Genomic DNA, 461,373 nt, shown 5'->3' with positions numbered 1-461,373 from the left:
TCGAAGAGGTCATGACGCAAGTTGACATCGTTATTGAAGTGTTGGATGCCCGTATTCCTGATTCCAGCCAAAACCCCATGTTGAATACATTACGTGGTGATGTGCCTGTTTTGCGTTTGTTGAATAAAAAAGACTTAGCGGACAAAGCTCGTCTAGACTTATGGTTAGAGCATTGGCGCGGTAGTGAAACGGTTTTAGCGCACCCATTCTCGACATTGGATAAGGCAGACGTCGCGAGAATTAGTCAGTGGGTTGGACAGATGGTTCCTCATAGGGGCAGTGCTGAAAAACCGATTAGAGCGATGATTGCTGGTATTCCTAATGTCGGCAAGTCTAGTCTAATGAATGCTCTTTTAGGGCGACGTGTTGCCAAAGTCGGTGATGAGCCAGCTGTGACAAAGTCTCAACAAAAACTGAAAGTGACAAACGGTTTCCAGATATTAGATACACCTGGCATTCTATGGCCAAAAATTGAAAACCCAGATGCAAGCTACCGTTTAGCTGTGACTGGTGCTGTGCGAGATACGGCTATTGATTACGAAGATGTCGCATTAGTCGGAGTGAAGTTTTTTATTACCGACTATTTAGATGCCTTGATGACACGCTATAAATTAAAAGATGTGTCGTCGGACCCATATGAAGTCTTGAGAGTGATTGGCTCTAAGCGAGGCGCTTTGCGATCTGGTGGCAAGGTCGATATGCATAAGGCGGCAGAAGTTTTTTTAAATGATGTAAGGGCTGGCGCGATTGGGCCTTACGTGATGGAAACACCAGAAATGATTGCGCATGAAGAGCGTTTGGTGGAAGAGGCTAAAGCGAAGAAAGAAGCAGAAAGGCAAGCAAGGTTAGCTGCGGCCGTTCCGCAGCGACAGCAGGCGAGTAATCGAGCTTATCGCGATAATCAAACAAACCAAACGGATCAAGCCCAGTCTACTAAGCATGATGAGAATACAAATGACAAGCAGTGAGGTTCACGGTCATGGATTATGAAATTGCCTTTGATCAGGACGAAAATGTGTATCGCATTTATACTGGATATGAGTTCGCCGCAATTGGGGAATGGGTGTCTGAGTATGTGCGTGATGTTGAAAGCATTCAGCGCGTATTAATTGCTGCTCGTTTAGCGGAAACAGAAAAGGAAACAACAGAATTCAAGCATGGCCCTTTTGACGTTATTGTCAGTGAAGAGGGTGTGTCTGTGTCTAGACAAATTGATCTTGATTCAGCTGAAGAAGAGATAAAAGCCATGTTTGATTCACAAGACAGCTTTTATCAAACATCGACAGATGGTATTCAGGCCGAATGTGGTTTAGAAGACCTCATTAATATGATTGAGAATTGGCACGAAGTGCTGAATTAATTCTTAAGTGTCAGAGTAGTTGTTCCTAGTGCGAGCTAGGTTTACACTAGCGTTGTTTATTTTTTTACGTTTTTTTAGGGAGCCGATATGCTCATCGAATTGGAAAAAGCCCGCACTCGAAATAATGTTGTTCGCATTTTTCGTGAAGAATTGGACGGACCAGATAGTTGGACGGACGGTTTTGTCGTGGATGCCAACGAAGAAATGGTTTTGCTCCAATTAGTGGATGACAGTGTTCGTCTAAATGGTTATCAAGTTCTCTTTTTAGAGGATATTAGCGATTTTGCGCATCCTGCTCCCTTTAATGACTTCCAGAAAAAAGTATTGTCGCTTCGTGGCGAAGAAGTTGTTGATCCAGAAGTTGATCTAGATGATTTAGCGGTCATGTTGATTGATATTAGTGAAGAGTTTGGACTGGTGACACTTCATCGTGAAGAAGTAGAACCAGATAGCTGCGAAATTGGTCGTGTGGTTCGTGCCGATTCTGTGACGTATGAGCTTGAGGAAATTGGTTCTGATGCTCGTTGGTTCGATGAAACATTTGAATATGACTTATATGATATAACTCGTATTGAATTTGGCGGCGCTTATGAAGAAGCTCTGCTGATGGCTAATGATGATATGGGTGATGATTCTTATGAGTTGTCAGACGAATACCCAGATGATGGTATTGTTGATGACGAATAAACAAACAAGTGCCTAGTTTGTTTTGTAAAATCACACATAAAGAAACGCCTTAAGGCGTTTTTTTATTTAGAAAAGAACATTTTTTTAATGAAGCCTAAATGATGACATTGACGTGTTATATTTAGTAAATGAAGCGTTTTTAACTTTGAATAACACGATTAAAAAAAGATGAAATATACAAGAGGATCTTTTTAATGTCTCGATGGCTGACTTTTCTTTGTTTGATTGTATTGGTGTCGGGCTGTGCTGCCTATGCAACACACCAGTTTGACACGGTATTCGGCGAACAAAATTCACAGCATCGTGTTGTTGAGGTTAGCGAAGAAGACAGTGCTTTTTATAATGAACACGTTAAACCCATTCTTGATAGTCGTTGTGTTTCTTGTCATGCCTGTTATGACGCACCTTGTCAGTTGAAATTAACCGCGCCCGCTGGTCTTGAGCGAGGCGGTTCAAAAGAGTTGGTTTACGATGGCACTCGCCTGTTGGCTTCTTCACCTACGCGTTTATTTATTGATGCCAATACCACTGATGAGTGGCGATCAAAAGGTTTTCATCCTGTCTTAAATGAGAGAGATCAATCACCGGCAGCGAATTTACAAGGTAGCTTGTTGTATAGGGCGATCGCATTACGTGCTAAACAGGGCTCATTTACACAGCCTGTATTGTCTGATGAATATGATTTCTCATTGGCTCGTGATCAGCAGTGTGTCAGTGTGGAAGAGTATAACCAGTTTGAACAAGACTACCCAAACTGGGGGATGCCTTATGGCTTACCGGCACTCAGCCCCAGTGAGTATGATGTGCTATCTCGTTGGTTAGCCACTGGTGGGAAAATGCCAGCGGCGGCGCAGGCTCCGGCCGATCTTAAAAAGAAAGTTGCGCTATGGGAGTCACGCTTAAATGGTGATGATTTAAAGACTCAATTAGTCTCGCGTTATATTTACGAACATCTCTACTTGTATAGCTTGTATCTTGATGGCGGCGAAGCATTTCGTTTCCAACTTGTTCGTTCTAAAACGCCGCCAGGGGAAGCAATTGAGAGAATCGCCACTCGACGACCTTATGATGATCCAGGTGTGGAGCGTGTTTACTATCGACTTTGGTTAGATCAAGAAGTAAAAGTACAAAAGAACCATATTCCTATGCAGCTGGATGAGGCGCGTTATGCTCGTTGGCAATCGTATTTTTATTCCAGTGATTACGACGTGACCAAAGATCCTGGTTATGAGCCTGAAATAGCATCGAATCCGTTTAAAACCTTTCAAGAAATACCTACGCATGCTCGTTACCGCTTTTTATTAGACCATTCGCAAAAAACGATTATGTCGTTTATAAAAGGCCCTGTTTGTCGTGGTCAAGTGGCGGTAAATGTGATCAATGATCAATTTTGGGTGTATTTTATTGATCCAGAAGTCGTTTACGGTAAAGGTTCGACAGATTATTTAGAAGACCAAGTGCAGGGCTTAGATTTACCTGCCTCAAGCAATAGCCTGCCTATCGCGTCATGGGTCAGATTTTCAGAGCAGCAGAAGTCATATTTGTCTGCCAAAGCGGCTTTGATTGAAAGTGCTGGGTTCAACAATACGCCTTTGGATTTAGATTTGATTTGGGATGGTGAAGGCGTTAATACAAATGCGGCTTTGACTATTTTCCGTCATTTTGACAACGCGTCCGTTGTAAAAGGCATGGTCGGACAGCAACCCAAAACCGCTTGGGTGATTGATTACCCATTATTGGAGCGAATCCATTACCTTCTGGTGGCGGGTTTTGATGTTTATGGCAACGTGGGTCATCAGCTTGTAACGCGCTTATATATGGATTTTTTGAGAATGGAAGGCGAAATGAACTTTTTGCTTTTCCTTCCTAAAGAAGATCGAGAATCTGTTCGCAAGTATTGGTATCGAGACGTAAGCCAAATTATCAAGGATTACATATTCAGTGATTATATTAAGGTTGGTCGTCAGTCGGAAGTGCAGTACGTAACGGATGATCACCAATCAGAACTCTATGAAAAGCTTCGTGAAAAATTATCGAACGTGCTGGATCATAGTCATGACTTAGAACAAAGTAAATTAACGCGAGATCAGCGTGAGGCGCTATACAAGCTGCAAGCTGTGCGCGGTGGTGGTTTGGTTCATTTGCCTAATGTCTCCACGGTATTGGTTACACAGCAAGGTGTTCCGCTTGAAGTGATCAGTTTGATACACAATAAAGCGCATGCGAATATCTCAAGCTTACTGGATGAAGAAGAGACGCGATTACCCGATGAAGACGGTGTGACCCTTGTGAAAGGGGTGTTAGGCGATTACCCAAATGTCTTAATGCAGGTAGAAGAGAGCGAGCTGATTGATTGGGCCAAACAAGTGGGCAGCCTGCAAACGGCAGAAGATTATTCGGTTTTATTGGATACGTTTGGTATTCGCAGAACGCATCCTAATTTTTGGTTTGTCAGTGATGCCATTGCTAACTTGAATAAACAAGATCGTCCAAGAGAAAGTGGTATTTTGGATTATAACCGTCTAGAAAACCGCTAGCTTGTTTTGTTTAAGAGCTGCCAAGGCAAAGCGCTTCTGCATTATATGCATGATTGTCTCCTTGCACTGATAAAGAAGCGCCTTACATAGTAGGTATATTCTTTATTAGGTAAATATTATGGTTCCGTTTTCTATATTGGACTTAGCACCAGTGGCTGACGGCCACTCAGTTGCAGAATCCTTGGCGATGAGTCGTAGAATGGCAGTTGCCGCTGAAAATCATGATTATGCTCGCTTCTGGCTTGCAGAGCATCATGGTATGGCGGGTGTTGCCAGTTCCGCTACATCTGTTGTCTTGTCCTATTTGGGGGCTGCAACATCGAAAATTCGAATCGGTTCGGGGGGCGTGATGCTGCCGAACCACTCACCATTAGTTATTGCTGAACAATTTGGTACTTTGGCTGAGTTATATCCTGATCGCGTTGACTTAGGGTTAGGTCGAGCACCTGGTACAGACATGCAAACCGCCAGAGCCTTGCGTCGCAATATGGATGCCTCTGTTGATAGCTATCCTGACGATGTGCTGGAGTTGCAGCGTTTACTTGGCAGTGGTGATCAGGGTGTTTTGGCTGTTCCTGGGCGTAACACGCATGTTCCTTTATGGATGCTTGGCTCCAGTCTATACAGTGCGCAAGTTGCCGCTGAGTTTGGTTTGCCTTATTCCTTTGCCTCTCACTTTGCTCCAGATCAGTTAATTCAAGCACTTACTGTATATCGCCGTAACTTTAAACCGTCTGAGCAACTGGCTAAACCTCATACAATGGCGGGGGTGATGGCTGTCGTCGCTGATACCGATGAAGAGGCAAAATATTTGTTTACCTCAGCACAGCAGCAGTTTGTGAACTTGCGTCGTAGCCGCAACCTGCCTTTCTCTAAGCCTGTTGAAACAATGGATGGTATTTGGTCACCTAGTGAGAAGTACATGGTTGAGCATATGTTGCAATACGCTATGGTGGGCTCGAAAGCATCGGTTGCCTTTCAGCTGTCTAGTTTCTTAGAAAAAACAAATGTTGATGAATTGATTGTCTCTATGCCAATCCATGACTCCGAAGCCAGATTGAAATCTTTGCGTCTAATGGCCGAAGTTCGGGATAGCTTGTAGGGTAAGAGCAATATTATAGGTGAGGTAAATAGCCACTAAAGACGTTTCTTTAGTGGCTATTTTTTTATTTTTTGTAAGGTGAAGGATCACCTGGTACAGGCTGTGTTTTAAAGCGTCGGTGAGACCAAAAATATTGTTCTTTTTTGGGAGCGATAATGGCTTCCATCAATTCGTTTATTCTAGTGGCGTTTACGACGTCATCTTGAGTTGGGTAGTTTTCTACTTCGGTTAGACTTAAGTGAAAGCCTTTCTCTGTTCTACCATAGTCGTAAAGAACAACAGGGGCGTTGGTCATATTAGCTATACGGCCAATATGGGCGATCGTTGCACATTGACGACCATAAAAAGGGGCGAAGACTGAATTTTTACGTCCGTAATCTTGGTCCACGGCGTACCAAACCGCTTTGTTCTGTTTTAGTGATTTCAACACTTCGCGCATATTAGTACGTTCGATAGTTTTAGAGAAAATGGCTTGGCGTTGACGTTCCATTACCCAGTTCATAACTGGGTTGCTCTGTAGTTTGTAGATCGGATGAACATCGATAAAGCGTGGCATTTGGCCTCCACAAATATCGAGAGAAGAAAAGTGTCCACTAATAAGGATGCAGCCGCGACCTTTGGCTAGAACGCGATCGATCACATCCTGGCCTTCAAATGTGACTCGTGATTGAAACTTTTTCTGATTTTGAAACCAAGAGGCAAACGTTTCAAAAACACCTATCCCCATGCTTTTGAAATGAGCTTTGGCTAATCGAGTTCGCTCAGCATCCGTCATGTCAGGAAAGCAAATTTTTAAATTTACATGGCAAATATTTTTACGGTTTGAACTTAAAGCGTAATGTATCGTACCAAGAATTTTACCCAGAAATTTTTGGCCACACCAAGGTAAATAGCTGAGTAAATAAGCGACGCCCATCGCGCCCCAACTTAACCAGTGTTTTGGTCCCAAAAAGTTTGTGATGCTTTTGTCTAATGTTGTCGTTTTTTTAGCCATGGTATCCCTCCAAAAAAGCCTGCCATTGCTTTTCTGATACACGAAAATTTGTATGTTTGCTGGATTCTTTGTCGAGTGAGCGTTTTAGCCGTTCAACATTGGATTCCATCCAGCTGGAGTGAGGTGTTTTTTGCTCACACTTATCGAAGTCAATAATCCAAACTTTCTGTTGCTCATCTATCATAATATTGTGGCAGTTAAGGTCAGAATGATAGATGCCATTTTGATGAAAACGTTTTACTACTCGCCCAATGTCGTTCCAATTAATTTGAGCCTGTTGATCACTTTTTATTATGTCGAATAAATCTTTAGCGCCTTGTATTGTTTCAGTTAGTAGTAAGGCTTGATAAAAACCAGCCGATACCGAATAGATACCTGCAATTGGGCGTGGTACAGGGAGGTCTAAGTTGCGCATGGTTTCTAAAAGGGTGAGTTCTAGCCATGGTCTGGTGCGGTCTCTGCCTGTAAATAAAAAACGATCTTTGTTAATTTTGGCGATCAAGCCGCCACGCCGATAGCGGCGCAGAACAAATTTGCCAAATTGACTATTGATAAACCAAACGGCGCCACGTCCATTGCCTGTGCCTGCGAGTTCACCTTCTAACTGCCAAAATGAAGAATCAAACCATGTCTTGGATAATGGGAGCTCTGGATCGCTTTTTAGTAACACTGTATTGGGCGATATTTTGATAGCTTGTGGCATGTTACTCGCTTTGTCATGATCTCTGTGGGTTATGTCTACAAAGTTAGACACATTCAAGGGCGACTATTCTATAATACTTGCTGAATTTAAGCAGCCCTAGAGGACGAGATGCAGCAAGAGAATATTCAACATTTGGCGATAGTGCGCTTATCCGCTTTGGGGGATGTATGTCACGCTATGGCAGTGGTTCAGTCTATTATGAAACGCTATCCCTCCATGCGAGTGACTTGGGTGACTTCTCCTTTAGAAGCTAAGCTTGTGCGCTTGCTGGAAGGTGTGGACGTTGTTGAATACGACAAAAAAAGCGGTTTTTCTGGTTTGTTGGCATTACGCTCTCAGTTAAAAGGTCAGGTCTTTGATGTGCTGCTGCACTTACAGTGGTCAATTCGAGCGAGTTTGGTATCAAGAATGATTCGAGCGAAGCGACGTATAGGTTTTGCTTTGTCACATTCTCGTGAGCGACAGCATTGGTTTGTGAATGAGTATGCTCCAGAGCCGAAAGGCGAGCATGTACTGGATTCGTTTTTATCTATTGCAAGTGTGCTTGGTGTTGATCAGCCTTCTTTGCCTTGCGAGCTTTCTTTGCCTGCTGAAACATTTGGATTGCCAGCCAAGTATGTGGTGATTAATCCATCTGCGTCCCAAGCAGAGCGTAATTGGACGATAGAAGGCTATCAAGCAATATTGGACTATTTATTAGCGAAAGGAATATGTCCCGTCATGACGGGTGGTCCATCCCAAGACGAGATAGATTTTGCCAACAGTATCATGGCTGATCGCGCAGAAAACGTTGTCAATCTGGTTGGGAAAACACCCTTGGATATGATGTTGTCGGTGTTAAGAAATGCAGCTTTGGTTATCTCTCCAGACACTGGGCCTGCACACATGGCGACACTGGTGGGAACGCCTGTTTTGGGGTTATATGCGCACTCCGATCCTCGGCGTACTGGGCCTTACCGCGATTTGGATAAGTTGATCAGTGTTTACGATGAACTGGTAGAGAAAGAATATCAGAAGCCAGCAGCAGAATTGCCTTGGTCAACACGCGTGCATGACCCTAAGGCCATGCAGCATATTAAAGTAGAGTCTGTTTTAGCGAAGTTAAAAACGCTTATTTAATCAGAGATTGCTCTGCTAATTTAAGGTCTAATGTCGCCTTTAATAGCTTGTATAGCTGAATAGAGGCGTCAATTTCTTCTTTGCGGTTGGTCAAACTTTCTATGTTTAGGCCTAAAGGAACGCCTAGTGGTAAAGCGATTTCGATAATCTGCTCTAAAGCGTTTCGACATATCTTAATAGATTCGTCCAGTGGTGCTTCGGCATCTAAAATACGGTGTTTTGTTGCTTCTGGTACCGAAATGCCTAGCCATTCCATGAACTCTAATGTTTTTGCGCTGCCGCAAGGTGTGAAGGTTAGAATGATGCGTTTTGGTGCTTCACCCTTTTCTTTGCAGGTTCTTGCGTAACGGCTGATGAGGTCTGCTGTCGCTTGGTGATTATATACGGCTTGCGAAATGAAAAATTCACAACCAGCTTCTGTTTTTTTGCTTAAACGTAAATGTTCATCGCCTTTTTTAGCGTGGCGTTCAGCGATTGTGACACCGCCCAAATTAAAAGAGTGTTCAGATGCTTTTAGGGTTTCATAAGCCTGTGGCAGTGGCAATTTAATATCGCCACTGGAAGAAGGTGAGCCTACCAAGACTAGGTCTCGAATGCCATATTGTTCCCATGCTTCAGAAAGCCAACCTGAAAACTCTTCTGAGCTACGAGATGAGACAGATTTGTAAGTGATAACAGGTTTTCCAGACTGTTGGTGAAGGCGTTTAGACCAAGCTCGCGGGTCGTGAGTTTCCATAAAAGGAAAAGGGCGAGGTTTATCAATACGGCTGGTTTCATCTTGAATGTCGTAAACAACCAAACCATCGATGTCGATATTATCAAGACGTTCAAGCAATTTTTGACTAACTTGTGCGAGTTGCTCTTCTTCAAGCGAAGATTTTGGTGGCGTTGTGCCGATAAAGTAGATACCACGTGTAGGGTCTTGAAACTTTGTTGCCAATTCCGATTTCATAATGTCACACTCTAAATAGACGCGGCAGGATAATGGTGTTCTGCTCTGCGGTATGTTTGTTTGTTGGATCTATTCTAACAGTGAAATGAATTCAAGGCTTTCTTCTAAAGTTGAATTATATTGTAGTTGAAGTGAAGGTGGTTAATCTTCTGGTGATCTGATGAGCTTGCTGAGTCGATGATGAATCTAAGGAGGCGTCATGTTAAATAAAGAGTTAAAGGGGTTGTCTGAGACAAAAACGTCAGGGTTGCCTCCAGTACACACATGGTCTCCACCTTTTTGTGGAGACATGAATATGGTGATCAAGGCGAATGGTGAGTGGTTTCACGAAGGTGGGAAGATCAATCGTCCAGCTATGGTCACTATGTTCAGCCGTATATTGTGGTTTGAGGAAGGTGAATACTTCCTGGTGACACCGGTGGAAAAGGTGCGAATTCAAGTGGAAGATGCTCCTTTTTTAGTGACGGGTTGGCAGTGGGTAGAGACAAGCGCGGGTCGTGCTATTGAATTTATTACGCAAACAGAGGATGTCCTTATTCTAGGAGTTGATTGTGATATTTGGCTTGAGAAGTTTCAAAACGAAGAGCGGCCTTATGTTTCTATGCGCTACGGGATGAGGGCTTTGGTCAACCGCAATGTGTTTTATGGCATCGCTGACTGCTTGGAACAAGTTGTTACAGCTGAAGGCTCCGGAATGGGGGTGATAAGTGCGGGTAAAAGCTATCTTTTAATGAAAGATGAATGACGAATTTCTTTGCGTCTAGGTTATAATACAAGTATTAAACGTAACACTTGGTTTGCGTCGTATTTTAGTATTAAAGGGGTATTTTTTTGTTATTTGAAGAATTTGGTTTTGATAATCGTATTTTAACGTCCATCGGTCATTTGGGATTTGATAAGGCAACTGAAATTCAAGCTCGTGCCATCCCAGAGGCAATGGCTGGTCGCGATTTATTAGCGTCCTCAAAAACCGGTTCAGGAAAAACACTTGCTTACCTTTTGCCTGCGCTGCATCGAGTTTATAAAAAGAAAGCCTTGTCCAAACGTGATCCACGAGTGGTTATTTTGGTGCCGACTCGTGAGTTGGCAAAACAGGTATATGGACAACTACGACTTTTGTTAGCGTCCAGCCGTTTTACTTCAATTCTGATTCAAGGCGGTGAAAACTTTAACGATCAGCACAAGTTGCTACAAAAAGATCCGCACTTTATCGTGGCTACTCCCGGGCGTTTGGTCGATCACTTAAAGCAGCGTCATGTGTTTTTAGAAGGTCTGGAATTGCTTGTTTTGGACGAAGCTGATCGTATGTTGGATTTGGGCTTTGCTGATGCCATGAGAGCCATTAATGCGGCTGCAAATCACCGTCAACGTCAGACGTTATTCTTTTCAGCGACCCTTGATAATACAGAAGTCAGCACGATTGCCAGTGAACTGTTGCGAGAACCTTCGCGTGTGGCTGTAGGGCAGGGCTTTGATGAGCACACAGACATATCGCAACACGTTTTACTGTGTGATCACCTAGATCACAAAGAAGCATTATTAAAGCACCTTTTGACGGGGCAAACGATTAAGCAAGCCATTGTTTTTACGGCAACGAAGAATGATACAGTTCGTTTATCCAACATGATTGCTGATTGGGGATTGACGACTCAGGCATTAAACGGAAATTTATCGCAAAGCGCTCGTAATAAAACGATGGAAAGTTTTGCTAAGGGCCAATTTGACGTCTTAGTCAGTACCGATGTCGCATCTCGTGGTTTGGATATTGCCAGTGTATCGCATGTATTTAACTTCGACTTACCAAAACAAGCTGAAGAATTTGTTCATAGAACCGGACGTACTGGACGGGCAGGATTTAAAGGAGATGCTTATTCGCTCGTTGGCCCTAAAGATTGGGTGAACTTTAAAGCGATAGAAGCTTTCTTGCAGAAAACCTTTTCGACAGAAGTGATTGAAGGGCTAGAAGGCAAGTTTAAAGGATTGTTACCTCCTAAGCCGGCTCGCTCAGTGAGTAAAAAGCCTAAAGCCCAAGCGTCCAAAAAATCGTCTAAAAAGGTGACTAAGAAAGCGCCTGCGAAAGCACGTTTTCATGATAACCAACAGGATGGTTTTGAGGCGTTTAAATTGCCTGCTAAACGTGCTGATTCAAAACCTAATTTTGGTGATGAAGACGAGTAATTCGTTGCTTTTAGATGACTTTTGGAACAGAAAAGATTTTTTAATTGACAGGTGAACCATATTCACGCTATTGGTTAATCTTTCTTATCTATTGGAGATGAGCTTATTAATCGTTTGCCCCCATTGAACTCGTTGAAGTGTTTTGAATCTGCGGCTCGACATGGCAGTTTCAATAAAGCAGCCAAGGAATTGTCTGTAACACCTTCTGCAATTAGTCATCAAATTAAAGGTCTAGAAAGCTTTCTAGGTCTTGAATTGTTTCGACGCACTAAAAGAAAAGTAGTGTTAACTGAGGCTGGGGAGTCTTATTTAAAGCCGATTAAAAGTATTTTTGAGCAATTGGAAAATGCGACTTCTGAGCTGAAAAGTAAGCAGAAATCAGGATCGCTTCGATTGGCTGTTGCGCCAGCGTTTCTTACGCGTTGGTTAATGCCAAGGATGGAGCGGTTTCAGCAGCGATACCCAGATATCGAAATTGAGATTAGCTCTTCAACAGGCTTGATTGATTTTTCTGCAAATGACATCGATATGGCTGTGTATTTTGGTGCAGGGGACTGGGAGGACGTTGAAGCGCATTACCTGCGTCCTGCTCGTCTTGCGCCTGTCTGTAATCCGCGATTAATAAAGCCAGAACAGCCAATAAATAAGCCTGAAGATATGCGTTTTTATCCACTTCTTCATGTTACAAAACGAAAGGATGAATGGCACGATTGGCTGCAGCAACATGACCTTGATCCTAAATTATTTCGTCGTGGATTAATGTTTTCCAGTGGCTCTTTAACGGCTGGTGCTGCGGCACAAGGTTTGGGTATTTCTTTAACAGACCCTGAGCTAATCATGCCCGAGATAGAAGCTGGGACGCTAAAGGTTCTGTTTAATCAGCATTTAATTACAAACCGCTCGTTTTATTTGGTTTATGAAAAGCGTCGTTCAGTAACATCGGCAATGTCGGCTTTTAAAGAGTGGATTATTGAAGAGATGGCTGGCAATCAGCATTCTTGAGCCTTGGGTTACCCATAATAAAGTTTTTTCACATAAATATGAGAGTTTATATATGAGCACAGCGTTAACGGTGAACAGCTATTTTAATGATCAGGTTAAGTCCATTGCGTTGGAAAATGCAGAAGGAACTTCAACAGTAGGCGTAATGGCTGTTGGTGAATATGAGTTTGGGACAAGCCAGCGTGAGTACATGACTGTTGTATCAGGTGCTTTGACCGTTAAGCTACCAGCACAAACTGATTGGAAGTCATTCGCCAAAGGCGACACTTTTATTGTGGAAGCAAATCAAAGCTTCCAAGTGAAAGTAGAAGAAACAACAGCATACCTTTGCCGTTACGAATAATTTCTATTTTTGTTTATGAGTAAAAAAAGGGGCTGATTTTTAAATCAGCCCCTTTTTTATGGTTCTTTTGGTGTGGTTATTAACTTAACCACCAACTACGTTAACAAGTAAGGTGACTTTATCGCCTGGTTGAACGTACTTTTGGCTGCCAACTTTGGGGTTCCAGTCTCTAATATCGTTAATGGAAACCTTGAATTTATTGGCTACGACAGCCAATGACTCACCAGACCGAATGGTATAAACCACTTTCTTCATCACACTGCGAGTGCTCTTTTCAGAGGCTTTTGGCTCTAGCCAAACGACAAGCTTTTTGCCTGGCATTAGCGGATCGCCAAGGCCCATGTTGTTCCATCGAGCCAGTGTTTTGCTGTCTATTGAGTATTTGTTAGAAATTAGCCACAAACTATCACCTGGTTTAACTGTGTAGTTTATTTTTATTCTATTACGGTTTGGTGCTCGGGACTGTTTTGCAAGCAATCTTTGATGAGAGCTTAGGGTGTAGCTTTCTATATCGTTACCAGCAACAGGGATCATTAGCTCTTGGCCAACACGAATCATCGTGGAAGAGATCTTGTTTACGTTTTGAAGCACGTTCACAGTGGTGTTGTGTTGTTTCGCAACGAGTAATAAGTTGTCGCCAGCTTTTACTGTGTAGCGAACCCAAGTTACACGTTCCTTACTTGGTATTTCTGCCAGCTTGGTTCTAAACAGTTTGGCTTTTGATATAGGCATTAATAAACGATGAGGGCCATCTGGAGACGTTGCCCATTGATTAAAGCCTGGGTTTAGCAGGTACACTTCATCGATACTTATTTCGGCCATATCTGCTGCTTGCGCCAAATCAAGTTGGCCGCCGATATTGACTACATCAAAGTAGGGTTTGTTCGGGATAAAATACGTTGAGTAGTTGTATTTTTCCGGATTCTTGATGATTTTAGCCAGTGCGATGAGTTTTGGAACATAGGCACGAGTTTCTTTTGGCAAATCGAGAGACCAGAAGTCAGTCGGTTTACCTGCTTTCTTATTCTTTCTAATCGCTCTTAATACCGTGCCTTCACCTGAGTTGTAAGACGCCAGCGCATGTAGCCAGTTTCCGTCAAACATTTTATGTAGGCGTGTTAGGTAAGCGATAGCGGCTTGGGTCGAGCCAATAATGTCTCTGCGACCGTCGTACCACCAAGTTTGATCAAGTCCATACATTTGACCTGTCGAAGGAATAAACTGCCAAGGGCCAGAAGCACGACCATGGCTGTATCCAAAAGGGTCAAAGCCACTTTCGACGATCGGTAATAGGGCGATTTCAGTCGGAATGCCCGCTTTTTCTAGCTCTTCAACAATGTAGTACAAATAGCGCTCACCACGCTTTGACACTCTGTCAAGGTAGGAAGGATGAGAGCTAAACCAGCGAAGTTGTGATGATAGGCGAGGACGATCTATATCAAGGTCTAGACCGTATCCAGCGCGTATTCTTTCCCAAATATCTGCCGGTGCTTTTGGTTTTTCTATAACGGCAATGGGCTCATCTGGTTGAGTTGTTTGCTCTTCTTCTGCGCTGTCTACAGGAGGAACAGTATCAATAAAGCCTAATTGCTCTGTGTCGGCCTCTGGAACATCTGCGTCTTCTGTTGCTTCTACGGAATCATTAGACGGATTGCTTTGATCAAGTTTTGAGGTGGTTTGGCATGCACTGAGAACGAGGCAGGCAAGACAAATCCAGAAAATTTTATAGGTCATTTAGGTCACAATTTTGGATAAAGTTTGCTCATTTTAAAGACGTTGCGATAGAGGTCAACTAAAACTATCTTTGGCGCGTCTTACTTGGCTGAATGCGGCGACGGAATCTGTGGCTGGTTTTTCTTTAAGTTGTTGTGCTGCCTGATTTTTTAGTGACGTTATATGGGTTCTTAAAAAAGGATTAGTTTTTTTCTCTAAGCTTAATGTCGTAGGCAATGTTACTTCATTATTAGAGCGTTGCTTTTGACCATTATTATTGCTCTGTATTAGGTCTGGATTGTCTGGCTCAAGAGAAAGGGCGAATCGGTAGTTCGCTAATGTGTATTCATGAGTTGCGTAGATTATTGTGTTGTCTGGCAAGCTTGAGATCTTTTCCATGGCTTTGAGCATTTGCTCTGGAGTGCCTTCCATTATGCGTCCACAGCCGCCTTTAAATAGGGTGTCGCCGCTGAATAAAAGAGGGTCTTGGTTGTCTGAAAAATAGCAGAGGTGATCCAGAGTGTGTCCAGGGGTTGCTAGAATGCGAAAGCTTGCTGAAAACACGTCGATTGTGTCGCCTTCGGCTATTGGATGCGTCACTAGTTCGGTTAGGTGATTTGGTCCATAAACAGGGCAATTGAATTGTTTTTTTAGCTCAGCCACACCTCCAGTATGATCTTTATGGTGGTGCGTAATCAAAATGCCCACTAGGCTCATGTTATGCTTGTTGCAATAAGTTAGAACCACTTCAGCGTCTCCTGGGTCTACTGCCCAGATGCGCGAGCTATCTTTATCTTGGATGATCCAGATATAATTGTCCTGAAAAGCAGGGAGCGGAAAGATGGTCATAGGTTGTCAACTTTATCAAGGTTGTTATATTTCATATGGCGTGCTTAAAAAATAAATACATCGTCATGCCGTTATAAATAGAGAATTCATTGTATGTTGGATGATCAATCAAGACAATTTTTTCAGAAATGGTACAAAAGTAATTTAGGTGAAAGCTTATTAGAGCTGGAGAAGAGTCAGCTTGACTCCGAGCTAGATTCCGCTGTGGGTTACTATCTAGTGACTCAGTCGCCTCTTAAAAATTTGCCATTGAAAAACCACCGGCTGCGCGAAAGTATTATGATTGCCCCTGCGCTAGAATTCGGAGCGCCTAATAATACAGTGGTGGCAAGGGCAAGCGAATTGCCCCTTGAGTCTGATGGTGTTGATGTGCATATATTTCATCACTTGTTGGATATTTCTGCCACACCCCATGACGACTTGCGAGAAGCTGCAAGAACCTTGTTGCCCAGCGGAAAGCTCATCATTATTGGTTTTAATCCTTGGGGGTTATGGGGGATTCGTCGGCTCTTTAGTAAGAAAGTTAAGGCGCCTTGGTGTGGGCAATTTATTCGTCATAGACGTTTAGAGGACTGGTTGAAAGTAGCAGGTTTAACCTTAGAATCGACCCGTTTTATTTATTATGAACCGCCCCTACAAAGTAGCAAGTGGCGGGGCCGTTTTGCTTGGATTGATAAGCTATTAAGGCCGTTAAAATTACCTTTTAGTGGAGTCTATGTAATGACTGCAACCAAGCAAGTTAGGCGTTTTATTCCATTAAAACCTCGTTGGTCTGGCGCTCGAGTTCGGGTGCCTCCTTTAACAAAACCAACAGCAAAAGAGATGAAGTAGTGAAAAAAGTTGTGATGTATACAGACGGTGCCTGTAAAGGAAACCCAGGTATTGGTGGTTGGGGTGCATGGTTAACCTTTGGAGAGCATGAAAAGCGCTTATGTGGTGGTGAACATGACACAACCAATAATCGTATGGAGCTGATGGGCGCTATAGAAGGTCTTCGCGCCTTAAAGGAAGTGTGTTCAGTAACACTTTATACGGATTCTTCTTATGTGCAAAAAGGCATTACAGAATGGTTAGCTGGCTGGAAGCGTAAAGGCTGGATGACGGCCTCCAAGCAACCGGTTAAAAATAAAGATTTGTGGCAAGCTCTTGATGAACAGTGCCAGTACCATGAGGTTACATGGAAATGGGTAAAAGGGCATGCGGGTATTGAAGGCAATGAAATTGCCGATCAGTTGGCAAATCAGGGGATTGAAGAGTTAAGGGCGGCATCATGAGACAGGTTGTTCTTGATACAGAAACAACAGGCATAGATCCACGACAAGGCCATCGTATTATCGAGATTGGTTGCGTTGAAATGATTGGTCGAAAGCTAACGAATCGTCACTTTCATGTTTATATCAATCCGGATCGAGAAGTAGAAGAAGAGGCGTTTAGAGTTCATGGTATTAGTAATGAATTTCTAGCAGACAAGCCACGTTTTCATGAAGTTGCCCAAGAGTTCTTTGATTTCATTAAAGGTGCGGAGCTAATAATCCATAATGCCCCGTTTGATATTGGCTTCATGGATGCTGAATTTGCTCGCATCGGTGGCTTTCCTAAAACTGAAGAAGTATGCAGTGTTTTTGACAGCTTAGTTTATGCCCGTAAAAAACACCCAGGCCAAAAGAACAATCTTGATATTCTCTGTAAACGTTATGGCATAGACAACTCTCATCGTGAATTACACGGAGCCCTTCTTGACTCCGAAATTCTTGCTGATGTCTATTTGTTGATGACGGGCGGCCAGACCAGTTTAGGTTTGGCGAATCATTCCGACTCTGATTCGAAAGAAGAAGGAGAAGTCGAATCGATTCGTCGTTTCTCTGCGGATCGTCCCGCACTGAAAGTCATTAGAGCAAACGCGGATGAGCTAAAGGCTCATGAAGAACGTTTGGATCTAATTGATAAAAAGTCAGGTCAGTCTTTATGGCGGATTAAGCACTAGCAGATAAGTGAGTGTGGTTAAGCTTACTTGATTATGTTTTGGTGTAACCCAAAAAAAAGCCCTCTTCGAAAGAGGGCTTTTTTATACGTTAAAAGTACTTAGCTTACATTGGTGTGCTAAGTGCTTGAGTGTTGGGAGAGAGTCTCACAATAAGTAGGTCACACAGAGTCCGCCGACAACACTCAAAACGATTGTGTAAGGCAGCGCCATCCACACCATCTTTCCATAAGATAAGCGAAGCAATGGTGCGATAGCGGACGTTAATAGGAATAGGAACGCAGCTTGACCGTTTGGTGTCGCTACACTTGGAAGGTTGGTGCCGGTGTTGACGGCTACAGCTAACGTATCAAAGTGCTCACGAGTAATGTTACCAGCATCCAATGCTGCTTTAATTTCGTTAATATAAACAGTGGCGACAAAGACGTTATCACTGATGGCTGATAATAATCCGTTGGCAATAAAAAGCATTAGTGGCTGCTGGTTTGTTGGCATATTCAACACGACATCAATCACAGGTTGGAATAAATGTTGTGCATGAATCACCGATACCACAGTGAAAAAAACCACTAGCAGCGCAGTGAAAGGCAGAGACTCTTCAAACGCGTGGCCAATACGATGCTCTTCAATGATGCCATTAAATGACGTCAATAAAACAATAACCATCAAGCCAACCAAGCCAACTTCAGCGACATGGAATGCCAATGATAACATTAAGAGAATGGCAACAATGCCTTGGACTATAAGTTGTGCTTTGATCTTGTTCGTGTGTTTTTGGCTTTCTTCTTTTTCAAAGTTATTCAGAATGTCTCGAACTGTGTCTGGCAGCTGAGCGCCGTAGTCAAACCAAGCTGTTTTTTCTAATACGATTACGGTCAATAAACCACAGAGTAGAACTGGCATTGAGACAGGTGCTACATTCAGGAAAAATTCACCGAAGTTCCAGCCAGCTACTTTAGCAATAAGTAAGTTTTGTGGTTCGCCTACCAAAGTAGCCACACCGCCAAGTGCTGTACCAACGGCTCCATGCATTAATAAATCACGTAAAAAAGAGCGGAATTCATTTAGATCTTCGGCGTTAACAGGCAGGATTGAATCGTCTTTTCCGTGGTCGTGATTTTTATTAGAACTTTGGCCAGAAGCGGCCTTGTGATAGACCGAATAAAAACCGACGCCAACACTAATAAGAACAGCTGTCACGGTTAATGCATCTAAAAAGGCGGAGAGTAGGGCTGCAGAAAAGCTAAATATCAACGAAATAACGATCTTAGATTTTACTTTTACGAGCAGTTTATTGAAGATAAACAACAGCATATCTTTCATGAAATAAATGCCTGCCACCATGAACATCAAAAGTAGGATCACTTCAATGTTATGGGAAACCTCTGAGTACACGCCTTCTGGTGTGGTAAGGCCAAGCACGACAGCTTCGATGGCAAGTAGTCCGCCAGGCTGTAATGGGTAGCATTTTAGCGCCATGGCGAGTGTGAAAATGAACTCAATAATGAGAAGCCAACCAGCAACGAATGGCCCTAATACGACCAAAACGATTGGGTTGATAATCAAAAATGCTAAGATTATTTGCTTATACCAAAGCGGCGAGGCACCGAGGAAGTTTCTTCCAAACGATTGGGATAACGAAGGTGTCATTTGTTGCTCCTTTATAGAAAGGCACTTAAATGTGCAAAAAAACTAACAGGATTTTTTTACTTTTCTGGGGCAATCAAAAGAATCTTGTTAGCTTTCTTATTCTTGGTATAACTAGGAAGATTGTTCAAAGTGTGCAGATAATAAGGTAAATACAACACAGTATCTATAGCGTTATATCATTGAAAGAGATTGTTATTTATAAAAATACCCCCAATATGCCAAGAACTTATGAATATTTAGAGGAAGTGAATGTTGGAATTTTTTGCGGATTACGCTGGTTTTTTGTTGAAACTGCTTAGTGTGGCTTTGGTTATTGGTTTTTTGTTGGCCATGATGGCAGGTGGGAAACGCAAGTCTCAACCAGGGAGTTTGTCTGTTACTAAGCTAAATGAGCACTATGACGAAATGAAGGTTGAGCTCGATCGTCAGTTGTTAGATAAAAAGGCGCTTAAAAACTTAGAGAAAGAAAAAAAGAAAAAAGACAAACTAGAGAAAAAAGCACAGAAGAAAGAGCCTGCTGAGACTGAGAAGGCAGATAAAAAGCGCTTATATGTGTTGGACTTTGATGGTGATATAAAAGCGTCCGCAGTGGAGTCTTTGCGAGAAGAAATTACAGCGGTACTCAGTGTTGCTAAGCCGAAAGATGAAGTGGTTGTTCGTCTTGAGAGTGGTGGTGGGGTCGTTCATGGTTATGGTTTGGCGGCGTCTCAATTGCAGCGTATTCGTGAAGCTGGAATTCCATTGACTGTTTGTGTTGATAAAGTAGCAGCAAGTGGCGGCTATATGATGGCGTGTGTGGCCGATAAAATCATCGCCGCTCCTTTTGCTATTTTGGGCTCTATTGGTGTAGTGGCACAAATTCCGAATGTTCATCGATTGTTGGATAAAAGTTTGATTGATGTTGAGCTTCATACGGCAGGTCGTTACAAGCGCACTTTGACCATGTTGGGTGAAAACACCGAGGAAGGTCGTGAAAAATTCAAGCAAGACCTAGAAGACACTCATGGCTTATTTAAGCGTTTTGTTTCTGGTCAGCGTCCACAGTTGGATATTGAAGACATTGCGACGGGCGATACTTGGTATGGCTCAGAGGCGTTGGAAAATAAATTGGTTGATGTGGTGATGACGAGTGATGCGTACTTGGTGTCTCATTATCACGATACAGAGGTAGTGCGCGTTGTCTATAAACAACCAAAGGGAATGGCGGAACGTTTAGGTTTGTCTTTCTTTTCTGTGGTTGAGCAAAAAGCGGTGTCTTGGTTTAGCCGTTTAACGCAATCGCGAGGTTATTAACTTCGACGTACTTGTCTTGGTTAATGCATTTAAAAAGGCCGCATTCTATGAATGCGGCCTTTTTTATGGGGCTATTCTTGAGTTGAAATTGTGCGTTTAGCCAACTCGTTAGTGCTTTTAAGGTCGTTGTAGTTAAGACTCGCCCCAGTTTCTGGGCTGATGGTTTGAAGCGCTATCTTTTCAATGGCATCTTCTAGTTCGATGGGCTCAAAATAAAGAAGAGTGCCAATGATTGGATGGTCCAAATAATTAACTTTTTTACTGGCTGTTTTATTGCTTTCATTTAACTTTAGGACTAGCGCTGGCTCGAACTCTTTGAACTCTGGCTTGGCTGCACTGTTTTCACGGCTTGTTTCAGTGAAGAAACTCGCGTTCTCTGATTCGTTATTGAGGCCGAATTGGTCAGAGTCCGGAAGTGTGAAACTATCAAAAAGGTAATGCTGATAGTGGATATCGGACTCTAGGTATCGCCCTAATTTAATAGAGATACTGCCCGTTAGTTCAGGGTAGTTGTCTTTTGCTTGCTGGCTATGAAAGCTTTTATAAATAGTGTCGCCTGGGTGCTTGAAGATCAACGTCCATGTTTTATTAACTAAAATTTTTGTATGGCTTCCAATTTTGTCTTCGATGTTGCCGAAAGGGGCTTTTCCTAGCTCTTGGCTAACACTAATTGGCGCAGCGGCTTCTTCATCTGTTAACCTAACTAGTTGGTCGGTAGATAGCACATTTTTATAGTCGACCTGCTCAGTTGATTGGCCCTCTGGCCACAAGAAAGTCACCAAGTAGCCTTGATAGGCTCTAGCCGTGTCTGGATCTATATCCCCATCATCGGCAAACACTTGAGTATTCATTAGCGTAAGTGATAACGCTATCGCAATTAAAGATTTCAATGTAATAATTCCAATGTCATGGTGGTTTGTTGAAAGCGCTCTTCTGCACTATTCATTGGGGCCAGAAACTTTAATGTATCTGATCCTACTAATTTGTAAATATCAGGCTTGGTCTGAATGAGCTTAATCAGCTTCATAGGGTCGACTGGTGTTTTGCTGCTGAAGAAGATTTTACCTTCTTTCGCGTTGGCTTCAATTTTATTAATGCCCAACGTTTCTGCTTTGAGTTTCAAGTCGGTCTGCCTGAATAGGTTTTTCGTTGCGTCCGGTAGCAAGCCAAAGCGGTCTATCATTTCCACTTGAAGGTCTTTGAGTTCTTCAGCGCTTTTTGCACTGGCGATGCGTTTATACAATATCAGTCGTGAGTGCACATCGCCTAAGTAATCTTCAGGAATAAGTGCAGGGACTCTTAAGTTGACATCTGTTTGAGCTGGAGAGGAGATATCAACATCTGGCGATTCTCCATTCTTTAAAGACTTCACAGCACGGTCGAGCATGTCCATAAACAATGAGAAACCAACATGTTCGATATGTCCGCTTTGTCCGTCTCCTAGTAATTCGCCTGTGCCGCGTATTTCCAAATCGTGTGTAGCGAGGGTAAAGCCTGCCCCCAATGTATCGGCTAGAGTGATGGCCTCCAAGCGCTTTTCCGCATCGCCTGTGACTTTGCGGTCATTTGGTGTTAGCAAATAGGCGTAAGCTTGGTGGTGAGATCGTCCCACTCGACCACGTAGCTGATGTAGCTGGGCAAGACCAAATTTATCGGCGCGCTCTATAATTATGGTGTTGGCGTTTGGAATGTCGATGCCCGTTTCTATAATGGTTGAGCAAACAAGAATGTTAGCGCGTTTGTGGTAGAAGTCTGACATGACTTGCTCTAGCTCTCGTTCGCGCATCTGACCATGACCAACAATGACGCGGGCTTCCGGAATAAGTTCTGCTAGCTCTTCAGCTGCTTTTTGAATGGTTTGTACTTCATTGTGTAGATAATACACTTGTCCGCCACGGTGCAGTTCTCGCAATATGGCCTCTTTAATTTGGTGCTCATCTTTTTGCTTCACGAAAGTTTTAACGGACAGACGCTTAGCTGGTGGCGTGGCAATAATGGATAAATCACGGATGCCAGACAAGGACATATTAAGCGTCCGAGGAATTGGTGTGGCCGTCAGGGTTAATATGTCGACCTCTGCTCGTAACGCCTTAAATTGTTCTTTTTGTTTGACGCCAAAGCGGTGTTCTTCGTCAATGATCACAAGCCCTAGATTAGCAAACTTGATATCACTTTGAATAAGCTTGTGAGTGCCCACCACAATGTCAGCTTTACCTGATTCTAAACGATCGATGGCTGAGTTGGACTGTTTGCCTGAACGGAAGCGAGACAATAACTCAACTTCCACAGGCCAATCGGCGAAGCGGTCACAGAAATTTTCGTAGTGTTGTTGTGCCAATAGGGTGGTTGGTACAAGCACGGCGACTTGCTTGCCATCCTGAACGGCTAAGAAGGCCGCTCGCATAGCCACTTCTGTTTTACCAAAGCCTACATCACCACAAACTAGTCGATCCATTGGTTTTTTGGATAACATGTCTTTCATTACGGCGTCGATGGCCATCTGCTGGTCTGGTGTTTCTTCAAATGGAAAGCCTGCAGCGAACAGCTCATATTGGTCGTCGGGTTTAGCGAAAGCGTAGCCCACACGAGCCTCGCGTTGAGCGTATATTTCCAATAGTTCAGCAGCGGTATCGCGAGCTTTTTCAGCGGCTTTTTGTTTGGCGACGCTCCATTTGTCTGTGCCTAGCTTATGCAGTGGGGCTGTGTCTTCGTCTGCTCCTGTGTAACGAGAAATAAGCTGCAAAGATGACACGGGCACATACAGTTTTGCGTCATTGGCGTAGCCAAGCGTTAATAGTTCCGTTTCTTGCCCGTCAATTTGTAGGTTGGTTAGCCCTAAATAACGGCCAACACCATGGTCTATATGTACGACAGGCGCGTTCAGCCTTAATTCGGTGAGGTTACGAATAATCGCGTCTTCACTGATGTTGTTCTGTTTGTTTCTGCGACGATGCTGGGATACGCGCTCACCTAAAATCTCGCTTTCTGGAATCAGAATTAACTCATCACTGATACTGAAGCCGCGACCAATGTTGCCTTCTGTGATCGCTAAGGATTTTGTCGATTTCGTGAAAGCATTCCAGTTTTCGACATATTTCGGTTTGATGCTGTGCTTTTTTAGTAGATCAAGCAGGGCTTCACGACGACCTGCTGATTCGGCAACAATAAGCACCCGAGCCGATGTGTTGGCAAGGAATTGTTGTAGTAAGCCTAGTGGCTGTGGTGCTTTTGAGTCGATTTTTACATTTTCGACGGCTTTATAGGTTGGGTGTTCGCCTGCAGCAGAAAAGATTACGTTGGTGTATTGATTAAGTTGAGAAAAAAACTCTTCTTCTTTTAAGCAGATTTCTTCAGGCTTTAAAATAGGGCGTTCGATGTTGAAATTTAGCGATTCATGACGGCTGCGGAAATCGAGCTGGATGCTGGCTAGCTGCTCATTGAAAGTGTCCGATCTCACTAAAAAGGTATTATCTGGCAAATAGTCAAAGACGCTGGCTGTTTGCTCAAAAAATAGCGGTAAATAGTATTCTATTCCCGCAGGAATAATGCCGCTGGAGATGTCTTGGTAGATAGGGCTAGAAAGCGGATTTGTCTCAAAGCGCTCTCTAAATGCTTGGCGAAATTGTTGAATCCCCTGAGGTGTGGTTGGGAACTCTTTTGCTGGAAGCATTTTGATTTCTGCAATTTTGCTGATGCTGCGCTGAGTTTCCGGGTCAAACCATCGAATGGAGTCGATTTCGTTATCAAACCAATCTATTCGAATGGGGTTTTCCGCCCCCATTGGATACACATCCATCAGCGCACCACGAATAGCGTATTCCCCGTGTTCGTGGACATTTTCTACATTTAGATAACCAGCGTTGGTGAGCTTTCGAGAAAGCTGCTCGAGCGGAAGTTCTTGGCCCTCTGCTAAATGAAAGCGCTGTGCGTCAATGTGTTGTTTAGGGCAAAGACGAGTTAAGCAAGAAGCAATCGTGGTGAGAATGATTGGGTTCTTGCTTTCTGTCAGTCTGGCTAATGTTTCAAGTCGCTGGGAAATGATGTCTTGATGGGGGGAGAAGGCATCATACGGTAAGGTTTCCCAGTCACTGAATCTTAATATGTCTTTATTCTGGTTATTAAGAAACTGTATTTCATCTTCGAGCTCATTTAATTCGGCAACGGTATTGGCCATAAAGAGAATGGGCTGCTTATATTGAGAAGCGATTGCTAGCAGCTGTAGCGCTTTGCGGCTGCCGTCTAATCCATGTATGGTGTTTCTAAAGCCTGGTTTCGAGGTGATTGATACGGTTTCTGGCATGTTGGGCTTATTGTTCTTTCGTTGCGGACAGTGTTAAGGAGACGGAATCGGCAAAACGCAAAGCGTGTGGTTTTGCGACTTCAACTTTTGCGAAGGTGACATGGCTTGATTCCATGCACAGTGCTAATAGATCCGCGGTGAGTTTTTCAAGCAAAAGAAAGCGGTTGTTCTCTGTATGAGCTATCATTTGCTTACAAATGGTTCGGTAATTTACTGCATTTTCAACGTTATCTGTATCGTAGGCTTGAGACGCTGGGTATTGAATCCAAGCGTTGATTACGACGTCTTGCTTGTTCTGTTTTTCAGATTCATTGAATCCAATGTAAGTTCGTAAGCGTAAGTTCTTAATATGAATTTGAGCTTCTGGTTTTATCATAGCTTTTCTTCCATGTTCGGGCCTACTAAATAGTTAGGCGGTATTGTGTCGTTTTCGATCTTGTATGGCAACTCGCTTAAAGTACGGTGAGAAGCATTTTTTAGATCGGTTTATCTGATTTTTTACAGAGAGGGATGTTGAAGTGACGGTGGCATCCTTTCATCTAGTAATAAAACAACAAAAAAAAGGATTTTTTAAGGTCGCAACTCAGTGAATAAGGATAAAGTTGTGCTTTTAAATAAAAGTTGATGCTTAAAGACGACGTCATGAGCTGGTCAATGGCGGGAATGATCATTATAATACGTCGGTTTTTTGGTGAAGTGAGTTTGCGTTTTACAATTATCTTAAAGTAATTGTTTGCTTGTGCATGCTTTCCCGGAGGGGAGCATAAGCTATTCGCATTGCGCTTTTGGTGTTCAATTTATTGTTGGGCAGAACATATGTATAAAATTACAAAAGGCCTAGATCTTCCGATCTCTGGTGCTCCCAATCAAGTGATTGAGACGGCTGCTGCTGCTAAAACAGTTGCTGTGATCGGTCCTGACTACCATGGCATGAAACCTACCATGTTAGTTAAGGAAGGGGATAAGGTTAAGAAAGGTCAGGTTATCTTTACGGATAAGAAAACAGAAGGCGTAAAATATACGGCTCCTGCTTCTGGAACGATAACTGAGATCAATCGTGGTCAGAAACGTGTTTTACAATCTGTCGTAATTAGTGTCGAAGGTAATGAGTCTGAAGTCTTCGCATCTTATTCCGGTTCAGAATTAAAGTCTCTTGAACGCAGTAAGGTTGTTGATAATCTAGTGGAATCTGGATTATGGACAGCATTCCGTACGCGTCCATTCTCGAAAGTACCTGAAATCGATTCAGCACCGCATTCTATTTTTGTTACTGCGATGGATACGAATCCATTGGCAGCCTCTCCAGAGGTTGTGCTGGCAGATCGAGCAGAAGAATTCGCAGACGGTCTTACTGTATTAGCGCGTTTGACTGAAGGTAAGGTGTTCGTTTGTAAGGCGCCAGGAACTAAAATTCCAACAACGTCTGAAGTGACCGTTGAAGAATTTGCCGGTGTTCACCCAGCGGGTCTTGCTGGTACGCATATTCATTTTCTTGACCCAGTAAGCGATAAGAAAACAGTTTGGTCTATTAACTACCAAGATGTTGTTGCTATCGGCAAGCTGTTTGTCTCAGGTGAACTAAGTGTTGAGCGTGTTGTTTCTATCGCTGGCCCTCAAGTTAAAAAGCCTCGTTTGCTTCGCACTCAAGTTGGTGCAAGCTTAGATGGTTTGTTGGCGGGTGAATTAGCAGATGGTGAAAACCGAGTGATCTCTGGCTCTGTTTTTTCTGGTCGTAATGCGGCTGGCCCTTTTGCTTTCTTGGGTCGCTACCACAATCAAGTGTCTGTTTTGCTTGAAGGTCGCGAGCGTCAAATGATGCACTATCTTCGTGCCGGTGTAGAAAAACACTCGATTATGAATGTGTTTTTGTCAAAGCTGACTGGTAAGAAATCATTCAATATGACAACAACTACCAATGGTAGTGATCGTACTATGTTGCCGCTAGGTAATTTTGAGCGTGTTATGCCGCTTGATATTTTGGCAACTCAACTATTACGTTCGTTGGTTGTGAATGATACGGAGCAAGCTCAAAAGCTTGGTGCGCTTGAGTTAGATGAAGAAGATTTGGCTTTGTGTACTTACAGTTGCTCAGGTAAGTTCGAATATGGCCCGATTCTTCGTGATTGCCTAACTCTAATAGAGAAAGAGGGTTAATTCATGGGGCTTAGAAAAGTACTCGATAAAATGGAACCTGAGTTTCATTCAGGTGGTAAATATGAAAAATGGTATGCGCTGTTCGAAGCAGTAGATACTATTTTCTATCGTCCAAGTTCTGTTACTAAGAATGGCTCCCATGTTCGTGATGCGGTTGATATGAAGCGTATTATGATCTTGGTGTGGATGTGTACATTCCCTGCAATGTTTTTTGGTATGTACAATATTGGTTTTCAAGCAAATACGGCGATGGACGCAATGGGCGTTACAGCGGCGGATTCTTGGCGCCATTCCATTATTGGTGGTCTTACTAATTATGATGCCTCAAGCATTTGGGACAATATGATTTACGGGGCAATGTACTTTTTGCCTGTTTATCTTGTTACATTTGTTGTTGGTGGCTTCTGGGAAGTTTTGTTTGCTTCTGTGCGTAAGCATGAAGTGAATGAAGGTTTCTTTGTAACCTCTATCCTTTTCTCCCTTTCTTTGCCTGCGACTGTGCCTTTATGGCAAGTGGCTCTAGGTATCACTTTTGGTGTTGTGCTTGCAAAAGAAGTGTTTGGTGGAACAGGTAAAAACTTCCTTAACCCAGCGTTAGCGGGTCGTGCTTTCCTATTCTTCGCTTACCCAGCGTCTATGTCTGGTGATGCGGTTTGGACTGCAGTTGATGGCTTCTCTGGTGCAACAGCACTAAGTCAGCTTGCTGCTAGTGGCGTGCCTGGTTTGACGGTTGCTTGGTCTGATGCTTTCTTTGGCTTTATTCAAGGCTCAATGGGTGAAACTTCTACTCTTGCTATCTTAATCGGTGGTGGTGCGTTGTTGGTGATGAGAATCGCTGCGTGGCGTATTGTTGCTGGTGTTATGCTGGGTATGATTTTAACCTCTGCGTTGTTTAATGTGATTGGTTCTGACTCAAATCCAATGTTCTCTACTCCGTGGTACTGGCATCTAGTTTTAGGTGGCTTTGCTTTCGGTATGATGTACATGGCGACAGATCCAGTGTCAGCATCTATGACAAATCGTGGTAAGTGGTTCTACGGTGCCTTGATTGGCCTAATGGTTGTTCTAATTCGTGTTGTTAACCCTGCATACCCAGAAGGTATGATGTTGGCGATTCTGTTTGCGAATTTGTTTGCACCATTTATTGACCACTTTGTTGTTCAAGCAAACATTAAACGGAGGATTGCACGCAATGGCTAGCAGTAACGATAGTATTAAAAAGACCATTATAGTTGCTTTATCTTTGTGTTTGGTTTGTTCTATTTTTGTTGCAGCCGCAGCGGTAGGTTTAAAGCCTATCCAGAACACCAACAAAGACTTAGACCGTAAGCGTAATATTTTATCTGCAGCTGGCATGCTTGAACCTGGCAAATCAGTTGATGAGATTTTTGAATCGGTTGAAACTCGTATTGTTAATTTGCAAACGGGCGACTTTGCTACTCAGGCTGAACTTGATAGTGCAGGTATCAAACCGTCTACTTTTGATCAAAAAGCAGCCGCGAAAGATCCTAGTCTATCGATTTCGCTACGAGGCAATGATCCGGCAGGTATTAAACGCCGTTCAAATTTCTCTGCGGTGTATCTTGTAAAATCGGGCGATAATATTGACCGTATCATTCTGCCTGTACATGGTTACGGCTTATGGTCAACTATGTATGGCTTTATGGCTTTGAAGAGTGACTTCAATACAGTGATTGGTTTTGGTTTTTATGACCAAGCTGAAACACCTGGATTGGGTGGTGAGGTTGATAACCCGAACTGGAAAGCGTTGTGGAAAGGTAAAGAGATCTACAACGGTGAAGGTGAGCCTGTCATTCATCTTGTAAAAGGTGGGGTAGATAGTTCTGATCCTGATGCTGAGCATAAAGTGGATGGTTTGTCTGGTGCTACACTAACAAGTCGTGGTGTTACTCATCTTGTTCAATACTGGTTGGGTCAGGAAGGGTTTGGGCCGTTCTTATCGCAACTACGTAGCGAAGGAGTTCAATAATGTCTGATGTGAAAAAAGTCCTCTTTGGGCCAATTCTTGCTAATAACCCGATTGCTTTGCAGATCTTGGGTATTTGTTCTGCATTGGCTGTAACAAGTAGCATGAAAGTTAGTTTGGTTATGGCAATCGCCTTAACCTTGGTAACGGCTTTCTCAAGCTTTTTTATTGCGATTATTCGTAGCCATATCCCAAACAGCATTCGTATCATTGTGCAGATGATCATTATTGCCTCTTTGGTAATTGTGGTGGATCAGGTTTTGAAGGCATTTGCTTACGAAATCAGTAAACAGCTTTCTGTATTCGTAGGTCTTATCATTACGAACTGTATCGTAATGGGACGCGCAGAAGCGTTTGCGATGAAAAATGGCCCAATAATGAGCTTTGTAGATGGTATTGGTAACGGTTTGGGTTACAGCGCAATGTTGATTGTTGTTGCCTTTTTCCGTGAATTGCTTGGTGCTGGTAAGCTATTTGGTGTCGAGATCTTTGCTACTGTTCAGAATGGCGGCTGGTACCAACCTAATGGTTTGATGCTGCTTCCACCTAGTGCATTCTTTGTTATTGGCTTGGTTATTTGGGCTCTGCGTTCTTACAAGAAAGAACAGATTGAAGAACCTGAATTCAAGATTGCAGCGAATTCTCGTTCTCAGGAGGCGCTATAAATGGAACATTTAATAAGTCTGTTTGTTAAGGCTGTTTTTGTTGAAAACATGGCTTTGGCCTTCTTCCTTGGTATGTGTACTTTCTTAGCGTTGTCTAAAAAAGTAGAAACAGCGATAGGTTTAGGTATTGCGGTTGTGGTTGTTTTGGCAATTACAGTTCCGCTTAACAATCTGCTATATCAAAACCTGTTGGTTGACGGCGCTCTAGAGTGGGCTGGTTTACCAGGTGTTGATCTTAGTTTCCTAGGTTTGTTGAGCTACATTGGTGTTATCGCCGCTGTCGTTCAGATATTGGAAATGACATTGGATAAGTATATGCCTGCGTTGTACAACGCCTTGGGTGTATTCTTGCCTCTTATTACTGTGAACTGTGCCATCATGGGTGCCTCTTTATTTATGGTTGAACGTGACTATAACTTTAGTGAAAGTCTTGTTTACGGTGTAGGTGCTGGTGTTGGTTGGGCGTTGGCGATTGCTGCGCTTGCTGGTATTCGGGAGAAACTTAAATATTCAGATGTTCCTGCAGGTCTTCGTGGTCTTGGTATCACGTTTATTACTGTCGGTTTGATGAGTTTAGGTTTTATGTCATTTTCTGGTGTTCAGCTTTAATTGGCTGCTCATTTAGACAACCAAGAATAAGGTTTAACTAACATGTTCAACTTAGAAATTATTCTAGGTGTGGTGATGTTCACAGCTATCGTGCTTGCGCTAGTGGCAATTATTCTTGCTGCTCGTGCGCGCTTGGTAAGTTCTGGTGACGTAACAATCCGCATCAATGGCGAAAAGGAAGTGACTGCACCAGCTGGTGGTAAGTTACTTCAAACTTTAGCAAACAGTGGTATTTTTCTATCATCAGCTTGTGGTGGTGGCGGTACTTGTGCCCAGTGTAAATGTAAAGTGACTAGTGGTGGTGGCTCTATGCTATCTACTGAGCAGTCTCACTTTACTCGACGCGATGAAAAAGAAGGTTACCGTTTGTCTTGTCAGGTTTCTGTGAAACAGGATATGGACGTTGAAGTACCTGAAGAGGTATTTGGTGTTAAGGCTTGGGAATGTACTGTAGAGTCAAACCCTAACCTAGCAACCTTTATCAAAGAGTTGACGTTGAAATTGCCTGAAGGTGAGAACGTTGATTTCCGTGCCGGTGGTTATGTTCAGCTAGAAGCGCCACCACACACGGTTCACTATAAAGATTTTGATATTGAAGAAGAATACCGTGGTGACTGGGATAAATTTAACCTTTGGAAGTTTGTTTCTAAGGTTGATGAAACCGTTATCCGTGCTTACTCAATGGCTAACTACCCAGAAGAAAAGGGTATTGTGAAGTTTAATATTCGTATTGCTTCTCCGCCTCCAGGTAAGGATGATTTGCCACCAGGTCAGATGTCTTCTTATGTGTTCAGTCTTAAGCCTGGCGATAAGATTAAAGTATACGGCCCATTTGGTGAGTTCTTTGCGAAAGATACGGATGCTGAAATGGTGTTTGTTGGTGGTGGTGCAGGTATGGCACCAATGCGTTCACACATTTTTGACCAGCTTAAGCGTCTAAACTCTAAGCGTAAGATTAGTTTCTGGTACGGTGCTCGTAGTCTACGTGAGGCTTTCTATTCTGAAGAATACGATAAGCTTCAAGAAGAAAACGAGAACTTCCAGTGGCATTTGGCGCTTTCTGATCCTCAACCAGAGGACAACTGGGAAGGTAAAACTGGCTTCATTCATAATGTTCTTTATGAGAACTACTTGAAAGATCACCCAGCCCCAGAAGATTGTGAGTTCTACATGTGTGGGCCTCCAATGATGAACGCATCTGTTATTAAGATGCTAGAAGATCTAGGTGTAGAAAAAGAAAACATCTTACTTGATGATTTCGGCGGCTAACACCCGAATAAAGACCCACCAAATGGTGGGTCTTTATTTTATTGGTAACTAAAAAAAGATTTATATGCGTAAAAAAATAGTATTTTTTGCTTTTCTACTTGTTGTCACTGCGGCTGTGTTCCGCTTCTCTGTATTTAGTCCTGAATTAGTAAGTTTTTCCGGTCCTACTATGGGGACAACTTATACAGTTAAGTTTTTTACAACTAAAGATGTTCCGAATGCTATCGATCTAAAGGATGAGGTGGATTCTGCTTTAGTTAGAGTTAATAAGTTGATGTCCACCTACGACCCTAACTCAGAGCTTTCACTCTTTAATAAGTCACCAGCCAATCAATCTACTATTATTAGTGAAGAGATGGCTTATGTGATCGATAAAGCGTTATTGATTAGTGAAATGAGTAGTGGTGAGTATGATGTTACAATAGGGCCACTAGTGAATTTATGGGGATTTGGCCCAGGTAAACGAGAAGATGTCGTGCCTAGCCAAGCCGCAATTGATGAGGCGAAGTCTCGCGTGGGGTATCAATTTTTGACGTTGGATGGTCTTCGATTAACCAAACAAAAAGATATCTACGTTGATCTGTCCTCTATCGCAAAAGGTTACGGTGTTGATGCTGTTGCTTTAGTGTTACAAAAGCATGGTATTGAGAGTTATTTAGTTGAGGTGGGTGGTGAGATTGCCTCAAAAGGGATGAAATCAGACGGATCCCCTTGGCGTATCGCAATTGAAAGTCCTGCAGGTGGTCACGATATTGCTGAGAGAGTTATTTCATTGACAGATGTTGCTGTTGCCACCTCAGGTGACTATAGGAATTACTTTGAGAAAAATGGTGTGAGGTATTCTCATACTATTAACCCTGTTACAGGAAGGCCAATCACACATAAGTTGGTTTCTGTGACAGTAGTAGATAAAACGACAACAATGGCGGATGGTCTTGCGACGGCTATTACTGTGCTAGGTCCTGAAAAAGGCCTTGAATTCGCACAGCAAAATGGAATTGCAGCGTACTTGTTAGTGAAGACCGATTTTGGTTTTGAAGAATATTCTTCTAAAGCCTTCGAGCCATATTTGAATTAAAAGCAATGAATTTTTTGGGAGAGATCATATGTTAACTATTGTTCTGGCATTTGTTCTGATGCTTTTGTTGGTAGCAGCCATGGCTGTTGGAGTCTTGATGGGTAGAAAGCCTATATCTGGCTCTTGTGGTGGCATGAGTGCGTTAGGTATGGAGGTCGCCTGCGATATTTGTGGCGGCGACAAAGGTAAATGTGAGAAAGAAACGAAAAAAGGTATGGCCGCAACAGTTTCTGATGACACGTTTTACGACGCATCTAAATAATTGAACAGTAAAGAGGGTATTATGACGACGAGACATTATGATGTTGTGGTGTTAGGCACAGGTCCTGCCGGAGAAGGCGCAGCGATGAGTGCGGCGAAGGCAGGCAAAAAAGTGGCTGTTATTGAGGCGAGTTCGCAAGTAGGCGGAAGTTGTACGCATTTAGGAACCATTCCATCAAAAGCGTTGCGTCATGCTGTTAAGGAAATTATTGCCTTTAATACTAACCCAATGTTCCGTGATATTGGTGAGCCTCGTTGGTTTTCATTTCCAAAGGTTTTAGACCGAGCAAATAAAGTTATTGATAAGCAGGTTATGGGCCGCACAGAGTATTATGCGCGTAACCGAATTGATATTTACTTTGGTCGAGGCAAATTCAAAGATGCGAACACGATAGAAGTAAATACCTATGAGAAAGGTCCTGAGCTTCTAGTCGCGAAGAAAGTTGTGATCGCAACGGGCTCTCGCCCATACCGTCCGGCCAATATTGATTTCTCACATCCTCGTATTTATTGTTCTGATACCATTCTAAGCTTGAGCCACACACCTCGTTCTCTGATTATCTACGGCGCAGGTGTTATCGGTTGTGAGTATGCGTCCATTTTCTGTGGTTTGGGTGTTCGGGTTGAGTTGATTAACCCAGCTAAAAAACTATTGAGCTTCTTGGATGATGAAATCACCGATGCTTTAAGCTATCACTTGCGTGATGGTGGCGTGCTTATTCGACACAATGAGACATACGATTCCGTTGAAACGACAGAGCGTGGTGTTGTTATGCATATGGCGTCAGGCAAAAAACTACGTGCCGATGCTTTATTGTTCTGTAACGGCCGATCAGGTAATACTGATAACTTGGGATTAGAGTCAATTAATCTTGATGTGAATAGCCGTGGTCAATTGGCAGTAAATGATACCTACCAAACGCAAGTTGAAAACGTTTATGCTGCGGGTGATGTTATCGGTTGGCCAAGTTTAGCGAGCGCGGCCTATGACCAAGGTCGTGCTGCGGCGGCTAATATGTTTGGTGCTCCAGGTGGTGAATTCATCAGTGAAGTGCCGACAGGTATTTATACAATCCCAGAAATCAGTTCAGTTGGTAAAACAGAAGCTGAGCTTACGGCTGAAAAAGTGCCTTACGAAGTGGGACGCGCTTTCTTCAAAAATACGGCTCGCGCTCAAATTACGGGTGAAGCGGTTGGGATGTTGAAGATTCTGTTTCACCGTGAGTCTTTGGAGTTATTGGGGATTCATTGTTTCGGTGACCAAGCGTCTGAGATTGTTCACATCGGGCAAGCTATTATGAAGCAGCCAGGCAAGCAAAATACACTGAAGTACTTTTTGAATACGACCTTTAACTATCCGACTATGGCAGAAGCCTATCGAGTGGCGGCGCTTAACGGTTTTAACCGCGTTTTCTAAGTGTTTTTAGGTTAAAAAAATACCCACTTTAAGTGGGTATTTTTTTGTCTATCGTTTTGGCGTAATTTGTTTGGTTATTAGCTGTCTTTTACAGCGTAAATGCCTTTTAGGTTTCTGAAAAAGCCTTTGTAATCCATGCCATAGCCGAATAAGAAACGGTCAACAACATCTTCTCCAACATAGTCCGGTGTCATGTCTGTTTTTCGATCGTGCAGTTTGTTGATGACGGTTGCTGTATAGACGCTATCGGTTCCTTGGGATTCTAGCCATTCTACGATAGCTTGAAGCGTGTGTCCTTGATCAAAAATATCATCCACTACCAGAACGTGTCTGTTTTTTAGCTCCGTTTGTGGGTAGCTTAACCAATTAAGTGATGCGCCTTCTGTTTCCATGCCATAGCGTGTCGCGTGAATGTAGTCCACTTCAAGAGGGAAATTGAGGCGTTCGATTAGCGCAGCAGTTGGAATTAAGCCTCCATTCATAACACACAGTACAAGAGGAAGCTTGTCAGAAAGGTCTGCAGTAATTTGACCGGCCATCTTATCTAGCGCTTTGTTTAGCGTAGCTTCATCGACTAAGCAATCTGCTTCTTCTAAAATTTTGTTTAGTTCGTTGATTGTGTTCGTCATGGTGGGCCCTATTGTGAAAAAATTGGCGGGATTTTACATTAATCTTGACCAGATGATAAGTTTTTATCTTGGTTGGCGCCTTTTATGCTGTGCAAGGTGGCGCAAAGACAAATAGAGGCCAAAACAATGAGCCATGAGCTTTGTAGCCAAATAAGGAAAATTGGAATGGCGGCAAATGCACCATAAACAACCTGATAACTTGTGAAAAATTGTGCGAACGAACTAAAAATTGTATTTAGAAGGAACAGCCCAATGCTCCCAGCTAAGGCTGAAATAGAAGCCCATTTAACCGATACGTCTGCGTTTGGGGTTAAATAATTAAGTGTTAGCAGCATTAAAAAATACAGTACGACGGAGGCAAATCCGAGCAAGTTATTTAGCCAAGAGTTTGTCTGGTTGTCTTGTATTTCCATTGAGATCAGCGTTCCGTACAGGCTTAGTGACGCTGCAAACAAGATAGGGCCTAAGGTTAAGATGGCCCAATAAGTTAAAAGGCGTTCCCTTAATTTGCGGGGTTTTTCTATCCGCCAAATAGACTGAACACTGTTTTCAAAACTATTGAGTAATAAAAGGGCGGTTAAAAATAGAGCGATAAGACCGGCGATTGGGAGATTTTTAGTTTGAGCGGAAAACTCGATTAAATAGGGGAGCATAATGTCACTTGACCCCGGCGCCATATGTTGCTCTATAAGGCTGAAGAGCTGTGATTGCATGTCTTTCAGTGCAGGGGTGAAGCTCAATATTCCAACAATGATAGTGATGATAGGGACGGCTGCCAGCAAACTAGACAGCGTTAATTGGGCGGCCTTTTGAGAAAGGTTGCTGTTTTGAAAGCGACTTTTTGTCAGATGCCCATAACGTTTTACAAGAAGGTATATTTGATTAAATATTTGCAGCATCTTTGGTTTGACCCAATTTCGTTATTTGAATGCTTTAACGATATCACAGCTCAAAAAAAATTATAAAATTTCTTGTTTGTGTAAATTGCACAAATACAGTGCAAGGTGTTTTGTTTTGGCGCATTGCGCTTGTTTTTGTGAAAAGCGGGTTGTATTATTTACCTCGTTCCTTTTGTGATATTTGTACTTCGGAGTAGTAGATCTAAGCTATTCTAGGTTCCTTGGTTGCAAATAATCATTTTGGCCCAGTTTTACTGGGCTTTTTTATGTCTATTGGTTGACGATTGCTATTCCATCCCTATAATAGCCCACCACATGAAATGTAATGATCTAGGTTCCGTTAGCTCAGCTGGATAGAGCAACCGCCTTCTAAGCGGTAGGTCACTGGTTCGAATCCAGTACGGAGCACCATTTCAGTCCATTACTTTAATTGAATTTTTTTATTTAGGTTTTGCTGGCTGTAATTGAATAGATGCCTTGTTAATGACAAGGAAGCCAACAAATTAAAAGCAAGTTCCCGAGAGGAAGTTTTATGCAAGTTTCTGTAGAGACAACGTCTCCAATCGAGCGCGTTTTAACAATTAGTGTTCCTGCTGCTCGTGTTGACGAGAAAGTAAATTCTGAAGTGGCTAAAACAGCGAAGACAATTCGTATCGATGGATTCCGTAAGGGTAAAGTCCCTGTTAGCGTTGTGAAAAAACGTTACGGTCAAGGTATTCGTATTGATGCTGTAGAGCAAATCATGCGCGATGCTTATGTTGAAGCTATTCAAAAAGAGTCTATTCAGCCTGCAGGTATGCCTTCTATTGAGCCAAAGAACTTCGCTGAAGGTGCAGATCTTGAGTTCGTTGTAAAAGTTGAAGTTTACCCAGAAGTTGCATTGGCAGATAACTCTGCAATCAAAGTTGAGCGCGTTGTATCTGAAGTAACAGACGCAGACGTTGACACTATGCTAGAGACATTGCGCAAGCAAAATGCTGATTGGTCTGCAGTTGAGCGTGAATCTGCTGATGGCGATCAAGTGACAATCGACTTTGTTGGTTACCTTGGTGATGAAGCTTTTGAAGGCGGTGCTGCTGAAGGTCACAAGCTAGTATTGGGTTCCAATACAATGATCCCTGGTTTTGAATCTGGTATCATTGGTGCTAAAGCAGGCGAAGAGCGCACAATTACTGTGACTTTCCCTGAAGATTACCAAGCAGAAAACCTGAAAGGTAAAGAAGCAACATTCAAAATCACAGTTTCTGAAGTTGCAGAGCAAATTATTCCAGAACTAGATGACGCTTTTGTTGAAAAATTTGGTTTGGAAAATGCGACCGTTGATGCTCTACGTGCAGAAGTACGTAAGAACATGGAGCGTGAGCTTAATCAAGCCGTTAAAGCTAAATTGAAAAATGCGTTGTTCGAAGGTTTGGCTTCTATCAATGAAGTTGAAGTACCTTCTGCGCTTATCGATCAAGAAGTTGATGCACTTCGCAAGCAAGCTGCTCAGCAGTTTGGTGGTCAAGGTTTCGACGCATCTCAGCTGCCTGCTGAGTTGTTCCAAGATGAAGCGAAAAAACGCGCTAAGCTTGGTTTGTTGATTTCTGAAGTGATCAAAAAAGATGACTTGAAAGTGGATGATGATCGTGTACGTTCATTCTTAGAAGATATGGCGCAAGCTTATCAAGAGCCACAGCAAGTAATCGATTTTTACTTGAAGAACAAAGAACAATTGGCGCAAGTGCAATCTGCTGTACTTGAAGAGCAAGTTGTTGATAAACTGTTAGAATCTGCTCAAGTTACTGAAGTAACTTTGGGTTATGAAGACGCTATCAAGCCAAATGCCCAAGCTGAAGAGGCTGGGGAAGAAGCATAAGACGAGTCTTATCTTTTTTAATAAGGTCGACATAGCATTCGCTATGTCGACTTTTTTGTTTTAAGGAATGCGATATGAATTTGACGAATCCAACTACTGGTCCTGTTGCAATCACAAGTAATGGTCTTGTTCCAATGGTAATTGAACAGACTGCTCGTGGAGAAAGGTCGTTCGATATTTACTCGCGCTTGCTCAAGGAGCGAGTAATCTTTCTAGTTGGTCAGGTTGAAGACCACATGGCTAACTTGGTAGTGGCTCAGCTATTGTTCCTAGAGTCTGAAAACCCAGATAAAGACATCCACCTTTATATCAATTCTCCTGGTGGTTCGGTTACAGCCGGTATGTCTATTTATGATACGATGCAGTTTATAAAGCCAGATGTTAGTACTATGTGTATTGGTCAGGCAGCTAGCATGGGCGCATTGTTATTGACAGCCGGTGCAGAAGGTAAGCGTTACTGCTTGCCAAATTCACGCGTAATGATTCATCAGCCATTGGGCGGATATCAGGGGCAAGCTTCTGATATTGAAATTCATACTCGCGAAATTTTAAGCATTAAACATAAACTTAATGAGATTATATCTTTTCATACAGGCAAGCCGATTGAGCAAGTCGCTCTTGATACGGATCGTGATAACTTCATGAATCCTGAAACAGCAAAAGAATACGGCTTGATTGATGAAATATTGCAGAAACGAAAAGTTTAAGAAAAGGGTGGAATAAATGTCGGATGATAATTTTAGCCGTGGCGACCACTCCGATCGGTTATTGTATTGCTCTTTTTGCGGAAAGAGCCAAGACGAAGTTAAGAAGCTAATTGCAGGCCCTTCTGTTTATATCTGCAATGAGTGTGTAGATCTGTGTAATAACATTATTACGCAAGAGCTGTCTCAAGCAGCAGAAGATGGTGAGTCATCAGATGAGCTGCCAACACCTGCTAAATTGAGCGCTGCGTTGGATGATTATGTTATTGGTCAGGATAAGGCTAAGCGTGTTTTGGCTGTGGCTGTATATAACCATTACAAGCGCTTACGTCACCAAGGTAAAACCGATACAAGCATTGAGCTTGGTAAGAGTAACATCTTATTAATTGGTCCGACGGGTAGCGGTAAGACATTGCTTGCTCAAACTCTTGCTCGTGTATTGGATGTTCCTTTTACCATTGCAGATGCAACAACGTTAACAGAAGCTGGTTATGTTGGTGAGGATGTCGAGAACATCATTCAGAAACTATTGCAGAACTGTGACTATGATGTAGAAAAAGCGCAGCGCGGAATTGTCTACATTGATGAAATAGACAAAATTTCTAGAAAATCTGATAACCCTTCTATCACTCGAGATGTGTCTGGTGAAGGTGTTCAGCAGGCTTTGCTTAAGCTGATTGAAGGTACGGTTGCGTCTGTTCCTCCTCAGGGTGGACGTAAACACCCTCAGCAAGAGTTTCTGCAAGTAGATACCTCTAACATTTTGTTTATTTGTGGTGGTGCGTTCGCTGGTTTGGAACGTGTTATCAGTGAAAGAACAGAAAAAAGTAGTATTGGCTTTTCTGCTATGGTGAAGAGTAAAGAAGAGGGTCGAACCTTTTCTGAAGCGGTACACCGAGTAGAGACAGAAGATTTGGTTAAATTTGGTTTGATTCCAGAGTTTGTGGGTCGCTTGCCTGTAGTGGCAACGCTTTCAGAGTTGGATGAAGAAGCTCTAATGACTATCTTAAGTAAGCCGAAAAATGCTTTGGTTAAACAGTATCAGCATTTATTTGAGTTAGAGGGCGTTGAACTAGAGTTCACACCTGAGTCTTTACGAGAAGCGGCTAAATTGGCGCTTGAGCGTAAAACGGGTGCCCGTGGTTTGCGCAGTATTTTAGAATCCTCTTTGTTGGATTGTATGTATGAGCTGCCAACTCGCAATGATGTTGAAAAAGTTGTATTGGACGCTGCGTCTATTCGCGGTGAGTCAGCACCTTTAATGGTATTAGAGAAAGAAGACGTCGCAAAAAAAGCGTAATTTTTTGATACTTGTTTAATTTAAAGCCGAATTTAGGTGTCATTACTTAAATTCGGCTTTTTTTATGGTGTTTCGCTTTAAAACACTGTGTAGACTAAATTCAAATGGTTGCTATGCTTGTAATTTCGGGCATCGCCCTTATCTCTTTCCTAATCGTTGTTTAAATTTGAAAAGTGCGCTTTGTTTCTATGCGCCCCGAATTGGAAGAAAATATGACAGATTCTTTACTACTGCCAATGTTGCCACTTCGCGATGTGGTTGTGTATCCCCATATGGTCCTGCCGCTCTTTGTTGGTCGCGCTAAGTCTATAGCGGCATTAGAGTCTGCTATGGAAAATGATAAGCATGTCTTTCTTGTTGCTCAGCAAGACGCCTCTAAAGATGATCCTGTACTAGGAGATTTATATTCAATTGGTACTACTGCAAAAGTGATGCAGTTGCTACGTCTACCTGATGGCACGGTGAAAGTGCTTGTTGAAGGTGGAAAGCGTGCTCGCCTTGAATCAATGGAAGAGGGTGAAGGATTTGTTCTTGGTCGTATTGCCGAATTGGATGTCCAAGAAGAAGATGACACGGAGCACAATGTAATCCGCAATGCCCTTATTAAGCAATTGGATGAGTATGTTGCTGGCAGTAAGCGTATCCCTGCAGAAGTGGTCTCTTCATTAAAGTCTATTGATGATCTATCAAAATTGATTGATAACATCACAGGCCACATGAGCTTGAAGCTTGAAGATAAGCAGAAAGTGTTGGAAATAGATTCACTCACTGGCCGTGGCGAGTATTTAATTGGCTTGATGGATGGCGAGTTGGATATTGCTCACCTCGAAAAAAGCATCCGCAGCCGTGTTAAAAAACAGATGGAAAAAAGCCAGCGTGAGTACTACTTGAATGAGCAAATGAAAGCCATTCAAAAAGAGCTGGGAGACATGGAAGACAGCGGCAATGAATTAGACGCGCTTCAGGAAAAAATTAATGAAGTGGGTATGTCTGATGAAGCCAAAGACAAAGCAGAAGCTGAATTGAAGAAGCTGCGTATGATGTCGCCAATGTCTGCAGAGGCAACAGTGGTTCGTGGTTATATCGATTGGTTAACTTCATTGCCATGGAAAAAGCGCAGCAAAGTGCGTAATGACTTGGCCTACGCTGAAAAAATTCTTAACCAAGACCATTATGGTCTACAAGATGTTAAAGAACGCATTTTAGAGTTTTTGGCTGTTCAACAGCGCGTGAAGAAAGTTAAAGGGCCTGTGCTTTGCTTGGTTGGGCCTCCTGGTGTTGGTAAAACGTCTCTGGGGCAATCTATTGCAAAAGCCGTGAACCGTCAGTACGTTCGTATGGCACTTGGTGGTGTACGTGATGAAGCTGAAATACGTGGTCATCGCCGTACATACATCGGTTCCATGCCAGGTAAATTGTTGCAAAAATTGGCCAAAGTAAAAGTTAAGAATCCACTCTTTTTATTGGATGAAATCGATAAAATGGGCATGGATCAACGTGGTGACCCAGCTTCGGCTCTATTAGAAGTATTGGATCCAGAGCAAAACCATACGTTTAATGATCATTATCTTGAAGTGGATTTTGATCTATCTGATGTAATGTTTATTTGTACGTCGAACAGTATGAATATTCCTGGTCCATTGCTTGACCGTATGGAAGTAATTCGTATTCCAGGCTACACCGAAGACGAGAAGCTTAACATCGCAAAACGTTATTTATTGCCTAAGCAAATCAAGCAAGCTGGATTAAAAGAGAAAGAAATTCAGGTGACGGATGATGCACTTATGGATGTCATTCGTTACTACACCAAAGAAGCGGGTGTGCGTGGTTTGGAGCGTGAGTTAAGTAAAATTTGTCGTCGCGTGGTGAAAAAGCAGGCTTTAACTAAGGCAAAAGATACAAAAGCTGTCGAAGTAACGAGTGAAAATTTAGAAGATTTTTCTGGAATTCATAAATTTAGTTACGGAAAAGCAGAAGAAAAAAATCAAATTGGTCAAGTTACAGGCTTGGCTTGGACCTCTGTTGGTGGTGAATTATTGACCATCGAGGCGGCTGGTGTACCAGGAAAAGGACGTCATGTTAAGACAGGTTCGCTTGGCGATGTGATGCAAGAATCTATTCAGGCAGCATTAACCGTTGTCAGAAGTCGAGCGATTGGTCTGGGAATTGATGAAGATTTTCATGAAAAAACCGACCTTCATTTGCACGTTCCAGAAGGCGCGACGCCTAAGGATGGCCCGAGTGCTGGTGTCGCTATGTGTACAGCTATTGTTTCTGTGCTCACAAAGATCCCCGTTAAGGCCTCTGTGGCAATGACTGGCGAGATTACGCTGCGTGGGGAGGTGCTACCTATAGGTGGGCTTAAAGAGAAGCTTCTGGCGGCTCATAGAGGTGGTATAAAAACCGTCATTATACCGCAAGAAAATGCTCGTGATTTGAAGGAAATTCCTGATAATATCAAAGCCGACATCGAAGTCATCCCTGTTAAGTGGATTGATGAGGTGCTGGATATCGCTTTGGAGTACATTCCTTCACCAAAAAAGGTAGAAACCTTACCTTCTAGTGAAAAAACTGTTGATGAACAAGAAACTGTAAGTCATCATTAAGGGCATATCCTGTGTTGACAGGTAGTAGGTCGGGCTTGTATAACTTCTCGCTCGGCCTTGTTGGTAGGTGTGTTTATACTGAGCCGAAAAAAATTAAGGAACCACGAAAATACTGAAGGGGTACAACGTGAACAAATCTGAATTGATTGATGCTATTGCAGCTTCTGCTGATTTATCTAAAGCTTCTGCTAGCAATGCTCTTGACGCAACACTAAAAGCAATTGAAGCGGCTTTAGCAAAAGGTGACCAGGTTACACTAGTTGGTTTTGGTACTTTTGCAGTTAAAGAACGTGCGGCACGTACAGGCCGTAATCCTCAAACTGGTGAGGAAATCCAAATTAAAGCAGCGAAGGTTCCTGGCTTTAAGGCAGGTAAAGGTCTTAAAGACGCTGTAAACTAATGTTTTTGGAGCAGTAGTTCAGTTGGTTAGAATACCTGCCTGTCACGCAGGGGGTCGCGGGTTCGAGTCCCGTCTGTTCCGCCATTAGACACAAAAGGTGTATTCCAAGCGGAATGCACCTTTTTTATTGGACATTTAATTCACTCATTTGGAGGCAGTAATGCTCCAGGATATCAGAGATAAGTCACAAGGAATTGTGGTAAAGATCATTGTTGGTTTTATCGTTGTGACTTTTGCTCTATTTGGCGTAGATGCCTTGGTTCAAAGTTTTGGTTCATCCGATAAAGTTGCAGAAGTTGATGGTGTTGATATCAGCCGAACGCAAATGCTGCAAGGTGCAGAAACACAACGCAGACAATTAATTTCGATGATGGGTGGGCAAATTAATCCAGCGTTGTTAGAAGACAACTTGCTGCAACGTCGAGCATTGGATGAGCTTATTCAGCGTGCTGTATTATCCAATCAAGCAAAAGAATTAGGCTTGGGTGTTTCTGATGCTCAAGTGAATGCGTATTTATTACAGGCTGAACAGTTTCAAACCAATGGCCAATTTGATGAAAATAAATACCTTAATTTCATTCGCTCACTTGGATTTACACCTCTAGCTTTTAAAGAGCGTATTAAACAAGATGTGCTTATTCAGCAGCCACGCAATGCGATTGCTGGGTCGGAGTTTGTTTTACCGTATCAAGTAGAAGGCGTTTCTAAGCTTCAATCTCAAACAAGATCGTATGATTACGTATCTTTTTCATTGGCTGATGAATCAGAAATCACTAGCGTGACGGATGAAGAACTAAAAGCCTATTACGATGAAAACAAAGACAGCTTTAAGACGCCAGAGCAGGTTAAGCTGAACTATGTTGTGATTTCTAGCTCAGATTTTTACAACAAAGTGAATGTTACTGATACAGAACTTCAAGACGCTTACCAAGCTTTTATCTCAAGCCTGTCTAAAGAAGAAAGGTCTGCGTCACATATCTTGATCGATACATCAGAAAGATCAGACGAAGAAGCGCAAGCACTTATCGATGAAATTCAGGCTAAGTTAAAATCAGGCGCAAGCTTTGCGGATATGGCCGCAGAGTATTCTGATGATATCGGTTCGAAAAATGATGCTGGTAACTTAGGTTATGTTGAGCAAGGCACCATGGGTGATGAATTTGATAAAGTCTTATTTTCTATGAAAAAAGGCGATGTTGAACAGGCTAAAACCCAGTATGGTTATCACCTAATAAAGTTGGATGATATTACCAAGCCAGATGTTCCAAGCTTTGCTTCTAAAAAAGCAGAGTTAGAAGAAAGCCTACGTCAAGATAAAGCCAGAGATGCATTGCTAACAGCGCATGAAGACATCACTGACTTGGCGTATGCCAGCGATAAATTGGATGCAATCTCCAAAGAGTATGGTGTTGATATTCTTCAGAGTGCGTACTTTGGTCGAGAAGGCGGTACTGATGAGATCACCAGTAACCCAGCAGTGATTGCTGCGGCGTACGATGTGACAGTCTTGGAAGATGGTCAAAATAGTAGTCTGATTGAGCTTAACGATGACCAAGTGGTTGTTGTGCACTTGAATGATCACAAGCCAGAATCCTTCCAAACGTACGATGAGACGAAAGAGCAGGTTGCTTCTATCGTTGTGCAGAAGAAGGCATTGGAATCGTTGAAGGCTAAAGCTGAAAAAGTGAAAGAATCTAATTCAGCGTCATGGACTTCTGTTGAAGCGGCTAAGCGCGGGCAAGACGAAATTACTTCGTTGGCTTTTGCATTGCCACACCCAGAAGCAAATGCCCCTGTTGAGAGTATCGAAAACCTATCTAACGGTGATTTGGTTTTGATTCGCTTAAATGAGGTTTCAGTTGGTGATTTGACACTTTCTGATGATCAGAAATTGGCTTACGAGCGCTACCTAAACCAAACTCAAGCGAGTTTGAATACGCAAGCTCAGCAAAATCTATTAAAGAATAATGCGGAAATCGAGCGTTAATCGCTCGATGTATTTCTTGCAATAGATTGATAACAAACTAAAAAGCCACTTCAATTTGAAGTGGCTTTTTTATTGGGCGTTAGTTTTTGCTTAGTATCGATTAGCTGTACGCTATTTGTTGGCGCAAGATCTCAGCCAATCATTGGATGGGACGAAGAATGCTTGTCCTGTTGTTGCTTGGGTGTACTTCATTAAGTGGTCTGTGTTGCCGTTCTCGTCACCTTTCACCATGCTTTCTAACATCATGTTAAAAATAACAGGGGTTTTGCTGTAGCTGGCAAACATTAGGCCTTTTTCTGTTAAAGACGCAAAGGGCATGCTATGACGTAAAATTTCCAAAGAATTGCCGTTCTCATCTTTCAATGACGTACGTTTGGTATGAGCGTGAACAGACTTTTCGGCTGAAGGGTATTCTTGGTTCGTATGTTTGGTGCGTCCATAGATATCTTCTTGGGTTTTTAAGTCTTCTTGTTCCCATTTTTCCAGATCATGAACAAAGCGCATCAGATTAAAATACGAACCTTGTTTAAAGCTAGGGTCTTCATCGCCAACGAGGGCAACGGCTTTACGCTGTTCACCCGCTGGGTTTTCTGTGCCATCTACAAAACCTGTTAAGTCTCGGTTATCCAGATATTTAAAGCAGCTGACTTCATCGACTAGAATAACGCTTTTTCCAAGCGCTTTAAAAAGAATGCTAGCCAATTGGTAAGTGACATCATGACGAGAAGAGCGAATATGCAGAACCAAGTCAACGTCCGTTGGTAGCAGTTCGATGTCTTTGCCTGTGATATGAGGAAAAGGCGCAAGAAACTTTGGTCGCTCAGTGTCTAATTCGTCCCATATTAAGCTGCTAAGGCCTACAGCGGCGTGAAGTTCAGCATCTGGGAATTGTGCTTGAAGTCCTTCAATAAGTTCAGGAGCGGCCGCTAGGGCGCTTTTAAGGCTGCTAATTTCGGATCTATTTGCATTCAGTGTAATAAAAAGAGCATCACTTGAAGCTTCGGCAACAATGCCGGATTGATATGGTGTCATCATGGTGGTCCTTTTAGGCAATAGCATTCATTAAAAATTGGGATAGAGTGTTTTTAGTTGACTGGCTTTAGAGGGCTTTTCTTGCCCGCTTGTAAATTCTTCTAAAGCATCTGCCAGTGGTTCACCTTGCCACTCGTGCGCCGGATTATTCGAATAAAGCATGATTTCAGCTTCCATCAGCAGTTGTGTAACTTGTACTGATGTTAGGCGTTTGATGTCATCTACGCTGCGTATTTCATCATCTCCCCAGCGGTGGCGAGCCCACTCTAATAGGCTTGGTCTTAACGATTGTAAGTTGTCTTGCTGGCAACAAGCGATTAATGCTTTATAAGCGCTTTCTTCGTTCACTGTGCTCAGAGGAGCAAACTCTTGCAGTGTCGGCACATCATGGTCTGTATTCACGTCTTGCTTTTTACGTTTTAGCCAAATGAACAGCCATGCGCCTAGCAAAAGAACAGTCAAAATCAGCAAGCCACTAATAAGGTAGTCACGCAGTGATTTACCCTCGCTTGATGGGGTTGGTAGCAAGTCGGGTTGCGGTTCTGTTTTGGTAGGCTCAACCGCCTTTTTAGCTAAAGAGATGGGCGCGACAGACCGACTTTGCGCTGGTAAAGGGTCACTGATTGTTGGCTTGTTGCTTGTTGTTGCGCCATCGGACTGAGCAGAACTGTTGGGAAGAGGGGCAATATCAATAGTGTCGGTTGAGGCACTCGCGACACTAATGGCTCTTTCGTCAGTGTTCCAGTAGGTAATGTTTATATCAGGCAGCGATAATTTCCCTTCCTCGGTTGGCACAACTTCAACTACGATTGTTTGATTCCCCGTCACGCCCGCTGCATTTTTTTGGTTGCTAAACTGAGGTGGTTTTGGATACAGCTTGTAGTTACGAGTGCTATTAAAATCCAGTGTTGGAATCTGCTCTGGTAGCGCCCCTTCGGCTTTGATATCAATTGTCCAAATTAATGTGTCACCCACGCGTGGCGCATCGTTTGTTTTATCCAAACTGGTCGATACCGTTACTTTTTTACTTGGTAGCCAAGCGTCGCCTGTAAAGCTTGCTGGAATAGGAGTGACTTGAAGGTTAAGAGGCTCACTTTGCACCTTAATCATTCGTCGTCCTGTCGATGTATTTATCATCGCCTGAATAGTTTGTGGTGGAATAGTGAGTTGCCCGCTGCGTTGCGGAAAAGCTAAATATTCACGAGTAATAACCTGATATTGTGTGCCATTAACGGTTTGATAATCCACTTGATCATCAATCAGTCTTTCTAACACAAGGTCTGGATGTGATGGCACTGAGCGATTTGCATTTTGTAAGGCCACAGAAGTATAAAGTTTGACGCTTAAAATGACTTCTTGCTGTAGGTAAGGCTCTACTTCAGACACTTCCGTTTTGATCATCACGGGCGGATTGCCATTGCCATCCAAAAGCTGAGGCGAACTTTTTACGGTCAAGCGAATGGGTTGAGATTCAAGGTCGCCTATTTTGATAGGAGGGATTTCAACCGTACCAACGGATTTTGGCATCAAGGTAATAACCCAAAAATTAAGGGCCGTACTCGTGCCTAAATTAAAGCTAAATTGACTGTTTTGGCTTTTACCTAAAATTTCGAAGTCGCGCTCTAGTGGCGTCAGGTCAGGGCCGTTGCCTGTATCTGAGAAGTCAGCACGAAGAGTCAGTTGAACAACTTCGTTTTCATTGGCAACATTTTTATTAAGAGAAGCGGTAACGCTGGCGGCATGAAGTGAGCTTGATACTATAATAAAAAGCAAAGTTGTCATTAGTGAGACAAACAAGCGATGTGGCTTGTTTTGCGATATTAATGAAAGAAGGTATTGCTTCATTACCATGGGTTTTGCCCATCCTCTTGCGAAAATCTATTTTCATTGCGTTTTTCTTGGTGTAAATACCAGAGCTTACGCTGCAGTAGCAATCCTGGGTCGTCTTGGATTTGTCTTAGCCACTGGTTAAGTGCCTGCGTTTTTTCTTTATCTAGCTGAGCTTTTTCTGACTCGCTTGGCTCTGGCTCGTCTGAGTTTTCATTTTGCTTATTATCCTCAGGAGTTTTGGTGTTGTCTTGTTTTTCGTTATTTTTATCGTCTTTTTTTGCTTCTTGCTCATCTTTTGAGTCATTTTGGTCACTAGAATCGGATTGCTTGTCCTGATTCTTGTCTTGGTTCTGTTGTTTAGACTTTTGTTGCTCTTTTTGTTGTTGGTCTTTCTTCTGCTGTTCTTGCTGCTGTTTCTTTAAATACTCAAGATTCTCTTTGGCGGCTTTTAACGATGGGTCTTGCTCTAGGGCTTTTTCATAAGCCTGTATGGCTTGGTCGGTTTCGCCGGATAATGCTAAAGCATTGCCTAGATTGTAATTATCTGCGGCATTTCTATTTAAGTTGTTCAGTTGTTTAACGGCTTCTGGGTAGTTTTCTAATGCGTACGACGAAGCGGCTTTCCATTCTGGCTGTTGAAAGTATTGATCAGCCGCTTGCCAATTACCTTGATCGACCGCTTGTTGGCCTTTTTGATCGGGGGTTAGAAACCAATCCAGTGGGTCTGCGTATGATTTGTCAGAAGGAAAGTACAGCACACTTAGCAGCAGCATAAAGAGCATGCCTTTTCTAAACTGGAAGGCCAGCCAAAGCAAAAAGGGCAGGGCAAACCAGTGGCCTTGCTCTATCCAATGAATGCTTTTGTTTTGCGCTTTCTGAGTCTGCTCATTGCTCAATGCGGTATCTGTTATGTCGGCTAACGACTGAGGTGTCAAACGTCCTTGATAAAAGCGGCCGCCAAGTGAGGTGGTTAACGCTTTTAAATTGTCGACCGGGGTTGTAGGCATGACATTTCGGCCATTTTTTCTCAGGATCTGCCCATCTGGTAATTTAATGATGGAGGCGTTTTGGGTTCCGACGGCAATCAGGTCTAGTTGTATGTTTTTGCCCTTAAGTAACGCGGGAATAGTGTTCTGGTCTTGTTCGCTTAAGTCATCGGTTAACACAATAAGATGCACAGGTTCGGCACTATTTGGACTAAGCGATAAGGCAGATTCGATGCCACTGGTTAAGTTGCTGCCGTATACCGGCATAATAAGCGGATCTAATGCGAGTAAAAAATGGGTAATGGTCTCTCTGTCTTGGCTAAAAGGGCTAATGACAAAGCCTTCGCCCGCAAATGCGACTAAAGCTATTTCGCCTTCCTTGCTATTGTCTAATATGTCTCGAATGGTTTGCTTTAGTTGGGTTTGACGATTGGGTTTAAGGTCTGTGGCGTACATTGACATAGACTGGTCGACAACCAAGATTGTTTTTTGGGTGTTTTCAAACATGGTGCTTGGGGCTTTGGTCCAACTAATGCCTGCTAGCCCGATCCAGCATAATGAAACGGCGGCGAATCCGAGCCATTTATTTATGTTGCTGGCCGTATTTTTGTAGACCAAATGTTGCATTAGGCGTTGGTCAACCACCTTATTAAGAGTGCGGCTGTTGGCGCTTTTGGTCGTAACTAAGAACGCTATTAATAAGGTGATTGGTAATAAAATAAGCCATAAAGGGCGTTCAAAATGAATAATGTCAAAAAGTATCATGCTTGATCTCCTCGATGAGGTGCGCTGCTACGGCGAGAAGATTTTTTAAATTGAAGTTGTTGGCTAGCAAGTAGCGACAACACTAAAAAGACGAGAGAGCCAAGACCTAACCAATGGAACAAACTGGTTAAGGGTCGTTGCCAAATATCTTCGGTAGGTGTGGGTTCTAGTGCGTCCAGCGTTTGATAAATGGCTTGTAAATCTTGCGTACTCTTGGCGCGGAAATATTCGCCTCCGGTTTGAGCGGCAATATTCTTTAGTAGTGTTTCGTCTAGATCGGTAGATGGGTTAATGGCTTTTGGGCCAAAGAAACTTTGTACGATCATGCTGTCTGCGCCAATCCCTATGGTGTGAACACGGACATTTTGCGACGCTGCAAATGCAGCGGCTTGTAGAGGTTGCACCCGTCCTGCCGTGTTTGCGCCATCGGTCATTAAAATCAGCACTTTTTTATCGGATGGTTTGTCTTCGAGCCTTTTAATGCTCAATCCAATCGCGTCGCCAATGGCCGTTTGTTCGCCGGCAAAGCCGATCTGAGCTTCTTGAACCAATTGGTTGATCGTCTTGGTATCAAAACTTAATGGCGCTTGAAGGTAGGCTTTTGAGCCAAATACAATGACCCCAATACGGTCGCCACGGCGCGCTTGGATAAAGTCGGATAAGACCGATTTGGCGGCCTCTAATCGGTTTGCAGGTTGGTCATTCAAAGTCATATCACTGACTTGCATGCTGCCAGATAGATCCAGAGCAATCAGCAAATCACGACCCGACGGGGTTACTTTTGTCGGCTCACCCAGCCACACAGGTTGAGTGATTGCCAAGACCAATAAAACCCAAGACATGATCAAGCACAGGTAGCCAAGGCTAGGGCGCTTGCTGATGGCTTTGTTATCTTGATGATTAATAACGTGTTCGCTGTTTCCCCACCAAATACCATCTCCTTTTGGTTTGGCTTTGGGGAGAAAATACATAATAACAGGCAAGGGTAAAAGCAGGAGAAACCAAGGCCAAGACAATTCAAGCATGGTGCTTCCTTATCCAGTAACAAGTGTATTTAATCATGGTGCTGCGTTGTTCTTGGGTTAACTCAATTTGGTTTCTATAAGGGCCGTCAATAAACTCGCCGGCAAGTGAGGCAAACTGACGTTTTTTCGGCATAGAAGCATCCAATGAAGAAAACAGCGTGTGGCTTGGGAGGGCAGCGGTTTCGATTTTGCCTTCACTTATTAAACAGCGTCTAACCATTTCATGGCAAAGCTCAATGCACTCTTTATCCGTTAGGTCGTTCGCGTTTTTGCGAATGTTCGATAAGGCTTCTCGCCGATAAGCTTGCTTTTGGTGGCGTCGATACCACAAAACGAGCAAGCCAATAACGACGAGAGCAATGGCCGCGACAACCAGCCAAGTCCACCAAGCTGGTGGCCACATAGGAATAGATTGAGGCAACATATACGCTTTGTTTGGTAAGTCGATTGCCTGTGTTTGCGCTTGTGATTGTAAAGGAGTCAGTGCCGCAGACATCAGTGAAGCGCTCCTTGTGATAGTAAATAGCGGGCGATTTTCTCTGGTGATTCGGTGATATCAAATATTTGATGGCGAATACCAAAAGAGGCCAGCTTTTTACGCATTAGCGTATTTTGGCTGAAAAAGTCCGCTTTGGCTTGCTGCATGCTTTTCTTGCTAATCGAAACAGTTCTTATGCCTTTAGTGTCTGCCATTTGATATTGCCCAGAGGGTAAATTAAAGGCGTTGCTGTCGATGATTTGGATCCAGTGCACGGTATTATGTTCCGCCAGCTTCATTAGCGCACTTTCTTCATCTTGATTCCAGCTTTGCTTATCCGTCAATATGATCACGTCTTTGTTGTGAGCTTTACTGGTCAGCAGGAAATTAGACCAAATGCTGGAAGCGCTGCTGCCCTTGACTCTATTGTCAACTATCGAGGCCTCTTTAAGGGCGTTCAGCAATATTGGCAGAGTCCCTGATTTATTGCTGGCAAAGTCTTGGTTTCCATAAGCGATCCGATAAGACAAAGTGTCGCCTTGTTGTTTGGAACGCCATGCAATAATGCCAGCTAATTGGATAAAGCGAGTAGAGATAAAAGTATGACGCGTACCAAAATACGCGCTGCTGGATAGGTCCAATAACAAAAGTCGCTGGTGGTCATTTTCCTGTGCATACAAACGCGTATGCGCTTGGCCTGTTCGCGCGGTTACCCGCCAATCTATATGGCGTAAATCATCACTGGCTTGGTAGGCGCGAAGCTCAAGCATTTCCATGCCATGACCTTTTTGTCGTGAGCGACGCTCGCCATTATTCGTCGCAAAACGAATGGCTTTGGGGGCGCGTCCTAAATGTTTGGCATAATTCGCCAACAGAGCAAAATGGGCGTCATCTAGCTCTGGAGATTCAGGTGATAATAATGGGCTCATCGTACTGGCTGCCTTGTATTGCGATTCTTTAAACTACAGCGCTGGAACGTGGCTAATCAATCGCTTCAATAAATCATCAACGGATAAACCGGCGGCTTGTGCTTCGAACGTAGTAATAATGCGATGGCGCAACACGGGCAAAGCAATCTGACGAACATCATCAGGTGTAACAAAGTCTCTGCCATTTAATAAGGCATTGGCGCGAGCGCAACGATCTAGAGCCAAAGTACCACGTGGACTAGCACCAAATTCAATTAAGTTTGTGCCCTTGCCGGCGTCGCCTAAATACAGTTCTGGTTGTCTGGTCGCCATAACCAGCTGGACTATGTATTGTTCAACACTTTCTGACATATACAAAGACAAAGCTTTATGTTGAAGTTCCAGAATGTCGCTGGGCTGGCAAAGAGGCTGTGACTTGCTTGCCGAGGTTTTATGTAGGTCTTGTTGACGAACCAACCGCAGTACTTCCAATTCGCTAGCGGCACTTGGGTAACCTAGATTGATCTTCATCATAAAGCGGTCAAGTTGAGCCTCTGGCAAAGGATAAGTGCCTTCTTGCTCAATGGGGTTTTGGGTCGCAATAACAAAAAATAAAGACGAAAGCGGGTAGCTGTGATTCCCGACTGTGACTTGTCCTTCGCCCATGGCTTCGAGCAATGCCGATTGCACTTTGGCTGGCGCGCGGTTTATTTCGTCCGCAAGCACAATGTCGTTCATGATAGGGCCGGGGATAAAACTAAACTGACCTGTTTCTTGCTGATAAACATCAGACCCAGTGACATCGCCTGGTAAAAGGTCTGGTGTGAATTGAATGCGTTGAAAACGGCTGTTTATAGAGCTGGCCAATGCTTTGGCTGCTGTAGTTTTGGCTATGCCTGGAGGCCCTTCTAACAGCACATGGCCATTGGCGATTAAAGCGACAAGTAGTTCATGAGTTAAATCTGGTTGGCCGACAACGGCGTGATTTAGGTGATCTTTTAATTGCTCAATTACAGTTACCATTGAACCAAGGTTCCTTATACTTCTGTCAATAAAAGTGTCAACGCAATATAATAGTCTTCATCTTATCGGATTCAAATCTTTACGCACAGAGCGTTCTCTGTAAGGGTAACGTAAGTACAGGACGAAAAAATGGCAAAACTTGTATTAAATGTGGCTTTGCCCGCGTTTAAATATGAAGCTATGTACGCAGGTTCAGCAAAAAACTTAGTAGCAAACTGTCTAGATGGACGTAAAGTTCAGTTGCCATTGTCGGCTTTTCAGCGGTTCGTCACCCATGAAGGGATTTATGGTTTTTTTGAAGTAGAATTTGACGATAGAAATAAACTGATTGCCGTCACTAAAATTAGATAGTCTAAGATTAGACAGCGTAAAGTTATATAGATCGAATTAGATAACATTATTAAATAGCAAAGCTCAGATAAAGTATGTACCTGACCTTAACTGCCAAGGAGCCCTAACAATGTACCAACTTGCTCGCTCGTTACTTTTTAAATTGGACCCAGAAGTGTCCCATGAATTGTCATTGGATCTTCTTGCAGCAAGCAGTCGATTGGGGTTGAACAGATTTCTAGGCGGTTTACCTGCGACTAAGCCTGTCGACGTTATGGGATTGCGCTTTCCTAACGCGGTTGGCTTGGCAGCAGGTTTAGACAAAAATGCTGACGCTTTCGAAGCCTTGGGCGCATTAGGTTTTGGTTTTGTGGAAGTCGGAACCGTGACGCCAAAAGGGCAAGCAGGTAATCCGAAACCGCGTTTGTTTCGTTTGCCAGAGCATGACGCCATTATTAACCGCATGGGGTTTAACAACAAAGGTGTTGATCACCTAGTTTCGCGTATTAAATCCCATCGTTACCCAGGGATATTGGGCGTCAATATTGGCAAGAATCTAACGACCTCAGTAGACGACGCCGCCGCCGATTATTTGACCTGTTTAGAAAACGTAATTCCATTCGCAGATTACATTACGGCGAACATCAGCTCACCCAATACTCCTGGCCTTCGTAGCCTGCAATTTGGTGAAAGTTTGGCTCAGCTTATTGCGCCTCTAATTGTTGCTCGCGACCGTTATGAAGCCGAACATGGTAAGCGTGTTCCATTAGCAGTGAAAATTGCCCCTGATATGACGGACGATGAAATTAAAATGGTGGCAGACACACTGGTTGAGCAGGGCGTTGATGGTATCATTGCCACCAATACCACCTTGTCTCGTGAAGCGGTGCAAGGTCATAGGTTCGAAAAAGAAGCGGGTGGTTTGAGCGGCGCGCCAGTACGTGATGCATCGACTCATGTAGTAAGAACCTTAACGGAACACCTGAAAGACACCTTGCCAGTGATTGGTGTAGGCGGTATTTCAAGTGGCGCAGACGCTGTTGAAAAGCTGCAAGCTGGGGCACGATTAGTACAAATTTACTCAGGCTTTATTTACCAAGGCCCAGAGTTAATCAAGGAAGCGATAGCAAGCACTGATGCTTATTACCGAGAGCTTGATCTGGGTATTTAATAATATCGAACTAAAAGCAAGGCGCGTATTACTGCGTTTCGTTGGATGGGCGGAATCTGATTCCGCCTTCTTTATGTGTCTTGCAACATTCATTGAAATTTAAAAAAGTATTTTATAAATGAGCACTATATTACAGACAACTGATTCAACAAGTCAGGTTTACGCATTAGAAATAACCTGCCCACTTGGGTTAGAAAATGTCTTGGAAAAAGAGTTGCATGGTGAAGGCCTAACGCAAACGCGATTGGGTGAAGCACAGGTTAAACTGACCACAGATTTAGAAGGCATGTACAAAGCGTGCTTGTGGTCTCGCGTAGCGACACGCGTCATGTTGCCGATTGCGAGTTTCAAAATGGAATCGGCTGATGACTTATACGATGGCGTGAAAGCGATTCAGTGGTCCGACCACATGAAAGCAACGAATACCATGGCAATCGACTGTCATGGCACCAATCACCATATTCGTAACACTCAATTTGGTGCTGTTCGTGCGAAAGACGCGATTGCCGATTATTTCGTCGCCTTAACCGGCGAACGTCCTAACGTCGAAAAAGAACAGCCAGAAGTGCGTATTGCTTTGCGTATTAAACGCGAAGTTGTAACGGTGAGTATCGACTTGTCTGGCGAAAGTATGCACCGCCGTGGATACCGCCAACATGGCGGCATGGCACCGCTGAAAGAAAACTTAGCCGCTGGTCTCTTGCTGCGTGCTGGCTGGGGAACAGATTGTGGTTTAACGCAATTGATCGACCCAATGTGTGGTTCAGGGACGTTTCTTGTAGAAGCGGCCTTGATGTCTTTAGGCATCGCACCGGGGTTACGTCGCCAATACTGGGGATTCAAAGGCTGGAAGCAGCATGATCACCGTATGTGGCAACAGCTGATGGATTTCGCGAAGAATCGTAAAAAAGACCCAGCAACATTAGGTATTCGTTTCCAAGGTACAGATCGAGAGCAAAAAGCCATCGCGGCGGCCCGTGAAAACATTAAACGCGCAGGACTAACCGGTGTGATTGATGTCAGCATGACCCCGTTCCAAGAGCATGAGTTCGACATCCTGCCAGATGTACCGGGTCTTGTGATTACCAACCCACCTTACGGTGAGCGTATTGGTGATGAAATGGCGTTGATCGCCTTGTATCGCCAATTAGGGGAATGGGTTGTCACGAATGTGCGTGGTTGGCAATTTATGATGCTGACCAGTAATGATCATTTAGCACGTCAAATACCTGTTCGACCAGAGAAAAGCACGCGCGTTATCAACGGTGGCATTGAATGTCGTGCTTATCGTTTTCCTTTGCTGGCTGGCAACATCAAAGAAGACGTGGTTGCGCAATCTGTGATGACCCCAGGCGCGCAAATGTTCGCTAACCGCCTGCAAAAGAACGCCAAGAAATTGAAGAAATGGGTCGAAAAAAACAAGATCCAGTGTTACCGCGTTTACGATGCAGACATGCCAGAATACGCGGTTGCAATTGATATTTATGGCGATTGGGCGCATGTGCAAGAATACCAAGCGCCAAAGAGTGTTGACCCTGAAAAAGCCAAACAGCGTTTGTTTGAAGTCATGTCCGCCATTCCAACCGCGCTCAATATTTCAGAAGCCAATGTGATTCTGAAACAGCGCCAAAGACAGACAGGCAAAGAGCAATACGAAAAATTCGATCAAACGAAACACGAAATGATTGTAGAAGAATACGGTTGTGAATTCATCGTTAATCTAAAAGATTATTTGGATACCGGCTTGTTCTTAGATCACCGCCCAGTGCGTAAACTGATTCAAGACAAAGCCAATGGCGTTCGTTTCTTAAACCTGTTCTGCTACACCGCGACGGCGTCGGTTCATGCTGGGCAAGGTGGTGCGCGCAGTTCATTGAGTGTCGACATGTCGAACACTTACACAGAATGGGCGCGTCGTAATATCGAATTGAATGAATTTTCAGATCGTGATCATCAGGTAGAGCGTGCAGACTGCATTGAATGGCTAAAACAAAGTCGCGATAAGTTTGACTTGATCTTCATGGATCCACCGACGTTTTCGAACTCGAAAAAAATGGCGGACGTGTTAGACATTCAGCGCGACCATGGCGAACTGGTTCGCTTAGCAATGGCAAGACTGGCAAGAGGTGGCGAGCTTATCTTCTCTAATAACTATCGTCGTTTTGTGTTGGACGAATCCTTAGAGCAAGAATACGATGTGAAAAACATCACTCGTGAAACACTGGACCCAGATTTTGATCGTAACGACAAGATCCACCAGTGTTACATTATTAAGAACAAGTAACTAAGAATAAGTAAGCGAATTAGGTATAATCCGCTGACGTTTTTTTAAGGCTAAACATCGTGTTTAGCCTTTTTTGACTTTTAAAGAGTTTTTAAGGTTTATAAGTTTTACTATGAGAAAGAAAACATTTCGACTTGTGATTAGTTGTCCCGACAGAGTGGGGATTGTAGCGGCGGTGAGTGAGTTTTTGAACGAACGCCAAGGCTCAATTATCGAAGCGAGTCACCATACAGATTTAGAGCAAAAATGGTTCTTCATGCGTCATGACATTGATGCAGAAAGCTTAAATATTGATGTTGACACCTTCCGCACAGAATTTGCGCCGATTGCCGAAAAATTCGACATGAGCTGGTATGTCAAAGACAGTGAAGATCGCCCTAAAGTAATCTTGTTGGCGACGAAAGAGTCTCACTGCCTGAACGACATCATGCATCGCTGGCACACAGGCGAATTGAATTGTGAAATCGTTGGTGTGATTGCCAACCATGAAGATCTTCGTTCTATGGTCGAATGGTACAAAATCCCTTACTACTGCATTCCTGTGCCGAAAGAAGACAAAATGCCAGCCTTCCAAGAAATTGAAGCTTGTATTGATCAGTCTGGTGCCGACACCATTGTATTGGCGCGCTACATGCAGATCTTCCCTGAATACCTGTGTGAGAAATACCGTTACAAGGTAATCAACATTCACCACAGCTTCTTGCCATCTTTCATTGGTGCTAAACCTTACCACCAAGCGGCTGTTCGTGGTGTGAAACTGATTGGTGCGACTTGTCATTATGTGACAGCTGACTTGGACGCTGGACCGATTATCGAGCAAGACGTGATTCGAGTTCGTCACAGCCACGCAGCAGAAGACATGGTTCGCCTTGGTAAAGACATCGAAAAACTCGTACTGTCACGTGGACTGCGTTACCACTTGGAAGACCGTGTTTTAGTGCATGGAAACAAAACCGTGGTGTTTGCTGAATAAAGTAACCACTGCAAGGTTTGTGAAAAGGGAAGGCTTTATGCCTTCCCTTTTTTTTGGCTTTCTGCGAACGTTTAACCGCGAAGTAGGCTAAAGGTAAAGATAACTAGAAAGGTTTCTTTTTTTATCATTTTGTAATCTTGGAGGTAGAAAATTATCCTTCCTGAAAAAAGTGTCTATAGTCTATAGTTAATATGAACGATAAATGATCAACTGATTTACATTTAAGAGACGGCAGGCAATGTGAGGTGAGCAATGAAACTCAAGTTAACGCCAACTCAAAACTTATGTGTTGGGTACCTAGAATCTGGTTTTAAATTGATCCAATTAGGTGAACAATATTATTTTATCAAAGGTGAGCGACGCCAGAAGGTATTGCCAAAAACGTTAGACGCACTCGTCAACCGCGGCGCACTGGCTCACACCGAGCAGGGCGATTACATGCTGAGTGACGAATTTGTCGAACATCGCAAACGAATGCGCGAAGCCAACGACCCAGATCAAACCCGTCATTGATCGTAGGTCTACGACTACCTTGGCCCCATTTTGTCTACTCAGGTAAATGGGGCCTTTTTTATACGACAACCTTTCTTCTTTGGGGGGCATTCAAACGCTTTGTATTCCCAACCTTTATTCCGCTCTTTAATTCAGGAAAAAGCTGAGCGGGTAACTTTTGCCAATCGATGCAAAAGTAACCAAAAAATCTTTTATCGGGCTATAGCCCAAACGTCTCATTCACTTTGTTTAAGGTAGCGTTTAGCAACACGATTTTTACCGTAAGGCATAGATTGTTTTTGCTGGTGGAGGGAAGGGTATTTTTAACTGACCCTGAAACTCCATAAAGTCGCGCAACTTCGTCGCGTCGAACTGATAGCATTGCTAATGCAGGTTTTCGTAGGGCGGATGAGGGAGGTACGACCGTGATCCGCCGTTGAAAGCGAAGCTTTCATTTTCTATGGTAGGTCACACCTTTAGGCCGACAACTTAATAATTCCCCTTATGTCCTCCAAGGTGAGGGCGACTGTGTAGTTATTTCTTTCGCTTATCCCTAACTATATCTGCTTAATTGCCTGTACGTTAGAAACACACAATATTTTTATGGTTTTCGTTTTTAGCTTCTTATATTGTGTAAAGAAAGGTCAGGGAAGACAGGCTGATAACTCAAATCTAATGAACACGTCTTTCTCCTTCACCTGATCTAGATTAAATTTTAAATACTCGTTTTTGTTTAGTTAAAAACACGAATGACAAGATAACCAAAAGCATGACTTGGACATTCTGGGACTAACATCGTTTCGCTGAGAGGCGAAAATGATTGGCGTTAAGTCAGCGCTGTTTATTTGCAGTAATAGCATCAGGGATAAAAGCATTAATTGCTTTACTAAAAATCCGAATAGATGGCTGCAAAACTGTTCTTGTTAGATCTTGATTTTGCTTGCAAAAAACGGGGTGTCTATAGATGTTAATTCCCCATGGAAGGTTATATGCAGGATTCGATAAAAGAAGTAAAAGACTCGATCAAATACCATCAAAAAAGGGTTGGCCAAATCAATTGGGCTATGTGGCTATTGATTATGCTTGCTGCAATTTTATTTCTATTTATCTACTCAATGCTTGATACGCAAGTCAAACACCTTGCTGACATAATGAAGTACGCTGCAAGTGCTGGAATTAAAACGATGGACTCCGCCCCAACCTCAATGTCGTCTCCTGCCAATAGCAGCAACTTAGGGTTTATGGTCATTGCTATGTGCGTCGCGCGGCTTCTCGTTTATTTTGGACAGTTAAGATTTCACTTGAAAGAAATTTCTTTGCATCAGCAAATTCTAATATCACTGACTAAAATTCGTGCTGCCCAAAATTCAGATTTGCCGGAGACTGTTAGAGGCACTCTATTGAGAAGTGCAACTGTAACAGAATCCAGTGAAAACCCCGCTCTTCATATACCGTCTGAGGCTATAGCTAAAATTAGCGAGGCCGTTACGGACAGGCTAAGCCGACTAATTGCGGGTAAGGGTAATTAACAAACGCATAAACTCGCTCGCAGGCTCGCTGGGACAATAGCACGTAGGCTCAGTCGCTTAGCTCCAATTTTAGCCCACGTGTCACTGTCCCTTATGAGGCTGTCGTTAGCCCTACGAGCATAAACATTACTTTTTATAAGCCTGTCTTATCAAGGCGTTCACTTTTAAATATCACATTGCAAATGCTTAACGAGGCTGGTCCCGTCAGATCACGCCTCGTTCCTCGTCTCATCTGACCTACATGATCGGTTGGGTGAATGTTTGCTACTTATTGAGACTAGAGGGAATATTCAGCTGGTGATGGCAGGTATCCGTTCTTTTTAAATTGGAGTGATACTGTAAAAATACATTTTCATCTGAGGTGTCGCTATGAGAACCGAAGTCGTTACTACGTTAAAGAGGCAGGCAACGAAGCTGCTTGCTGATTTGCGTGAGTCAAAAGAGCCTATTCTCATAACTGAGCATGGTCAGCCATCAGCCTATTTGCTTGATGTTGTTGATTACGAGTTGATGGTGCAACGGATGAAGATTTTGGAAGGTATTGCGAAGGGCGAGCAGGCCATCCGTGAAGGTCGAACAATGGATATGTCACAAGCCAAAGAGAAAATGAGTAAATGGCTCAAATAATTTGGACTGAGCCAGCACTGGATAATCTGAATGATATTGCGAGTATATTGCAGTTAGTAATCCGTACGCTGCGAAGCAATTAGTAGAAAATGTTTTCAGTAAGGTACAGAGACTCGAACAATTCCCTGACTCTGGCAGAATCCCTGAAGAAATTTCGACTCTAAATTATCGAGAAATTATCGAGAAATTGCTGTGAATCCTTGTCGTGTTTTCTACAAAGTTGATAACGATTCAGTCTATATCCTTCATCTGTTGAGGCACGAAAGAGATTTACGCAAGTATTTACTGTCTACTACGGATGAAAACTAGAGGATTATCGCTATGCGTGATCATTATGATTTTTCAAATTCAGTCAAAAAACCTTACGCAAAAAAGCTTAAGAAGCAGGTCACGATAAGGCTTGATGAAGATGGAGTGGCATAAGCCATTTTTATACATCCTAAAAAAAGAGTCTGCAGCATGTTTAAATTCAGACACTCAGACTCTAATTTATCTCTCAAACACGACATTCACTTGATGTCGGTCTAGAAAGAGGCAAAGTATTGTTTGCCTCTGATGACGAATATTATACGTCAGCGCCACCTAGAACTTTGTCTAGTTGCATTTCTGTCAAAACACGGTCTTGGACAGGTTGTTTAGCTGCGTTAATTTCATCAACCCCCCAAACTAAGCCAACAGGTGTGCGTGTTGGGCGCTTACCAGCAGGCATGTCTGCTAGGGCTAAATAAGTATCTACTACCATTTGTGGATTAGGTGCTTGATCACTCTGCATAAATTTACCGAATTCTTCGAACATGGCGGTCGGGATGTGTGCCAATTCACCGTAGCTATCCAGTATTTCTGTACGTGATGGTTGTTGTCCTGATGCTGTTAGACCTGTTGGGAATGGGCCAGGTTGTACGATGGCGACATCGATACCAAATGGCGCTACTTCGTAGCGTAAACCTTGAAGGTAGCCTTCTAAAGCATGTTTGGTCGCGGCGTAGGTAGAAAAGTACGGTGCTGAAATTTGGCCAACCATGGATGAGGTGTTGATGATAAGGCCAGACTTGGCTTCACGCATCGCAGGTAAAACGGCCAGAATAGTACGCATAGCGCCATAGTAGTTGGTTTCCATTTGCTCGCGAGCTTGGTCAATACTAAATGCTTCTGTAATGCCAAGATACATCACGCCTGCATTGTTAAGTAAAATATCAATTTTGCCTGCTTTATCTAGTACGCTTGCAATGGCTGTTTTGACAGATTCGTCGTTAGTAACATCCATGTCAACAACATGGACAGAGTCACTATAGGCTTCTAATTCGGATTTAACCCCAGCGTTTTTGCCTTCTGGGCCTCGCATGGTGGCGAACACTTGGTAGCCTTTATCGGCAAAATCTTTTACTGATTTTTGGCCAAATCCACTGCTGCTTCCAGTGATCACTATGCTTTTATTTATATCGCTCATTTTTCTTTCCTATTCGGTTTGCTAATTAAATACCAGTCGGTACAATAAGGCCAAAAGAACAGTATGTCAAATTAAAATACTAGGTGGTATTAAAATGAGTTTAGATCCAATTAAGCCTTCAAGGGGACGACCAAAGACCTTGGATCGTGATCATGTTTTGGATGTGGCAATGGATTCCTATTGGAAAGAGGACATAGGCAGTTTGTCTCTTAATGAAATTTGCAGGAGATCGGGTGTATCGAAGCCAGGCCTTTATCGTGAGTTTTCAAATGAAGATGGATTGATGAAGGCTGTTCTTATCAGATATCAGGAACAAGTTTTAAGCCCGGTGCAGCAGATGCTGAATAGTGACGTTCCATTTAGAGAGGCTCTTGATAACCTTATATCGTTTGCCGCTTCAGTTAGTTGTCATGATGAATCTCCAAATGGCTGTCTTTTTATAAAAATGCGTGAATCACGAACGCATTTGGGTGAAGCGACTCGAGCGCAGGTAGACTTTCTTGAAGAGCAGGGTCTTGTTACTTTTCAAAAATGGGTAGAGCGTTCAAGGGCTAAAGGTGAGTTTTCTGCAGAGATGTCGTCAGAATTTGCCGCTACTTATATCGATGCACAGCTAAGTAACGCTTCGTCTCAGATAGCGCGCGGTGAAGATCCGCAGATGGTTCAGAAAATACTCGTGGCTGCTCTTTCAATATTGAAGTAGAGCTATGTTAAAAGCCAGAGTCTGGGTTGTTCATTTCAAACACTCCAGACTCTGGTTATCGCAATGTTAACTCTTCCCAATCACTGCACTGATTTTGGTGTTTGCGTGAATATGTAACTCACGGCTTGGGCCAGTTTCGGGCTGACATGTCCGCTGCGCAGTAATGTCCAAAGTGGTTGTTTGGTTTCTGGGTGTTGGCTTAGTTCTGCCGTGATTTGTTTAAAGGCGATATAGCCGTCTTCTCGGTGTGCCAGTTTTTCCATGATGATGCGCAGTAGCTGTGGGTTTTGACCAAGCCAGTGTGGGCATTTTGCTGCAAGGGCGGCGATAGGGTGAAGGTCGTCGTCTTTGCATTCGGTTAGACTGCCAAGTAGGCCAAACAACGGCAATAATAGCGTGTCGTTTAAATCGGCTCTTGATAAGGCGCGTAGGTAGCTTGCCTGCATGAGAGCGTCTTGTTCGGTTTGCAGTTGCGCAATAAGCGTTTCTTGCAATTGGCTAGATAGAGTCTCGTGTTCTAGTGCGTGACATAGGGCGCTAACAACGGGCTTGGCGGCTTGTTGAATCGCTTTTTGTATTAGGGTTTGGTATTTGTCTTCGTCTACTCTAGCGGCGAGTTCGGCAATGCCTTGCAGTCCTAGCGTTTGCCAGTTTTCGTCGTTTTCTGTTAGGTCTGACGATAAATATGTTACGACGTCATCGAAGTAGTGCGATGGCGCTGTGTGAAGGTCTTTGCCAAGAATGGCGTGAAAGCTCGCCATGCGTTCTTGGTCTGGTTTGAAGGCGTAAGGGCTGTCTTCAAGGGCTTCTGACAAGCCTGCTTCTTCACCTTTGTGCAGTATTTTGTCGACAATGCTTTTGATAAAATGATCACGTGTTCCCAAGTTTAGGCAGCCAGCTTCGTCGAGTGGTAATTTTATAAACCAAATTACACCTTGTTCAACGAGGTCTTCTTTTTTGGATTTTTTGCCTTGTTGGTTTTTCATGTTTAATAAGCAGGCTAACCAAGCATGTTGGCGAAATGGGAAAGGGTAGGCTTGCTGTTTACGGTCGAATTGCACCGCTTGTTGCGGTGTGATTTTGGTGATGTTGCGACCTAGGTCGTAGTAGCTTACATCGCAACCAACCATGTCGAAGAGGTCTGAAAGAGATTCGATTTTATTCATACTAAAGTTTGGGCTCATATGGCCGATAATAGTACTTCATGTACTGTTATCGCTTAAACAAAGATTCGCTATCTTACCGTTTTTCAAAGGAGAAATCAGGTTGAAAAAAGCCTTTTCTGCCCATCATGTGTTGGCTGATTTATTGATGGACTTGCAAGTGGCAATGCAAGATTGTGGTGTTTGGGAGTGTGAGGCGCCTTCGGCAGAGGCTATTGCCAGTACAGAACCTTTCTGTGTTGATTCTATGACATTCGAGCAGTGGTTGCGTTTTGTAATGATAGAGCGCTTTAAAAAGATGTTGGCGTTGGGGGAGACGTTACCTAGTCGTTGTCATATTTCGCCTATGGCGGAGGAAGCGTTTCAACATAAGCCTAAGGCGAAAGTTCGCTCTCTGGTGACGTGTTTAAACCGTATTGATCAGCATTTAAGCGGTGCTCTGTGATTTCGGATCGCGTTCAACATCCCTTTGTAAAAGACATTGCTTGGCTGGTTGAAGGGCATTATATTGAGCGTGATTTTGAGCTTGAGCCATATTGGTTGCCAGATGTTGAGGCGCAATTATTAGCGTTGGATGATCAACCGCAACCTTTGGTCGATGCTGTTACAGCGTGCAAGTCGCATTTTCTTGGTAGTTATTTCGAAACCTTGTTTTCGTTTGCGATTCGACACCTGTCTGTTTTGACGGTGCATTATGAGCATGTTCAGATTGTTTCTGAGGTTAGGACCTTGGGTGAAGTAGACATGCTGGTGGAAACGCCCGAAGGACAGCTTCATCAATTTGAGATTGCTATTAAGTTTTATTTAGAGCGCCAAGATTTATACCCAGATCATTGGATAGGGCCAAATAAAAACGACAGTTTATTAAAGAAGGTGTCCAGAGCTAGGGATCATCAATTACAAATTTTGCAGACTGAAGAAGGCAAGAGTACCATTGCGGAGGTTGCTCAAGGCCGCACGCCTCAGGCTAATTTGTTGATTTTTGGTCGGTTGTATTCTGCGTTGGATCAAGGTTACGATATATCGAGTTGGCTGACCCAGACAAATTATGGTGGTTGGGTTAGAGCGTCTGACTTTATGTCATTAAAGTCGTATTTTTCAAATTTTTTCGTCTTACAAAAGCCTCATTGGTTGTCTTCTCCCGCTGTAAATGAGAATATTTCTTTCAATTTTCCGCAATTTGCCTACAATCTCGTAGGTGAGATCCTACAGGATTCACGTCCAAGACACGTGTTTTTGTGGCAAGCTGCTGATGCAGCATCGGGGGACGTAGGCAAGCATCTGTTTGTTGTGCCAGATTCATGGTGATAGTTTGTGAGGCCTCTAGTATCAAAACGTATAGTAGTATTTAAAGTTGATGACTGATTTATCAATGCTTGTGCATGCCAAAATGCCATTAGCTGCTTGGATTATAGATATCGAGAAATCGGATGTTCCTTGGTGCAATGACGCTGCAGAGGTGCTGTTAGCTGACTCTTTGGATGGCATTAAATCCGGCCAACGCCTGATTGGTGAAGCGCTACAAAAACGTTTTTCTTTGTACATCGAGGCATTGGAATTAGGCGCTGTATTGCCTTTCAAATGGCCCTATGTATCCAAAGATGGCTCGCGTTACAGTGTTACTGGAACGGTGATTTCATTAGGCAATGGGCGCAGAGGCTTATTGGCCGAGGCGCATCCAAGTGTTTCGACTGTTAGTTTGCCTGCTTCTGCAATTGCTACCACTGTGCCTTCTACTCTTATGCAGGTTCCAGACTCCCCTGGATTGCTGACTCAATTCAAAACCTTATCTTTTGCTACTTTTTACCCTCACGGGGAATTGATTGAGGCCAGCGAATGCTTTGTTGATGTGTTTGGTGATATTCAACACATAAGAGATTTATTTGCTGTTACAGGCGCCGCTAATAGTTTTATGCGGCGTATAAAGCGACAAGATTGTCTATCGCAGGAAATACGACTAACCAGTAAACAAGGAGTTCGTTGGTATAAAGTGGAGGTGTCTTACCATCACTCAACGAATAATGTTTATTTATTAACCCACGATATTCAGGAAGAAAGAGACCACGAGGTCGCGTTATATCGCCTTCATAACTACGACAATTTAACCTTACTACCAAACCGAAATCTGCTTTATCAACAGCTGGAAAGTGCGCTGCTTAATGCACGCAAACGTGAGCGTCAGTTTGGTCTTTTGTATATAGACTTAGACAGCTTTAAAGTAATCAACGATAACTTTGGTCATCGCATTGGTGATGAGCTTATCCAGCGTGTTGCTGAACGAATTAAGACCTGTATTCCTCCCCGTGCTTGTTTGTATCGCTTGGGTGGCGATGAGTTTGTTGTGGTGCTGGAAAATACCAACGCCATCGACGAGCTGGAAGAGATTGCTGAGAGCATTATGCAAAACGCCAGCAATACGTATCTTGTTGCCAACATGGAAATGATGATCACCGCTAGTATTGGTATCGCCAGTTATCCTCAACATGCGAATGATATCGACAATTTGCTTAAAAATGCCGATGCCGCTATGTATCGCGCGAAGTCCACCGGTCACAATTTGTATTTTGTTTACGAAAGTCACATGGCTGACAACATAGATGCTCATCTGACTTTGGGTGGCGGTTTACGAAAAGCGATTGATGAAGAGCAGTTTGTTTTGCATTACCAACCTAAAGTTCGTTTGTGTGACGAAGAGGTGGTTGGGGCTGAAGCGCTAATTCGTTGGGTGCACCCAGAACTTGGGATGATCAGTCCCGATCAGTTTATTCCTTTAGCGGAAGAAAGCGGTTTGATTCTGCCTTTGGGTGAGTGGGTTATTCGACGGGCGTGTAGGCAGTTAAAAGAATGGCGTGAGTCCGGTGTTGCTCCTCTTAAGTTGTCGGTGAATTTATCGAGTCGACAGTTTATGCAGGCCGATCTGGTCGATATGGTCGAAAGAGTGATGCAAGAAACTGGGGTTGATCCTGAGTATTTCGAGCTTGAGTTAACCGAAAGTATGTTGATGACCGATGCTCAGCAATCGATTGATAAATTGCATGGTTTTAGAAAGTTGGGCTTAACCTTGTCCATTGATGACTTTGGTACTGGCTACTCTTCCTTGGCGTATTTAAAAAAATTCCCAATTCAAACCCTAAAAATAGACAGATCTTTCATTAATGATTTGGGGCTAGATTCTGATAACGATGCAATCGTAAAAGCCACCATAGCGATGGCGAAGAGTTTGAATTTAAAAGTCATTGCCGAAGGGGTCGAAACTCGAACGCAGTTTGATTTATTAAGTGGTTATGGCTGCCAAGAGGTGCAAGGGTATTTATTTTCCAAACCTTTATGTGGGGAAGAATTTTTGCGCTATGTGAACAGTCAGAATGTGGTTGCTTTTGCATAAACAGTAGCCTTTTTGCGAATGACATAAAAAATCATGGCGGCTTTAGGTTTTTTGATGTTCAGGCTGTTGGTAAATAGGGTATCCTTCCGAACGCGAAATTATTAACCGATGAGTAAACTGTGTCGACGCTTGAAAACCTTTCTTGTCCGATAGATTCCACACCATTAAGCCGCGATCAGCGCAGTTTAAAGTGTGAACAAGGACACTCTTTTGACCTAGCCAAATCTGGCTACGTAAACCTTCTTCCTGTGCAAAATAAGCGATCAAAAGACCCTGGTGACAGCAAGGAAATGGTCGCGTCCAGGCAATCTTTTCTGAATCAAAAGCACTATTTTCCTATTGTTCAGGCCATTCTTGATTCTTGGCCAAAAAGCCATTTGTTAACGGGGATGCGTGTTCTGGATGCAGGTTGTGGCGAAGGCTACTATCTGGATGAAATCGGGCAGGCGTTATCGAAGCAAAATATCCAAATGGAACGTTGTGGCTTGGATATATCTAAGTGGGCGATTACCGCGGCGAGTAAACGCGATAAGGCAGCAAGTTGGATCGTCGGTAGTAACGCCAGCTTGCCTATGCCGGATGAACGTTTTGATTTGGTATTATGCTTATTTGGCTTTCCAGTATTTACAGAATTTTCACGTGTACTGACTGACAATGGCTTGATGTTGCTGGTGGAGTCGGGCCCAGAGCATCTTATTGAATTGCGAAAAATACTTTATCCTTCTATTCATGAATACAAACAGACTTTTTCTGCTGGTGTGCCTGGTTTTGACCTTGTGCTAGAGCAAGCAGAAACCTTTGCTTTCAGTCTAGATTCGCAAGAAAAAATACAGAATTTGTTAAGTATGACGCCGCATATTCATAAGGCGTCATATGAAGGCCGAGAGGCTGTTCAACAACTTGAATCCATTATGCTAACGGCAGATATCAAACTCCGCTGGTATCAAAAACACGCTAAGGAAATGAGCCATGTCTAATGATTTAGAGGATCTTTTTGCTAAAAATAGAGAGTGGGCTGCCAAGGTAACCAAAGAAGATCCAGAGTTCTTTTCCACATTGTCCAAACAGCAAAAGCCTGAATATCTTTGGATTGGGTGTGCAGATAGTCGTGTGCCAGCAAACCAAATTGTAGACCTTTTACCGGGTGAAGTTTTTGTACACCGTAATATTGCTAACGTGGTTGTGCATACCGATTTGAATTGTTTGTCGGTTATCCAGTTTGCGGTGGATGTGCTAAAAGTAAAACACATCATGGTCGTTGGTCACTATGGCTGTGGTGGCATTAAGGCGGCTATGGGCACTGAAGAGCATGGCATGATAGACAACTGGTTGCGCCATATTAAAGACGTGTATCGCCTACATAGGGATGAGCTGGACGCTATTAGCGACATGCATACACGCTTTGATCGCATGTGTGAATTGAACGTGGTTGAGCAGGTTGCGAACGTTTGCCAGAGCAGTATTGTTCAAAACGCTTGGAGAACGGGCCAAGAGCTTCACGTTCATGGCTGGTGTTATAGTATTGATAACGGGCACATTACCGATCTAAAAAGAACCGTGTCTAGCGCGGAAGAGTGCGCTCAGCAGATGTTAAACATGTAATATTTTGCACTGCACTTAGGTGGAATATAAGCATAAAAAAACGAGCCAATGGCTCGTTTTTTTATATTTGGTTTTGGCTTGTGAAGAGCATCAATCAATTAGAGGTTGTTGTTTTCTGCGATGGTTTTAGCACAACCTGCGATGCTTGAGCGTATCCAGATATGGCCTGGATCATGTTGAAGTAATGGACTCCACAACATTTTCAGTTCGACAGGCGGGATCTCAAATGGCGGTGGAAGAACCACAACCTTATCATTATCTTTCATTAGGCGAGTCGCTAAGGATGGCAGTGTGGCGATTAGCCCTAGCTGTTCCGTAGCGCGCATGGCAACGTTGTAGTTGCGGGTAAATAAACGAATATTGCGTTTAAAACCTAGATCCGCCAAGGAGCCGTCGACCCAACCCAACTTTTGAACTTCTTCTGGTTGAATTCCGACACCAACGCCAAATCCGGTTTTACTCACCCAAACATGGGGGGATTGGAGGTAAGTCTCTAATGAAAAGTTTTTGGCAATTTCAGAATTAGCAGGCACCAAACAAGAGAAGTGATCGACCCACACGGACTTCTGGTGGAAAGATTGCGGTAGCGTGTCAAAGCGATTGATCACTAAGTCTACTTTGCCTTTCTCAACATCGTGAAAGCTCACGTCACTTGGGTTCATAACGTCAAGGATAACATTAGGCGCTTCTTCTTGAAGCTTCTTCATTAGCGGTGGAATGAGCGTTGCCTCTGCGTAATCGCTCGCCATGATACGAAAAACACGTGAACTGGATTCGGCTTCGAAGCTTTGCCCAAGGTGAAGCACTTCATCAACGGATTGAAGGATGCTTTGAACACGAGGTTGCAGCTGTATTGCGAGTGCGGTTGGCATCATGCCATCGCTGGTTCTGACCAGTAATGGATCGTGAAATAAATCTCTTAGACGTCGTAAGCCGTTACTCATGGCGGGTTGGGTGATGCCAAGCTGATTGGCTGCATGGGTGACGTTTTGCTCCCGTAACAAGGAGTCTAAATAACGAAGTAAATTGAGGTCTATTTTGTCTAACTGCATAAAGAAAGGGGCTCGCGTCCACTAACGTAGGGGCTGCATCATACTCCATTTTGGCTATAAATAGAATGATCGCCCTTTAGTTAGTGGGGGCATTACCGAGCGTTAATCTTGTTGGCTGAGCTGCTCTATCACTTCATAACAAGCGCCCATGGTGTGGTAGTCTGTTTTGCCTGCAGGGCTTTTACAGTCATCATAGGCTTTATTGTCTTGGGTTAGGATGCGAAACCAAGCGCCATATTTGTGATCGATCATGTGTGACCAGCTGTATTGCCAGAGTTGTTGGTATTTGTCCCAGTAATGGGCTTCTTTTGTGTAGATAGCGAGCATAGCCGCAGCAGCAAAAGATTCCGCCTGAACCCAAAAATACTTGTCGCCATCGCAGACATTTCCTTTAGGATCGTAGCCATAGCATAAGCCGCCATTGGTGTTGTCCCATGACTTTTCCCATGCCGAATTGAATAGCTTCTGTGCGGTTGGGATTAGCCAGTTTTGAGGCGAGCGTTGGTGTATTAATAGCAGTAATTTAGACCATTCTGTTTGGTGGCCTGGTTGAAATCCCCAAGGGCGGAATAAATGTTTTGGGTCGTCTTTGTTGTAGTCCCAATCGACTTGCCAGTCTGTTGTGTAATGCTCCCAAATTTCACCGCCAGCAAGAGCGGCTTGGCGAACACAAATGTTTTGGGCCAGCAAAATCGCGCGTTCGAGATAGTGGGTTTCTTGTGTGGCATCATAAGCTGCTAATAGCGCCTCGCAGCTGTGCATATTGGCATTTTGACCACGATAAGGCGAAACCGTTTGCCAATCGCTGGATATTTCGTCTTTGTACAAGCCAAATTCAGCGTCCCAAAAATGTGTTTCCATGGTATCAAAGGTTTCTTTTATCCATGCTTTTGCTTCTTTTACGCCTGCTTTATAGGCGGTTGAATAAGCAAGCATGACAAAGGCAAAACCATAGCAATGATTGGTTTCGTCGAGATTTTCTTCTTTGCTCAGTAACCAAACATAGCCGCCGTTTTCACGGCGATGACGGTTTCTTAAATAGTCGAGACCGTGCTGAACGGCTTCCAAATACGCGGTATTGTTCGTGGCTTGATAAGCTTTTGCGTAGTTGAAGACGAAGCGAGTGCTGCTAACAAGGTGGCGAGTATCGGCGTCATAAATGTCGCCGTTGTCTTTGAAGAATTGAAAGAAACCACCTGTTTTATCGATGCAGTTTGGGTGATAAAACGCCATGGTAGATTGAATATGGTCGTTTAAAAAATCAATAGATTGAAAGTCTGGAAAAGAGTTCATGACGAGGTCCTTGTATTGGGCTTTGCTCACCGTAGTGGCCCTTTATTGTTTTGCAAAAGAAGTATCGATCAAAAATACAGCGTTTAAAGACGTTTCTCTCATCTTAATGAGTTATATTATTAAATCAATTAGATTTATTAAATGGTAGCGATTAGTTTACAGGCCAAAGCATAAGAGTAGGGTTATATGAAATCTTCTGGTAGCACCTCAGAGCAAAGTCGGATTTATAATGAGCGAATAATCCTTCGTTTGGTTCGACAGCATCCTGATATTTCAAGAGTGAGCATTGCAGAGCAAACTGGGCTAAGTGCGCAAACGATTTCGGTCATTACGTCTTCTTTATTAGAGCGTCAGTTGCTTCATGTCGCGGGTAAGGTGAAAGGGCGAAGAGGCCAGCCTTCGATCAAATTAAGCATTAATAAAAAGGGAGCATATGGTCTGGGTATTAATGTTGACCGGGATCATATTAGTGCGGCCTTGTTGGACTTTAGTGGCGCGTGTGTTCTATTGATTGAGCGCGCGGTGTCTTTTCCAACGGAAGACATGGCCAAGCAGATTGCGAGCGATTTGATTGAAGAAGTGAAAGTGACCTTGGGAGACGATTGGAGCCGAGTGCAGGGCATTGGTTTGACGCGTCCAGATTATATGGATTCTTGGTTGGAAACCTTGGTTACCGATCAGGATCAGTTGTCTAATTTAGACTCCCTAAAAAACGCTTTATCCTATTGGCGCTCGGACGCATTTGAGACCTGGCTGGCTGACTCAACAGGGCTGGTTTGCTTTTGTGAAAATGATGCGGTTGCTGCTGCAACCAGTGAATTGTTGTTAGCGCCGGGCGTATTGCCGTTTGATTTCTTTTATTTGTTTGTCAGTACGGCGTGTGGCGGAAGCGTGGTCACCAATGGCGAATGTTATTTTGGTTCCCATGGCAAAGCAGGCAGTTTTGGGCTTATTCCAACCGCGACAGGTAAACACGGAAAATGGATTTTAGAGGCTTTGTCATTATCATCGCTACGACGCTTTTTATGGTCAAATCAGCTCACTTGGCCACAGTCTGATGAAACATGGCTGGACGATGTTTATATCAAGGCGGTGGCGCGCTGGTCGAATGAAGTGGCTGGCGAAGTAGCTTCTGCTTTAGCTGCGGTGGTGGCTTTATACGACCCTGAAGCGATTTTAATTGGCGGACGTTTACCCGCGACAGTACTAACATCGTTGATTGGTGAGCTTGAAAAAGAGGTTGCTGAGCAAAGTACTTTGCCTATACCTCCAATTCGTTGTGCGCAAACTGGGCAAACGGCTGGCGTATTAGGTGCGGCGGTATTGCCGCTTTATGAAATCTTTGCGCCACAAAAAAACTTACTGTTACTGAGTTCTAAAGACAAACAGCGAAATACTAGAGAGAGACCATGAGAGTAGAAATACAGTGCGAAGATCGAATTGGGATGGTGCGAGAAGCACTTGACCTGTTTATTCCTCATGGCATTGATATGCGCTTAGTTGAGGTAGATACAAAGCGCCGTTGTATTTATTGTGGATTTCCAGATATTCCTTTTCCAAAACTGCAACAACTCTTGGCGGATATTCGTCGTTTAGAAAGTGTTGAAGATGTGAAAACCGTTATGTTTACGCCTTCTGAGCGGGAGCATAATGCGATTTATACGCTATTAGAAGCCTTGCCAGACGGTGTCATATCGGTGGATTTAAAAGGCTACATTACGATGGCAACGGAGCTGGCGGCTGAGGATTTGAATGTCTCTGTCGCGGATTTACTGCATCAACCCCTACAGCGTTTTATAAAAGGCGTGAACCTCGCAAAGGACATTTGGGCGAATCCACGAGAAGGGATGACTAAGCGCATCCGCATTCGTAACAAAACGCTGTTGCTAGAAATGAAACCTATTTTTGTCAGCGATGACGATGGGGTGACTAACCCTGCTGGAACCGTTATTTATCTAAAATCGAAAACGCGATTGGATCGTCAAACGGCCAGCTTGAAACGAGCGCCAGACGCTGAGGCCCATTTCGAAGCGTATTTTAAACCTTCTGTTATTAAAAGTGAGCCAATGAGAAAAGCGTTGGCGCAGGCAAAAGCCTTTGCTGATGTGTCTATGCCGCTCTTGGTACAAGGCGAAATGGGAACAGGGAAGCGTGATCTGATTGACGCATTGTTTCAATATTGGAATAAACAACAAGGTGAATTAGAAGCACAATTAATTGTCCGTAACGCTCGCGATATTACTGGCTCCGATATCGCGACACTGGATCAAATGTCCGGTTGGCTTGTGATTGAGGACATAGAGCATTTAGACGAGGGTATCCAGGTTGAGCTAGCACATTGGTTGGCTCGACAGCCAGGAACGGGAACCAGTCTCGATTCGAATTTACGCATCATCAGCACATCAGTACTTAGTCAAGCTCAGTTAGCGGATGGTAAAACGCTGCATTCAGGTTTGTATTTCTCTTTGGCGACGCTTGTTTTGGCGGTTCCTGCCCTGCGAGATCGTCGTGAGGATCTTGAAGGCTTGGTTCAACAAATTATCTCGACTCAAGCCGAGCGCTATCGGTTGCCGGTGGCGAGTTTGTCTAAACCTGCTTTGATCAAATTGGCTTTGTATCACTGGCCTGGCAATTTAAAAGAACTGCAAAATACCTGTTTGCAGACATTGCTGACGGCGAAAAATAGGGAATGGACAGCAGACGATATTCATTTGCCTGAAGACAATAATGCTAAGGCGGTGTCTATGGTGTTACAGCAGGGCTCGTTAGAAAAAACCGTAAAGCAATGGGAGGCTGATTTACTAAAACAACTGTACCCAAGTTACCCAAGTACAAGGCGGTTAGCGAAAGCCGTAGGGATGAGTCACAGCGCGATTGCAAATAAGCTAAAGGAATATGACATTAAAATATGATTAGTTAGCTGGGCTCACCAAGCGGTGTGTCCAGCTAAAATCGTATTTGGAAAAGACGTGATTAATAAGGACGCTTACGTTGAGGATGAGGGCGCTTTACCTTCTCTTGCTCAATCTTAATCGGTTGTAGTTTTGCTTTTGGCTGAAAAAAAGATTTCTGAACGTTGGCTACCAAGAAAGCAATTGCTGCACAGGCAGCTATGAATAACAAAAATTCAAACATGGTGCTTCTCCAAACTAATTATTCTGTAACAATCATGGTTCATAATGATCGTTGGGTAAAGTCAAATATGTTGTTTTTTGGTTAAAGAATGTAGAAATATACACTCTTTACGCAACGTATCGCTCTAAAAATCTTTGTAGCATGGTAAGTATGAACACTTACTAACCAATAATGGCGTTAGATTTTGCAAAATCAACCATTATGCTGCGAAAGAATTCTTTACTAGCTCAAAAACTACAAGTCGTATCTTTTTCTTAGATACTTAGCGACGCCGTCTTCGTCATGGTGACCAATAACATCACTCGCTGCTTCTTTCACGTGAGACAATGCATTTTCAGTTGCAAACGCTTCATCTGAGTGAGAGAACATAGTCAAATCATTATCGCCATCACCAAAGACGATAAGCTTTTCGGCACCAATTTCAGCTTTAAGTTCCATTAGCGCAGAACCTTTACAAACATTACTGTGATGGATGTCTAACCAAAAAGCCTCTGGGTTATAAATGCCACCACCAGAATAAGCGGTTAAATGACTGTGCTTTTGGGAATCTTCGATAATTTTGTCTATACGCGTAGGGTGTCCCATAGCACTGATATTCGTGATCTTTGAACGATTAGACAGTTCACTAATGGGATGGAGGCTCATGTTTGTATGATTGCCCAGTTCATTCGCAATGTGGTCGCTTAGGTGCCCAGTTAATGGTGAATGATAGACTTTATGGGAGCCATCTTCTTCTAAGCAAAAAACAAAAGGCGTGATTTGGTTTTCTTCAAAAGAGCTTAGTAGTTCAGAGATATGGCTTTGTGATAACAGGCTACGATGACGGTACGTGTTCTTTTTAGGGTCCCACCATTCAACGCCATTTTTAAAAATCTGCCAGTTTGGAAAGTCATGACCTTCGATGCAAGGCATGGCAGCAAAGTGCGTGCGGCCTGTTGCGACAGTGTAAAATATGCCCGCAGACTTTAAACGCTCTAGCGTTTCGAGTGTGTAATCAGACAATCTTTGATGTCTATTTAGTAGGGTTCCATCTAGGTCAAATGCCACTAATTCCATAATCACCTCATCTTTTCATTGCCTAGCACTATCGCATTTTATGAGAGAGGAGTTCAACCTATTTAGGCTGGGTTTAAAAGAGGATTTTTAGAGCATGAGGAAAAAAAGGGCAACCACAGAAACTATGGTTGCCCTGCAGGCTAGGCTTTGTGTGCTAGCGCTTGTGCTGTAAAGCGAATGCCATCCCAGCCATTTTCCATGAATTGACGAATGTTCTGGTGGTCGCTGGCTTCTGGATTTTCTAAAACATCGACACGATAAAAATCACCAAATAAATTTAGGGTTTCGACTTCTGTTAGTTGGTGAATGGATCCGAAAGAAAAAATCTTACAAGAACCATTGTTTTCATTAATGCCATTGGTCTGCTTGCCATTAGAAAACGCAGCTGGCGTGAAGTCGTATTCGCGCTCGATAACATCAATCACTTCTTTAAATTGTACTTGTTCAGGAGTGCTTTTGATTTTTTCGATGAGCGTTGCTGTGCTTAGCATGAGAGCCTCGTATAGTCAGTTATAAGAATGATAAATTGAAAGATAAATGGCGATATTAAGCCTGTTCTTTGTCCAATGATTTTACGTAACGCACTGTGGCTTTAAATGTCACAAAGGCAATAATACCGCATGCAGCCATAGTGCCAAGCATTGGAACAAATGTGCCATTGTGAAGGAGACTCACGACAACGCCGCCTAATGCTCCCATGGCAAAGCGAGATGTTCCTGCTAACGCCGTAACACTGCCATTATGGTTACCAGAATATTTAAGGGCACCAGCCATAAAGCCGCTGCCTAAAATCCCCATTGGGCCAACAAAAAGCATGCTTGAAAGGACGATAAGCCAAATAGGAGGATGGTTGAAAAAACTCAAAACAATCATCAAGCAAGAGGCTGTAAGCGGGATGAAAATCGCGTATTTTGACAGAACTTCTGTGCCAAGTTTTTCCACGTAACGGCCATTGATTGTGGAGGCGATCATCATAGAAATAACATTAATACCAAGTAAAAAGCCAAAGTTTGCAGGGTCCACACCATAAACTTCGATATAGACAAATGAAGAGCCCGTAATAAAACTCATCATGCCGGTAAAATAAAAAGCAGAAGCGACGACATAGCCCATCACCGCGCGATTTTTTAAGAGAGTTATGTAGTTTTTAATGGCCTTTATAAAAGAGAACGGCGTTCTTTTTTCTATTGGCAGAGTTTCTGGTATGGTGCGCAAAAATAGGAATATAGCCAATGCCGCTAATATGCCTAAAAACACAAAAATATAATGCCAGCTCAGTATGGTTAAAATAAAGCCACCAAGAATTGGCGCAGCCAAAGGGGCCAAAGCCATGACGAGCATGATCATCGACATGGCTTTAGCAAATTGGTTGATGGACATACCGTCTTTTACCAGAGCAGGAACACAAACGGCAACGGCCGCACCGCCGAGAGCTTGAATCGCGCGTCCAATCATTAGTATTTCGTAACTTTGGGCCAAGGCGCAGATAAAGCTACCAAGGGCAAAAACACCTAATCCGCCGACTATTACTTTACGGCGGCCAATGGCATCAGAAATAGGGCCAAACAGGATTTGCAAAAAGGCAAACACCACTAAATACATGCTGAGCGTCATTTGGATAAGGCTAATGTCTGTATTTAGCGTTTTGGAAATCGTTGGGATACTAGGAAGGTATGCGTCAATCGCTAATGGGGTTAAGCCTGACAAAAGGCCAAGCACCAAAACAATAGGAAAAGTTAGCTTCATATAATGACTTATCTAAATAGGTTAGCCTGAGTTCATCTGGCAGAATTAATACCACCTAAATAGGTGGAAACCAATTATAATAGTTTTACGATGAGTAAGAGAATGTAATTGTGCAAACACTAAGTAAAGCTCAAAGATAGCAAATTGTAACCTTTGATCTTTTCTGGCCTTCAATTATATATCATGGTTCAATTTCGTCCCCCCTTATCATAAAAATGCTTCTTGCCTAGTTTGGCTCTACTTTTGTGGCGTTTTATTTTTTTAATAGTGTCAGATTTAACGGTTTTATAAGGAATAACATGTTACGTTTTTTTGAAAAATGGGTGTCAGCATATCCTGATATTGAAGCCGGACAGGCACCGAAAACACTTTATGCATTTTGTCGCCATTTCTCTAAAGGGGTCGAGCTGCCTCTGATTTTGATGTCATTGCTTACGGCCGCTATTGCCATACTCGAAGTGACGCTATTTAGTTTTATGGGGCAATTGGTTGATTGGTTGATCAACAAAGACCCAGCGACCTTCTTTGAGGAAGAAGGCACACACCTATTGTTAATGTCATTGATGATTCTAGTCGCAATGCCTTTGGTGACTTTTTTGCACTCGGCGATTATTCACCAGACGTTATTGGGTAATTATCCGATGCGAATTCGTTGGTTGTCACATCACTATATTTTGCGTCAAAGCATGTCGTTTTTTCAGGACGAGTTTGCTGGGCGGGTTTCCACTAAGGTAATGCAAACCTCATTAGCGGTTCGTGAAACGGTTATGAAACTGCTGGATGTGTTGGTTTACATCGCAGTGTATTTCATTTCTATGGTGGTTTTGATTGCTAAGGCTGATTACCGTTTGATGATCCCAATGTTGTGTTGGTTGGTTTGTTATGTGTTGTTGCAACTGTATTTTGTGCCTAAGTTAAAGAAAATCTCTTCAGAACAGGCCGATGCACGTTCAACCATGACAGGCCGTGTTGTAGACAGCTATAGCAATATTTCTACGGTGAAACTGTTTTCTCATCACCTGCGTGAAGCGGACTATGCTAAGGAAGGAATGGATGGTTTTTTGCAGACTGTTTATAAGCAAATGCGCCTTGTTACTATGTTGAATGTGGGCGTTCAAACTTGTAACTACGTTCTCGCTTTTTCGGTGGCGGCTTTGTCTATTTGGCTTTGGACGGGCAGCATCATCAGTGTTGGCGCGATTGCGATCGCCGTGAGTTTGGCGCTGAGATTAAACGGCATGTCCCAGTGGATTATGTGGGAAATTAGTGCGTTATTCGAAAACATCGGCATGGTTAACGATGGAATGAAAACCCTTTCTCGTCCTGTGGAAGTGACGGATAAACCAAATGCGCCAGTGCTTTCTGTTCCACACGGCGCTATTGATTACGATGCCATCAATTTTCACTATGGCAAGCAAGATAGCAAAGTGATTGAAAATCTCGTGCTATCGATTAATGCGGGTGAAAAAGTGGGGTTAGTAGGGCGTTCCGGTGCAGGTAAATCCACTATAGTGAATTTGTTGATGCGCTTTCATGATGTTGAGTCAGGTCAAATTCGTATTGATGGGCAAAATATCAGTGATGTGACGCAAGACTCGTTACGTGCTCAGATCGGCATGGTGACGCAAGATACGTCTTTGTTACATCGAACTGTACGTGAGAACTTACTGTACGGTCGTCCTGATGCCACGGAAGAAGAAATGATCGCGGCTGCGAAACAAGCAGAAGCTCATGACTTCATCCAAAATTTAACCGACCCATATGGCAACGTTGGTTACGACGCCATGGTGGGAGAGCGTGGTATTAAGCTTTCTGGTGGTCAGCGTCAGCGTATAGCGATTGCTCGAGTCTTGTTGAAAGATGCGCCTTTGCTGATTTTAGACGAAGCAACTTCTGCACTGGATTCTGAAGTAGAAGCAGCCATTCAAGAAAGCTTATACAAACTGATGCAAGGCAAAACAGTGATCGCGATTGCTCACCGTTTATCTACCATTGCCGCGATGGATCGATTGATCGTGTTGGATAAAGGCCACATTGTAGAACAGGGTAGCCATGATGAGTTGATCCAACATAAAGGCATTTATGCTTCGCTTTGGGCGCATCAGACAGGTGGTTTTTTGGCGGAAGACATTGATCTTGAAGAGATCGAAGTTGAAGACATTAACCTAGAAGAATCCACTAACTAATAGGCACTGTTGAGTGTCTAGTGAAGGCAAAAACTCATGACGTATTTTATTCTGTTCTTGGCCATACTTGCTGAAGTGATTGCAACGACAGCGTTAAAATCGTCAGAGTCTTTCACCAAGTTGGTTCCTAGTGTTGTATTGGTAATTGGTTATGGTGTGTCTTTTTACTTGCTCACCATTGTTATGCGATCTATGCCGACCGGAGTGACTTACGCCATTTGGTCGGGATTAGGAATCGTATTGATTTCGGTATTTGGTTATCTGTTTGCTAACGAAAAACTGGATCTAGCGGCCTGCATTGGCATGTCTCTGATTATCGCCGGTGTGGTGGTAATTAATGTTTTTTCTAAAACAATAAGCCACTGAGAAAAAGCGCACTACTAAAATACAAAAAATCCCTCGTTGATGATATCAGCGAGGGATTTTTAGCATTAGGAGTGGCTTATTTGCTTTGCTCTTAAAGACCTTCAGCGATTTCTTTTATTTGCATACGCACACTTTGCAAACCGTTACCGGATAAGTACCAAAGCTTTGGCGATAAATACGTCACCTTAATCGAGCCTGCGCCTTGCTCAGCCAGGTCTGCTTTTAATGTATTTACGTCGAGTGCTTCGTCTGTGTTGCCAATTGCCATGCTGCGGTCAACGACAAACAAAACGGTTGGGTTTGTTTCAGCTATGTCGCTAATCGTTAGCGGTGTAAAAGTGCGAGTACCGCGTTTATGGGATTTGACATGGCTAGGAATGCTGGCAGCCTTCAGACCAAGCAGTTGGCTGCTAATGACATCTTCTCGTAGCCCTAAAGAACCGCTGTTATGAGTAACAACCAGAACTGTTGCGTCTTTATTTAGGGTTTTCTTGGTGGATTCTATGTAGCCTTTCAAATCCGCAAGGGCTTTATCTGCTCTGTCTTGAACATGAAATAATGTGGCAATCGAATTGACGTTGTCACTAAGAGCATGCCAATAGTTATCTCCTGACATGTTGACTTGTTTTACCGCGCTAATTTTAGTCAGCTCGTCTTTCTTGCCAGCTTGGCGTCCAGTAATAATGATAAGGTCTGGGTTTAATGTGCTTAGTGCAGTTAAGTCTGGCGATTTTAAGCCACCAATGTCGCTATAGCTTGCGCTGTTAAACTGTTGTAAATACTCAGGAATCATTTGTTGAGGAACGCCTGTAACTTGGCTTTCAAGACCTAGCTCTGCCATGGTGTCTAAGCTACCAAGATCAAAAACAGCGGCGGTTGGTAATCTCGTTTCAGCGGTTGATAGCTGACTAAATGCAACCAATGTCCCTATGGCTAATATTTGTTTTAACTTTGTCATCTTCACAATTACCTATTTATGAGTCTTGAAATAAAAATAACCATTATCGTCATTTGATAATGGTTATCATTGTCTCACTTTTATAGGTAAGTGTTGTTACTAAAACGAGATACGATACGTTGCTGAATATGAAACAGGTAATCAGCTGGTTTTTACTTTCCCTTTTTTGTTCGCGAGCCAAACAAACTGATACGGCATTAGAGTGACTTTGCCTAAATGATCCTCATACACTTGCTCAGACATAAGATCTGTCCAAGTGTCTGTGGCAATCAAGTTCAGTTCAGACAAATTGAAATGCTGCGGTTGATCCGTCATGTTATAGACAGCAAACAAGCTTTGTCTTCTGTCTAAGCTTTGACGCCAAAAAGCAAACAGGTTTTCGCCCATGTGCAAAATATACTGAGTAGCATTAGGGTGAAATGCTGGCTGAGCGCGACGAATTTGAGTCAACTTGGTGATGCTCTGAAAGACTTTTTGGTGATGGGTTGGGGTGTTAAGAACATGGTTCAAATCCTCCATATCCCAAATGTGGCGATTGATAGAGCGGAAATGCCCTGTATTGTTCACGCGCTCCAAATCGTTCTCTGTGCCAAACAGGCTGTGAATATAAAAAGCAGGCACGCCTTCCAAAGCCATCATGACGCCAGCCGCGCAAAGGAAACGAGCGAACTGCCATTTATCTGGCCCATGCAGCGCCGATCCTGAAAAGGCGTTCCAAAGGCTGATGTTGATTTCATACGGCTTCGCCTCGCCTTGTGGTGTGGTGCGTGAGCTAATTTTTCCACCAAAGCGCTTCATGGTGTTGATCAAGGTTTCCAGTTCCCATTCCGATAGAAGTCCTTCGGTCGGACGTAGGCCGATTCCATCGTGGGAGGCAAGGAAGTTGAGATACGTTGTACCTTGCTGAGCCGGTGGCATGCTCATTAGCCATTGTTTTAAGTGGCTGCAATTTCCTGTCACCAAACTGTTAATGAGCAAGGGTGGTAAAGAGAAGTTGTAAATCAAATGGGCTTCGTTGGCGTTACCAAAGTAGGTTAAATTTTCCTGATTAGGAATGTTGGTTTCGGTAATGATGACGGAATCTGGCGCATAATGCTCAATCATTAGTCGCAGTAAACGGATAATTTCGTGAGTCTGCGGTAGGTTGATACAGCTTGTGCCTGGCACTTTCCAAAGAAACGCGACGGCGTCTAAGCGAAACCAGCGAATGCCTTTTTTAAGATACAAATGAATGATGCGTAAGAATTCCAGTAAGACTTCAGGCCTTTCGAAATTCAGGTCGATTTGATCGTGGCTAAAAGTACACCATACATGCTTTTCACCATTTTGAGTTTGCACTTCTCGTAGCAACGGTGACGTTCTAGGGCGAACAACCGCGCTTAAGTCGGCATTTGGGTCGGCTTCGTAGAAGAAATTAGCCCCTGGATGAACACCTGCTTTAAAGTTTTCAAACCACAGACTTCGGCTTGAGCAATGGTTAATGACCAGATCGCCCATGACTTTGAAGTCTTTCGATAGATTGACGATATGCTCCCAGCGACCACAGGATGGATTCACTGTGGTGTAATCCATGACACTGAACCCATCATCAGAGCTGTAAGGAAAAAATGGCAGCAAATGCACCGCAGAAATGCAGTCAGCAAGTTTGTTTTTGACAAACTTATGCAAGGTTTCTAATGGCGCTTCATCCTTTTGTCGCAAGGTATCAGCGTAGGTAATTAGCATAATATCCGACTGATCCCACAAGTTCCTGTGTGGGCGAGGGGATTCAGTCATTGGGTCTAGATGAAACATCGCTAAGCATTTGTCAGCGAGGTCTTTGGTATCTAAGTTTGGATAAATTACCTGTAAATGCGCTATGAGTCGCTGCTCTAGCTGCGACAAAGGTGCGTTTTCCATATTTACCTACCAATCTTTTTTGTAAGTGGTTGAAAAGCAACATAGTGTGACGTCCTTTGCACAAGCAGCGCCACCTTGATGATCTTATTATTGGCTGAACATTCTATGTTCAGAGGCTCTATTTTTTTGGACCATATTCCGCCATATCTAACTCAACAGCTTGAGCAAGCTGTGACATCACCCCAGGAAAAGCACTTAAAACGCGGTTCCAGCTAGGGATGAAAGGCGTCTCCATTGGGTTGTCTAAATAGTGGTTACCCGCTTTCATAATGTTACTAGCGAACAGTTCGACGGCTTGTTCTTCTGAATGCACGTCTAATTTTAGGCCATTAATTTCGGCGTCGTTTTTATAGGTTTCAATGAAGTCCAATGCCACGCGGTAGTAAGTTGCTTTAATCGTTCGAAATGTTTCTTGATTAAAGATAGTACCGTTTGTCGCTAACTTGCGAAAAATTGCCTTGGTAATGTCGATCGACATTTTAGATAAACCGCCATCGTCGTTATCGGCAGACAAATCTTGGTGTTTGTGATCGTAAATGTCGGCAATGTCTACCTGACACAAACGGTTGGTCGAGTAATTACGATACATTTCACTTAGCACACCGATTTCTAAGCCCCAATCACTTGGAATGCGCAAATCCGTCATAACGTCGCGGCGGAACGAAAATTCACCAGCCAGCGGGTAACGGTAGCTGTCTAGATAATCTAAATAGTCTAAATGACCGAATACTTTTTTGAGTGAGCAAAGCAATGGAGTGACCAACAAGCGACTGACACGTCCGTTCATCTTGCCATTGGCTGCACGGGCATAAAAGCCCTTACAGAATTCGTAGTTAAAATTCGGGTTCGCCACAGGGTAAATAAGGCGCGCCAATAATTCACGGTCATAAGTGACGATATCACAGTCGTGCATGGCAATCGATTCGGCTTTGCCTGCCGCCAAGTTATAGCCCATACAGAACCAAACATTACGGCCTTTACCTGGGTCCGATGGAGAAAGGTGTTCGCCTTTTAAGACGCTATCAATTTCTCTAAGGCGAGGGCCGTCATTCCACAGCACTTTTACATTTTGCGGTAACACGCTGAAGAATTCTAAGGCGTGACGATATTGCTCTTCTGTGGCTCTGTCCAAGCCAATGATAATTTCAGACAAGTAGGGAACTTGCTGCAAGTGTTTCAAGATATTCGGCATGGCGTCTGTTTCCAGCTCGGAATACAGACAAGGAAGGATAAGAGACATTGGGCGTGTTTTCGCAAACTCACACAGTTCTTTTTCCATTTCTTCTAACGGGCGGTGTGCCAGATTGTGAAGCGTGGTGATGATACCGTTCTGATGAAAGTCGCCCATAATAATTCTCCTAAAGTCGTAATAATGGTTTGTTTTATTGTTCTTTTCGTCGCTTACAAAATACCTTGCTTAGTGAGTTGCAAATTAATCGCCTGAGCCCAGCCTTCCGGTCCATAAGCATCGGTTAGCCAAGCGTCGCAACGGTTAGGGATTTCTGGTGGCGCGTGCACAGGTGAGCGAATGACCACGGGAATATCGGCTTGGCTTAGCATGCCTATGTCATTTTCACCGTCGCCTAACGCCATCGTAATCACGTCATCGTCGCTCTGTACTTCATATAATTCTTTCAGCCATAGCATGGCGTTGGCTTTGTCACAGTGCTCGCCCATCAAATGCGCGAAGCGTCCGCCTTTTTGGATCTGCACGTCATATGGAGCAAGGTCATCACGAAGTGCGTTAAGAGCAAGGTTCGAATCTGTCCAAACCATGGGTTCCGTGAATTCTCGTTGCATCGCCAATTGTGCGTTCGTGCTATTTAACCCGGTAATGGACATAAGCTCTTGATAGGTCATATCGCTAAAACGCTTGAATGTGTATTGGTCTTGTTTATCGTTAGTCAGCTTGATAAGTTCGTCGCGCTTAGGGCCAAATGACTTGCGCCAATAGTCGCCGCAATCTTCTAGTTGTTCATCAATGGAAAGCGGTGTTTTCTTTGGAATGTAAACCGCAGAGCCGTTTTCTACGATAAAAGCGTCCTGGTGATTGAGCTCTTTTCTAAGGGAGGCAAGCTCTGCGAATGTCTTGCTAGTATTGATGATGCAAGGAATTGAGAAAGTCTTTAACGACTGAAGAGCCGCCAGTGCAGGCTTGAAACTGTAGGTGTGATGATCAAGTAAAGTGCCATCCAAATCGGTAAAAATCAAAAGTGTTGTCATGTCGATTCCTTTTCGGGTCCATCAAAATGCAGCTGGTGGACGTTAGTATGAGACTTGCAAATCTGGTGCCAGTGCGTAAAAGTGGGGCTTTCCTTATTAGGCACACGCCTAAGATTAACTAGGCTGTTGAACAAATTGATGACAAGTTTGCTACGTTTATGTGTCTTTGTGTTGTTGGCTTTGCTGGCGTTCGCGGCAAACTCGGTTTTGTGTCGTCTGGCGCTGAACGATGGCCTTATCAATCCCGCTCAATTCACCACATGGCGCTTACTTAGCGGCGCAGCGAGCTTGGTGTTGCTCTGTTTGTTTCAGTCTTTAAAGCATCAACAGAATGATTTAAAAGCCACCTGGTTAGAAGGTAGCTGGTTGTCTGCATTTGCGCTCTTTATCTATGCCTTGGGCTTCTCTTATGCGTATGTGACGTTATCGACCGGAATGGGAGCCTTGATACTGTTTGGCGCCGTACAGCTGACCTTGATCTTATTCGCTGTGTGGGCTGGGCAAAAACTGGTTTGGCTGGAATGGTTAGGTCTGGCGATAGCCTTTGCAGGCTTTGTTTATTTAGTGCTTCCCACTTTGTCGTCTCCCTCTTTATTGGGCTTCGTGTTAATGACCTTAGCAGGCGTGGCGTGGGGCTTGTACACATGGCGAGGCAAAATTTCGGCTAAACCTTTATTTGCCACCACTTCTAATTTCGTTCGTACTATTCCCATGATACTGGTCGCGTTGCTTGTTATTCATTTTTATAACGATGAACCAGAAAGCGCACAACTTGAAGGCATTATTCTCGCTGTTACCTCAGGCGCTATTATGTCTGGCTTAGGTTACGCTATCTGGTATTCCGTTTTGCCTTATCTTAGTGCTTCCATCGCTGCCGTGTTACAGCTACTTGTTCCCATCATCGCCACAATAGGAGGCGTGTTTTTTGCCAATGAATCCATCACTTTACACCTTGTAATTGCCACGTTAAGTGTTCTGGGTGGCGTATTGCTCGTTATTATCGCAAGAAAACGAACCCCTAAAAACGCCTAGTTTTGGTGCGTTTTTATCTCAATGCGCCATCGTTGATAGGTTTGTTGAGTAAAATTTGGTCGTTTTTCCCGACAACGTAAACATCCCTTCCCCTAATGTCTTCCAAGGGTTAGGTAGGGGTTACTACTTCGGGTTTTGACCCCGATTTACATCAGTCAACAAAATACCTTGCATTCCAAGCCACCCTGTAGGGCTGATGAGCGCAGCGTGATCTGCCGTGAAAGCGAAGCTTTCTTTTAGATGTAGATCACTATTTTATCTGAGAGTAAGGTGACAAAGCGGCTGCACATTATGCTGCCATGGGACAATGGCAGTCAGCGTTAGCACATTTTTATAAGCCAGATGAAAATACATAACAAGCACTGGAAAATAGCCTTAATTTTTATCTGACACTAAATTACACTTAGTAACTAAATAGCCAAGTGTTAGGTAGATAAAATGACATTCCGATTTATATCTTTAGTGCTGATTTTTTTAACTGTTTCTGTGAATGCCCAGAGCATAAGTACTCATGCTCTGGGTAGGAATGATGGTTCAAATGTAACTTATTACCTTCTTCAGCAATTAGATACGTCACCAAGCGATACGTTATTACTCATTCTTCAAGGCTCTGATTGCAATAGTGTTTTACAAGTCGAGTCAATATTTACGAGCTATAAAAATGTTTGGCCAGAAGCTGACGTCCTTTTAATAGAAAAATATGGTATCGATAAAAACGTGAGCTTTAGTTCCGATGCTGAACGTGAGGATTGTCCGGACCAATATATTCATAATGATAGTCCAGAACAGCGAGTAGCCGATATTCAAATGGTTCTTGATGTTGTTCGTAAAGGTGGCAAATATAACAACCTTATTATACTTGGGGGCAGTGAGGGGGCGGTTATTGCTAATTTAGTGACGACAAAAGTTGACGATATAGACGCAACGATTTCCTTCAATGGCGGTGGCCGAAAGTTTATCGATGATGTTTTACACAGTATTAAATCTGGCTCTGAAAATAGCGATGAAGCAGAAAGTAATATGTCGGGGTTCCGAGGTTTTTCTGATCACATTATCAATAGCAAACCATTTGAGCTAGAAGTAAGTGGGCATGGCTACAACTGGTGGTATCAAATGTTATCTATTGATCAACTTGACGTTCTCAAAAAAGTGAACACGCCTTTGCTTGTCATTCAAGGAGGAAAAGATGTGTCTGTTTCTCCTCAAGAAGTCGATGAAATGATGCAGGCTCTTGTAGAAGCAGGAAAAGACAATATTGAATACCGAATATACAAAGAGCTTGATCATGAATTCATTAATGTGAACGGGGAAAGCAATCGCAAATCGGTTGTGAAAGATATAAATGCTTGGCTAAAGTCAACACTCAGAACCTCTAATCTTTAGCCGTGTTCTATTTATTGTATTTTTTAACACTCCACATGGATCAGTATGAATGTAGACTTTGAGGAAAGCAAAGGAGGGGATTCAGAGGAAAGGGCTAAGTTAGCAGAGTTTACGCTGGAGTTACAAAGCTGTAAGGCACAAAAAAACGGACACCTTTCACTGGCGTCCGTTTTTTTATTGCGAAATCGACTACTTACGCTTCAGGAATGTGTTCTGAAAGTGCAGTATAAGCCACAGTGAAAGCACCTTCTTGGAATGCACGCAAGCCTGTTGCTTTGAATGGAATCGGCATTGGGTTGTGTTGCAAGATGTCTTTTACTTTTGCGCCGCTGAACAAATCGACTTCTACGGTGTTGATCAATTGGATCGCCGCTTCAATTTTAAAGCCTACCGCGCCGCCAGCGAATTTGCCTTTTGTTGGGCGTTCACGAATAACGGCTCTTTTTACTTTGTAATCTTCAAACAATTTTTTCAGCATGAACTGAAATTTGCGCACGCTTTCGCTGTCGTTTGGGTTGTTCAGTGTGTGTCGAGTTTGGCGACAATCGGCGATTTGAAACAATCCGTCTTGTTTAGACAGAAGGCAAAGAATCACTTCGCTGCCTTTAATTTCGATACCACAAGTAATCATAACAGGGTCCTGAATAGGGAGTTTCGCGCATTATCGCACAGTTAATCGCTATTTCGCAGAGTAAAAAATACTGCTTGTTGAAATGGAAACCAGTCAGATCTAAGGCGAAAATCAAAGCAGCCAGTTTATTACACTCTTTTCATTTTGCTGCCTCTTATTATTCAAATGGATATTGTACTATTACCAGATAATATTTTGTAAAAATGCAAAACACGATATTTTCTACTGAAAAAGCGTAAATATATGCTTTTTACTCTAGGAATGTTTTTTCCAATACTGACTTAATTAGGCTGCATAAAATGACTGCTTCATCGCCAATGGGTATTCCTCGCCCCCAGGTGAAATCTCTAGACGAAATCCTTCCACATGAACCTTTGTTGATGATGGGTGCCGGACCGGTTCCAATTCCTGAGCGTGTTGCCAAGGCCAATTCTGTGGTGATTAACCACCTTGGCGGAGTAATGGCACAGGTGATTGGGCAGGTAAAATCCATGGCGCGCTATGTGTTTCAAACTGAGTCTAAATGGGTGCTTGGCGTAGCAGGGCCAGCGTCAGCCGCGATGGAAATGGCGGTCGCCAATTTATTGCAACCAGGCGAACGTATTTTATGTATTAATAATGGCTTTTTTAGTCATCGTATGGCGGAAATGGCGACTCGTATTGGTGCCGATGTTCATGAATTACACGTTGGTGTGCATGAAGCGGCAGACCCTGAGCGTGTTCGCAAAGCGATTGAAGAAACGCGTCCAAAAGTATTAACGCTAGTACAAGGCGAAACCTCGAATACGGTGTTTAACCATTCATTAGAAGAAATCACTAAGATTGCTAAATCTTATGGTTGTTTGGTGGTTGTGGATGCGGTTTGTACGCTTAGCACCATGCCACTGAAAATGGATGCATGGCAAGTCGACGTGGTGATCACTGGCGGGCAAAAAGGTTTGTCGTCTATTCCGGGTGTATCGCTATTGGTGTTTTCGAATGAAGCATGGGCCGCAGTAAAAAATCGCACCAAGCCAACGGCGCAATGGTGTTTTGATGCTCAGCTTGCTGAAAATTTTTGGCACAACGATGGTTATCATTATACCGCGCCTGTGTCTGGCATTATGGCCTTGCATGAAGCCTTGAAGTTGGTGTGTGATGAGACATTAGAAAACCGTTTCGCTCGTCATTTACGTTGTTCTAAAGCGTTGCAATCTGGAATTGAGGGAATGGGGTTGTCGTTGTTTATTCCTTCTGAATCTCGTTTGAACTCTGTAGTGGGAATTAATATCCCAGAAGGGTTAACGGCTGGGCAGATTTGTCGCCATATTTCAGAGATGTACCGAGTGGAAATCGCTGGGTCGTTTGGTCAGCCAATCGTGCGTATTGGTCAAATGGGCGAGCAGTGCCGTGAGCATAATTTGTTCCGCACTTTGCATGCACTTGGCAGCACCATGCGCGATTTGGGCGTCAAAGTAGACCAACCAAACGGCATGGCGGAAATGGAAGCGTACTTGCAGAAGATTCCGCGTACGCTTTACCAAGTCGCTTAGTTTTCTAATAATTTATGATCTATCCAATACCCTTGGTTTCAACCGCCAAGGGTATTTTTTTGTTTGGCATTAAGCTGGCAAACAGTGCACCAGCGGTAATTAATAGGCAGGCGATGATTTGACCTATGGTTAGTTGTGCATCGGTGAATAGTCCAAGCCAGGCTGTCGATAGGGCGGGAGCGGTGTAGGACAACACGCCAAGTAATGACAGGTTGCCTTTTTTAACGCCAAAGTCCCAACAAAAGAAAGCAACCCCAACTGGGCCGAGTCCTAATCCTAAAATGGCAATCCAAGTGCTTGCTGGGAAGTCTATAGAAGGCTGCCAGTTTTGAGCTTCGATCATAAGATGCGACGCGCCAGCTAATAAGGTGGTGACGAGGCAATACCAAAGAACGGCGCTGGAAGGCACGCTTTGAAAGCGTCGATTCGCCACGGAATAGCTCGACCAAATGAACGCGCAGGCGAAAGCCGCTGCGTAGCCTGTCCAGTGGTAGGCTGCGTTACTCTCCACTTCTATCGATTGCCCTTTGGATTGCAGCATGATGCCTGTGCCAATAAAAGCAATAACCGCCCCCACTAAATGCGTCCATGACAAAGAATGACCTGTTGTCATGCCTGCCATCAGTACAATCAGCAAAGGCCAAAGATAGGCGATGAGCCCAGCTTCGACGGGTGGCGCATGCTGAAACGCATAAAAATAGCAGAAGTGATAAAAATAAAACCCCAGCCCTCCCATGATTATGGCGCTTTTGGGTGTGTTTGCCCAAGACGATTTTAGTTCGCCTTTTGCTAAATAAACGATAAAAAACAATAAGCTGGCTACGCCAAAAGTGAGAGTGAGCAAAAGCAATGGCGGTACTAAATTTGCTTGCGTAGTAAAAAGCGCAAGGGTGCTCCAAAGTAAAATGGCGATGCTACCAATGAGCGTGGCGTGCGGTGAATTCGCTGTCATCTTTTGGTTTCCTATATCCTAAGCGAGTCTGATTGAGCCATAGAGTACCTTGCTTGTGTGTTAAAGGCATTGTCAAAAAAGCGTGTTTTTAATTGTAAAAAAACGTTGTTTTTCTCATAAATAAGCAAGAAATGTTGATTGGTGACAGGGTAGTGACAGGTTTGGCAGGTAAGGTTTAATAAATCGAGCTTATTGAAATGTAAATGTTCTCAGCTTGATCGGCTAACAACAAAAAAAATAACAAGCAGGAGATAACCATGCTTAAAAATATTTCTTTAAAGTCTGTTCTAATTTCTGGTGCAGTCGCACTGACTATTGCTGGACAGGCTTCTGCCTACGAACCAGCTCGTAGCGGAGAGTGTATCGCTCCTGCTAACCCAGGTGGTGGTTGGGACTTTACTTGCCGTAGTGTTGGTAAAGTATTAGTCGACCAAGGTTACTTCAAGGGTAACGTACAGACCGTTAACATGACGGGCGCTGGTGGCGGTGTTGCTTTTGCTCATACGATCAGTAAACGTGACAAAGATGACAACCTTATTGTTGCCGCAAGTACAGCAACGACAACTCGCCTTGCTCAAGGCCAATTCCCAGGCATGAATGCTGACCAAGTGAAATGGGTTGGTACATTGGGTGCAGATTACGGCATCATCGCTGTTGGTAAAGATTCAAAATACACTTCTCTAACTCAAGTTATTGATGCGCTTAAGAAAGACCCAAGTTCGGTTAAATTCGCAGGCGGCAGTGCTTCTGGTGGTTGGGATCATTTAAAAGTTTTGATGACGGCGCAAAAAGCCAACGTTGAAAACTTGCCAAAAGTTCGTTACCTAGCCTTTAGTGGTGGTTCTGAAGCCTTGGTTCAAGTGGTTGGCGGTCACGTAGATGCCTTCACTGGCGATATCTCTGAAGTTAAAGGCTTCATGGATTCTGGCGACCTACGCGTTCTAGCTGTGCTTTCTGAAGAGCGTTTGCCAGCACCGTTTGATTCTATCCCAACAGCTATGGAGCAGGGGATTGACTCTGTTGCACCTAACTGGCGTGGATTTTACGTACCGGGTAATGCAAGTTCAGAATCTTACGACTGGTGGGTGAAAACCATTGATGAGTTGTACACAACTCAGGAATGGAAAGACATCATGACAAAAAATGGTTTGATGCCATTCCACAAGTCTGGTGCTGAGTTTACTCAATTCGTAAAAAACCAAACTCTAGATATCAAAGTCTTATCGCAAGACATCGGTCTAATTAAATAACCTCAGACCGTTTTTTTGGGAGGGGCATTTGTTATTACAGATAGCCCCCTCCTTTTTTTATTTATTCACCTCTTGATTAACATACATGGAGCAGAGACATGCGTATAAATGATCGTGTGTTTGGCATGCTGATGCTGATTCTTGCCGTTGCCTACGGTTGGGAAGCAACACAATTTCCAATTCCTTTTGGTGGGCATGAAAGTGTCGGACCAGAAACTTTCCCTATCATGTTATCCATCATTTTAGGTATTAGTTCTATTTACATGATTGTTCGTCCTGATCCTGATGAGGCATGGGCGCCTGTTCCAATGTTACTTGAGCTGAGTGTTGTCGTTCTTTCTATGCTTGCGTTTGCATGGGCGATTGAGCCAATTGGGTTTATGCCAGCGGCAGCGTTGGTAGTGAGCTTCTTGAGCTGGCGTATGGGAGCAAGTGTCGTTAAGAGTCTTATCACGGGTGTGACAAGCTCTGTCGTTATCTTCTTCCTTTTCAATAATGTGCTTGAATTAGCACTGCCTCTAGGTCTATTGGAGTTTTAATATGGATACTATGAGCTTATTAATGCAAGGCTTTGCGGTGGCGTTAACGCCGGAAAGTATTATGTTTGCGGTTATCGGTGCTATTTTAGGTACTTTGATTGGCGCGTTGCCGGGTCTTGGCCCTGCAAATGGTGTAGCAATCTTGATCCCATTGGCGTTTAGCTTAGGCTTATCTCCAACGTCGTCTCTTATCTTATTAACGTCGGTTTATGCGGGTGCCATGTACGGCGGTCGTATTTCGTCTATCCTTTTAAACATTCCAGGTGACGAGCCTGCCATGATGACCTGTTTAGATGGTTATCCAATGGCTGTAAAAGGTAAAGCGGCTGAAGCCTTGGCTATCTCTGCTATTGCTTCTTTTATCGGTAGCTTTATTGCAACCATAGGTTTGGTTATTTTGGCACCAATCTTAGCGAAATTCGCTCTAAGATTTGGTCCTTCTGAATACTTCGCTTTGTTTGCATTAGCCTTTGCGACCTTGGGTGGTATCACGGGTAAAAACCAATTCAAGACCTTGATGGCGGCGGCAATCGGCCTAATGATAGCGACAGTGGGTATTGATATTTCCACAGGTGTACAGCGTTTTACTTTCAATACTCTTGAGTTGTTTGAAGGTGTTGATTTCATTATTGCCATCGTTGGTTTGTTTGCGATCAGTGAATTGTTGTTCTTCTTGGAGCGTCACGCTGGTGATGGTCTAAAGCAAGTGGCTATTAATAAGCTTAAGTTGTCAGCGAAAGACATCATCAAAGTACTTCCTGCTTCATTCCGTGGCGCGGTGCTTGGTTTTGTTGCTGGTGTTTTGCCAGGCGCGGGTGCTTCTTTGGGTAGCTTTATTAGCTACACTTTGGAAAAACGCGTATCCGACAAAGGCGAATTTGGTAAAGGCGATCCTCGTGGTGTGGCGGCTCCTGAAGCAGGTAACAATGGCGCGGCGTCTGGTGCACTTGTTCCTATGTTAACGCTGGGTGTTCCTGGAAGCGGCACGACTGCGGTTCTTTTGGCGATGTTGATTTCTCTAAACATCTCTCCTGGCCCTATGTTGTTCCAACAGAATGCGGATCTTGTGTGGGGTGTTATTGCGGCAATGTTTGTGGGTAACCTTGTGTTGCTATTACTAAACATTCCAATGGTTGGCATCTTCGTTAAATTGCTGAGCATTCCGCCTAAATACCTGATGCCGATTGTGACTTTGATCGCGTCTGTTGGTATTTATTCTGTCAGCCACAGTGCCTTGGATTTGTACTTCATGGTTGGCTTCGGTGTTGCTGGCTATATCTTCCGTAAGGTGGATATTCCTCTAGTGCCTATTATTTTAGGTATGTTGCTTGGGCCAGAAATGGAGAAAAGTTTGCGTCACGCGTTAGTGCTTTCTGACGGTGATTGGAGCGTGCTTTTCAATAGTGGTTTGAGTATTGGCTTATGGACAGTCGCAATACTTGGTTTGGTTTTACCTATCATTGTCGGCCCGATTGTTCGTGCTAAAATGAAGAAATCAAAAGAGTCTGTTAAAGACGTGTAAGCCCTGTAATACTGTTAGTGATTTACAACAAAATTCGAGTAGCGTCCGCTGCTCGGATTTTGTTGTTTCTAAAATAATAAAATCGATGGCCAAAAGATTATGCGAATTCTAGTCGTAGAAGATACTCAGGTATTAGGGCAAGCAATCTGTGAGCGGTTGACCAGCTTAGGGCACGCTGTTGACCTAATAGGCGACGGCAAACGAGCCGATGAGTTACTCAAATACCAATCGGTTGACTTGATCTTGCTAGACCTTAATTTGCCGGGACTGTCTGGGTTGCAGTTGCTACAGAAATTGCGCCAGCGTGAAGACGATACGCCAATATTAATCTTAACCGCACGTGATCAAATAGAAGACCGCATTCGCCTTTTAGATGAAGGGGCGGATGATTATTTAACTAAGCCTTTTGACTTCGGTGAGCTTGAAGCCCGTTGCCGTGCTTTGTTGCGTCGTAAACAAGGTTATGCCGCCAATGTCACCGAACACGGCAATATACAGGTTAATCGTGACAGCCGTCAGGTGTTTATCGACGGTGAGTTGACCGCCATTACTAACCGAGAATTTCGATTGCTTGAAATCTTTTTAGGTCATCTGGGGCGCGTGTTGAGTAAAGACGAGATAACAGATCACTTATTTAACTTTGACGAACCGCCAGGCCCGAATGCTATTGAACTTTATGTGGGGCGTCTAAGAAAGAAAATGATAAAAGGCGATTTAGCCATAAATACCTTAAGAGGAATTGGTTATGTGGCAGAAATCACTAAATCACCAAAACCTCAGTGAAGAAGAGGAACAAAGCGCATTAAGAAAAGCGCCGTCGTTACGCTTTCGTTTTATTCTCACGGGGTTTCTGGTGATTGGGGTTATTGCCAGTTTGGCCATTAACCTGATTTTTGATTATAGCCAAAAGTTAGCCGATTTATCTTACGACCGTTTATTGCGCAGCGCCTTACTGCAAATGGATGAAAATGTTGGCTTAATGCGCAACGAAGTCAGCATCGATATTCCATGGTCGGCTTTTGCTACGTTAGCGCAAGCCGACGAGGATAGAGTATTTTATAAAGTAGAGAGCCTTGAGCAGGGCTTTATCACGGGGTATCAAGATTTAAACAGCGAACCGCCTCAGCCACCAGTGCTCGATCAAATGCAGTTCTATAACCAAGAATATTCTGGTGAAATGGTGCGTTTTGCTTGGATTCAACGTCACCTTACGGACCCTGAAACCGCGAAAACGGTGCGTATCGTATTAGGGCAGACTCGATTATCAAGAGAAGAAATGGCGTCTTCTATTACGCAGAAAGCTGTTGAAGTCGTGGTGTTTATTGCCTTAGTGGCCATTACCTTAATTATTATTGGTAGTCATCTTGTGTTGCGACCTTTGCATCGTATCGAGCGAGCATTAGAAGAGCGTGCCATGGGGGATCTCACGCCCATTGAGATTAATACGCCAAAAGAAACCCACCATTTAAAAGTCGCCATTAATCATTTTATGGCTCGATTGCAAACCAACTTAGAGCAATTAGAAAATTATACGGCGGATGCGGCGCATCAGTTACGCACACCTTTAGCTAGCTTAAAAGCCTTGGCGGAAAATGCCCGTGACATTACTTCGGCTGATGCGCACTCCACGAATCTTGACTCTTCTGAGCGTCAATATCAGGCATTGGATAATATTGTGAAGCAATGCGATGCCTTAAGCCAAACCGTGACCTTATTACTAAACCAAGCGGTGGTTTCGCATCGTTTGCAAACACACAGATTGGAACCTATTGATTTGCTGCCGCCTATTACTGCGTCTTGTCGGGAGCAGGCGGTAACGGCTTTGCATAAGGGCGTTCGCCTTTCTTTTGATTGCGATTTGAAAGAAACGATGATTTTAGGGGATGCTTTTTCTATTCAGCAAATGATGCAAAACCTCATCGAAAATGCGGTGCGATACAGTGCTTTGGACGCACAAAATGACACGGAAGTGATCGTGCAAGTAAGTGAGTTTGAACGCTTTTATCGGATTAAGGTGATTGATTATGGTGACGGTATTCCGGACTTAGAAAAAGAGCGTGTGTTCGAACGTTTTTATCGCGGACGTTATGACATTGCAGGTAGTGGTGTTGGTTTGGCGATGGTAAAAGACATTGTCGACCATCATTCAGCACGCATTGAAATAGTGGACACGGAACCAAAAGGCACGACATTTCAGGTGGATTTCGCTAAGTTTCAATACCATGAGGGTGTTTTATGAGGCAGGCTTTTTGGGGCTTTATGCTCATTGCCAGTATGTTTGTCGGAAAAGCATGGGCGACAGAAACGGTTTGGTTTGGTAACAGTTCTGCAACGCGTGTTTTGTATATTAACTCTGCGTTAGATTTGGCCTCGTTCGAACCGATTTTGCATGAATTTGTTGCCCAGTATCCTTATATAAAAGTGGCTTATCATGATGTTAATACTTTAGATTTGTATCATCTTACGATTAAGGAACATAAAAAGCCTAAAGCGAGCTTAGTTATTAGTAGTGCGATGGATTTGCATTTGAAATTAGTCAATGATGGCTATGCACAAAGTTATCAGTCGAGCTTTACTGACCGTTTGCCTGATAGTTTTAAATGGCGCAACCAGTTGTTTGCTTTTTCACTTGAGCCGATTGTTATGCTCGTGAACAAAAATGCTTTTCCGGGAGATATGCCTGAAGACCGCCAGTCTTTATTGCAGACAATTCGGCAAAACGAAAAGGTGATGACCAAGCGCATAGGAACTTATGATATTCGACAGAGCGGTGTGGGGTATTTGTTGGCGAGTCAAGACGCCCGCCAAGCCGATGTTACTTGGGGGCGTTTACTCGAAGCGTTCGGTAGCCATGATGTACAAACTTATTGCTGCACTCATGACATTATTGATGATGTGGCATCGGGGAAATTGGTGTTGGGTTATAACTTGCTGGGGTCTTATGCTTCACAAAGAGCACAAGATGATGACAGGTTGAAAATGATCTTGCCAAAGGATTATACCCTGATGCTAATGCGTGCTGCATTAATTCCGAAAGGCGCGCCTAATGCGGAAGATGCAGGTTTGTTTTTGGACTTTTTGTTGTCGGATAACTCGCAAAAAATGATGCAAAATCAGGGCTTGCTGTTTCCTATTTGGCCGGATTTAAACAACCAAAATGATCCCTTTGTTGTCAATGCTCCTGGCCCTACAGGGGTTATTGAGCTTGATCAGCAGTTATTGGTTGGCAGGGATTACGCAAAGCAGAAGCGTTTTATTCGTAACTGGGAAATGGCGTTAGAAATTAGTGACGAAGATTAAGTAGACGCCTTACTGTTTCGATAGCGGCCTGGAGTGATGTTGTAGTGCTTGATAAACAGACGCACTAGGGCGCTGGCATCGCTTATTCCGACTTTATCAGCAATATAGTCGAGGCTTTTATTGCTAGATGTTAGCCACAATTTTGCCTCACAGAGGCGGCGTTGAAGCAGATATTGTTTGGGTGTCATGCCGATGTGTCGCTTGAAAAGAACAGAAAGCTGGCTGCTACTTAAATGAACAGACTCAGCGAGTTCAGCAAGACTCCAGGCATTTTGAAAATGGTAATCCAAGTGGTGTTTTGCTTTTGCCAAGCGCGCATCGGCTTTTGCTATTTTTTCTTGGGGAATAGGCAGTAAGTGCTCTAACAAGTTTAACGCTTGATGAGTTTTAAGCTCATTGTTGGGTTCGGCTGCTAAACTGGCTAGGAAGGGTAAGTAGGCGGTTGTTTGCGCTGATAGCTCCACAAAACTGCGTTCGCTTTGAATACTGTCATCCCAAACGGGTAAAGCGTTCAGTATCAAACAATGGTTGTTTTCTCTGGCTAGGTGAGTATGGGCTTGATTGGACGAAATCATGCAAGCCTGTCCAAACTGAACGGCCTGCTGGGTATTTTCTACTTCCAATATCAGTCGTCCAGACAATGGTAAAACAATTTGAGTGTGGTTATGTAAGTGAGCCTTGTCTGTGTCTTTATAGGAAATTACTTCAATATGTTCACGTATTGTTTCCATTTGTTAACACCTGCTTTTACTTTAACCCGAGGAAAGATTAATAACGTATAATTATCTAACCTAGCTAGATGATCAGTATATTAAAGACGACACAATAAAAGCAAAGCAGATTAAACCAAAAGGAAATAAGATGCGCTATTTGATCGCTCTAATGTTTTTTTTATCTCTCTCCAATGCGCGTGCAGAGATTACGTTAACGGTTTTGGATCAAGATAATCTTCCTGTCGATGATGCTGTTATTACTGTTCCTCAGCAATTCATAGGTACGCCTAATAAAGTCGCGGTGATGGATCAAGTTAATGAGTCATTTGTACCGCGTGTATTGGTTGTGCAAAAAGGCCAATACGTTAGCTTTCCGAACAGTGATGACATAAGGCACCACGTATACAGCTTTTCTCAACCTAAGTCTTTCGAGATCAAGCTTTATAAAGGCACTGCAATTGAGCCAATACTGTTTGATAAGCCTGGTTTAGTGGTGCTTGGCTGTAACATACACGATGACATGATTGGTTACATTATTGTCGCGGACAATGCTTTAGTGTTTAAAACAGACGAAAATGGTCAAGTTACACTACCGGTAAAAAAAGGTGACAAGATTTCCTTGTGGACAGAAAGAACGCTACAAGGCATCGATGTTGCAGTACCTATTACCATTACTGGTGAAGCAGAACAGAGTATTACGATGGAACTATTACCGCCACCGATCGAGATGATGGATCACGGCAGTATGACTAAGGGATTTGGAAAACCGAAATGGTCAAACTAGAGATGACTAAAAACAGCAGGCATTTATGAGCAGTAAAGTAGTAAAGGCGACAGCGGCAGGGTGCGTTATTTTTCTTGCATCACCGAGTATGGCGGCTGAGGGCAAAATATTAGCGACAGCAGGTCTTTCCCAATTAGAGGGTAGTGGTGGTGGCGGTCTCACTCCATGGGCTACCCTCGCCGGTTATGACAGCCGAGATGAAACAGCGGCATCGTTTTTTATGACCGATGTAAACGTCAGTGATTATCGCTTGAGCTCTATTGGTGTGGCGACAAGCTTTTATGACAGAGTGGAGTTGAGTCTTGCTCAGCAGACTTTTGTGCTGCCTGCTTCTTTGATCACCGGATTAAGCCTAAGTTCTGAACAAATTAAACAGGATGTTGTTGGTGTTAAAGTGCGTTTATATGGCGATGCTGTGTATTCCGCCTATCCTCAAGTCAGTGTCGGTTTACAGCATAAGCAACTAGACAGTGATTTTGTGGCATCGTATCTAGGTGCAAAAGATGACAGCGGTACGGACTTGTACGCTTCTGCTACGAAAGTGCATTTAGGTGCGGTTGCTGGTTATAACCTAGTTTGGAATGTGACGGCTCGTGCAACCAAAGCCAATGAAATGGGGTTGTTAGGTTTTGGCGGTCCAGATAACAACGACTATCAGATCATGATGGAAGGCAGTGTGGGTGTGCTGTTGTCACCAAATTGGGTGGTAGGCATGGAATATCGCCAGAAGCCAAGCAATTTATCTAGTGTCGAAGAAGACAATTGGACTGATGTGTTCGTCAGCTATATGCCGAACAAAAGCGTTAATATCACCGCCGCTTATGTTGATCTAGGCACAGTGGCGACGAAGAAAGATCAAAAAGGCGTTTATTTATCCATGACGGGGTACTTATGGTAAACCTAGTAAAAGCATCGTTTTTGGCGTTGAGTGTGTTTTTGGTCGCTTGTGCAGCACCAAGCAAAGCTCCGCAAAGTTTGTACGATGAAATTGGCGGAGCGCCAACCATAGAAGCGATTACAGAAAACTTTATTAATGAAGTCAGCTTTAATGAAACCATCTATCGCTATTTTGAGAAGACGAACATCACTCGATTCCGAGAGAAGTTCAACGAGCACCTTTGTGTGACTACCGGCGGCCCTTGTACTTACACCGGCGACACTATGTTAAGAGTGCATCAAGGTAAAAATATCAATGAAGCTGATTTCAACACCACAGTCGATCTATTGGTAAACGCCATGGAAAAAGCAGGCTTAACTTACCCGCAGCAAAATCAAGTGTTAAAAGTACTCGCACCGATGCGTGATGAGATGCTTTATAAGTAAAACCTTCCGGGGAGTATAGATATAAAAAACGACCTGTGTCGTTTTTTATATCGTTTCGATGGTATTAAGCCTCGCTTTTAAGCAGCTTCAAGCTGCCATCGATATGAACATCCCTTTGAGGGTAAGCGATGACGATCTCGTTATCGGCGAGCAGTTCATCTAGGCGAAAACGAACGTTACTTTTCGCCATGCGTAATCCGCCTTCCACGTTGGACTGTATCCAAAAATTCACTTCAAAAATAAGTGCGTTATCACCGAAGTCTTCGAAAATAACTTGTGGTGGCGGATTGTTTAAAACGCCATCTTGTTCCTCAACCGCTTGAAGAATCAACTCAGCTACTTTTTTTGCAGGGGAACCGTAAGCAACGCCTATTTTGACTGACGTACGCATCAGCTTATCGACCAAGGTCCAGTTCACAATCGTGTTCTCTAGTAGCTTACTGTTGGGAATCAGCATGTGAACACCATCCGTGCGACGGAATCGCGTCGAGCGAGTGTTGATTTCCTCTACGACGCCTTTGGCATTTTCGACTTCTAAAAAATCACCAATACGTATTGGCTTTTCCCACATCAAAATCCATCCACTGATGAAGTTGTTGATGATGTTTTGTGCACCGAAACCAAAGCCAATAGCAATCGCACCAGATAAAAAGGCAAAGGCTGTAATAGGCACATTAATAATGTCCAATACAGTGATTACTATAATACTGATCGCAATGGCATATAACAGGCGACGAACAAGGTGAATGATGTTCGGATCAGCATTGCGTTTGGTTAACTTTGTTGTTAGAAAACGCACTAAATACTTCGTTGCCCAAAAACCAACCAAGGCCATTGCAGGGATAAGTAGCACCCCACCGACCGTCATGGAATGACCTGCAATACTGAAAAACTCGTAGCTTAACATTCCTTTTATTTGTTCTATGTTTACCAAGGTCTTGCTCCTAACATTCGATCTGGGTATTAAATACTATTTCAGCGATATTCGCCTTATGAAAATGTAGACTGAATATCGCTGCTTTTGATTGGCCTATGTGGTCTCAACATAAGTAGATCCATAGGATGAAATAAATGCTACATTGCTTTTTTCCTCAATGGTGAGGAGTGTACTTCTAAAAAGGTAATATTTTGAAAGTCACCTTGTCCATCAGTGCTCAACACATCGCTTGGTTAACGGTTGCCATCATTTTAGGAATGACGATCGCTTATTGGTATACAGGCTGGCCTGTGATTGCTGCGTATTTCGGTATTCCATCAGGCATTGTAAGCGCTTTAGGGTTCTTTTTAGTTGATAAATTTTTCCTGAAATATGTACAAAGCTTGTTAAAGCGTTTTTTATTAAGAGTGCTGTTTATGTTTGTAATTTCAGTGGCTGTCTTTGCGATGTTTGTGCTTTTAAAGTGATTATCTAGTCAAAAAACAACCCCATCCTCCGCCTTCCCCTTAAAGACAAAAGAGGAAGGGGCTAAATAAAAAGGCGACTCATGAGTCGCCTTTCGTGTTTCTATTGTGCTTGCTTATCAAGCGTGAACGTCGCCGCGTTTCATCTGCATACGACGTAGGAATTCCGACATGATTTGCATGTAGAGTTCATCACCTAGGTATTTGTCTTCTACACCGCGGTCGATGCTTGGGTTGTCGTTCACTTCGATCACGTAACCGCGGCCGTTGATTTCTTTCACGTCTACACCGTATAGGCCTTCACCAATTGGTTTGGTGGCAGCGATGGCGGCTTGTAGCACGCGTCGTGGCACTTCGAAGGTGGGTAACGTATCAAAGCCACCACTTTTGCTTTTGCTGCCTGTGTGTTGGTAAATCTGCCAGTGATTTTTCACCATGTAGTAACGGCATGCGAAGATGGGTTTGTTGTTCAGTACGCCGATACGCCAGTCGAATTCTGTGTATAGATATTCTTGTACCAATAGCAAAGACGATTTTTTAAACAAGGTGTTTAAGCTTTCTGTTAATGCTTCTCGGTTTTCGGCTTTGATCACGCCTTTAGAAAAGGCGCCATCTGGAATTTTCACCACCATTGGGTAGCTTATGACGGCTTCCAATGCGTCTTCTACGTTGTCTTCACCTTTATGTACAATGCGAGTTTTAGGGCTAGGTACTTTGTGGGTGTTGAATAAGTCTGCTAAGTAGACTTTGTTGGTACAGCGCATGATGGATTGTGGATCGTCCATAACAACTAAGCCAAGGCCTTCGGCTTTTTTGGCAAAGCGGTAGGTGTGATGGTCGATATTGGTGGTTTCACGAATAAACAAACCATCGTATTCCGGCAGACGCATGATGTCTTTTGGACCTATGGTGTCCACGTGTATACCAAGTTGTTTACCGGCTTGGATAAACTTTTTAATCGCTTGGTCATCACTTGGCGGCATGGCTTCTTCTGGGTTGACCAAAATTGCCATGTCGAATTTCGCGGCGCGTTGAATGCGGCCTTTGCTCCATACCTTGTTGCTAAAGGCTTCAAGTGATTCGGCGAATAATGTTTCTTCGGCGTCGTTCAGCTTACTTTGCGATGTAGAGAAAAGCGCCGTGACTTGCCATTCTTTGCGGAATTTCAAGGTCACTTCCAATACAGGGCTTGGGAAGCTTTCGAATAGTTTGCGTGCAAATTCCTTCATTTCTGGATGAATCGTTTTGCCGAATACGCAGTGAAATTTCATTTCCATTGGCGCTTCTGGTTTCGCCAGCTTTTTCGCAAGCAATGGTAACCACTGAGAGATTTCCAGCTCATAAAGGTCTTTTTTGCTTAAGTCGTTAAGCACGCGTACGGAAGGCATAACGTGATGGCCACGGCTTTCTGCCAACAGCGAGCAGTAATACCCATCAGAGAGGTATTTGCTGCTTTTACATAGGTTGATGATGCGTGTGCGTCCTTGGCTTTTTGTCGCGGCCAAGTTTAGGTATTGAGTAAAAGTGATCACTCGATCACTCGGTAAAAACGCGGACCAATCTTTGGCTTGATCAACAACAATGTAAGTCTGTGACATTGGCTATGCTTTTCCTTTTGCTTAAAAAAATCATTGTGCGTGTTTAAACGTTATTGCAAAAAAAGGGGGCAAAAAGAGCCCTCAATTTGTGCGGATAATGCGCTTCTTCGACAGATTAAACAATAGTCTAAAATGAAAAAATAAAATGTTTTTTTGATGAAAAAATAGGCTATCTTTTAGGTAAGTTTCGCCCTAGAATGCGCGAAAATTTCCATCGTTAAACTGCTTTCAGTTTTACGATCCTAACGACCTTTTGCCCTTCAGAGGCGATGTAATGATCACAAGCTCGGTTCCCCGTTCTTCCGTAACTATTGATATACGTTTAGCTAGTATAGACGATTTAAAGGCATTGCTCGTTTTGGAGGGGAAGGCCTTTACTGGCGACCGTTTGAGTCGTCGTAGTTTTCGTCATGCGATTACGAGTTTGGGATCGGCATTATTTGTGGCGAAACAGGAGGAAGGCGAGCTGTTGGGTTATGCCTTGCTGCATTTGCGCCAAGGTACTCATTTGGCGCGCTTGTATTCGCTTGCGGTTTCGCCAGAAGCCCGAGGCCTTGGGATCGGTAAATTGTTGATCGAAGCCTGTGAGAAAAAAGCCCTGAAAAAAGGCAAGATGTTGCTGCGTTTGGAAGTCAGTGATGTGAATCATAATGCCATCGCCTTGTATCAAAAGATGGGTTACAAGGAGTTTGGTCACTATGATGCTTACTACGAAGATCAAACCGATGCGATTCGTATGCAGAAACGTTTGCGTCATGCGGGTGACGAGCAGACCACACGAGCCATTCCTTGGTTAGCGCAAGGCACGCCGTTTACATGTGGCCCTGCGTCCTTGCAAATGGTGCTGTCGTCAATGCATCCTGAGTACCAAGCCACTCCAGAAGATGAATTAGAAATTTGGCGTGAAGCAACGACAATTTTTATGACATCGGGTCATGGTGGTTGTCATCCTATGGGGTTAGGATTGGCTGCGAAGAGACGTGGTTTGTCCGCGGATGTTTGGTTGAGCGAAGAGGGGCCTTTATTTGTTGATAGCGTGCGAAATGAGTTGAAAAAAGAGGTTATCACTCGCGTGCATCAAAGTTTTGCTAAACAGTGTGAGAATGCTGGCGTGCCTTTGCATTATAGCGCCATGCCGTTAGAACAATTGATCGAAGCGTTTGATTCTGGCGCTTTGGCGATTATCTTGATCAGTACCTTCCGTATGGATGGAAAAAAGTCTCCTCATTGGGTGGTGATGTCTGGTTACGATGAGCATTGTATTCTCGTCCACGACCCTGATTTAGACGATGATAAAAAATTACCTGATGATCCACCAAGCCCGTTGGATTGTCAGTTTGTGCCGATTGCCCGTGATGAGTTTGAAAAAATGTCACGCTTTGGACAAAGTCGTCTGCAAGCGACCGTGGTGCTCAGGGCGCAATAAGTCCGTTTTTCACAATGTTACTTTGCTCACACCTTCCTCGTATCTTCTTTTCGACACGGTAAAAGAAGATACCTCTTTGTTTTTTCCTTCTGCACAAAAATCCAAGTGCTTATTTTTAAAGTCTGTCATGATAATACCCATCGATCTTGAACCGTTTTATTTAAGGAGTAGTTCAATGAAAGTTGCGTTTACAAGTGACAATATTGCTGGTGCGTCAGATTCTGTATTTAAAGCCATGATGGAAGCAGCACAAGGTGATGCGATGCCATATGGGAATGATGATGGCACGGCGCAAGTCACGCGTATGTTGTCGGAGCTTTTCGAATGCGATGTGGATGTCTTTTTGGTTTCTACAGGAACAGCAGCGAATGTGTTGAGCATCAGTGCGTTTACGCCGCCTTGGGGCAGTGTGTTGTGTCACTCTGAAAGTCATTTATTGAATGACGAATGTACCGCACCGGAGTTTTATACCAATGGCGCGCGTTTTGTCGGTATAGGTGGCGCGGATGCCAAGATGGATCCTGTTCAGCTACAAAAATTGGTCAATCAAAAAATCGGTGATGTCCATTCTTGCCAGCCAGCTGTGGTTAGCCTTTCTCAAGTGACGGAAGTGGGCAGTGTCTATTCATTAGAGGAAATTCGAGCCATTACCGATGTAGCAAAAACGGCTGGATTGCCTGTTCATATGGACGGCGCACGTTTTGCAAATGCCTTGCTTGCCTTGGGTTGTTCGCCAGCCGAAATGACATGGAGAGCGGGTGTGGATATTGTGTCTTTTGGCGCGACGAAAAACGGCGTGATGGCAGCAGAAGCCATTGTAGTGTTCAAGCAATCCCTTGAAAGTAAAGGCATTTCCAGCGAGAAAGTTGCGAAAGAGTTGGGTTATCGTCGTAAACGCGGTGGGCATTTGCATTCGAAAATGCGTTTGTTGTCTTCGCAGATGATTGCTTATTTGACCGACGATTTGTGGCGCACGAATGCAGCTCATGCCAATGGAATGATGGCTCTGTTGCAAGAAGGTCTAAAAACTGTCCCTGGTGTGAAAATCAATACGCCAGCTCAAGCGAACATGCTGTTTTGTACTTTGCCATTGCCAATGATTGATCATTTGCAGGCGGAAGGTTTTGGTTTTTACGGCGGACGTTGGGAGGAAGGTGTGATCCGTTTGGTGACATCCTTTAGAACCCCAAAAGAAGGCGTTGAAGCGTTTATTGCGTCAGCGAAGGCGTTTGCTGGGCAATAATTTTGCTAAGAGCGATAGCTTGATGGTGCAACGCCAAAGGCTTGTTTAAACGCTCGATTAAAGTGGCTCTGATCATAAAAACCGACATCGGCGGCGATGTCGGTGATCATTGCATTGGGTTTGGCCAATTGTGCGCAAGCTCGTTCTAATCTTAGGCGCATCAGCCAAGCGTGTGGCGCTAATCCGGTTTGTTTTTGGAAGCGTCGAATAAATTGAAAGCGCGTTAACCCGCATAGTTCTGCTAGGTCATTTAACGATATTTTGCTAGCAAGGTTTGCTTCGCAATACTCTCTGATGTTGTGTATTTGCTGATTTGTTAGGCCAAATGTCTCTAGGGTTAGTGGTTTCTTCTCTGCCGCAAACAGCAAGTTCGATAGTGCGGTGGCCCACAGGGTGTCTTTATGGAGTTGGCTGGCGTATTGGCATGGGTCGAATGCCTGGGCAAGCTGTAAAAATGAACGGTGGTGTGCGGGCTGATCGATTATCGATGGGGCAAGTTGGAGATGGGTCTCTCTGTCTTGGCTATCGAGCAAAGTGGCTTGTATTAACTTTGCGGGAACCCGAAAGGTTTTTAAATGTCTTATTCTATTGTCTCTACCTGAACCATCGTGGACTTCTCCTGGTGGCATTAAGCAAATTTTTCCTGGCACTAGGTCCAGTGTTTTATGCTGAACTTTTTGATGTTGCGAACCTTGGGTCAAAAGCCCTATGTGATAATCTAAATGATAATGTGGCTGAAAATGGAACTCTGTGAGCGTTGCTGCACTGATAACTAGGCCTGGCAACTCTTCAATATGTTGATAGCGAAAGGATTCAGTGCTCGACATCGTGCAAAGGTCTCATGGCTTCTTTGGATAATCTCGTATTGTTGGTGACTTTTGCTCATCAACAGTGCTTACTATGTTAGCGATAAATCTGTCGTTACGCTTGTATTTTTGTGCGCTGTGAATCACAGCAGTGAGAAAAGGGTACAAGTTGAGTGTGTACTGAAAAATTAAGGATTCATTGTTATGGAAGAGTTACTTAGCTATATATTAAGCGTTCAAACTCTGGTGCTTGTGCTGGTGGTTGTGCTGCTAAAAACCTCAATTAAGTTTGTGCCTCAGAATCAGGCATACGTCATTGAGCGTTTTGGTAAATACCAATCAACCAAAGAGGCAGGGTTAAACTTCATATTGCCTTTTATTGACCGTATTTCTGCTGATCGTTCTTTAAAAGAGCAAGCGGTGGATGTGCCAGAACAGAGTGCAATTACGAAAGACAATATTTCTTTGCACGTGGATGGCGTGTTGTATTTCCGCGTATTAGATCCGTACAAAGCGACTTACGGTGTGGACGATTATGTCTTCGCTGTGACTCAGTTAGCGCAAACAACCATGCGTTCTGAGTTAGGTAAGATGGAATTGGATAAAACGTTCGAAGAGCGTGATGTGCTGAATACAAATATTGTGGCGTCGATTAACGATGCGGCAGGCCCTTGGGGTATTCAAGTATTGCGTTACGAAATAAAAGACATTGTGCCACCACAGTCTGTGATGGAGGCCATGGAAGCCCAGATGAAAGCGGAACGTGTGAAGCGTGCGCAAATTTTGGAGTCCGAAGGCGATCGCCAGGCAGCGATTAACCGCGCAGAAGGTGAAAAAGCGTCCGTGGTTCTAGCGGCAGAAGCCGATAAGGAAGAGCAAGTGTTGCGTGCCGAAGGTGAAGCAAAAGCCATCGTTGCGGTGGCATCTGCACAAGCGGAAGCGCTTCGCCAAGTGGGTGAAGCGGCGGCGACTGAAGAAGGTCAAAAAGCCATTCAGTTGGATCTTGCGAGCAAGGCTATTGAAGCGAAACGCGCGATTGCTAAAGAGTCTTCTGTTGTCTTGTTGCCTGATGGCGCGACAGAGCCGTCTGCAGTGGTAGCGCAAGCCATGACCATTATTCAGCAAATGACAAAAGGGAGCTAAGTATGGATATCATTGCCAATAATCTTGCCCAGAGCTTGTTTATTGTTGGTTTGATTCTATTGGTTGTCGAAGTGACGGTGCTTGGTTTTTCTACCTTCGTATTGTTCTTTGTTGGCTTAGCGGCCATGGCAACAGGCGCTTTGGTTTATGTAGGCGTATTGCCTAATAGCTTGCTGAGTGCGTCGTTTAGTACTGGTGTGATGACAGTATTGGCGGCGTTGGTGTTGTGGAAACCATTGAAGCGTATGCAGTCAAAGGTGAGTACAAAAAAGGCCAAAAGCGAATTCACGGATCACCAGTTTTATTTGAAAGAGTCTGTGTCGCCAACTCAGTCGCCTAAATACCATTATTCTGGTGTGGAATGGTCTTTGGTAAGCGAAGAGCCTATTGAAGCTGGTACGAAAGTGGAAGTGACCGAAGCTGAGGTAGGCAAATTACACATCAAAGCGATTAGCACTAAGTAAACGTATTTGGTTGTTGATTCAAGAAACGCCAAGTGTGTCGGTTGTAGCGCCGAACATGCTTGGCGTTTTTTTTATGGCTTTGGATGGGAGGCAAAAGCCAGCATTCAGTGATAGACTTGCTTTTAACTTGGATAGGAGTGATGCATATGTCTGACGCATTAAAAACCGTACTGGATAATATGGAGCTATTAACGCCTAGTGAAAAAGCTTTGGCAGCTCATTGTCTTTTGTCTTCTCTTGAAGGTGAGCCGAGTAATGATGTTGAGTCGGCTTGGTTAGCATTAGCAGAAAATCGCAGCAATGCTTTGTTATCTGGCGATGTAAAGGCAGTACGCTGGGAGGAGATTAAGGCCAAGTTATAAAATAATATGTTGAATTTAACCTTTCACCCTGATGTCAGTCTGGAAATTAAATCCTCCTATGATTGGTATCAACTCCAAGCCAAAGGGCTTGGTGATGATTTTATTAAAGAGCTTGAATCTGCATTCAAAACCATTCTGGCGCTTCCTCGAACTTGGCCCAAGTTCGGTGCAAATCATCATAGATTTTTATTATCTCGTTTTCCTTTCTCTGTCATTTATCAAGTACATTCAGATAACCTTTATGTGGTTGCCATCATGCATAACAGTAAAAATCCGGGTTATTGGTTGAAAAGAGGTTAATTGGTGTTTTCTGAACTGGTGATTTTTTGCGGCAACCAGAATGAAATAACACTGGCAAGTATAAGAAAACCGCAAGATACCCAAAGACAGGCAATTAGCCCAAAATCTTGATAAATCCAACCCGATAGCATCGTTCCGATGAGACGTCCCATGGCATTAGCCATGTAGTAAAAGCCCACGTCTAAGGAGACGCCATCTTCGCTAGCGTAATGAACGATCAAGTAGCTGTGCAAAGAAGAGTTAACCGCAAACACTACGCCAAATAGTATGAGTCCGCTCAATAAAATCCATAATGCCTGATCTACGCTTTCTAAGCCAATGGCGATCGTTGCTGGAATGGCTGCAAGCAGTATTGCCCAGAATTTGGCTTGTGCGCCTGTTGGTGCTTGTTGCTTTGTTTTTCCCGTTATGTGTGGCGCAAGGCTTTGGACTATGCCGTAGCCGATGACCCACAAGGCTAGAAAGCTACCGACACGCCAATGATCCCATCCAAATTGGCTCGACAAATACACTGGAACGGCAATGACAAACCACACATCCCGAGCGCCAAACAAAAAGAGCCGTGCTGCCGAAAGAATGTTGATTTCAGTACTCTTGGAAAACATTTGTGAGAATTTCGGTTTGTTTTTTGCCTTGCCTAAATCTGCTCTTAATAGATAGAGGCTGGCGAGCCAAACTATAGCCAGAGCAATCGCCATGGCTAAAATAGCGTTATGAAATCCAATAGTACTGAGTAGAAAACCACCAAGGAAAAATCCTACGCCCTTGAGTGCATTTTTTGACCCGGTCAATAGGGCGACCCATTTGTATAAGGTGCCGCTGGCGTTTTTAGGAACAAGCGTTTTTATGGCGCTCTTTGCACTCATTTTGTTGAGATCTTTGGCAATACCAGACAAGGCCTGTGCCGCCATCACCCAAGGGATGGTTAAAAAGCTAGCGGGTAGGAGGAGCATAGATAAAGCAATGACTTGCATAGCAAGGCCAATATTCATGGTGCGGTTGAGGCCCCATTTTGCACCAAGCCAGCCACCAAACAAGTTGGTGATCACGCCAAAAAATTCGTAAAACAAGAAGAGCAAAGCGATGTCTAATGCGCCATAGCCAAGCTGGTGGAAGTACAACACAACCAACATGCGCAACGCGCCATCGGTAAGAGTAAAACTCCAGTAATTACCAGTAACAATAAGGTACTGACGAACGCTTTTAGAAAGATGTGACAGCATGTGTATTTTCGCTTTGCTCTATTCTTTGTTTTAAATGGCTTTGTCTAGTGTGCCGACTTTACGCATGAGTTCTGCTGTGCGGTTAGCGTAGCCCCATTCGTTGTCGTACCAGACGTAAAGCTTCACTTGTGTGCCGTTAATTACCATGGTGCTAGGAGCATCGATAATGCTTGATCTCGGGTCGGTTTTGTAATCGATTGACACGAGAGGGCGTTCTTCATAACCCAGAATATTTTTTAGCGGACCGCTTTCACTGGCTGCTTTTAATACTTGATTGATTTCTTGTTCGTCTGTGGCGCGGTTCATTTCAAATACGCAGTCGGTGAGCGAGGCGTTGGTTAATGGGACTCGCACGGCATGGCCGTTTAATTTGCCTTTTAGCTCTGGAAAAATGTGGGTTATGGCGGTAGCCGAGCCTGTGGTGGTTGGAATCAAGCTGGTGCCACAAGCGCGTGCGCGGCGCAGGTCTTTGTGTGGTGCATCGATGATGGTTTGCGTATTTGTAATATCATGAATGGTCGTCATGGAGCCGTGTTTAATGCCAATACTTTCTTGTAGTACTTTGACTACAGGCGCTAGGCAGTTTGTTGTGCAAGAAGCGGCGGTCACGATTTTATGTAAGCTAGGGTTGTAGTCGTTATCGTTAACGCCCATCACTACGTTGAGTACGCCGTCTTCTTTGACAGGGGCGGTGACCACGACACGTTTTACACCTTGATCCAAATAGGCTTGAAGTAAGGCTTTGGTCTTCATTACACCAGAGGCTTCAATCACTACATCGCACTGAGACCAGTCAGTATCGTTAATGTTTTTATTTTGTGTACAGGTAATGGTTTTCCCGTTGAGGATGATTGCATTGTCTTTGCTGGTCGCTTCGTTGTGCCAGCGACCATGAACTGAGTCGAAGTTAACTAAATGGGCAAGCGTTGCGGCATCACCTTTCAGGTCGTTGATTTGCACAAACTCCACATCGTCCCAGTCAAAGGCGGCACGAAAAGACAGTCGACCCATACGGCCAAAGCCGTTTATTCCTACTTTAATAGTCATGTTTTTCTCTCAAGTACTTAATGAATATGATTAGCAGCATGATCCGGTGCGTTGTGGCCTTCCACCCATGGTTTCGAGCTGATCGATATTGTTTTTTAGCCACAAGATTTGGTTGTCTAATGTGGTTTGTAAAACATGCTTCGACCAATTAGGAAGTTCGGGGTGAAGTTGATAAAACACCCATTGCCCTTGTCGTCGGTCGCTCAAAATGCCGTTTTTACGTAATTGGGCAAGATGGCGGGATATTTTGGGTTGTGTTTCATTGAGCGCTTCAGTTAGCTCACAAACACAGAGCTCTTGATATTGGGTAATTAATAACAAACAGCGCAAGCGTGTGTCATCGGCAAGGGACTTGTAAAAATGATCGGGTGTCATAGTAGAAAATGCATCAATGAATGTTGTTTAGATTGTATGTGGTAAATCATATATATGCAAAACCGTATATGGTGTTTTCTAGATGTTTAATAAAAAATTCATCTAGTGGTTTTGTCGGAAATAAAAGAGATTGAGAGCTAAGAAAAAAGGGCAACTTCTAAGAAGTTGCCCTTGATGGATGCTGAATTGTGAGGCTGAAGCCGTTTAACGCAGTATCAAAAGTGGAATGTCACTTTCTATGATCATCTTACTGGTGTTGCTGCCTACGAAAAACTGACGAACTTTAGAATGGGCGTAGGCGCCCATAGCCATAAGTTCAATCTGATTTTCTTCACGATACTGAGTCAACACAGGGTAGATTTTGCCAGGTATGATTGTTGCTGTGACCTCAAAACCTTCTTCTTCTAAAATACGTTGCGCTTCTTTAAGCTTACTACGTCTTTCTTCTGTTGCTTCACCTGCCATTACTAGATGGCAAGGTAAGCCCAGTAGAAGAGGGCTTTGTGCAATGCGAGCAATAGCATTGTCAGCTGCTTCACGACCATCGTAAGCAATCATGAAGTTTTTCGGTGCTTTAAATTGCCCGACAGTGATCAATATAGGACGATGAGAGGTGCGCGCTACCCGCTCAATATGAGAGCCAATCGTATGTGAGCTTTGAGTATGATCGCTACCACTTCGCCCAATGACTATTAGGCGGGTTTCTTCTTCAACGTCAGAGAGGCTTTCAATTAAGTCGCCATGGCGCTGCAAGAGTTCAATTTGCTTGGCACCAGCTTGGTGAGCAAACTCTTTAGCGTTTTCCAGTACAAGCTTACCATGCTCAAGAGCTAGCTTGGCGCGCTTTTCATCAAGTGCAATAAGCTCTTCTAGTAAGTGTTCACGGCTGCCTACACCAATGGAACCTGAAAGATCGTCATTGGTCCTAGCCTCTTCTTTTTCTAAGGAGTGCATCAAGGTTAATGGTGAGCCCATTTGTTTGGCCGCCCACACAGATGCGGTAGTGACGCACTCAGATAGAGAAGAACCATCAATACAAGCTATTACATTTTTCATGTTGCACTCCTTGTGAGGAGCTAGCCACGACGACCAGTTTTGCGAGTCACGTCGTGAATAGCTCTATTTTTATTGTTTCGATGTGCTTTTAATGGCCACCCATTACTTTTTCGACTTCTTCTGGGTTGTTGTGAACCCCAAATTTATCGACAACTGTCGCACTTGCTTCATTCATTCCAACAAGCTCTACTTGAGCGCCTTCACGACGGAATTTGATGACGACCTTATCCAATGCTGATACCGCCGTAATGTCCCAAAAGTGTGCTTCAGTTAAATCAATCGTAACCTTTTCAACCGCTTCTTTAAAATCAAAAGCGGCATTAAATTGATCTGACGACGCAAAAAATACTTGTCCAATAACTTTATAAGTGCGGTGACCCGCTTTATCGCCTTTCTCGCTTTTCACGACCATAAAGCGACCAACTTTGTTTGCAAAGAACAAAGACGCTAAAAGAACGCCGACAAGAACACCGATCGCTAAGTTATGAGTGGCAACCACGATAGAAACTGTGGCCAACATGACAATATTAGTCGATAGTGGGTGTTTATTCAGGTTGATGACAGATTCCCAAGAGAAAGTACCAATAGATACCATGATCATGACTGCAACCAGTGCGGCCATTGGGATTTGACCAATCAAATCGTCTAAGAACACCACCATGATCAATAATAAGAAACCAGCGATAAAAGTGGATAGGCGGCCACGGCCACCGGATTTAACATTAATAACCGACTGACCAATCATGGCACAACCAGCCATGCCACCCATTAAACTTGAACCAATATTGGCAATACCTTGGCCTTTACATTCACGGTTTTTATCACTGCTCGTATCGGTGAAATCATCAACAATAGTTGCAGTCATCATCGATTCCAATAAGCCGACAACAGCCAAACCAATAGAGTAAGGGAGTATGATCATTAAGGTTTCAAGACTCAACGGCACATCTGGCCATAAAAATATAGGTAGGGTGTCTGGTAGTTCGCCCATATCGGCAACGGTACGAATGTCTAGCCCATAAAACATGGAAAATGCAGTAAGTAGTACTATGCATACTAATGGGGAAGGTAGCGCTTTACCAATGATAGGAAGTAGTGGGAATAGATAAATAATGCCCAAACCTACTGCCGTCATGGCGTATACATGCCAAGTCACGTTTGTCAGTTCTGGAAGTTGCGCCATAAAAATTAAAATGGCTAAGGCATTAACAAAACCGGTTACTACTGATCGAGAAACAAACCGCATTAAGGATCCAAGTTTTAAATACCCTGCGATAATCTGAATAACCCCTGTCAGCAAACTGGCAGCTAATAGATATTCTAGACCGTGATCTTTTACCAAGGTCACCATTAATAGCGCCATTGCACCCGTTGCAGCAGAGATCATGCCTGGGCGGCCACCGACAAATGAAATAATCACGGCGATACAAAAGGATGCGTACAAGCCCACTTTAGGGTCAACGCCCGCGATGATCGAAAATGCAATAGCTTCGGGTATTAATGCCAAAGCCACTACCGTGCCAGCGAGAGAGTCGCCCTTAATGTTTGAGAACCAGTCCCGTTTAATTGTATCGATCATGTATTACCTTCTGAATAAATTTGAACAAGTAAGCAGCAATTAAGTGGTGTGAGCACTTGTTTAACTGGCTTTTTCTTAGTTAACCGTTTCATAAAAAGTTCGGAGTTTCGTGCCATGGCTAGGATAAGTACAAACCATCCCTATAAGGCTCGTTGAGTGAGCTATTAGCTCGGGGTAGACAATTGGAAGCATTTTGTAACCTTGATTAAGGTCGGTCCCCAAAATTGCAAAAATTATAAAGAGTTGGGTTGTGTATGGCAACGATAACAAGAGAGAAGATCTAGGCAGATAGAGGGTAGTTTTGTAAAAGCACGCTATAAAACCTACAAGTAGGCAAAAAAAGTGGTCTTACTGTACCAAGGTACAATAGCAAGCTGGACTTTTATTATCTATCTTGTGATTAATCATAAAACTATTTTCGGCTTCATAAAGTCTTCTTATTTAAGGTAAGCATCATGAGCGACAGTCAAACATCCTTCGCCACAATAGGTAATGTAATCGGTACTATCACCAAGCTATCAGGCTCGGTAACGATTCAATCCATTGATGGGCAAGAGCGTGTTGTTAAAATTGGCGATCCGATATTCTTTGGTGAAACCGTTGTGACTGGCGCTAATTCTAGTGTGACTATCGCTTTCAACGATGGCTCCGAGGTGGTGATTGGTAGCGACTCGGTTGTCGAAATTACCGATGAAATCTATAACACTGGCGATAATGAGGACCTTGTCGCTGACTCCACTGCAGATATAGACGCTTTACAAGCAGCAATTTTATCTGGTGATGACCCAACCTTAATTCAAGAGGCTCCTGCTGCTGGTGAGTCTCAAACAGAAGAGCAAGATCGTGTCGATGTTGATATTGACCGTAATGATAATAGTGCTCTTCCTACATTTGGTGCAGACTCGTTCGGCACTCTGCCAACTTATGGTTACGACACTAATAATGGCAGCGGCGGACAAACAAATCAGAATCAATATTCAGCTCCTTCTAGTTCAGCTAGGGCGGCTGATGAGACTACAACTCCCCCTTCATTAACTCCAGCTGTTGGTAGAATAACTGTTTCTGATATCACTTCGGATGACATTATTAATGCCCAAGAAGCGGCATCTAATATTACCGTATTTGGTCGAGTAACTGGGGATGTCAAAAACGGCGATATTGTTACATTGACGGTCAATGGTAAAGAATACACAGGTGTTGTAACAAATCGTCAATATAGCATTTCTGTATCAGGGGCTGATTTAGCGAATGACCCTGATAGAAAAGTGGATGTTAGTGTAACTGTTACAAACGCTTCGGGTAGTTCCTTATTAGTAACTGGTAGCTCTAGCTATCAAGTCGATCTAGAAGCCCAAGCAGGTACAGTAACGGTAGATAATATTACCGAAGATGATGTATTAAATGCGGCTGAAGCCAAAGATACAGTGACTGTGACAGGTTCTGCATCAGGTGGTGATATTTCGGTTGGTGACAAAGTATCTTTAGAAATTAATGGCAAGATTTATACCGCCACAGTTTTGGCTGGTGGTACATGGACAGTGAATGTTGCGGGTGCAGACCTTGCGGCGGACACCGAGTTCGAGGTTGTCGTGACGTCTTCAGACGCGGCTGGAAACACAGTCGAGAGCAAAGCGACTTCAACTCATACGGTCGATCTGGAAGCGGATGCGGGTACGGTGACGGTAGCGAACATCACGGCAGATGACGTGATCAACGCGAATGAAAGCGGCGAGACCATCGCGGTGACAGGTACGGCGACGGGTGGCGATATCGCAGAAGGCGATGTTGTGACCATGACGATCAATGGTGAAGACTACAGCACGACGGTAGATGCGGATGGCAACTGGACAGTGAATGTTGCGGGTGCAGACCTTGCGGCGGACACCGAGTTCGAGGTTGTCGTGACGTCTTCAGACGCGGCTGGAAACACAGTCGAGAGCAAAGCGACTTCAACTCATACGGTCGATCTGGAAGCGGATGCGGGTACGGTGACGGTAGCGAACATCACGGCAGATGACGTGATCAACGCGAATGAAAGCGGCGAGACCATCGCGGTGACAGGTACGGCGACGGGTGGCGATATCGCAGAAGGCGATGTTGTGACCATGACGATCAATGGTGAAGACTACAGCACGACGGTAGATGCGGATGGCAACTGGACAGTGAATGTTGCGGGTGCAGACCTTGCGGCGGACACCGAGTTCGAGGTTGTCGTGACGTCTTCAGACGCGGCTGGAAACACAGTCGAGAGCAAAGCGACTTCAACTCATACGGTCGATCTGGAAGCGGATGCGGGTACGGTGACGGTAGCGAACATCACGGCAGATGACGTGATCAACGCGAATGAAAGCGGCGAGACCATCGCGGTGACAGGTACGGCGACGGGTGGCGATATCGCAGAAGGCGATGTTGTGACCATGACGATCAATGGTGAAGACTACAGCACGACGGTAGATGCGGATGGCAACTGGACAGTGAATGTTGCGGGTGCAGACCTTGCGGCGGACACCGAGTTCGAGGTTGTCGTGACGTCTTCAGACGCGGCTGGAAACACAGTCGAGAGCAAAGCGACTTCAACTCATACGGTCGATCTGGAAGCGGATGCGGGTACGGTGACGGTAGCGAACATCACGGCAGATGACGTGATCAACGCGAATGAAAGCGGCGAGACCATCGCGGTGACAGGTACGGCGACGGGTGGCGATATCGCAGAAGGCGATGTTGTGACCATGACGATCAATGGTGAAGACTACAGCACGACGGTAGATGCGGATGGCAACTGGACAGTGAATGTTGCGGGTGCAGACCTTGCGGCGGACACCGAGTTCGAGGTTGTCGTGACGTCTTCAGACGCGGCTGGAAACACAGTCGAGAGCAAAGCGACTTCAACTCATACGGTCGATCTGGAAGCGGATGCGGGTACGGTGACGGTAGCGAACATCACGGCAGATGACGTGATCAACGCGAATGAAAGCGGCGAGACCATCGCGGTGACAGGTACGGCGACGGGTGGCGATATCGCAGAAGGCGATGTTGTGACCATGACGATCAATGGTGAAGACTACAGCACGACGGTAGATGCGGATGGCAACTGGACAGTGAATGTTGCGGGTGCAGACCTTGCGGCGGACACCGAGTTCGAGGTTGTCGTGACGTCTTCAGACGCGGCTGGAAACACAGTCGAGAGCAAAGCGACTTCAACTCATACGGTCGATCTGGAAGCGGATGCGGGTACGGTGACGGTAGCGAACATCACGGCAGATGACGTGATCAACGCGAATGAAAGCGGCGAGACCATCGCGGTGACAGGTACGGCGACGGGTGGCGATATCGCAGAAGGCGATGTTGTGACCATGACGATCAATGGTGAAGACTACAGCACGACGGTAGATGCGGATGGCAACTGGACAGTGAATGTTGCGGGTGCAGACCTTGCGGCGGACACCGAGTTCGAGGTTGTCGTGACGTCTTCAGACGCGGCTGGAAACACAGTCGAGAGCAAAGCGACTTCAACTCATACGGTCGATCTGGAAGCGGATGCGGGTACGGTGACGGTAGCGAACATCACGGCAGATGACGTGATCAACGCGAATGAAAGCGGCGAGACCATCGCGGTGACAGGTACGGCGACGGGTGGCGATATCGCAGAAGGCGATGTTGTGACCATGACGATCAATGGTGAAGACTACAGCACGACGGTAGATGCGGATGGCAACTGGACAGTGAATGTTGCGGGTGCAGACCTTGCGGCGGACACCGAGTTCGAGGTTGTCGTGACGTCTTCAGACGCGGCTGGAAACACAGTCGAGAGCAAAGCGACTTCAACTCATACGGTCGATCTGGAAGCGGATGCGGGTACGGTGACGGTAGCGAACATCACGGCAGATGACGTGATCAACGCGAATGAAAGCGGCGAGACCATCGCGGTGACAGGTACGGCGACGGGTGGCGATATCGCAGAAGGCGATGTTGTGACCATGACGATCAATGGTGAAGACTACAGCACGACGGTAGATGCGGATGGCAACTGGACAGTGAATGTTGCGGGTGCAGACCTTGCGGCGGACACCGAGTTCGAGGTTGTCGTGACGTCTTCAGACGCGGCTGGAAACACAGTCGAGAGCAAAGCGACTTCAACTCATACGGTCGATCTGGAAGCGGATGCGGGTACGGTGACGGTAGCGAACATCACGGCAGATGACGTGATCAACGCGAATGAAAGCGGCGAGACCATCGCGGTGACAGGTACGGCGACGGGTGGCGATATCGCAGAAGGCGATGTTGTGACCATGACGATCAATGGTGAAGACTACAGCACGACGGTAGATGCGGATGGCAACTGGACAGTGAATGTTGCGGGTGCAGACCTTGCGGCGGACACCGAGTTCGAGGTTGTCGTGACGTCTTCAGACGCGGCTGGAAACACAGTCGAGAGCAAAGCGACTTCAACTCATACGGTCGATCTGGAAGCGGATGCGGGTACGGTGACGGTAGCGAACATCACGGCAGATGACGTGATCAACGCGAATGAAAGCGGCGAGACCATCGCGGTGACAGGTACGGCGACGGGTGGCGATATCGCAGAAGGCGATGTTGTGACCATGACGATCAATGGTGAAGACTACAGCACGACGGTAGATGCGGATGGCAACTGGACAGTGAATGTTGCGGGTGCAGACCTTGCGGCGGACACCGAGTTCGAGGTTGTCGTGACGTCTTCAGACGCGGCTGGAAACACAGTCGAGAGCAAAGCGACTTCAACTCATACGGTCGATCTGGAAGCGGATGCGGGTACGGTGACGGTAGCGAACATCACGGCAGATGACGTGATCAACGCGAATGAAAGCGGCGAGACCATCGCGGTGACAGGTACGGCGACGGGTGGCGATATCGCAGAAGGCGATGTTGTGACCATGACGATCAATGGTGAAGACTACAGCACGACGGTAGATGCGGATGGCAACTGGACAGTGAATGTTGCGGGTGCAGACCTTGCGGCGGACACCGAGTTCGAGGTTGTCGTGACGTCTTCAGACGCGGCTGGAAACACAGTCGAGAGCAAAGCGACTTCAACTCATACGGTCGATCTGGAAGCGGATGCGGGTACGGTGACGGTAGCGAACATCACGGCAGATGACGTGATCAACGCGAATGAAAGCGGCGAGACCATCGCGGTGACAGGTACGGCGACGGGTGGCGATATCGCAGAAGGCGATGTTGTGACCATGACGATCAATGGTGAAGACTACAGCACGACGGTAGATGCGGATGGCAACTGGACAGTGAATGTTGCGGGTGCAGACCTTGCGGCGGACACCGAGTTCGAGGTTGTCGTGACGTCTTCAGACGCGGCTGGAAACACAGTCGAGAGCAAAGCGACTTCAACTCATACGGTCGATCTGGAAGCGGATGCGGGTACGGTGACGGTAGCGAACATCACGGCAGATGACGTGATCAACGCGAATGAAAGCGGCGAGACCATCGCGGTGACAGGTACGGCGACGGGTGGCGATATCGCAGAAGGCGATGTTGTGACCATGACGATCAATGGTGAAGACTACAGCACGACGGTAGATGCGGATGGCAACTGGACAGTGAATGTTGCGGGTGCAGACCTTGCGGCGGACACCGAGTTCGAGGTTGTCGTGACGTCTTCAGACGCGGCTGGAAACACAGTCGAGAGCAAAGCGACTTCAACTCATACGGTCGATCTGGAAGCGGATGCGGGTACGGTGACGGTAGCGAACATCACGGCAGATGACGTGATCAACGCGAATGAAAGCGGCGAGACCATCGCGGTGACAGGTACGGCGACGGGTGGCGATATCGCAGAAGGCGATGTTGTGACCATGACGATCAATGGTGAAGACTACAGCACGACGGTAGATGCGGATGGCAACTGGACAGTGAATGTTGCGGGTGCAGACCTTGCGGCGGACACCGAGTTCGAGGTTGTCGTGACGTCTTCAGACGCGGCTGGAAACACAGTCGAGAGCAAAGCGACTTCAACTCATACGGTCGATCTGGAAGCGGATGCGGGTACGGTGACGGTAGCGAACATCACGGCAGATGACGTGATCAACGCGAATGAAAGCGGCGAGACCATCGCGGTGACAGGTACGGCGACGGGTGGCGATATCGCAGAAGGCGATGTTGTGACCATGACGATCAATGGTGAAGACTACAGCACGACGGTAGATGCGGATGGCAACTGGACAGTGAATGTTGCGGGTGCAGACCTTGCGGCGGACACCGAGTTCGAGGTTGTCGTGACGTCTTCAGACGCGGCTGGAAACACAGTCGAGAGCAAAGCGACTTCAACTCATACGGTCGATCTGGAAGCGGATGCGGGTACGGTGACGGTAGCGAACATCACGGCAGATGACGTGATCAACGCGAATGAAAGCGGCGAGACCATCGCGGTGACAGGTACGGCGACGGGTGGCGATATCGCAGAAGGCGATGTTGTGACCATGACGATCAATGGTGAAGACTACAGCACGACGGTAGATGCGGATGGCAACTGGACAGTGAATGTTGCGGGTGCAGACCTTGCGGCGGACACCGAGTTCGAGGTTGTCGTGACGTCTTCAGACGCGGCTGGAAACACAGTCGAGAGCAAAGCGACTTCAACTCATACGGTCGATCTGGAAGCGGATGCGGGTACGGTGACGGTAGCGAACATCACGGCAGATGACGTGATCAACGCGAATGAAAGCGGCGAGACCATCGCGGTGACAGGTACGGCGACGGGTGGCGATATCGCAGAAGGCGATGTTGTGACCATGACGATCAATGGTGAAGACTACAGCACGACGGTAGATGCGGATGGCAACTGGACAGTGAATGTTGCGGGTGCAGACCTTGCGGCGGACACCGAGTTCGAGGTTGTCGTGACGTCTTCAGACGCGGCTGGAAACACAGTCGAGAGCAAAGCGACTTCAACTCATACGGTCGATCTGGAAGCGGATGCGGGTACGGTGACGGTAGCGAACATCACGGCAGATGACGTGATCAACGCGAATGAAAGCGGCGAGACCATCGCGGTGACAGGTACGGCGACGGGTGGCGATATCGCAGAAGGCGATGTTGTGACCATGACGATCAATGGTGAAGACTACAGCACGACGGTAGATGCGGATGGCAACTGGACAGTGAATGTTGCGGGTGCAGACCTTGCGGCGGACACCGAGTTCGAGGTTGTCGTGACGTCTTCAGACGCGGCTGGAAACACAGTCGAGAGCAAAGCGACTTCAACTCATACGGTCGATCTGGAAGCGGATGCGGGTACGGTGACGGTAGCGAACATCACGGCAGATGACGTGATCAACGCGAATGAAAGCGGCGAGACCATCGCGGTGACAGGTACGGCGACGGGTGGCGATATCGCAGAAGGCGATGTTGTGACCATGACGATCAATGGTGAAGACTACAGCACGACGGTAGATGCGGATGGCAACTGGACAGTGAATGTTGCGGGTGCAGACCTTGCGGCGGACACCGAGTTCGAGGTTGTCGTGACGTCTTCAGACGCGGCTGGAAACACAGTCGAGAGCAAAGCGACTTCAACTCATACGGTCGATCTGGAAGCGGATGCGGGTACGGTGACGGTAGCGAACATCACGGCAGATGACGTGATCAACGCGAATGAAAGCGGCGAGACCATCGCGGTGACAGGTACGGCGACGGGTGGCGATATCGCAGAAGGCGATGTTGTGACCATGACGATCAATGGTGAAGACTACAGCACGACGGTAGATGCGGATGGCAACTGGACAGTGAATGTTGCGGGTGCAGACCTTGCGGCGGACACCGAGTTCGAGGTTGTCGTGACGTCTTCAGACGCGGCTGGAAACACAGTCGAGAGCAAAGCGACTTCAACTCATACGGTCGATCTGGAAGCGGATGCGGGTACGGTGACGGTAGCGAACATCACGGCAGATGACGTGATCAACGCGAATGAAAGCGGCGAGACCATCGCGGTGACAGGTACGGCGACGGGTGGCGATATCGCAGAAGGCGATGTTGTGACCATGACGATCAATGGTGAAGACTACAGCACGACGGTAGATGCGGATGGCAACTGGACAGTGAATGTTGCGGGTGCAGACCTTGCGGCGGACACCGAGTTCGAGGTTGTCGTGACGTCTTCAGACGCGGCTGGAAACACAGTCGAGAGCAAAGCGACTTCAACTCATACGGTCGATCTGGAAGCGGATGCGGGTACGGTGACGGTAGCGAACATCACGGCAGATGACGTGATCAACGCGAATGAAAGCGGCGAGACCATCGCGGTGACAGGTACGGCGACGGGTGGCGATATCGCAGAAGGCGATGTTGTGACCATGACGATCAATGGTGAAGACTACAGCACGACGGTAGATGCGGATGGCAACTGGACAGTGAATGTTGCGGGTGCAGACCTTGCGGCGGACACCGAGTTCGAGGTTGTCGTGACGTCTTCAGACGCGGCTGGAAACACAGTCGAGAGCAAAGCGACTTCAACTCATACGGTCGATCTGGAAGCGGATGCGGGTACGGTGACGGTAGCGAACATCACGGCAGATGACGTGATCAACGCGAATGAAAGCGGCGAGACCATCGCGGTGACAGGTACGGCGACGGGTGGCGATATCGCAGAAGGCGATGTTGTGACCATGACGATCAATGGTGAAGACTACAGCACGACGGTAGATGCGGATGGCAACTGGACAGTGAATGTTGCGGGTGCAGACCTTGCGGCGGACACCGAGTTCGAGGTTGTCGTGACGTCTTCAGACGCGGCTGGAAACACAGTCGAGAGCAAAGCGACTTCAACTCATACGGTCGATCTGGAAGCGGATGCGGGTACGGTGACGGTAGCGAACATCACGGCAGATGACGTGATCAACGCGAATGAAAGCGGCGAGACCATCGCGGTGACAGGTACGGCGACGGGTGGCGATATCGCAGAAGGCGATGTTGTGACCATGACGATCAATGGTGAAGACTACAGCACGACGGTAGATGCGGATGGCAACTGGACAGTGAATGTTGCGGGTGCAGACCTTGCGGCGGACACCGAGTTCGAGGTTGTCGTGACGTCTTCAGACGCGGCTGGAAACACAGTCGAGAGCAAAGCGACTTCAACTCATACGGTCGATCTGGAAGCGGATGCGGGTACGGTGACGGTAGCGAACATCACGGCAGATGACGTGATCAACGCGAATGAAAGCGGCGAGACCATCGCGGTGACAGGTACGGCGACGGGTGGCGATATCGCAGAAGGCGATGTTGTGACCATGACGATCAATGGTGAAGACTACAGCACGACGGTAGATGCGGATGGCAACTGGACAGTGAATGTTGCGGGTGCAGACCTTGCGGCGGACACCGAGTTCGAGGTTGTCGTGACGTCTTCAGACGCGGCTGGAAACACAGTCGAGAGCAAAGCGACTTCAACTCATACGGTCGATCTGGAAGCGGATGCGGGTACGGTGACGGTAGCGAACATCACGGCAGATGACGTGATCAACGCGAATGAAAGCGGCGAGACCATCGCGGTGACAGGTACGGCGACGGGTGGCGATATCGCAGAAGGCGATGTTGTGACCATGACGATCAATGGTGAAGACTACAGCACGACGGTAGATGCGGATGGCAACTGGACAGTGAATGTTGCGGGTGCAGACCTTGCGGCGGACACCGAGTTCGAGGTTGTCGTGACGTCTTCAGACGCGGCTGGAAACACAGTCGAGAGCAAAGCGACTTCAACTCATACGGTCGATCTGGAAGCGGATGCGGGTACGGTGACGGTAGCGAACATCACGGCAGATGACGTGATCAACGCGAATGAAAGCGGCGAGACCATCGCGGTGACAGGTACGGCGACGGGTGGCGATATCGCAGAAGGCGATGTTGTGACCATGACGATCAATGGTGAAGACTACAGCACGACGGTAGATGCGGATGGCAACTGGACAGTGAATGTTGCGGGTGCAGACCTTGCGGCGGACACCGAGTTCGAGGTTGTCGTGACGTCTTCAGACGCGGCTGGAAACACAGTCGAGAGCAAAGCGACTTCAACTCATACGGTCGATCTGGAAGCGGATGCGGGTACGGTGACGGTAGCGAACATCACGGCAGATGACGTGATCAACGCGAATGAAAGCGGCGAGACCATCGCGGTGACAGGTACGGCGACGGGTGGCGATATCGCAGAAGGCGATGTTGTGACCATGACGATCAATGGTGAAGACTACAGCACGACGGTAGATGCGGATGGCAACTGGACAGTGAATGTTGCGGGTGCAGACCTTGCGGCGGACACCGAGTTCGAGGTTGTCGTGACGTCTTCAGACGCGGCTGGAAACACAGTCGAGAGCAAAGCGACTTCAACTCATACGGTCGATCTGGAAGCGGATGCGGGTACGGTGACGGTAGCGAACATCACGGCAGATGACGTGATCAACGCGAATGAAAGCGGCGAGACCATCGCGGTGACAGGTACGGCGACGGGTGGCGATATCGCAGAAGGCGATGTTGTGACCATGACGATCAATGGTGAAGACTACAGCACGACGGTAGATGCGGATGGCAACTGGACAGTGAATGTTGCGGGTGCAGACCTTGCGGCGGACACCGAGTTCGAGGTTGTCGTGACGTCTTCAGACGCGGCTGGAAACACAGTCGAGAGCAAAGCGACTTCAACTCATACGGTCGATCTGGAAGCGGATGCGGGTACGGTGACGGTAGCGAACATCACGGCAGATGACGTGATCAACGCGAATGAAAGCGGCGAGACCATCGCGGTGACAGGTACGGCGACGGGTGGCGATATCGCAGAAGGCGATGTTGTGACCATGACGATCAATGGTGAAGACTACAGCACGACGGTAGATGCGGATGGCAACTGGACAGTGAATGTTGCGGGTGCAGACCTTGCGGCGGACACCGAGTTCGAGGTTGTCGTGACGTCTTCAGACGCGGCTGGAAACACAGTCGAGAGCAAAGCGACTTCAACTCATACGGTCGATCTGGAAGCGGATGCGGGTACGGTGACGGTAGCGAACATCACGGCAGATGACGTGATCAACGCGAATGAAAGCGGCGAGACCATCGCGGTGACAGGTACGGCGACGGGTGGCGATATCGCAGAAGGCGATGTTGTGACCATGACGATCAATGGTGAAGACTACAGCACGACGGTAGATGCGGATGGCAACTGGACAGTGAATGTTGCGGGTGCAGACCTTGCGGCGGACACCGAGTTCGAGGTTGTCGTGACGTCTTCAGACGCGGCTGGAAACACAGTCGAGAGCAAAGCGACTTCAACTCATACGGTCGATCTGGAAGCGGATGCGGGTACGGTGACGGTAGCGAACATCACGGCAGATGACGTGATCAACGCGAATGAAAGCGGCGAGACCATCGCGGTGACAGGTACGGCGACGGGTGGCGATATCGCAGAAGGCGATGTTGTGACCATGACGATCAATGGTGAAGACTACAGCACGACGGTAGATGCGGATGGCAACTGGACAGTGAATGTTGCGGGTGCAGACCTTGCGGCGGACACCGAGTTCGAGGTTGTCGTGACGTCTTCAGACGCGGCTGGAAACACAGTCGAGAGCAAAGCGACTTCAACTCATACGGTCGATCTGGAAGCGGATGCGGGTACGGTGACGGTAGCGAACATCACGGCAGATGACGTGATCAACGCGAATGAAAGCGGCGAGACCATCGCGGTGACAGGTACGGCGACGGGTGGCGATATCGCAGAAGGCGATGTTGTGACCATGACGATCAATGGTGAAGACTACAGCACGACGGTAGATGCGGATGGCAACTGGACAGTGAATGTTGCGGGTGCAGACCTTGCGGCGGACACCGAGTTCGAGGTTGTCGTGACGTCTTCAGACGCGGCTGGAAACACAGTCGAGAGCAAAGCGACTTCAACTCATACGGTCGATCTGGAAGCGGATGCGGGTACGGTGACGGTAGCGAACATCACGGCAGATGACGTGATCAACGCGAATGAAAGCGGCGAGACCATCGCGGTGACAGGTACGGCGACGGGTGGCGATATCGCAGAAGGCGATGTTGTGACCATGACGATCATGGTGAAGACTACAGCACGACGGTAGATGCGGATGGCAACTGGACAGTGAATGTTGCGGGTGCAGACCTTGCGGCGGACACCGAGTTCGAGGTTGTCGTGACGTCTTCAGACGCGGCTGGAAACACAGTCGAGAGCAAAGCGACTTCAATCATACGGTCGATCTGGAAGCGGATGCGGGTACGGTGACGGTAGCGAACATCACGGCAGATGACGTGATCAACGCGAATGAAAGCGGCGAGACCATCGCGGTGACAGGTACGGCGACGGGTGGCGATATCGCAGAAGGCGATGTTGTGACCATGACGATCAATGGTGAAGACTACAGCACGACGGTAGATGCGGATGGCAACTGGACAGTGAATGTTGCGGGTGCAGACCTTGCGGCGGACACCGAGTTCGAGGTTGTCGTGACGTCTTCAGACGCGGCTGGAAACACAGTCGAGAGCAAAGCGACTTCAACTCATACGGTCGATCTGGAAGCGGATGCGGGTACGGTGACGGTAGCGAACATCACGGCAGATGACGTGATCAACGCGAATGAAAGCGGCGAGACCATCGCGGTGACAGGTACGGCGACGGGTGGCGATATCGCAGAAGGCGATGTTGTGACCATGACGATCAATGGTGAAGACTACAGCACGACGTAGATGCGGATGGCAACTGGACAGTGAATGTTGCGGTGCAGACCTTGCGGCGGACACCGAGTTCGAGGTTGTCGTGACGTCTTCAGACGCGGCTGGAAACACAGTCGAGAGCAAAGCGACTTCAACTCATACGGTCGATCTGGAAGCGGATGCGGGTACGGTGACGGTTAGCGAACATCACGGCAGATGACGTTGATCAACGCGAATGAAAGCGGCGAGACCATCGCGGTGACAGGTACGGCGACGGGTGGCGATATCGCAGAAGGCGATGTTGTGACCATGACGATCAATGGTGAAGACTACAGCACGACGGTAGATGCGGATGGCAACTGGACAGTGAATGTTGCGGGTGCAGACCTTGCGGCGGACACCGAGTTCGAGGTTGTCGTGACGTCTTCAGACGCGGCTGGAAACACAGTCGAGAGCAAAGCGACTTCAACTCATACGGTCGATCTGGAAGCGGATGCGGGTACGGTGACGGTAGCGAACATCACGGCAGATGACGTGATCAACGCGAATGAAAGCGGCGAGACCATCGCGGTGACAGGTACGGCGACGGGTGGCGATATCGCAGAAGGCGATGTTGTGACCATGACGATCAATGGTGAAGACTACAGCACGACGGTAGATGCGGATGGCAACTGGACAGTGAATGTTGCGGGTGCAGACCTTGCGGCGGACACCGAGTTCGAGGTTGTCGTGACGTCTTCAGACGCGGCTGGAAACACAGTCGAGAGCAAAGCGACTTCAACTCATACGGTCGATCTGGAAGCGGATGCGGGTACGGTGACGGTAGCGAACATCACGGCAGATGACGTGATCAACGCGAATGAAAGCGGCGAGACCATCGCGGTGACAGGTACGGCGACGGGTGGCGATATCGCAGAAGGCGATGTTGTGACCATGACGATCAATGTGAAGACTACAGCACGACGGTAGATGCGGATGGCAACTGGACAGTGAATGTTGCGGGTGCAGACCTTGCGGCGGACACCGAGTTCGAGGTTGTCGTGACGTCTTCAGACGCGGCTGGAAACACAGTCGAGAGCAAAGCGACTTCAACTCATACGGTCGATCTGGAAGCGGATGCGGGTACGGTGACGGTAGCGAACATCACGGCAGATGACGTGATCAACGCGAATGAAAGCGGCGAGACCATCGCGGTGACAGGTACGGCGACGGGTGGCGATATCGCAGAAGGCGATGTTGTGACCATGACGATCAATGGTGAAGACTACAGCACGACGGTAGATGCGGATGGCAACTGGACAGTGAATGTTGCGGGTGCAGACCTTGCGGCGGACACCGAGTTCGAGGTTGTCGTGACGTCTTCAGACGCGGCTGGAAACACAGTCGAGAGCAAAGCGACTTCAACTCATACGGTCGATCTGGAAGCGGATGCGGGTACGGTGACGGTAGCGAACATCACGGCAGATGACGTGATCAACGCGAATGAAAGCGGCGAGACCATCGCGGTGACAGGTACGGCGACGGGTGGCGATATCGCAGAAGGCGATGTTGTGACCATGACGATCAATGGTGAAGACTACAGCACGACGGTAGATGCGGATGGCAACTGGACAGTGAATGTTGCGGGTGCAGACCTTGCGGCGGACACCGAGTTCGAGGTTGTCGTGACGTCTTCAGACGCGGCTGGAAACACAGTCGAGAGCAAAGCGACTTCAACTCATACGGTCGATCTGGAAGCGGATGCGGGTACGGTGACGGTAGCGAACATCACGGCAGATGACGTGATCAACGCGAATGAAAGCGGCGAGACCATCGCGGTGACAGGTACGGGCGACGGGTGGCGATATCGCAGAAGGCGATGTTGTGACCATGACGATCAATGGTGAAGACTACAGCACGACGGTAGATGCGGATGGCAACTGGACAGTGAATGTTGCGGGTGCGACCTTCGGCGGACACCGAGTTTGCGTGACGTCTTCAGACGCGGCTGGAACACAGTCGAGGCAAGCGACTTCACTCACGTCGATCTGGAAGCGGATGCGTACGGTGACGGTAGCGAACAGCAGATGACTGTCAACGCGAATAAGCGGCGAGACCTCGCGGTGCAGGTACGGGCGGGTGGCGAATCGCAAGCATGTTGTACTGACGATCAATGGGGAGATACAGCCGAGGTAGATGCGGAATGACAGTGATGTGCGGGTGCAGACCTTGCGGCGGACACCAGTCGAGGTTGTCGTGAGTCTCGACGCGGTGGAAACACAGTCGAGAGCAACGACTCACTCAACGGTCGATCTGAAGCGGATGCGGGTACGGGGGGCCAGCAGATGGGATCAACGCGAATGAAAGCGGAGAGACCATCGCGGGTGACAGGTACGGCGACGGGTGGCGATATCGCAGAAGGCGATGTTGTGACCATGACGATCAATGGTGAAGACTACAGCACGACGGTAGATGCGGATGGCAACTGGACAGTGAATGTTGCGGGTGCAGACCTTGCGGCGGACACCGAGTTCGAGGTTGTCGTGACGTCTTCAGACGCGGCTGGAAACACAGTCGAGAGCAAGCGACTTCAACTCATACGGTCGATCTGGAAGCGGATGCGGGTACGGTGACGGTAGCGAACATCACGGCAGATGACGTGATCAACGCGAATGAAAGCGGCGAGACCCATCGCGGTGACAGGTACGGCGACGGGTGGCGATATCGCAGAAGGCGATGTTGTGACCATGACGATCAATGGTGAAGACTACAGCACGACGGTAGATGCGGATGGCAACTGGACAGTGAATGTTGCGGGTGCAGACCTTGCGGCGGACACCGAGTTCGAGGTTGTCGTGACGTCTTCAGACGCGGCTGGAAACACAGTCGAGAGCAAAGCGACTTCAACTCATACGGTCGATCTGGAAGCGGATGCGGGTACGGTGACGGTAGCGAACATCACGGCAGATGACGTGATCAACGCGAATGAAAGCGGCGAGACCATCGCGGTGACAGGTACGGCGACGGGTGGCGATATCGCAGAAGGCGATGTTGTGACCATGACGATCAATGGTGAAGACTACAGCACGACGGTAGATGCGGATGGCAACTGACGTGATGGGGTGCAGACCTTGCGGCGGACACCGAGTTGAGGTTGTCGTGACGTCTTCGACGCGGCTGGAACACAGTCGAGAGCAAGCGACTTCACTCATACGGTCGATCTGGAAGCGGATGGGGTACGGTGACGGTAGCGCATCACGGCAGATGACGTGTCACGGATGAAGCGGCGAGACATCGCGGTGACAGGTACGGCGACGGGTGGCGATATCGCAGAAGGCGATGTTGTGACCATGACGATCAATGGTGAAGACTACAGCACGACGGTAGATGCGGATGCAACTGGACAGTGAATGTTGCGGGTGCAGACCTTGCGGCGGACACCGAGTTCGAGGTTGTCGTGACGTCTTCAGACGCGGCTGGAAACACAGTCGAGAGCAAAGCGACTTCAACTCATACGGTCGATCTGGAAGCGGATGCGGGTACGGTGACGGTAGCGAACATCACGGCAGATGACGTGATCAACGCGAATGAAAGCGGCGAGACCATCGCGGTGACAGGTACGGCGACGGGTGGCGATATCGCAGAAGGCGATGTTGTGACCATGACGATCAATGGTGAAGACTACAGCACGACGGTAGATGCGGATGGCAACTGGACAGTGAATGTTGCGGGTGCAGACCTTGCGGCGGACACCGAGTTCGAGGTTGTCGTGACGTCTTCAGACGCGGCTGGAAACACAGTCGAGAGCAAAGCGACTTCAACTCATACGGTCGATCTGGAAGCGGATGCGGGTACGGTGACGGTAGCGAACATCACGGCAGATGACGTGATCAACGCGAATGAAAGCGGCGAGACCATCGCGGTGACAGGTACGGCGACGGGTGGCGATATCGCAGAAGGCGATGTTGTGACCATGACGATCAATGGTGAAGACTACAGCACGACGGTAGATGCGGATGGCAACTGGACAGTGAATGTTGCGGGTGCAGACCTTGCGGCGGACACCGAGTTCGAGGTTGTCGTGACGTCTTCAGACGCGGCTGGAAACACAGTCGAGAGCAAAGCGACTTCAACTCATACGGTCGATCTGGAAGCGGATGCGGGTACGGTGACGGTAGCGAACATCACGGCAGATGACGTGATCAACGCGAATGAAAGCGGCGAGACCATCGCGGTGACAGGTACGGCGACGGGTGGCGATATCGCAGAAGGCGATGTTGTGACCATGACGATCAATGGTGAAGACTACAGCACGACGGTAGATGCGGATGGCAACTGGACAGTGAATGTTGCGGGTGCAGACCTTGCGGCGGACACCGAGTTCGAGGTTGTCGTGACGTCTTCAGACGCGGCTGGAAACACAGTCGAGAGCAAAGCGACTTCAACTCATACGGTCGATCTGGAAGCGGATGCGGGTACGGTGACGGTAGCGAACATCACGGCAGATGACGTGATCAACGCGAATGAAAGCGGCGAGACCATCGCGGTGACAGGTACGGCGACGGGTGGCGATATCGCAGAAGGCGATGTTGTGACCATGACGATCAATGGTGAAGACTACAGCACGACGGTAGATGCGGATGGCAACTGGACAGTGAATGTTGCGGGTGCAGACCTTGCGGCGGACACCGAGTTCGAGGTTGTCGTGACGTCTTCAGACGCGGCTGGAAACACAGTCGAGAGCAAAGCGACTTCAACTCATACGGTCGATCTGGAAGCGGATGCGGGTACGGTGACGGTAGCGAACATCACGGCAGATGACGTGATCAACGCGAATGAAAGCGGCGAGACCATCGCGGTGACAGGTACGGCGACGGGTGGCGATATCGCAGAAGGCGATGTTGTGACCATGACGATCAATGGTGAAGACTACAGCACGACGGTAGATGCGGATGGCAACTGGACAGTGAATGTTGCGGGTGCAGACCTTGCGGCGGACACCGAGTTCGAGGTTGTCGTGACGTCTTCAGACGCGGCTGGAAACACAGTCGAGAGCAAAGCGACTTCAACTCATACGGTCGATCTGGAAGCGGATGCGGGTACGGTGACGGTAGCGAACATCACGGCAGATGACGTGATCAACGCGAATGAAAGCGGCGAGACCATCGCGGTGACAGGTACGGCGACGGGTGGCGATATCGCAGAAGGCGATGTTGTGACCATGACGATCAATGGTGAAGACTACAGCACGACGGTAGATGCGGATGGCAACTGGACAGTGAATGTTGCGGGTGCAGACCTTGCGGCGGACACCGAGTTCGAGGTTGTCGTGACGTCTTCAGACGCGGCTGGAAACACAGTCGAGAGCAAAGCGACTTCAACTCATACGGTCGATCTGGAAGCGGATGCGGGTACGGTGACGGTAGCGAACATCACGGCAGATGACGTGATCAACGCGAATGAAAGCGGCGAGACCATCGCGGTGACAGGTACGGCGACGGGTGGCGATATCGCAGAAGGCGATGTTGTGACCATGACGATCAATGGTGAAGACTACAGCACGACGGTAGATGCGGATGGCAACTGGACAGTGAATGTTGCGGGTGCAGACCTTGCGGCGGACACCGAGTTCGAGGTTGTCGTGACGTCTTCAGACGCGGCTGGAAACACAGTCGAGAGCAAAGCGACTTCAACTCATACGGTCGATCTGGAAGCGGATGCGGGTACGGTGACGGTAGCGAACATCACGGCAGATGACGTGATCAACGCGAATGAAAGCGGCGAGACCATCGCGGTGACAGGTACGGCGACGGGTGGCGATATCGCAGAAGGCGATGTTGTGACCATGACGATCAATGGTGAAGACTACAGCACGACGGTAGATGCGGATGGCAACTGGACAGTGAATGTTGCGGGTGCAGACCTTGCGGCGGACACCGAGTTCGAGGTTGTCGTGACGTCTTCAGACGCGGCTGGAAACACAGTCGAGAGCAAAGCGACTTCAACTCATACGGTCGATCTGGAAGCGGATGCGGGTACGGTGACGGTAGCGAACATCACGGCAGATGACGTGATCAACGCGAATGAAAGCGGCGAGACCATCGCGGTGACAGGTACGGCGACGGGTGGCGATATCGCAGAAGGCGATGTTGTGACCATGACGATCAATGGTGAAGACTACAGCACGACGGTAGATGCGGATGGCAACTGGACAGTGAATGTTGCGGGTGCAGACCTTGCGGCGGACACCGAGTTCGAGGTTGTCGTGACGTCTTCAGACGCGGCTGGAAACACAGTCGAGAGCAAAGCGACTTCAACTCATACGGTCGATCTGGAAGCGGATGCGGGTACGGTGACGGTAGCGAACATCACGGCAGATGACGTGATCAACGCGAATGAAAGCGGCGAGACCATCGCGGTGACAGGTACGGCGACGGGTGGCGATATCGCAGAAGGCGATGTTGTGACCATGACGATCAATGGTGAAGACTACAGCACGACGGTAGATGCGGATGGCAACTGGACAGTGAATGTTGCGGGTGCAGACCTTGCGGCGGACACCGAGTTCGAGGTTGTCGTGACGTCTTCAGACGCGGCTGGAAACACAGTCGAGAGCAAAGCGACTTCAACTCATACGGTCGATCTGGAAGCGGATGCGGGTACGGTGACGGTAGCGAACATCACGGCAGATGACGTGATCAACGCGAATGAAAGCGGCGAGACCATCGCGGTGACAGGTACGGCGACGGGTGGCGATATCGCAGAAGGCGATGTTGTGACCATGACGATCAATGGTGAAGACTACAGCACGACGGTAGATGCGGATGGCAACTGGACAGTGAATGTTGCGGGTGCAGACCTTGCGGCGGACACCGAGTTCGAGGTTGTCGTGACGTCTTCAGACGCGGCTGGAAACACAGTCGAGAGCAAAGCGACTTCAACTCATACGGTCGATCTGGAAGCGGATGCGGGTACGGTGACGGTAGCGAACATCACGGCAGATGACGTGATCAACGCGAATGAAAGCGGCGAGACCATCGCGGTGACAGGTACGGCGACGGGTGGCGATATCGCAGAAGGCGATGTTGTGACCATGACGATCAATGGTGAAGACTACAGCACGACGGTAGATGCGGATGGCAACTGGACAGTGAATGTTGCGGGTGCAGACCTTGCGGCGGACACCGAGTTCGAGGTTGTCGTGACGTCTTCAGACGCGGCTGGAAACACAGTCGAGAGCAAAGCGACTTCAACTCATACGGTCGATCTGGAAGCGGATGCGGGTACGGTGACGGTAGCGAACATCACGGCAGATGACGTGATCAACGCGAATGAAAGCGGCGAGACCATCGCGGTGACAGGTACGGCGACGGGTGGCGATATCGCAGAAGGCGATGTTGTGACCATGACGATCAATGGTGAAGACTACAGCACGACGGTAGATGCGGATGGCAACTGGACAGTGAATGTTGCGGGTGCAGACCTTGCGGCGGACACCGAGTTCGAGGTTGTCGTGACGTCTTCAGACGCGGCTGGAAACACAGTCGAGAGCAAAGCGACTTCAACTCATACGGTCGATCTGGAAGCGGATGCGGGTACGGTGACGGTAGCGAACATCACGGCAGATGACGTGATCAACGCGAATGAAAGCGGCGAGACCATCGCGGTGACAGGTACGGCGACGGGTGGCGATATCGCAGAAGGCGATGTTGTGACCATGACGATCAATGGTGAAGACTACAGCACGACGGTAGATGCGGATGGCAACTGGACAGTGAATGTTGCGGGTGCAGACCTTGCGGCGGACACCGAGTTCGAGGTTGTCGTGACGTCTTCAGACGCGGCTGGAAACACAGTCGAGAGCAAAGCGACTTCAACTCATACGGTCGATCTGGAAGCGGATGCGGGTACGGTGACGGTAGCGAACATCACGGCAGATGACGTGATCAACGCGAATGAAAGCGGCGAGACCATCGCGGTGACAGGTACGGCGACGGGTGGCGATATCGCAGAAGGCGATGTTGTGACCATGACGATCAATGGTGAAGACTACAGCACGACGGTAGATGCGGATGGCAACTGGACAGTGAATGTTGCGGGTGCAGACCTTGCGGCGGACACCGAGTTCGAGGTTGTCGTGACGTCTTCAGACGCGGCTGGAAACACAGTCGAGAGCAAAGCGACTTCAACTCATACGGTCGATCTGGAAGCGGATGCGGGTACGGTGACGGTAGCGAACATCACGGCAGATGACGTGATCAACGCGAATGAAAGCGGCGAGACCATCGCGGTGACAGGTACGGCGACGGGTGGCGATATCGCAGAAGGCGATGTTGTGACCATGACGATCAATGGTGAAGACTACAGCACGACGGTAGATGCGGATGGCAACTGGACAGTGAATGTTGCGGGTGCAGACCTTGCGGCGGACACCGAGTTCGAGGTTGTCGTGACGTCTTCAGACGCGGCTGGAAACACAGTCGAGAGCAAAGCGACTTCAACTCATACGGTCGATCTGGAAGCGGATGCGGGTACGGTGACGGTAGCGAACATCACGGCAGATGACGTGATCAACGCGAATGAAAGCGGCGAGACCATCGCGGTGACAGGTACGGCGACGGGTGGCGATATCGCAGAAGGCGATGTTGTGACCATGACGATCAATGGTGAAGACTACAGCACGACGGTAGATGCGGATGGCAACTGGACAGTGAATGTTGCGGGTGCAGACCTTGCGGCGGACACCGAGTTCGAGGTTGTCGTGACGTCTTCAGACGCGGCTGGAAACACAGTCGAGAGCAAAGCGACTTCAACTCATACGGTCGATCTGGAAGCGGATGCGGGTACGGTGACGGTAGCGAACATCACGGCAGATGACGTGATCAACGCGAATGAAAGCGGCGAGACCATCGCGGTGACAGGTACGGCGACGGGTGGCGATATCGCAGAAGGCGATGTTGTGACCATGACGATCAATGGTGAAGACTACAGCACGACGGTAGATGCGGATGGCAACTGGACAGTGAATGTTGCGGGTGCAGACCTTGCGGCGGACACCGAGTTCGAGGTTGTCGTGACGTCTTCAGACGCGGCTGGAAACACAGTCGAGAGCAAAGCGACTTCAACTCATACGGTCGATACAACGGTCAGTGTTTATATTGCTTTGGATGACATTACTTCAGACGATATTGTTAATTTGGTGGAAAGTCAGGGGGAAATACTTGTAACTGGTGTGATTGATACTGGCGACTATAGTGATGATGCTGCTATTAATATAGAGAGCTTTATTTTGGTCATCAATGGTAAGGATTACGCTGTAACGGATATTAATCCGCTAGATGGTAGTTTCTCTGTTTCTGTTTCTGGTGCAGATTTACTAAATAACGATCAAATCAATCCTACTAATGTTGAGACAAAACTGATTGGCGTAAAAGTCCTAGCGTCTGATGCTGCAGGAAATACTGTTGACGTTTCTTCTGTTGTTTATAAGTCTGTTGACGGCAAACTTGTGTTTGAAAATCCTAATTATGCTGTTGATGCTGAGGCTCCAAATGCACCTGTTGTTCTGATAACGAGTGATCTTGATGATAATGGATTTATTAATGCAAATGAGCTTAGTGGCGAAATTGATATTACCATTTCTCTCACAGGTACTAACGCTGTTGTTGGTGATACGTTGTCGGTAAATGGATCTATTATTGTTTTAACTCCAGAGCATATTTCTAAAGGTGAGGTATTAACAAGTGTTCCAACTCCTGAAGAGGGGCAAACTCTTACCGTCACAGCAACTATAACGGATTTTGCTGGAAATACCTCAGAGCCTGGTTCAGATAGTGTCATCATAGATACTGCAGCAGATGCTGGTACGGTGATGGTAGCGAGTATCACGGAAGATGACGTGATCAACGCGACTGAAGCGGCAGGCACAGTGACCGTGACAGGTACGGCGACAGGTGGCGATATCGCAGAAGGCGATGTTGTGACTATGACGATCAATGGTGAAGGCTACAGCACGACGGTAGATGCGGATGGCAACTGGACAGTGAATGTTGCGGGTGCAGACCTTGCGGCGGACACCGAGTTCGAGGTTGTCGTGATGTCTTCAGACGCGGCTGGAAACACAGTCGAGAGCAAAGCGACTTCTATTCATACGGTCGACATCCAGATAGGTACGCCCACTATTAGCTTGGGCGCTGGTAGTGATTCAGGGGAGTCAGACAGCGATAATTTAACGAATGATAAAACACCTTCTTTTACATTTGGGAATATTGATAACGATGTGACCAGTGTTGAAGTGTTTAATGGCACAACTAAGTTGGGTGATGCCACGAAAGTTCTTGGTATTTGGTTGTTCACTGCTTCCGAAGGTCAGTTGTCAGAGGGACTAAATGATTTAACTGTGAAAGTAACGGATTCAGCGGGTAACAGTTCGACATCGGATCCGTTAACTGTGACGTTGGATACAACCGCTAGTGCAATGATCACTATTGATACAATCGCTAGTGACGGTGTGTTAAATGCACAAGAATCAGATGGTGTTGTGACGATTACAGGCACTGTTGGCGGCGACGCTGCTGTCAATGATGTGGTGACGCTAACAGTGAACGGTGAAACTTATACTGGCAAGGTTATTGCTGATGAAAGTGGAAACTTAGTGTATAGCATTGGTGTTGCAGGAAGTGATTTGGCAGCGGATAGCGCACGTACAATTGTAGCGAAAGTAACTGGCAGCGATGCTGCGGGTAATGAATTCACAGCTATAAGCGATAGCGCAGACGGTGTTTATACAGTAGATACTGATGTAAAAGCACCCACAATTAGCATAGCTGCGGATGCCAACGAAGATGGTGTTTATAGTAAAGAAGAGCTTGGTGAAAATGGCACAGTGACCGCGACGATCAGCTTGCCAGATGACTTCGATGCGGCTAAAGATACGTTGACTATTAACGGTGAAGTACACACCTTGACGGCAGCTGAAATTGAGGCCGGTGAAGTTGCAGTTGAAATTGATCCAGAAGAAACGATCACAGCTCAAATCACGGATGCGGCGGGTAATGTATCAACTCAAGTGAGCGAGACTGCGCTAGGTGTTGCTCCGATTGCTGATGCGCCTGATGTGTTCATTAATATTGGTGATCTCCTCAGCAGTACAGCGTCTATTACTACTATAAGCGATGGTCAAATTGAAATAACTGTGTCAGATGATGTTGTTTCAGCTAGCGGTGGTACGACGGTCATTAATATTACTGATCCTAATTACAATTCTTCAGGCAATCTTAATGACAATAGCAGCGAAAGAAGCGTGATTGTTGTAAATGGGCAATTAGATGATGTCGTCATCAACGGGCAACATTTACATAATATTAATGGCGGCGGCGGTCTGGATTATCTCTATTTATCAGGCTCTCAAAGTGATTATGTGATTACTGGAGGGGTCAATGTTAATAATGGCCAAAGTAATTTCTATGGCTCAATCAAAGATGCCAATGGCGAATTCACTACTAACTTTAACAATATTGGCGGCATTATTTTTGGTGATGGTTCCTCGTATCAAAACCAATTTACCATTACAGAATCTAGTGGTAGAGAGACCTATGAATTAGATTTGAGTGTCTTGTTAACAGATAGAGATGGTAGTGAAACATTGAGCGCTGTCACCTTGTCGGGCGTACCTGATGATGCAACTATTCAAGGAGGGGGGGCTTATAAACTGGCTAATGGTGATTGGGTTATTGATAACCCTACAGGTCAAGATATTAAAGACTTAGGCTTGACGATTACTGTGTCGCAGAATGTTGTGGATTTCACTATTGAAGCCAAAGCTACATCCACAGAAACCCTTGGAGGTGACAGTGCGGTTGGTTCTGATACCACTGAATTTATCGATGTGGATACCGCTCCAATTATTACTCTTGATGCGAATGTTCTTGATGGTTTGGAGGTATTGACGAATGATTCCGATCTTCTGAATTCAGATCGGTCTTTTTCTACCATAGATTTTTCTCAAGCACTTTCTTTTAATTTTGGTTCTGATGGTCGCGGCGATGTGACGTACGAAATCAAGCTTGATGATTCTTCTATTAACACTGGGCTCATAGCATCAGGTACGGGGGAGGCAATTTCCTTGTCTTTGAATGGCGGTAAATTACTTGGCTTAACTGAAAGTGGCGTAAAAGTATTCCAAGTTACCGTTGACGGTGATGGTAAGGTTTCTATGATTCAATACGAAGCTATTTCTCATCCCGAAGGCTCTAAATCAGATGACATTCTCTCGTTGGAAGACTTAGGTATTAAGTTAGTAATAACGGCGACAGATGCTGACGGTAATACGGCTGACACTGATATTGCTACTACAGAAGTGGATCTTGGAACGCATCTTAAGTTTGAAGATGATACGCCTGCAGACAGCAATTTGGCCGTCAGTGTTGGACGTGAAGCTGAAACCATTTTAATCGGTAGCACGAGTGTTTCTTTTGCAAACCCTGTATTTACTTCTCCATATAATGATGGAACGACAGTTCATACTAATGTATCTAGCGGCAAAATAGAGTGGGGCAAATCTAGCTCTAGTGATACATCCGTATCTTCTTATGCTATATCGGGAGCAGGAGCTGTAACAGTTGAGTCTGGAGAAGCTTTTACATTATTCAATTTAACCCATGTTAATAGTGGTGTTTATACCAACGAATCATCATTAACTAGTGTTAAGGCTGTAGTGAATACCACAGTGAGTATTCATGGTGTGACAGTACCTATTACGGTAGAAGTACTTATTAATCATGATGAAACTTTAAATGATAAGTACCATGTGGATGGTGATTCTGTAACCCTTATTACTAAACAGGTTGAAGTTGAAGTTAACGGTGAAAGCTATATTGTTAGTCTTGATGGCTTCCGTGATGCAGCGACAGGGATTATTTCTGATGTTGTTGTGACGCCAGAACCATCTGATTCTAATGGTACTTATACTGAAAGTTATTCTTTAATTGCTAGTATCGATAAAAGTGATACAGATATCTCTGACGTTATTACTGGGTCAGTCGCCGTTGATATGGGGGCGGATGGCTTTGGAAGTGTTCAATGGAATGAAAGTAAGCTGACAGGTAAGTACGGCACTTTGACTGTTGATGAGGATGGGAATTACAGTTATCAAGTCAGCGATGTTGCTAAGCTAACTGTACAAAGTGGACAGATTGTTCAAGACAGCTTTACGTATGTCGTTACAGATGCAGATGGCGACAGTGTGACACGAACGTTAACAGTTGATGTCATCGGTTCTGACTGGTCATCTATGCCTACACTAAAAGGTGAGTTCTATAACTATAATGAGTCTGGAGGTTTATACGGTAATCTGGATTCCATATCTAATGCGCTAAGTGTTATTGCGACTTCAGAGGCGAACGCAACCTTTAACTCTAGTTCTGTTGATTACTCTCGAGGGAGAGGGGACTTAGGCGCAGCAGGTAACCTTGAAAAATGGTTAGGTAAAGATGCAGATTCTGTAAAATTTTATAGTGAAGCTTCTACAAATGATGCGGTCATAAGATTAACTGGTGGCGTATTGCTAGGCGCGGATACTTATACGATTCGTGTAACAGCGGACGATGGTTATCAGATTAAGATCGGTGGTGATGTCGTTGCATCGGTAAATGGTAACCAGTCTTCCACAACTAATACCTTTACCTTTACTGTGACAGAAGAAAGTCTCCATTCCTTAGAGATTATCTATTGGGATCAAGGTGGTGATTATCAGTTACAGGTAGAGCTTGCTGGTAGTGATGGAATCTTCCATACCTTGGGTAGCCCTGCAATACCTGTTTCTGGATCCGCTTCCAACAATAATGATTACATCACAAATACTTCTGTAGACCAGACGTTCTTTGAAAATGTGTCAGCAACCTTGGATGACCGAATAGCTTCAATAAAAGCGAATGCCGGTGGTGAAGACTACGATAAGGTTCAGGGTAGTTTCAGTGATGGTAATTCATCTGGTTTAATTGGTTCAATATTAGGTCTTGGTGACACAGATAACTCTGGAACAATTGAAGGAGGCAGTTCTAACGATACGATAAACGGCAATAAGGGGAATGATCATATTCTTGGCCTGGGTGGTGATGATCTGCTTATCGGTGGCGAAGGTAATGATTGGCTTGAAGGTGGTGCAGGGAACGATACCTTAGTTGGTTATTCATATAAGTATGTGAGTACAGGATTGCTTTCAGGTGGTTATCAATGGGTCGATGAGCAGGGAGATGACTTATTAGATGGTGGTTCAGGTAATGACTCCTTATATGGCGGCAAAGGGAATGATATCTTATTCGGAGGGACTGGTAATGACACCTTGTATGGCGGTGATGGAGATGATGTTTTAATCGGCGGACCTGGGCAAGATGTTATGACTGGCGGTGCTGGTAAAGACTTGTTTATTTTGACCAATGATAGCGTCGATACCATTACTGATTTCAATGCTAAAGAAGATGCGTTGGATATTAGTGATTTGCTGACTTTGCCAGAAGACGTGAATAGCGCCGACGAAGATGCTGTAACGGCTTATCTAAATGCTCATGTAGAAATTAAGGGTGGGGAGATGAAGATTGATGGCGAGAAGGCTGTGAATTTTGGCTCTGATTCTAAATTCGACTCAAATGGCGTTGATGGTGTTACAACTGCAGATTCCATTAAAGTCATCTACAACGACCAAGAGTACAACATCAATATTGATGGCTAAACTTGCTCTTACATAGAGACCACTAAAAAGGCCGAATCGTTTTGCGATTCGGCCTTTTCGTTTCTGTCACTTATTCAGTTTAGAAAGTGATGATTCCAATTACTTAAAAACTATACGCTTAAGCCGATAGGGCAGCTCACGCCCGTTCCAGCTAGTCCGCAATATCCATTAGGATTCTTGTGAAGATACTGTTGGTGATATTCTTCAGCGAAGTAGTAGGTATCGAGTGGTTCAATCTCTGTGGTGATCATGCCGTGGCCTGCGCTGAGTAGTTCTTTTTGAAATGCTGCTTTGCTGGCTTCAACAATCGGCATATCTTTATCCTTGGTTGTATAGATAACAGAGCGATATTGGCTGCCTACGTCGTTGCCTTGGCGCATACCTTGGGTTGGGTCATGATTTTCCCAGAAAACCTTAAGCACGCCTTCTAGTGAGATAACAGAGGTATCAAAAACAACCTGAACGACTTCGCTGTGGCCTGTTTGTCCTGAGCAAACTTCTTCGTAGGTCGGGTTGGGTGTATAGCCACCGGCATAGCCAACTGAAGTCACGATAACACCAGGCGTATTCCATAGCTTGCGCTCAGCTCCCCAAAAACAACCCATGCCTAAAATGATTTCAGATTCGTTAGGGTTTTCTGCACGGATAAAGGGTTCGTTGTTGACTGCGTGTATGCCTGATATTGACAAGGGTGTGCTTCTGCCTGGAAGCGCATCGTCTTTGCTAGGTATTGTGGATTTTTTAAGAATGGCTTCAATGTTACTGGGCATGTTTGTCTCCTAACCTGTTGGTAGAAAATATGAGATGGCTAACTTTTACCTTCTGGTAGCGGAGGATACAAGTAATTCTCTGGCTAGCGATAGGTTGGCCGTGTTTTTTATCTGAGTTAAATAATGAGGTGGAAATGTATTATTTCAACTATTCGTAGATATATTCTCATGTGGCCTTGACTCTTAGATAAATCTACCTATAATACGCACCTCGTTGGCAAGGGTTGAGCAAAATTGCTTAGCCAACAATCATTGATGAATGATTGTTGTTAGCGAAGATTAGTCGCGGGATGGAGCAGTCTGGTAGCTCGTCGGGCTCATAACCCGAAGGTCGTTGGTTCGAATCCGGCTCCCGCAACCATTTTATGTAATAGTTATTAGTTTAGAAACTGTATGTAAAATAAAGGCTAATCGAATGAAATTGTTAGTGATTCTTAAAAGAATTAATTTGTCGCGGGATGGAGCAGTCTGGTAGCTCGTCGGGCTCATAACCCGAAGGTCGTTGGTTCGAATCCGGCTCCCGCAACCATTTTGAAAAGGTCGTTGGTTCACTTTTTAATTAAGAAAAGGCTCCCGCAACCATTTTGAAAAGGTCGTTGGTTCACTTTTTAATTAAGAAAAGGCTCCCGCAACCATTAATTTAGTCACCAATTTCTTAAGTGAAAAAGATAAAATCTAAGCGAAATTTATCGTTTAGCATGGCGCGGGATGGAGCAGTCTGGTAGCTCGTCGGGCTCATAACCCGAAGGTCGTTGGTTCGAATCCGGCTCCCGCAACCATTTTGAAAAAGGTCGTTGGTTCACTTTTTAAATAAAAAAAGGGCTCCCGCAACCAAATGCATTAATGTTTGGCTATGTTTTTATCTTTCATATCTGCATATAAACTATCTAAATAGTTTAATCTGTCGCGGGATGGAGCAGTCTGGTAGCTCGTCGGGCTCATAACCCGAAGGTCGTAGGTTCGAATCCTGCTCCCGCAACCATTTAAAATTTGTTTAATCCATTTCTTTAGTAAGAAATACTTTCTTACATTAAATTCAAAACATTTATTCTTAAGCAGCAATGATTTTCTTGTTGTGGCTTAGCTTTTCTTTTATCTCACACTAATTCCACCTATTTTATTGTTTTATATGACTTTAATTACCTTATTTCTGTAGTTCCGACATGATTTTTGCTGTTAGCTCGGTTCTAGATTGCACCGCCGTTTTTTTGAAAATATGGTTTAAATGGGTTTTAAGAGTCGCTAACCCCATTTCTATGTGTTTGGCTATTTCTTTGTTGCTTGCACCTGAAATCAGCATTTCCAAAACATCTAATTCTCTGTCCGTTAGGCTATATCGGCTTTGTAAGTCAGTACGTTCTTGCTCTCGTTTTGGAAGGTAAACCGAGTTTAAACTGTATTCCATGAAAGAATGAATAGAGTGCATTAGTTTTATTTCTTGTTGGGTAAAGTCGTTCTGAGACTGAGTCCTTAATAAGCTAATGACGGCAATAATGTCATTTCGTGAGTTACGAAAAAACATATCTAAGACGTATCTGTGTTGGTATTTCTGCATAAACTCAAGGTAGTAACGGTGATTCATTAAACGTTCGGTTGAGATCTGAGCGCTTAGCGTGACAATTCTTTCGTTGGAGTGTTTGAAGAGGCTTGGGTGAAGCGGGTCAATCGCAAAATAAGTAGCGTTGTAGGCTTTTTCAATATCAGAGGGGGCGTTTGATAGGTAGGTGCCTTGGTGTTTCATATCTGGCTGTACCAAGAAAAACACAGACCCGCTCACCGGAATAAGGTCGTTGATCAGTTCAAGGCTCTTGGCCTGAAATAAACTAGGAAATTGGTTGCCCTGCAAACTGTTACCACCAAATTATTTAATTATAGTTCATTGGTTTGATTCTACTCCTGTTCGTGTCAACCATCTGGTTGATACTCTCATTGGTTGAGTAGTACTAGAATGTAGCTTCTATTTTACGGTTTTTTGTAGGTGCTACAATGGAAAGTCAAACAGAGTTGTTATTACAACGACGCTTCAACACTATTGGTAAGTACTCGCCATTATTTTATGAGCAACCGATTCATCTTGCTCGTGGCGAAGGGGTTTGGTTATACGATACGGACGGCAACAAGTTCTTAGACTGCTATAACAATGTGCCACATGTCGGGCATTGTAATTCAAGAGTGGTTAATGCTATCACTCAACAAGCCAGTACCCTCAATATTCATACTCGGTATTTACATGAAAATATTGTTAATTACCTTGAGCGATTGACTTCTACGTTTGCAGAACCTCTAAATGCCGCGATGCTGACATGTACGGGCAGCGAAGCAAATGAGCTGGCATTGCGTATGGCGCGATTCTTGTCTGGCTCGCAAGGCATTATAGTGACTGATGCCGCTTATCATGGAAATACCGAAGCAGTTGGTGAATTGGGTACAGGCTTTATGCCCGAGGCACAAACGACAAAGCGTGTGCGTTCCTTTCCTATTCCAGATACCTATCGGGGTCTTCCAAATGTCCCACCAGAAGCGTTAAAAGACGCTTATCTTAAACACATTGAAGTCGCGATTAATGCCTTTCAAGAAGAGGGGCTTGGTGTGGCTGGTATGTTGGTGTGTCCAGACTTTGCCAACGAAGGCTTGTTAAATATTCCAGAAGGGTTTCTTGAAGAAGCCGCAGCTTTGGTACGTGCTGCGGGCGGCTATGTGATCTTTGATGAAGTTCAAGCTGGCTTTGGTCGTACTGGCAAGCACATGTGGGCGCATCAGTGGTATGACGTGGTGCCAGATATTGTCACCATGGGTAAACCAATGGGTAACGGCTTTCCTTTGGCGGGTATCGTGTCTAATTTAGACAACGTAAATGCCTTCACCAAACACGCTATGTATTTTAATACGTTTGGCGGAACACCGGTTGCCTGTGCCGTTGGTAACGCTGTTTTAGATGCACTGGAAGAAGATAACTTATTAGAAAATGCCGTCACGACAGGGCAATACGTCACTGAAGGTCTACTTAATTTGCAACAAGAGTTTGACTTAATCGGTGATGTGCGAAGCCGAGGTATGTTCTTTGGTGTGGAGTTGGTTCTAGACAAAACATTAAAAACGCCAGCAAAAAAACAAGCTAAGCAGATTGTTAATTTGATGCGTCATCATGGCGTGTTGATTAGTACGATTGGACCTGATGACTCTGTTTTAAAAATCCGCCCCCCAATGCCATTTAAACCTGAGCACGCAGACATTCTGTTAAACGCTCTTGCTAAGGCGTTCACTGCTGTTTCAGAAGAGGTATAAATATGACAACTCAAATCGATCCCCGTTTAGCACAGTTAACAGCGGCCGCCGAAGCGTCAATGTCACATTGGGGGCTGGAAGGTTCTACTTTAGACCTGATTAAATTTCGCGAGAACGCTGTATATAAATTGACAACGAAAGAGGGAGAGCGCTTTGCACTGCGTATTCATCGTCCTGGTTACCATGATTATGCGGCATTGCATTCCGAACTTCAGTGGATGAGTGCATTGTCTGATTTTGGTATTGAAACGCCTGAGGTGATAAGAACGAACGCAGGGGAATTGATGACCAAGGTGATTATTCCTGAAACCAATGAAGATGTGTATGTTGACCTGTTTGGTTGGGTTGATGGGACGTCTCTTGGGGCTGATGAAGGCGTGTTGTTAACCGCTGAAGAGAGTCGTGCGATGTATCACACAATTGGTGAGATTGCCGCTCAGTTGCATAATCAGTCTTCAACTTGGACTTTGCCTGAAGGGTTCAAACGTCACTCTTGGGATCTCGAAGGCTTGGTTGGCGAAGCGCCGTTCTGGGGGCGCTTTTGGGAGTTAGAACTACTGACTTCGGAGCAAAAAGATAAAATAGAAAAAGCCAAAACTAAAGCCACTGAGATGTTACAAGGCATTGAAAAAACGCCTGATAACTATGGTTTGATACATGCGGACTTTGATCCTCATAACATAATGATAGAGGGTGGGAAAATACGCCCGATTGATTTTGATGATGCAGGGTTTGGTTGGTACATGTTTGAGTTGGCCACGGCTTTATATTTTAAGCAAACAGAACCACATTATGACGTCATAAAGGCTGCCGCGATTGAAGGGTATCGTTCTAAGCGCGACCTACCGGAAGAAGAGCTCGCGTTACTTGATCTGTTCTTAGTGTTGCGTGGCTTTACTTACCTTGGCTGGATTCGTAGCCGACAAGAAACTCAAACCGCAAAAGAGCTGGCAGGGGATTTGATTGAGCGTGCTATCAATCAATCTAATCAGTTTTTAGCTTGGGCTGATCAATATCAAACACGCCCTAGTAAGCTTGCTTAGTGGGTCAGAATGTCAAATAAACGTTACTGAAATGCTTCGGTAGTTGGCTAATGAAAAGGTTGCTTTGTGAAGAATGGAGCAGCCTTTTATTTTGTCTATCGATAATGCCATAGCAATGGTTATTAAAGGGACACCACAAGGCAAAGTAGGTGTAAACCAAAGGAGCAAGCTACAGCCAAAAAAATACCCCGAACAAACTATTCGGGGTTTAAAGGGAGGTGAATCAAGAATCGAAAAAGGCAGTTATAAACAAGCGTTTAATTTTGGTCGGTTATTAAACCAAGGTTGTGCAGCTTCAAGTTGTGCAGCAAGAGAGAAAAGGGTTTCTTCATCGCCAAACCGTCCTGCAAAGTGAGCACCAATTGGTAAGCCATGTTCCGTCCAATAAAGTGGCACTGACATAGCCGGTTGTCCTGTGGCATTGAAAAGGCACGTGTAAGGCGAATAGCTGTGATAATTCTGAATCATATCATCAGCAGACTTGCTCTCATCCATCACGTCCAGCGTGCCAATGAGTACCGGTGGTTTAGCAAGTGTTGGTGTCAAAATGACATCATAGTCCGTCATGTAATTAGCGAAAGTACGCCCTAACGCATGCATGGACTCAATGGCTCTAACGTATTGAATCGCACCTATGTCACCTTTTTCACGAATCATTATGCGTGTGTGAACTTGCAACTCTTCTAATGAAACAGGTGTGCCACGCATTTGCCCTAAAAGTTCCACATAGTTTTTGGTATTAGTGCCAATGATATCGAAACACTGATCAAAGAACTGATACAAATCGACAGGTAAGACAGTTTGAGTAACCTTGTGTCCTAGGCTTTCACACAGTTTTGCGGCATGCCTAACAGCGGCCAATGACTCAGGTGAACTTGGCCATGGGTTCATACTTTCTACCAAGGCGATACGCAGTGGTCGAACTGGTGTTTTGGTTGCATCAAGAAATGAAATGGATTGACCTGGTGAAGCATAAGGAGCACCGAGATCCATGCCAGCAGTAAGATCCATCAAGGCTGCACTGTCTCTTACCGAAAGAGAGATGGCATGAGCGGTTCCGAACCCTCCCCAACCTTCGCCCACTAAAGGGCCATTTGGCATACGGCCACGGCTTGGTTTCATACCAAAAAGACCACAACAGGAGGACGGCACTCGAATAGATCCACCGCCGTCATTGGCATGAGTAAAGGGCACAACACGAGCGGCGACCAGTGCGGCTGAACCACCACTTGACCCGCCACAGCTGTAATCTGTATTCCATGGGTTACGGGTTGGGCCAAAGCGAGTAGATTCCGTCGTATAAGATGCCCCAAATTCAGGAGCCGTACTTGTACCAATAAACGTACAGCCTGTTTTGCGTAGGCGACTAACAAGATTATCATCCATGCCTGGACGAGCATCACCAAGTGCGTGTGAGCCATTGGTCATGCGGGCTTCCGCTACAGGTGCAAACAAGTCTTTGACAAACGTTGGTACACCAGAGAATAGGCCGTCGGATGGCGTTGCTTTTCTTGCAGAGTCATAGAGCTTTTCTGCAATGGCATTAATTTCTGGATTCACTTTTTCTGCACGCTCAATGCAGCACTCTAATAGTTCAGTGGACTTGATCTCGCCTTTTTTGATGAATTCAGCAAGTCCTATACCATCATGGGTGTCGACTAGGTTGTGTATGTCTTTCATAAAAATATCCACTTAAAAAAGGGGCAACAGAGTGTTGCCCAGTTAAGGTTTTTCGTTAAGGTAAAGAGCTTTCAGATTCTGGCGTTGGGGTCTTGCTGCTTAGAAAAAGGGCGGCGATGACCCAAAGTGCTGCGACGACAAGGCTGACTTTAGCAAGGTTATAAATCGCACCATGCAGGTCTGTTCCAGTTGAAATAATAATGCCAATCACAATTGGGCTTATAAATTGACCTAAGTACAAACAAGAAGTAAAACCGCCTAAACCACGGCCACGAACAGATAGAGGCAACAAATTCATCACTGCTGCCATCACGTTTGGTACCATCAAACCTGCACCAATACCATGGATTGTTACGGCAAAAAGCACTTCTTTGTATGTGGATGCTGATGACAGCATCCATAAGCCAATGGCCAGTAAAGTGAGTAATATGGCATTGCATAGATTAAGACCAAATACGCGACGTAATAATGGCCACATAATAGAGCCAACTAAAGTCGCTAAAAGTCCTAATCCAGCTGACATGCCAATTTGAGTAGTAGATGTGATACCCATTTCAACCAGTAATGTAGGCGCTTGAATCGGCACCACAAAATTTAGCACCATACCGCCAAGTATCATTAAGTAGCCGATAATTAGCGGAAGTATTGCTACTTTTTCCATCGGCGCGGAGGCAACGGCTTTATTGATTTCTTCCGATTTCTCACTGGGTTCCCAAAGCACTTTGAGCATAAATGGGATGAGTAATAATGGCAGAAGATAAAGATAAAAAGGAGTTCTCCACGATTCTTCACCAAGAACGCCACCAATAACAAAGAACAAGGAGCCAATTAACCCTATTGCTATAACTTGGAAATTGACAAACTTCATCCTTTCTTCACCATGCCAATAGTCGGCAATTAACGTGGTACAACACGTCATAATGGCAGCCTCAGCACAGCCGAAGAGCAGTCGAGATACGACAATGCTATTTAAGTCGCCTAATATTGCGGGCACAAAACCAAATAGTGCGTATAAGAAAGTCGCTATAATAAGTAACTTCTTACGACCTGCTCTATCTGCTAACCAGCCTGCTAACGGTGCGCAAATAGCAATTGCTAATGCAGGGCCTGCAATGGCTAGTGGGACCAGAGTGGCCGCATCCGGTGTTGTTGACCCAAATTCCGCTGCTATTTTTGGGATCATCGGAGCAACCATGACTGAGCCCATAATAGTAAGACTGCTTCCCAATACAAGGATGAGACCTTCTTTGCTTCCGGATGCTTTTTTCGGTAATGAATTATCAATAGACATAGCAATTACCTCTTAGAATGATTGTGAAACACGTAAAGCTAGGTTGTAACCTTGTGCTCGGTTAGACGTTTTAAATTCTTTATAAGCATGGAAAGAAACCATTGGTAAACCAGGTTTAAAGTAGGATATTGCAGGTCCAGCGGCTAAGGTTTCTGCACGGTTACCATCGACTATTGCTTGGCCTGTATAGCCAGAATACGTTTTGTCATCCGTTAGCTGTCGGTAGTAGTAACCACCTAAACCTAAAGTCCACTCATTGATGTGTTTTCCGACGGCGAATTCGTGACGATATTCGATGCCGTTTTTATAGTCTGTATCTGAGTTTTTGGTATTGATGTCGAGCTCAAAGCTTGAGGATACTTCAAAACCGCTGTCTGAAATGTAGGTAACATTATAAATAGGAGAGAAAGCCCAATGATTTAGGCCCGGAGAAACCAAGCGATCTTTATCATAGTCGCCCGTTGGAGCCTGAATCTGGAATTGTGCGTTCATAGCCAAGTTTGGCGACAAGTTCCATTGTAGGATTAATGGTGTAACTTGTAGGTCTGCCTGTTTTGTTACGTCTGCGCTTCGATCGATGGAAGCGACGGGTACTTTTAGCGATGCGTCCATACTAAAGAAAGGAACCACCGTACTAAAACCATATTTGGCTCCGAACACTTCGTGGTTGGTCATTTTGATGTAAGCGATACCAAGACTTAGCACGTCTAATGAAAAGTCTGTACCGTTATCATTACCAGAGGCATTTCTGTTAGAGTTGGAGCTGTAGTAGGCAGTACGTAAACCAAAGGTACCAACATCCGTTGCTGGAGGCATAAAGCCCGCGCCAAAATCATATACTCCCATTGCTGTCGTTGGCGCACCGTTTTCCGTTGCGAATGCCAAGTTTGGTAAAGTGAATAAAGTAGCGCCGCCCATTGTTGCTAATAGTAGTTTGCTTTTAAGTATTTTCATTTTTTTGTTCCCTATATGTAATTATTTTGTCTTCTCAGACTACATAACGGTGCAAAAAATGTGTTATCCGAAATTGGCAAACTTACTCTTGATTTCGTTTAAGGGTGTCCGACGGAAGCTCTCCAAATAATTGTCTGTAGTCATTTGCAAAGCGGCTTAAGTGCAAAAAACCCCATTTTGCGGCAATGTTTTGCACTTGTTTGGTGCTATCTTGCATTAATAACTCGCGATGCACGGAATTTAGCCGAATGGTTCTTAGGTAGGTGACAGGATTGATGCCTAATGTTTCCTGAAAGCAATATTGCAGTTTTCTGCGGCTTGCACCCACGTTGTTGCATAAATCAACAATAGAAGGGGCATCATTGATATTGGCCAAGACATAGTCTCTTGCTTTATCGACAATACGTTTTCGAGCTAACGAGGTTAAATATTGGACTTCTTCTTCGTTAACGAGCTCAAGCAAGCTCTGTAATAACGTATCTCTAATCCCTTTTCGAATTGCTTCGTGCTCTAACAGCGCTTGAGTGTTATTCGGTGTCATCACGGTTTTCAATAGAGTCAGTAGTTCATCCTGATTGCCTATTTTATCTAGCCCATAACAATGGGCGGTATCCGATATATCCAGAATGATATTTTGTCGATCAAGAGCGTTTTGTAAAAGCTGCTTTTCGGCATTAATACAAATTACATCTAGGTTTGCTGGCGTTTTAATTTCAGGAAGGTTTTGCCAGTTAGACACCAGTAAATTGGATGGGTTGAAGACATGTCCTTCGCAATATAGGTTTTCAATGACGGGAGCCAAAGGGAGCGTAAACATAATGGTATCAGGTACTGACGCACCATTTTTTATGATCGCCTGGTTAGACTTGTCTCTGATTAGCTGCATGCCGGCTAAGTTGAGCTCTGTAATGCTTCCTGCAAATTGCCCTGCGGATATTTGGTCGTAACGAACGTCCCATCCGGACATATTCCCTGCATGTTCTTCAATATCAACGGTCTCTTTAAATGAAAGAGGTGAGTGAGGTTGAATTTCAAAAGCACTATTATGGAGCATGTTTTTCACCCTGAATAATTTTTATTTGAACTTCTTAACGGGATTGATGCAAAGCATGTACCTGACAAGAAGCGGGTTATCTCATTTTGCTAAAAACGGATATTGCTATTTGTTAAATTTATTAAGCCTTAGTCTGTACGGTAATATAAGTTTAGCTTTTGTCGAGTATTTTACTGTTGTAAAAGAGTATCTAATCTAGTGCAAAAGCGACGGTAGGCACTTCATAGCAAAGCGCCTACCGTAAAATACATGACGAAATATTACCCTATTGAGCTACAGATATATTTCATTTCTAAATAGTCCTCGATACCGTACTTAGAACCTTCACGGCCAAGACCCGACTGCTTCACACCCCCAAACGGCGCCACTTCATTAGAGATTAAACCGGTGTTGTGACCCACCATGCCATATTCCAAGGCTTCTGATACTCGAATCATGCGAGCATGGTCACGAGTAAAGAAGTATGCGGCTAGGCCAAAGATAGTGTCATTTGCCATTTCAATAGCTTCTTCTTCTGTATCGAACGGGAAAAGAGGAGCCAGAGGGCCAAAGGTTTCTTCTTGTGCAACGTTCATTTCAGGGGTAACGCCCGTTAGAATAGCGGGTGTGATAAATAGCCCACCTAAACGGTCACCACCGTGGACTAAGGTGGCGCCTTTGCTAACGGCATCTTTGATGTGTTCTTCTACTTTCAAAATGGCCTTTTCTTCGATCATAGGCCCAATTTCAGTACCTGCTTCGGTGCCATTTCCGACTTTTAGAGCTTTGACTTTTTCGGTCAGTTTGGCAGCAAATTCGTCATAAATACTACGTTGCACTAGAATTCGGTTTGCACAAACGCAAGTTTGTCCAGCATTGCGGTATTTAGAGGCCATTGCGCCCTCAACGGCTTTATCAATATCAGCATCGTCAAAAACAATGAAGGGGGCGTTGCCGCCAAGCTCCAAAGATACTTTTTTGATGGTGTCAGCACATTGTGCCATCAACAATCGACCAACTTCAGTGGAGCCAGTAAAAGACAGTTTGCTTACAACATGGCTGTCTGTCAGGACCTTACCAATTTTGCTGGCAGAACCTGTGACAACTTGAAAAACACCCGCAGGAATACCGGCACGCTGGGCCAATTCCGCCAGAGCTAAAGCCGTCAGAGGTGTTAGATCTGCAGGGCGAACTATCATAGAACAACCTGCTGCTAAAGCCGGAGCCGCTTTGCGTGTGATCATGGCCGCGGGGAAGTTCCAAGGTGTAATGGCTGCGGTAACACCGATAGGTTGACGAATAACCGTTAACCTTTGGTCTGCTCGTGGTGCTGGAATCGTATCACCGTAGATGCGTTTGGCTTCTTCTGCGAACCATTCAATAAAAGAGGCAGCGTAGGCAATTTCGCCTTTTGCTTCAGTAAGTGGCTTGCCTTGTTCTGATGTCATTAATAGAGCCAAGTCATCTGTGTTCTCAATCATTAGCTCAAACCAACGACGCAAAACGGCAGAACGTTCTTTGGCAGGTAAGGCTGCCCATTTTTTTTGTGCGACCTTGGACGCTTCGATCACCGCGGGAATCTCTTCAGGTGAAAGGTGAGGGATCTCAACAATGGTTTCACCTGTTGCTGGGTTAGTAACAGGGTGAGTGGTCTTTCCTTTTGCTTCAATCCACTCGCCATTAACCAAACAACGAGATTTAAGAAGAGACATATCCTTTAACATGAATATCACCTATATAAGTAAAGTGTCGTGAGAGAAGGTTTACGTTAATACTTTTGCTTGTATTAATCATTATCAAGCCTTAATAGCGCAAAGTAAATAGGTTAACATGTTAAGTAGTTTTATAATTAATGAGAGTAACCTATGAAGATAAAGTTGTCCGTTGTTGACCAAACGCCCGTCCACGGGTCTCATAGTAAAAAAGATGCGCCTAGGTTGACGGTCGAGTTAGCAAAATTATGTGATGAGTTGAATTATCACCGTTACTGGGTAGCCGAACATCATGACAGTGTGCACTTTGCAAATCCTTGCCCAGAAATTTTAGTCGCGCATTTAGCCAGTATCACGCAGCGAATGAAGATCGGTAGCGGTGGCGTGATGCTGTCTAATTACAGTCCGTTAAAAGTGGCTGAGTGTTTTTCTATGCTGGCTTCACTTTTTCCAGGTCGTATAGATCTTGGTGTTGGGCGTGCTCCTGGCGGTTCCGCTATAACATCGGCCGCTTTAGCTTTTCCTAATAAGGCCTCTAATGGTCAGTTTTATGCAGAACAAGCGGATTTACTAGAAAGTTTTATTCATGGCTCTTTTAAGAGTGGGCATCCTTTCAGCACGATACATGTGATGCCTGAGGTGCGCGACGTACCAGATTTATGGATGCTAGGATCAAGTGGTGGCAGTGCAGAGTTGGCTGGGCAATTAGGCTATCATTTGGCTTTGGCGCGATTTATTGATTCTGAAAACTGTCATCCACGTATTTTTGACGCTCATCAGAAAGCCTGGCAACAGGCAGGGCATGAGCGAGCATTACAAAGGATGTTGGCCATTGCTTGTATTTGTGCAGAAACAGAAGAGGAAGCAAAACTTCGAGCAGGCACCGCCGTGTATCGTAAATTTGCAACTCAAATAGGTGTGCGGGAAGACTTTTTAACACCAGCTCAAGTGCGAGATAGATATCATGCCATGCCCGCTTCTCATCAAGCTATGTTTGATCATATTGAGGCCAGTTATACGGTAGGTACACCAGAGCAATGTTGGGCTGAAATGAACCACCTAGCAAGTGAATTCAAGGTCGATGAGATCTCTCTAGTGACCGTCACACATAGTCAAGCGGATCGCTTAGATAGTTACCGATTACTAGCGAAGAATTTATAAGCTTTAGCACTTAAAAGACAGTACAAATGAAATAGGCTGTGAAATCGGCCTATTTCATTACGATGAAGATCCATGTGACCATAAGCTTATGTTTAATAAAAAATATTAGCTCTCTAACGCAATAATATCGCTCAACAGTCGACTGAGCTCTTTAAGCTTATCTTCTCCCAATTTGTCTTTGAGTCGTTGGTAAGCGGCATCCACTTCCGGGCGGAATTCTTTGACAATTTTATTTGCTTTAGGGGTGAGTGAAAGCAATGAGATGCGCTGATCCGTAGGGGATTTTTTGCGTTTTATAAAACCATCGTCTTCAAAGCGCGTAATAATGCGGGTCAAACTCGGGCTAAGAATACAACACAAATGCGCCAGTTGTTTTGCTTCTAATTCTTCATGATCATTTAAAACACGTAAGACTCGCCACTGTTGCTCGGTAAAGCCTGCTTTTTGTAGTACTGGTCTAAAAAAAGTCATGGATGATTCACGTGCTCTTAATAATTGCAGTGTCAGGGAGTCTTCTAATCTTTTCATGTAATCTCATTCATTCCGAAAAATATTACCTTAAAGTATCAAATGCGTTTTCTAAAGAGAATGCTGGCGCATGGGTCTCTGTGACGATTTCGCGATGCTGATATTTTTATGGGTAACGGTTGCTAAAAGTGTACAGTCTAAGATGGCAAAGGCAATCATGTGGGGTGGGGATCATTGCTGCAATCAATAACTTAACTTGTTAATTAGGAAGGTATTATACATACATAAAAAAATCCCACGAGGGGATTTTTTATGTATGTCGTAAAGGTCTATGAGCTTTGTGAATTAAGACAGTTGTTTTAGTAATTGATGTAACTGCTGTTTAAAACTGTTTAATTCGTCTTCTTTGAGGTTGGCAAAGATATCGGATTGCTGCTGATTTGAGATGGCCCATAGGCGTTCAGCCATTTCTTCGCCTTTGTCTGTAAGTTCAAGGTCACTGTTAATCAGACCAAAGCCTTTTAGACTTTCAACTCCATCAATGACATCCACGGATGGAATGGTTACTAAATTAGTCAAATCATCAATGGTGATACCTGCGGTGTCACTTAAGACGAGTAGCAATCGAGCTTCACTCGTGCTTAGGCCAGTAGAAGATTGCTTTGGCAAATAGTTCTCTTGAACTTTTTGTAACACTTTATGCATAAGGTAAATTGCACTGTCATGCAAACGGGCCAGTGTTTTATCTGAGGCAACATTTTGAGCAGGTGTTTTGGCCCCTGTAAAAGGAATCGCCCCTGCATAACTGCCTTGTACGTAAAGTAGCGGCGCGCGGCCAAAGTTTTCAAATGCAACGACTTTGCCAATCATGATCCAGTGGTCACCACCGTCGATAACTTGGTATTTTTCGCATTGAAAGTTAGCGGCGGTATTCGTTAATAGTGGTGCGCCACCAACACCATTTCGCGTCTCGATATTGGCAAATTTATCCTCGCTTGGTTTCGCGAAATTGTTCGATAAATCGATTTGATCTGCCGCTAAAATATTAACGGAAAAATGATCTGCATTTTCAAATACGGCATAACTGCTTGATGTTTTGACAATGCTCCACAGTATAAGTGGCGGGTCAAGCGATACGGAGTTAAAGCTGTTGGCCGTTACGCCAACTTGGGTGCCATCGGCAGATTTTGCGGTAATAACGGTAACGCCTGTGGCGAAATTGCCAAGGCAGCGGCGGAATTCTTTAGGGTCGAAGCTCATAATATTCTCTCTTGTTCTTATCTATTTATTTTTTAAAAGCAGTCAGATCCTTTAAAAGTAAAGGGATCTGACTCTTTAAAGCGGATATTAAAGTAGAGATGGATCGGGTTCTAAGCCCATCAATTCACGCCCAAAGATTTGTGCGCAAACGTCGTAATCGGTATAGGCGTGGGCGCCTGTGATGTGACTATCGCGGAATAGACGCTGTGCTTCTTTATCCAGGTACCAGTGACTTGCGCCCATGCTGCTGAATAAACGATCGACCGCATCAATGCACATTTTCACTACATAAGCTTGATTGGTGCGCCATTCAGCCAGTTTTGCTCGATCAGGGTATTGGTGTGCTTCAGCGTATTCGGCGTGTTCATCCCACGTTTTCTCAAGAAAAGCACGAGCAGCCATAACTTGATGAGTGGATTCTGCAATGCGCAATAGCGCTGGAGTAGCGGTCCCAACTTTGGCACCTGTATAGGCTCGAATTCGACCTTGAGTCACTTCTTTAAATGTTTCTAGCATGCGCTCCGCAATGCCTAAGCTGATGGCCGAGAACCCCGATGCAAAGTAAGGTCGGTAAGGGGCGTAAAAAATCTTACTGTCTGGGTATAGACCAAAACCGCCAGACTTTCCTTCCATCATATCTTTGGCTTTTTGGATTCTGTGTTCTGGTACAAATTTGTCACGTATGACCAGTGTTTTAGTGCCGCTGCCTTTCATGGCTGCTGAATACCAGTCATCGTCGATGCTGTAATCGGTCGCAGGAATCAGTGCGAAGCAGTGATCCTTTGTGCCTTCTTTATTTTCTCTTAGAAAACCACAAAGCGCCCATTGGGCATGCTCGCAGCCGCTGCTCCAGCGCATATCTCCGCTAAAAATGACTCCGCCATCGGTTTCATGATATTTGCCGAAAGGAGCAATACTGCTGCTGGCTAACATATCAGGATCGTCTTTCCAAACATCGTCCTGTGCTTGTTTGGGAAATAAGGCTATTTGGTGGCTGTGGGTGCAGAGCAAGCTAAACGCCCAAGCGGTACTTGCACAAGCACCAGCAAGTGCAGCAATACAGTCACCAAACTCTGGAAGAGATATCTCATAACCGCCATACACTTTTGGTAAAAACGCTTTGTGCAATCCTATTTTTTTGAGTAACTCAATATTTTCTTCAGGTACTTTTCTAAGATTTTCTGCTTCTTCTGCGTTTTTAGCGATATTAGGTAATACTTTTTGTAACTCTTCTAGCAATGGGTTTTGGCGTTTCATTTGTTGTGTCCTCTTATTTTTTTTATATCAAGTTTTTACAGTATTGATATTTGAAGGTTTTTAAGGAATGTGTTTTTCAGGCAAAACTTAGGACTTTTCTAGAAAGAAACGAAGGAATGACTTTTTAGTTATTTATGAAAAATGCAATCAAGAGTAAAAAAACACTTGAATTTAATGAACATGTTAACTAGTTTGGTGCAGCTCAAGTTCACAAAATAACAAATATACGATTAGGCAAAGATGCACAGGTTTCAACGTAAGGCCAACTCAAATTGTAAAACGATAGAGGAAAAAATATCCCTATCGGGACATAGAAGCTGGCTGGTCGAGAGTGTAGGTTTGATCTGTATTACTAAAAAGGAACTATAAAATGATAAAACAAATATCTTTTGCTCTAAAAGCGCTGGCCGCTTCAACCTTGGTGATCTCCACATTAGCTACTACGGCAACCTACGCGGCAAACTATCCGAATCGCCCCGTTAAGTTCATCGTTCCATTCCCACCTGGAGACTTGGAAGATGTTTTGACTCGTGTTATTGCTGAAAAAATGTCGAAAGAAACCGGTGTGCCAGCGACTGTGGTGAACAAACCTGGTGGCGGTGGCGTGCTTGGTGCAACGACCGTTGCACAATCTCGTCCTGATGGCAGTGTTATTGGCTCTTTTGTGGTCGACTTAGTAACCAGTCAGGTTGTGGGTGGCAATGCTCCATATGCTGCAGATGCCTTTGTTCCCGTTGGCATTTTTCTAGATTACCCTTTTGTTTTGGCGGTTAAATCCGATGCGCCATACAGTACATTGCCCGAATTGGCAGAGTATGCGAAGACACATGATGTGTCTCTAGGCCACTTTGGTTATGAAGCAACGCCAACTGCCGTTACGTTTCAGGCCGCGAAAAAACTAGGTTTTGAATTTGCCTCTGATTCGGCTTTTGATGCATTAGATTGTTCTGCATTAGCAAATGGTGATGCGGATGTTATCAATACAACGACACAACAGATCCTTCCTTGTTTAGATTCAAAAGACGTGAAGGTTTTAACGTCTTTTACGTACCAACGTTTGTCTATTTTACCTGATGTACCCACTTTGAATGAGGTGGCGGGAATCTCTCAAACCTTATGGAATGGTTTGTTTGTGAAAAAAGGCACTCCTCAACCGATTATCGACAAAATCGCAGAGATTGCAGAGACCGCTCTTCAGTCGCCTGACGTGTTGAAATTACAAGAAAACACCGGTGCGAGTGTGTATTGGACAAATTCGAAAAATGCACAGAAATTGATCGAAGTTGACTTTGAAAATGCAAAAAAATTAATTGCTGAAACCAAATAGCGATTTATTTTTTGCGCATCCTGTGAATGGCTCAAAATAAAAAAAAGAATGGTGGAAACATGGCTTTAGATATTATCAACCCAGCGACGAAACAAACCTATAAATCGATTCAGACTTCAACATCAGATGATGTAAACCATGCTGTTGAAAAAGCTAAAGTGGCTTTTAAACAGTGGAGTGCGAAATCTCACGAAGAGCGCACCGCGGCCTTACATAATGTGGCCAATGCTATTGAGGCTGCGGCGCCTGAGTTGGCTGAAATCATCACAGCTGAGCAGGGCAAGCCATTGTTTCTTGCTCAGTTTGAAGTCGGCGGCGCTGTTGGTTGGACACACTATAATGCCGATTTAAAGCTCGAACCAGAAGTGCTGGAAGACAGTGAAGAGCGTCGTGTTGAGGTGCATCGAATGCCTATTGGTGTTGTCGCATCCATCACACCGTGGAACTGGCCTTTAATGATTGCCATTTGGCATATTATGCCAGCCCTTCGTGCGGGCAATAGTGTGGTAATTAAGCCTTCTTCTTTGACACCCATTAATACCCTTCGTTTAGTGGATATTATTAATGAACACACAGTACCCGACTTAGTGCAGTGTGTTATCGGTGAAAGAGAAGTAGGTGAGCCTTTAGTGTCACATCCTGATGTTAAAAAAGTGGTCTTTACTGGTTCAACACCAGTAGGTAAGCGTATTGCCTCTTTGGTTGCAGGTGACCTGAAAAAGGTAACGCTGGAGCTGGGTGGTAATGACGCTGGGATTGTTTTGGAAAACGCCAATGTTGAGAAAATTGCTGAAAAGATTTTCATGACCTCTTTTGTCAACATGGGGCAAACATGTGCTTGTTTGAAACGCCTCTATGTCCACCGTTCAAAATATGAAGCCTTATGCGATGCTTTAGTGAAAATAGCAGCGGCACAAGTTGTTGGCAATGGTATGCAAGAAGGTGTGACCTTTGGACCCGTTCAAAACGCGAATCAGTATGAAAAGGTGAAAGCCATGATTGCTGATGCTCGTGAATCTGGAGCAGAGGTTATTGCCGCAGAACTACCGTCTGGTTTAGATGGTTATTTTATTGCTCCTACTATTATTAAAGATCCACAACACAGTATTGATGTGGTTTGTCATGAACAATTTGGTCCGGTGCTTCCTGTTATTCCTTACGATGATCTTAACGAGGTTATGTCGAAAGCTATTCATGAAGAGTTTGCTTTAGGTGGTTCTGTTTGGGGTGAGCCTTGTGCTGAGCTTGATTGGGTTGTTGATCAACTTGATTCAGGAACGGTCTGGGTAAACAACCATGCTGAAGTGCTACCTCACGTCCCTTTTGGCGGTAATAAGTCTTCTGGATTGGGCGTCGAATTTGGTATGGAAGGGTTGTTAGAGAATACGGTTCGTAAGGTTGTAAACCGAGCGAAGTAAGTTCTTATACAGAAATATAGCCATAATTATATGGCTATATTTCTGCAAACTCTTGTATGACTACTGCACTCTCCACTGCTTTGTAAAAAACAGATTTAACGTGTTCATTTATAACCCATGAACTCTGCTTCGGCTGCCTGTTTGGTTCCGATTTCAGCATTCATGTCGTTATCTATTTTCGTCTGTTTTGCCTCTTCTTTGTTTTGCTTTTGACATTGTTAATAAGGCCTCTTGGAGTCCATAAATGCGAAATATTTTATATGCCTCTGATTTAGAAAAGGGAAGTCGGGTCGTACTGCGTGCAGCTTTGGAACAGGCGGCTAGCACTGACGGCAAGATTTTTTTCCTGCATGTTTCTGATCAGTTTCACCGTGGTAATGATGACTCTTTTGTCGGATTCAAATTGAAGAAGGCGCATGATGCCCATTTGGAATCACTAAAAGACGAGTTACGAGCTTACATGAAGCAGCGAATCCATAATTTCGTCGCTGAAGAGTTGAGTGATATTGAGTTTAACGAAGACAGCATTGAAGTTGTGGTTCGTTTTGGTGACCCTGCCAAAAAAATTGTCGATACGATAAAAGATGTTGATGCCAGTATGGTTGTAATGGGAGATAGGCGTGTTAATGCATTGTCTCGAATGTTTCTAGGTTCAACCGCTCAGAAAGTTATCCATAATACGACCGTGCCTGTTTTGATTGTGCCTATCTCTAATACCGTTGTGAGTAAAAAAGAGGGGGATGGAAATGGAATATGAGCATCGTAAATCCAAGCTGTTTTTTCTGTTTATTACCATTATTAGTATTTGTTTAATTTTTACTTACCAAAGTCATACCGTGGAAATTAAACGCGATCACGGTTGGTATACCCAGCCTTATGTTGCGCCTTTATTTGGTTTGGGCATATTGGCTTTCTTTTCCTTTATCAAACTCTTGCTCGTCATTAGGCCGATAGAGGGCGAAAAAAGCTTACTGGAAAGTTTTGTTGAAAGCCTAGGTTATTACCGAATGGTCTTTATTACAGGCATCCTTTTCTTTGTTTATGTCAACTCAATTACGATTATTGGTTTTACTTTATCAACCATGCTTTTTGTATTGTCTATTGTCTGGCTAAGTCGATTGATATCACCAATCTGGGTATTGAACACCTTTATTGCTGTCGCATTAATTGTCCTAATTTTTAGAGTTGGGGTGAATATCTGGATTCCAGACGTAGCTTTATATGAAAAGCTATTCAGTGGTGAAACCCTTTGGTTTATGAATAAATACTTTTAGAGATTTTTATGGATTTAATAGCATTAGGTATCAATGAAGTATTTGGTAACGGCGTTATATGGGCTGTTATTCTTGGTGCACTTATCGGTGTCACGATTGGCTCTATTCCCGGGTTAGAGCCTGCTGGTGTGATGGCCATATTGCTGCCTTTAACTTTTACAATGGAGCCATTGTTTGGTGTGACTTTATTGTTGGGAGTTTATGGCGGTGCTTGGTATGGCGGCGCTATCCCCGCAATACTAATGAATACACCAGGAACGCCGGTGGCTGTTCTCACCACTTATGATGGTTATCCCATGGCCAAACGAGGGGAAGGCAAAAAGGCATTGTCTATTGCTTATACGTCTTCATTTTTTGGTGGAATTATCAGCGTTCTATCGTTGGTGTTTTTTGCTCCCACCTTGTCTCAGGTCGCAACGCTATTTGGCAGTGCTGAATTTGCCATGCTGGCTTTACTTGGGATGGTTTTTGTTGTGCTGGCGCACAATAAGTATGCCCTTGAAGCAGCGGCAATGATTGGTCTTGGTATGTTTTTAGGTTCGGTCGGTATTGATCGGTCTTTTAATACTCAGGTTTACACTTTTGATCAACCTTGGCTGTTAGCTGGGGTGCCATTAGTGCCTGCCGTAATTGGCCTGTTTGCTATGTCGCAAGCGTATGTACTGATTTCTGCAAAAGGTAATGATTCATTCAAAACGAAATTAGAGGGATCGGGACGTTTTGAAGGTTTTGTCGTGCTTATGCGCAATAAAGTGACAGCGATCCGTTCGGCAATTTTAGGCGTGGTGATGGGATTGTTGCCAGGCGTTGGCGAGTTTGGGTCCCAGTTCTTTTCCTATACTTTGGCGCAGAAATTCTCAAAGAATCCTGATGAATTTGGTAAAGGCGCTGAGGCGGGCATTGTCGCTTCAGAAACGTCAAATAATGCTGTAACAGCGTCTGTCTTGGTTCCTTTGTTGGCATTTGGTATTCCTGCTGATGCTTTAATGGCGATGCTTCTGTCGGTATTTATAGTTCATAACTATACGCCAGGTCCAAGATTGTTTACTGAGCATCCTGAGTTTATTTCCGGTCTGTATGTGGCATTGTTCGTGATGAATATTTTTATATTCATATACCTAACTTTTGCCTCTCGCTTTATTGTAAACATTACTCGAATTCGTGGTCGTTTCATTGGAGCACTTATTTTTGTTCTCGGTTTCTTAGGCGCTTACAGTCAGAATTATCAGTTTACGGATGCTTTTATTGCACTCGGGTTCTCGGTGGTTGGCTATATTATGAAACGGAATAACATTCCTGCCGTTCCTATTATATTGGGGTTGGTTTTGGGACCTGTGTTCTTAAATCGAATGCGTCAGGCGTTAGGTGTGTCTAATGGCAGTTTTGATGTCTTTTTAGATCGACCAATTGCTTTGGCTTTATTTAGTGTGACTCTTTTATCCATTTTTGTGTTTACTTATAGCAAAATTAGAGAAAAGCGTCGTGTAGCTTAATCATTAATATTCACAGGGCTTCAATTTAGGTTGAAGCCCTTTTTATGGAAGTAGCTATGTTGTCTTTTAAAAACTCAAAAATAATAACAGAACAAAAAAACGTTATTTTATCATTAGAAACTAAAAATCATCAGCTGCAGGATTTGGTGGATGAAAAGGACGTTAAAATAAGGGTGTTAGAAGAACAGTTATCTTCTCAAGGAAGCACAGCAGATGGCTTAGATTTTACGAAGAATTTATTAAATGGCATGACGGGGCTTTTAGTGCCTGTTACACAAATGGTAAATCAGGTATCTGAAGAGCTGTTTGAGCCAATGAGTAAAGTAGAAGAGGTTAAAAGCGAAAACCAAAAAAGTAATTTGGAGCTGAATAGGCTTTGTGATGCTACCAAGCTCATGTCTGAAGACGCAGAAAAAAGCTTAGAAGAGGTGCTAACCTTGCGAAGCTTAGCGACGGAAATTGATAGCTTCGCTGGTGTCATCAATAAAATATCTGAGCAGACTAACTTGCTAGCGCTTAATGCCGCTATTGAAGCGGCTCGTGCTGGCGAATATGGTCGAGGCTTTGCCGTTGTTGCTGATGAAGTTAGAGGTTTGGCAAGTCGCGCAAGAGAGTCCAGTGATGAAATCTCGACATTGGTGCAGCGCATTCAAACCACAACGGCAGAAGTGGATCGACGTATTCAGGTGCTAAACGAAGCCATTAATTCGCATCATGAGCATTCCGTTAATATCCAGTCAAGCATGGTCAAAACCAACGTTAGCTCTGAGCTCATTATTTCAGCGGCCTATAAAGCGATGCTGTATGGGCATGGGTCGACCTCATTGTTTGAATTGATGAATATAAAAGATGCGTGGATTTCACAGTGGTTATGTACAGAGCATGTTAATAATGACGCGCTGGATATAAACAAAACTGTATTTGCACAGTGGTATATCCATGGCGACGATAATGATTTTAGCTATCGAGATCATGACGCCTTTAAAGCTATTGAAGCACCGCTATATCGTCTGTTTGAGCTTGGTGAAAGCTTGCTGAAGAAGACACCAAGGCACGATTACGATGGGGCTGAATCACTTATTAATCAGATCAATAGCGCCATTCAAGAAATTGAAGAGGGTCTAGTAAAGGTTCAGCAGCACCTCTTAAGATGTGTTACGAATTTACTGGATGCTTAGAGCGCAATATTAACGACGTATTTTTGTGCTCATATATAGTAATGAACACAAAGTGCCACAGCAGGCCATGATGATTAAAAGGCTTGCTGGTGTGCCATCGAACAATAAACTCGCCACATAGCTAATGAAGCTTCCCATCGCAAATTGCGCCGCTACTAAAAGCCCAGACACTGTGCCGGCTTTTTCTGGTAACAGGTCAAATAAGGTGGCTAAGCTGTTGGCGCCGATCGCACCAGTGACACTGATATAAAGCATGGTAGCAATGACAAATAACAGAATTGGTGTGCTGTTAAAGCCATACATTCCCCAAATGATCAGTGTCGCCATAAAAGAGATAGCAACTGCTACATTTAATGCGACACTGACGCTATAGCGTTTACTGAGATACGAGTTGAGTAAGGTGGCGATAATGATGGCGACAATATTGGCAGAAAAAAGCATCGCATAATGGGTTTCTGACAGTTGAAAGTATTCTATGTACACAAATGCGGATGTTGCGATGAAGGCAAACATACCGGCGAATGAAAAGGCGTTGGTCAGTACATATTGGATCAACAATGGTGAGCATAGGCAGTCAATGTAGTTGTTGAAGTAATGGCTGATGCTCGGTTTTATGCTTGAGTTGGACTTTGTTTCTGGTAACAAGAGTGCGCTGCCAATAAAAGCTAGCATTGAGAACAAAGCTAAGAAGTAAAAAATCCAACGCCACTCAAAATAGCTCACAATGTAAGCCCCAAGTATGGGCGATACCAGCATGACCATCATGGAGATGATATGCATGTGCGAAAGGATATTGGCTGCTCGCTTCAGTTCATACAAATCTCTCACTAACGCTCTACCAAGAACGGCCGCTGCAGCCCCACCTAATGATTGTAAGAAGCGAAACAAAATCAGGCTCTCGCCTGTCGATGCCATGGCGCAACCAATACTACTCAAAAAATAAAAGCCTATTCCTATTAGGAGTAAACGTTTGCGGCCTAGCATATCTGACAGAGGGCCAAAAATGAGCATGCCGATTGCCATTCCAAGCAAAAACACTGTGATCGTTGTTTGTATTAATTGATCCGTAGTTCCTAGGCTGTTGGCTATGGCTGGTAAACTTGGCAAATACATATCGATAGAAAGCGGCCCAAACGCGACCAAATAGCCAAGCAATGGGATGGTTAATTTGCTCAAAACCGAGGTCATAGAAACTCCTATTTTAATCCGCTGTTTTAGTTAGACTAGGTTGGTGATTGCTGCGTTCGCACAGTCAATATCTTGCTGTTCACTGCCGCCCGAAATACCAATTGCACCCACCAGACAATTATCAAGAAAAATAGGTAATCCACCCCCTAAATAGGTGAAATCGGGTTCACTTTGCAAGGCGAGTAAGGTGTTGTTTCTTTCTGCGAGTTTGCTTTGCCAGTCTTTAGTCGGTATACCGAACGATACAGCGGTTAGGGCTTTTTTATGCGCAATGGCTTGAGATAACAATGGCGAATGATTCATGGCGACATTGGCTAAAACTCGACCAGAAGAACACACAATGGTAATGCATATATTGATACCAAGCTGTTCAGCTTGATCGACCGCAGCACAACAAAGCAGTAGCGCTGACTGTGTAGTTAAATGCTGTTTTGTTATGGTGTGCTTGGACATTGATGTACCTAATGATAATGAATGAGAGTTTTTTGTTGTGGTAAACCGTGTTTTTAGTAGGAATAAGTTATAGTAATTTTATTAACATGTTAAGTATTATTTCGTTATAAATCTGATAAAACGGTTATCTAAAATTTACTCAGTGTTTTTTACAGCCCTTTATAAAGTGTGTTTGGGTTATTGCTCTTTTCTGTGATGCTTTCTAAAGTCGGAAGGGCTCATGCCGGTATTTTTGATAAAGAAACGTGAGAAATAGGAAGGGTCAAGATAACCTAAGGTGTACGCGATTTCGGTGAGGTTTTTATTGGTGTGAGATAATAGGCGTTTAGCTTCAAGCAGAATTCGTCCATTGATCAATTTCTTTGGGCTGAGTTTCGTTATCTTGTTACATAAATAATTCAATCTGCTTTCATTTATGTTTAAAGAGTCACAATAAAATTGGATCTGCTTTTCCGTTAAAAAATGACGCTCAAGCAATGAACTAAATTCTCTAAAACAAAGGATTTCACTTTGGTTGTGTTGTTTTTTGGGCTGCTCTGCGCCTGCCAGTCTTAACATGCTAATTAAGATCAGTTTCACAATGGATTCAATGCCTTCTTGTTGAAACAGAGAGGATTGGTTCCATTCAAGCTTGAGCATTTTGAATAGGTTTAATAATTGCTCCCAATGCAGCGGGTTAGAGTTGGTGTCTTTGTTACGATCTAGATGAAATGGCATCAGTAATGAGTTGTGATTACTGTAAGCATTCAGTTCAGCCATGATTCTTTGTAAATGAGTGTTATGAATGGTGATGACATAACCTGGTGCGGTAGGTTCAGTTAAAAAAGCGTGTGGTGTAGCTGGTGGCGTGTAAAACGCAGCACAGCCTTCCGTTTCATAAACATTTTGCTCGATATTAAATAACGTTTTCCCTGACAAAATAAGATGTATTTGACAGTATTCTGCATGCAAATGCATTGGCATATCACGACCAAAGAAGTCCGCCATTTTTCCAAGTACATCAAAATGAATCGTGGCGTCTTTGTAGGCGACATCATAGTCTTGGCCAATAGTGATGTTGGGGATCCATTCTTTTTTCATTAAATTAGCTTCTATTATTGTCGTGGTAGATTTGTTTTTAGTGCGTTTTTTTGCAGGCTCTTAAGAATACAGTATAGAAATATTAAAAGAGATTTTTTGCTCAACGTCATAATAAAAAAAAGCCCAGCATGCGAATAAATATCATGCTGGGCAAACTAAGGGTGATCCAAGATCAAATATCTGAGTATGTTAACTGGGAGGCAGACATACTCAGATAACAACCAGCACTTAATAGACGGATGCTGTTGCTTCTTCATGGGAATTTTGTTCAGGCTTGAACTCATTCACCAAAGCTTTAGTACTGTTCATAAGTAAACCCGTATCACTGCCAACAGCGACAAATAATGCGCCGAGTGACAAGTAATGTTTTGCTTGCACCTTGTCTGCCATTAAAATGCCTGGCGCCTTGCCCGCAGCAACAATTTTCGCAATGCTTTGCTCTATCACTTTCACCACTTCAGGATGATTTGGCTGGCCGATGTAGCCCAGTGATGCGCTTAGGTCAGCAGGTCCAATAAAGACGCCGTCGACCCCATCTACAGCAAGAATATTATCCAGTTCTTCGACGGCTCGCAGAGATTCAATTTGAACCAGTACACAGATTTCTTCGTTCGCTGTCGTCAAATAGTCAGGTGTTCGATTGAATTGTGAAGCACGTGCTAATGCACTGCCGACTCCACGAATACCAGCAGGTGGGTAGCGTGTTGCTTTGACTATCTCCAGCGCTTGCTCAGCATTATCTACCATGGGTGCTAGGACAGTTTGCACGCCAAGATCAAGTATTTGCTTGAGTGCGACATGGTCAGCCCAGGCTGGCCTGACGATAGGGTGACTATGATAGGGCGAGATAGCTTGTAATTGACCTACCATAGTTTGCAAGGTATTTGGTGCGTGTTCACCGTCAATTAAAAGCCAATCAAACCCCGCACTGGCAATAAGTTCAGCTGTGTAGTTGTTGGCTAAGCCAAGCCACAGACCAATCTGTGGCTGTTGGTTTTTGAGAGCCGCTTTAAAGGTATTTTTAGGGGCAGCCATGTCTATCTCCTAAGCAAAATGGTACGACTAAGCAAAATGACAAGACACTGAGCCAAGTGGGCCATAGTCCACGTTGAACGTATCGCCTTTACGTGCTGCAATCGGGCGAGTAAAAGAACCGCCAAGGATGATTTGTCCTGGTTCAAGTTCGACGTCAAATGGCGCTAATTTATTGGCTAACCATGCAACTCCATTGGCAGGGTGGTTGAGCACGCCTGCCGCCACACCGGTTTCTTCAATAATGCCGTTGCGTTGCATAATGGCAGACGCCCAGCGTAAATCCATTTCATCTATTTTGATCGGTCGCCCACCTAGGATAATCGCAGCGTTGGCAGCATTATCAGCAATGGTATCGAAGACTTTGCGTGGGCGTTTGCTTTCTGGGTCGATAGATTGACTGCGAGCATCAATAAGCTCAAGGGCTGGAATAACATAATCTGTGGCGTTATAAACATCGAAAATCGTGCAGTTTGGTCCTTTCAATGGCTTTTTTAAAACAAAAGCTAATTCGACTTCGATACGCGGCACAATGAATTTGTCCGTTTCAATTTCACAGCCATCGTAATACAGCATGTCATCAAGCAAGGTGCCGTAATCGGGCTCATCAATTTGTGAACTCATCTGCATCGCACGAGATGTTAAGCCAATTTTATGGCCAATTATCTTGCGACCTTCATTTAATTTCATTCGCACCCATTCACGTTGAATGGCGTACGCATCATCAAACGTGATATCTGGATAATCTAGTGAGATTTGACGGATTTGAACGCGTTCTTTTTCTGCTTGATTAAGCTTGTTAGCGCAAGCCGTAATAATGTCTTTTGAAAGCATGCTACACCCTTAATTTAAATTGTTTTTAGGTATTCTGTTTCAGAAATAATGGTATTTTTTAAAACGCCAACGCCTTCTACTTCTGTGGTTACCACGTCACCGGGTTTTACATCAGCCAGACCTTCTGGCGTGCCTGTAAAGATCATATCGCCTGGTGTTAATGTCATAATGTCACTTAAGTAGGCGATAAGATGAGGAATATTAAAGACCAAATCCTTGGTGTTGCCTTCTTGCTTGAGTTCACCATTAATATAAGTGCGCAGCATCAAGTTATGAGGGTCTTTAATGTCTTTGGCATCAACGAGATATGGACCAATTGGGGTGCAAGTATCACGGCTTTTTACGCGCAAATTAGGGCGGTAGTAGTTTTCTAAGTAGTCGCGAATTGCATAGTCATTGCCCACTGTGTAACCACCGACATAGTCCATTGCGTCTTCTTTGGAAACGTTTTTGGCTTCTTTGCCAATGACCACAACCAATTCACATTCATAATGCATGTAATCGACGTTATCGGGGCGGTAAGTGTTTTGATCGTGACCAATTAGGGAGTTTTTATTCTTCAAAAAGACTAAAGGCTCTTCTGGTGCTTTGAAAGAGAGTTCAGCGGCATGATCGGCATAGTTAATCGCCAAAACGAACATTTTACCTTCGCAAGGCGGTAACCATGTAAATGAACCGTCTGCTAATACGTCACCTTGTTGAGTAACAACTTGATCCTGTTCGTTGATGGTGACGTCTAATGTTTTATTGTTAAAAAGTATACGAGCGCTTTTCATGACTGCTTCCTATTCTTGTTCTACTGGATTGGCTAGACGGCCGACGCCTTCGATATCTATCATGACACTGTCACCAGGTTTAATTTCTAATTCCGGTGTGCGCTCGGGTGTTCCCGCGATGATGATGTCTCCTGCTTCCAGCGTCATAAAACTGCTTATGTAGCTGACAATCTCTTCCACCGAATGGATTAATTGATCGGTATTTGTCTCGTGTACAAATGCGTCATTAATAAAGGTCTTGATACTTAAATTATTAGGATGACTTACTGCGGTTTTGTCTACCGTCCATGGGCCAATAGGGCAGAAAGTATCGCGGCATTTTGCTTTTACCGCGGGACGGTAGAAGGAGGTTTCAGCTAAGCTCACTTCGTTAACAACCGTAAAACCTTGAATAAAATCTAAGGCGTTATTGGTATCGACGCGAGTTGCCGTCTTGCCAATAACGATACCCAACGAAGGGCCTGCATAAACAGCGCCTTTGTCAGTGGGTACCTTGATGCTGCTCGCATACCCGATATGAGTATTATCCGTTTTAATGTGTAAAACAGGCGTTTTAGGGGGCTGAACATGCGGCTTCTCGTTGAACGCTTGCTCCAAAGACTTAGCTAGTGCTTTATTATTTAGTGCGACACCAATCACGCTGCCAGATGTTGGTGGGAGCATGCTGTTATCTAATCTAATTTCAAAGCTGGCGTTCGCTGTTTTGAATACCACTTCATTTGATTCTTTTTGTCTGTAATGGAACATTTTTTTATTCTCAAATGTAGTTAACATGTTAAGTATAGTTTCGTAAAAAAACTTCCTTGTCAATACACCGCAGAATTTATTGGATGAATTTACGGAAAAGCTCAGCCTGAGATTTTATTTTGAGTTTACGATAAATGTTTTTGCGATGGTTCTTAACCGTACCTTCCGAGACAAAGCATTTTTCTGCGATAGAAGCCGAAGATAGCCCTGTTAAGATAAGTTCAACAATCTCTTTTTCTCGTTTGGTTAGATGGTGATCTTCAAAGATAGAGCGGCGAGTATCTAGGGGTTCATGTTCAATCACTTGGTTTAGCTGTAACTGTGAACCAACACGTTCATGAGTCAAAATGGCGGCTTTGATCGAATTGAGGCATGGGAATAACTCTCGATTTAACGCTTGAACAGACGAGTCATTGTCTTTTGTCGAGTAGACGATGCAGATTTTCTTGTCACTGTTTGTGCCGATCACAATGTTTGTTTCATTGCACCAACCTAGTTGTTGATAGAAGGTATCGTAGTAAATGGAGTCTCGAAAATCATCATTATTAACCAGGCTATCCAGCGTAAAGAATTCAGTCTGCACTTTATCATCGCAGATCATGTCATAGACAGGATCTAGTAAGTAGGCCGATTTACAATACACTTCATCAATTTCTGACATTGGGTAGCCGCCTAAGAAAACAGGGTGGTTTGTTTTCGAATAGCTAACAATTCTGATGTTAGAGATGGGGTCTAGCGCTTTAATCGAATAGGCAACTTGATCATAAAACTGCTGTTGACCAATGCTATTGATAAGAGAAGGCAAAGTGTCATAAAGGCTTGAATTTAGCATGTTATGCGCTCCCGTTTATTGTCAGTTATTTGATAGGGCACAGAAGGATAATTTCACATCTGCACTAAAAGTCAATTAATGCAAAAGGTATTCCACATATCTCTATCTTTGTCTTTTTTTCAATAAATGCATTTCATTGTTGGTAAGTGTGCTTGACATACTATACATGTTAAGTTTAATTTATTTAACATGTTAACTAAATCGATGTCGAGATATTCTCGTTCGGTTCCTTATCAGGAGAGAGAAGAAAAATGATTAAGAACTTGATAAACGGCAAATGGGTTGAGAGCAAAGAAACGTTCCAAACTTTTAATCCCGCTACAGGTGAAGTATTGGCAGAAGTGGCTCACGCATCTGATGAGCAGGTGGCTGAAGCGGTTCAAGCTGCCAAAGATGCCTTTCCAGCATGGGCGGCTATGCCAGTAGCAAAACGCTCGAAAATCATTGAAAAACTGGGCGACCTTATCGCTGAGAATGTTGAAGAAATTGCTCGCCTCGAAACCGCTGACACAGGCTTACCTCTATACCAAACGCTGAATGCGTTGGTTCCACGTTCATCGAATAACTTCTATTTCTTCGCTGATAAAGCCAAGCAAATGAACGGTCATACTTACCCAGTTGACGACCAAATGTTGAACTACACCCTGTACCAACCAACGGGTGTGTGCGCGCTGATTTCGCCATGGAACGTACCTTTTATGACGGGAACATGGAAAACAGCACCTGCGCTCGCGTTAGGTAACACAGTGGTAATGAAGCAGTCTGAATTGTCTCCGTTGACAACAGATTTCCTCGGTCGTTTGTCCATCGAAGCGGGCGTGCCACCAGGTGTGTTCAATATTGTGCATGGTTTTGGTGCAACAACAGGTAACGCCATCATTACTAACGACGATGTGGATGCGATCTCATTCACTGGCGGTACTTCAACGGGTAAACACATTATTGCCAATGCTGGCTTAAAGAAATTTTCTATGGAGCTGGGTGGTAAATCACCAGTAATGATCTTTGAAGATTGCGACTACGAACGCGCGATGGACGCTGCGGTGTTTGGCATTTTCTCGATCAATGGTGAGCGTTGCACAGCAGGTTCTCGTATTTTCGTACAAAAAGGCATTTACGATAAGTTCGCGACGGAATTTGCTGAGCGAGCTAGCAAAATTAGAGTTGGCGATCCGACAGATTTGAATACGCAAGTAGGCTCTTTGATCAGTCAACAGCACTTTGACAAAGTGACAGGCTACATTCGTATCGGTATGGAAGAGGGTGCGACCTTGATCGCAGGCGGCCCAGATAAGCCAGTAGATGAGTTACCCGATCATCTGAAAGGCGGTCACTTTGTTCGTCCAACCGTATTCCGTGATGTAACCAATGACATGCGCATTGCCCGTGAGGAAATTTTTGGACCGGTTGCGGTATTGATACCGTTTGAAGATGAAGCCGATGTGGTCGCTATGGCGAACGACAATGAATACGGCCTAGCGTCTTATTTATGGACGCAAGACGTAGGTAAGGTTCATCGCATCGCGCAGAAAGTAGACGCAGGCATGATGTTTGTAAACTCGCAAAACGTACGTGATCTTCGTACCCCGTTTGGTGGTAAGAAGGCGTCGGGTACAGGTCGAGAAGGGGGAGACTACAGCTTCGAAGTGTTCTGCGAGCCAAAGAATGTTTGTATCAGCATGGGCTCACACCACATTCCAAAGTGGGGTGTGTAGTTTAAACATTGGCGGGGGCGTGATGCCCTCGCGCTTGTTGGAGCATTCTTATGCCACATTTTGTTTTTGAATATTCAGCCAATCTTGAAGAGCGTTTAGATTTTCAGCCAGTGTTTAAAGCGCTGCATGAGTACATTGTTTCAACTGGGCACTTTCCTCTTGGTGGTGTGCGCAGTCGGGCGATTTGTTGTGATCACTTTCGTGTTGCGGATGGGCGTGATGACTTCGCTTTGATCAATTTGAATTTAAAAATAGGCCATGGTCGAAGCATGGAAGTACGCCAAGAGGTGGCAGAAAAGGTATTTGCTATCTTTTGCGAATGGATGAAACCGATCACAGATAACAGTTATTGCCAGATATCTTTTGAACTGACGGAACTGGATCCTGTTCTTAAATTTAATAAGAACAATATACATGCTCTTTTTAAGTAGAGCCTGATTGAGTTAATAACGATTTAAAATAATTATAAATAGAGGATAATCGTGATGAGCCTTAAAAAGATTTTTTCTATTGCTGCAGCCGCCACTTTGTCTACCATGACGTTTGCAGAAACAATCCGGGTTGCTAGCTGGCTTCCACCGACCAATCCTATGAACCAAGTGGTTATTCCTGCTTGGGGTAAAGCCATATCGGATGCCTCCGACGGACGTATTAATGTCGAAATCGTTTATGGCTTAGGCCACCCTAAAACGATGTGGAATTTGGTTGAAGACGGAATAGTGGACGCGAGTTATAGCTACCATGGTTATGTTCCAGGGCGTTTTGAATTACCCCAAGTTGTAGAGCAACCAGGGCTAGGCACTAATGCGGAAGCGGCCTCTTACGCATTGTGGACGACCTATGAAAAGTTCTTTTCTGCCTCTAATGAATTCGATGGTCTAAAACTACTGGCTTTATTTACGCATGGACCGGGTCAAATTCACTCAAATTTTCCAGTCAATTCCATTGATGATCTGAAAGATAAAAAGATCCGCATCGGTGGCGGTGTGCAAAGTATCATTGCGGAAAAATTCCATGTGACACCAGTCGGCGCGCCTGCACCAAAAGTTTACGAGATGATGCAACAAGGCGTCATTGATGGTGCGTTTTTACCTGCGGTAGAGCAGAAAGTTTTGCGCCTTTCAGAAGTCACTCAGTATTTGACCATTTTCCCTGATGGCCTCTACATGGGCAGCTTTTCAATGTTCATGAATCCTGATGTGTTTGAAGATTTAGATAAAGAAGATCAACAAGCAATTAATGATGCATCAGGGGAAGTGTTATCCGTGCTAGCGGGTAAAGCGTGGGATGCAAGTGATGCAGCAGGAATAGAATCGGCACGTGAAAATGGCGTCACAGTCACTACTTTGTCTGCCAATGATAAGCTCGTTAAAGATGTTCAAGCCACTTTGTCTGACGCCAGCGCCAGCTGGATAAAAACCGCGGATGACAAAGGTTATAACGGCAGTAACGCGTTGAAATACCTTCGTGATACGGCTCATGAGTACGCAGCGAAGCATGGAGAATAGCGATGTGGTTATCTGCGATGGTTAATAAATACCATGAAGAATTTGGGCTAGCTAAATGGCTAGCCTTTGTTCTTGAGGTTGTGTCGTCACTCGTATTGCTTGCTTTGATGATATTGACTTGCTCTGACGTGGTTGGACGTTACGTATTTAACAACTCTATCAACGGTACAACTGAGCTTACTGAGTTGGCTCTTTGTATCATTGTTTTTTGTCAGTTGCCTATCGTAACCCTTACTAGCGCTCATGTGGTGGTTGATATTCTTGATCGTGTATTGCCAGCAATGTTTATGAAAATCAGTGGTTTAGCTATTAATTTAGTGATTGCTGCTGGTTTTTTCTTCGTGGCAGAACGTGTTTGGTTTCAAGCTTCTAGGTCATTACGTCGCGGTGTCATGACGGAATTTTTGCATATTCCTGTGGCGTATTTTATCCAGTTTATCTCTATCATGATGTTTGTTACCGCCGCAATTCTTATGCTGAAAGCTTTTTATGCTGTGATGTCAAAAGTGGAGGTGGCTGAATGATTGTTTCTGCTTTTGGCTTTGCCATTCTTCTAGTGCTTATTCTCATTTTTAGAATGCCTATCGCCTTTGCTATGGGAACGGTTGGTATTGTTGGCTTTGGTTATTTGCAAGGTTTGAGTTTCGATAATGTGTTTGATTTTCGTTGGACTGGACCTTTATCTCTTGCGACAAATCGTATTATTGATACCTCACAAGAGTATGGATTGTCTGTTATTCCGTTGTTCATCTTGATGGGTAACTTTGTGACGAAAGCAAATTTATCGGGTGAATTGTATAAAGCATCCAATGCGTTTTTGGGGCATCGTAAAGGCGGTCTAGCCATGGCTACGATTGTGGCTTGCGGTGGTTTCTCGGCGATATGTGGTTCGAGTTTGGCAACATCTGCAACCATGGCCAAGGTCGCCATGCCGCCGATGAAAAAATATGGCTACAGCGATGGCTTAGCCAGTGCATCTATTGCGGCAGGATCTACACTCGGTATTTTAATACCACCTAGTGTTATTTTGCTGATGTATGGTTTGTTAACGGAGACCAGTATACGCGAATTGTTTGCCGCTGGTTTCTTGCCTGGTTTACTGGGGATTTTACTGTATCTGTTGGCCGTGAGATATGTCGTTTGGCGGCATCCAGAAAAAGGCCCAAGTGCAGAGCGTACTGGTCTTGCTGAACGTATACAGGCGTTGAAAAATGTCTGGGGTGTTTTGGTTTTATTTCTGGTGGTAATGGGAGGGATTTATCTTGGTGTTTTCACTCCTTCTGAAGCCGCAGGTGTTGGCGCTGGAGGGGCTTTCTTAATTGCTCTAATGCGTAAATCACTGACAGTCGAGGCGATTTTTCATGCCTTAATTGATACAGGTAGAACCACGGCAATGTTGTTTTCGGTATTAATTGGCGCGTTAATCTTTTCGGACTTTATTACTATTGCCGGTTTGCCCGCTGAATTATTGGCTTTTGTGCAAAGTTTTAACCTTTCAGCGTTTGGGGTTATTTTAATTATTATCGCTATTTATTTAGTGCTAGGAATGGTGTTTGAAAGTTTATCCATGATTCTTTTGACGGTTCCTATTTTTTATCCCTTGGTACAAAGCCTAGGTTTTGATTTGGTCTGGTTTGGTATCGTGGTGGTTGTGGTGACAGAAATTAGTCTTATTACGCCGCCTGTAGGGATGAATGTCTTTGTGTTGAGTGCTGTATTGAAGGATGTGAAAGCGGGAACGATCTTTAAGGGCATTACGCCATTTTGGTGTGCTGATATGGTTCGACTCGGCTTGATTGTGGTCTTTTCATCTGTCGCTCTTTTCTTACCAGAACTGTTATATAGATAAACACTATTTTGGAGATTTACTATGGGTAAGTTAGCTCTTGCTGCAAAAATAACACATGTGCCATCTATGTATCTTTCGGAGCTTGATGGCCCTCAAAAAGGCTTTCGTCAGGCGGCTATAGATGGCCACCTTGAAATCTCTAAGCGTTGTCGTGAGCTTGGGGTGGATACCATTGTTGTGTTTGATACGCACTGGTTAGTAAATGCGAATTATCACATTAATTGTGCGCCACACTGGGAAGGGGTTTATACCAGTAATGAACTGCCACACTTCATTAATAATATGCCATACAGCCTCGATGGTAACCCAGAGCTGGGTCGTATCATTGCTAAAGTGTGTAATGAACAGGGCGTTGAGACCATGGCGCATGATGCGACGACATTAGCGCCTGAATACGGCGCGCTAGTGCCAATGCGTTATATGAATCCAGACCAACATTTCAAGTGTATTTCAGTCTCAGCTCTATTAACGGTTCATTACTTAAATGATTCAGCGCGTTTGGGATGGGCTATCCGTGAGGCGATTGAAAAACACTACGACGGTACGGTTGCCATTTTGGCAAGCGGTTCGCTGTCCCATCGCTTTGCTCAGAACGGTCAGGCTCCCGATTTCTCTACCAAAGTGTGGAGCCCATTTCTTGAGAGTCTCGATCATCGAGTCGTTGAAATGTGGGAGAACGCAGAGTGGAAAACATTTTGCGAGATGCTGCCTGAATACGCGGCAAAAGGCCATGGCGAAGGATTCATGCATGATACCGCTATGCTGTTGGGTGCACTTGGTTGGTCAGATTATGATCAAAAGGTAGAAGTGATCACTCCGTATTTTGGTAGCTCTGGTACAGGGCAGATTAATGCTATTTTCCCTGTGTCACCACAAACAGGTGACGCTGTTCCAGCGCCTCAGGCGTCCGTTGAGAACGGCACATTTGTTTACGGTACCAGCCGCCTGTAATTCACAACTTTTCCAAAATGGCTGCATCGAATCTTCGGGCAGCCATTTATGCTGAGTAATAAATCTTAGCTTTCTCATCCTCTGCGTTCCATCTAGAACAGGGTTCAAATGTCCCTAAAGGGATATATGAATGGTGTTTTTTTGTCGATACGATAAAAATGTTCCGTTTTATCTTCTTTCAGAAGAGGGCGTTTGAATTCTCCAATATAAATAATGCTAAAAAAGTAGAGTGTTATTTAAAAGGAGTTGATGCCATATTAATAATAAGTTCTTTTGTACGATGTGATCTTAATATTTTAGTGATAAACGTACACATTGATTTAGTTTAATTGCTGGATCTATTTATTCTTCGAAAACATCATTATTAATATAAAAATATAAACCATTTTTAGAATAGGCAGCACCATGAGTGAGAATACTAAAATCGATTTTATTTACCTTTCTGAACCAGACATGATTAAAGCCGGCGTAACCGATATGCCAAGTTGCGTGGATACCATGGAAGAGATGTTTGGGCTTTTGTATACAGGTGATTACCGTATGGCGGGTCCTAATAATGACTCTCATGGTGCGATGATTACGTTTCCTGATGAATCTCCTTTTCCTACCATGCCAAAGCCAACAGCCGATCGCCGTTTAATGGCGATGCCTGCCTATCTTGGCGGTAATTTCCAAACCTCCGGTGTGAAATGGTATGGCTCTAATATCGCCAATCGAGAGAAAGGTCTGCCTCGTTCTATTCTGATGATGATCCTGAATGATATCGATACAGGAGCACCTTTGGCGTATATGTCTGCTAACTTGCTGTCTGCTTACCGAACAGGGGCTATTCCTGGTGTGGGGGCGCGTTATCTAGCTCGTAAAGACTCTAAAGTAATAGGACTGCTTGGCCCTGGGGTGATGGGGAAAACAACAGTAGCGGCTTTTATTGCTGCTTGCCCTCAAGTGGATACGATTAAAGTCAAAGGCCGTGGTCAGAAAAACCTAGACAGCTTTATTGACTGGGTCAAAGAAACCTTTCCACAGGTTACCACAATTGACGTGGTAGACAGTGTCGAAGCGGTGGTTCGTGGTTCAGACCTTGTTACTTACTGTAATTCAGGCGAAGTGGGGGATCCGTCCACTTACCCAATTGTTAAGCGTGAATGGGTAAAACCGGGTGCTTTCCTAGCGATGCCAGCGAGCTGCAGTTTAGATGATGGCATGGAGCAAAAGGATGTTCGTAAAGTCCTTGATAACACTGGCTTGTACGAAGCATGGTACGAGGAAGTGCCTAAGCCTGCTCATAACGTGATTCCGCTTGTAGGTGTGCGCTGCATGGACATGATTGCAGAAGGCAAGCTTTCCCATGATGACCTTGAAGACCTTGGCAAAATTGTCTATGGCGATTCTCCTGCTCGTCAGAACGATGAAGAGATCATTATTTTATCTGTGGGCGGTATGCCAGTGGAAGACGTCGCTTGGGCGACAGTGGTTTATCGTAATGCAATTGAAAAAGGCATTGGCGTCCCACTGAATCTTTGGGACGTTCCAGCATTACGTTAATTAAATATTTTATTTAGACAGTGAAATAGCAAACCATATGCGTTGGTATGGTTTGCCATTCGCTAAGCATTATTATCAGTTTTAAATATTAGGTAAGAAAAAATGGCGAAAATAATTAAAGCAAAGACAGATTCTATATTCGAAGAAAAAGCGAGTTATTCCCGTGTTGTGTCGGTAGATAATTGGATATTTGTATCGAATAGTGCTGGTCGAAACCCTCAAACAAAAGAAATTCCTGAAGATGTGCTTGATCAGTTAGATCAAGTTTTTAGTAATATTGAGTTGGCTTTGAAAGCCGTTGATTCTTGCCTTGAGGACATTGTTGTTTCTCGTGTCTTTATTCAAGACCCAGCTGATACACCAAAGGTTATGGATGCGATCGGGCAAAAATTCAAAGGCGTGAATCCTGCTTCTACCGTTACTTGTCCTCCTTTGGGTTCAACGGTTTATAAAGTGGAGCTGGAAGTGACGGCTTATCGCGGTGCGTCCACTGCTGATGTTCAAAATATTTCTATCGGCTAATAAATCTGCATCAGGGGAGGAGCAAATTTCGGATCCTCCCTAACTCTTCAGGAAAAAATTATGACAAAAACACTCGAAAGGGTTGAGACCCAAGATCAGCTTCCTGACTCAACCAGCGTTGTCATTATCGGAGGTGGCATTGTTGGTTTGACCGCCGCGTTAGCGTTGGCAGAGCGCAATATTCCTGTTGTACTGTTGGAAAAAGGTCATGTGGCTGGTGAACAATCCTCACGAAATCTAGGCTGGATTCGTAAAACCAATCGTCATTTACATGATGTTCCATTAGCGCAAGCCGCAGATCGACTTTGGGCCGAGATGCCAAGCCGAGTAGGGCAAGATGTTGGTTATAAGCAATCTGGCATCATGTTTCTGGCGAAAAACCAAGCACAGCTTGCCATGCACCAAGGCTGGTTAAAGTCTGTCGAGTCGCTGTCGTTAGACTCAAGGATGGTTAGCCCTGAAGAAATTGAACAACTGGTTCCTGGTGGTAAAGGCAACTGGCTCGGCGGTATTTATACACCTTCCGATGGTAACGCAGAGCCTTCTATTGCTGCTTCGGCTATCGCTAAAGCCGCGATTAAAAAAGGCGCGATTATTGTTCAGCAATGCGCGGTACGAACCTTGTCGACGGAAGGCGGAAAAGTGTCAGGCGTGGTCACGGAAAAAGGGCCGATTCGCTGTGAACAAGTGCTACTAGCAGGCGGTGCGTGGTCTAGGCGATTCTTGGGTAATCTCGGTATTTCATTTCCGACACTGCCTTTAATTTGCTCTGTATTGCGAACCAAACCTATGGAAGGGCCAACGGACATTGCCGTGGGTGGGCCTGATTTCTCTTTTAGAAAACATCAGGATGGCGGTTATATCATCACGCAGCGCGGGAAGCTGGATGCTCCGGTGACGCTTGATCATTTGTTAATTGGCCATAAGTATCTTGATCAACTTCGTACTCAGCGCAGTTTTTTAAATATTTCGATGGGCAGCTATTTCTTTAAAGATTTGGGGTTATCTCGTCGTTGGAATGCAAATAGCCGCACGCCTTTTGAAAAAGTGAGAACCAATGATCCTGACTTCAATGCCGACTTGAACCAGCAAGCGTTAAACAACCTTAGACAGGCTTGGCCTATCTTTGAAAAGGCTGAAATTGCTGAAGCATGGGCTGGCATTATCGATGTTACTCCTGATTCTAATCCGGTGATTGATCGAATTGAATCCATTCCAGGTTTGACCGTAGCAACGGGCTTTTCTGGGCATGGTTTTGGAACAGGGCCAGCGGCTGGACAATTAGCGGCCGACTTAATGTCAGGCGTAGAGCCTATTATCGATCCAAGTCCTTATAAATTTGGTCGACTGTAAGTTCTAAATACAACGGCTCCTAAAAAATACCCCAGATCTACATAAGTCAATCTGGGGTATTTTTTTAGCCACTTCTTAGTTATTCCTACAAGAAGATTCAACCTACATGGGTTCAAACACCGACCCTAAACTTGGAACAAACAGTTTGTTGTACATCCGGCTGGCGTAATCGTCGGTCATAGAGGCCATGTAATCGCAGATGATACGAAGTCCATTTTCACCTCTATCTTGGCTTTTTTGCCATTCGCTGGCGATTTCCCTAGGCAGTAATCTGCTTGGGTCGGCTGAGTAAGCCTCAAACATTTCCAATAACATCTGCTGGCCTTTATAGACGAGCATTTGCACTTCTGGACGTTGGATGATGTGTTGCATTTCAAATTGTTTTAACAAATTTAATGCTTGGCGTTGACCTTCTGGAAGGCCGACTTGAAAACGCAATAACGGATGCTCGAATTGTGTTTTTTCAACCACTCGACAAGAGGTAATAAACCAGCTGACTAAGCTGCCGATCGCTTCTTTACGAAGGTGGCTTTGGCGACTAAAAAGTTGTGTACGTATGTCGTTTAGATTTTCAGCTAAAAAGGGCGATGCTAAAGCGGCGAGTTTGGGTTCTAAATGCTCTAACCACATGTCTTTGGTCACCATACCAAGAACAATCGCGTCCTCTAGATCATGTACGCCATAGGCAATGTCGTCAGCAAGATCCATAATACTGGTATCAAAACTGGCGTGCTTGGCTTTAGCGTGGCCGTCAGGCTCTGCTTGTTGTACTTCTTGTAATAAGGTCCTGTCAGCTTGGCTCAAGGGCTCAAGGATCCAATTTAGTAAGTCTTGTTCTTCTTGGTAGACGCATTTTGGTGGCGCCCAGTTGGACGCTTTAAATTGGCGGAAGTTAGCTGGTTTTTCGGGGTAGTTGCCTACCACTGTTGAATACAGAACCGGGTACTTTAAAACGCCTAATAAGGTTCGGCGAGTAACATCCATGCCATAAATAGGTGAGTAAGAACCACGTTTGCCGAGAATTCTCAGAGATTGCGCATTGCCTTCAAAACCACCATAAGTTTGCATCATGTAGTTCAGGGCAATTTCACCACCATGACCAAAAGGAGGATGACCAATATCGTGGCTTAGGCAAATGGTTTCGATTAATGCATCATCAGCAAGCCAAGGTTGAAAGTCTGCGTCTGCGGGCGAGCTGTGTTTTAGCTGGTGAACAATGCCGTTGCCAATTTGAGCCACTTCTAATGAGTGGGTTAGGCGTGTGCGGCTGTAGTCGTTTTGTCTGATAGCGAGGATTTGGGTTTTTGACTGAAGTCGACGAAATGCGGCGCTATGTATGATTCTGGCTCGATCACGCTGATAAGGCGTACGGTAATCATTGTCGCGGGACTCTTGGTGGCCGGATTGTCTTTCGTGCCAAGGTAACATCACATCTTGTGCAGTGGTCATTTTGTTAATCCATAGGGCTAATAATATTCAGTCTTTCACGAAAACACGATATAGGTCAATGTTCGTAAAAATAGCATTGGGCATAATGTAATTAACTATAAGGATTCTTTATGCTTAATACACAACATCTCATTACTTTTAAGGCGTTGGTTCAAACTGGGAGTTTCACCAAAACTGCGAAGCAGTTAGGTTTAACTCAACCTGCGGTGAGTCAGCATATTCAAAAACTAGAACGAGATTTGGGCGAGGCGCTGCTGCTTCGTCATGGACGAACCACGGAAATGACACCAGCAGGAAGGATTTTATTGCAACACATACAAGAACTGGAAGTGTGCTATAACGATTTTATTGCGTCTTGGCAGAATTATCTTGAAAACCAATTTGTAGATGAGACTGAAACAGCCAAACATGCCTGATAACATCAAGCATGTTTAGGGCTAACCTAGTTATAGATAAACTAGATGCTTATTGCTGAGCGGTTGGTATTAGGTTTGCGACGTGTAAACCACATTCTTTGTGTTCAGATTCTTCCCACCACCAACGACCTTCACGTTCATGTTGATTCGGTAAAATAGGGCGCGTACAAGGCTCGCAACCTATGCTGGTAAAACCTTTCAAGTGCAATTCATTGTAGGGAACGTCAAACATTTTGATGTAGTTCCATACGTCTTCAGAAGACCAATTTGCCAATGGATTGAATTTAAATAAGTCTTTTTCATCTGTGCTAAACGCGGCATCTTTTTCAGCAAACGCCAGAACATTGCGTGTCCCTGGGCTTTGATCTTTACGTTGTCCTGTTATCCACGCATCAAGCGTCGCCAATTTACGTTTCAGGGGCTGTACTTTACGGATGCCACAACATTCTTTATGACCATCCTCGAAGAAACTAAATAAGCCTTTTTCGCGAGTGAAGTTTTCTAGAGCTTCACGGTCGGGAGAAAGAATGTCGATCTGAATGTTGTAATGTTTGCGTACTTGCTCCATGAAGCGGTAGGTTTCTGCATGAAGGCGTCCGGTATCTAGAGAAAATACCTTGATGTCTTTTTTCGCTTTGACAGCCATATCAATAAGAACAACGTCTTCTGCGCCACTGAAAGAAATGGCGATGTTGTCGAATTCTCGAATCGCGTTATGGATAATTTTTTGAGCTTCGTCTTCTTTATTGTTGGCAATAAAAGACGCTAAGTCGAATGCTGGCATAGGATAATGTACCCTGATCTAAGTTACGTTATTGGTACGATAACAATTTGTGTCGATGAAGCAAAAGACGAAAGAACACTAACCTTATAATGCTTGAAAGTGATATTAGCGAATGTGTTTGGCCAGTGTTTGATATAACCCGTATAAAATACCCGCAGTAACGCCCCATATGCGAATTTCTTCATAGTCGATTTCAAAGTAGCCTCGCTCTATGGTGTCGAGCTTCTTTTTCCTAAATCGGTAATTTTGTGGGGTAAGCAGGTGGCGTAATGGCACCCAGTGGACAGATTTTACTTCGTCTTCACAAAGGCTTAATTCACTTCGGCGTGTCATTTCAGCGACAATAGGTTTGATGCAATATCCAGAAATGGTGCAGTATTCACCTAGTTCGCCCAGTAGATCAAAGCAATCGGGTGACAGTCCAACTTCTTCTAAAGTTTCTCTTAGTGCTGTGTATTGAATGCTGGCATCGTCGGGGTCATGTTTGCCGCCTGGGAAAGCGATTTGTCCAGGGTGGTTGCGCATGTGAAGAGCGCGTTGAGTTAAAAGAACGTAAAGTTCCCCATTTTCTGGCTCTCGCCAAATGGGAATAAGCACAGCGGCAGACCGATATTGTAAGTCATATCCCTTGGGGAACATTTGCTTATCAGGGTTATGAATTTGTTGTGCGTAGGGCTCCTTGTCTAATGCTGCGCGAATATCATCCAAACTTAGATTAATGGGAGGAGCACTTAAAAACTTCTCTATGTCAGACATAGTACGGCCTATTTCAAAAAGTCTTGTTCTAGAGTATGGGTCAATTTGCCTACTTTGGTAAAGGTTTCTTGGTATTCTTCTTGGCATTTTGAGTCAGCCACTAAACCACCGCCTGCCCAGCAATGTAAGTTGCCATGATCTGCCACCAGAGTACGGATAGTGATACTCGAATCCATTTGACCGTTGGCACTGAAATAGGCAATAGAGCCACAGTAAGCGGAACGTTCGTGGGGTTCTAGCTCATCGATAATTTCCATCGAGCGAATTTTCGGAGCGCCTGTGATAGAGCCGCCAGGGAAACTTTGATGGAAAACTCGAATGGCTTGGTCCGCTTGATCGATTTTGCCTTCTACCGTTGACACCAAATGATGCACATTAGCGTAACTTTCCAAATCAAAAAGCTTGGGCACTTTGATGCTGCCTGTTAAACAAGTGCGGCCTAGATCATTACGTAGCAAGTCGACAATCATTAAGTTTTCAGCGCGATCTTTTTCGGAAGCGAGTAACTTGTCTGCATTCGCTTTGTCTTCTTCTGGCGTTTTGCCACGAGCGATTGTGCCTTTGATTGGTTTGGATTCCACTCGGCCTTGATCGCATAATAGAAAGCGTTCTGGCGAATGACTCAAGATACTTTGCTCTGGCGAAAACACCATATAAGCAGAAAATGGCGTCGGACAAACGTCTCTTAATGCATGATACGCCGTAAAGGTGTCGCCTTGGTATTGAGTTGAAAAACGCTGTGCCAAGTTGACCTGGTAACAATCTCCAGACTGAATGTAGTCTTGAACCGCTGCGAATTTTTGTGCGTATTCCGCGTCGCTCATGTTAGAGGTAAAAGGCGCTTGTAGGACAAAAGGTCGCGCTTCGTTTAGGTCATGCTTGACCAAAACATCATCACAGGCGCTGGTAAAACGGTTAATCAAATCGGCGACATCTTCAGCATGGCACCAAGGCGAGGTAATGAGTTGAGTGGTTTTTTCTTGATGATTGGTCACCACCGCCCAGCCATAAAGCCCAACACTTAACGTATCCAGTTGTATGTCGTGTTTTACCGTATCAGGTAGTTCCTCTACAAAGTGGCCGCTTTCGTAGCCATAAAAACCCAATAAACCACCAATGAAGGGCAGATCTTTTGGGGCAGACTGCGCCCAAGATTCTTGGCAAATTAAACTCATTAACTCATTCAGCAGCGTCATTGGGTTGTCTGTATGACTGAGTTCGTAAAGTGGCTTCTCATACCAAGTAATGGCTTGGCTATGTTCTGTAGGGTGAACACGAGCGATTGGCTTGGCGACTAAAATATCGTAATTTGTGTCAGGAAAATGTTCGTGATTGCTGTCGAGTAAGGCTGGGTAAGGTAAGTCCCGTACTGCAGAAAAGAAAGACAATAATGACGTCTGATAAGGTAGATTTACTTGTTTGATTTCTGACATTTATTTTAATACCTAGTAATATGAGATCTATGCTTATCAAAACTTTGTTTAAACTAGACTCGTCTTGATTTCGCTCGCAAAATAAGGCGCAAGGTCTCAATGTATTCGTTTTGCTGATCACAGCATTGTATTCTTTTAATAAGGCTCCTCACAGGTTAATTACAAGTGTCTGACATTTTTTTTCTTTCTTTACCCAATGCGCGCATTGCGTACCGCCTTTACGAGAATCCCCAAGCACAAAGCGACCGTGTTTGCTTATTATTACATGGTGCTGGTGTCGCTGGTGAAATTACCTTCGCGCCCATGATGCCGTATTTTACTCAATGGCGTTGGATGTTGGTTCCAGATCTGAAAGGCATGGGAGATTCCTATCACCATCATGGTGAAGAAGCCTCTGTGTCGATAGATGAATTGACCGACGAGGTTGAAGCCTTATTAGCCCATGTAAAATGGGACGATTTTGATGTGGTTGCTTATTCTCTCGGTGGTTTGGTTGCATTGAATTTAAACCATCAGCGCAGCAAGCAAGGCAAAAAGAAAGCCAAAATGGCGTTGTTTGAACCCGCTTCTTTGGACCGAGAAGATCTAGCTACCTTGATGGACGTGCGCCAAAAGTATCGTCATGCGTCAAAGTTGATCCGAGATACAGGAGATGTGGAACTGGGCGTGGCGAGCTTTATGGATGGCGTATCGCCTAATAGACGCAAACACCCAGTGGCGGAAGCCACAACACAGTCGCGTCTTGCCCATCGACCATTTGGTTTTGCCTATGCGCTGGATGCGGTGACAGATCATGTGGAAATGATGGCGAATCAGCCGCATATTCGTCAGGCCATGATAGATTCTTCAGAGCAAGTATTCTTGTTTTCAGGGGAATTAAGCCATGAAGCCTTGCGTCAACATTATGATCTATTAAGTGAGCGTAATGCTGATTGGCAACATAAAACCATGAGCGCTTGTGACCATTCATTGCCTTTCCAAAAGCCAAGGCAACTAGCGAATCATATCAATAAATGGTTTGCTGATAAGGACAATTAATTAAGGTTAAATCAGAGTGATTGACAGGGCAGGACGCCTTTTCGTGAGTTACTCTTATCGCATGCCAAAATTTGAAAACAAGGAGGTTTTCAATGAGCCGTCAACACGGTTTTTCCCTACTGGAATTGCTCTGCGTTCTGGCAATTTTAAGTATCTTGGCCCATATGGGGTCACTGCATTTTCTTCGTGTTAGTCAACAAGCTCAAGATCAAAACATCCTCAAAACAGAAATGAAGCGTCTAGCAGACGCACTGACTCAAGCTCGCCAATTGGCGGTTTTAAGCGGTCAAACCAGTTTCGTTTGTGGTGGTATCCGATGTGTGGGAGATTGGTCTCTGGGATTCATGCTTTATCAGGTTGAATCTCGCACTGGTGCTAAAAATGCGTTTAGGCAAATCGCCTTTGACCCTTCCGTCACTGTGTTGTGGCATGGATTTCCGATTAAAAAACAGCAAATAGAGTTTCTATCTAATGGCTTGTCTGGTTATCAGAATGGGACGTTTTCATTTTGTTTAGGAACATGGCAAGCGGACTTGGTATTAAACCAAAGTGGGCGATTTTATCTGTCCGATCCACAAACAATGGTTGGAGGGCAGTGCGGATGAATTTGCCTAGTGGAATTTATGAAACACATCCAAGACAAAGGCAAAGAGGCTGGATCATGCTTGAGGTGGTTCTTTGCTTGGCGCTGTTTTCTGCTGTTCTCTATGTTGCACAACGGCAAATCTCTGCTCAATGGCAATTCACTCAGCAAGCCAATGAGCAGCGCAAACACACGGAAAATCAGCAAAAACAAGCGTATATGGTGCAGCTAACCGGCTCTGTAAGTTGGCTGGATCGTTCCCTAGATGCTCACGTACAAATATACCCAGATTGCCAGCGATGCTCAGGCGATGATTTAACACGCTGGTTTCAGGCTTCATTACACCCTTTGCCTAAATCGGCGGTTATGACGTCAAAAAAAGAGGCTGAATAATGAATCTGAGACATTATTTAAAGGGCAGTTTATTCGTCGAGTTGCTGGTGGTTTGTGCCTTAATTGCCTTGTTTTTACCCTTTTTAGTCACCGCTCTCGCGCGTATGCAAGAACGCCAATTATTGGCGCAAACTTATCAAGATCAACACATCATCAAAAACGCCATTCGTTCTCACATTAAAGCGCAATGGGCGCGCCTTTTGCCAGCGAGTTGTCGTATAGATGAGCGCTTATTTTTAACGATTGAATCGGGCGATGTGCCTCCTGCGCGTTTGGCAGCACGTGAAGTGAGTAAAGGCTCCGATTGGTTAAAGGGCGTGGATTATGGTTTGTGTCGGCGCTCGATAACGCTTGATGACAACCCAATAGAAACGACCATGGATTGTCATTGGAAAGCGGGGGATAAGGCGTCATTCTCGTCTTGCGAGTCCTACTATGACGGTCAGGTTTTAAATGTAACGACGAGAAAAAGCGTCATCGATTTTGGTGTAGACGTTGCCCTAGGGCAGTCTGGCATTATCGAAAGCCAAGACGCTTTCTATTGGTATGTCTCAACAGGCAAAGAGGGCGTAAACGCACTCTGGCGAACACCAGAAGAGAGCGGTAATTCGTTAGAGCTGTGGAATGGGATTGAACGTATTGCTGTCTATCCATTATTAGATAGCAGCGGCAACGGTTTAGTGGATACATTAGAAACGCGCCATGGGGAATTTTCGCTAACAAGCATAAAGGGCTTGTGGGTGGAATATCAGTACCAATTAAGTGATTGCAAAATGTCAGGCAAGACAGCGTTTCAGCAGGAATATCATTCTATGAGAGGCGAGGTCTGGCGTTATTTGTCGCCTTGTCAGGGGGTAGGCAATCAAATTATTGTTCTTTAAATGCAGTGACGTTAAACGCGTATCTGAAGTGCTTGGATAAGGAAAAGCACAGCCCGAAAGAAACATTAAGGAAACCTAGAAAATGGACTTTTCTTTGTTAAAAGCCCAGCGCGGCTGGGTATCGCTGCCAATTATTGCGCTACTGTTCATCGTAGCGAGTGTGTCTATGCATTACCAAGACAGAGTGTTGGCTTCCTATCAGTGGCGCGGTCAGTTGAATGAAATCGAAATGGAACAGCAAATTTGGCAAGATTTTCAACAGGCTTGGATAGTGTCTCCAAGTTTTACTACGGCTAAGGCAAGTGAATGCCTTGGCTTTTGTGAGTTAAATGATCCTAACTTGGAGGGCTCTTGGTTTAATAAAGAAGGGCGACTACTGCATTATCGGTGGGAAAGCTACGAGTCTTTACCGGAGGAATCTGAGAATAGTCAGGTTTACTATCGACTGTGTGCCACACAAAACCAGCAACAATATCGCTGCTGGTGGTGGCGTGAAAGTCAGCGCATTTCAAGCGGTTGGGTCAGTGCTTCTGATTAAAGGCTTTTAAATGCTCGGCACTGCAAAATGCACGTGCTTCTTGGTCATGAATGGCATGAGAGCGTGGCGTAAATGTTTGGCATTCTGCACAACGAACCATACTTTCTTGAGACGCTTCTTTTTTACTTGGGCCTTTATTTTTACTTCCCTGCTGCGATTGGCCCTGCTTAAAAATGATAAATTGGCGGTATAACCACCAACCAATAAAGAAAATAGCAACAAAAACGATCAAACGTACGATCATATACTTTACCTAGCTTAGGTTATTCCAGACAATAACGGGCATATTCTAACAGAGTTCACGAGATAGCAACTGTATGACATTACGAATTGCAATGGCCCAGCTGGATATGCTGGTCGGCGACATTACAAAAAACACTCAATCCGTCATCGAAGCGGCGAAAAAAGCCCGTGATGAAGAAGGCGCAGACGTCGTCGTTTTCCCTGAGTTGACGTTAACTGGCTACCCACCAGAAGACTTATTGTTACGTTCTAGCTTGGACCAGCGAATTGAATCTGCCTTGGCAAAATTATTAGCCGAGATTCGCGATATTTATGTGGTGGTTGGTTATCCGCGTCGAATCGATGGAGAGCTATTTAACTGCGCTGGGGTGATTTATCAAGGCGACTTGCTGGTGGAATACGCCAAGCAGAAACTGCCTAACTTCCTCGTGTTTGATGATAAGCGTTACTTTAGCGAAGGCCAAGAAGCAGGCCTGGTGGACATCAAGGGCGTAAAAGTCGGTTTAAGCATTTGCGAAGATATTTGGCACCCAGAGCCGATTGCCCAAGCTAAAGCCGCGGGTGCAGAACTTATCCTTAACTTGAACGCTTCGCCTTACCACATCGAAAAAATGGGCGAACGCGAAGCATTGCTTCATCAGCGCGCGACAGAAGTCACTTTGCCGATTGTTTATGTGAACTACATGGGCACACAGGATGAGTTGGTATACGAAGGCGGCTCATTCGTGGTTAACGCCAAAGGCGAGAAAATCATGCAAGCGCCTTGGTTTGAAGCAGGTCTATACAGCATCGATATGATCGTCGACGAAAGCCAGCCTAACAAAGTTGAACCTGTCGCAAGTGTCATTGCGCCAGCATTAGGTTTGGAAGCCAGCGTGTATCAAGCCATGGTGCTTGGCTTGCGTGATTACATCACCAAAAACCGCTTTAAAGGTATTGTGCTGGGCTTAAGTGGTGGTATCGATTCTGCCTTGTCTTTGGCGGTGGCAGTGGATGCCATTGGTGCTGATCGTGTACAGGCGGTAATGATGCCTTACACTTACACCTCGTCTATCAGCTTGCACGACGCCGAAGAAGAGGCCAACTTATTAGGCGTGAAATACAGCGTTTTACCGATTGAATCCATGGTGTCAGCGTTCAGTGAAGTGCTTGCACCTGAGTTTGAAGGTTACGGCAAAGACACCACGGAAGAAAACCTGCAAGCGCGTACCCGTGGCGTGACCTTAATGGCGATCTCTAACAAGAAAGGCTACATGGTCTTAACCACAGGCAACAAAAGTGAAATGGCGGTAGGCTACGCCACTCTTTATGGCGACATGGTTGGTGGTTATTCCGTACTAAAAGATGTCTTCAAAACCTTGGTATTCAAACTTTGCCGCTACCGTAATACCTTGGGCTACGTCATCCCTGAACGTGTTATCACCCGTCCACCTTCAGCGGAACTGGCTCCAGATCAAAAAGACGAAGATTCCTTGCCAAGCTATGACATCCTTGATGAAATCTTGCGCATGTACATTGAAGAGGATCAAAGTGCAGACGCTATTTTAGCGACTAACCAATTTGATCGCGATACAGTGCATCGCGTACTTCGCTTAGTGGACGTAAACGAGTACAAGCGTCGTCAAGCGCCTACTGGCGTTCGAATTACTGCTCGTGGCTTTGGACGAGATCGTCGTTATCCGATTACCAATGGTTGGCACATCGGCGAGTAAAGTTCAGTAAAACATCGACTATAGCTTACCAATAGAAGTGATAAGAGTGGCAGACGAGAAGAGTTGTTGGACGGTATGTCCAGAATGTCAGGGGCGCGGTAAAAAAAGCCGAAGACTACGAAAAAAAGTGCGTTTAACTTACCAGAAGGAATGGGATGCCTTCGTTAAAAACAATGGTGAAGGCGTAGAACCTATTCGTCCCAAAGGACATCTTGAATCTTGTCTGCCTTGCTCTGGTGCAGGTGTCATACCGTCCGATGAGTTCCCACCTGTAGACACAGAAAATTACCCTAATGTCGCCATCATTGGTGGCGGAATTGGTGGTGTTGCTTTGGCTGTCGCCTGTTTGCACAGAGGCATTCCTTTCACATTATACGAACGTGACAGCAGCTTTAATGAGCGCTCCCAAGGTTATGGTCTAACCCTGCAACAGGCGAGCAAGGCAATTGAAGGCTTGGGGATTTTTGCCTTAAAAGAAGGGGTTATTTCCACTCGTCATCTTGTTCACACCACACAAGGTAAAGTGGTTGCTGAATGGGGAATGAGAAAATGGATGGCATCGGCTGAACAGCCAAGTTCGGTAAAACGCACCAATGTCCATATCGCTCGTCAATTACTGCGTTTAGCGCTACTCGATCAACTCGGTGAAACTAGTGCAGTGCAGTGGAATCATCAGCTCGTTGAATTTACAGAATCCGATGGCGCGGTTGAGCTAACCTTTAAAGTAGGTAATGAAATTAAACGCAGCACAGCAGACCTTGTTGTAGGCGCTGATGGCATTCGAAGTGCTGTACGCAAGCAATTGATCGGCGATGAAGCCAGCCCACTGCGTTATCTTGGCTGTATCGTGATTCTAGGCATTTGTTCATTAAGCGATCTTGATGGCGTTAAAAGCGACTTATTGGATTCCGCGACCGTTTTTCAAACCGCCAACGGTAATGAACGAATCTACATTATGCCCTATGCCGCAGATTCTGTGATGTGGCAGTTGAGCTTTCCCATGTCAGAAGATGAGGCCAAGCAACTAAACGCCCAAGGGCCACAAGCCCTTAAAGAAGAAGCTTGCCGAAGAACCCAGTGGCACGACCCCATTCCACAGATCTTATCCGCTACCAAAGCTTCCATGGTGTCTGGTTATCCTGTCTATGATCGCGCCTTACTAACATCGGCAGACCTAGCCGCAAGCGGAAAAGCCACTCTAATAGGCGATGCTGCCCACCCAATGAGCCCGTTTAAAGGCCAAGGCGCGAACCAAGCCTTATTAGACGCATTGGTCTTGGCAAGAGAAATTACCAAGGGATGCTGGTCTTTATCCCATTGGCGCGAGAAAGGCATACGTGAAAGCGTGCTAACAGCATACGAAGCCGAAATGTTAGAGCGCAGTGCCGTAAAAGTGAAAGACTCCGCCGCCGCCGCTGAATTCCTGCATTCTGAAATGGTATTACACGAGAGTGACGAACCGCGAGGGCGGTATCTTAAGAAAGACTAGAGTATCTAACTCAGCAAAAGCTAAGCGGGGTTTAGTTCCTTCCCCTTTCTTCAAGGGATTAGGATGGGGTTATTTTTTTGGGCTTCATAGTGAGCCACCAAAGAACGTAGGTCTGATGAGACGAGGCACGAGGCGTGATCTGACGTTGAAAGCGAAGCTTTCATTGTTTAGGTAGGTCGAGCCTTTAGGCCGACAATCAGCTGATTATGACGGTATATACAGTCTATTTTTGAAATAAACGCATTTTTGCGCGTTTAGCCATTTCAAATAAAACCGTTGTGCGCGTTTTGTACTGGTAGAAAGTAAAAAATTTTCCTAATATCAATGAATAAGAATATACAGCACAGAAATAACGCGCTGTGGATAAAAGGAAAAACGCGCATGCTCGTTTTTCCGGTTTTGGCTTTTGCTAGCATCTCTATTCATGGCTTTAGAGTCAGAGACTTACAAGGATATTAAGAAGGTTTTAAATATGTTTAAACATGCATGCAGACTATTAAGATGTTAGCTTTCTTTGGAGATTAAGTGCCTAATTTAAAAATGACACTTCTAGAAAATTCAATAAGCTTTTTCTTGGAGTCTGTGAATAAGGCAATTCAGGCCGAATCAGACGAAGACAAATGGAAATTTGCGATACTGCTATTAGTGCAAGCAATCGAAACTAGCTTAAAAGAGCGCCTGAGAAGAACCAATGAAATATTTGTTTATTCGAACATAGATAAGCCGAAGCATACAGTAGATCTGGGCCTGGCGATTGAAAGGCTTGAAAAAATATCGAAAGTTAATTTAAAGCAACCTGATGTAAAGTGCATTAGGACTGCATCTGAGCTTAGAAATCAAATTGTTCATTTTGAGTTTGATCTTTCGATAGAGCAAATTAAGTCTAACTTTGTGAGTCTTGTTGGTTTTTATACATCGTTTTGTCGTGATCATTTGGATTCAGATATTGTTTCTCTACTTCCTCCTAAACTCCATTCAGAGCTGCTAAATCTTGATAGCTATATCGAAGAGTTAGAGAACAGAGCTTCCGAACGAATGGTCGCTGAAGAAATTCCAGATGATGAGGTATGGGAATGTCCAGCTTGTAAAAAAGATACATTTGTAATTCACGATGGTACAGATACTTGTTACTTATGTGGTCATTCTGAGCCAGTTGTTGAATGTGAGCATTGTCAGGCTCTTGAGTTTGAGGAAGACCTTGAGCAAGTAGATTTTGGTAATATGAAGGGCTGGGAAAGCTATAAGGCTCTGTGTAAAGATTGCTTTTCCAAACTGGAAAATGAAAACCCTTATGAAGAGTATTATTGAGCAAAAGCTAACAAACGCGTCAATTGGGACTGGTTTTCCGCTGGCGCTCCAAACCAGCTCATTACGCGGGTGTTAGCTGCCTGAAGGAAGTTATGTACGATAAAACTAGAAAAGATCTAATTCTGACAATTGTGTTGCTTGAGGAAGATGAAAGTCGTTGGTCACAGTTCTTTCAAAAGGCTTTGGCTGCATTTGATGATGGTGAGTACCAGCGCTGTGCTGAAACTATACTTTCGGGTAGCGGAGGCATGGGAAGCCTTAATGATCTAGTTTTAGGTCAAACCACAGATAAAAATGGTAAGTTTCAGTGGAAACCAAACCATGAAGAAATTAACAATCAATTTCAAGAGTTGCTTTCTTCATTGTATGCATTTGCGCAGGGTATGCAGCGTATAGCTAACAAGTAAAATTACTTGACGTCAAAACCGCCGCTTTGCTCTGGTTTTACCGCCCGTGCTTTAGGTGTTATAGGGCTGGGTGATAAATTCGGTCTTGGTGAATAATTAAAAGGATGTGTTATGGATAGCCTAAAAGTATACCTCAAAAACTGTTATGGTATTTCTTCATTAGATGAAACTTTTGATTTTTCGAGTGCCGGAGGAAAAGCTAAAGCTTACTCAATTTATGCCCCAAATGGACTAATGAAAACATCGTTCTCTAGAACTTTTGAAGCTTTATCAAAAGATGACCAGCCAAATGAAGAACGTTTTAATCGCCAGCCTACTTGTATTGTTAAAGTTGATAATATCGATATACAAAAGGAAAAAATATACGTTCTTAAATCTGAAATAGAAATTAGCTCCGACAACGAAGCCGTAACGAACATTCTTATTAATCAGGAAAGTAAAGCTAGATATGACTCATTAGTCACAGATATTAATAAGTTGAAATCAAAGCTAGAAACATCGCTACAGAAAAAGTCAAAAATAAAAAAAGATGATATCGAAAATATACTGAAAAATGACTTTCAAACAGATAGTTTCTCAAAGGCAATAGAGTTAGCAAAAGGAGTTTTCATTGGCGAAGACCTAGAAAGCTTTATTTATAATGAGATATTTGACCCTAAGGCTATTTCAATATTAGAGAGTTCTGAGTTTTTATCAAAGTCCAATGAGTTTAATCAACGGTATCAAGAACTCTTTGATCAAGCAGGAACAATTTATACTCGCGGAATTTTTAACCCTGTAAAAGCTGATACTTCATTTAATACCTTAAATAAACAAGGGTACTTTGCCGGTGGGCATAAAGTTCATCTAAAAGGTGATAATTCTTCAATTGATTATGAAGAGCTCCAAGAAAAAATGAGGATTGTACATGAGTCAATCGACAGTGATGCTGAGCTTAAAAAATTAAGAAGCAACTTAGCTAAGAACGCACAAACGCAAGCGCTAATTACATTGTTGGAAAATATTTCTGCAACGGAAGTTGATTTGCTTTTACAAAATACAAAGCCTGAGAAGCAAGTAGAGTTCAAGAGGTGTCTATGGGCTTTTTATGTTCAAAACAGTCCAGATTCTGACGTATTCCTAGAGGCTTTTTCTGCCAACCAGGCTGAGTTACGTCAAATTGAATTGGACGCTGCTACAGAAGCTCCGAATTGGTCTAAAGCTATAGAGCTTTTTAATAATCGCTTTGTCGATATGCCATTTACTTTATCATTATTCAACCAAGTTGAAGCTGCTTTAGGAAGAGATAAAGCAAAATTAAAGTTCACATTCAAAGATGGTGATGATCAAATAGACTGTACTAGAAGCGAAATAAAGTCTTTAAGTCAAGGGGAGAAACGCGCACTTTATCTTCTAAATTTTATCTTTGAAGTCGAAGATAGAAAAAGAAAATCAGCAGAGACCATTTTTATTATTGACGACGTTGCAGATTCTTTCGACTACAAAAATAAGCATGCTATTGTTCAATACCTTGAAGATATTTCTAAAATCGAACATTTTTCACAGTTAATTCTGACTCATAATTTTGATTTCTTTAGAACTTTGGCAAATAACTTTGTTCATCGTGAAAGATGTTTAATGGCTAGCAGAACTGAAAATGGTATAGCGTTTTCTCAAGCTGAAGGTATTAAAAACTACTTTATCGGAAAGTGGAAAAGAAACATAAATAATAGTGATTTTATTCTTTGCGCGACAGTACCTTTTACAAGAAATCTAATTGAATATATTAAAGGTGAGGCCGATCCTGATTACTTAAAGCTTACTAGTCTATTGCACTGGAAAGAAGATACAGACCAAATTACTATCGGTGATTATTATGAAATCTATAATCGCTTATTTAATACAAATTACCCGACTAACGATGCAAGCTCTTTCAAAGAGTTATTGTTTGTTAAAGCAAATGAAATTAAAGATAGGGCTAACCATGAGGGGCTTAATTTAGAAGATAAAGTGGTTTTGTCAATAGCTATTAGAATGAGAGCTGAAGTTTTTCTTATCGAAGAAATACGAAAAGTAAAATCTGATGATACTTATTGGTGTGAATCAATGAATCAGTTTGGTGCTCTAATAAAATCCTATACAAAAGAATTGCCTGATAGTCAAGCTATCAGAACCCTCGAGAAGGTTAGTATTACTGTTAGCTCTAATATTCACCTTAACTCTTTCATGTATGAACCGATATTAGATTTGACTATCGAACACTTAATTAAATTGTATTCAGAAATTTTAGAATTAGAATCTGCAGTGCCAGTTCCTCAATGAAGTGAACCCGCCCTATAATAAGACCTATAACAAGACCATTAAATTCGCTCGCTACGGTCGCCTGACGCTCGCGAGGATTATGGCGGCGTTATATGTAAGGAGTTAAACGTGTCGCCTCAAGATGTACAGTCTTTAGCTGAAACTTTAAAAATTATTAATGAAATAACGGCTTCGAAGCCAAACGAGTGGCTTCCTGTTTATGCCGCTCTGGGTGGTGCGGTAGCTGGCGCAATAGCCTCATTTTTCCCAACTTGGATCATGGAAAAACGTCGTGATGTGAACTTTTCCAGGCAAATCGAAAATTGTCTTCTAGCAGAAATAAAAGCTCTTGTAGAAATTATTGATCATAGAGGTTACCTCTTGGCCATTGAAGAGACAGTAACCTACCTGAGAACACAGCCAGAAGGCGTATTATGCACTTTGATTGTAGATGTTCCTCCTCACTATTCGAGGGTGTATCAAGATAACTGCAAAAATATTGGTGTCATCATAAATGGCAAAGCGTCTGAAATTATCACTTTCCATCAATTAATCGACGCAGTTGTTCAAGATATTAAGCCTGACGGAGCTTTTAGTTCTGGAGCTACGCTAGATACCTTTGAAAAAATGCTAAAAATATTCGAGGAAGCTTTGAGTATTGGCAGGAGTCTAACCAAAACACATAACAAATCAAGCCAGCAGGACACCAGCGAAGCTGGTGCCTCTGCTTGAAGCGTCATGTTTCTATCACTGTTCAACGTAATCTGGAGATTTAATTGATTAACCTAAGGAAAATGAGAGTTGAAGAGTATCCTGCTTATTGCGATTATTTTATCGCTGATTATAGCCAAGAAATCGCTCAAAATTATGGTCACTCGATTGAAATCGCCACTGATTTAGCTCATCAAGATCTAATTAGACATTTTCCAAATGGTCTTGAGACCAACGAACATGATTTAATGTGTATCGAAATAGATTCGGCTAATTCTTTAAAAGTTATTGGTTATCTGTGGCATTCTATCAAATCGAGTGATGCATCAACGTTCATTTACGATTTCTATATTGCAGACGAATACCGTGGTAATGGTTATGGAAAACAAGCTATCAGCCAACTTGAAAAACTTTTGGTTTCTGCTGATATTAATCAAATTAAGCTTAGAGTTGCTTATCAAAATCAACGAGCATTAGCTCTGTACCAAGAAATTGGCTTTACGATTTCTGGCTACAATATGTCCAAGAAATTAGTGGGTTAAATAAAAAACATAACAGATTGCTGGACGCAGACTCGATACAGTTGTCGCGGTTTTTGTTAAGAGAAAAGGCAGAAAAACAGCACCAACTTACTCGCCGGTTATTGAGGCGTTATACACTAGGAGTTTAAATGGAACTGAACCAGATTACTTTGCCAGTAAAAGATATGGATGATGCCGTTAACTTTTATCTAAAACTTGGTTTCACTCAAATTGTCGATACGCCACATTACTCTAGATTTTCTTGCCCAGAAGGGAACTCTACTTTCTCCTTACTGCTCGAATCCGATGAATTCGTAAATAGTTCTGTAATCTACTTCGAGCATGAGAAACTTGATGAACTGTGTGCTGATTTGTCTCAAAAAGGTTTTCAATTTGAACAACTACCGACAGAACAAAGATACCTGTGGAAAGAGGCCATTCTTAAAGATCCGTCTGGTAATAAAATCAAACTTTACTGGGCAGGTGAGAATCGTTTAAACCCTCCTTGGAAAGTCGAAAAACGCCTATAACGTATTAAACCGCTCGCTGGTGAGCTAACACATGGGCTGCGTTAACCCGTTCCTAATTTGAGCCCATGTGTTATCGCCTTTATGCGGGTGTTAAGGGGTCGGGTGAGTCTCGAGTCAGTGCGTTCAACATTGAAATATATGACGGCCAGTTTTGAGGAGACTACATGTTAACCGAGTGGATGAGAGTATTTTGCGAATTTTTTGATCGCAATGCATCGCAAATAGGTGCGGTAATGTACGCAGAAGGATGCAGAGAAGGTTGGATTCAGGGAGAGATGTTTCGTCAATCTGAAGACGAAAATTTTATGGTAAATTCATACAAGATTGGTCCCAGAGGTAAAGCTCTTGACTTGCATGGGTTTAGACCAAGAAGTAGTTCATCACCTCAAACCATGGTTGGGGAAATAAAGATAATCGCAACTTCCTTTCTGAATAAAAATATAGCGGGAAGAAGCAACATTTCTGAATTCATAAAGAGTGACAAGACCATCGTCACGCAGTCTCATCTAGACTCAGTGAATCATAAAGAAGGATCTTTGCTAAAGGATGTTGTGCGTTTGAAAGGCATACCGGATCAAGATATTGAAAAATACATGATTCTTGTGATTCCCGAATATGAAAGTGACAAAGTGAACGTCAATCTAAAGAAAGCTCTGTTTGGTGTAGAAATATCGAGTATTCATGTTAAACGCGAGTATCCGGACGATCATTTCAGCGTCAGGATTTGGAAAATATAATTGGTGAGATGTTGAGATTTCCGAGCGCCAAATAACAATCAGCAGCAAGGGACAAAACTACGTTCCGCCCCTGTGCTAGGCGTTATAAATCACTCTAGCCTTGAGTACTCGCATGTACTAAAATGTATTACAAACTAGTACAGGAGATCGTTTCAATGGGTATTACAAGTATTCGGCTAGCGGATGACATAGATAAGCCACTTGAATTTTTAGCTAGCAAGTTAGATAGAAGTAAGAATTATCTTATAAATCAAGCGATTAAAGAGTTTTTGGCAAGGCAGTCTGTAGAGGAGTCTCGGTGGGCAGACACTCTGGAGGCTCTAGAGTCTATTAAAGCAGGTAAATCCATTGCTGAGGCAGATGTGAATGCCTGGCTAAATAGCTGGGGCACTGGTGAGCGCAAAGAGCCACCGAAATGATAGAGGTTGAATATTCCCCAGAGTCGGTGAAAGATCTTCAACGGGTTGTCGAGTTTGTTGAGGTTCAGAATCCTTACGCCGCACGAAGAATCGCAATTGATCTTCAAGAAGGAATTTTCAAACTAAAGCAATTCCCTGAAATTGGCTTGCCGGTCATAAAAGCGCCAGATCCTGAAAAAATCCGAGATCTATATATTGGTGATTACACCGTCCGGTATTTAATCACCAGTGGTATTGTTTATATTTTGAGAGTTTGGCACATTAAGGAAAATTTATAACAAAACAAAGCAGCGAATTCGCTATGTTCCCTGCTGTTTCGTTCTGTGTCGGCCTAAAGGCGCGACTTATAAGATGAAAGCTTCGCTTTCAGCGTCAGATCACGCCTCGTTCCTCGTCTCATCAGACCTACGTTTTTTGGTTTCGAAAAGGGGAAGGGTTCAATGTAATAACCCATTAATACCTTTTTGCTTTCTCTAGCTGTTACAACATAGGACGTTTTAACCAAAACAGGAGAAGGTGTCATGTCTAATAAAAAAATCTTAATGATTACGGGTGATTTCACGGAAGATTATGAAACTATGGTGCCGTTTCAGGCGTTGATGAGTGTCGGTCATACAGTGCATGCGGTGTGTCCAGATAAGAAATCTGGTGATACGGTGGCGACGGCTATTCATGATTTTGAAGGCGATCAAACCTATACGGAGAAGCCGGGGCATCGTTTTGCGTTGAATGCGACTTTTGCGGATATCAAGGCGGAAGATTACGATGCTTTGGTGATTCCCGGTGGGCGAGCGCCTGAGTACCTTCGTTTGAATAAAGCTGTCGTTGCTATGGTTAAGCATTTCTTTGATGCCAACAAGCCTGTGGCGGCGGTGTGTCATGGTGCGCAGTTGTTGGCGGCTGCAGGTGTGCTGGAGGGCAGGAAGTGTTCGGCGTATCCTGCTTGTCAGCCCGAGGTGGAGCTTGCGAAAGGGGAATTTATGGATATTCCCGTTGATCAGGCGGTGACCGATGGCAATTTGGTGACAGCACCGGCGTGGCCTGCCCATCCTGCCTGGCTTGCTCAGTTTTATGTTTTGCTAGACAAGTAAAAAGCTTAGACTCGGTGAGTCTATTAGGGCGGATTTAATTTTGTCATGAGACAGTAAAAGTTAAATTCGTCCGACTATTTTTCTGCATCTTCGGCTAGACTGTTTGCATTGAGTTATTTCATTCCAATAATAAAAAACGTCATTCGATAGGGAAAATACAATGTGTAAGCTCTTTGTGAATTCAGATCCTAGTCTGTGGGAAAATGTCACTCGTTCTTTGCGTATTGATGGCATGGTCACCAGTATTCGATTGGAAAGTTTCTTTTGGTTTACGCTGGAAGAGATTGCTCAGCGCGATAAGTTGTCCTTGTCGCAGATGATTGCCAAGCTAAATCATGAAGCCTTAGATGCGGGCCATAATTTGGATAATTTCACGTCTTTTCTGCGAGTGTGTGCGATGCGCTATTTGCATTTGCAAACCATTGGTATGTTGCCTCATTCCCATGAAGTGAGTATTGCTTCTCTTAATACAGATCGTATTCTTGAACAGGAAAAATACTATTTAGAGACGCATCAATAATCCTTTATTCGCCGTTTTTGATTGCGGATATATTTCTAGATTTCTTTGTATCTCCCTAAAATGCTCACGGCATTTCCTATATAATGTGCGCCATCTCGTTGTTACGATTCATTCAGTTTTGGTTTTTTCTTCGTTGGAAAGGCTTTCTATTAGGTAAAACGGCACTTTATGTTTAACGCTTCCTCTACTCGTTTAAATAAATACATCAGCGAAAGCGGTATCTGCTCTCGAAGGGACGCTGACCGCTTTATTGAACAAGGTAATGTGTTCATCAATGGCAAGCGTGCTTCGGTGGGCGATCAGGTGGTTGCTGGCGATACGGTGCGAGTGAATGGGCAAATCATCGAGCCGCAAGACGCGGATGATTTTGTTTTTATTGTGTTGAATAAGCCGGTTGGTATTGTGAGTACGACGGAGAGTTCCGAGAAAAATAACATTGTCGATTTTGTTAGCCACGGGGTGCGTATCTTCCCGATTGGTCGTTTGGATAAAGATTCTCAGGGGTTGATCTTTTTGACCAATAACGGTGATTTGGTTAATAAAGTGCTGCGTGCCGGGAATAACCACGAGAAAGAGTATTTGGTGACGGTGAATAAGCCGATTACCGATGACTTTATTGCTGGTTTGGCGGGCGGTGTGCCGATTCTGGGGACGATGACGAAGAAATGTCCGGTTAAGAAGGTCACAGCGAATGTCTTTAACATTACGTTAGTACAGGGGTTGAATCGTCAGATTCGTCGTATGTGTGAGTATTTCGGCTATGACGTTGTGAAGCTTGAACGTACGCGGATTATGAATGTGAGTTTGAAAGGAATCCCGGTTGGTGAATGGCGAGATTTAACGCAGAAGGAGTTGTCTGTGCTGCTTAAGTCTGTTGAGGATTCTTCTTCGGAAGCCAGTGCACCCGCTAAGAAGTCTCGCAATGCACCGCGTAAAAACACTCGTTCTGCTGGTGCGTCAAAGCCGAAACCACCAACAAAGCCCAAGGCTGCGACGAAAGGCAATACTAAACACCCAAGGGAGGATTCTAGAAAGCCTGCTGGTTCGAAAGGAAAAGATCGTCGTCCTTTTGGTGATGGCAAGAAGCCCGCTGGAAATGGGGCTGGTAAACGTCCGACTGGTAAACCTAGTGGCGCACCAAAAGGAAATGGTAAGCCTGCTCCTAAAGGTAAACGACCTGCAAATGGTCGTAGTCCTCAGAAATCATCGCGCCCGTAGTGATGAAAAATAAAAAAGCCCTAATGATAAGTTAGGGCTTATATGGCTCGAATCTAGTGCCACCAATAAGATGATGGTGGCTAGCAGGCGAGGTTAGTTTCCTAATATACTGTTGGTGGTCGATTTTTTAGACACCTTCGCTGCTTTCTTTTCTTTTGCCGTTAAAAGCGGTTTCTTCTTTGAATCTTTCTTACTGTTTTGACCTTTACTCATGATATTCACCATTAGCCATAACTGTATAACCTTCGTGGGCTTTTGCCTACGATAGGGCTGTTGCTACGCTTGGTATTCACACTGTGAAAGTGATGTCGTAGCCCCCTGAGTATGTGCTTATTGCAGAGCAAGTAAAGGGTTATTTGAGAAGATATTGTAAGTTTGCAGCAAGCGTTTTAGTTTTGTTTATAATGGGCGACAGGCAGCTAAGGATAGTGGTTTTTTCTGTCTTTTTGCGTCTATTTTTTGACTTTCGTGTGTTGTGAGAACGGTGTATGAACCCTATTGCGTTAAGTGTTTCGTTGCTTATTTGTAGCAATATTTTTATGACTTTTGCATGGTACGCACATTTGAAAGAGCTGAATAATAAGCCCTGGATTATTGCGGCTCTGGTTAGTTGGGGAATCGCATTGTTCGAGTACTTGTTGCAGGTGCCTGCTAATCGAATCGGTTATACCGCACTGAATGTCGGACAGTTAAAAATTATGCAGGAAGTGATAACCTTGATGGTTTTTGTGCCGTTTTCAGTTTATTACTTAAAAGAGCCTTTAAAATTGGATTACCTTTGGGCTGGCTTATGTTTAGTCGGCGCCGTTTATTTTGCTTTTCGCAGTAAGTTTAGCGTATAGCAGACATTGTCTATAAGGATGGTTATGTATACCGACGAAGATTTAAATTTAGCCGTCAAGCAAGGAGTCTTTTCTGCTAATGCAGTGGAGGAGTTTCGTCAGCTTGTATCGTCATCAAATGGCTCATCTGCGGTAGATGAAGAGAACTTTCGCTTGGTGGGCGGTTTTAACGATATCTTTATCGTGATTGCTTGTGCCTTGCTGCTGTTTTCATCGCTTTGGGTATTGATGTCAATTCATGACAGTTTGGCGTATTTGGTGTTTGCGGTCTTGTCTTGGGGGCTGGCTGAAGTTTTTGTGAAGCGTCGGAAAATGGCGTTACCTGCCATCGTGCTGCTGCTTACTTTTGTGGGCGGTGCTTTTAATTTTGCGGGGTCTTTATTGGGTGATCAGTCTAGCTATGCGGTGATTTTTTCCACTGCGGTGTCTACGCTGGCTGCTTATCTTCATTGGCGTCGTTTTAAGGTGCCAATTACGGTCGCTGTTGGTACAGCAACAGCCTTAGCTTTGTTGGGTTCAAGTGTGCTGAGTCTTTTCCCTCAAAGTGCAGGGTTTACGATGGTCACTTTGTTTGTGTGTGGTTGTATATCATTTTCCTTGGCGATGTACTGGGATGCAGGTGATACGAGCCGTACAACACGTAAGTCGGATGTGGCATTTTGGTTACACTTGTTGTCAGCCCCTTTAATTATTCATCCTATTTTTTCTAATTTAGGCATTTTAGATGGTAATGAAAGTTTGACGAATATGCTGTTGATTGTCCTTTTGTACTTGTTGATGACGGTGGTGTCTATCTCGATTGATCGTCGTGCTTTTATGGTATCGTCTTTGATATATGTAATTTACGCTTTGGTTAGCTTGTTTGACCATTATGGTGGCGTGGGTTACAGCTTTGCGGTGACTGGGGTTGTAGTGGGGGCGTCGTTACTTTTATTGTCTTTTTATTGGCATACTGTTCGCTCTGTGTTTGTACAAAGGCTGCCTGAGCGTATACAAGGCTATCTTCCAGTAATTAAGAAGGCGTAGAGCATGTTTTTTCGTTTTATAACTATGGCGCTTATTGTGCTTTTGTCTGGTTGCAGTGCGTTGCAAAAGACGATGGATGTTCACAAGCCAAAAGCGTCGGTAACTGGGGTTGCCATTGAGAGTTTGTCGACAGAGTCTGTCACGCTGCTGGTGGATGTGAAAGTCAGTAACCCTAACTCTTTTGCTCTTAAAACAGCGGGATTTGATCTGGATTTATTGATCAACCAGCAGAACATAGCCAAGGTGAAGCAGCCTGATGCCAGTTTGTCTTTGCCAGCAAAAGGCAGTAACAGCATCGCTTTACCGGTGATATTGACCTTTGATCAAGTCATTAAGAGTGTTGGCGATTTATCCAAGATGACCGAGTTCAACTACGCAGTAGACGGCGATGTTGTGGTTGATTTGCCTGTATTAGGCAACTTAAGTATGCCTGTTCATTTTGCCGGTGTCCTTCCTATTCCAAAGCAGCCGGAGGTGGCATTTAAGAATTTGAATGTGGACTCTATTGGGCTGAGCGGGGTTAAATTGAGTGTTGATTTAGAGGTGACTAACCCAAATCGCTTTGATGTAACATTGAGCAAAGTCGGTTATCAATTGAAAACAGCAGGTAAGTCGTTGGGCGAAGGCAATATACAAAACATCAGTTTGCTGGAAGGAAAAACTCAGCGTCTTTCTATACCGCTTTCCATTAGCGTGGGGGATATGGGATCGAGCTTATTTCGTCTTTTGATGAGTTCAGACCCCGTGTCTGTTGATGTCAGCGTGGAAGCGGATGTGGATACGAGTATCCGTGGTTGGAAGTCCACGCCTTTGTCGTTTGAAACTCAGCAGATATTACAGCGTTAGTGATGTGTCGTTCTCTCTAGGAAGGCTACTTTTTAGCATATCTAGGTTATTGGAATATCTTTGATAGCTTGATTATTGTCATAGGCTTCGTGTTAGATAGGTTGGTTGCTTTAACTTAATTAGGTATGTAGTTCGTGGCTTTATTATGAGTGATTCGCAATTTCATGAAACGATCACCATCTGTGATGAGTGTGATTTTGTTAATTGTATTCCGCCACTGGAAGCTGGCGAGCGCTACCGCTGTCAGCATTGCGATCATGTTTTAGTGAGTGTCCATAAGCATGTGTCTGCAAGGATCATGGGGGCTGGTTTGTCCTCTTTATTGATGCTTGCGTTAGCCATGAGCTTTCCATTTTTAGCCTTCTCGACAAATGGCATCAAGCATAGCGTTACTTTATTCAATACTCTTGAAGTCTTGTTGGGGCAGGGCTACCTGATTCTTGGGGCCATTATCAGTCTTGCCTTGTTTGTTTTTCCAATTATTTACCTAGTGTCGGTTTTGTTTTTGGTTTGGTCTTTTCGGCATCCGCAGCAGCTCACGTTGCGCACTATTCAAGGGTATAGTTTGCACTGGGTGACGGTGATGCAACCTTGGTTGATGGTCGATGTTTTTCTGGTGGGGGTATTGGTCGCTTTAGTAAAAATGAACAGTCTGGCCGATATTTCCTTTGGTCTGTCTTTTTGGGCTTTTTGTGGTTACGTAATATTGTTGCTTAAAACGGTTGTATTGGTTGATAAACGGTGGTTTTGGCATCAAATTTCTGGTCAAGCGGCTAATGTAACTGGTACAGAGGCAACGGCTAAAGGGCAAGGGTTGCTTGCTTGTCATTTTTGTGGTGCGAGCCATACTATTGATACCACTCACTGTAATCGTTGCGGTCATTCTGTTTATAGCCGACGTCCAAGGAGTATAAGTACTACCGTTGCGTTACTTGTTGCTTCTTTGGTGATGTACATTCCTGCGAATGTATTCCCTATCATGCAAACGACATTTTTGGGCAGTACGGATCCTTCTACCATTATGGGTGGGGTTTTATTGCTTTGGTCTTTAGGGTCTTATCCCGTTGCGCTGATTATCTTGATTGCGAGTGTGGTGATACCGCTTGCCAAAGTGTTGGCATTGAGTTGGTTGTGTTGGCAGGCTTATTTTCCTGATGATAAACAGACAGAGCAAAAAATTAAACTGTATCGCATTACGGAATTCGTTGGGCGTTGGTCGATGATCGATGTGTTTGTTGTGGCTATTTTGACCAGTTTGGTGCAGATGGGGAATTTTATGTCAATTTTACCTGGGCCTGCCGTTTTGTCATTTACCGCTGTTATTGTCTTAACTATGTTAGCGGCGATGACATTTGATCCAAGGTTATTATGGGATAAAGCGCCTGAATCGAGTGCTTCTGCTTTGGAGAGGGGAACAGAGTGAGTGATCAGAACAAGCAAGTCGAAAATATGCGACAAGTCAGATTTAATTCTATTTGGCTAGTGCCGCTAATCGCCTTGATAGTGGCTGGCTGGATGCTGTATGAAAACTGGTCTAGCCAAGGTCCTGTTATTACTTTGGTCGCGTCTAATGCCGATGGACTCGAAGTAGGTAAAACCAAGCTCAAATCACGTAATGTGGATGTGGGAAGGGTGATTGGCATTCGCTTAAGCGATGACTTTGAAAAAGCGATTATTAAGGTACGAATGCAGCATGGTACAGAGCAAATGCTGCGCGACGATGCTCGATTTTGGGTGGTGAAGCCTAGGATAGGCAAAGAAGGCGTGAGTGGTTTAGGAACCTTGTTGTCTGGTGCTTATATCGATATGAAGCCAGGAGCTAAGGGTCGATTACAAACGGATTTCACCTTGTTAAGTCAGCCACCACTTTCAACAGAAAACGAAGGCGTGCGCCTTGTTTTGTCCAGTATGGATGGGGCGAAATTGGATGTGGGTGCGCCTGTGCATTTTCGTGGCTACGAAGTGGGTTATGTCGAGAAAGTGGGCTTCGATGCCAATAAAGGTGCCATTACTTATAATGTGGTTATCCGCTCGCCTTATGATGCTTTGGTGAATAGTGAGTCACAGTTTTGGTTAACGCCGGGGCTTTCTTTTAAGAGTTCTGCGAGTGGCTTTGAGGTTCGTCTTGATTCCCTAGAAACCTTCTTTGCTGGTGGGATTTCATTTGGGTTACCAACAGGCCGTATGGCAGGTGTACCTGTTGCAGACATGGCGACTTTTCGTTTGTACGCCTCGAAAGAGAGCGCCACAAATAACATGTACAGCGAGTTTATAAACTACGTATTTATGTTCGATAGCAATGTGAGTGGGTTGACACCAGGCGCTGCTGTGGAATTTCGAGGAGTAAGAATTGGCACTGTCTTAGAAGTGCCATTTAGCGGCATTCCAATGCAAACCTTAACTGGGCTAGATAAGCCGTTGATTCCGGTTCGAGCAAGAATTGAACCGCAACGTTTAAATGCTCTGAATCCCGAGAATGGAATGTCTCTTGCGCAATGGAATGATTATATAGAAGAGCGAATTGCCAATGGTTTACGAGCATCGCTAAAAATTGGTAACTATTTGAACGCCGCCAAAGTGATTAATATCGACTATGTTGATAATCCTCCTCCTGTTAAATGGAAAGAGTTTGCTGGGTTTAATGTTTTCCCAACATCACCAGATGCCTTTGCCAATATGGAAGATAAAGTAGCTAAAATTTTAGATAACTTGTCTCAGGTGCCTATCAATAGTACGTTGGAGCAAGTGTCTGCAACGATGAGCGAGGCAAGTGAAGCCTTGCGTCAGTTACAAGTTGTTAGTAAAGGTGTGACGGAATTGCTTAATTCGCCTGACACTCAGCAGTTGCCTGCCGAATTGACAGCGGCGATAAATGAGCTGAATTTGACATTAGAAACGTATCAGGCCAATGGTCAAATAGGCGGCCCATTAAGAGAGAATATGGTGTCTTTAGGTCGTGCATTGAATGAATTACAGCCATTACTTCGTCAACTTAGGGAAAACCCAAATACCCTAATTTTTGATAGTAAACCACGTAGTGATGTGCAGCCTAAAGCCGCGAAATAGTACAAGGATAAGACAATGGTAAAAGTAGGTTTTCGTGTCATTTTGTTGTTGATAGTGAGCTGGATGGTCGTAGGTTGCTCTACCCCTGCTGTACAAAGCCATGAATACTTATTAATGGACGCTGACTTGAAAGAGGTGCCTGCTCTTCCAACAAACAGTACCTCCGTACAGTTAATGCCAGTGGTTGTAGCGAACTATTTGGCGGGTAACGAGATCGTACTGGTAACGAATAAAGGCACAGTGCATCGTTCTCAAAGTAATTTATGGGCAGAGACATTATCTCCACAGTTAACGCGTTTAACGCAGCAGCGTTTAGAAAGAACATTGCCTGACATCACGTGGTTTGCAGGCCAAAGGTTACCTTCTTATGCAATCGCATTGCTTAATATTGAAGTTGATGATTTTTATGCGGATTTAGAGGGGGTTGCCCATATTTCTGGGCGTTGGCAGATCATTTCAGAAACAGGAGAGCTGTCTGCGTCTAATACTTTTTATGTGAAAAAAGAATTACAAGCAGACGGCTACTCGGCCATGGTGCAAACCTTATCTGCTAGCTGGTTTAATCAAGTGGTTGACCCTATGGCACAAGCGATTGCTCAATCGTTTCCTATAAAAGATTGAATGTGATCAAACACGTGCATAGGGTGAGTCATATGCAGGCAATGGCCATTCGCTTCGATTATTTTCAACTCCGCATTTTTGAGTTTTTGTTGTGTGTATTCACCCACAGAAACATCCACTAATGCATCATTGGAACTTTGTAATAATAAGCAAGGGTGGGAGATTTTAGGCAGTAGCTTACGGCAGTCGGAGAAAAAGGTCGCTTGGGCAAAAGGTTTGGAGTAGGTGACATCGGTAGAGCAGAAGCTCGTCAGTAGTTCATTTATTAACTGGTCGTTTTCATCAACGTTGGCGTCTATTTTTGGTAATCCCGCCCCGACCACCATGGGCGCTAAATAATTCCCCCAGCCAATATAGTCTTTGTCCATTAGTTGAATTAAACCTTCTAGGTCACTTCGTTCAAAGCCGCCTTGGTAGTCTTGACCATAATTTATGAAGCAGGGAGAAGGGCATATGGAAACCATATGTGAGAACAGTTCAGGTCGTTGATCCGCAACAATCCAACCAATCGTACTGCTAATTGAATGGCCCACAAAGATGACGCTTTGTAGGTTTAATTCATCACAAATTTCAATAATGTCTAAGGCATAACCTTCTAGGTGTTGATAACGACTTTCTTGGTAAGCCGAAAAGTCGGAGTTTCCGCAACCGACATAATCAAACATGACAACATTGAAATGCTTTTCAAGGTGAGGAAGCACAAAGCGCCACATATTTTGATTACAACCGAAACCGTGAGCCAACAGAATGGTTTGGCTGCCTTTGCCTGATATCTTGACATTATTGCGCTTGGTGATGAGTGCTGAATGACAAGGCTTACTTTGTAGAGTTTCTGACACTGTTGTGCTCTCTTGTACTAAGTGAATTCTGGTTGTGTGTTCCTATAAAAGTATTTTATGACGATAACATGTTTGTTTTTGTGATCTATGACAAATATTGTGAAATGAATAGAAAGTGAAGCAGATAAATTTTAGCCAAAAAAAAGCCAACTTGATGCTGGCTTTTCTATGATGTATTTACCGCTTTGGCTTACTTCGTTTTTTCTTTTGCCGCTTCGATGCTTTTCTGGATCAACGGAGAGATGGTTAAACCTTGTACAATGATGGAGAAAATAACCACAACGTAGGTAATAATGACCATGATGTCGTGTAAATCCAACCCTTCAATCATCATTTGGTTTTTTGGAATAGCCGCCGCCATCGCTAACGCCAAGCCTCCTCGTAAGCCTCCCCATGTCAGGATTTTTACCGAATGCTTATCGTATTCACGGAATTTTTTGAACAATAAATAAGGGCTTCCAACACTAATAAAACGAGCCAACAAAACGATAGGGACCATGACTAAGCCAAGGCCAATGATTTGCCATGTTAAAGGAATCGTAACAATCAGCATGCCGATGATTAGGAAGAGTAAAGCGTTTAAAAAGCTGTCAGTCGCGTGCCAAAAATCTTTTACGTAACGTGTGCCATCAGGCCCACGTCTTTTTGATGCCGTTGCTCGCGTAATGTTACCAAGAAGTATGCCGCTGGTAACCATGGCAAGGGCACCGGAGATTTCCCAGATATTTGCCAGCGCAAAGCCAGCAGAAGGGATAGTTAACGTAACGAGCAAGCGTGTGTTTATGTCTTTGCAATTGATGATGACAAAATGGCCAACCAGTGCGATAACAAGACCGAATGCGATACCACCAATAGCGTCCACTAAAAAGAGCTCAGCGACCTCGGTGAAGTTTGCTTCAGTGCCATAAAACGCGACAGCGAAAATGGTGGTAAAAATAACTAAGCCAACACCATCATTAAATAAGGATTCCCCTTCTACTTGAATAGAGATGCCTTGCGGCGCACTCATTTGCTTGATGATTGCCAGAACGGCAATAGGGTCCGTAGGGCTGATCAAGGCGCCAAATAACAAGCAGTAAATGAAAGGAATAGGGAAGTTAAACAGCGAAAATGCGAAGTAGCTTAAGTAACCAACGATAAAGGTCGACACAAGCGTAGAAAAAAGCACCAGTATGGTGATTTCCCAACGCTGCCTTTTTAATGCGTTTAGGTCTATTTCTAGCGCCCCAGCAAACAACAAAAAGCCCAACATTCCTTTAAGTAATAGCTGATTAAAGTCGATGCCGGAAACAACTTGGGTGATAAATAAGGCTGTTTCATCGCCTAGCATCTTTACTGCAAGTATCAAAAGTAAGGAAATAACAACGGATCCAGTGGTAATCGCGATTGTTGTTTGCATTTTTAGTATGTATTGGTTGGTAAAAGCGATGAACACCGCTAGTGCCGATAAGAAACAGATGAGATACCAAGCGTTCATGTGAGAACCTTAACATTTATCAATAAAGAGTGAGATCTATAAAAGGGAGCACGGGGGGATGCTGGGACAGTATGTTATCCCTAGAATTTGTCTATGTCACTGTTTGGCTGTACAAAAAACAGTCCTAATGTGCGATTTTTTTCAAAAAACAAGAAAGTTTATTTCAGAAATCATCTCTTATGACGATTTTTTGCTTTTTATGTAGGAAAATAACAACGGCATGGTGTTGGGTTGTGCATTTTTTGAATACCATGAGCAAAAAAATCATTCTTACTTTGAATGGCATTCTTGAGTGTGGTCAGTCGCTTAAAACAATATCCATGATTTTTTCATAGTTTGTAAGTCTTTTTCATTTAACCGAATTTTTCATTCTTTTGGCCGTCATTTACTTACAAAACCTAACCAATTGGTCTGAATTAGATGAAGCGAGCTCCCAAGGAGAGTATAATCTGCCACATTTACACTATGTGAGATTTTGCGCGATTGCTGCCTACGTCATTACTTTGTGAAAAACAAACTCGAAATGCTCATTTATACCCTATAAAATCCGCTTTCTCGTTTATTTTTGCCTCGTCTTGGCTTCGCTCGTAACATCGTGAAAATGTCTCAATATGAAATTTAGTGACGTCTTTTAGGAGTATATTCATGGCAACACCTTCCCAGCACGATTTGCGTAATGATTTTCGAGCATTATTAGCAAGCGGTAAATGTTATTACACTGCTTCTACATTCGATCCTATGTCGGCTCGTATTGCTGCAGATCTTGGTTTTGAAGTCGGGATTTTAGGTGGCTCTGTTGCGTCTTTACAGGTATTGGCGGCACCAGATTTTGCTTTGATTACGTTAAGCGAATTTACTGAGCAAGCGACTCGAATTGGTCGTGTGGCGCGTTTGCCTATTATTGCGGATGCAGACCATGGTTACGGCAACGCATTAAATGTGATGCGTACTATTGTTGAGCTTGAGCGAGCTGGTGTTGCAGCATTAACGATAGAAGATACGTTGTTGCCTGCGAAGTACGGCCACAAATCGACAGATTTGATTCCTGTAGAAGAAGCTGTAGGTAAATTGAAAGCGGCTCTAGAAGCGCGTATTGATCCGATTATGAGCATTATTGCACGTACCAATGCGGGTCAGTTGACAACCGAAGAGACTATTTCCCGTGTTAAGGCTTACCAAGCGGTTGGTGTCGATGGTATTTGTATGGTTGGTATCCGTGACTTTGCTCATCTAGAAGAAATCAGCCAGCACATTTCAATTCCAATTATGTTGGTTGCGTACGATAATCCAGAATTGCGTGATCGTGAGCGTCTTGCTGCGAATGGTGTTCGAATTGTTGTTAATGGTCATGCTGCGTATTTTGCTGCGATTAAAGCGACTTACGATTGCTTGCGTGAGCAGCGCGGTATTGCTGAAGGCACTTTGAATGCTTCTGAATTGTCTACACGTTACTCTACTTTGGAAGAAAACCGTGTTTGGGCAAATAAGTATATGGACGTTCAGGAATAATTTAGAAACGTGCTCGTTGTGCATAATGCTAAGGCAAAGGAGATGTTTGTGCTGCGTGAAATGTTAATTTCCGATTATGACCAAGTGATGGCCTTGTGGGGCAACACAGAATCTATGAGTCTGCGTGGTGCCGATTCGCGAGACAATATCGCCTTATATTTAAAGAAAAACCCTGGACTAAGTTTTGTAGTAGAAAAGCAAGGTTTGGTGGTTGGTGCGGTGTTGGCTGGTACGGACGGCCGTCGGGGTTACCTGCAGCATTTGGCTGTCAGCGTTAGCTCTCGTGGAGAAGGGCTTGGAAAGCAATTGGTTAATGCAGTCATTGCTGCCTTTGCGGAACAAGGGATTGCTAAAACCCATTTGTTTGTTCATTCGGACAATAAGGCTGCCCAAGGTTTTTATGAATCTATGGGTTGGTTTCCAAGAGACGAAGTACGAATGTTCTCGTTTAATTCTTCCTCTGAGTTAAACGTATAAATTGTAAGACCGCAAAACTTAGTATATCGAGTGACTGTAAAAAAAGGGCCAATATTGTATTGGCCCTTTTTTTTTGAGCATTTTATTATCTCGGTTAGGCTGGTGGCTGATCTGTGTCGCTTTCTTTATTTATTAAGAAAGTCTGACTCTTTCATGACAAAGGCACAGAAAAAAGAATAAACGGGTTAGTTGTAAAGGGGATTGGGTGAGTTTTGTAGGCGCTCAAATGAATAGGTGTTAGTCTAAAACGACACACTAAACAGGATAAGGATTATTTTTATGGAAATATTAGCTTTTTTGTTTATCGGTGCGTTAGCCGGTTGGTTAGCTGGTCAGTTAGTGAAAGGCGGCGGCTTTGGTTTGATCGGTAATATTGTTATTGGTGTTGTTGGTTCTTTTGTGGGCGGTTTTACCTTCCAGCTTCTTGGTTTGTATTCCGGTAGTTTTTTAGGGTCGCTCGTGACGGCAACAGTTGGCGCAATTATTCTGCTTTATGTTGTGCGGCTGGCTAAATCCTAACGTTAAGTGTTATTTAAACAAGCCCGTATCATTGATACGGGCTTTTTTATGCAGGTATTTTCAAATCCAATTTTAGATAAGCTCTAGCTCTTCCATAATTTTGCGAATGGTGGCTTTTGTGCTGTCTTGAAGAGTGACCATGGGTAATCGACACTCTTCTGTGCATAGCCCAAGTAATGACATTGCGTATTTTGGTCCAGCCGGATTTGGTTCGATAAACAAAGCGCTGTGCAAAGCAAATAGCTTGTCTTGCAATTGTGCAGCTTCTACATAATTGCCTTCACGACATAGGCGCTGCAATTCAACAACCTGTTTTGGTGCGACGTTAGAAGTAACAGAAATGCAGCCATTACCACCGCCGACGTTATAGGCCACCGTGGTAACATCGTCACCGCTTAAAAAGCTAAATGGTTTATTGATCAGCGCTCGCTCGCGAATAGGGCGCGTTAGATCGCCAGTGGCGTCTTTTACACCGATGATTCTTGGTAATTCCGCAAGGCGAGATAGTGTTGCCACCTCTAAACCAACAACAGCGCGTGGTGGGATGTTGTAAAGAATGATAGGGAGTTTGCTATTGTCGTGTACGTATTTGAAGTGTTCGTACAAACCAGTTTGATTCGGACGGTTGTAGTAACCAGCAACATGTAATGTGGCATCAGCACCAGCTTGGTAAGCAAATTCAGAATAGTTTACCGCTTCAACAGGGTTGTTAGAACCTGCACCAGCAAGCACTGGAACCGCTTTATTGGTTTCTTGTACGGTGATCTCAATGACGCGTTTGTGTTCATGTTCACTCAGGGTAGGCGATTCACCCGTTGTGCCAACTGGAACCAAGCCGTTAATGCCTTGATCTATTTGCCAGCGAACAATTTTGCGCAGGGCTTCTTCATCCAGCTGACCATTTCGAAAAGGAGTGATTAATGCTGTTATTGCACCGTAGAACATACTGTTGCCTTCTTGTTAGGCCGGTATGCATTCTGCTGAGAAAAGCGTTAAACCGTCAGCGAGAATGCTGCCGGTGAGTTGTTTAAAATCTTACATCCACACGTCAGCGCCGCAGAGCTTCTTAGCCTTACGTTTATCGCCGTTGCGTTTATTTAAGATCTGGTTATTCATAAAGTAATAAGTCTTTATTCTGCTAGATAATTTGTGCTTCTATGCTGGCCTTTTTTTAAATAAAGGTCAATACAGGTAAGCATTTTTTCGTGCCATTCTGACGTTGTGAAATGTGCCAGTGACTGTATTCTGGCGTGGACTGAAATCCCCAGCATATTAATCAATGCTGGGGATTTCACTTTTCGCTACTTTTGAAAGATAAAACTTTCGTTTTGAAGCAGTTGATTGGTCCACAGTTGGTAGGCTTTTTCATTGAGGTGAAGCCTGTCGCCTTCAAAAAGTGTGTCTTTTATCTCCCCGTTTTTGTCCAGTAATGCCGAGAATAGGTCTAAGTATTGAGTATTTGGTCGTGTTTTAGCCAAGCGTGCTAACTGCTGGTTGGCTTTCTCTATGGTGTCACGCATTTTCATACGAGCAGGGCTGCACTTGATGCTGATTAAGGTCACCGGAATGCCAGGCAAGTGTCGGTCAATTTTTTGCAACAGTTCGATATAGAGTTCAACCACTTTGTTGCTGTCATAATGATTTCCTATGTCATTATCGCCAGCGTAGATCACCATAGAGCGTGGGTTGTGTGGCAGAATAATGCGCTCAAAGTAGTACACACACGCCTCTAGTGTTGCACCACCAAACCCTAAATTAATTCCGCCTTTGTCACGGAAATTATTCGCAAAATCGGTCCACAAACGCATAGTGGAAGAACCGTAAAAAGCAACAGGTCGGTCTTTGTAAACTTGATAAGCTAAATGAAATTCAAGTTCGCGAACATCAGATTCAAATTCAACATCGATCTGATTTAGGCTCATGACATTGGAGCGGTAGCCATTTTTTCCGCTAAAAATAGGGTATTGTCGAATCTCTCTTGATAGTTCGACAGCTTCTTCAACGTAGCCTTTGTATTCTTCTTGGTAAGATAGCAAAAACGTATTTAACGCTTTTTTATCTGTGTAATCGACTCTGCTTGAAAGTTTAAACGCAGGCTTGATGATGACAGTATAGAGGTTGTGATCAGCACGTTTATCAAAGTTCGCTACAACAATTGGTACTATCCAAGGTTCGTCGCTGCCCATGGATCCAGCTAACTCAAAAGCATGAGGTAAAAAACTACCTGGTGATTGATGGGTGCCGAAGCTTTGTCCCTCTGGTGAAATCATCAATGGGAAATTTTGTCGTAATGTTTCTTGTGACTGCTTAATAAAAGCATCGTGTTCGGGTGTGTCTTTAGCTAGATCTTCCCAGCTATTAATAAACACATTACCAAATCGACTGTAAAAATCATCACGCCAGAATTCACTTTCCTTGCTGCGGCGAACCACTCTCTGCCCAGAAACACCATATTCATTATCAATGACCATGGCGCTAATAAATTGCGCATCCATAGAGAATCGAAAACCGTTAGGTAGGCGGTTGGTTGGGGATCCTAGCAAGTGATTGTAGATAAACAGTGAGCCAGCTTTTTTAGGTAGATTTTCTAAGCCTTTGATTACATAGGGTACTTGCTGGAAAGCTTGTTTAAACAGCTCTGTTCCTAGTCGTCGAGCATCAAGCGCAGGCGTGTCTTTCGGCAAGTTATTAATGGTGTCATAGACGTTTTGTAGATGACGATAAAAGGCATTCTCTCGCTGTAGATCTTTTAAAATGTCCAGACACATACCAGAAATGGTGCGCTCCAATACACGGCCAAAATGCAAGCATTTGTAGAGTACGCCAAACGCTTCATCTGTTGTGACCGCGCTTTTGAGAAGCTCGCTGACTTTATAAAGTGGAGAGCTAACCGGCAACAAAGCTGCATTTTGCTCAATCACGTTACTCACCGCGAGCACTTCGTCGTTGGCTATCTGAGATAAGTAACGCATTCTGGCGGCCAGTAAATGTGCGCCAATTAACCAGATTAGGCGGTATAAGTATTTTACTGAGAATTTTGGATTGTCTTCGAATATGGCCAGTAAATCATCTCGTGCGATAAATAGAACGCTGCTGTCTCGAGATGAAATAATGGACGCTCGGTTTTTCATTGTGGCATCTTGGGTTGCCCAGGCAAGCACGGTTCCAGGGCGCGAAATGGTGCGAGTGGTAATAATGTCACCGGCTTCAGTTTGGTAACTGACTACGACTTTGCCTTTTATAAGGAGATATAAACCGTCTGCGGGTTGGTCTTGCTGACTGAGTATGTCGCCTTGATGAGCCAATAAAATAGAGGACTTTTTGGCGAGAGCATGTATCTCAGCTTGAGTGAATGTTTCACAAAATGGTGCGTAATTCAGCAAGCTAATCGCATCTTTTAGTGCGTGAACTTGTGTTTCCGAATCGATCAATGGGCGTGTTTCTTCAAACGCCAGTGTTTCATTAGAAAAGAATGGTCGGGTTTGGTTTTGAACATTGGTTAGAACAGGTAGCGATTCTTGGTAAACGAACTGCAAAAAACGAGAGGCAAATACTAGGTTTGCATCGAGTATTTTTTGTAGTTCCACCAGAGGCCACATGATGAGTTTGGTGGATTTTGTGGCGGTAAAGGTGGTGGCGTAGCGTGAAGGGTGACGGAAAGCAGACCAACCTATTGGCGAAAGAAGGTTGTTTATAACGCCTACGTTGTAGGATTTGCCAGTATCTTGCAATGGAACTGAAATGGAAACTTCACCCTCTAATAAGAAATAGATGTGCTGACCTATTTCAAACTGCTTGGCTAACACTTCGCCTGCTTTCAGTGATTTTATGCTGGCTAGATCTGTGAGAGATGCCATTAATTCACTGTCAACATCAGCCATAAAGGGGAAAGTTTTTATGTGTTTTTTTACGTCCATATTTGTTTACCTCAAATCTGTGATGCCCTAATTAGGACGTTTCATCGTCACTGTTTTGCCTACAAGGGCATAATCATCGCCACCGAGTCGAGCGAGAGGGTTGAGCTTTTGGGTATCTACCATAATCCTAGAAGACTCTTGAGTAACAAGGTCTTCATCAATATACATATCCAGTATTTCAAGAAAAACAGCCGTAAACGAAGCGTTTTCGATTGAGTGTACATCGTACAATTTACAGTGCATGGCGACTTTTGCCTCGCTAATTCGAGGTAGCGTTGCAGCGAATTCGGCTAACGTTATGCCTGAAGCGGGTATTTCGGATTCCCCATAAGCCAAGGTCGCCGAGCTTTCGTTCACTGCATTCATTACTTCTTCACTCGGAATATGCAAGACACATTCCTTTTCTCGAAGTAGATTGTTTTTTGTATCTTTGGCGACGTTTGCTGATTTGTTTCCTATGGAAACCATCACAATGGCAGGGTCCGATGACACGGGGGCAAAATAGGAAAAGGGTGCAAGGTTGTAACTTGCACTCTCATTTTTGGTTAAAATCCACGCAATAGGGCGTGGAGTAATAGTTTGAGTGATCAAGTGGTAGCGCTGATTGGCACTGAGTTGATCAAACTGGACACGCATAGACTTCCCCGTACTAATAAAACATGCCTTGTTAAATTACTACAAATACCGATCTATTGTGAATGTTTGAGTGGAAACTAATTAAAATTCTTTTTAATACGCTTCTATTACGCAGTTAAAGGCAATGACCACTCGGTCTTTATCGCCAAAGTAAGGTAAAGCCGAATGTTTTAAGTAGGATGGAAAGATAATCACTTGTCCATCGGTTGGGGTGAAGTCCCACACTCCATGACCGCCTAAATAGGCTGTGCCCGGATCGGCGTAATGTTCTGCGTTCACTCTAGGGTCATAAAAGCGATTTAGTCCGCCATTGCCTTCGATGTTAGCGTCCCCTGGTTCTAAATAGTAAATGCCACACCAGGAGCAATTTGGGTGTGAGTGAGCATCATGGTAACCGCCTTTCTGGGTGACATGGTACCAAGACTCAATGATATGAGCATCGGCTTCCATGTCTTCAGGCCAGAAGGCTTGGTTAACCGATGCTGCAATTTCTAATACCAATTCTTCTAATGCACGCTTAGCTTCCATAACGTTCGCGTCCGCCAGATCCAAAAAATCCAAAGTGCTTTCGTGCAGAGCATGTTTCGCCTTTGGGGCTATTTGGCTTTCAATCGCTGTTGTTTGTGTCGCTTTTTGTTGGTAAACCGCTGTCAGCAATGCTTCTTTTAAAAAGTCATGGTCCGGCATTTGAGTAACAAATAACGGTGTTGTCCAAGTGTTAATTTCTTCAATGATTGACGCGTCCGTCATGTTTTATACCTACATAAGAAGATGAGCTGGGTGTTGGTTGTTAGCGCTATGCTGGGATGTCTAATTCCGTTACGACGGGTTTGAAGCCGCAAAACATCATGACTAGATTACGAAAGCCTGTTGCGTTATCGGGTCCTTCAAGGCCTTTGATACTTTTGTCCATTAGCGCAAGATAGTTTTGTATGTAAGGTAGGGTCACTTTATTGTGACGTGACATCGCGCTTTCGTAGAAAGGAACGCGTTTGTCCCATATTTTTTCGCTTTGGCAGGCTTGTCTAAAGCTTGAAGACTGCATCGACTGGAGTAAATTCGCCAATGTTTGAGTTTCACGGTTAAATAGCCAGAGAATAATGCTGGGTTCTACACCTTCGCCAAGCAATTGATTGAGGCAGTGCATGGCTTCTTTGGTTTTGCCCATTAGGATGCGATCGCTTAGATCGTAAATAGAATAGCGACTGCTGTCTGCCACCGATTCTATGATTTTCTCTGCGTCAATCTGAGCGCCCTGACCATGAAGTAAGGCCAGTTTTTCAAGCTCTTGGGAAAGGGCTAGAAGATTTCCCTCACCGCGCTCGCAGATGATGCTGGCAGCTTCACGACTTAGAGACAGATTCAGTGATTGTGCTCTTTGTTGAACCCAAGCGGGTAGCCTGTTTGCGTCTATAGGCCAGACTTGGACAAACACGCCTTGGGATTCCAATTGCGTGAACCATTTGGCTTTTTGGGTGCGCGCATCGATTTTAGGCAGCGTGAGTAAAATCGTGTTGTCTTCGCTCAGTGATTGGCCTAATTGAGCCAAGGCTTTGCTGTGCTTTTCCCCCATCTTGTCAATTTGAATATCAAACAGTCGACGGGAGGAGAAGAGCGACAAACTTTGGTTTTCATTGATGACTTCTTGCCAATCAAACTGAGCGTCGGCAACAAATCGTAAGCGTTCATCAATTTGGTGTTTTTGAGCGGCTTTACGAATGCTGTCCGCCGCTTCTTGGCAGAGCAAAACATCGTCCCCAGAAATAATATAAAGGGGAGCGAAGTTTTTTTTCAGCTGCTGTTCTAGTTGATCCGCACGGACTTTCATTCTATTTCCTAAAGAGGAGCGTAATTTAAGTCGTAAACGAGTTGATCGGCTAGATCTTCACTCATGCTTTGCATTTGGCTTTGGTTATAGGAAAGCTTCGCGCTTTCTTCTGCGTCTTGATTGGTCAATGTTCTGGTTGTACTGATGGTTCTTGGTCCATAGACCGCTTTACCATTGGCCTGACGAATAAAGTAGTGGCTGGTCAGACGGCGCTGAACTTGTGATACATCATTGGAAGCGTTGCGTGCCAATTCGGTATCGCTTGAGCTGATGGCATTCACTTTTAAGTTGTATGTTGCTTCTGTCGCATCGGCCTCATTGATGATAGTGACGCCAGCGCTTGCTAAAGCAATACGCAATGAGCGGTCAAAATCTTCAGAGCCGCTGTCGGACGTTAAGGTTATTACTTTCAGTTGATCTGGAAGATCCACTTGTCCGCGTAAATGGAAACCACAGGCGACGAGACTCATAGAGAATAGAGCCAATATAAGTAGGCGATTTGTTTTGGAAAGTGCGGCTATCATATTCGTGATTCCTGTCTGGTGGGTAAGGAAAAAAGGGATGGCATAGCCATCCCTTAGAATGCCTTAATTAGTTGGCAACGATGTTCACCAAGCGGCCTGGAACGACAATAACTTTACGGACAGTTTTGCCTTCAAGGTATTTGGCAACACTTGGGTTTGCCAATGCTTCTGCTTCGATCGTTTTGTTGTCAGCGCTTGCTGACACAGTTAGCTCGGCACGCTTCTTACCAAGTACTTGAACAACAATGGTAAGCTCGTCTTTTACCAAAGCAGCTTCGTCTAGGGCTGGCCAAGGTGTATTTACGACGTTGTCGCTGTGACCAAGTTCAGACCATAGCTGATGAGCGATGTGAGGCACGATAGGAGACAACAATAGTGTTGCAGCTTCTAGCGCTTCTTGAGCCACGGCAAGACCTAATTCAGATGTGTCTTCGAACTTGCTGATTTCGTTGCAAAGTTCCATGACAGCGGCAATGGCAGTATTGAACGTTTGACGGCGTTCGATATCGTCCGATACTTTCTGAATGGTTTCATGAGTTTTACGACGCAAGGCTTTTTGTGCGCCATTCAGTTCTGCAATGTTCAATGAACCCACTTTGCCAGCGTTTGTGTGACGGTAACACAACGCCCATAAACGGCGTAGGAAGCGTGAAGCGCCATCAACACCGGCATCGTTCCATTCAAGAGATTGCTCTGGTGGTGCGCTGAACATCATGAACAAACGAACAGTATCCGCACCGTATTTCTCGATCATTTCTTGAGGATCAACGGTGTTGCCTTTGGATTTAGACATCTTAGTGCCGTCTTTGTTTACCATCCCTTGCGTCAATAGACGTTTGAATGGCTCATCAGAGTTCACAAGACCCGCGTCACGCAGCAATTTATGGAAGAAGCGAGAGTACAATAAGTGAAGAATCGCATGTTCTACACCACCAACGTATTGGTCAACTGGAAGCCAGTAGTTTGCTTCTTCGGTTAGCATGGCATCGGTAGCTTCTGGGCAGCAGTAGCGAGCAAAATACCAAGACGATTCCATGAAGGTATCGAAGGTGTCTGTTTCGCGTTCTGCTTCTTCACCATTGAACATGATGGAAGAGAAGTCCGGATTGTTTTTGATTGGTGAGTTCACACCATCCATGATCACGTCTGTTGGCAATTCAACAGGCAGTTGATCTGCTGGAACAGGGACAACAGAACCGTCTTTCAGGTTGATGGTTGGGATTGGTGTTCCCCAATAACGCTGACGGCTAACACCCCAGTCACGTAGACGATAGTTTACTTTCACTTCGCCTAATTCGTGTTTTACCATCCAAGCTGAAATGGCGTCGAAAGCGGCTTTAAAATCCAAACCATCGAATTCACCCGAGTTGCAAAGTACACCTTTCTCAGTGAAAGCGGATTTTTCTAAATCAACCACTTCTTCACCAGCAGGCTGGATAACTTGTTTGATGGCTAGGCCGTATTTTTTCGCGAATTCAAAATCACGTTGATCGTGTGCTGGAACGGACATAACGGCGCCAGAACCGTAATCCATCAAGACGAAATTGGCTGCGTAAACAGGAACCGCTTCACCAGTGATTGGGTGAATGGCTTTGAAGCCTGTGTCCATGCCTTTTTTATCAACGGTTGCTAGATCCGCTTCCGTAGTCGACATCAGTTTACTTTCAGCAATGAAATTAGCTAGATCAGCATTATTTTCAGCGGCTTCCAAAGACAGTGGGTGTTGAGTTGCCACGGCAACATAAGTGACACCCATGATGGTGTCTGGTCGTGTTGTGTAAACAGACAGACGCTCGTCTTTGCCTTCTACTGCAAAGCTAAACTCTAGGCCTTCTGAGCGACCGATCCAGTTGCGTTGCATGGCTTTTACTTTTTCTGGCCAGCCATCAAGTTGATCAAGGTCGTTTAGCAATTCTTCAGCGTAATCTGTGATGCGGATAAACCACTGAGAAATTTCTTTTTTCTCTACCGTGGTGCCACAGCGCCAGCAGCATCCTTCTTCTACTTGCTCATTGGCCAATACGGTTTGGTCTTCTGGACACCAGTTAACGGCAGCGGTTTTTTTGTAAGCCAAGCCTTTTTCAACAAGTTGAGTGAAGAACCATTGTTCCCATTTGTAGTATTCAGGCGTGCAAGTAGCGATTTCACGGTCCCAGTCATAGCCAAAACCTAGCTCTTTAAGCTGGCCTTTCATGTAGGCGATGTTTTCAGTGGTCCATTTTGCTGGTGCAGTTTTGTGTTTGATGGCAGCGTTTTCAGCAGGAAGACCGAAAGCATCCCAACCCATTGGCTGAAGGACGTTTTTGCCTTGCATGCGCTGATAGCGAGAAATTACATCGCCAATGGTGTAGTTACGAACGTGGCCCATGTGCAGGCGGCCACTTGGGTAAGGAAACATCGAAAGACAGTAAAACTTCTCTTTGCTGGAGTCAGCGACGGCTTTGAAGACTTTATTTTCGTCCCAAAAAGATTGAGCAGCTTGTTCGATTTGCTGCGGATTATATTGTTCTTGCATGATGTATTCTTATCCCGTGATCGACGAAAGGTTGGTAGACCTGTATTCTCTTAATGAAAAGAGGCCATTATAGCGGCATAGCTCAAGATAATGATGCAAAAGCCAACAGAGTCTGAAAATATCCGCTATTTTATAGAGATGGAGCCCTAATTAGAAGGTGCATAGAGGAGGAGTTATGAATTCTATGAAAAAAGATTCACCAAAAGAGACTCACGATTCCAGTTTGGTCGAGGAAGCACGCAAAACATTGGCCGGAGCAAAGGATTGGTTCTTAGAAGATGTGGCCTTAATGACGGCCTATTGGCATGACAAAATGGGTTATACCGAAGCGTGGGTCGACGCCAATTGGCATTATGTTCTTGATGAAGGGCATGAGCTAGTTGAGGAGTTTGACGAGAAAGAAGATGCTGCTTTGTTGTGGTTGATTAATCATGTCAATAACAACCCAGTGCCGCTTGAGGAATGTCATGTGGTGGGGACCGAGGTCGAGCCGGGCAATTACCGTTGCATGTCATGTGGCCATGATAATGTGGTGGAAACTAAGCAAACATTAATGCCCTGCGAAATCTGTCATTATGGCTTAATGTCTACGCACGAAGAGCTAACCAATAAAGCATCATAAGAGTCACGTTTTATTGGGATACTCAATAGAGTAAACCACAGCGACGCTTGATATTTGCCTCGCTGTGGTTTTCATTGGGTGTATACCTAGTTTTTACGGCGCAGAATTAGACCGTAAAGATAAGAGAAGATGAAGCCAAATCCGAGTAACCAGAACGTAGGCCAATAGCCCCATTGAACATAAGGCGTGATGCCGCTGAAGGCTTTTGCTTCAGCCGTTAATGTGGCCTTTTCAAACTGAGGGGCCTGAGCAATCACTTCGCCTTTCTCATTGATGAATGCCGTAACGCCAGTGTTGGTTGCACGGATCACATAACGACCTGTTTCCTTGGCTCTAAATTGCGCTATTTGTAAGTGCTGCCAAGGGCCAATAGAAGTGCCAAACCAACCATCATTACTGATAGTGATCAGGAAGTCACTGTCTCTTACCATCCGTCTTACTTGTTCTGCGTAGACAATTTCGTAGCAAATGAAGGGTGCGACTCCCCATTCACCGACTTGCAAAACCGGCTGGTTATCATCCCCTGACTTAAAATTCGACATGGGCATGCCAAAAACATCTAGGATGGGGCCTATGTATTCAGCAAATGGAATGTATTCCCCAAAAGGAACCAACCTTTGTTTGTAATAGAGCCCAAAGCCGTTTCCTGTTGCCCAGATGGCATTGAAGTAGTCGCGTTTATTTTCGCTAACATCGGGAATGCCTGTTATTAGGGTTGTGTTATTTTCAGCGAGCTCTTTTGTAAAAGGTTTAAAGTGATCTTTGATTCTTGGGTAAGTGAAAGTGATGGCTGTTTCTGGCCAAACAACAAGATCGCTGTCTAAATGGTTGAGTGTTTCTTGTTGGTAATAAGCTAAGGATCTGACGGCTGTCTCTCCTAGCCATTTTACATCTTGCTTTACATTGCCTTGTACTAAAGTTGTTTTCAGCGTGCCCGTTTGTTGAACCCATGAAATAGGGAAGTATTGCAAATACGCAGAACTCAGCCAAATAACCAATACACTGATAAAAGGAATCAGCTGATTGGTTTTTTTCAGCATTATGCAGGCGATAACGCTGGCGGTAAGTATAACGCAGGCACTGGTTAGCCAGATGCCACCAATGGGCAACAGTTCGAATAACCATGTATTTTCTATGGCGTAGCCTGGCAGCAACCAAGGAAAGCCAGTAAAAAGGGTGCTGCGTAAATATTCCCCCACTAATAAGCTTAGGGTAATCCAAAGGCTGGCAGGAATCTGTGTAAAGCGTTGGCTCAGTCGCCATGCTAGCCATGCGGAAAATGACCAAAAAGCACAGAGAACACAGATAAATAAGAAGGTAATGAGGGCAGCGATAATAATGCCAACTTGGCCATATTCAGCGATGCTGACATATACCCAAGATACACCTGCGCCAAAGAAACCTAATCCAACGGATGAGCCTCGCCAAAACGCAGACTTTGCCGTCGTGCTGGTCATAACCAGAATGCTAAAGACGATAAGAGTAACGAAATAGCTAGGCCAAATATAAAAAGGCGAGAAGCTGGTTGCGCCAATCGCGCCAGCAATAATACCGATAAGGGCAAGTAAAATAGGAGAACGTTTGGAGAGGTTAGACACAAAACGAGGAACCCACCCCGCTTGTGTTGTTTTCAAGTCAGGGTGAGATTCAGTCATATCAATCTAATGTATTAGCCGTTGATTTGGATACTTGGATCGTTTTGATTCTACGTCCATCGGATTTTACGATTTTAAAGTGGAAATCACTAAAAAACAGTTCTTCGTCACGCAATGGAACGTGACCGAATTGTTGCACCAGAATCCCGCCGATAGTATCGAATTCTTCTTCGTTAAGTTCTACTTTAAAGAACTCATTGAAGTCTTCCACGGTACATAAAGCTGGAACAAGGTAAACGCCAGGTTCTGTTGTGACCTGAATACCTTCATCATCAAGCTTGTCAGTTTCGTCTTCAATTTCACCGACAATTTGTTCTAGCACGTCTTCAATGGTAACCAAGCCTGACACACTGCCATATTCATCTAGAACCAATGCCATGTGGTAGCGTTTGGTACGAAAATCATTCAGAAGAACGTTTAGACGCTTACTTTCGGGAATAAAGTTAGCAGGGCGTAAACGGGCCAGTATGTCTTCTATGGTGATATCACCGTCTTTGAACAACAAAGGCAGTAAGTCTTTGGCTAAGAGCACGCCAAGAATTTCATCCGAATCTTCACCAACAACAGGGAAACGTGAATGGGAAGAATCGATAACTTTACGGAGTGATGTTTTTGGGTCGTCTTCGGACTTTATAACCACCATTTGCGAAGGCGGAATCATAATGTCCCGTGCTTGAACCTCAGACACTTCCAGTGCGCCTTCAACAATGGTGAAAGCATCACGATCGATAATGTCGGATTTCACGGCGGCTTCTAGAAGTTTAACAATATCACCACGGCTTCGTGGTTCATCATTGAAGGCTTGCGCTAAACGCTCAAACCAGGATTTATGTTGATCGTTGGATAAACTCGATCGGTCGTCACTCATTGGGGTGTTAACTCACTCTTTAATCAAATAAGGGTCGGAAATGGATAGAGAGGCAAGAAGCTCTGTTTCTATCAATTCCATTTCATCTGCTTCGTCATCATTTATATGATCATAGCCGCATAAATGCAAGATGCCATGAATGGTCATATGAGCCCAATGATGAAACAATTCTTTATTTTGTTCTTGGGCTTCTTTCGTCACGACTTGAGCACAGATAACTAAATCGCCTAATAAAGGGAGTTCTAAGCCAGGTGGAGACTCGAATGGAAACGATAGCACATTCGTCGGCTTATCTTTGCCACGGTACTCTTTATTGAGCGCGTGGCTTTCTTCTTCGTCGACAATGCGAATAGTGACTTCGAACTCTTCATCAGAATTTTCAAGGGCTTTTTCAACCCAAACTCGAAAGTCAGCTTCACTTGGAATATTCGCGGTTTCTTTTGTTGCGATTTGTAGATCAAGTTCTAACGTCGCCATTATTTTGTGCTCGCTGATTGTTCGGATTGCGCAGCTAAACGAGCTTCAGTACGAGCTTTCTTTTCTTCTTCAACTTCGATGTCGAACTTATCATAGGCTTCAACAATACGCTGAACCAATGGGTGACGGACAACGTCAGAAGAACTGAAATGCGTCATACTGATGCCATTGACGTCGCTTAATACATGCATGGCTTGCGCTAAACCAGAGCTTGTACCACGAGGTAAATCGACCTGAGTGGTGTCGCCTGTGATTACCGCCGTTGAGCCAAAGCCGATGCGTGTTAGAAACATCTTCATTTGCTCTTTTGTCGTGTTTTGGCTCTCATCCAGAATGATAAAAGCGTTATTCAACGTACGACCACGCATGAAGGCAAGAGGGGCGATCTCAATGACATTTTTCTCAATCAATTTATCGACCAACTCGAACCCAAGCATTTCATACAAAGCATCGTAAAGAGGGCGCAGATAAGGATCGATTTTTTGTGATAAATCACCCGGCAAAAAGCCAAGCTTCTCGCCAGCTTCAACCGCAGGTCGTACCAACATAATTCGCTCAACGCGATCAGCCTCTAATGCTTCAACAGCACACGCAACGGCTAGGTAAGTTTTACCTGTACCTGCTGGCCCGATACCAAAGTTGATGTCGTGCTTACGAATTTGCTTTACGTAGCCTTGTTGGTTTTTGCCTTTAGGCTTAATAAACGCCTTGCGGGTCTTGATCACCAACTGATCACCTTTGCCTCTTTTGCTGCTGGATAGCGATTCGATCGCTGACTCTTGCAGATAAAGGTGAATCGTTTCAGGAGTGATACTGGTATTCGCCAATGCTTCGCGATAAAGGTTCTCTAGTAGCGTTTTCGTTGCTGCTACATGTTCAGAGTCTTCACCGGAAATGTCGAATAGTTCGCCACGATATTTAATAGATACATCAAGTCTTTTTTCAATTAACTTGATGTTCTCGTCGAGTTGACCGCATAGCCCAGCCAAAGCGTCGGCTTCGGCAGGTGCTAAACGGATTTGTTGAGTTGTCTGTGTGGTTTCCAAGATTTACCTTTGATTATTGAAGTACAAAGTCAGAGTCGAGCTCGGAACTTACCAATTCACCCAATAGGGAGTTTGGATAAGCATCTGTAATAACGACATCTGCGAATTTACCAATTAATTGAGGGTCGAACGCACGGAAGTTTACGATCCGATTGTTTTCTGTTCGACCTTGAAGTTGTCCTGGGTCACGTGGTGAATAACCACTGACTAAAATGCGCTGAACTTCACCAACCATAGACAAACTGATGTCGTAGGCTTGTTGACTAATACGGCGTTGTAAAATTGCAAGGCGTTCTTTTTTAACGTCTTCCGGCGTATCGTCTTCCAAATTAGAAGCTGGCGTACCAGGTCTTTGACTGTATACAAAACTGAATGAGTGATCAAAGCCGATTTCTTGAATAAGATTCATAGTATCGACAAAATCTTCGTCTGTTTCACCAGGGAAGCCAATGATAAAGTCAGAAGACAGGCTAATGCCTGGGCGTGCTTCTTTAATGCGGTTGATCTTATCAATGTAATATTGACGGTCGTGACCGCGCTTCATCGCACTAAGAATGTTGTCGGCACCACTTTGTACAGGCAAATGCAAATGACTGACCAGCTTAGGCTCGTTACGGAAAGCTTCGATCAAGCTATCGGTGAACTCGACTGGGTGTGATGTTGTGAAGCGAATGCGTTCAACGCCATCTATTTGTGCAACAGCATGAATGATGTCAGCAAGATCAGCTTCATCACCTTCAGCGGTTTCACCACGGTAAGCGTTAACGTTTTGCCCTAATAGGTGAATTTCTCGAACACCTTGTTCAGCCAGCTGCACAACTTCTTTGATAATGCTGTCAAATGGGCGGCTTACTTCTTCGCCACGAGTGTACGGCACAACACAGAATGTACAGTATTTGCTACAGCCTTCCATAATAGAAACAAAGGCTTCTGCACCTTCAACGCGAGGGGCAGGCAAGTGATCGAATTTCTCGATCTCTGGGAAAGTAACATCGGTTATTGGGATGTGTTTTCCGGCCGCGTTCACCATATCAGGTAATTTGTGTAGCGTCTGAGGCCCAAAAATCATATCGACATGTTTGGCACGCTTGCGAATTGCATCGCCTTCTTGGCTTGCTACGCAACCACCCACACCAATAACAAGGTTCGGGTTCTTTTGCTTAAGCTTTTTCCAGCGGCCTAACTGATGATAGACCTTGTCTTGAGCTTTTTCGCGGATAGAACAAGTGTTTAGCAGCAAAACATCGGCTTCGTCTGCGTTATCTGTGAGTTCCATTTCATGGCTTTCGCCAAGTAAATCTGCCATACGAGATGAATCGTATTCGTTCATTTGACAGCCATGAGTCTGGATAAAAAGTTTTTTTGCCATGTAACGTATTAACCTAAAAATGAGTTCGTCTAATCGACTTTGGGGCTATTATATTGGGCTTTGCTTCCGAATCCCAGAGGTGTTCTGAATTCCCTTCATTTTATGTGAAAATAGTCACATTTTTTGCTACTGGAGCTTTTGTCTAAGACCAGTCACAATAACCCTATAATTTATATTTTTGCGCGGACATGTTTTGACTATATTTTCTCGGATTTTTGTCTTGTCAGTCGTTCTAGGCACGAGTGCTGCTTACGCTGAAGAGAAACGCCCTAATTTTGTTTTCGGCTTAGGGTATGGGCTTTTAAGTGAGAAGTCTCTTATGAATATTGACTTTAAAGTGAATATTCCTATCAACGACTACCTTTCTACTCAGGTTCTACTAAACAGTAATTATTTAATTACAGGTTCATCGTCGGACAGCTTTGCGCAATCAGAGCTTTCGTCTAACTGGTTTCTTCGAAATGATTATGGTCGTTTGGGGCTGGGGCTTGGTGTGTCTGAATTAGAACCCATGGACGAAGAGTTAAAGAGTGAGCGTGACGTTATTGGGCAGTTTATTGGGGAGCTGTTTTTGGGGGACTTTGGATTGACCGCAAATTACATCTCTGCGGATACAACCTTGAGCAATGTGACGAGTTCTCGAATCGGTGCCAGCTACTATTTTAATGACGATCTGCGAGCCTCTGTATTCAGGGAAAACTACAGTATTGATGAAGAAGGTTGGCGTATTGAGGCTTACTATCAGCCTAAAAAATATAATCAGATGGGCAGTGTCGGGATTATCGCTAGAACGAGTGATAATTATGATTATGTTGGTGCTGTCGTACAGTATTACTTTGATCACGCTGTATCCTTAAAACAACGTGAACGTGAATTTCATTAGGCCGTTTAAGCTGGCGAATTTATTCTTTCTCCAGCTGATCGACACTCCAAATAGTCCATTTTGGTATCGCAACTTCTTGTGCCGCTTTAAACCTTTTCATTATGCTTATCTCGGCACGTCTATTCATGATTCTTCCTTCCGGTGTCTGGTTTGATGCGATAGGGAAGTCTTGTCCGTAGCCTATGGTCTTAATCCTGTCTGGGGCGATGGGGGAGAATGAGTTAATTATGTCAGCCACCATATTGGCTCGTTCTAATGATAGCGCTCGATTGTAAGCCTTGCTTCCGGTGTTGTCCGTGTAACCTTCTATAATGACAAGCGTGTCTGGGTCATCCCGTAAGAGTTTATTGATGGCCTCTAGCGTGGATTTGTACTCTGCTTTTATGTTGTATCTATTTCTGCCAAACGCAATGGTTACTTGATTTGATAAGTGCAGTGACTGACTTGCTGTCTGGTTTAAATCATCTGAAGCGAGGAAAGGAATGACGATCTCTCCGCTGACTCTTCTATTAAGCAGCCTTCCTTGTTCTGTGTCGTTTGATGCAATAGGGCGTTCTTGCCCATAGCCAAATGTTTTGATGCGATTTTTATTAATGCCAAAGTTAGAGATTAGGGCGCTAGAAACCGCAATAGCGCGTTGCTTGGAAAGTAACAGGTTGATCCTTGATGGCCCTGTGTTGTCGGTATGGCCTTCTATTAACAGCTTGGTTCTTGGCTGTAATTGTAAGAATAAAGCGAGATTGTCCAGCTCGCCGTAGGCATCTTCTTTTAGTTTGTAGCTGGCGGTGTCAAATTGAACATCAAAGTTAAAATTATAATATTCCAGTTTAGTGAATGGGCAGCCAGTATTATCAACAGCGATGCCTGCTGGCGTATTGGCGCATAAGTCCCTGGCATCAATAACACCGTCTTGGTCGGAATCTTTTAGCGACTCCACAAGGCTAGTTGGGTACAACGTCTGACTAATAGATAAAGTGCTATATAAGGCAGACAATACAATAGCCATCCTGGCTACTCTGCTGACACTCATTATTAAATACTCAGTCTAAGGATTTCGCCTTTAAGAGTGCCCTAAAGGCGTATTATAATTTTTTCTTATAACTAAAAATCTACAATGACAAGTGAGGTTTATTTCTTTGCTATTAGGTTGATGTACTCCCATTCATCCGCTGTAATTGGCATCACCGATAGCCGATTTCCCTTCTTGGTTAATAACATATCGGCCAGCTCTGGGTGTAGCTTTAATTCTGCTAACGTTAATATGGCAGGCCATTTCTCTGTAAACTCTACATCGACCATAAACCATCTGGGCTTTTCTGGCGAGGATTTCGGATCGTAATAGGCGCTGCTTGGATCCCAGCTAGTGTGGTCTGGGTAAGCTTCTTTGCTAACGGTTGCTACGCCGACAATGCCCGCAGGAGTGCAGCTTGAATGATAGAAAAAGACAAGGTCGCCTTCTTTCATGGTCTGCATAAAGTTTCTGGCTTGGTAGTTTCTGACCCCGTCCCATGGGGAGCGTTGCATTTTTTTTAGGTCATCAATAGAAAATGCATCTGGTTCTGACTTCATGAGCCAATAATTTGGCATACGCACCTCAGTTTCACAATGAAACATTCTATATGTTCACGCTTACAAATATTCTATCTACAATTAGAAGAGTAATAGGGTGAGACTACCGAATGACTTGATAGGCCTCAATGCTTTTTTAAGTTACATCCCCTGAAGATGGAAGAACAAAATGAGTCACTTTGCTTGTAAGGCGTTTTCAGCATTAGAAAAAGAGCTCAAGGATGATTTGCTAGAGTGTTATGTTGAAGCTCAGCAAGAAATTGAAGAGATTATTAACAGCATTGAAACTGACGGCTTTTCCTTTGATAAGCTGGATAAACTCTTTCGTTCGCTCCACAGCATGAAGGGAAATTGCTCAGTCTGCTTCTTAGACCCTTTGGTGGGTGTGCTTCATAAGCTGGAAGAAATAGTGGATGGCATGCGCGGAGGCTACATTCAGTATCATCATAGTTTAGGTGAGCTGATTATGGTCGTGATCGAAAAAGTGTACGACTTGTTAAAGCAAATCTACCAATCCCATGTTGCTGAAAATGCGCTTCGTGATGTGCTTCAGCATGGCCTGGATGCCATCTATGCAGAAGAAGATGATACGAAACGCCCTGAAATGGCGGCTGATTTACTGCGACGATGCAATCAAGTCGTAGAAGAAAAAGCCGCACCAGAACCCGCTTCGGTTATCATCAAGGTGGAATTCACCCCAGAGCAACAGGCGGATATTGACCTCTTTATTGGCTTTAGTCAGAAACTAAATCGGCTTTTGGGTTATTCATCAGAACGCAGTGAGCGCATTTTGAAGCTGTCTCAGTTGATCAATGCTGAATGTGTTAACTCGGTTGATCCTGCTCAACTTAGTGCTGCCGCCTACATGCATAATATGGGGATGGCGCCTATTTTAAGTTGCAAAAATGATGAGGTGCGAAAGCAGCAAGCTGAACAAAATCATCCACTTGTGGGTGCTCAACTGCTGGCGAAGCATGAAGGTTGGGAAGACGCGGTTGCAATGGTTAAAGCGCATAAGGAGCGTTTTGATGGCTCTGGTATGCCGGAAGGTTTGGTTGGTTCTCTTATTCCGCAAGGTGCTTTTATTTTAGCGATGGCGGTTATGTTTATTGATACTGTCTGGGGCAAGTCGGGCAGTGAATACAGAAAAAGTGCGATTAAAGCCGTGCAAATGGTGAATTTCGAAAGTGGTAAAGGCTTTCCGCCGCAACTTATTGAGTCGTTCAATGCGGCTATGCGGAAAGTTTTGGTCGCAAAAAGCCGGTAGAGCTTGTTAGCATAGTGCCCATCTTATTCACTTGTATTTAGTTATCCATGGACGTCACTTTGCTTCCCCTTGTATTTCACCCTCATTACAGTATTCCGTTTCCTGCAGGGCACCGTTTTCCAATGCGTAAGTTTGGTTTGTTGGCGGAAGTCTTGGAGGATTTAGGGATTCTGACCGAGGCGAATCAATACACGCCATCGCCTTTGTCTCTTAACGTCTTGATGGCTGCTCACACCAAAGACTATGTGCAGCGCTTTATTCGTGGCGAGCTTAGTAAGCAGGAGGAAAAAGAAATTGGCCTGCCTTGGTCTGAATGGCTGGTGGAAAGAACGTTGCGAGCGGTATCAGGTACGATTCTTACTAGTGAATTGGCACTCCAGCACGGTTTGGCTTGCCATCTTGCGGGCGGCACGCACCATGCGCATCCGTCTCATGGCTCGGGTTTTTGTATATTTAATGACTTGGCTGTCGCCGCGCTGGCGATGATTGAATCAGGTAAGGCAAAGAAGATTCTCATTTTAGATTGCGACGTTCATCAAGGGGATGGCACTGTTGCCTTCTTTAAAGACAGAAGCGACATAGTGCCTGTATCTTGGCATTGTGAAGAAAACTACCCGCAGATAAAACAGACATCCGGCGTCAATATTGCGATACCCAAAGGCGCAAATGATCAAGAGTACTTGTCTATTATAAAAGCCACGTTGCCATCATTATTGGCAGAGTATCAACCTGACTTTGTTTTTTATGACGCTGGTGTGGATGTTCACAAAGACGATAGGCTTGGTCATGTAAATTTAACAGATGAAGGCATTTTTGAACGAGATACATACATTATAAATACCTGCGTATCGCAACAGCTTCCTGTCGCTTGCGTCATTGGTGGCGGGTATGACAGAAATGAAGAAAAGGTTGCCAAGCGCCATAGCTTACTTCACCAAGCCGCGAATCAGATATGGAATGATTCATTGCGCGAATAACGTCCGTTTGAGCAATATTTAGCCCCACTATAAGAGTGTTTTTTAACCTATCTAAAATCGACATTTCCGCTCTGTCGTAAATTGTCATTCGCTAGACGCTTCCAAGCATTAGATCGTAAATCTTTCTCTCTATTATCACTATGAAAACTTGGTTTATAGCGTCTCGGTTTGCCGAAACGCTACTTCCTTTTTAACCACACCACGATAATCGTCGAAACGATTGTTTATGTAAGGAGCTGATCTGATGCAGCATTATTCAGGCTTTGGGTTGTTAAAGCACAGTTTTAGCCATCACGAAAATTGGCAGCGGGTGTGGCGTAATCCAACCCCGAAAAAGAAATACGATGTAATCATCGTAGGCGGTGGCGGACACGGTTTAGCGACCGCATATTATTTGGCAAAAGAATTTGGTGTAACCAATGTTGCTGTCATTGAGAAAGGCTTTTTGGGTGGTGGTAACACGGCTCGAAATACAACAATCGTGCGCTCAAACTATTTGTGGGATGAAGCAGCACACCTTTATGAGCACGCCATGAAGTTGTGGGAAGGCTTATCCCAAGACCTAAACTACAACGTGATGTTTTCACAGCGTGGCTGTTTGAACCTTGGTCATACTTTGCAAGACATGCGTGATATTGAACGCCGTGTAAATGCGAACCGCTTAAACGGTATCGATGGTGAGGTGTTAGACGCTAAACAAGTTCAAGAGATTGTTCCTGTATTGGATTGTTCTGATCGTGCGCGTTATCCAGTAATGGGTGCTTCTTGGCAACCACGTGCGGGTGTCGCTCGTCATGACGCTGTTGCTTGGGGTTTTGCCCGTGGTGCGGATGCGCATGGTGTGGATCTTATCCAACAAACAGAAGTTGAAGATCTGATTATCGAAGACGGCACCGTTGTTGGTGTTCGTACCGCTCGTTATGGCGAGATTCGAGCTGATCGAGTGGGTTGTGTTGTTGCTGGTAATTCTAGTGTGATGGCAAAAATGGCAGGCTTTGAATTGCCATTAGAGTCACACCCTCTACAGGCTTTGGTATCTGAACCGATTAAACCTATTCTTGATACGGTTGTTATGTCAAACCATGTACACGGTTATGCGTCGCAATCAGACAAAGGTGACTTGGTTATCGGTGCTGGTATTGATGGCTATAACGGTTATGGGCAGCGTGGTTCCTATACGACGATCGAGCATACGATCCAAGCGATTGTAGAAATGTTCCCAGTATTTAGCCGAGTACGTATGAACCGCCAATGGGGTGGTATCGTTGATACTTGTCCAGATGCTTGTCCTATCATCAGTGAAACACCAGTGAAAAACTTGTTTTTCAATTGTGGTTGGGGCACAGGTGGTTTTAAAGCAACACCAGGGTCAGGTCATGTATTTGCCGCGTCTCTGGCGAAGGGTGAAATGCACCCATTGGCTAAACCTTTTTCTATGTTCCGTTTCCATAACGGCGCGCTTGTTGATGAACACGGCGCGGCTGGCGTAGCACACTAAACGGGCTAATACCGAATAAGGAGAGAGTTACCATGTTTCATATTTATTGCCCGCATTGTTGCGAATACCGTGAGGAAGAAGAATTCCACGCGGCAGGACAGTCGCATATCGCTCGACCGCTAGATCCTGATGCTTGTACGGATAAAGAATGGGGTGAGTTTATGTATTTCCGTGCTAACCCACGAGGCATACATCACGAGCTATGGGTACATGCAGCAGGTTGCCGTAAGTACTTCAACGTTACTCGTGACACTCAAACTTACGAAATAAAAGAAGTCTACAAGGTTGGCGAACAGCCAACTGTTGTGGCTAACGCAATTCAGAGTAAGTAAGGATCGCCATAATGACTCAAAAGAATCGTCTTCAAGATGGCGGTCGTATCGATCGCTCTAAAGCACTTACTTTTACCTACAATGGCAAAAAGTACACAGGCTTCGAGGGTGACACCCTGGCGTCTGCTTTATTGGCTAATGGCGTCGATATTATCGGCCGAAGCTTTAAATACAGCCGTCCTCGCGGCATCGTAGCGGCAGGTGCAGAAGAACCGAATGCTATAATGCAAGTGGGCGCAACAGAAGCGACACAAATTCCTAACGTACGTGCGACGCAACAATCGCTTTACGGTGGGTTGGTTGCAGGTTCAACTAATGGTTGGCCAAGTGTTGATAACGACATGATGGGCTTGGTTGGTAAAGTCGGTGGAAAGATGATGCCACCGGGTTTCTACTACAAAACCTTCATGTACCCAAAATCTATGTGGGAAACCTACGAATCTTTTATTCGTAAAGCCGCAGGTCTTGGTCGCGCTCCAAAAGAAAATGATCCAGATATCTACGACAAAATGAATCAACATTGTGATGTCATTATTGTTGGTGCCGGCCCTGCTGGTTTAGCTGCAGCGTTAACGGCAGCGCGCGCGGGTGCTCGAGTGATTATCGCGGATGAGCAAAATGAATTTGGCGGAAGCTTACTAAGCAGTACAGAATTGCTAGATGGTAAACCTGCTACAGAATGGGTGGCTGATGTCGTTAAAGAATTGTCTACATATGACGATGTTTTGATGCTGCCAAACTCTCAAGTTAATGGTTACCACGACCATAACTTCTTGACGATTCAACAACATTGTACCGATCAATTTGCAGACCGTGCGCCGAATGGCCAAGTTGCTCAGCGTTACCATCGTGTTCGCGCTAAGTGGGTTGTTTTGGCAACGGGTGCTCATGAACGTCCTTTGGTATACGGCAACAATGATGTGCCAGGTTGTATGGTGGCAAATGCCGTATCAACTTACATCAACCGTTATGGCGTAGTACCTGGTAAAAACCTAGTACTAATGACATCAAACAACAACGCTTACCGCACGGCGCTAGATTGGCATGACGCGGGTCGCAACGTGGTGGCTATTGTTGATTCTCGCAAGAATCCTCAAGGTACGTTTGTTGATGCAGCGCGCGAACGTGGTATCAGTATCATGGTGGGCTCAGGCGTTATCGAAGCTCACGGCAGTAAACGTGTGACGGGTGTTTCTATCGCACCGTTGAACGATGCTGGTGATGCCGTTGTCGGTCCTATCATCAAAATGGCAGCGGATACCGTAGCTTCTTCTGGTGGTTGGAGCCCAGTTATTCACTTGTCTTGTCACACAGGTTCTCGTCCAGTGTGGAATGATGACATTTTAGGTTTTGTTCCAGGAACAACGTATCAGAAACAATTAACTGCTGGTGCAATTAACGGTTCTTTTACAACAGAGCAAGCTTTGGCTGAAGGTGTGAGTGCCGCAGCGGATGCATTGACTCATTTGGGAATGACTAAGAAAGACGTAGTGTTGCCAAAAGCGGAAACGATTGAAGAAGGCAAAGCAATGGCCTTGTTCCATATCCCGCACACAAAACCAACATCTAAAGCGCCTAAGCAGTTCGTTGATTATCAAAATGACGTAACCGCATCAGGCATTGAGTTGGCTTGTCGTGAAGGCTTTGAATCAATCGAGCACGTTAAGCGTTATACGGCAATGGGCTTTGGTACTGACCAAGGTAAGCTAGGTAACATTAACGGCATGGCGATTGCGGCGAAAATGCTCAATCAAACCATTCCACAAACGGGAACAACGATTTTCCGTCCTAACTATACGCCAGTTACATTTGGTGCTATCGCAGGACGTGATTGCGGTGCTTTGTTTGATCCAGAACGCTACACAGCAATGCATGCTTGGCATGTTGAACGTGGCGCGAAGTTTGAAGATGTTGGTCAATGGAAACGTCCTTGGTACTACCCACAAGGCAACGAAACCATGCAACAAGCTTTGGACCGTGAGTGTTTAGCAACACGTAAATCTGTTGGTATTTTGGATGCCTCTACACTGGGTAAAATCGATATCCAAGGTAAAGATGCGCGTGAATTCCTTGGCCGTGTTTACACCAACGCTTGGGCGAAATTACCAGTAGGTAAATGTCGTTACGGCTTGATGTGTGGCGAAGACGGTATGGTGTTTGATGATGGTGTAACGTCTTGTTTGGCGGAAAACCACTTCTTGATGACCACAACATCTGGTGGTGCGGCTCGAGTTCTTTCTTGGTTAGAAATTTATCACCAAACAGAATGGCCAGAGTTAGAAGTGTTTTTCACTAGTGTGACAGACCATTGGTCAACGATGACTATTTCTGGTCCGAACAGCCGCAAGTTGTTGGAAAAGCTAACGGATTACGATGTATCTAAAGAAAACATGGCCTTTATGGATTGGAAACCTATGACGGTTGCAGGCGTGCCAGCACGTGTGTTCCGTATTTCCTTTACTGGCGAGCTTTCTTTTGAGATCAACGTACAAGCAAACTATGGTATGCATGTTTGGAAAGCGCTATTTGAACATGGTGAAGAATTTAATTTAACACCGTATGGCACGGAAACAATGCACATCTTGCGTGCGGAAAAAGGCTTCATTATTGCTGGTCAAGATACGGACGGTTCTGTACATCCGTTTGACTTAGGCATGTCATGGGCTGTCTCTATGCAAAAACCATTTAGCTTTATTGGTAAGCGTGGTATGCAGCGTGAAGACTGTGTTCGTGAGAACCGCAAACAGCTTGTTGGCTTGAAAACAATAGATCCAAAAGCGGTGTTGCCAGAAGGTGCCCAAGGTGTACTTGATCCTAAAGCACCAATCCCAATGCCAATGGTTGGCCATGTGACATCAAGTTACTGGAGTGCGAACTTGAACCGCTCTGTAGCAATGGGATTTGTAAAAGGTGGCTTAGATAAAATGGGTGAAAGAGTATTTTATCCATTAGCTGATGGCCGTGTTATTGAAGCTGAAATTTGCAGCCCAGTATTCTTAGATCCAAAAGGGGAGCGTCAAAATGTCTGATGTCACAGTAGCAGAAAGTAAATTGGTGACAAAGCAATTGCCAGAAGCAGATATTGTTGGTGAAAGCCCGCTGCACCATGCGGATCTTGCTAGCGTTAGCCAGCACGGCCCAAAAGAAGGTGGTGTGTACTTTCATGAGCGTAAACTGCAAGGTCTGTTAACGCTGCGTTGTGTACCGTCCGCTGAGCAATTGTCACAGATTGAGTCTTTATTAGGTGCCGCTTTGCCAATGGAACCCCTGACGTCTGTAACGACGGATGCAGTTTCAATTCGCTGGATATCGCCTGATGAGTGGTTGATTATTGTTGCTGGTGAACAGGCTTTTGACTTGGAAACTCGTTTCTATGAAAGCATGACAGGACACTATTCTTTGGTGAACATCAGCGGCGGAACGACCATTTTTGATGTGTCTGGCAGCCAAGTTGTCAACATGCTGAAGAAATCTACACCAGTGGATTTACACCCACGTGAATTCCCAGTTGGCAAAGTCGTGTCTACTGTTTTTGCGAAAAGTGGTGTGACTATTTGCCGTCTTGAGGATGACAAATACGAATTGGTTGTGCGTCGTAGTTTTGCTGATTACCTTTGGTTGTGGATTCAAGATGCAAGTCGTGAATACGGTCTAGTGGTAAAAGCCTAAGTTATTTGAGTTATGTCACTTCAAGGCTGATCGCACCATGCGGTCAGCCCTCAAGTGAATATAAAAGCTTAAGACAATAAGAGACAATTGTATGAAATCAAAAACTGCACCTTGGATTTTTACTGCTAGCTGCCCAAGCATTATTGGAACGGTTGATGTAGTGACTCGATATATGGCCGAAGCCGGTAACTATGTTGACGAAATTCACTCCTTTGATGACAGAGAGTCAGGCCGCTTTTTTATTCGTATAGAATTCTTGCCACAAAATTCCGAATTTAATGAAGAAACTTTCAAGGCAGAGTTTGCAGCACGTGCAGCTGAATTCTCAATGGATTGGTCGTTAACGGCACCAAATCACAAGCCAAAAGTGGCGATTATGGTGTCTAAATACGATCACTGCTTGAACGATCTACTGTATCGTTTTCGCACAGGTCAATTGAACATAGATGTCACCGTTATTATTTCAAATCACCCAGATTTAGAAGACCTTGCGAAATGGCATGGTATTCCATATTACCATTTGCCAATTACGGCTGAAACTAAGCTAGAACAAGAAGCGCAAGTGCGTGACTTGATCGAAAAATACGACACAGAATTGGTTGTATTAGCTCGTTATATGCAAGTGCTTTCCCCAAGTATGTGTGAATACCTTGATGGCCGCGCTATCAATATTCATCACTCTTTATTACCAGGCTTTAAAGGTGCTAGACCTTATCACCAAGCATGGGAAAAAGGCGTGAAAATGGTTGGCGCTACCGCTCACTACGTGAACAACGACCTCGACGAAGGTCCTATTATTTCCCAAGGCATCCAAGTCGTGAACCACGCTCACTATGCGGAAGACCTTATCGCGAAAGGGCAAGACATTGAACGTGTTACCTTGTTTAACGCTGTGAAGTGTCACGTGGAAAAACGCGTATTCTTGAATGGCAAACGCACCGTTGTGTTTGGCGGCTAATCTGCTTATCTAGCAGCAGATTACTGAAAGTAAAAAGCCGCTCCAAAGAGCGGCTTTTTTACACACTTACATGCAAGCCGTGTTGAACGCCACCAAAATAATCAAACTTATTTTCAATCATTTCAAAGAATTGATTATCTTGTTTTTCATATTTTCTGAATATGGCGTAAGCGACTAAGTCTGCGAGTTGAATTAACCTAGTTGCATGGCTATCTATAAAAACGGGAACATCAGCCATATTGCGTAATTTCCCCCATTCGTGTCCATCTATTTTGAATTCTGTAGCGAGTGCTTGAATAGGGGCTTCTTTGCTACTTTTGTCAAAGAGAATTAGCCCTCTTTGGGGATTTTTGAAATGGGTATGTTCCCTTGCTAAGAAATGATCAAAACGAGTAATGAGTTGCTGAAAGGTACTGTAAACCGGATCTTGTGGGGATATTGCCCCTTTTTTAACAACGGAAGCAATCACTCGATAGTAATTGCCATCAATTAAACGTAAGGCATCTTTAATTGCGTTGAGCCGATCTTCTTTATCAAATTTTCGCCAAAACTTTCTGCCCGACAGCATTGGCGCTCCATGAAGCTCAACAGAATTGGGATCTTGATTATTAAACCGAGCTGCTATTTTATCTAGCTCTAGAGATAACCAATGTGATTTTCGTTCAAATACTGTTATTCCAGCAAGAACAAAATGTTCTTGATCAGCTCCACCGGGGGTTCCGGATTCATCCGCATAGAGTAAAAACATTCTTAATCCTTAAGAAGTTGATTGTCTAAGGGAGTATATTGGAATTATGAAGCACAAAAAAGAAGGCGGGGGAAAGAGCTAGCGCTCAGCGCACCGCATTAAGGCAGCCCGCCAATCTTAGTTGTTTCCAACCGCATAAAACATTCTAGGAAATATACTTTGATAGTTCAATCATTTGATGATTTCTGGGTGAAAATTAGAGTATAAAAATTCTAGTCTATTTTTCTCTCTGCTGCGTATTACTATAATTGAGTTCATTTTAAGAGAAGCAAGAGGTTAATTTTGAGGATAGCAAAAGTATGTGTGGCACTGAGTTCTTTATTACTCGTTGCCTGTACTAAGGTGGGGCTGGGAGTAGCCAATTTACCTAATGCATTCAGTGATACCGAAAGGACAAAAGATATTGCTTATGGTTCTGAGCCTTGGCAAAAACTGGATGTCTACGTTCCACCGCATTCGTCCGGTGAATCGCTTCCTGTCATTGTCTTCTTTTATGGTGGTAGCTGGAAAGATGGCTCAAAAGACATGTACCCCTTTGTCGGGGAAGCCTTTGCCAAAAAAGGCTATATCACAGTAATTGCCGATTACAGCAAATACCCACAAGTAAAATTTCCAACCTTTGTTGAAGACGGTGCCAAGGTGGTGGCTTGGACATATCGCAATATTGCCAAATACCAAGGCGATCCTGAGCGTTTGTTTATTTCAGGTCATTCAGCAGGAGCGCATATTGGCGCAATGTTGACTGCCGACAAGCAGTATTTGCAAGCCGAAGGTTTAACACCTTCTATTATCAAAGCCTTTGCTGGCTTATCTGGGCCTTATGACTTTGTGCCATATGAAGAAGACTATAAAGACATGTTTGGTCCGCCAGAAAATTACCCGAATATGCAAGTAACCACGTTTATTGATGGCAAAGAGCCGCCAATGTTACTGCTTTGGGGGGATGAAGATACCATTGTCGGTAAAAGCAATATGGACAAATTGATTGCAAAAATACAAGCCGAGCAGGGCGCAGTAGAAAGTAAAATCTACAAAGGCGTAGATCACGTGGCGATGGTGTCTAGCCTTGTTTGGTTCTTGAAAAGCAAAGCGCCGATTGTCGATGACGTGACGAATTTCTTTCAACGTCATGGGGCAGAAAGTACTAGCTTAGATAATTAATTTTGATTCTATGTGTTTTTACAATAAGGAATTTTGATAGATGGTCTGTTGCGGAGTGTTTTTTGCCAGTCGTTAAGTTTAGTATATTGGCCTCTTTTTCCCCTAAACCTGTTATGAAGTAGCTGATATGACAATGACGGAAACCTCTCAAGATTTAGCCGCTGAGCTAAAAGCCATAGTTGGCAGCCAATATACGCTAACCGATGAAGACAAGACTAAACCTTATAGCCAAGGTTTTCGTCTTGGTGGTGGCAAGGCGTATGCGGTTGTCCGCCCTGGTAGTTTGGTTGAAATCTGGAAATGTCTACAAGCCTGTGTGAAAGCGGATGTTATCGTTATTATGCAAGCGGCTAATACTGGTTTGACGGGTGGTTCAACACCAAATGGCGCGGATTATGATCGTCCTATCGTCATTATTAGCACCATGCGCATCGACGACATTCAGCTACTTGATCAAGGCAAGCAAATTGTTGGTTTTGCCGGTAGTACCTTATTTGGCCTAGAAGATACGCTGAGACCTTATGGTCGTGAGCCGCATTCTGTGATTGGTTCTTCTTGTATTGGTGCCTCTATTGTGGGTGGTGTTTGCAATAACTCAGGTGGCGCTTTGGTTCAGCGTGGGCCTGCTTATACCGAAATGGCATTGTTCGCCCAAGTAACGGCAGATGGCGAGCTGCAATTGGTGAATAATCTAGGCATAGAGCTGGGTAGCGACCCAGAAGAAATTCTAACCAACCTGCAAAACAAAACTTACCAAGAAAAAGACGTTCAATTCCCCGATAAATTGGGTTCTGACAACGAATACCATGAACGTATTCGAGATGTAGATGCCGATACGCCATCACGTTTTAACAACGACCCACGACGTTTGCATGAAGCTTCTGGCTGCGCTGGTAAATTGGCCGTCTTTGCCGTGCGTATTGATACCTTCCCGATCCCAGAGAAGTATCAAGTTTTCTACATTGGTACAAATGATCCAGCCGTAATGGAACAGATGCGTCGTGACATGTTATCGACATTCAAAAATTTGCCAGTATCTGGCGAATACATGCACAGCAGCAGCTACGATATCAGTAAAAAATACGGTAAAGACAGCTACTTGGTGATCGATAAACTGGGCACCAAATACATTCCTAAAATGTTTGCCCTTAAACGCACGGTCGATCGTTGGGCTGGCAAACTGAAATTCATGCCGTCTAAATTCTCTGACATCATGATGCAATACGCGAGTCAGCTTTTCCCGAATCATCTACCAAAGCGCATGGAAGATTTTCGTGAAAAATACGAACATCACTGGATAGTGGAAACCAGCAACGACGGTGTTGCAGAAGCGCAAGCCTATTTGGAAAACTTCTTTAAAAACAACGAAGGCGACTTCTTTGCGTGCACCAAACGTGAAGCCGACCAAGCTATTTTGCATCGTTTTGTGACCGGTGGTGCATTGACGCGTTATCACATCATGAACAAAAAAGACCTAGGCTCCATCATGACCATCGACGTCGCATTTCCTCGTAATGAACGTGATTGGTTTGAAGAGCTACCAAAAGACATCGAAGACAAAGTTGCGGTTAAAATGTACTACGGACACTTCTTCTGCCACGTTATGCACCAAAACTACATCATGAAAAAAGGCGTCGACGCCAAAGCAGTGAAGAAACAAATTCTATCCAGCTACGATGCCCGCGGCGCAGAATACCCTGCCGAGCATAACGTAGGGCATGAATACATGGCCAAACCAGCATTGCGTGATTTTTACCAAAAAACCGACCCAACTAACCGCTTTAATGCCGGCATTGGCGGCACCAGTAAACTGAAAAACTGGCAAGAACTGAGCGACGAGCACACGGGTTGTGGTTGTCATAAATAAGCTTTCTTAGAGCTTAGAGTAAAACTCAAAAAGCCGAGGCGTTTCTTTTAAAGATGTCTTGGCTTTTTTGTTTTTTACTTAATCATTGCGAATTGAGAAATTTCTATGTCTTGTCCGTCAGGGAACTTGGCGTGTATTTCTAGCTTACCTCCCAATGCTTCAATATATTGATTCAATGTACTGATAAGGGCATCAGGACGATTTTCAATTTGAGAGATGTTTGGCTGAGCAATATTCATAAGGCCTGCTAAATCTGCCTGATTTATGCCTCTTTTTTTTCTGACTTCTGCAAGAGACATCTCTGCAATAATGGCAACAGCTTTAGCTCTAGCTGCGGCTTGAACCTCTGGTTTAATTTTCTCTCGTAATTCGTTGAGCGACTTAGCCATAGCTAAACCTCCTATCTTGTTTCTTCTGAATCACTATTTTTCAAGTAATTTAAGAATTCTTTTTCAGCTAATGGAATATATCTATCATAAAATGTTTTATCTTTTCTCCCATCTTTGCGGCCACCACATAGCAATATGGCTTTCCTTGTTGGGTCAAAAGCATAAAAGACACGATAAGGTTTTCCTGCATGCTGAACTCTCAATTCTTTAAGGTTCTTTACCTTATTTGTTCCTTTTAGAGAATCTGCATAGGGTCGTGCTAATTGAGGACCTTTGATCTCTAATACATCAACCATTGATAGCACGTCTTCTTGCTCTTTGTCCGTCAAGCCAAGAAACCATTGTTCGTATTCGTCGGTTATTAATATCTCCCAAATCATAAGCAATCCTTGCTGTCTTTATGACTAAAAAATACGCTTTAACGTATATACTGTCAAGAGTATATTTTCACAACCTGAACGTGTTAGATTCGCTTGTGAATAGAGTTATGAAATGGTTTTTTGTCTATTCCCATTTATACCAATGTAATAAGATGACTGAAATGGATACCGTTCTGGTTAACCCAAACCGCACAGGATGAAAACTGCAATGTCTAACTACGACAAGTTAACGTCACATTACCAAACACTTAGTCACTTTAATCATGCTCAAGCCATGCTTGGCTGGGATGCTGCCGCGAACATGCCATCTGGCGGTAGCGAAGCACGTTCCAATGCTATGGCCGAGTTATCGGTTCATATTCACCGTTTATCGACGCAACCACAGCTAGAACAATGGTTTGGTAACGCCGAGCAAGAACCCTTAAGCACAGAACAAAAAGCCAGCCTGCGGGAAATGAAACGCCAATGGCAGCAAGCGACCATGGTTCCAGAAGATCTAGTACAAGCGCAATCCATCGCGGGTTCCAAATGCGAACATGCGTGGCGCACTCAGCGTCAAGAAAATGACTGGACTGGCTTTGAGAAGAACTGGAAAGAAGTCGTCGCTTTATCTCGTGAAGAGGCAAAAATTCGTGGTGCTGCATTAGGTCTTACGCCTTATGACGCCATGCTAGACAAATACGAGCCGGGCACCACAACCGCGTCGCTGAATACCTTATTTACTGACGTGAAAACCTGGCTGCCAGAACTGATTGAAAAAGTACTGGAAAAGCAGAAATCTGAATCCATCCTATTGCCATCAGGCACTTTTTCCACTGAGACGCAAAAAGCTCTTGGCTTAGAAGTGATGAAACTGCTGCAATTCGACTTTGACCGCGGCAGACTCGACCAGAGCGTGCACCCATTCTGCGGTGGTGTACCAACCGACGTGCGCATTACTACACGTTATGATGAGCAAGACTTTGTACAAGCCTTAATGGGCATCGTCCATGAAACAGGCCACGCTCGTTATGAACAAGGCTTACCCAACGCCTTCGCTGGCTTGCCAGTGGGCGAAGCTCGATCTATGGGGATTCATGAATCGCAATCCTTATTTTTTGAAATGCAAATAGGGCGCAGCAAGCCGTTTATCTCTCACTTATCACGCTTATCCGCAGACGCTTTTAACGCCCACAACGATCCTGTGTTTGCCGAAGACAACCTCTACAAAATCTACACCCAAGTGGAAAAAGGCTTTATCCGCGTCGACGCAGACGAACTAACCTACCCAGCGCACGTCATCCTACGTTACGAGATAGAGCGTGACCTGATCAACGGAGTGATAGAACACACCGATGTCCCAGCATTGTGGGACGAAAAAATGAAAGCCGCCCTTGGCATCTCCACCAAAGACAACTACAAAAATGGCTGCATGCAAGACATTCACTGGACAGATGGCGCCTTTGGCTACTTCCCAAGCTACACACTTGGCGCCATGTACGCGGCGCAATACAAAGCCACCATGATACAAAACCTCGACTTCGAGGCAGCTATCCAAAGCGGCGACCTAAGCCCCATCTTCCAATGGCTAAGCGACAACATCTGGACACAAGCCTCGCTCCACACCACCGATGAACTCGTCAAACGCGCCACAGGCGAAACCCTAAACGCCGCCTACTTCAGAAAACACCTAGAAGGGCGGTACTTGTAGTCCTTTAAAGCTGCTTTGCTTGCACATCGTCATCCCCGCGAAGGCGGGGATCCATAGCTCTGACGTCTGCTTTGCTCACAAATTACCAAACCGTAAGGCACCATGAGCGAAGCGTGATCTGCCGTTGTTCGTAAACGCATAACTCATTCAATACTACTACCAAGTCTCTTCCCCTTTCTTCAAGGGGAAGACGGAAGATGGGGTTCAGAGCCTCCAACCTCATCAAGCATTAGGCAAACCAAACATCGCCATAAACCGTTCCCCCGCGAAGACGAACAGACCCCCCGCGAATATACATCGTCATCCCCGCGAAGGCGGGGAACCATCCCCCTAACACCTGCTTAGCTAATAAATTACCAAAGCGTAGGGCACGATGAGCGAAGCGTGATCTGCCGTTGTTCGTAAACGCATAACTCATTCAATACTGCTGCCAAGTCTCTTCCCCTTTCTTCAAGGGGAAGACGGAAGATGGGGTTCAGAGTCTCCAACCTCATCAATCATTAGGCAAACCAAACATCGCCATAAACCGTCATCCCCGCGAAGACGAACAGTCACTCCCGCAAATATACTTCGTCATCCCCGCGAAGGCGGGGAACCATCCCTCTAACACCTGCTTAGCTCATAAATTACCAAAGCGTAGGGCACGATGAGCGAAGCGTGATCTGCCGTTGCTCGTAAACGCATAATTCATTCAATACTACTGCCAAGTCTCTTCCCCTTTCTTCAAGGGGAAGACGGAAGATGGGGTTCAGAGCCTCCAACCTCATCAAACATTAGGCAAACCAAACATCGCCATAAACCGTTCCCCCGCGAATACGAACAGACCCCCCGCGAATACACATCGTCATCCCCGCGAAGGCGGGGAACCATCCCCCTAACACCTGCTAAGCTAATCAATTACCAAAGCGTAGGGCACGATGAGCGAAGCGTGATCTGCCGTCGTTCGTATACACATAACTCATTCAATACTGCTGCTAAGTCTCTTCCCCTTTCTTCAAGGGGAAGACGGAAGATGGGGTTCAGAGCCTCCAACCTCATCAAACATCAAGCAAACCAAACATCGCCATAAACCGTCACTCCCGCGAAGACAAACAGTCACCCCCGCAAATATACATCGTCATCCCCGCGAAGGCGGGGAACCATCCTTCTGGCGTTTATCTTGTTCGTGAAATCCCACAAAAATCTTATGGTTTTTCTGGCTTTTCCATTGTATTGTCAGTTTATTGTAATGGATGAGTTGTTATGGATTGCTTGGCTGATATTGATACGAAATCAAAAATATCAGCCTAAAACAATCAGAATTTAAAAGAGTGATACACCAAGTTTTGCTTAGTAAAATAGCGTGATGACAAGATAGCTGAATTCATCAGGGATAAAAGCTAAAAAGCTTTACCAAAAATCCGAATAGATGACAGCAAAACTGTTCTTGTTAGATTTTGATTTTGCTTGAGAAAATAAGATGCGCATAAATCCTAGAAGGCAATTAAAGTGAATCCATTATTTCAACATTTACACATGTCTGCAGACTTAGCCATTGAATTCATGGCGACATTTTCGCGGATGGAACATGCTTTAAAGTCAACTGGATATGTACTAGGTTATGAAGGTAAGGTTGAGCCTTCTTGGGATCAATTCGCCAATGAGATTCACGAACAATTTGATCAATTGGCTTCCGAAGAATTAGTTGCAGCAAAGAATTTACTATTAAATTCACCGCCAAGAAAGCAAGTTCTCCAACGCGGACAAGTTATCTTCCAAGAGCAGGTCTTAGATCAAAATCAGAGAACCACACAGCAAATTATTAGGTTTGTTCGAACGGTGAGAAACAATCTCTTTCACGGCGGAAAGTTTCTTCCAACAGGAGAAGTCGAATCAGGAAGAAATGAGGCCCTTGTAAAGTCTTCGTTAAAAATTATCAAAGCTTGTATCGAAGTGAACGAAAGGGTTAAGCAAAGCTATGAGCGCTAAGCCTAATTTATGCAGCGCTACAATTTTGCCTGTGTTACGGGCGTTAGGAATCATTAAAAAGGACATATATGAGCGGACATATCAAAAAAATAGATTTAATTAAAGGTATGGCGGTCTATGATGATTTTCAGTGGTCATCATCTATGCGGGATGCTGGTAATAACATCACAGAATTTAAAAGCCTAAACATTATATATGGCCGAAATTACTCTGGCAAAACAACACTCTCGCGGATCTTCAGAGCTCTCGAAATCGGCACGATATCGGATAAATATAGTTCACCTGAGTTTCAATTGTCTTTTGATGGCGGCAGGATTGCCACGCAGAGGTCATTAAGCAATCATGGTCAAATCGTTCGGGTTTTCAATGAGGACTTTGTCCGAGACAACCTTCGGTTCATTGTTGATGACGAGCAGACGATCAATTCATTCGCCATCTTGGGGGAAGACAACACAAGGCTTGAGGAAGAAATCGCGAAGCATGAAGCCGAACTTGGGAGCGAAGAGGACAAGTCTGGACTGCTGGGAGAACTCTTTGGGGCTGAAGAAAAATTCAAAGGAGCCAAAAAAGACCATGACGACAAGTCGTCAGAATTGGAGGGGAAGTTACGTGATAAAGCCAATAAGGCAGGCACTGGAATCAAGCACAATAAAACGTTTGGTGATGCCAACTACAATGTTCCCAAAATAAAGACAGACATCTCGACTGTTACTAAAGACACTTATTCTCCGCTTACTGATGAGCAGGTGAGCAAGTTTCACGATCTCCTTAGAGAAGAACCAAAATCGGAAATCCCTGAATCATCAACTTTCAATCTTCAATACTCTGCTATCGTTTCAAAGGCTAAAGAGCTCATTGAAAAAAAGATTCAGGCATCTGATCCAATTCAGGAATTGCTAAACGATGCAGCTTTGGCCTCGTGGGTGAGGACTGGTCGGGGCCACCATCAAGAGAAAAGAGATAAGTGCGCATTTTGTGGCAACGATCTTCCTGAAGATTTGTGGGAGAAACTGGACAAGCATTTTAACCAGGAGTCTGAAGGCCTTCGTCAAGCATTGGAAACGCTTCTTGGATCGATTGAACGTGAGCGCCCCCGAGTTCCTAATCTACTGAAAATCAAAAACTCGGATTTCTACTCTAACTTTACAGCCGACTTGGATTCATTAGCAGAACAGTTGTCTACCTTATCAGAGTCTTACAGTCAGAGTCTGGACTCGATAAAAGAACAGATCGAAAAACGAAGAGATGACATTTTTACGCCTCTTGAGTTTAAAACATCTGAGTCTATTGAAGGTGCTTTGAATGCGGTCAGGGATTCGTATGAGGAGCTCAGAAACGAATCTAACCAGCTTACAGCTTCACTAAGCGCCGACCAATCAGAAGCTCGTGCGGCTCTCCGCCTCCATGAGGTTTATACATTCATAAACGACATTAAGTATGCGGACGAGTATACGACCATTGAGGCATTGAATGTGGCTATGGGTGAAGCGAAGGAAGCTAAAAATACCGCAAAAGTAAAAGTTGATGTAAAACAAGAAAAGATCGCTGAATTGAAGGCCCAGCTAAAAGATGAAAGCAAGGGCGCTGATAGGGTAAACGATTATCTGAACAACTTTTTCGGCCACCAGTCTCTCTCACTAAAAGCCATTGAAGAAAAACTGGGGGACGCGTCATCTGGATACCGGTTTGAGGTAACTCGAAACGACAAAAAAGCATTCCATCTCAGCGAAGGGGAATGCAGCCTGATAGCTTTCTGTTACTTCATGGCCAAGCTTGAAGACATAGAGACTAAAGGTAACCAGCCAATCATTTGGATCGATGATCCCATTTCCAGCTTAGATGCAAACCATATCTTTTTTGTCTACAGCCTTATTAATGCTGAGATTGTAACGCCAGAGAAATATGAAGATGACGGTGAGATCAAGGAACGTGACCGTTTTAAGCAGCTATTTATTTCGACTCACAATTTGGATTTTTTGAAGTATCTTAAGCGGCTTCCCGGCGCCTTGAACAAAAAAAAGTCACAATACTTTATCATTAACCGAACGGATCAAGTCAGTGACATTACATTGATGCCTCGATATCTGAAAGACTACGTCACGGAGTTCAACTTTCTGTTTCATCAAATTTATAAATGCGCTCATGCTCAGATCGAGAGTGATGAAAATCATGATTGCTACTACAACTTTGGAAACAATGCCCGCAAGTTTCTTGAAGCATTCTTGTACTACAAATACCCCAATGCCGTAGAAAAAGATGATAAGTTGGCGCGTTTTTTCGGAGATGATGCATTGGCATCGTCACTAACTGATCGCATCAACAATGAGTTTTCCCATTTAGCGGGTGTATTTGAGAGAAGTATTTTGCCTATTGATGTGCCTGAGATGAAGACAACGGCAAGTTTTATATTACGGAAAATTGAAGAAAAAGATCCAGATCAGTATTCGGCGCTGCTTCAAAGTATTGGGGTAGAAGATGCCTAACAAGCGCATGTTGTCGGACTATTTTTCCGCTGCGCTGTAAACCAGCCGCAAATGCGGGCATTATACCAGGTTGTAATCAACATGCTGATATTAGAGCCAGATGAAAAATAGCCCTTTTCATCTCGTTATTTTCATCTGACCCTAAATTCAGTTTCTTCTGTAGCGTAAATTATTACAGTCTCTGAATTCATGATAGCATTTTAGCTTTAAAAAATTCTTATTTGATGGGCTAAATACATTAAAATATTTATTAAAGTATTTTGCATCACTTCTAAAATCCCCTTTCCAATCATATGTGTTTATGGTCCGATTCAAAAACTCACTGAACAGAGTGTCATTGAGCTCTTTTACTAGGTTGTCACATGCCTTTGCGGCTTCTTGTACTACACTTAGTTCAAGTTTAATGGGTTTTTCTAGATACTCATAATATTGTTCTAAGCCCAAAGATAGGGCGTTATTTGAACCGAAGAGTCCAGAACGATGTACAACGCAGTGCCTTAACTGACCAATAAAATCAAAATCAGTAAATGCAGTTGCGAGCTCGGGGTTTTTTTTGAGATTTTTTAAACTTACGCCAGTAAAACTCTTTACCGTTTCTTTAATATTGTATGCTGAGTGGAAAGAGCAGTCCTCCATCAATGCCTCAGGCAACAATTTCTTATTGTGATGAATGGCTGCTCCATATGTTACTGATTTTGAGTAACTGTTCCCCTTTGACTCCCCATCAATAAGTAGTAGTCTCCTAAGGAGACAGCGAACATAGCTCTCCACCGATGATATAAACCCAAGAATGAGTAGGTTTGAAAGTTTAGCCCATTCCTCGTTGCTCTGAGATGCCAAAGATGTGTAGTTTCCTGTCGTGGGTTCTAAAACGAAACAGCCGAGTAATTTTTTATATGACAACATATTACTTTCATATATATCAATAGGTGACTTATCAGGCTCTTTATACGATATATCAAATAGGGATTGTGAGCGTATTGTAGTAGTGCTTCTTGCACCTGATAATGCAAATTTAAATTCTTTTTTTTCCATTAGTATAAAAACTCATTTGTCCAAGCATTAATTTTATTGACAATTTTTTCTGCGTATTTTGGCCCAACTTGTTTTACTTTTTTTAATTCTATAATCGTATCATCGGACATAAGAACATCTTCTATTGTTTTGAATTTAGATATTCTAATAACTTTATGCTGAAAGTCAGTAAAAGGTAACTCTGATAACTTTTTACTCATGCACTCTTTGAATATTGACCCATCAACCAATTCACTACCACATATATGACAGAATTTTTGTCCATCTGCAATTCGGGCTGTGCTGCAATTAGGGCATTCCGGTAAGTCTATTTTAATATTTGCAATTTCTTTATCAGGGAGAACACGGTTAAACTTTCTTCTTATTGGATGTTTCTCAGAAGGGCCAGATAATACAGATACTAACTGAGAAACATTAAATCCCCTGCTTTTAATCAAAGCCTTTTCTTTTATTAAGAGTGCTAAATGCGGAACAAAACGTCTCAGCTTCCTTTCTTGACCATGTGAAACCATTGACATTTCAAAAAGTAGTCCAGCTTCAACTAGGAATTTAATCATTCTTCCAGCTTTTTCATCAATATCTTCTATCCCAATTATGATGTTTTTCTTAAAGTTATCACCTTTTTTTTCAGAGTTTTCATAGTTGAATTCTTTAACTAAGTTTATCAGGCTGAATAAGAATTTGTTTCCAATGTTAATAACGCTACCATATTGTTTTATTTTTTCGGCAATTGATAAGAATTCTTGAATGATATTTTCACATCTAGACTGTATTACTAGGTTTATTCGTTGTTGCTGTGTTTTATTGGTGTCAGAGTCAACATATGATCTTATTAAAGAAATATATGCTCTAGGTATACCAAAAGATGCATACATTAGTAAGTTTAAAATTTGATCATCTATCTTAACATGTTCTCGAAATCTTTTATCAATGATTGTATTCATAAATGGAATATAATCTTTATCCTGAACATCCATCCATATTGACACCTGCTCAGCATCCTGACCGATATGAAATCTCGGTCCATACTGTGTTGTTCCAGGGTAGACTGAAGCTTTAGGTGAGATTTTTATTGACTTGATGCTTCGAAAAATATCGAAAAATTCAACCATATAGTCTCGAGTCAAAGTTAATGCGGCATCATCTAATAATAAGATTGCTCTTTTTCTACCTTTCGTATCTAGTGCTCTATGAATCAAGGCTTGAGTTAAGGATATATTTATTGTTGATATTAGCTCATCATAATCGTCATTATATATGTTTCGTTCCATATCTTTAATGAAATTATAGATTTTGCTTTTGCTAAGGCATTCTTTGTTATAGTTTACATTGAAATTATTCATAACATCGTATGATATTTTGCAAAGAACCCACGCATGGAAAATATCTAGAGCATTAGATTTATTATGTAGATATGTTTCTAACCTTAAGTAATGATTAAATGTGACATATATTGGAAGCGGTAGACTATCGTCATTTAGGCAAGTATTATAGGCACAACGCATCTGGTGCGTTTTTCCCGTACCTCTAGGGCCTGTAATCAACTTAGCACCTACTTGGATTAGCTTTTTTTGAATGTTCTGGAAATGTAAACTGTTGGCTGTCCAGTCAAGTAACTGTTCATTTGTTAAGTAATCAGCTCTTTCTTCATACTCGCTATTATCGAAAAAAGATAAATCTACTTCTAACTGGTCTGCCATAGCTGTATTCCCTTTACATTAAGGACTAATATTGTAAAATAATATTTCATATCATAAGGTTATCATGAAAAGTGGTTGAATTAAATCAATACTACACATCTGAATCTACTAGTTTTCTGCTTGCATCAATGCTTGATGTTGAAAACGTGCACTCCTGCCTTGAACTAAGTGCAGGTAAAGGTGCACTTATCGATCCAATCAAGGCGCTTAATGATAATATTCGTTTCACTACTGTAGATCTAGACAAAAACAATACAGATAAACTTATACAAAAGTATCCAAATGACATTCATATATGTAGTGATGCTCTAGATATAAATTTGAATATGGAAGCTAACTCTTTCGACTTGGCTATATGTAATCCACCATTTACTTACATAGATATTAACGACAATTATAAGTCTATATTAGGTCAAGACTTTAATTTTATATTTAATAAAAGCTCTAAGATTAGAGCGGAAGTTTTATTTATTATAAGGAATTTGTTTTTTTTGAAGGAAGGCGCAACTCTTGCAGTAATTGTTCCGGATTTTATTTTCTCATCTTATTCTCTTTCTAAATTTAGAGAGGTTCTTTTTTCTAAGTTTACTTTGATAAAAGTAATTGATTGTGAATACAAAAGTTTTAAAAAAACAGAAGCGAAGACATATGTTCTTTTTATAAAAAAGATTGAACCAGTTAGCGTTGATAATAGTATACCTTATTTTGTTTTTTCATCGGGTAATATTAAGAAGAGTGAAATTTCACTTGGTTCTACTTTTCTTAAAAGAAATGCAATTAATAATATAGGCTATACTATTTTTAGAGGCGCAAATAGTAGTAAAGAGTGCCGATTGTTAGGAGAGCCATTTCATCATAATTATGCTAATTTTAAAGATTTTTCAAATGTATATTACTTTTCTAACAGTGAAAAAAAATCTAATTTTAAATATGCTTCCAGAGGAGATATCTTAATTCACCGTGTTGGGCGTGATGTAGGTAGAACTGTTATTCTAGATAGTGAATATGTCATAATTAGTGATTGTGTCATTGTATTGAGGTTTCATGATGTGGAACTGAGAAAGTCTTTTTTAGACTACTGGGCTTCAAAAAAAAATGAATGGATTTTAAATAATCAAAAAGGAACATGCGCTAAAAATATATCAATAAATAGTCTTAAAAATCTAATTTCATCATTGAGTTGAACTATCAGTAATAAATTCACTGAACTTTGGTCTTTAAAGGCGCAAATAGATAGGGCGGATTTTCCTACGATGGGTGCGATGATTAACGACCAGCTAGCAATAAAGGATGACCCAGAAACTCAAGAAGATATGATTGCTCGATACAAACGAGATTTATGATTTTTATTTTTAGCCCTTTGCATTATTCTGTGCGGCGCTTTAGTTTTTTACAGGAGTTCTAGTGGTAAAAGTACTGGTTAGTTCGTGTTTGGTTGGCAATAAAGTGAGATACAACGCGAGCTGTTTATCCATCCCTGAGTCTGATTTTTTTTGGCTCAGGTCGAATGCAGAACTGGTGGTTTTTTGCCCTGAAGTGTCTGCTGGTCTACCTACTCCAAGAGCACCTGCTGAAATAATCAAAGGAAGAGGTATTGATGTTCTCGATGGCGCTGCAAAGGTTGTTGGGAACGATGGCGTTGATGTTACGATTCAATTTGTGAGTGGCGCCAAGAAGGCTTTGGAACTCTGCCAAAAGCAAAAAATAGACTATGCCGTGCTTGCAGAAGGAAGTCCTTCATGTGGCAGTTCGAAAATATACGATGGCACATTTAAAGGAAATAAAATCGATGGTGCAGGTGTAACCGCTACTTTGTTAGAGCGTAATGGCATCAAGGTTTATAGCCAGCATACGATAGCGGAACTGCGAAGCCTATTAGAGACAGATTGGATATTAGAATCAGATGAAAAATAGCATTTTTTCATCTGATTCTAGATCCTCTAGATCCTTTTTTTCAATTCACCAGCTTTGTTCAGCTGATATTCGTCAAGGTCGTTGGCGAGAAACAGGTTGCCCGAATAATGGGCTTTGGCTTCTTGATAAATGTCGGCGATGGAAGGGGATAGGTTTGGGTTAGCTTGGTAGCGAGGGCTAAAGTGCGTTAACACTAAGTTGGGGATGTTTGCTTGCTGGGCAAAGGTCGCCACAAGTTCGGCGTCACTGTGGCCGTAGCTGTTGCCTGACTTCTCAACGAGGTCTTTGGTGTAGGTGGCTTCATGAACCAGTACGCTGGCGCCATGGCTTATTTGAGACAAGAGTTCTGGCTGGTCATTGTCGCCTGCAACAATGATTTTTTGCGGGTTTTTATCGTATAACAAATAGTCTTCACAATGGATTAGCTGGCCGTTTAGTTCAACATCTTGCCCCTTTTGTAACTGCCCCCAATGTGGCCCTCTGGGGATGTTATGCTGCTCCAGTTTTTCCACATCCAAGCGCGGGTTGATGTCTTTTTCGGTAAAACAGTAGGCATAAGAGGGGACTCGGTGAGACAGGGCGACCGTTTCCACACGAACTTTTCTGAACTCGACAGATGTCAGATCATCAGTACAGACAAACTCAATGTCATAGGGCAGATACAGTTGTGTATGTTGCTGAGTCGCTTCCACCCATTCTTTCACACCACTTGGTGCCATAATTTTCAATGGCGCCTTGCGGCCATTCATGGCGGCACTTGCTAATATGCCTGGCAACCCATAACAGTGATCGCCATGAATGTGCGTGATGAAGATGGCTTGTAAGGCATTGATCGATAAATTGGTATGAAGTATCTGATGTTGCGTGCCTTCGCCACAGTCGACAAGGTACCAGCCGTTGCCTCTTTCTTCGCGCACCGCGATGCTGGTTACATTACGAGTTTTGGTCGGAACGCCTGCCGAGGTTCCAAGAAAGACAATATTCATTTTTTACCTTGATGCATAAAGACGGGTTATCTGCCTAAGCCTAATGTTTTCATGGCCAAGCGGCAATCTTGGGTTGTATAGATGGCTTATTATTTACCTAGCTTCAAAAAACTCACATCCGTCGCTGCTAAGAATTGTTATCTTCTATACGCTTCCTGAGCTAAAATACAAATCTTGTTCGTACTTTTTAATACATGAGATTTATAAATGACCGCATTTGATACCAAAGTGGAAGAATTGATCGCTAAACACCCGCATTTAACCAAAGATGAAGCCATCAAGATCATCACTGAGAAAAACGACCGTAAGAAGCAGAAGAGAAATGCCAGAACAAACAAAGGCGGTGTTAACAAAGGCTAGCAGTAAAGTTCATCGCAGAAAAAAGGCCCCTTTGTCATGTTCCAAAGGGGCCTTTTTGCTTAATGTGGTTTAACTCGCCATGCGGTTTGCACTGAATATTTCAATCCAGTAGCCATCTGGGTCTTTGATAAAGGCAATGTTGTTCATTTTGCCATCGCTTAGTTTCTTCTGAAATGGCACACCAAGTGCCTCGAAACGCTGGCACGCGCCTTCTAGATCGGGCACATGAAAACCAATGTGACCAAAACCACGTGGGTCACTGTTACCGTTGTGGTATTGCGTATTCTCTGGAGTATCATCCCAGTTATGGGTCAGTTCTAACATAGCAGGGCGGCCAAAGGTTTGCGCCGTTCGTTCTGCATCATCGCTACTGATATCGGAAAAGTCTTCACCGTGAGTCAGAAAATACAAACTGAATTTCATCTCAGGAAAGTCGAGTTTCTTTAATAGCGTCATACCCATGATTCGAGTATAAAAATCGAGAGTGCGAACAGGGTCGGCAATGCGCAACATGGTTTGGTTGAACACAAATCCATTTGTTGCTGGGTCTTTCTCTTCACACAACCCTTCGGCTTTTTCAAAATGACGACTCATATTTGTACTCCTTGATTATAACAGTGTATGACTCAGGAGCTGGGGGCTGACTGTGAAATTCCAACCCCTTATGACGTCAATTAGTTAAGGAAGGTTTTTTTGCGATGTGGTCACAGAACCCACCGGAAGACGATTTTATCGCTTTGTTGGGTACTGTATTTGAAACAGTGGAATCCCACTTAGTGAAGTTTGAGAACCCTTTCCAGGGAGGTTTTGCCACTATCTCTGTTTACGTGTGCGAACGTCCAATTCGAAACGCCTAACGGTTTTAAGCTAGCTATAAGTTTTTAGTAGAGCACTGAAACCGAGTAAATATCTCACTGGTAAATCTCCGAAGCACAAGCACTGTAATAAGCACTCTGTGCCGCTTCGAGATCATCTATCAAATTACAACTGGCGGCTTTAGCATAACGTTGCATGGCATTAGCGCAGGCTTGGCTATTGGTTTTAATTGGCGCATTAATTTTAGTACTGCTTGGCGAAGGGCAAGAGTCGCGATAAACAAAGTCGATGGAAAAGCTTTGCGTTTGCCCGCTGCCGTTTGTTTGCCCACTAGATAGGCTGTTCTGACTACCCGATGCTTGCTTCATTTGGGAACTGAGGCCATTCACCGTCGCTTGTAAATTATTCATTGAGGAGTCGTTAGAGTAGCTATCTTGAATAATGCTACTGATGATTTGCGTTTGCGAATCAATATCTAGCTCGCCTAAACCACCAGCTAGTGCACCAACGCCCATCGCCATCGCTTTACCCCAATCAAACCCTGAGTCTTCTTCTTGCTGGGCAATAGCTGCTTCTATTTGGCGGTTTTGTTTTGTTAGCTTTTGTGCAGTCTCTTGGCTGGCTTTTTCTACCTCATTAAGAAGGCTCTTATAGCGTTTGATCACCACTACTTGTTGTTGCATAGTTTGAGGATCATCTGAGGCAAAATTTTTCGCGTTATTCCAGCTCTGGCAAATAGTTTTCGATTGATTAGTAAGAATTTGGTTGGCCTCATTGGCCGCACTGATGACACTTTGCTGAGTCAACCCCAATGAGCGCGCATTAAAATCGTAGCAAGCATTAGATGAGCTTAATGAGCAAGAGCAGTCGCTTTTAAGCTGATTGTTAAGGGAGGCTAGCTCTTGCTTCGCGGTCATCAGCTGATGTTGCGACCTTCCTTGATAAATGTTTTCCAGAGAAAGCTCTCCCTGCTTTGTTGGGGTTTTATCCATCATATCGCCTATGGAAATGCTTACCTCAGGTGTTGTTTCTGCTTTTGCTGCTTCTGTTTTAATGGCCTCTTCAAAAGCAGTGCTGGAGGATGCTTGAGAGCCACTAGAGACACTTTCCTGATCTTCGTTCATTAGTGATTCAAGTGATAGGGCATTCGCCTTCACACCTAACAAAAATACGACGCTAACAAACGTTACCGATACAAAATAAATTAAGCGCTGGTTTATCTTCATTAGATTCTCTTCGCACAGCCCAATATGCTAGTTAAATACTATGGTATATAGCAAAAAATTGTATTATGGTCTTAACTATTTTATAAAGCCATAACGATTTCTAGAATTAAACTATAGTACAAGTAGAGACTTTAAGAGACTTTATGAACATATCCTTTTCTAAACTCACAAAGCCCTGTGCATTAATACTTCTTCTGATCCTTACAGGATGTTCTTCACAACCCGCATTAATTTCTGCCACTAGGAATAATGATGTGGCGGAAGTAGAAAGCCTACTGAGTTATGGTTATAACCCAAATGTCCGTAACTATACTGAGAGCTATGACAATGGGCGCACTCCCGTTTATTACGCCGCAGAAGGCGGTTACAACTCTCTGGTAAAAAAACTGATTGCGGCTGGGGCAGATGTAAACCAAGCTTCCGATGAACAATGGACGCCTCTCTTAGCTGCCGCGCGATACAGTGGTAACCTTGAAACCATACGTATTTTGGTCGAAGCTGATGCAGATATCCATTTCACCAATAACTATGGCAGAAACGTTTTAATGCTCGCTACTTATATGGGCAAGGCTGATGTAGTGCAATATCTGCTCGGTCTAGGAATGGACCCTGAAATTAAAAACAATGATGGGAACAACTCTTACGACTACGCCAAAAATAACAAAGACATTTCCTCAGATATGATCCACCAATACAGAGAAGCCTATTTACTAAAGCAAAAAATGGCTGGAATTGAAAATCGCATAAAAGAAATCGAAGCTCGTGACGAGGGGCTTCCTGAGTCGCTAAAACGCGACAAATACCTTATCGCTTATACTGATGCCTTAAAACAAGAAGAGTATTTAGATGCGGTTATATACGCCAATTTACTTGATAAGCTTGATACTCCAATGGAAGATGCGTTTTATTATTTCTGGGGAGAAGCTTTGCTAAAATTGGAAGATCCAGAGCAAGCTAAGAGTAAACTTAATGAATACCTAAAGCGAACAGGTTCTGGCGGAAAATACTATACTCAAGCCTTAAGGCTGATTATTCAAGCGGAAGCTTAGTTCGCGACTAGCGAGCATAATACGTACAGGAAACACAAAAAAGACCGATGTTTCAGTCATCGGTCTTTCTTTATTCCAAATATCTAATATTCCAACGCCATTTTGGCCATTTTCATGGTGCTTTCAAATGACGCACAGCCTGCGATAAACAAGCCGTTGTGACAGAACATGGCATCGTCCAAACCTGTTACGTCTTGCAGTTCTTTGTCTGACAGTCCTGCCCAAGGCGCAGGCAGTTTTTTTCGGTCTTCAAATGAGCCAAGTTCAACAGGCACGGTTTGTATGCGCCACTGTCCGGTTTGCGATGGGTAAACCATGAACAAGGCGTCTTGGGACAATCTAAGTACGGTGGTTTTCCATGGCGTGTATTGTTCTAACACGATGACTCGTGGGTCTTCGGCTTTTTCAATGGCGTTAGCAACGATGGCCTTTGCGTTTACGCCACCACTTGCTGCGGCAATGAAGCGAGTTAAGATGCGAGATGCGAAGGCAACGGCTTCATCAAAGCAGGCGTCAAAATCGCCTTCTTCTTGCCATGTAGGGTTAAACATGGAGATGGTTTGGCTTAGGCTAATGCCTGTTTGTACGCCTTCCACGTGCCCGCAATCTATAGCGTCGATGGCAGACACTAAATTTTTATCTAAGGCGCTCGCGACTTCTTTATCACCTGCGCATATTTCTACGCCGTATTTTTGCCAAATTAAGCCGAAGGATGAAAACGGAATGCCGTTCTCTCGTGCTCCTGCGCCACCTTTTTGGTGATGATCGAAGCGGTTTGTTTCTGCATCGTAAATACCGCCTACGTCTACCACTATATCCGCTTTTGCCATTACGTCTAAATCACGTGTACGTATTAATTCTACTGACGGAAAAATATGTTTAAGTGCCGCTACGGCAAATACGTCGTCTGCATGAAAGTTGCCATTGTGCGTTGCGATTACTTGAACTTGTTCGGTCATTCTATAGTCTCTTTGATTGATGTCATTTCACTTAACAGCACACCGGTACTAAAGGTCGGCATTTTACGGGGTTTTAGTGGTGGGTAACACCGTTGATTTTATCATCAGCTAATATAGGCATGCATAAACGCCAATCAGAGCCGTCATTTTAGCTCTTTATATTTTTCAAATGGCGGTAGTGCTAGAAGGCAGCTAGAATTGCTGTAGTAAAAATAGAGCTCGGTCCAAGTGAGAAATTTATATCTATTTGATTCAACTATAGAGGGTTACTCAATGTCATATGTAGATGGGTTTGTCGCAGCAGTACCTGCATCTAATAAAGAAGAATATATAGAGCACGCTGAAAAAATGGCGGCTGTCTTCAAAGATTATGGAGCATTAAATGTGGTGGATGCATGGGGCGATGATGTTCCTGAAGGTGAGGTGACTTCTTTTCCGTTGGCTGTTCAAAAGAAGGATGATGAAGTGATCGCTTTTTCTTGGATCACTTGGCCCTCAAAAGAAATTCGTGATGCTGGATGGCAATCTGCAATGGAAGACCTAAGAATGGACCCTGATAAAAATCCAATGCCTTTTGATGGTAAACGTATTATCTATGGTGGATTCAATATTATTTCAGATGTCTAATCAGTTTCGTTGTATCTAGAAGAGAATTTAAGAATAAACCTCAATGGTTTTTATCGAGTTTTTATTCATGGAATCGAATTTTCTTATTGTGTGATTATTTTTTGAAATGATTTATGTAATTTTTTGTATATAAGATTTATAAAAATAGCCAATTTACGATACAGCATAATACCCACATGAAAACAGCATAATGAAGGCTGTTCATGACAATAACTTTAGTTGGTATTTGATAGCGACTTGTCATGAGTAATCCAAGCCCTGTCAGTCCGCTACTGCCTGCGGAAATAGCCCAAGCACTTAGAAATAAGAAGCCTAATTGAGTCGGGTCTGGGTTAAGAGGCAGTAGCATGGGGCTTGCAATAGCAATACTGATTACAGGATGAACGCCAATGACGCCGACGATAATCATGGCTGCAAGCACAAAAGAAAATAGTGGCGGATTAAAGGTGAAATTATCCAAATTAAATAATTCTGGGTAGCTCAAAATAATGGCGCTGATACCATTGGAGAAAATTCCCGCGGCTAAGAATAATGCAAATTGGCTGCCTATTTGAGGGAGCTTGTGGTTGACGAACTTAAGCAGACTGTCTTTTCTTGAGTTGGTGCTAATTAGCAGAATGGTTGCGCAGGGCGCTAAAATACAAATGAGTACAAGTATGCTGATGTTTGGCCAAATATAATGAAAAAGTATCACTGACAAAGCTAAGAAGACAGGGATAAAAAGGCTTTCGCGCTTAATTGGGTAGCCCTTGAAATCACCTTTTGTTCGATGAAATGCTTCTGTGGTCGAAAAAATAACTGCGACAACTCCCATCACTAAGCCTGGAATCAGTGTTTTTTGCCATTGCATTCCGGGTGCATAAGTTAATGCAATCCCTGTTGCAACAAAAAACGGTGACCACCAAGCTGCAGAGGCAAAGTTACGAGTTAGGACAAATTGTTGTACGGGGCTTAATTTGTTCGGCGCCTTCATACGGTCAGCAAATACCAAAATAACAGAAAGGTTAATTACGGCACCTAAAATTTGAACCCCTAATGCTGTATTTAGGATGGCTTTAAACCCTGTAGGAAGTTCACTACTCTTATCGGCTGTGTTGGTTAAGTCTAAAAAAGAAACAGCCACAAACATTGCCAGCATAGGTATATTGACAGCAAAAACCTGTTGCCATGTCATCCAAGTACCTTGGGATCCAGCAAAGAGTAGTGCCATACTACCAATAATCATAAGCCAACTTACTTGACGTTTTGCACTGGGTGCTAAGCTATGCCACATGGCAATATTGGCAGACCAAGCTAATATTGTCGGGAGCAACACCGAAATAAGTTGTGTGACAGATATCAGGTAAAGTGCCAAGGTGCCTAGGACAAACCAGCCTGTGTATTTTTTTAATAAATTCATTGGTTACATGTCTTCAATGTTCTTTATCCATGGTGAGATGATGGTAATGATAAAACCTCGCCTATATTTTATAAAATAGTGTTATAACTATAATAAGTCAGCACTATGAAAGCCGTGTGTGAATTCTAAAATCTATTTAGACGTTTTCTTATAATAAAATCTCTATAATATTTTTTTATAGTGCGTGATTTATTAAAAGGGTGAATGTGATAGATCTACATTACCTGCTTTCATAATCTAATTAAAAAAGCTAGAGTGACTTTTTGCTCTATAGATCATTTTTTTCTTAATTTTAATCGGTTAATACTTTGAAGTACTTACATCAAATATTTTTCAATTTTGCTCGAATATGCTGTGTTTTAGTAGGACTATGTATAGTGTCCACTTCATTGGCAAAAGACACAAGCCTAGACACTGGATGGGAGTATTCTTTGGGGGATTCACCGTTTGACTCTAACGGTGTGCCGGTCTGGACTCAACAAGACAGTTCCGCCCAATGGCGACCAATAGACTTTCCTGCCGATCCTCCTTCGCTGGGGGCTTTTGAAAATGTTTGGTTTCGTATCACTTTGCCCGATGTTTCACTAAGAGATCCTGTGTTTTTTGCCTCTAGTATCGACTTGTTGGCAGAAGCTTATTTAGATGGTGAGCGAATTTATAAACATGGCCAATTTAATCAAGATGGCTCTGGCGAATTCGCAGGCTGGCCGTGGCACATGATCGTGCTGCCAGAAGATTTTGCTGGAAAGACCCTGTATTTTCGTGTGTTTTCTGACTATCACAATATTGGCTTCTGGGGTGAAGTAAAGCTTAGCGAACGGATTGATATTCTTTCGCAGGTTGTAAGTGAGTCCTCTCAGGGTATTCTTGTTGCGGGCATCACTTTATTTATTGCCCTAATGGCGGCGGTATTTGCCATATTTAGAGGGCAGCGTCGTCAATTCTTGAGTGTGTGCTTCTTTTCACTTGCGGCCGCAGGCTTGGTTTTGGGGATATCCCAGTCATGAAGTTGGTGTGGGATAAACCGTTACTTTGGAACTATGTGGGCGCTTATGCTTATTTCTTGTTGCCCATCCCGATGTTTATGTTGTTGGCTGAATGGCTATCAAAGGCACATTTAGAAGTTCGTCATTTTCAGTGGTTGTGGAAATTCCATCTTATGTTTTTGGTGGCTGCTGGGATGGGGAGTTTGTTTGGTGTGGTGAGTATTAGCCAGCTGTATCCTATTTTTGATGGCATCTTTATTGTAACGCTATTGCTGTTGATTGCTTCTGTGTTGTTTGTTTTTAATCGGGTACGCTTAGAACAGAAAATATTGATTCTTGCCTACTTTGGCTTTTGTGCTGTGATGATGCTTGATATGTTTGTGGCTCATGGATGGGTTTCATGGAGCAGTGTTCCTGTATCAAGCGGTGCTCTGCTGTTTGCCGTTGCGATTATCGGGCTTTCATTTAATCATTATTTGTTTACTCAGCGACGTTTAGCCAAATTGAATATATCGCTAGAGTCTGAGGTAAACGAGCGAACTGAGCAGCTCACCGTTATGGCAGAGAAAGAAAAGCTTCGTTCCGAAAGCTTATTATTTCAGCAGCAAAAGCTGGAGATTGCCGGTGATATTGTTCTGGCCCTAGAGACTTGCCACACATTAGAGCAGGGGCTTGATAAAATTGGCAATAGCATTGCTGAGTTGTGTTTGCCATATTCTGGTGTTTTTAGTGTGGTCAACTCAGATAATTGGCAAGACATACAGTGCTGGGGGCGTAATGTCGAAATGCCAACTTCTCCTAGTGTGGCGGTGATAGAACAGGCCATTTTTGATCAGAAGCAAGGACTGTTTCCATTCAAGATAGTCAATAAGCAAGGCGTCGTTAGCTACGTCGCGCTATTACAGGTGAAAGTGACGGAAGAGAGCCGTTGTTATCCAGCGGATCAGTTTATGCCTTTGTTAGAGCGGGCTGTCGATAAAATTAACATGACACTTGCGAATCTTGCTTTGCGTGAAGAGTTGCAGCGTTTTTCCTATGAAGATGTTTTAACGAAGCTAAAAAATAGGCGCTTTTTTACCGAAGTGTTGGAATATGAAATAGCGTCATCGGAAAGGAATCAAGAGCCGCTGTCATTATTAATTTGTGATATCGATCATTTTAAGAAGTTTAATGATACCTATGGTCACCCAGCAGGGGATGAAGCATTAAAAACGATGGCGGCCTTATTGAACCGCTTCTTCCGTCAAGCGGATATCGTCTGTCGATTAGGTGGCGAGGAGTTTGTTATTCTTATGCCTCGAGCCAAGGGCGGTGATTGTTTGCAGCGAGCCGAACAGCTAAGGCTTGCAGTAGAGAATACTAAGATTGAGTATGAAGGCGCGTTTTTAGAAAGCCTGACGATTTCGATTGGTATCGCAAGTTGGCCTGAGCTTTCGGTGGATCCTCAGCGCTTGTTCCAAGAAGCAGACCTAGCTTTGTACGAAGCAAAGAACAGTGGTCGTAATTGTATTCGTATGGCGAGATTGAATTAGTCAATGTTCAATATCAAATGAGTGGTTATGGCTGTAACATCAGCGTGTTGATATTTAACACACCGCATTTTAATTACCCAAGGCGATAACCCCTGCTATGACGAGAAAAATACTAAGTTTGAAAGGCAAGCGTACTTCAACTGTAGCCTCTGTCGAAGAACCCGCTGAGGATTTATTTCCCAATGATCCTCAAATTACACCAATAGGTTTGGGACAGCGAGGCTTGGTTGTTGCGCTACCTGGCTCAGGGAAAAAACGACCTTGAATGTTAAGAGTAACTTATAATTACTTATCAAGATAAGAGATTGAAGGAGCTCATAATCAGAGTGCGAACTAGTTCAGTTTGTGAGTTTACTTGTACTTTATTAAACACACTTTTGAGTTGGCTTCTTACGGTTTGAATGCTGATATTCTTAGAGTCTGCATAGTCTTGTAGGGATAAGCCATTTGTTAAGGCTAATGCTAGTTGAGCTTCTGATGTAGTTAACTTATATACCTCCTTGAGAACTCCCAATGACATATGCGAGCAAAAATCAGGATGTGAGATATACATTAGGGCAAAATTTGGTGTATTGAGTTCATCTTTTAATATTTCTAAACCTTGTATACTTGAGTTTGTGATCGTTATGGATAATGGTGTCATATTATTGTTATTGTCCAATTGCAATGATGACGCTGAGACCTGACCGTCTAATACACTTTGTATTTTTGCTTTAATTTGCTTTTGCGATGCTGTCTGATCGGTAAATAATTGTTTATTTTTAATATCAAGGCCAAAGACACTATTAGCTAATGAAGCTGCTAAATCATTTATGAAATGAATCCTCATATCAGCATCGATTGCAATTATGCCAAGCGGAACTTTGGCTAGTGCACTGCTAAGCAATTCCTCCTTTTCATGGAGTTTTTCAAGGATGTCAGAGAAATCAAATACTCTTCGGAAATGAGGGTAGAGTCGTGATAATACTTTTAGTTCGTTGTCACTAAATTGTTCCTGATCCATACCGCGATGAATGCCAATACCAACGAAGTACTCTGTATTATTACAAATGTTTAAAGCGCTTATGTAGCCAACATTGTTAGGTAACAGTAATTTTTGGTAAAAATCAGGGTAATCTATTTTTGATGTTTTATGATCTATTACCCCAAGTGCCGTCCCTTCAGGTAAGGCCTTCATGATGGTTCCTGTTGCATCATGTACACCTAATTTTTCTTGGTATTCAGGTGAAAAGTCGCTTGGAACACCATAGCTCCCAAGTACCCGATAAAGGTTTTTATGAAATTTTATGAAAAATAATCCAGCACTTTTTGCTCTTAATGTTTCACAGAGCCTTTCTAGAACATAGTCCCAATCTCTATGTTCAAACCCACGTTCATAAATAAGATCTATTAAGTCCAATATGGCGTTTTCTTTCATATCGGGATGCTCCAGTACATGGGGAAATATAAGTTAAAATATACCCTCATATGGGGTATGAACAAAATAAAGTTGCTGTTTATATTTGTAAAAAAACTCATTTCTATTTTAATCGTTTTAGAGTCATCTAAGCACTTTTTAAAAGAGTGTAAGTTATTATTAGTACATATGTGAGGTTTAAATGATTAAGCACTGGCCCTTATGGATAAAAATTTTCTTTCTTTGCGTCATCATTTCAGGGTGTGCATCAAGGAAACCTTATGTAGAACCCATCGAGCCATCTTCTGTGTTAAAAAGTGCGGTCATCTCTGGAGATAAAGTTGCTTTTGATAATGAGTTGTCGAGATTGTTATCGACAGTGGGGAGTTCTGGGATTCAAGCAGGCGCAGTCGGAGAGGCGATAGATAGGAATCGTACCGATATGCTTACAGCTATGTTAGCGGCAGGTATTAACCCAAATGGCCGTTTGGTTAATGGCGCAAGTTTTTTGTGGGAAGCATCTAAAGTCGGTAATGTAGAAGCTATTCAACTGTTAATAGCAGCTGGCGCTGATGTTGAATATAAAACCATGATAATGAGTAATATTGGTTTTGCTGTTCACGAAAACTCGCCATTATTGATTGCTGCTGAACGAGGTCATACGTTAGCGATAGCGGATTTACTTGCCGCGGGTGCAAATCCAAATGTTGTAGCAACTGGAGGGTCTACTACTTCACGACAATCCCCACTGCATCGTATTTTTTCGGTTTACAATAAATCCGACACTATTTTGCAAATGGACATGCTATTAGCCGCTGGGGCGAATATAGATTATAGCGATGATAATGGTATGACCGCATTAATGCATGCCGCAAGAAAATGTAATACTGATGCTATCAGTTATTTACTTTCTCATGGTGCTGATGCTTATTCTCCAAGAATCGGAAAATACAGTACATTAGATTACGCGATAGACAAATGCGGCGATGGGTCTAAAGCCGCAAGCTTGATTCGTCAGGGTGGCGGCACTCTTAATAAAAGTACCAGCGACGATGATGGCCTATTTGGCAAAGTATTCGCTACCGCAGTGATTGGTGGCATGGCTGTGTCTTCAGGTATATCCGCGGATGATGCGGCTCAGGTTATGACAGCCACAGCGAAAGATATTTGGTCCGAAGAAGGTGAAAAAAATAGTCTTGCAACTCTTCAGCAATCTTTAGCGCAAACGTCTCAGATACCCGATCCAGCTAAGCGAGCGGTTGTCGAACGACGTCTCTATGCGCCAAAACTATTTGCGGCAAATAAAGAGGCGATTGAAGTCGTGCGAAATAAGCAGCTAAAGCAGGCTGGTAGCTCAGTGGCTAATGATGACTCTTGTCAATCTATGAGCGCTAATATTCAAGCGATTAAGGGCAGTAGTGATCCTAGTTTACAAGCTTCTTACGGGCATTTAAAAAATGTATATGATGAAAGCTGTGGAGCTGCTGGCAAGGCTTCTCGAACGTCTATAAAAGAGAATTATTTCTTTTTAGTTGGAAAAGGGGAGTTGGCTGACTGTGGGAAAAGTAACGAAGATCAAGTCGAATTATTGTGCTTGAATGCAAAAAGTTATTATCTTGAATATAGTAAACAGGCAGGGAATTCAGCATCAAAAGCCACCTTAGATGGCCTATATAACGCTCACGAAAGCAGTGCTAGATTGTATATAAAATACATTGAGCGGTTGAGAATTAATTGATGTTGTTAAGAATCAATGTTCTTTTTTGAATTCAGAATCTGGTTATTAAAAATGCGATATAGGTCGCATTTTTTGTGGCTGCCCCATTCTGTGTTTACACGAATATGAGGCTAGTCGTTGTCTTGAAACTGGCAATAATGTTAAACAGAAGTGCGATAAAAGTGGAAGGTTCTGCAGAAAAGCGGCTGAGCTTTTACATTCTGATATTGTGCGTTACGAAGGTAATGAGCCGAGAGTGCTTGCTTAAAGCGAAATAAATCGTGATTTGTAATAGCATTGTGTTCAAATGCACACACGGACTTTTAAATTACCCAAGGCGATAACCCCTGCTATGACGAGAAAAATACTAAGTTTGAAAGGCAAGCGTACTTCAACTGTAGCCTCTGTCGAAGAACCCGCTGAGGATTTATTCCCCAATGATCCTCAAAAACGGTTTTTAAATGGCGTTGCAGTGCATCCGTCGCCTTGTATTCGTCTTGAGTTGGGTTCTACGCATTTATCAATGCGGGCAATGGATCTAATTACACCAATAGGTTTGGGACAGCGAGGCTTGATTGTTGCGCCACCTGGCTCAGGGAAAACAACCACGTTAAAGCACATTTGTCAGGCGGTCGGATCGGCTTACCCTGATATAAAACTCTATGCATTATTGATTGATGAGCGCCCAGAAGAGGTGACGGACTTTAAACGAAGTGTGGCTGCCGATGTGCACGCTTCTTCTTCGGATGAAAGTTATGCTCAACACGTTAAAGTGGCGGATGATTTACTTGATATTGCGCGAACTCAGGCGGGTGAAGGCAAAGATGTGATGATTGTAATTGATTCCCTTACCCGGCTTTCTCGCGTTCATAATGCGGATAGAAGAAGCAGTGGCAAAACGATGTCTGGTGGTCTTGATAGTAGGGCGCTAGAAATTCCGCGTAAGCTATTCGGAGCTGCGAGAAAAATAGAAAATGGTGGTTCACTGACCATTCTTGCAACGATTTTGGTTGATACGGGAAGCCGAATGGATCAAGTGATCTTTGAAGAGTTCAAAGGCACGGGGAACATGGAAATTGTATTGTCACGAGAGGCGGCGAGCCACAGGATTTTTCCTGCTATTGATATAGCGAAAAGCAGTACTCGCCGAGAAGAACTGCTGATCGATAGCAAAGACTTAGAAAAAGTACGCGCGTTGCGTCGCTCACTTACTCATCTTGCGCCCGTTGATGGCGCTCAGAAATTGGTTGAGTTGTTACAAGAGTACCCAACCAATGCTGAATTACTGAGTGCGTTTTCGCCTAGTTAAGCGTTTTTATCATGGCTCATCAGGACAATCTTGTCCTCCTGATTATCTAGCTCGTCTGAGGTGTCCAGGCTGCTAAGACGACCATATGGTTCTTGGCTTTGAACTTCTTTTTCTGATGGGTTGGTGATCCCTGTAAACTTGCCGCCAGACTCGATGCTGAGGTTATCGCTGTAAATTGTGCCGCTGACACAGCCGCAGCTTAGAATTTCAATGTAGTTCGCGCGACAAATACCTTCAAACTTGCCATTAATGATCAGGCGGTCGGTGGTAATTTCGCCCTGAACATCGCCAGATACGCTGATTTTAATTTGTTTTGTTGCTTCAATTTGTCCTTCAACATTGCCGTCTATTTGCAGATGGTTGTCGACTTTTATTTGTCCGTTAATTGTGCAGCCTTCTGCGATGAGAGTTGTAGTTGCTGACTGACTCTTAGCTCTATTTTGCCCACCAAAGATTCCCATCGTATACCTCTTACACTTTCAAAAATTGAATCAAAATTATCAACATCCCACTCTATGAATGGCTTAGGATCGAGTGCTCGTCCAATGAAGCGTATTTCATAATGCAGATGTGGCCCAGAGGTTAATCCGCTGTTGCCAGAATAACCGATCAAGTCGCCTTTTTTAATAAAATCGCCTTTGCTAACCGCAAACTTACTCATATGAGAGTAAGAGCTGGAAAAGCCATATCCATGCAATAAGCGCAGAAAGTTACCTGAACCTTCTTTACTTGGTCTTGTGACTTCAACGGTTCCATCCGCTGGTGCATAAATAGGTGTTCCTGTATTCACTGCGAAGTCTTGTCCACGGTGAATCTTTGTTATCCCAAGAACTGGATGTTGTCGTTTGCCATAGCCTGACGAGGTTCTGGCATTTTTAACGGGAGGACCGCTTGGTATCTGTGTCAGCATGGCCACTCGTAATGATGAGTTCATTGCCGCTGTATCCAATCGAGATTCCAGTTCCGTATTATTCTGATCATCCAAGCCAAGTACTTTTTCTAGGTCGTTTAAGCGATCCGAGACTAACAGCATTCGTTCTTCTCGCTCCGACAAATCCTGCTCTAAGCTTAACTTAAGAGCGGTAAGCGAGGTGATTTCTTTTGTCAAAGAGGACGATTTGTTTTCTAGTTCTAGTAACTTTATCTTTGACATTTCGGCATCATTAACTAAGTAGTAAATAACCCCTGCTGTGAGAAGAACAGCCATAAAAATGACATAACTTACAAACTTGAATGTGTGGCGAGTTCTTTTTCCAAAACTAAAATGCTTTGTTCCATCAATTGAAGAAATGGATACCGTTATATTGTCTTTCATTTGTTTGCTTTATTTACCAACGTCATTTTTCACTACTTAGATATACAGCAAAGCGTCTATCTTTGTAAACTTTTGTATGTCTTGTCGGCCCTTATAATTTAAATAATTGCTTTTTACTTAAGTAATGAAAAAGAACCGTATAAAACGACATTGTTGCCATAGTCGATTCTTTTTCATCTTAAAGGGACTTATTTATTAAAAGAGTGGTTTAACGATTACTCTTACGAACGTAGTTTAAGATTGAAACAGGAACGACCTTTCTGACCGGAAATCCTGCGATCTCTTTGCGATCAATGATGTGTTTTAGTCGGCTTTCGATGGCGCAAAGGTTTTTAAAATCTCCCATGGCAACGAAAGAAATGGCTTCGCCAGACGCGCCAGCGCGGCCTGTACGACCAATGCGGTGAATGTATTCTTCGGGTTTAAATGGTAGGTCGTAATTGACAACACGACTTAATTCGCCAATGTCCAAACCACGTGCCGCCACGCCTGTGGCGACCAGGTACTTTAGTTCTCCCGATTTAAATTGAGCCAAGATCTTTTCGCGCATTGCTTGGCTTCGATCCCCATGAATACAATCGGCCACAATGCCACGCTTTGCTAACTGATCGACCAACTTAGCGGCACCGTGTTTTTTCTCGATAAAAATAAGTGCTTGATCCCATTTTTGCTCGTTAATCAAGTGACTCAATAGAGCAGACTTGGTGTCTTTATCCACCGTGATTAACCATTGTTTGATATTGGCGGCTGCGTGAACGTTTGGAGAAATAGAGATTTCCGCTGCTTGATCTGTCATCTTGCTGTCTGAAAAATCATAGGCAAGGGCGCGAACATCGTCTGTCATAGTGGCAGAAAACAAGAGATTTTGGCGGTTTTCAGGCAACCGCTCCATGATCTTGTTTATGTCGTCAACAAAGCCCATGTCGACCATTCTATCGGCTTCATCCAATACCATGACTTTAAGTTCATCAAAGTGCAGCGCGCGCTGATGAGCCAAATCGAGCAACCTGCCCGGCGTGGCAACCAGAATATCAACTCCCTCAATTAAGCGTTCTTTTTGCGCTTCGGTATCCACACCGCCATACACCGCCATCGAGGTGAGTTTTGTGTGTTTCGCGTATTGGGCCACACTGGCTTCGACTTGAACCGCTAACTCGCGAGTGGGCACAAGAATCAACACACGGATGCGTTTGCCGCGTAATGTGCCGGCTTTAGTGAATCGTTCTAATAGTGGCAGAACAAAGGCAGCCGTTTTGCCCGTTCCTGTCTGTGCAGTGGCGATTAGGTCTTTGCCTGATAGTATCGCTGGGATGGCTTGTTTCTGAATTGGGGTTGGTTTTAGGTAACCTAATTCAGTAATAGCTTGAACAATAGGATTGGATAATCCCAGTTTTGAAAATGGCATAAAGTGCTCTGACAGACTGTCGTAAGGGAATTGAAAAGAAAGGGATGGGGATTATAGCTTATAAATGCGTTTATGGGGCGCTTAAATCTATTTTACTGGCTAAGTGTCGTGATGAGACGAACAAGTTTTGTCTTGTTCGTTTTTGTTTAAGACATTAATAAATCGTCTTACTCATTGTTTTATAAAAAGTTTGAAGGTTTTCGGGTGTCGTTAATATATTCTTATTTGCTGTGGAAACATACCCTAAGCTCCTAGATCTTACGATTCTAGGAGCCTAGATGTCTTCTAGATAGAAAACGCAAAAATCAACACTAGTCCAACAGACAAATACAGTGCACGTTTCACTGGCTTAAATGGCGCAATTAAGGCCATGGAAATGCAATATAATGCGAGAGCGATTTTTAGCGCACTGGCAATGGCGAGCCATGGACTTGTGCCGAGTTCGATCAATGATGGATTCGCGATCATCGCTAGTGGGATTAAATACAAGCCGATTCCCAGCATCATGGCGACGCCCGCCACTTTTAACCAGTTTTCCTTTACCATGCCAGCCGCAATAAAGACGCTTCCGCAAACGGGTGGTGTGATGGTGGAAAGCAAAGCAAACCAGAATACAAATAAGTGCGCTTGAAGCGGTGAAAGTCCTAGCTGAGCTAAGGCAGGTCCAGCGACTGAAATACAGATGACATAAGCTGCCGTTGTTGGTACTTCCATACCTAATATTAAACAAGCAATAGCAGTAAGTATGATCGCAGGCCAAAGCATGCCTGATGAGCCTGAGATAATCAGTGACGTGATTTTTACGCCTAATCCAGTAATGGATAAGACGCCAACCACGATAGACGCACACAAGATGATGGCGGCAATCATAGAGATTTGTTTGCCAGCGTTAATGCTAACGTCTTCTAGACGCTCAAAAATCTGCTTTTTATTCGATACGCCTTTTGAGTTAAAGAAGAGCAGAAGCGCCGCGCCAAAGATGGCAATACTGGCCGCAAATTGTGGCGTAAATGCAGGCCCAAACATTCCCCAAAGCAAAATGGCAAATGGAATCATGAAAAAGCTGCAAGTAATCAGTAGCTGTCGTCGACTTGGTTGCTGATCTTTGCTGACGGCTTTGAGGTCATAACGCAGTGCAAAGGCGTCGATTCCAACCCAAACGGCCCAAAAGTATAAAATAGCAGGCAAGATGGCCGCCATCATAATGCTTTGGTAAGGAATGCCCGTCAGCTCAACCATGACAAAAGCCCCAGCCCCCATCAAAGGTGGCATGATTTGCCCGCCAGAAGAAGCAACCGCTTCTGTTGCTCCCGCAAGAGACTTTGGGTAGCCCAGTTTGGTCATGGCTGGCAAGGTGATTGCGCCCGTTGAGGCCACGTTGGCTGAAGCCGAACCTGAAATAGAGCCGAATAGCGCCGAGGAAATAACGGATACTTTGGCTGCGCCACCGCGAAGTCTTCCCGCTGCCGCCATGGCGAGGTTCATAAAGCCTTGTCCTGCTTCCCCTGCGTTTAGCACAGCGCCAAAGATAACAAAGATGGCAACAATGCTGACAGAAACGCCTGTCAGTTTGCCCCAAATGCCGCCTTCCGCAATGGTTAAAGTGCCCAAGAAACTGCCGATGGGTGTTCCTGGGTGGCCAAATTCGCCTGGAATATATTGCCCAAACAAGCCGTAACAAAGTGCGATGGCGGCGACGAGAGGCAAGGGCCAACCGATGCAACGTCTTGCCATTTCTAAAACACTAAGTAATAAGATGCCTGCGATCCACAGTTGGTAGTTTTCACTGATGTAACCATATTGATCGATTAATTGATCGGCATTGTAAGCTACCCAAAAAGTGGCGATTAGCCCAAGAACAGTGAATACATAACCTGTATAGCGCTGCAAAGGTGTTTTGCTTAAGAAAATAAAGGCCCAAGGCAAAGCCAGCGCCATATGAAGCGGTCGACTAACTAAGTTTGGCACTAATCCTGAAAAAATCAGCGTTAAATGGAAAATGATACTAATGAAGCCAAAACCGGCCCAAAAATATTTGCTAGGCATAAAGTACGGCCTGTTTAAGAAGTTGAGTAAGTAGGTTGCTTTGTATCACAAGCATTGAATACATAAGCAGTAAATAAGCAGAACGGACAATTGAGAACGTTCTGCTTATTTATCAGCCAAAAATCATGCATCGTGATGGATTTAAGGTCGCGTATGACACATTAAATCCGTGGCTTATTGCTGGTTTTCGCTTAGAGTGACGCCCATTTCACGATAATACTTTGCTGCGCCTGGGTGGATTTTGCCATTGATGTTGCTGAGCATGTCCGTGGTAACGCCTTTCCACCAAGGAGAGGAATCGGACATGTTCTTTTTTTGATCCCAAAAGGCTTTGGTTAAGGTGTAGGCGGTTTCATCATCCATTGCGCTGTTGGTGTAGACGACAACTGGCAATGACGTTGTGGTGATGTCTTTGTCTTGCCCGGCGTAAGTGCCCGCTGGAATGACCAATTTGGTTCTTTTGGTTTGGGCAATTTGATCATCGTTGAAGGACAAAATGTTTACTTTGGTGCCAGCGGAAGCTTCGATCACGTTTGGAGCAGGGAAAGAACCAGAAGTGACAAAACCGTCAATTTGACCGTTCTTCAAGGCGGGTACAGCATTAGACAGTTCTATTTGCGCAAGGTCGATTTTACCATCTAAACCAAACAGATTGATGTATTTAGCGCCTTCATTGGCTCCGAACGTACCTTTGCCAAGCAATATTTTTTTACCTTCCATATCTGCAAAACTATCAATGCCACTCTTATCGGATACGACGAAATGCATGGCTAAGGAAGGAATAGGGAAAAGCGCTCGAATATCGTTAAATTTCGGGTTGCTTCTGTTTTTGAACATGGCTTGACCGTTCTGCGCTAATTTGACTAACGCAGGCGGTGTTGTGAATACATAATTGGCACCTCGAAAGGCGGTTTCCATGACGTTTTGCACGGAGCCTTGGCTTTCTTCTACGGTAACAATGATCTTGCTGTCTGTGTCTTTTTTTACAGCCTGAGCAATTTCTACCGCCATTTGATAATAAGAAGAGCTAGTCTTAGCTGATTTAAAGGTAATTTGACTTTGAGCAAAGCTCAATTGCGTTACAGCCAAACCGAGGGCTGTGCCGATTACTGCTTGGTAAAATTTCATCTAGGCTAGTCTCTTTTTTTGAGTTATCTGTTTTTAATAATAGGGCGCGGATTATAACGAATCCTTTTTTGATTAAGAAGTCTAAAAGTCCACCAATTCAAGGTGACTGATGCGAAGTATCCTTAGTTATGTGTGGTTGATAAAAGCGAATCAGCAAGGATAATGTCTGGTTCTTTCACTATTTAATGTTGTCTGTTATGCGCCTAGATAAGTTTGTTTGTAAAAGCACAGAACTGACTAGAGAAGAAGCGACGCGATATATTCACTCTGGTGCTGTTGTCGTAAATGGTGAGGTGCTGACAAATGAAGCGGCTCAAGTGCATGAAAACAATCTTGTATTGTTAAATGGTATTAGGCTAAAAGCGCGTGATTTTCGCTACATCATGATGCACAAACCTGCCGGTACTGTGTGTTCGAATATCGATGAAATGTACCCATCTCTGTTTCATTATTTAGACGTTGATAAGGTTTCTGAACTGCATATTGCGGGGCGTTTGGACGCAGATACAACGGGCTTGGTGTTGATCACCGATGACGGTCGTTGGTCTTTCCATATTACACAACCCACGAATGATTGCGGCAAAGTGTATCGAGTTCAATTGTCTAAAGCCATTCCAGCAGAGCAGAGTGTCGATCTGGTGGCTCAGTTCAATCAAGGGCTGCAATTGCAAGGTGAGACAGGTTTAACTCGTCCTGCCAAATTAGACATTATTGCACCAAGAGAAGTCCTTTTAACCATCACCGAAGGCAAATTTCATCAGGTTAAGCGTATGTTTGCCGCCGTTGGCAATCGAGTTGTAGCATTGCACAGAGAGCGAATAGGTGACGTTTTTTTAGACCTTGGTATCGGACAATGGCGCTATTTATCTAAGAATGAAGTAGAGTCTTTCAATAATAATTAAAATTCATGGAGGTGAGTGTATGACAGCAAAGCGTGTTTTGTTTACAGGTGGATCCGGGAAAGCAGGAAAACATGCGGTTGCGTATCTACTGGAGCAGGGCTATCGAGTCTTGAACCTTGACCTGACGCCATTAGATCATCCGCAGGTAGATAATCTTATTGCCGATATCACGGATTCTGGTCAAATGTTTAATGCCATGACTTCATACGCCGGTTTTGATGAGTTAGAGCCGGGTACCGGTGTGCCTAAATTTGATGCGGTTGTGCATTTTGCGGCGGTGCCAAGAATCTTAATTAATCCAGATAATGAAACCTTCCGTGTAAATACCATAGGGACTTATAACGTTATCGAAGCGGCGGTGAAGCTTGGCATTAAGAAAGTCATTATAGCCTCGTCCGAGACGACTTACGGTATTTGCTTTTCGGACGGTGAAACCAACCCCCACTCTTTACCATTAGAAGAAGATTACGACGTCGACCCGATGGACAGTTACGGCTTGTCTAAAGTGGTGAATGAAAAGACGGCACGCAGTTTCCAACGTCGCTCAGGGATTGATATTTACGCGCTGCGTATTGGTAATGTGATTGAACCGCATGAATACGCGGCGCTGTTTCCGCATTATTTTGAGCATCCTGAAGTGCGTCGTCGCAACGCGTTTTGTTATATCGATGCGCGTGATCTTGGGCAAATTGTCGATTTGTGTTTGCAAAAAGACGGTTTAGGCTTTCAAGTCTTTAATGCCGGTAACGATCACAATGGTGCCATTATCCCAACAAAAGAGTTAGCCGAACGTTTTTTTCCTAAGGTGCCATTTACTCGTGAAATGGGTGAGCATGAAGCCTTGTTTTCGAACCGTAAAATTCGTGAAGTATTGGGCTTTAAAGAACAGCATAATTGGCGAAAGTATGTTCAACTGCCACATGCTAATACATATTGAGGTTGTCTATGGAAGAAAGAAGCAAAGCGTATTTGGATGGTTTTCTGCATTCTTTACCACTAGAGGTTGCTGAAAAATATACGTCTTTTAGTGCTGACTACTATTGTGCCGATGAATATAACGCCAATGTCTGCGCTGACCTAATTGTACGAGGTGAAAAACAAGCCTCGTGCAGTATGAAGTATTGGTATAGCCATGAAGGTGAAGCCATGCCAGATGTTGGTCATTTGCACGTTGTGACCGATTGGGATGGCAAGCCCATGTGTATCATAGAAATCACTTCTGTTACGGAGAGTCGATACTGTGATGTTAGTGCAGAGTTCGCTGCCGCTGAAGGTGAGGGTGATAAAACCTTGGCTTGGTGGCGAGAAGCACACTGGGCATTTTTCTCTGCTGAATGTGAGGAACTAGGTATTGAGCCAACGGAAGATATGCTGCTAGTGTTAGAGCGCTTCAAGGTTGTTTATCAATAAATATTGTTAGCTAGTCCCAGTTGATTTCAGCAAGCGATTCAAAGCTTGGTCGAGCAAAATAGTAGCCTTGGAAAAGATGAATGCCCATATCTCGTAATGTGTGGTATTCAGCTTGTGTTTCAACGCCTTCGGCGACAACAACCATGTTGAGCTCGTTAAATAGGTTCACTAAGTTTCTTACGATGATTTGGCGTTTTTTGTCTTGGTCTATGTTCTTAATCAGCGCAATATCAATTTTGGTGATGTCCGTTTTTAGATCAGCAAGTTGGTTAAGGCCGTTAAATCCAGAGCCGAAATCATCCATTGCGGTTAGGAATCCTTGTTGCTGATAATGCAAGATGATGGATTCTAAATGTTTGCTGTCTGTGATTTGTTCGTTTTCAGTGAATTCGAAAATGATTTTTTCTTTTGGAAATTGGTACTCTTCCGCCGCGTTTAATGTGGTTCTTATGCATAGTTCCGGTTTGTAAACCGCATTTGGTAAGAAGTTAATACTGAGAAAACTGTCTTTATAAATGCCCAGTTCCGCAGCTAACTTGATGGCTTTCACGCGGCAGCTTTGATCGAAGCGATAGCGATTGCTTTCATTGACGTTTTGAAAAACATGAAATGCGCCTTCTTGATTTAAGCCGCGAACAAGGGCCTCTTGTGCAAACACGGTTTTGGTTTGGCTATTAATAATCGGCTGAAACGCCATAGTGAAGTCAAATCCTAAATCGCATCCAGTTGAACATTCTGCACAGCCAAGTTTTCGAAAGTCCTTTTGTATCATATTGCGGTTCTCTGTGTGATTCGTTTGGTGAGTAGAGGGGAGTCAGGTATTTCTTTGCTACTTTATTCTCTACTGCAATGATTTGTATAGATTAAACGATAGAGGTTTCATCCCAAATTTACCAGTGTAGAGTTTTGTATTTCACTGGGTATTGTAGGATGTTACAGAAAATACATTTTGATAATTCGTATCGGGTGAGCATTTATGAAGGTTTTAATCTTTCTTGGCACAGTTAGAAACAGTACGCCTCCGCGACCGGCTAGATTAGGTGAGAGGGTTGCTAAAGCATGCTTGGCGGCTTTTAACGCTCTGCATGTCGATCATGAGATTGAGCTGGTGGATGCGTTGGATTATCCGTTGGAACCTGTTTTTAAGCCGCATTTTTCTTACTCAAAAAGTCAGGTCCCAGAAAAACTGGATACATTGGCTAAGAAAATTGCATCGGCCGATGGTTATATTATGGTGAGTCCTGAATACAATCATTCAATGAGCCCGGCGTTGGCTAACTTGCTTAATCATTTTGGCAGTTCTTTATTTTCATATAAGCCTAGCGCCATTGTGACTTATTCAGCGGGCCAGTGGGGTGGAATGCGCGCTGCGATTGGTATGCGAACATTTTTGTCGGAATTAGGTTGTTTGCCGGTATCGTCGATGATTCATGTACCGAAAGCACAAAATGTCTTTTCTGAGGATGGGGATTTAGTAGACGGTGAAGATCAAAACGAGTGGCTTGGCTATTTTGGTCGTACGTTGAATCAATTAGTTTGGTGGGCACAGGCGTCTGCTTGTTATAAAGAACAAGTTGACCCACACAGTTTGGCTCCTGCTTTTACCAAAGACCCTGGTCAAAGGAATGCTCCATAGAAAAGGCTTATTTATTAAGATGTTTTACCGGTTATTTGCTTGATTTTATTTGCTTTAATAGCTGATTCACATCAACAAATAAAACCTCTTAAAAGTGTAAACTGACAAGGGTAAGTTGCTTGTTTTTTAATAGGTTTTCTTATGGCGCAGCGAGACATCAGACATTATTGAGCAAGGAAAAGCATGAATACCATTTTGTCAGCGTTACCGATTTTACTTTTGATTTGGGCGATGACAAAGCGGAATGCCGTGCCTTCGCACATAGCCTTGCCCGCTGTTGCTGTTTTGGTTGCCTGTATTCAGTTGGTGTTTTTTCAAGCTGATGTGGGGTTGTTAAGCGCCAATATAATCGCTGGGGCTTTGTCTGTACTAACGCCTATTTCTATTGTTGCAGGTGCAATTTTATTAAACAGGGTGATGTTTTTTTCTGGTGCGGAAGCACAACTCAGCCAATGGTTAAAAAGCATCAGCTCAAATAAAGTCGCGCAACTGATGATCATAGGTTGGGCCTTTGCTTTTATGATCGAAGGGGCGTCTGGTTTTGGTACTCCAGCCGCCATCGCTGCGCCTATATTGGTTGGGTTGGGATTCCCCGCTATCCCTGTGGCTATTTTTACCTTGGCGATGAATACAGTCCCTGTGTCCTTTGGGGCGGTGGGAACACCAATCTGGTTTGGTTTGTCTGGGCTGTCATTATCCGACATGCAGCTTATGGAAATCGCTAAACAAACCGCGTTACTTAATAGTTTGGCCGCTTTAGTTGTCCCTTTTATCGCTTTGTCTTTTGTGGTGACATGGCGAGATATTCGTCAAAACGCCTTGTTTATTTTACTCAGTATTGTGTCTTGTACAGCGCCTTATGTGCTGTTTGCTCAATGGAACTATGAATTCCCTTCGTTAATTGGCGGCGCTATTGGCTTGGCTTTAAGTGTTTTGTTGGCAAAGCAGGGGATTGGCTTAAGGGAAACCGCTGAAACTGGTCCATCTGGTAACGCGATGACGATGAAATCGGTGATGAGGGTTTTCCTGCCTTTCGCTTTGCTGATTAGTATTCTTATCGTAACGCGTATTCCTCAATTGGGGCTGAAGGTATTACTTAATGATATGACGCCTTGGTTAACTTGGCGTTTGGGTGATGCGGGTTTTGAAGTGAGTCGAGCCTTGGTATTTAGTATTAATAATATCTTGGGTATGGAGGTGAGTTGGCAATATAAAAGCCTGTATGTGCCTGCAGCGATTCCTTTTCTTGTCGTTTCATTTGTTTGTATCCCTTTGTTTGGTATGTCGCGAGAGCTTGTTGTGGCCTCTATACGGGACACTGGCCAGCGTTTGTTTCTGCCTATGCTTTCGCTAATAGGTGCCTTGGTGATGGTTAATCTGATGATGCAAGGTGGTTATCAAGCTCCTATGTTGTTATTGGCTCAGGCTTTTGCTGAGTTACTGGGTGACAGTTGGGGTTATGCCGCTGCCCTTCTGGGGGCGCTTGGGTCTTTTTTTTCAGGCTCGGCCACTGTATCAAATTTAACCTTTGGCGGGATTCAGTTGGGTATCGCGGAGAAGGTTGGCCTGCCAGTTAGTCTGGTGCTGGCTTTGCAATCAGCGGGAGCGGCCATGGGTAATATGGTGTGCATTAATAATATTATTGCTGTATCGACGATTCTGGGAGTAAGCAATAAAGAGGGCTTTATTATTAAGCGGACTATTATTCCATTATTAGCTTATGGGCTGATGGCAGCTTTTTTCTCTGTCATAAGCCTTTATTGAGAGTACATGGTGCTACTGGGGAATTCAAAGGTTCTTCAGTGTGCAGAACGAAAAAAGGGTTAGCTTTAATAAGCTAACCCTTTTTTATTTCAAATATTGTTACTTCAAAGTGTTGAGATTATTTGTTTTCCGACGCTTTTTCAGCTTGTTGCTTGTCGTAACGTTTTTCCCAGAACTCTGCGCCTTTGATGCCAAGCGCTTTCGGGTTAAAAGTATACTCTGTTACGCCAGCAGCTTTCTGATCTTCGTAATCGCGCAATGCCTTCATTGTAGGTTTTGCCATGAAGAAAATCATGAGAATACCCACGATGTTTAGCCAAGCCATTAGACCAACACCAACATCACCTAGGTTCCAGATGTAACCTGCAGTGTTAACCGTACCGTAAGCTACCATGAACATGATAAGCAGTTTTACGAAGGTTAGTGACACATTGATATTCAGTGCACGGCGTAGGTAAGCAACATTGGTTTCAGCAATGTAGTAGTACGCAAGGATCGTGGTGAAGGCGAAGAAGAACAACGCAACACCGACAAAGATAGGACCTGAATGACCAAATACACTTGCCAATGCCATTTGAGTAAAGGCTGGTGAAGCAATGATAGTAGACGGATCAACGTTTTGTACGATGAACTGACCATCAGGCAAAGAACCTTGAATGTTGTACTGCTGAGTAATTAGGATCATCAAGGCTGTTGCTGTACAGATGAATAGTGTATCAACGTATACAGAGAAGGCTTGAACTAGACCTTGCTGTGCAGGGTGTTGAACTTCTGCCGCAGCGGCTGCGTGAGGGCCTGTACCTTGACCTGCTTCGTTTGAGTAAACACCGCGTTTTACACCCCAACCGATTGCCGCGCCAAAACCTGCTTGTGCAGTAAAGGCATCAGAAAAGATCATGCCGAAAATGCCAGGCACTTTGTCTATGTTTAGGAAGACAACGATCAAAGCCATCACAATGTAACCAATCGCCATAAATGGCACGATGATTTGCGTGAAGTTTGCAATTCGTTTGATGCCACCGAAGATGATGAATGCCAAAACGACCAAGATCACAGCGAGGGCAACCAATTTGGTAGAGCCAACATCACCGAAAGAGCTAGAGACAATAACGCCTTCACCGAAGATTTGCGTTACAGCATTACCAACAGAGTTTGCTTGAATGCCGGGTAGGAAAACGCCACAGGCAATAATGGAAGACAAAGCAAACAAGACACCCAACCAACGCCAGCCTAGGCAACGTTCGAAGTAATACGCTGGACCACCACGGTATTGACCGTTTTCGCTGACTTTATAAAGTTGGCCTAAAGTGGATTCTGCATAAGCTGTGCTTGCGCCCAAGAAGGCAACAACCCACATCCAGAAAACAGCACCTGGACCACCAAAACCAATGGCAGCAGCGACACCTGCAATATTACCAGTACCAACGCGACCGGATAGTGATACGGCCAATGCTTGGAAAGACGAAATACCTTTGTCTGAATCGTTTGAATTGAACAATAGTGAGCACATTTCTTTGAAATGACGTACTTGAGCAAAACGTGTCAGTATTGAGTAGAACAAGCCAGCACCTAAACATAGGTATATTAAGGCAGGGCTCCAAATGACTCCATTTAAGAAATCAATGAATGCTTGCATAGATAGTGTCCTCGATAAGAATGGCTCCTAGAGCCTTATTAGTTGTTTTATTGGTACTAAAGTGCAGCGGTAGTAGATATGGCCGCGATTACTTTGCAGAATGTTACTAATTGAAATGTAAATTGCGCATAAAAAGTGCACCGTAGTTGGGCAAATTTAGCATGAAAAAGAAATGAGATCTATTTGTATGTTTGTAATAAGAGAGCGAATTGATAAAAAATAATGGCGGATTTGTTGCGTTACAGCCTTATGCTGCTTTTCTAGGAAAGGTAATGGGCTTTTGCTAGAGAAAGGCAGCCAGACATAGCTGCCTTGTCTTTAGATTAGTCTTTCTTTTCGATGGTGACTTCTAATGTTTTGCAGCCGCCAGCAAACCATTTTTGGACGTAAAGTGTGCCCATGATAGGCGCTTTTCCTTCTTCAGGTATTTCTTGATAGCGCACACTGTTCTTGGTTTCTTTTTCGTATTCAAACGTGACGATGGTTTTTGACATCTTAGCTTCCTTAATTTATTGCATTATCAGGTGTTTTTTGAAATATGAGCGCCTTTAGGCCGCTTTCGAGATCAATATCCATAAATTCAGGTGGATTATCCAGCCGATATTGAAATTCAAGTGTGGGGGCCTCTTCACGCATGCCATCAATCAAAAATTGCGCCGGGATACTTGGGTCATTGACGCAAGCAAGCACTTGACCATTTTCTGTCAGTAACTCAGGCAAGCGACGCAAAATCTTTTGGTAATCTTTCGTTAGAGCAAAGCTACCGCGCTGAAAGGTGGGTGGGTCAATAACAATGAGATCATATTGACCATATTTTTTAATTTTACCCCAGGATTTAAAAATATCATGGGCGAAGAATTTAACCCTGTTCAAGTCATGCTGGTTTAAGCGGTGGTTTTCTCGACCTCGGCTTAACACGGCCTTAGCCATGTCTAAGTTAACGACAAAATCGGCACCACCGCTTATTGCGGCGACAGAAAAGCCACAGGTGTAAGCAAACAGGTTGAGAACCCGTTTGTCTTGGCTGTTTTCTTTCACCCAACGGCGACCGTATCTCATGTCTAAGAAAAGGCCAGAGTTTTGGTTTTTTCCAAGGTCTAATTGAAAGAGAAGGCCTTCTTCATTGACCACTTGCTGTTCTTGATAATTTCCCCACAGACATTCTGTTGGACTGCGCTCTCGGCTGCGGTGTTGGAGTAGGATAGATTGCACCTTATGGTCGTTCCATTCTGTTCGAACAGTCCAATTGATAATTTCTTTATTTAATTTATCTAATTCTTCTGCAGACGGTTCTTTAAAAAGAGATACGAGTATTTGCCCTTCCAGCCAGTCTACCGTGATTTGCTCTAGGTTAGGAAAGCAGCGACCTCGTCCATGGAAAAGCCTTTTAGCGCCACTTGGTTGCTGCGCGAGCTGGTTAAAAACGTGATCAGTTAACACGGTGAGAGCTTGTGGGGTCATAAGATAGTATTTGATGGTAATGAAATGAGTGGCATATTTTACCGATTACAGGGCGAGAGGCCAGAAGAAAGCCAAAAGAATGAAGGAATTAGAGAGGTGATATGAAATTGAAGGGTTCACCGAGCTGAGAAAACAGCCCGGTGAAGTTTTAATTGTTATTGGTACTTCCAGCGAACGACATCAATTAGTAAGAAAACTAATAAGCTGACGCCCATCACCGGCATGCTGATGCCCAGAGCAATAGCGATAATTAGGGTCAGTGTCTTCTGTAAAGTAGACAGTTTAGACCAGGTCTGTAGCAGTGGTTTAGAAGTCGACCCAGCCTGTGGGCGACGAATCCACCACATCTTGTAGCCTAAGATGATCATAAAGCAAAGGGAGAGCCCAAAAAGGGTAAGAATGATCTGGTTAATTACCCCAAACAAAACGCCCATATGCGCATCGATGCCCCAGCGAATCAGCTTAGCAACAAGAGGGAAGTTGGCAAAGTCTGCACGACTCGTTACTGTCATGGTGCTGGCATCTACTGCCACACTGTCTACCTGAGTCGGCCATGAGCGATCTATTTCACTGACTCGCCATGCTTTGTCTTTTGTGGATGAGGGTCTGATTTCCAACTTATTCGCATCAATGCCAGCATCTCTTGCTGCTTTTAGAACACCATCAAACAGTATGTCGACATTTTCAAACTTTTCAGTGATGTGTTTCTTTGCCGTCATAGGATGATGGCTTGCATGATTTGGGTGATCTTCGTGCATATTGGAGCCAGCATGGTGGTTCACGTTGGCGGTAAGATCTTGGTTAACCGATGGTGTTACCCAGCCGATGCTTGAGCGCAATGTGCTAATGTTTGCGCCAGCCCATTTTGACCAAGTTAAGCCAGTAATTGAAACAAACACAAGACCAATAAAAAGGCACAAGCCCACTTGGTAATGTTTGCGGCGTTTGCGTAGATGGCTGGTTCTGTTGGCAAATTCAGCTTTATTTTTCTTACCACCTTTGTACCACAAGAAAAGCCCTCCCAGTGCCGCTATCCAAAGCCAAGAGGCTGCCAGTTCGCTGTAGTAGCGTCCCGCTTCGCCCAAAAGTAGCTGACGATGCATAAAGTCTAGGGTTGTTCTAAAGGGCAGTATGCCGCTTGTGCCATAGACAGGCAGATTGCCTTTTATCTCTAGTGTTACGGGGTCTACAAACAGTGCTCTTGCACCGGAAAGCTGAGCTTCTTTATCAAGAAACATAACGCGTGTGGTGTCGCCTTGTTCAGGTGCGGGTCGAACAGCGAATAAGGTCAGGTCACTTGTTAACTGTGATTTTGCAGCGGCAATTTGCTCGGCAAGAGGTTTGCTTTCTCCCTTACTTTGCGTTGTCAGGACGTCTTTATAAAGGACGTTCTCAAGTTGTGGAGTGATGACATAAATAGTGCCAGTGAGGGCGGCTACAAAGATAAATGGCCCAATAAAAAGGCCGATGTAAAAATGCAGTCGCGTAATTAGTAGCAACATAGCATTAGAAGAAGACTCTGAGGTCTTATTTGGTTTGATCGACATGTTGATTACTCGTTTCATAGAAAAGGACTAGGTAACGCCTCTGAGCGTGAAATCTCACTTTTCTGAAATATAAAAGGCGCACGCAAAATGATCGGCTTAAGTCGAGTCCGATTTGGCGTGTCATTGTTTTGTTGTTGGTTGTGTTAGCTCATAAGGGCCGGTGGTGCCCTAGGCAGGAGGGAAGGAAAAGTTAGATGATGCTTGTGCGAAAGGGTCTTTGTTGTGATGTGTGGGTAGCGAATGTGTTCTAGGGGGATTAGCTCAACGTTTTTTGCGTCTATCCAGTTTAAGTGGAAGAGTAGAGAGCAATAGCCACAGGCTTCTAGTAAGTTGGCGCTTTCGCCGTGTCCGTGATGACCATGGTGGCTAATATGTGCTGAGCTTACCTGTGTGTTGCTTGCTTGCTCGGAAAGCATTTTTGCATGGTTGTGCCCTGACATAGCCATACTTTCCATCGACATTTGTATCGTGGTTGGTTGGGGTGAAAGGGCGTTGCTTATTTGGGAGAAGAGAGGGCCAAAGTAAATAAGAAAAACAGCAAGCAAAGAAGCGCACACAGCAAGTTGTGTGCGTTTGTTTCGGTGGCCTTTTAATAGTCGACCCTTTTTAACAGGGGGGTTTAATTGAAAGTGCAAAGCGTGTTTGTCTTAAGTTGGCGTTCTGGCTTAACCTTGTAGGTCTGCAGCATGTTCTTTAGCGGAAGAAACGATGCATTCGCCAGCTAGGTTTGGAGCGACACCAACAGAGAAGCCATCATTTTGCATGCCTGGCAGCCACTTCTCAGCCCAGTCGGCAGCGTTAATTTCTAGGCTATTGAATCCTTGGTAATCTTTCTCGCCCCAAGCGGTTGCTAGGGTTTCCGCAGGCCAAATCGGTAGTACTTTATCGCTACCAAGATCAATGATTAAACAGCCTTCTGCGTCCGCCAGCGTCCATACAGATGCACCTTTCTTCACGAGGTTTAAAACGTGCTCATAGCGGTCGCTGCTAGGTAAACGATAGAAGGTATCATCAAGAAGGATTGTGTTTGACATGGAGGCGGCTCAGTTAGGTAATATAAAAAATGGCATCTTACCACATTGACTAAAAAGAGTGACTAATTCGAACACTTATTGTCATCAATGTGGTGGATAAAATGCTTTATGCAAATAGGCTGTTTAATTGCTTTAAATGCTGTTCTTTGTGATGTTCTTCCATCCAGCTGCCGGTAATGCCATTTTTAGAGAGTTGAAATAGTTCCTCTTTACTAATGCCAGTGTCATTAATCAAAGATGTGTAGTTATCGTTCATGTAACCGCCGAAATAAGCTGGATCATCAGAATTGACGGTAGCGTTTAGCCCAAGTTTCAGCATGCTTCTAATAGGGTGATCTTTCATGTCATTGACGACACACAGTTTTAAATTAGAAAGTGGGCAAACCGTCAGAGTTAAATTACGCTTTTTTATCGTATCGATAAGCTTATCGTCTTCTAACGCTCTATTGCCGTGATCAATCCTGTCAACGCCAATTTGATCTATGGCCTGCCAAACGTATTCTGGTGGACCTTCTTCACCTGCATGCGCGGTTACTTTTAAGCCGAGTTTTTTGCAGGCTTCAAAAACGCGTAAGAATTTTTCTGGTGGATGTCCGACTTCAGAGCTGTCTAATCCAACACCATCAATCCAACTAAGGTAAGGTTTTGCTTGTTCAAGAGTGTCAAAAGCACTTTCTTCACTGAGGTGTCGTAGGAAGGACATAATGAGTTTGGATGTCATTCCCCATTTTTTCTCTGCATCTTGCAAGGCGTTGTAAATGCCTCGAATTTGGACGTCAAAACTGACTCCTCGAGATAAGTGGCCTTGTGGATCAAAGAAAATCTCTACGTGTACGACGTTTTCACTGTTTACTTTTTCCAAATAGGCCATGGTAAGGTCATAAAAGTCGGCTTCGTGAAGCAGGACAGACATGCCTTGGTAATAAAGGTCTAAAAAATCTTGTAGGTTAGTGAATTGGTAGGCCGCCTTTAAAGCATCTACTGTACTGTACTTTAGTTTGACATTATTTCGTTGAGCTATGGCAAACATCTGTTCTGGCTCAAAGGTGCCTTCAATGTGGAGATGAAGTTCTGTTTTGGGCATTTTCTTTGATAGTTCGATTAGATTGTCCATAGATTACCTTTCGTTGCTTTGCCTTTGATTCTTAAATATAGCGATAAAACCTGAGTTGAAAAAGAATGGTTGGCTGTGTTTAAGAATAGCGATTAGAAAAAAACGGCAGAATATACAGCCAGCGGGGCTGGCTGTATATAAGCATGGTAGGTCTTAACGAGGAATTTCGTCAGTAATGCCCTCAACGTACCAATTTACTTGGGCAAGCTCGACATCTGTTAAAGAGTGATTGGCAGGTACAGCGATGTTGCCTTTGTTATCTTTAATTGGTCCTGTGAAGGGTTTAAATTCACCGGATTTGATAGCCGAGTAAGTTTCATCAATTTTAGTGCGTACCGCGGCAGGAAGATTTGGGTTAATAGAGGCTAGAGACAACATGTCTTCATTGAAGCCGCCCCAGAAATCTTTAGACTCCCATGTGCCATCCATAACGGCTTGTACTCGTTTAATGTAGTATGGAGCCCAGTCATCACGAACAGAGAAAATGTGTGCGTTTGGCGCAAATTTACTCTGATCTGAAGCTTGGCCAATGGCACGCAAGCCACGTTTTTCTGCCGCAATCAGCGGTGCAGGGCTGTCGGTGTGTTGTAGCATGACATCTACACCTTGGTCCATTAACGCGTTAGCAGCGTCCGTTTCTTTACCTGGATCATACCAAGTATTCGCCCAAACAATTTTCATCTTCACATCAGGGTTAACACTTTTGGCGCCCATGTAAGCCGCGTTGATATCGCGGATAACTTCAGGGATTGGGAAGGATCCGATATAACCAATGGTATTGGTTTTGGTCATCATGCCCGCAGCAACACCTGAAACATAACGGCCTTCGTAAGTGCGAAGAACGTAAGTCCCTAAGTTTTTAGAAAGTTTGTAGCCAGTCGCGTGTTCAAACTTCACGTTAGGGAAGCGTTTGGCCACTTTCACGGTTGGGTTCATGAAACCAAAAGACGTTGTGAAGATAAGGTCATTGCCGGCTTTTGCTAGTTGCGTGATAACACGCTCGGCATCAGCCCCTTCAGGCACGTTTTCAACGTAAGTGGTTTTTACTTTATCGCCAAAATATTCTTCTATGCCTTTACGTCCTCTATCGTGTTCGTAACTCCAACCTAAGTCACCTACGGGACCAACATAGACAAAACCTACTTTTAGTGGATCATCAGCTTGGACAAAGCTTGCTCCCGCTAAAAGCCCTAAACTTACTAAGATACTTTTAAGTTTCATTGCTTGCTCCTTTTGTGCCCGAAGGCATTTTATTTATGGTATTAACTCTTTTCGCTTAAGCCATTTGTCTTGGGTCGAAGGTTTTCCCTAAGGACCTAGGGGCCAATAATTTTTCTTTAAACTTATCCGCGCTTATGATCACCATGACGATTACGGTGGCGACATAAGGCAGCATTGCCAGTAGGTTTGGCGAAATTGACCAACCTAACCCTTGAAGTACTAAATGCATAATGCTTGCCACACCGAAGAGGTAGGCACCCAGCATGATTCTGCCGATACGCCACGATGCAAAGACGACTAAGGCAAGCGCTATCCAGCCGCGTCCTGCTGTCATGTTTTCTACCCACATAGGTGTATAAACAAGCGACATATAGGCGCCAGAAATGCCCGCCATTACACCGCCAAACATAACCGCTAGATAACGCACTCTTAGCACTTTTATGCCAATGGCATTGGCTGCGTGCGGGTTTTCACCGACCGCGGTTAAGGTTAGGCCAATGCGTGTTTTGTAGACCACAAACATAAGAATAAAGGTCATGGCAAAAGAGGTGTAAACCAATATGTCATGGCTAAAGAGAATGCGACCTATAAACGGAATGTCTGATAGCAGTGGGATGGCAATGGGTTGAAAGCCTTGAATGGTTTGACCTACCACGCCAGAGCCAATGAAAGCACTTAATCCCGTACCGAAAATGGTTAAAGCCAGTCCTGTCGCGACTTGATTTGCGCCTAGGTGCAGAACAAGGACGGCGAAAATTAAGCTCATTATGCAACCCATTATCATGGCTGCGAGAACGCCTAAACCAGCACTTCCAGTGCCATAGGCCGCTAGAAAGCCAACCACGGCGCCCATTAGCATCATGCCTTCTTGGCCTAGATTTAAGACACCTGATTTTTCACAAATGACCTCGCCTAGAGCAATAAAAAGCAACGGAGTGCCGGTTTTTACAGCGGCAAACAATATTTGTACGATTAGATCTGAGTCCAAAATAGTCTCCTAGTTTGTCGCTTGATTGGAAAAGGCGAGTCGGTTGTTAATAAAAAAGTCACACGCTAAAAGGAAAAACAATAAAACGCCTTGGAACATGCTTACTACGGCAACGGGAATGCCCATTTCGATTTGTGCTAAATCTCCACCCATGTAAAGAACCGCCATGAACACGGCGGCTAAAATAGCGCCAAGTGGGTGTAACCGTCCTAGATACGCCACAATGATGGCGGAATAGCCGTAGCCAGGGGAGACGTTAGGCACTAGCTGGCCAATGGGGCCTGTGGTTTCACTGACACCCGCTAAACCCGCTAACGCACCAGCAAATAACATCACCATCCAGCTTAATTTTTTACCACTAAAGCCTGCGTATTTGGCTGCCGGTTCATCGGAGCCAAAAACTCGTATCTGAAAGCCAAGATGAGATTTGCTCAAAATAAACCAAGCGATAAACGCGGATATGACGGCAAACGCGACACCAAGGTGTATACGGCTGCTTTCAAATAGTGTTGGTAAAAGTGTGGCATCGGCAAACATTGCTGATTCGGGAAAGCCAAAACCTTGTGGGTCACGCAATGGACCATGGACCGCCCAAATAAGAAGATACAGGCCAATGTAGTTAAACATGATGGTGGTTAATATTAAGTTTGAGTTAAAGCGCAGCTTTAGGTAGGTGGGAATGGCTGCCCAGAGCATGCCGGAGACTATTCCTGCTAATAAAGTTACTGGTAGGGCAAAGACGGAGTCGGAATCGCCAAAGTAAAGCGCCATTGCGGACCCACCGAGTGCGCCAGCTAATAACTGTCCTTCTGCACCAATGTTCCATAAATTAGCTCGATAACATAAAGATAGACCGACAGCACAGAGCAGAAGAGGCCCCATTTTGACAAACATTTCACCTATGTTGTAACTGTCCGCCAGTGGTGCGATTAACAAGACATGCAATGCTTGTGTCGGTGATTTGCCGATGGCAGAGAAAAGAACGCAACCGAACACCAAGGTTAGTGCAATAGCAAGGAGCGGTGAAGCAATCTTCATTAGTGAGCTTGGCTCAGTACGAGCTTGGATATGAATCATGCTGTTGTCTCCTGTTTGTTAGAGACTGACGCATTGCCTATAAAGGTGCCTGCCATCCATTGTCCTATTTGATCTATGTTGGTGTTTTCGGTTTTCACAACAGGGGATAAATACCCGTCGCATACCGCTGCCATTCGGTCGGCCAGTAAAAATAATTCGTCTATGTCTTCTGAAATCAGCAAGATGGCTGCGCCTTTATCTCGCAGTTCTAATAGGGCTTGGTGAATGGCGAGAGCTGCGCCTACATCGACGCCCCAAGTAGGGTGGGCACAGATCAATACTTTAGGGTTCTGTCCAATTTCTCGTCCCATAATGAATTTTTGTAAGTTGCCGCCACTCAGGCTTTTTGCTTCTGAAAATTCACCGTGGCATTTCACTTTATATTTTGCGATCAGTTTGCTGGTGTAGTCTTTGATGCTTGGCCAGTCGACTAGACCATTTTTGATGAAGCCTTCGCTGTGAGTTAGCAGGGTGTTTTCAGTTAAGCTCATGTCTGGAACTGCGCCTCGGCCTAAACGTTCTTCTGGAACGTATGCCATGCCAAGTTTTCGACGCTCGCCAGCATGTAAGTGACTAATGTTTGCGCCATCAAGTGAGATGCTGTTGTTCACTGTGCGTTCATCTTCGCCGCTAATAATGGCCATCAATTCGTCTTGACCATTGCCTGCAACGCCAGCAATGCCGAGAATTTCACCTGACTTTAATTCGAAACTAAGGTTTTTAAGCGCCGTGCCAAAAGGCTGTTTGGCTGGTAGAGATAAGTCTTCAATATTAAAAATGCTTACCGTGCCTTCTTTTTTTGCATAGCCCGCATCTTGTTCGGCAAGGTCGCCTACCATCATTTTTGCGATAGAGGCCGGTGTTTCATCTTGTGGTATGCAGGTATCAACGACTTTACCGCCTCGTAAAATGGTGGCTTTATGGCAAATTTCTGTGACTTCATGAAGTTTGTGGCTGATAAACAAAATGCTGCAACCTTCATTAGAAAGTCTACGTAGAACGTCAAATAGGCCTGATACTTCTTGGGGGTTAGTACGGAGGTTGGCTCGTCCAAGATGAGTAGTTTTACGGATTGAACTAGACAGCGTATTATTTCAACACGTTGTCTTTCGCCTATTGAGAGTGAATGTACATAACGGCTTGGTTTTACGTTTAAACCATATTCTTCAGAGAGTTTGGTGATTCTTTCCTCTAAATCTCCGATTTCATTTAATTGCGCCTTGCTTAAACATAATTCGATATTTTGACTAACGGTTAAGGTTTCGAACAATGAGAAATGCTGAAACACCATCCCAATGCCTAGGTCACGAGCAACGGAGGGTGATTTGATAGATACTTCTTTTCCATTCCAAATGATGTCTCCTTTGTCTGGGGCGACAACACCATAAATGGTTTTGACCAAGGTGCTTTTCCCTGCTCCATTTTCTCCCAGTAGAGCGTGAATTTCTCCTGGCATGAGGGTGAGGCTTACATTGTCGTTAGCAAGGCAACCAGGATATTGCTTGGTGATGTTTGTTAACTCAAGGCGTGATACCAAATTGTGTTTTTTCAATGTACTAACACCTTATTTTTTGAATGATTAAAAAACATTAAAGTGGTCGTAACCAATAATGATATTAGGGGGGGGAGTGCACTGTTTTTGCTCTTTATCTGCTTTATTTTGGGGCATTGTTTGGCTTTTTTAGTAATGTTTGACCGATCAGTTAATGTTTTGCCTTTTGCTATTAATAGCTATCAAGTTTCATGCCAATGAATGGGCTGTTTGGTACTGTGCTTGGGGGGCGTAAAATAATAGTGGGTCATTCGTGCTGTTTTTGACATCATCTTAAAATACGCTGTTAAACTCAAGCGATAAGCTTCTTACTTGGCTTAATTTATAGAAAAAACGAACGCTTTTCTGTAAAGTACGCTTTTTAGCCTGCACATTATAGAAATCTGTTTTTTTGTACGTATCGGGTGATGAATACCGCGGTTTAATCGTAATTTTAATTATTGCAGACAAATAGATACGGAGAGTTGTGTTTTCATCGGTAAAGCAATTCATAAATGCGCTTTTGCATATTAATTTTGAGGATGAGTTTGAAAATGACCTCAATCAAAAGCACGTAGTAAACTTCTCTTACATGATCTTTTGTGTGGGCTGTTTGTTATTGATTGCTGTATTTACCTTTCGCCAGATGTACTCTGTTACCATCCTTTCTAGTTTAATTTTACTCATGGCCTTAGTCGGTCTTAGGTATAATTTAATTGGACATTTTTTCAAAGCGCAAATCTTGATGCCTATTATTAAGATCGCCCAAACAGCCATTCTCAGTTTATTTTATTTTGGTACAGCCAGTGGTTTTCATTGGTTCTTTATCAGTGTGATTGCTTATGCATTCGTTGTTTTTAGAACAGATCGGCAAGCCGTTAAATATTGGGTTGTTGGTATCTCATTGGCGTTATTTTTAGTTTGTGAATTGACTCACACTAATGGCTTGTATCTTAGTTCAACAGACCAAGAGTTATCTATTGTTTTGGTATTCTTTGCGGTCACCTTTAATTTTGCCATGGTGATCAACCTTGTCATCAGTCGTTTGAAGTCGGTTAATCACCATTTACGTATTCTTGCTGAAAAAGATGAACTGACGGGCTTGTCTAACCGTCGCAAGGTGCTGGCTGATGCCGTTAATATTTTTGCGGACTCGGTGATCAATAGGGAATCTTGTGTATTCTGTATCGTGGATTTGGATCACTTTAAAAAGATAAATGACACCTTTGGTCATGAAGCGGGTGATCTTGTGCTGGCGAAAGTGTCGGCAATGATGGCCTCAGTGATCCGCCCCCAAGATGAAATTGGTCGTTACGGCGGTGAAGAGTTCATTGTTATTATGCGTTCCACTGGTATAAAAGAAGCAACTGAAATGATGGAGCATATGAGGCAGTCAGTAGAAGATATGCTCATCGAAACGGAAAACGGCATTGTTATTCCTGTTACAATTAGTATTGGTTTGGCTGGAATAGATCCTAGTGTTTCTCGCTATGAGGAGATTTTGGCACAAGCTGATAAAGGTCTTTATGTCGCTAAGCGTAGTGGTCGAAATCGTCTTTCGGTACAATCAGACTATCAACATTAGATTAAATTTACTTCTCTGTATTGACATATGAGTTGTCCACTTTCTCTGTGGATAAACTTGTTGGCTAATCAATTTTTTCTTTATTTTTTCGTGATGAGGCTCATTTGCTTCCTATATTGTTTCGTTGTGATGATTATTGGGTGATAGATAAGCCCGCTGGTATGAGTTTTCATTCTGAGTCCGAAGAGATGGGCGTTATGCGTTCTTTGTCTGCTTCGTACCCTGAGCAAACGTTTTATCCTGTACATCGATTGGATAAAATGACCTCAGGTCTGTTGATTGTGGCGTGTCATGCAAAAGCGGCGGCCGAGTTCGGTAGGATGTTTGAGAAGCATGAAGTTGAGAAGCGCTACTTAGCGTTATCAAATCGTAAGCCTAGAAAAAAACAAGGTATGATCGCTGGTGGTATGTCACCCAGTAGAAGAGGTCAGTGGAAGCTGACTAAAGATGGAGAAAATATGGCTGTTACTCAGTTTTTTTCTTCATTTTATCAAGGTGTTAGGGTTTTTATAGTACGGCCTCTAACGGGGAAAACTCACCAAATTCGTGTGGCATTGAAAAGTATTGGTTCACCAATTTTAGGCGACGATAGATACGGTGGGGAATCGTCGGATAGGGGTTATCTTCATGCTTATAGATTGCAATTTGATTGGCATGGAGAAGATAAGGTTTATGTTTGTAAGCCAAATACAGGGGCGTTGTTTTCGCCAGATTTAGGGGATTTTGTGACTGCTCAGTTTGATGAGTCTTTATTGAAATGGCCCTCTAAAAAATAATTGATTAACTTAGTCAGCTTGAATGCTCGCTAAGAAGGAATTTGAATGAAAAATGTGTTGGTTTATTGCCGTCAGGGTTTTGAAAAAGATTGTGCGGCTGAGTTGTCCGAAGTAGCGAGTAGTAAAGGTTTTTACGGCTACGCTAAGGTCGTGCCGGACGCTGGTTATGTTGTGTATAATTTTGATCAGCCTGATGCTGGCGAAACTTTGATCCAGCAATTGAACTTTAATCGTCTTATATTTGCTCGTCAGATTATCGCAGTGAATGATGTGATTGAATTAGAGCAGGGTGGCCGAGTTGAGTCTTTGCTAGAAGCCGCTCGTGAATTGCCGCTCGCAGAAGAAATCTGGATTGAAACAGCAGACACGAATGAAGCAAAGTCTTTGTCTGGTCTGATTAAAAAACTAGAGAAGCCGTTGCGCGAAGGATGGAAAAAGTCAGGCGTTTTGCGCAACAAGGCAGTAGGTGTGCGTCACCATGTGTTTATGTTGGACGGTGAAGCGGCTTACTTAGGTGTGTCATACGCGGCTTGTCGTAGTGAATTTCCGATGGGGATTCGCCGGTTGCGTTTTCCAGCGGCTGGCCCAAGTCGTTCTACGCTTAAATTGGAAGAGGCTTTTTTACAGTTTGTGCCGGAGCAAACGCTTGAGTCTGATCTAACCGAAGGTATGACAGCTGTAGATCTTGGTGCTGCTCCTGGTGGTTGGACTTATCAATTCGTTAAAAAAGGCATTCATGTTATTGCAATTGATAATGGCCCAATGCAAAAAGAATTGATGTCGACAGGTTTGGTTCAGCATGAGAAAGCAGATGGCTTCAAGTATGAACCGCCATACACTGTTGATTGGTTGGTGTGTGATATGGTGGAGCGACCAATTAAAGTGGCAGAGTTGATGGCGCACTGGTTGGCAAGTGGTTGGACAAGACGTGCTATTTTTAACTTAAAGCTGCCAATGAAAAAACGTTACCAAGAAGTGTCTTTGTGCTTGCAGACGATAGAGGCAATGCTAAGAAAAGCTGGCGTCGGTTATCAATATCAAATAAAGCACCTTTATCATGATCGTGAAGAAGTCACGGTATGTATTATGGTTCGATAAAGTAGCTTGTTCTTTGAAGCTGAAAGCCTGAACGTGGTTGATGTAAAAATGCCCGATAAGTAGATGATACTTATCGGGCATTTTTATGGTGGTGTTAAGGTTTTAAATGGAGTCTCTTGATCGGAAGGGTGAGTAGCCCATCGCTTCTTCCATTAGAGCATCTCTTTCGTATACATCGTTACGAAACTCCAGCATACCGTTTGCATTAGGAACGACTGTGAAGTACACCAAATACACTGGGATATAGGTAGGCAGTGAGATAACAGTATTGCTTTGATTTTTTAGTGAGTTGTTCATGGCATTGTATTGCTTGCTGCCTTTGGTGATTTCTCTGGCAAACTCAACTGGGTTTTCTAGGCGCACGCAACCTGAACTAAATGCTCTGTCGCTTTCACGAAATAAGTGTTTAGCGGGTGTGTCGTGCAAATAAATTTCATTTTTGTTCGGAAACATAAATTTATATTGGCCTAGGGCGTTGCCTTCATCTGGTTCTTGTTCAAAGCGGAAGGCTAGCTTGTCTTCGCTGATTGCTTGCCAATTGATTTTGGTTGAATCAAGCTCTTTTGCACCAATGCTCCAGCTAGAGAAAACTTTATAGCCATGTTTTACGAGATAATTTGGGTCTGCTTGCAGTTTTGGTAAAAGGTTTTCTCTGGCGATACGATGCGGTACACGCCATGTTGGATTAGTGACCATATAGGTCATTAAGCCTTTAAACACAGGGGTTTTCCTGTCAGGTTTACCAATAACGGCTTTCATTGAGGTGAGTTCGCCATTTAGGTGCATATCAACCGTGTAGTTGGTCAGGTCTACCCAGATACGGTTTGCTTCTAATTCGCTTGGTAGCCAGCGCCATCTCTCTAAGTTATAAGCGATTTGCTTGGCTCTGGTTTCAAGTGGAACGTTTAGCATTTCAATTGTCCGAGAGCCTGCAGCGCCATCCGCTGTTAGGTGGTGGCGACGCTGAAAGCGCATCAATGCTTCTCGCAGACGTGCATCAAATTGCTCTTCGTTAACTTTGCGGGTAGAAAAGCGAATGTCGCCAAGTTGTACTAGCCTTGCTCTTAATTGAGCGACTCTTGGTCCTGTATCGCCAAGGGATAAAGGTACACCAGCGCTAACGAAAATATCACTTTCTTTTGCAGCTAGGTCTTGGTAATAAACCAGCCATTTTTGTAAAACTTGATATTGTGGGCTGCGTGGTGACAGAAGTTGCAGTGAATTTACCATGTCGGTTGCAGAGTCGAGATACAGTAAATCTTTCCAAGTGTTGCTTGGCGCATCAAGTTGCCAATTTGGGTCTATCAGCTGAGGTTCGTAGCGGCCATTGCTAATATCATGGGCGTAGCTGGTTAAGGCAATAGTCGAAATGACATCCATCTCTGCTAGTTGCTGAGGTGTTGGGCTTTTTAGGGCTAAATATTCTTTGATAATCCCAGCATGGTAATGAATGGGATTTAGACCTTGGCTTTGAGATTGCTCTAGAATATCAACGAGCTTATAAATCGACATGTTGATTTTTTTGTCTTGAATCCAAATTGGATCGTAGCCGCGAGCTTCATAGGCTTCAAGGACTGTGTTGTTGGGAAGAGCTTGCCCAGCCACAGGGGTGAAAGCATTAAGGGCGAGTGATACTTGCTCTTTTACGCTGCTTTCTATTTGTGATTCACTTGGAGGAACAACAATGAATTGTTTGCTTGTATTTGAGGTGGAACAGGCTCCGAGCAATAAGCTAACACAGAGTAAAGGTAGAAGGTGCTTCGCTGGTATCATTGATATTTCCTTTTTAATAAGCCAGTGTTGATTGGGCTAGTTTCATCTTCCAAATGGGTCAATATATAGAGTGCTTCTTCGCGGTTAGTTCCGCATATGTATTCTTCGGCACTAAATTTGTCGCATACCTCTGGTCTTGAGGGGTCGCCAAATATAGCGCAGCGATAATCTGCAAGTAGCTGTATGCAAGGCTCTCCAGCGGCTTTTCCATTTGGCATACCTGGTATAGGAGAGCTTATGGATGGGGCTGTACAGCATGCTCCGCAATTTTCTCTGCATTGCATATATAGAACCGCCTTGCATTTAGTTAGATTAAGTTAATGTTAAGTATTGTCTGATTTTTACAAAACCATGATGTAGAGTAAGTATTTTAGAGTATCGGAATCGTGGGTCATAGGGGATAATTTAAAAATATTCAAAAAGTATGGCCTTACTTTTTATATTGGGAATTGAGCATGGTAAAGGAAAGAAAAATATTAGTCGTTGAGGACGGTCCTGTCGATTTGAAGGTTCTCCATCATTTGCTTTCCCAAACGGCTTTGTTTACACCGATTTTGTGTACTTGTTACAAAGAAGCTGAAGATAAATTGGCGCATTCTGGTGAAGAATATTTTGCAGCGATTGTTGATCTTAACTTGCCTGATGCGCCAAATGGCGAGATTGTTGATCTGATTTTATCTCGTAGAATTCCCTGTGTGGTGCTGACTGGGAACTTTGATGATAACTTGCGGCTAAGACTGCTTAATAAAGGGGTTTTGGACTATATTACCAAAGACAGCCGTTACTCTTTTAATCATGTGATCAAGGTGATTGAACGCTTGAATCGTAACCAAGGTGTTAAAGTGTTGGTTGCTGAAGACTCCTCTACCAGTCGGTTGTTTATCAGAATATTGTTGGAGCAATATTGCTTTAATGTCGTTGAGGCCGAGAATGGTCAGGCTGCTCTGGCTAAGCTTGAGGAAGATTCTGATATTCGCATGTTGATTGCAGATTATAATATGCCTTTGGTTAATGGTTATGATCTTGTTCGTATGCTTCGTTATAACTCCCGCTTTCAAGATCTGGTGATTATTGGTTTGTCAGCAGAAGGAGATAATACGTTATCGGCCAAATTTATTAAGGCAGGTGCCAATGATTTTCTCAAGAAGCCTTTTTATCACGAAGAGTTTCATTGTCGGGTTATACATAGTTTAGAAGCGCAGGAGATGCTTGAGACTATACGAAATCTGGCGAATATCGACCCTTTGACCAAATTAAAAAATCGTCGCTGCTTGTTTGAAGAAGGGGAGTTGCTGCTCAGTGACAATGCTTCGGATGTTTCCCTAGCGATGTTTGATATCGACCATTTTAAGCAAGTTAATGATACATACGGTCATCAGGTTGGGGACAGCTTGCTTGAGTCGGTTGGTCGAGAATTTATCGACGCGTTTCCTGGTGTGTTGCTTGGTCGTTTTGGTGGAGAAGAGTTTTGTGTTGTTGCAAAAGTAGCAGGCCAAGAACTACAGGATAAAGTGAATGCTTTCTTGGAAACTTTACGTTTAAAGGAGTTTACGGAAGGTAAAATTCGTTTGGCTTTCAGTGTTGGTATTTGCAGCGATAAAGTCGATACGTTCGAGGAGTTGATTCGAATAGCAGAGCAGAATTTGCACGAAGCGAAATGTTCTGGTCGAGATCGAATTGTCGCCAGTTTTTGATGTGTGATTACGTAACTCAAGCGCAATAAAAAAAGCCGCACTCATGGTGCGGCTTTTTGCATTGTAAATGAGCGATTTTAGCCTTTCAGCATCTTGGTCAATATAGGGTTCACCAAACCTGGATTGGCTTTGCCTTGCGATGCTTTCATAACTTGCCCAACAAAGAAGCCGATCATTTTCTTCTGCTTGTCTTCGTCTGCTGCGCGGTATTGCTCAACTTGAGCGGCATTCGCGTCTAAAATAGTTTGGATCATGGCTTCGATCGCGCCAGTATCTGTCACTTGTTTTAGGCCTTTGGCTTCGATGATTTCATCGGCAGAGCCTTCACCGTTCCATATGGCTTGCAACACATCTTTTGCTGTTTTGCCATTGATGGTGTTGTCTTTAATTCGAACGAGCAACTCGCCAAATGCTTTAGCGCTAACTGGTGCGTTTTCAATTTCTAGCTGTTCTTGGTTAAGAAGCTTGCTTAGCTCGCCCATTACCCAGTTTGCCGTCAGTTTAGCGTCTGCCACAATGGTATTGGCTGTTTCAAAAAAGTCCGCCATGGCGCGCGAAGAGGATAGGACGTTGGCATCGTATTCGCTTAGTCCATGCTCGCTTTGGAAGCGTGCCGCTTTTTGGTTTGGCAATTCTGGTAGCGTTGCTTTAATGCCGTCTACGTATTCTTGCGTCAGTACTACTGGAAGTAGATCTGGGCATGGGAAGTAGCGGTAATCGTTCGCGTCTTCTTTTGAACGCATGCTGCGAGTTTCGTTTTTTTCTGGGTCATACAGGCGTGTTTCCTGAATGATGCGACCGCCGTCTTCTAAAATGTCTGCTTGACGCTCGATTTCAGTGTAAATGGCTTTTTCGATAAAACGGAACGAGTTGACGTTCTTAATCTCGGTGCGTGTACCGTATTCTTGCTGTCCTTTTGGTCGTAGCGATAAGTTGATGTCGCAACGCATAGAGCCTTCTGCCATGTTGCCATCACAAATGCCTAGGTAAGTCACAATAGAGTGAATCATCTTAACGTAAGCAACCGCTTCTTTTGCAGAGCGAATATCTGGCTCAGATACGATTTCCAATAAAGGTGTGCTAGAGCGATTTAGGTCGATGCCTGTCATTCCTTGGAAGTCTTCATGCAAGGATTTCCCTGCATCTTCCTCAAGGTGCGCGCGAGTGATGCCGATACGAGAAGTGGTTCCGTCGTCAAGCATTACATCTAGATAGCCTTTGCCCACAATAGGGTGATCCATTTGGCTGGTTTGATAGCCTTTTGGAAGGTCTGGGTAAAAGTAATTTTTACGAGCAAAAACGGATGACATGCCGATTTCGGCATTAATTGCATGGCCAAACATAACCGCCATACGCAAGGCTTCCTTGTTGAATACAGGTAATGCACCAGGCATACCTAGATCAACCAGTGTGGTTTGTGTGTTTGGTTCTGCGCCAAAGCCAACGGCAGCGCCAGAAAACAATTTTGATTTTGTAGAGAGCTGAGTATGAATCTCAAGGCCGATAACAACTTCCCAGTTCATGCTTATGCTCCTTTTGCCATAGTTGGTGTTTGTAAATGCCAATCAGTGTGTTGCTGATACTGATGCGCTACGTTTAATAGCTTGGCTTCGGCAAAATAATTACCCATTACTTGTAGGCCGACAGGCATGCCATTGGCAAAGCCAGCTGGAACAGACATCGCTGGGATACCAGCAAGGTTGACGGATAGCGTATAAATATCTTCTAGATACATGGCAACTGGGTCGCTGGTTTTACTGCCAAGACCGAATGCTGTCGTTGGTGCAACAGGGCCCATGATCACATCCACTTCATTAAGCGCTTTAACGAAGTCTTCTTTGATAAGACGGCGAATTTTTTGTGCTTTTAGGTAATAGGCGTCGTAGTAGCCTTCAGAAAGCGCATAGGTGCCAACCATGATGCGTTTTTGTACTTCACTGCCAAAACCTTCAGCGCGTGAGCGTTTGTACATATCCAGCAAGTCTTTTGGATCGTCGCAGCGATGACCGAAACGAACACCGTCAAAACGAGATAGGTTTGAAGATGCCTCAGAAGGTGCAATTACGTAGTACGAAGGAATGCTAAGCTGCAAGTTAGGCAGTGAAATCTCTTTTACTGTTGCGCCTAGTTTCTCAAACTCTTTTACGGCGGCCATAATGATATCGGCAACTTGTGGGTCTAGGCCTTCACCAAAGTACTCTTTTGGTAAGCCAATTTTTAGACCCGTTAATGGCGCGTTTAGGTTGGCTAAATAGTCTTCAACGGGTGTTTCTGCTGACGTTGAGTCCTTTTCATCAAAACCTGCCATGGCTTGCATTAAGTGCGCGCAATCTTCTGCGCTTTTCGCCATTGGGCCACCTTGGTCAAGGCTGGATGCATAAGCAATCATGCCGAAACGAGATACACGGCCGTAGGTCGGTTTAAGGCCAGTAATGCCGCAGAAAGAAGCCGGTTGTCGAATGGAGCCACCTGTATCTGTGCCGGTTGCTGCTACGGCTAGACCAGCCGCAATGGCAGCAGCGGAGCCACCAGAAGATCCACCTGGAACCATGTCTAGGTTCCATGGGTTTTTCACAGCACCGTAGAAGCTGTTCTCATTGGAAGAACCCATCGCGAACTCATCCATGTTGGTTTTGCCTAGCATTACTGCGCCAGCTTGTTGGATGCGACTGGTTACGGTGGATTCATAAGGCGGAATAAAGTTGTTCAGCATTTTTGAGCCACATGTGGTTAATGTGCCTTCCGTGCAGAATAAATCTTTGTGGGCAATAGGGATGCCGGTCAGGCTAGTGCCTTGGCCATTTTGAATAAGCGCATCAGCTGCGGCTGCTTGTTCAAGAGCGCGCTGCTCGCTAACAGTAATGTAACTATTTAATTGCGGATCAAGCTTAGCGATACGCGCTAAAAATAGGCGCGTTAGCTCAACGCTTGAAATGTCTTTGTTGCGCAGCTTTTGCGCCAATGTCGAGATGCTTTGTTCGAACATGCTTGTCTCTCTTAATCGATCACTTTCGGTACTAGGAAAAGGCCAGCTTCGGTCTGAGGTGCGTTTGCTAAGAATGCGTCACGACGGTTTTCTTCGGTGACTATGTCTTCTCTTAAGCGCTGCGTCATCTCAAGTGGATTAGAAAGAGGTTCAACACCATCGGTATCAACAGATTGCATTTGCTCAACGAGTGATAAAACGCTTGAAAGAGAGTGTTGGTATTGATCGGCGTCTGCCTCAGTAAGAGCGAGGCGTGCCAAGTGTGCAATCTTTTGCACGTCTTGTTTGTCTATGGACATGTTCCACCTAAATGTTTTGATTATCGTAAATGCCCGCCATTGTATCTCTTAGTGGTATTGCTATAAAGCAAAGCGGGTGAAAAAGAAGGCATATTTTAGATTTATTAATTTTTTTTGCTAAACAATGAAATACCTTGGAACTTTTTTAACATTTACGCGGAATCAACTTGCCCATTGGCCCCGTCATTGTTACATTTTGACGCTGTTCGTATCGTATTATCAGGGTGTAAGAATTCATGTTTAAGAAAATCAGGGGAATGTTTTCAAGTGATTTGTCAATTGACTTAGGAACGGCAAATACCCTTATTTACGTTCGTGACCGCGGAATTGTGCTAGATGAGCCGTCTGTTGTTGCTATACGTCATAATGGAAACCAAAAAACAGTTGCGTCTGTTGGTACAGATGCGAAGCGCATGTTGGGTCGTACGCCGGGTAATATTACCGCTATCCGACCGATGAAAGACGGTGTTATTGCTGACTTTCATGTTACAGAAAAGATGCTGCAATATTTTATCTCCAAGGTTCATGAAAATAGTTTGTTAAAGCCAAGCCCTCGAGTTTTGGTTTGTGTGCCTTGTAAATCTACCCAAGTAGAACGACGTGCGATTAAAGAATCCGCTTTGGGCGCTGGCGCACGCGAAGTTTATATTATTGAAGAACCGATGGCGGCAGCTATTGGTGCAGGCCTGCCTGTTGCTGAGGCGTCAGGTTCCATGGTTATCGATATCGGTGGTGGTACAACAGAGATCGCAATCATTTCCTTGAACGGTATCGTTACATCTGAATCGATTCGAGTGGGTGGTGACCGTTTTGATGAAGCTATTACGACATATGTTCGTCGCCAATACGGTAGCTTGATTGGTGATGCAACGGCTGAACGCATAAAAACAGAGATTGGTATGGCTTACCATACCGGTGAAGAGTTGCAAATTGATGTGCGTGGTCGCAACTTAGCTGAAGGTATTCCTCGTTCTTTCACTCTTAGTAGTACAGAAATTCTAGAAGCTCTTCAAGAACCATTGGCTCAAATTGTACAAGCCATTAAAGGCGTTCTAGAGCAATCCCCACCTGAATTGGCCGCTGATATTGGCGAAACGGGTTTAGTGTTGACTGGCGGTGGCGCTTTGCTGCGTGAAATCGACCGTTTAATTAGCGAAGAAACTGGTTTGCCAGTGATTATCGCTGATGATCCATTAACTTGTGTTGCCCGTGGCGGCGGCATGGCCTTGGAGTTGATGGACAAACATGCTTCTGAGTTGTTTACAGCTGATAACGAATAAGCGTTAGGAGCGTACCATTAATAATTCGCTTCTTTTCAGTGGCAAAGTATCCAGCGCGCGTTTTGTTGTGTTGGTTATTTTGTCTGTTGCAATGATCGTTGCTGATGTGCGTTATTCTGCGTTTTCACAAGTAAGGCCATATCTGACTTTGCTTGTGACTCCTATTCAAGTTGTGGTTAATACTCCTCAAAAAATGTTCAACTGGGCTGGTGAGCATCTAGCGAGTAGGGAAGGCTTGGTTAGAGAGAATAAATCTTTGCAGGCTGAAATTTTACTTCTACGTAGCCGGCAGCAGCGTCTTGAATCTCTGCAGGCCGAAAATGTGCGCTTGCGCGAGTTGTTGGATGCATCCCAGCGGGTTGATGAAAAAGTCGTTATGGCTGAAGTAATCGGTTTTGACCAAAATGCCTACAGCCATAGATTGATGATCGATAAAGGGTTTTCCTCTGGTGCTTATGTTGGTCAGCCTGTTTTAGATGCCACCGGTGTGTTGGGTCAAGTCGTTGAAACTTCCGCTTACAGTAGCCGAGTGCTATTGATTGCAGACGCCAATCACTTTGTGCCCGTGCAGTTATCTCGTACTGGCTTTAGAGGTATTTTACGAGGCACTGGAAGTGTCACCGTGATGGAGCTGATGAGCGTGCCACGTTCTGTCGACATTAGAAAAGGTGATGTGCTTACTACTTCTGGTTTAGATAATCGATTCCCTAGTGGTTATCCTGTCGGTGTGGTTCGCAGTGTGAAATATACACAGGGCAAAGCCTATGCTGATGTGGAAGTTGTGCCTTTAGCTCAATTGGGTCGAAGTCGCCACGTTATGCTAATAGAAAAGCCTAAGGCGGGACGATCATGAAGCCTATCTTTGTATTCTGTATTACCTTGCTAACCGCTTTGATGCTTGAAGCGGTGCCTTTCCCCGGAGATCTTGTCTGGTTCCGTCCTGAGTGGGCTTTGCTGGTTATTTTGTATTGGGTGATTGCCCTGCCTTTCCGTGTTGGTGTCGGCTTGGCTTGGTTTTTGGGCTTAATGGTTGATCTATTACAGGGCGGTATAATCGGCCAGCACTCATTAACCTATGTCATTATTGCCTATACCTGTGCTGTATTTTATAAACGTTTGCGGATGTACCACCGTTGGCAGCAAGGATTTTTTATATGTATGTTGGTTAGCGTGAATCAACTTATCGATTTCTGGGTTGATCATTACCTTGGTAATGCTGAACCAACATTAATGATATTTATGCCTGCGGTTATTACTGGGGCGTTATGGCCTTGGTCTTTCGTCATACTTCGCAGTGTGCGACGTATTTATGCTATTCGCTAGGTTTATTTTAGGGAAACATTATGCTTGTTTTGGCTTCAGCTTCGCCGAGAAGGAAAGAGCTGCTTAGTCTTTTGGTTAACGATTTTGAGGTGTTGCCTGCCGACATCGATGAGACGCCAAGAGAGCGGGAGGAGGCGAAAGAATATGTTGTGCGCATGGCAGTAGAAAAAGCGCGTGCGGCATCAAAGATGTATACACAGCAAAATCCTCATTTTGACTCTTCCGTTGTTTTTCTTGCGTCCGATACCAGTGTGGTCGTAGATGGCTGCATTCTTGGTAAGCCAGATTCTCTTGAAGATTCAAGATCCATGTTAAGGCGGCTATCAGGCCGTTCCCACCAAGTCATTACCTCTCTTTGTTTATGTAATATTGACCTTGAGCATGTTGCTACTAAATGTGTTGTAAGTGATGTGGTTTTTCGTGATATCTCAGACGTAGAAATAGACTTGTATTGGAAGACGAATGAGCCCAAAGACAAGGCTGGCTCATACGGTATTCAAGGTTTGGGTTCTATTTTCGTGCGCACTATGTCAGGATCATATTCTGCTGTTGTTGGGCTGCCCCTGTATGAAACGGCTGAATTGTTAGCCCAATTCGGAATTCATTCGCTAGAGGAAATGTCACATGAGTGAAGATGTACTCATTAATGTTACTCCTATGGAGATTCGCGTTGCTCTAGTTGAGAACGGCGTGTTGCAAGAAGTCTATATAGAGCGCTCAAGTCGTAAAGGGATTGTTGGCAATATTTACCAAGGCAAGGTTGTACGTGTTCTTCCAGGTATGCAAGCGGCCTTTGTTGATATTGGCTTAGAGAGGGCGGCTTTTATCCATGTGTCAGAAGTCGTGAGCCGTGATGCTGTTAACCCAAGTGATCAGATTGGTGATTATTTGCGTGAAGGGCAATCGTTAGTGGTTCAAGTGACAAAAGACCCTATTAGTTCAAAAGGGGCACGGTTAACAACTCATCTTTCTATTCCTTCTCGTTACCTGGTTTATATGCCAGATCAAGCACACGTAGGGGTGAGTCAACGTATTGAGGATGAGGTTGAGCGTGAGCGTCTTAAAACGCTCGTATCTGAAGCTCTTACTGATGCGGATGAAAACAGTGGCTATATTCTAAGAACAGCAGCAGAGCGGGCTGGTGAAGAAGAAATTCTTTCAGATATCAAATTCCTAACCCGTCTATGGCAATCCGTTAAGCGTCGTATGCAAAATGCGAAGGCGCCCTCTATTATTTATGAAGACCTTCCGCTGCATTTGCGTACCATGCGTGATTTGGTTGGTCTTTCGACAGAAAAAATTCGTATTGATTCGAAAGAGAATTACGCTAAGTTGCGCTCTTTTGCTGAAGATTTCATTCCGGACCTTAGAGACCGTATTGAGTATTATCCTGGTGAGCGTCCAATCTTTGATTTATACAGTGTTGAGGATGAGATTCATAAAGCGTTAGACCGTAAGGTACAGTTGAAGTCGGGTGGCTATTTGTTGGTTGAGCAAACGGAATCTATGACCACTATCGATGTTAATACGGGGGCCTTTGTCGGGAGTCGAAACCTTGAAGAGACTATCTACAAAACGAACCTTGAGGCCGCCACGGCAATAGGTCGACAACTGAGGTTGCGAAATCTTGGTGGTATCATCATCATAGACTTTATTGATATGGAAGATGAAGAGCATAAGCGTCAAGTTCTACGTATGCTCGAGAAAGTATTAGATGCAGACCATGCTAAAACCAAAATTACCGGGGTTTCTGAGCTTGGTCTGGTAGAAATGACAAGAAAAAGAACGCGTGAGAGTCTGGGGCAAACCTTGTGTGAGCCTTGTCGTTCTTGTCGGGGGAGTGGGCTTGTTAAGACACCGGAAACCGTATGTTATGAGGTGTTCCGAGAAATTTTAAGAGCGGACCGAGCATATAACTCTCAGACATACACTGTGTTGGCTGCGAGCGCTGTAGTGGAAAGGTTTCTTGATGAAGAAAGTGTTGCTGTTGCTGAATTGGAAGCATTCATCGGCAAAACTATCCGTTTTCAAGTGGATTCTGTTTATACGCAAGATCAATATGATGTTGTTTTGCGTTAACTAAAAAGGACGTAAGATGCGTTGGGTATTGCGTAAGCTGATCCTTTTTTCTTTTTGGGCGGCTGTTGTTTTAACAGCACTGCTGGCTATCTTTGCGGTCAGTGTTGGGCAACTGCTTCCTTATATGGATCGCTATCGCCCACAAATCGAGAATAATTTACAGCAAATCATTGGCTACCCAGTGACGCTGGAAAGGATTGATGGCGGTTTAGAAGGCGTCGATCCAACTGTATCAATTAGCGGCTTTAATATTTTGGCTAACGGAAAGGCCTCTGTTCGTGTTGATGAAATGCGGATTCGCTTAGATACCGTTAAATCTCTACTTAGTTTAAGCCCTCAGTTTACCTATATTCGATTTGTCCGCCCCTATGTGCAGATGCAGGAAAATAAGGGTGTTTGGCATCTGGCTGGGGCTACTCCTTCGCGTAATGTTCGCAATGATGTGGGTGTTGAACGTGCGTTAGATTACTTGTCTGCTCAGAAAAACTTTTCTATTTATGATGGTCAAATAGACATTAACAGTGAGCAATTTGGTGAGCATAAAGTTCGCTTCCCACATTTGTACCTTTTCCAGAAATCATTTGAGTCTTTGCTGACATCAAAGATCTTTTTAGATGATTATCAGTCGCCATTCGTACTTAATGCTCGTATTGCGCAAACGCGTGGTTTGCTGGGTGATTATCGAGTAAAAGCGTCGCTTGTGGCCCCTAAGATATCTTTGCCTATTGATAGTGTATTAGCGAATAATGCCTATTCTATTGCGTCCGCCGATTTTGCTGGTGAGCTTTGGCTAGACGCTGTTGTCGGTAAGGAATACGAAGTTCGTGCAGAGTCTACGAACGTCAACATTGGTTTTGAGGATGGGCGGAATTTTGATGCGACTTCCTCTGTAAAACTTCACTATTCACAGCGGCAGCCAGCGATTCGTCTCGATCTAAAGGATTTGGTAATAAGTGATAGCAGTGATGTTAGTTATCCTGCTATTGATGCTGTATTTGATTGGTCGTCTTTAACGGACCGTTCGACAGTCCGCTTTAACCAAGCTGATTTGGGCTTGGGTCATGAAATATTAGCGCATTTTTTGCCAAAAGATTCTAACGCATTCAGTATTTTGAACGCCTTGCACCCATTGGGTGTTGCTAAGAATGGTAGCGTTCAGGTGTGGCGAGAAGACGGTGAGTTGTCATTTGAGTTTTTAAGTAATCTGCAAGCCGCATCCGTTAATGCCTACAATGGCATTCCTCAGGCCGATAAAATTAATGCTGTTTTTAGTTTGTCTGAAGACAGTGGCTATATCGATTTTCGGGGTAATGACAGCAAGCTGTGGTTTGATACGGTGTACGAATCGCCTTGGCAGGTTGATAAAGTTTTGGGCTACGTGAGCTGGCAAAAACAACAAGATATATTTTTAGTGAGCGGTCGTGATTTGTTGGTGCAACGCCGTGGTGCTGATGTTAATGGCGGCTTTCGTTTAGAAGTTAGAAGTGATGAACCTGATTGGCTTGCTTTAGATTTGCATGGTCAAAATTTATCTGTTGCAGATCGACTGGATTATATTCCGCCTAAAGTGCTTGATGAAGCGGTTATGTCTTGGATTCAGAAGGCATTTCCTAATTCTGGTGAAATCACGGATGTTGATGTATTGGTGCAGAGCGAGTTGTCAGACGGTGCTAAGCCTCACGTAAGAATGCAAATGGGGCTAAATGATACGGATGTGGCGTTTGATGAAAATTGGCCTACAGCGACGGATGTCAAAGGCAATTTTTCATATGATGCGACAGGTATCAGTGTTCATGTGGACTCAGCTAAGTTAGCAGATTTGCCCGTAAGTAATCTTTTGGTGACAGTGCCGATCATAAATGAGAAAGCAGATTGGCTGAATATTTCGGGTGCTGTTGATGAAGAGGCCCCCTTAGTTATTTCTACGTTGCAATCAACGCCGTTGGCCGACTCTGTTTTGTCACCTTTTGCTAACTGGCAATTGGAGGGGCGAGTAAAGGGTAAATTTGATGTTGCTGTGCCATTTGTTCCAGATACGGAGCCCAAAGTTCAGCTAGCGCTTGATTTTAAAGATAACCCATTGCGAATTAATGACCTTGATTTAGCTGGCTATGTTCAAGAAGGAAGACTGAATTATAGTTCTAGTGAAGGCATAACGGATTCCGCTTTTGATATTCAAGCATTGGGAGGAAAGTCACACCTTACACTTTCATCTAAGGCTACAGGAAAGGCTGGTGGGCTGGCTGTGATTGGTGATTTTTCAGGTGAAGTGGATATTAAAGACGTTCTTAAATGGCGTGATGTTAGTGATTTGGCAATCAATAGAGCGTCTGGTCTGACTGGTTACGCAGGAAAGTTGTTGGTTAATCAGTCTCAAATGGGGCAGGTCGATTTTACCATTGATAGTGAGCTGGTAGGGGTGAAAATAGATCTGCCAGAACCAATAGGAAAGGAATCGGATGAAATAAAACCGCTGCAAGTCAAAGTGAGGCAGCATGAATCTGATCTTGTTATTGATGCGAGTTATGACAGCCTTGCAAAGGCGAGAATGCTGCTTCAACGCAATGAGTTTATTGGCGGTGAGTTGATTGTTAGTACGGTTCAAGGGGAAGAATTCAGTTCAACAATACCGAATGGCTTGGTGATTAGTGGAAACTTGAAGCAGCTTCTTGTGCCTGAGTGGCAGTCTGTAATGGCGGATTTTTCAGGCGGAAGTACGGAAACTGATGCGGACGATATTCCTGCATTACCCGCTTGGTTGAGTCGAGTTGATCTTATAGTCGATAGAGTGGTGGTTAATCCAAATAACACTTGGCATAACTTTAAGGTGGCTTATAACGCCTCGACTAATAAGCCCCTTTTTGTGAATTCGGATGAAATGAATTTTGCTTTCATAAAGAAAGATGGTGTGATCAATCTCAATTTTGGTTTCTTGAGCTGGAATTCAGATCCTTCAGAGGAAGCCGGCAGTAGTAAAGAAGCGCCTTTTTCTGCTAGGCAAATTCCAAATATGAAATTGTCTGTGGATCAGCTTTATTTTAATGAAAAGCCTTACGGCGATTGGCAGCTTAATATTACCAGAGAGGGTGATGTTCTAAGGGTTGACCCTATTTCATCTAAATTAAAGACAGGTCATTTTACAGGGTCTTTATTCTGGCAAGATAGAGGGGAGTCTTCTAGTGTTGAGCTGGTTGTGGCTGCTGACGGTGCGGATCTGGCTGAATTGACGCAAAAGTTTTCCAATAAGCCGATTGTTACCTCTAAAAAGTACAAAATTGACGTGGGTTTAAGTTGGAAAGGACACCCATTTTATTTTGATCGAGAGTCGGTTTCTGGGCGGATTGCTTTTTCTTCATCGAATGGTAATTTCAGTCAAGTAGATGAGTTACCGCCATTTTTGAAGGTGCTGGGGATCTTTAATGTTGGGGCGTTGAGTCGACGTTTGTTGTTGGATTTTTCTGATGTTTATGAACCAGGCTTAACTTACGACGACTTTAACGGTGTTCTTTCTCTTTCTAATGGTATTTTGAAAACAATCTCCCCAATCACCATCAAGTCCCCAACCGCTGAGCTTGTTGTTGCTGGTGAAGCTGATATCGTAAATGAAAAATTGAATGAAAGGCTAACGGCCACTTTTCCTATATCAGGAACGCTGCCTTTGGCGGGGTTGATATGGGGAACTCCTCAGTTGGCGGGTCTGCTATTTATCACTGATAAGCTAATCGGGGATCAGTTATCTAAGGTAACGAGTGTGCAGTATAAAGTTGAAGGTTCCTTTAACGATCCTGTTATAACCCCTGTTCGATATCAACCAGTGGGTAAATCCAATGACAAATAGATTGCGTGTCGCGGCTATTCAACTTACCAGCACGAAAGATTGGCGAAGTAATCTGGAAGAAGTCAAACGTATGGTCGTTTCTGCTGCTCAGCAAGAAGGAGCGCGCCTTATTGTTTTGCCGGAAAATGTGTTTTTGTTTGATGGTAAAAATATGCGACCTTTGGCGGAGTCTGAGGATCAAGCGATTATTTTTGCTGAGATCGCGACGCTCGCCAAGTGTTACTCTGTTTATATTGTGATCGGCTCTCACCCTTCTCATATTCGGTTTGATGGCCAATTAGTGCCGAATGGGCGGGTAAGGCAGTCTTGTTGGGTGATTGGTCCTGATGGCGCCATACTTGAACGCTATGACAAAATTCATCTGTTTGACGTTGCTGTGGATGATAAAGCAGCCTCTTATAAGGAGTCTGATTTTATAGAGGCGGGTGAGTTGTCATTAAAAGTGGTGGATGTGGATGGCTTTAAAGTGGGTTTAAGCATTTGCTATGACCTGAGGTTTCCTGAGTTATATCGACAACTTGTTAATATGGGGGCTGAAATTTTATTGGTGCCTGCCGCCTTTACTTATGTGACAGGTAAAGCTCACTGGCGCACCTTGTTGTCCGCCCGTGCTATTGAAAATCAATGTTATGTCTTAGGCGTTGGCCAATGTGGTTGGCATAATTCAACAAGGCAAACTTATGGTAATAGTGTTTTGTATTCTCCTTTTGGAGAATGCTTGGCGGATTTGCAAGAAGAGCAGGGGTATTTTGTCTTTGAGGTAGAAAAGCAAAGACTGAATCAATGTCGTCAAAAAATGCCTTGTTTATCCCATCGTAGATTTCAGTAAAAAGCCCTGGTCAGTTTTTTCTGAGCCAGGGCTTTTGTCGAAGTAAATCGCAGTGGGTTTTACTTTTCTGTATTAGTCTTTTAAGCCTAAACGTTTCTCTTCGGCTTCACGCAAAAAACGGAATAATTTCTTACGGTTTGTTGTGTTTGATCCTTGAGACACTTCTTTTTGGGAGAGTCGGATAAGTTGTCTAAGCAGCTGAATGTCTTCGATCTGAGGGTTTTCATCTAGGTATTGGGACAATACTTCTTTACTGTTTTCGCCAATAAGTGCGTCACGCTTAACTTCTAGTTGGTGAAAAAGCTTGTTGTACGCAGCCGATGTTGAATCAAACATAGCCACTCGATTAGCAATGGCCTCATGGTCTTCTGTGCGCATGATCTTGCCGATGTATTGAAGGTGTCTTCTCATGGCTTCGTGTTGTTTTATGCGTCCAGCTTCAACGAAGGCTTCGCGTAAAGTGTCCGACATTTCAACTTTCTTAAGCTGGTTTTTGCTTAAGCCGAGCATTTTTTTACCAAGATCTTGCAAGGCTTCCATTTCACGCTTGATCTGGGTTTTACTTTTAGGAATGTCTTCTTCGTTTTCAAATTGATCAAAGTCTGTCATGGGAACCTATATTAAAAAAATAGTAGCGAGACCTAGGAAGGAAAGGAATCCAATTACGTCGGTCACAGTAGTCAAAATTACGCTGCCAGCAAGGGCAGGGTCGATGCCAATCTTTTTTAAGAAAATTGGCAGAAGTGTACCAGTGGTTGCTGCAAATAGCAGGTTTATTATAGTGGCGCCTGCAATGATATAGGCAATCTTTATGTTGTCAAACCAAAGAGCGGTGAGTGCGGCAATAACGGTTGCCCACAATATGCCATTAAGAAGTCCGACAACAAGTTCTCTATTTAAAAGCCAGCGTGTATTGGTTGCGCCAATCTGGTTCAGTGCGATGCCTCGAATTACCAGTGTCAGTACTTGTGAGCCAGCGATACCGCCCATACTGGCAACAATAGGCATTAATATTGCCAATGCAACCACTTGATCGAGTGTGTTTTGAAATAGTCCAATCACATAAGAGGCGATAAAGGCTGTAATAAGGTTTATGCCAAGCCAAACCGCACGTCGTTTGGTGGTTTTCATAATAGGGGAGAAGGTGTCTTCGTCGTCATCGAGACCTGCCATGCTTAGCATGGAGTGTTCAGCTTCGTCACGAATAACATCGACAACGTCATCGATAGTGATACGACCTAGTAATTTTCTGTTTTCACCATCAATAACGGGAGCGGAGACAAGGTCCATTTTTTCAAATAACTGCGCAACTTCACTTGCAGGTGTCTCTGCATTGATCACAGTAAACTCGGTTTCCATAATGTCACGCACGGTGGCATTAGGGTTGGAAACCAGCAATTTAGTAAGGGGGAGTACACCGAGAAGTTTATCTGAGCGACTGACGACTAATAAACTGTCAGTCATGTCTGGAATCTTTGCGTGCCTGCGAAGATAGCGAAAAACAATGTCCACATTGATATTTGGACGAATTGTTATCGTATCCGTATTCATTAAGCCGCCAGCAGAGTCTTCTGAGTAGCTTAATAGGTCTTCAACTCTTTTTCTGTCTTGCGCCGTCATCGACGCAAGCACTTCTTTCACGATCTTTTCTGGCAGGTGCTGTAATAAGTCGGCTAAGTCATCACTTTCAAAGTGTTCTGAGACGGCGATAAGGCGTTCTGTATTCATGTTTTTCATGAATTGAACGCCAATATCTTCAGTCAGATACTGTAATACTTCGCCTTCGTTTTTGTCTTCGATGAGTTCCCATAAAAGCTTACGCTCTTTTGGCGGAGACGATTCTAATAGTCGAGCAACATCTTGTGCAGGTAGGGCACCATTAAGTAGGTAGCGAATTTGCATTGTGGCACCGGTCTCAAGGGACTCGGTTACCGTTTGCAAATGATTAAGGGTGTTTTGCTCCGACATGATGCTCTTTACTCATCTTCACCGAAACGATTGTTGATTAATTCAACGATCGCGTTAATGGCTTCTTGCTCATCTTCACCATTCGCTTTGATTTTGATTTCGGTGCCTTTTCCTGCAGCAAGCATCATCATTGCCATGATGCTTTTTCCATCCACATTACGCCCATCTTTTTCGATGGTGATATCACAAGAAAAGCGTGTGGTTGTTTCTATGAGTTTGCCTGCTGCACGGGCATGCAAGCCAAGTTTGTTTATAATAACAATAGACTCTTCCAGCATGCTTTATACCTATATTAATGAGTTGAAAATACTGAATAGCTCTTCGTTGCTTTGAGCAGTACGCAGCTTGTCCAATGATTCTGGAGACTGTGCTAATTCTGCAATTTGAGCCAGTGTTGATAGATGTTGGTCACATTCATGTGGCGGAACAATTAACGCAAATATAAGATCGACAGCTTGTTTGTCTATAGAGTCAAAATCGATAGGCGTCTGTAGTGACATTACCACTACAGCGGTGTGATTTGCGGACTCTAGTCGACAATGCGGAATGGCTATTCCATTGCCTATACCAGTACTTCCAAGTTTTTCTCGACCTAGCAGTGCATCATAGACGGCTTCGTTATCACAGTGAAGTCGGTTTGACGCTACTTCCGCGAGGTTTTCTAATACGCGTTTCTTGCTAATGATATCTTGTTTTGCGAGAACGAGGTCTGCTTTTAATAATGATTTCAAGGACATGATAAAATGCTTTCCGTTTAGATCAGTCGTTTGCGTTCATTGGAAGGAGGGATGTTCATCGCCTCACGGTATTTGGCTACAGTCCGTCGAGCAACTTGTATGCCTTGATCTGCCAAAATGGCAGCTAACTTATTATCACTTAAAGGTTTTTTAGCAGGTTCGTCAGCAACAAGTTTTTTGATCATGGCCCTAATTGCTGTCGAAGAGCACTCACCACCAGAGGCTGTATTAACATGGCTCGAAAAGAAATATTTTAATTCAAATATCCCTTTTGGTGTGTGCATGTATTTTTGAGTGGTTACCCTAGATATGGTTGACTCATGCATGCCTACTTCTTCAGCTACGTCATGAAGCACCATTGGTTTCATGGCTTCTTCACCAAGCTCAAAAAAATCGATCTGTCTGCTGACAATGCAGCTGGCTACTTTTAGTAGCGTCTCATTTCTGCTTTGTAAACTTTTCATGAACCATTTAGCTTCTTGTAGTGAGTTTTTGATGTAAGAAGCATCTTCGGCTGTGGCAGCGGTGCTGGCCATGGCGGAATAGGTTTCATTGATTTTTATTGGTGGAAGAGCGTCGTTGTTTAATTCAACTTGCCAAACGTCATTACGTTTTTTGACTGACACGTCAGGAATAACGTAATCGGTATCATCGGCATCAATAACCGAGCCTGGGCGCGGGTTTAGTTGTTGAATTAAGCTAATGACTTCTTTTAGCGCTTCATCTTTTAATTTTGTTTTGCGGCTTAGTTGCGCAAAATCTCTATTGCCCAATAAGGGTAAATAATGGTCAATAAGGTTATAGGTGCTTTTGTATAGAGGGTGAGTCTGGAAAGCTTCTAATTGCACCAACAGACAATCACGTAAATCAATAGAGCAGACGCCGACTGGGTCGAAGCGCTGCAGTCTATGTTGAACCGCAATGACTTCTTCCATTTCTAGGTCTTCAAGTTCAATGCTTAGTGATTCGCAGATGTCGTCAGGTGTAATGCTTAAGTATCCATCAGGCTGGACACATTCAATGATGGCATAGGCAATCTCAAGGTCTCTATCAGACATGTGAGTAAGGTTTAGTTGCCAGATAAGATGGTCTTGAATGCTTTCAGCAGGTGCGTTACGGCTTTCAAAATCGCTATCGCCTTCAAAGCTAAGGTTGTCACTGACCGCAGCTGAACTTTGGTAAGTATCATCCCAATTGCTGTCTATGGATAGCTCTTCTGGGATGCTTTCTGTCCATTCGGACTCTAGGCGTGCTTCTTCACCGTTATCTAGAGGTGTTTCTGTTGCGCTTTTTGACTCTATGCTAGCAGGTAACTCATTATGAGTTTGCTCGTCATCATCAAGCTCAAGCAGTGGGTTCGACTCTAGGAACTCATGAATCTCTTGCTTCAAATCCAACGTAGAAAGCTGCAGTAAGCGTATAGCTTGCTGCAGTTGTGGGGTCATGGTTAGCTGTTGACCTAGCTTTAATTGTAAAGACTGCTTCATGGAGCAACTCTTTTTGTTTGAGTGAATTGGAACGAGTTGTGCATACTACTCCCTTTCTACAGCAATGATAAGGGGTTATAGGCGGAAGTCGTCGCCTAAATAGACCTTTTTTACTTGTTCATTGTTGATGACTGTACTGGCATCGCCTGATGCGATGATATAACCATTACCAACAATGTAAGCTTTATCGCAGATGTCGAGGGTTTCTCTGACGTTATGATCGGTAATTAGGACACCGATTCCACTTTCTTGGAGGTGTTTAATTATTTGTTTTATGTCACCAACGGAGATTGGGTCTACTCCAGCAAATGGCTCATCAAGCAGAATGAATTTTGGGTTCATTGCAACCGCTCTTGCTATTTCTACCCGGCGCCTTTCACCTCCTGATAATGCCATTCCTAAGTTGGTGCGGATATGGGTGATATGGAACTCTTCTAAGAGCTCTTCTAATCTTTCATGTTGTTGTGCTTTAGTGAGATTTTTGCGTGTTTCTAAAATCGCTAAAATATTGTCTTCTACAGACATTTTTCTAAAAATAGATGCCTCTTGAGGAAGATAGCCAACACCTTTTTGGGCGCGAGTGTGCATGGCGTCATGGGTGATGTCTATGCCGTCAATAAATATGCCGCCAGCGTCATTGGCGACCATACCAACTATCATATAGAAACAGGTGGTTTTTCCTGCTCCGTTTGGTCCTAATAAACCAACGGCTTGGCCTGATTCAACGGAAATTGAGACGTCTTTTACTACTTTGCGTTTTTTATAGCTTTTTGCAAGGTGTTTTGCTTCTAGTAAGGCCATCTATTATTTTGCCTCAGTAGTTTGTGGCTGTAAGGTCATATTGACGCGACCAGAATCTTTTTTCTCTGCGCTAAAGGTGCCATCTTGGATCATGTAGAGAATGTAATCAGCGGAGATAGAATTCTGCATACGGCTTAGGTATCCATCTCCAGTGATTTCAAGTTTGGATTCGTCGGTTTGGTAGTGGATTTCATTCCCTCTACTGATAACTATGTTGCCATTCCAATCTATTTGTTGACTGAATTTTGCTGGCGACCCTGTGGCTTCTAGGCTGTTAAATCTGCGGGTGCTTGGGTCTGTTGTGACTTTTAAATACTGTGCTTGGATTTCTATGGAGCCTTGTTTTACAAAGACGTTGCCTTTATAGATGGCTTCGCCTGAATTCTGGTCGAAAGAGGCTTCATCAGCTTGAATTTCTAATGGCTTGTTAAGGTCATCTGGTAAAGCGTAAGTGTATTGTCCAATAAGGGCAGAAGTGAGCAACATGCTGGCGTTAATGAGTTGTTTCATAGTTTCCTCGTACAGATCCTGTCATCACGACTTCTTCTGAGTTTATAAAGGTTGTAATCTTATTCGCGGAGGTTTTTCCTTGGGTTGATATCAAGGTAGCAGCTCCGTAGCTGGTCAATGATTTGTCTTTGTCTACGTAGTGCATGTTGTCCGAGCTAAGCTGGATGTCTTCAGACTGCTGATATTTTTTCGTTGCTCTTACGTTGTCTGTTAATAGAATATCATTACTTCCGTCTTCAATAACCCCTTTATCTGCTTTTCCATGCCATTGTCCCGATTCTGAATATCGGGCAACACTAGGCTGTTCGAGCAAGGTTTTCTCTTTAAGGTCATAGTGAGAGGTTTGTTTGGCGTTCAGTGTTTCGATTAGCCCTCCATTTTCATCAAACTCTTTTACCTGCACATCGGTGATGAAATAATCGGGCGAGCCACGAAGTGCATCGCTTTCGACTAAGTTTCTTGATGGCTTTGTGCTGTACCAGCTAATCGAAGCAATAACCACAGTTACTGCCGCTAATAGTAGAATGTTTCTGGTTTTAAGTGTCTTTGCTAAATTCATTGTTATGGCGCGCCATTCGTACTGATTGCAAATATATATATGCCATAGGATGCAATGAAAGGCAGGCCTATCCATCTAGGGATTGCATTGCTCTTAGATTTTTTGAATATAAAGATGGCAATAGCAAGTGCGACCGTTAATCCTAGTACCCAAGGGAAATCACGCTGCACGACACTTGGGTCGATTATGCCGGGGGCGATCAGTGCTGGTAAAGGTAATACGGTGGCTAGGTTAAATACGTTTGAACCTAGTACGTTGCCAATGGCGATATCATGATGTCCTTTTCTCACACTACTAACAGAAGCTGCTAACTCAGGAAGGCTGGTTCCAACTGCAACGATAGTCAGGCCAATAACTAGCTCGCTCACTCCCAAAGCAGTCGCTATGCCAATGGCGCCCCAAACTAGAAGTTTAGAGCTACCTATGAGTACAACCAGTCCAATTAACGCAATGATTAAGGATTTTAATGTTGATGAGCCATCATCTGCGGGAAGCTCTTCTTTTAGTTCGCTTTCCAAATCTTTGTTACCGCGTAATAGGATTATCAGCACGGCGACAAATGCAATGATGAGTATTACACCATCCCATAACCCTAGTGCTTGGTCATAGAGTAAAAAACCAGTCAGTACTGTGATGGCTAACACCAGAGGTACTTCTTTCGTCGAAAGCCCTTTTGCGATAGGGATGGCAGAGAATAATAAAGTGACACCCAACACTAGAGCGATGTTGGCAATGTTGGAGCCTAAAACATTACCGATTGCTATTTCAGGTGCATTATCCAGTGCGGCGATAGCAGAAACCACCATTTCAGGAGCAGAAGTACCAAACGCCACCAGTGTGATACCAATGACCATAGGGCTTACATTAAGCTTTTCAGCCACCAATGCGGCATGCTCAATGAATTTGTCAGAGCTAATGACGAGTAAAATTAGTCCAGCGATGAGAGCAACGGAAAATAACAGCATAATGGGTAGTAAGACTCATTGAAATTAGAAGGCACCATTTAATGAGGTTTAGCAACTAAATTCAAGGCTTGATCTTGCAAACAAAGTAGTTTTGCCTTTGCCGCGATTCTAATTGTTGGGGGGCAGTGATAGTATCAATCCATATTTAGGAAGGATGGTAAGGGTGTACTAGTGACTGATGCTTATATTGAAGTCCGAAATGTGAGTTTTTCGAGGGGGGATAGGGTTATTTACGAAAACGTTTCCCTGACCATTCCTCGCGGGAAGATTACTGCTGTCATGGGGCCAAGCGGGACAGGTAAAACAACGTTGTTACGCCTTATTGCTGCTCAGTTAGCACCAGACTCCGGTGAGTTGTTGGTGGACGGTAAAAACATCCACGCTTTGTCTAGGTCGAACCTGTATAAGGCGAGGAAGAAAATGGGCATGCTTTTTCAGAGTGGTGCTTTGTTCAGTGATATGAGTGTAGCTGAAAATATCGCTTTTCCTATGGAGGAGCATACCAAGCTTGATGCAGAAACCATCTCTAAAAGAGTTTTGGATAAGCTTTACAGTGTCGGTTTGCGTGGCGCAGCGAAATTAATGCCTTCTGAACTTTCTGGTGGTATGGCTCGACGCGTGGCATTGGCTAGGGCGATTGCGTTGGACCCTGAATTAGTCATGTATGACGAGCCATTTACAGGCCAAGATCCTATTTCAAAAGGCGTTCTGGTTAAATTAATACGCCAGTTAAATGATACGGCGAACATCACTTCAGTGCTTGTGTCTCATGATGTTGAAGAGTCTCTTTCAATTGCGGATCATGTGTGCATTTTAGCGGGCGGTCGTGTTATCGCTGAAGGCTCTGCCGATGAGATAAGGGCATCAGATAATGCTGAGGTTCAACAGTTTTTAAACGGTGAGCCAGATGGTCCAGTACCATTTCATTATCCAGAAAACCGCGCTGATGCTGGTAAGGGTGTTTTATGAAGATGATTGCAGAGCTTGGAGCCGCATTGCTGAACTGGCTAGAGTCAGTAGGGCGTGCAGGTATTTTCTTGGTGCAGAGTATCGTGAGGTTGCCAGTTAGACCGAAAGAGTCTTTAAATCTGCTGGTCAAGCAGTTGTATTCTGTGGGTGTTTTATCTCTTGTTATTGTCGTTGTTTCTGGTGCTTTTATAGGGATGGTTTTGGCGCTACAGGGCTATAGCATACTGGCAAAGTTTGGCTCGGAAGAAGCGGTTGGTCAGTTGTTGGCACTGGCTCTGCTACGAGAATTGGGGCCTGTGGTAACGGCTCTATTGTTCGCTGGCCGTGCCGGATCATCGTTAACTGCTGAAATTGGCTTGATGAAAGCAACGGAGCAGTTGTCTAGCTTTGAAATGATGGGCGTTGATCCGCTTCGTCGAGTGATTGCGCCTAGATTTATTGCAGGTGTCATTTGTTTGCCCTTGTTGAGTTTGATATTTTCAGCGACTGGGATTATCGGGGGGCTTGTTGTTTCCGTTAATTGGTTGGGCGTCCATGATGGCGCTTTTTGGTCCTTGATGCAGCAGTCAGTCTATTTTGATACTGATATTCTTAACGGCTTTATTAAAGCGGTCTTTTTCTCTGTTGCTGTTACTTGGATTGCTGTCTATCAAGGATATGAGTGTGTACCAACCTCTGAGGGGATTGGTAAAGCAACTACTCGTACTGTTGTTTTAGGTTCATTGGCTATTTTGGCGTTGGACTTTGTATTAACTGCCGCCATGTTTGGAGATTTTTAAGATGAGAAGTAAGCGTATTGAATTGGCTGTAGGGGCCTTTATTGTTGTTGGTATTATGGCCTTTGTTTACCTTGCCGTTCAGGTCAGTGGATTGGCGTTTTCTGATAAAAAAGACACGTATCAGATAGTGGCAAGATTTGATGATATTGGTGGGTTAAGTAATCGAGCTAAAGTGACGATTGCTGGTGTTAATGTCGGTAGTGTTGAATCCATTACCTTTGATAAGGATTTATACATGGGGCTAGTTACCATGAACATAGATTCGGATGTTGATAATATTCCCACGGATAGCTCTGTTGCTATTTTGACCAGTGGCTTGTTGGGTGAAAAGTATTTAGGGATATCAATCGGTGCAGAGGATGAAATGCTGAAAGATGGTGGCGAGATATTTGATACGCAGTCAGCTCTCGTTTTGGAAACCTTAATTAGTCAATTTTTATTCAAAGCAGGTGATTCGGAGTAATATTATGACTAGATTTTTCTCAGGTGTGTTTTTATTTCTTTCCCTAGTCGGTGCAAATTTCGCGTGGTCTAACGTGGATGATGCTAGAAACACTGTGGTTAATGTTGTTGAGGCGTTTCGAACTAATATTGTTGCTGATAAGGCTGTTTTAGCGAAAGATCCTGCGCTACTTGAGCAGCGAGTTAATGATATTTTGAAGGATGTGGTTGATTTTGATGACTTCTCTAAAAAGGTAATGGGTAAGTATTACCGTAGAGCTTCCCCAGAACAAAGAATTCGTTTCGCCAATGTCACCAAGGATACCTTGCTCAAAACTTATGGCGCATCTCTTTTAGAGCTGGATGCGGACCGAATTAACGTTCTGCCTTTAGGGCCTCAAGGTCGCGGTAACGAAACCAAAGTGGATGTCAATTTTCAAATGGAAGCGGGCGGTGTTCTAAATATTTCTTTTTATATGGAGCAGGCAGAGCAAGGTAACTGGATGTTGAGTAACGTCGTTATTAATAACATTAACTTTGGTCTGACTTTTCGCAAGCAGTTCGGTGTGATGATGCAGCAAAATAGAAACGATATTGAGTCTGCTATTTCGGCATGGAAAGAGTCGTTAGCTAAAAAGTCATAATTTTTACGGCAACAGAACACCTTAAAAATCCGAATTCACTCTGTGGGTTCGGATTTTTTTGTCTGCCCAATTGTCAGCCTAGATTAAAATGTTAGAAAACAGCTAGTTTTTTATTCAGAGTTGGGCTTTGAGGTGTTAAGTAGTTGGCTGTACTAATGTAGAATAAAGGCAATTATGTATATTTAATCTATTGGAGCGACTGTGAACGCAGGTGAAGTTAAAGCACTTTTAGAATCCTCTATCCCTAATTGCGAAGTAATCGCTGAAGGGGAAGGATGCAATTTTCAAGTAGTAGTAGTAACAAGCGAATTTGAAGGATTATCGACTGTTAAAAGACAGCAGCTTGTCTACTCTCATCTTCAGGAAGCTATTTCCAGTGGCGCCATTCATGCCGTTACGATGAAAACCTACACGCCCGAACAAATAAATAAGCTGTAATTAAGCGATTATAAGAGATTAAAAATATGGATAAGCTTCTGATTACCGGTGGTGCTCGGCTTAATGGCGTTGTTCGTGCGTCTGGCGCGAAAAATGCTGCACTGCCAATTCTTGCAGCCACTTTGTTAACAAAAGAATTAATTACGATCAAAAACCTTCCTCATTTGCACGATATTACCACCATGTTGGAATTGTTAGGTTCCATGGGCTGTGGTGTCGTGGTTGATGAAAAAATGAGTGTTCAGCTTGACGTTTCAACACTTAATAATTGCGAAGCACCTTATGAGCTGGTGAAAACCATGCGCGCTTCTATTTTGGTCCTTGGTCCGTTGGTAAGCCATTTTGGTAAGGCGATTGTGTCTCTGCCAGGTGGCTGTGCTATCGGTAGTCGACCAGTTGATTTGCACCTACGTGGTTTAGAAGCGATGGGCGCAACTATTAGTGTAGAAGGCGGCGATATTGTTGCTAGTGTTGACGGTCGCCTTAAAGGTGCGCGCATTTTCTTTGATAAAGTGACTGTAACAGGAACGGAAAATCTACTCATGGCTGCGACGTTAGCGGATGGGCAGACTATTTTAGAAAACGCTGCACGTGAGCCGGAAGTGGTGGATTTGGCTGAATGCCTCATTGCAATGGGGGCCAAAATTACGGGTCATGGTACCGATACAATCGTTGTGGATGGTGTTGAAGCTCTACATGGCACTAGCTACCCAGTAATGCCAGACCGTATTGAGACTGGTACTTTCTTAGTCGCTGCTGCCATTACTGGTGGTAAAGTGAAAGTGATTGATACCGATGTTAAATCACTGGAAGCGGTACTCGCTAAATTAGAAGAAGCGGGCGCGAAAGTGACGTGCGGAGAGGATTGGATTGAGGTAGATATGGAAGGCCGTCGACCTCAGGCTGTTAATATTAGTACAGCCCCTTACCCAGCTTTCCCTACCGACATGCAGGCTCAGTTTGTTGCATTAAACTCTGTTGCTACCGGTGTTGGTCGAGTAATTGAGAATATTTTTGAAAATCGCTTTATGCACGTAGACGAAATGTTACGTATGGGTGCCGATATCGAAGTAAATGGTAATACGGCTATTGTGCGCGGTTGTGATCGCCTTAAAGGTGCGCCTGTCATGGCAACGGATTTACGTGCATCCGCAAGCTTGGTTCTGTCTGCGTTAGTTGCTGAGGGCGATACTAAAATTGATCGCATTTACCACATCGATCGCGGTTACGAGTGTATTGAAGAAAAATTCGGTGCATTGGGTGCGAAAATTTCACGGGTTCTAAATTGATATGAGTAAGACATTAACGATTGCGCTGTCGAAAGGGCGTATTCTCGGTGAAACCTTGCCGCTTTTAGAGAAGGCGAATATTGTTCCTGTTGAAGATATAAGCAAAAGTCGAAAGCTAATTTTTGATACCAATCACGAGCATATAAAGTTAGTTATCTTGCGTGCAACCGATGTGCCTACTTATGTTGATCATGGTGTGGCAGACTTTGGTGTGGCGGGCAAAGACGTATTAATGGAAGCCTCTACTAAAAACTTGTATGAGTTATTAGACCTTAAAATAGCGAAGTGTCGCTTGATGACAGCCGGTGTTGTTGGTCAAGCGTTACCAAACAGACGCTTAAAAGTGGCTTCTAAGTTCATTAAAACTGCGAAAGCGTACTTTGCTGAACAAGGTGTACAAGCGGATGTGGTCAAGCTGTATGGCGCGATGGAGCTGGCTCCAATTATGGGGCTTGCTGACCTTATCGTCGATATAGTGGATACGGGCAACACCTTAAAAGCGAATGGTCTAGAAGCGCGAGATTTGATTGCGCCTATTAGTACACGTTTGGTGGTCAATAAAGCCGCTTACAAGACTAAATACTCAGAAATTGAGCCTATTTTAGAAATGATAAGAAGTGCAGTTGAAGATAACGAGGGTAAGTAATTGAGTCTGAATATTCGAGAGTTTTCTTCTAGTGCTGAAGGGTTTCGTTCAGAGCTAGAATCTTTACTTGCATGGGATTCAGTGTCTGATGCTGGTGTTCAGCAAGCCGTAGCTAATATCGTTGAGCAAGTTCGTCTACAAGGTGACACTGCGCTTATCGAGTTTACCAATAAATTTGACCGTCGAAACGTTGCGTCCTCTTCTGAGCTGGAAATCACTCGTGATGAGTTGGCATTGGCGAAAGGCCGTGTGAGTGCGGAGTTAGTTGCTAGTTTGGAAGCAGCGGCTAAGCGAGTGCATAATTATCATGAGCGTCAGATACAGCCTTCTTGGCAGTATCAGGAAGACAACGGCACTGTTTTGGGTCAAAAAATAACGCCATTAGATCGAGTGGGTGTTTACGTTCCTGGTGGTAAAGCGGCGTATCCTTCATCTGTGTTGATGAACGTTATGCCTGCTAAAGTGGCAGGTGTTAGTGAAATCATCATGGTAGTTCCAACACCTGATGGGGTTGTTAATGACATCGTTTTAGCAGCGGCTTACATCGCGGGTGTTGATCGTGTCTTTACTATTGGTGGTGCTCAAGCCGTTGCGGCTCTGGCCTACGGAACAGAAAGTGTTCCTAAGGTCGATAAAATTGTTGGGCCAGGAAATATCTACGTAGCTACCGCTAAAAAGATGGTGTTTGGTGTGGTTGGTATCGATATGATTGCCGGCCCTTCTGAGATATTGGTTGTGTGTGATGGTAAAACCGATCCTGATTGGATTGCGATGGATTTATTTTCACAGGCTGAACATGATGAAGACGCTCAATCGATTTTGATTTCACCGGATTCTGCTTTCCTGAAAGCGGTGAAGAGCTCGATGGATAAGTTGCTTCAAACGCAAAGTCGCAAAGATATTATTAAGGCATCATTGGAAGGCCGTGGCGCATTTATTCATGTTGAAAACATGGATGAGGCAATGGATATTGCTAATATCGTTGCTGCGGAGCATCTAGAGTTGTCTATGGATGAGCCTGAAAAGTGGGTTGAAAAAATTCGTCACGCAGGTGCTATTTTTATGGGGCGTCATACGCCAGAAGCGCTTGGTGATTATTGTGCTGGACCAAATCACGTTTTACCGACGTCAGGCACGGCACGTTTTTCATCGCCTTTAGGTGTATACGATTTCCAAAAACGCAGCTCCTTGATTTATTGTTCTCCTGAAGGGGCAAGTGAGTTGGCGAAAATTGCTTCGCCTTTGGCGCGTGGCGAATCTCTAGAGGCGCACGCTTTGTCTGCGGAATATCGTATTTTGCAGGATGAGAAGGGTGAGTAATTTGTCTCACCCGTCGGCTCTTTATACGCTGCGAAAAGTAACGCGTATTTCCGCGTTGGTTATTTTGCTTTTGGTAGTTGTTGGCTTTTTCATGCCGACTGACTATCGAGTGGAGCGCAGCGTTGTGGTTAAAGCGTCACGGGATGCAATTTACCAACACATTCTGCAAGGGGACAGTTTACCAAATTGGATGTTTATTCAGGATGGTAAGGTGGATGACTTTGAAGGGGTTTTAGGAGAAGGGGACTCCGTTGCTTTAGTTTACAATGGCGAAACTGAGCAGGGTTTGCTGTCTGTTATTGAATCCTCATCATCCGTTATCCGTTTCGATGTTCGCCCTAAGCCTGGGGTTAATTTGGTTCGAAATCAGATCGAACTTCAGGATAATGGTAGTGAAACCTTGGTTACCTGGACAATAGAAGGTGACCTGAATGCTGGTTGGTTGAGTCCTTATCTTGCTTTTTTTGCTAACGATATTGCTGGGCGTAATTTCGAGCACAGTTTGCAAAACCTAAAAGAGCAAGTAGAGCTTATGCGTTAGTTCAATAGGTAATTCGCTGCATTGTGGGCTGTTTTTCTAGCATGATATTGGTTTGATAGGACTGCTGCCCACGAATACCACGCAAAGAAATATTTGTGCCAGGCTTTAGTGATGCAATTAAGTGTCTAATCTGAAATGGATCTTTGCTTGGGGTGTTATTGATTTCAAGGATAATGTCTCCAATTTCTATGCCCGCTTTGTCGGCTGGACTTTCTTTTGTAATATCACTCACTAGTAGCCCACTCTCTGACGGCAGTAATAGGTTTTCTGCTAGTGCTTTGGTGATTTTTTTCGCGTCCATTCCTAAGTAGCCTCTGATCACTTCACCGTGTTTGATTATGTCTGCCATAACCTCAAGTGCATCATCAACAGGTGTAGCAAATCCAATGCCTTGTGAGCCTCCCGTGCTTGAATAAATAGCCGAGCTAATGCCAATAAGCTCACCTTTTAAGTTGATGAGTGCGCCGCCTGAGTTGCCAGGGTTTATGGCTGCGTCTGTCTGTAAGAAGTTTTCATAAGTGTTAAGTCCTATGCTATTGCGGCCTTTGGCGCTGATTATCCCAGCTGTTACTGTTTGGCCTATGCCAAAAGGATTGCCAATAGCGAGAATTTGGTCGCCTACAAAGACATCATCACTTTTACCCATTTTAATACTTGGTAAATTGGGCAGGCCTATTTTTAAAACCGCTAAGTCGGTAGATGGATCTGAGCCAATAATTTTAGCTTCGACACGTCTGTCATCATGTAGGGCGACAACAATGCTATGGGCATTTTGGATGACGTGATGATTGGTTAGAATGAAACCATCTTTAGTCGCTATAACGCCAGAGCCTAAATTTATGCTGTGTTTCACTTCATTTGTATCGTTAAACGCTTTTGGTTCTGCAATTTGAGTGTAGATGTTTACAACGGAAGGAGTCGCAGCTTTTACAGGTGAAGAGTAGCTTGTAATAGGTGTTTTTTGTTTCTCTTGAATAAGTAAGACGGCTAGGCCTATACAAGTGCCGGTGAGAATAGAGATAATGGCCGAAACCCAGTAAGTTTTTTGATTCATAGATGTGAGAGGTTACTTTGCTACGCAGTGAATTTGAGTTATTGCTTAATGAAACATTAAGTCCAAGTCGTTTCAAAGATTATGCGCCCAATGGTTTGCAGGTGGAAGGAAAAAAAGAGATTAACCGTGTTGTGACAGGTGTTACAGCAAGTCAGGCGTTAATTGATGCTGCTATTGAGCTAAAGGCCGATGCAATCTTTGTTCATCATGGGTATTTTTGGAAAAACGAAGATCCTCGTATTGTAGGTATGAAGTATCGCCGTATCGCTGCATTAATAAAGCATGACATCAATTTGTATGGTTATCACTTGCCGTTGGATGCGCATCCAACTCTGGGTAATAATGCGGGCTTGGCTGATGCTATTGGTTTGTCTTGTCGATCTGCTCTACAGGCTGGGGTTCCCATCGAGGAGTCCATCGGTATTGTGGGTGAGTTAGAGGAAGCTATGTCACTTGATGCTTTTCAGCAACGAGTTGAATCAGCGGTCAGTCGAAGTGTGTTGTTTGAGCGTGTTAGTGATCAGCCTATACATCGAGTGGCTTTGTGTACTGGAGGTGCGCAAGGCTATATAGAGCAGGCTGTGGCTATTGGGGCGGATGCTTTCATTACGGGTGAAGTGTCTGAGCAGACTATTCATATTGCCCGTGAGATGGGGATTCATTTTATTGCGGCTGGACACCATGCTACTGAACGCTTTGGAGCTAGATCAATGGCGGCTTATTTAGCGAATGAGTGTGGCTTGGACGCGACGTTTATTGATGTGGATAACCCTGCCTAAACTTGAAGTTAAGCGCAAAAAAAAGGGCTTTTAAAAAGCCCTTTTTTTTATATGGTGCGTTTTGGTTCTAGGTCTAAGTCACGGTTTCGATCATCAAGGCCAAAGCTTTCACTTAGCATACCTGGCTCTTTATCTTTTTTGAGCGCGTAATCTCTAGGTGGTTCTGTTATTTCAGAATCATCAGCGGTTACGGTAGTGCTAGCTTGGTGTTTTTCAATTTTAACATTGCTTAATTGAGACGCATTGTTGGCAAGGACGCTTCTTAATTCTGCTAGGCGCTTCTCGGCAGCGTTAAGTTGTTCATTGCTGTCAGTGAAGAAGTTATCAATGATAACTTGTTTGCTGTCTAACTCCTGTTGTAGCGATTTAATAGTGATGATGCTTGAGTTAGAGGTTGCTTGTTTGTTTTGTCTTGTATTAAGGCTTTTAACAAAAAGCGTGGCAACACAGCCAATAATGATGCCCGTAATAAAGATGATGATGTTGAATTCTTCCAAGTTCATGACTTTCTCCAAAAAACAGATGATCTATTATAGCGAAATCACTTCTACGATAACAGCTCGATAGGTGTTGTTTAAGACGCAATTTGTTAGAATAATTGCAATTCACCTAATTGAGCGAATAAGAGCGGCGATGACACCCATTACACGTTACAAACAAGATTTGACCAGAGAAGACTTTCATTATGATCCAGCTCAAGAAGAAGCGGTAGAGGCTCTTCAAGATTTATTTGATCGTTTAGTCGCAAATCAGGCCAACAAGTCTTCCGATGGCTTTTTGGGAAGGCTTTTAAAGAAGAAAACACCTACTGTAGAACAAGGGCTCTATTTTTGGGGTGGCGTGGGTAGAGGCAAGACCTACCTAATGGATACGTTTTTTGATTGTTTGCCGACAGAGAAGAAAATGCGTTTGCATTTTCATCGCTTTATGCAAATGGTTCACCAAGAACTGCGTAAATTGAATGACGTTAAAAACCCTTTAGAGATAGTAGGTAAGCAAATATCTTCCAAAGCACAGGTTTTGTGCTTTGATGAGTTTTTTGTGACCGATATTACTGATGCCATGATTTTGGCAGGCTTGCTAGATGTGTTATTTAAAAATGGCACAACCTTAGTGGCGACTTCTAACATTGAACCAGATGGCTTGTATAAGAATGGCTTACAACGAGCGCGCTTTTTGCCTGCTATTGATTTGGTTAAGCAGCACACCAAAGTGATGAACGTTGATGGTGGTGTTGACTACCGATTGCGTACTTTGAAGCAAGCTAAACTGTATCACTACCCTTTGAGTGAAGCGGCAGATAAGGAACTGAATGACCGATTTATGAGCCTTATTTCAGATGCTTCCCACATTGTTGAGGGAGGTAATGTCGAGATAGAGGGACGTGCAATTCCTTTGTTGAGAAGTTGTGAAGACCTTGCATGGTTTGACATTAAAGCCCTTTGCGATGGGCCAAGAAGTCAAATTGACTATATTGAAATCGCGCGCCTTTATACAACGGTGATTATTTCTAATTTGCCTCAGATGGATGCCGCTCGTGATGATTTAGCAAGACGCTTTATCAACTTGGTTGATGAGTTTTATGATCGTCATGTTAAGGTGATATTTTCGGCAGAAGTGGCGATTCCTGATATATACGTTGGGACACGATTGGCCTTTGAGTACGATCGTACAGTAAGTCGATTATTAGAGATGCAATCTGAGGAATATTTGTCCTTAGAGCACCGCCCATAAGTGTCTTTCGACTTTCATAATCGCTAATTTTATTATATACTTCGCTCGCCTTTTTAAAGGTAAGTGTACGTTGATCGAAAGCTTTGCTTTCGGCCAACCAATAATAATAGGTATAGCGTGTCATTGAGCACGCATATTGATAGGGTTTTTTCATGAAAACTTTTACAGCTAAACCTGCTGAAGTACGCCGCGACTGGTTCGTGGTTGATGCTGAAGGCAAAACTCTAGGTCGCTTGGCTACTGAAATTGCTCGCCGTCTTCGCGGTAAGCATAAAGCGGAATATACTCCTCATGTTGACACTGGTGATTACATCGTTGTTATCAATGCTGAGAAAATTCACGTTACAGGTAACAAAGCAGCTGCTAAACAATACTACCGCCATACTGGTTACCCAGGCGGCTTGCGTTCTATGAATTTCGAGAAGTTGATTGATCACGCTCCTGAGCGCGTTCTTGAAATCGCCGTAAAAGGTATGTTGCCAAAAGGTCCTTTGGGCCGTGCAATGCACAAGAAAATGAAAGTGTACGCTGGTACTGAGCATCCACATGCTGCTCAACAGCCTCAAGCCCTTAACATTTAATACGGAAGATCATTATGTCAGCTACTCAATACTACGGTACAGGTCGTCGCAAAACGTCTACCGCTCGTGTTTTCCTTAAAGCGGGTTCTGGTAACTTAGTTATCAATAACCGTACTCTTTCTCAGTACTTTGGTCGTGAAACTGCTCAAATGGTTGTTCGTCAGCCTCTTGAACTTGTTGATGCTACTGAAAAATTTGACGTTTACATCACTGTTAAAGGTGGTGGTATCTCTGGTCAAGCTGGTGCGATCCGTCACGGTATCACACGTGCATTGATGCAATACGATGAGACTCTACGTCGTACTCTACGTTCTGCTGGATTCGTTACACGCGACTCTCGTGAAGTTGAACGTAAGAAAGTTGGTCTACGCAAAGCACGTCGTCGTCCTCAGTTCTCTAAGCGTTAATTTTCGCTTTGGAATTATTATCAAAACGCTTGGTGTATTCGCCAAGCGTTTTTTTTGTTTGAAATAAATACAGTGTTACTATCGTTCAGCATGATGATTTTTCTAAGAAAAATTGTTTCAAAAAATGTTAGAATAGCGGCTCTATAAAACAAAAGGTTTTCTTGGTGTTGCAAATCTCTTGTTTTCTGAAGCTGCGTGGTTATTAAACCGTAGAAATACTTTTAGTGTGACGAAGTTGGGTGATATTTTTGTGACTTCGTTTCCATATTATAGTTTGTCCTTTTCTTCGAAAAGGGCGTTGATGTTTTCAATATAGGGGTTAGACATGGGTGTTATTGCAAAGCGCTCCTCAATGACGTTCTTCTCAGATGGAGAAGATCATTACAGCCATAGAGTTCGTATTGTATTGGCTGAAAAAGCCGTCACAGTGGACATCATAGACGTAGACCCATTTAACAAGCCGGATGAACTGGCTGATGTTAATCCATACAATGAGCTTCCAGCATTGGTTGATCGTGATTTGGTTTTATACGAGCCAAATGTAATGATGGAGTATTTGGATGAGCGTTTCCCGCATCCGCCATTACTACCTGTCTACCCTGTTGCTCGTGCTGAAAGTCGCTTATTTATGTATCGTATTCAGCGTGACTGGGCAAAGTTAGTTGATTTGATTTTGACTAGTAAAGACAAAGAAGCGGTTGCTCAGGCTCAAAAAGAATTGCGCGAAGGTCTATTGAATGTTGCGCCAATCTTTGAAGAAAAGCCTTATTTTATGAGCGATGAATTTACTATTGTTGATTGCTGCTTAGCTCCGATTTTATGGCGTTTGCCAGTATTGGGCGTAGAGATTCCTAAAGAACAGGCAAGAGCTCTGTATAAATATATGGACCTTGTTTTTGCTCGTGAATCTTTCCAAGAAAGCTTGTCCGAAGCTGAACAGGAAATGCGCTTAGACTAAGTTGAGAGACTTATTGAGCTTTGTTCAGTAACAAAAGAGGAGCTTCTTATAGCTCCTTTTTTTTACAAAGATTTATATGTAGTAGGAGTGAAAATGTTACCGAAACGATCTTATTTATTGAATGCAGCGTATTCTTGGGTTGCTGATAATGATATGACGCCTTATCTTTTGGTTGATGCTGAGCAAAAAGGCGTTGTTATTCCTACAGAGTTTGTTAAAGATGGCCAAATTGTACTTAACATCAGTATGAGTGCTGTACGTCATTTGATAATGGATAAAGAAGCTGTTTCTTTTGAAGCGCGATTTAGTGGTAAGCCAATGCAGGTTTATGTTCCTATATCGGCGGCCCTCGCTTTGTACGCCAAAGAAAATGGTGACGGTTTTGTCTTCCCAGACGAAGAATTTCTAGATGAGCCAACTCCGCCGACGCCGCCAGAACCTAAAAAAGGTTTTCAGTTAAAAGTGGTTAAGTAAGAGATTTTTTTGCTACTTTAGTAATACAAAAAACCGCTATTTATGTAGCGGTTTTTTGTGTCTGGAATTGAGTGCTGTTCTACAATTTTTAGTCTTCGTAGCCAAAAAGTTGTCGTTCAAGTAAGTCTATTAATATATGGATAACATTCAATTGGCACTCATGCACTCGTGCCGTGCCAAGTAGATTGATTTTTATCTCTGTATCGTCCTGAGACGTAAGAGATGACACATTTTTAGCTTCAGGGCTCGTCAAGGCGACTATTCCCATTTTGCGTTCATGTGCTGCCTGAATGGCTTGAATGATAGGGGAGGTGTTGCCGCGATTAGCAACAACGAACAGTATGTCTCCAGGATTACCCAGGGCGGTGATCTGTTTTGAGAACACGTCGTGGTAACTGTCGTTATGTGTTATGGCTAGTAAAGAAGCGCCTTCGCCACTTAAGCAAATAGCAGGCAGTCCAGGGCGTTCTCTATCCATGCGATCTAGCATCAAGGTACTGAAGTATTGTGATAGGTGAGAGCCCGTACCATTACCAATACAAATTACCTTGCCGCCCGAAGCTATGCTGGAAAAAATAACTTTAGCAGCGTGTTCAATGTAAGGGGGTAAACTTTCCAGAGCTTGTTGTTGTGCTTCAAAACTCTGGGCAAATTGTGTATAGATTGCTTCTTGAAAATCCATAGTTATTAAAATACTGCTTTCAGCCAAGTTAAGTGTTGTCGGTTTATTTCTGCGTCAAATAAGATTGCATCAAAACGACTTGCGTGGTGTTCTTTATGGTTTTTTTGTAACCATAGTGCCGCACTGTTGCGGACTTTTTGTAATTTAGACGTGCTTAGACTTTCGGCAGCGCTACCATGTTGTAGGTTTGTCCTATAACGAACTTCTACAAAGACATAAACGTTATTGTCTAAAAATATTAAATCTATTTCACCCATACGGCAGAAAAAATTTCTTTCAACAAAGCGAAGCCCTTCTTTTTTTAGAAAGGCCTCAGCAAATTGCTCTGCTTTTTTGCCGTTATTTTTCGATGCTTTCCTTCTGTTCAAAAAACTGCTGACTGTTTGCATATACCAAATTTCCTTTTCGGTAAGTCATGATTTCAGGTCTCTTATGAAAGATACCATTTTCATCGATCGTAATAATGCCAGTATTTGCAGATACTTTGGTGCTTGGCAGTAGGGTGAACAATGTATACTTGTTAGCCAATAGGTACGAATCTGCCCCTAAGGCTTGTAAGCGACGTAAAATGTTTGAGCTTTGATTTTTTGGTAATTCATTCAGCGCCGTATCTTGAGGTGTAAGGGCTGGAAGCTCAGTAAAGAGTATGCGCTCTATGTCCTCAGGCTTAGTTGATCTTTCTGGAGCGCTATCATTGAGTGTGCTGCTGGCCAGCATTGGGATTTTTTCTGCAAAGTAGAAATCTAACAAAGGTCTAATTTGTTTCGCGTCATTTAACTTGCCAACATAGTAAACGTAATCAAGGTCTTCTCGTGATCTGGCGATGCTATCGACAGAGGTTCCGGTCCATCTCTCAATCAGTCTTCGACGGGCATAACTCTCGTTTATTAAGAGCAGTTTTTGTATTGCGTCTTGTCTGCCCTTGGGGGTGTTGGCGTAGGTTTGATTTGAGATCAGGTCCACATTTTCTTTTTCTGCAGCGGCCCTAAAATCATCTCCTTGTTTTAGTGCCCATGTATCTTGAATGCTTAAAATAGCGGCTTTATTAGCCCCTTCTTTTTTGGCGAAGGCAATGATTTCGTGAATTTCATCTTCAGGGTTTAGAGAAAAATGGTATAAATTTTTTGGGTGCTGATTCACATCTAACTGATTTAGTGCGATCACTGGGATAGGCAGATTTAAACGGCTAATTTGAGCCACGTTATTTTTTTGAAGAGGCCCGATGATGACGTCTGGCTGTAACTCGTTTGCAGCGTCCAGAGCATCAGATATATTTGAGTAGTCTTCGACATTGACAATGACGACCTTAGGCTTGTCTTCTTTTTGTTTGTAATAGCTAACAAAAAAACCATCCACAATCGCTTGAGACGCTCGCTCTAGGGGGCCGCTCATTGGCAGTAATAAAACGATTTTTTTAGGTGCCATCTGGCCAACAGTCGCCATAATTTTAAAGTCTTGTGGCGGTGATACAGCGGCTGGATGGTTTGGGTTTTCCGCTTTCCAATTTTCGAATACTTTTAGCTGTTGTTCGATTGAGAGGGATTGATTGCGTAAAATCCCACTGATTGTTAGCCAGCCATTCAAGAGAGGGATTTGTTGTTGATACAGCTCATCAACCTCATTTTGAGTGAGGTTTTGGATAGCAAGCCATAACTTAGTTTGATTGCTTTCGCCTTCATTTAGAGGAAGGTTAAAAGACAAATCCATACGAAGTTTAACGACGTCTAACCAGTTACCAAAGTGTGCGAGAATGCTGGCTTTGGTTTCTTTTAGGTTGTTTTGATTATCTGGGTGACGAGCAGCGGCCAAGGTATCAGCTTGAGCTAGATAATTCATGGCATCGATGGCGCTGTCTAATTGCGCGGCGGCCTGTGCTGCTAACAAATAGCCAGAAAAACGAAGTGAAGAGGTCTTAGTGAGAACGTCACTCTCAAGTACATCTAAAGCCTGTTGGAATTCACCTTGTTCATAAAGACTTCTTGCTGACGAGAAGCTGTTGGCAAGTTCTTCAGAAACATCTGATGTTTTTCTTGGATGATAAATGCTTGCTGGCAAAGTGTTTTCTTGCTTTGCCTTCATGTTGGCTTTTTGAGCTGCAGTTTGTTGTTCCATGTTTAAATTCATGGAATTACAGGCACTTAACAGCACACTGCAAAGAGTTAATGATATGATGCGGTAATTAATTAGGCTCATAAGCTTATAAAATGACAAATAAAAGAGGCAACATGTTACCACATAGTTCTGATGATGCGAGAGGGTCGCTGTACATAGTTGCGACCCCAATTGGTAATCTAGACGATTTCAGTAAACGAGCTGAACAAACTTTACGCGATGTAGACTATATCGCTGCAGAAGATACTCGGCACACACGACGTTTGCTGAATCATTTTGCCATTGAAGCAAAATTATTTTCTATTCACGACCATAATGAAAAAGATAAAGCGAACTATGTTGCCAGCTTGCTTGATGAAGGAAAAAGTGTGGCTTTGGTATCGGACGCTGGAACGCCTTTGATTTCAGATCCTGGCTATCATGTGGTGCATGCTTTACGTGAGTTAGGTCATAAAGTTGTGCCAATTCCTGGCGCTTGTGCATTGATTTCAGCATTGTGTGCCTCTGGTTTGCCTACCGATCAGTTCTTTTTTGCAGGCTTTGTGCCCGCTAAATCGAAAGGACGCTGTGACTTATTTGAGTCTTGGAAAAAGCAAACTGGCACCGTGGTTTTTTATGAATCTACTCATCGGGTCTATGATTCTATAACGGATGTGCAAAAAGTGTATGGTGAGGACGCGCAGCTTGTTTTGGCACGTGAAGTTACCAAAACATTCGAGACGTTTCTATCAGGCACGGCAGCTGAGATTCTTGCCAAATTCGACGAAGATGCCAACCAAATGCGTGGTGAATTTGTTGTTATGCTGAGTTTTACCCAAGAAAGCGGTAATGAAGCAGAGCTAGAAGCGAAACGTATTCTGACCATTTTGTTAGAAGATCTGCCGGTTAAGCAAGCCGCGGCTATGGCAGCCAAATTGACGGGTGAGAAGAAAAATTACCTCTATAAAATGGCGTTGGAAATGCAAGGCGAATAGATTCACAACGTTTGTTTTTGTTAAACACCCACTTAAAACGTGGGTGTTTACATTCCGATAAGACTGAGTATACTCAGCCCTACTTGTCGGAGTGCCATTTGGCTGAGATCGCATAATTAAGTGCGGGATCCGCAGAACCTGATCGGGTTAAAACCCGCGTAGGAAACAAGAAAGTCTCAATTTTTCTTTTCTGCATCGAATGAACTCCTGATTTTTATGGAATCGATGCTGTCTTATTTCTAAGCATTCTTTTCAAATAAAATTCAGGGTTCATGTTTTGCAAATTAACGCCAGCATTGCGTTTGCCTGTAAAACAGCACCCCAGACAAGCAATTCTCCATTTTAATAATAAGGGAAATGCTTATGTCGGCTACTAACGAACCACAAGAAAAACCAACCAAACTTTCAAAAAAGCAGTCTCGAGAAGAAACGCGTCAAGCTGCCAAATCTTTTATTGAGTCCTTGCAAGCCAAACCTTTTCCCGCGTCCGAGCGCATATATCTAACCGGTTCGGATGACTCTATTCGCGTTCCAATGCGTAAAATCAATTTGACTGATACGCCCATTGGCTCAGATCCAGACAACCTAACCTTTGAACCTAATGAGGCTATTTACGTTTACGACTGTTCTGGACCTTATGCTGATCCGGAGGAAAATATCGATGTGTATCGCGGCTTGGCACCAATGCGAGCTGCTTGGATTGATAAGCGTGAAGACACCGAGATACTGTCTGGCGTGTCGTCTGAATTTGCCCAATCACGTTTAGAAAACTCGGCACTTGATGAACTGCGTTTTAAGGCGTTGCCTAAAGTACGTAAAGCGCGCCAAGGTAAGTGCGTGACGCAAATGCACTACGCTCGTCAAGGTATTGTGACACCAGAAATGGAATACATTGCTTTACGTGAAAATCAAAATATCGATGCCATTAAGAGCGAATTACTATTGAAGCAGCATCCAGGGCAAAGCTTTGGGGCGAATTTGCAAACACGTATCACACCAGAATTTGTTCGGGATGAAGTCGCAAGGGGGCGCGCTATTATTCCTAACAACATCAACCACCCTGAATCTGAACCTATGATCATTGGTCGTAACTTTTTGGTTAAGGTGAACGCCAATATCGGTAACTCGGCGGTAACGTCATCCATTGAGGAAGAAGTAGAGAAACTTGTTTGGTCGACTCGTTGGGGCGCGGATACGGTGATGGATTTGTCGACAGGAAAAAACATTCACGAAACCCGCGAGTGGATACTGCGAAACTCGCCTGTGCCTATTGGAACTGTACCGATTTATCAGGCGTTGGAAAAAGTGGAGGGTGTGGCTGAAGATCTGAACTGGGAAGTTTTCCGCGACACCTTGATCGAACAAGCAGAGCAAGGTGTGGATTATTTTACCATTCACGCCGGCGTTTTGTTGCGCTATGTCCCTATGACGGCCAAACGTTTAACTGGCATTGTTTCTCGTGGCGGTTCCATTATGGCGAAGTGGTGCTTAGCGCATCATAAAGAAAGCTTCTTGTATGAGCGTTTTCGTGAAATTTGTGAATTGTGTGCGGCCTACGATGTGGCTTTGTCACTTGGGGACGGTCTGCGTCCGGGGTCAATTATGGATGCCAATGATGAAGCGCAAATGTCGGAGCTACGTACTTTGGGTGAGCTAACGAAAATCGCTTGGGAATACGATGTGCAAGTGATGATCGAAGGTCCTGGGCACGTGCCGATGCAGCTGATCGAAGAGAACATGACAGAACAGTTGAAGCATTGTCATGAGGCACCGTTTTACACCTTAGGGCCATTAACACAAGACATCGCACCGGGCTACGATCACATTACATCTGGCATTGGCGCAGCACAAATTGGTTGGTACGGCTGTGCGATGCTGTGTTATGTGACGCCAAAAGAGCATCTTGGCTTGCCAAACAAAGAAGATGTTAAGCAAGGTTTGATTACCTACAAAATTGCCGCTCATGCTGCGGATTTGGCCAAAGGCCACCCAGGAGCACAAATTCGTGACAATGCCTTATCTAAAGCGCGTTTTGAATTCCGTTGGGAAGATCAATTTAACTTGTCTTTAGACCCTGAAACAGCGCGTTCTTATCATGATGAAACATTGCCACAAGCTTCGGGCAAAGTGGCGCATTTCTGTTCTATGTGTGGACCAAAATTCTGCTCGATGAAAATCACTCAAGAAGTTCGCGACTATGCGAAAGGATTAGAGCTTGAGGCGCAAAAAATCGATGTGAGTGCTTTAGAACTAAGCGAAGCAGAAAGTGGCATGCAGAAAATGTCTGAGCAATTTCGTGAGCTAGGTAGTGATGTTTACTTAACCACGGATAAGTTAACCACAGACAAGCACGCCTCAGACAAATCAAAAGAAAAATCCCTGTAAGTGAAAGGAGGATTTATGTCTATAAAACCTCCTGTTGTCTGGTGCGTGGGTGGGTCGGATTCGTCCGCCCACGCAGGACTTCAAGCGGATTTACGCACAGGGCAAGATTTAAATTGCCATGTGCAAACTATCGTCACTTGCATCACAGCGCAAAACTCTAAAGAGGTCCGCTCGGTGGAGCCTGTGTCGTTGGCTATGTTCGATGCGCAATGGCAAACCTTATTGGATGATGTACCGCCTGATGCGATTAAAGTGAGTTTGTTACCCTCCATACAGATAGTGAAAGCCTGTTCCGCTTGGTTAAAGCGTATGAAAGCGGATTTTCCAAATCTGTTGGTGGTCTTTGATCCTGTTATGGCGGCGAGTAGTGAGTCGGGGAATCAATTACAGCAAACCGATGCGGGCGCCAGTTTATTAGAGAACATTTTACCTTATGCGGATGTTATTACGCCCAACTTGATGGAGTTTTCTGCGCTGACTGGCTTATCTGGTGATATTTCGATTGAGGAATTACAGTCGAAAATGATGCGGTATTTTGATGATTCAGACAGCCGTTGGTTAATTAAAGGAGGGCATTGCGGTCTTGGAGATAAGGCAACGGACTGGTTGGTTGATCGCAATGCTATTGTCGGTTTTACATTCAACAGGCTGTCAGCCCACAATACACGCGGTACAGGTTGTACCTTGTCGACGGCACTGGCGAGCTTTATCGCGCACGGCTATGACCTTTTAGATGCGATGACTATGGCCAAAGCTTACATTACTGGTGCGTTGAAAAGTGGCGTACAAATCGGTGGCGGTGCTGGCCCTTTGGGGTGCCCAGGATGGCCTTTGCAATTTGAAAGTCTGCCAACGATCGTTTCGCCAAACAGCGCAATCACGCCCATTTCCCAGCCTTTCCCTCAGATGGATCTAGAAAAAATGGGCTTGTATCCAGTGGTGGATTCGATTGCTTGGTTAGAGTTGGTCTTGAAAGAAGGTGTGAAAATCGCGCAACTTAGAATTAAAGATCCAGATGATGAACATCTGGATAGCAAGATTGAGCAAGCCATTCACTTAGGTAGAAAGTACGACGCGCAAGTGTTTATCAATGATTATTGGCAACAAGCAATTGCTTTAGGCGCTTATGGCGTACATCTGGGGCAGGAAGATTTGGATGTGGCTGATTTAGAGCAAATCCAAGCAGCTGGCTTGCGACTTGGTATTAGCACTCATGGTTATTATGAAATTGCTCGAGCGCAATCCATCCAGCCAAGCTACATCGCTTTGGGGCACATTTTCCCTACACAAACGAAAGACATGCCATCTCAACCGCAAGGTATAACTCGCCTTACACATTATGCGACTTTATTAAAAGGCCACTTTCCTACAGTGGCGATTGGCGGCATCAATGCGGAGCGTCTGTCTTCTGTGGTTAAAGCGGGAGTGGACAGTGTTGCCTTGGTGACGGCTATTACCAAGGCCGATCAACCCAAGCTAGCGACCCGATCTTTGATATTGTCATTTGAGCAAAGTATACGAGGTAAATCATGAGGATTATGTTGAACGATGTTTGCCATGAATTCGATGGGAAAACCGTCGCAGACTTACTTACTTCGCTAGATAAAAGTCAGCAAGGTATTGCCATCGCTATAAATCAGCAAGTTGTGCCAAAAAGCCTGTGGTCTACCACGGAGTTGAGTGAGCAAACTCAGGTTTTTATTTTTGAATCGATTGCAGGAGGCTAGGATGTCGTCTTTTTTTATTGCTGGGCATGAATTTCACTCTCGACTTTTCACGGGTACGGGGAAATACGCCAGTTCAGCGGCCATGATAGAGTCTTTGACGAGCAGTGAAAGTGAATTAGTAACCTTGTCGTTGCGACGAATGGACCTTAAGAACCAAACGGACAATATTCTGCAACCATTGCAACAACAAGGAATTAAGCTTTTACCAAATACGTCAGGCGCGCGTACCGCAAAAGAAGCCATTTTCGCGGCAGAGCTCGCCAGAGAAGCACTAGAAACCAACTGGGTAAAGTTGGAAATTCACCCCGATCCACGTTACTTAATGCCCGATGGCATGGAAACTTTATTGGCGGCAGAGCAGCTAATTAAAAAGGGGTTTGTGGTAATGCCATATGTTCATGCGGATCCTGTGCTCTGTAAACGATTAGAGGAAGTGGGTTGTCAGTGTGTGATGCCGCTTGGTTCGCCAATTGGTTCGAATATGGGCTTGGCGAGTCGCCCATTTTTGGAAATTATTATCGAGCAAAGTCGAGTGCCAGTTATTGTTGATGCCGGAATTGGTGCGCCATCGGATGCTGCATTGGCATTAGAGATTGGTGCGGATGCGGTGTTGGTTAATACCGCTATGGCTGTTGCTAAACAACCAAAACAAATGGGTAAAGCCTTTCGTCTTGCCGTTGAAGCAGGGCGAATGGCCTATGAATCAGGTTTGGGAGAAAAAGGTGTTCAGGCGAATGCCACAAGCCCTTTGACGGATTTTATTGGGGCTTTGTCATGATGGCAGAAACCAGTCAGAAAATTCGTATGCTAGAGCAAAGTCCTGCAGTAGCAGGGCAATTTAGCGGCTTTGTTGAACAGGCGGATTGGCAGGCATTGACGGCTTTGCATCAAAATAAATCTGAACAGGATGTTCAGCGAGCTCTGAGTAAAACCAAGCGCGATATTGACGACTTCGCTGCTCTCATTTCACCAGCCGCAGAGCCTTATTTGTTTGAGATGGTCGCCAAAAGCGAGCAACTTACCTTACAGCGTTTTGGAAATACGGTGAGCTTATTTGCTCCTTTGTATTTGTCTAATACTTGTGCGAATGAATGTAGCTACTGTGGTTTTTCCATGAGTAACGCCATTAAGCGTCTTACGTTAAATGAAACTCAGTTGGAAAAAGAAGTGCTGGCAATTAAACGCAAAGGCTTTGACCATATTCTCTTGGTGACTGGGGAAACCAACAAAGTTTCAATGCCATATTTTGAACGTATGATTCCTTTGATTAAGCCGCACTTTAGTCAGCTTTCGATGGAAGTGCAGCCGTTAGACGCTAGCGACTATAAACACCTGCAAGACATTGGCTTAGATGGTGTGTTGGTCTATCAGGAAACCTACCGCCGCAAAACGTATCTTGAGCATCATTTACGAGGTAATAAGTCCAATTTTAATTATCGCTTAGATGCACCCGATCGAATTGGACAGGCGGGCATTCATAAAATTGGCTTGGGTGTTTTGCTTGGCTTGGAAGATTGGCGAACCGATTCTTTAATGATGGCGTATCATTTGCGCCATTTGCAGAAGCAGTATTGGCGTAGTCGTTTTAGCGTGGCGTTTCCGCGTATTCGTCCTTGCGAGGGAGGCATAGTACCCAAGTCGGTCATTTCTGATCGTCAGTTGGTTCAGTTGATTGCGGCCTGGCGTTTGTTTGATGGTGACTTGGAGTTAAGTTTGTCTACCCGTGAGTCATCAGAATTCCGTCATCATGCTGTGCGAATGGGGTTTACCACGATGAGTGCGGAATCCAAAACGCAACCTGGTGGTTACGCAGATGATTCTCAAGAAGAGCTTGAGCAATTTGAGATTAGCGACAAAAGACCAGTGGAAGAAATCATGGTAATGATTCGTCAGCAGGGCCGCGAGGTGGTTTGGAAAGATTGGGATCCAGCCCTTTCTCACGTTTAAATGTGGCGAATCGTCAAGCCATTCGTTTCCACTTCTAAGAATATGTCTGTGTTTGCGCGGTTGCTAGGGAAACAGGGCGGTTGCGCCCTTTTCCTTACAGAGTCATGACAAGTTGTGCATCTCGATTCACTCTCTTTGGCACTGTTTGACAGATAAATCGACATAATGGATTTCATTCAAACAGGAAACAAAGCGTAAGGAGCTAACTATGTTTAATCGTAAAAAAGCAGGAATGATGGGTGCGATTGGTTTGAGTGCCGCGATTATTACTGGCATAGCCGTCAGTGCATTTGCAGACACCAAAGTGCCTCAGAGTGACGTGTCAAAAGGTGAAGCAGTGCAAAATGCTCCAATGAATTCAGCACCAACCCATGAGCAACTAGCAAGCCGTATGGCGCAACAGCTAGGTCTGGACGAGAAGACGCAATCAAAAGTATCTGATCTTTTTGAAAAAGACGGTAAAGCCATTCGTGAGATTCAAGATGAGCTTCATACCACACAGGTTGAGCTGAGTGGCTTGTCCCCTAGCTCGAAAAATTACATGGATAAGGTAGAGGATCTTGCAGAAGAGAGTGGTGAGCTAACCAAAGAACTTACCGTGGCTTTTGCTAAGAACCGCGCAGGTCTTTATGAGCTGCTGACGCCAGAGCAAATTCAAAAACTGGAAACGCCAGTACAGCCACAGTCGTAATATTTCATTAATGCATTTCCCTTTGTATTGAGAGCCTTTGCCCCAGACATAATCGCTGGGGCTTTTTTATGATAAAAAAAAGCCAAATCCATATTATAGATTTGGCTTTTAGTGTTTTAGTTAACGGGATCAGATCTGTTTAAGGTGGTCCGAATTAACTGCCTCTAAAAGAGTCTTATCTATTAGCTCGCTATAGAATTGAATAACTCAAAATAGGTTGGGAAGGTTTTGGATGTGCAGCCAGGGTCATTTATTGTCACAGGCGTATCAGAGAAAGCAACGAGTGAAAAACACATGGCAATGCGATGATCATTGTATGTATCGATAGCCGCATGTTGTAGTTGCTCAACGGGTGTGACGGTAATGAAGTCTTCGCCTTCAATAACGTCGGCGCCGAGTTTTTTCAGCTCTGTTGCCATGGCGTATAAACGGTCGGTTTCTTTTACGCGCCAGTTGTAGATATTGCGGATCGTGGTTGGGCCTTTGGCGAATAGGGCGGTCGTTGCTATGGTCATCGCGGCATCTGGAATGTGGTTCATGTCCATATCAATGCCATTAAGTTCGTTGTGTTCCGCTTCAATCCATGTTGGGCCATACGTTATTTTTGCACCCATTTGAGCTAATACATCCGCGAATTTCACATCCCCTTGTACGCTGTCAGTGCCAACGCCGTGGACTTTAATTTTTCCGCCAGCAATGGCTGCAGCGGCTAGGAAGTAAGACGCAGAAGAAGCGTCGCCTTCTACCATTATTTTACCGGGGCTTTGGTAAGTTTGTTGACCTTTTACCACAAACGCTTGGTAGTTCTGGTTTTCTACTTCGACGCCAAATTGCTTCATGGCATGAAGTGTAATGTCGATATAAGGTTTAGACACCAGTTCGCCATCAACTTTGATGGTTAAATCGTCTTTTGCTAATGGTGCACTCATCAAGATAGCTGTCAGGAACTGGCTTGAGATATTGCCTTTAATAGACACTTCGCCACCAGATAAGCCGTTTGCTTTGATGCGAAGTGGCGGGTAATTTTTTTCGCCTTCGTAAGCGATATCAACACCAAGCGCTTGCAAGGCATCAACTAAATCACCTATAGGGCGTTCATGCATACGTGGCTCGCCGTGGAGGTGGAACTCGCCTTTGCCTAGACAAAGTGCCGCAGTCAAAGGGCGCATGGCCGTACCTGCGTTACCAAGAAATAGGTCGCCGAAATCCGCTTTGATTGGTCCAGCAAGACCTTCGAGTACACAGGTTGTACCATTGTCTTCTAGGGAATAGTTCACACCTAGTTTGGTAAGGCTTTCTAGCATGCGACGAATGTCGTCGCTGTCTAGAAGATTGGTAATTTTTGTGGTGCCTTTTGCTAGTGTCGCTAACAATAAAATACGGTTTGAAAGGCTTTTCGAGCCCGGGATTTGGATCTCTCCATTCGCTTTGGAAAGAGGGCCTAGCGTCATTGAATTCATTATTAAGTCCATCACAGTGGTGTTGTGTTTATTGTTTCGCTTTTATGCTTGCTGATGTGTCGCTGCGTGTAAATTATAAGTGTTCGATATTGCCGCAATTTGCTCGTTATAGTTTGTCCGTTGTAGGTGGTCGCGTCGCTCTTTCAGGAGAGGTCAGTCTTGAATGAGGCATAGTATACATTTGATGGTCTTTTATGTCAGTTATGCTAAACGATGAGGTTGCTGTTTTTTCATCTCAACAGTCTTTAGAATGCGGATCAACATGACAATAATAGGAAAAAGGAAAGTATTCATGAGATATCAATATCATCCCCTTGGTTTTGAAGGGTCGCGTATCGCTCAGGGTTTCTGGAGATTGCAAGAATGGAATATGACGTCTGCGGATACGTTAAGTTTTATAGAGGACTGCCTTGATCTTGGCGTGACAACATTTGATCACGCTGATATTTATGGGGGATATCAGTGTGAATCCTTGTTTGGTGAAGCGCTAAAGCAAAAACCAGCGCTGCGAGATAAAATGGAGATTGTCACTAAGTGCGGAATATTGCTGCCTTCGGAGAATCGTCCTGATATTCAGGTGCACCGTTATGATTATCGTGCTGAGCATATATTGGCGAGTGTGGATCAATCATTGGCGAATTTGCAGTGCGAGTATATTGATACCTTGTTGTTACATCGCCCAAGTCCTTTGATGGATGCGGATGAAATCGCGCAAGCTTTTGATTTGCTTTTTACTCTGGGCAAGGTGAGGCACTTTGGTGTATCGAATTTTACAACACGACAGTTCGATTTATTACAATCTAGGTTAGATGCTCCTTTGATTATTAATCAGGTGGAATTGTCACCGTTGGCTTTGCAGCATTTTGAAGACGGTACATTGGACCATGCTCAGCAGCATGCGGTAACGCCAATGGCTTGGTCTCCTTTTGCTGGTGGTGACCTTTTTTCAGGGGTAAGTGATAAAGCAAAACGTGTTCAAGCTGTGTTGGCTGAGATAGCTCAGGAAAAAAACTGCACGGTTGATCAAGCTGTTATCGCCTGGTTGTTGCGTCATCCGGCGGGTATTTGTCCTGTTATGGGCTCTGGTAAGATTGCTCGGTTGGCTACCGCGGTAGAGGCAATGTCCATACAACTTAGCGATGATGATTGGTTTAGAGTTTGGATTGCATCTCAGGGTCAGCCTGTACCCTAGATTTGTAGCCAATACTTTTGAATACTATTCAGAAAACCGCTTGTAAGGTATCTAGGTTAGATAGCTGCTTTGCAAAGCGGTTTTTTACGTCTATTGTGTTCCTTTATTTTTCCTTTGTTCTAGTTGGTGTAGAAAGTGTGTTGTTTCGTAAGGGAGTGACGGAAACGACAGGTTTATTCTTTATACTCTCCCAAAATTAATCAATTTATAATGGTGTTTATAATGAAGCAGTATTTTGTTTTGGGTTTGATGACTTTAGTCGCTGCGTTACCTTTAGCTAATATTCACGCTCATGAATTATCTAAGCCGTCAGGCAAGGTGATTTTAACCGTGAGCGGCAGTATAAAGAATACCAACACGCCAGACGGCACCGCTCAATTCGATCGTGAAATGCTGATGAATTTAGAGGTTATTGAATTAAAAACAGAGACACCTTGGAGTGAAGGTGTTGATTCTTATCGCGGTCCTTTATTGCGCTCTTTAATAGCCACTGTGGGAGCCGAGGGAGGAGACTTAACAGTAACCGCGTTGAATGATTTTAGTTCCGTCGTCCCAAGCCAGGATGGTGAGGAATATAATGTTATTTTAGCAATGGAATTGAATGGTGTACCGATGTCTGTAAGAAATAAAGGGCCGTTATTTCTTGTCTATCCTTTCAGTGATTATCCTAGTTTAAATAATGAAGTGATCCACAATAGGTCTGTTTGGCAAATCAAATCTATTCACGTTGAGTAAAGCCAATATGCCTCGACATATCTCTCCTTTGCTTCGTAGATTTGGGGTTAATAAAACAACTTCACCTATCCTTTTGTTAGTGATGGCAGCGTGTGTCTTTATGGGTGGCTCTGCACTGATTTTCTTTGAGTTGGTTGACCGACAAAAGGTGATCATGTCGGCGGTCGAAGAAGATGCATTATGGGCGGCCTATCAATTAGATAGGGAGTCATTGAAACTAAAAAGCACTCTAAAGCTATTGGAGGATGGGTATACTGAAGAACGCCTCGAGGAAGCTAAATTACGTTTTGACATACTTTTTAGTCGCGTAAATGTATTAGAAGCTGGCGAGCTTCATGTGTTGTTTAAGCGCCTACCTGATTACGAAAACCTTTTGCTTTTTTTGCAACAAAAAATGCTGGAAATTGAGATGCTTCTTTATGCAGAAAAGGAAGCCTTGATAGTGCCTGAGATACTGAAAAAAAGTGATGAGATGTTAAAAGAAACAGGGGAAATTGTTCATAAGACATTGGCCTCTCGTTCAGTCGAAAAAGTACAACAGCGAAAGGACGCCTTGAAGCTGTTTATTGAGCTTGGTTCGTTAATTGCTTTGTTGACTATTACTATGGTTTTCATCATAGCAATGCTGTTTAAACAGTTGAAAATAACGCAAAAGTCCTATGGGAAATCACGCAAGCTTACCCGTGACTTGGAGCTTGCTGTTCATTCCACTAAAAAAGCATTAAAGATTAAAACCGATTTTTTAGCAACAATGAGTCATGAGATACGCACTCCTATGAATGCGATTATTGGCTTTAGCTATTTATTGCAGGATGATGATCTAAATAAAAAACAGCAGGAAAAAGTCAATAAAATTCAGAAATCTGCAGATAATTTACTTTCGATTATTAATAGTATTCTTGATTTTTCTAAAATTGAGTCTGGGAAAGTTGTATTAGAAGAAAAGGTTTATAGTATAGATGATGTATTAGATTATGTTTATTCTAGCTGTGAAGTTTCGGCTAATACAAAAAATATCGCCTTTAATGTTAGTCGCGATTTCTCTCTTGCCGATCAATTAGTCGGTGATAAAACACGGCTTCAGCAAATTTTAATTAATATTGTTGGGAATGCGATTAAATTCACTCACTCTGGATTAGTTGACGTTAATCTGTATCAAAATTCTGCTCAAGAACTTGTTTTTGAAGTAAAAGATACAGGTGTGGGCATACCTGAAGGCGTTAATGTTTTTGATGTATTTCAACAAGCTGACAGTTCCACTACACGTTTATATGGTGGTACAGGACTTGGTTTAAGTATCACAGATAAATTGGTCGAGCTATTGGGCGGAAAAATTTCCTTTGAAAGTACGCTGGGTCAGGGAAGTACGTTCAAAGTCAGGCTTCCCTACAGACCAGACCTTAATGCGCAAGCAACTGCGATGGAGCGTGTTGGTGTGATAGATCAAGACAAATCCATACAAGAATTATTCTCTCGCCTAAGTGTCGAATATGTTGCTTTGGACATAACTAATGCACTTTCCAATGACTCGGCACTAGTAGTAGATAGCGGTTGGTTTAATAATCAAGATGATTTATCCGATGATGTTGTTGCCGCTTTGAAAGGAAGAGCCATTTTTATTTCTAGGGAAAATGAGTCTGTACAGGATGCACTGGTAACAGGGTTATTGACTCCATTAAATATTAATAATAAATCCGCTATTTTGACATCACAGGATAACTTTCCATTAGATCAAGGAAAGCTAAAATATGAAGCAGAATTGTTGAATGGAAAAACAATATTGCTGGCGGAAGATAATAAGATTAACGCTAATATTGTTGTGGCTGTTTTGAATAAGGTGGGGGCAAAAGTAGATTGGGTAGAGAATGGTGATTTAGCTTTTAAAAAAGCCCAAGAGTATGCCTATGATTTGATATTAATGGATATTCGAATGCCTATAATGGATGGCTATCAAGCGAGCAAAGAAATCTCCCAGTTATTGAAAGACACCAAACCTCCTATTGTTGTTCTGACTGCGGACACGTTTGAGATGGAAAGGAAAACTAACTTAGAGTTCGGCATAGATGATTTTTTATTTAAGCCTTTGGATCCTCATTTATTGATAGAGAAGATAGAAAGGTGGGCTTCAGCGCCAAATGCTAAGTCTGTCGAGATAGAATATAAGAGTTCATACATATCGGAAGATACGCTAAACGACATTGTAGCCGAGCTTGATCAGCTTGAATTACTTTTAATGGAAGGTAGTTTGAAGTCGGAAAATTGTATTGATGTTTTTGTGAAAAAGTACGATGGAATTATTGATATGGATGCTCTTAAGGCCGTAATCGATGATATCGCATCATATGATTACCAGGATGCAATAAATAAAATTGTTAGATTCAAACAGAATCTATCCGCTAGGTCTGACAGGAAATAACATGATGGATATAGTAGAAAATAATGATAAAAATCAACGTATTCTTATCGTTGACGATGTTCCGACAAATATTGATTTATTAAAGGAAATTTTATCTGAGCATTATCAAGTACAAATTGCAAAGAGTGGGGCGCTGGCGCTGGATATCATTAGTCGTACCCTGCCAGACCTTATATTGCTTGATATTATGATGCCAGACATGAATGGTTTTGAGGTATGTGAAAAAATCAAATCCAAACCAGAAACGGCAGATATCCCCATTATTTTTTTAACGGCAGTTAACGATGCCCAGATTGAGCAAGAAGGCTTTGCTTTAGGGTGTGTTGACTTTATAACCAAGCCAATTACGCCTTTAACCACTTTGTCGCGAGTGGCTACTCACTTGAAATTAGCGGCAGACAATCAACGCAACAAGAAAATCATCGAAAATAGAACGCGTGAGTTAGATGATGCGCTGGAATCGGCAATTGGTATGCTAGGTGAGGTGAGTCAGCTAAATGACACGGATACTGGTGTGCACATGTGGCGGATGGCTGATTACTCTGCGGCTTTGGCCAAAGCTATTGGTTGGGACGACGATCAGGTCGAGTTGTTAAAGCTCGCCGCGCCTCTTCACGATACTGGTAAAGTGGGCATACCGCATGAAATATTGAAATCGCCCAATAAACTCACTGATGAACAATGGGATATTATGCGTCAGCACACAGTAATTGGGCATCAGATACTTATTAAAAGTGAGGCCCCACTATTTAAGTTAGCGGCTGAAGTTGCGCTAGGACATCATGAAAAATGGGATGGGTCAGGCTATCCGTTTGGTTTAGCTGGCGAAGAAATTCCTTTATCGGCGCGCATTGTTAGTTTGGCTGATGTGTTTGATGCTCTTACTATGGCTCGTCCTTATAAGAGAAACTGGTCCATGGAAGAGGCATTAGATTACATCCGCAAAGGCGCTTATACGCACTTTGATCCAATGTTAGTCGAGTGCTTTTTATCTATAGAAGATGAGCTAAAGAAAATCCAAGATAAATGGAGTGCTGTTCACTAAGTGACAGCACAACATTTTTTATATTTTTTGCCTGAGCCGCATAAACAAGGATCATTACGACCGATATTCATTGCCGCAGAGTTGACCAAAGGTGTGTTTTTCTTTACATCATGTTCACCGGAAATATAAAACCATTTATCTTTGATCTTTTTAAAAATAGAACGCTCGCTCAACCGTCCAATGTGTTTGCCTTCTTTGAAGTGTGCAGAGAACGCAACGACACCTGATTTGTCTTTCTCCAAACCATCTTTTGTGTCATTTATTTCCAATTTTATCCATTGTGTATTTTCGTTGCTGTCTCGAATGTCTGCTGACGCTTGGTCGGGCTCATCTTCCAGTTTTTGAGTTTGAGCGATGTACTCAAAGTTTCCAATAGCAAAAGCTGTGTAGCGAGAGCGCATCAGTGTTTCTGCAGTAGGGGCTGTACCTGGATTGTTGTGGTACATACCACAACACATTTCGTATGGACTTCCTGTTCCGCAGGGACAAAGTACTGGGACTGGCATTGATCAACTCCTCTCTTCGCCAAATACACTTTAACAAATGAACTTTAAGGTGCGTATAATACCTTTTTATTTAATGGCTAACAGGAATTATTTGTGACTTCATCGGGCCCAACCTCATTTTTTTGGTTTGATTTTGAAACGACCGGAACGGACCCAGCGCGAGATCGTCCTATGCAATTTGCGGGAATTAGAACAGATCTTGATTTTAACCCGATCGGTGAGCCGATCATGTTTTACTGCCGTTTAGCAGAGGATGTTTTACCTCAACCTGAAGCTTGTTTGTTAACGGGTATTAGTCCGCAAGATGCTAACCGCGAGGGCATGTGCGAAGCAGAATTCATGCAAGCTGTCGAAGCAGAATTGTCAGTCCCTGGGACTTGCGCTCTTGGTTATAATACGATTCGATTTGATGATGAAGTTGTGCGTTACGGCTTTTATCGTAACTTTATTGATCCTTACGCAAGAGAGTGGCAAAACAACTGTTCACGCTGGGATATTATTGATTTGGTTCGCATGACGTACGCGATGCGCCCAGAAGGCATTGTTTGGCCAAAAGGGGAGGACGGTCAAGTTTCAATGAAACTTGAAGCTCTAACTAAGGCGAATGATATTGCTCATGAGCAAGCGCATGATGCTTTGTCGGATGTCTATGGCACAATTGAAATCGCTAAGCTCATTCGTCAAAAACAACCTAAGTTGTTTAATTATTATTTAAAAATGCGACAAAAGCATGAGTTGCAGCAATTCATTGATGTTGCTCGTTTAAAGCCTTTTTTGCATATCTCTGGCATGTTTGGTCAAGCAAAGCATTACTCGTCTTTTGTTGTGCCTATTGCTCCGCATCCAACCAATAAAAACGGTGTTATTGTGTTTGACTTAATGGCGGATGCTCAGCTGTTAATCGATTTGAGTGTGGATGAAATTCGCCGTCGTGTGTTTACGCGACAAGAAGAGTTGGGTGAGGTGGAAAGACTCCCCTTAAAAGTCATCCATTACAATAAGTCTCCTGCTGTTGCTCCAGCGACTTTCCTAAAAGATGCTGACGTCGTTAAACGTTTGGCATTGGATGGCGCTATTTGTCGTCATAATCTTGCCATCATAAAAAGCCATAATGGGTTGGCTGCGAAACTAAGTGATGTCTTTATTCAAGAAGAGCGCCCAATCCATAAGGATCCAGATGTCATGTTGTATTCTGGTGGCTTCTTCTCTCGTGAAGATAAGGTTAGGATGGAAACGATTCGTAACACACCGGCTAACCAATTGTCTGAATTAACAATGTCGTTTGATGATCGGCGCTTACCTGAGATGTTAATGCGTTATATCGGACGAAATTATCCAGAACAACTCAATGAGCAGCAAAGAATCGAGTGGGAAGAGTATCGCCAAGTGCGCTTACTTGAAAAAGATGGCGGTGGCTCTATAAATATGGAACAGTATTTTGAACGCTTAAATCAGATAGCTCAAACGCCTGACCTATCGCCGACTAAGCAGATAATGCTGCAAGACTTGGCGGATTATGCCCAAAGTATTTACCCAATACCTTTGTAAGGAATATCTATGAACGAACAGCATAAAGGAATCCATTGGCTGGTTGGCTTTGCTGCCTTTGTTGTTATTATTGCCGCGCTAAAAGCCGCATCCCAGATTGTTGTGCCTTTTATGCTGTCCGTGTTTATCGCAATCGTTTGCGCGCCAGCAATGTCTAGTTTACGCCGTCGCGGTGTGCCAACTTGGCTCTCTATTCTATTAGTGGTGTTGGTGATACTGGTTGGTATTAGTTCTCTTGCCGTTCTCGTAGGTGCCTCTTTGGATGATTTTTCTAATCAGTTGCCCAACTATAAAAAGCGCTTTGCTGAAGAGGCCTCCAGCGTCATTCAGGTACTCAATAACTTTGGTTTAAATGTCTCTTATGATCAGGTTAAAGGTTATATAGATCCTTCGGCTTTAATGCAGATGGTGGCGAATGCCTTAAGAGGGCTTGGTAGTGCACTGACTAATTTTGTCTTAGTGGTGATGATTGTAATCTTTATTCTTTTCGAGGCGGTTGAGTTGCCTAAGAAGTTGGCTTTGGCATTTAGTGATACGTCCAAATCCTTAGATAAATTTGACTCTTTTATAAAATCGGTTAACCGTTACTTGGTGATAAAAACCTTAGTTAGCATGTTTACAGGTGTTTTAATTACTTTGCTAATGTGGGTGTTGGGTGTGGATTTCCCGATTTTGTGGGGTGTCTGTGCTTTTCTTCTGAACTTTGTACCTAATATCGGTTCGATTATCGCTGCGGTTCCTGCTGTGCTGCTTGCTTTTGTGCAGTTGGGTAGTTTGTCTGCAGGGCTAGTTGCGGGGGCGTTTTTGGTGGTGAACTTGATTGTAGGCAACATGATCGAGCCTCGTTATATGGGACGTGGGTTAGGTTTATCGACTTTGGTGGTCTTTTTATCTTTGCTCTTGTGGGGTTGGGTTTTTGGTCCGGTAGGTATGCTGCTTTCGATTCCGTTAACAATCATTATGAAGTTGGCTTTCGAGGCTAACCCTAAAATGCATTGGTTGGCGATTCTAATAGACTCTGAAACGAGTAAAACTAAGCTTTAGAGATGAGTGGCGTATTTGGTAGGGAAGAATCTATTTTGAAATTCTGCTAGCGTATTTTGCTTTTTTTGTATATACTTCGCGATCAGTTTTTCCTCCGAGAATTTCTTTAAGGCATGTAAATGGTTACAGGCCTTATCCTCACCAAAAAAAGGTACTAATTTACATGTCTGACGCTGATACTCAGCCTACATTTGATTCGTTGGGCCTAATCGCCCCTGTTCTTAAAGCGGTTGCTGACCTAGGTTACGAGCAACCATCTGCTATCCAAGCGCAAAGTATTCCATATTTATTAGAAGGTCGAGACCTTTTGGGGCAAGCGCAGACGGGTACTGGTAAGACAGCAGCGTTCGCGCTTCCGTTGTTGTCTCGCATTGACGTTACAGATAAAACGACACAATTACTTGTCTTGGCTCCAACTCGTGAACTTGCTATTCAGGTTTCTGAAGCATTTCAAAGTTACGCTCGCAATTTGCCTGACTTCCATGTTCTGCCAATTTACGGCGGCATGTCGTACGACACGCAACTTCGTCAACTAAAACGTGGTGTTCAAGTTGTTGTTGGTACACCTGGTCGTGTTATGGACCACATTCGTCGTAAAACATTAAAGCTAGACGGCCTTAAAGCCCTAGTTCTTGATGAAGCTGATGAAATGTTGCGCATGGGCTTCATCGATGATGTTGAGTGGATTCTTGAGCAAACACCATCTACTCGCCAAATCGCATTGTTCTCTGCAACTATGCCAGCCGTGATTCGTCAGGTGGCTAATCGTCATTTGAATAATCCAAAAGAAGTTAAGATTGTTACCAAAACTTCTACGGCAATGACAATTACTCAGAAATATTGGCCAGTAAGCGGTCTGCACAAGCTAGACGCTTTGACTCGTATTCTTGAGATGAACGAACACGATGGCATGATCATCTTCGTTCGTACAAAAGCGGCGACGGTTGAATTGGCTGAAAAGCTAACGGCTCGTGGTCATGCTTGTGAAGCCTTGAACGGTGACATCAGCCAGAATTTGCGTGAACGTACTGTTGATCGTATTAAGAAAGGTCAAATTGACATTCTTGTTGCGACAGACGTTGTGGCGCGTGGTCTGGATGTTGAGCGTGTAAGTCACGTTGTAAACTACGATATTCCATACGATACAGAATCTTATGTTCACCGTATTGGTCGTACTGGTCGTGCTGGTCGTTCAGGTACTGCGATTCTATTTGTTGCTCACCGTGAGCGTCGCATGCTGCAAGCGATTGAGCGTGCAACTCGTCAGCCAATCGAAAGTATGACTTTGCCTACAGCTTCAGACATTAACGCGCACCGTGTTAATCGCTTCAAGCAAAGCATTTCAGATACGATGGATAATGAAGACCTTGATTTCTTCCTAGAGCTTGTTCAAAGCTACCAGAAAGAAAACGAAGTGGATCCATTGAAAATGGCAGCAGCTTTAGCTCATATGGCTCAAGGCAAAACACCATTGCTACTGTCTGAAATGGAAGTTCGCCAAGAGCGCCGTGAACGCCGTGATGACCGTGAAAATAATCGCAGCGACCGTGCACCTCGTGAGCGTAAAGTTCGTCCGGTTACTGCCGAAGCGATGCCATTGAAAGATGACCCAAGCACGTCTATGACGCGTTACGTTGTTCAGGTTGGTTATAACGCGGGCGTTAAACCAGGCAACATCGTAGGTGCCATTGCAAATGAAGCAGAAATCGAAAGCCGTTACATTGGCCATATCGAAATTTACGAAGATTTCTCTACTGTTGATTTGCCAACTAACTTAAATTCAGATGTTTTAGGTAAATTAAGCAAAACACGTATTTGTGGTCAGCGTACAGACATTGCGAAACTAGAAAATGCTGATGAGCTAAATAAGCGCGCAGCGTCTCCTTCTACTCGTAAGCGTCCGTCTGGCGATCGTCGTCCATCTAATGGTGGTGAGCGTCGTCGTTCTTCTGGTGGTCGTGATCGTGATAATAGTCGTTCAGAGCGTCGCCCTAGAGCGCCGCGTAAAGACGGTTAATTTAATGATTTAAGTGTTACTTCAAAAAACCGAATCTAGTGATGGATTCGGTTTTTTTGTATTATAAGTTACAAAAGTTAATAAAGAGTTAGTCAAGGACAAAAATGGACATAGCTAGTCATCTGAATAGAAAAAAAATTAATATCAATCCGTTGCTCTTTTGGGTTTTGGGATTATTTTGTACCTTCATAGGATATATTCTTACAAGGTTTTATTTTTTAGCTGCTAACTCTGGTTATTATGTCAGTGAACCAGCTGGCGATGTTATTTTAGCCTTAATTCATGGTTTACGGTTCGATTTGTCTGCCATTGCTCTGTTGAATGCTCCGCTTTTATTGCTTTTATTCGTTTCAATATGGTTTCGAGTATTATTGGCCACGAATATGAAGTTGATATTTTGCTACTTATTTGTGGTCAATGTGTCTGCTGTTGTAATCAATTTTATTGACACTGTTTATTTTCCATACACTGGTCGCCGAAGTGGTCCAGAGGTTTTTTCTATGGCAAATGATGTTGTCTCTCAGTTGCCTGAATTGATTTTTGTATATTGGTGGTACCTGCTTGGAACAGTGTTGATTTACTGGATCTATTTTGCCATTTTTAGAAAAGTTATACGTCGACTGCCGGCTGTTTGTCTAAACTGGTTTGTTGTTGTTTTAGTGCTTATCATTTTGGCTTTTTTATTAATCTTGGCTGGTCGAGGGGGATTTCAGTCTAAGCCGATTCGCGCATTAAATGCTTACAGCTACCCTTCTAGTAGTTTGGGTAGCTTGGTGCTCAATACGCCATTTAGTATATTGAAAGAAGATGCAGAGAAATTAGAGAGAGTTCATTACTTTGAGTCTGAAGATGACATTAAAAAAGTGCTTGATAATTCAAAGTCAGCAGATGTAACAGTAAATAAAGACAGCTCTCCAATTACTAAACAAAATGTCGTTATTTTAATTCTAGAAAGTTTTGGTCTTGAATATTTTGGTCCGCCGTATGGATTAAAACCTTATACACCATTTATTCAAGAGCTTGCAGAAAAAGGACGCTTTTTTCCCAATGGTATTGCAAATGGAAGGCGTTCAATAGAAGCGGTACCTTCGATTCTTGCTGGCATACCGTCATTAATGCCTGAGGCTTATATGAGATCACCATACCAATCTAATACGGCATATGGGCTAGGTGAAATTGTAAAGCAGTATGGCTACAGTACGGCTTTTTTTCACGGCGCAAAAAATGGCAGTATGTATTTTGATAGCACGACGTACCGATTTGGTTTTGATAAATATTTTGGACAAGATCAATACCCAGACCAATCTCAATTTGATGGGCAGTGGGGGATATTTGATGAGCCATTTTTGCAGTTTGCTGTTGATGAGTTAGATAAATTACCAAAACCATTTATGTCTGGAATTTTCACTATTAGCTCACATCCGCCCTATACACTGCCAGAGCAATACCAAGACGCTATTCCTGATGGTGAGATTCCTATGCATAGAGTCGTACGTTATTCTGATATGGCATTGCGTAAATTTTTTGAGTCAGCTGCTAGGAAAGATTGGTATAAAGACACTTTATTTGTGCTGACTGCTGATCACACATCCGATAACTTTGATCCTAGGTTTGCATCTTCTTTAGGTCGTCATCAGATCCCTATTATTTTATATCAACCTGATAACAATATTGAGCAGGGCGTTCTTGATGAGGTCGCTCAACAAATAGATATTCCTGCCACAATAATTGATTACTTAAATCTACCTGAAAAGGACAAAATATTACCCTTTGGTCGATCTTTGCTAACTAGAAATAACCAAGCTGATGCTGTTATAAAAGAAGAAGATGCCTATTGGTTAATTTCTCAAGGCAAGTATGTAAAATTATCTATGGATGAAAGTGTCCCTGTCAAAACAGGCGATTTACCAGATACTTTTATTAAGCCTGAGCACCAAGCTAAGTCCGTCGATCTGGTCCAGCTGGAGCGTAGATTGAAGGCTTATATACAAATTTATACCAATGGATTAATTGATAATTCTCTATACAGTTTTTCACCTAAAAACACTCAGTAGGTAAACAATGAACGAAATTACTATAATTAAGCCAGATGATTGGCATTTACATTTTCGCGATCAAGATATGTTGCTTGAAACGGTTCCAGCAACAGCGCGTTGTTTTGAGCGTGCGGTGGTGATGCCTAATTTGGTTCCGCCTGTTACCACGGCTGAGCTTGCATTGAGCTACAAGGAGCGAATTTTAGCTGCGCGTCCTGAAGGTAGTTCTTTTACCCCCATTATGACTATCTATCTAACGGATAAAACCAGCGTTCAAGATATTAAAGACGCCAAAAATGCGGGTGTGTTAGCGGCTAAAATGTATCCTGCTGGTGCGACGACTAATTCAGATTCTGGCGTGAATTCTTTGGAGTCTTTGTATCCAGTCTTTGAAGCCTTGGCTGACAACGATATGTTGTTACTGATCCATGGCGAAGTGACGCAAAAACACATTGATATTTTTGATCGTGAAAAAGAATTTATCGATCAGCATATGGTGAAGATTGTTGAACGTGTACCTCACCTAAAAGTTGTGTTTGAACACATTACGACCAAAGAGGCTGCTGATTTTGTTTTGTCGGCTCGCGATGGTGTGGCGGCGACGATTACCCCTCAGCATTTGTTGTTAAACCGCAACGACATGCTGGATGGTGGTGTGCGCCCACATAACTATTGTTTACCTGTGCTAAAGCGCAGTACCCACCAAGAAGCGCTAAGAGCAGTGGTTAAGAATGGTTCACCTAAGTTCTTCCTAGGTACGGATTCAGCTCCTCACGCCAAGCACCGCAAAGAGTCCGATTGTGGTTGTGCGGGCTGTTACAGTGCTTGGTCTGCGCTTGAGCTTTATACTCAAGTGTTTGATGAGTTAGATGCACTAGATAAACTAGAAGGTTTTGCGAGTATTTACGGTGCTGATTTTTATGGTTTGCCACGTAATACAGAAACAGTCACTTTGGTGCGTGAGTCTTGGGAAGTGCCTAGTAATATCATTTTGCCAAATGGTGAGCCAATAGTGCCTTTCTTTGCGGGCAAGCAGGTGGCTTGGAAATTGAAGTAGTTCGATTTTTGGTTAGCGCAAGAAAGCCGAATTCAGTAATGGGTTCGGTTTTTTTTATGGTGATAATTTTTAATATGGTAATGGTTAATGAGCTATTTGAAATAGATAGTGTTAAGAGAAGTTTTTGAATTCATTGCAGGGGAGGTATAAATAAGATGGTGCGGATGGAGAGACTCGAACTCTCACGCCGTGAAGCACTGGAACCTAAATCCAGCGTGTCTACCAATTCCACCACATCCGCATGTCGTGTTGACGGGCGAGATCTTACCGATATTTTCAGTCGATGCAAGTGTTTTTTGATGGAGTGTTTATATTTATTTTCTTGAACGGGTTTGCGGAATTTTCTAGCAGGAAATTAAGACATGCAAAGTGAAAAGTGGTCTAATATTGTTACCCTAAATCGTTACTTCAGCAGAGTTAAAATATGGATAAGCATTCTGTGTCATTACTGTTAAATCCCCTTGATCTTGCAACATTTTTTGTCTTTTTTGCATGCTGGTGGGGATATGCATTTTATGCTTTGTACAATTCAAAGCGTCGCTCTTGTTTGGTGAGTGTGCTGCATCAGTTTCGTTTAGCTTGGATGTCACGATTACTTAGACGAGACAACCGAATTGCTGATGCTTCCGTAATGGCGAATTTAGAAAGAAGCAGTTTGTTTTTTGCTTCAAGTAGCTTATTGATTATTGCTGGTCTGTTTACTGCTTTTAATTATTCAGAAAAAGCGATTGGTATTTTGTCTGACTTTTATCTATTGGCGCCGATGAGTCAGCAAGAATGGGAGTTAAAAATTATCGTACTAGTGGCGATTTTCTCTTATGCATTTTTTACTTTCACTTGGTCTGTTAGGCAGTATAACTTTTGTTCCGTGTTGGTTGGCAGTGCGCCATTGGCCACTGAGCGTGGTATTGAAGAAAGTGAGCGCGAGCTATATGCCATGCACATGGCGAAAATTTGCAGTTTAGCAGCGAATCAATTTAATTATGGCCTTCGTGCTTTCTATTTTGCTATGGCCTTTTGTGGTTGGTTTCTTGGTCCATATTTTTGTATGGCTGCCAGCGTCATGGTGGTTGCCGTGCTTTACCGTCGTGAATTTCGTTCTAAAACATTTAAAACTTTGAGCCGTGGACTCGTGATGAAATCCCATGCTTCCTAATTTTCCCAAGCCGTTACCTGAAGATGATAAACCTGTTAATCGTACCGTTACTGTGAATGACAGGCTTTATCAGTATTTAGTCGATGTTTCCGTACGTGAAGACGACTTATTAAGAGCTTTGCGTCGTGAGACAGCTCAATATCATATGGCGCGTATGCAATTATCACCCGAAGTGGGTCAGTTGTTAGCCTTGCTTATCAAGCTGCAAGCGCCTAAAAAGATTCTTGAAATAGGTGTGTTTACCGGATATAGCACCTTATCCATGGCAATGGCAATGCCAAAAGAGTCAAAGCTAGTGGCGATTGAGAAAAAGCAGATGTGGTTGGACATTGCGACCCGCTATTTAGAGCAAGCGGGCGTGATAGATCGTGTTACGACTTATTGTGACAAAGCCTTGCCAGTCATGGAGTCTTTTCTCCAAGCTGAACGTGAAACCTTCGACTTCATCTTTATCGATGCGGATAAGCAAAATCTGCTGACTTACTATCAATTAGCCAAACAATTGCTGCGCCCAGGTGGGTGTTTGGTGATAGATAATACCTTGTGGTGGGGTAATGTTGCCGATGAGGAGTTTACTGATAAAGACACCAGAATAGTTCGCGAGTTAAATAAAACTATCCATCAAGATACGGATGTGGAGTTGTCACTGATTCCTATTGGCGATGGACTGACATTGGTTCGAAAAACACCTAAAGTCTGTTCGTAAAATGAACAGGACTTTTTATTATTCCCTTTTGAATCCCTTTCACTTTTTATATCCATAAATATATTGTGACTTTTTTGCTCCTTTTAGTGGGTTAGCCTCTTGAAATCGCTTCAAGAGGCTTTATCTATGAGTCACAAGTGAAACTATGAGTCACAAGTGAAACGTAATACGCCTTTGGTTTTATCCGAGGGTTCATTCAAATAGGAGCAAGTCATAACATGGCAACTGATACTCAAAAAGAAACGTTAGGGTTTCAAACGGAAGTTAAGCAACTACTTCATTTGATGATCCACTCTTTGTACTCCAACAAAGAGATCTTTCTACGAGAGCTGATTTCAAACGCATCTGATGCAGTGGATAAGCTACGTTTTGAGTCTGTCGCTAACGCAGACCTTCTGGCAGAAGATCCAAACCTACGTGTTCGTATTGAATTTGATAAAGAAGCGAATACGGTTGTTATCGATGATAACGGTGTTGGTATGTCTCGTGAAGAAGCCATAACTAACCTTGGAACGATTGCAAAATCCGGTACGTCCTCTTTCTTAGAGCAATTGAGTGGTGACCAGAAGAAAGACAGCCAATTGATTGGTCAATTTGGTGTCGGCTTTTATTCTGCTTTCATCGTGGCGGATAAGGTTACTGTGGAATCGCGCCGTGCAGGTGCTGCGCAAAATGAAGGCGTTCGTTGGGTATCGGATGGTTCTGGTGAATTTACGATCGAGAACATTGATAAAGAATCTCGTGGTACGCGTATTATTCTTCACCTAAAAGCGGATGAGAAAGAATTCGCCGACAATTTCCGTCTACGTCATTTGGTTACTAAGTACTCCGATCATATTTCTATTCCAGTTGAAATGGAAAAGCCTGTTTATCCAGAATTGGATGAAGAGGGCAACCCTAAGCCGGTAGATGAAAACAAAGCGCCAGAATATGAAGCCGTTAACTCAGCTAAAGCGCTTTGGACCCGTCCACGTAACGAAGTTACGGATGAAGAATATCAAGAGTTTTACAAGCATATCTCTCATGATTACCAAGAGCCTTTGAAGTGGTCACACAACAAGGTTGAAGGTAAATTAGAATACACAAGCTTGTTGTATATTCCTTCTAAAGCGCCTTATGACCTTTGGAATCGCGATATGCAACGTGGTCTGAAACTCTATGTTCAGCGCGTCTTTATTATGGATGAAGCTGAAGCTTTCCTTCCGCCTTACATGCGCTTCGTTAAGGGTGTAGTGGATTCTAACGACTTGTCTTTGAACGTGTCTCGTGAAATTCTGCAAAACGATAATGCGGTTGACTCTATGCGTTCCGCGTTGACGAAACGTGTATTGGACATGTTAGCTAAGATGGCGAAAAACGAGCCAGAAGATTACCAAAAATTCTGGGATGAATTCGGTAACGTCATCAAAGAAGGTCCAGCTGATGACATGGGCAATAAAGACAAGATTGCAAGCTTGTTGCGTTTCAGTTCAACTCACACAGATGCAGCAGCGCAAACTGTGTCTTTGGCAGACTACATCGAGCGTATGAGCGAAGGCCAAGATAAAATTTATTACATCTATGCCGAAAGCCATAATACTGCGAAAAACAGCCCACACTTAGAAATCTTGCGTAAGAAAGGTTTCGAAGTCTTGCTATTAAGTGATCGTATCGACGAATGGATGATGTCTTCTCTACAAGAGTTTGAAGGCAAATCTTTCCAAGACGTTACCAAAGGCAAGTTAGACTTAGCTGACCAAGAGAACGAAGAAGAGAAGAAAGAGAAGGAAGAAAAGGCTGAGCAAATTAAGCCACTTCTTGATCGTATGAAAGCGGTGTTAGACGAAAAAGTCGCTGGTGTAAACTCCACGGATCGCTTGACTAACTCTCCTGCATGTTTGGTTGTGGGTGAATATGATATGGGTCTGCAGATGCGTCGTTTGCTTGAGCAAGCGGGCCAGAAGCTTCCAGAGTCTAAACCAACTCTTGAAGTGAACCCTGATCATCCAATCGTTGCTAAGATGGATGCTGAAACGGATGAAGAGCGTTTTGCTGATATGGCGTGGTTGCTGTTTGAGCAAGCGACGCTATCTGAAGGTGGTCAGCTGGAAGACCCTGCGACGTTTGTTAGCCGTATGAACAAATTGATCGTGCAGCTAAGCAAGTAAGATTACGCTGTAAATAGCTAAAATATAAGCCCATATTTGCTCGCAAATATGGGCTTTTTTATGGGCTTTGAGCATGAATGAAAGTCTTAAGTTTGCGCGTAGAAATAAAATCGTATAGCGTTAAAGAGTGCTAAGGAATAGCGCTTTTATTATCAATGGAGTGAGTCATGTATTTATTTAAAAATTGGTTAGTCTGTTTATTTTTATTTCCCCTGTTTGTGTTCGCTCAGCCAGATGTTCAGTTGGCAAAGGTATACTCGGATGACACGCAGATTCAAGATTACTTAGTCAGTGAAAAGTACGATGGGATTCGTGGAATCTGGACAGGCACTGAGTTATTAACCCGCCAAGGTAACATTATTAATGCGCCCGCATGGTTTACCGAAAATTTACCACCCGTTTGGTTGGATGGTGAGCTATGGTCAAAGCACAATGATTTTGCTTACATCATGTCGACTGTGAGCAAACAAGTGCCAGTAGACAGCGAATGGCAAAATATTTATTACATGGTGTTTGATGCCCCTGATAAGGCGCGCTCACTTACTTTTTATGAGCGCTATCAACGCTACACGACCATAGTTACCAGCCTTAATCTTCCCCATGTTTTACCTGTAGAGCAGTTTTCGGTAAACACGACTGATGAGCTGAATCATTTACTAACATCTTATGTAGACCAAGGGGCGGAAGGTTTGATGTTACATCGCAAGCTTGCCCGTTTTGAGTCCGGGCGTACTGATAATCTCTTGAAGCTGAAGCCACATATGGATGCCGAGGCAGAGGTGGTCGGGATATTAAAAGGTTCGGGAAAATACCAAGACATGATGGGCTCTTTAATTGTGGAAATGCCGTCCGGACTGCGTTTTAAAATTGGTACAGGTTTTACCGATAAAGAACGTGAAAACCCACCAAAGGTTGGACAAGTCATCACTTATAAATATCATGGCTTTACTGATCGTGGTGTTCCAAGGTTTGCCAGTTTTATGCGCATCCGTGATAAGGGTTTTTAATTTCTGATTTGAAGTAGAGGCATTAGTGGAAATTTATTGTTTACCGGGCACTATGTGTGATCATCGGCTCTGGGACTTTACGCAAAAAGCTTTAGGCAGATTTGCTACATTGCATCATATTGTTCTGCCGATGGAGAATACTCTTGAGTCGATGGTTGATGCCTTAGCGAAAATATTGCCTGATAAACCAATAGATCTTTTGGGCTTTTCTATGGGGGGATATCTCGCCAGTCGTTTTTCGGTTAAATACCCCGAGCGCATCAATCGTCTTATGGTTCTTTCAAATACAGCAACCGGGCTTTTAGACAGTGAGCGCAAACAGCGTGAGGTAGCCTTAAATTGGGTTTCTACACAGGGTTATCGTGGTATCCCTCGAAAAAAAGCAATGGCTATGCTGGGTGCCCACAATCAAAGCAATGAAGTATTGGTTCGCTTAATTCAGGACATGGACAAAGCATTGGGCGAACTGGTATTAGTGCAGCAACTAAAAAGTAGCCTAGATCGCCCAGATGTCTTGTCGCATCTTAATAAGGTGCGTTTTCCAGTGTGCTTCGCCTTAGGTCAAGAAGATGGTCTGGTGTCAAAAGAGGCGATAGATCAAATTAAAAGTACGGCTGGCATTGAGGTTCGAATGGCTGCTTGTGGTCATATGTTGCCTTTAGAACAACCAGAATGGCTGGCGAATTTGGTTACCGAGTTTTATTCGGTAGATTAACTTTGCCACTGCCTAGAATGGTCTTAGAGAGTCGGACAAAATAGTTGATGTAGTGTCAGAATCAGTTCTTTGACTCGGCTGTCTCCAATGCTATAGAAAATAGTTTGAGATTCGCGACGAGTACTAACAAGGCCATCTTTTCTTAACACCGCAAGGTGTTGAGAAAGTGCCGATTGGCTTAAGGGAAGGCGTTCGTTTAATGCCGTAACAGAGAGTTCTTGGTCAAGAATATGGCACAAGATCATTAGGCGATTTTCATTGCTCAGCGCTTTCAAAAAAGTGGCGGCTTGGGCGGACTGCTTGACCATGTCTGCCATAGTGAGTGATTCATTGTTCATGATCGTGTTCTCGGTAGAGTTATCGCATTGGATTTGGTGCGATATGACTAAATTCATCCACATTGTCTGTGGATAAATAGGGTAGTACTGCTGTTTGATAGTGGCTCTTATCAAGTAGGGCGGTCATTGTATAGTTTTGTACGTTATTCATACAATGACCGCAACTAAATTGCTTATTGGTTTAGGTTAAAGCTGGTCCAAATTGGGGCGTGATCGGATGGCTTTTCAAGCGCGCGTAAATCATAATCCACATCAGAATCTTCCAAGTACGGCGCGAGTCCATTTGACGCCATAATTACATCTATTCTTAAGCCACGTTTTGGCGTGTCTTCGAAGCCTTTTGAGCGATAATCAAACCAGCTAAAACGATCGTTCTTAGTCGGGTTAAGCTGACGATAAGTATCTTTCAAGCCCCAGTCTGATAATGTTTTAAACCACTCTCTTTCTTCTGGTAAGAAGCTGCATTTACCGGTTTTTAACCAGCGTTTTGCATTTTGCTCGCCGATACCGATGTCTAAATCGGTAGGGGAAATATTGATATCGCCCATTACGATGATTTTTTCATCAGGTGAGTGCGATGCTAGGTATGCCATTAAGTCAGCGTAGAACTTTCGCTTTGCTGGAAACTTGGTTTCATGGTCACGGTTTTCACCTTGAGGGAAATAGCCATTCAGCACCTTTACTGGGCCTTGTGGCGTATCAAATGTGGCAATGATCATGCGGCGTTGCGCATCTTCCTCGTCACCGGGAAAGCCATATTCCACGCTGGTGGCTTTTTGTTTACTGAAAATGGCTACTCCGTAGTGAGACTTTTGTCCATAATAATAAGCGTGATAGCCAACGGACTGAGGAATCTCGTGCGGGAAGGCGTCATCGTGGACTTTTATTTCCTGCAAGCCAATGACATCTGGCGCGTGCTTTTCTACTAGGGCTTCGATTTGATGTGGACGAGCTCGCAAGCCATTGATATTAAAAGAGACAAATTTCATGTAAATGGTTCCATAGCGAATTTTCTTAATGATACCCAGTTGCGCTGTTCGCATAAAGTGATTTACAGATCCATTGCTTTAGATTATTTGCTCTTTTATAAAATTAAATCTTTGATCCGTTCGTGCTCATGTAAATCCTTTAAAAAAAGGCGATGATGATTCCTTTTAACAGAAAGCTACCAGGGATAAGACTCAATGTGGTGTAGGCAAAAAGGAAACGCTGCTCTCGGTTTATTTTTCTGATGACGGCGAGCAAAAACAATACAGCAAATAACCCTAAACTTAATGCCATGCCGTAGAGAAAAGATCCGCAAAAGTGCGGAAGGGCTGCAAAGGCAAATGCCGTAATGTGGATGCGTGTTAACTCTAACGTTTCCTTGTTACTACGGAAAATAGTTATAAGAGTAAGAACAAAAGCCAGTCCATACAAGGCCATGACATAGGTTGGCCACTCATAACTCAGTGGGTTGTCTAGATGGAAAGTCGAAAAACGGAAGTCGGAAAGAAATGCCCACGCTGTTTTGATTATCACACTGACAATAAAAGCACCGACAGAGAAAAAGAAAAAAGCAACCACAGCACCGCCAGCGGTCGGCCCTGCTTTATAGCCTTCAATAATTAAGAGCACCACGCTTAATGCCGCGCTGACTGGTAGCCAAAGCCAATAATCGTCACTAAAAAGCGCAATGAAAGGCAATGCCATGATAATGAAGAATGTCTTGCCATCATCTTTTTGAAAAAAATAAAACGCCATGATGGCAATGTAAGCCAGGATGATGAAATCGGGCATGTAACTTCCTTGTATTATGATCTTTTTGTGGGTTTTGTTGGTAACGATTATCGTCTATTTAATGATATCGTAGCAGCCTTTAACGATACATTTTTTTATGCTTAATACCTATTTCTATTAAGAAATGACTATCTACAGCATCGCTATTTTCTGTTCAGCCTTCTTCTAAGAGAGTGGGGCTGTTAAACTGCTTCTCATATTACATCATGAATGATTTTGGAGACTAAGAATGTCTTATCAGTACGATTTATTTGTTATTGGCGCCGGTTCAGGTGGTGTTCGTGCTAGCCGTGTTGCGGCATCCAAAGGTTATAAAGTAGCGGTTGCTGAGGGCAGTGCCCTAGGCGGAACCTGCGTTAACATTGGTTGTGTGCCCAAGAAATTATTTGTTTATGGCTCTGAATTTGGTCATGGTTTTGATGAAGCGGCAGGCTTTGGTTGGTCTCATCAAGGTGTGGAATTCAACTGGTCTGTATTGCGTGATAATAAAACCAAAGAAATTCAACGTTTAAACGGCATTTATGGAAACTTGCTTGGTAATGCTGGTGTTGAACTTATTACTGGCTATGCAAGCTTTGTTGATGAGCACACGGTCATGGTGGATGGCAAAACCTATACAGCAGAACGCATTTTGATTGCTGTTGGTGCTAAGCCTTTCATTCCTGAATTCGAAGGCAGTGATTTAGTGGTTAGTTCTAATGAAATGTTTTTCTTAGAAGAATTGCCGAAAAAAGCCCTTGTTGTGGGTGGCGGTTATATCGCAGTGGAATTTGCTGGCATTCTAAATGGCTTGGGTGTTGAAACTAGTCTTGCTTATCGTGGCGATCAGCTGCTGCGCGGTTTCGATCAAGATGTTCGTGATTTCGCAAGTGAAGAATACAAAAAGTCTGGCATTGATGTGCGCTTGAATACAGACGTTGAGCGCATTGAACTTGCCGATGCGGAAAATCCAAATGGTGCTCGAACCGTTCACTTCAAAGACGGTCATTCAGAAGAGTTTGGTCTCATCCTTTACGCAACGGGTCGTGTGCCAAATGTTGCTTCTTTAGGGCTTGATAAAGCGGGTATTAAAACAGGCAAAAATGGCGCTGTAATTATTGATAAGAACTTCACTACCTCCGCAAAAAGCGTTTTTGCTCTTGGGGACGTGACCGACAATATTCAGTTAACACCTGTAGCCATTAAAGAGGCCATGGCGCTTATTGCTTATTGGTTTGATGGCAAAGAAGTGGACTTTGATTACGACAACATTCCAACCGCTGTCTTTAGTCAGCCAGCCATTGGTACTGTTGGCTTAACCGAGCAAGAAGCGGAAAAGCGGGGCCTAGACTTCCGTGTTTATCAAACCGACTTCCGTCCAATGAAACACACGCTAAGTGGTGCGACTTCGCGCTCTTTGATGAAACTATTGGTAAACAACGCAGACGACAAAGTGATTGGCGCCCATATGGTGGGTGATTACTCTGGTGAAATTATCCAAGGCTTGGGTATCGCTATTAAAGCTGGTGCTACCAAAGCGGACTTTGACGACACGGTTGGTGTTCACCCAACCAGTGCGGAAGAGTTTGTGACCTTCTCGGCGGCATCACTTAAGAAAAAATAAGTTTAATTCACTAAAATACACGGATCTATATGCCCTTTAAATGGTTGGTTGTTCGACTATTTAAGGGGCTTTTTTACATTTGTATGGTGCAAGCTATAAGTAGTTGTACTTGTTAGTAATTTTTGTTAATTTTCACGCCTAACATTTATTTACATAAAACTTACTTACCTTTACAAATGATATGGACTTTATAAGAATGAAACGCTTAATAGTGGGAATGCTAACAATTACTAGTATGTCAACAGCTTTTGCAGCTGAGACGCCAGTAACCATGGAAATTTTAGTTGGACAAGCAACTCAATCAGTAACTGGTAATGGTACAAGGCTAAAAGATGCAGATGATACATCTGTGGCAATTCGCTTTGGTTATGAGTTTGCTGATAGCTGGTCAGCAGAAGCTGCATACTATGACTATGGAAAAGCTTCTTCTAGCTTTATTGATGAGTATGGAGACAAAATCACAGATATAATGACGTCTTCAGCATTTTTGCTAGGTATTAAAAAGGAATTTAATTTGAACGAGAAGTTATCTTTAAATGCTCGTGCTGGTATAGCATTTTGGGATTTCGATATCAAAGAAACTGATTCAAGCGATCCATCTAATCCATTTAAGGCATCTGATAGTGGCAATGATCTATATCTAGGTGCTGGTTTAGCGTATTCGGTGAAGGATAACTTACTTCTTTCGATAAATTATTCGTTTCTATCTATGGGAGCAACCTTAAAAGATATTGATGGTGATGCTTTCAAATCAGATAACGATATAAATATTGTTTCTCTAGGTATTGGCTACCAGTTCTAATCTGGTATCAAGTCATCACTCACTTATCAAAATGATTTAAGTGAGTGATTAGACTCATTGATTTTATATTCTGCTTCAAGAAAATTTAGGTTTAGTTTCTTTACGACATACGTTTTCTCTATCAGCGTAGTCTTTATTTCGATTGCCACAATTGGTGCGCTTCTTTAGTGTTGCTAACATTCGCAACATGTCATTACCAATCCAAGAGAGCAAGATGAACGAAGTACTCACGACGTTACAACCCAGCGCAATCTGGCGCCACTTTCAAACATTATGCAATACACCGCGCCCATCCTTCCATGAAGCCGCATTAAGAGAGCATCTAATTAAATGGGCAACAGAACTAGGGCATGAGACCTATGTTGATTCAGTTGGGAACCTATTAATTCGCAAAGCGGCAAGTAAAGGTATGGAGGACAGAGAAACCGTTGTTTTGCAAGGTCACTTGGACATGGTGGCACAAAAGAATGCCGATATTGATCATGACTTCACTAAAGACCCTATTGTTACGCAAATCATCGATGGTTGGGTTCATGCAACAGGAACCACTCTTGGGGCTGATAACGGTATTGGTGTGGCGGCTGCAATGGCGGTTTTGGAGTCAACAGAGCTAGCTCACGGACCTATAGAAGCATTATTTACCATTGAAGAAGAAACCAGCTTACGTGGCGCATTGCAGCTTGAAGAAGGGATTCTAAAGGGCAAGATCTTATTGAACTTGGACTCTGAAGATCGCGGTGATGTTTACATAGGTTGTGCTGGTGGCATGGATATAAATGTTGAAAAGCACTATTCATCAGTCACGACTGACAAAGACAAAAAAGCCTTTAAAATTACTGTGTCTGGTTTACGTGGTGGGCACTCAGGCTTAGACATTCATAAAGGGCGTGCTAGTGCTAATGTGCTGATTGTGCGTTTATTGAATCTACTGAAAGAGCGTTGCGACTTTGGTTTAAGCGCCTTCACAGGGGGCACTCTTCGAAATGCCATCTCCCGTGATGCAGAAGCGACGATAAACGTTAGTAGCCAAGACCAAGCTAAACTGTTTGCGTTTGTTGAAGAGTTTGAGAAAAACACCAAGGCAGAATTTAGCACTACAGAAACAAATCTTATCGTGACTATAGAAACCGCCGAACTGGACTCGGAACTGGAAACAAACGATAAAGATGCGTTGTTAAACGCCATGTACTGTGCGCCTCATGGTGTTCATCGCATGAGTGCTGATTTGGAAGGTGTAACAGAAACTTCCTGTAATTTTGGTGTGATTAATCTTCGAAATACGGCTGATGGCAAAAAGGCTTTTGACGCTTGCTTGTTGGTTCGTTCTCTTGTGGATTCCGCTGTGGAACACTTGGCTTATGTCGCAAAATCAGCATTTTCATTGATTCAAGCTAGCGTGAAATTAGAAAACGGTTACCCAGGATGGCGTCCAGATCCAAATGCTGGCTTGCTCAAGCATTTCTTAACGGTTCACACTGAGGTTATGGGTCACGACGCCAATGTTAAAGTGATTCATGCGGGCTTAGAATGCGGCATTATCGGCGCGAAATACCCAGGCATGGAAATGGTGTCATTCGGCCCCAATATCCGTGGTGCGCATTCACCGACCGAGCGCATGGAGATAGACTCCGTTGGGGATTTTTGGCGATTACTTGTTGCGTTGTTGGCGTCCACGCCGAGGGCTTAAGTCTCTTCCCCTTTCTTCAAGGGGAAGACGGAAGATGGGGTGGTTCTTTCATTTTTTGAACTTGTTGCAGCCGCACACATAACTCGAACCGAGTGACATTCTCTTCGAAACTATCGCCTACCTCAGGTGAATGTCACTCTTATCCTCGTTAATCAGAATCCCTACGTGCTGCTGGAATGAAACGGCTTTTCAAAAAATATTGAATAATGTTTTATCACTGCTATAGTAGGAGGGTCTAAAACAATAATGCAAAGAGTTATCCTATGTTTGTTTACAATAATGAAGTCCCTTTGGAAGATCTTGGTGCGGGCGTTTCACGCAAAATTATGGCTTATTCAGATAACATCATGGCAGTAGAAGTGCATTTTGAAAAAGATGCCATCGGCCCACTGCATAATCACCCACATGAGCAGTTAACCTACGTACTGTCTGGTAGGTTTGAGTTCACCATAGGGGATGAAACTAAAATTGTAGGCCCTGGCGATACGCTTTATAAAGAGCCAAATGTTATGCATGGTTGCCGCTGTTTAGAGCCGGGCGTCTTGCTAGACAACTTCACGCCAGTACGAAAAGACTTCCTATAAACTGCCTTCTTGTTCAATTAGATTAATAATGGTAACGCTATTGCCATGGCGTTTGCCAAAAGTTTTGGTTGCGTCTGTTTGTAATATGACTCCGCACACATAACTCGAATCGAGTGACACCCCCTTCGAAACTACCGTCTACCTCAGGTGAAGGTACAGCCTCCATTTTAAATATTTTGCCCAAGGTAATGTTTCCATTACGCTTTGCCTTTTCTTTTTTAGGATTGGTGCAAGGTCTGTGTGTGAGAATATGTCATAATAGTCAAACAAAAGAGGAGGTTGGATGATGGTTTCACACACGCTGACGGTAGAATTGGATGATGAGCAGTTTGAGACAGTTTTGGGTGAAAACCTATTGTCGTCGTTGCTTTATCAAGGTGCGGATGTTCGTTACGGCTGTCGTGCTGGCGCTTGCGGAGCGTGTCGTCTTTATGATGCCAGTAACTGTGAGTCAATTCTTTCATGCCAGACGACAATTACATCTGCTATGTCTTTGACTCGGTATACGCCTGCTGAATCTTCATCTTTTTCTATTATAAGCCATAATTATCTCGATGATGCTTCAATTGAATTGACGCTTTTAGGCCCAAGCGACGATTCTTTTGGCGACCGTGTTTTTGTGTCTTTATCCTCTAATGAGCCGTCTGAAAAATCATCTGATAGGCAAGCCCTCTTTCATGAATGCATGGCGTTAAACTCTGCTGGTGGGCCTTTAAAAGTGGTGTTACAGAAAGAACATGCTTCCACCGAGGACTGGTTGCGGGCCTTGGCACTTTCTGCGGATGACAAGCTGGAAGTACAGTTATCGACAGGTATAAGAAAAGGGCGTCTCTTATTTGAGATGGATCTTGCCGATGCACCAGTGGTGGTTATTTCTTCTCCAGATAATACTATTTTTGAGTCGTATTGGCGTGATGCTGTGCGCGACTTTACACCAAGGTTTCTTGGGCATTTTACACTGTTTGATAATGATGATCTGACGCTTAGTTTAGCGGACGATGCGCTAATTACTTTTCTACAAGGGGCGTTGGTTGATTCCGAGGGGGCTCCGTTACACATCATTTATCATGGGCAAAACGTGTCTGCGAAAGATTGGGCTATGTTATTACGCCCATTAAGAATCCATCCCAATCAATTGCATTTTGTTCGGTAATTTGACTATCTATCTATATTTTTATCTTTATATATTTACTTTTATTTTTTTATGGCTTGGATCTATAAATGAAAATCATACACACTTCTGACTGGCACCTTGGTCAGCATTTCATGGGGAAATCCCGCCGTGATGAGCACAAAGCCTTTATTGATTGGCTATTGGCGCTGGTAGACAAAGAATCTATCGATGCGGTGATTATTGCTGGTGATGTGTTTGACACAGGCTCGCCACCAAGTTATGCCCGTGAAATGTACCACCAACTTGTATTGGATATGAAAGCACGTCAATGTCAGTTAGTCATCGTCGCGGGTAATCACGATTCGGTTAGTATGCTGAATGAATCCAAAAGTTTGCTGACCTATCTGGATACACAAGTGTCGAGTCAGGCAAACCTCGAAGACATTGATTCTCATGTTATTTCTCTTAAAGACAAAGCCGGAGAGATCGCGGCTTGGGTTTGTGCTGTACCGTATTTGCGTCCTAAAGACGTGATGAAAAGTATAGCTGGGCAATCTGAGCAAGATAAAAAACTCAGCTTGTTGCAAATGATTGGGGATTTTTACCAGCAAGTTTATGACGCTGCCTGTGAGAAGAATAAAGCAATGAAAACCCCAGTGCCGATTATTGGTACAGGTCATTTGACGGCAGTGGGCGGGCAAGTGAGTGAATCGGTACGAGATCTTTATGTGGGCACGTTAGAAGCTTTGCCGACATCGGTATTTCCTGCATTTGATTATTTGGCTCTTGGGCACATTCACCGTGCTCAGCCGATCAGTAAAAGTGGCCGATTCCGTTACAGTGGCTCGCCGATTCCATTGAGTTTCGATGAATTAGGGCGTGACAAAACCCTCGTTATCTTTGATACCGATTTACTAGGTGAAGATACGTTTGTGGACGACTTGTTTGCCGAGCCAACGGATCCTGTGCAATTAATCACGATTCCTAATTTTCAACCTATGGTGAGTTTGAAGGGCAGCTTGAAAGAGGTGATTAAACAGATTTCAGCGCTCGATTTAGTAGACGACAAAACCCTTTGGCTAGAAGTGACGGTCATTGCAGATGAGTATTTGAGCGATGTTCACAAACGCTTATTGGAAGTTATTGAGGGTAAACCTATTGAGTTACTTCGAGTGATGCGTCGCAGTGCTGTAGAGAAAAAGAATGAAGACTTTGAAGCTCGCAAAACCTTGTCGGAATTAACTGTGGAAGATGTCTTTCAGCAGAGCCTTACGTCGAATTTAGAGTTAGATGAAGAAGAAAGTAAAACGTTGACTGAGTTGTTTCATACTTGTTTGCTTGAGCTAGAAGAGCATCAACAAGAAGGCGAGGAGAAGCAATCATGAAAATTTGCAAACTGCGCCTAAAGAATTTGAATTCCTTAAAAGGCGAATGGGAAATTGATTTTACCAAAGCACCGTTTGATGACGCGGGAGTGTTTGCCATTGTCGGACCGACAGGGGCAGGTAAATCGACCTTATTGGATGCGATTTGTTTGGCTTTATATCATCGTACACCTCGCATTGATAATATTTCTCAAAATGAAAACGAGGTAATGACACGTTACACCTCAGACTGTTTAGCGGAAGTGGAATTTGAAGTTAAGGGTAAAGGTTATCGTGCTTTTTGGGCGCAACGGCGCGCCCATGGTCAAAGTGATGGCAAATTACAGCAAATTGCATGTGAACTTTGCGAGCTTGATGGCACGATTATCACCACTAAAATCAGTGAAAAAATAGACAAAATTGCTGAAATCACGGGGTTGGACTTTTCCCGCTTTACTAAGTCTATGTTACTGGCCCAAGGTGGCTTTTCTGCCTTCCTTAATGCTCGACCAAATGAAAGGGCTTCATTATTAGAAGAATTAACAGGCACTGAAATTTACGGTGATGTGTCGAAGTGGGTGTTTGACAAGCACAAACTCGAAAAACAAGCTATTGCTTCTCTAGAAAAGTTTAATGAGCAGACTCAATTGTTATCGGATGATGCTTTTGCTGAGCTGAAACAAACAGAGTCGAGCTTTGAGGTTAATGAAAAAGCCAATGCGAAGGCCCTTAAGCAGCATCAAGCGGTTTTGGAGTGGCGACGTACAGAGCAAAATCTTCAAGAGCAAGTTGCTGAATATCAACAACAAGTCACCGATGCGAATCAGGCGTTGATGGATTTTGGCCCTCAGCAACAGCAATTAGAACAGGCACTGACTGCGCAAGTTCTTCAAGCCGATTATGAAAAGCAGCAGGGCTTAAAATCTCGCTTGGATCAGAATCACGCTGATATTGCGCAACATACTGAGACGCAGCAAACACAGCTGATACAAAGTCAGACGCTTACTGAATCGCTGGAACAGGCGAAGGCGACATTAGCGAATGCGCATACTGAATCGGAAGCGTTGAACAACAAGATCAACGATGAAATTCAGCCCATCTTGTCCCGCCAAGAAAGCGTGAAAATACAGCATCAAGACATGTCTTATCGTTTAAAACAAGCGGTAGAAAAAGTTGGCAATCAGCAGGCGCAGTTAAAAAGCATAACGGACAAACGTGCAGAAATTGATCAAGCTTGCCAAGAAAATAGCGCTATTTTGAACCGTTGGACGTCACCTGAGAAAATCGAAAATCAGTTATCTAGCTGGCAACATCAAGCGCAAGGCATCGCGGCGAATGCTCAAGCGATTACGGAGCTTGAGGCGAATATCACGCAAACGACGAATAAATATGAGGAAGCTCGCTCTGTTTATGGCATTAACCAAGCTAAATTAGAGCAAGGGCAAACGACTTTGGGCGAGCGTCAGCAAGCATTGCAAGGCACGATTGATGCTTTCATGCAGCTATCGTCGCAAGTTGAGTATGCCGATTGGCAGAAAGTTTATCACCAAGTTGAACGTGCTCAGCACAATGCGCAATCTCTGTGGAAACAGTTTCATCAATACCAAGATCAGCAATCGCTATTGGCAGAGCTGGATAAGAGTTTGCATGCAACGGCGGGTAATATTCAGCAGCAGCAAAGTCAGTTAGAGCAACAAAGGCAAGCTTATAAAGACAAGCTTCGTCATCAGAAGTCGGTCGAGAAACTCGCTGAGGCGGAACGCCATATTTTGGCTTTAAGCCAATTGCGTAATGAGCTTGGTGAACATGATGCTTGTCCTTTATGTGGTGCCACAGAGCATAATCTTGCTAATGCTGTGTATCAGACGGATTCTGGAAGCCAAGAAGAGTTTATTCGTTTGGGCAAAGAGTTAGACAGTCTCAAAGGCCAAGGTATGCAGCTAGCCGCTGACTTAGAATCCATGCAGCGAGAATTAGCCTCTGGCCAAACTCGGCGACAGCAATTAGTCGACGGTTTGCTGGCAACAGAAAATGATCTGCACGAATGGTTGGCCTCGTTAAGTCATTATATAAATCCCCAACTCGCTGACGTTAATTTGTCTGATAAAGATTCTGTTTCGACATTTGTTCAGATGGTTGATCAGGATTGGCAAATTCAGCAAAGCAAAGCATCTCAACTTGAGGAATTACATCAGTCTCGTTTGGCGCTAGAGGCAGAGTTGCAGAGTTTAACCGTTCAGCAACAGTCTATTCAGCAGCAGGTTTCTCAGGAGCAATCGCAATGTCAGTTGTTATGGCAAACCTTAGAAACGTATCAACAGAATTTAGTCAATAAAAACGCAGAACAAGAGCACAGCATTGAGCAGTTACGCAGTGAAATGCAGCAAGCGGGTGTACCTGCAAGCTACTTTGAATTGTCTTTGTCTGAAGCCTTATCCCAGTTGCAAGAAGCAATGCAGCAATGGCGAGGTAGCAAAACTGATTATGATGCCTTGGTGCAGCAAGGTGAACAGCTTGGTTATGAAGCGAAAAGCGTAGAAAATATACTCAAAGAGAGTCAGCAAGTACGTGATGAGGCTAAAGAGAAAGTCGCGGAGCTTGATGCTCATTTAGCCGATATTTCTAAGCAGTTGCATGAGTTGTTAGGTGATAAAAGTATTGTTGAACTGCGTCAAGAAACTCAAGCGCAGGTTGCAGTGGCTCAACAGGCGCTGGAAAAAGTAGAAGCAGAGCGACAGCAGCTAGCTCAAGCCTTGGCATCAAGCAAGGCAACGTTAGAAGCGCTTAATAAGACGTATCTAGTGTTAGTAGAAGAATATGAGACTGCGTTTGCTAAGTGGCAAAAATCACTGGTCGAAAAAGGCTTCGAAACTGAATCTGCTTGGTTGCAAGCACGTTTATCTTCGGAAGAAATAGCGCAGCGCCAAACAACATTTAAGCATCTTCAGGAAGCCGTTGCTAAACTGCAAACTTTGCTTAACCAATCGGAAGAATCTTTGGCTAAGCATCTTGAGAAAAAAGACGAGTTAGGTGCTTTTGAAGACAATGAGTTTGGAGAACAAACATTTGAGACTGTGTCTCTTGATGCTCTAGAAGAACAATGCGCTCAGCTTGATGCAGAGCGTCAAGCCTTACAGCGTCAATGGGGTGTGGTAACTCAGCAGGTCAAAGAAGAAGAGCTTCGTAGGGAGCAGGTGGCGAAGTCTAAACAAGACTTACAAGATCGCCGAGATGCTTTCATACATTTGGAGCGCTTGAATCATTTGATAGGTTCAGCAGACGGTGCGAAGTTCCGACGCTTTGCACAAAGCTTAACCTTGGATCATTTGGTCTATTTGGCCAACCAGCATTTGGATATTTTGCATCGTCGTTATCAATTGGTGCGCAATGAAGACGCTTTATCTTTGTTGGTGGTGGATACTTGGCAAGCAAACGCTTCACGAGACACTAAAACGCTGTCGGGTGGCGAATCTTTCTTGGTGAGTCTGGCTTTGGCTTTGGCATTGTCTGATCTGGTATCTCATAAAACCAGTATTGATTCATTGTTTTTGGATGAAGGCTTTGGAACTTTGGACAGCGAGACGCTGGAGTCTGCCCTTGATGCTTTGGATAACTTGCATTCTTCGGGTAAAACCATTGGAATCATTAGTCATATTAGCGCGTTGAAAGAGCGTATCCCGGTGCAAATTAAGCTCACTAAGCAGAGTGGTTTGGGCGTCAGCCGCCTTTCTGCTGAATTTGCAGTTGATACAATAGACGAGTGAGTGAAGTGTCTGGTTATTTGCTGAGCCTTCATGGTGCAAAAGTTTTCCCCAGTTTTATGGGAACAAGTATGTAAGTAAGTTGTAAAATATTAATTAAATCAAATGCTTAATCTTACGTTCATTATTGTTCATTTTGCGTTATCCTTAGCACTATAAGGGAGCAGTTAGGTGTTTTTCCCTAATGTAAAGACAGTGTTGTGCTGACTTTCTTTAATTGTTCAGCTTGATAGAATGAACTATACAAGCTGATGATTAAATTTCAGTGCGGCTAGAAAGTATTTATAGCCATTTAAGGTATTAAAAAAGGACAGTTTGCATGACAGACTCAGGCTTCCGACTCAAAGGAAGTGTCGTTACGACGGTTTTGCTGGAAATTCAGACATTTTCATTAGATGGCATTGTTTTCCATTTAAAGGAAAAGATTGATCAAGTTCCGCATTTTTTTAATCAAGCACCAATCATTATCGATATATCGAAAATGAAACGGGGCATTACTGTGGATGAATTTGAGGCATTAATTCAGTCTGTGAGTGCGCTGGGACTTGGGGTGATTGGTTGGCGTTGTGATCCGGATAATTTACCTGTTTGGAGCGCGTCTGTAACAATTCCATTGCTGCCAGCAAGCAAAGCGCGCCCAATTAATATTGCACCGACCGTGAAAGAAGAATCAAGCCCTGATGTGGTGGTGAAAACCGTTGTGGAGGAGCGTCTTGTTCCTCAATCAACCAAGGTGATTACTAAGCCTATTCGCTCTGGTCAGCAGGTATACGCTGAAGGGGATCTGATTGTGTTAACGCAAGTCAGTGCAGGTGCTGAAGTGCTGGCTGACGGCAATATTCATGTTTATGGTGCCTTAAGAGGTCGAGCATTAGCCGGTGTGAAAGGCGATGTAGAGGCGCGAATTTTTTGTAAAAGTATGGAGGCCGAACTGGTTTCAATTGCTGGGAATTTTATGTTGAGCGATGCGCTGCAAAATATCGTTTGGAAAGACAGCGCGCAAGTGTTATTAGTTGACGATAGTTTAGAAATCGTACCGCTTTAAAGTTTATTATTCATTTTATTATTTGGATAAATTCAGGCGAATTTATCGGGGGATATTGCATTGGCAAAAATCATAGTAGTCACCTCAGGCAAGGGTGGTGTTGGTAAAACAACATCCAGTGCTGCTATTGGGACTGGTATTGCGTTAAAGGGTCATAAAACGGTTATTATCGATTTTGATGTAGGTTTACGTAACCTAGATTTGATTATGGGCTGTGAGCGCCGCGTCGTTTATGACTTTGTGAATGTGATCAACAAAGAAGCGACCTTATCTCAGGCGCTGATTAAAGACAAGCGTACGAAGAACTTGTTTATTTTACCGGCCTCGCAAACTCGCGATAAAGATGCGCTGACGATTGAAGGTGTGCAGGAAGTCCTAGAAGAGCTTGCTAAAGAATTTGAGTACATTATTTGTGATTCGCCAGCAGGCATTGAAAAGGGTGCCCAAATGGCGCTGTATTTTGCTGACGCTGCCATTGTGGTGACAAACCCAGAAGTCTCTTCTGTACGAGATTCAGATCGTATCTTAGGGATTTTGCAAAGTAAGTCTAAACGAGCGGAAGAGAGTAAAGCGCCGATTGAGGAGCATCTTCTTTTAACTCGTTATCATCCTGGGCGTGTTGCATCGGGTGAAATGTTAAGTGTGTCTGATGTTGAAGATATCTTGGCAATTCCACTATTAGGTGTCATTCCCGAATCAGAGGCTGTATTGAAGGCGTCTAACCAAGGCACACCAGTGATTTTGGATACGGAATCTGAGGCTGGTTTAGCTTATATGGATGCGGTTGATCGTTTGATGGGTGAAGAGCGTCCATTGCGCTTCCTAGAAATTCAGAAGAAAGGCTTCATCAAACGTTTGTTAGGGGGTTAGAGTGGGAATTTTCGATTATTTTAAAAGTAAAAGTGCTCCTAGCTCGGCGTCAGTAGCAAAGGATCGTTTGCAGATTATTGTTGCGCATGAACGAAGCAAGCGCCATCAACCTGATTATTTGCCGCAGATGCAGCAAGAGATTATTGATGTGATACGTAAGTATGTGAACATTGGCAGCGAAGATGTTCAGATTCAGCTGGATAATACGGATGACTGTTCAGTATTAGAGTTAAATGTCACTTTGCCAGAACAGAATTAGCGTAAAGCATTGTAGTCGCTATTTTTCGTTATAAATAAAGCGCCAAACAAAATCACTAATGTGTGTCCTGTTTGGCGCTTTTTTTGTTTAAAGCTTTAAGTCCTCATTGTTTTCTTTGATAAAACTGGCCTGTAAGTCAAAATTTTATTACATTGAATGTTTCGTCACTTTTTCGCACTTAATATGTGTTGTTTGAATTTTAAGGGTAGATCTAATGAAGTATGTTCCACTTGGCCGAACTGGCTTAGAAGTTTCACGTGTATGTTTGGGTACTATGACTTGGGGGACTCAAAATAATCAAGCCGATGCTGATGCACAAATTGAATATGCATTAGCAAATGGTGTGAATTTTATTGATACTGCAGAGATGTACTCCGTTCCACCGTCAGCGGAGACTTACGGTAAAACAGAAACGATTATTGGTGATTGGCTGTCTCGTCACCCTGAACGTCGTAAAGAGTTTATTCTTGCTACCAAAATTGCTGGGCCTGGACTTAAATATGTTCGTGATGGCAGCAATATTTCTGGTAAAACGGTTATTGAGGCTGTTGATGCTTCTCTTAAGCGTTTGCAAACAGACTATATTGACCTTTATCAGCTCCATTGGCCGAACCGAACAACCCCTCATTTTGCGAAGCATTTCCCTGGCGTAATTAGTTTTACAGATGTTGATCGTGCTGATCAGTCTGCGCAAATGCTTGATACTCTTCAAGGGTTAGAGACTTGTATTAAGGCAGGTAAAATTCGTCATTTTGGCTTGTCTGATGATACGACTTGGGGAATTAATGAATTTATTCGCCTAAGTGATAAGCATGGCTTGCCTCGAGTGGCATCTATCCAAAATGAATTTAGCCTACTGCATACAAAAGATTGGCCTTACTTGATTGAAAATTGTGTGCATGAAGATGTCGCGTATTTACCTTGGTCAGCTTTGGCGGCAGGTGCTTTGACTGGTAAGTATCTTGGTGGGGCCCGTCCTGAAGGCAGTCGTTGGACGTATGCTCAACGCAATGGTATTTTCCGCGATACCGCTTTGGTGGAGAAGGCTGTTTCTGCTTATTTGGAGGTTGCTAAGAAACATGGTTTTACTCCTGCGCAGCTTGCTTTGGCTTGGTGTAATCAAGTGGATGGGGTTAGCTCCACAATTATTGGGGCGACATCTATGGATCAGCTTAAGGAAGATATGGCTGCCTTTGACATGACTTTGTCAGAGGAGGTGTTAAAAGACATTATGGCTGTTTATAAAGAGTATCCAGTGCCGTTTTAATCATTGGTTCGTGTTTTTAAAAGCGCCCTTCAGGGCGCTTTTTTTTGCCTAGATACTGCTTTTGTTTGGATAATAAAAAACCCGATGTACAGGATACATCGGGTTTTTACAGAGATTAGAAAAAACTAGTAATTAGTTCTTTTCTTTTTCTTTCTTCTCTTTAACTGCTGCGATTACGGTTTCAGCAACGTTAGAAGGACATGGTAGGTAGTGAGAGAACTCCATAGAGAACTGACCACGACCAGATGTCATTGTACGTAGAGAGCTGATGTAACCGAACATTTCAGAAAGAGGTACGTCTGCCTTAATACGAACACCAGTCAAACCTTTCTCTTGGTCTTTGATCATGCCGCGACGACGGTTCAAGTCACCGATAACGTCACCAACGTGGTCATCTGGAGTGAACACGTCAACTTTCATGATAGGCTCGATCAATTGAGGACCCGCTTTTGGAATTGACTGACGGAAAGCGCCTTTTGCAGCGATTTCGAAGGCAATTGCAGAGGAGTCAACTGCGTGGAAACCACCGTCGAACAATTCAATCTCAACGTCTAGTACAGGGAAGCCAGCTAGAACGCCTTCTTCCATCATAGACTTGAAGCCTTTTTCTACTGCTGGGAAGAATTCTTTTGGTACGTTACCACCAACAACAGTTGAAGTGAACTTGAAGCCAGAACCTACTTCACCTGGTTTGATGCGGTAATCGATCTTACCAAACTGACCAGAACCACCAGATTGTTTCTTATGCGTGTAAGTGTCTTCAACCGATTTAGTGATTGTTTCACGGTAAGCAACCTGTGGTTGACCAACAATAAGATCAACGCCGTAAGTACGCTTCAAGATATCTACTTTGATATCTAGGTGAAGCTCACCCATACCTTTAAGGATGGTTTCGCCAGAGTCTTGGTCAGTTTCAACGCGGAATGTTGGATCTTCTGCAACCATTTTACCGATTGCGATACCCATTTTCTCGTTGCCACCTTTATCTTTTGGAGTAACAGAGATAGAGATAACTGGCTCAGGGAATACCATTGCTTCAAGAGTACAAGGGTGCTTAGGATCACATAGAGTGTGACCAGTTTGTACGTTCTTCATACCAACGATCGCTAAGATATCACCAGCTTGAGCTGAGCTGATTTCTTTACGGTCATCTGCTTGCATTTCTACCATGCGGCCTACACGTTCAGTTTTGCCCGTGAAGCTGTTAAGGATAGTGTCGCCTTTGTTCAGTACGCCAGAGTAGATACGTACGAAAGTAAGGGCACCGAAACGGTCATCCATGATTTTGAATGCAAGTGCTTTTAATGGCTCTTTAGCATCAACGATTGCTTTTTCGCCATTTGGATTACCTTCTTCATCAGTAAGATCCTGAGGGATTACGTCAGTTGGGCTTGGTAGGTAATCAACAACAGCATCAAGAAGAAGCTGCATGCCTTTGTTTTTGAAAGCAGAACCACAGTAAGTTGGGAAGAACGCAAGGTCACGAGTACCTGTACGGATACAACGCTTGATGTCTTCGATAGATGGCTCTTCACCGTCCATGTACGCCATCATTAGGTCGTCGTCTTGCTCAACCGCTGTTTCAATTAGTTTTTCACGGTATTCTTCAACTTGATCAACCATGTCAGCAGGAACATCTTCAATGCTGTAGTTTTCTGGTTGGCCAGATTCATCCCAGATGTACGCTTTACGGGAAAGAAGATCAACAACACCAGAGAACTCATCTTCAGTACCGATAGGTAGAACCATGATTAGTGGTGTTGCACCTAGTACTTTTTTAACTTGTTCAGTTACACGGTAGAAGCTTGCACCTAGACGGTCTAGCTTGTTTACGAAGATCAAACGTGCAACTTCAGATTCGTTAGCATAACGCCAGTTAGTTTCTGATTGTGGTTCAACACCACCAGAACCACAGAATACACCGATACCACCGTCAAGAACTTTAAGAGAACGATATACTTCTACAGTGAAGTCAACGTGTCCAGGTGTGTCGATAACGTTAAAACGGTGATCTTTCCAGAAACAAGTTACAGCCGCTGACTGGATAGTAATACCGCGCTCAGCTTCTTGTTCCATGAAGTCTGTTGTAGATTCACCTTCGTGAACTTCACCAAGCTTGTGGATCATACCCGTAAGTTTAAGAATACGTTCTGTAGTAGTAGTTTTACCCGCGTCAACGTGAGCAAAAATACCGATGTTTCTGTATTTTGATAAGTCAGCCATTACATTACTCTAAATAAGTGAGGACGAAATTTGCGCGTTAGTATACAAGACTTTTTGCATTGATAGCCAAGTATTTCGCGCTATTCTATTATATTTTATGTGATTAAAGAAAGGGGCAATAGGAAAGCATTTTATAAATGTGGCTAAAGCCCGCTTAAGGAGAATAAAAATGGGCTTTAACGGTTAATCTCGACGTAATTTATCTGAGATTGCGATTGGGCTAGGGTAGTTCAGTATCACTATATACGTTGACATGGCGAAACTTAAAATAGCGGTGGCTTGTATGACGTGCGAGGCCTCTTGCCCTATTAGACCTATATTTGCGGCTAAATAAGCGATCAGTAGAGAAAATTCACTTACTTGGCCAAGTCGAAAGCCGACCTCCCATGAGGTGCTTGCGTCTTCTTTTATCCCTTTTAACAGGTAGCGGAAGACGACAGGTTTTATCAGCATTGAGCTAACAGCGAGAATTAACGCCGGTAAGATAACCAGACCTAGTAGGTCGAGATTAAAGCTTGCACCAATAGAAAAGAAGAAGAGTATTAAGAAAAAATCCCTTAGTGGCTTTAAGTGGGTGGCTATATATTGTGAAATTGGACTGGTTGCTAAGGCGACGCCAGCAATGAAAGCCCCCATTTCAGCAGACAGACCCGCTATTTCAGCAAGAACAGCCATGGATAGACACCAGCCAATGGATACTAAAAATATGTATTCATGAAAGCGGTCAAATCGTGCTATCAGCTTTAATAAAATATACTTAACAAATAAGAAAGCACCTGTAACCAGAACAGGTAGAGCGATTAAAGGCTTTAAGTATTGCATGATTGTGCTGTCTTCTGTGCTCGAAGTGCTGTAAAGCACGAGTAAAACCGCGATGGCAATCATATCCTGTAATAGTAATAAACCGACTACGAGTTCGCCTGTATGCTTATGGTGTAGGGCTGTTGTAGGAAGCAGTTTTATACACACAATGGTGCTCGAAAACATCATGGCGATGCCGATAATAATGCTTTCAATTTGGCTATAACCGTAGAGAATGGAAACACCAAACCCTAGTAGGGCAAAGGCGACTGAGCTAAGTAGGGCAATCCATGATGCTTTTTTTAGCATATTGATCAAGTGGCTTGGCTGCATGTCGAGGCCAAGTAAGAAAAGCAAGAAGATGATGCCAATGTGACTCATCTCATCCATCAACTTAGGTTCATTGATGAGGGAAAGTGCAGAAGGGCCTAGTAAGACCCCCAATGCAATGTAGGCAATGATCATTGGCTGCCTTGTGTACAAGGCAATGGAAGCAACGACAGCGGCTCCAGCAAATATTAAAAAGAAGGAGTGTACTATCGATGATTCCATATGTATGGCTCCGTTCTTACCAAGAACCTGTGCCGGTTTTTTTGCGTCTTAGCATAGGAGCTAGAATACCAAGTAATAAGCCGCCAAATAATGTTGCTCCGCCAATCATGAACCACTTTTGTTCGGTGGTGTCTTGCAGTGCTTCGGCTTTTGCAACGGCAATGTTGGTTTGTTGTTTCAGACTTTCGATCTGATAAGTGACATCTTCATTTTGAGCAACGATAGATTGAGCTTTCTCAGACAAGGCCTCTGTGTCTTCGAGTTGTTGTTTTAATTCTTGGTTTTCATTTTTTAATGCGGAATTGGCGTTAATGAGGCTTTGAGTCTTTTGTTGGTTGGCTTTTAAAGCATTTGCTAATTCTGTTCGGGTTTCAATGCTTCTATCAAGTCGTGACTGCAGGTTGTCGAGTTGATCCCGGCTTACCATATCTTCACTTAGAAAGTAATCGGCAACCCAGCCTTCATTGCCAGATGGTGTGCGAACCTTTGTATAGCCATCGTTTTGTTCAAGAACTTCTAGTGGTGTACCGCTTTTTAGCCCTCTTTCAACCGCTCTTGTGCTGTTATCTAACCCTTCTCGGATAGCGACAAATTGAATGTCAGAAATGTATACCGTGGCAGAGTGCACAGTGGCAGAGAGTAGTGAACCAACAATTAGGCTCATGATGCGTTTCTTAGACACGTTAAGTTCCTTTAACAATCAATTACTTTATCTTGTTTATACGATAATGATGAGTTGAGGATTGCGCAATAGAAAAGGCCATCGTAATGGCCTTTTATCGTGATTTTATTGAAAATGTTTTGTTTAGCGACGCATGAACAGAGGTCTAGGGTCTGAAACATCGCCCTGATAGGCAATACTGAAAGGTTTATGCAGTTTTAATGCTTTCTCAAGATCAACCTCTTCATTGAACTGGAAACTATTAAAACCCACTCTAAGAAGGTAGCCAAGTTGATCTGGAATGAAGTTGCCAAGGGCTCTAATTTCTCCTTGGTAATTCAGTCTTTCTTTCAATAGGCGTGCGTAACTAAAGCCTCTTCCGTCAGTAAATGCTGGGAAGTTGATACCAATTACTTGGAATTGGTTTAAATCAACATTTTGCAGAAATTCAACACCATCACCAGCCTCAAGCCAGATACCAGCAACGCTGCCAATGGATTCTTTTTCAGTAAGCCATTTTTGCGCAGGAATAATGCTATTTGTTGTCGCTGCTTCCTCTGTATCTTGTTGCCAGTGGTAGATATTTTCGACGATTTCGCCGTTTTTAATTAGCTTTGGCATAAGCGGCCTCTTTGAATGGTGTGATGCCAACGCGGCGATAAGTATCAATAAAGCGTTCTTCTTCAGAACGGTTTTCGACGTAGACAGTCATTAATTTTTGTATAACACCACTGATTTCTTCTTGAGCGAATGAAGGGCCAAGAATTTTACCAATGCTCGCATCGTGGCCGGAAGCACCGCCAATTGAGATCTGGTAGAACTCTTCGCCTTTTTTATCTACGCCCAGAATGCCGATGTTACCGACATGGTGGTGTCCGCAGGCATTCATACAACCCGATATATTTAAGTCAATATTGCCAAGGTCATATAGGTAGTCTAGATCGTTAAATGTCTCTTGGATTTGTGCTGCAATTGGGATGGATTTAGCGTTAGCTAAGGCACAAAAATCACCGCCTGGGCAGCATATCATATCGGTTAATAGGCCGAGTGTTGGTGTAGCGAAGCCTGCTTCTTTTGCTGCTTCCCAAAGGTCAACTAATTGCTCTTGGCGAACATCAGCAAGTACTAAGTTTTGTTCATGACTTACGCGTAATTCTCCGAAGCTGAATTGATCAGCTAGATCGGCCGCTTTTTGCATTTGCTCTGCTGTTGCGTCTCCAGGAGCTTGTCCTGCTTTTTTCAACGTTAGGGTAACGATGCGGTAACCTGGTATTTTGTGTTCGAATGTATTGCGTTCGAACCAGCGAGCAAATCCTGCACTGCTTGCGAGTTTGCTAGTTAGTACTTCTGGTTGGTCGGTCAAGTCATCGTATGCAGGGGCAGAAAAGAAACCAGCAAGGCGATCAAATTCGCTCATTGGAACGGTACTTTCTTTGCCTTTCAAATGACCCCATTCGTTATCAACACGCTTGCGAAACTCTTCGATACCCAATGCTTTAACCAGTATCTTGATTCGAGCTTTGTATTTATTGTCGCGACGGCCTTGTTGGTTATAGACGCGGATAATGGCATCTAAGTAGGTCAATAGGTCCGCACGTGGAATAAATTCACTAATAGTCACGCCAACCATTGGCGTTCGACCTAGGCCGCCACCAACGATGACTTTGAAACCAATTTCGCCTGCTTCGTTCTTTTTAATATGCAAACCGATATCGTGAACTTGTGTTGCTGCACGATCAGCAGACTCGGTGGCGTTTACGGCAATTTTGAATTTGCGAGGCAAGAAGGCAAATTCAGGGTGGAAGGTCGACCATTGGCGAATTAATTCACAGTACGGGCGTGGATCGACTATCTCGTCAGAAATCACACCAGCATATTGGTCGGTTGTCGTGTTGCGAATGCAATTACCACTGGTTTGCACAGCGTGCATTTGAACTTCTGCTAGCTCAGCCAAAATATCTGGCACATCTTCAATTTTTGGCCAGTTCAATTGTAGGTTCTGGCGAGTACTGAAGTGCCCATATGATCTGTCATAACGGCAACTAATATCAGCTAATTTACGTAATTGAGTACTAGAAAGCATTCCGTATGGAATTGCGATGCGTAGCATAGGCGCATAGCGCTGAACATAAAGGCCGTTTTGTAAGCGTAAAGGTAGGAATTCTTGTTCGCTTAGCTCTTTATTTAAATAGCGGCGTGTTTGGTCGCGAAATTGTGCTACGCGTTCTTCAACAAGCTGTTGGTCAATGGCGTCGTATTGATACATAGTGAAGTGAACCATGGTTAATAAGTTTTAGTTTGGATCATGTTAGCAAAGATCCTTTATTCTAAAAATGAATATTTATCTATATCTTTAGCGGTTTTGCTAATAAGGCTTATTAGAATTCGTTGAGGCAAGAGGCTCTTTAAAATTCTGTAGAATATAAAGGAAAAATACCCTACTTTTTTACTTGGTCTTTGGCTTTGGGCGTTATCTGCTGTAATATGGCGAGTATTGATCGTTGTATAGATTTAGAAAGGGTTTTTATGAATATTACAATTACGGATGGTGCCCAAGAATATCTTGCTTCTTTGCTTGAAAAACAAGGGGTTGAAGGTATTGCTGTGCGAATTTTTATCCAGCAACCAGGTACGCCTTATGCTGAGACTTGTCTCGCTTACTGTCGTCCAGACGAAGTAAATGAGACCGACGAAATTTTAAATCTACCTAAACTAAAAGTGTATATCGAAAAGAATTCGGTAAACTTTTTGGATGAGGCTTTTGTTGATTACGCTACTGAAAAAATGGGTGGCCAGTTAACAATTAAAGCGCCGAACGCTAAAATGCCTAAAGTAACGGCAGACAGTCCTATCGAAGATCAAATTAACTACGTGCTTTATTCGGATATCAATCCAGGTCTAGCCGCCCATGGTGGTGAAGTAAGCTTGCTTGAGGTTATTGATGGAACGATTGCAGTGTTGAAATTTGGTGGTGGTTGCCAAGGATGCAGTGCTGTCGACTTAACACTAAAAGAAGGTGTTGAAAAAACCTTGATAGAGAAAGTGCCTACATTAACGGCAGTCAGAGATTCAACTGACCATAGTGTGACAGATAACGCTTTCATGTAATCTGGTCTTACAACCATCTGAATAAAAAAGGGAGTCGCTAAATAGCGACTCCCTTTTTTTGGCACTACAATCAGCGTTGCTTAACCGCGTTGACGCTTTGGTAGTGCATCGCGCAATGCGTCCGCCATTTCTGTTAGTGCTTTTTCTGTTGTTTCCCAATCAATGCAGGCATCAGTGATGGATACACCGTATTCTAATTCACTAATATCGGTTGGTACTTTTTGATTGCCCCAGCCAATGTTACTTTCGATCATTAGGCCCATGATAGATTGATTGCCATCTAGAATTTGCTGAGTCGCGCTTTCAGCTACAGTCACTTGTCGCTCAGGCTTTTTACTTGAGTTTTCGTGAGATGTGTCGATCATAATGTTCAATTTAAGCTTGGCTTTAGTGAGTTCTTGCTCGGCTTCTGTGACAAATTCTGCTTCATAGTTTGGTTTGCCGCCGCCGCCACGGAGAACTACGTGACCGTAATCGTTACCTTTGGTGTTTACCACAGTCACTTGGCCTTCTTCGTTGATGCCCAAGAAAGAGTGTGGGTGAGACACAGATTGCATGGCATTGACAGCGACTGTTAAGCCGCCATCTGTACCGTTTTTGAAACCAACTGGGCCGGATAGGCCTGATGCCATTTCACGGTGAGTTTGTGACTCTGTTGTGCGCGCCCCAATGGCCGACCAGCTAATAAGATCTTGAATATATTGTGGTGAAATAGGATCCAGTGCTTCAGTGGCAAGTGGTAAGCCAAGTTCTGCAAGGTCAATTAGTAATTTTCGACCAATACGTAGACCTTTATTGATGTCGAAGGTACCGTCTAGATTCGGGTCGTTAATTAGTCCTTTCCAGCCTACAGTTGTGCGTGGCTTTTCAAAATAGGCGCGCATAATGATATACAGAGTGTCGTCTAGTTTTTCAGCCAGTGCTTTTAATCGAGCGGCATAATCTAGTGCGGCTTGTGGATCGTGAATGGAGCAAGGGCCGATTACGATCGCAAGACGATGGTCTTTGCCATCCATGATGTTTTTAATGGTGTCGCGGGATTCCGCTACATGGCTGCTAATGCTTTCGCTTACTGGCAGCTCTTTTTTCAATTGGCTCGGTGTTACCAGAGAGGTAAAAGAGGCAATATTTAAGTCTTCAAGACGCTTGTTACTCATTGCGGGGTTTCCTGCTTTTTTTGCTTTTGGTTATAGCTGCTTACAATATCGTGTTTTTCGTTGTGAATGAACCGCTGCGCCATCATTTTTTGGCTTTTTAAAAGAAAAGATACTTCACGCCAAATGACAGCAAGGCGGTAGCTAAAACGGGCTGTAATATATGGTTGGGTACATGGCTCGCGATGCGTGTTCCAAGATATATTGTTGGGATGGAGCCGATCAAAAGCGCTGCGAGGAGTGTGTAGTCAACATTCCCCAAAAAAATGTGTCCCGTGCCGGCAACAAGAGTAAGGGGAACTGCGTGCGCTAGGTCTGTTCCTACTATGTTTTTCGCTCTCATTGCAGGAAATAAAATCATCATGATGGCCGTGCCTAGAGCGCCAGCGCCTACAGAAGTAAGGGTAACAAGGACACCAAGAGCAAAACCGCATAAAAACACAATTTTTGTGCTTTGCTGTTCGGATAAATTGAAATTCAACTTATTGGTTAGTTTGGCTCGGAACACAATCACAGCCGCTGTGAGGACTAGCATGATCCCCAGTGTGCTAGTAAGGATTTCTTGGTAATGGTCAGGTTTGTCAAAACGTGATAATGCCCATACCGTGATAAATGAGGCGGGAATGCTGCCTGCAGCCATCGCAAAAACGATCTTCCAATTTACATGGCCTCTTTTAGCGTGCATTACTACGCCAGTACTTTTGGCAATACCTGCGTACATTAAGTCTGTGCCAATGGCTATGTGAGGCGGGAAACCAAACATTAATAAAAGAGGCGTCATAAGAGATCCGCCACCGACGCCGGTTATTCCTACAGCTAAGCCAACTGCTGCGCCAGCACAAATGTACCAAATAAAATCCATTAGAAAGCCATATTAAGTTGATTTAAGCTGGCAACACTAGAGCTTTTTTACTATTCTATAAAGTAATATTTTATTATGTTTTTAACTCTTTTTCGAATAAGGGCGACGATGAAGTTACAGCAGCTTAGGTATATATGGGAAGTGGCGCGTCACGACTTAAATGTTTCTGCGACCGCACAAAGTTTGTATACGTCACAGCCAGGCGTCAGTAAGCAGATTCGTCTCTTAGAAGATGAGTTAGGCGTAGAGGTGTTTGCGCGCAGCGGCAAGCATCTAACGCACGTGACGCCTGCTGGCGAGAAAATTATTGCCTTGGCAGGGGAAGTGCTCAATCAGACTTTAAATATTAAGCGTGTTGCGAAAGAGTTCAGTGATGAGCGAAAAGGGTCTCTTGATATTGCTACTACGCATACGCAGGCCCGATATGCTTTGCCTAAAGTAATTAACCAATTTATTGATGGTTATCCCGACGTGACTCTGCATATGCATCAAGGGACGCCAATGCAAATTGCTGAAATGGCGAATGACGGTGTTGTGGATTTTGCCATTGCTACAGAGGCATTGGAGTTGTTTGGTAATTTGGTGATGTTGCCTTGTTACACTTGGAACCGGTCGGTCGTTGTGCCTAAAGACCACCCATTGGCTAAGGTAGATAAACTTACTCTGCAGGCATTGGCGGACTATCCTATTGTTACCTATGTGTTTGGCTTTACTGGGCGGTCACAATTGGATCAAGCGTTTCAGGACGCTGAGTTAGAGCCTAACGTGGTGTTTACAGCGGCAGATTCTGATGTCATTAAAACCTATGTTCGTTTAGGTTTGGGGGTAGGAATTGTGGCTTCAATGGCTTATGATGAATTGCAAGACATGGATTTGGTTGCGTTGGATGCATCGCACTTATTTGAGGATAGCTGTACGAAAATCGGCATCCGCAGTAATACATTTATCCGTGGTTATATGTACAAATTTATAGAGTCTTTTGCGCCACATCTAACAAAAGATGTAGTAATGGCTGCAATGGAAGCCGGAAATCGACAGGATGTTGAGCTATTGTTTAAGGATATTGAGCTACCTAGGCATTAATCTTTTCGAGATCAATTAAAAAGCCGCAGCATGTGAGGCTAGCTCATTATGTTACGGCTTTTTTTTTGACTGTTCTTTTTGGTTATTTTTTCAGTTTCACGACCATTTCAGCAATGCGTTTTCCTTGTGCTTCACAAAGTGCCTTTTCATCTTCAGTAAGTGATGATTCGCTTGTGCTGTTTGCGAGGTGGCTTGCGCCGTAAGGTGTTCCGCCTGCTGTGGTGCTAATAAGCTCTTTATTCTTGTATGGTAAGCCAAGCCAAATCATTCCGTGATGCAGTAATGGTGTCATCATGCTATGAAGGCATTGCTCTTGACCGCCGTGCATAGTGCTTGCACTGGTAAAACCACATGCAGGCTTGTCAATCAACTGACCTGTTAGCCAAAGTGTCGAAGTTTGGTCAATAAAGTGTTTGAGTGGTGCTGCCATACTGCCAAAATAAGAGGGTGAGCCAATGGCAAGTCCAGAGCAATCAGCCAGTTCTTCTAATGTGCAGTATGGTGCGCCATCTTCAGGCAGAGCTGGAGAAGCGACCTTGGTTGTATCTGATACATCAGGTACTTGACGTATCTTAGCTTCCACGTTTCCTATTTTATTGATGCCCCGCGCAATGTGCTTTGCCATTTCAGAAACGGAGCCGTGTCGGCTGTAGAATAAAACAAGTACGTAAGGTGTTTGGGGCATTGGGGTATTCCTATACAGTTGGACTTATTTATTCAAATAAGGCCAAGACATCTTCTGGAGGGCGACCAATTTTTGCCTTGTCATTATGAATGACAATAGGGCGCTCAATTAAGCTTGGATTTGCATGCATTGCTTGCAGGCGTTCTTCATCTGTTGAGTCTTTGTTCAAGCCAAGCTCTTTATAAATGGCTTCTTTGGTGCGCATAAGCGCAAGTGGTGTAATAGAGAGTTGGCTAAGCAGTGTTTTAATTTCTTCAATGCTAGGTGCATCTTGTAAATATAAGCGGATCTCAGGATGAATGTTGTTTTCTTCTAGAAGTTGTAGAGTCTGTCGTGATTTTGAGCAGCGAGGGTTGTGGTAGATGGTGGTCATGTACGCACTCCTGTTTACGATTTGCATAAAAAAACCTAACGGAAGTGAGGGCTTCCGTTAGGTTTGGTGGGATTATTTCTTGCTTAAGATGAAATCGACAGCATCAGCAATGGCGATGTCTTCGTTTTCGCCTGCTTTGCGGTATTTGTATTCCAGCGTGCCTTTTTCGAGCCCTTTATCGCCAACAACTAAGCGGTGAGGAATGCCTAGTAATTCACAATCGGCAAATTTAACGCCTGGGCGTTCTTTGCGGTCATCTAGTAATACGTCTAAGCCTTTTGCTTTAAGTTCGATGTATAGTCGATCACACTCGGTTCTTACCGCTTCTGATTTGTCGTAGTTCATTGCAACGATAGCGACGTCGAAAGGCGCAATGCTTTCCGGCCATAAGATGCCTTTGTCGTCGAAGTTTTGCTCAATCGCAGCAGCAACAATACGAGAAACACCAATGCCGTAACAGCCCATGTGCATGACCTGAGCTTTACCGTTCTCATCTAAAACTGTGGCTTTTAGTGCTTCAGCATATTGTTGGCCAAGTTGGAAAATATGACCCACTTCGATGCCGCGTTTAATGATGATGGTGCCCTGTCCATCTGGAGATGGGTCGCCTTCAACAACATTACGAATATCGGCGACTTCAAATTCAGGGCAGTCACGCTCCCAGTTTAAGCCTGTAAAGTGGTAGTCGTCTTTATTTGCACCCGCGCAGAAGTCAGACATGACGGCTGCTGAACGGTCAACGATTACGCGTATCCCTTTTTCCGCTAGACCTTTCGGTCCGATAGAGCCAGGCGCACAGCCAGTTTTCGCCACGATATCGGCTTCATCGGCAAACTCAAATGGGGTAACTACACCAGACAGTTTTTCGACTTTGATTTCGTTGATGTTGTGATCACCACGTAACACTAGCGCTACGATTGTTGGTTGTTCGTTTTCATCAACGGCTTTGATTAGCATGGTTTTAACTGTGCTAGTGACATCTAGCTTCAAAAACTCTGCTACCTTGGCGATTGTTTTGCAGTCTGGTGTGAACACTTCGACGATGTCTTGAGTTGGTGCATCCGCTTTTTCTTTTAAGCATACTGCTTCAGCAAGCTCGATGTTCGCGGCAAAGTCGGATGAATCGCTGAAGGCTATATCGTCTTCACCAGAATCTGCTAATACGTGAAATTCATGTGAATAGGCGCCACCAATACTGCCTGTATCAGCGCGCACTGGACGATAATCTAGACCAATACGGTCAAATACGTTGCAGTATGCTTTGTGCATGATGTCGTATGTTTCTTGCAGAGACTCGGCACCAACGTGGAATGAATAGGCGTCTTTCATGCAAAATTCACGTGAGCGCATTACACCAAAGCGAGGGCGCACTTCATCGCGGAATTTAGTTTGAATCTGAAAGAAATTCATTGGCAGCTGCTTGTAGCTGGTTAGTTCGTTCCGCGCAAGGTCTGTGATAACTTCTTCATGGGTTGGGCCAAGGCAGTAGTCGCGGCCATGACGATCCTGAAGGCGAAGAAGTTCAGGCCCATATTTTTGCCAGCGTCCTGTTTCTTGCCATAATTCTGCTGGCTGAACGCCTGGCATCACGATCTCAAGAGACCCTGCTTTTTCCATTTCATCGCGAACTATATTTTCGACTTTGCGAAAAACTTTTAGGCCTGTCGGTAGCCAAGTGTATAGTCCTTTTGAAATTTGGCGAATCATGCCAGCGCGAATCATTAGCTGATGGCTTGTAACGACAGCGTCTGTTGGTGTGTCGCGTAGGGTAGAAAATAAATAGTTGCTTGCGCGCATAATAATATAGTTACTTTAAAGTTGAATGACTAAAGTTAAATTATAAAACAGAGTTTTAGCCAGCGAACCTTGGTTCTGTCTGGCCTTTTACATTGGTTTCAATTGAAAATATTCCGCCAGCTTGCGGAAATTCTTTAAGTTCGTCGTCTGTTTGTGCACCACGACAAGTACTGATAAAGAGCGTTTTCATTTCGGGTCCACCAAAAGCCACCATGGTTGGGTAGGTTGCTGGAACCGGAATCTCTTCTAGAATTTTACCTGCAGGGCTAATCTTAACGATGCGTTGTCCTTGATAAAGGGCGGACCAGTAATTGCCTTCACTGTCCACCGCGGCACCATCAGGTCGGCCATTGCCATGAGGAAACTCAATGAACACGCGTTTGTTTGTCGCAGTACCTGTTTCAATATCGTAATCGAACTGATAAACCACATGGTTAGGAGTATCAGAATAATACATGATGGTATTGTCAGGGGAAAAAGCTAAGCCGTTAGATGTCCATGCGGCTTGATCGATAAGCTTTTCTTGACCTTTGCTGAATTGGTGCAGTGCGCCTTTGAATGCATCTTTTGGAGAGTACATAGTGCCAGCCAAGAAGCGGCCTTTGGCGTCACAGCGACCATCATTAAATCGTGTTGTTTCTTTATCGTAGTCAGCGAGCCAGTAGGGTTGTAAGTCCGCGTTAAAATCTTCAAATGTATATACACCAGAACGGAACGCAGCAATGAAGCCGCCGTTTTCGGCTAGCGAAAAACAGCCAATCTCTTCGTTAAACTTACGGTGTGTAAGGCTCTTTGATTCTGTGCTATAAGCGTATAGTATGAAGGAATCTATATCGACAAAATAGAGCGTTTGAGTGCGTTCGTCCCAACGAGGACATTCGGCTAATTTTGCTTGTGCATCCACGGCACATTGCATATCAGTCATGCGGGCTCCAAGTCTTTGAGGGTTTTTTAAAAATAGGGTGCTATAGTGCTTATTAAAGCCATTTTTGTAAATAGGGAGAGGTAAAGATGTTTGAGTTAAATCCGGTGTTAGGTCGTGACTCTATTCTGGTAGGGCATTTTTCCTTATGTCAGCTTCGTATTATCAATGACGCTCAATTCCCTTGGTTTATTCTTGTACCTCAACGAAATGATATTGGCGAAATCTATCAATTGGTTGAGGAGGATCGACAGCAATTACTTTTGGAAAGTTGCGTATTAGCTGAGGTTTTGCATGATGCTTTTTCTGCAACCAAGCTAAACATTGCCGCGCTTGGCAATCAAGTGCCGCAATTACACGTCCATCACATTGTTCGTTATAAAACAGATCCTTGCTGGCCAGACCCAATTTGGGGGAAATTCAAGGCTGTACCATATACTGAAGAAAAGTTGGCTGAAATCTTGCAGAAAGTACGGTCATTATTGAGTGATGAATTAACGTTACCGAGCGATGGAGCTGAGCTTTACTATTGAACGAGTCCAAAATTCATAATAATTGAGTGATAAGCCAACTTTGGAAAGCGTGTTTTATGAGCATACGAAAAAGGAAGAAGGTCATACAGAAGGTTGTTAAGTTACTTAATTTAGCGACGTCTACTAATTCAAGCGAATCGACAGTGGCTTTACGTCATGCAGAATCGTTAATTAGGCAATACGAGATTGCTCAACGAGAGCTACCTATTTTGCAGCTGTGTGACCGTTCTATGCTTTATCGCGTCAGTTGGGGTGGTGCAGCACCAAGGTATGTTAAAGAGCCTGTTGCAAAAGCGCCGCCTGAAAGTTCGGTTTATCAGCGTCGATTTAGCGAAAAAGCCAATGACCCAAGTAGGGCTTATGAATCAGCTAGAACGATTCTTGATGACCTTGAATTTACTGCTTTTCAAGGTGCTGAAAGTGGTTCTTTTAGTAGCCAGAACACATCAGCTGCTGAGTCAGGCTTTGAAGATTGTGTTGCTGAGAATGATGACGAGTTGGATTGTGATTTTGTGGATGAGAGCGATATGGTCGTAGATGAAGTTTTGAGTGATGCTGAAGCGGCAGAGGATGCTGAAGTAGTTCATAGCGAAGAGCCGTTTTCCTATACATCAACAGATAATGTGATCAATGCCACTAACGCTTTTCGGCCAAGTGGTAATGAATTCACCGAAACTCTAAAAAATCAGTACGCAACAAGCGATCCAGCTGTGCCATTTGATGAGGACGCTTATTGGTCAAAAGTGTACGAGAAGTTGGCGGATTTTGATGAAGCCCAGGTTCAAGCGCAGATTGAAATGTTGGATAAACAGCTTTCTTTAGCAGAAGAAAGTTTGCAAGCCAAAAAGAAAGAAAGATATGAGCAAGAGCAGCGTGAAGTTCAAGAACGTGCTGAGCGAGCTCGTATAGAGCAAAGTTTTGAGGAAGCTATTGAGCGTGCTTTTCAGGCTAGAGCTAAGTCTTATGAAGCTTGGGAGGAGCGTTGCACTAAAATTAGAATGGCTCGATTAAGGGATGAGCAAGAGGCTGTTCAGGGTTACGATGCGATTAGTGATACATTAGTTAAGCACAAAGAATCTTTTAAGCAGCATTTGCAGCGTAAGGAAGATTATAGAGCGGCTAAAATTATGCACGAGTTACGCACTCATCTTGCATTGGCTGTTTCCGTTGGTGAAGATGCAACGGCTTCTTATGAAAAAGTCATTGAAATTATGGCCAGTAACGGTCTTTCCCTTAAAGATTTAGAATTCTCAGATATTAAGAATAAGAGCTTGTTTATTCGTCTGTTAGAACGTGAGTCTGCACTGATTTCTGATGTGCATGAAAGAGAGGCTCACACGGAAGAAATGTTAGATAAATTTTTAACGTCCAGTTCGACTAAAAAAGAATCTCGCTCATCGGAAAACCCGATTCAGCATATTCAGCGTTTGCTGGTGGCTGCAAATGAGGGTGGGCAATTTGAGACGCAAAAAAATCTTGAACAGGTGATTTATTTGATGGATGCCAACGATGTTGGGGTTAGGGATATTGGCTATGGCTTTATCAAAAAGTATTCGGTTTTTATTCGTCTAATTAACTGGGAGGCTGAGCGAATTACATCCTTGCCTGAGCGCGAGAAGTTCACTGCTCAAATACTCGAAGAGTATATTCAGCATTCTGTACAGAAGCCAAATACGGATAGAGGGCAGAAGGCTAATCGTTAATCAGTTTGTTGTTTTTCAAACAAATAGCCTTCATTCATTTGATTGATGGAGGTTATATTCGCTTTAAATCCACCTTAACGCTTTCTTTGCGGGTCCGCATCTTTTACCATTTCATCTTTAATTGAATCGTAATTCTCAGCAGGAGAGAAGCATGAGTATTATTAAAGAAGATGATCTGATTGATAGCGTTGCTGATGCGCTGCAGTTTATCTCTTATTATCACCCTTTGGATTTCGTAAAAGCGGTACATGAAGCGTACGAGCGAGAAGAGAGTAAAGCTGCAAAAGATTCCATGGCGCAGATTCTTATTAACTCTCGTATGTGTGCTGAAGGTAAACGCCCGATTTGTCAAGATACAGGTATTGTTACTGTGTTTGTGAAAATTGGCATGAATGTTCAGTGGGAAGGCACGAAAAGCGTTACGGATATGATAAACGAAGGCGTGCGCCGTGCTTATCTTCATCCAGACAATGTATTGCGCGCCTCTATTCTTGCTGACCCTGCTGGTACACGTAAAAATACTAAAGACAATACGCCTGCAGTAATTCACATGGAAGTTGTTCCTGGGGATACGGTTGAGGTGCATGTTGCTGCCAAAGGCGGCGGCTCTGAGAATAAGTCAAAGTTAGCCATGCTTAATCCTTCTGATGATATTGTTGAGTGGGTTAAGAAAACGGTTCCAACCATGGGAGCTGGCTGGTGTCCACCTGGTATGTTGGGCATAGGTATCGGTGGTACTGCAGAAAAAGCCATGGTTATGGCTAAAGAATCCTTGATGGAGCCAATCGATATTCACGAGTTGAAAGCTCGCGGCCCTCAAAACCGCATTGAAGAGCTTCGCCTTGCAATCTTTGAAGAAGTAAATAATCTCGGTATTGGTGCTCAGGGGCTTGGTGGCTTGACAACGGTTCTTGATGTCAAAATCATGGATTACCCAACACATGCCGCATCGTTGCCAGTTGCTATGATTCCAAATTGTGCCGCTACGCGTCACGCACATTTTGTGCTTGATGGTTCAGGTCCAGCGGATTTGGTCCCACCATCTTTAGATGATTGGCCAGAAATTACTTGGGAAGTAGGTGAAAGTGTCCGTCGGGTTGACTTGAATACTATTACTCCTGAGCAAGTAAAAGACTGGAAGCCTGGCGAGACAATCCTGTTGAACGGGAAAATGCTAACCGGTCGTGATGCTGCTCACAAGAAAATGGTCGAAATGATGGCCAATGGCGAAGAGCTACCTGTGGATCTTAAGGGGCGCTTTATCTATTACGTAGGGCCTGTGGATCCAGTAAGGGATGAAGCAGTTGGTCCTGCTGGTCCAACAACGGCAACAAGAATGGATAAGTTTACTCGTACTATTCTTGATAAAACCGGTTTGCTTGGCATGATTGGTAAGTCTGAGCGTGGCCCAGTTGCGATTGATGCTATTAAAGAGTTTGGCGCTGTGTATCTAATGGCGGTAGGCGGTGCTGCATACCTTGTATCGAAAGCAATCAAGAAGGCTGAGGTTATTGCCTTTCCTGAGTTAGGTATGGAAGCTATCTATGAATTTGATGTTGTCGATATGCCGGTAACTGTTGCTGTCGATTCATCAGGCACGTCTGTCCATATTACAGGGCCGGCTGAATGGAAAGCGAGAATAGAAGCTCAGGCTCTTGAAATAAAATAGTACTTGAGTAGTTCTTCTCACTAAGTTTATAAGCCACTACATTTATCATGTAGTGGCTTTTTTATTTAAAAGTGGTTGCATAGGTTAGAATTATCTGTATTATACACGTCCTCAGCCACAGAGAGTGTGGCTACGCTCTTTAAAATAGATAATCAGATAATTTGTGTGGGCGCTCGCTGGAGGCTTCAGAAGATCCTTTTAGGATCAAAAAAATTGAAGTCTTGCGAAACGTCTAACACGTCAATTCGCTTTATGTTGGCTTATTGTTTTTAGGAACGGTGAGTCGATTAAGTTATTGTTAGTGTAATAGATTTTGAGTAAGCAAACTTTTTAACTGAAGAGTTTGATCATGGCTCAGATTGAACGCTGGCGGCAGGCTTAACACATGCAAGTCGAGCGGTAACAGGGGAGCTTGCTCCTGCTGACGAGCGGCGGACGGGTGAGTAACGCGTAGGAATCTGCCTAGTAGAGGGGGACAACATGTGGAAACGCATGCTAATACCGCATACGCCCTGAGGGGGAAAGGAGGGGACTTTTCGGAGCCTTCCGCTATTAGATGAGCCTGCGTGAGATTAGCTAGTTGGTAGGGTAAAGGCCTACCAAGGCGACGATCTCTAACTGGTCTGAGAGGATGACCAGTCACACTGGGACTGAGACACGGCCCAGACTCCTACGGGAGGCAGCAGTGGGGAATATTGGACAATGGGCGGAAGCCTGATCCAGCCATGCCGCGTGTGTGAAGAAGGCCTTAGGGTTGTAAAGCACTTTCAGGAGTGAGGAAGGGCGTTTGGTTAATACCCAAGCGTTTTGACGTTAGCTCCAGAAGAAGCACCGGCTAACTCTGTGCCAGCAGCCGCGGTAATACAGAGGGTGCAAGCGTTAATCGGAATTACTGGGCGTAAAGCGCGCGTAGGTGGTTTGTTAAGTCGGATGTGAAATCCCAGGGCTCAACCTTGGAATGGCACCCGATACTGGCAGGCTAGAGTACGGTAGAGGGGTGTGGAATTTCCTGTGTAGCGGTGAAATGCGTAGATATAGGAAGGAACATCAGTGGCGAAGGCGACACCCTGGACTGATACTGACACTGAGGTGCGAAAGCGTGGGGAGCAAACAGGATTAGATACCCTGGTAGTCCACGCCGTAAACGATGTCTACTAGCCGTTGGGTTGTAATGACTTAGTGGCGCAGCTAACGCAATAAGTAGACCGCCTGGGGAGTACGGCCGCAAGGTTAAAACTCAAATGAATTGACGGGGGCCCGCACAAGCGGTGGAGCATGTGGTTTAATTCGAAGCAACGCGAAGAACCTTACCTACTCTTGACATCCAGTGAACTTAGCAGAGATGCTTTGGTGCCTTCGGGAACACTGAGACAGGTGCTGCATGGCTGTCGTCAGCTCGTGTTGTGAAATGTTGGGTTAAGTCCCGTAACGAGCGCAACCCTTATCCTTATTTGCCAGCACTTCGGGTGGGAACTTTAAGGAGACTGCCGGTGACAAACCGGAGGAAGGTGGGGACGACGTCAAGTCATCATGGCCCTTACGAGTAGGGCTACACACGTGCTACAATGGCGTATACAGAGGGCTGCGAACTTGCGAGAGTAAGCGAATCCCAGAAAGTACGTCGTAGTCCGGATTGGAGTCTGCAACTCGACTCCATGAAGTCGGAATCGCTAGTAATCGTGAATCAGAATGTCACGGTGAATACGTTCCCGGGCCTTGTACACACCGCCCGTCACACCATGGGAGTTGATTGCTCCAGAAGTAGCTAGCTTAACCTTCGGGATGGCGGTTACCACGGAGTGGTCAATGACTGGGGTGAAGTCGTAACAAGGTAGCCCTAGGGGAACCTGGGGCTGGATCACCTCCTTAAACGATAGAAACCTCTGGTGAGCGTTCACACAAATTATCTGATGTATCTCTTATTAAAGAGAGCTTGAAAAGCCGCTTCTTAGCGGTTTTTTTTGTTTTTAACTTTGCGTTTTTGGTCTTATGGCTAGCGATAAAAAAGTTTTAAATAAATGAAATAATTGTGTTGACCTTATTATACTTATCTCTATAATACGCCTCCACGATTTGAGGGAAGCCTAGTTAAATAGGTTTTTCTTTAGTTTTAAACGTAAAGTTTAAACTTGCTCTTTAACAATTCAAAATTTGAAATAGACGATAATCAAGCGTCAAACCGGTGGAAAGCACCTTTAACCTAGGTGACTTTCTAAATCGTAAATCCAAAGGGGTACAAAAGCCCTTTGGTATGTGATCCGAAACTATTTTGGGTTATATGGTCAAGTGACCAAGCGTGCACGGTGGATGCCTTGGCAGTCAGAGGCGATGAAGGACGTGGTAATCTGCGAAAAGGTTCGGGGAGTTGATAAACAAGCTTTGATCCGAACATGTCCGAATGGGGAAACCCACCCGCTTGCGGGTATCGTATGGTGAATACATAGCTATACGAGGCGAACCCGGGGAACTGAAACATCTAAGTACCCGGAGGAAAAGAAATCAACCGAGATTCCCTAAGTAGCGGCGAGCGAAAGGGGATTAGCCCTTAAGTGGTTTTGGTGTTAGTAGAAGGCTCTGGAAAGGGCCGCCGTAGAGGGTGATAGCCCCGTATACGAAAACACCTTAATCATGAAAACGAGTAGGACGGGACACGTGTTATCCTGTCTGAATATGGGGGGACCATCCTCCAAGGCTAAATACTCCTGACTGACCGATAGTGAACCAGTACCGTGAGGGAAAGGCGAAAAGAACCCCTGTGAGGGGAGTGAAATAGATCCTGAAACCGTGTACGTACAAGCAGTGGGAGCGGACTTGTTCCGTGACTGCGTACCTTTTGTATAATGGGTCAACGACTTATTTTCAGTAGCAAGGTTAAGCACATAGTGGAGCCGTAGGGAAACCGAGTCTTAATAGGGCGTTTAGTTGCTGGGAATAGACCCGAAACCGGGCGATCTATCCATGAGCAGGTTGAAGGTTGAGTAACATCAACTGGAGGACCGAACCCACATCCGTTGAAAAGGCTGGGGATGACTTGTGGATAGGAGTGAAAGGCTAATCAAGCTCGGAGATAGCTGGTTCTCCTCGAAAGCTATTTAGGTAGCGCCTCGTATCTCACCATTGGGGGTAGAGCACTGTTTGGGCTAGGGGGTCATCCCGACTTACCAACCCCATGCAAACTCCGAATACCAATGAGTGCAATTACGGGAGACACACGGCGGGTGCTAACGTCCGTCGTGGAAAGGGAAACAACCCAGACCGTCAGCTAAGGTCCCAAAGTTACAGTTAAGTGGGAAACGATGTGGGAAGGCTTAGACAGCTAGGAGGTTGGCTTAGAAGCAGCCATCCTTTAAAGAAAGCGTAATAGCTCACTAGTCGAGTCGGCCTGCGCGGAAGATATAACGGGGCTCAAACTGTACACCGAAGCTACGGATGCTTAGTTTACTAGGCATGGTAGAGGAGCGTTCTGTAAGCCGTTGAAGGTCAAGCTGTAAGGCAGGCTGGAGGTATCAGAAGTGCGAATGTTGACATGAGTAACGATAAGGGGAGTGAAAAACTCCCCCGCCGGAAGACCAAGGTTTCCTGTCCCATGTTAATCAGGGCAGGGTGAGTCGGCCCCTAAGGCGAGGCAGAAATGCGTAGTCGATGGGAAACAGGTTAATATTCCTGTACTCGTGCATATTGCGATGGAGAGACGGAGAAGGCTAGGCCAGCACAGCGATGGTTGTCTGTGTTTAAGGCGGTAGGTTTAGGGCTTAGGCAAATCCGGGCCCTTTTAAGACCGAGAACTGATGACGAGCCCTCTTTTGGGCGAAGTGGTTGATGCCATGCTTCCAGGAAAAACTTCTAAGCTTCAGATATGCAGGAACCGTACCCCAAACCGACACAGGTGGTCAGGTAGAGAATACCAAGGCGCTTGAGAGAACTCGGGTGAAGGAACTAGGCAAAATGGTACCGTAACTTCGGGAGAAGGTACGCCGGCCGGTGTGAAGGACTTGCTCCGTAAGCACTAGTCGGTCGAAGATACCAGGTGGCTGCGACTGTTTATTAAAAACACAGCACTCTGCAAACACGAAAGTGGACGTATAGGGTGTGACGCCTGCCCGGTGCTTGAAGGTTAATTGATGGGGTTAGCGCAAGCGAAGCTCTTGATCGAAGCCCAAGTAAACGGCGGCCGTAACTATAACGGTCCTAAGGTAGCGAAATTCCTTGTCGGGTAAGTTCCGACCTGCACGAATGGCGTAACGATGGCCACACTGTCTCCACCCGAGACTCAGTGAAATTGAAATCGCAGTGAAGATGCTGTGTATCCGCGGCTAGACGGAAAGACCCCGTGAACCTTTACTATAGCTTCACAGTGAACTTTGAACCTACTTGTGTAGGATAGGTGGGAGGCTTTGAAGCGGTGACGCCAGTTACCGTGGAGCCACTCTTGAAATACCACCCTGGTATGTTTGAGGTTCTAACTCAGGTCCGTAATCCGGATCGAGGACACTGTGTGGTGGGTAGTTTGACTGGGGCGGTCTCCTCCCAAAGAGTAACGGAGGAGCACGAAGGTGTGCTCAGCATGGTCGGAAATCATGCATAGAGTGTAAAGGCAAAAGCACGCTTAACTGCGAGACAGACACGTCGAGCAGGTACGAAAGTAGGTCTTAGTGATCCGGTGGTTCTGTATGGAAGGGCCATCGCTCAACGGATAAAAGGTACTCCGGGGATAACAGGCTGATACCGCCCAAGAGTTCACATCGACGGCGGTGTTTGGCACCTCGATGTCGGCTCATCACATCCTGGGGCTGAAGCCGGTCCCAAGGGTATGGCTGTTCGCCATTTAAAGTGGTACGCGAGCTGGGTTTAGAACGTCGTGAGACAGTTCGGTCCCTATCTGCCGTGGACGTTTGAGATTTGAGAGGAGCTGCTCCTAGTACGAGAGGACCGGAGTGGACGAACCTCTGGTGTTCCGGTTGTCACGCCAGTGGCATTGCCGGGTAGCTATGTTCGGACGGGATAACCGCTGAAAGCATCTAAGCGGGAAGCCTCCCTTAAGATAAGATCTCACTGGGACCTAAGTCCCCTAAAGAGCCGTTCGAGACTAGGACGTTGATAGGTTGGGTGTGTAAGTGCTGTGAGGCATTGAGCTAACCAATACTAATTGCTCGTGAGGCTTGACCATATAACACCAAAGTGGTTTTAGAAACACAAAAGACACAGATTACGATAAAGCATCAGCAATGATGAGCATCGGTTTGATACTTGGTTATCACTATTTCAAAATGAATTGTTAAAGATCCAAGCACGTATTCGCGTGTTGTGGTGAGACGAAAAAAGTCCAGCCAGAACAAAACGCAAAACGAATTGCTTGACGATCATAGAGGCGTTGAACCACCTGATCCCATCCCGAACTCAGAAGTGAAAAGCGCCATCGCCGATGGTAGTGTGGGAGATCCCATGTGAGAGTAGGTCGTCGTCAAGCTTTATATCTCAAGTCCTATTATATTAGGCAGTTAAGAATTTGGTTTTATTAGACGGTTGCTGATAAAACAAACCAGTTTTCTTGATGATCATAGAGGCGTTGAACCACCTGATCCCATCCCGAACTCAGAAGTGAAAAGCGCCATCGCCGATGGTAGTGTGGGAGATCCCATGTGAGAGTAGGTCGTTATCAAGATTTAATTAGAGAAACCCTATCCTGCTAAGCAGGGTAGGGTTTTTTCGTTATAGGGAGTCACCATCTCTGATGGTAGTGTGGGGCTTTCTATAACAGATAAGCATGTGAGAGTAGGTCGTTATCAAGATTTAATTAGAGAAACCCTATCCTGCTAAGCAGGGTAGGGTTTTTTCGTTATAGGGAGTCAACATCTCTGATGGTGGTGTGGGGCTTTCTATAACAGACAAGCATGTGAGAGTAGGTCGTTATCAAGATTTATTTAAGGAAGCCCTGATAGCTAAGCTGTCAGGGCTTTTTTCGTCTGTAGAAATGTCATCTTGTCATTATGGTTTAACGGTGAGGATTAATTTGCCCGTTTTAGCAGAATAGATTTTATGTATGACGCCTTTAGGAAATATTGATTATGTAATTTTAGCAAATATCTCTATTCTCATTCAGGCAAATATATGGAGAGACTAGTATTATGAAACTAATTATCAGTAATTTTTATAAGGCAATTGTTGATGTGATGCGTGTGCATAACATGGAAGTGGATGCTCAAGAAGAATGGCAGGGGTGGGATGCTTGGGTCAACCTAGATTCGCCAGTTAAGCGTTAAAAAATACCAGACACTGTCTGGTATTTTTTTAACTAAAGCATAGTAATAAGAAGGTCTGAGTCTGCAAATAAGGCGTTCAATAGTTAAATGGAAACCTGTTAATTATTTATTTAAGTGCTGGTTGGCCTTTTCAATATTAAGATACAGTATCTGACGTGATTATTGAAAAGACTTTTACAAGCGAGTGTTAAAAATGGAGCCTTTATACAGTGTTATCTTGTTAACCCTTGGTGCTGGGCTAGCAATGCCATTGGGGGCGTTGATAGGTAACTTTGAGCGAATAAAGCCTGAGTGGTTAGAAAAAGAATTAATGCATGCTGTGACGGCGTTTGGAGGCGGGGCTTTGCTTTCAGCCATTGCCTTAGTTCTTGTGCCAGAAGGTGTATTACATTTTTCTCCTGTGTTTGCTGCTTTGCTTTTTTTGTCAGGCGGGGCAGCGTTTATGTTACTGGATATTTGGTTATCCAGAAGTCAAACCTCTATAAGTCAGCTTGTTGCCATGTTAGCTGATTTTATCCCTGAATCATTAGCTCTAGGAGCCGCCTTTGCATTAGGTAATGTTAATGGAGGGCTACTTGCAGCACTTATAGCAATGCAGAACCTTCCTGAAGGGTTTAATGCTTTCAGAGAATTGAAATGCACATCACATTATCGCTCCATTACCATTATTTTCTGGTTTGCCTTGTTAGCTTTGTGTGGGCCTATATCTGGAGTTATTGCGTTATTCTGGCTTGCTGAATGGCCAGCAGTAGTCTCTGGCATTATGTTATTTGCTTCTGGTGGGATTTTGTACGCAGTATTTCAAGATATTGCACCTCAAGCTGTTTTAGAAAAACATTGGGCACCACCGATGGGAGCAGTGATGGGGTTTGCACTTGGTTTAGTTGGTTATATGTTAGTACATTAAAAAATGTATACAAAAATACTTGTTTACAATTATAGTTAGTCCTTCATATGGATTATTTAGGTAATAAGGTTGTGTTCAGGATATTAAATGATTTTAGTTTAAGTGCGCTGGTTGCAGGTTTTGTTGCAGTGCTCATTGGTTTTGCAAGTTCTGTTGCTATTGTCTTTCAGGCAGCTCAGGCTGCGGGGGCTGATTCTAGTACCATTGTCTCTTGGATTATGGCCCTAGGCTTTGGTATGGGGGCAACTTGCTTTTTCCTTTCTTTATGGTACCGATCACCTGTAATTACCGCTTGGTCAACGCCTGGGGCAGCCTTACTGGCAACGAGTCTAGGAACAATCAGTTACTCTGAAGCGATTGGTGTGTTTGTTTTCGCTGGCGTGTTAACCCTGTTAACTGGTGTATCAGGCCTATTTGATAAAGCAATGAGATTAGTGCCTTTACCTCTTGCCTGTGCGATGTTGGCAGGGGTGCTATTTAAGTTTGGTTTGTCTATTTTTGATTCCATGATGAGTGATACGTTTCTTGTTGGAGTGATGTTAATTACTTATTTAGTAATTAAGCGACTTGTGCCTCGATATGCTGTGCTGTTTGTTTTGGTCGCCGGTGTTGCTTTTGTGCTGGCGAGATCTGAAGAGCAACTTATCTCCACTATACCTGTCTCTCTGGGCTCACTTGTATGGGTGTGGCCTGAGTGGAATGTAAGTTCTCTTATAGGTGTTGGTATTCCTTTGTATATTGTCACCATGACCTCTCAGAATATTCCAGGAGTTGCTGTCATGCGAAGTAGTGGATATCAAACTCCAGTATCTCCTCTTATTAGCTGGACTGGATTAACATCAATCGTTCTAGCTCCTTTAGGCGGATTTGCATTTAATTTGGCGGCAATTACTGCCGCGATTTGTTCTGGAGAAGAATGCCATAAAGACCCTAAACGCCGTTATATTGCAGGGCTTTCTGCCGGGCTTTTTTATTGGCTAGCGGGTTTGGCTGGAACATCAGTTGTTGCTTTATTTTCTGTCTTTCCTTCCACTATGATTGCTGCATTAGCTGGTATTGCCTTATTGGGAACCATAGGAATGAATTTAAAAAATGCCATGGCGGATGATTCAAACAGAGAAGCGGCATTGATTACTTTTTTAGTCACTGTCTCAGGTGTTTCATTTGGTGGTATTGCATCGGCTTTTTGGGGGATATTATTTGGTGTTATTTGTCTAATGATATCCAATATTAAGCGTAAGCAATAAGAAGTGGCTATGGATGTAAGTCAGAGAATCAAAGAAGATATTCTTAAAAATAAGCTTCCAAGAGGCACTCCTTTGAGGCAGGCAGTTCTTTCCGATCTCTATGGGGTAAGCCGGATACCTATTCGCGATGCTTTGTTGTCGTTAAAAGCTGAGGGCTGGCTTGTTCCGCATGGTAAGGCGGGGGTAATGATTCCCGACTTACGTTGGCAGGAGGCTGAGGATCTGTATTTGATGAGAGCTGAATTAGAGTGTATTTTGTTCGAAATGGCATTTGAGCAAATCCATGATAAAGACGTCGCTAAAGCACGCTCTTATTTGTCAGCGTTAGATCATGAGAATATTAGCTTGGTGAGTCGTGGTGAATTGAACTGGCAATTTCATGAGGCTTTGTATCAGCCTGCCAATAGGCCAACATTACAACGTGTTGTTGAAGGCTTGAATATGCAAGCTGTGCGCTATCTTGGTTTTCAATTTGGGCCACTGGGGTATCATGAAAAAAGCCAAGATCAGCATGAAGAGTTAATTTCATTGATTGAATCGAATAATAAAAATGCTGCACTTATCTTATTAAGGCAGCATATTGAAAAGGCAGGGAGCTTGTTAACGGAATTCCTTAAAAATTCTGGCTAGTGTTTAAGGATGATTAGCAATCTTCACGAACGGGTTGTGGTAAATACACGATAAGACTGGCACCGCCTAAGCTAGCAGAAGAGTCTTTTTTAATATAGCCACGCGCATTACCAGCTAGATGTGCAGAAGCTGATAATTCGGCAAAATACAAACCTAATCCTGTATTACCTTCGAGGAAATCATCTGGTTCATCATCTGTTTGTTTAAAGCCTGGTCCATCGTCTTCAACTGAAATGACGAGGAAGTTATTTTCTTGTTTGGCATTGATGATGATTTTGGATTTGGCAAAACGAAATGCATTGTACACAGCGGTGCTCACAACCGCTGTCATTAGTCTTTCGTCAAAAACACTGGTTAAACTTTCATTGCAAGCATAGCCTAATTCCAAATTTCTTGCATTGGCTGATGGTTGTAGGGCAAAAACTTGATCATCCAAGAATTCATCAAGTAGAAAGGTATCAGCATGCAAATCATAACCGTCAGAAGCTAGCTTATATAAATATAGGTATTCAACCCACTCATCATTGAGTTTCTTTAGAGACTCTTCAATTGATACTATTTTTTTTTGGTTTGCATCTTTGCTTACCATCGACTCTTTCAGGCTTTGTAGTTGGTAGAGCAAGGTTCCCACCTGATTTTTGCTTTCGTGGATTGCGCTTGCCAAAATTGTGCTGATATCGATTTTTTTCATCTTTTAATTTCCAAAAGATTCTGCGTAGGCTGAACTTTGTTTCTTGGTTGGAGCTGTCGCCGCTCCGCCTTTTACTTCACTTAGCCAAGCTTCGAAAATTTGCTTAGCGGTCAAGATATCCTTATCTGCTAAGAATACATCTATTTCGCAGCTATACGCTTTTGCTTTGTGGTCAGGATCCTCAAAGAAAGACTCATGAATTTTCTTGAGAGTACTGTTAAAGTTATCCCTCTGCCTAGGGAGTAGAGGGCCATCATCAGAAATACGAGCAAGAGATTCTAGATGATTTAGGTATACTTCTGCTGTGTTGTAGCAAGAGTACTTCGCTAAGAACACAGCCCTTCTAAAGGACATTTCTGCCGTTACACTGTCATTAAGTAATAAGCTGATTTTGCCTAGTTCCATTTGACGTAAGATATTCTTAGGTGATCGTGCGATAGCTTCGATCAAAGTGGCTTGAGCGTCTTCTAGTTTGCCTTCAGAAAACTGTATTTTAGCCAGCCAATCATAAGCGCTGACGAAAAAGCGGTTATCAAGCATCAGTTGGCGAAAGCTCTGTTCTGCTTTCTCAAGCTCACCCATTAGAAAATAAGACTTTCCTTTGCCAAATAGTGCCCACGGCATTTTACGACTTTTAAGTATCTTGCTAAACAAGGAGAGCGCTTTATCGTATTGTTGGAGTTCTATAAAGCTTTCGCCGATGATGCGTTCACATTTTCCGCTTAGAGAAGGATATTTCTCCATCACAACTTTTGCTGCTGCAATGGCACTTTCATATTCGCCTTTATCTAACGCCACATTGACGTCATACAGCCTATCTTTTGTTTCTAATAATTTACTAAGGCGTCGTTGCAACCCAGCTTGAGAGAATGGTTTTGTGATGTAACCATCGGGTTGGTACTCAATCGCACCCATGACCATTTCAATTGATGTTTCAGCAGTAACCATTAAGTAAGTGGCTGTGTTCGGTATCAGTTTTGAGTGTCTAACTTCTTCAAGCAGTTGTTGTCCGTCTTTACCATTGCCAAGGTTATAATCGGATAAAATGACATCGAAATTTTTATTCTTTAAAAGTTCTATGGCTGTTTCTGCTTTCATAGCGATTTCTATGGAAGTAAAGCCGAAGTCTGTCAGCATTTTTCGCTGCATGATTCGAGCTTCTGCCATATCTTCTATGAGCAGAGCTTTTTTCTTTGAAAAGTCTTGTTGGGCCATAAAAAGTTACATTCCATATCTAGCAATTATAAAAAGGACTTATTTGGATCAATAACAAGATCCTCTGAAAAAATTTCGTCTTCTTCCGATGTTTGCTGAGGAATAGAGTAGGATTCACTTGCCCACGCACCCAAATCAATTAACTTACATCTAGGGCTACAGAAAGGGCGATCTGGGTTCTCTTTCGACCACGGTGATTTTTTTTGGCAAGTTGGACATGCAACTAGCGAAGCTTTAATACTGTCTGACATGAATGTGACTCTAAATTTATAATGACTCTAGAATTTTTTGGTGCAATTTTAAGACTTTAGCATTCATATCATTAAGATTGCCAGCGTTTTCCAAGATGAAGTCGGCCTTCATGAGGCGTTCACTATTGCTTAATTGCGCAGAGATTATTTTTTGTGCACTTTCTCTATCTACTTGGTCGCGATTCACGACTCTTTGTAATTGAACATCTACTGGGACGTCGATGGCGATAGTATATTTGCATATAGAATTTTGCTTTGTTTCAAATAATAACGGGTGAACAAGAAGCACGTACTGTGATGTCGCACCTTGGAGCTGAGATAGAAGTTCTTCTCTTATTGCTGGATGTGTTAATGATTCAAGCCATGAACGCTCACTGGGAGTGTCAAAAATAATTTCGCGTAAAGCACGTCGATTTAATGTGCCATCGTTCAGTAATATTTTACTGCCATAGCGCTGCTCAATTTTATCGAGGCAATATGAACCCGGTAAGACAACTAATCTTGCAACATCGTCGGCATCAACACTTTGAATGCCGAGTTGATTAAAGCATTTTGCTATTGTGCTTTTGCCTGAACCTATACCGCCAGCAAGGCCTATGATGGGAGTTATGTGATCTGTCATAGAGTTAAATAGAATACTAATAAGGCTGAAATCGTTAAAAAGGGGCCGAAAGCTATATAGTCTTGGCTGCTTGTTTTTGAGAACACAGTGTATAGTATTCCACATATGCTTGCACAAAATAACAATGTAGGAAGATGTGAGAGCCCAAGCCAACTTCCCAATGCTGCCAGTAGTTTAGCGTCACCTAGTCCAATGCCTTCTTTGTCCCTACACAAGGTATAGAGCCAACGTAGGGTGTACAACAAAACGAACCCAGCCATCATACCCAGCACGCTGTTATGCAGGTTATTTGCAGATATGTTAAGTAGCAATCCGCAACCTAGCGCCACAGTATTACATTCATCCGGTATAAGCTTGTGTTCCATGTCTATGACGGTTGCGGTAATCAAAGCGCTCATTAACAAGGTTATAAGAGTCAGCGAGTAGACATCATCAAATAGCCACAAAAGAGGCAGGCAGCAAAGTAAGTGTGTGATTTCAATAACGAGATAACGAGAGGATATTCTCTGTTTACAATAGCGGCATTTGCCTTTAAGGGCGATAAAACTAAAGATTGGGATGAGATCTTTGTATGTCAGAGGTTGTTCACAGTGAATGCAGTGAGAGCGCCTTCTATTAAACATTAATGGTGAAGACGTGGTGAAAGGAATCGATAATAGATGGTGTGCCTCTTTAGTCCACAAATAATCTTGTTTAATTGGCCATCGGGTTGTGTAGGCAGCAGAAAAACTGCCGATGCAAAGTACCATTACACAGTACAAAGTCCACATTAATACGGTTAAATCCATTTATTAAATCTCAATCAAAGGTGCATACAGAGTAACCAACGCTGTGGCAACGACACTGCCTGCAATCATGAGGCAGATAGCGGGGATGAGTTTCTCTAAAATGGCGATGTTTCTTTGCCATCGCTTCTCGTGTTCTTTAGCGGCTAAGACGAGTGCTCTTTCGATATCGCCATCCTGTCCAGCTGAGTGTAAGGCAATTGATGATTCGTTTGGGAACCAGTGTGACGGAAAGGTTTCTTCGTAGTTCTTGCCTAAACGAAGGGTGTAATAGACACTGTAAATTTCATATTTTGTGGGAATGTGTTGGAAATAGTCAGGCATATTTTTTAATGCCTGTTGCAATGTTAGGCCCGTTTTTCTGATGGTGCTTAATAAAGAAAATAATTTCGTCAAACGGAAATTACGACTGTATTTCTCTAACCAATAACAAGCATGACCTTGGTGCAGGCTACGTATAACGCTAATTTGGACTAGGCTACAAATCACATAAATTGAAAGATTAAGTATCAAGTGTGCCAGATAATCATCGGTTGACTGATCTTCTAACGAGCGATTGATAATGAGGATGATCAAAGCTATCTGAATGACGCTGAATGGATAGATAAGGGTTTTTAGTAATCGCTGAGACCATTCAAGTAGAGATTTGAGTTGATGTATTGATACGCTTAAACTTTTCTCACAATCTTCCCTTGTACCCTGAGAATTTAGAAGCTGCGTGTAGGGTGCTGCTGAGTTTTTGGTTAGCTTGCTTAATGCCTCATTAAAGGTTGTGCCTCGCTCTAGTTCACCTAATATGGCTTTGCTTATATTAGCCATTCCTGAGTTTGACGAAGATAAGGCGAAGTGCGCAATAGCTTGGTTAAGTTGTAATCCCGATTGTAAGGCACTTTGAATTTCTTCATAAAAAGTTTGAAGTGATTTGTAGTCGAATTTCTTTGGTGTCCATTGGGATACTATGATTTGCCAGTGGCCTTTACTTACAGAGTCAAAAAGCACCTCTTGTTCTGAGTGTCCATATCTATAATCTACTTTTCCACTGACATATTTGATTTTAAACCATGGCATTTTGGGCCTCACTATGCAAATGAGGGTAGGGTTTCCATAAAGAGGGAGAGGAAATTAATTCATCGTAATTCCTTGGCAAAGATGCCTCCCATAAGGGGGATATTCCATGAAATATAGGATGTTGTGAGCTGCTTTTATAGAGCATTGATTGATGGATGATGAGCTTTAGTGAGCTTGCTAAAGAAAAAAAATCAACTTGCCAGCCGTGGCATCGATGTATCGCATCTAGTGCCGAGTTAGTATGTAATGTAGCCAGAACAAGGTGACCAGTAAGAGCTGCATTAACGGCTAAATTCGCGGTGATGGCATCGCGTACTTCGCCTACCATGATGACATCTGGATCTTGCCTAAGAAACGATTTCAATAATGCTGCTGAGTCCAGCCCTATAGCGGGATTGGGTTCACATTGAAATAACCCTGAGATTTCATATTCCACAGGGTCTTCAATGGTGAAAATGGTTTTCTCACCTGTATTTAAAACATCTAGACATGAATATAGAGTGGTGCTTTTTCCGGCACCAGTGGCACCGCATACTAGAATTAACCCACTGGGTTGTTCCAAAGCGGAAGACAAAGCGGAATGGAGGTTAGCCTGTATGCCTATTTCATTCAAAGACAAGCGGTTTTTGTCAGGTAATAATCGAAGCGCAACTTTTTCTCCTTTAACGGTTGATACGATGCTCACTCTGACAAATGTACTGCGGTGTCTTTCTTCAAACAAAAACTGACCCTCTTGCGTTCTTCTTGTTTCTGAAAGATCTAGATTTGCGCGCATTTTTATACGATTGATTAGGTTTGTTTCAGGGGGTAAATCAACCACTTTGTTTAGGGTGCCATATTCGCGTTGATAGACGTGTAGGCTTATCTTCGTGTGCTCTAAATGGACATCTGTAGCGTGCCGACCGATAGCGTTAGAGATGATTTCTTCTAATGTCATAGCGCACCTTCTATTGTACTTTCACATTGTAGGGGCAGTAGATTAGCGTCTAGGTCTGAAAGGCATGTCCAATTTCTATTGCTATCACGAGAAAATCTGAGATATTGGTTTTCATCGATGCCTGTATTGCTATTAAGAGTGAGAATTAGGCTGCCTGTTGTTTTATTGGCACTGTCAACGGTAATGGACTTCGCGATGGATTTATCCGTGAGTGAGGTTTTTATTAGGTTGAATTCTGTTTCATTGGGAAAGGAACCATGTAAAAGAATAAATTCTTCGATGACGGATTGGTGTTGTGTGGCAAGGTTTTGCGCTTCGATTAATTTCGCTTTTGCTATTTGACGTGTAAAAGTGGGTACAGAAAGGCTTGCTAAGATGGAAATAATGGCGATCACGACCATAAGTTCCAATAACGTAAAGCCGCGTACTAATTGACGAGAAAGTAACATTCTTCACTCCTTGAAGATTATGATTTTAGCATCCTGCTAATGGTATTTTATGTTAATGATGTCACATTAAACAATCTGATCTAAGATGTCTCCGGTCGTTTTGTTTTCTTGATAGTCTTTTGTTGGTTCTAATTGAGTTGAAGTTGCAAGATCTGTGTCTTCAGCAAATTCTTCTTCTAACTCCTGTAGCATATCATTTTGCTTTTTCGCATCAATTTCATCCGCTGTTTTTTTATTGTGCTGGGACAACGCCTGACCTTCTTCAGAAATAGTTACAACTAGGTCGCTGGAGGCTTTGGCGTTACGGGCATGTAATGCTGCTAGGTTCTTGTCTTCGTCAGACCGCACATCAAAAGTGGTGTAACCAGGCGTAACTGTATTATTTGGCACTTGGGCGGATAGAGCGATTGAGTGAGGAAGGCTACCAGACATAACGACCACCAGCTGAAAAATATTGATTAATATTAATAGGCAATCTTAAGTATGTCCACTTTCTAGACAGTAGCGCTATAAAAGCCGCTTGCATGGTTGCGAGCTGCCTAGAAAGTGGTACGCGTTTAGACGTCTTTTTTATCACCAGCTTGAATGGCTGTTATGGCGATAGTATAGACAATATCATCGACTAAAGCGCCGCGAGACAAATCGTTAACAGGTTTGCGAATACCTTGCAGCATTGGGCCAATACTGACCACATCCGCACTTCTTTGCACGGCTTTATAAGTGGTGTTACCTGTATTTAGATCAGGGAAGATAAAGACAGTGGCTTTACCGGCGACTTTACTATTTGGCGCTTTTTGCTTAGCAACTTTCTCCATGATAGCTGCGTCGTACTGCAATGGTCCGTCAATCAATAGGTCTGGTCTCAATTTTTGTGCAATCGCAGTCGCTTCTCTTACTTTATCTACATCGTTGCCTGTGCCTGAACCGCCAGTGCTGTAGCTGATCATGGCGACTTTCGGTGTAATGCCAAATGCACTGGCAGAGTCCGCGCTTTGAATGGCGATTTCTGCAAGTTGTTGTGCTGTTGGGTCTGGGTTAATCGCGCAATCGCCATAAACCAAGACTTGATCAGGTAAGCACATGAAGAAAACCGATGACACTAGGCTCGCGTTAGCGGATGTTTTGATTAACTGTAGAGCAGGGCGAATGGTGTTGGCCGTCGTATGTACTGCGCCAGACACTAGTCCATCCACATCGCCAACTTGTAACATCATGGTGCCTAATACAACATTGTCTTCCAATTGCTCACGTGCCACGATATCAGTCAGTCCACGACTTTTTCTTAACTCGACCATTGGCGCAACATAGCGTTCGCGAATGCTGCTAGGGTCGAGTATTTCTACGCCATGACTCAATTCAATGCCATTGTTCTGTGCGATTCTAAGTATTTCTGTTTCGTTACCGAGTAAGGTACAGCGCGCAATACCACGTTCGGCACAAATCGAAGCGGCTTGAATTGTGCGAATTTCTTCACCTTCAGGTAGGATAATGCGCTTGTTGAGTGAGCGAGCAAGTTCGATCAAGCGGAATCGGAACGCTGGTGGAGATAGCTTTCTTTCTTCTTGGTTTAAAGCGAAAGAGTTGATCCAATCGTGATCTATACAACGAGCAATGTGCTCTTTTACCATTAAGACGCGCTCTTTATCATCAAGCGGAATTTCTTGGTTAAACGACTGCATGTTAATAACCGTTTCCCAGCTGTTAGACTCAACAGATAGAACTGGTAAGCCTTTGGCCATTGCTTTACCGCATAGCGTCATTAAGGCTTCACTTGGTTGGTATCCACCGGTCACAACTAAGGCTGCAATCTTGATGTCATTAAGTGCTGCGATAGCCGTCGCCATTATGATGTCGGTACGATCCCCTGGAGTGAAAACCAGTACGCCTGGACGAAGTGCTTCAAGCATGTTTTCTACGCCACGGGCGCAAAGAGTATAAGATTGCACTCGACGAGATTCGATTTCACCCGCATTAATGATGCGAGCACCAAGGAAGTCGGCAACATCTTTTACTCGTGGGTAGGTGAGTTCGTCCGCCTTTGGTATTTGACCGAGCAGACTAAAGTTGCGTTTAAATATGCCTCGCTGAGCAAATAAATCCCCATAGGATTTAACACCTAATGAACCAGGGCTAGTTTTATTCAAAATACAGCCAATGACATCGTTGGCCTTAATGCCACCATAAGAACCTGCCGCAATCTCAACATGGTGTTCTAGTTCATTTACTCGCATATTGTTTGGTGCTGTTACCAATACCAAACCCGCATCAAGAGTACGAGCAATCGCTTTGTTTAGTCGTGTGGCGTAAGGGTGGCCTGCAATTTGAGCAAGACCTTCTACGATAACCGTTGAGTCTGGCTCTACGCTAGCTTGGAAGCGGCCAACAATCTCTTCCATCAGTTCGTCAATATTGTCGTTATACAAATAACGCTCTGCTTCATGAAGCGGAATAGGTTCAGCTGGCGTCAGTGTTGAACCTTGGGCAACCATGGCTGTTGATTTGTCAGGTCCTTTGTCACCAGGCTGTGGCTGGGCGATTGGCTTGAAAAAGCTGGCCTTTAAGCCCTGCTGTTCAAGCGCACGGACAAGACCAACAGAAACTGATGTTAGTCCTACACCAGGGCCTGTGGGTACGGTCATAAGTACATTTATTGACATATCTGATGAATCCTAAATTAGTCCATTTTGGTGTGCGTTATGTTGTTTAATGTTGAATCAAGCTTATTGTATCGAGCGCAATCATTAGCTCTTCATTCGTTGGAATAATCCAAACATTGGTATGACTATCTTTCGCGCTAATATTCAACGTTTCGCCACGAGGGGCATTGTCATTTACTTCTGAGTCTATACGGATATTTAGTGCTTTCAAATGATTACAGATAGCTTGACGTAAATAGCTTGAATTTTCGCCTATACCACCTGTAAATACCAAATGATCAATACTTATTAAAGTCGTGGCCACACTGGCTAAATGTTTCGCTGTTCTAGCGGCAAACATGTCTAAAGCCAACTTAGCTCTTTGGTCTCCAGACTCCATAGCTTCTTCTAAGGTCCGACAGTCATTGGAAATCTCTGACACACCAAGTAGGCCGCTCTGTTTATTTAAGATATCAAGTGCGGATTCAAAGGAAATGTTTTCAGCTTGGCTAATAAATGACAGTAGGCTCGGATCTAGGCTACCAGAGCGCGTTCCCATCATTAGGCCTTCTAATGGCGTGATGCCCATACTGGTATCGGAAGATTTGCCTTGATTAATCGCACAAGTGCTTGCACCGTTACCAAGGTGAGCCACAAGCACGCCTTGTTGATCACTGCCTTTGGCAATATGCGCTAATCGCTGACTTATATATCGATAACTTGTGCCGTGGAAGCCATATTTGCGAAAATGATGCTCTCGATAGAAGTGCATTGGAATCGGGTATAAATACTGCTCGGGCGCCAGTGTCTGATGAAAAGCTGTATCAAATACGGCGACCTGGGGAAGGCCTGGGAAAAGTTCAAAAGCGACCTCTATGCCTTTAACATGGGCGGGGTTATGTAATGGTGCAAACTGAGAGCACTGTTTGATGCCAGCAATAACATCTTGATCAATAAGCACAGATTTACTGAAGGTTTCACCACCATGAACCACTCTGTGGCCAATACCCGCTAATGAGCGCTCTATAATTGGGTGACTACTGAGCCAGATTTTGATTTGATTTACGGCATTTTTATGGCTGCCATCTTCTAAACTAACTTCGCTCTTTTGGCCTTTAAATTTAAACGTGATGCTGCTTTCATCTGTCCCTAATCTATCCGCAATGCCTTCAACCAAGGTTTCTTGTCCGGCATTGGCTAGAATGGCAAACTTTAGAGATGAACTTCCGCAATTGATAACTAAAATACTATCTTTCATAGTGTTTCCTGAGATACGCGCAATGACAGATCGATTGCTTGAACATGTTTTGTTAAAGCGCCAATTGACACAAAGTCAACACCGGTGGCAGCCACTTTTAAAAGTTGATCTTTATCCATATTGCCAGACGCTTCAAATTTAACTTGCCCTTTAAAGTCGCTCACCGCTTTGCTCATATCTTCATATGAAAAGTTATCTAACATGATAATGTCAGCACCCGCTGCAACGGCCATTGCTACTTCGTTAAGGTTTTCAGTTTCCACTTCAATAGTTTTGCCTGGTGCAATTTGTTTCGCCATGCTAACGGCATTTGCTATAGAGCCTGCCGCCATGATGTGGTTCTCTTTTATTAAAAACGCATCGTACAGACCAATGCGATGATTTTTTCCACCACCAATGGTTACGGCGTACTTTTGTGCTTGACGCATGCCGGGCAATGTTTTTCGAGTGTCCAGTATGGTCAGTGCCGTATTAGAGACAATCTCGCTGTATTGGTGTGTAACCGTAGCCGTGTAAGACAAGGTTTGTAGAAAATTTAGCGCCGTACGTTCGCCAGTTAGAATTGTTCTTGCATGTCCTTGAATCGTTATAAATGGTGTATTTGGTGTTAATAAATCACCGTCTTTGTTATGCCAAGTAAGGGTGACATTATTGCCTAATTGGGAAAATACTTCGTTAACCCACGCTTGGCCACATAGTATGGCGGGCTCACGACTGATTATTGTTGCGGTGATTTGTTGATTGTCAGGAATGAGTTGAGCGGTTATGTCTCCTAAGCCGATGTCTTCCTCTAATGCAAAAGTAACTTGCGATTGGATGTGTTTGGTTAAAAGGGGGCTCAAAAGAGTCATGTGCAATCCTAGTTCGTCGCGTGAAGTTAAAACGCTATTGTAGCCTTATATTGATAGATCGTCAGTGCTGATCCGACGAAATTAATTGATTTGAGTAGTATTTCTATAAAAAGGGGTCGTCGTGGGAGTCAGTATTTTTATGGCTAGCTCGGGTGATTCAATTGAATCCTATACTGGGGCGTGGTTGGGGACGGGATTTTATGGCATTATAGCTATTATATAGATGTAAAATCTTGCTTTATTGTGAAATCGGTACAAGCCTAATGTGAAAAATGGGCAAGATTCACACAAGTTATACACCTCATATTCTCTCTGAATTTTTGGTGGAGAGACCTAGTTTTCCTTGGATTAACGTGTTTTTTATCTGTCTTTTGTCGATTTTTTGCAAAGTTCAGAAGGTGAAAATTGCTCTGAATATTTCAATCTTGGTGTCAGTGGCTAGGCGATCTCTTGATTAGGTGTTAATCTTACGCCCGAATTAGACTCTTCTAAGATGGAAGAAAGTGTTCCGAAAGGTAAAACTTTGGTAAAAGATCTTAAGTGCAAAGCACTTAAATCATGTTCTCTTACTTATCTAAGTAAACAGTTTTGAATTTTTATATGCATTTAGTAAGGCTAGTTGCATGTAGAAACTTAATGTTGGATTTGATGAACCAAATCCGAATTGGAAGCGATCCGACTAGGTAAACTAGTGGTCGATACAATGGAAATAAAAATAAAACAACAAATGTTGCCATTGAAACGGATAAAAACGACGCTTTAAGTACCAATAAAGTAGGGTGTCGTTTTATCCGAAGTCGGCTGGAACTTATTTATGGCTATTCATATGAGTTCCGATGGTTCGTTTAAGTAGCCTCCAAGGCTTAAACACACATAATGTCCTTGGTAGGTTAAGTATCTGTTCTAATAGCGGGAGTTATTAACACGATGACTGAGCAGCATATTCTCGAAGACATCGATCCAATTGAAACGAAAGAGTGGGTCGATGCGCTTGAGTCTGTCCTTCGCGAAGAAGGTCCTGAACGCGCACAATACATTTTAAATCATTTGACGAATGAAGCTTCAAAAGCAGGTACGTCAATGCCGTCGTCTATCACGACGCCATACCGAAATACGATAGCTCCTGAAAATCAGAAGCCGTTGCCCGGTGACGTATTTATGGAGCGTCGTATACGTTCCATAATTCGTTGGAATGCATTGGCTATGGTAATGAAAGCTAACCGTGTTGACTCAACACTTGGTGGCCACATTACGAGTTTTTCTTCAGCCGCAACGCTTTATGATATCGGTTTTAACCACTTTTTCCGTGGTAGTGACGGTAAGCAAGAAGCAGATATGGTTTTTTTCCAAGGCCATATTTCTCCTGGTATTTATGCACGTTCATACATTGAAGGGCGTCTGACAGATGAGCAGCTTGATAACTTCCGTCGTGAAGTAGATGGCAAAGGTATCTCTTCTTACCCACACCCTTGGTTGATGCCTGACTACTGGCAGTTCCCTACGGTTTCTATGGGTCTAGGGCCTTTGCAAGCCATTTATCAAGCACACGTTATGAAATATCAGCATAGCCGTGGTTTGATTGATCAAGGTGACCGTAAAGTATGGGCTTTCCTTGGCGATGGTGAGTGTGATGAGCCAGAGTCTTTAGGTGCAATTGCGCTTGCTGGCCGTGAAAAACTGGACAACCTTATTTTCGTGATCAACTGTAACCTACAGCGTCTAGACGGACCTGTACGTGGTAACAGCAAAATTGTTCAGGAGCTTGAAGGTGTATTCCGTGGCGCTGGCTGGAACGTTATCAAGTGTCTTTGGGGTCGTCATTGGGATCCTTTGTTCGAGAAAGATGACAAAGGCCTGCTAATTAAGCGTATGAATGAAGTATGCGATGGCGAACTTCAGAACTACAAAGCAAATGGTGGCGCATATACTCGTGAACACTTCTTTGGCAAATACCCAGAATTGCTAGAGATGGTTAAAGACATGACTGATGATGAGATCATGAATCTTAACCGTGGTGGACATGATCCATATAAAGTATACGCAGCTTACGCTGAGGCAACTTCTCACAAGGGTCAGCCGACCGTTATCTTGGCGCAAACCGTTAAAGGTTACGGCATGTTCAAAGCGGCTGAAGCGCAAAATACGGCGCACCAAACTAAGAAACTGGATGAGGAGTCTTTGGCTCAGTTCCGTGACAAGTTTGGTATTCCTATCAGTGATGAAGAACTGAAAGATCTTCCTTACTACCGCCCAGCAGAAGATAGCCCAGAAATGCAATACTTGCGCTCACGTCGTAAAGCATTGCATGGTGATTTCCCTGTGCGTCGTCGTGATTGTGAAGCACTAGAGGTTCCATCTTTGGAAGCCTTCAAGTCTCAGATCGCTGGTACAAACGGTCGTGAAATCTCTACAACGATGGCATTCGTGCGTGCATTGAATGTTATGGTTAAAGACAAAGAAATTGGTAAGCGTGTTGTGCCAATCGTTGCGGATGAAGCTCGTACCTTTGGTATGGAAGGTATGTTCCGTCAGCTAGGTATCTACACATCTGAAGGTCAGCGTTATACACCGCATGACCATACTCAGATTATGTATTACAAAGAATCTGCTGATGGGCAAATTTTGCAAGAAGGTATTAATGAACCAGGTGCATTCTCTGCATGGTTGGCATTAGCAACTTCTTACAGCAACAGCAATCTGCCAATGATTCCTGTGTACATTTACTACTCAATGTTTGGTTTCCAACGTGTTGGTGACTTGGCTTGGGCGGCAGGTGATTCTCAGGCTCGTGGTTTCTTGATTGGTGCAACAGCGGGTCGTACAACACTTAACGGTGAAGGTTTGCAGCACGAAGATGGTCATTCCCACATTCTTGCTGGCACTATCCCAAATTGTGTGTCTTATGATCCAACTTATTCATACGAAGTTGCGGTTATCATGCAAGATGGCTTGCGCCGTATGTATAAAGAGAAAGAAAGTGTTTTCTATTACCTAACAGTAATGAACGAAAACTATACCCATGAAGATATGCCTGAAGGTGTTGAAGAAGGCATTATCAAAGGGATGTATAAACTTAAATCTCATGCTAAGAAAGCCAACAAGAAACAAGTTCAATTACTTGGTTCTGGTGTGATTCTTCGTGAAGTAGAAGCGGCTGCTGAGATTCTGTTTAACGATTACGGTATTAACTCTGATGTATGGAGTGTAACGTCTTTCAATGAGTTGCGTCGTGAAGGTCTTGATGTAAACCGTTGGAACATGCTTCACCCTGAACAAGAGCCTCGCGTGTCTTATGTCGAGTCTTGCTTGAACGGAAATGGTCCAGTAATCGCTTCTACTGACCATGTTAAGTTGTTCGCAGATCAAATTCGTCCTTTTATCAATACGACTTATAACGTATTAGGTACAGATGGCTTTGGTCGCAGTGATACTCGTGCTCAATTGCGTCATTTCTTTGAAGTGAACCGCTATTGGGTTGTTGTTTCAGCTTTGAATGCCCTTGCAAAAGACGGTGTGATTGATGCATCTGTAGTTAGTGAAGCGATTGCTAAATTTGGCTTAGACCCTGAAAAGCCGAATCCAGTAACTTGCTAATTGCCTGACAATCTAGGCATCCAGCTTGAGGTCTATTTCAAGCTGGATGTGGTTTTAAGTTTGATGCGTCTATAAGACAAAGGAGATTTCTGTGAGTACTGAAATCATTCAAGTGCCAGATATTGGTGGTGCAGATAACGTCGAAGTAATCGAAGTTAGCGTTCAAGTTGGCGACATAATCGAAGTTGACCAAGCGATTATTGTATTAGAAACAGACAAAGCGTCTATGGACGTACCTTCTCCACTAGCGGGTAAAGTGACCGCTATTAGTGTTAAAGAAGGTGATACTGTTTCAGAAGGTCATAAGATTCTTGAGCTAGAAGTTGAAGGTGGCGAAGCTGCTGCTGAAGAACCAAAAGCGCAAGAAGAAGCACCTGCAAAAGCAGCGCCTGCTGCCGAAGAAAAGCCTGCAGCGTCTTCTGAACAAACTGTCTCTGTACCTGATATTGGTGGAGCGACAGGTGTTGACGTTATAGAAGTCTGTGTTGCTGAAGGTGATGAGGTTCAAGAGGGCGATTCAATCATCGTTCTTGAGACTGATAAAGCGTCCATGGATATTCCTGCGCCTTTCAGCGGTAAAGTTTCGAAGCTTTATATCAAAGAAGGTGACACGGTTTCTGAGGGCGATAAGGTTCTTTTATTGTTGACAGAGTCTTCTTCTGCTCCAGTTGCAGAAGAGAAAGCGGCAGAACCTAAATCAGAGTCTCCAGCTCCAGCTGCTGAATCGGCTTCAGGTGGCGTTGAAAAAGTCAATGTTCCTGACATTGGTGGCGCTGAAGGCGTAGAAGTTATCGAAGTGGCAGTAGCGGCTGGCGATAAGGTCAGTGAAGGCGATTCCATTATCGTCCTTGAAACTGATAAAGCTTCTATGGAAATTCCTGCACCAAAATCAGGAACGGTAAAATCTGTTTCTATAAAAGTAGGTGACAAGGTTTCTGAAGGTGATTTCGTGCTTGAGCTTGAAGTGGAAGGTGGTTCTGCACCTAAAGCTGAAGCGGCTCCTGCTGCTGAAAAAGCGTCACCAGCGCCTGCTGCTGAGGCACCTAAAGCAAGTGCGGCGAAAGCAGCACCAGCACAGGCAGATCAATCTGCTGTGTTGTCTGAGCCTTCTAAGAAAGTTCATGCAGGTCCTGCTGTGCGCATGCTTGCTCGCGAGCTAGGCGTTGATCTTGCTCTTGTTCGTCCTACAGGCCCACGTGGTCGTATTACGAAAGAAGACTTGCACGCTTATGTTAAAGCGGCGGTTCAAAAAGCAGAATCTGCTCCTGCGGCTGCAGCAACGGGTTCTAGTTTGCCAACTGTGCCAGATCAAGATTTTAGTAAGTTCGGCGAAGTCGAAGTTGTTAAAATGAGCAAAATCCAACGTCTAACTGCTGAAAATATGGTTCGCAACGCCCTTGTTGTGCCTCAGGTTACTCAGTTTGACAAAGCGGATATCTCTGATCTTGAAGTTTTCCGTAAAGGATTGAAAGGCGAGATGGAAAAACAAGGGGTTAAATTGACGCCTCTTCCATTCCTGATCAAAGCGGTTGCGCAAGCTATGGTTGCTAACCCAAGCTTCAACGTGTCTCTAATGTCTGATGGCCAAAGCTATGTTCAGAAGCATTATGTGCACATTGGTATTGCGGTAGACTCTCCTGCAGGGTTGGTTGTGCCTGTTTTGCGTGATGCTGATAAAAAGTCAGTTGTTCAGATTGCAAAAGAAGCTGGCGAACTGATCAAGAAAGCGCTTGATAAGCAGTTGAAACCTGCAGACATGCAGGGTGGCTGTTTTACTATTTCTAGCTTGGGTGCAATTGGCGGTACAGGGTTTACTCCTATCGTTAACTGTCCTGAAGTGGGTATTCTTGGTGTTTCTAAAGCAGACATTGAACCGCGCTGGAATGGTAAAGAGTTTGAGCCTCGTACAATGTTGCCATTGTGCTTGTCTTATGACCACAGAGCAGTCAATGGTGGTGATGCAGGTCGCTTTATGACCTACTTGAATTCATTGCTAAGTGATGTTCGTCGCTTGTCTCTTTAATTAAGAAGAGAGTTAAGCTGATAAAAAAGCCGCTTCATAAGCGGCTTTTTTTTGTCTAGCGTTTTGTGGGATATGTATTTGGTTATGCAGTTGTTAGGTTATTAACTGCTTGTACTAAGGCGGATTTGCGAGAATCGCAAAAGGCATTGTTAGGTAGTCGGCTCAAGACACCAAGTTTTTCAAGCCGCTCAGTTGTCTGACCGTTTGGGCTGTATATATAAACGGCGCAGTCGGCTTCTATTGCGTCTTTAATGGCGTTTTCAAGTGCAAGCCCTATGGTGAGGTCCATCATAGGAACGGCGCTTAAATCGAGCACCACGGCCTTGTAGTTATGTATGCGATTATGATGCTTTGCTATGGCCTTACTGGCACCAAAAATCATAGGTCCTGATAAATAGAAAAGCAGAACTTTCCCGTCAGCTTGATCTAATAGTGCTTTTTCTTCATCGGATAGTGGGATGTCATCATCGGCATCGCTTATTGCTTTGACGTTACCAGATTGGAGGCGGCTAAGCTTTTCTATTGTCATGATATTGGCAATGAAAACACCAATACCTACAGCCACCATTAAGTCGACAAAGACAGTCAATGCCATCACGCCATACATGATGATTGTAGGGGATAGGGCGACTTTATGAGCGCGTTTTAAAAAGCTCCAGTCAAGTATATTTATACCGACGTACAATGCGATGCCTGCTAATACGGCCATTGGAATTGGGCTAATAAGGTCAGAAGCGCCAAGCACAACCAGTAATAGGATGAGGGCTCTTGTTATGCCGGCCAGTGGTGATTTGCCACCAGACTGGATGTTCACTACGGTTCCCATGGTCGCGCCTGCACCTGGTAAGCCGCCTAATAGCCCGGAAAAGAAGTTGGCTGTACCTTGTCCTATAAGTTCCCGATTAGAATCGTGCTCTTTGCGTGTTAGGCTGTCGGCAATGACGGCGGTTAGGAGTGTGTCGATGCAGCCTAAGGTGCCAAGTACTAAACCATTTATCACCATTTCTATAAATACAGAGCGTTCGAAACTAGGCCAATGAATTGAGGGTGGGCCAGATGGGATTGTACCGATACGACGAACGCCAGTGTCGCTAAAGAGTACAACCGAAACCAGGGTAATGACGACTAAAGCGACGAGTTGTGGAGGAACATATCGGCGCCAGTGTTTAGGAAGATAAAACAGTACACCTAAGGTGAGTAGGCCTAAAAATAATTCTGAAAATTTAAGGTTAACAATAAGTTCGGGCAGGGCGCTTAGTGTTCCCATCACACCACCTGATGGCGATGAATGCCCCAAGAAAGGAGCTATTTGTAAAATAATTAAGATAATGCCGATGCCAGACATAAAGCCAGATATTACGCTGTATGGCATGAGAGTGATGTATTTCCCGAGCTTTAAGTAGCCTAAAGTAATTTGGAATAGGCCTGCGATCATGACGACGGTAAATGCCATGGCGACACCACCTTCAGGGCTACTAGCAAGCATGCTGGTTAAAACGGCGGTCATGATAACCGTCATTGGCCCTGTTGGCTCGGAAATTAGGCTGGTTGAACCGCCGAATAATGCAGCGAAGAGGCCAACCAGAATGGCCCCCCAAAGTCCAGCTTCAGCGCCAGCGCCTGAAGCGACGCCGAAAGCGAGTGCGAGTGGCAGAGATACGATAGCGGTGGTGGCTCCGCCAAATAAATCGCCTACAAGAGCCCAGTCTTTAAAGCGGGAAAAGTCAATGATCATTGTTTTCTTACCTGTCCGTTATTGTTCGCTAATCAGTCCGTTGAAGTCTTCCGTTTTATGCTGTTTGCAAAAGAGCCCGCATAAGGCGGGCTCTTTTCTATTTCATGAAAAATGCATGCAGGTTTTACTCTGCATTAGTCTCAGAGGCTGGCTCAGGACTTGTTTCTTCTCGTGAAATTCGCGGGTCATTTTTTACGCGACCAGAAGATGCTCGGCGACGCGATGTTGCTGCGTTACGTTTTTCTTCTTGTTCCAAGCGAAGCTTTTCCTGCTGAGCTAAAATGGCAGCCGGAAGCTCTACTGGAGCTTTAGCTTCAGTGTTCGCTGCTTTTGCGACAGGCTTGCCACGCCCACGTCGAGGAGTGCGAGTTGGGCGGCCAGTGTTTTCTGGGTTCCCTTCTTTTGTCTCTTCTTCAGTGGTTGCCTTTACTGTCTCAACTTCTGCAGAAGTTGATTCAGTAACACTTTCTGCTTTAGCTTCTGTGCTGTCTGATTGTTCTGTGGTAACTATAGCGTTATCAGCGTTATCAGCGTTTTCTTGCTCAATTTTTCTCATTTGAGCTTTCACTGACATCTTTGGCTTCACTGGTTTTGTTTCAGTTTCAGTTGTTGCTTTGGGCGTTTCTTCCGTCAAGCTTTCAGAGGCTAAAACTTCGGTTGTTTCTTTAGGAGCAGCTTCTTCAGTATCATTTTTTGCAGGTGCTGCTTCAGTTGATTCCTTTTGGCTTTCTTCGGACACGCTTTCAGTAACGACTGCTTCTGTTTTTTCTTTAGTAAGAGCAGCTTCTTCAGGCGCATCTTTTGAAGAGGCTGCCTCTGCTGTTTCTTTTAGGGGTTCTTCGCTAGCAACAACTTCTGAAGTTTCCTTTGGTGTTTCTTCAGCTGTTTTTTCATCACTAGTTTTTTCTACTTCTGAAGTTCCCTTAGGCGTTTCATCAGTAGACTCTTTAGAAATGGCGGCTTGCGTTTCTTCCTTAGGAGCGTCTTCAGACGTGTCTTTGGATGCAACTTTTTCCGCTTTGTCTTCTGTTGCTTCGGCGACCTTATTGTCTTTCTGAGCTGTAGATTTTGTTGTTTCTGCGTTTGCTACTGTGTCAGCCGTTTGGGTGTTATCAGTGCTGGCAGATTCATTGTTTTCTTGTTGCTCGTTGTTTTCTTCTTTCTGAGGGCGACGAGAACGACGAGAGCGGCGAGAGCGACGTTGTGGTTCATCACCGTTCTCATTTTTCTCAGTTACTGCGTTTTGAGCCGCCTCTACTAAAGCGGCGTCTTCTTGCTCTTGTAGTTTGGTTGCTTCTAATGCTTCATCCTTCAGTTTTCCATTACGACGACGATTGTCGTTACGGTCGCGTTTACGCTCTTTCACTTCAGGAATGTCTTTTTCCTTTGGTTGTTGGCGTGGTGCTTTTACCGCTGCTTCTTGCTTTTCAACTCGAGTATCTTGAGTTTCTTGCTTGTTATTACGGTTATTGCGACGGCTATTATTTTTGCTACCAGCTTCAGCTTGCTCACGACGAGATTGACGAGTGGAGCGTGCTTTTTCTGCATTGCTGTCGTCCTTGTCTGAGTTCTGGTGTTTAACGTTACGCTTGTTGTTTCTATTAGGGCGATTGTTCGTATTTTTGCTGGACTTGCTTCTTTCACCCTGAGCGCTGGTGTTTGCAGGCGCTTTACTTGTGCTCTTTGGTTTTTCGTTTGTTTGTGTTTCGCCAAATAGCGCAGTCATAATACGTTTAAACAAGCTTGGTTTGCTTGATGTCTTTTGAGCAGCTTTAGGAGTACTTGCTGGTGTTGAATGCTCAGGTGCTGGCGATTTTGGTGCAATGCTTGTTACAGCGGCCTGTGGTCGAACGTTCTCATTTGCTTTGCGAGGCTCATAAGGAGGCTGCTCTGGTGTTTCTACTAGTGAGTAGCTGTTTTCGTTCTGCGTTACAACAGTGCTGTCATCACGAATGCGTTCAACTTCGAAGTGCGGTGTTTCCATATGAGGATTTGGCACAAGGATGATATGAACGTTGTTACGTTTTTCGATTTTAGCGATGTTTGTACGCTTCTCGTTAAGCAAGAAGGTTGCAACCGATACAGGTAAAACGGCACGTATTTGAGCGGTACGTTCTTTAGAACATTCTTCTTCGATAAGGCGAAGTACAGAAAGAGCTAGAGATTCAACGTCACGGATAAAGCCTTGGCCATTACAGCGAGGACAAACGATACCGCTGGTTTCGCCAAGAGAAGGGCGCAAGCGCTGGCGAGACATTTCTAGCAGGCCAAAACGAGAGATACGACCAAGTTGAACGCGAGCACGATCCGCTTCTAGGGCGTTCTTCATGCGGTTTTCAACTTCTTTTTGGTTGCGAACTGGTGTCATATCGATGAAATCGATAACAACCAAGCCACCAATGTCACGAAGGCGCAATTGACGAGCAATTTCGTCTGCGGCTTCTAAATTCGTTTGTAGTGCTGTTTCTTCGATGTCTCCGCCTTTCGTAGCACGGGCAGAGTTGATATCAATAGACACTAGCGCTTCTGTCGGGTCGATAACGATCGAGCCGCCAGAAGGTAGGCGAACTTCGCGTTGGAAAGCCGTTTCGATCTGAGTTTCGATCTGGAAGCGGTTAAACAGAGGAGTGGAATCTGTGTACATCTTAATGCGCGACTTAAAGTGCGGCATTACTTGCATAACGAAATTGATTGCGTCTTGGTAGGCGCTTTTCTCATCAATTAAAACTTCGCCAATGTCTTCACGTAGGTAGTCGCGAATAGCGCGAATGACGATGTTACTTTCTTGATAAATTAAGAACGGAGCTGGCTTTTCAGATGCCGCTTTAGTAATGGAAGACCATAGAGTATCAAGGTAATCCAAATCCCACTGAAGTTCTTCTGTTGAGCGGCCAACACCTGCAGTTCGGACAATAAGTCCGCCATTTTCTGGTGTATTTAGCCCTGACATTGCCTCTTTTAGGTGAGATCTGTCATCACCATCGATACGACGAGAAATGCCACCAGCACGTGGATTATTTGGCATCAAAACCAAATAACGTCCAGCTAAGCTAACAAAAGTAGTTAATGCAGCACCTTTATTGCCGCGCTCTTCTTTATCTACTTGCACTATCACTTCTTGACCTTCGCTCAACACATCTTTGATGTTGATACGGCCTTCGTGATTGGACTTTTTGGAAAAATAGGTTTTGGAAATTTCTTTTAGGGGTAGGAAACCGTGGCGATCAGCACCAAAATCAACAAAGGCAGCTTCTAAACTCGGTTCGATACGAGTGATACGGCCTTTATATATGTTGGATTTCTTTTGTTCGCGTGAACCGGATTCGATATCTAGATCATATAGACGCTGTCCGTCTACTAGGGCGACTCGCAACTCTTCTTGTTGAGTTGCATTAATAAGCATTCTAATCATTATATGTGTGAACTCTGTGGGCTGAAACGAAAGAGTCACTACAGTGATAGGGTAACCATTAATAAATCTGACTCAGAATTAGAGTAAGTCATTCAGTTTTTTTCTGGCTAGAGGAATACGCGATTCGTTTATTGTTTCTTAAACGCTTTCATGTGGTCGCTGCCGTTATTATTACCAAATAGTCTCTTTAACCGGTCTCGTTTCCTTGCTTTTACGAAACAACGCGAACGCGCGGTCTAGCAATTTAATGAGTGTTCCTTCCACTGAAGCGGAATTTTCCGAATCATGCGGTTTATTATTTAAGATTAACTGTTACAGAGGTAAGATAGGGGCCAAAGTGTCGCTTCGGCAATTGTCATTCAATTCTTGCATCTTATCTTCGAGGTGTTTTGTTGCCTCTTACCCTTTGCGAATGTGAATATAACAGTAAAAACTAAGTGCTTCAATTATAAAGGAAACCAATCTTAGCTTATGTCGGACTCAGAACTTAATTCAGCAGAGCGTCCCGCGGTTCGTTACGTCACAATTGACGACAATAATACAGGTCAACGAATCGATAATTTTTTGGTTACCTTTTTAAAAGGTGTTCCGAAAGGAAAGATATACAACTTATTGAGGAAGGGAGAGATCCGCGTCAATAAGAAACGTACCAAGCCGGACTACCGTCTTCAAAATGACGACATCGTGCGTATTGCCCCGATTGTTATTGCGCCAGAATCTGATAAGCCTGTATTGTCTGATCGACTCAAGAGCGAGATAGAATCACGCATTGTCTATGAAGACAAAGGCTTGATCGTCGTCAATAAACCTTCTGGATTAGCCGTCCATGGTGGTAGTGGTTTGAGCTTTGGCTTGGTGGAAGTTATTCGTCAAATGCGACCGCAAGAGAAATTCATTGAGCTTGTTCATCGTCTTGATCGTGATACGTCTGGTCTCATTATGATCGCTAAAAAGCGTGCGGTTCTAAAAGAGTTGCATACCGCGTTACGTGAAAAAGAAGGTGTACAAAAAACTTACCTTGCTCTGGTATATGGCAGCTGGCCGAAGCGAAAATTGCAAGTTAATGCCCCTTTGCTGAAAAATGAGCTGCAATCTGGCGAACGTATCGTGAGAGTCCACACTGATGGTAAAGAGAGTTTAACTCGCTTTAAATTGGTTCGTCAGTTTGAGGGTTACAGTTTAGTAGAGTGCGAGCCAGTAACAGGGCGTACTCATCAGATTCGCGTGCATACTTTGCATGCTGGCTATCCGATAGTAGGTGATGATAAATATTCACCGGCTGAGTCATTGAAAGAGACCAAAGCACTAGGATTCAAACGTCTGTGTCTGCATGCGACACGTCTTGATATCATGCTAAACGGAGAGCGTATGTTGTTCGAAGCTCCTTTGGATAAAGAGTGGCAAACCTTAATGAATGAAAAGTTAACGGGTATTTTTTCTTAACTTTTTTGTCATTACTGATTTAAATGTTTAAGTTTATAAAAAGACTTGCTGCGGCAGGTCTTTTTTGTCTATGCCTGAGTGTGTATTGGTTGGTACTTGCTAATTCAGCTGTAAATTAAAACAGCCATCTATTCATGTTGAATGAGATGGCTGTTGTTGATCGTTTTTATCAGGGGACATAGATCTGTGATTAGATTTTGAATCGATCTGTCAGTGATTTAAGTTGATGACTTAATGCTCTCAAGCTGCTAACAGCGGAGACTGATTCAATAGAGCCTTCAGCGGTTTGATCAGCTAACTGGCGAACATTTTCAACGCTGCGATTGATCTCATCAGACACTTGAGATTGTTCCTCGGCTGCTGTCGCTATTTGATTGTTCATATCTTGGACGTAGCCAACTTGTTCACTAATGTTTGCGAAGAGCTCCAATACTTCTTTAGCTTGTTCGGCGTTTTTCGTAGATAAATCACGGCTTATTAGCATTTTATCCAGAGATTCTTGGGCGCCATTTTGTAGTTCTACGATTAGATCCTCAATCTCTTTAGCGGAGCTTTGTGTTCTGCTGGCTAGTCCGCGTACTTCGTCTGCCACTACTGCAAAGCCTCGTCCAGCTTCTCCTGCTCGAGCTGCTTCTATTGCGGCATTTAGTGCTAGTAAATTGGTTTGTTCTGCAACGGCTTTAATAACCTCCAATACATTGCCAACGTTGTCGGTACGTGTTTTTAATTGCTCCATTGCAGTACTGGTGATGTTTAAGTCGCTCGCTAAAGACTCAATTGATCTTGCTGTGTCAGATACTTTTAAATTACCTTGATTCACTATGTGATCAGTTTTAGTGGTTGCTTCTGCTGCTGTTTCCGCATTGCGGGCGACCTCTGCAACGGTAGACGACATTTCATTGATAGCCGTTGCTACTTGATCTGTCTCATCCTTTTGAGACTGCATCATTGCTTGACCTTGTTTTGAAATGGTTTCTAATTGCGCACTTGTTGAGCTTAAATTTAGAACGCCAGTAACCACTTCCGAAATGAGCCTGTTTAAAGTGCGGCTCATTGCGCCAATATCGTTGTACAGCTGCCCTAATTCGTCTTTACGATCGGTTTTTAGAGTTTGGGTTAAGTCGCCATTAGCTATCTTCTCAACGGCCGCTTTAACTTCATTCATTGGGTTTACGATCAAGTGACGGATTAGTAAGGCAAAAAATATCCCCATCAAAATAGCGATCACAGTGACTGTGATTAATAGGGTTGAAACGCGTTCCCCATCTTTTTTGCTTTTTTGCTCTTGCAGAGCGGTAATCGAATCGATTTTATCGCTCATGCTAGACGACAGACTCATTAGTTTTTCTTGCGCTCTTACAAGCTCGCTATTAACAGCGGGATTTTTTTTCCCAAGTTCTTCGTATTGGCTTAAAAGAGATAAGATGGTCTGCTGTCTGTTTTGCAAGTCACTTGATAGCTGTAGATTTTTTGTCTTGTTGACAACAGCTTGAAATCTTGTTGTTACCAGTTCAACAGGGATGTTTTCTTTTTTGGCAACGTGGCTGTTGATCTCTGATGTCAGGGCATACCAGCTATTTGATGCATCCAAAGCTGTATTCATGTTTTGAACGTCATTTTGCTGACGAAGCGCTTGAATGGTTTGAGCGTATTGATTGAATATATTACGCAGCAGTGTGGTGGCATCGTTATCAATGTCTTCCCATTTCTTACGGGCATTAGTAAGGTTTGTAAGGGCTTTTTGATATTCAAGGACGTTTTGCTTTGTTTGATTTATTAGGTTTTTAACGTCTGCGCCGTCATACAGAGTATCACTCGTTTTTAAGAGGCTGGTGAGGGTTTCAATTCGACTAATAAGTTGATTTTTATCTTCTGTAGATCCTGAATCAGCAAAGCGCGCTCGGGCAATTTGCATATTCGCCACAGAATTACTTAAGTCATTAGATAGTCGGACTTTATCTGCTCTATTAAGCAGGGTGTTAACACCATAAATACCGACCATTCCAACAACAAGAGCAAGTAATAATACAGAGCCAAAGCCTAAACCAAGTTTAGTGCCTATTAGCCTGTTTTCGAGAAAAATTTTCATGGGATTGCTTCCTTAGCGATTCTGAAAGAGTGTGGGAGGGCTAGGTTCTAGTCTTATCTTTGTTGTCTATATAGCCGCATTATAGGAGGCTATCATAGCGGTTATAGTAGAACTCTAGAAATAGTAAAAATGTGCATAAAATGAGATGTTTTAAGCGGTTGGTCATGATTTTCACGCAATGCTTTTGTTGTTGAGTGTCGCCTTTTGCATTAAAAAGGCTAAAGATAAGGTTAAAATGTGCATCCGTTATTAGGCTGTTGTTCTTAGGGTTTCATCTCAATAGAATCAAGCTTTCAATTTATTGCATTCGCATTGGGCAAGAAGGTACGCATGAAGAAAGTTTTGTTGAGAAAACTGCAGTCTCTTACCGCGATTCTTGTGTTGAATACGGCCACAGTTAGTTTGGTGCAGGCGAGCGGCATTGGCTATGAAGCAGAGCCATTACAGGCTAGGGTGTTGGCTGATGATAGAAGAAATTCACTTAAAAGTTCACAAGCTCAGCCTGATACATTAAATCAGTTGTATTTTGAAAATTCGTTGGCCTACGTTCAAAAGCACTCTGACAAGTCGCTTAGCTATCAGCATCAAGTAGCTTTGGCTATGGTAGAAGAGGCGTATCAAGATGACTATGATGCATTGTTGGATCAGTATGAGCGTGAAATAGAAGATGCTGCTGCCAGTTTAGATCATGAGCGAATTGAGATGATGAAAAATAGAATAGAAGACCAGTTGCAAGATCTAAAGGCGATGCGTCGAGCTAAAATCGCAGAGTTCGATCGACAATTTAGTGCAGTTTAAACACTAGAGTGATTTTGAATCTGGTGTAATCAGTCAGTGAGTTTATATGTCCATTAGTCAAGGCCCTCTTAATTTCGTCATGATTCGTCGGCAATTTGATTTTCGTGGCATTGAAATGGGGCGCTGGGTGACGCCGGAAGAAAGAGATCGCGCGGCGTTGAATTTTCATCGGGCGCTTGAGGATCTTATGTCTGTCTTGCAAGGGCCTGAAGTGCTGATATCTTTGCGAGGTACATTGGGTCTTCAATATGGAAAAGGCGGAAGACCTGGTGTGGCTGCTCATTATGTGCCGGCAACGCGGCAATTATCTCTAGCGAAAAACGCGGGCGCAGGCAGTCTTGCTCACGAGTGGTTTCATGCTTTCGACCATTACATGGGCGATAAAATGTTCCAGCATGTATCGTCTTCTCATTTTGCTTCTGCGAGCTGGTTGAATAGCGCTCAACTGCAATTGTCCCGCAACAAAAAGCCTCATCCTTTAAACTTGTTGCTAGCAGAATGTTTCAAGGCAATTATGTTGAGCGAGCAGGGAGATGAGCCAAGTAATCTGTTTAAAGCCTCTCGCTCAGCCGATCATAAGTTAAAAGTCATCTATTACGCCAAACCAGAAGAGATGGCAGCGAGAGCATTCGAAGCCTTCGTAGAAGACACCAAACCCACCAGCACGTTTTTAGTCAGAGGTAGTCGTCATTCTGAAGAGGTCAAATTGGGTCTTTATCCTCAAGGTGAGCAGCGACTTCGTATTAATCAAGCCTTTCATAATTATTTCAGCTTACTTGGTCGAGCATTAAGTAAAGTGTAATGCGCATATTTAATAAATAAAATACCATTTATATCTTAATTATTTTATGGACTTGATGTGGTTCATCATGCCCAATGAAACAAAAAAGGCGAATCATTGCTGATTCGCCTTTTTTTTAGTGCTTTTTACTTGCTTAGAAGATTAGTCTTCGTAGCTGTTTATTGGTGGGCATTCGCAGAATAGATTACGGTCGCCATAAACGTTGTCAATGCGGCCGACTGGCGGCCAGTATTTACGCGCTTTAATCCAATTAAGTGGGTAAGCCGCTTCTTTACGTGAATAGGCGTGATTCCATTCTACATCCAAAAGGCTGTCAGCGGTGTGTGGTGCATTGACTAGTGGGTTATCTTCAAGAGGCCATTCACCGGCTTGTACCTTGCTGATCTCTTTGCGAATCTGAATCATTGAATCGCAGAATCGATCTAGCTCTTCTAGGTTTTCAGACTCTGTTGGTTCGATCATCAATGTGCCTGCAACAGGGAAGGACATGGTTGGAGCATGGAAACCAAAGTCCATCAAGCGCTTAGCAATGTCTTCTTCACTGATGCCTGATTCTGCTTTTAGTGGGCGAATGTCGATAATGCATTCGTGTGCCACAGTGCCGTTTTTGCCAGTGTAAAGAACAGGGTAATGCTCGCCTAAGCGTTTAGCGATGTAGTTAGCATTCAAAATGGCGTTGAAGGTTGCATCACGCAAACCTTTGTCGCCCATCATTTTGATGTACATCCAAGTGATCACAAGAATGCTTGCGCTACCATATGGTGCTGCTGACACGGCTCCGTGTTGCTCAAGCATGCCCATCACTGGCGCAACAGCGTGGCCAGGCAGGAACGGTGCAAGGTGAGATTTAACCCCAATTGGACCCATGCCAGGACCACCGCCACCATGTGGAATACAGAATGTTTTGTGAAGGTTAAGGTGGGACACGTCGCCGCCGAATGAGCCAGGAGGCGCAACACCCACAAGAGCATTTAGGTTGGCGCCGTCAATGTATACTTGTCCGCCAAATTTGTGAACGATGTCGCAAACCTCACGAATGTGTTCTTCAAATACACCATGAGTAGAAGGGTATGTTGCCATGATGCAGCTAAGTTGCGCGGCATGCTTTTCTGCTTTTTCAGCAAGATCAACTAAGTCAATATTGCCGTCTTCATCACATTTTACAATGACAACTTTCATACCAGCCAATGCCGCTGATGCAGGGTTTGTTCCGTGTGCTGAGCTTGGGATCAAGCAAACATCACGTTCATGGTCGCCACGAGATTTGTGATATTTGTCGATGGCAATCAGGCCTGCGTATTCGCCTTGCGCACCAGAGTTTGGTTGCAAAGAAACGGTATCATACCCCGTCGCCTTAGAAAGCATGTCGATAAGCTCTTGCAATAATGCATGATAGCCAGACACTTGATTGCTTGGTGCAAATGGATGGATGCGACCAAATTCAGCCCAAGTAACTGGAATCATTTCAGAAGCAGCGTTTAGCTTCATTGTACAAGAACCAAGTGGGATCATGCTTTGATTGAGTGCAATGTCTTTGACTTCCAATTGGTGCATATAACGCATCAATTCGGTTTCGCTGTGATGGCTGTTAAAGACTGGGTGGGTAAGAATGTCGTCTTGACGCAATAGGGAGGCATCAAAGCCATAAGCGCTTTCAGTATTTGTAATGCCTTCTAGTGTTAGTTCGGCACCGAAGCATTCAGCTAAGTCGACCACATCGTTTGGCGTAATTGTCTCGTTTAAAGAGATAGACAGTTGGCTTTCGGACATCTTGTGGAAGTTCATTAACTTCTCTTCACCTTTTGCCATGATGCTGTCAGTTTGTTCGCCAGTGTTAACGATAACGGTGTCAAAGTAGCTGGAGTTTGTCGTGAAGCCTTTTGCCTGGACGGCGCTCGCAAAACAGCTAGTAAGCGCTGCAACACGATTCGCTATTTTTTTAAGGCCAACAGGGCCGTGATAAACAGCGTAGAAGCCAGCCATCATTGCCAGTAGCGCTTGCGCGGTACAAATGTTTGATGTCGCTTTTTCACGACGAATATGTTGTTCACGTGTTTGCATTGCCATGCGGAGTGCTGGTTTGCCATGGCTGTCTTTAGATACGCCAATAACACGGCCTGGCATTGAGCGCTTAAATGCATCTTTGGTTGCTAGGAAAGCAGCGTGTGGGCCACCAAAGCCCATTGGCACGCCAAAGCGTTGAGCTGAACCGAAAACGATGTCTGCCCCCATTTCCCCTGGTGATTTCAATAGCACAAGAGACAGTAGGTCGACAGCGATACTAACAAGTGCGCCTTGTTCGTGCGCTTGTGCAATAACAGCTGATAAATCCGTCACTGTACCGTCAATGCCAGGGTATTGAAAAATGGCGCCGAATACATCGTGCTGTGCGAAATTCGCGATATCATCAACAACGACTTCAATTTCAAGTAGTTCGGCACGTGTTTTTATGACATCTATTGTCTGTGGCAAGCAGTGGCTTGCAACGAATAATGTGTCACTCTTCTTGCGGTTAGAGCGCTTCATTAGTGTCATTGCTTCAGCGGCTGCTGTTGCTTCGTCTAGCAAAGATGCGTTGGAAATCTCCATTCCTGTTAGATCTATGATTACTTGTTGGAAGTTTAACAGTGCTTCCAAGCGGCCTTGGGAGATTTCTGGTTGGTAAGGTGTGTAAGCAGTATACCAGCCTGGGTTTTCTAGTAGGTTACGTAGAATAGGGGATGGTACATGTGTGTCGTGGTAGCCCATGCCGATAAAAGAGCGTGCCACTTTGTTTTGGTTGGCGATGGCCTTTAATTGCACTAGTGCTTCGTTTTCACTAACAGGGTTGGCTGAAAGATTTAGATTTGCTTGACGAATGGCTTCCGGTACTGTCTTTTCGATTAGCTCCGGAAGGCTGTTGATGCCAATTGTAGATAGCATTTTGGCCTGCTCTGATGTGTCTGGGCCAATGTGGCGAGCAATAAATTCATCACTGTTTAACAAATCGCGAATGCACGAGGTCATGGTTTAATTACCTATTAAGATTAGATCTGGGAGTTAGGCTCTCAATACGGATGAAGCGAGAGCCTGGAGTCGAAGCTATTCGATTGTGGCTGAATAGCCTGCAGCATCAAGTAGTTTGTCAAGGTCAGCTGGGTCACTGAGCTTGATCTTAGCAATCCACGCATCTTTAAAAGGTGCTTCATTGATTAGCTCTGGTGAATCGTTTAGAGCGTCATTAACTTCAATTACTTCGCCATTAACAGGGGCATAAATGTCAGAAGCGGCTTTTACAGACTCAACTAAAGAGAATTGTTCTGTGGCTGTTACTTCAGTGCCAACATCAGGCAATTCAATGTAAACTACGTCGCCTAGTAGGTCTTGTGCATGGTCGGTAATGCCCACTGTTACAGTGCCATCGCCATTGTCTAGGACCCACTCGTGAGAGTCAGCGTATTTAAGGTTTTCTGGGATAGTGCTCATAGTATTTATGCCTCTTTAAAAAAGTACCCAAGAGCGAGGGCTCTTGGGTACGTGATTTTAGCGGTAAAGTGGGAAGCGTTTACAAAGTTCTTTTACTTCTGCAAGTACACGAGCTTCCACTTCTGGATTTCCTTCTGGCATTGCAACCAAGCCATCAAGTACATCACTGATAAGATGACCCACTTTTTGGAATTCTTCAATACCAAATCCACGAGAGGTTGCCGCTGGTGTGCCTAGACGGATGCCAGACGTTACCATTGGTTTCTCTGTGTCAAATGGGATACCGTTTTTGTTACAAGTAATGCCGGCGCGCTCAAGAGCTGCGTCTGCCGCATTACCTTTCAAACCTTTAGGGCGAAGGTCAACCAGCATTAGGTGGGTATCGGTGCCGCCAGTAACGATGTCACAACCACGCTCAACCATTACTTCTGCCAGTGCTTTCGCATTCGCAACAACTTGTTTGATGTAATCTGTAAATTCTGGTTTCAACGCCTCACCGAAAGCAACAGCTTTACCAGCAATAACGTGCATCAATGGACCACCTTGGTAGCCTGGGAAAACCGCAGAGTTGATTTTCTTGCCAAGATCTAGGTCATTGGAAAGAATCATACCGCCACGTGGGCCGCGAAGCGTTTTATGCGTTGTTGTTGTAACAATGTGCGCATGTGGAAGTGGAGATGGGTGTACACCAGTTGCAACAAGGCCAGCAATGTGAGCCATATCAACAAACAGGTAGGCGCCAACTTTATCTGCAATTTCACGGAAGCGTTTGAAGTCGATTTGACGAGGAATAGCAGAACCACCCGCGATAATCATTTTTGGCTTGCACTCTAGGGCTTGCGCTTCGATAGCATCGTAATCGATCAATAATGTTTCTGGGCTAACTTCATATTGTACAGCGTTAAACCATTTGCCAGATTGAGCTGGTGCAGCACCGTGAGTTAAGTGACCGCCAGAAGACAATGACATGCCCATGATGGTATCGCCAGGCTGAAGCAATGCTAGCATTACAGCACCATTTGCTTGAGCGCCGGAATGAGGCTGAACGTTGGCAAACTCACAGTTGAAAAGTTTTTTGGCACGGTCAATAGCTAGTTGTTCAGTTACGTCAACCGCTTCACAGCCACCGTAGTAACGACGATGCGGATAACCTTCTGCGTATTTGTTAGTAAGAACAGAGCCTTGAGCTTCTAGAACGGCTTTTGAAGTGATGTTTTCAGAAGCGATCAATTCAATGCCAGTTTCTTGGCGTTCTTGTTCTTCAACGATTGACGCAAAAAGTTCTGGATCTCGCTGAGCTAAAGTTTGGCTGAAAAAAGCTTCGGTATTCGCCATGGGGAAATTCCTCTTAAATAAACATGTATGCCAAAAAGACAATGAGTGGTGCATATAATAACACTAAGGCAGTCTATGATGATGAAAAAAGATCATCTTTCTAGGAGCGTCAGTCATTGTTCGGTTTACGTCATTTTTGCTTATGATAATGAAAAAGTTTCCAATTGGAAACACCAATCAACATGGATTTTTTAAGTTTGTTTATTAATATATTTGACCGTTTGTTTAGTATTTTGCTTAGAAAATATTGGGATTATGTCAATTGTTGTGTGAATAAATGCGGCTTGGGGCTTGTCAAGTCTGGCTGAATTTAGATACTCTGTTTCCAATTGGAAACAGACATTGTTACTACTTTATTAAAGGTTTTCGTTATGAAACGTACTGCTCTATGTGATCTACACGTTGCTTCTGGTGCTAGGATGGTTGAATTTGCTGGATATGAAATGCCAGTTCAATACCCACTGGGTGTGATGAAAGAACATTTGTGGACTCGCGAAAATGCGGGATTGTTTGATGTGTCGCATATGGGTCAGGTGATACTCCGTGGTGAAAACGTAAAGGCAGCGCTGGAAGCTATTTTGCCGGTTGATGTGCTTGGGCTGGCTGAAGGTACGCAGCGTTACGGTATGTTTACCACTGATAAGGGTGGCATCACGGATGACTTGATGTTCGCTAATTGGGGGGAAGAAATTTTTATGGTGGTTAATGCTGGCTGTAAAGAGCAAGACTTTGCTTATTTGCAGTCGACATTAGTCGGTTGTGAAGTTGAGATTGTTAACGATCGATCCTTGTTGGCGATTCAGGGGCCAAAAGCTCGTGAAGTGTTTGCTCGTATGGTGCCTGATGCAGCGACGATGACTTTTATGCAAAGCGAAAAAATGTCATGGCAGGGTGTTGAGCTATGGATAAGTTGCTCTGGTTACACTGGTGAAGACGGCTATGAAGTTTCTGTGCCAAATGAGCACGCTGAAGACTTTGTAAATGCTTTGTTGGCTTTTGAAGAGGTAGAGTGGATCGGTCTTGGTGCTCGCGATTCTTTACGTCTTGAAGCTGGTTTATGCTTGTATGGCCATGATATCGATACGACAACGACACCAGTAGAAGCTTCGCTTAATTGGGCGATTCAAAAAGTACGTCGTCTAGAAGGTGATCGTGCTGGTGGTTTTCCTGGCGCTGATATTATTTTGGCGCAATTCGCTGATAAACCAGCTAGAAAACGTGTTGGCTTTCTAGCTGATGGTCGTGCGCCAGTTCGTGAAGGTGTTGAGATCGTGAATGCTTCCGGAGAGGTTAAGGGTGTTGTAACGAGTGGTGGTTTTTCTCCAACGCTTGCCAAGCCTATTGTGATGGCTTATGTGGCTGCCCAATCACTTGATTCCAGTGAGGCGCTGTTTGCCAATGTCAGAGGAAAGAGTATTCCGTTGACTCAGACGTCTATGCCGTTTGTACCTTCTCGATATTACCGAGGTTAGCTCTAGACTATTTAACTGGCCCGTTCTTGTGTGAATCGGGCTTGCATCAAATGCGTCACGTGAAGTCGACTTCTTTGCGTGGCGCATTTTTGTTTCCTGTGTGATAATTCTTAGCTTTTGGAGTCTATACGTTGGCAAGTGTAACGCAGCTTGTTGAAGCCTTCCGTGCTTGTTTTTTTTCGAGTTTTAACACCCGTCTTGTTGGTGGAGCAGATGAACCCTTGTATTTGCCTGCATCAGCTGAGGCCCCAGCGACTATATATTTTCGTTTAGATTATCCTTCAAGTGCTCTGCATGAGGTGAGTCATTGGTGTATCGCAGGTGCTGAAAGGCGCTTATTAGAAGATTATGGCTACTGGTATGAATCCGATACGCGAGACTTACAAACACAACAAGAATTTGAGCGGGTTGAAATTAAACCCCAGGCGGTTGAGTGTATTTTACATTGGGCGGCTGGATTACCTTTTCGTGTGAGTGTCGATAATTTGTCTATGCCTGATTATGACGCCAAGCATTTTGAGCAAACAGTAATGAAGCAGGTTGGAAGCTTTGTTGTTTCTGGCTTACCGAAAAGGGCTGAGATTTTTTCTGCCTATTTATTGGCACAACGCCAACCTGATTTAATTTTTAGTGAGTTTTTAAAGCAACAGTATGAAGATTATTGCAGATGAGAATATGCCTAATGCGAAAGCTCTTTTTTCGCATTTGGGTGATGTGGAATTAGTAAACGGCCGAACAATAACGAACAGTCAAATAAAAAACGCCGATGTGCTGTTGGTTCGTTCCGTTACTAAGGTGACACGAGAGTTGCTTGAGGGTAGTTCTGTTCGTTTTGTCGGAAGTGCCACCATAGGTGTTGATCATATTGATTTGGATTATTTGACTGAAGCTGGAATTGAATTTAGCAGTGCGCCAGGTTGCAATGCAGAGGCGGTTGCGGATTATGTTTTTAGCGGCTTGAGTCATTTGTATATGACAAAGAAGCTGAGTTGGCTAAATAAGAAAATCGGTGTGGTGGGTTATGGTAATGTTGGAAAAACGGTTTATGACCGTTTTACTAATTTGGGTTGCCAAGTGTGTGTCTATGATCCCTTTAAAGATAATGAGGCTGGTGCAGCAAACTTTGTTGCATTAGATGAAATCCTTTCTTGTGATGTAATTTCCCTGCATGCACCTTTAACTACTACGGGATCTTTTCCAAGTAAAGGGATGATTGGTAGCAAAGAGCTTGCTCAACTGTCAGCTGGCACCGCAGTCATTTCAGCGGGGCGGGGTGGCGTAATTGATGAAGAGGCTCTGCTTGAACGACATAGTCAGTTGAATGGTGATATTCATTTGGTTATTGATGTTTGGGATGCGGAGCCAGAGATTAATCAGGATTTGGTCTCTATTGTTGATATTGCTACACCACATATTGCGGGATACAGTAAACAAGGGCGCGAAAAGGGGACTTGGATGGTGTATCAGGCTTTGTGCCGCCATTTAGCGATAAGTTCTCAATCTGTTAGTAAAAGTGATGCTATTAGTTCCGGCTGGCTTTCGTCTATCGATGTTGTTGCAAGTGGTGACCAAGAAGAAATACTGGCTCGAAGTGTGCAAGCAATTTATGATGTCGCTCGAGATGATGTTAGATTGCGGTTTAAATATCGAGAAAATAAAGAAAATAATGTTTTTGATTGGTTGAGAAAGCATTATGTGGAAAGAGATGAATTTAATACTTGTGCAGTGGGTGCGATTAATAATGACGTATCCAGTCTAGTGTGTGCTGTTGGTTTCTCGAGAAAATAAATAATAAGGCTTAGGTAACAGAATGGCTGGAGTTATGCAGGTTGATTTGGGGACTCTTGATGTACCTATAGGTACAAATGTTCAGGTGGAATTTATTTCTCCTCCGGGTCGTTATATGGTGAAAGTTCTTGGGAATATACCAGGAAGGTCTTTGATACTTTCTGCACCGAAAATAAACGGTAAAAATATTTTAGTGAGAGATGGGCAGGTGGTGAATATTCGCCTAATGCTGAGCACTCATGTTTGTGCGTTTTCAAGCAAGGTGGCAAAAAGCTATCTAGAGCCGGCGGCGCACCTTCATATTGCCTACCCAGAATATGTTGAAACATCAGAAGTGCGTCAGGCGGTTCGTGTCGAAACCCGTTTGATTGCCAATGTTGAGCCAAATGGTTCCCCGTTGTCTATCTCATCCCCTTCTTCGTCGGTAATTATCGATTTGAGTTTTGGTGGCGCTAAGCTAATTTCAAAAGAAGACTTCGGCTCAGTTAATCAGACAATGAAGTTAAACTGTAATGTCAAAGTTGGCCCGTATAATCATCTTTTAAAGCTAGACTGTGAGATTCGGTCGCAAGAAATTCAAATGTTAGAACAGGTCCAAGCCAGTTTGGTGGATAATGATTTTCTAGCAAGAATGGGTGTTGAATATTTTTACGTTTATGGGGTGCGATTTGTTGATCTTGCAAAGGATGTAGGTATTCCGCTCATGGCGTTTATTTTTGAAACACAGCACAATAAAACAAGGTAAGCACCCTGTTTTCATAAAAAAAACGCCAGCAAAATGCTGGCGTTTTTTTGTGTGAGATTAAAGTGCTTGAAGTGCTTTAATTCGGTCTTCAATAGGAGGGTGGCTAGAAAATAACTCTCCCATTGTAGGCGTTCTGCCGCGTCTGATCCCGAAAGCAAGCATTGAATCTGGCATGCGGCTTTCTTCGTGTTCTTGCTGTAATCGTGCAAGTGCGGCAATCATCGCGCCTTTGCCTGCTAAGCGAGCGCCTGCCTCGTCTGCTCTGAATTCTCGATAGCGAGAGAACCACATGACAATCATAGAAGCTAAGATACCGAAGATAATTTCAAAAACAAAAGTGGCGATATAATAACCCCAGCCTACAGAGCCTTCGTCGTCATTTCGGCGTAAGAATTGGTCGACAGCGTAAGCGGCAATTCGAGCAAAAAACATCACGAAAGTGTTCACTACGCCCTGAATAAGAGACAGTGTGATCATGTCGCCATTTGCTACGTGGCCAATCTCGTGCCCAAGTACCGCTTTGATTTCGTCAGGTGAAAACCTATCCAGCATACCGCTTGATACAGCGACTAAAGCGTCGTTCTTGTTCCAGCCAGTTGCGAATGCGTTGGCTTCATGGGCAGGGAATATGGCGACCTCTGGCATTTTTATTCCCGCTTGTTGGGATAGGTCTTTTACTGTTTCAAGTAGCCATACTTCTTTATGGTTTTTTGGCTGTGTAATAACGACAGCTCCAGATCCACGTTTTGCCATGAATTTGGAGAGAAGAAGTGAAACAAGACTGCCAGCAAAGCCAAATACACCACAGAAAATAAGCAAGGAGGTGAAATCCAAGCCATTGCTTGACATATAACCATTAACACCCAAAAGACTAAGAACGATACCTGCAACCACCATGACTGCTAAGTTCGTTAATAAAAACAGGATAATGCGCATCACTATGCTCCTTAAGTAACTGTTAAGGAGCATAGTAGGGCTTTATGGGATTATTTCAAGAGCGTAATTAACGCTTTCTTAATCGTCCTAAAAAAGCAGCAAACCTTTCCATGGCGGGGGTTAGCTCTTCAACATGTGGAAGAAATACGAACCGAACATGGTCGGGGGTTGGCCAGTTGAATCCTGTGCCTTGAACGATCAGGACTTTTTCTTCGCGTAAAAATTGCAAAACTAGGTCTATGTCATTTTTAATGTCGTAGACTTTCGGGTCTAAACGAGGGAATAGATATAATGCCCCCTCAGGTTTGTGACAGTGTACGCCCGGTATCGAATCGAGTGCTTCCCACGCTACTTTACGTTGTTCATACAGGCGCCCTCCGGGAATGATCAACTCATTGATGCTTTGGTAACCGCCAAGGGCTGTCTGAACAGCGTGCTGAGCGGGTACATTGGCACACAGGCGCATTGAGCTTAGTATGTCTAGCCCTTCTATATAATCTTGTATGCCACTCCTGTCTCCAGTAATAGCCATCCAGCCAGATCGAAAGCCTGCCGTGCGGTATACTTTGGAAAGTCCGCCAAAGGTGATGCAAGGCGCTCGTCCTTCGGTCAGGGTTGCAGTAGGGATGTGCTTGGCTTCGTCATATAGAATTTTGTCATAAATCTCGTCGGAAAATATGAGCAAGTTGTGTTCTTCTGCAATGTTAACAATCGATTCGAGCACATCTTTTTCGTAGACGGCCCCAGTAGGGTTGTTTGGATTGATAATAACGATCGCTTTTGTTTTGTTTGAGATTTTAGAGCGAATGTCATTAATGTCTGGCTGCCATCCTGAGCCTTCATCACATAGGTAATGTTTTACGTAGCCACCAGATAGCGTTGCTGCCGCTGTCCAGAGTGGATAGTCTGGAGCGGGGATAAGAATTTCATCGCCATCATTAAGTAGGCCTTGCATCGCGAGAACAATTAACTCGCTAACGCCATTGCCCATCCATACGTGATTAACGTCAGCAGATTTAATGCCCATTGCTTGGTATTTTTGCATGACGGCTTTTCGAGCGGAAAAAAGCCCTTTAGAGTCGCAGTAGCCTTGCGATGTAGGTAGGTTGCGAATAACGTCGACTAGAATTTCATCAGGAGCTTCAAAACCGAAAGGAGCAGGGTTGCCGATGTTGAGCTTTAGAATTCTCTGTCCTTCTTCTTCCATTCGAACGGCTTCTTTTAGAATTGGGCCGCGAATTTCATAGCATATGTTAGCGAGTTTGTTTGATTTGCGAATTTGCACCACATTATCCTTACTAAATCTGTGTGGGAGATACGTCAACTGTACACCTTACTTATAAGTGATCAAGATATGCCAAGAAAAAAGTCTTATAAAAGAAGGGAAGTGAGGGGAGATTGGTGAGAAAAAACCAGCCACCTATATATAAAGAGAGGGTGGCTGGTGGTTTTGGGGGCTATTTAAGTAGAGTTAGGATGTTTGGATCACTTAATAGTCGATTAACTGTTTGGCTAGCCAGAGCGTTCATGTCGTCTTGTATTGCTTGTTGATATGGCATGGTGCCGTATTCACGCACTTTTTGAGAACCATAGTTAGCTTTATATGTCTGTCCTTTTGCAGCGAGAGTCACTTTTAGTTCAAACTCTAGAGTTGCAACAGTTTTTAAAGTTTCGACTTTAGTGGTGTAACTCATTTTGCTAATGTCAATTTGTAGGTCAGCTGCAGGCATGAGTCCTTGATCAGGTGTAAAGCCAAGTTCTCGTAATCCTTTCAGGACGCTTTCTTTTACACTCAACTTAATGTCATTGGTTGTAAATATATCTGCACGTTCATTAATGCCGGTTTTAATAGAGCCGATGGCGCTGTTAAGTTGAGTGCTGGTTGAAACATTGATTACTCGCTCGTTTGTTAGGTTGGCAGCTTGCACCTCGGCTTGCGGAGTGACGCTTATATAGTGGGTTGTGGAGCAGCCAGCTAATAGAAGAGTGGAAAGTGACAAGGCTAGAAAAAGTTGTTTATGTTGCATAATGACTCCGATCAGATTGATTTCTAAAGCGACTTTTTTCCTAAGTGGCTTAAATTAATGAAAAAAACTGTTGATTTTAAGTTTAGTAACAGTAATATACGCACCCGCTCACACAGCAAGATTATAACGTTGTCCCATTCGTCTAGAGGCCTAGGACACCGCCCTTTCACGGCGGTAACAGGGGTTCGAACCCCCTATGGGACGCCATCTTTTCATAAGGATGTGCGGATAGTCTACCCGAAAATGGGTTTGTGCGAGAGTTTTTTGCGGGAATAGCTCAGTGGTAGAGCACAACCTTGCCAAGGTTGGGGTCGCGAGTTCGAGCCTCGTTTCCCGCTCCATTCTTCTTTAGGGAAGAAAATAGTTATAGCACTATAAAAGCTAAATTGTGTCCCATTCGTCTAGAGGCCTAGGACACCGCCCTTTCACGGCGGTAACAGGGGTTCGAACCCCCTATGGGACGCCACTTTTTATTATGATTGGCTAAGGCGGATCATATAGATTGCTCACTGCTTTATGCGAATAGAGAGTAGGGTGATCAAAATGCGGGAATAGCTCAGTGGTAGAGCACAACCTTGCCAAGGTTGGGGTCGCGAGTTCGAGCCTCGTTTCCCGCTCCATTCTTCTTTAGGGAGGAAAATAGTTATAGCACTATAAAAGCTAAATTGTGTCCCATTCGTCTAGAGGCCTAGGACACCGCCCTTTCACGGCGGTAACAGGGGTTCGAACCCCCTATGGGACGCCAGTTTTATTATGATTGGCTAAGGCGAATCATATGGATTACTCACTGCTTTATGCGAATAGAGAGTAGGGTGATCAAAATGCGGGAATAGCTCAGTGGTAGAGCACAACCTTGCCAAGGTTGGGGTCGCGAGTTCGAGCCTCGTTTCCCGCTCCATTCTTCTTTAGGGAAGAAAATAGTTATAGCACTATAAAAGCTAAATTGTGTCCCATTCGTCTAGAGGCCTAGGACACCGCCCTTTCACGGCGGTAACAGGGGTTCGAACCCCCTATGGGACGCCACTTTTATTATGATTGGCTAAGGCGGATCATGTAGATTGCTCACTGCTTCATGCGAATGAAGAGTAGGGTAATAAAAATGCGGGAATAGCTCAGTGGTAGAGCACAACCTTGCCAAGGTTGGGGTCGCGAGTTCGAGCCTCGTTTCCCGCTCCATTCTTCTTTAGGGAAGAAAATAGTTATAGCACTATAAAAGCTAAATTGTGTCCCATTCGTCTAGAGGCCTAGGACACCGCCCTTTCACGGCGGTAACAGGGGTTCGAACCCCCTATGGGACGCCACTTACTTTTAAAGTAAGTAGTAGTGTAGTTTTAAAGAGTTTATTTGTGTCCCATTCGTCTAGAGGCCTAGGACACCGCCCTTTCACGGCGGTAACAGGGGTTCGAACCCCCTATGGGACGCCACTCTTTTTATGTTTTTGCGGGAATAGCTCAGTGGTAGAGCACAACCTTGCCAAGGTTGGGGTCGCGAGTTCGAGCCTCGTTTCCCGCTCCATATCTATTTTATTTGTCCCATTCGTCTAGAGGCCTAGGACACCGCCCTTTCACGGCGGTAACAGGGGTTCGAACCCCCTATGGGACGCCATCCTTTTTTGCGCTATCATAGCTAACCTTAATTTTTGAGTTTTTAGCCATGACTTGGTTCGTCAATTACAGATTAGACAATTCGGTTTCTGTTGCTGATCGTGGTTTGGCTTACGGTGATGGTGTCTTCGAAACCATCCGTGCTGTCCCTCATTGCTTTCTACAAATTGAAGATCACCTTTCTCGACTGTTTCGTGGGCTATCCAAGCTCGCTATGCCTTTTTCCAATGAACAACAACTTACATTGAAGCGTTTTCTGTACTCACAGGTTTTGCCATTGATTAAAGAAGAGTCCGTGGTCAAAATCATGGTGACTCGCGGTGTAGGTGGAAGAGGGTATTTGCCCCCAGAAAATTGTATTCATTCGATCGTTATCGGTATCCTACCAGCGCCAGACTATAAAGCTCAGCAGGAAAAGGGGGTTTCACTTTGTGTATCACCTGTACCTGTTAGTTCAAATCGTTTTTTAGCGGGGATTAAGCATTTAAATCGTCTTGAAAACGTGATGGCTAAGCGCTTTTTAATGGCCTCTGACTTCGAGGCCATTATGTTGAATACTGACGAAAAATTGGTTGAGTGTATCCAGAGTAATCTTTTTTGGTGCAAGCATGGTGTTTTGTATACACCATCACTCGAGACATCCGGTGTGCAAGGTACTTATCGAAAAGCCATTATTGAAAATCAGGCAGAGTACATTGTTCAAGTCGGCTGCTTTTCACTCAGTGATCTGATGGCAGCAGATGAAGTTTTTATCACGAACAGTTTGATGGGGATTATGCCGGTTATTAGCGTAACTGGTGTGTCTTTTCCTATAGGGGTTCATACCCGAAAATTACAAATTCTAATGCAAGCTAAGGATATGCATGGCGTTCATTAAATGGTTTTACCGTGTTGCTTTTTTATTCATCACGTTATTGGCTGTCATAGCTGGTTATCTTTATTACTCCATTACCGATCCTGTGATGATAAAGGATGAGGAAATATTTGTTGTTAATGCAGGGGATTCTGCTTACAGCTTGGGGAATAATTTAAGTGAGAAGGGCTTCATCTCTAGCCCTTATTTAACGCGAGTAGTGGCTAAACTTCATCCTGAATGGGTGCCTAAAGTTGGTGAATATGCCATCAAACCAGGCATGAATCTACTTGATGTTATGAAGTTGTTTGATTCAGGCGAGTCTATTTTTTATTCGATTACTTTGCTTGAAGGTAAAACAACCAGAGAGTTTTTGCTCGCGATGCAAGCCAAAGGCAATATCACTATGACATTGCTTGATGCTACAGATGAAGAGATTGTGACGACTCTTGGGCTTGATGTTGATCATCCAGAAGGGCAGTTTTTTGCGAATACATACCGCTATCATAATGGTGATACAGACGTCAGTATCTTAAAACACGCTCATACCTTGATGAAGCAAACATTGGCGGAGTTGTGGGCTAATAAAGCAGAGAAATTACCTTATAAAACGCCTTATGAGGCGCTTATTATGGCGTCTATAATTGAGAAAGAAACCGGTGTTCCTTACGAACGTCCTCTTATTGCTCAAGTGTTTATAAGTCGACTTGAAAAAGGCATGAGACTGCAAACAGACCCTACGGTTATTTATGGTCTTGGTGATAAGTTTACGGGGAATTTGACGCGCAAAGGGTTACAAGATGTGTCGCCTTATAACACCTATCGGATTTATGGCTTGCCGCCTTCACCCATTGCTAATGTTGGCAGAGAGGCGGTTGAGGCAGCTTTAAATCCAGAGCACACAACAGCCTTGTACTTTGTGGCTAAAGGGGACGGAACGCATGCGTTTTCAGATACATTAAGAGAACATAATCGAGCGGTCAGAGAATATCAGTATAAGCGTCGAGAAGACTATCGATCGACACCAGAAGTTACGAAATAAAGAGGATTATGTATGAGAGGTAAATTCATTTCGCTTGAAGGTGGAGAAGGCAGTGGTAAGACCACAGCGATCCAGTTCATTCGTCAATGGCTTGATGATCATAATATTCCTTATGTAATGACTCGTGAGCCGGGTGGAACGCCTCTTGCGGAAGAGATACGCCAACTCATCCTCAGCCCCCGAAGTGAAAGGGTAAATGATATAACAGAGTTGTTGCTTGTGTTTGCGGCAAGGGCGCAACATTTAGCTGAAAAAATACAGCCAGCATTGGCACATGGTACTTGGGTGATTAGTGATCGTTTTTTAGACTCCAGTTACGTTTACCAAGGAAAAGCCCGTGGTGGTGATATTGTGATGCTTGATCAGCTTTCACAGTGGGTGGTAGGTGACAACAAGCCTGATGCAACTTTACTGTTGGATGTGGCTGTTGAGTTAGGCCAAGAACGTGTTGTTCAGCGTCAGCATCAGGATCGTTTAGACAAAGAGTCTTTGGCCTTTCACCAAAAGGTCCGTGACGGTTTTCTTGAGCGGGCACAAGCCGATCCTGAAAGGGTTAGAGTGGTTGATGCTAGTCAGTCGCTTGACTCAGTTAAGCAGCAAATCGAAGAGCAACTTGTGAAGCTCAATAACGCTTGGACTGGTAATTCCTAGATGACAAATATAGCTGACTGGTTGATTCCATGCTTACGACAAGTTCAGGTTTTAAAGCAGACAAATAGTCTTTCTCACGCATTATTAGTTACGGGGGCGGATGGTGTTGGACAAGAAGAGCTTGCCAATGAAATGGTTAAGGACTTAATGTGCGAAAGTGATCAAGCTGCTGCCTGCGGGAATTGTCACTCTTGCCAGTTGATGCGCGCTGAAACTCATCCAGATTTTCGTATCTTAGACGGACAGGCTGGAACAATCAAAGTTGATCAAGTTCGCTTGTTAGTTCGTCAAATTAGTCAAAAACCTCAAGTCGGTCAAAATAAAGTTGTATTAATTACCCATGCGCAAGCAATGAATATTAATGCGGCAAATGCTGTGCTCAAAGCACTTGAAGAGCCAGCAGATCGAACCTACTTTGTACTCACTAGCTCTCAATCAACCAGTCTTTTGCCCACTATTCGTAGTCGCTGTCTTTTAGTGAATGTGCCGACGCCAAATACGCATGAGGTAAAGCAATGGCTGTTGAAACAAGATGATGGCGAGGCGTTAAGTTCGTTATTTTGGTTAACGACTCAGCCATTTCGATTGTCTGCGATCCAAAAGCAAGGCAAAGCCCAATTATACGCCTCATTGCCTAACCAGCTGACTGATCTATTGAGAGGGACTGTGTCCGTTAGTGCAATGTTGAAGGGAGCAGATAATTCTAATATAGAAGATTATTGCAATGGGTTGGCTGCGATTCTTCATCAATGTATTTATCATTCAACTGGCGCACCGATTGACCCTGCTTTACAGGGAATCTATGACACTCTTATTGCTCGCTTGGGGATTCAAACGCTCATGTTGCGTTATCAAGCGTTACAAAAATTAAAGTCAGACCTTCAAAAGACAAATTTAAACCCCATTATGCAACTCACACACGAATTAAATCAGTGGTAAACAAACTATGTTAATTGATACTCATTGCCATCTTGATATGCTTGATTTGGCACCACATAACAACGACATACATTCAGTCATTGATGCGGCATATCAAAAGGGTGTCAGGCAGCTGTTAACTATTTCAGTTGATCTAAATAAAATGAATACCGTGCTTGGCTTTACTCAGCGAGACGGAATATACGCAAGCTGTGGCGTTCACCCATTACAAAGCGATGGCCTTGTGACCGATGAAGTGCTTTTACGTCAGTATGCTGCAGACCCTAAAGTCATTGCTATTGGTGAAACGGGTCTAGATTATTTCTATGAAGCGTCAGCAGAAGCCCATGAAGCTCAGAAAGTAAGCTTTATGCATCACCTAAAAGCAGCAGGCGATTTAGGCCTTCCAGTCATCGTTCACACAAGAAATGCGAAACAAGATACCTTGTCTTTGATTAAGCAATATGGCAATCGTGATAGCGCAGGGGTATTGCATTGTTTTACTGAAGATTATGATATGGCGAAAGCCGCGCTGGATGAGAACTATCTTATTTCTATATCGGGCATAGTGACTTTTAAAACCGCGCAAGACTTGAAAGAAACGGTGCGTAAGCTGCCATTAGAATCATTGATTGTTGAAACAGATTCGCCGTATTTGGCACCCGTTCCTTATCGAGGTAAGAAAAATGAACCTCAGTATGTTTCTGAAGTGGCACAGTACGTCGCCGATTTAAAAGGAATTCGCTACGAAGCTTTATTAGAAGCCACGGCGCAGAACTTTCATCGTGTATTTTCAAAAGCTAATCCTCAGTCTCAGCTTCAGCTGGCCGCTTCTTAACACTTTAATGACGATGCAGGTGAGAAGGAAATTTTATTCCATCATATAGGCGAAGTGGAATCAGAGTGTTAGTCTCAACTTACTGTATTTACATAACATATTCGAAAGAAGAGGACTCTTCTTTCGCAAGCCTCATTTAAAGAAGCTTGTTACATAAAAGGAAACCCATTGATGTCCAGTATGGTTACCTCTCTACCTCACCAAGCACTTGCAGCGAAAGTGCCAAATGATCATCTCGCTTTTAAAACATTAAATGATATTGAGCCGCTAAGTGGTATTTTAGGTCAGGAACGTGCTGTTGAGGCCATTCAGTTCGGTGTGGCAATGCAACGTCCAGGTTATAATATTTTTGCTATGGGGGATTCGGGAACAGGCCGCTCCTCTTATGTACTAAATTATTTGAAAAGTGAAGCGAAGCGCCGTCCTGCCCCTAATGAGTGGGCTTACATTAACAATTTTACGGAAAGCCATCGCCCTAAAGCCCTTGAGTTCCCTCCAGGTCAGGCGTCTGAGTTTGAAAAAGAGATCCGTTCGTTAATTGATGGATTAATGGTTACCTTTCCTGCCGCTTTTGAAAACCCAACCTATCAACAGCAAAAAAGCATTATTGATAGAGCATTCAATGATCAGTATGAAGCCGCTATTAATAAAGTTGAGCGCATTTCTGGAAAGATTGGTGTTGCTATGTTTCGCGATGCGTCTTCTGTCAGTTTTGCACCAATGAAAGATGGCAAAGCGCTAGAAGAAAATGAATTTGCTGCTTTGACTGACGATGAGCGTGATGCCTTTCAGGAAGGTGTGTCTACGCTTGAAGGTTTGTTAAATGAAGAACTATTAGGCTTGCCACAATGGAAGCGAGCGACCTACGAAAAAATCCGTCAATTGAATTTAGATACTGTCAAAGAAGCATTGGATCCATTGATGTCAGGCTTATTTGAGAAATATCAAGATGATGCCGATATCACTGCTCATCTTCATGCTCTGCGTGAAGACTTAGATAAAACTATCATTGATCAAATGGCAGATGATAAAGCCTCTGAAAACCGCGATGAAATAGGTCGTCGTCAGTTTTATGAGGAGCTGTATTTACCCAATATCGCGATGACTCATAAGCCTAATGGTGGTCAGCCTGTTGTGTATGAACCGCATCCGACTTATCGCAACTTATTTGGTCAAGTTGAGCACAGTAGTGACCAAGGTATGTTAGTCACTAACTACCGTTTAATTCGCTCTGGCAGTTTGCACGCTGCAAATGGCGGTTATTTAATCTTAGACGCTGAAAAACTGCTGACAGACCATTATTTATGGGAAGCACTTAAACGTGCTCTCAAAAGTAAAACCATTAAGATCGAGCACCCATACGCTGACATGGGGCTGATGAATACCATGACCTTGTCTCCCCAAGATTTGCCCTTGCAGGTTAAGGTGGTCTTGATAGGTGCCCGTGATATTTATTATTTGTTGCAGGATGCGGATCCAGATTTTCAGGAAATGTTCCGCGTTCTAGTCGATTTTGACGATACACTAAAACGCACTAAAGAATCTGAGCTGTCTTTCGCGCGTCTAATGAAAGACCGAGTCGACAAAGAAGAATACGCCAATGTAACCCGTGACGGTGTTGCTGCTTTAATCGAATACAGCAGCCGTTTAGCAGAGCATCAGCGCGAGATGGCCGCAAAGATCGGTGATGTATTCGAATTATTGGGTGAGGCGGATTTTGTTCGTCAGATGGCCAAAGACACAGAAATTACGGCCGATCATATTGCCCGAGCTTTAAAAGCCAAAAAACACAGAACGGGCCGCGTTAGTGAAAAAATCATTGAAGAGATTATCGAAGGCACCGTATTGCTGGAAAGTGATGGTTATGCGGTTGGTAAAATAAACGGTTTAACTGTGATGCAGATCGGTGATAGCAGCTTTGGTGCGCCAGCGCGAATTTCTACAACCGTTTACCCAGGTGGCAAGGGGATTATTGATATAGAGAGAGAGTCCAACCTAGGTCAAAATATTCACTCTAAGGGTGTGTTGATCCTATCTGGCTACTTGGGCAATAAATATGCTCAGCGCTTTCCACTCGATATTTCAGCCTCCATTGCTATGGAGCAGAGTTACGGTTACATAGATGGTGACAGCGCTTCTACCGCAGAGCTATGTTGTTTGTTGTCGGCATTGATTCAAGTGCCTTTGCGTCAAGATCTTGCTATAACTGGCTCGTTGAATCAGTACGGTGAAATTCAAGCGATCGGCGGGGTGAATGAAAAAATAGAAGGCTTCTTCAATGTATGTAAGGCGCGAGAGCTGACTGGCACGCAAGGGGTCATCATTCCAAAATCAAACGCGATTAACTTAATGTTAAGCGATGAGATTGTTGAGGCTGTTAAAGCTGGGATGTTCCATATCTATGCGGTCTCAACAGCGGATGAAGCTCTGCATTTATTGACAGGAATTGAGCCAGGTGTCGTGAATGAGGAAGGTGAATACCCAGAAGGCAGTTTGTCTGCCAGAGTGATTGAGCGACTAGAAGAAATCTCAAAACTAGGTGAAGAAGATGACGATGAAGAGGAAGAAGACTCTGAGGAAGAATCTACAAACGCCAAAAAATCTAATAAAACGAAAGATACAGAAAAAGATAAGAAATGAACGAATCAGCGCAGCTTAAAAATTAAATAGAACCAGTGGTGACTTAGTGTTTGCCATTGGTTCTTTTGATTATTTTCGCAGTGCAATTAGAGTTAACCAAAGAATACACCGTATAGTAGAGGTCGTCCGTTTTGATATAGCTGGCGACCTCTTTGCGTTTACTGGGCAAGTGCTTTTTTAATACCAATGCAGGTCTAAAGCTTTTTCCATCAATATAATCCTGAGCCAGTTTATCCGCTGCCAGTTTCGCATCAAAATCACTGCATTCAGCTAGAGTAAGACTGCTCATTACTAGGCCGGTTACCACCAGCAATAGAGGTTTAACAGTAAAAATAATGAACTCCTATCGTATTCGTTGTCCAACACTAGACGATACACATCAAACCGCTTTTGTACCATTGAATGTGTGTGTAATCAAAAAAGACAATTGTTTTTTGCTATATTTTGGATGCTATTTTCAGTAAGCGTGTTATTTTAAAGGTATTGTTTGGCTAACAAAATGAAGCCATTTGCCTAAGAAACTAGGAACTTAAAGGGTATAACGATGAAAAAAACTCTTCTTACTGCCGCCATTATGTCAATGGCTTTTTCTTCTACAGTATTTGCTCATGGTGTATGTGATACCACATTGCATGGATATATGGAAAATATCAAAGATGAAATGCGTGCCATGTCATCTGATGTGAAAGCCGGAGACAGTGAGTCTGCAGTAGGTCACGTCGAAGCGCTTATTTCATATTTCGAGAAATCTCGCAGTGAAGCACCTCACAAATTTAGTCATGATAATTTGCAAGGCGCAGAGTTAAAGGCCCAAACTGCGGAGTATCAAAAAGTCGTTGATGACACAATCACTATACTTAAAGAACTTGAAGGTGCTTTGAAGGCCGGTGATTCTGCAAAAGTGAGAGATTTATTTGGTGCAATTGGTGAGCAGAGAAATTTAGGTCACAGATCTTTTAAGGATTGCTAACACTGCTGGATGACCTAGCGTGATTTCACTGCTACAATGCGTGCGATAAAGAGAGGATATTATGGCTCGTGTTAAAAAATCGCGCAGTATGCGTGGAAAACTTGGAAAAACTGGTTCAAAAGAGATGATGAAAGAGCAAAACAAAGCTCGTAAAGCTTCGTCAACTCGCCGTTTTGTAACAAAGAAAGCCAAGGAACGCAAAGAACAAGCGCACAAAAAACTTGATCGTTTAGGTCTACTTCCGGAAAAAGAAGCTGGGGCAGCACCTGTACGTCCACGTCGCTTTGTTTTTGTTAAGCCTGTTGAAGAAAAAACAGAGCAAGCAGAAGCATTGGAGCAGACGACTAATGTCGATACAGATAGTGAAGATCTGTCATTAGACGAATTGTTATCCGCTTTTACTGAGCAAAAATAAGCTCATTAAAGTTGAAGCAAAAAATTAGTAAGTGAAGGTAAAATAAAAAAGGCTGCAGATGCAGCCTTTTTTTATGTTAAAAAAACACCGTAAAATAAAAAATTAGTAAGTTCATTTGTGAAATAAGGTGATGTCTGTGAAAGCTTCTGTTCCTATGTCTAGTGTTCGTTATCTTTTAAAGGCGGTTGAAGGTCAAGGGCTTGATCGCCAAGCGGTATTAGACAGCTTAGAACTAACACACGATGAGCTAGAGCAAGGTGACACTTTCCCAGCATATCGATATGGCATGCTTTATCAGAAAATCATGTGGCTGATGCAGGACGAATCTTTTGGCATGCTCAGCGGAGGAAAGGTTCCTAATGGTACCTTTAGAATGATGTGCTTATGCATTATACATGCACGAAGTCTTGCTCATGCTTTATATCGCTGCAGTGATTTTTATGAAATTTGCCGTGGTCCAACCGTCAAGCCCGTGCTAATTAAAAAGGGCCGTTTTGCGATGGTAACGTTTGCAGCCTTGGATTCATCTGACGGGAGTGTCGATGAACTTGTTGTTCCTGAATCGAATGAGCAATTAAGAACCACACTGTCTATGTGGCACCATTTTATTTGTTGGTTGATAGGGCGTCGACTAAATTTAAAAGCGGCTTACTTTACTAGCGAACGACCCGATGATGTCGAATACTACAAAACATTGTTCCAGTCTGAAGTTAAGTTTAATCAACACGCCAATGCATTGGTTTTCCCCGCTAGTTACCTTGATATGCCTATCGTGCAAACGGAAGACAGTTTGAGAGGCTTTTTAAAAACGGCGCCTTATCAATTGTTAGTCATGGTTGAAAATGATAACAGTCTTAAATCACAAGTGATGGCGATGTTAGGGAAAGATTTTTCTCGTGAAATGCCAAGTGCAGATGAAGTGGCAAGCGCTCTTAATATGAGTGTCTCCACATTACGTCGTCGTCTCAATGATGAAAAGACTTCCTATCAAAATATTAAAGACGATTGTCGCAAAGAGGCGGCGATTACTTATATGAATGCGCCACAGCTTAGTATCAATGATATTGCAGCATTAATGGGGTTCGATGAGCCAAGTGCATTTTTTAGATCCTTTAAAAAATGGACTGGTATGACGCCAGGTGAATATCGAAAAAGTGAGGAATACCTGAAATTCGGTAAAGCGATGAAACGCCTATAGATTAGGCTGTTGAACCCTTTGAATAAACAGCATGAATGTTTTTGTTAGAAATATAGGGCTGAATTGTTATTGAGAAATTGGCTTTATTTTTCCATTCTATAGGTATAAATCCGCTCGGATAACTAACCGGAGAATAAAAAATGAGCGAATACCTATACCCAATCAATGACATCTTATTCAGTTTACGTTCTGTCGCTAAAATTGACCGTCTTACACCTTATTTAGATGACGCTGTTGATAATGATCTATTAGAAGCGATTCTCGGTGAAGCTGGCAAATTATCAGAACAGGTGATTGCGCCTATCAATGCGAGTGGAGACAAAGAAGGGTCTCGTGTTGAGAAGGGTGAAGTTATTGAAGCAAAAGGCTTCAAAGAGGCTTTTCAGGCCTATTCAGACGGTGGATGGATAGGTTTGTCGGGTGACCCTGAATACGGTGGCCAAGGTCTACCTTCTTACGTCGCAGCAGCCGTGAACGAAGGCGTTCAAGCCGCTAACTTAGCCTTTTCTTTGTGCCCCTTACTAAGCCTTGGCGCAATTGAAGCGATTAGCTTGCACGCGAGTGACGAACTTAAAAATCTTTACCTTCCAAAAATGTTGGCTGGCGAATGGGCTGGCACAATGAATCTTACTGAACCTAACGCTGGCTCTGACCTAGCTGCGATTACCTGTAAAGCGACCCCAGATGGAGAGGCATTCCGCATCAAAGGTCAAAAAATCTTTATCACTTGGGGCGATCACCAGATGACTGACAACATCATTCATTTGGTGCTGGCCCGTCTGCCAAATGCCCCAGAAGGTGTAAAAGGCATTTCGTTATTCATCGTGCCGAAATTTTTACTGGATGACCAAGGTGAACCAGGTCAACGTAATGATGTTCAGGTGGTTTCAGTAGAACATAAAATGGGGATTCATGCTTCGCCTACCTGTGTGATGAGCTTTGGTGATAAAGAAGGGGCTGTAGGTTACCTAGTAGGTAAAGAAAACGAAGGCATAAAAGCCATGTTTACTATGATGAATAATGCAAGACAGGGAGTCGGCTTGCAGGGCTTAGCCATCTCTGAGCGAGCATATCAGCAAGCATTAGCCTATGCTCTAGAGCGTAAGCAAGGAATGAACGCGGAGCGTACCGAGCGGGCAGCTATTATTGAACACCCAGACGTACTTCGTATGTTGATGACAATGAAGTCGCAGATTGATGCAATGCGCTCGCTTATTTATGTGGCGGCAGTAGAGAATGATATGTCTCATTTTGCATCAGGAGAAGATCAACAACGTGCTATTGCCAGAACTGCTCTATATACACCTATTGTTAAAGGCTGGATTACTGAGCAGGCCCAAGAGATTACTTCCCTAGCGATTCAAGTGCATGGAGGCATGGGATTCATTGAAGAAACTGGGGTTGCTCAGCACGCTCGTGATGCTCGAATTTTACCCATTTATGAGGGGACAAACGGCATACAAGCAATCGATTTGATTGGCCGTAAATTGCACTCTGATAAAGGGGCTGCCATGCTGTCTTTATTGGAGGATATAGAAGCAGAGCTTGCGGAGTGGAAGAAAACATCTGTTAGTGGTTACGCCGAAAAAGTTCAACATGTTTTGGAGTTAGCCAAAGCCGCTACACAAAACTGTTTGGCTGAAATGAAAAAGAACCCAGTATTAGGCACTGGCTTGGCGTATTCTTATATGATGCTCATGGGCTATTTGATTGGTGCTTGGTTACAAGTAAGGGCATTAGAGGCCGCGCAGAATGACGGCAATTTAGATGATGAGCAAAAAGCTTCTTGGGAGCATTCTGTCGCCTTTTACTGTGATCACGTTTTGCCACGAGCGTTTGGTTACAGCCACTCAATAATGTTTGGCTCTCAAACTGTTGACAAACTAAACAAAAGCGCTTTCAATCGATAACAATATTATAAAATTATAAAGAATGCCCTAAAAATAAAAACGCATCCTTATAGGGAGACAAAACATGTCAGATAGAGAAGTAATGGAATTTGATGTTTTGATCGTTGGTGGTGGGCCTGCTGGCTTGTCTGCCGCTTGTCGAATTATGCAAAAAGCACAAGCTGAAGAAAAAGAAATTAGTGTCTGTTTGGTTGAAAAAGGTTCTGAAATAGGAGCGCACATTCTATCTGGTGCCGTTGTTGACCCAATCGCTCTCACCGAGCTCTTTCCTGAATGGCAAGAAATGGGAGCGCCGCTTAACACCAAAGTGAACGTGGACGAGCTACATTGGCTTGGCTCTGACACTTCCTCAAAAAAATTCGCTAATTGGATGATGCCAAAAACGCTGCATAATGATGGCAATTACATTATTAGCCTTGGTAATCTTTGCCGCTGGTTGTCAGAACAAGCCGAATCGCTCGGTGTTGAAGTTTTTCCAGGGTTTTCAGCGGCTCAAGTTGCCTATGATGATGAAGGGAATGTAGAAGGTGTGATTACCGGAGATATGGGCCGTGCTGAGGATGGCTCTGAAAAAGACGGATTCATGCCTGGTATGATACTTAAAGCCAAGTACACTATTTTTTCAGAAGGTTGTCGCGGACATCTTGGCAAAGAGCTTATTGCGCGCTTTGAGTTAGATAAAAATAAAGCCCCTCAGCATTATGGACTTGGTATCAAAGAGCTATGGGATGTACCAGAAGGGCAAAGTAAGCCTGGTACGGTTATCCATACAGCTGGATGGCCATTAGGGAGCGAAGCTGGCGGTGGTGGATTTTTGTATCATCTAGAAAACAACCAAGTGGTTGTTGGGCTGATCGTCGATCTGAACTATAAAAATCCTTATCTCAGTCCTTATGATGAGTTCCAAAAATATAAGCATCACCCTGTTGTTGCCGAGCATTTGAAAGGCGCTAAACGTGTTTCTTATGGTGCTAGAGCGATCGCAAAAGGTGGTTGGGCTTCTTTGCCTAAAATGAGCTTCCCTGGCGGTTTGCTCATTGGTTGTGATGCGGGTACGTTAAATCCTGCCAAAATTAAAGGAACTCATACGGCTATGAAAAGCGGTATGATTGCAGCAGAAAGTGTTTTTGATGCGCTGCAGCTGGAAACATCACCAAAAGAGTTGCTGCAATTTAATGACGCGTTAAAAGATTCGTGGCTTGGAAAAGAGTTGCAGCAAGCGCGTAACTTTGTCCCCGTTATGCATAAGTTTGGTACTTTCTGGGGGGGAGCTTATAACTGGTTAGATCAAAATATCTTTTCGGGTAATTTACCCCTTACGTTTAAGGATATGACGCCAGATTATGCTTGCATGGAGTTAGCCGAAAAGCATGTGGCACCAGAATATAAAAAGCCGGATGGCTTACTAAGCTTTGATAAATTATCTTCTGTGTTCTTGTCGAATACAAATCATGAAGAAAATCAGCCCTGTCACCTAAAGCTAAAAGATGCGGCAATACCAATACAGAGCAATCTACCTAAATACAATGAGCCTGCACAACGATATTGTCCGGCAGGGGTGTATGAGGTAGTAGAGGCCAATAACGAATCTATTTTTCAAATTAATTCGCAAAACTGTGTTCATTGTAAAACGTGTGATATCAAAGACCCTGCACAAAATATTACTTGGGTAACACCAGAAGGTTCTGGTGGTCCAAATTACCCAAATATGTAGTATCTGAAAGTGTTTGAACAAACGGATTACTGATATGTGCTCCGTTTGTTCTTATTCATCACTGGATTTCATATTTCGACTGATCAATAATAGTGCCCTACAAAAAGGGGAATCCTATGCGCTTGTGGGTCGACGCTGACGCCTGTCCTAATGTTATAAAAACCATTCTTTTTCGTGCCGCTGAGCGAGTTGAAATTCCTTGTATCTTAGTGGCTAATCAAGCCATCTCTATTCCTCCATCAAAATGGATTGAGCGACGTGTCGTTAGTTCTGGCTTTGATGTTGCAGATAACTACATAGTCGATAATATCGATAGTCACGACTTGGTCATTACTGCGGATATTCCTTTAGCATCGGACGTGATTGAGAAAGGTGCGTTAGCGATAAACCCTCGTGGTGAACTTTATACCAAAGAAAACATAAAGCAGCGCTTAGGGATGCGAGACTTCATGGAGCAGATGCGTTCATCTGGTGTGCAGATGGGTGGGCCAGCGACATTTAGTCAGCAAGATAGAATGGCGTTTGCAAATACATTGGATAAGCTCCTGGCGCAACGAGTGAAATAAAAACGGGTAAGTAAAGTCTCATGAATAATTTGGAAAGTAGGTTAATGAATGCTTTCCAAATTATTCAATGTTTATAGGTGATTTTGTATGAAGAAAATCGTTGTTGTTGGCGGTGGTGCTGGTGGCTTGGAGTTAGTTACCAAGTTAGGACACGCCTTTGGGAAAAAGCGTCAAGCTGATGTTGTGCTGATTGATCGAAGTCAGACTCACATTTGGAAGCCGCTGTTGCATGAAGTTGCGACTGGCTCATTAGATATAAACAGCGATGGTTTGAATTATCGGGCTCATGCCGCAAAGCATCATTACCAATTTCAGTTAGGCACTTTGATGGGTGTTGATCCTGAAGCTCGAACGTTACGATTGGATTCTTTATCAGATGATATGGGGCATGTTGTTTTGCCAGAACGTACCATTTCCTATGACATACTGATTATGGCTGTTGGTAGTGTGAGTAATGATTTTGGCACGCCAGGTGTCTCAGATCATTGCTACTTTCTTGATTCCCACAAACAAGCCGAACGCTTCCAGCAAGCCTTATTGAATCAGTTTTTACGAGTTCATCAAGAAGGCACAGACGCTAAACTCAAACTTGCCATTGTTGGTGGGGGAGCTACAGGCGTTGAATTATCGGCTGAATTATTTCATGTGGCTGACATGCTTAAAGCTTATGGTATGCCTGAAATGTCAGGTAAACGAGTTCAAGTGCAATTAATTGAAGCTGGTCAACGAATTCTTCCTGCGCTGCCTGACCGTATTGCTTCCTTGGCGACTAAAGAGCTGATTCGTCTTGGTGTTACGGTAAGTCAAAACACGCGAGTTGTGCGTGCTTACGACGGTGGCTTCCAAACTGCCGATGAGGGAAACATTGAAGCTGACCTAATGATTTGGGCTGCTGGTGTTAAAGCACCGGATTTTGTGGCGGATATCGAAGGTTTTGAGACCACACGTAACAATCAAATATTAGTCAAAGGAACCCTGCAAACGACAAACTTTGACAATATTTATGTCATAGGTGATTGTTGCGCATGTGAGCAAGCCGATGGCTCTTTTGTGCCGCCAAGAGCACAATCAGCTCACCAAATGGCAGCCCTTGTATTTGATAATATCAAGGCGTCATTTTTGAGCGAGCCGCTTAAAGAATATACCTACAAAGATTATGGCTCTCTGGTGAATTTGAGCCGCTATAGTAC

Annotated in this window: 409 protein-coding genes, 19 tRNA genes, 4 rRNA genes, 1 pseudogene and 1 riboswitch (2 of these 434 running past the window's edge); of the genes and pseudogenes, 266 read left to right on the top strand and 167 right to left on the bottom strand. The window is 43.8% G+C overall.

Translation table 11 applies throughout. From position 1 onward, the window contains the following. The 5 genes from ylqF to C1X04_RS11830 all read left to right on the top strand — a co-directional run. A protein-coding gene (gene ylqF, locus C1X04_RS11850; protein ID WP_137170028.1) for a ribosome biogenesis GTPase YlqF crosses the window boundary here: on the top strand, positions 1–968 show its 3' portion. 49 nt of this gene lie to the left of the window's left edge; only the last 968 of its 1,017 coding nucleotides appear in the window; the start codon falls outside the window, past its left edge; the stop codon is at positions 966–968. Between the two features lie 11 nt (positions 969–979). Further along, a complete protein-coding gene (locus C1X04_RS11845; protein WP_110573553.1) occupies positions 980–1,360 on the top strand; it encodes a YacL family protein in 381 nt (126 codons plus the stop codon). An 87-nt stretch (positions 1,361–1,447) separates the two neighbouring features. Then, positions 1,448–2,047 carry a hypothetical protein gene (locus C1X04_RS11840; RefSeq protein ID WP_110573551.1) on the top strand — a complete coding sequence of 200 codons (600 nt, stop codon included), beginning with the start codon at positions 1,448–1,450 and terminating at the stop codon, positions 2,045–2,047. Positions 2,048–2,241: 194 nt separating this feature from the next. Further along, on the top strand, positions 2,242–4,584 hold the full coding sequence (locus C1X04_RS11835; protein WP_137170027.1) for a fatty acid cis/trans isomerase: 2,343 nt from the start codon (positions 2,242–2,244) through the stop codon (positions 4,582–4,584). 118 nt (positions 4,585–4,702) lie between these two features. Then, the gene (locus tag C1X04_RS11830) at positions 4,703–5,686 is read left to right on the top strand and encodes an LLM class flavin-dependent oxidoreductase (RefSeq protein ID WP_137170026.1); all 984 of its coding nucleotides are present in this window, start codon (positions 4,703–4,705) and stop codon (positions 5,684–5,686) included. Positions 5,687–5,750: 64 nt separating this feature from the next. On the opposite strand, the gene C1X04_RS11825 is transcribed toward C1X04_RS11830, so the two are convergent. Together C1X04_RS11825 and C1X04_RS11820 are read right to left on the bottom strand one after the other, a co-directional pair. After that, on the bottom strand, positions 5,751–6,680 hold the full coding sequence (locus tag C1X04_RS11825) for a lysophospholipid acyltransferase family protein (protein ID WP_110573545.1): 930 nt from the start codon (positions 6,678–6,680) through the stop codon (positions 5,751–5,753). Further along, positions 6,673–7,383: a 3-deoxy-D-manno-octulosonic acid kinase gene (locus C1X04_RS11820; RefSeq protein ID WP_137170025.1), complete on the bottom strand. Its 711-nt coding sequence runs from the start codon at positions 7,381–7,383 to the stop codon at positions 6,673–6,675. The genes C1X04_RS11825 and C1X04_RS11820 overlap by 8 nt, the downstream gene beginning before the upstream one ends. Before the next feature lie 108 nt (positions 7,384–7,491). On the opposite strand from C1X04_RS11820, the gene C1X04_RS11815 reads away from it, so the two are divergent. Further along, on the top strand, positions 7,492–8,502 hold the full coding sequence (locus C1X04_RS11815) for a glycosyltransferase family 9 protein (RefSeq protein WP_137170024.1): 1,011 nt from the start codon (positions 7,492–7,494) through the stop codon (positions 8,500–8,502). On the opposite strand, the gene C1X04_RS11810 is transcribed toward C1X04_RS11815, so the two are convergent. After that, complete coding sequence (locus C1X04_RS11810) at positions 8,495–9,454, bottom strand: methylenetetrahydrofolate reductase (protein WP_110573539.1); 960 nt, start codon at positions 9,452–9,454, stop codon at positions 8,495–8,497. The genes C1X04_RS11815 and C1X04_RS11810 overlap by 8 nt on opposite strands. Positions 9,455–9,653: 199 nt before the next feature. Between C1X04_RS11810 and C1X04_RS11805 the strand changes: the two genes are divergently transcribed. The 4 genes from C1X04_RS11805 to C1X04_RS11790 all read left to right on the top strand — a co-directional run bounded on the left by C1X04_RS11805 (position 9,654) and on the right by C1X04_RS11790 (position 12,977). Then, a complete protein-coding gene (locus C1X04_RS11805) occupies positions 9,654–10,199 on the top strand; it encodes a DUF1285 domain-containing protein (protein ID WP_137170023.1) in 546 nt (181 codons plus the stop codon). 86 nt (positions 10,200–10,285) lie between these two features. Then, a complete protein-coding gene (locus C1X04_RS11800; protein ID WP_110573535.1) occupies positions 10,286–11,632 on the top strand; it encodes a DEAD/DEAH box helicase in 1,347 nt (448 codons plus the stop codon). Positions 11,633–11,746: 114 nt separating this feature from the next. Continuing rightward, positions 11,747–12,634, top strand: a complete 888-nt coding sequence (gene gcvA / locus C1X04_RS11795; RefSeq protein ID WP_342767498.1) for a transcriptional regulator GcvA — start codon at positions 11,747–11,749, stop codon at positions 12,632–12,634. Positions 12,635–12,686: 52 nt separating this feature from the next. After that, the gene (locus tag C1X04_RS11790) at positions 12,687–12,977 is read left to right on the top strand and encodes a pyrimidine/purine nucleoside phosphorylase (RefSeq protein ID WP_110573531.1); all 291 of its coding nucleotides are present in this window, start codon (positions 12,687–12,689) and stop codon (positions 12,975–12,977) included. 84 nt (positions 12,978–13,061) lie between these two features. Here C1X04_RS11790 and C1X04_RS11785 read toward each other — a convergent pair whose 3' ends face one another. Further along, positions 13,062–14,711, bottom strand: coding sequence for a LysM peptidoglycan-binding domain-containing protein (locus C1X04_RS11785; RefSeq protein WP_137170022.1), 1,650 nt, complete (start codon positions 14,709–14,711; stop codon positions 13,062–13,064). A gap of 54 nt (positions 14,712–14,765) precedes the next feature. Further along, on the bottom strand, positions 14,766–15,539 hold the full coding sequence (gene gloB / locus C1X04_RS11780) for a hydroxyacylglutathione hydrolase (protein WP_137170021.1): 774 nt from the start codon (positions 15,537–15,539) through the stop codon (positions 14,766–14,768). A 93-nt stretch (positions 15,540–15,632) separates the two neighbouring features. Between gloB and C1X04_RS11775 the strand changes: the two genes are divergently transcribed. Genes C1X04_RS11775 through dnaQ form a run of 3 tightly spaced genes read left to right on the top strand, consistent with a single transcriptional unit; the run spans position 15,633 to position 17,523 of the window. Then, positions 15,633–16,370 carry a class I SAM-dependent methyltransferase gene (locus tag C1X04_RS11775; protein WP_110573524.1) on the top strand — a complete coding sequence of 246 codons (738 nt, stop codon included), beginning with the start codon at positions 15,633–15,635 and terminating at the stop codon, positions 16,368–16,370. Further along, positions 16,370–16,813: a ribonuclease HI gene (gene rnhA / locus C1X04_RS11770; RefSeq protein ID WP_254682252.1), complete on the top strand. Its 444-nt coding sequence runs from the start codon at positions 16,370–16,372 to the stop codon at positions 16,811–16,813. Before C1X04_RS11775 ends, rnhA begins: the two co-directional genes overlap by 1 nt. After that, entirely contained in the window at positions 16,810–17,523 is a 714-nt protein-coding gene (gene dnaQ / locus C1X04_RS11765; RefSeq protein WP_110573522.1) for a DNA polymerase III subunit epsilon, read from the top strand. Before rnhA ends, dnaQ begins: the two co-directional genes overlap by 4 nt. A gap of 144 nt (positions 17,524–17,667) precedes the next feature. On the opposite strand, the gene nhaB is transcribed toward dnaQ, so the two are convergent. Further along, complete coding sequence (gene nhaB / locus C1X04_RS11760) at positions 17,668–19,170, bottom strand: sodium/proton antiporter NhaB (protein WP_110573520.1); 1,503 nt, start codon at positions 19,168–19,170, stop codon at positions 17,668–17,670. A gap of 249 nt (positions 19,171–19,419) precedes the next feature. On the opposite strand from nhaB, the gene sohB reads away from it, so the two are divergent. Further along, the gene (sohB, locus tag C1X04_RS11755; protein WP_342767497.1) at positions 19,420–20,463 is read left to right on the top strand and encodes a protease SohB; all 1,044 of its coding nucleotides are present in this window, start codon (positions 19,420–19,422) and stop codon (positions 20,461–20,463) included. A gap of 71 nt (positions 20,464–20,534) precedes the next feature. On the opposite strand, the gene C1X04_RS11750 is transcribed toward sohB, so the two are convergent. The 3 genes from C1X04_RS11750 to folX are packed head-to-tail and all read right to left on the bottom strand — an operon-like array spanning position 20,535 to position 25,139. Beyond that, a complete protein-coding gene (locus C1X04_RS11750) occupies positions 20,535–21,353 on the bottom strand; it encodes a CsiV family protein (RefSeq protein ID WP_110573518.1) in 819 nt (272 codons plus the stop codon). Continuing rightward, positions 21,350–24,763, bottom strand: a complete 3,414-nt coding sequence (gene mfd, locus C1X04_RS11745) for a transcription-repair coupling factor (RefSeq protein ID WP_137170020.1) — start codon at positions 24,761–24,763, stop codon at positions 21,350–21,352. Before mfd ends, C1X04_RS11750 begins: the two co-directional genes overlap by 4 nt. Before the next feature lie 7 nt (positions 24,764–24,770). Beyond that, the gene (gene folX / locus C1X04_RS11740) at positions 24,771–25,139 is read right to left on the bottom strand and encodes a dihydroneopterin triphosphate 2'-epimerase (RefSeq protein WP_110573514.1); all 369 of its coding nucleotides are present in this window, start codon (positions 25,137–25,139) and stop codon (positions 24,771–24,773) included. A 440-nt stretch (positions 25,140–25,579) separates the two neighbouring features. Here folX and C1X04_RS11735 point away from each other — a divergent pair, with 440 nt between their 5' ends. The 9 genes from C1X04_RS11735 to sthA all read left to right on the top strand — a co-directional run bounded on the left by C1X04_RS11735 (position 25,580) and on the right by sthA (position 34,203). Next, on the top strand, positions 25,580–26,917 hold the full coding sequence (locus C1X04_RS11735; protein WP_137170019.1) for a Na(+)-translocating NADH-quinone reductase subunit A: 1,338 nt from the start codon (positions 25,580–25,582) through the stop codon (positions 26,915–26,917). A gap of 3 nt (positions 26,918–26,920) precedes the next feature. Beyond that, positions 26,921–28,117, top strand: a complete 1,197-nt coding sequence (locus C1X04_RS11730) for an NADH:ubiquinone reductase (Na(+)-transporting) subunit B (protein WP_110573509.1) — start codon at positions 26,921–26,923, stop codon at positions 28,115–28,117. After that, entirely contained in the window at positions 28,110–28,907 is a 798-nt protein-coding gene (locus C1X04_RS11725; RefSeq protein ID WP_137170018.1) for a Na(+)-translocating NADH-quinone reductase subunit C, read from the top strand. The genes C1X04_RS11730 and C1X04_RS11725 overlap by 8 nt, the downstream gene beginning before the upstream one ends. Beyond that, positions 28,907–29,569 carry an NADH:ubiquinone reductase (Na(+)-transporting) subunit D gene (locus C1X04_RS11720; protein ID WP_110573504.1) on the top strand — a complete coding sequence of 221 codons (663 nt, stop codon included), beginning with the start codon at positions 28,907–28,909 and terminating at the stop codon, positions 29,567–29,569. Before C1X04_RS11725 ends, C1X04_RS11720 begins: the two co-directional genes overlap by 1 nt. Further along, a complete protein-coding gene (nqrE, locus tag C1X04_RS11715; protein WP_110573502.1) occupies positions 29,570–30,178 on the top strand; it encodes an NADH:ubiquinone reductase (Na(+)-transporting) subunit E in 609 nt (202 codons plus the stop codon). Positions 30,179–30,220: 42 nt separating this feature from the next. Beyond that, positions 30,221–31,447, top strand: coding sequence for an NADH:ubiquinone reductase (Na(+)-transporting) subunit F (nqrF, locus tag C1X04_RS11710; RefSeq protein WP_110573501.1), 1,227 nt, complete (start codon positions 30,221–30,223; stop codon positions 31,445–31,447). A gap of 64 nt (positions 31,448–31,511) precedes the next feature. Further along, entirely contained in the window at positions 31,512–32,525 is a 1,014-nt protein-coding gene (locus tag C1X04_RS11705) for an FAD:protein FMN transferase (protein ID WP_110573498.1), read from the top strand. A gap of 28 nt (positions 32,526–32,553) precedes the next feature. Further along, positions 32,554–32,787 carry a (Na+)-NQR maturation NqrM gene (gene nqrM / locus C1X04_RS11700; protein WP_110573496.1) on the top strand — a complete coding sequence of 78 codons (234 nt, stop codon included), beginning with the start codon at positions 32,554–32,556 and terminating at the stop codon, positions 32,785–32,787. Positions 32,788–32,808: 21 nt separating this feature from the next. Beyond that, positions 32,809–34,203 (top strand): Si-specific NAD(P)(+) transhydrogenase, encoded by a 1,395-nt coding sequence (gene sthA, locus C1X04_RS11695; RefSeq protein WP_110573494.1) that lies wholly within the window; start codon positions 32,809–32,811, stop codon positions 34,201–34,203. A gap of 77 nt (positions 34,204–34,280) precedes the next feature. Here sthA and C1X04_RS11690 read toward each other — a convergent pair whose 3' ends face one another. Further along, positions 34,281–34,832, bottom strand: a complete 552-nt coding sequence (locus C1X04_RS11690) for a hypoxanthine-guanine phosphoribosyltransferase (protein WP_110573491.1) — start codon at positions 34,830–34,832, stop codon at positions 34,281–34,283. A 38-nt stretch (positions 34,833–34,870) separates the two neighbouring features. Continuing rightward, complete coding sequence (locus C1X04_RS11685) at positions 34,871–35,731, bottom strand: YihY family inner membrane protein (protein WP_110573489.1); 861 nt, start codon at positions 35,729–35,731, stop codon at positions 34,871–34,873. Positions 35,732–36,065: 334 nt separating this feature from the next. On the opposite strand from C1X04_RS11685, the gene C1X04_RS11680 reads away from it, so the two are divergent. The 8 genes from C1X04_RS11680 (at position 36,066) to C1X04_RS11645 (ending at position 44,586) form a co-directional block, all read left to right on the top strand. Next, a tRNA-Arg gene (locus tag C1X04_RS11680) sits at positions 36,066–36,142 on the top strand. Between the two features lie 121 nt (positions 36,143–36,263). Further along, complete coding sequence (gene tig, locus C1X04_RS11675) at positions 36,264–37,589, top strand: trigger factor (RefSeq protein ID WP_137170017.1); 1,326 nt, start codon at positions 36,264–36,266, stop codon at positions 37,587–37,589. A gap of 74 nt (positions 37,590–37,663) precedes the next feature. Then, entirely contained in the window at positions 37,664–38,296 is a 633-nt protein-coding gene (gene clpP / locus C1X04_RS11670; protein ID WP_110573485.1) for an ATP-dependent Clp endopeptidase proteolytic subunit ClpP, read from the top strand. A 16-nt stretch (positions 38,297–38,312) separates the two neighbouring features. Further along, a complete protein-coding gene (gene clpX, locus C1X04_RS11665; RefSeq protein ID WP_110573483.1) occupies positions 38,313–39,593 on the top strand; it encodes an ATP-dependent protease ATP-binding subunit ClpX in 1,281 nt (426 codons plus the stop codon). Positions 39,594–39,805: 212 nt separating this feature from the next. Further along, on the top strand, positions 39,806–42,199 hold the full coding sequence (lon, locus tag C1X04_RS11660) for an endopeptidase La (RefSeq protein ID WP_137170016.1): 2,394 nt from the start codon (positions 39,806–39,808) through the stop codon (positions 42,197–42,199). A 127-nt stretch (positions 42,200–42,326) separates the two neighbouring features. Beyond that, the gene (locus C1X04_RS11655; RefSeq protein ID WP_012069435.1) at positions 42,327–42,599 is read left to right on the top strand and encodes an HU family DNA-binding protein; all 273 of its coding nucleotides are present in this window, start codon (positions 42,327–42,329) and stop codon (positions 42,597–42,599) included. A gap of 7 nt (positions 42,600–42,606) precedes the next feature. Continuing rightward, positions 42,607–42,683, top strand: a tRNA-Asp gene (locus tag C1X04_RS11650). Between the two features lie 76 nt (positions 42,684–42,759). Continuing rightward, entirely contained in the window at positions 42,760–44,586 is a 1,827-nt protein-coding gene (locus tag C1X04_RS11645) for a SurA N-terminal domain-containing protein (RefSeq protein WP_137170015.1), read from the top strand. A 111-nt stretch (positions 44,587–44,697) separates the two neighbouring features. Here the strand turns inward: C1X04_RS11645 and C1X04_RS11640 are convergent, their stop codons facing one another. Genes C1X04_RS11640 through C1X04_RS11610 form a run of 7 tightly spaced genes read right to left on the bottom strand, consistent with a single transcriptional unit; the run spans position 44,698 to position 52,651 of the window. Then, positions 44,698–45,618, bottom strand: a complete 921-nt coding sequence (locus C1X04_RS11640; protein WP_368073949.1) for a Dyp-type peroxidase — start codon at positions 45,616–45,618, stop codon at positions 44,698–44,700. 30 nt (positions 45,619–45,648) lie between these two features. Then, positions 45,649–47,469: a BatD family protein gene (locus tag C1X04_RS11635; protein ID WP_137170013.1), complete on the bottom strand. Its 1,821-nt coding sequence runs from the start codon at positions 47,467–47,469 to the stop codon at positions 45,649–45,651. Further along, entirely contained in the window at positions 47,463–49,199 is a 1,737-nt protein-coding gene (locus tag C1X04_RS11630; protein ID WP_137170012.1) for a VWA domain-containing protein, read from the bottom strand. Before C1X04_RS11630 ends, C1X04_RS11635 begins: the two co-directional genes overlap by 7 nt. Next, positions 49,196–50,224 carry a VWA domain-containing protein gene (locus C1X04_RS11625; protein ID WP_137170011.1) on the bottom strand — a complete coding sequence of 343 codons (1,029 nt, stop codon included), beginning with the start codon at positions 50,222–50,224 and terminating at the stop codon, positions 49,196–49,198. The genes C1X04_RS11630 and C1X04_RS11625 overlap by 4 nt, the downstream gene beginning before the upstream one ends. Then, positions 50,217–50,720, bottom strand: a complete 504-nt coding sequence (locus C1X04_RS11620; RefSeq protein ID WP_137170010.1) for a DUF4381 domain-containing protein — start codon at positions 50,718–50,720, stop codon at positions 50,217–50,219. The genes C1X04_RS11625 and C1X04_RS11620 overlap by 8 nt, the downstream gene beginning before the upstream one ends. Continuing rightward, positions 50,720–51,631 carry a DUF58 domain-containing protein gene (locus tag C1X04_RS11615; RefSeq protein WP_137170009.1) on the bottom strand — a complete coding sequence of 304 codons (912 nt, stop codon included), beginning with the start codon at positions 51,629–51,631 and terminating at the stop codon, positions 50,720–50,722. Before C1X04_RS11615 ends, C1X04_RS11620 begins: the two co-directional genes overlap by 1 nt. Before the next feature lie 33 nt (positions 51,632–51,664). Then, entirely contained in the window at positions 51,665–52,651 is a 987-nt protein-coding gene (locus C1X04_RS11610) for a MoxR family ATPase (RefSeq protein WP_342767503.1), read from the bottom strand. Between the two features lie 111 nt (positions 52,652–52,762). On the opposite strand from C1X04_RS11610, the gene C1X04_RS11605 reads away from it, so the two are divergent. The 9 genes from C1X04_RS11605 (at position 52,763) to C1X04_RS18680 (ending at position 60,348) form a co-directional block, all read left to right on the top strand. Continuing rightward, positions 52,763–52,984: a DUF2835 family protein gene (locus C1X04_RS11605; RefSeq protein ID WP_137170008.1), complete on the top strand. Its 222-nt coding sequence runs from the start codon at positions 52,763–52,765 to the stop codon at positions 52,982–52,984. 109 nt (positions 52,985–53,093) lie between these two features. Next, positions 53,094–54,134: a quinone-dependent dihydroorotate dehydrogenase gene (locus C1X04_RS11600; protein WP_110573462.1), complete on the top strand. Its 1,041-nt coding sequence runs from the start codon at positions 53,094–53,096 to the stop codon at positions 54,132–54,134. Positions 54,135–54,252: 118 nt separating this feature from the next. Beyond that, a complete protein-coding gene (gene rlmKL, locus C1X04_RS11595) occupies positions 54,253–56,418 on the top strand; it encodes a bifunctional 23S rRNA (guanine(2069)-N(7))-methyltransferase RlmK/23S rRNA (guanine(2445)-N(2))-methyltransferase RlmL (protein WP_137170007.1) in 2,166 nt (721 codons plus the stop codon). 112 nt (positions 56,419–56,530) lie between these two features. Beyond that, positions 56,531–57,391 carry a formyltetrahydrofolate deformylase gene (gene purU, locus C1X04_RS11590; protein WP_110573458.1) on the top strand — a complete coding sequence of 287 codons (861 nt, stop codon included), beginning with the start codon at positions 56,531–56,533 and terminating at the stop codon, positions 57,389–57,391. Positions 57,392–57,643: 252 nt separating this feature from the next. After that, positions 57,644–57,904 carry a formyltetrahydrofolate deformylase gene (locus C1X04_RS11585; protein ID WP_110573456.1) on the top strand — a complete coding sequence of 87 codons (261 nt, stop codon included), beginning with the start codon at positions 57,644–57,646 and terminating at the stop codon, positions 57,902–57,904. Positions 57,905–58,872: 968 nt separating this feature from the next. Beyond that, a complete protein-coding gene (locus tag C1X04_RS11580; RefSeq protein WP_110573454.1) occupies positions 58,873–59,412 on the top strand; it encodes a hypothetical protein in 540 nt (179 codons plus the stop codon). 369 nt (positions 59,413–59,781) lie between these two features. Beyond that, positions 59,782–60,039, top strand: a complete 258-nt coding sequence (locus C1X04_RS11575) for a type II toxin-antitoxin system Phd/YefM family antitoxin (protein ID WP_110573452.1) — start codon at positions 59,782–59,784, stop codon at positions 60,037–60,039. A 46-nt stretch (positions 60,040–60,085) separates the two neighbouring features. Next, positions 60,086–60,235 (top strand): type II toxin-antitoxin system RelE/ParE family toxin, encoded by a 150-nt coding sequence (locus tag C1X04_RS18685; protein WP_254682379.1) that lies wholly within the window; start codon positions 60,086–60,088, stop codon positions 60,233–60,235. After that, positions 60,232–60,348 (top strand): hypothetical protein, encoded by a 117-nt coding sequence (locus C1X04_RS18680; protein WP_254682251.1) that lies wholly within the window; start codon positions 60,232–60,234, stop codon positions 60,346–60,348. Before C1X04_RS18685 ends, C1X04_RS18680 begins: the two co-directional genes overlap by 4 nt. Positions 60,349–60,604: 256 nt before the next feature. On the opposite strand, the gene C1X04_RS11560 is transcribed toward C1X04_RS18680, so the two are convergent. Then, the gene (locus tag C1X04_RS11560) at positions 60,605–61,486 is read right to left on the bottom strand and encodes an SDR family oxidoreductase (RefSeq protein WP_110573450.1); all 882 of its coding nucleotides are present in this window, start codon (positions 61,484–61,486) and stop codon (positions 60,605–60,607) included. A gap of 94 nt (positions 61,487–61,580) precedes the next feature. Here C1X04_RS11560 and C1X04_RS11555 point away from each other — a divergent pair, with 94 nt between their 5' ends. Continuing rightward, positions 61,581–62,189 carry a TetR/AcrR family transcriptional regulator gene (locus C1X04_RS11555; protein WP_137170006.1) on the top strand — a complete coding sequence of 203 codons (609 nt, stop codon included), beginning with the start codon at positions 61,581–61,583 and terminating at the stop codon, positions 62,187–62,189. A gap of 80 nt (positions 62,190–62,269) precedes the next feature. On the opposite strand, the gene C1X04_RS11550 is transcribed toward C1X04_RS11555, so the two are convergent. Further along, on the bottom strand, positions 62,270–63,355 hold the full coding sequence (locus tag C1X04_RS11550) for a DUF3549 family protein (protein ID WP_137170005.1): 1,086 nt from the start codon (positions 63,353–63,355) through the stop codon (positions 62,270–62,272). A 100-nt stretch (positions 63,356–63,455) separates the two neighbouring features. Here C1X04_RS11550 and C1X04_RS11545 point away from each other — a divergent pair, with 100 nt between their 5' ends. From C1X04_RS11545 to can, 5 genes are all read left to right on the top strand, one after another. Further along, positions 63,456–63,797 (top strand): YqcC family protein, encoded by a 342-nt coding sequence (locus C1X04_RS11545; RefSeq protein WP_137170004.1) that lies wholly within the window; start codon positions 63,456–63,458, stop codon positions 63,795–63,797. Next, complete coding sequence (locus C1X04_RS11540; RefSeq protein WP_137170003.1) at positions 63,794–64,660, top strand: DUF1853 family protein; 867 nt, start codon at positions 63,794–63,796, stop codon at positions 64,658–64,660. The genes C1X04_RS11545 and C1X04_RS11540 overlap by 4 nt, the downstream gene beginning before the upstream one ends. A 49-nt stretch (positions 64,661–64,709) precedes the next feature. Then, complete coding sequence (locus C1X04_RS11535) at positions 64,710–66,737, top strand: bifunctional diguanylate cyclase/phosphodiesterase (RefSeq protein WP_137170002.1); 2,028 nt, start codon at positions 64,710–64,712, stop codon at positions 66,735–66,737. A 119-nt stretch (positions 66,738–66,856) separates the two neighbouring features. Beyond that, the gene (locus C1X04_RS11530; protein ID WP_137170001.1) at positions 66,857–67,714 is read left to right on the top strand and encodes a putative RNA methyltransferase; all 858 of its coding nucleotides are present in this window, start codon (positions 66,857–66,859) and stop codon (positions 67,712–67,714) included. After that, complete coding sequence (can, locus tag C1X04_RS11525; protein WP_110573436.1) at positions 67,707–68,339, top strand: carbonate dehydratase; 633 nt, start codon at positions 67,707–67,709, stop codon at positions 68,337–68,339. Before C1X04_RS11530 ends, can begins: the two co-directional genes overlap by 8 nt. 98 nt (positions 68,340–68,437) lie before the next feature. On the opposite strand, the gene C1X04_RS11520 is transcribed toward can, so the two are convergent. Continuing rightward, a complete protein-coding gene (locus C1X04_RS11520) occupies positions 68,438–69,391 on the bottom strand; it encodes a LysR family transcriptional regulator (RefSeq protein WP_137170000.1) in 954 nt (317 codons plus the stop codon). Positions 69,392–69,493: 102 nt separating this feature from the next. Then, positions 69,494–70,684 (bottom strand): AGE family epimerase/isomerase, encoded by a 1,191-nt coding sequence (locus C1X04_RS11515; protein ID WP_137169999.1) that lies wholly within the window; start codon positions 70,682–70,684, stop codon positions 69,494–69,496. Positions 70,685–70,870: 186 nt separating this feature from the next. Between C1X04_RS11515 and C1X04_RS11510 the strand changes: the two genes are divergently transcribed. Together C1X04_RS11510 and C1X04_RS11505 are read left to right on the top strand one after the other, a co-directional pair. Further along, entirely contained in the window at positions 70,871–72,097 is a 1,227-nt protein-coding gene (locus C1X04_RS11510) for an ROK family transcriptional regulator (RefSeq protein ID WP_137169998.1), read from the top strand. Next, positions 72,094–73,596 (top strand): TyrR/PhhR family helix-turn-helix DNA-binding protein, encoded by a 1,503-nt coding sequence (locus C1X04_RS11505; protein ID WP_110573427.1) that lies wholly within the window; start codon positions 72,094–72,096, stop codon positions 73,594–73,596. The genes C1X04_RS11510 and C1X04_RS11505 overlap by 4 nt, the downstream gene beginning before the upstream one ends. A gap of 61 nt (positions 73,597–73,657) precedes the next feature. Here C1X04_RS11505 and C1X04_RS18485 read toward each other — a convergent pair whose 3' ends face one another. The 4 genes from C1X04_RS18485 to C1X04_RS11490 form a co-directional block, all read right to left on the bottom strand. Beyond that, positions 73,658–73,819, bottom strand: coding sequence for a hypothetical protein (locus tag C1X04_RS18485; RefSeq protein WP_175404934.1), 162 nt, complete (start codon positions 73,817–73,819; stop codon positions 73,658–73,660). A 234-nt stretch (positions 73,820–74,053) separates the two neighbouring features. Beyond that, complete coding sequence (locus C1X04_RS11500; protein WP_137169997.1) at positions 74,054–74,875, bottom strand: HAD-IIB family hydrolase; 822 nt, start codon at positions 74,873–74,875, stop codon at positions 74,054–74,056. Positions 74,876–75,015: 140 nt separating this feature from the next. Then, entirely contained in the window at positions 75,016–75,366 is a 351-nt protein-coding gene (locus C1X04_RS11495; protein WP_110573423.1) for a HopJ type III effector protein, read from the bottom strand. A gap of 55 nt (positions 75,367–75,421) precedes the next feature. Beyond that, on the bottom strand, positions 75,422–76,621 hold the full coding sequence (locus tag C1X04_RS11490; RefSeq protein WP_137169996.1) for a Bcr/CflA family multidrug efflux MFS transporter: 1,200 nt from the start codon (positions 76,619–76,621) through the stop codon (positions 75,422–75,424). 299 nt (positions 76,622–76,920) lie between these two features. Between C1X04_RS11490 and C1X04_RS11485 the strand changes: the two genes are divergently transcribed. Both C1X04_RS11485 and C1X04_RS11480 read left to right on the top strand, forming a co-directional pair. Further along, positions 76,921–78,807, top strand: coding sequence for an ABC transporter ATP-binding protein (locus C1X04_RS11485; RefSeq protein ID WP_137169995.1), 1,887 nt, complete (start codon positions 76,921–76,923; stop codon positions 78,805–78,807). A 36-nt stretch (positions 78,808–78,843) separates the two neighbouring features. Continuing rightward, the gene (locus C1X04_RS11480; RefSeq protein WP_137169994.1) at positions 78,844–79,173 is read left to right on the top strand and encodes a multidrug efflux SMR transporter; all 330 of its coding nucleotides are present in this window, start codon (positions 78,844–78,846) and stop codon (positions 79,171–79,173) included. 91 nt (positions 79,174–79,264) lie between these two features. Here the strand turns inward: C1X04_RS11480 and C1X04_RS11475 are convergent, their stop codons facing one another. The 4 genes from C1X04_RS11475 to C1X04_RS11460 form a co-directional block, all read right to left on the bottom strand. Next, positions 79,265–80,131, bottom strand: coding sequence for an ABC transporter substrate-binding protein (locus C1X04_RS11475; protein WP_137169993.1), 867 nt, complete (start codon positions 80,129–80,131; stop codon positions 79,265–79,267). A 141-nt stretch (positions 80,132–80,272) separates the two neighbouring features. Then, entirely contained in the window at positions 80,273–82,030 is a 1,758-nt protein-coding gene (locus C1X04_RS11470; RefSeq protein WP_137169992.1) for an alpha-amylase family glycosyl hydrolase, read from the bottom strand. A gap of 118 nt (positions 82,031–82,148) precedes the next feature. Continuing rightward, positions 82,149–83,378: a glycosyl transferase gene (locus C1X04_RS11465; protein ID WP_110573411.1), complete on the bottom strand. Its 1,230-nt coding sequence runs from the start codon at positions 83,376–83,378 to the stop codon at positions 82,149–82,151. Between the two features lie 53 nt (positions 83,379–83,431). Continuing rightward, entirely contained in the window at positions 83,432–84,253 is an 822-nt protein-coding gene (locus tag C1X04_RS11460; RefSeq protein ID WP_110573409.1) for an HAD-IIB family hydrolase, read from the bottom strand. Positions 84,254–84,391: 138 nt separating this feature from the next. Here C1X04_RS11460 and C1X04_RS11455 point away from each other — a divergent pair, with 138 nt between their 5' ends. Together C1X04_RS11455 and C1X04_RS11450 are read left to right on the top strand one after the other, a co-directional pair. Then, complete coding sequence (locus C1X04_RS11455) at positions 84,392–85,285, top strand: DMT family transporter (RefSeq protein WP_137169991.1); 894 nt, start codon at positions 84,392–84,394, stop codon at positions 85,283–85,285. A 438-nt stretch (positions 85,286–85,723) separates the two neighbouring features. Beyond that, positions 85,724–86,668 carry a S9 family peptidase gene (locus C1X04_RS11450; protein ID WP_137169990.1) on the top strand — a complete coding sequence of 315 codons (945 nt, stop codon included), beginning with the start codon at positions 85,724–85,726 and terminating at the stop codon, positions 86,666–86,668. Positions 86,669–86,861: 193 nt separating this feature from the next. Here C1X04_RS11450 and C1X04_RS11445 read toward each other — a convergent pair whose 3' ends face one another. Beyond that, positions 86,862–87,299, bottom strand: a complete 438-nt coding sequence (locus C1X04_RS11445; RefSeq protein ID WP_137169989.1) for a DUF3010 family protein — start codon at positions 87,297–87,299, stop codon at positions 86,862–86,864. Positions 87,300–87,598: 299 nt separating this feature from the next. On the opposite strand from C1X04_RS11445, the gene C1X04_RS11440 reads away from it, so the two are divergent. Continuing rightward, positions 87,599–88,831 (top strand): alanine--glyoxylate aminotransferase family protein, encoded by a 1,233-nt coding sequence (locus C1X04_RS11440; RefSeq protein ID WP_137169988.1) that lies wholly within the window; start codon positions 87,599–87,601, stop codon positions 88,829–88,831. Positions 88,832–88,850: 19 nt separating this feature from the next. On the opposite strand, the gene C1X04_RS11435 is transcribed toward C1X04_RS11440, so the two are convergent. Then, positions 88,851–89,783, bottom strand: coding sequence for a DMT family transporter (locus tag C1X04_RS11435; RefSeq protein WP_137169987.1), 933 nt, complete (start codon positions 89,781–89,783; stop codon positions 88,851–88,853). Positions 89,784–90,040: 257 nt separating this feature from the next. Between C1X04_RS11435 and C1X04_RS11430 the strand changes: the two genes are divergently transcribed. From C1X04_RS11430 to C1X04_RS11405, 6 genes are all read left to right on the top strand, one after another. Continuing rightward, the gene (locus C1X04_RS11430; RefSeq protein WP_110573390.1) at positions 90,041–91,033 is read left to right on the top strand and encodes a tripartite tricarboxylate transporter substrate binding protein; all 993 of its coding nucleotides are present in this window, start codon (positions 90,041–90,043) and stop codon (positions 91,031–91,033) included. Between the two features lie 98 nt (positions 91,034–91,131). Beyond that, positions 91,132–91,572 (top strand): tripartite tricarboxylate transporter TctB family protein, encoded by a 441-nt coding sequence (locus tag C1X04_RS11425; protein ID WP_110573388.1) that lies wholly within the window; start codon positions 91,132–91,134, stop codon positions 91,570–91,572. A 1-nt stretch (position 91,573) separates the two neighbouring features. Next, positions 91,574–93,094: a tripartite tricarboxylate transporter permease gene (locus C1X04_RS11420; protein WP_137169986.1), complete on the top strand. Its 1,521-nt coding sequence runs from the start codon at positions 91,574–91,576 to the stop codon at positions 93,092–93,094. Positions 93,095–93,193: 99 nt separating this feature from the next. After that, complete coding sequence (locus tag C1X04_RS11415) at positions 93,194–93,877, top strand: response regulator transcription factor (RefSeq protein WP_110573384.1); 684 nt, start codon at positions 93,194–93,196, stop codon at positions 93,875–93,877. After that, a complete protein-coding gene (locus tag C1X04_RS11410) occupies positions 93,840–95,333 on the top strand; it encodes a sensor histidine kinase (RefSeq protein WP_137169985.1) in 1,494 nt (497 codons plus the stop codon). The genes C1X04_RS11415 and C1X04_RS11410 overlap by 38 nt, the downstream gene beginning before the upstream one ends. Continuing rightward, on the top strand, positions 95,330–96,394 hold the full coding sequence (locus tag C1X04_RS11405) for an ABC transporter substrate-binding protein (RefSeq protein ID WP_137169984.1): 1,065 nt from the start codon (positions 95,330–95,332) through the stop codon (positions 96,392–96,394). Before C1X04_RS11410 ends, C1X04_RS11405 begins: the two co-directional genes overlap by 4 nt. Here C1X04_RS11405 and C1X04_RS11400 read toward each other — a convergent pair. After that, positions 96,391–97,125: an AraC family transcriptional regulator gene (locus C1X04_RS11400; protein WP_254682250.1), complete on the bottom strand. Its 735-nt coding sequence runs from the start codon at positions 97,123–97,125 to the stop codon at positions 96,391–96,393. The two genes, C1X04_RS11405 and C1X04_RS11400, sit on opposite strands and share 4 nt — an antisense overlap. Positions 97,126–97,255: 130 nt before the next feature. On the opposite strand from C1X04_RS11400, the gene C1X04_RS11395 reads away from it, so the two are divergent. Genes C1X04_RS11395 through C1X04_RS11385 form a run of 3 tightly spaced genes read left to right on the top strand, consistent with a single transcriptional unit; the run spans position 97,256 to position 99,214 of the window. Beyond that, entirely contained in the window at positions 97,256–97,891 is a 636-nt protein-coding gene (locus tag C1X04_RS11395; RefSeq protein ID WP_110573377.1) for a methylamine utilization protein, read from the top strand. A gap of 25 nt (positions 97,892–97,916) precedes the next feature. Continuing rightward, entirely contained in the window at positions 97,917–98,789 is an 873-nt protein-coding gene (locus C1X04_RS11390) for a DUF3034 family protein (protein ID WP_137169983.1), read from the top strand. Continuing rightward, the gene (locus C1X04_RS11385; RefSeq protein WP_137169982.1) at positions 98,783–99,214 is read left to right on the top strand and encodes a group 1 truncated hemoglobin; all 432 of its coding nucleotides are present in this window, start codon (positions 98,783–98,785) and stop codon (positions 99,212–99,214) included. Before C1X04_RS11390 ends, C1X04_RS11385 begins: the two co-directional genes overlap by 7 nt. A 64-nt stretch (positions 99,215–99,278) precedes the next feature. On the opposite strand, the gene C1X04_RS11380 is transcribed toward C1X04_RS11385, so the two are convergent. Further along, positions 99,279–100,148, bottom strand: a complete 870-nt coding sequence (locus C1X04_RS11380) for a mechanosensitive ion channel family protein (RefSeq protein WP_217494968.1) — start codon at positions 100,146–100,148, stop codon at positions 99,279–99,281. Between the two features lie 194 nt (positions 100,149–100,342). On the opposite strand from C1X04_RS11380, the gene C1X04_RS11375 reads away from it, so the two are divergent. Beyond that, positions 100,343–100,618 (top strand): hypothetical protein, encoded by a 276-nt coding sequence (locus C1X04_RS11375; protein ID WP_137169981.1) that lies wholly within the window; start codon positions 100,343–100,345, stop codon positions 100,616–100,618. 116 nt (positions 100,619–100,734) lie between these two features. Here the strand turns inward: C1X04_RS11375 and C1X04_RS11370 are convergent, their stop codons facing one another. Further along, positions 100,735–102,213: a RimK family protein gene (locus tag C1X04_RS11370; protein ID WP_110573366.1), complete on the bottom strand. Its 1,479-nt coding sequence runs from the start codon at positions 102,211–102,213 to the stop codon at positions 100,735–100,737. Positions 102,214–102,487: 274 nt separating this feature from the next. On the opposite strand from C1X04_RS11370, the gene C1X04_RS11365 reads away from it, so the two are divergent. Together C1X04_RS11365 and C1X04_RS11360 are read left to right on the top strand one after the other, a co-directional pair. Continuing rightward, positions 102,488–103,639, top strand: coding sequence for a GNAT family N-acetyltransferase/peptidase C39 family protein (locus tag C1X04_RS11365; protein WP_137169980.1), 1,152 nt, complete (start codon positions 102,488–102,490; stop codon positions 103,637–103,639). 175 nt (positions 103,640–103,814) lie between these two features. After that, complete coding sequence (locus C1X04_RS11360) at positions 103,815–104,882, top strand: low specificity L-threonine aldolase (RefSeq protein ID WP_137169979.1); 1,068 nt, start codon at positions 103,815–103,817, stop codon at positions 104,880–104,882. Between the two features lie 5 nt (positions 104,883–104,887). Here the strand turns inward: C1X04_RS11360 and C1X04_RS11355 are convergent, their stop codons facing one another. Further along, positions 104,888–105,709, bottom strand: a complete 822-nt coding sequence (locus C1X04_RS11355; RefSeq protein ID WP_137169978.1) for an AraC family transcriptional regulator — start codon at positions 105,707–105,709, stop codon at positions 104,888–104,890. Between the two features lie 183 nt (positions 105,710–105,892). Here C1X04_RS11355 and C1X04_RS11350 point away from each other — a divergent pair, with 183 nt between their 5' ends. The 4 genes from C1X04_RS11350 (at position 105,893) to C1X04_RS11335 (ending at position 107,957) form a co-directional block, all read left to right on the top strand. Further along, entirely contained in the window at positions 105,893–106,831 is a 939-nt protein-coding gene (locus tag C1X04_RS11350; RefSeq protein WP_110573358.1) for an SPFH domain-containing protein, read from the top strand. 2 nt (positions 106,832–106,833) lie between these two features. Further along, positions 106,834–107,295 carry an NfeD family protein gene (locus C1X04_RS11345; RefSeq protein ID WP_110573356.1) on the top strand — a complete coding sequence of 154 codons (462 nt, stop codon included), beginning with the start codon at positions 106,834–106,836 and terminating at the stop codon, positions 107,293–107,295. Between the two features lie 146 nt (positions 107,296–107,441). Next, complete coding sequence (locus tag C1X04_RS11340; protein ID WP_110573354.1) at positions 107,442–107,657, top strand: addiction module protein; 216 nt, start codon at positions 107,442–107,444, stop codon at positions 107,655–107,657. Positions 107,658–107,663: 6 nt separating this feature from the next. Next, positions 107,664–107,957, top strand: coding sequence for a type II toxin-antitoxin system RelE/ParE family toxin (locus tag C1X04_RS11335; RefSeq protein ID WP_110573352.1), 294 nt, complete (start codon positions 107,664–107,666; stop codon positions 107,955–107,957). Here the strand turns inward: C1X04_RS11335 and arsJ are convergent. The 5 genes from arsJ to C1X04_RS11310 form a co-directional block, all read right to left on the bottom strand. After that, entirely contained in the window at positions 107,954–109,180 is a 1,227-nt protein-coding gene (gene arsJ / locus C1X04_RS11330; RefSeq protein WP_110573350.1) for an organoarsenical effux MFS transporter ArsJ, read from the bottom strand. The two genes, C1X04_RS11335 and arsJ, sit on opposite strands and share 4 nt — an antisense overlap. Positions 109,181–109,210: 30 nt before the next feature. After that, a complete protein-coding gene (locus C1X04_RS11325; protein ID WP_137169977.1) occupies positions 109,211–110,227 on the bottom strand; it encodes an ArsJ-associated glyceraldehyde-3-phosphate dehydrogenase in 1,017 nt (338 codons plus the stop codon). Between the two features lie 30 nt (positions 110,228–110,257). Next, positions 110,258–110,602 (bottom strand): metalloregulator ArsR/SmtB family transcription factor, encoded by a 345-nt coding sequence (locus C1X04_RS11320; RefSeq protein WP_110573346.1) that lies wholly within the window; start codon positions 110,600–110,602, stop codon positions 110,258–110,260. A 204-nt stretch (positions 110,603–110,806) separates the two neighbouring features. Next, the gene (locus C1X04_RS11315) at positions 110,807–111,658 is read right to left on the bottom strand and encodes a universal stress protein (RefSeq protein ID WP_137169976.1); all 852 of its coding nucleotides are present in this window, start codon (positions 111,656–111,658) and stop codon (positions 110,807–110,809) included. Between the two features lie 88 nt (positions 111,659–111,746). Then, on the bottom strand, positions 111,747–113,237 hold the full coding sequence (locus C1X04_RS11310; RefSeq protein ID WP_137169975.1) for a SulP family inorganic anion transporter: 1,491 nt from the start codon (positions 113,235–113,237) through the stop codon (positions 111,747–111,749). Positions 113,238–113,692: 455 nt separating this feature from the next. Here C1X04_RS11310 and C1X04_RS11305 point away from each other — a divergent pair, with 455 nt between their 5' ends. The 11 genes from C1X04_RS11305 (at position 113,693) to C1X04_RS11265 (ending at position 140,658) form a co-directional block, all read left to right on the top strand. Next, positions 113,693–125,362, top strand: coding sequence for an Ig-like domain-containing protein (locus C1X04_RS11305; RefSeq protein WP_137169974.1), 11,670 nt, complete (start codon positions 113,693–113,695; stop codon positions 125,360–125,362). A 20-nt stretch (positions 125,363–125,382) separates the two neighbouring features. Then, positions 125,383–125,523 (top strand): hypothetical protein, encoded by a 141-nt coding sequence (locus C1X04_RS18480; protein ID WP_175404933.1) that lies wholly within the window; start codon positions 125,383–125,385, stop codon positions 125,521–125,523. Then, positions 125,520–125,984 (top strand): Ig-like domain-containing protein, encoded by a 465-nt coding sequence (locus C1X04_RS11300; protein ID WP_175404932.1) that lies wholly within the window; start codon positions 125,520–125,522, stop codon positions 125,982–125,984. The genes C1X04_RS18480 and C1X04_RS11300 overlap by 4 nt, the downstream gene beginning before the upstream one ends. Beyond that, positions 125,959–126,171, top strand: a complete 213-nt coding sequence (locus C1X04_RS11295; protein WP_137169972.1) for a hypothetical protein — start codon at positions 125,959–125,961, stop codon at positions 126,169–126,171. The genes C1X04_RS11300 and C1X04_RS11295 overlap by 26 nt, the downstream gene beginning before the upstream one ends. Beyond that, on the top strand, positions 126,168–126,920 hold the full coding sequence (locus tag C1X04_RS11290) for an Ig-like domain-containing protein (protein ID WP_137169971.1): 753 nt from the start codon (positions 126,168–126,170) through the stop codon (positions 126,918–126,920). The genes C1X04_RS11295 and C1X04_RS11290 overlap by 4 nt, the downstream gene beginning before the upstream one ends. Before the next feature lie 20 nt (positions 126,921–126,940). Beyond that, on the top strand, positions 126,941–127,837 hold the full coding sequence (locus C1X04_RS11285; RefSeq protein ID WP_137169970.1) for an Ig-like domain-containing protein: 897 nt from the start codon (positions 126,941–126,943) through the stop codon (positions 127,835–127,837). Beyond that, positions 127,821–128,021, top strand: a complete 201-nt coding sequence (locus C1X04_RS11280; RefSeq protein ID WP_254682378.1) for a hypothetical protein — start codon at positions 127,821–127,823, stop codon at positions 128,019–128,021. The genes C1X04_RS11285 and C1X04_RS11280 overlap by 17 nt, the downstream gene beginning before the upstream one ends. Before the next feature lie 269 nt (positions 128,022–128,290). Continuing rightward, on the top strand, positions 128,291–128,563 hold the full coding sequence (locus C1X04_RS11275) for an Ig-like domain-containing protein (protein ID WP_137169968.1): 273 nt from the start codon (positions 128,291–128,293) through the stop codon (positions 128,561–128,563). Between the two features lie 39 nt (positions 128,564–128,602). Further along, a complete protein-coding gene (locus C1X04_RS11270) occupies positions 128,603–129,043 on the top strand; it encodes an Ig-like domain-containing protein (protein WP_137169967.1) in 441 nt (146 codons plus the stop codon). Positions 129,044–129,208: 165 nt separating this feature from the next. Further along, positions 129,209–129,340, top strand: a complete 132-nt coding sequence (locus tag C1X04_RS18785; protein ID WP_302628589.1) for a hypothetical protein — start codon at positions 129,209–129,211, stop codon at positions 129,338–129,340. Further along, positions 129,337–140,658, top strand: a complete 11,322-nt coding sequence (locus tag C1X04_RS11265) for an S-layer family protein (RefSeq protein ID WP_137169966.1) — start codon at positions 129,337–129,339, stop codon at positions 140,656–140,658. Before C1X04_RS18785 ends, C1X04_RS11265 begins: the two co-directional genes overlap by 4 nt. Before the next feature lie 110 nt (positions 140,659–140,768). Here the strand turns inward: C1X04_RS11265 and msrA are convergent, their stop codons facing one another. Beyond that, complete coding sequence (msrA, locus tag C1X04_RS11260; RefSeq protein ID WP_137169965.1) at positions 140,769–141,428, bottom strand: peptide-methionine (S)-S-oxide reductase MsrA; 660 nt, start codon at positions 141,426–141,428, stop codon at positions 140,769–140,771. A 284-nt stretch (positions 141,429–141,712) separates the two neighbouring features. On the opposite strand from msrA, the gene C1X04_RS11255 reads away from it, so the two are divergent. From C1X04_RS11255 to C1X04_RS11240, 4 genes are all read left to right on the top strand, one after another. Beyond that, positions 141,713–141,789, top strand: a tRNA-Met gene (locus C1X04_RS11255). Between the two features lie 91 nt (positions 141,790–141,880). Beyond that, positions 141,881–141,957, top strand: a tRNA-Met gene (locus C1X04_RS11250). Positions 141,958–142,130: 173 nt separating this feature from the next. Next, positions 142,131–142,207 (top strand) — tRNA-Met (locus C1X04_RS11245). A gap of 126 nt (positions 142,208–142,333) precedes the next feature. Continuing rightward, a tRNA-Met gene (locus tag C1X04_RS11240) sits at positions 142,334–142,410 on the top strand. Between the two features lie 162 nt (positions 142,411–142,572). Here C1X04_RS11240 and C1X04_RS11235 read toward each other — a convergent pair. Beyond that, positions 142,573–143,274, bottom strand: a complete 702-nt coding sequence (locus C1X04_RS11235) for a response regulator transcription factor (RefSeq protein WP_110573335.1) — start codon at positions 143,272–143,274, stop codon at positions 142,573–142,575. A gap of 140 nt (positions 143,275–143,414) precedes the next feature. Between C1X04_RS11235 and C1X04_RS11230 the strand changes: the two genes are divergently transcribed. Together C1X04_RS11230 and C1X04_RS11225 are read left to right on the top strand one after the other, a co-directional pair. Further along, positions 143,415–144,713 carry an aspartate aminotransferase family protein gene (locus tag C1X04_RS11230; protein WP_137169964.1) on the top strand — a complete coding sequence of 433 codons (1,299 nt, stop codon included), beginning with the start codon at positions 143,415–143,417 and terminating at the stop codon, positions 144,711–144,713. 2 nt (positions 144,714–144,715) lie between these two features. Then, complete coding sequence (locus C1X04_RS11225; RefSeq protein WP_137169963.1) at positions 144,716–145,756, top strand: phosphotransferase enzyme family protein; 1,041 nt, start codon at positions 144,716–144,718, stop codon at positions 145,754–145,756. A 243-nt stretch (positions 145,757–145,999) separates the two neighbouring features. On the opposite strand, the gene C1X04_RS11220 is transcribed toward C1X04_RS11225, so the two are convergent. The 5 genes from C1X04_RS11220 to C1X04_RS11200 all read right to left on the bottom strand — a co-directional run bounded on the left by C1X04_RS11220 (position 146,000) and on the right by C1X04_RS11200 (position 152,438). After that, complete coding sequence (locus C1X04_RS11220) at positions 146,000–147,436, bottom strand: amidase (protein ID WP_137169962.1); 1,437 nt, start codon at positions 147,434–147,436, stop codon at positions 146,000–146,002. A gap of 55 nt (positions 147,437–147,491) precedes the next feature. After that, on the bottom strand, positions 147,492–148,727 hold the full coding sequence (locus C1X04_RS11215) for an MFS transporter (protein ID WP_137169961.1): 1,236 nt from the start codon (positions 148,725–148,727) through the stop codon (positions 147,492–147,494). Between the two features lie 12 nt (positions 148,728–148,739). Beyond that, positions 148,740–149,681: a transporter gene (locus tag C1X04_RS11210; RefSeq protein WP_137169960.1), complete on the bottom strand. Its 942-nt coding sequence runs from the start codon at positions 149,679–149,681 to the stop codon at positions 148,740–148,742. Positions 149,682–149,763: 82 nt separating this feature from the next. After that, positions 149,764–150,735, bottom strand: coding sequence for a helix-turn-helix domain-containing protein (locus C1X04_RS11205; protein WP_137169959.1), 972 nt, complete (start codon positions 150,733–150,735; stop codon positions 149,764–149,766). Between the two features lie 260 nt (positions 150,736–150,995). Next, the gene (locus tag C1X04_RS11200) at positions 150,996–152,438 is read right to left on the bottom strand and encodes an NAD-dependent succinate-semialdehyde dehydrogenase (protein ID WP_217494967.1); all 1,443 of its coding nucleotides are present in this window, start codon (positions 152,436–152,438) and stop codon (positions 150,996–150,998) included. A 141-nt stretch (positions 152,439–152,579) separates the two neighbouring features. On the opposite strand from C1X04_RS11200, the gene C1X04_RS11195 reads away from it, so the two are divergent. Next, positions 152,580–153,587 carry an MsnO8 family LLM class oxidoreductase gene (locus C1X04_RS11195; RefSeq protein WP_137169958.1) on the top strand — a complete coding sequence of 336 codons (1,008 nt, stop codon included), beginning with the start codon at positions 152,580–152,582 and terminating at the stop codon, positions 153,585–153,587. 105 nt (positions 153,588–153,692) lie between these two features. Here C1X04_RS11195 and hpaR read toward each other — a convergent pair whose 3' ends face one another. From hpaR to C1X04_RS11180, 3 genes are all read right to left on the bottom strand, one after another. After that, positions 153,693–154,115 carry a homoprotocatechuate degradation operon regulator HpaR gene (hpaR, locus tag C1X04_RS11190; RefSeq protein ID WP_110573311.1) on the bottom strand — a complete coding sequence of 141 codons (423 nt, stop codon included), beginning with the start codon at positions 154,113–154,115 and terminating at the stop codon, positions 153,693–153,695. Positions 154,116–154,400: 285 nt separating this feature from the next. Further along, positions 154,401–155,315 (bottom strand): p-hydroxyphenylacetate 3-hydroxylase reductase component, encoded by a 915-nt coding sequence (locus C1X04_RS11185; RefSeq protein ID WP_110573309.1) that lies wholly within the window; start codon positions 155,313–155,315, stop codon positions 154,401–154,403. A gap of 87 nt (positions 155,316–155,402) precedes the next feature. After that, positions 155,403–156,572 carry a p-hydroxyphenylacetate 3-hydroxylase oxygenase component gene (locus C1X04_RS11180; RefSeq protein WP_137169957.1) on the bottom strand — a complete coding sequence of 390 codons (1,170 nt, stop codon included), beginning with the start codon at positions 156,570–156,572 and terminating at the stop codon, positions 155,403–155,405. Between the two features lie 370 nt (positions 156,573–156,942). Between C1X04_RS11180 and C1X04_RS11175 the strand changes: the two genes are divergently transcribed. The 6 genes from C1X04_RS11175 to C1X04_RS18780 all read left to right on the top strand — a co-directional run bounded on the left by C1X04_RS11175 (position 156,943) and on the right by C1X04_RS18780 (position 163,262). Next, positions 156,943–157,899, top strand: a complete 957-nt coding sequence (locus C1X04_RS11175) for a tripartite tricarboxylate transporter substrate binding protein (RefSeq protein WP_137169956.1) — start codon at positions 156,943–156,945, stop codon at positions 157,897–157,899. Between the two features lie 59 nt (positions 157,900–157,958). Beyond that, on the top strand, positions 157,959–159,317 hold the full coding sequence (locus C1X04_RS11170) for an aldehyde dehydrogenase family protein (RefSeq protein ID WP_137169955.1): 1,359 nt from the start codon (positions 157,959–157,961) through the stop codon (positions 159,315–159,317). Between the two features lie 244 nt (positions 159,318–159,561). Next, positions 159,562–160,074, top strand: a complete 513-nt coding sequence (locus tag C1X04_RS11165; protein ID WP_137169954.1) for a universal stress protein — start codon at positions 159,562–159,564, stop codon at positions 160,072–160,074. Then, complete coding sequence (locus C1X04_RS11160; RefSeq protein WP_137169953.1) at positions 160,064–160,591, top strand: hypothetical protein; 528 nt, start codon at positions 160,064–160,066, stop codon at positions 160,589–160,591. The genes C1X04_RS11165 and C1X04_RS11160 overlap by 11 nt, the downstream gene beginning before the upstream one ends. A gap of 8 nt (positions 160,592–160,599) precedes the next feature. Next, positions 160,600–162,084 carry a tripartite tricarboxylate transporter permease gene (locus C1X04_RS11155; RefSeq protein WP_137169952.1) on the top strand — a complete coding sequence of 495 codons (1,485 nt, stop codon included), beginning with the start codon at positions 160,600–160,602 and terminating at the stop codon, positions 162,082–162,084. A 56-nt stretch (positions 162,085–162,140) separates the two neighbouring features. Beyond that, positions 162,141–163,262, top strand: a complete 1,122-nt coding sequence (locus C1X04_RS18780; protein ID WP_302628588.1) for a methyl-accepting chemotaxis protein — start codon at positions 162,141–162,143, stop codon at positions 163,260–163,262. 9 nt (positions 163,263–163,271) lie between these two features. Here C1X04_RS18780 and C1X04_RS11145 read toward each other — a convergent pair whose 3' ends face one another. From C1X04_RS11145 to C1X04_RS11110, 8 genes are all read right to left on the bottom strand, one after another. After that, positions 163,272–164,450, bottom strand: coding sequence for a multidrug effflux MFS transporter (locus C1X04_RS11145; RefSeq protein WP_137169950.1), 1,179 nt, complete (start codon positions 164,448–164,450; stop codon positions 163,272–163,274). Between the two features lie 30 nt (positions 164,451–164,480). Then, positions 164,481–164,903 carry a heme-binding protein gene (locus C1X04_RS11140; protein ID WP_137169949.1) on the bottom strand — a complete coding sequence of 141 codons (423 nt, stop codon included), beginning with the start codon at positions 164,901–164,903 and terminating at the stop codon, positions 164,481–164,483. Between the two features lie 177 nt (positions 164,904–165,080). Next, the gene (locus C1X04_RS11135) at positions 165,081–165,983 is read right to left on the bottom strand and encodes a helix-turn-helix domain-containing protein (protein ID WP_137169948.1); all 903 of its coding nucleotides are present in this window, start codon (positions 165,981–165,983) and stop codon (positions 165,081–165,083) included. A 228-nt stretch (positions 165,984–166,211) separates the two neighbouring features. After that, positions 166,212–167,018 (bottom strand): 4-hydroxy-2-oxoheptanedioate aldolase, encoded by an 807-nt coding sequence (hpaI, locus tag C1X04_RS11130; protein ID WP_110573280.1) that lies wholly within the window; start codon positions 167,016–167,018, stop codon positions 166,212–166,214. Positions 167,019–167,045: 27 nt separating this feature from the next. Further along, the gene (gene hpaH / locus C1X04_RS11125; RefSeq protein WP_137169947.1) at positions 167,046–167,849 is read right to left on the bottom strand and encodes a 2-oxo-hept-4-ene-1,7-dioate hydratase; all 804 of its coding nucleotides are present in this window, start codon (positions 167,847–167,849) and stop codon (positions 167,046–167,048) included. A gap of 14 nt (positions 167,850–167,863) precedes the next feature. After that, positions 167,864–168,625, bottom strand: a complete 762-nt coding sequence (locus C1X04_RS11120; protein WP_137169946.1) for a fumarylacetoacetate hydrolase family protein — start codon at positions 168,623–168,625, stop codon at positions 167,864–167,866. A gap of 9 nt (positions 168,626–168,634) precedes the next feature. Beyond that, entirely contained in the window at positions 168,635–169,372 is a 738-nt protein-coding gene (locus tag C1X04_RS11115) for a fumarylacetoacetate hydrolase family protein (RefSeq protein ID WP_137169945.1), read from the bottom strand. Between the two features lie 76 nt (positions 169,373–169,448). Beyond that, complete coding sequence (locus tag C1X04_RS11110; RefSeq protein ID WP_137169944.1) at positions 169,449–170,204, bottom strand: helix-turn-helix transcriptional regulator; 756 nt, start codon at positions 170,202–170,204, stop codon at positions 169,449–169,451. A gap of 251 nt (positions 170,205–170,455) precedes the next feature. Here C1X04_RS11110 and hpaE point away from each other — a divergent pair, with 251 nt between their 5' ends. The 9 genes from hpaE (at position 170,456) to C1X04_RS11065 (ending at position 179,647) form a co-directional block, all read left to right on the top strand. Next, a complete protein-coding gene (gene hpaE / locus C1X04_RS11105) occupies positions 170,456–171,919 on the top strand; it encodes a 5-carboxymethyl-2-hydroxymuconate semialdehyde dehydrogenase (protein ID WP_110573272.1) in 1,464 nt (487 codons plus the stop codon). A gap of 50 nt (positions 171,920–171,969) precedes the next feature. After that, positions 171,970–172,350, top strand: coding sequence for a 5-carboxymethyl-2-hydroxymuconate Delta-isomerase (locus tag C1X04_RS11100; protein ID WP_110573270.1), 381 nt, complete (start codon positions 171,970–171,972; stop codon positions 172,348–172,350). A gap of 54 nt (positions 172,351–172,404) precedes the next feature. Further along, positions 172,405–173,427, top strand: a complete 1,023-nt coding sequence (locus tag C1X04_RS11095) for a TRAP transporter substrate-binding protein (RefSeq protein ID WP_137169943.1) — start codon at positions 172,405–172,407, stop codon at positions 173,425–173,427. A 2-nt stretch (positions 173,428–173,429) separates the two neighbouring features. After that, positions 173,430–173,951: a TRAP transporter small permease gene (locus C1X04_RS11090; RefSeq protein ID WP_137169942.1), complete on the top strand. Its 522-nt coding sequence runs from the start codon at positions 173,430–173,432 to the stop codon at positions 173,949–173,951. Then, positions 173,948–175,276 (top strand): TRAP transporter large permease, encoded by a 1,329-nt coding sequence (locus C1X04_RS11085; RefSeq protein WP_137169941.1) that lies wholly within the window; start codon positions 173,948–173,950, stop codon positions 175,274–175,276. Before C1X04_RS11090 ends, C1X04_RS11085 begins: the two co-directional genes overlap by 4 nt. 21 nt (positions 175,277–175,297) lie before the next feature. Then, positions 175,298–176,227: a 3,4-dihydroxyphenylacetate 2,3-dioxygenase gene (gene hpaD / locus C1X04_RS11080; protein ID WP_110573262.1), complete on the top strand. Its 930-nt coding sequence runs from the start codon at positions 175,298–175,300 to the stop codon at positions 176,225–176,227. Between the two features lie 405 nt (positions 176,228–176,632). Further along, the gene (locus tag C1X04_RS11075) at positions 176,633–177,772 is read left to right on the top strand and encodes a tyramine oxidase subunit B (RefSeq protein WP_137169940.1); all 1,140 of its coding nucleotides are present in this window, start codon (positions 176,633–176,635) and stop codon (positions 177,770–177,772) included. Between the two features lie 102 nt (positions 177,773–177,874). Then, entirely contained in the window at positions 177,875–178,294 is a 420-nt protein-coding gene (locus C1X04_RS11070) for a Rid family hydrolase (protein ID WP_110573258.1), read from the top strand. A 60-nt stretch (positions 178,295–178,354) separates the two neighbouring features. After that, positions 178,355–179,647, top strand: a complete 1,293-nt coding sequence (locus C1X04_RS11065; RefSeq protein ID WP_110573256.1) for an FAD-binding oxidoreductase — start codon at positions 178,355–178,357, stop codon at positions 179,645–179,647. Between the two features lie 102 nt (positions 179,648–179,749). On the opposite strand, the gene C1X04_RS11060 is transcribed toward C1X04_RS11065, so the two are convergent. Continuing rightward, positions 179,750–181,096, bottom strand: a complete 1,347-nt coding sequence (locus C1X04_RS11060) for an anti-phage deoxyguanosine triphosphatase (RefSeq protein WP_137169939.1) — start codon at positions 181,094–181,096, stop codon at positions 179,750–179,752. A 110-nt stretch (positions 181,097–181,206) separates the two neighbouring features. On the opposite strand from C1X04_RS11060, the gene C1X04_RS18775 reads away from it, so the two are divergent. Next, positions 181,207–181,512 (top strand): LysR family transcriptional regulator, encoded by a 306-nt coding sequence (locus C1X04_RS18775; protein ID WP_137169938.1) that lies wholly within the window; start codon positions 181,207–181,209, stop codon positions 181,510–181,512. A gap of 49 nt (positions 181,513–181,561) precedes the next feature. On the opposite strand, the gene C1X04_RS11050 is transcribed toward C1X04_RS18775, so the two are convergent. The 3 genes from C1X04_RS11050 to pabB all read right to left on the bottom strand — a co-directional run bounded on the left by C1X04_RS11050 (position 181,562) and on the right by pabB (position 184,485). Next, on the bottom strand, positions 181,562–182,296 hold the full coding sequence (locus C1X04_RS11050) for a phosphoadenylyl-sulfate reductase (protein ID WP_137169937.1): 735 nt from the start codon (positions 182,294–182,296) through the stop codon (positions 181,562–181,564). Between the two features lie 105 nt (positions 182,297–182,401). Continuing rightward, positions 182,402–183,052: a CoA pyrophosphatase gene (locus tag C1X04_RS11045; protein WP_137169936.1), complete on the bottom strand. Its 651-nt coding sequence runs from the start codon at positions 183,050–183,052 to the stop codon at positions 182,402–182,404. An 8-nt stretch (positions 183,053–183,060) separates the two neighbouring features. Then, entirely contained in the window at positions 183,061–184,485 is a 1,425-nt protein-coding gene (pabB, locus tag C1X04_RS11040) for an aminodeoxychorismate synthase component I (RefSeq protein WP_137169935.1), read from the bottom strand. Positions 184,486–184,650: 165 nt separating this feature from the next. Between pabB and C1X04_RS11035 the strand changes: the two genes are divergently transcribed. From C1X04_RS11035 to C1X04_RS11015, 5 genes are all read left to right on the top strand, one after another. Beyond that, on the top strand, positions 184,651–185,523 hold the full coding sequence (locus tag C1X04_RS11035; protein WP_137169934.1) for an alpha/beta fold hydrolase: 873 nt from the start codon (positions 184,651–184,653) through the stop codon (positions 185,521–185,523). Between the two features lie 92 nt (positions 185,524–185,615). Beyond that, positions 185,616–186,128, top strand: coding sequence for a GspH/FimT family pseudopilin (locus tag C1X04_RS11030; protein WP_137169933.1), 513 nt, complete (start codon positions 185,616–185,618; stop codon positions 186,126–186,128). Positions 186,129–186,184: 56 nt separating this feature from the next. Next, positions 186,185–186,499: a hypothetical protein gene (locus C1X04_RS11025; RefSeq protein ID WP_137169932.1), complete on the top strand. Its 315-nt coding sequence runs from the start codon at positions 186,185–186,187 to the stop codon at positions 186,497–186,499. Further along, on the top strand, positions 186,499–187,380 hold the full coding sequence (locus tag C1X04_RS11020) for a type II secretion system protein (protein WP_137169931.1): 882 nt from the start codon (positions 186,499–186,501) through the stop codon (positions 187,378–187,380). The genes C1X04_RS11025 and C1X04_RS11020 overlap by 1 nt, the downstream gene beginning before the upstream one ends. Positions 187,381–187,462: 82 nt before the next feature. Beyond that, a complete protein-coding gene (locus tag C1X04_RS11015; protein ID WP_110573237.1) occupies positions 187,463–187,918 on the top strand; it encodes a hypothetical protein in 456 nt (151 codons plus the stop codon). On the opposite strand, the gene C1X04_RS11010 is transcribed toward C1X04_RS11015, so the two are convergent. Beyond that, the gene (locus tag C1X04_RS11010; protein WP_137169930.1) at positions 187,902–188,162 is read right to left on the bottom strand and encodes a PP0621 family protein; all 261 of its coding nucleotides are present in this window, start codon (positions 188,160–188,162) and stop codon (positions 187,902–187,904) included. The genes C1X04_RS11015 and C1X04_RS11010 overlap by 17 nt on opposite strands. Positions 188,163–188,235: 73 nt before the next feature. Here C1X04_RS11010 and C1X04_RS11005 point away from each other — a divergent pair, with 73 nt between their 5' ends. From C1X04_RS11005 to C1X04_RS10910, 20 genes are all read left to right on the top strand, one after another. Next, positions 188,236–189,873: an NAD+ synthase gene (locus C1X04_RS11005; protein WP_137169929.1), complete on the top strand. Its 1,638-nt coding sequence runs from the start codon at positions 188,236–188,238 to the stop codon at positions 189,871–189,873. A gap of 46 nt (positions 189,874–189,919) precedes the next feature. Then, the gene (locus C1X04_RS11000) at positions 189,920–191,362 is read left to right on the top strand and encodes an NAD(P)/FAD-dependent oxidoreductase (RefSeq protein WP_217494966.1); all 1,443 of its coding nucleotides are present in this window, start codon (positions 189,920–189,922) and stop codon (positions 191,360–191,362) included. 525 nt (positions 191,363–191,887) lie between these two features. After that, complete coding sequence (locus C1X04_RS10995; protein WP_110573227.1) at positions 191,888–192,670, top strand: hypothetical protein; 783 nt, start codon at positions 191,888–191,890, stop codon at positions 192,668–192,670. A gap of 92 nt (positions 192,671–192,762) precedes the next feature. After that, a complete protein-coding gene (locus C1X04_RS10990; RefSeq protein WP_110573225.1) occupies positions 192,763–193,077 on the top strand; it encodes a hypothetical protein in 315 nt (104 codons plus the stop codon). Between the two features lie 111 nt (positions 193,078–193,188). Beyond that, the gene (locus C1X04_RS10985) at positions 193,189–195,378 is read left to right on the top strand and encodes a hypothetical protein (protein ID WP_110573223.1); all 2,190 of its coding nucleotides are present in this window, start codon (positions 193,189–193,191) and stop codon (positions 195,376–195,378) included. A 108-nt stretch (positions 195,379–195,486) separates the two neighbouring features. Continuing rightward, the gene (locus C1X04_RS10980) at positions 195,487–196,089 is read left to right on the top strand and encodes a hypothetical protein (RefSeq protein ID WP_217494965.1); all 603 of its coding nucleotides are present in this window, start codon (positions 195,487–195,489) and stop codon (positions 196,087–196,089) included. A gap of 44 nt (positions 196,090–196,133) precedes the next feature. Beyond that, entirely contained in the window at positions 196,134–196,610 is a 477-nt protein-coding gene (locus C1X04_RS10975; RefSeq protein ID WP_137169927.1) for a GNAT family N-acetyltransferase, read from the top strand. 128 nt (positions 196,611–196,738) lie between these two features. Beyond that, positions 196,739–197,119, top strand: coding sequence for a VOC family protein (locus C1X04_RS10970; RefSeq protein ID WP_137169926.1), 381 nt, complete (start codon positions 196,739–196,741; stop codon positions 197,117–197,119). Between the two features lie 164 nt (positions 197,120–197,283). After that, positions 197,284–197,856, top strand: a complete 573-nt coding sequence (locus C1X04_RS10965; RefSeq protein ID WP_137169925.1) for a hypothetical protein — start codon at positions 197,284–197,286, stop codon at positions 197,854–197,856. A 155-nt stretch (positions 197,857–198,011) separates the two neighbouring features. Next, positions 198,012–198,275 carry a CopG family ribbon-helix-helix protein gene (locus tag C1X04_RS10960; protein ID WP_025265718.1) on the top strand — a complete coding sequence of 88 codons (264 nt, stop codon included), beginning with the start codon at positions 198,012–198,014 and terminating at the stop codon, positions 198,273–198,275. Then, positions 198,272–198,553 carry a type II toxin-antitoxin system RelE/ParE family toxin gene (locus C1X04_RS10955; protein WP_137169924.1) on the top strand — a complete coding sequence of 94 codons (282 nt, stop codon included), beginning with the start codon at positions 198,272–198,274 and terminating at the stop codon, positions 198,551–198,553. The genes C1X04_RS10960 and C1X04_RS10955 overlap by 4 nt, the downstream gene beginning before the upstream one ends. 243 nt (positions 198,554–198,796) lie before the next feature. Next, positions 198,797–199,366, top strand: coding sequence for a DJ-1/PfpI family protein (locus C1X04_RS10950; RefSeq protein WP_137169923.1), 570 nt, complete (start codon positions 198,797–198,799; stop codon positions 199,364–199,366). 160 nt (positions 199,367–199,526) lie between these two features. After that, a complete protein-coding gene (locus C1X04_RS10945; protein ID WP_137169922.1) occupies positions 199,527–199,886 on the top strand; it encodes a ribbon-helix-helix domain-containing protein in 360 nt (119 codons plus the stop codon). A 168-nt stretch (positions 199,887–200,054) separates the two neighbouring features. Next, positions 200,055–201,104, top strand: coding sequence for a 23S rRNA pseudouridine(2604) synthase RluF (gene rluF / locus C1X04_RS10940; protein ID WP_110573208.1), 1,050 nt, complete (start codon positions 200,055–200,057; stop codon positions 201,102–201,104). Positions 201,105–201,592: 488 nt separating this feature from the next. Then, the gene (locus C1X04_RS10935; RefSeq protein WP_110573206.1) at positions 201,593–201,946 is read left to right on the top strand and encodes a DMT family protein; all 354 of its coding nucleotides are present in this window, start codon (positions 201,593–201,595) and stop codon (positions 201,944–201,946) included. A 24-nt stretch (positions 201,947–201,970) separates the two neighbouring features. Next, positions 201,971–202,972 carry a hypothetical protein gene (locus C1X04_RS10930; protein ID WP_137169921.1) on the top strand — a complete coding sequence of 334 codons (1,002 nt, stop codon included), beginning with the start codon at positions 201,971–201,973 and terminating at the stop codon, positions 202,970–202,972. Positions 202,973–202,975: 3 nt separating this feature from the next. After that, on the top strand, positions 202,976–203,818 hold the full coding sequence (locus C1X04_RS10925) for an LEA type 2 family protein (protein ID WP_137169920.1): 843 nt from the start codon (positions 202,976–202,978) through the stop codon (positions 203,816–203,818). A 145-nt stretch (positions 203,819–203,963) separates the two neighbouring features. After that, positions 203,964–205,241 carry a paraquat-inducible protein A gene (locus tag C1X04_RS10920; RefSeq protein WP_110573200.1) on the top strand — a complete coding sequence of 426 codons (1,278 nt, stop codon included), beginning with the start codon at positions 203,964–203,966 and terminating at the stop codon, positions 205,239–205,241. Then, positions 205,238–206,884, top strand: a complete 1,647-nt coding sequence (gene pqiB, locus C1X04_RS10915) for an intermembrane transport protein PqiB (protein WP_137169919.1) — start codon at positions 205,238–205,240, stop codon at positions 206,882–206,884. Before C1X04_RS10920 ends, pqiB begins: the two co-directional genes overlap by 4 nt. 15 nt (positions 206,885–206,899) lie before the next feature. Further along, complete coding sequence (locus tag C1X04_RS10910) at positions 206,900–207,505, top strand: membrane integrity-associated transporter subunit PqiC (RefSeq protein WP_137169918.1); 606 nt, start codon at positions 206,900–206,902, stop codon at positions 207,503–207,505. On the opposite strand, the gene C1X04_RS10905 is transcribed toward C1X04_RS10910, so the two are convergent. Together C1X04_RS10905 and C1X04_RS10900 are read right to left on the bottom strand one after the other, a co-directional pair. Continuing rightward, positions 207,481–208,344, bottom strand: coding sequence for an alpha/beta fold hydrolase (locus C1X04_RS10905; RefSeq protein WP_137169917.1), 864 nt, complete (start codon positions 208,342–208,344; stop codon positions 207,481–207,483). The genes C1X04_RS10910 and C1X04_RS10905 overlap by 25 nt on opposite strands. 190 nt (positions 208,345–208,534) lie before the next feature. After that, the gene (locus C1X04_RS10900) at positions 208,535–209,821 is read right to left on the bottom strand and encodes a sodium:proton antiporter (RefSeq protein ID WP_110573192.1); all 1,287 of its coding nucleotides are present in this window, start codon (positions 209,819–209,821) and stop codon (positions 208,535–208,537) included. Between the two features lie 645 nt (positions 209,822–210,466). Between C1X04_RS10900 and C1X04_RS10895 the strand changes: the two genes are divergently transcribed. The 3 genes from C1X04_RS10895 (at position 210,467) to C1X04_RS10885 (ending at position 212,326) form a co-directional block, all read left to right on the top strand. Beyond that, on the top strand, positions 210,467–211,330 hold the full coding sequence (locus C1X04_RS10895; protein WP_110573191.1) for an oxaloacetate decarboxylase: 864 nt from the start codon (positions 210,467–210,469) through the stop codon (positions 211,328–211,330). Between the two features lie 42 nt (positions 211,331–211,372). Further along, on the top strand, positions 211,373–211,807 hold the full coding sequence (locus tag C1X04_RS10890) for a GNAT family N-acetyltransferase (RefSeq protein WP_137169916.1): 435 nt from the start codon (positions 211,373–211,375) through the stop codon (positions 211,805–211,807). A 279-nt stretch (positions 211,808–212,086) separates the two neighbouring features. Next, positions 212,087–212,326, top strand: a complete 240-nt coding sequence (locus C1X04_RS10885; RefSeq protein WP_012070611.1) for a GlsB/YeaQ/YmgE family stress response membrane protein — start codon at positions 212,087–212,089, stop codon at positions 212,324–212,326. A 72-nt stretch (positions 212,327–212,398) separates the two neighbouring features. Here the strand turns inward: C1X04_RS10885 and dapA are convergent, their stop codons facing one another. The 7 genes from dapA to leuS form a co-directional block, all read right to left on the bottom strand. Further along, the gene (gene dapA / locus C1X04_RS10880) at positions 212,399–213,271 is read right to left on the bottom strand and encodes a 4-hydroxy-tetrahydrodipicolinate synthase (RefSeq protein ID WP_110573187.1); all 873 of its coding nucleotides are present in this window, start codon (positions 213,269–213,271) and stop codon (positions 212,399–212,401) included. A gap of 356 nt (positions 213,272–213,627) precedes the next feature. Beyond that, positions 213,628–216,243 carry a cyclic nucleotide-binding domain-containing protein gene (locus C1X04_RS10875; protein WP_137169915.1) on the bottom strand — a complete coding sequence of 872 codons (2,616 nt, stop codon included), beginning with the start codon at positions 216,241–216,243 and terminating at the stop codon, positions 213,628–213,630. Between the two features lie 27 nt (positions 216,244–216,270). After that, positions 216,271–216,879, bottom strand: coding sequence for a flavin reductase family protein (locus tag C1X04_RS10870; RefSeq protein WP_137169914.1), 609 nt, complete (start codon positions 216,877–216,879; stop codon positions 216,271–216,273). 93 nt (positions 216,880–216,972) lie between these two features. Further along, positions 216,973–217,629, bottom strand: coding sequence for a putative 2OG-Fe(II) oxygenase (locus tag C1X04_RS10865; RefSeq protein ID WP_137169913.1), 657 nt, complete (start codon positions 217,627–217,629; stop codon positions 216,973–216,975). Positions 217,630–217,675: 46 nt separating this feature from the next. Then, complete coding sequence (gene holA / locus C1X04_RS10860) at positions 217,676–218,707, bottom strand: DNA polymerase III subunit delta (protein ID WP_137169912.1); 1,032 nt, start codon at positions 218,705–218,707, stop codon at positions 217,676–217,678. Positions 218,708–218,715: 8 nt separating this feature from the next. After that, the gene (locus C1X04_RS10855) at positions 218,716–219,231 is read right to left on the bottom strand and encodes a hypothetical protein (RefSeq protein WP_137169911.1); all 516 of its coding nucleotides are present in this window, start codon (positions 219,229–219,231) and stop codon (positions 218,716–218,718) included. 67 nt (positions 219,232–219,298) lie between these two features. Continuing rightward, the gene (gene leuS / locus C1X04_RS10850) at positions 219,299–221,746 is read right to left on the bottom strand and encodes a leucine--tRNA ligase (RefSeq protein ID WP_137169910.1); all 2,448 of its coding nucleotides are present in this window, start codon (positions 221,744–221,746) and stop codon (positions 219,299–219,301) included. A gap of 175 nt (positions 221,747–221,921) precedes the next feature. On the opposite strand from leuS, the gene C1X04_RS10845 reads away from it, so the two are divergent. Beyond that, positions 221,922–222,368, top strand: a complete 447-nt coding sequence (locus C1X04_RS10845) for a hypothetical protein (RefSeq protein ID WP_137169909.1) — start codon at positions 221,922–221,924, stop codon at positions 222,366–222,368. Between the two features lie 86 nt (positions 222,369–222,454). Here C1X04_RS10845 and lnt read toward each other — a convergent pair whose 3' ends face one another. From lnt to miaB, 5 genes are read right to left on the bottom strand one after another with little or no spacing between them, the layout of a single operon-like run. Continuing rightward, the gene (lnt, locus tag C1X04_RS10840; RefSeq protein ID WP_137169908.1) at positions 222,455–224,023 is read right to left on the bottom strand and encodes an apolipoprotein N-acyltransferase; all 1,569 of its coding nucleotides are present in this window, start codon (positions 224,021–224,023) and stop codon (positions 222,455–222,457) included. Between the two features lies 1 nt (position 224,024). Further along, positions 224,025–224,891: an HlyC/CorC family transporter gene (locus C1X04_RS10835; protein WP_110573161.1), complete on the bottom strand. Its 867-nt coding sequence runs from the start codon at positions 224,889–224,891 to the stop codon at positions 224,025–224,027. Between the two features lie 12 nt (positions 224,892–224,903). After that, positions 224,904–225,368 (bottom strand): rRNA maturation RNase YbeY, encoded by a 465-nt coding sequence (gene ybeY / locus C1X04_RS10830; RefSeq protein WP_110573159.1) that lies wholly within the window; start codon positions 225,366–225,368, stop codon positions 224,904–224,906. After that, positions 225,368–226,414, bottom strand: a complete 1,047-nt coding sequence (locus C1X04_RS10825) for a PhoH family protein (protein WP_137169907.1) — start codon at positions 226,412–226,414, stop codon at positions 225,368–225,370. Before C1X04_RS10825 ends, ybeY begins: the two co-directional genes overlap by 1 nt. A gap of 13 nt (positions 226,415–226,427) precedes the next feature. Continuing rightward, complete coding sequence (gene miaB / locus C1X04_RS10820) at positions 226,428–227,783, bottom strand: tRNA (N6-isopentenyl adenosine(37)-C2)-methylthiotransferase MiaB (protein WP_110573156.1); 1,356 nt, start codon at positions 227,781–227,783, stop codon at positions 226,428–226,430. A gap of 220 nt (positions 227,784–228,003) precedes the next feature. Here miaB and C1X04_RS10815 point away from each other — a divergent pair, with 220 nt between their 5' ends. Continuing rightward, entirely contained in the window at positions 228,004–228,666 is a 663-nt protein-coding gene (locus C1X04_RS10815; RefSeq protein ID WP_245926991.1) for a hypothetical protein, read from the top strand. A gap of 19 nt (positions 228,667–228,685) precedes the next feature. On the opposite strand, the gene C1X04_RS10810 is transcribed toward C1X04_RS10815, so the two are convergent. Together C1X04_RS10810 and C1X04_RS10805 are read right to left on the bottom strand one after the other, a co-directional pair. After that, positions 228,686–229,672 carry an OmpA family protein gene (locus C1X04_RS10810; RefSeq protein WP_175404931.1) on the bottom strand — a complete coding sequence of 329 codons (987 nt, stop codon included), beginning with the start codon at positions 229,670–229,672 and terminating at the stop codon, positions 228,686–228,688. A gap of 122 nt (positions 229,673–229,794) precedes the next feature. Continuing rightward, positions 229,795–230,253, bottom strand: coding sequence for an EVE domain-containing protein (locus tag C1X04_RS10805; RefSeq protein WP_137169905.1), 459 nt, complete (start codon positions 230,251–230,253; stop codon positions 229,795–229,797). Between the two features lie 151 nt (positions 230,254–230,404). Between C1X04_RS10805 and C1X04_RS10800 the strand changes: the two genes are divergently transcribed. From C1X04_RS10800 to purU (C1X04_RS10770), 7 genes are all read left to right on the top strand, one after another. Next, complete coding sequence (locus C1X04_RS10800; protein WP_110573151.1) at positions 230,405–231,502, top strand: HD-GYP domain-containing protein; 1,098 nt, start codon at positions 230,405–230,407, stop codon at positions 231,500–231,502. 59 nt (positions 231,503–231,561) lie between these two features. After that, positions 231,562–232,479: a histone deacetylase gene (locus tag C1X04_RS10795; RefSeq protein ID WP_245926990.1), complete on the top strand. Its 918-nt coding sequence runs from the start codon at positions 231,562–231,564 to the stop codon at positions 232,477–232,479. A gap of 244 nt (positions 232,480–232,723) precedes the next feature. Then, positions 232,724–233,977 carry a sarcosine oxidase subunit beta family protein gene (locus C1X04_RS10790; RefSeq protein ID WP_110573147.1) on the top strand — a complete coding sequence of 418 codons (1,254 nt, stop codon included), beginning with the start codon at positions 232,724–232,726 and terminating at the stop codon, positions 233,975–233,977. A gap of 32 nt (positions 233,978–234,009) precedes the next feature. Beyond that, positions 234,010–234,309: a sarcosine oxidase subunit delta gene (locus C1X04_RS10785; protein WP_137169904.1), complete on the top strand. Its 300-nt coding sequence runs from the start codon at positions 234,010–234,012 to the stop codon at positions 234,307–234,309. Positions 234,310–234,320: 11 nt separating this feature from the next. Then, positions 234,321–237,338 (top strand): sarcosine oxidase subunit alpha, encoded by a 3,018-nt coding sequence (locus tag C1X04_RS10780; protein WP_137169903.1) that lies wholly within the window; start codon positions 234,321–234,323, stop codon positions 237,336–237,338. Further along, positions 237,331–237,978, top strand: a complete 648-nt coding sequence (locus C1X04_RS10775; RefSeq protein ID WP_110573140.1) for a sarcosine oxidase subunit gamma — start codon at positions 237,331–237,333, stop codon at positions 237,976–237,978. Before C1X04_RS10780 ends, C1X04_RS10775 begins: the two co-directional genes overlap by 8 nt. Before the next feature lie 91 nt (positions 237,979–238,069). Beyond that, entirely contained in the window at positions 238,070–238,936 is an 867-nt protein-coding gene (purU, locus tag C1X04_RS10770) for a formyltetrahydrofolate deformylase (protein ID WP_110573138.1), read from the top strand. 58 nt (positions 238,937–238,994) lie between these two features. Here the strand turns inward: purU (C1X04_RS10770) and C1X04_RS10765 are convergent, their stop codons facing one another. Continuing rightward, a complete protein-coding gene (locus C1X04_RS10765; protein WP_137169902.1) occupies positions 238,995–239,684 on the bottom strand; it encodes a DUF3800 domain-containing protein in 690 nt (229 codons plus the stop codon). A gap of 282 nt (positions 239,685–239,966) precedes the next feature. Here C1X04_RS10765 and C1X04_RS10760 point away from each other — a divergent pair, with 282 nt between their 5' ends. Both C1X04_RS10760 and dld read left to right on the top strand, forming a co-directional pair. Then, entirely contained in the window at positions 239,967–240,845 is an 879-nt protein-coding gene (locus C1X04_RS10760) for an alpha/beta hydrolase (protein ID WP_254682249.1), read from the top strand. A 127-nt stretch (positions 240,846–240,972) separates the two neighbouring features. Beyond that, positions 240,973–242,712, top strand: a complete 1,740-nt coding sequence (dld, locus tag C1X04_RS10755) for a D-lactate dehydrogenase (RefSeq protein WP_137169901.1) — start codon at positions 240,973–240,975, stop codon at positions 242,710–242,712. A 74-nt stretch (positions 242,713–242,786) separates the two neighbouring features. On the opposite strand, the gene C1X04_RS10750 is transcribed toward dld, so the two are convergent. Together C1X04_RS10750 and C1X04_RS10745 are read right to left on the bottom strand one after the other, a co-directional pair. Continuing rightward, positions 242,787–243,101 carry an XRE family transcriptional regulator gene (locus tag C1X04_RS10750; RefSeq protein WP_110573128.1) on the bottom strand — a complete coding sequence of 105 codons (315 nt, stop codon included), beginning with the start codon at positions 243,099–243,101 and terminating at the stop codon, positions 242,787–242,789. An 11-nt stretch (positions 243,102–243,112) separates the two neighbouring features. Beyond that, positions 243,113–243,481, bottom strand: a complete 369-nt coding sequence (locus C1X04_RS10745) for a type II toxin-antitoxin system RelE/ParE family toxin (protein ID WP_137169900.1) — start codon at positions 243,479–243,481, stop codon at positions 243,113–243,115. 208 nt (positions 243,482–243,689) lie between these two features. On the opposite strand from C1X04_RS10745, the gene C1X04_RS10740 reads away from it, so the two are divergent. The 3 genes from C1X04_RS10740 (at position 243,690) to C1X04_RS10730 (ending at position 249,622) form a co-directional block, all read left to right on the top strand. Beyond that, positions 243,690–245,171 (top strand): carboxypeptidase M32, encoded by a 1,482-nt coding sequence (locus C1X04_RS10740; RefSeq protein ID WP_137169899.1) that lies wholly within the window; start codon positions 243,690–243,692, stop codon positions 245,169–245,171. A 1,488-nt stretch (positions 245,172–246,659) separates the two neighbouring features. Further along, positions 246,660–247,139, top strand: a complete 480-nt coding sequence (locus C1X04_RS10735) for a hypothetical protein (protein ID WP_137169898.1) — start codon at positions 246,660–246,662, stop codon at positions 247,137–247,139. 68 nt (positions 247,140–247,207) lie between these two features. Continuing rightward, positions 247,208–249,622, top strand: a complete 2,415-nt coding sequence (locus C1X04_RS10730) for an AAA family ATPase (protein ID WP_137169897.1) — start codon at positions 247,208–247,210, stop codon at positions 249,620–249,622. 147 nt (positions 249,623–249,769) lie between these two features. Here the strand turns inward: C1X04_RS10730 and C1X04_RS10725 are convergent, their stop codons facing one another. Both C1X04_RS10725 and C1X04_RS10720 read right to left on the bottom strand, forming a co-directional pair. Beyond that, a complete protein-coding gene (locus C1X04_RS10725) occupies positions 249,770–250,657 on the bottom strand; it encodes a hypothetical protein (protein WP_137169896.1) in 888 nt (295 codons plus the stop codon). Continuing rightward, on the bottom strand, positions 250,657–252,357 hold the full coding sequence (locus tag C1X04_RS10720; protein WP_137169895.1) for a zinc ribbon domain-containing protein: 1,701 nt from the start codon (positions 252,355–252,357) through the stop codon (positions 250,657–250,659). Before C1X04_RS10720 ends, C1X04_RS10725 begins: the two co-directional genes overlap by 1 nt. A 71-nt stretch (positions 252,358–252,428) precedes the next feature. On the opposite strand from C1X04_RS10720, the gene C1X04_RS10715 reads away from it, so the two are divergent. Further along, on the top strand, positions 252,429–253,541 hold the full coding sequence (locus C1X04_RS10715) for an N-6 DNA methylase (protein WP_137169894.1): 1,113 nt from the start codon (positions 252,429–252,431) through the stop codon (positions 253,539–253,541). Between the two features lie 220 nt (positions 253,542–253,761). Beyond that, positions 253,762–254,271, top strand: coding sequence for a DUF523 domain-containing protein (locus C1X04_RS10705; RefSeq protein ID WP_110573108.1), 510 nt, complete (start codon positions 253,762–253,764; stop codon positions 254,269–254,271). Positions 254,272–254,297: 26 nt separating this feature from the next. Here the strand turns inward: C1X04_RS10705 and C1X04_RS10700 are convergent, their stop codons facing one another. Next, positions 254,298–255,257, bottom strand: coding sequence for a ribonuclease Z (locus C1X04_RS10700; RefSeq protein WP_137169893.1), 960 nt, complete (start codon positions 255,255–255,257; stop codon positions 254,298–254,300). 207 nt (positions 255,258–255,464) lie between these two features. On the opposite strand from C1X04_RS10700, the gene C1X04_RS18475 reads away from it, so the two are divergent. Then, positions 255,465–255,617, top strand: coding sequence for a hypothetical protein (locus C1X04_RS18475; protein ID WP_175404930.1), 153 nt, complete (start codon positions 255,465–255,467; stop codon positions 255,615–255,617). Between the two features lie 69 nt (positions 255,618–255,686). Here the strand turns inward: C1X04_RS18475 and gloA are convergent, their stop codons facing one another. Continuing rightward, complete coding sequence (gloA, locus tag C1X04_RS10695) at positions 255,687–256,211, bottom strand: lactoylglutathione lyase (RefSeq protein WP_110573104.1); 525 nt, start codon at positions 256,209–256,211, stop codon at positions 255,687–255,689. Between the two features lie 104 nt (positions 256,212–256,315). Between gloA and C1X04_RS18580 the strand changes: the two genes are divergently transcribed. Next, positions 256,316–256,474 (top strand): hypothetical protein, encoded by a 159-nt coding sequence (locus tag C1X04_RS18580; protein WP_181417000.1) that lies wholly within the window; start codon positions 256,316–256,318, stop codon positions 256,472–256,474. Positions 256,475–256,528: 54 nt separating this feature from the next. Here C1X04_RS18580 and C1X04_RS10685 read toward each other — a convergent pair whose 3' ends face one another. Next, positions 256,529–257,659 carry a hypothetical protein gene (locus C1X04_RS10685; RefSeq protein WP_137169892.1) on the bottom strand — a complete coding sequence of 377 codons (1,131 nt, stop codon included), beginning with the start codon at positions 257,657–257,659 and terminating at the stop codon, positions 256,529–256,531. A gap of 143 nt (positions 257,660–257,802) precedes the next feature. Between C1X04_RS10685 and C1X04_RS10680 the strand changes: the two genes are divergently transcribed. Then, positions 257,803–258,708, top strand: coding sequence for an ankyrin repeat domain-containing protein (locus tag C1X04_RS10680; protein WP_110573100.1), 906 nt, complete (start codon positions 257,803–257,805; stop codon positions 258,706–258,708). Positions 258,709–258,791: 83 nt separating this feature from the next. On the opposite strand, the gene C1X04_RS10675 is transcribed toward C1X04_RS10680, so the two are convergent. Next, complete coding sequence (locus C1X04_RS10675) at positions 258,792–259,667, bottom strand: MYG1 family protein (RefSeq protein ID WP_137169891.1); 876 nt, start codon at positions 259,665–259,667, stop codon at positions 258,792–258,794. Between the two features lie 273 nt (positions 259,668–259,940). On the opposite strand from C1X04_RS10675, the gene C1X04_RS10670 reads away from it, so the two are divergent. Then, positions 259,941–260,294: a DUF1428 domain-containing protein gene (locus C1X04_RS10670; protein WP_110573096.1), complete on the top strand. Its 354-nt coding sequence runs from the start codon at positions 259,941–259,943 to the stop codon at positions 260,292–260,294. 136 nt (positions 260,295–260,430) lie between these two features. Here the strand turns inward: C1X04_RS10670 and C1X04_RS10665 are convergent, their stop codons facing one another. Then, a complete protein-coding gene (locus C1X04_RS10665) occupies positions 260,431–261,693 on the bottom strand; it encodes a hypothetical protein (protein ID WP_137169890.1) in 1,263 nt (420 codons plus the stop codon). A 377-nt stretch (positions 261,694–262,070) separates the two neighbouring features. Between C1X04_RS10665 and C1X04_RS10660 the strand changes: the two genes are divergently transcribed. The 3 genes from C1X04_RS10660 (at position 262,071) to C1X04_RS10650 (ending at position 264,476) form a co-directional block, all read left to right on the top strand. Then, complete coding sequence (locus tag C1X04_RS10660; protein WP_137169889.1) at positions 262,071–262,700, top strand: hypothetical protein; 630 nt, start codon at positions 262,071–262,073, stop codon at positions 262,698–262,700. Beyond that, entirely contained in the window at positions 262,697–264,211 is a 1,515-nt protein-coding gene (locus C1X04_RS10655) for a GGDEF domain-containing protein (RefSeq protein WP_137169888.1), read from the top strand. The genes C1X04_RS10660 and C1X04_RS10655 overlap by 4 nt, the downstream gene beginning before the upstream one ends. A 97-nt stretch (positions 264,212–264,308) precedes the next feature. Beyond that, positions 264,309–264,476, top strand: a complete 168-nt coding sequence (locus C1X04_RS10650) for a hypothetical protein (RefSeq protein WP_175404928.1) — start codon at positions 264,309–264,311, stop codon at positions 264,474–264,476. Between the two features lie 27 nt (positions 264,477–264,503). Here C1X04_RS10650 and C1X04_RS10645 read toward each other — a convergent pair whose 3' ends face one another. Then, positions 264,504–265,628, bottom strand: a complete 1,125-nt coding sequence (locus tag C1X04_RS10645; protein WP_137169887.1) for a LuxR C-terminal-related transcriptional regulator — start codon at positions 265,626–265,628, stop codon at positions 264,504–264,506. Between the two features lie 286 nt (positions 265,629–265,914). Between C1X04_RS10645 and C1X04_RS10640 the strand changes: the two genes are divergently transcribed. Together C1X04_RS10640 and rho are read left to right on the top strand one after the other, a co-directional pair. After that, the gene (locus tag C1X04_RS10640; protein ID WP_175404927.1) at positions 265,915–267,345 is read left to right on the top strand and encodes an ankyrin repeat domain-containing protein; all 1,431 of its coding nucleotides are present in this window, start codon (positions 265,915–265,917) and stop codon (positions 267,343–267,345) included. Positions 267,346–267,676: 331 nt separating this feature from the next. Next, on the top strand, positions 267,677–268,633 hold the full coding sequence (gene rho / locus C1X04_RS10635) for a transcription termination factor Rho (RefSeq protein WP_137169885.1): 957 nt from the start codon (positions 267,677–267,679) through the stop codon (positions 268,631–268,633). On the opposite strand, the gene C1X04_RS10630 is transcribed toward rho, so the two are convergent. From C1X04_RS10630 to C1X04_RS10610, 5 genes are all read right to left on the bottom strand, one after another. Continuing rightward, complete coding sequence (locus C1X04_RS10630; RefSeq protein ID WP_137169884.1) at positions 268,630–269,094, bottom strand: polymer-forming cytoskeletal protein; 465 nt, start codon at positions 269,092–269,094, stop codon at positions 268,630–268,632. The genes rho and C1X04_RS10630 overlap by 4 nt on opposite strands. Further along, complete coding sequence (locus C1X04_RS10625; RefSeq protein ID WP_245926988.1) at positions 269,004–269,840, bottom strand: M23 family metallopeptidase; 837 nt, start codon at positions 269,838–269,840, stop codon at positions 269,004–269,006. The genes C1X04_RS10630 and C1X04_RS10625 overlap by 91 nt, the downstream gene beginning before the upstream one ends. 316 nt (positions 269,841–270,156) lie before the next feature. Beyond that, positions 270,157–271,353 (bottom strand): DEAD/DEAH box helicase, encoded by a 1,197-nt coding sequence (locus C1X04_RS10620; RefSeq protein ID WP_137169883.1) that lies wholly within the window; start codon positions 271,351–271,353, stop codon positions 270,157–270,159. A gap of 285 nt (positions 271,354–271,638) precedes the next feature. After that, a complete protein-coding gene (locus C1X04_RS10615) occupies positions 271,639–273,399 on the bottom strand; it encodes a TRAP transporter fused permease subunit (RefSeq protein WP_137169882.1) in 1,761 nt (586 codons plus the stop codon). 174 nt (positions 273,400–273,573) lie between these two features. Then, positions 273,574–274,527, bottom strand: coding sequence for a TAXI family TRAP transporter solute-binding subunit (locus C1X04_RS10610; RefSeq protein ID WP_110573076.1), 954 nt, complete (start codon positions 274,525–274,527; stop codon positions 273,574–273,576). 197 nt (positions 274,528–274,724) lie between these two features. On the opposite strand from C1X04_RS10610, the gene C1X04_RS10605 reads away from it, so the two are divergent. From C1X04_RS10605 to C1X04_RS10595, 3 genes are read left to right on the top strand one after another with little or no spacing between them, the layout of a single operon-like run. Beyond that, positions 274,725–275,429, top strand: a complete 705-nt coding sequence (locus C1X04_RS10605) for a pseudouridine synthase (RefSeq protein WP_110574418.1) — start codon at positions 274,725–274,727, stop codon at positions 275,427–275,429. Between the two features lie 19 nt (positions 275,430–275,448). Continuing rightward, a complete protein-coding gene (locus C1X04_RS10600) occupies positions 275,449–276,366 on the top strand; it encodes an NAD(P)-dependent oxidoreductase (protein WP_137169881.1) in 918 nt (305 codons plus the stop codon). Between the two features lie 8 nt (positions 276,367–276,374). Continuing rightward, positions 276,375–276,839 (top strand): ASCH domain-containing protein, encoded by a 465-nt coding sequence (locus C1X04_RS10595; RefSeq protein ID WP_137169880.1) that lies wholly within the window; start codon positions 276,375–276,377, stop codon positions 276,837–276,839. A gap of 10 nt (positions 276,840–276,849) precedes the next feature. Here C1X04_RS10595 and C1X04_RS10590 read toward each other — a convergent pair whose 3' ends face one another. Continuing rightward, a complete protein-coding gene (locus tag C1X04_RS10590; RefSeq protein WP_110573069.1) occupies positions 276,850–277,611 on the bottom strand; it encodes an EAL domain-containing protein in 762 nt (253 codons plus the stop codon). 204 nt (positions 277,612–277,815) lie between these two features. Between C1X04_RS10590 and C1X04_RS10585 the strand changes: the two genes are divergently transcribed. Next, complete coding sequence (locus C1X04_RS10585; RefSeq protein WP_137169879.1) at positions 277,816–278,475, top strand: NADPH-dependent FMN reductase; 660 nt, start codon at positions 277,816–277,818, stop codon at positions 278,473–278,475. Positions 278,476–278,658: 183 nt separating this feature from the next. Further along, positions 278,659–280,239, top strand: a complete 1,581-nt coding sequence (locus tag C1X04_RS10580; RefSeq protein ID WP_137169878.1) for an L-lactate permease — start codon at positions 278,659–278,661, stop codon at positions 280,237–280,239. A 118-nt stretch (positions 280,240–280,357) separates the two neighbouring features. Here the strand turns inward: C1X04_RS10580 and C1X04_RS10575 are convergent, their stop codons facing one another. The 11 genes and pseudogenes from C1X04_RS10575 to C1X04_RS10530 all read right to left on the bottom strand — a co-directional run bounded on the left by C1X04_RS10575 (position 280,358) and on the right by C1X04_RS10530 (position 291,869). Further along, positions 280,358–281,875 (bottom strand): sodium:alanine symporter family protein, encoded by a 1,518-nt coding sequence (locus C1X04_RS10575; protein WP_110573063.1) that lies wholly within the window; start codon positions 281,873–281,875, stop codon positions 280,358–280,360. Between the two features lie 323 nt (positions 281,876–282,198). Beyond that, positions 282,199–282,369: a hypothetical protein gene (locus C1X04_RS18470; protein ID WP_175404926.1), complete on the bottom strand. Its 171-nt coding sequence runs from the start codon at positions 282,367–282,369 to the stop codon at positions 282,199–282,201. Between the two features lie 10 nt (positions 282,370–282,379). Further along, positions 282,380–283,315, bottom strand: a complete 936-nt coding sequence (locus C1X04_RS10570) for a class I SAM-dependent methyltransferase (RefSeq protein WP_254682248.1) — start codon at positions 283,313–283,315, stop codon at positions 282,380–282,382. 176 nt (positions 283,316–283,491) lie between these two features. Continuing rightward, entirely contained in the window at positions 283,492–284,883 is a 1,392-nt protein-coding gene (locus C1X04_RS10565) for a PepSY domain-containing protein (protein WP_110573059.1), read from the bottom strand. A 143-nt stretch (positions 284,884–285,026) separates the two neighbouring features. Further along, positions 285,027–285,440, bottom strand: coding sequence for a DUF2946 domain-containing protein (locus C1X04_RS18885; protein WP_368073958.1), 414 nt, complete (start codon positions 285,438–285,440; stop codon positions 285,027–285,029). Between the two features lie 108 nt (positions 285,441–285,548). Further along, on the bottom strand, positions 285,549–285,917 hold the full coding sequence (locus tag C1X04_RS10555) for a DUF2750 domain-containing protein (RefSeq protein WP_137169875.1): 369 nt from the start codon (positions 285,915–285,917) through the stop codon (positions 285,549–285,551). A gap of 106 nt (positions 285,918–286,023) precedes the next feature. Then, positions 286,024–287,031 (bottom strand): adenosine deaminase, encoded by a 1,008-nt coding sequence (locus tag C1X04_RS10550; protein ID WP_137169874.1) that lies wholly within the window; start codon positions 287,029–287,031, stop codon positions 286,024–286,026. Between the two features lie 153 nt (positions 287,032–287,184). After that, positions 287,185–288,252 (bottom strand): BMP family ABC transporter substrate-binding protein, encoded by a 1,068-nt coding sequence (locus tag C1X04_RS10545; RefSeq protein WP_137169873.1) that lies wholly within the window; start codon positions 288,250–288,252, stop codon positions 287,185–287,187. A 55-nt stretch (positions 288,253–288,307) separates the two neighbouring features. Further along, complete coding sequence (locus C1X04_RS10540; protein WP_137169872.1) at positions 288,308–289,240, bottom strand: ABC transporter permease; 933 nt, start codon at positions 289,238–289,240, stop codon at positions 288,308–288,310. A gap of 9 nt (positions 289,241–289,249) precedes the next feature. Then, positions 289,250–290,317 carry an ABC transporter permease gene (locus tag C1X04_RS10535; RefSeq protein ID WP_137169871.1) on the bottom strand — a complete coding sequence of 356 codons (1,068 nt, stop codon included), beginning with the start codon at positions 290,315–290,317 and terminating at the stop codon, positions 289,250–289,252. Beyond that, positions 290,314–291,869 (bottom strand): annotated as a pseudogene (locus C1X04_RS10530) (ABC transporter ATP-binding protein). The gene C1X04_RS10535 and the pseudogene C1X04_RS10530 overlap by 4 nt, the downstream one beginning before the upstream one ends. Before the next feature lie 466 nt (positions 291,870–292,335). Here C1X04_RS10530 and C1X04_RS10525 point away from each other — a divergent pair. From C1X04_RS10525 to rlmM, 3 genes are all read left to right on the top strand, one after another. Continuing rightward, positions 292,336–293,433 carry a GGDEF domain-containing protein gene (locus C1X04_RS10525; protein WP_137169870.1) on the top strand — a complete coding sequence of 366 codons (1,098 nt, stop codon included), beginning with the start codon at positions 292,336–292,338 and terminating at the stop codon, positions 293,431–293,433. A 104-nt stretch (positions 293,434–293,537) separates the two neighbouring features. After that, entirely contained in the window at positions 293,538–294,209 is a 672-nt protein-coding gene (locus C1X04_RS10520; protein WP_110573042.1) for a TIGR01621 family pseudouridine synthase, read from the top strand. A 45-nt stretch (positions 294,210–294,254) separates the two neighbouring features. Then, entirely contained in the window at positions 294,255–295,307 is a 1,053-nt protein-coding gene (gene rlmM / locus C1X04_RS10515) for a 23S rRNA (cytidine(2498)-2'-O)-methyltransferase RlmM (RefSeq protein ID WP_110573040.1), read from the top strand. A gap of 102 nt (positions 295,308–295,409) precedes the next feature. Here rlmM and C1X04_RS10510 read toward each other — a convergent pair whose 3' ends face one another. After that, the gene (locus C1X04_RS10510) at positions 295,410–297,080 is read right to left on the bottom strand and encodes a murein L,D-transpeptidase (RefSeq protein ID WP_110573038.1); all 1,671 of its coding nucleotides are present in this window, start codon (positions 297,078–297,080) and stop codon (positions 295,410–295,412) included. Next, positions 297,077–297,364 carry a YkgJ family cysteine cluster protein gene (locus C1X04_RS18665; protein ID WP_245926986.1) on the bottom strand — a complete coding sequence of 96 codons (288 nt, stop codon included), beginning with the start codon at positions 297,362–297,364 and terminating at the stop codon, positions 297,077–297,079. Before C1X04_RS18665 ends, C1X04_RS10510 begins: the two co-directional genes overlap by 4 nt. A 171-nt stretch (positions 297,365–297,535) precedes the next feature. Here C1X04_RS18665 and C1X04_RS10505 point away from each other — a divergent pair, with 171 nt between their 5' ends. Next, positions 297,536–298,774 (top strand): response regulator, encoded by a 1,239-nt coding sequence (locus C1X04_RS10505; protein ID WP_110573036.1) that lies wholly within the window; start codon positions 297,536–297,538, stop codon positions 298,772–298,774. A 77-nt stretch (positions 298,775–298,851) separates the two neighbouring features. On the opposite strand, the gene gatB is transcribed toward C1X04_RS10505, so the two are convergent. From gatB to gatC, 3 genes are read right to left on the bottom strand one after another with little or no spacing between them, the layout of a single operon-like run. After that, on the bottom strand, positions 298,852–300,297 hold the full coding sequence (gene gatB, locus C1X04_RS10500) for an Asp-tRNA(Asn)/Glu-tRNA(Gln) amidotransferase subunit GatB (RefSeq protein ID WP_137169869.1): 1,446 nt from the start codon (positions 300,295–300,297) through the stop codon (positions 298,852–298,854). Between the two features lie 2 nt (positions 300,298–300,299). Continuing rightward, positions 300,300–301,760, bottom strand: a complete 1,461-nt coding sequence (gene gatA, locus C1X04_RS10495) for an Asp-tRNA(Asn)/Glu-tRNA(Gln) amidotransferase subunit GatA (RefSeq protein WP_110573032.1) — start codon at positions 301,758–301,760, stop codon at positions 300,300–300,302. Between the two features lie 11 nt (positions 301,761–301,771). Continuing rightward, positions 301,772–302,059 (bottom strand): Asp-tRNA(Asn)/Glu-tRNA(Gln) amidotransferase subunit GatC, encoded by a 288-nt coding sequence (gene gatC, locus C1X04_RS10490; RefSeq protein ID WP_110573030.1) that lies wholly within the window; start codon positions 302,057–302,059, stop codon positions 301,772–301,774. A 236-nt stretch (positions 302,060–302,295) separates the two neighbouring features. Here gatC and C1X04_RS10485 point away from each other — a divergent pair, with 236 nt between their 5' ends. From C1X04_RS10485 to C1X04_RS10455, 7 genes are all read left to right on the top strand, one after another. Further along, the gene (locus C1X04_RS10485; RefSeq protein WP_110573027.1) at positions 302,296–303,339 is read left to right on the top strand and encodes a rod shape-determining protein; all 1,044 of its coding nucleotides are present in this window, start codon (positions 302,296–302,298) and stop codon (positions 303,337–303,339) included. 67 nt (positions 303,340–303,406) lie between these two features. Then, positions 303,407–304,192, top strand: coding sequence for a rod shape-determining protein MreC (mreC, locus tag C1X04_RS10480; RefSeq protein WP_245926985.1), 786 nt, complete (start codon positions 303,407–303,409; stop codon positions 304,190–304,192). Next, positions 304,189–304,662 carry a rod shape-determining protein MreD gene (mreD, locus tag C1X04_RS10475; RefSeq protein ID WP_110573023.1) on the top strand — a complete coding sequence of 158 codons (474 nt, stop codon included), beginning with the start codon at positions 304,189–304,191 and terminating at the stop codon, positions 304,660–304,662. Before mreC ends, mreD begins: the two co-directional genes overlap by 4 nt. A gap of 20 nt (positions 304,663–304,682) precedes the next feature. Continuing rightward, positions 304,683–305,294: a nucleoside triphosphate pyrophosphatase gene (locus C1X04_RS10470; protein ID WP_137169868.1), complete on the top strand. Its 612-nt coding sequence runs from the start codon at positions 304,683–304,685 to the stop codon at positions 305,292–305,294. Further along, positions 305,287–306,741, top strand: a complete 1,455-nt coding sequence (gene rng, locus C1X04_RS10465; protein ID WP_110573019.1) for a ribonuclease G — start codon at positions 305,287–305,289, stop codon at positions 306,739–306,741. Before C1X04_RS10470 ends, rng begins: the two co-directional genes overlap by 8 nt. Before the next feature lie 16 nt (positions 306,742–306,757). After that, positions 306,758–310,579, top strand: a complete 3,822-nt coding sequence (locus C1X04_RS10460) for a YhdP family protein (RefSeq protein ID WP_137169867.1) — start codon at positions 306,758–306,760, stop codon at positions 310,577–310,579. After that, positions 310,569–311,408, top strand: coding sequence for a carbon-nitrogen hydrolase family protein (locus C1X04_RS10455; protein WP_137169866.1), 840 nt, complete (start codon positions 310,569–310,571; stop codon positions 311,406–311,408). Before C1X04_RS10460 ends, C1X04_RS10455 begins: the two co-directional genes overlap by 11 nt. 72 nt (positions 311,409–311,480) lie before the next feature. On the opposite strand, the gene yjgA is transcribed toward C1X04_RS10455, so the two are convergent. The 9 genes from yjgA to C1X04_RS10410 all read right to left on the bottom strand — a co-directional run bounded on the left by yjgA (position 311,481) and on the right by C1X04_RS10410 (position 318,435). Further along, positions 311,481–312,017: a ribosome biogenesis factor YjgA gene (yjgA, locus tag C1X04_RS10450; RefSeq protein WP_137169865.1), complete on the bottom strand. Its 537-nt coding sequence runs from the start codon at positions 312,015–312,017 to the stop codon at positions 311,481–311,483. 6 nt (positions 312,018–312,023) lie between these two features. Next, on the bottom strand, positions 312,024–313,376 hold the full coding sequence (mgtE, locus tag C1X04_RS10445) for a magnesium transporter (protein ID WP_110573011.1): 1,353 nt from the start codon (positions 313,374–313,376) through the stop codon (positions 312,024–312,026). Positions 313,377–313,384: 8 nt separating this feature from the next. Next, positions 313,385–313,654 (bottom strand): HPr family phosphocarrier protein, encoded by a 270-nt coding sequence (locus tag C1X04_RS10440; protein WP_110573009.1) that lies wholly within the window; start codon positions 313,652–313,654, stop codon positions 313,385–313,387. Positions 313,655–313,663: 9 nt separating this feature from the next. Beyond that, positions 313,664–314,113: a PTS IIA-like nitrogen regulatory protein PtsN gene (gene ptsN, locus C1X04_RS10435; RefSeq protein ID WP_110573007.1), complete on the bottom strand. Its 450-nt coding sequence runs from the start codon at positions 314,111–314,113 to the stop codon at positions 313,664–313,666. Between the two features lie 17 nt (positions 314,114–314,130). Beyond that, a complete protein-coding gene (locus C1X04_RS10430) occupies positions 314,131–315,600 on the bottom strand; it encodes an RNA polymerase factor sigma-54 (protein WP_137169864.1) in 1,470 nt (489 codons plus the stop codon). A gap of 75 nt (positions 315,601–315,675) precedes the next feature. Continuing rightward, complete coding sequence (gene lptB, locus C1X04_RS10425; protein WP_110573003.1) at positions 315,676–316,401, bottom strand: LPS export ABC transporter ATP-binding protein; 726 nt, start codon at positions 316,399–316,401, stop codon at positions 315,676–315,678. A gap of 3 nt (positions 316,402–316,404) precedes the next feature. Continuing rightward, positions 316,405–316,911, bottom strand: a complete 507-nt coding sequence (lptA, locus tag C1X04_RS10420) for a lipopolysaccharide transport periplasmic protein LptA (protein WP_110573001.1) — start codon at positions 316,909–316,911, stop codon at positions 316,405–316,407. Continuing rightward, entirely contained in the window at positions 316,895–317,470 is a 576-nt protein-coding gene (lptC, locus tag C1X04_RS10415) for an LPS export ABC transporter periplasmic protein LptC (RefSeq protein ID WP_137169863.1), read from the bottom strand. The genes lptA and lptC overlap by 17 nt, the downstream gene beginning before the upstream one ends. Before the next feature lie 2 nt (positions 317,471–317,472). Further along, on the bottom strand, positions 317,473–318,435 hold the full coding sequence (locus C1X04_RS10410) for a calcium/sodium antiporter (RefSeq protein ID WP_137169862.1): 963 nt from the start codon (positions 318,433–318,435) through the stop codon (positions 317,473–317,475). Positions 318,436–318,606: 171 nt separating this feature from the next. Between C1X04_RS10410 and C1X04_RS10405 the strand changes: the two genes are divergently transcribed. The 9 genes from C1X04_RS10405 to C1X04_RS10365 all read left to right on the top strand — a co-directional run bounded on the left by C1X04_RS10405 (position 318,607) and on the right by C1X04_RS10365 (position 325,502). Beyond that, positions 318,607–319,404 carry an ABC transporter ATP-binding protein gene (locus C1X04_RS10405; RefSeq protein ID WP_110572995.1) on the top strand — a complete coding sequence of 266 codons (798 nt, stop codon included), beginning with the start codon at positions 318,607–318,609 and terminating at the stop codon, positions 319,402–319,404. Then, complete coding sequence (mlaE, locus tag C1X04_RS10400; protein WP_110572993.1) at positions 319,401–320,183, top strand: lipid asymmetry maintenance ABC transporter permease subunit MlaE; 783 nt, start codon at positions 319,401–319,403, stop codon at positions 320,181–320,183. Before C1X04_RS10405 ends, mlaE begins: the two co-directional genes overlap by 4 nt. A gap of 1 nt (position 320,184) precedes the next feature. Beyond that, the gene (gene mlaD, locus C1X04_RS10395) at positions 320,185–320,646 is read left to right on the top strand and encodes an outer membrane lipid asymmetry maintenance protein MlaD (RefSeq protein WP_110572991.1); all 462 of its coding nucleotides are present in this window, start codon (positions 320,185–320,187) and stop codon (positions 320,644–320,646) included. A 4-nt stretch (positions 320,647–320,650) separates the two neighbouring features. Beyond that, positions 320,651–321,268, top strand: a complete 618-nt coding sequence (locus C1X04_RS10390) for a phospholipid-binding protein MlaC (protein ID WP_110572989.1) — start codon at positions 320,651–320,653, stop codon at positions 321,266–321,268. A gap of 201 nt (positions 321,269–321,469) precedes the next feature. Beyond that, complete coding sequence (locus tag C1X04_RS10385) at positions 321,470–321,706, top strand: BolA family protein (RefSeq protein ID WP_110572987.1); 237 nt, start codon at positions 321,470–321,472, stop codon at positions 321,704–321,706. Between the two features lie 26 nt (positions 321,707–321,732). Beyond that, positions 321,733–322,995, top strand: coding sequence for a UDP-N-acetylglucosamine 1-carboxyvinyltransferase (gene murA / locus C1X04_RS10380; protein WP_137169861.1), 1,263 nt, complete (start codon positions 321,733–321,735; stop codon positions 322,993–322,995). A 1-nt stretch (position 322,996) separates the two neighbouring features. After that, positions 322,997–323,641 carry an ATP phosphoribosyltransferase gene (hisG, locus tag C1X04_RS10375; protein ID WP_110572982.1) on the top strand — a complete coding sequence of 215 codons (645 nt, stop codon included), beginning with the start codon at positions 322,997–322,999 and terminating at the stop codon, positions 323,639–323,641. Further along, positions 323,642–324,961, top strand: a complete 1,320-nt coding sequence (gene hisD / locus C1X04_RS10370) for a histidinol dehydrogenase (RefSeq protein WP_110572980.1) — start codon at positions 323,642–323,644, stop codon at positions 324,959–324,961. Continuing rightward, on the top strand, positions 324,954–325,502 hold the full coding sequence (locus C1X04_RS10365) for an SRPBCC family protein (RefSeq protein WP_254682247.1): 549 nt from the start codon (positions 324,954–324,956) through the stop codon (positions 325,500–325,502). The genes hisD and C1X04_RS10365 overlap by 8 nt, the downstream gene beginning before the upstream one ends. Before the next feature lies 1 nt (position 325,503). On the opposite strand, the gene C1X04_RS10360 is transcribed toward C1X04_RS10365, so the two are convergent. Beyond that, a complete protein-coding gene (locus C1X04_RS10360; RefSeq protein ID WP_110572976.1) occupies positions 325,504–326,556 on the bottom strand; it encodes a S1C family serine protease in 1,053 nt (350 codons plus the stop codon). Between the two features lie 17 nt (positions 326,557–326,573). Here C1X04_RS10360 and C1X04_RS10355 point away from each other — a divergent pair, with 17 nt between their 5' ends. Then, a complete protein-coding gene (locus C1X04_RS10355; protein WP_137169859.1) occupies positions 326,574–327,335 on the top strand; it encodes a Nif3-like dinuclear metal center hexameric protein in 762 nt (253 codons plus the stop codon). Positions 327,336–327,382: 47 nt separating this feature from the next. On the opposite strand, the gene C1X04_RS10350 is transcribed toward C1X04_RS10355, so the two are convergent. Further along, the gene (locus tag C1X04_RS10350; RefSeq protein ID WP_137169858.1) at positions 327,383–327,838 is read right to left on the bottom strand and encodes a DUF1043 family protein; all 456 of its coding nucleotides are present in this window, start codon (positions 327,836–327,838) and stop codon (positions 327,383–327,385) included. A gap of 130 nt (positions 327,839–327,968) precedes the next feature. On the opposite strand from C1X04_RS10350, the gene zapE reads away from it, so the two are divergent. From zapE to C1X04_RS10325, 5 genes are all read left to right on the top strand, one after another. Beyond that, positions 327,969–329,069: a cell division protein ZapE gene (gene zapE / locus C1X04_RS10345; protein WP_137169857.1), complete on the top strand. Its 1,101-nt coding sequence runs from the start codon at positions 327,969–327,971 to the stop codon at positions 329,067–329,069. Between the two features lie 152 nt (positions 329,070–329,221). Next, positions 329,222–329,650 (top strand): 50S ribosomal protein L13, encoded by a 429-nt coding sequence (rplM, locus tag C1X04_RS10340; protein ID WP_012070101.1) that lies wholly within the window; start codon positions 329,222–329,224, stop codon positions 329,648–329,650. Positions 329,651–329,664: 14 nt separating this feature from the next. Next, positions 329,665–330,057, top strand: a complete 393-nt coding sequence (gene rpsI, locus C1X04_RS10335) for a 30S ribosomal protein S9 (RefSeq protein ID WP_036159384.1) — start codon at positions 329,665–329,667, stop codon at positions 330,055–330,057. A gap of 325 nt (positions 330,058–330,382) precedes the next feature. After that, on the top strand, positions 330,383–331,015 hold the full coding sequence (locus C1X04_RS10330; RefSeq protein WP_110572968.1) for a glutathione S-transferase N-terminal domain-containing protein: 633 nt from the start codon (positions 330,383–330,385) through the stop codon (positions 331,013–331,015). 93 nt (positions 331,016–331,108) lie between these two features. Then, positions 331,109–331,489, top strand: coding sequence for a ClpXP protease specificity-enhancing factor (locus C1X04_RS10325; RefSeq protein WP_110572966.1), 381 nt, complete (start codon positions 331,109–331,111; stop codon positions 331,487–331,489). 88 nt (positions 331,490–331,577) lie between these two features. Here C1X04_RS10325 and C1X04_RS10320 read toward each other — a convergent pair whose 3' ends face one another. From C1X04_RS10320 to C1X04_RS10310, 3 genes are read right to left on the bottom strand one after another with little or no spacing between them, the layout of a single operon-like run. Next, positions 331,578–332,171, bottom strand: coding sequence for an SIS domain-containing protein (locus C1X04_RS10320; RefSeq protein WP_110572964.1), 594 nt, complete (start codon positions 332,169–332,171; stop codon positions 331,578–331,580). A 5-nt stretch (positions 332,172–332,176) separates the two neighbouring features. Continuing rightward, positions 332,177–332,560, bottom strand: a complete 384-nt coding sequence (locus C1X04_RS10315; protein ID WP_110572962.1) for a YraN family protein — start codon at positions 332,558–332,560, stop codon at positions 332,177–332,179. Next, positions 332,511–334,283: a penicillin-binding protein activator gene (locus tag C1X04_RS10310; RefSeq protein ID WP_254682246.1), complete on the bottom strand. Its 1,773-nt coding sequence runs from the start codon at positions 334,281–334,283 to the stop codon at positions 332,511–332,513. The genes C1X04_RS10315 and C1X04_RS10310 overlap by 50 nt, the downstream gene beginning before the upstream one ends. A gap of 113 nt (positions 334,284–334,396) precedes the next feature. Between C1X04_RS10310 and rsmI the strand changes: the two genes are divergently transcribed. The 7 genes from rsmI to C1X04_RS10275 all read left to right on the top strand — a co-directional run bounded on the left by rsmI (position 334,397) and on the right by C1X04_RS10275 (position 342,007). After that, complete coding sequence (rsmI, locus tag C1X04_RS10305; protein ID WP_175404925.1) at positions 334,397–335,257, top strand: 16S rRNA (cytidine(1402)-2'-O)-methyltransferase; 861 nt, start codon at positions 334,397–334,399, stop codon at positions 335,255–335,257. 77 nt (positions 335,258–335,334) lie between these two features. Continuing rightward, positions 335,335–335,439: riboswitch (TPP riboswitch) on the top strand. A 181-nt stretch (positions 335,440–335,620) separates the two neighbouring features. After that, positions 335,621–337,642 carry a phosphomethylpyrimidine synthase ThiC gene (gene thiC / locus C1X04_RS10300; RefSeq protein ID WP_137169855.1) on the top strand — a complete coding sequence of 674 codons (2,022 nt, stop codon included), beginning with the start codon at positions 335,621–335,623 and terminating at the stop codon, positions 337,640–337,642. A gap of 15 nt (positions 337,643–337,657) precedes the next feature. Continuing rightward, positions 337,658–339,175 carry a thiamine phosphate synthase gene (gene thiE, locus C1X04_RS10295; RefSeq protein WP_137169854.1) on the top strand — a complete coding sequence of 506 codons (1,518 nt, stop codon included), beginning with the start codon at positions 337,658–337,660 and terminating at the stop codon, positions 339,173–339,175. Next, positions 339,172–339,369 (top strand): sulfur carrier protein ThiS, encoded by a 198-nt coding sequence (gene thiS, locus C1X04_RS10290; RefSeq protein WP_110572951.1) that lies wholly within the window; start codon positions 339,172–339,174, stop codon positions 339,367–339,369. Before thiE ends, thiS begins: the two co-directional genes overlap by 4 nt. A gap of 1 nt (position 339,370) precedes the next feature. Beyond that, positions 339,371–340,147 (top strand): thiazole synthase, encoded by a 777-nt coding sequence (locus tag C1X04_RS10285; RefSeq protein ID WP_137169853.1) that lies wholly within the window; start codon positions 339,371–339,373, stop codon positions 340,145–340,147. Further along, the gene (thiH, locus tag C1X04_RS10280; RefSeq protein ID WP_137169852.1) at positions 340,144–341,316 is read left to right on the top strand and encodes a 2-iminoacetate synthase ThiH; all 1,173 of its coding nucleotides are present in this window, start codon (positions 340,144–340,146) and stop codon (positions 341,314–341,316) included. The genes C1X04_RS10285 and thiH overlap by 4 nt, the downstream gene beginning before the upstream one ends. A gap of 208 nt (positions 341,317–341,524) precedes the next feature. Next, complete coding sequence (locus C1X04_RS10275; protein WP_110572945.1) at positions 341,525–342,007, top strand: Spy/CpxP family protein refolding chaperone; 483 nt, start codon at positions 341,525–341,527, stop codon at positions 342,005–342,007. 182 nt (positions 342,008–342,189) lie between these two features. Here C1X04_RS10275 and aroA read toward each other — a convergent pair whose 3' ends face one another. Then, complete coding sequence (gene aroA / locus C1X04_RS10270) at positions 342,190–343,467, bottom strand: 3-phosphoshikimate 1-carboxyvinyltransferase (protein WP_137169851.1); 1,278 nt, start codon at positions 343,465–343,467, stop codon at positions 342,190–342,192. Positions 343,468–343,759: 292 nt separating this feature from the next. Here aroA and C1X04_RS10265 point away from each other — a divergent pair, with 292 nt between their 5' ends. From C1X04_RS10265 to C1X04_RS10250, 4 genes are all read left to right on the top strand, one after another. Beyond that, positions 343,760–344,659 carry an aldo/keto reductase family oxidoreductase gene (locus C1X04_RS10265; protein ID WP_137169850.1) on the top strand — a complete coding sequence of 300 codons (900 nt, stop codon included), beginning with the start codon at positions 343,760–343,762 and terminating at the stop codon, positions 344,657–344,659. Positions 344,660–344,881: 222 nt separating this feature from the next. After that, positions 344,882–345,394, top strand: a complete 513-nt coding sequence (locus C1X04_RS10260; protein WP_137169849.1) for a hypothetical protein — start codon at positions 344,882–344,884, stop codon at positions 345,392–345,394. A gap of 7 nt (positions 345,395–345,401) precedes the next feature. Beyond that, entirely contained in the window at positions 345,402–347,810 is a 2,409-nt protein-coding gene (locus tag C1X04_RS10255; RefSeq protein WP_137169848.1) for an ATP-binding protein, read from the top strand. A gap of 1 nt (position 347,811) precedes the next feature. Then, on the top strand, positions 347,812–348,855 hold the full coding sequence (locus tag C1X04_RS10250; protein WP_217494963.1) for an HD-GYP domain-containing protein: 1,044 nt from the start codon (positions 347,812–347,814) through the stop codon (positions 348,853–348,855). Here C1X04_RS10250 and C1X04_RS10245 read toward each other — a convergent pair. After that, positions 348,852–349,361: a YchJ family protein gene (locus C1X04_RS10245; RefSeq protein ID WP_137169847.1), complete on the bottom strand. Its 510-nt coding sequence runs from the start codon at positions 349,359–349,361 to the stop codon at positions 348,852–348,854. The two genes, C1X04_RS10250 and C1X04_RS10245, sit on opposite strands and share 4 nt — an antisense overlap. Before the next feature lie 93 nt (positions 349,362–349,454). On the opposite strand from C1X04_RS10245, the gene sbcB reads away from it, so the two are divergent. The 5 genes from sbcB (at position 349,455) to pyrC (ending at position 357,063) form a co-directional block, all read left to right on the top strand. Then, a complete protein-coding gene (sbcB, locus tag C1X04_RS10240) occupies positions 349,455–350,909 on the top strand; it encodes an exodeoxyribonuclease I (RefSeq protein ID WP_110572932.1) in 1,455 nt (484 codons plus the stop codon). A 9-nt stretch (positions 350,910–350,918) separates the two neighbouring features. Beyond that, entirely contained in the window at positions 350,919–351,953 is a 1,035-nt protein-coding gene (locus C1X04_RS10235; protein ID WP_110572930.1) for an AI-2E family transporter, read from the top strand. A gap of 163 nt (positions 351,954–352,116) precedes the next feature. Then, positions 352,117–353,970 carry a DEAD/DEAH box helicase gene (locus C1X04_RS10230; protein ID WP_110572928.1) on the top strand — a complete coding sequence of 618 codons (1,854 nt, stop codon included), beginning with the start codon at positions 352,117–352,119 and terminating at the stop codon, positions 353,968–353,970. Between the two features lie 104 nt (positions 353,971–354,074). Continuing rightward, a complete protein-coding gene (locus C1X04_RS10225; protein WP_137169846.1) occupies positions 354,075–356,024 on the top strand; it encodes an LTA synthase family protein in 1,950 nt (649 codons plus the stop codon). 7 nt (positions 356,025–356,031) lie between these two features. Further along, the gene (gene pyrC, locus C1X04_RS10220) at positions 356,032–357,063 is read left to right on the top strand and encodes a dihydroorotase (protein WP_137169845.1); all 1,032 of its coding nucleotides are present in this window, start codon (positions 356,032–356,034) and stop codon (positions 357,061–357,063) included. 156 nt (positions 357,064–357,219) lie between these two features. On the opposite strand, the gene C1X04_RS10215 is transcribed toward pyrC, so the two are convergent. Further along, positions 357,220–357,304 (bottom strand) — tRNA-Leu (locus C1X04_RS10215). A 183-nt stretch (positions 357,305–357,487) separates the two neighbouring features. On the opposite strand from C1X04_RS10215, the gene C1X04_RS10210 reads away from it, so the two are divergent. From C1X04_RS10210 to C1X04_RS10190, 5 genes are all read left to right on the top strand, one after another. Next, positions 357,488–358,219 (top strand): DUF599 domain-containing protein, encoded by a 732-nt coding sequence (locus C1X04_RS10210; protein ID WP_110572923.1) that lies wholly within the window; start codon positions 357,488–357,490, stop codon positions 358,217–358,219. Then, complete coding sequence (locus C1X04_RS10205; protein WP_137169844.1) at positions 358,209–358,925, top strand: O-methyltransferase; 717 nt, start codon at positions 358,209–358,211, stop codon at positions 358,923–358,925. Before C1X04_RS10210 ends, C1X04_RS10205 begins: the two co-directional genes overlap by 11 nt. A 218-nt stretch (positions 358,926–359,143) precedes the next feature. Next, the gene (gene htpG / locus C1X04_RS10200; protein WP_137169843.1) at positions 359,144–361,072 is read left to right on the top strand and encodes a molecular chaperone HtpG; all 1,929 of its coding nucleotides are present in this window, start codon (positions 359,144–359,146) and stop codon (positions 361,070–361,072) included. Between the two features lie 167 nt (positions 361,073–361,239). Beyond that, positions 361,240–362,079 carry a DNA ligase gene (locus tag C1X04_RS10195; protein ID WP_137169842.1) on the top strand — a complete coding sequence of 280 codons (840 nt, stop codon included), beginning with the start codon at positions 361,240–361,242 and terminating at the stop codon, positions 362,077–362,079. Positions 362,080–362,104: 25 nt separating this feature from the next. Beyond that, entirely contained in the window at positions 362,105–362,794 is a 690-nt protein-coding gene (locus C1X04_RS10190) for an alpha/beta fold hydrolase (protein ID WP_254682245.1), read from the top strand. Between the two features lie 23 nt (positions 362,795–362,817). On the opposite strand, the gene C1X04_RS10185 is transcribed toward C1X04_RS10190, so the two are convergent. The 4 genes from C1X04_RS10185 to C1X04_RS10175 all read right to left on the bottom strand — a co-directional run bounded on the left by C1X04_RS10185 (position 362,818) and on the right by C1X04_RS10175 (position 364,911). Further along, complete coding sequence (locus tag C1X04_RS10185; protein WP_175404924.1) at positions 362,818–363,132, bottom strand: metalloregulator ArsR/SmtB family transcription factor; 315 nt, start codon at positions 363,130–363,132, stop codon at positions 362,818–362,820. A 19-nt stretch (positions 363,133–363,151) separates the two neighbouring features. Beyond that, a complete protein-coding gene (locus tag C1X04_RS18770; RefSeq protein WP_302628586.1) occupies positions 363,152–363,283 on the bottom strand; it encodes a hypothetical protein in 132 nt (43 codons plus the stop codon). 22 nt (positions 363,284–363,305) lie between these two features. After that, complete coding sequence (xthA, locus tag C1X04_RS10180) at positions 363,306–364,121, bottom strand: exodeoxyribonuclease III (protein WP_137169841.1); 816 nt, start codon at positions 364,119–364,121, stop codon at positions 363,306–363,308. Positions 364,122–364,260: 139 nt separating this feature from the next. Further along, complete coding sequence (locus tag C1X04_RS10175; RefSeq protein ID WP_137169840.1) at positions 364,261–364,911, bottom strand: hypothetical protein; 651 nt, start codon at positions 364,909–364,911, stop codon at positions 364,261–364,263. Between the two features lie 229 nt (positions 364,912–365,140). Here C1X04_RS10175 and gorA point away from each other — a divergent pair, with 229 nt between their 5' ends. From gorA to C1X04_RS10120, 11 genes are all read left to right on the top strand, one after another. Continuing rightward, positions 365,141–366,514: a glutathione-disulfide reductase gene (gorA, locus tag C1X04_RS10170; protein ID WP_137169839.1), complete on the top strand. Its 1,374-nt coding sequence runs from the start codon at positions 365,141–365,143 to the stop codon at positions 366,512–366,514. Positions 366,515–366,710: 196 nt separating this feature from the next. After that, positions 366,711–367,316, top strand: a complete 606-nt coding sequence (locus C1X04_RS10165; protein WP_175404923.1) for an outer membrane beta-barrel protein — start codon at positions 366,711–366,713, stop codon at positions 367,314–367,316. 214 nt (positions 367,317–367,530) lie between these two features. Continuing rightward, positions 367,531–369,003: an aminoacyl-histidine dipeptidase gene (locus C1X04_RS10160; RefSeq protein WP_137169837.1), complete on the top strand. Its 1,473-nt coding sequence runs from the start codon at positions 367,531–367,533 to the stop codon at positions 369,001–369,003. A 263-nt stretch (positions 369,004–369,266) separates the two neighbouring features. Then, positions 369,267–369,587, top strand: a complete 321-nt coding sequence (locus C1X04_RS10155) for a cupin domain-containing protein (protein WP_110572907.1) — start codon at positions 369,267–369,269, stop codon at positions 369,585–369,587. A 283-nt stretch (positions 369,588–369,870) separates the two neighbouring features. After that, positions 369,871–370,740, top strand: a complete 870-nt coding sequence (locus C1X04_RS10150; protein ID WP_137169836.1) for a 2Fe-2S iron-sulfur cluster-binding protein — start codon at positions 369,871–369,873, stop codon at positions 370,738–370,740. 68 nt (positions 370,741–370,808) lie between these two features. After that, positions 370,809–372,086 carry an exonuclease subunit SbcD gene (gene sbcD, locus C1X04_RS10145; RefSeq protein ID WP_137169835.1) on the top strand — a complete coding sequence of 426 codons (1,278 nt, stop codon included), beginning with the start codon at positions 370,809–370,811 and terminating at the stop codon, positions 372,084–372,086. Continuing rightward, positions 372,083–375,829: an AAA family ATPase gene (locus C1X04_RS10140; RefSeq protein ID WP_137169834.1), complete on the top strand. Its 3,747-nt coding sequence runs from the start codon at positions 372,083–372,085 to the stop codon at positions 375,827–375,829. The genes sbcD and C1X04_RS10140 overlap by 4 nt, the downstream gene beginning before the upstream one ends. A gap of 316 nt (positions 375,830–376,145) precedes the next feature. Beyond that, positions 376,146–376,871 carry a septum site-determining protein MinC gene (gene minC, locus C1X04_RS10135; RefSeq protein ID WP_110572899.1) on the top strand — a complete coding sequence of 242 codons (726 nt, stop codon included), beginning with the start codon at positions 376,146–376,148 and terminating at the stop codon, positions 376,869–376,871. A gap of 60 nt (positions 376,872–376,931) precedes the next feature. Continuing rightward, the gene (gene minD, locus C1X04_RS10130; protein WP_110574412.1) at positions 376,932–377,741 is read left to right on the top strand and encodes a septum site-determining protein MinD; all 810 of its coding nucleotides are present in this window, start codon (positions 376,932–376,934) and stop codon (positions 377,739–377,741) included. Position 377,742: 1 nt separating this feature from the next. Next, the gene (minE, locus tag C1X04_RS10125) at positions 377,743–378,000 is read left to right on the top strand and encodes a cell division topological specificity factor MinE (protein ID WP_110572897.1); all 258 of its coding nucleotides are present in this window, start codon (positions 377,743–377,745) and stop codon (positions 377,998–378,000) included. Between the two features lie 214 nt (positions 378,001–378,214). Beyond that, positions 378,215–379,267, top strand: coding sequence for an aldo/keto reductase (locus tag C1X04_RS10120; protein ID WP_137169833.1), 1,053 nt, complete (start codon positions 378,215–378,217; stop codon positions 379,265–379,267). Between the two features lie 132 nt (positions 379,268–379,399). Here C1X04_RS10120 and fusA read toward each other — a convergent pair whose 3' ends face one another. The 5 genes from fusA to C1X04_RS10095 form a co-directional block, all read right to left on the bottom strand. Then, positions 379,400–381,490 carry an elongation factor G gene (gene fusA, locus C1X04_RS10115; protein WP_110572894.1) on the bottom strand — a complete coding sequence of 697 codons (2,091 nt, stop codon included), beginning with the start codon at positions 381,488–381,490 and terminating at the stop codon, positions 379,400–379,402. A 183-nt stretch (positions 381,491–381,673) separates the two neighbouring features. Further along, on the bottom strand, positions 381,674–382,843 hold the full coding sequence (locus tag C1X04_RS10110) for a cation:proton antiporter (protein ID WP_137169832.1): 1,170 nt from the start codon (positions 382,841–382,843) through the stop codon (positions 381,674–381,676). Between the two features lie 16 nt (positions 382,844–382,859). Next, positions 382,860–383,525: a TIGR04211 family SH3 domain-containing protein gene (locus C1X04_RS10105; protein WP_110572891.1), complete on the bottom strand. Its 666-nt coding sequence runs from the start codon at positions 383,523–383,525 to the stop codon at positions 382,860–382,862. Positions 383,526–383,648: 123 nt separating this feature from the next. Continuing rightward, positions 383,649–384,125, bottom strand: a complete 477-nt coding sequence (locus C1X04_RS10100; RefSeq protein ID WP_137169831.1) for a DUF934 domain-containing protein — start codon at positions 384,123–384,125, stop codon at positions 383,649–383,651. Then, positions 384,109–385,770: a nitrite/sulfite reductase gene (locus C1X04_RS10095; RefSeq protein ID WP_137169830.1), complete on the bottom strand. Its 1,662-nt coding sequence runs from the start codon at positions 385,768–385,770 to the stop codon at positions 384,109–384,111. The genes C1X04_RS10100 and C1X04_RS10095 overlap by 17 nt, the downstream gene beginning before the upstream one ends. Before the next feature lie 260 nt (positions 385,771–386,030). On the opposite strand from C1X04_RS10095, the gene nfuA reads away from it, so the two are divergent. Then, a complete protein-coding gene (gene nfuA, locus C1X04_RS10090) occupies positions 386,031–386,612 on the top strand; it encodes a Fe-S biogenesis protein NfuA (protein ID WP_137169829.1) in 582 nt (193 codons plus the stop codon). A gap of 80 nt (positions 386,613–386,692) precedes the next feature. Here the strand turns inward: nfuA and C1X04_RS10085 are convergent, their stop codons facing one another. Both C1X04_RS10085 and C1X04_RS10080 read right to left on the bottom strand, forming a co-directional pair. Continuing rightward, positions 386,693–387,769 carry a 3-deoxy-7-phosphoheptulonate synthase gene (locus C1X04_RS10085; protein WP_110572883.1) on the bottom strand — a complete coding sequence of 359 codons (1,077 nt, stop codon included), beginning with the start codon at positions 387,767–387,769 and terminating at the stop codon, positions 386,693–386,695. A gap of 97 nt (positions 387,770–387,866) precedes the next feature. Further along, positions 387,867–388,628: a sulfite exporter TauE/SafE family protein gene (locus tag C1X04_RS10080; RefSeq protein ID WP_137169828.1), complete on the bottom strand. Its 762-nt coding sequence runs from the start codon at positions 388,626–388,628 to the stop codon at positions 387,867–387,869. A 108-nt stretch (positions 388,629–388,736) separates the two neighbouring features. On the opposite strand from C1X04_RS10080, the gene cysB reads away from it, so the two are divergent. After that, on the top strand, positions 388,737–389,711 hold the full coding sequence (gene cysB / locus C1X04_RS10075) for an HTH-type transcriptional regulator CysB (RefSeq protein WP_137169827.1): 975 nt from the start codon (positions 388,737–388,739) through the stop codon (positions 389,709–389,711). 82 nt (positions 389,712–389,793) lie between these two features. On the opposite strand, the gene wrbA is transcribed toward cysB, so the two are convergent. From wrbA to C1X04_RS10055, 4 genes are all read right to left on the bottom strand, one after another. Next, entirely contained in the window at positions 389,794–390,396 is a 603-nt protein-coding gene (wrbA, locus tag C1X04_RS10070) for an NAD(P)H:quinone oxidoreductase (RefSeq protein WP_110572877.1), read from the bottom strand. Positions 390,397–390,424: 28 nt separating this feature from the next. Then, positions 390,425–390,769 (bottom strand): arsenate reductase (glutaredoxin), encoded by a 345-nt coding sequence (gene arsC, locus C1X04_RS10065; protein ID WP_137169826.1) that lies wholly within the window; start codon positions 390,767–390,769, stop codon positions 390,425–390,427. Positions 390,770–390,841: 72 nt separating this feature from the next. Further along, on the bottom strand, positions 390,842–392,566 hold the full coding sequence (locus C1X04_RS10060; protein WP_137169825.1) for a proline--tRNA ligase: 1,725 nt from the start codon (positions 392,564–392,566) through the stop codon (positions 390,842–390,844). Positions 392,567–392,621: 55 nt separating this feature from the next. Continuing rightward, positions 392,622–393,491, bottom strand: coding sequence for an SMP-30/gluconolactonase/LRE family protein (locus C1X04_RS10055; RefSeq protein WP_137169824.1), 870 nt, complete (start codon positions 393,489–393,491; stop codon positions 392,622–392,624). A gap of 86 nt (positions 393,492–393,577) precedes the next feature. Here C1X04_RS10055 and C1X04_RS10050 point away from each other — a divergent pair, with 86 nt between their 5' ends. The 11 genes from C1X04_RS10050 (at position 393,578) to C1X04_RS10005 (ending at position 406,437) form a co-directional block, all read left to right on the top strand. After that, positions 393,578–394,021: an HIT domain-containing protein gene (locus tag C1X04_RS10050; RefSeq protein ID WP_110572869.1), complete on the top strand. Its 444-nt coding sequence runs from the start codon at positions 393,578–393,580 to the stop codon at positions 394,019–394,021. A 56-nt stretch (positions 394,022–394,077) separates the two neighbouring features. Further along, the gene (locus C1X04_RS10045; protein WP_137169823.1) at positions 394,078–395,724 is read left to right on the top strand and encodes a DUF2786 domain-containing protein; all 1,647 of its coding nucleotides are present in this window, start codon (positions 394,078–394,080) and stop codon (positions 395,722–395,724) included. A gap of 151 nt (positions 395,725–395,875) precedes the next feature. Next, positions 395,876–397,393 carry a fumarate hydratase gene (locus C1X04_RS10040; RefSeq protein WP_137169822.1) on the top strand — a complete coding sequence of 506 codons (1,518 nt, stop codon included), beginning with the start codon at positions 395,876–395,878 and terminating at the stop codon, positions 397,391–397,393. Between the two features lie 331 nt (positions 397,394–397,724). Next, a 16S ribosomal RNA gene (locus tag C1X04_RS10035) occupies positions 397,725–399,262 on the top strand. A 411-nt stretch (positions 399,263–399,673) separates the two neighbouring features. Beyond that, positions 399,674–402,560: ribosomal RNA gene (locus C1X04_RS10030) — 23S ribosomal RNA — on the top strand. Positions 402,561–402,745: 185 nt separating this feature from the next. Beyond that, positions 402,746–402,860, top strand: a 5S ribosomal RNA gene (gene rrf, locus C1X04_RS10025). A gap of 80 nt (positions 402,861–402,940) precedes the next feature. Continuing rightward, a 5S ribosomal RNA gene (rrf, locus tag C1X04_RS10020) occupies positions 402,941–403,055 on the top strand. Together the 16S, 23S and 5S rRNA genes form the textbook arrangement of a ribosomal RNA operon. 463 nt (positions 403,056–403,518) lie before the next feature. Further along, positions 403,519–403,653, top strand: coding sequence for a hypothetical protein (locus C1X04_RS18765; RefSeq protein ID WP_281270045.1), 135 nt, complete (start codon positions 403,519–403,521; stop codon positions 403,651–403,653). 193 nt (positions 403,654–403,846) lie between these two features. Next, entirely contained in the window at positions 403,847–404,560 is a 714-nt protein-coding gene (locus C1X04_RS10015; RefSeq protein ID WP_137169821.1) for a ZIP family metal transporter, read from the top strand. A 71-nt stretch (positions 404,561–404,631) separates the two neighbouring features. Further along, positions 404,632–405,807, top strand: a complete 1,176-nt coding sequence (locus C1X04_RS10010; protein ID WP_137169820.1) for a benzoate/H(+) symporter BenE family transporter — start codon at positions 404,632–404,634, stop codon at positions 405,805–405,807. Positions 405,808–405,816: 9 nt separating this feature from the next. Next, complete coding sequence (locus C1X04_RS10005; protein WP_137169819.1) at positions 405,817–406,437, top strand: GntR family transcriptional regulator; 621 nt, start codon at positions 405,817–405,819, stop codon at positions 406,435–406,437. 13 nt (positions 406,438–406,450) lie between these two features. Here the strand turns inward: C1X04_RS10005 and C1X04_RS10000 are convergent, their stop codons facing one another. From C1X04_RS10000 to nadC, 12 genes are all read right to left on the bottom strand, one after another. After that, a complete protein-coding gene (locus tag C1X04_RS10000) occupies positions 406,451–407,128 on the bottom strand; it encodes a sensor histidine kinase KdpD (RefSeq protein ID WP_137169818.1) in 678 nt (225 codons plus the stop codon). Between the two features lie 3 nt (positions 407,129–407,131). Further along, entirely contained in the window at positions 407,132–408,343 is a 1,212-nt protein-coding gene (locus C1X04_RS09995) for a response regulator (protein WP_137169817.1), read from the bottom strand. Positions 408,344–408,369: 26 nt separating this feature from the next. Next, complete coding sequence (locus C1X04_RS09990) at positions 408,370–408,594, bottom strand: DNA gyrase inhibitor YacG (RefSeq protein ID WP_110572742.1); 225 nt, start codon at positions 408,592–408,594, stop codon at positions 408,370–408,372. Positions 408,595–408,610: 16 nt separating this feature from the next. Beyond that, entirely contained in the window at positions 408,611–409,216 is a 606-nt protein-coding gene (gene coaE / locus C1X04_RS09985) for a dephospho-CoA kinase (protein WP_110572740.1), read from the bottom strand. Next, entirely contained in the window at positions 409,213–410,004 is a 792-nt protein-coding gene (locus C1X04_RS09980) for an A24 family peptidase (RefSeq protein ID WP_110572738.1), read from the bottom strand. The genes coaE and C1X04_RS09980 overlap by 4 nt, the downstream gene beginning before the upstream one ends. Before the next feature lie 3 nt (positions 410,005–410,007). Next, positions 410,008–411,069, bottom strand: coding sequence for a type II secretion system F family protein (locus C1X04_RS09975; protein ID WP_137169816.1), 1,062 nt, complete (start codon positions 411,067–411,069; stop codon positions 410,008–410,010). Further along, entirely contained in the window at positions 411,056–412,006 is a 951-nt protein-coding gene (locus C1X04_RS09970; RefSeq protein ID WP_110572734.1) for a GspE/PulE family protein, read from the bottom strand. Before C1X04_RS09970 ends, C1X04_RS09975 begins: the two co-directional genes overlap by 14 nt. After that, positions 412,003–412,455, bottom strand: a complete 453-nt coding sequence (locus C1X04_RS09965) for a pilin (protein WP_110572732.1) — start codon at positions 412,453–412,455, stop codon at positions 412,003–412,005. Before C1X04_RS09965 ends, C1X04_RS09970 begins: the two co-directional genes overlap by 4 nt. Positions 412,456–412,521: 66 nt before the next feature. Beyond that, positions 412,522–412,887 (bottom strand): hypothetical protein, encoded by a 366-nt coding sequence (locus C1X04_RS09960; protein WP_110572730.1) that lies wholly within the window; start codon positions 412,885–412,887, stop codon positions 412,522–412,524. A gap of 125 nt (positions 412,888–413,012) precedes the next feature. Next, positions 413,013–415,112 (bottom strand): phosphate acetyltransferase, encoded by a 2,100-nt coding sequence (pta, locus tag C1X04_RS09955; protein ID WP_110572728.1) that lies wholly within the window; start codon positions 415,110–415,112, stop codon positions 413,013–413,015. A 46-nt stretch (positions 415,113–415,158) separates the two neighbouring features. Then, on the bottom strand, positions 415,159–416,349 hold the full coding sequence (locus C1X04_RS09950) for an acetate/propionate family kinase (RefSeq protein ID WP_110572725.1): 1,191 nt from the start codon (positions 416,347–416,349) through the stop codon (positions 415,159–415,161). Beyond that, entirely contained in the window at positions 416,346–417,200 is an 855-nt protein-coding gene (gene nadC, locus C1X04_RS09945; RefSeq protein ID WP_110572723.1) for a carboxylating nicotinate-nucleotide diphosphorylase, read from the bottom strand. The genes C1X04_RS09950 and nadC overlap by 4 nt, the downstream gene beginning before the upstream one ends. 927 nt (positions 417,201–418,127) lie before the next feature. On the opposite strand from nadC, the gene aceE reads away from it, so the two are divergent. Together aceE and aceF are read left to right on the top strand one after the other, a co-directional pair. Further along, positions 418,128–420,794, top strand: a complete 2,667-nt coding sequence (gene aceE, locus C1X04_RS09940; protein WP_137169815.1) for a pyruvate dehydrogenase (acetyl-transferring), homodimeric type — start codon at positions 418,128–418,130, stop codon at positions 420,792–420,794. 91 nt (positions 420,795–420,885) lie between these two features. Further along, complete coding sequence (aceF, locus tag C1X04_RS09935) at positions 420,886–422,817, top strand: dihydrolipoyllysine-residue acetyltransferase (protein WP_137169814.1); 1,932 nt, start codon at positions 420,886–420,888, stop codon at positions 422,815–422,817. Between the two features lie 82 nt (positions 422,818–422,899). On the opposite strand, the gene C1X04_RS09930 is transcribed toward aceF, so the two are convergent. Together C1X04_RS09930 and rne are read right to left on the bottom strand one after the other, a co-directional pair. Continuing rightward, positions 422,900–424,552, bottom strand: coding sequence for a SulP family inorganic anion transporter (locus tag C1X04_RS09930; RefSeq protein ID WP_137169813.1), 1,653 nt, complete (start codon positions 424,550–424,552; stop codon positions 422,900–422,902). 124 nt (positions 424,553–424,676) lie between these two features. After that, complete coding sequence (gene rne / locus C1X04_RS09925) at positions 424,677–427,964, bottom strand: ribonuclease E (protein ID WP_137169812.1); 3,288 nt, start codon at positions 427,962–427,964, stop codon at positions 424,677–424,679. Between the two features lie 471 nt (positions 427,965–428,435). Between rne and rluC the strand changes: the two genes are divergently transcribed. Further along, positions 428,436–429,407 carry a 23S rRNA pseudouridine(955/2504/2580) synthase RluC gene (gene rluC, locus C1X04_RS09920; protein WP_110572713.1) on the top strand — a complete coding sequence of 324 codons (972 nt, stop codon included), beginning with the start codon at positions 428,436–428,438 and terminating at the stop codon, positions 429,405–429,407. 190 nt (positions 429,408–429,597) lie between these two features. Here the strand turns inward: rluC and C1X04_RS09915 are convergent, their stop codons facing one another. After that, positions 429,598–431,496, bottom strand: a complete 1,899-nt coding sequence (locus C1X04_RS09915; RefSeq protein ID WP_137169811.1) for a methyl-accepting chemotaxis protein — start codon at positions 431,494–431,496, stop codon at positions 429,598–429,600. Positions 431,497–431,826: 330 nt separating this feature from the next. Between C1X04_RS09915 and C1X04_RS09910 the strand changes: the two genes are divergently transcribed. Next, positions 431,827–432,294, top strand: coding sequence for a hypothetical protein (locus tag C1X04_RS09910; RefSeq protein WP_137169810.1), 468 nt, complete (start codon positions 431,827–431,829; stop codon positions 432,292–432,294). A 46-nt stretch (positions 432,295–432,340) separates the two neighbouring features. Next, positions 432,341–433,096: a CLCA_X family protein gene (locus tag C1X04_RS09905; protein WP_137169809.1), complete on the top strand. Its 756-nt coding sequence runs from the start codon at positions 432,341–432,343 to the stop codon at positions 433,094–433,096. 141 nt (positions 433,097–433,237) lie between these two features. On the opposite strand, the gene gcvP is transcribed toward C1X04_RS09905, so the two are convergent. From gcvP to glyA, 3 genes are all read right to left on the bottom strand, one after another. Then, complete coding sequence (gcvP, locus tag C1X04_RS09900; RefSeq protein WP_137169808.1) at positions 433,238–436,102, bottom strand: aminomethyl-transferring glycine dehydrogenase; 2,865 nt, start codon at positions 436,100–436,102, stop codon at positions 433,238–433,240. A gap of 75 nt (positions 436,103–436,177) precedes the next feature. Then, complete coding sequence (gene gcvH / locus C1X04_RS09895; protein ID WP_110572703.1) at positions 436,178–436,561, bottom strand: glycine cleavage system protein GcvH; 384 nt, start codon at positions 436,559–436,561, stop codon at positions 436,178–436,180. A gap of 57 nt (positions 436,562–436,618) precedes the next feature. Further along, positions 436,619–437,896 carry a serine hydroxymethyltransferase gene (glyA, locus tag C1X04_RS09890; RefSeq protein WP_110572701.1) on the bottom strand — a complete coding sequence of 426 codons (1,278 nt, stop codon included), beginning with the start codon at positions 437,894–437,896 and terminating at the stop codon, positions 436,619–436,621. A 371-nt stretch (positions 437,897–438,267) separates the two neighbouring features. Here glyA and gcvT point away from each other — a divergent pair, with 371 nt between their 5' ends. The 4 genes from gcvT (at position 438,268) to C1X04_RS09870 (ending at position 441,901) form a co-directional block, all read left to right on the top strand. Next, positions 438,268–439,368 (top strand): glycine cleavage system aminomethyltransferase GcvT, encoded by a 1,101-nt coding sequence (gene gcvT, locus C1X04_RS09885; RefSeq protein ID WP_137169807.1) that lies wholly within the window; start codon positions 438,268–438,270, stop codon positions 439,366–439,368. Between the two features lie 131 nt (positions 439,369–439,499). After that, complete coding sequence (locus C1X04_RS09880; RefSeq protein ID WP_137169806.1) at positions 439,500–440,039, top strand: elongation factor P hydroxylase; 540 nt, start codon at positions 439,500–439,502, stop codon at positions 440,037–440,039. Further along, the gene (locus C1X04_RS09875; RefSeq protein WP_137169805.1) at positions 440,020–441,156 is read left to right on the top strand and encodes a 4-phosphoerythronate dehydrogenase; all 1,137 of its coding nucleotides are present in this window, start codon (positions 440,020–440,022) and stop codon (positions 441,154–441,156) included. The genes C1X04_RS09880 and C1X04_RS09875 overlap by 20 nt, the downstream gene beginning before the upstream one ends. A 22-nt stretch (positions 441,157–441,178) precedes the next feature. Then, positions 441,179–441,901 carry a flagellar brake protein gene (locus tag C1X04_RS09870; RefSeq protein WP_110572694.1) on the top strand — a complete coding sequence of 241 codons (723 nt, stop codon included), beginning with the start codon at positions 441,179–441,181 and terminating at the stop codon, positions 441,899–441,901. A 57-nt stretch (positions 441,902–441,958) separates the two neighbouring features. On the opposite strand, the gene htpX is transcribed toward C1X04_RS09870, so the two are convergent. The 3 genes from htpX to C1X04_RS09855 form a co-directional block, all read right to left on the bottom strand. Further along, complete coding sequence (gene htpX / locus C1X04_RS09865; protein WP_137169804.1) at positions 441,959–442,840, bottom strand: protease HtpX; 882 nt, start codon at positions 442,838–442,840, stop codon at positions 441,959–441,961. 64 nt (positions 442,841–442,904) lie between these two features. Beyond that, positions 442,905–444,122 carry a pyridoxal phosphate-dependent aminotransferase gene (locus tag C1X04_RS09860; RefSeq protein WP_110572690.1) on the bottom strand — a complete coding sequence of 406 codons (1,218 nt, stop codon included), beginning with the start codon at positions 444,120–444,122 and terminating at the stop codon, positions 442,905–442,907. 172 nt (positions 444,123–444,294) lie between these two features. Then, positions 444,295–444,864: a YajG family lipoprotein gene (locus C1X04_RS09855; RefSeq protein WP_110572687.1), complete on the bottom strand. Its 570-nt coding sequence runs from the start codon at positions 444,862–444,864 to the stop codon at positions 444,295–444,297. 131 nt (positions 444,865–444,995) lie between these two features. Here C1X04_RS09855 and C1X04_RS09850 point away from each other — a divergent pair. From C1X04_RS09850 to C1X04_RS09765, 18 genes are all read left to right on the top strand, one after another. Continuing rightward, a tRNA-Glu gene (locus C1X04_RS09850) sits at positions 444,996–445,071 on the top strand. A 59-nt stretch (positions 445,072–445,130) separates the two neighbouring features. Next, positions 445,131–445,205: transfer RNA gene (locus tag C1X04_RS09845), tRNA-Gly, on the top strand. A gap of 49 nt (positions 445,206–445,254) precedes the next feature. Then, positions 445,255–445,330 (top strand) — tRNA-Glu (locus C1X04_RS09840). A 79-nt stretch (positions 445,331–445,409) separates the two neighbouring features. Beyond that, positions 445,410–445,484 (top strand) — tRNA-Gly (locus C1X04_RS09835). 49 nt (positions 445,485–445,533) lie between these two features. Then, positions 445,534–445,609: transfer RNA gene (locus tag C1X04_RS09830), tRNA-Glu, on the top strand. Between the two features lie 78 nt (positions 445,610–445,687). After that, positions 445,688–445,762: transfer RNA gene (locus C1X04_RS09825), tRNA-Gly, on the top strand. A 49-nt stretch (positions 445,763–445,811) separates the two neighbouring features. After that, positions 445,812–445,887, top strand: a tRNA-Glu gene (locus C1X04_RS09820). A 78-nt stretch (positions 445,888–445,965) separates the two neighbouring features. Continuing rightward, positions 445,966–446,040: transfer RNA gene (locus C1X04_RS09815), tRNA-Gly, on the top strand. Positions 446,041–446,089: 49 nt separating this feature from the next. Further along, positions 446,090–446,165 (top strand) — tRNA-Glu (locus C1X04_RS09810). A gap of 47 nt (positions 446,166–446,212) precedes the next feature. Further along, positions 446,213–446,288: transfer RNA gene (locus tag C1X04_RS09805), tRNA-Glu, on the top strand. Between the two features lie 16 nt (positions 446,289–446,304). Then, a tRNA-Gly gene (locus C1X04_RS09800) sits at positions 446,305–446,379 on the top strand. 14 nt (positions 446,380–446,393) lie between these two features. Then, positions 446,394–446,469 (top strand) — tRNA-Glu (locus C1X04_RS09795). Between the two features lie 48 nt (positions 446,470–446,517). Continuing rightward, positions 446,518–447,345 carry an aminodeoxychorismate lyase gene (pabC, locus tag C1X04_RS09790; RefSeq protein WP_137169803.1) on the top strand — a complete coding sequence of 276 codons (828 nt, stop codon included), beginning with the start codon at positions 446,518–446,520 and terminating at the stop codon, positions 447,343–447,345. Continuing rightward, a complete protein-coding gene (gene mltG, locus C1X04_RS09785) occupies positions 447,332–448,363 on the top strand; it encodes an endolytic transglycosylase MltG (RefSeq protein WP_137169802.1) in 1,032 nt (343 codons plus the stop codon). Before pabC ends, mltG begins: the two co-directional genes overlap by 14 nt. A gap of 12 nt (positions 448,364–448,375) precedes the next feature. After that, the gene (gene tmk, locus C1X04_RS09780; RefSeq protein WP_110572681.1) at positions 448,376–449,014 is read left to right on the top strand and encodes a dTMP kinase; all 639 of its coding nucleotides are present in this window, start codon (positions 448,376–448,378) and stop codon (positions 449,012–449,014) included. Beyond that, positions 449,015–449,953 carry a DNA polymerase III subunit delta' gene (holB, locus tag C1X04_RS09775; protein WP_137169801.1) on the top strand — a complete coding sequence of 313 codons (939 nt, stop codon included), beginning with the start codon at positions 449,015–449,017 and terminating at the stop codon, positions 449,951–449,953. 7 nt (positions 449,954–449,960) lie between these two features. After that, positions 449,961–450,770, top strand: coding sequence for a TatD family hydrolase (locus tag C1X04_RS09770; RefSeq protein ID WP_137169800.1), 810 nt, complete (start codon positions 449,961–449,963; stop codon positions 450,768–450,770). 171 nt (positions 450,771–450,941) lie between these two features. Then, on the top strand, positions 450,942–453,410 hold the full coding sequence (locus C1X04_RS09765) for a Lon protease family protein (RefSeq protein WP_110572674.1): 2,469 nt from the start codon (positions 450,942–450,944) through the stop codon (positions 453,408–453,410). A gap of 43 nt (positions 453,411–453,453) precedes the next feature. Here C1X04_RS09765 and C1X04_RS09760 read toward each other — a convergent pair whose 3' ends face one another. Then, positions 453,454–453,699, bottom strand: a complete 246-nt coding sequence (locus tag C1X04_RS09760) for a hypothetical protein (RefSeq protein ID WP_110572855.1) — start codon at positions 453,697–453,699, stop codon at positions 453,454–453,456. A 255-nt stretch (positions 453,700–453,954) separates the two neighbouring features. Between C1X04_RS09760 and C1X04_RS09755 the strand changes: the two genes are divergently transcribed. The 7 genes from C1X04_RS09755 to C1X04_RS09725 form a co-directional block, all read left to right on the top strand. Then, a complete protein-coding gene (locus C1X04_RS09755; RefSeq protein ID WP_110572672.1) occupies positions 453,955–454,380 on the top strand; it encodes a cytochrome b562 in 426 nt (141 codons plus the stop codon). Positions 454,381–454,441: 61 nt separating this feature from the next. Continuing rightward, complete coding sequence (locus C1X04_RS09750; protein WP_110572670.1) at positions 454,442–454,795, top strand: hypothetical protein; 354 nt, start codon at positions 454,442–454,444, stop codon at positions 454,793–454,795. Between the two features lie 130 nt (positions 454,796–454,925). Beyond that, positions 454,926–455,993: an AraC family transcriptional regulator gene (locus C1X04_RS09745; RefSeq protein ID WP_175404922.1), complete on the top strand. Its 1,068-nt coding sequence runs from the start codon at positions 454,926–454,928 to the stop codon at positions 455,991–455,993. 140 nt (positions 455,994–456,133) lie between these two features. Continuing rightward, entirely contained in the window at positions 456,134–457,903 is a 1,770-nt protein-coding gene (locus C1X04_RS09740) for an acyl-CoA dehydrogenase (protein WP_137169799.1), read from the top strand. A 64-nt stretch (positions 457,904–457,967) separates the two neighbouring features. Next, entirely contained in the window at positions 457,968–459,617 is a 1,650-nt protein-coding gene (locus tag C1X04_RS09735) for an electron transfer flavoprotein-ubiquinone oxidoreductase (protein ID WP_137169798.1), read from the top strand. A 116-nt stretch (positions 459,618–459,733) separates the two neighbouring features. Continuing rightward, positions 459,734–460,183 carry a YaiI/YqxD family protein gene (locus C1X04_RS09730; protein ID WP_137169797.1) on the top strand — a complete coding sequence of 150 codons (450 nt, stop codon included), beginning with the start codon at positions 459,734–459,736 and terminating at the stop codon, positions 460,181–460,183. 87 nt (positions 460,184–460,270) lie between these two features. After that, positions 460,271–461,373 carry the 5' portion of an NAD(P)/FAD-dependent oxidoreductase gene (locus tag C1X04_RS09725; RefSeq protein ID WP_110572660.1) on the top strand. 187 nt of this gene lie beyond the right edge of the window, so 1,103 of the gene's 1,290 nt are visible here — the first part of the coding sequence; the start codon lies at positions 460,271–460,273; the stop codon falls past the right edge of the window.

Source organism: Marinomonas sp. FW-1 (assembly GCF_005222245.1).
In the GTDB taxonomy this organism is placed as follows: Bacteria; Pseudomonadota; Gammaproteobacteria; order Pseudomonadales; family Marinomonadaceae; genus Marinomonas; species Marinomonas alcarazii.
The sequence above is the reverse complement of the archived record's forward strand: the minus strand, read 5'-3'. Positions and strand labels throughout refer to the sequence as shown.

Coding starts and splice junctions, on each gene's coding strand:
- lptA (WP_110573001.1), bottom strand. CDS start 316,911: ATGAAACAACTCATTAACGCCAGCATGTTGCTCACTTCTGCCCTTATT.
- sohB (WP_342767497.1), top strand. CDS start 19,420: ATGTTGGAATTTTTTGCGGATTACGCTGGTTTTTTGTTGAAACTGCTT.
- C1X04_RS10455 (WP_137169866.1), top strand. CDS start 310,569: ATGACAAATAGATTGCGTGTCGCGGCTATTCAACTTACCAGCACGAAA.
- clpX (WP_110573483.1), top strand. CDS start 38,313: ATGTCGGATGATAATTTTAGCCGTGGCGACCACTCCGATCGGTTATTG.
- C1X04_RS11295 (WP_137169972.1), top strand. CDS start 125,959: ATGGTGAAGACTACAGCACGACGTAGATGCGGATGGCAACTGGACAGT.
- C1X04_RS11160 (WP_137169953.1), top strand. CDS start 160,064: ATGGAATATGAGCATCGTAAATCCAAGCTGTTTTTTCTGTTTATTACC.
- C1X04_RS10855 (WP_137169911.1), bottom strand. CDS start 219,231: ATGATAGCCGCACTTTCCAAAACAAATCGCCTACTTATATTGGCTCTA.
- C1X04_RS09965 (WP_110572732.1), bottom strand. CDS start 412,455: ATGTTACTTTCTCGTCAATTAGTACGCGGCTTTACGTTATTGGAACTT.
- C1X04_RS11195 (WP_137169958.1), top strand. CDS start 152,580: ATGAAGATAAAGTTGTCCGTTGTTGACCAAACGCCCGTCCACGGGTCT.
- C1X04_RS10800 (WP_110573151.1), top strand. CDS start 230,405: ATGAGTCACTTTGCTTGTAAGGCGTTTTCAGCATTAGAAAAAGAGCTC.
- C1X04_RS10960 (WP_025265718.1), top strand. CDS start 198,012: ATGGGTATTACAAGTATTCGGCTAGCGGATGACATAGATAAGCCACTT.
- C1X04_RS10155 (WP_110572907.1), top strand. CDS start 369,267: ATGTTTGTTTACAATAATGAAGTCCCTTTGGAAGATCTTGGTGCGGGC.
- C1X04_RS11370 (WP_110573366.1), bottom strand. CDS start 102,213: ATGTCACAGACTTACATTGTTGTTGATCAAGCCAAAGATTGGTCCGCG.
- C1X04_RS10410 (WP_137169862.1), bottom strand. CDS start 318,435: ATGCTGTTATTTTCCGTTGCTCTCATCGCTGGACTAATTTTACTCGTC.
- C1X04_RS10000 (WP_137169818.1), bottom strand. CDS start 407,128: ATGAAAAAAATCGATATCAGCACAATTTTGGCAAGCGCAATCCACGAA.
- C1X04_RS10015 (WP_137169821.1), top strand. CDS start 403,847: ATGGAGCCTTTATACAGTGTTATCTTGTTAACCCTTGGTGCTGGGCTA.
- C1X04_RS10120 (WP_137169833.1), top strand. CDS start 378,215: ATGAAGTATGTTCCACTTGGCCGAACTGGCTTAGAAGTTTCACGTGTA.
- C1X04_RS10775 (WP_110573140.1), top strand. CDS start 237,331: ATGTCTGATGTCACAGTAGCAGAAAGTAAATTGGTGACAAAGCAATTG.
- C1X04_RS09915 (WP_137169811.1), bottom strand. CDS start 431,496: ATGAAAATTTTTCTCGAAAACAGGCTAATAGGCACTAAACTTGGTTTA.
- C1X04_RS11515 (WP_137169999.1), bottom strand. CDS start 70,684: ATGAACTCTTTTCCAGACTTTCAATCTATTGATTTTTTAAACGACCAT.
- rluF (WP_110573208.1), top strand. CDS start 200,055: ATGTTTAACGCTTCCTCTACTCGTTTAAATAAATACATCAGCGAAAGC.
- C1X04_RS10005 (WP_137169819.1), top strand. CDS start 405,817: ATGGATGTAAGTCAGAGAATCAAAGAAGATATTCTTAAAAATAAGCTT.
- C1X04_RS11135 (WP_137169948.1), bottom strand. CDS start 165,983: ATGAAAAAAGAATGGATCCCCAACATCACTATTGGCCAAGACTATGAT.
- C1X04_RS10485 (WP_110573027.1), top strand. CDS start 302,296: ATGTTTAAGAAAATCAGGGGAATGTTTTCAAGTGATTTGTCAATTGAC.
- C1X04_RS11200 (WP_217494967.1), bottom strand. CDS start 152,438: ATGTTAAAGGATATGTCTCTTCTTAAATCTCGTTGTTTGGTTAATGGC.
- C1X04_RS09910 (WP_137169810.1), top strand. CDS start 431,827: ATGAAGAAAGTTTTGTTGAGAAAACTGCAGTCTCTTACCGCGATTCTT.
- C1X04_RS11400 (WP_254682250.1), bottom strand. CDS start 97,125: ATGGAAACAATACGTGAACATATTGAAGTAATTTCCTATAAAGACACA.
- xthA (WP_137169841.1), bottom strand. CDS start 364,121: ATGAAATTTGTCTCTTTTAATATCAATGGCTTGCGAGCTCGTCCACAT.
- C1X04_RS11175 (WP_137169956.1), top strand. CDS start 156,943: ATGATAAAACAAATATCTTTTGCTCTAAAAGCGCTGGCCGCTTCAACC.
- C1X04_RS11015 (WP_110573237.1), top strand. CDS start 187,463: ATGGACTTTTCTTTGTTAAAAGCCCAGCGCGGCTGGGTATCGCTGCCA.
- C1X04_RS10165 (WP_175404923.1), top strand. CDS start 366,711: ATGAAACGCTTAATAGTGGGAATGCTAACAATTACTAGTATGTCAACA.
- gatA (WP_110573032.1), bottom strand. CDS start 301,760: ATGTTCGAACAAAGCATCTCGACATTGGCGCAAAAGCTGCGCAACAAA.
- C1X04_RS11120 (WP_137169946.1), bottom strand. CDS start 168,625: ATGAAAAGCGCTCGTATACTTTTTAACAATAAAACATTAGACGTCACC.
- C1X04_RS11455 (WP_137169991.1), top strand. CDS start 84,392: ATGACAAGTTTGCTACGTTTATGTGTCTTTGTGTTGTTGGCTTTGCTG.
- gcvP (WP_137169808.1), bottom strand. CDS start 436,102: ATGACCTCGTGCATTCGCGATTTGTTAAACAGTGATGAATTTATTGCT.
- C1X04_RS10205 (WP_137169844.1), top strand. CDS start 358,209: ATGCTTCCTAATTTTCCCAAGCCGTTACCTGAAGATGATAAACCTGTT.
- C1X04_RS10185 (WP_175404924.1), bottom strand. CDS start 363,132: ATGAACAATGAATCACTCACTATGGCAGACATGGTCAAGCAGTCCGCC.
- C1X04_RS11025 (WP_137169932.1), top strand. CDS start 186,185: ATGCTTGAGGTGGTTCTTTGCTTGGCGCTGTTTTCTGCTGTTCTCTAT.
- C1X04_RS18770 (WP_302628586.1), bottom strand. CDS start 363,283: ATGAATAACGTACAAAACTATACAATGACCGCCCTACTTGATAAGAGC.
- leuS (WP_137169910.1), bottom strand. CDS start 221,746: ATGCAAGAACAATATAATCCGCAGCAAATCGAACAAGCTGCTCAATCT.
- hpaH (WP_137169947.1), bottom strand. CDS start 167,849: ATGCTTTCAAAAGACATTATTACGGCTTGCGCTAACAAGCTTAATCAA.
- C1X04_RS11170 (WP_137169955.1), top strand. CDS start 157,959: ATGGCTTTAGATATTATCAACCCAGCGACGAAACAAACCTATAAATCG.
- C1X04_RS10055 (WP_137169824.1), bottom strand. CDS start 393,491: ATGACTGATATGCAATGTGCCGTGGATGCACAAGCAAAATTAGCCGAA.
- C1X04_RS11465 (WP_110573411.1), bottom strand. CDS start 83,378: ATGGGCGACTTTCATCAGAACGGTATCATCACCACGCTTCACAATCTG.
- C1X04_RS10730 (WP_137169897.1), top strand. CDS start 247,208: ATGAGCGGACATATCAAAAAAATAGATTTAATTAAAGGTATGGCGGTC.
- C1X04_RS10665 (WP_137169890.1), bottom strand. CDS start 261,693: ATGAATTTATTAAAAAAATACACAGGCTGGTTTGTCCTAGGCACCTTG.
- C1X04_RS11585 (WP_110573456.1), top strand. CDS start 57,644: ATGAAACTCAAGTTAACGCCAACTCAAAACTTATGTGTTGGGTACCTA.
- C1X04_RS10330 (WP_110572968.1), top strand. CDS start 330,383: ATGGGTGTTATTGCAAAGCGCTCCTCAATGACGTTCTTCTCAGATGGA.
- gcvT (WP_137169807.1), top strand. CDS start 438,268: ATGAAACGTACTGCTCTATGTGATCTACACGTTGCTTCTGGTGCTAGG.
- C1X04_RS09930 (WP_137169813.1), bottom strand. CDS start 424,552: ATGATCATTGACTTTTCCCGCTTTAAAGACTGGGCTCTTGTAGGCGAT.
- C1X04_RS11140 (WP_137169949.1), bottom strand. CDS start 164,903: ATGTCCAAGCACACCATAACAAAACAGCATTTAACTACACAGTCAGCG.
- C1X04_RS10945 (WP_137169922.1), top strand. CDS start 199,527: ATGTGTAAGCTCTTTGTGAATTCAGATCCTAGTCTGTGGGAAAATGTC.
- C1X04_RS11560 (WP_110573450.1), bottom strand. CDS start 61,486: ATGAGCGATATAAATAAAAGCATAGTGATCACTGGAAGCAGCAGTGGA.
- htpG (WP_137169843.1), top strand. CDS start 359,144: ATGGCAACTGATACTCAAAAAGAAACGTTAGGGTTTCAAACGGAAGTT.
- C1X04_RS10250 (WP_217494963.1), top strand. CDS start 347,812: ATGATGGATATAGTAGAAAATAATGATAAAAATCAACGTATTCTTATC.
- C1X04_RS10255 (WP_137169848.1), top strand. CDS start 345,402: ATGCCTCGACATATCTCTCCTTTGCTTCGTAGATTTGGGGTTAATAAA.
- C1X04_RS10390 (WP_110572989.1), top strand. CDS start 320,651: ATGACTAGATTTTTCTCAGGTGTGTTTTTATTTCTTTCCCTAGTCGGT.
- C1X04_RS10925 (WP_137169920.1), top strand. CDS start 202,976: ATGTTTTTTCGTTTTATAACTATGGCGCTTATTGTGCTTTTGTCTGGT.
- C1X04_RS11820 (WP_137170025.1), bottom strand. CDS start 7,383: ATGCCACAAGCTATCAAAATATCGCCCAATACAGTGTTACTAAAAAGC.
- minC (WP_110572899.1), top strand. CDS start 376,146: ATGACAGACTCAGGCTTCCGACTCAAAGGAAGTGTCGTTACGACGGTT.
- C1X04_RS10505 (WP_110573036.1), top strand. CDS start 297,536: ATGGTAAAGGAAAGAAAAATATTAGTCGTTGAGGACGGTCCTGTCGAT.
- C1X04_RS09750 (WP_110572670.1), top strand. CDS start 454,442: ATGGCTCGTGTTAAAAAATCGCGCAGTATGCGTGGAAAACTTGGAAAA.
- C1X04_RS10885 (WP_012070611.1), top strand. CDS start 212,087: ATGGAAATATTAGCTTTTTTGTTTATCGGTGCGTTAGCCGGTTGGTTA.
- C1X04_RS11685 (WP_110573489.1), bottom strand. CDS start 35,731: ATGCTGCAAATATTTAATCAAATATACCTTCTTGTAAAACGTTATGGG.
- hpaR (WP_110573311.1), bottom strand. CDS start 154,115: ATGAAAAGATTAGAAGACTCCCTGACACTGCAATTATTAAGAGCACGT.
- rsmI (WP_175404925.1), top strand. CDS start 334,397: ATGTTACCACATAGTTCTGATGATGCGAGAGGGTCGCTGTACATAGTT.
- pyrC (WP_137169845.1), top strand. CDS start 356,032: ATGAACGAAATTACTATAATTAAGCCAGATGATTGGCATTTACATTTT.
- C1X04_RS10325 (WP_110572966.1), top strand. CDS start 331,109: ATGTTACCGAAACGATCTTATTTATTGAATGCAGCGTATTCTTGGGTT.
- sbcD (WP_137169835.1), top strand. CDS start 370,809: ATGAAAATCATACACACTTCTGACTGGCACCTTGGTCAGCATTTCATG.
- dld (WP_137169901.1), top strand. CDS start 240,973: ATGACAATGACGGAAACCTCTCAAGATTTAGCCGCTGAGCTAAAAGCC.
- C1X04_RS11840 (WP_110573551.1), top strand. CDS start 1,448: ATGCTCATCGAATTGGAAAAAGCCCGCACTCGAAATAATGTTGTTCGC.
- C1X04_RS10740 (WP_137169899.1), top strand. CDS start 243,690: ATGTCTAACTACGACAAGTTAACGTCACATTACCAAACACTTAGTCAC.
- C1X04_RS11520 (WP_137170000.1), bottom strand. CDS start 69,391: ATGCAGTTAGACAAAATAGACCTCAATTTACTTCGTTATTTAGACTCC.
- C1X04_RS10615 (WP_137169882.1), bottom strand. CDS start 273,399: ATGCCTAGCAAATATTTTTGGGCCGGTTTTGGCTTCATTAGTATCATT.
- C1X04_RS09905 (WP_137169809.1), top strand. CDS start 432,341: ATGTCCATTAGTCAAGGCCCTCTTAATTTCGTCATGATTCGTCGGCAA.
- C1X04_RS11090 (WP_137169942.1), top strand. CDS start 173,430: ATGTGGTTATCTGCGATGGTTAATAAATACCATGAAGAATTTGGGCTA.
- C1X04_RS11185 (WP_110573309.1), bottom strand. CDS start 155,315: ATGAGCTTCGACCCTAAAGAATTCCGCCGCTGCCTTGGCAATTTCGCC.
- C1X04_RS11720 (WP_110573504.1), top strand. CDS start 28,907: ATGTCTGATGTGAAAAAAGTCCTCTTTGGGCCAATTCTTGCTAATAAC.
- C1X04_RS09875 (WP_137169805.1), top strand. CDS start 440,020: ATGAAGATTATTGCAGATGAGAATATGCCTAATGCGAAAGCTCTTTTT.
- C1X04_RS10680 (WP_110573100.1), top strand. CDS start 257,803: ATGAACATATCCTTTTCTAAACTCACAAAGCCCTGTGCATTAATACTT.
- C1X04_RS11350 (WP_110573358.1), top strand. CDS start 105,893: ATGGAAGAGTTACTTAGCTATATATTAAGCGTTCAAACTCTGGTGCTT.
- C1X04_RS10845 (WP_137169909.1), top strand. CDS start 221,922: ATGAATTCTATGAAAAAAGATTCACCAAAAGAGACTCACGATTCCAGT.
- gloA (WP_110573104.1), bottom strand. CDS start 256,211: ATGAGTCGTCATTTTGAAAAAGCCGAAGGGTTGTGTGAAGAGAAAGAC.
- C1X04_RS11430 (WP_110573390.1), top strand. CDS start 90,041: ATGCTTAAAAATATTTCTTTAAAGTCTGTTCTAATTTCTGGTGCAGTC.
- C1X04_RS10990 (WP_110573225.1), top strand. CDS start 192,763: ATGTACGATAAAACTAGAAAAGATCTAATTCTGACAATTGTGTTGCTT.
- C1X04_RS10745 (WP_137169900.1), bottom strand. CDS start 243,481: ATGATTTGGGAGATATTAATAACCGACGAATACGAACAATGGTTTCTT.
- C1X04_RS11640 (WP_368073949.1), bottom strand. CDS start 45,618: ATGACACCATATCAATCCGGCATTGTTGCCGAAGCTTCAAGTGATGCT.
- C1X04_RS09970 (WP_110572734.1), bottom strand. CDS start 412,006: ATGACATTAGAAGAAATCATCTCTAACGCTATCGGTCGGCACGCTACA.
- C1X04_RS10900 (WP_110573192.1), bottom strand. CDS start 209,821: ATGAACGCTTGGTATCTCATCTGTTTCTTATCGGCACTAGCGGTGTTC.
- aceE (WP_137169815.1), top strand. CDS start 418,128: ATGACTGAGCAGCATATTCTCGAAGACATCGATCCAATTGAAACGAAA.
- C1X04_RS18580 (WP_181417000.1), top strand. CDS start 256,316: ATGTGGTCACAGAACCCACCGGAAGACGATTTTATCGCTTTGTTGGGT.
- rne (WP_137169812.1), bottom strand. CDS start 427,964: ATGATTAGAATGCTTATTAATGCAACTCAACAAGAAGAGTTGCGAGTC.
- pta (WP_110572728.1), bottom strand. CDS start 415,112: ATGTCAATAAATGTACTTATGACCGTACCCACAGGCCCTGGTGTAGGA.
- rluC (WP_110572713.1), top strand. CDS start 428,436: ATGTCGGACTCAGAACTTAATTCAGCAGAGCGTCCCGCGGTTCGTTAC.
- C1X04_RS10700 (WP_137169893.1), bottom strand. CDS start 255,257: ATGAATATTGTCTTTCTTGGAACCTCGGCAGGCGTTCCGACCAAAACT.
- C1X04_RS10950 (WP_137169923.1), top strand. CDS start 198,797: ATGTCTAATAAAAAAATCTTAATGATTACGGGTGATTTCACGGAAGAT.
- C1X04_RS11425 (WP_110573388.1), top strand. CDS start 91,132: ATGCGTATAAATGATCGTGTGTTTGGCATGCTGATGCTGATTCTTGCC.
- nadC (WP_110572723.1), bottom strand. CDS start 417,200: ATGACTCTTTTGAGCCCCCTTTTAACCAAACACATCCAATCGCAAGTT.
- C1X04_RS10610 (WP_110573076.1), bottom strand. CDS start 274,527: ATGAAATTTTACCAAGCAGTAATCGGCACAGCCCTCGGTTTGGCTGTA.
- C1X04_RS09735 (WP_137169798.1), top strand. CDS start 457,968: ATGTCAGATAGAGAAGTAATGGAATTTGATGTTTTGATCGTTGGTGGT.
- C1X04_RS10275 (WP_110572945.1), top strand. CDS start 341,525: ATGTTTAATCGTAAAAAAGCAGGAATGATGGGTGCGATTGGTTTGAGT.
- C1X04_RS10605 (WP_110574418.1), top strand. CDS start 274,725: ATGCGCCTAGATAAGTTTGTTTGTAAAAGCACAGAACTGACTAGAGAA.
- gloB (WP_137170021.1), bottom strand. CDS start 15,539: ATGACCATCTTTCCGCTCCCTGCTTTTCAGGACAATTATATCTGGATC.
- C1X04_RS10720 (WP_137169895.1), bottom strand. CDS start 252,357: ATGGCAGACCAGTTAGAAGTAGATTTATCTTTTTTCGATAATAGCGAG.
- C1X04_RS09770 (WP_137169800.1), top strand. CDS start 449,961: ATGTTAATTGATACTCATTGCCATCTTGATATGCTTGATTTGGCACCA.
- C1X04_RS10930 (WP_137169921.1), top strand. CDS start 201,971: ATGTATACCGACGAAGATTTAAATTTAGCCGTCAAGCAAGGAGTCTTT.
- C1X04_RS11275 (WP_137169968.1), top strand. CDS start 128,291: ATGAAAGCGGAGAGACCATCGCGGGTGACAGGTACGGCGACGGGTGGC.
- C1X04_RS11435 (WP_137169987.1), bottom strand. CDS start 89,783: ATGACAGCGAATTCACCGCACGCCACGCTCATTGGTAGCATCGCCATT.
- C1X04_RS09990 (WP_110572742.1), bottom strand. CDS start 408,594: ATGTCAGACAGTATTAAAGCTTCGCTAGTTGCATGTCCAACTTGCCAA.
- C1X04_RS09755 (WP_110572672.1), top strand. CDS start 453,955: ATGAAAAAAACTCTTCTTACTGCCGCCATTATGTCAATGGCTTTTTCT.
- C1X04_RS11205 (WP_137169959.1), bottom strand. CDS start 150,735: ATGCTCCATAATAGTGCTTTTGAAATTCAACCTCACTCACCTCTTTCA.
- C1X04_RS11155 (WP_137169952.1), top strand. CDS start 160,600: ATGGATTTAATAGCATTAGGTATCAATGAAGTATTTGGTAACGGCGTT.
- C1X04_RS11490 (WP_137169996.1), bottom strand. CDS start 76,621: ATGAAGCTAACTTTTCCTATTGTTTTGGTGCTTGGCCTTTTGTCAGGC.
- mlaE (WP_110572993.1), top strand. CDS start 319,401: ATGAAGATGATTGCAGAGCTTGGAGCCGCATTGCTGAACTGGCTAGAG.
- C1X04_RS10430 (WP_137169864.1), bottom strand. CDS start 315,600: ATGAAGCAGTCTTTACAATTAAAGCTAGGTCAACAGCTAACCATGACC.
- C1X04_RS11775 (WP_110573524.1), top strand. CDS start 15,633: ATGTTGGATGATCAATCAAGACAATTTTTTCAGAAATGGTACAAAAGT.
- gorA (WP_137169839.1), top strand. CDS start 365,141: ATGTCTTATCAGTACGATTTATTTGTTATTGGCGCCGGTTCAGGTGGT.
- C1X04_RS10870 (WP_137169914.1), bottom strand. CDS start 216,879: ATGCGTGTCCAGTTTGATCAACTCAGTGCCAATCAGCGCTACCACTTG.
- C1X04_RS11600 (WP_110573462.1), top strand. CDS start 53,094: ATGTACCAACTTGCTCGCTCGTTACTTTTTAAATTGGACCCAGAAGTG.
- C1X04_RS10110 (WP_137169832.1), bottom strand. CDS start 382,843: ATGGAATCATCGATAGTACACTCCTTCTTTTTAATATTTGCTGGAGCC.
- C1X04_RS11010 (WP_137169930.1), bottom strand. CDS start 188,162: ATGATCGTACGTTTGATCGTTTTTGTTGCTATTTTCTTTATTGGTTGG.
- C1X04_RS10510 (WP_110573038.1), bottom strand. CDS start 297,080: ATGATACCAGCGAAGCACCTTCTACCTTTACTCTGTGTTAGCTTATTG.
- C1X04_RS10085 (WP_110572883.1), bottom strand. CDS start 387,769: ATGAGTAACAAGCGTCTTGAAGACTTAAATATTGCCTCTTTTACCTCT.
- C1X04_RS11165 (WP_137169954.1), top strand. CDS start 159,562: ATGCGAAATATTTTATATGCCTCTGATTTAGAAAAGGGAAGTCGGGTC.
- glyA (WP_110572701.1), bottom strand. CDS start 437,896: ATGGCGAATACCGAAGCTTTTTTCAGCCAAACTTTAGCTCAGCGAGAT.
- clpP (WP_110573485.1), top strand. CDS start 37,664: ATGAATTTGACGAATCCAACTACTGGTCCTGTTGCAATCACAAGTAAT.
- mreD (WP_110573023.1), top strand. CDS start 304,189: ATGAAGCCTATCTTTGTATTCTGTATTACCTTGCTAACCGCTTTGATG.
- C1X04_RS11305 (WP_137169974.1), top strand. CDS start 113,693: ATGAGCGACAGTCAAACATCCTTCGCCACAATAGGTAATGTAATCGGT.
- rlmM (WP_110573040.1), top strand. CDS start 294,255: ATGAAAAATGTGTTGGTTTATTGCCGTCAGGGTTTTGAAAAAGATTGT.
- C1X04_RS11495 (WP_110573423.1), bottom strand. CDS start 75,366: ATGCTAAGCACAGCAACGCTCATCGAAAAAATCAAAAGCACTCCTGAA.
- C1X04_RS11060 (WP_137169939.1), bottom strand. CDS start 181,096: ATGACCACTGCACAAGATGTGATGTTACCTTGGCACGAAAGACAATCC.
- C1X04_RS11030 (WP_137169933.1), top strand. CDS start 185,616: ATGAGCCGTCAACACGGTTTTTCCCTACTGGAATTGCTCTGCGTTCTG.
- C1X04_RS10600 (WP_137169881.1), top strand. CDS start 275,449: ATGACAGCAAAGCGTGTTTTGTTTACAGGTGGATCCGGGAAAGCAGGA.
- nqrE (WP_110573502.1), top strand. CDS start 29,570: ATGGAACATTTAATAAGTCTGTTTGTTAAGGCTGTTTTTGTTGAAAAC.
- C1X04_RS18470 (WP_175404926.1), bottom strand. CDS start 282,369: ATGTCAAAAACCATCGTCACGTTTGAATACGAAAAAGAAACCAAGAAC.
- rng (WP_110573019.1), top strand. CDS start 305,287: ATGAGTGAAGATGTACTCATTAATGTTACTCCTATGGAGATTCGCGTT.
- C1X04_RS11830 (WP_137170026.1), top strand. CDS start 4,703: ATGGTTCCGTTTTCTATATTGGACTTAGCACCAGTGGCTGACGGCCAC.
- wrbA (WP_110572877.1), bottom strand. CDS start 390,396: ATGCCCCAAACACCTTACGTACTTGTTTTATTCTACAGCCGACACGGC.
- C1X04_RS11405 (WP_137169984.1), top strand. CDS start 95,330: ATGAGGCAGGCTTTTTGGGGCTTTATGCTCATTGCCAGTATGTTTGTC.
- C1X04_RS11555 (WP_137170006.1), top strand. CDS start 61,581: ATGAGTTTAGATCCAATTAAGCCTTCAAGGGGACGACCAAAGACCTTG.
- C1X04_RS10575 (WP_110573063.1), bottom strand. CDS start 281,875: ATGCAAGCATTCATTGATTTCTTAAATGGAGTCATTTGGAGCCCTGCC.
- C1X04_RS10625 (WP_245926988.1), bottom strand. CDS start 269,840: ATGGCTGTTCTTCTCACAGCAGGGGTTATTTACTACTTAGTTAATGAT.
- C1X04_RS11620 (WP_137170010.1), bottom strand. CDS start 50,720: ATGTCTGCGGCACTGACTCCTTTACAATCACAAGCGCAAACACAGGCA.
- zapE (WP_137169857.1), top strand. CDS start 327,969: ATGACACCCATTACACGTTACAAACAAGATTTGACCAGAGAAGACTTT.
- C1X04_RS09740 (WP_137169799.1), top strand. CDS start 456,134: ATGAGCGAATACCTATACCCAATCAATGACATCTTATTCAGTTTACGT.
- C1X04_RS11735 (WP_137170019.1), top strand. CDS start 25,580: ATGTATAAAATTACAAAAGGCCTAGATCTTCCGATCTCTGGTGCTCCC.
- C1X04_RS10350 (WP_137169858.1), bottom strand. CDS start 327,838: ATGAACTTGGAAGAATTCAACATCATCATCTTTATTACGGGCATCATT.
- C1X04_RS11290 (WP_137169971.1), top strand. CDS start 126,168: ATGACGTTGATCAACGCGAATGAAAGCGGCGAGACCATCGCGGTGACA.
- C1X04_RS09950 (WP_110572725.1), bottom strand. CDS start 416,349: ATGAAAGATAGTATTTTAGTTATCAATTGCGGAAGTTCATCTCTAAAG.
- C1X04_RS11505 (WP_110573427.1), top strand. CDS start 72,094: ATGAGAGTAGAAATACAGTGCGAAGATCGAATTGGGATGGTGCGAGAA.
- lptB (WP_110573003.1), bottom strand. CDS start 316,401: ATGGCCTTACTAGAAGCAAAACACCTTGCAAAAAGCTATAAAAAACGC.
- C1X04_RS11075 (WP_137169940.1), top strand. CDS start 176,633: ATGAGTGAGAATACTAAAATCGATTTTATTTACCTTTCTGAACCAGAC.
- C1X04_RS11325 (WP_137169977.1), bottom strand. CDS start 110,227: ATGACTATTAAAGTAGGAATAAACGGCTTTGGCCGTATGGGTCGACTG.
- C1X04_RS10810 (WP_175404931.1), bottom strand. CDS start 229,672: ATGGCTATTGTATTGTCTGCCTTATATAGCACTTTATCTATTAGTCAG.
- C1X04_RS10235 (WP_110572930.1), top strand. CDS start 350,919: ATGAACGAACAGCATAAAGGAATCCATTGGCTGGTTGGCTTTGCTGCC.
- C1X04_RS10265 (WP_137169850.1), top strand. CDS start 343,760: ATGAGATATCAATATCATCCCCTTGGTTTTGAAGGGTCGCGTATCGCT.
- C1X04_RS10140 (WP_137169834.1), top strand. CDS start 372,083: ATGAAAATTTGCAAACTGCGCCTAAAGAATTTGAATTCCTTAAAAGGC.
- C1X04_RS11730 (WP_110573509.1), top strand. CDS start 26,921: ATGGGGCTTAGAAAAGTACTCGATAAAATGGAACCTGAGTTTCATTCA.
- C1X04_RS10460 (WP_137169867.1), top strand. CDS start 306,758: ATGCGTTGGGTATTGCGTAAGCTGATCCTTTTTTCTTTTTGGGCGGCT.
- C1X04_RS10765 (WP_137169902.1), bottom strand. CDS start 239,684: ATGTTTTTACTCTATGCGGATGAATCCGGAACCCCCGGTGGAGCTGAT.
- C1X04_RS11070 (WP_110573258.1), top strand. CDS start 177,875: ATGGCGAAAATAATTAAAGCAAAGACAGATTCTATATTCGAAGAAAAA.
- C1X04_RS11085 (WP_137169941.1), top strand. CDS start 173,948: ATGATTGTTTCTGCTTTTGGCTTTGCCATTCTTCTAGTGCTTATTCTC.
- C1X04_RS11605 (WP_137170008.1), top strand. CDS start 52,763: ATGGCAAAACTTGTATTAAATGTGGCTTTGCCCGCGTTTAAATATGAA.
- gcvH (WP_110572703.1), bottom strand. CDS start 436,561: ATGAGCACTATCCCAGAAAACCTTAAATACGCTGACTCTCACGAGTGG.
- C1X04_RS10955 (WP_137169924.1), top strand. CDS start 198,272: ATGATAGAGGTTGAATATTCCCCAGAGTCGGTGAAAGATCTTCAACGG.
- hpaD (WP_110573262.1), top strand. CDS start 175,298: ATGGGTAAGTTAGCTCTTGCTGCAAAAATAACACATGTGCCATCTATG.
- C1X04_RS11390 (WP_137169983.1), top strand. CDS start 97,917: ATGAGCAGTAAAGTAGTAAAGGCGACAGCGGCAGGGTGCGTTATTTTT.
- msrA (WP_137169965.1), bottom strand. CDS start 141,428: ATGCCCAGTAACATTGAAGCCATTCTTAAAAAATCCACAATACCTAGC.
- C1X04_RS10835 (WP_110573161.1), bottom strand. CDS start 224,891: ATGAGTGACGACCGATCGAGTTTATCCAACGATCAACATAAATCCTGG.
- C1X04_RS10875 (WP_137169915.1), bottom strand. CDS start 216,243: ATGGACGTAAAAAAACACATAAAAACTTTCCCCTTTATGGCTGATGTT.
- C1X04_RS11005 (WP_137169929.1), top strand. CDS start 188,236: ATGACATTACGAATTGCAATGGCCCAGCTGGATATGCTGGTCGGCGAC.
- C1X04_RS11095 (WP_137169943.1), top strand. CDS start 172,405: ATGAGCCTTAAAAAGATTTTTTCTATTGCTGCAGCCGCCACTTTGTCT.
- C1X04_RS11785 (WP_137170022.1), bottom strand. CDS start 14,711: ATGACCTATAAAATTTTCTGGATTTGTCTTGCCTGCCTCGTTCTCAGT.
- C1X04_RS09975 (WP_137169816.1), bottom strand. CDS start 411,069: ATGCCATGGTTTAAAATCAAATATGTCAGTGGAAAAGTAGATTATAGA.
- C1X04_RS11835 (WP_137170027.1), top strand. CDS start 2,242: ATGTCTCGATGGCTGACTTTTCTTTGTTTGATTGTATTGGTGTCGGGC.
- C1X04_RS10805 (WP_137169905.1), bottom strand. CDS start 230,253: ATGCCAAATTATTGGCTCATGAAGTCAGAACCAGATGCATTTTCTATT.
- C1X04_RS11180 (WP_137169957.1), bottom strand. CDS start 156,572: ATGAAACGCCAAAACCCATTGCTAGAAGAGTTACAAAAAGTATTACCT.
- C1X04_RS11645 (WP_137170015.1), top strand. CDS start 42,760: ATGCTCCAGGATATCAGAGATAAGTCACAAGGAATTGTGGTAAAGATC.
- C1X04_RS11705 (WP_110573498.1), top strand. CDS start 31,512: ATGCGTAAAAAAATAGTATTTTTTGCTTTTCTACTTGTTGTCACTGCG.
- C1X04_RS11625 (WP_137170011.1), bottom strand. CDS start 50,224: ATGCTTGAATTGTCTTGGCCTTGGTTTCTCCTGCTTTTACCCTTGCCT.
- C1X04_RS10175 (WP_137169840.1), bottom strand. CDS start 364,911: ATGCCCGATTTCATCATCCTGGCTTACATTGCCATCATGGCGTTTTAT.
- C1X04_RS11225 (WP_137169963.1), top strand. CDS start 144,716: ATGACAACTCAAATCGATCCCCGTTTAGCACAGTTAACAGCGGCCGCC.
- cysB (WP_137169827.1), top strand. CDS start 388,737: ATGAAGTTACAGCAGCTTAGGTATATATGGGAAGTGGCGCGTCACGAC.
- C1X04_RS10230 (WP_110572928.1), top strand. CDS start 352,117: ATGTCTGACGCTGATACTCAGCCTACATTTGATTCGTTGGGCCTAATC.
- C1X04_RS11065 (WP_110573256.1), top strand. CDS start 178,355: ATGACAAAAACACTCGAAAGGGTTGAGACCCAAGATCAGCTTCCTGAC.
- C1X04_RS09995 (WP_137169817.1), bottom strand. CDS start 408,343: ATGGCCCAACAAGACTTTTCAAAGAAAAAAGCTCTGCTCATAGAAGAT.
- C1X04_RS11485 (WP_137169995.1), top strand. CDS start 76,921: ATGTTACGTTTTTTTGAAAAATGGGTGTCAGCATATCCTGATATTGAA.
- C1X04_RS10245 (WP_137169847.1), bottom strand. CDS start 349,361: ATGCCAGTCCCAGTACTTTGTCCCTGCGGAACAGGAAGTCCATACGAA.
- thiH (WP_137169852.1), top strand. CDS start 340,144: ATGATGGCAGAAACCAGTCAGAAAATTCGTATGCTAGAGCAAAGTCCT.
- C1X04_RS09855 (WP_110572687.1), bottom strand. CDS start 444,864: ATGCAACATAAACAACTTTTTCTAGCCTTGTCACTTTCCACTCTTCTA.
- C1X04_RS11500 (WP_137169997.1), bottom strand. CDS start 74,875: ATGGAATTAGTGGCATTTGACCTAGATGGAACCCTACTAAATAGACAT.
- C1X04_RS10440 (WP_110573009.1), bottom strand. CDS start 313,654: ATGCTGGAAGAGTCTATTGTTATTATAAACAAACTTGGCTTGCATGCC.
- C1X04_RS10195 (WP_137169842.1), top strand. CDS start 361,240: ATGTATTTATTTAAAAATTGGTTAGTCTGTTTATTTTTATTTCCCCTG.
- C1X04_RS10920 (WP_110573200.1), top strand. CDS start 203,964: ATGAGTGATTCGCAATTTCATGAAACGATCACCATCTGTGATGAGTGT.
- C1X04_RS11580 (WP_110573454.1), top strand. CDS start 58,873: ATGCAGGATTCGATAAAAGAAGTAAAAGACTCGATCAAATACCATCAA.
- arsJ (WP_110573350.1), bottom strand. CDS start 109,180: ATGCTGTCACATCTTTCTAAAAGCGTTCGTCAGTACCTTATTGTTACT.
- C1X04_RS10890 (WP_137169916.1), top strand. CDS start 211,373: ATGTTTGTGCTGCGTGAAATGTTAATTTCCGATTATGACCAAGTGATG.
- C1X04_RS11220 (WP_137169962.1), bottom strand. CDS start 147,436: ATGAAAGACATACACAACCTAGTCGACACCCATGATGGTATAGGACTT.
- C1X04_RS11815 (WP_137170024.1), top strand. CDS start 7,492: ATGCAGCAAGAGAATATTCAACATTTGGCGATAGTGCGCTTATCCGCT.
- C1X04_RS11790 (WP_110573531.1), top strand. CDS start 12,687: ATGAGCACAGCGTTAACGGTGAACAGCTATTTTAATGATCAGGTTAAG.
- C1X04_RS10100 (WP_137169831.1), bottom strand. CDS start 384,125: ATGCCAAAGCTAATTAAAAACGGCGAAATCGTCGAAAATATCTACCAC.
- C1X04_RS10550 (WP_137169874.1), bottom strand. CDS start 287,031: ATGGACAATCTAATCGAACTATCAAAGAAAATGCCCAAAACAGAACTT.
- C1X04_RS10045 (WP_137169823.1), top strand. CDS start 394,078: ATGAGCATACGAAAAAGGAAGAAGGTCATACAGAAGGTTGTTAAGTTA.
- miaB (WP_110573156.1), bottom strand. CDS start 227,783: ATGGCAAAAAAACTTTTTATCCAGACTCATGGCTGTCAAATGAACGAA.
- C1X04_RS11480 (WP_137169994.1), top strand. CDS start 78,844: ATGACGTATTTTATTCTGTTCTTGGCCATACTTGCTGAAGTGATTGCA.
- C1X04_RS10645 (WP_137169887.1), bottom strand. CDS start 265,628: ATGAAAGAAAACGCCATATTGGACTTAATAGATCTTATTTATGAACGT.
- C1X04_RS10160 (WP_137169837.1), top strand. CDS start 367,531: ATGAACGAAGTACTCACGACGTTACAACCCAGCGCAATCTGGCGCCAC.
- C1X04_RS11440 (WP_137169988.1), top strand. CDS start 87,599: ATGACTGCTTCATCGCCAATGGGTATTCCTCGCCCCCAGGTGAAATCT.
- C1X04_RS10095 (WP_137169830.1), bottom strand. CDS start 385,770: ATGTATCAATACGACGCCATTGACCAACAGCTTGTTGAAGAACGCGTA.
- C1X04_RS10895 (WP_110573191.1), top strand. CDS start 210,467: ATGGCAACACCTTCCCAGCACGATTTGCGTAATGATTTTCGAGCATTA.
- C1X04_RS10685 (WP_137169892.1), bottom strand. CDS start 257,659: ATGAAGATAAACCAGCGCTTAATTTATTTTGTATCGGTAACGTTTGTT.
- sthA (WP_110573494.1), top strand. CDS start 32,809: ATGACGACGAGACATTATGATGTTGTGGTGTTAGGCACAGGTCCTGCC.
- C1X04_RS10790 (WP_110573147.1), top strand. CDS start 232,724: ATGCAGCATTATTCAGGCTTTGGGTTGTTAAAGCACAGTTTTAGCCAT.
- C1X04_RS10620 (WP_137169883.1), bottom strand. CDS start 271,353: ATGCCATTTTCAAAACTGGGATTATCCAATCCTATTGTTCAAGCTATT.
- C1X04_RS10655 (WP_137169888.1), top strand. CDS start 262,697: ATGAAGTTGGTGTGGGATAAACCGTTACTTTGGAACTATGTGGGCGCT.
- C1X04_RS09730 (WP_137169797.1), top strand. CDS start 459,734: ATGCGCTTGTGGGTCGACGCTGACGCCTGTCCTAATGTTATAAAAACC.
- C1X04_RS11345 (WP_110573356.1), top strand. CDS start 106,834: ATGGATATCATTGCCAATAATCTTGCCCAGAGCTTGTTTATTGTTGGT.
- ptsN (WP_110573007.1), bottom strand. CDS start 314,113: ATGTCCTTGAAATCATTATTAAAAGCAGACCTCGTTCTCGCAAAACAA.
- holB (WP_137169801.1), top strand. CDS start 449,015: ATGACAAATATAGCTGACTGGTTGATTCCATGCTTACGACAAGTTCAG.
- lon (WP_137170016.1), top strand. CDS start 39,806: ATGACAGATTCTTTACTACTGCCAATGTTGCCACTTCGCGATGTGGTT.
- C1X04_RS11355 (WP_137169978.1), bottom strand. CDS start 105,709: ATGTCGAGCACTGAATCCTTTCGCTATCAACATATTGAAGAGTTGCCA.
- C1X04_RS10315 (WP_110572962.1), bottom strand. CDS start 332,560: ATGCAAACAGTCAGCAGTTTTTTGAACAGAAGGAAAGCATCGAAAAAT.
- C1X04_RS09765 (WP_110572674.1), top strand. CDS start 450,942: ATGTCCAGTATGGTTACCTCTCTACCTCACCAAGCACTTGCAGCGAAA.
- C1X04_RS11510 (WP_137169998.1), top strand. CDS start 70,871: ATGAAATCTTCTGGTAGCACCTCAGAGCAAAGTCGGATTTATAATGAG.
- C1X04_RS11420 (WP_137169986.1), top strand. CDS start 91,574: ATGGATACTATGAGCTTATTAATGCAAGGCTTTGCGGTGGCGTTAACG.
- mgtE (WP_110573011.1), bottom strand. CDS start 313,376: ATGTCGGAGCAAAACACCCTTAATCATTTGCAAACGGTAACCGAGTCC.
- C1X04_RS10545 (WP_137169873.1), bottom strand. CDS start 288,252: ATGAAACTTAAAAGTATCTTAGTAAGTTTAGGGCTTTTAGCGGGAGCA.
- rho (WP_137169885.1), top strand. CDS start 267,677: ATGACGAGAAAAATACTAAGTTTGAAAGGCAAGCGTACTTCAACTGTA.
- C1X04_RS10595 (WP_137169880.1), top strand. CDS start 276,375: ATGGAAGAAAGAAGCAAAGCGTATTTGGATGGTTTTCTGCATTCTTTA.
- C1X04_RS11395 (WP_110573377.1), top strand. CDS start 97,256: ATGCGCTATTTGATCGCTCTAATGTTTTTTTTATCTCTCTCCAATGCG.
- C1X04_RS11630 (WP_137170012.1), bottom strand. CDS start 49,199: ATGATACTTTTTGACATTATTCATTTTGAACGCCCTTTATGGCTTATT.
- C1X04_RS10630 (WP_137169884.1), bottom strand. CDS start 269,094: ATGGGAATCTTTGGTGGGCAAAATAGAGCTAAGAGTCAGTCAGCAACT.
- yjgA (WP_137169865.1), bottom strand. CDS start 312,017: ATGACAGACTTTGATCAATTTGAAAACGAAGAAGACATTCCTAAAAGT.
- C1X04_RS11020 (WP_137169931.1), top strand. CDS start 186,499: ATGAATCTGAGACATTATTTAAAGGGCAGTTTATTCGTCGAGTTGCTG.
- C1X04_RS11460 (WP_110573409.1), bottom strand. CDS start 84,253: ATGACAACACTTTTGATTTTTACCGATTTGGATGGCACTTTACTTGAT.
- C1X04_RS10590 (WP_110573069.1), bottom strand. CDS start 277,611: ATGATACAAAAGGACTTTCGAAAACTTGGCTGTGCAGAATGTTCAACT.
- C1X04_RS10260 (WP_137169849.1), top strand. CDS start 344,882: ATGAAGCAGTATTTTGTTTTGGGTTTGATGACTTTAGTCGCTGCGTTA.
- C1X04_RS10985 (WP_110573223.1), top strand. CDS start 193,189: ATGGATAGCCTAAAAGTATACCTCAAAAACTGTTATGGTATTTCTTCA.
- C1X04_RS10040 (WP_137169822.1), top strand. CDS start 395,876: ATGAGTATTATTAAAGAAGATGATCTGATTGATAGCGTTGCTGATGCG.
- nqrM (WP_110573496.1), top strand. CDS start 32,554: ATGTTAACTATTGTTCTGGCATTTGTTCTGATGCTTTTGTTGGTAGCA.
- C1X04_RS10725 (WP_137169896.1), bottom strand. CDS start 250,657: ATGGAAAAAAAAGAATTTAAATTTGCATTATCAGGTGCAAGAAGCACT.
- C1X04_RS11100 (WP_110573270.1), top strand. CDS start 171,970: ATGCCACATTTTGTTTTTGAATATTCAGCCAATCTTGAAGAGCGTTTA.
- C1X04_RS11115 (WP_137169945.1), bottom strand. CDS start 169,372: ATGTTCCATTACAGACAAAAAGAATCAAATGAAGTGGTATTCAAAACA.
- nfuA (WP_137169829.1), top strand. CDS start 386,031: ATGAATATTACAATTACGGATGGTGCCCAAGAATATCTTGCTTCTTTG.
- mlaD (WP_110572991.1), top strand. CDS start 320,185: ATGAGAAGTAAGCGTATTGAATTGGCTGTAGGGGCCTTTATTGTTGTT.
- C1X04_RS11310 (WP_137169975.1), bottom strand. CDS start 113,237: ATGATCGATACAATTAAACGGGACTGGTTCTCAAACATTAAGGGCGAC.
- C1X04_RS11550 (WP_137170005.1), bottom strand. CDS start 63,355: ATGAATAAAATCGAATCTCTTTCAGACCTCTTCGACATGGTTGGTTGC.
- C1X04_RS11825 (WP_110573545.1), bottom strand. CDS start 6,680: ATGGCTAAAAAAACGACAACATTAGACAAAAGCATCACAAACTTTTTG.
- lptC (WP_137169863.1), bottom strand. CDS start 317,470: ATGAATTTAGCAAAGACACTTAAAACCAGAAACATTCTACTATTAGCG.
- C1X04_RS10555 (WP_137169875.1), bottom strand. CDS start 285,917: ATGTCAAACACAATCCTTCTTGATGATACCTTCTATCGTTTACCTAGC.
- C1X04_RS11615 (WP_137170009.1), bottom strand. CDS start 51,631: ATGAGCCCATTATTATCACCTGAATCTCCAGAGCTAGATGACGCCCAT.
- C1X04_RS18775 (WP_137169938.1), top strand. CDS start 181,207: ATGCTTAATACACAACATCTCATTACTTTTAAGGCGTTGGTTCAAACT.
- C1X04_RS09760 (WP_110572855.1), bottom strand. CDS start 453,699: ATGAGCAGTCTTACTCTAGCTGAATGCAGTGATTTTGATGCGAAACTG.
- C1X04_RS10470 (WP_137169868.1), top strand. CDS start 304,683: ATGCTTGTTTTGGCTTCAGCTTCGCCGAGAAGGAAAGAGCTGCTTAGT.
- thiC (WP_137169855.1), top strand. CDS start 335,621: ATGTCGGCTACTAACGAACCACAAGAAAAACCAACCAAACTTTCAAAA.
- C1X04_RS09960 (WP_110572730.1), bottom strand. CDS start 412,887: ATGTCTGGTAGCCTTCCTCACTCAATCGCTCTATCCGCCCAAGTGCCA.
- lnt (WP_137169908.1), bottom strand. CDS start 224,023: ATGACTGAATCTCACCCTGACTTGAAAACAACACAAGCGGGGTGGGTT.
- C1X04_RS11810 (WP_110573539.1), bottom strand. CDS start 9,454: ATGAAATCGGAATTGGCAACAAAGTTTCAAGACCCTACACGTGGTATC.
- rplM (WP_012070101.1), top strand. CDS start 329,222: ATGAAAACTTTTACAGCTAAACCTGCTGAAGTACGCCGCGACTGGTTC.
- purU (WP_110573458.1), top strand. CDS start 56,531: ATGAGAAAGAAAACATTTCGACTTGTGATTAGTTGTCCCGACAGAGTG.
- C1X04_RS11805 (WP_137170023.1), top strand. CDS start 9,654: ATGTTAAATAAAGAGTTAAAGGGGTTGTCTGAGACAAAAACGTCAGGG.
- C1X04_RS11335 (WP_110573352.1), top strand. CDS start 107,664: ATGTTGAATTTAACCTTTCACCCTGATGTCAGTCTGGAAATTAAATCC.
- rpsI (WP_036159384.1), top strand. CDS start 329,665: ATGTCAGCTACTCAATACTACGGTACAGGTCGTCGCAAAACGTCTACC.
- hpaE (WP_110573272.1), top strand. CDS start 170,456: ATGATTAAGAACTTGATAAACGGCAAATGGGTTGAGAGCAAAGAAACG.
- C1X04_RS18475 (WP_175404930.1), top strand. CDS start 255,465: ATGACCGCATTTGATACCAAAGTGGAAGAATTGATCGCTAAACACCCG.
- hisG (WP_110572982.1), top strand. CDS start 322,997: ATGAGTAAGACATTAACGATTGCGCTGTCGAAAGGGCGTATTCTCGGT.
- C1X04_RS09745 (WP_175404922.1), top strand. CDS start 454,926: ATGTCTGTGAAAGCTTCTGTTCCTATGTCTAGTGTTCGTTATCTTTTA.
- hpaI (WP_110573280.1), bottom strand. CDS start 167,018: ATGGCTGCCCCTAAAAATACCTTTAAAGCGGCTCTCAAAAACCAACAG.
- thiS (WP_110572951.1), top strand. CDS start 339,172: ATGAGGATTATGTTGAACGATGTTTGCCATGAATTCGATGGGAAAACC.
- coaE (WP_110572740.1), bottom strand. CDS start 409,216: ATGACAGATCACATAACTCCCATCATAGGCCTTGCTGGCGGTATAGGT.
- nqrF (WP_110573501.1), top strand. CDS start 30,221: ATGTTCAACTTAGAAATTATTCTAGGTGTGGTGATGTTCACAGCTATC.
- C1X04_RS11320 (WP_110573346.1), bottom strand. CDS start 110,602: ATGACACCCGATCATTTTTACAAGTCCCTTGCCGATGACACACGCTTG.
- C1X04_RS10285 (WP_137169853.1), top strand. CDS start 339,371: ATGTCGTCTTTTTTTATTGCTGGGCATGAATTTCACTCTCGACTTTTC.
- dapA (WP_110573187.1), bottom strand. CDS start 213,271: ATGTTCTACGGTGCAATAACAGCATTAATCACTCCTTTTCGAAATGGT.
- C1X04_RS10910 (WP_137169918.1), top strand. CDS start 206,900: ATGGTAAAAGTAGGTTTTCGTGTCATTTTGTTGTTGATAGTGAGCTGG.
- C1X04_RS11315 (WP_137169976.1), bottom strand. CDS start 111,658: ATGAAAAATGTAATAGCTTGTATTGATGGTTCTTCTCTATCTGAGTGC.
- rlmKL (WP_137170007.1), top strand. CDS start 54,253: ATGAGCACTATATTACAGACAACTGATTCAACAAGTCAGGTTTACGCA.
- C1X04_RS10360 (WP_110572976.1), bottom strand. CDS start 326,556: ATGAATCAAAAAACTTACTGGGTTTCGGCCATTATCTCTATTCTCACC.
- gatC (WP_110573030.1), bottom strand. CDS start 302,059: ATGTCCATAGACAAACAAGACGTGCAAAAGATTGCACACTTGGCACGC.
- C1X04_RS10935 (WP_110573206.1), top strand. CDS start 201,593: ATGAACCCTATTGCGTTAAGTGTTTCGTTGCTTATTTGTAGCAATATT.
- C1X04_RS11385 (WP_137169982.1), top strand. CDS start 98,783: ATGGTAAACCTAGTAAAAGCATCGTTTTTGGCGTTGAGTGTGTTTTTG.
- tig (WP_137170017.1), top strand. CDS start 36,264: ATGCAAGTTTCTGTAGAGACAACGTCTCCAATCGAGCGCGTTTTAACA.
- tmk (WP_110572681.1), top strand. CDS start 448,376: ATGAGAGGTAAATTCATTTCGCTTGAAGGTGGAGAAGGCAGTGGTAAG.
- C1X04_RS10310 (WP_254682246.1), bottom strand. CDS start 334,283: ATGGAACAACAAACTGCAGCTCAAAAAGCCAACATGAAGGCAAAGCAA.
- C1X04_RS11690 (WP_110573491.1), bottom strand. CDS start 34,832: ATGACGAACACAATCAACGAACTAAACAAAATTTTAGAAGAAGCAGAT.
- arsC (WP_137169826.1), bottom strand. CDS start 390,769: ATGACCACCATCTACCACAACCCTCGCTGCTCAAAATCACGACAGACT.
- mltG (WP_137169802.1), top strand. CDS start 447,332: ATGGCGTTCATTAAATGGTTTTACCGTGTTGCTTTTTTATTCATCACG.
- C1X04_RS11360 (WP_137169979.1), top strand. CDS start 103,815: ATGAAAGTTGCGTTTACAAGTGACAATATTGCTGGTGCGTCAGATTCT.
- C1X04_RS10580 (WP_137169878.1), top strand. CDS start 278,659: ATGAATACCATTTTGTCAGCGTTACCGATTTTACTTTTGATTTGGGCG.
- C1X04_RS11725 (WP_137170018.1), top strand. CDS start 28,110: ATGGCTAGCAGTAACGATAGTATTAAAAAGACCATTATAGTTGCTTTA.
- C1X04_RS18780 (WP_302628588.1), top strand. CDS start 162,141: ATGTTGTCTTTTAAAAACTCAAAAATAATAACAGAACAAAAAAACGTT.
- C1X04_RS10320 (WP_110572964.1), bottom strand. CDS start 332,171: ATGGATTTTCAAGAAGCAATCTATACACAATTTGCCCAGAGTTTTGAA.
- C1X04_RS11110 (WP_137169944.1), bottom strand. CDS start 170,204: ATGCTAAATTCAAGCCTTTATGACACTTTGCCTTCTCTTATCAATAGC.
- C1X04_RS10210 (WP_110572923.1), top strand. CDS start 357,488: ATGGATAAGCATTCTGTGTCATTACTGTTAAATCCCCTTGATCTTGCA.
- C1X04_RS11845 (WP_110573553.1), top strand. CDS start 980: ATGGATTATGAAATTGCCTTTGATCAGGACGAAAATGTGTATCGCATT.
- ybeY (WP_110573159.1), bottom strand. CDS start 225,368: ATGGCGACGTTAGAACTTGATCTACAAATCGCAACAAAAGAAACCGCG.
- C1X04_RS10750 (WP_110573128.1), bottom strand. CDS start 243,101: ATGGCTAAGTCGCTCAACGAATTACGAGAGAAAATTAAACCAGAGGTT.
- C1X04_RS10970 (WP_137169926.1), top strand. CDS start 196,739: ATGGAACTGAACCAGATTACTTTGCCAGTAAAAGATATGGATGATGCC.
- C1X04_RS11215 (WP_137169961.1), bottom strand. CDS start 148,727: ATGTCTATTGATAATTCATTACCGAAAAAAGCATCCGGAAGCAAAGAA.
- C1X04_RS11045 (WP_137169936.1), bottom strand. CDS start 183,052: ATGTCTGACATAGAGAAGTTTTTAAGTGCTCCTCCCATTAATCTAAGT.
- C1X04_RS10535 (WP_137169871.1), bottom strand. CDS start 290,317: ATGATTCATATCCAAGCTCGTACTGAGCCAAGCTCACTAATGAAGATT.
- C1X04_RS09870 (WP_110572694.1), top strand. CDS start 441,179: ATGGCTGGAGTTATGCAGGTTGATTTGGGGACTCTTGATGTACCTATA.
- C1X04_RS10670 (WP_110573096.1), top strand. CDS start 259,941: ATGTCATATGTAGATGGGTTTGTCGCAGCAGTACCTGCATCTAATAAA.
- C1X04_RS10965 (WP_137169925.1), top strand. CDS start 197,284: ATGTTAACCGAGTGGATGAGAGTATTTTGCGAATTTTTTGATCGCAAT.
- pabB (WP_137169935.1), bottom strand. CDS start 184,485: ATGTCAGAAATCAAACAAGTAAATCTACCTTATCAGACGTCATTATTG.
- C1X04_RS11340 (WP_110573354.1), top strand. CDS start 107,442: ATGTCTGACGCATTAAAAACCGTACTGGATAATATGGAGCTATTAACG.
- gatB (WP_137169869.1), bottom strand. CDS start 300,297: ATGAACTGGGAAGTTGTTATCGGCCTTGAGATTCATACTCAGCTCTCT.
- folX (WP_110573514.1), bottom strand. CDS start 25,139: ATGATAAAACCAGAAGCTCAAATTCATATTAAGAACTTACGCTTACGA.
- C1X04_RS11270 (WP_137169967.1), top strand. CDS start 128,603: ATGAAAGCGGCGAGACCCATCGCGGTGACAGGTACGGCGACGGGTGGC.
- C1X04_RS10650 (WP_175404928.1), top strand. CDS start 264,309: ATGACGAGAAAAATACTAAGTTTGAAAGGCAAGCGTACTTCAACTGTA.
- can (WP_110573436.1), top strand. CDS start 67,707: ATGTCTAATGATTTAGAGGATCTTTTTGCTAAAAATAGAGAGTGGGCT.
- C1X04_RS10785 (WP_137169904.1), top strand. CDS start 234,010: ATGTTTCATATTTATTGCCCGCATTGTTGCGAATACCGTGAGGAAGAA.
- C1X04_RS11410 (WP_137169985.1), top strand. CDS start 93,840: ATGTGGCAGAAATCACTAAATCACCAAAACCTCAGTGAAGAAGAGGAA.
- C1X04_RS11145 (WP_137169950.1), bottom strand. CDS start 164,450: ATGACCTCGGTTTTGAGCAAATTAACCATCCCATTGCTTGGCTATTTG.
- holA (WP_137169912.1), bottom strand. CDS start 218,707: ATGAAAGTCCGTGCGGATCAACTAGAACAGCAGCTGAAAAAAAACTTC.
- C1X04_RS18785 (WP_302628589.1), top strand. CDS start 129,209: ATGAAGCGGCGAGACATCGCGGTGACAGGTACGGCGACGGGTGGCGAT.
- C1X04_RS18665 (WP_245926986.1), bottom strand. CDS start 297,364: ATGCAATGCAGAGAAAATTGCGGAGCATGCTGTACAGCCCCATCCATA.
- C1X04_RS11575 (WP_110573452.1), top strand. CDS start 59,782: ATGAGAACCGAAGTCGTTACTACGTTAAAGAGGCAGGCAACGAAGCTG.
- C1X04_RS11415 (WP_110573384.1), top strand. CDS start 93,194: ATGCGAATTCTAGTCGTAGAAGATACTCAGGTATTAGGGCAAGCAATC.
- C1X04_RS11230 (WP_137169964.1), top strand. CDS start 143,415: ATGGAAAGTCAAACAGAGTTGTTATTACAACGACGCTTCAACACTATT.
- C1X04_RS10585 (WP_137169879.1), top strand. CDS start 277,816: ATGAAGGTTTTAATCTTTCTTGGCACAGTTAGAAACAGTACGCCTCCG.
- C1X04_RS11470 (WP_137169992.1), bottom strand. CDS start 82,030: ATGGAAAACGCACCTTTGTCGCAGCTAGAGCAGCGACTCATAGCGCAT.
- C1X04_RS11365 (WP_137169980.1), top strand. CDS start 102,488: ATGATCACAAGCTCGGTTCCCCGTTCTTCCGTAACTATTGATATACGT.
- dnaQ (WP_110573522.1), top strand. CDS start 16,810: ATGAGACAGGTTGTTCTTGATACAGAAACAACAGGCATAGATCCACGA.
- aroA (WP_137169851.1), bottom strand. CDS start 343,467: ATGAATTCAATGACGCTAGGCCCTCTTTCCAAAGCGAATGGAGAGATC.
- C1X04_RS10565 (WP_110573059.1), bottom strand. CDS start 284,883: ATGTCGATCAAACCAAATAAGACCTCAGAGTCTTCTTCTAATGCTATG.
- C1X04_RS11535 (WP_137170002.1), top strand. CDS start 64,710: ATGACTGATTTATCAATGCTTGTGCATGCCAAAATGCCATTAGCTGCT.
- C1X04_RS11050 (WP_137169937.1), bottom strand. CDS start 182,296: ATGCCAGCATTCGACTTAGCGTCTTTTATTGCCAACAATAAAGAAGAC.
- C1X04_RS11475 (WP_137169993.1), bottom strand. CDS start 80,131: ATGACAAAGTTAAAACAAATATTAGCCATAGGGACATTGGTTGCATTT.
- C1X04_RS18765 (WP_281270045.1), top strand. CDS start 403,519: ATGAAACTAATTATCAGTAATTTTTATAAGGCAATTGTTGATGTGATG.
- C1X04_RS18485 (WP_175404934.1), bottom strand. CDS start 73,819: ATGTTTGAATTTTTGTTATTCATAGCTGCCTGTGCAGCAATTGCTTTC.
- murA (WP_137169861.1), top strand. CDS start 321,733: ATGGATAAGCTTCTGATTACCGGTGGTGCTCGGCTTAATGGCGTTGTT.
- C1X04_RS11635 (WP_137170013.1), bottom strand. CDS start 47,469: ATGGTAATGAAGCAATACCTTCTTTCATTAATATCGCAAAACAAGCCA.
- thiE (WP_137169854.1), top strand. CDS start 337,658: ATGTCTATAAAACCTCCTGTTGTCTGGTGCGTGGGTGGGTCGGATTCG.
- purU (WP_110573138.1), top strand. CDS start 238,070: ATGAAATCAAAAACTGCACCTTGGATTTTTACTGCTAGCTGCCCAAGC.
- C1X04_RS10050 (WP_110572869.1), top strand. CDS start 393,578: ATGTTTGAGTTAAATCCGGTGTTAGGTCGTGACTCTATTCTGGTAGGG.
- C1X04_RS10080 (WP_137169828.1), bottom strand. CDS start 388,628: ATGGATTTTATTTGGTACATTTGTGCTGGCGCAGCAGTTGGCTTAGCT.
- C1X04_RS10780 (WP_137169903.1), top strand. CDS start 234,321: ATGACTCAAAAGAATCGTCTTCAAGATGGCGGTCGTATCGATCGCTCT.
- mfd (WP_137170020.1), bottom strand. CDS start 24,763: ATGCCAGAAACCGTATCAATCACCTCGAAACCAGGCTTTAGAAACACC.
- pabC (WP_137169803.1), top strand. CDS start 446,518: ATGACTTGGTTCGTCAATTACAGATTAGACAATTCGGTTTCTGTTGCT.
- C1X04_RS11450 (WP_137169990.1), top strand. CDS start 85,724: ATGACATTCCGATTTATATCTTTAGTGCTGATTTTTTTAACTGTTTCT.
- C1X04_RS09980 (WP_110572738.1), bottom strand. CDS start 410,004: ATGGATTTAACCGTATTAATGTGGACTTTGTACTGTGTAATGGTACTT.
- C1X04_RS11210 (WP_137169960.1), bottom strand. CDS start 149,681: ATGAAAATACTTAAAAGCAAACTACTATTAGCAACAATGGGCGGCGCT.
- C1X04_RS11280 (WP_254682378.1), top strand. CDS start 127,821: ATGACGATCAATGGTGAAGACTACAGCACGACGGTAGATGCGGATGGC.
- C1X04_RS10060 (WP_137169825.1), bottom strand. CDS start 392,566: ATGCGCGCAAGCAACTATTTATTTTCTACCCTACGCGACACACCAACA.
- fusA (WP_110572894.1), bottom strand. CDS start 381,490: ATGGCTGACTTATCAAAATACAGAAACATCGGTATTTTTGCTCACGTT.
- C1X04_RS10225 (WP_137169846.1), top strand. CDS start 354,075: ATGGACATAGCTAGTCATCTGAATAGAAAAAAAATTAATATCAATCCG.
- C1X04_RS10675 (WP_137169891.1), bottom strand. CDS start 259,667: ATGACCGAACAAGTTCAAGTAATCGCAACGCACAATGGCAACTTTCAT.
- C1X04_RS10865 (WP_137169913.1), bottom strand. CDS start 217,629: ATGACGGACGCGTCAATCATTGAAGAAATTAACACTTGGACAACACCG.
- nhaB (WP_110573520.1), bottom strand. CDS start 19,170: ATGACACCTTCGTTATCCCAATCGTTTGGAAGAAACTTCCTCGGTGCC.
- C1X04_RS10150 (WP_137169836.1), top strand. CDS start 369,871: ATGATGGTTTCACACACGCTGACGGTAGAATTGGATGATGAGCAGTTT.
- C1X04_RS11445 (WP_137169989.1), bottom strand. CDS start 87,299: ATGATTACTTGTGGTATCGAAATTAAAGGCAGCGAAGTGATTCTTTGC.